We start from the raw sequence: 461,373 nt of genomic DNA on the forward strand, positions 1-461,373 counted from the left end.
CCCTGGTCGGAGTAGCGCTCCGACAGGTAGTCGATGCCGGTGCCGTTGAACGTGTAGGTGAAGGACCCGCCGTTGCTGGTCGTGTAGTGCACGTCGTCGTTGTAGTCGCCGAGGCCGCGGTTGCTGCTGACCGCCCAGCCGGTGCTGTAGGTCGCCACGCTGTCGTTGAGCCGCTGGACCGTGCCGGTGCTCGGATAGAGCTGCGACCGGGGCACGACCTGGGCGGGTGTGTTGGGGCTGCTCCAGATGAGCTTCATGTATGCCGAGCCGCCCTGGTCGGTCTGTTCCAGGCGGATGTCGTGACGGCCGGCGGTGAGGGTGACGCTGCCCTGGTCGACGGCTGGTGCGTGGGGCGTGGCGTTGTCGATGACGAGTTGCCCGTCGATCCAGAGCCGGACCGTGTCGTCCGACACGGCGGTGAAGGTGTACCGCTCGGAGTATCGCGCCTCGATCGAGCCGGTCCAGCGGCTGGCGAAGTTGTCGGTGCCGATCGAGGGGGCGGGGGAGCCGCTGAAACGCCATGCGTAGTTGACGGTCGGATCCGTACGGGTGACCGCTGGCGTACCGGTGAACGTGGTGTTGTTCCAGAACTCCGCCCTGAGTCCGGAGCCGGTGCCGACCGCGGCGGGCGTGGGGGTGCTGATGTCGGCCTCGATGACGGTGGCGATGGCGTTGGTGGCGCCGCCGCTCGGTAGGAAGTCGTAGCCGTCACCGGCGGCGCGCACACTCACCGGTGAGGCGCTGCCGAGCACCCGCGCACCCGTGACCGTGAACGGCGACCGTTGGCTGAGGTGCAGAGTCGTGGCCCAGTTGTTGACGATGAGATACAGCTTGTTGCCCTTGCGGGTGACCTTGCCCCAGGACGGCTGGGCGACCAGACCGGTGTAGCCGGCGCCGGTGATGGCCGCGCTGTTGGTCGTCATCCAGTTTCCGACGCCGTTCAGGGCACCGGACTGCCCCGCCGTGACCGTACCGGTGGGGGTCGGGCCGATGTTGAGCAGCAGGTTGGCGCCGTTGCTCGTCACGCTGGCCAGGTCGCGTACGAGTTGGGTCGGTGACTTGAAGTTGGTGTCCCAGGCCGCGTATCCCCAGGTGTTGTTGATGGTCATGCAGGTTTCCTGCAGTTGTGCCGATGGCGGGGAGCCGGCGAGAGCCTGCTCAGGGGTGCCGTAGTCGCCGTCGACGGGGCGGCGCTTGCCGATCCGGTTGTTGGTGATGATCTGGGGTGAGATGCCGCGTACGAACCGCTCCAGGTCCTCGCCGTTCTGCTCGGACCACGGGTTGGTGGGGTTGGTCTCGGTCCACTCGCCGTCGAACCACAGCAGCGCGGGGTCGTAGTTGGTCACGAGTTCCTGCAGTTGTGCCTTCATCTTGGTGACGTACGCCGGGAAGTTCGCGACAAAATCCGGCTCGTGCCAGTCCCAGATCGAGTAGTAGAAACCGAGTTTGATGCCGTTGGCGGTCGCCGCGTCCTTGAGTTCGCGCAGGAGGTCGCGGGAGAAGCCGGAGTGGTCGCGCAGGTTCCATCGGTTGACGCCGGTGGGCCACATGGCGAACCCGTCGTGGTGCTTGGAGGTGATCACGATGTACTTCTGGCCTGCCTGCTTGGCCATCTGCACGATCGCGTTCGCGTCGAAGGACGCAGGGTTGAAGGTGGCGGCCTTGGCCTCGTAGTCGCTCCACGGGATGTTGCACTGCCGCTTGATCCATTCGACCTCGCGACACGTTCCGTACTGGCCCTGGTAGACGGCGTACGGACCGAAGTGGATGAACATGCCGAAGCGTGCCTCGTCGAACCAGCGGGTACGTGATCCGCTCAAGGCGTCATCGACGACGTAGTTGTCGCCCGGAGCGGCGGCGGCCGGTGCCGATGGGACGACGACCGTCGCGGCAATCGCCATGAGCAACGACAGTCCTGCTCGGAATGCTGATCGCATGGTGTCCTCTCCTGCGCGCGCGCCATCCACGGTGCCGGGGGCGGCCGGCGGTGGATGTTCGAGAGATAGAAATGACTCGATAATGTTCCCGAAACATCGGACGTATGTCAATGACTCGGTCTCGTCGCTCGGGATGGACACCGCCAAACCGTGGGTACCCTGGTGGATTCATCGGACGAGTTTCGAGATTGGGGGCCACCTTGAGCAAATCCGCCATGCGTGAAGCAACCTGATCGGCTCACGCCCGGTCGTTGATCACCTGGCCGGTCGTCCACTGTGCACGATCAGGTCGACCGGCTAGCGTGCTTGCACGAGGGACCCCGAGGTCGAGCGGATTCCCTGACCGGACCCCTCTCCAACGACCGCAGGGGAGCAAGGATGAAGAGAGTCCTCCCGCGCCGGCTCGGGCTTGTGCTCACTCCGGTACTCATCGTCGCGTTGGCCGTCGGCACCCCGGCATACGCCGCGCAGGCCGGCGACCCGACCGGCGCGACCATCACGACGAAGCTCGTCCAACAGGGCACCGATCTTCCGGCGCGGAACATCTGTGTCTTCGCCACCCCGGTGCTGACCTTCAGCTGGCCGGATCTCTGTCCGGCCCGCAGCGACGCCGACGGCCGTGTTCGGGTTGAGGTGCCGGCGGCCGGTGCGTACAACCTGTTCGTGTTGCCGGACTCGGGCAGCCGGTACGGCGCCCAGTGGGTCGGCCCGGACGGTGGCACAGGATCGCAGAAGACCGCCCGGCGGATCACGCTGGACACCGGCGAGACGAAGCCGGTGCCGAAGATCGAGCTGGATGACCGGGCCACCATCGTCGGGCAACGGCGCCCCGGCCCGGGGCGGCAGATCGTGAACGGCACCGTCGGCATTGTCAGCCCGACCCCGGACAATCAACGGGACCTGCGCTATTCGCCGATCGCCGACGACGGCTCGTTCCGCATCGACTGGCTCGGCCCGTACGAGTGGCCACTGCTGTTCAAGTCCGACCAGCACCCGTACCAGTGGAGCGGGCAGGTGGGCAACCGGTTGCTTGCCGACCTGGCGCCGGCGACGATCGGCGCGACGGAGCCGTACCTCTTCAGTCTGTCCGGCGGAACATATGTCGGGGTGCGCATCCCGGACGAGCCACCGGGCCCGCTCCGCCTGGTGATGCGTAACGTGGCGACCGGAGAGGCGGTGGCCTTCGGGGAGGACGACGACGCCAACCACCACGTTCGCCCCATGGTCCTCGGCGGTCAGCAGGTCAAGTGGGAGTGTCTCTGCCCGAGCGGCGTCCGGTGGCACGGCGGCACCGACTTCGCCAGTGCGACCCCGGTGGTGATCCACACCATGACACTGCCGTACCTGACCTTCGAAGGACCGTAGGCCCCGAGACACCCACCTCACCCTGGACACACGCGGTCGCCGTCGAATCGGGATTGGCCAACGTGGCGCGGTGCCTGTCCCTGGCAGGATGTGGTTGGGTCCGGGAACGGTCGCGATACTTCGAGGCGTGGACGCGAAACGACAGCTCGGCGAATTCCTGCAGGCTCGACGCTCTCAGTTGCGGCCGGAGGACATTGGCGTGGCCACCTACGGTGACCGGCGCCGGGTCCGGGGGCTGCGCCGGGAGGAACTGGCTCTGCTGGCCGGGGTCAGCGCTTCGTACTATTCGCGCCTGGAGCAGGGCCAGGCAGTCAACGCCTCGCCCGAAGTGCTGGACGCCCTCGCCCGGGCACTACGGCTCGACGACGCAGAACGCCGCCACCTGCACGAGCTTGCGGTCGGGACCCGCCGCCGCCACCCGACACGTCGCCCGGCACCGGAGCGGGTCAGCCCGGCCGTACACCAACTGGTCGCGGCGCTGGGTGACGTACCCGTGGTGGTGCTCGGCCGGCGTAGCGACGTGCTGGCCTGGAACACCTCCGGGCATGTCCTGTTCGCCGGCCACCTGGACCCGGACCTCCCGCAACGGCCGGACCAACGTCCCAACATGGCGCGGCTGCTGTTCCTGGACGCGCACACCCGCGAGTTGTACGCGGACTGGTCTGCGAAGGCCCGGGCGGTGGTGGGGACGCTGCGGATGGCCGCCGGGCAGTATCCGGACGACTCGCTGATGTCCGCGCTGGTAGGGGAGCTGGCGGTGAAGAACCCGCAGTTCGCCGCGATGTGGGCCGACCATCGGGTCAAGGCCGGTGGGGACGCCGTCTACGAGATGCGCCACCCGCTGGTCGGTGTCATCTCGGTGACCCAGCAGACCCTGCGGACCGAGGACGGCCAGGCGATCGTCGTCGCCACCACCGAGCCCGGCTCGGCGTCGCACGCGGCGATGACCCTGCTCGTGCACAGCGCCGTCACCACCCGTACCGTCGCGCCACACCCCCTTTCCGCGCGCGAATAGCGCCTTTCTCGCCGGCCGAAACGAGGTGCTCCGAAAGGAGCGCCGGACCCTTCGCGCCCGCACCACCCGAATCGACAAGGCACTGAGAAAGGAAGAACCGCCCGCACCGTCCGTGTGCTCGGTGCCGTCCACACCACCGCCGTCGACCCAATATGGCGCTGGCCTTCCTTGCCGCGTCACCGACCCCGTTTTCCCTGGAGATTCCCATGCAAGAGATCAAGCTCGGCGACGTCACCGTTATCCGTGTCGAGGAGACGCACGGCCCGATCATGCCGACCGGTGCCTTCTTTCCCGCCATGCCGGACGAGGCCTGGCGGGCGCACCGTGACCTTCTGGTCCCGGACCATCTCGGCGCCGACGACGGAATGGTGCACGTTGCCATGCAGAGCTGGCTGCTGCGCAGTGAGGGCCGCAACATCCTGATCGACACCGGCATCGGCAACGACAAGAACCGGCCGGCGGTGCCGCCGTGGCACCAGCAGCAGGTGGCCTACCTGGGACGGCTCGCCGCGGCCGGGGTCAAGCCCGAGGACATCGACCTGGTGGTCAACACGCATCTGCACGTGGACCACGTCGGGTGGAACACCCGGCTCGTCGACGGCCAGTGGCTGCCGACGTTCCCGAACGCCACCTACCTGATGCCCGCCGCCGACTTCCACCACTGGAATCCCGCGAACAACCCCGGCATTCCGGGAAGCGTCAACGAGAACGCGTACGACGACAGCATCGCCCCGGTGCATGCTGCCGGACAGGTGCGACTGTGGGAGGACAGCTACCCGATCGATGGCAATCTGCGGCTGGAAGCCGCGCCGGGGCACACGCCCGGCCACGCCGTGATCAAGCTGAGGTCGGGTGGCGACCGGGCGCTGTTCGCCGGTGACATCGTCCACACCCCGTTGCAGCTGCACCACCACGCCCACAGCAGCTGCTTCTGTGAGGACCCTGCCCAGGCCGCGGTCACCCGACGCCGCCTGCTCGACTGGGCAGCCGAGACCCGGTCGTTGGTACTGCCGGCACACTTCAGCGGCCATTCCGCACTCGAAATCAACCGGCACGGCGAGTCGTACGCCGTCAAGCGGTGGGGTGCGTTCCCCAGATACTGACCCTTCGTTTCGAGCCCGTCGCCGTCACCCGACGGCGGCGGGCTCCCCTCGCCGTCGTGCGGTAGCACGGGTGACTCGACGGTCTTCGGGTCAGCGCCCTCGGCGAGAGAGGCGAACCGGCGGAACAGCCTCATCATGATCATCTACAGCAGTCCGGACGTCACGTGCAGAACGTGTGAAAGCCGACTAACGCCCAGCTCACACCGTGTGTGGCGGTCCCGGAGAGGCCCATGATCGCGAACTGAACGTTGGATCTTGCGCGATGGAGCGGGACGGGGCAGGATGCGGGAAAGCGCTTGCCCAACGGAGGGCGATGCGAGATGGAGAACAAAAGTGCGAAAAACACTGCGTAGACTCGTACCCTTGCCCCTGGTGCTGGCCGTGAGCCTGCCCATGTTCGGTATCACCCCTCCGGCGGCGAGCGCTGCCCCCGCGTCCGGTTCGCGGCAGATGGAGTATCTGACCCGTGGCCTGGTTGCCGCCCAGACTGCCGACGGCATCTTCCTGAGCTGGCGCTTCCTGGGCAACGAACCTGACGGCATCTCCTGGAACCTCTACCGCAAAGACGGCAATGCGGACTTCGTGAAGATCACCACGATCGCGCCCCGGGATGTTCAGCCGGAGAGCGACTACGACACGAACCCCGGCATCGTGAAGGAAGACGTCACCCCCTCGAACTACACCGACCCCGACGGCGTTCTCACCTCCATCTACGAGGTCGCCCCGGTCATCGGCGGCGTCGAGGGCGCGAGGCAGGGCATGAGCGTGCCCATGCTGTCAGCCCTGGCCGGCCAGGCAGGCCAGGCCAACCGGGGTGCGGCGAGTTACATCCCGCTCAAGCCCGCCCCGGCACCCGTACCGCTCGCCCACTTCACCTACCGCAACCAGCGGTTCGGCCCGGGCACCAACATGAACGCGGCCAACATGGTCATCCCGGGCACGGCAAACCAGAACTGGTACGTCGTCGACATGGATCTCCTGCGCGGGTTCCGGGTGGCGTACGACGACCAGGCGACCGTGACCCAGGAGCAGCTCGACGGTTGGGTCGCGAAGCTCAACGAGCACAACACGACCCCCAACGCGCTCGGGGTCGCCACCTACACCACCGCTCGGCCGCTGACGAACTCCCTCGTCAACGGCAAGATCACGGAAGCGCTGTACAAAGAGCTGGAAGCCGAGTTCGTCAAGTACGTGGAGAACCTCGACGCCGGCACCTCGCTTCCCTACGCGAAGACCAGCACCGGCGCGGTTTACACGTCGCAGAGCAGCACCTACTCCACGCACGACATGACCGTGGGTGACTTCGACGGCGACGGCGAGTACGAAATCGTCGTCAAGTGGCGCAGCACCCAGCAGGACCCCATGTACTCCGAGCCGATCTTCGGCGGCAGCAACACCACCACCGCCCCGGAGTACGTCGACGTCTACAAGCTGGACGGGACCCTGCTGTTCCGCGTCGACATGGGCTACAACGTGCGGGCGGGCAACGACCACGAGACCACCCTGTTCGCCGAGGACTTCGACGGTGACGGCAAGTCCGAACTGATGCTCAAGACCGCCCTGGGCACCCGGGTCGGCAACTGGGACGAGGCGTCGCAGTCCGTCGTGTATCCGGACTCCGGCGTCGTGGGCGGCCAGGACGGCCTGAACGCCACCACGGACAAGTTCAAGGAGTACTTCACCACCGGCAACACCGGTGCACTCGACACCTACTGGTCGCTGCTGAACAGCTTCGCCATCAGCTACCGCGTCCCGGTGGCCGGAGGCGGCAACGACGGACCCAACGATCCGGCTCTCAAGCGGTGGATCAAGACCTACCACGTTGGCCCGATCGGTCCGGCAAAGGATGACCAGGAGTTCTTCTCGGCATTCAAGTGGGACGCCGGCGCCGCCAAGGGCGTGCTCGTGGACAGCGCCGCGTACCCGTTCCGCTACGAGGGCAGCGTCGACGGTGACAACTGGGCCATGACGCCCGCCACCCAGCGCGGCAACTTCTCGTACCTCGCCTTCCCCGGCCCCGGCGCGGGCAGCGGCCCTGCCGACTACAAGTCGCAGATGATGGCCCCCTCGGAGGCCTACTGGCTGGAACACCCCTGGAAGGCAGCCGTGTGGGGTGACGCGCAGGGCAACCGCGCCAACCGCTACGTCGGTGTCGTGGCAGCTCTGGACGGCAAGCACAACTACGCGGTCTCCCAGCGTGGCTACTACGCCAGGACGACCATGGCCGCCTTCACCATCGTGGACGGCAAGGTCAGACTTCAGGCCAGCTTCGACTCGGCCGACCCGCAGTACTGGTCCCTGGGCGGCAGCGCCTACGACTACCAGAACCGTGGCAACCACCAGACCCAGTCCGGCGACCTCGACGGCGACGGTCGGGACGAGATCGTCATGAAGGCCATGGTTCTCGACCTGAACGCCGACGGCACCAAGATCCTGCCCGAGGTGATCAACGGCGACACCATGCCGACGATCGAGGGTCAGAACAGCGTTCCTCCGGTTGCCAACACCTTCGAGTTCGCCACCGACGCCGTACGGAACAACCCGCTGAACGTCTGGGCCCCGCTCCGCCACGGCGACCGCAGCGCGCTGCTTCCGGTCGACAAGGACAACGAGTTCCGCATGTGGTCCGGCAGCGAGGAAAACCTGCTGGACGACATCCGTACCGGCCACCAGCTCGGGTGGATGCCCGGCCCGGAGGCGCACGACCCGTTGAAGGGTCAGCGGCGCAACGACCAGGGCCAGATCGTCCACGAGAACTCGATGGTCTTCGGCGTGTACGCCGGAACCGACGCCGAGGGCGCCGTGGCCGGCAACTTCTCCAACCGCTGGCCGGGCGCGCAGGGATTCTCGCAGAACGGCGCCCGGAGCATGGTCACCGGCGAGCTCCTGAACGGCAGCAGCAACGTGAGCAGCGGCCAGTACGCCATCTGGTTCGGCGGCGGCCTGACCGCCATGGCCGCGAGCAACGCGACCATCAGCACGGTCAACGACCTGACCTTCGCGACCTCCTCGTATCTCGCGACCGGCCTGACGTCGACCGGCAACAAGAGCACCCCCACCCTCAAGGCCGACCTGATGGGCGACTGGCGCGAGGAGCTCGTGCTCCGCGCCTCGGACAACCGTCTGGCCATCGTCACGACCCTCTCGCCGACCGCGTACGGCATCCGTACGCTGATGCACGACCCGATGTACCGCATGGGGGTTGCGAACAAGAACACCGGTTACGACCAGTTCGGGTTCGCCAGCTTCTACCTGGGCGACGAGGCGAAGCTGCCGGCGATGCGGACCGACATCTCCGTCCCGGCCGGGCCCGACACGACCGCTCCGGCGATCGCGGTGAAGCCGGAGTCGAAGGGTAGGGACGGGGTCTACAGCAACGTCTCCTTCAAGCTGTCCGACGCCGGCAAGGTCGATAAGCTCACCCTGAACGGGGTCGAGAAGAACCTCGCCGACAACACCTACTCCGACCTCAACGGGGTCAAGCCGGGCACGTTCGGCGGCAAGGCGGGCAGCAACGAGCTGAAGGTGTACGACGTGGCAGGCAACGTCACGACGCTGACCTTCGTACTGGATGTCACCGGCCCGACGGTGACGGTGAAGGACGGCGCGACCGAGACGGTCGGCACGCCTGCGGCCGGGGAAGAGGTGGCGTCGTTCAAGTTGTCCGACGAGTACAAGGTTGACAAGCTCACCCTGAACGGGGTCGAGAAGGACCTTGCCGACAACACGTACTCCGATCTCAACGGGGTGAAGCCCGGTGTGTTCGGGGCGGTGCTCGGGGCGAACGAGCTGAAGGCGTACGACGTGGCGGGCAACGTCACGACCGTGACCTTCACGCTGGTCGCGCCGAAGCCGGCGGTTCCGGCCTGGGACGCGAAGAAGGCGTACAACAACGGCGACCAGGTGTCCTACAACGGGGCGATCTACATCGCCCAGTGGTGGACGCAGAACGAGAAGCCCGGTAGCACCGCGACTGGCTCGTGGAGCGAGCAGGGCGCCCTCGTCCCCTCGGCCGGCGCCGGCGTCCGGTCCTGGACCGCATCCTGGGTCTACACCGGCGGCGAGACGGTCGCGTACAACGGCCACACCTGGAAGGCCAAGTGGTGGTCCCGGAACCAGCAGCCGGGCGATCCCAACGGTCCGTGGCAGGACCTCGGTACCTACTGACAGGTGACGCCAGGGGAGGGTCGGTCCGCAAGGGCCGGCCCTCCCTGCACGTGATCCGAGATCAGACGATCCGACACCGGCAGGGCCGGAGATGTCATGCCGAGCAGCCGGCGAGCGACGCTCGATCCTTCACCCTGCGCCGCGTTCGGCGAGTTGCTTGAAGGTGAGTAGCTGCCGTCGAGCCATGACCAGGTCCCCGACGGACAACCCGAGCGCGACCACCCGGTTCGTCCGCATCACGACCTTGAGCAGCAGACGCGTGGTGTTGTGCTCGTCGGGCACCAGGACGTACGACATGCAGGCGTTCATGATCCTTCCCGTCAGCTGTGTTCCGGGCTCGACCGAGAGGATCCTGCCCCGCTCGCGCCCACCGACGCTGGAGAACGCTTCTCCCACCCGAGGCTCGGGGAGGCCGACCAGATGCCGAGGTGAGCGGCGGCCGAGATTGTCGATCCAGTCATAGGAGTACGGCGCCAGCCGTATCTGGGTGACCCAGGGCCACACCGCCGGGGCGGGTGCATTCACCCGTACCCCTCGCCATGCCTGCAGTACGGGTGAGACGACGAAGTCGTCGCACGGATAGGCGCGCAAAATCTCGCTCTCGGTGACGCCCCACCGGTCACCGAGCATGTGTCCGCCGTCCAGCCCGACCCAGCACCAGCGTGGTACGCAGGTCGAGTACGACGATGCCGCCGAAGTCGTCGACCAGCTTGCCGAGGGCGGTCAGTCCCCGCTGCTGCTGCTCCGGCGACCGGGACAGGTACGGCCCGAAAGTACGCAGCAGCCCGAGATAGCGTTCCTTGTCGAGTGGCAGATCGCGCCGGTAGACCTCCTTGCGGACGTTGACGAACCGCCCGTGGTCGACGACGTCCTGGTGGACCCAGTCCGCGGGCCGCTCCCGTACGGTGGGGTCGATCCGGTGCAGCGCGGATTGGATCGCCGCCCCTTGGTCGGGATCGGCGTAGTCGTAGCGATTCCCGAAGATTGCCAGTGTGCCGCCCGGTGCGAGTGCTCTGCGCGCGTGCGCGTTGCGGGTGGCCGGGGCCAGCCAGTGCCAAGCCATGGCGCAGGCCAGCAAGCCAACCCCACCGGCGGGTGGCATCCACCGTTCGAAGGTGCTGGCGTGGATGCGAACGTCGGGAAATCGCGCCGCCAGCAACGCCGCCATTCGGGGATCGGGCTCGATGCAGGTCATGGGAGCGCCGATACGAGCGAGCACTTCGGTTCCCTTGCCGGTTCCGGCGCCGATCTCGACCACGGACGCTGGCCTGCCGCCGTGGTAGGCGACGATCTCGTCGGCGATCTCGGGCGGATAGCCCGGCCGGACGGTCTGGTACAGATCGGCTACCGATCCGAAGACGTCCATTGCCCTACTCCTCTCGACACACGACGGGCAGCAGGAGCGGGTTCACGATGTCGCCTCCGCTGCCCGCAGGGAGTCGATCGCGGCCTGGCTGCCCGCGCTCAGATCCATGCCCAACGCCTGCAGCATGACCACCAACGCGCCGAGCGCGAGCGTGCCCCGCAACTCCTGCGGTCCCGCCTTGGACAAGTGCTCGGCCTCGTAGAGAACCCCGGCGATCACCGCCCGGCAGCGCGTGGCAACCGCCTCGTCGGAGCGGGCCGCCGCGCAGGCCTGCAACCAGAGGCCGGTGACGACGCCGTCGGCGATCAGCGCCCGGAAGTCGGCGCGCATCGCCGGCAGCGGGTTCTCCGGATTCTCGGCCGCCGCCTGCCGGAACACCTGCCGGACACGGGTCTCCAACTCATCGAGGCAGGCCAGGAACAGGTCGCGTTTGCTGCCGAACAGCCGGAAAACGTATGGCTGTGACACACCCATCCGGTCGGCCACCTTCTGCACCGACGCCGTCGTCAGTCCGTGGTCCGCGAACACCCGCATGCCGATGTCGACCGCGTCCGCGCGTCGCCGGGGTGCCGTACTGCGCTGCGTTTCCATGCTCGCAGCGTTACATTAGTAACCACTTACAAACAAGACCCGGCGCTGCGGCATCCCCTGTCGGCCAGAGCGACGACCGGTTCGCGATCCGGCGGGCAGCCCGACCGCGTCCGAATTTTCGCCAGTCAATGACCGGCCGGTAACATGCCCCGGGCAGAGACCTGAGCGAGAATGGCCCAGCCCGGACTCTGATCAACCCTGGAAGGACCATCCCTTGGCCGGTGGACTCGTAGCCCTGCTGGATGACGTGGCGGCGCTGGCTCGCGCCGCTGCCGCGTCGGTCGATGACATCGGGGTGGCTGCCGCCAAGGCCGGCGCCAAGGCCACAGGCGTCGTCGTGGACGACGCCGCCGTGACCCCGCAGTACGTGCGCAACCTGGCCGCCGAGCGCGAGTTGCCGATCATCAAGCGCATTGCCGTGGGGTCGCTGCGCAACAAGTTCCTCATCATCCTGCCGGCGGTGCTGCTGCTCAGCCAGTTCGTGCCCTGGCTGCTCACCCCGATCCTGATGCTCGGCGGCGCCTACCTTTGTTACGAAGGCGCGGAGAAGGTGTGGGCCAAGATCGCCCATCACGATGCCCACGGCGCGGGCGAGGAGACGGCGCAGGACGAGACGACGCTGGTGTCCGGGGCGGTACGCACCGACCTGATCCTCTCGGCCGAGATCATGGTCATCTCCCTCAACGAGGTGATCGAAGAGCCGTTCTGGTCCCGCCTGGCGATCCTCGCCGTCGTCGCCCTTCTCATCACCGTCCTGGTGTACGGCGTTGTGGCCCTGATCGTGAAGATGGACGATGTCGGGCTGCGCCTGTCGCAGCTTTCCGGCGTCGTCGCCAGCTTCGGCCGCGGTCTGGTGAAGGCGATGCCGCTGGTTCTCACCGTGCTGACGGTGGTCGGCACCGCCGCGATGCTCTGGGTGGGCGGACACATCCTGCTGGTCGGCGCGGACGAGCTGGGCCTGCACCTTCTGTACGACGCCGTACACCACGCGGAGGAAGCCGCCGGCGACGCCACGGGTGTTCTCGGCGGGCTCGTCGGCTGGCTCGTCAACACGGTGGCCAGTGCCATCCTCGGGCTGATCGTCGGCGCGCTGGTCGTGGTGGTCATGACCTTCACGTTCCACCGTCGCAAGGCCAAGGCTGTCGCGGCGGCGGACACGACTTCCACCGACGGCACCAGCCCCGCGACGCCGCCCGATGCAGCTCAGCGTCGCGACGCTTCCGCGGACGGGGCGCCTCGCACCTGACCTCAGGACATCGATTCGACCGGCAACGGCGTAGCCGGATCAGATTTTGATCCAGCCGGCCGGGCGTGGGACCTCCGGGGCGATGCGGGATGTTCCGTATCCCACCCGGAGGTCCTCACCCGGTCAGCACGCGTGAGCGGGTCCGGCGCGCTCGCGGCGTGCGGTCCACCCGTGGTGCCGTCCGAGCAGCGTGTCGCGCCGCCCGAAGACTCAGGCGATCGTGGCCGCCGCGGCCACGATCGCGTCGAGGGTCACCTTCGGATGAGAGATCATCGAGACGTGGGAGCCGGCGACCTCGGTGATCGTGGCCCCCGCGCGTTCGGCCATCCGGCGTTGCGTGTCCGGCGGGATGACCCGGTCCTCGGTGCCGACGACGACCCAGCTCGGCAGCGTCCGCCAGGCGGGCGCGCCGGACGAGGCCGCGTTCGCGGACAGCGTGATCGGCCGCTGGCCTTCGGCGATCAGCCAACGGTCGGCTTCCGGCAGGTCCTGTGCGAAGGAGTGGTGCACCGTTTCGGGCTTCAGGAAGGCCTCGGCGTCGCCCTGCGGCGCGCCCGGGTATCCGGCCACGTCGAACACGGTGGACGGGTCGGGAACGGCGAGAGCCGACCCGGATCCGCCGAGGATCTGGAAGACGCTCTCCCCCTCGTCGGGAATGAACGCGTCGACGTAGACCAGGGCCCGGACGTCGCCGCCGCCGGTCGCGGCGTTGGTGATGACGAATCCACCGTACGAGTGGCCGACGAGCACAACCGGCCCGCTCGTACGCTGAGCGAGGAACGACGAGATGTACGCGGCGTCATAGGGGAGCCCGCGTAGCGGGTTCGGCGGAGTGAGAACGGCGAAGTCCAGTCCCCGCAGGGCCGATGCGACGGCGTTCCAGCTCGAGGCGTCCGCCCAGGCACCGTGGACGAGGACAATGGTCGGTTGGGGCATGTCTTTTCCTATCTGTTGCTTCGGTTCGGTGATTTGTCGAGGTAGTCGTTGGTCAGCGTATGGCCGCTTGCTTGACGAGTACTGAACAAAGCGGCATTCGGCAGGTCGCTCAGGCGTGGACCGGCACGGGCGCCGTTCTCAACCGGGCGACGGTCGCGGCGTACAGGAGTAGACCGGCGGTGGTCAGGACGAAACCGGCCCAGACGGTGGACAGGGTTCCCCAGCCCGCGTCGAGAGTGATCGCGCCCCCGATCGCACCGAGAGAGTTCGCCAGGTTGAGAGCGGCCAGGTTGAGCGCACCCATCAGGGTCGGGGCGTCCGGCGCGAGACCCGTCAGCCGGACCTGGATGGTCGGGATGGCGAACATCATGGTCGCGCCGACGCCGAACAGGCAGGGCAGGAGGATCGCCAGGTTGCCGCCGGCCACGCCGATCAGCACCAGGAGCGCGAGAACACCGCCGTAACCCCAGATCAGGCCCCGGTGCTCGTACCGGTCGGCGACACGTCCACCGACGTAGTTGCCCGCTGCCATGCCGAGGCCGAAGACCGCGAGCGCGATCGGGATGAGAGCGGCGTCGCGGCGGGCGGCGTCGGTGACGAACGGGCCGATGAACGTGTAGACCGCGAAGATGCTCGAGATGCCCAGCGCCGCGACGGTGACCATCAGCCAGACGTTGAGCCGCTGCAGGGCACCCAGCTCGCTCGCGATCGAGGTGCCGCGCAGGTCGTCCGTGCGCGGGAGCCACGCCACCAGGGCGGCGCCGGCGAGCAGACCCACCACGACAACAGCCCAGTACATGGCGCGCCAGCCGGCGTTCTGGCCGATGAAGGTGCCCAGCGGTGACCCGAAGATGGTGGCGACGGTCAGGCCACCCATCACGGTGGCGAACGCCTTGCCGCCACGCCCCGGGCCGTACACGTAAGCGGCGACGACGGCCCCGGCACCGAAGAACGCACCCTGCACACTGCCGGCGATGAACCGGAAGACGACGAGGAGGGTGATGTTCGGCGCCACCGCGGACAGCCCGTTGCCGACCAGGAACAACACGACCAGGCCGAGCAGCAGGGCGCGCCGGTTGACCCGGGCCGCGAGGAGGGTGATCGCGGGCGAGCCGATCACCACTCCGAAGGCGTACGCGGTGACCGCGTGCGTCGCGACCGGAATCGACACGTCCAGATCGGCGGAGAAGAGCTGGATGATGCCGTTGCTGCCGAACTCGCCGGTGCCGATCGCGAAGGTGCCCAGCGCCAGCGCGAAAAGTGTCAGCCGCGGATTGCGGATCGGCGACATGGCGACGGTGTGCCGGCTGGATTCGGCGGCGCATTGACCTTCGTAGGCGTGGCGATGCATCGTTCCATCCTTGGCAGGAGACAGGTCGCAGGGGTGCCACCCCGGGGCGACGGCAGTGGTGGACGAGGGCGGGCGGGAGGGAGGGAGTGCACGGCGGTACCGCCGATCAATCCCGCAACCGTCGGTAGACCGCCCAGATGTGGAACGCCAGCCCGACACCCCAGGCGAGGATGGACCACAGCGGCCAGAAGAAATGTTCCGGATCGAAAATCCACCACACCACGACCTGGGCCGCGTTCGCCACGACGTAGGAGACAACGTGGGACCACAGTCCCCACATCAGAGCGGTGTCGCTCTTCGTCGAATTCATTTCCGCAGGCTAGGTCGACGTACTTGACGATCATTGAACTGCTCCTTCAGTGTTCGTCAAGTGCGCGTCCCTACGCTGCCGAAGACTGATACCGGTGTTGAAGGGACCATTTCGATGAAGACGACCCGCCGTACGCTGCTGGCCGGATCCGCTGCGGCCGCGACCGGCGCACTGCTCGCGGCGCCCGCGGCGCACGCACATACCCGGCCGGGAGGTACGCCCAAGCCGACCGTCGTACTCGTGCACGGTGCGTTCGCCGACGCCTCCGGCTGGAACGGCGTGGCCACCCGGCTCGTCCGCGACGGCTACCCGGTCATCGCCCCGGCGAATCCGCTGCGCGGCGTGAGCAGCGACTCCGCCTACCTGGCCAGCATCCTGGCCACCCTCGACGGCCCGCTGGTGGTCGTCGCGCACTCCTACGGCGGGCTGGTCACCACGAACGCCACGGCCGGCAACACGAACGTCAAGGCCCTGGTGTACGTGGCCGCGTTCGTACCCGATCAGGGTGAGTCGCTGCTGGGTCTGCAGACGGCGCACCCGGGCAGCAGGCTGGACGAGGCGGCGCTGGACTTCCGTCCCTACGGTGAGGGCCACGTCGACGCATACATCAAGAAGGCGGTCTTCCACGACGTGTTCGCCGGCGACGTGCCGAGGGCGACGACCGACCTGATGTGGGCGACGCAGCGGCCGGCCGACGTGAACGCACTGGGGGAGCCGTCCGGTGCCCCGGCCTGGAAGACGATCCCTTCCTGGTATCTCGTCGCCCGCAAGGACAACGTCATTCCCGCCGCGGCGCAGCGGTTCATGGCACAGCGGGCAGGCGCCCGCTCCGTCGAGGTCAACGCCTCGCACGTCGCGATGATCGCGCAGCCCGCCGCGACGGCGGATCTCATCAAGCGCGCCGCGCGCTGACGAAGGGGCCGGGGGGCAGCGATGTTCGAGCGTCTCGGGCGGACGATGGTCCGTCGACGGTGGTGGGTGATCGCCGTCGCGGTGGCCTTCATCGCGTTCGGCGGCATCTGGGGAACGCAGGTCTTCGGCTCCTTGATCACCGAGGGGTTCGACGACCCGGCCAGTGAGAGTTCCCGTGCGGTCGAGCGCGCGCAGGCGACGCTGGGCCGTGAGGGCAACGACGTGGTGGTGCTCTACCGCAACCCCGAGATGACCGTCGACGACCCGGCTTTCCAGCGGGCCGTCAACGAGACACTGGACGCACTCCCGGGCGAGGTGGTGACCAGGACGGTCACCTACTGGAGCACGAACAGCCCGGCTCTGGTCGGCGAGGACCGCCGTTCCACCTACGCGGTGCTGACCCTCGCCGGCGACGACGAGACGCAGCGCGGTGAAGCACTGGAGGAGATAGAGGAGGACCTGGCCGCCCCCGGCCTGCAGACCCAGGTCGGGGGCATCACCGCGGTCAGTCGCGACATCCGTGAGCGGGTCGCCGCGGACATCGCCCTCGCCGAGACGATCTCCATACCGGTGCTGCTCGTCCTCCTGGTGCTCGTGTTCGGCAGCGTGGCCGCGGCGAGCCTGCCGCTCGCGATCGGCGGTCTGGCCATCCTGGGGGCGTTCGCCGCGTTGCGTGCCATGAGCTACGTGATGGACGTCTCCGTCTTCTCGATCAACGTGGTGACGATCCTCGGGCTGGGCCTGGCGATCGACTACGGCCTGTTCATGGTCGGCCGGTTCCGGGAGGAGATCGCCCACGGGCGCAGCACCGAGGACGCGGTCGCCCGCACGATGGCCACTGCCGGCCGTACCGTCGCGTTCTCCGGGGTCACCGTCGCGGTCTCGCTGGCCGGATTGCTGATCTTCCCGATGACCTTCCTCCGCTCGATGGGTTTCGGTGGTCTGTCCGCGGTCGTGGTGGCGATGGTGGCGGCGCTGACCGTGCTGCCGGCGCTCCTCGGCGTCCTGGGCCCCCGGGTGGAGGCACTGTCCGTGCGCCGGCTGCTGCGCCGCCCGGCGGCGGCTCCCGTGGTGGGCAGGGTCGAGCACGGGTTCTGGTACCGGCTCGCGCACAGCATCATGCGGCGCCCGGTCATCTACGCGGCCGGGGTGTTCGCGGTCCTGCTCCTGGCCGGCGCGCCGTTCCTGCGCGTCGAGTTCGGCGGCATCGACCCCAGGGTGCTTCCGGCGGGTACGGAGAGCCGGGTGGTCTCCGAAACCGTCGACCGTGAGTTCGTCCAGAACAGCCAGTTACCGATCGAGGCGACCGTGACCTCGTCCGACCGGGCCGGTCTGGAGGGGTACGTCGCCGCCGTCCGGGACGTCGACGGGGTGACCGAAGCCGACGTCACCGGCCAGACCGGTGACGTCGCCCGGCTCACCGTCCACTACCTGGGCGACCCCATCTCGGCGGAGACACGCGACCTCGTGAGCCGGATCCGGGCCGTTCCGGCACCGCCCGGCGGCGAGGTGCTGGTGGGCGGCCTGACCGCGCGGTTGGCCGACCAGCTCGACGCCGTGGGTGATCGGCTGCCCTGGATGGCGCTGATCATCGTCGGCGCGACGTTCATCCTGCTGTTCCTCGCTTTCGGCTCGGTCGTGCTGCCGATCAAGGCGATCGTGATGAACGTCCTGTCGCTCGGTGCCTCGTTCGGCGCCCTGGTCCTGATTTTCCAGGACGGCCACCTGTCCGGCCTGCTGAACTTCACCTCCACCGGGACCCTGGAGGCGACCCAGCCGATCCTCGTGCTCGCGGTCGTGTTCGGGCTGTCGATGGACTACGAGGTCTTCCTGATGTCCCGGATCCGCGAGGAGTACGACCGGACCGGCGACAACACCATGGCGGTCGCCGTCGGGCTACAGCGCAGCGGCCGGATCATCACCAGCGCCGCCCTGCTCATCCTGGTCGTGATCGGGCTGTTCTCCATCTCCGGCATCACGTTCATCAAACTGATCGGGGTGGCGCTGATCATCGCGGTCCTGGTCGACGCGACGATCGTGCGGGCGCTGCTCGTCCCGGCCACCATGCGCCTGCTCGGGGACACGAACTGGTGGGCGCCGGCACCACTGCGGCGCTTCTACGACCGCCACGGCTTCCACGAAGGTGGCGACCCGCCGCCCACGCCTGATCCGCACCCCGCACCGGCCCGTACGCCGGCCGGCTGACTGTCCCGAGGACCCGATGATGAACGACGACCCGGCGCCGCGCGGACCTGTCCTCGACGACGGGCAGTTCCGCCGGCTGGCCGCGTACGGCGAGGAGGAGCACGCCGTGGCCGGCCGGGACCTCTACGCGTCCGGCGACGACTCCTACGACTTCTTCCTGCTCGTCGGAGCGACCGTCGACATCGTCCGGGACGCGACGGCGATCGAGCCGGAGCGTCTGATCTACCAGGGTGGGCCGGGAGACTTCCTCGGCGAGCTCAACCTGCTCACCGGTCAGCACGTCTACCTGACCGCCCGGGTGGTGTCCGCCGGGACGGTCGTCCGGATCGGCGCGGCGATGCTGCGCCGGGCCCTCGCCGAGCAGGTCGACATCGCCGACATCCTGGTCGAGGCGTTCCGGGAGCGGCGCGAGGTCATCGGCGCCGCCGCCGGCAACGCCCTGCAACTCGTCGGCCGCCCCGACGCCGCGGACACGCTGGACCTGCGCACCTACGTGACGCAGATGCTCCTCCCGCATTCCTGGCTCGATGCGGCGTCGGACCCCGGGCGCTCGCTGATGAGACTCGCCGGGCTCGGCGAGGACGAACTGCCGGCCGCGATGGTCAACCGTACGGTGCTCCGGCGGGCGACACCCAGATCCGTCGCCGAGGTGCTCGGTCTGACCTACCGGGCCGACGGACGTCCGGTCGATCTCGTCGTCGTGGGCGCCGGCCCGGCGGGTCTGGCCGCTGCCGTGTACGGGGCGTCCGAGGGTCTCGTCACCGTGCTGCTGGACCGCACCGGGCTCGGCGGCCAGGCAGCCAAGAGCGCCCGCATCGAGAACTACCTGGGCTTCCCGCACGGAATCAGCGGCGAGAACCTGACCCGACTGGCCATGGTCCAGGCGCTCAAGTTCGGGGTACGGATCCACTCGCCCTGTGCGGTCACCGGTCTGGACCTCTCCGACGACCGACGGCCGGCCGTCCTGCTCGAGGACGGTGCGCGCATCCAGTGCCGCGCGGTGATCGCCGCTACCGGTGCGCACTACCGTCGCCTCGACATTCCGCGATGGACCAACTTCGAGAGGACCGGCTGCATCCGGTACGCCGCCACCGAACTGGACGCCCGAGGCTACGAGAATCAGCCCGTGACCGTCGTCGGGGGCGCGAACTCGGCCGGACAGGCGGCCCTGTCCCTCGCCGCCCACGGTGCGACGGTGAACCTGATCATCCGCGGCGCCAGAATCGGGTCTCGGATGTCGTCCTACCTCACCGACCGGATCCAGGCGCATCCCCGGATCCGGGTCCACACCCGCAGCATGGTCCGCGAACTGGCCGGCGACGACACCCTCACGTCGATCGTCGCCGAGCGGTCCGGCGGGCGCCAGGACCGGCTGGACTGCCGCGCGCTGTTCTGCTTCATCGGCGCGGACCCGGTGTCGGGCTGGCTCACGGGCGTGGCCAAGGACACCGACGGGTTCGTCCTCACCGACAGCCGGCTGCCCGCCGGATCGCCCGGTAAACCCCTGCCGTTCGAGACAACCGCGCCTCGGATCTTCGCGGTCGGCGACCTCCGCTCGGGCTCGACGAAACGGGTGGCCACCGCCGTCGGGGATGGGGCAAGCGCGGTCTCCTCCGTCCACGCGGCCCTGGCCAGCGACTGAACCGGGCGTCCGCGGCGCGTGGTGGCGGCGTCCGGGTCGTCGATCAGCCCTCGGGCGGAAGCGAGCCCCGTCGCCGCCCGCCGCTGTCGAGATAGCGCAGTACGGCGACCACCCGCCGGTTGTCTGCTCGGGCTCATGCTGATCGGCAGCGCGATCCTGCAGGATCTGGCGGTGCGCGCCCACGAGATGGGCGAGGCGGGTCGACCGGTGGCCGAGATCCGGTCCGAGGTCGGGCTGCTGCTGGCGCCGCTGACGCCGCTGGGTCCGCTGACCGGGGTGGTCGCGACGCTGCTGTCGGTCTACAAGCCGGGTGGGTTGACCCGGTACGGCCGCCGCCGTGGTGCCATCACCCGGTCCGGGAACCGGGGGAGCGGTGCGCCGGACTCCAATCCTGCTGCCGGGAGCCGGCAACGGGACCACCCACTCCGGATCGCCCCCTGAGACGATCCGGAGTGGCAGCCGGGCGTGGGCGTCCCGGTGGTGGACCGTCCGGACGCCGCCCTTGCCGACGGATCAGTCCTTCATGTTGACGGTGACCGTGCCGGTGTCGGTGAGGCCGTCCTGGGTGAGGCGGTAGACGAAGGTGTCCGGCAGCTTGTGGGTCGCGGTGCGCTGGTAGACCACCTCGTACCGGGGGTCGTGGTTGGTCAGGAAGCCGTAACGGGGTGGTACGACGATGGTCAGGGCGGCGCCGGGGCTTGCGATGTCGTTGTCCCGCACCTTGACTACCTTTGCCGCGGCACGGTACGCGTGTGCCAGGTCGTCGTTGGCGATCGGCCCGGTGCCGAACGTGCGGTCGCCACGGTTGAGGAAGCTGGTCGCCGCGCCGCCGTCGTTGGTTCGTACGTCGGGGCGGCCGTCCCCGTTGGCGTCGACGACCTCGACGTCCCAGCCGTGGTCCTCGCCCTGTTGCAGCCACACTCTGGTGCCGTCGTCGAAGATGACCGCCACGCCCATGTGCGGTGCGGTTGTGGCCGTGTGGAAGGCGACCACGACGTCCATCGCGCCGTTCCCGTCGAAGTCCGCCACCTGGTGATCGTTGATTTCGCCCTGGTCCTGCTGGATCGGTCCCGGGACCAGTTGTGCGGCCGCCGTGTTCAGGTAGGTGCCGAATCCGGCGCCCTGGTTGGTCCACCAGAAGACGTCGGTCCGGCGGTCGCCGTTGAAGTCCGCCGTCCCGATCTCGTTCAGCTGGATGTTCGACGGCTCAAGTACCTCGGGGACGAAGTTGCGCAGGACGAAGATGGAACCCTGGGCGCCGCTCGGCCTGCCTTCGAACGACCCGACGATCAGTTCCACGCTTCCGTTGCCGCCCAGGTCGGCCGCCACGCCCATGTCGGGGCAGTGCGGGACCGGTACCTGTGCACCCGGCGGCAGGTACGGGTGCTCCTCGAACGTACCGGTGCCACCCCACTGGACGTTGATGGCGCACTGCGTACCGTCGCTGGAGGCGTCGGGGTGGACGCGGTCGAGCCGTCGGTCGCCATTCAGATCGGCCCAGATCGGGTCACCGGACTCTCCGGCCTGGGCGGCTGGTACGGCGACCATCAGTGAGCCGAGCAACGCGACGCTCATCAGCGCGGCGAGCCGTCTTCTCCACATAGGAACTCCCGTCGGTGGTGTGGTGGGTCGTGGTTCGGGGGAACCGATCTGGAATCTATGGTCACTTAGAGCGAACATGTCATTGCTGACAGTGTTCCGACAGGTGCTCTCGACCTTGGGGTGAACTCGAGTTGGCCTCCTGGCCGGCGTGCGGCGATGGTCGCGGCCCCTCGCCGGACGAACAGGCCCTCATCCTGGCTACCAGGGCAGCGCGACACCCGCGCACCGGCCGGGCCTATGAGTGGTCACGCCTCGGCCAGTGTCAGACGGGCGGTCGTGGAGGTGTGACGGGGCTACGCCTGTGCCCCGGGTCGGGCGGGAACCGAAACGGGGCGATCCGCCATCGGGGTCGACCACGTGCGGCTGTGCCGATGCGGTGACGGCAGGGGTGAGGGCGGCGAGGAACTCCGGGTAGAGATGACCGCGAGCAGCTCCTCGAAGTTGACCGCTTTGTAGTCGACCGCGCCTCCGGTTACAGCGACGGGACGCCCGCGCTACCGGCTCACGGGGTCGACATGGGTCAGCGGCCCGGGCAGGGGCTCTCGGGCATGGGAGGACCGCACCCGGGTCAGTGGATCGTGGTTGCACGAAGGACAGCCGTACCGGAAGATCGTGAGCCGATCCCGGAGGAGCCATGCGCCTGTCTCGTCGACCACATCCCGCCGATCGTCCGATCATGCCGTTGGCCATGGTCGCCTGCCTCATCGTCGGCGGCTGGTTGTGGGCGACGAGGCACGATGTTGGGGAACTCGGTGACCTCGCGGCCTTCGCGGCAGCCGTGGCGTTGGGATGCTTTCTTGTTCTCCTCGGCACCTGGGGGACCGCCTGGGTGCTTCGCGAACATGAAATCTGGGTCAATGAACAGCGGGAACCACAGGATCCGGACACCGGTCCGGAATGAGGGCTGGGTGGTGTTGGTGCACCTGCCCGAGCCGGTTCATGCCCTGCCGAGGGCGTGGATCGCTTCGGTGGTTGCCGGGTCGGCAGGGAAGAAGGCCTCGATGGCCAGCCCCGAGACGGTGACGTCCAACGGGGTGCCGAACAGAGTGGTGGTGCTGAGGAAGGACAGCACCCGGTCGTGGTGGCGGTACTGCAGCGGGATGACGACGCTCGAGACAGCGTCGCCGATCGGGGCCGCGTGGCCGTCGCCGCCGGGATAGCCGCGAAGCTCCTCGTGCAGCGCGTACAGGGCAGGGTCGTTGGTTGTCACGGCCTGGCGGTGTAGCCGGTCGAGCAGGTGGGCGCGCCACTCGGACAGGTTGAGGATTCGCGGGGCCATGCCGTCGGGATGCAGGCTGAGTCGCAGTACGTTGATCGGCGGGGCCAGGAGGCGGGGCTCGGCGCCGGCTGTGAACAGGGCGACGGCAGGGTTGGCTTCGACGAGGTGCCAGTGCCGGTCGACGAGCGCCGCGGGATACGGGCTGTGCCCGTCGAGGATCTGCCGTACGGCGGCGCGTACCGGAGCCAGTTCCGGGTCGCCCAGCTCGTGGCTGGGATAGGCGGGCGCGTGGCCGCCGGCGAGCAGCATCGTGTTGCGCTCCGCCAGCGGTACGTCCAACTGCTCCGCCAGCCGCAGGATCAGTTCCGGGCTCGGCCGGGACCGCCCGGTTTCCACGAAGCTCAGGTGCCTGGCCGAGACCCCCGCCTCGATCGACAGGTCGAGCTGACTCATCCGGCGACTGCGGCGCCAGTCGCGCAGCAGTTCCCCGACCGGTTGCCCCGGTCCGGTCATGGTCCTCACGCCACCGACCCTAGTGACCGTGCCGGCGCACCCACCATTACCTGCGAGGTAATCGACAGCCCGTCACGGTGCCGGGAAAGATCTCCTCCACAGGCCGCCAACCTGCACCCGTAACGGACGGAGAACCATGACCGCGTACGCCCTTGCCCACCTGCGCAGAGCGCCCCTCCACGCCGAGGTGCTGGAGTACCTGGAGCGCATCCAGTCCACGCTCGGCCCCTTCGGCGGGCGGTTCATCGTTCACGGCGGACCCGTCGACGTGCTGGAGGGCGATTGGCCGGGCGACGTGGTGATGATCGAGTTTCCCGACCTGACCAAGGCCCGTTCCTGGTACGGCTCCAGCAGCTACCAGGAGATCAAGCCCTTGCGGACCAGGCACCTCACCGGCGAGGTGATCCTTGTCCAGGGTGTCGAGCCCGGCCACAGCTCATCGCGGTTGGCTGCCGAACTCCGTGCGGCCAATGGTCTGTAGCGTCGGGAAGGGCCTCTGATGTCGCCGGCCGCCCCGCCGGGTGTTCCCGACGAGGCGGCCGGGGTCCCGAATTACCGGCGCAGCGCCTCGGTCACCACCTTCGCCGCCTCCGCGATCAGCGCGTCGTCGTACTCGGCGTCCTGCTTGTCCCGGCTGGACAGGATGGCCAGCACGAGAGGCTGACCGTCGGGCGGCCAGACCACGGCAATGTCGTTGCGGGTGCCGTACCCGCCGGAACCGGTCTTGTCGCCGACGGTCCAGTTCGCCGGTACGCCGGCCCGGATCGCCTTGTCGCCGGTGGTGTTGCCGCGCAGCCATCCGGTCAGCACCGTCCGGTCCTCGGCGTCGAGCGCCGAACCGAGGGCGTACGCGCGCAGGTCGGTGCCGAGGGCCCGTGGAGTGCTGGTGTCCCGCCGGTCGCCCGGTGTCGCCTCGTTCAGCGTGGTCTCGGTCCGCTCGGGGTCGGTGACCTGGTCGCCGAGGCCGCGTAGCGCCTGCTCGAGACCGTCGGGACCGCCGAGGTGCCGCAGCAGCAGGTTCCCGGCGGTGTTGTCGCTGTACCGCACCGCGGCGTCGGCAATCGCCCGCAGCGTCATGCCGGTACTGACGTGCTTCTCCGTCACCGGCGAGTAGGTCACCAGGTCCGCGCTGGTGTAGCGGACCACCTGGTCGAGTTCGGGCGTCGAGGTCGACGCCAGCACCGCGCCCGCCGCCAGTGCCTTGAAGGTCGAGGCGTACGCGAACCGCTCGTCCGCGCGGTGCTCGACCGTACGACCGGACCCGGTGTCGAGGGCGTATACGCCGAGCCGGGCGCCGAACCTCGACTCCAGCCGTTCGAACTCGGGGCCGAGCCCGGCAACCGGCGTCGGGATTATCGCTGCGGACGCGGCGGCGGTGTTGGTGGTGGTCGTTCCGGTCGGCGTTCCGCTCGCCGAGCAGGCGGAGAGCGGGAACAGCGCGAGCGCGGCCGAGACCACGATCGCGACCCGTCTGGTCGGGGGGACCAGGAGGCGGATCAGCATCGTCGACCCTTCCTTTCGTTCGGTGTGGGTTCGGGTGCCCGGCCAGGACGACATGAAGCCTCGCATTGCAGGATGGATGCTGTCCAAGACAGAAGTGTGCGGATCAATGCTGATCCGGCATAGACTGCCCCGCCATGGATCTCGTACGGGCCTGTGAGGCATTTGTGGCCGTCAGCGGGCACGGCAGTTTCACCGTCGGCGCCGCCGCGGCCCGGATCCCGCAGTCGGTCGCCAGTCGTCGCATCGCCGCCCTGGAACAGCACTTCGGGGCCCGGCTGTTCGAGCGGTCGTCGCGCAGCGTCCTGCTCACCCCGTTCGGCCGGGACATGCTGCCGTCGGCGAGGCGGCTGGTCGAACTCGCCGAGACGTTGGCGCACGACGCCGAGCGGGCGAAGCTCCGGCCGTTCCGGCTGGCCGTACCCGTGGTCTGCGCGGCCCGGCCGCTGGCCCTCCTGGTCGCCGAGGCCCGACGGCACGACCTGCATCTCGAACCGCATCCGGCCGGACCGGGGGAGCGCGCCGAGCTCGCCCGTGCGCTGGAGGTACGGTCGGCGCTCGTGGCGGTGCCACCGACCGGAAGCACCTGGCGGGTCCCGCTCGGCCTCGCCGGTCGGGACGATGCCGGGGCCACCGCCGTCTACCTCGAGACGCTGCGGGCGGGTCGGGCCGACCGGGGAGCGCGCCGACGACGCGCCTGGATCCAGCCGGAGGACGACGTGCCACACGTACGCGACCGGCTGACCCGGCTGGCCGACACGGTCGGCCTGCAACCCGCGCAGGTCACGGTCTCGACCGCACTCGTCGACGCGGCGGCCGAGGTGCTCGACTCGACCGACCTGCTGCTCTGCTCGCGGAGCCAGGCCGACGACCTCGGACTGCACTGGCGCCCGCTCGGCGAGCTGGACCTGGCACGCGGCTACGACGTCGCGGCGGCGTCGCGTGAGGACGCCCACCGGATCCGGACGCTGCTGCCGGCCGCGATCGGGCGGTGCCTCGGGGTTCCGGACAGTGCCGGGGTACGGGCGTGAGCGCCGTGCGGATCCTGGGCGAGGCCCGCAGGACACTGAGCGACGGCGGCCTGCGCGGCTCGTTCCTGGTACGCGACCTGGACTCCGGCGACGAACTCGGGCTCGACCCCGACCTAGAGTTCCCGGTGGCCTCGCTGGTGAAGGTGCCGCTCGCGGTGGCCACGTTGGAACGGGTCCACCGGGGTGAACTGGACGGGGCGACACCGGTTCCGGTGGCACCCGGTCGGATCACCACGGCGGGCCCGACCGGGCTGAGCAAGTTCCGGCACCCGGTCACGGTCGCCATCGACGACCTGCTCTATCTGAGCACCTCGGTGAGCGACAGTGTGGCCGCCGACGCACTCTTCGACCTCACCCCACCCGCCGAGGTCACGGCCGAGCTGCGGCGTCTCGGCTTCGACGGCATCACGGTACGTCAGTTCGCCAGCGAACTCACCCGGACCCCGGCCGAGCGACTCGGCCCGACGGAGGCACACCTCGTGCACTCCCTGGCCATCGCTGCGGCGACCCCCGGACACGGCCACCCGGTGCCGCAGCTCGACGTCACCCGCGCCAACGCCGGATCGGCCAGGGCCTTCGTGGAACTGCTCCAGGGCCTGTGGCGCCCCTCGTCCGTGCATCCCGCGACCGCCGCCCGGATCCGTGGGTTGATGGCCGACAACGTGCACCGGCAACGGCTCGCGCCCGACTTCGCCTCGGACGCGTCGCGCTGGTCGTCGAAGACCGGCACCCTGCTCAATCTCCGCCACGAGATCGGGGTGGTCGAGCACGCCGACGGATCGGCGTACGCGGTTGCCGCCCTCACCGAGTCCCGCGTACCGGCCGTTGTCCAACCCGAGGCGGAGGCGCTGATGGCGCAGGTCGCCCGGACCCTGCGTGACCACCTCCGGATCTCCTGACCGCTGGATCATGGTGACTACAGTCGGCCCTGCCGCAGGAGATCCGAGGTCGAGGCGGCCGGTGGCGGACGAAAGGGGAGGACCATGGACGAGCGGGGCTGGTACGTGATCGTCGAGGAGAACCTGAGCCACGGTGACAGCCGCAACTGGCGGGTGTCCGAGGTGAAACCCGCCGGTCATGACCTGGTGGCAGCGCGGGCGGTGGCCATGACCACAGCCCGACAGCACGTGCCCACGCATCCGATGTCACCCCGTCGCCGACAGATCTTCGCCGTCAGCGAGGAGAACCTCCTGGTGATCGTCACCGGTCGAACGACATCCTTCCAGTTCCGGGTCAGCCTCGCCCGGCTCGTGCACGACGAGCCCGAACGTACGATCGCCGCCTGGTAGCCCCCGGATCCGTCGCCGGGTCCCCCGGCGAGGCGGGCACGGTAGCGGCCGTAGTCACGACACCGGGTCGGACGAGCTGGCCCGACGACGCCTGAGGAGTCGTTGCAGTAGCCGGGCCACGATGATGGGCATCAGGTGCAGCACGACAATGAGTTCCACCGTCAGCGAGGCGATCTGGCTGATCGAGAGCCCTTGCAGCGCGAGCACCAGACACGCGGATGCGCTGGTGAGCAGCGCACTGATCGCCACGCGCAGCAGGGTTCCCCGGGCCGAGGTGTCCGTCTCGGCCGGGTTGCGTTTGGCGGTGCGCCGCCTCACCGTCGTGACCACCGCGGCTATCGCGATCAGCATGGCGAACTGCAGCGCCCAGAAGGCGGCCGTCCCGACGCCGGCCTCGTTGGTCAGCGGTGGCGCGACGATCGTCGTGACCGCGAACACGATGAAGGCCGGCAGCCAGGTGAGGACCAGGGCGCCCGTCGCCACCTGCGTGATCTTTGTCGGCAGACTGACCTGCGGCTGAACCCGTTGTCCGATCTGGGAGACGACCGCGTCGGAGGCCCACACCAGTTTGCGGGCCGGGCGTGCCTCGGGTGTTGGGAGCGGCATCCGGTGAGCGTAGTCGGGTCGTGCTGGTCCGCGAGCACGGGCATCGTGAATCGTGTATGCCTTCACGGTGGCGGCGCGCTGGCTGCCCGACCCATCGCCGAAGCGGACGATGGAGGACGAACCGATCTGGGTCGGGAGCCGGGACGGGGCAGGCTCGGAACCTGTGACAGGGGGTTAGCCTGGGAGTCGGTAATGACCTTGGGGGGACAGTGGTGGGGGATCTCGACGAGGCGCTGTCGATCTTCACGGGCCTGCGCCCACGCTTGTTCGGGATCGCGTACCGCATGCTCGGCAGCGTCAGCGAGGCCGAGGATCTGGTGCAGGAGGTCTGGCTGCGCTGGCAGACGACCGACCGCAGCGTGGTGAACAATCCGGGCGCGTTTCTGGCCACGACCATGACCCGGCTTGCCATCAACGAACTGCAGTCGGCCCGGATGCGCCGTGAGACGTACGTCGGGCCATGGCTGCCGGAGCCGGTCGACACCAGCGCGGACCCGTTCCTGGGCGCCGAACGCGGGGAGGCGCTGGAACTGGCGGTCCTGATGCTGATGGAGAAGCTCACGCCGCATGAGCGGGCGGCGTACGTGCTGCGGGAGGCGTTCGACTACCCGTACCCGCAGATCGCCGCGATCCTGCAGTCCACCGAGCAGGGCGTCCGCCAACTGGTCAGCCGGGCACGCAAGCACATCGTCGGCGAGCGGAAGATCCCGGTGCCGGAGGTCGCCCAGCGGCAGTTGTTGGCGACCTTCCTCGATGCCGCCCGCGTCGGTGACCTCGCAACGCTGGAGAAGCTGCTCGCGGCCGATGTGGCGAGCGTCTCCGACGGCAACGGCGCGCACCAGATCTCCCGTGTGGCGGTCGTGGGCGCGGCCCGGGTGGCGAAGTACCTCGCGGCGTTCTCCACCTGGTACTGGGAGGGCGTGGAGGTGCAGTGGGCCACGACGAACGGACAGGCGAGCGCGGTCATGCGTCGCGGCGATGCCCTGCTCGGCCTGGTCACGATCAACGTGTCCGAGGCGGGCATCGACCAGGTGCTGTGGATGATGAATCCCGACAAGCTCGCCGCCGTGGCCGCGGTCACAAAGTAGGCGCCTGCCCTGTCATAGCTGTCGACCGTGAGAGACAGGGACGAACGGGCGGTGCGGCAGCGGTGCTGGCCTGCCCGTGCCCGGACCGGCGCCGAGGGCCGGGTGGTGTGGAGGCGAGTGTGCTGGCCGGCGATGCCCGCGTGCACGACGACGTCGTACGCCGGCTTGTCGCTGCCTGCCGAACGGGCGAGGTCAACGCGATCCGGACCGTCCTCGACCCGGCCGTCGTCGCGGTGTGCGACGGCGGCGACCGGGTACCGGCTCCGACCGGTCCCGTGCGCGGCGCGGTCCGGGTCGCCCGGCTGCTCGGTGACCTGCTGCCGGGAACCGAACCGACGATCGGGAGCGTCAACGGGTGCGCCGGCCTGGTGATCCGCCGGGCCGGCACCGCCGTGGCCGTGATCGCCGTCGGCTGCGCCGGGGAACGGGCCACCACCCTCTGGGTCGTCCTGAATCCCGCGAAGCTGCGACCCTGGCACCGCCGTTGAGTCCGGTACTGGAGACCGCCGCCGAGCCGGTCCGGAAGATGATCGGCGGCCAGCACCTCGCCGAGGCACCGGCCGCCGATCTCGGCGGCTAGCGGGTGGCCCAGTCGCCGTAGGTGGTCTGCGCGAGGACTGCGTCCTGCGGGGCGACCAGGACATCGCCGGACACCGCACCGAACATGCCGGCGGCAGGGTCGACGACGACCGTACGCTTGTCGCCCTTGGCGGCCAGCGCGGCGCGGCCCCACTCGTCGAGGGTGAAGACCTCCGGGCCGGCCACGTTCCGGATGCCCTGAAGCGGCGCTCCCACGGCGACCTCGGCCACCGCCTTCGCGACGTCGGCCGACGCCATCGGTTGCACCGGCGTGCTGGGCAACCGCACCGTGTCGCCGTCGGTGGTCCAGGAGAGGATCGCGCCGGCGAACTCGAAGAACTGGGTGGCGCGGACGATCGAGTACGGCACCGGGCCGGCCTTCAGGATCTCCTCCTGCAGCACCTTGGCGCGGTAGTAGGCGAGTTCCGGCACCTGGTCGACGCCGACGATCGAGAGGATCACGGCGTGGCCGACGCCCTCGCGCTGCGCGGCCGCCAACAGGTTGTCCATCGTCGTCCGGAAGAAGTCGGTCGATGCCTCGTCGAAGGTCGGCGAGTTTGTCAGGTTCAGCACGACATCGGCGCCCTTGAGCCCGGCATCGAGGCCCTCACCTGTGAGCAGGTCCACCCCGTTCGACTGGGACAGCGGCACCGCCTCGTGCCCCTCCGCCTGAAGGATCCTGACGACCTGCGACCCGATGAGCCCGGTACCACCCAACACGGCGATCTTCATGTCTCTCACACCTCTGTTTTCGTTCGGAAGGCCGGGCGTTCACCCGGCTACGCCAGCTATGACCGGGCAGCACCGCCGGTTGTGACTCGCGCTCACGTCACACCGAGAGCGCATGCCGTTGCAGGGTGAGCGGGTCGGTCAGGCCGAAGCCCGGTCCGACGGCCGGCAGGGTCGGCTCCCAGTCCGGTTCCAGGCCCAGGTAGCTGGCCTGGTCGGCGCGGAGCAGCCCGATCAGCACCTCCGCCACGATCCGGCCGCCGACCGGGCCGAGCCGGTCGCCGCCGCCGCGGTGCTGGGCCTCCTTGAGGACGTAGAACCACAGCGGGGTGCCGTGCGGCCAGGTCTGCTCCAGTTCGTCGGGTGTCAGCGGCGCCGCCCCGACGAGCCGGGCGACCGCCTCGCCGCCGGGTAGCCCGGTGGTTTCCCCGCGCAGGAGGTCGCGTACCGCCAGGGAGCGGTAGGCGGCGGTGTCGACCGCACCGGTGACCCGCTCGGGCAGTCCGATGAGGCTGGCGGCGAGCCGGCCGTCGAGGCGTTTGGCGCGTTGCGCGGGTGGGTGGCCGGGCACGTCGAAGATCTGGGTGAGATCCAGACGCCGGTCGGCGGGCAGCGGGCCGAACCCGACCAGGTCGGGGAAGAGCGGCACCGCCGGTCCGCCGTCGACGAGCCGGTAGGTGTGCCGGATCTGCCCGTGGCCGTAGCGGAAGGCCGCGTCGGCGAACTCCAGCGGGATGTACGCCCGCAGCGGCGGCGGCGCGAACCACCGCCCGCCCTCGGAGAGCACCTCCTCGACCAGGCTCGCCCCGACGAGCCGGGGCAGGAAATCGTGGACCACGATCCACTGGTAGTGCCAGGTGAGGGTGATTCGGGCCTGGTCGAAGACGTCGGCCTCGGGCACCCCGTTGCCGCGCAGCAGATCGACGATGCGGTTGTGCGCGTGCAGCAGGGCGACGTGCAGGGTCAGCGCGAACAGATGTACGTCGTTGCGGGGGTCGCCGATCAGGGCGACGCCCTGGTGGTTGCGCGGCACGTCGGCGCCGTCCGGGCCGAGCAGGAACTTTGCCGGGTCGTCGAGGTCGAACAGGTATGGCGAGCCGATCGGGCCGTCCGAGTAGATCATTTCCAGGTTGAGCTTCGGGGCGCGGGAATTGCGCAGCGCCTCCGGGTCGACGCCGCCGGCGAGGGGTGAACGGTCGGCGGTGATGTCGTGGGCGATCAACTGACCGAAGAATGGCCATCCGGCGGCCTCGGTGGCGTCGTCGCCGCCGGCGCCGAGCCGGTCCAGGGCCGCGGCGGCGTCGCAGATCCCGCCGTCGCCGCCAGCGCGCATCAGCAGTTGGGGATCGGTGCCCAGCGGGTCCAGGCCCGGGAACATGCGTCCGTAGCGGGCCGCCCCGGTGGGCCGGTCGACGGCGCGTACCAGGCTGAGGCAATGGTCGCGGGCGGCCACGTGGGCGCCGCTTTCAGACATCTCGGTCTCCGTCCCGCCCGGCGGCCCGTGAGCCGTCTTCCAGGGCCTCGACCGCACCGAGAAGGCTACGGACGCCCGCCTTCTCGCGCTGGGCATCCGCCGGATCGAACATCCACTCGTCGCTCGGTACGGCGAGGGCGTCCTCGGGCCGGCTGGTCTCGATCGCGGTCAACTCTGCCCTGACGTTGCGCTCCAGCCCGTACAGAAAGGCGTCGTCGCTGGCCGGCAAGCTCATCTTTTCCTCCGTGGGGTACGCGGGTGCGCACCAACCAGGACAGGACAGCCCGGCGACCTGTGACACGCGGGCGAGCGTCACAGGGACACCTGCCGTACGTCTGTCACAGATCCCACGGCTGCCCGGTCTTTGCCGGTGACGTCGGAGAACCGCGACCACGGTCTCCGGTCGGCCACCAGCCGGCACGGCTACCACCAGCAGCGAGGACGGAACATGACAGCGTCGAACAAGGGGACCGCCGACGGGCGAGGGGTGCCGGAACGGTGAGGACCAGTCGACTCGAGGCGTTCAGCGACGGGGTGCTCGCCATCATCATCACGATCATGGTGCTGGAGCTGAAAGTGCCGGAGGATCACGACCTCGCCGGTCTGCTCCACACGAGCGGCGTCGGGCTGCTGACCTATCTCCTGAGCTTCGTCTACGTGAGCATCTACTGGAACAACCACCATCACATGTTCCATCTCGTACGTCAGGTCAGCGGCGAGGTGCTGTGGGCGAACCTGGCGCTGCTGTTCTGTCTGTCGCTGCTGCCGTTCACGACGGCCTGGATGGACGAGTCGACGTTCGAACCGACCCCGGTCGTCGTCTACGGCCTGAACCTGCTGGCCGCCGCCATCGCATACTTCGTGCTCCAAACGGTGATCATCCGGCAGCAGGGGCCGGAGTCGCCGCTGCGGCAGGCTGTCGGCGCTGACCTCAAGGGCAAGCTCTCTCCCGTGCTCAACCTCGCCGGGATCCTCAGCGCCCTGGTGATCGACCGCAGCGGTCGCATCGGCGTCTGGATCGCCCTGGCGTGTTTCGTCGGCACGGCGATCATGTGGCTCATCCCGGACCGCCGCATCGACCGGGTGGTCCGCCAGCACGAGACCGTGACCTGAGCGGGAGGTGGACGGCCGGCAGCCCGCCACCTGGCGGGTAATTTCCGCCACGTGGCGCTCGATCACGCGGGTGGTGCCGGCCATGCTGATGTCAGTGATCACCTCCCGTGATCCTCTGTTCAACCGCGGAGGCGCCGTATGACCACCACCCACGCTCTCCCCCCGCCGTTCGACCCGGAACTCGGCGCCGCACTCGCGGCCATGGCCGACTCGCTCCCACCGGCGATGACGCCGGACATGATTCCGGCCATGCGCGAGCGTGGCGCCGGACCACGGCCCACCGACGACGACCTGCGGCGCGACGGCCGGTTCGAGATCGAGGAGCGGGCCGTACCCGGCCTGGCCGGTGACCCGGACATCTCGCTCCTGATCTGCCGGCCCACCGCCCCCACCGGCACCCCGGGATGCCTGTACCACGTCCACGGCGGTGGCATGTTCCTCGGCGACAACCGCACCGGCGTGCCGGAGATGCTGCTCGACTGGGCGGAGGAGTTCAACCTGGTCGTGGTCTCGGTCGAATACCGGCTCGCCCCGGAGACCCGGCACCCCGGTCCGGTCCACGACTGTTACGCCGGCCTGCTCTGGACCGCCGAGCACGCCGACGAGCTCGGTTTCGATCCGGACCGGCTGCTCATCGCCGGGGCCAGCGCGGGTGGCGGACTGGCGGCGGCGGTGGCCCTGATGACCCGCGACCGGAACGGCCCGGCGCTGCTCGGGCAGATGCTGATCTACCCGATGCTGGACGACCGCAACAACACCCCGTCGGCCCTGCAGATGGCCGGTCTGGGGATCTGGGACCACACCGCCAACCAGACAGGCTGGGGAGCGCTGCTCGGCGACGCGGCGGGTGGCCCGGACGTCTCCCCGTACGCCGCACCGGCCCGTGCCGAGGACCTCTCCGGGCTGCCGCCCACCTTCATCGAGGTGGGCAGCGCCGAAACCTTCCGGGACGAGGACGTGACGTACGCGAGCCGGATCTGGCAGGCCGGCGGGCAGGCCGAACTGCACGTATGGCCGGGAGCCTTCCACGGTTTCGACATGACGATGCCGACCGCGCAGATCTCCCGGGACGCCAGGGGAGCCCGGGTCGCCTGGCTCAACCGGCTGTTCAACGCATAGCCTCACCCGATGAGAGACCTGGCCGTCCGGCTCGCCGCGCTGGACGCGGACGCGGGTGCCGCGCTCCAGGTCATCGCCTACTTCGACAGCCTGGTCGAGGGGCGCGCCGGGCTGCAGAGCATCGTCCGTGGGGCGGCCGTACTGGCCGGCTGCCCGGCAAGGCTGGACGACGACGCCCGCCGGGTGCACATCAGGATGCTGCCGGACGGGATCGCCGCCCCGCTGCCGGGCCCGGCAGACCCGAGCTGGCCCGGCCAGCCGGTCGGCACGGCAATGCTACGGCTGGAACGCTCGGGGACGCCCGGTCCGGTGGACGCGATGGTGCTGGAACGGGCGGCGGGTGCGGCCGGCGCCGTCCTGGAGCGCACCCGCGGCCGGGCCCCGGCCACCGACCCGGCGGCGGTCGAGCTGGTCGTCGACGCGTCCGCGCCCGCCGACGTACGCCTGCAGGCCGCCCGCCGACTGGGACTGCCCGTGGACGGCACCGCGTACGCGGTGGCTCTGGCCTCGGGGGAGTCCCGGCTGGCGGCGGCCGGGACACCCCCACCGCGCACACGGGCCGGGATCGGTCCGACGGTGCCGCTGCTCGACCTGCCGGAGTCCCACCGGGCGGCCCGGACGGCGTTGCGTTTCGCGGCCGAGGGCACCGACGAGGACCCCGGCGAGACGTTGGTGCACTTCGAGGAGCTGGGCGGGTTGGCTGTGCTCGCCGCCGTACCCGACCCGGCCGGGGTCCCCGACGTACGGGCGCTGGAGCACGCGGCGGGCGGGGCGTCCTGGGTCCTGACCACGCTGCACGCGGTGGCGTCGACCATCAGCCTGCGCGCGGCGGCGACCGTGTTACGCCTGCACCATTCGACGCTGCAGGACCGTGTCGGGCACGCGGAGCACCTGCTCGGCTGGAACGTGCGCGACCCGCAGGGCCGGTTGCGTCTGCAGTTGGCGCTGGCCCTTCGACGCCTGCACCGCCACCCGTCCTGACGAGGCCTCCCTGGTGCCGGTGCCTGCCCGCTCCGGGTTGTGCCGCCCGCTGCGGGTGGTGTTGGTCGGTGTCGGTCAGGTAGCCGACGAGGACCGAGCCGGATCCCAGCCCGATCTCCAGGCAGTCCAGGGCGTGTTCCCACGAGGCCCGCGGCTCACGAGCGCCACCCCACGGTCAAGGAATTGAAGATCAAATTAAGAAAATCAAGATTCGTACGTTGACACCTTCAAAAACTCAAGATACAAATGATGCAGACGCGTCATCGAGAGCAAGGAGTCGAGGGTGGACTGGCAGGAGCTGACGGACCTGACGCGCGGACAGCCGTTCGTGGTCGAGCGGGTCCGCCTCGCCGGCAGCGGGGTCGTGGTCGAGGGTCAGTTCGAGCCGCCGCCGTTGGCGCAGCTCGGCGTCGACGACCAGGTGTTCGTTGCCGCGTTCGTACGGTCGCACGGCTCGATCAAGGAGATGGAGCGGATCTTCGGGGTGAGCTACCCGACGATCAAGGCGCGGCTGAACCGGATCACCGAGCACTTCGACTTCGTCGACACCGACCCGGCGCCCACCGGGGCCGACGTCGTCGACCGCCTGCGGCGGGGGGAGATCAGCGTCCAGGAGGCGCTGGACGAGCTGGAGCGGTCCCGATGATCCCGCAGTTGGTGACGGTGCGCCATCGCCGTTCCGACGGCCGTTGGCTGCGGCTCTACGTCCCCGTCCTGCCGGTGCTGCTGGTGCTGTCACCGCTGCTGCTGCTCGCCGTGCTGGCCGGACTGGTCGCCTGCCTCGTCTTCCGGGTGAGCCCGTCGGGCGCGGTGCGCGGCGTCGGGCAACTGCTGTGGGCGCTGCCCGGCACCCGGTTCGAGATCGAGGACGGTCACCTGGCCGTGCTGGCAAGCATCAGATGAGATCAGAAAGTGAGGAGCAACAATGAACGAGCAGCGGCGCCAGGTCCTGCAGATGCTGGCCGAGTGAGATCAGAAAGTGAGGAGCAACAATGAACGAGCAGCGGCGCCAGGTCCTGCAGATGCTGGCCGAGGGCAAGATCTCCGCGGATGAGGCCGAGCGGCTGATCGACGCCCTCGGACGGGAACGACCCGAGTCCCCGCCGGGAACCGCGCCCGGCCCGAAAGCTCGACCCAAGTACCTGCGGGTGGTGGTGAACTCGGAGGACGACCTCGGCGGCGACGGGCCCAGCCGGGTCAACGTCCGGGTTCCGCTGCAACTGCTGCGCGCCGGGGTCCGGCTCACCAGCCTCATCCCTCCGCAGGCACTGGCCCAGGTGAACACGAAGCTGCACGAGTCGGGGGTGCCGATCGACCTCACCCAGCTCAAGCCGCAGCACATCGAGGACCTCATCGAGCAGCTCGACGACGTCACCATCGACGTCGACCAGCCGGACACCAAGGTGCAGGTGTTCTGCGAGTGACACCACCACCCCACCGGCTGTCCACTCCGACCACGGGGGTCGGCTGGTGGGGCGGTCGCGGCGAAGGCCGACTTCAAGCACACCCAGGATAGCTCCGGCGGTCCGTGACGGACCCAGTCATCCGGGCATGTCGATGTACGCGCATGAACTCATGCGCCGCCGGGTACGGCGCTCCGGTTACCAACCCGGACGGTACGAACCGGGTGAACATTGGTCGGGTCTGTCATTCGACGGTGACCGAGGCGCTGACGGGCTGTCTGAGGATGGTGCGGAGCCTCTCGGGTGCGACCTTGCGGGCGTCGCTGAGATAGATCTCGTGGTGTTTGCCGACCATCCGCAGCCCGTTGTCCGGGACGAACTCGTGGTGCATCCGGGCCAGCACGTCGGCCTCGTTGTCGTAGGGGCCGACGTGCAGTGTCTGCACGCACCGGCCCTCGGCGAGCCAGCCGAGGCGGACCTCGTCCAGGCGTCGTGGGCGGGCCTTGACCGAGATCTGTGCGGTCGCGTTCGTGAGCATGTCCTGGTCGATCCAGTCCGGGGTCATGATCATCAGTGTCCAGTCCCACCGGGACTTGTCCCGGGAGGCCGTGAACGTGTCCATGTCGTCGGCCCACCACAGGCCCTCCAGCGGCATGACGGTGTAATCACGTCCGAGGGTCTGCTTGCTGGCGAACTTCAACCGGTACGCCAGCGGGTAGAGCGCCTCGGTCGCCTGGGTGAAGGCCGGGCTGGTATTGGGATCGCCGTGCCCGTCGATCATGAGGTACTGCAGGTCGGGCACGTCCACGATGGAGAACTGACCGCTTTTCGCGCGGTAGGCGTCGATCTCCTTCTTGAAGTCAACCTTGCTCGTCATCGGGCACCTGGGCTCGCGCCGCGAGCCACGACCTTTCCGCCTCCGAGAGGCTCAGGGGTGGGAGAGACCTCGGGTGCTGGCAACGGTAGGGGGCTTGTGTCGACCCGCCCTCCTCGGGGTGGCGGTACGGCTACCTGTTCCTGTGCCAGATCATGCTGCTGACCGGCCGTTATGGGCAACGTCGCAGTTTGTGTCGGGCGGACCGGGGGTAGCGCTCTTCCTGACCGTCGTCCATCGGGACCGGCGGCGGGGAAGTGTCGGGGGCGGGATGCCGGCGTTGGACGGGCGGTACCGCCTCGATCAGCGGATCGGGGCAGGGGGCATGTCGGAGGTCTGGCATGCCCATGACGAGGTGCTCGATCGGCCGGTCGCGGTCAAGCTCATCACCCTGCCGTACGCCGATCCGGCGGCCGGCCTGGTGGTCGTGGACCAGGCGCGGACGGAGGCCCGCGCCGCAGCCCGGCTGGCTCATCCCAACATCGCGAGCGTGCATGACTTCGGTCTGGTACCCCTGCCGGACGGCCAGCAGGCGCCGTACATCGTGATGGAACTCGTGGAGGGTGAGACGCTGGCCGTGCACCTGCGGTCCGGGGCGCTGGACTGGCAGATCGCGGTCCGGGTCTGCGCGGAGGCGGCCGCCGCGTTGGCCGCGGCCCATCAGGGCGGCATCGTGCACCGGGACGTCAAACCGGCCAACATCGTGCTCACCCCGGCCGGGGTGAAGGTCCTCGACTTCGGCATCGCCGCACTGGTCGGCGAGCGTGATTCGGCGGCCGGGGGCGAGGTGGTGGGCACTCCGGCGTTCGTCGCCCCGGAACGGCTCGACGGGGTCGCCGCCAGCCCGGCCACCGACGTGTACGCCGTCGGCGTGCTGCTCTATCTCAGCCTGGCCGGACGGCTCCCGTGGCCGGTACACACGGAACCCGACCGGCCGTTGTCCCACGTGTCCCGGCCACCGGATCCGCTGCCGCCGGTCGCGGGTCTGCCCGCCGACGTGGCCGAGCTGTGTCTGCGTTGCCTGAGTGCCGATCCCGCCGACCGGCCGACGAGCGTCGCCATGGCACTGCTGCTGGCCGAGGCGGTGCAGACACAGGTGTACGTGCCGATCGGCATCCTGCCGTCACCCTCCCGTCCGCCCGCCCCGGCACCCCGACAGCACGTGCAGGGTGATGATCCGGCGCTGGACGAGGTGACGGACGTGGCGGCCGTCGAGTCGTTCCCGCAGCCGCGATACGACGGCGAGCGCGGTTCGACCGGCGACGGGCCGGGACCCGCGCGGCCCGTACCGGCTTCGGCGAGGTCCGACTCCCAACTCCTGCGTCCGGGTCGGCACCGCGCCTGATTCCGCACGCGCCTGGGCTGTGGCGCAGGTACCGGCGGATCACGGCACCGATCACGTCAGGCCCGAACCCGAGACCCAAGTATGCGGGGATGCATATCTCGTAGCGAATGGAGAGGGTCGGCGGACCCGCCCGTACGGCGGCGTTCTACCCGTTTTTCCGGCGCGCGACCTTCGGCGACACGTTCGCGGCGAGACTGGTCAGGGCTGCTCGTATCGCGTCGAAGGGAGCCGGGCTGTGCAGCGCACGAGCGGTGATCATTGCTCCTTCGACACCGGCGATCACCGCGTCGGCCAGTACGCGTGCGGCCGTCCGGTCGATGTCGAGGACGACGAAGTGGAACGCGAGCCGGTCGATCATCTGCGTGAACGTTCGGCGGCTCGTCTCACCCACGTCGGTCGACTCCCGGGCGGCTCCGTCGATCACCAGCGGCGCGATTCCGCAGCCCCGGGCGTAGTCGCTGGCTACCATGCCTTCGCGGGCCAGGTCTACGTACCCCTCGACGAGCTCGGCGGCAGAGTTGGCCCGTTCGGCGGCCTGGTCGATGATGAGGACCTGGTCGTGGGCATGCGCCTCGGCCGCCGCCATCGCCAACTGGGTCTTGCCGCCGGGGAAGTGGAAGTACACCGAGCCGCGTGGCGCTTCGCTGAGCTTGAGCACGTCGGAGAAGGCCGTCGCTTCGTAACCGCGCTGCCGGATCAGCTGCTTGGCCGCCTCCACCATCCTCTGCTTGGCATCCGATCGGCGCGCCACGGTCGCACCCGCCTTCCCTCATCCGACTCCATGCTCCCAGAACAGTATGTATGATGACCTGCATAGTTACAAGTGCTTGGCAAGAATTCCAGGAGCCCGGGCGCCGCCAGGGCCACCGGATCGGAGAGGACCGCGCATGCCCTTCGTCAACATTTCCCTGGCCCGAGGCAAGTCGGAGCAGTACCTCGCCACCGTCTCGCGGACGGTGCACGATGCGCTGGTCGCCGAACTGAAGATGAAACCCGATGACAGCTTCCAGCTCGTCCACCAGCGCGACCCCGGCGAGATGATCTTCAACCGCGACTTCCGCGGCGGCCCGCGCTCCGATGACTGGATCGTCTTCACGATCACCGATGGCCTGGATCGTGGTGAGCGGGCCAAGCGCAGGTTCTACGAGACGCTGGTCCGACTGCTCCAGGAACGCACTGGCATCAGCCCCGCCGACGTGTTCGTGATGATGACCGTCACGGCCCCGGAAAACTTCTCCTTCGCCGATGGGGTGATCGGGACCGACATCCTGGCTGCCGAGGCGCTCGACGCGGCGGCAACGGCCCCGAGCGCCCATGATGCGTACACAAGGGCCGAACTGGCGTACGCCGTCACCCGGCTGTTCCGGAACCGTGACCGCCACATTCTGCCGATGCTGCGCGACGACGTCGTCCTCACCGTGCCCACCACGCTGTCCTACGGTGGTAAGTTCACTGGTCGCGCGGCCTTCGACGACTTCTTCTCGAAGATCCCGGGCGGCGGAACCGTATGGGAGTCGTTTGCCAGCGTCGTCGACGAGGTCATCGCCTCCGACGACCACATCATCGCCCGGCTCACCAACACGGCCGTGCCCAAGGCGACCGGCAAGACGGTGGTTTTCCAGAACCTCTGGTTCTTCGAGGTCGCGGACGGCCGCATCGTCAGCGTCCAGCTCTACGCCGACACCGCCGCGACCAGCGGCGGGGCGAGTTGATCGGACCGGTGCCAGGCAGGTGCGGCGCAATCACGTCAAACGAGGCTCCCCATCGATCGAGGGCAGTGGTCTCCCATGTGCTGGACGAGGTAGTTCCGGTCCCGTGGCCGACCGCCCGGCCCACGCCGGGTCAGCCCAGCAGTTGACGCAACTGGTACTTGAGCACCTTGCCGGTGCCGCCCCGGGGCAGCACGTCCAGCCGGTGGATCCGTTTCGGCACCTGGTGCGGCTCGAGCCGCTCGGCCAGGAACGCCGTGAGTGCCGCCTTGTCCAGCGACTCGTCCGCGGCGACGACCGCGGTGACGATCTGCCCGAGTTCGGCGTCGGGTAGCCCGATGACACTCGCCTCGCGTACCGCGGGGTAGTCGTAGACCGCCGCCTCGACCTCCAGTGACGACACGAGCCTGCCCCCGGTGGTGATGACATCGGTCATCCGGTCGAACAGGAACAGCTCACCGTCGGCCGTGGCACGTCCGAGGTCACGGGTACGGGTCCAACCGCCGGCGTGTACCTGGGCGTTGAGCGTCTCGTCGAGGTACAGCCGTTTCGGCGCCTCGCAGCGCAGCCACACCTCACCGAGCTCGCCGGGCGGCACTGGCTCCCCCTGCTCGTCCACCACCCGCATCTCGGTGCCGCGACCGGGACGCCCCACCCACATCGGGCGGTCCGGGTCCACGTTGCCCAGCATGATCGCCGGCACCGCCTCGGACTGCGCGTACGCGTTGGCGATCGTCGCGTTGGGCATAGCAGCCAGCAGGTCGCGGGCGATGCGGGGCGGCATGATCGCCGAGGCGTTGCCGATGGTCTTGACCGTGCTGAGGTCGTACCGGTCCTGCGGGCGGATGGCGGCCAGCCGGATCGCGGTCCAGGGCGTCAGGATGAGCGTCGCGCAGCCGTACGCGGCGAGCAACCGCGCGATTTCCTCCGGATCGTCCGGCGAGCACACGATCAGTGGCGAGGGCGTCGTGGTGGCGAGCACGGCGACGGTCGTCGCGCTCGACGTGGTGCCCAGCGGCATGGGCGCGAGCAACGGCGCGGGGTCCACGAGCTGCCCGAGCGCGGCCGACCCCCGGCCGTAGGTCAGGTTGCCGTGCGGGTTGGTGAACGGCTTCGCCAGTCCGGTGGTGCCGGACGTGTAGAGGATGTCGGAGATGTCCTCGGGCGCCACGCCGGTGTCGATGGGGCCGGTGTCGCCGCCGTCCAGCTCCGCCACCGTCACCGACCAGCGCCCGGCGGCATCCGGCCACGGCGGCAGCCCGGAGCCGTGAATCACCCCGACCACCTCGCACTGGTCGAAGCGCCGGTGCAACTCAGCCGTGGACAGGGTGTTGTTGACGTGGACCGCGGTCGCACCGGCCTTGAGCACACCGAGGTACGCGGCGGCGTAGTCGATCCAGTCGTCGCCGCCGAAGAGCAACGCCACCCTGGCCCCACGGCCGCTGCCGCCGAGCCGCTCCAGGATCCCCCGGGCGACGGCGTTGGACCGGCGGTCCCACCGCTCATAGGTCACCGTCGTCTTGCCCCGGACGTTGATCGCCTCCTGCTCCGGCATGAGACCGGCGCGGTGCCGGAGCAGGTCGGGTACGACGACCGCGGACGTTGGCACACTCATGGGTTCTCCTCGGATGACGCGCTCAGCTCCACCGGTACACGCGGTGGAAGTCCTCGATCCTGTCGAGCAGCAGCAGTTCCCGGCCGGCCAGATGACTGTCCAGGACGGACTGGTACGGACCGGTGTCCAGGACCGCGTCGCGGACGCCGAACGCCCGGTCGGCCGTGTGCCGGTTGAGCTCGTCGTACTCCGCGACCGTCAGCTCACGCCGGGCGGCCACCGCCTTGGCGAGTGGCCGGGCCCCGAGCCGGGCGGCGGCCCGCTCCGTGACCACTCCGCTGAAGAACTCGGACCCGCAGCCGGAGCCGTAGGAGAACAGCCCGATGCGCCGTGCCACGGAGAAGTCGGCGTGGTCGATCAGCGAGCACAGCGCGAGGTACAGCGAGCCGGAGTACAGGTTGCCGATCTGGCTGGTGTACGCGAGCGACGGTGCCACCCGTGCCTCGAAGTCCGCGCCGATGCTGGCCGGGGACATGCCCTTGGTCTTGCGCAGCAGCGTCCGGTGGGCCCCCTTGACCATGCCGGCGAAGGGGATGTGGAACAGGAGATGGTCGAAGGTGGTGACGATGTCGGCTCCGGCGACGCGGTCCCGGTAGGCGGCGAAGCACTCCTCGAGGCAGCTGAGGTAGGCCAGGAGGGACAGGTCCGAGTTGACCACGTCGACGTCGGGCCGGGGGCGCAGCGTGTCCATGACCTCCTTGGTGTGGTACCCGCTGGCACCGAGGTCGAGGCGCAGGACGTCGGGGGAGCGGCTCACCAGCATCGCGACCGCACCCGCTCCCTCGGACGGCTCGTAGTAGCTGCCGGCGGCGGCGATGCCGGCGATGTCGGTGGCGACCACCAGCGCACGCGCGTCCGGGATGGGACTCGCGGCGATGATCGCAGCCGCGCTCTGCAGCGCCGCGGTGCCGCCGTAGCAGGCGTGCTTGACCTCGAACGACCGGCAGCGCGGCGACAGACCGAGGTGGTCGTGGACGTACGTGCTGATGGGCTTGCCGAAGTCCAACCCCGACTCGGTCGCGACCACGACCAGCTCGATCGCCGCCCGCTGCGCCGGGGTCAGCGCGTCGACCAGTGGCCGGGCCGCGTTGACCGCGTGGGTGACCTGGTCCTCGCAGGGCAGGCTCACCGACCGGCGGTCCATCATCAGGTTCGCCAGCCGTGACGGGTCCAGGCCGCGTGCCTCGAACAGCGCCCGTACGTCGACGGACGCGCTGCCTGCGTAGACATGAAGATCCTCGATGCCGATGGATGTGGTGACCATCGTTGTCATCTCCCTCGCCATCGCGGTCTCTGACGGTTCTACGGTCGTCCGGGCGGCCGGGTCTGCTCATAGTTGAGCGCCGGGGGTGCGTCGGGCCGGTTAGGATGCCGGGTCATGCAGAGGTATGTCGCATTTCTTCGGGCAGTGAATATCGGCGGCGAGAGCTCGATGGTGATGGCGGACCTGAAGCAGGTCTTCGTCTCCTGCGGGTTCGACGGCGTGGCGACGTACATCCAGAGCGGCAACGTCGTTTTCGGCTCCCCGGCGGACGACGAGGCGGCCATCCTTGCCGAGATCCATCGAGGCATCAAGGACCGGTGGGGCAAGGACGTGCCGGTTCTGCTGCGCAGCCTGCCCGAGCTCGACGCCATGATCGCCGCCAACCCGTACCTCGGCGAAAACTCGGACTACACGAAGCTGCTGGTCACATTGCTGACGCACGATCCCGGCGCGGACAAGCAGGACGCGCTCGCGTCGCCGGCCGGCGAGACGGGCACGGTGGCGCTGGTCGGCCGGGACGTGTTCGTGCACGTCCCGGACGGGTACGGGCGGAGCAAGCTGAGCAACGCCTTCGTGGAGCGCAGAACCGGCGTCGTCGGGACGACCCGCAACTGGCGCTCGGTGCTGAAGCTGCGCGACATGGCGGCGGGCTGACCTCATCCTCGCGGTCCCGGTCCGGCCCGGTCCGCACCGACGCCCGCGGTCGCCTTCTCGACCCGGCCCACCAGGGACAGCAGCGGACCGGTGAGCACCGTCGTGACCAGCGCCATGACGAGCAGCGCGAGGAACAGCGGCGGACTCAGGATGCCGGCCTGGAAGCCGACCTGCAGCACGATCAGCTCGGTGAGCCCACGCGTGTTGAGCAGGATGCCGATCCGTACGGCGAGAGCGGGGGAGCTGCCGCCGAGCCGGGCGCCGAGGTACCCACCGCCGATTTTGCCGGCGACGGCGAGCCCCAGCACCACGAGAACCAGAGACCACGGCGTGGTACCGATGGCGCCGGTCAGCACGGTGAGCCCGGTGTTGACGAAAAAGACCGGCAGCAGCCAGCCGCCGAGCCGTGACACGGTGGCGGTGGGTACGTCCCACGGTTCGCCGAGCGGGATCGCCAGGCCGACCAGGATCGCACCGAACACCGCCGTCAGTCCCAGGTGGTGCACGCCGAAGCCGACCGCGAGCGCGAGGACGCCCAGGGTCACCGTGCTCGCGGCGGGCCAGCGGGCGCACCACACCGCCGCCCTGCCACGACTCAGTGCCCACCTGATCCCGGCGGCGAGCAGCAGCGCGCCCGCGAGCACCGCCATCGCGTCGCGGAACGTGGCCGCGTCCCCGGCGCCGAGCGCGACGGCCAGTGACAGCAGCAGCCAGCCCACGATGTCGACCGCGACCGCGGCGGCCAGGGCCAGGCTCCCCGCGGTGGACTCCTCCAGGCCGCGTTCCTTCAGCAGCCTCGCCAGCACCGGCACCGCGGTGATCGACAGCGTCACCGCGACGCACAGGACGAAGGCCGGCAGCGGTGCGTCACCGCGTACGGTGGCGTCGCCGGACATGAGTACCCAGAGGGCGACGAGCGCGCCGCACGCCAGCGCCGGGACGAGCGCGCCGGCGGTTACCCACGCCAGCCGGCGGTCGTTGCGCGCCGGCCCGACCCGCAGTTCGCGGGCGAGGCTGACCAGGAACAGCACCAGGGCACCTTCGGCGACCAGGCGCAGGAGCGCCCGTACGTCGTCGGGCAGCACGGTCGCGAGGACCCCGCGCCCGGCCAGCGCGACGAGTACCGGGCCGACGAGCAGGCCGGCGACGATCTCGCCGATCACCGGCGGCTGGCGCAGCAGCCGTGCGGCGGCCCGTCCGGCGGCGGCAACGAGGAGCAGGGCGACGATAAGCACGGCGCCGTGCAGCAGTCCCAGGATCCCGCCCATCTCAGCGACCGCTTCGCTGCGGGCCGCCCGCATCCGGTGGCGCGGCGACGCTGGCGCTCATGCGGTCAGCCCGTGCTCGCCGTGGAGATAGCGGCCGGCGCCGGTGGCCGAGCGGGTCGTGCCGGTGCCCCAGAGGCCGAGTTCCCTCTGCCCGCGCTCCACGTACTCGGTGAGGGCCGCCTCGTTGATCAGGAGGTATCCGCCGGGGAGCTGGTCGACCAGCTTCGCCTTGCGGAAGTGCTTGAGGAACAAGCCGACCCGGGACCGGGTGGTGCCGACCATGCTCGCCAGCTCCTCCTGGGTGATCTTCGCATCGATCTGCATGCCGACGTTCAGCTGGCGCCCCACCTTGCGGGCGAGCCGCAGCAGGGTGGCGGCCAGCCGGTGCTCGCTGTCCATGGTGACCAGCTGCGTGATCGTCTGCTGCTGGTCGAGGAGCTTGGCCATCAGGAACCGGGTGAAGTACCAGTTGAGGTGATCGTCGTTGATGAGCATGTTGAAGAGCTTCGCGGAGTTGATCCGCCGGATGACGCTGTCCTTCATGGCCGTCGCCGTGTCGTGCCGCGGTGCACCGAGCAGTCCCAACTCGCCGAACATGTCGCCCCGGGTGTGGATTGACAGGAGGCACTGCTTGCCGTCCGCCGACGACGCGGTGGTCTTGAACTGGCCGACCTCCACGAGGTACATGCGCAGGTCCTGGTCGCCGGAGTTGTAGATGGCCCCGCCTCTGGGCACATGCGTGCGGACGGCGAACGTCGGGTCGTCGCGGATCATCTGGTGCAGCTGGTTGCGCAAGTCATTGGTAGCGCCGGCGGTTCGCAAGAAGTCCTCCTCGCGCCCGAATTCGGACAGGCGGGTGCGTTGTCCGATTTCTGCTCGTCCGATTTGTGGCGAAGGGTGGGCGGCTGTGGTGAATGCAGCCGGAACCCTTGCCTGTAGTCTGTGTGCCGGACTGATCGTCTTCTGTTCCATTGTGAGCAGACAATGGTTTTGTCCGCTATGAGTTTGACAATCCACCCGAGGACACGGCGTATCGATGGGGCATCAGTCTGCTCCGCACCTGTCCTGTGCAGCAATTTCGTGCAATGTTCATCCGCCCGGATGGGCGGCGACGTGCCGTCCTGCTAACCGGCAGGCGGAATCGCTCGGCGCTGCATGTGATTCTCATCGCCCGCTGTGCGGACGGGGCCAACTGGGTGCGTGTGCACCCGCCCGTGGCTCGGCTGCTTCGGTGTCCAGATAGTTGTTCCGGCAATAGTTGTGCGCGATTCATAGGGCGGCGCAGGCTGTGTCGCGACCAGGCAACTCCCTCGTTTCGGTGGCGTTTCGAGCAGTTGTCGGGAAAGCCTCCAGTGCCTCTGCATCGCCCGGATGAAGAGCACTGGATCGGGCATCCATGTCGAGTCCATGATGGGGGATTCGCCACTAATTCGTGGAGTATGGTTCACTTGAAGCGAACGCATTCGAACGACGCCCTTCGACGGAGTGGACAGCGGACGGGCCGGTCGGTGATTCGTGTGCGCATGCGTATGCGGATGTCGGGAGGTGGGCCGACATCGTTGTGGCGCTGCAGAATCGTACGGTCATCAATCTGAACCGGCGTCATGCGCGTAAAACATGTTAACCAATCCAGCGGCACGTGTCCATGTAGCCAATGTCGTGGAACGGACTTATTGGGCCAACCGTCGTGCAGGTTATTCCTGTCGATTGTCTGATAGCGGACGCATTGGACTAACTATTCAGCGGATTCCTGGTCGGGTAGGTATTGATCATGATCGGTCTGGATGATCTTCAGGCGGTGGTCCCGGTCCACCGTCCGTGGCGCGGTCGCCGAGCTCTTCGCGAACGACGCAAAATGAACAGATCAGGGTCATGTGACACCAGGTGAATGACCGACCATTGTGCCGCCGGGGCTCAGCGGGGCTGCGACATCAGTCGTTCGGCAACCGCGTCCGCGTGCCTGGTACGCCAGTCAGCGAGCGGCTCCGAGCCGACGAGCCGGTTGAACGCCCCGATGTCGGCGGACGCGGGCACCCGGTAGTTCAGCCGCTGGCCGGGCGTACCGCGCAACGCCGCCGCGGTGGCCTCCCGGCAGTACGCGGCGAACACCAGGGCCAGACCGTGCTTCGCATCGCGACCCACCGCACCGAGGCTCTCGCGTACCACCTCCAGCGGGCGCCCGAAGTGGGTGCGTTCCAGTGCCACCCGCTCCTGCGCGCTGAGATCCTCCAGCCGATCGTGCCGCAGATACAGCCGGTACAGCTCTTCGGCGCGCGCGGCGAACAGCGTGCCCTTGTGCGCCACCCGGGACCGGGCGCCCAGCTCGAACAGTTCGGGGTCGGGCGCGTCCCGGGTGTCGGTGACGTCGAGCGTGCCGAGCAGATCCTTCGCCGCGTCCGAGGTGGCGGCCTCGGGTGTGCACTGGTTGACGGTCGTCGTGACGACGAAGTCGGCACCGAGCGCGAAGGCGGCCGCGACGGCGGCCGGCGTCCCCACCCCCGCCACACCGATCCGCACCGTCGGGGCCTCGCGGTCGCGCTGGGCGACCAGGGCGGGTACGAGCGCGAGCGCGTCCCCCTCGGCGGCCAGGTCGGTGGCGACGGGAAGACGCGCCGCCGACGCGGCGGCACTGGCGTCGAGGAGCCCCTCGTCGACCAGGGCCCGCACCACCGCCGGATCGGGCGGGCGCAGGAACCGGGTCGCGGTGGCCGGGTCGGTGATCCGGACCAGGACCCGCCGGAGTCCGTCGGCGTACCGGAACCGGACGAGCTGCGGCGACACCGCACCGAGCGGCCCGGAGACCTCCACCTGGCGCACGTCGTGGACGAGATACAGGTCGCAGAGGGAACGCTCGTCCCGGCCGCCCGGCCACGCCATCCCGTACCGGGGGACGTCACGCAGCTCGACCAGGGCGGCCCGGATCGCGGCGGTGTCCAGCCCGCCCGCGCCGAAGAACCCGAGCAGCCCGGCGTCGGACAGCCGCCGCAGCAGGGCGGGTGAGGTGACACCGTACGGCAACGACCCGGCCAGGCACGCGTACCGGACGTCGTATTCCGCGCGCAGTGCCGCCGAACCCCCCACCCGAGTCCCCGTCGGGTTCGGCGCGACCGCCGGTCGCGAGGGTGTCGGGACGGGAGAGGTGTCGGCAGGTGCGGAACCGGTGGGAACGCGCGGGGGCGCCACGATCGGCACGGGCGGTGCCGTCGGCGGGACATCGGGAGCGGGGAGTCTCGTGGCGGCCCGGCGCCACATCTTGGTGAGGACGTCACCCGGCCCGACCTCGACCGGCTCCGTCACACCGGCCCGGGCCAGCCGGCACATGGTGTCCCACCACCGCACCGGCTCGACGAAGTGTCGCAGCAGCGTCGCGGGGAGGTCCGCCGGGAGGTGGGGGGCGGCGGTCACGTTGCTCAGCACCGGGATCACCGGCGGCGCGAACCGGACGTCGCGCAGGACCGACGCGAAGGCGTCCGCGGTGGCGGACATGAGACGCGAGTGCGCCGGAACGCTCACCGCCAACGGTACGCACCGGCCCGTACCGTGGCGGCGCACGGCGTCGATGACCGCCCGGACCCCGTCCGCGCTGCCCGCGACGACGAACTGGTCGGGCAGGTTGTGGTTGGCGAGGTCGACGTCGCCGATCTCGGCCAGCAGTGCGGTCACCCGGGACAGCGGCAGCCCGAGCACGGCCACCATGCCGCCACCGGTGACCTCGCCCATCAGCTCGCCCCGCCGGACCACGAGCCGCAACGCGGTCTCGAAGTCCAGGCAGCCCGCGACGTGCAGCGCCGCGTACTCGCCGAGGCTGTGTCCGGCCAGCACGTCGGGCGCCGGATGGCCGTCCGCCCGCGCTGCGCGGGCGGCCAGGACGCTGACGAGGAACACCGCCGGCTGCACGTACCGGGTCTGGCCGAGGTACTCCCCGCGCTCGTCGCGGCACAACTCGCGCGGGGACACCCCGATGATCCGACCGGCGGCGGCACACTCGTCGGGGAACCGGTCGAGCAACTCCTCGCCCATACCCGGGCGCTGGGAACCCTGTCCCGGGAAGACCCATGCCCGCATGGCGCTCACCGCTCCCACGGGTATCGGCCGAGGGTGACGAAGTCGGTGATCCGCCGACGTACCACCGGCGAGGACATCAACCGACCGAACTCGGCGACGGCGTGGTCCCGTACGCGCTCGTCAACGGCGGAAAGCCCGCGGAAGTACCGCTTGGCGTCGCCGACGACGACCCCGTCCAGCCGGTTGAGGCGGAACACCAACTGCCGCAGCACCGTCTCCGGCTGCTCGGTGACCTCGTCGACGAGATGGATGCGGTGCGCCTCCGACGCCGGGACCGCCTGGGTGCTCAGGGTTGCCGCGTACGCCTTCTGGAAACCGACCCGACGCACCAGGAACGGCAGCACGCAGCACGGCAGCAGACCCCACAGCGCCTCCGGCAGCGCGAACGTGCTGCGTGCGGTGGCGTGCGCGAAGTCGCTGGCGGCCACGAGCCCGACCCCGCCGCCGGCGACCTGGCCGTCGACCTGGGCGATCACCACCCGTCCGACGGTGGTGAAGCGTTCCAACAGGCCGAAGAACGCGGCGCCGCCGTCGGAGGCACCACCGCCGTCGTCGGCGGCACTCTCGAGGTTCATCCCGGTGCTGAACACCCCGTCGCGGCCCTCCAGCACCACCGCCCGGCACGTGTCGTCGCCCTCGGCCTCGTCGAGCGCCGCGTGCAACTCGCCGAGCACCACGTCGTCGATGGTGTTGCGCCGCTCGGGCCGGGCCAGGGTGACGCGGAGCAGGCCGGGTTCCCGCCGCAGCTCGATCGTCCGGTATGCCATCGGTTCAGCCCCGCACCGCGACGGGTTCATTCATTGCTGCTCGGCACCTGCGGTAGCAGCAGCGTGTCGCGGATGCTCGCCTCGATGAACAGCCGGTCCCAGGCCCCGCCGCCCTTCGACTCGTGCAGCCGGCGGCGCCCGAACACCTCCGTGGCCATCTCCTTGCTGCGTTCCAGTTCGGCGAGCGCCTGGTGGTCCTCGGGGGAGCGCAGGTGGATCAGTTGGAACAGGTGGTCCTGCTGACCCCACGTCTGCTCGTACAGTGTCGCGGTCACCTTGCCGGCGAGCCGCTCGTTGACGAAGTGCTGCCAGTGGGCCGCGTACATCCGGCCCTCCTCGCGGTACTCGTACTTGACGTCCGAGGTCCGCATCACGATCGCCCCCGCGGTCGCCGAGTTGAGCTGCAGTTCCGGTGGCTGGTTCAGCTGCGACGTCGCCGGCGGTACGAACGTCGCCGGCTCCTCGTGGTCGTCGCCCTCCTCGGCCATTCCGTGCTGCGGGACCAGCACGTCCTCGTGCAGGCTGCGGTGGATGAACATCCGGTCCCAGTTGCCGCCGCCCTTGTGCGGCAGCCGGTCCTCGTCGGAGATCCGGCGGAACTCCAGGTCGCGGTCGACCATGTTGAGCAGGATGCGGTAGTCCTGCGGCGACTTGAGATGGATGAACCAGTGCATCCGGTCACGGGCACCGAACGTCTCCTCGAAGGCGAACGAGGTGGCCACGCCCTCCTGCGAGGTGTTGATGTACTGAAGGAGGTCGACGCTGAACCGGCGCCCCTCCGCGGCGAACTCGTACGCCAGTTGCCCGACCCGGTGCAGGATGAAGCCTGAGTTGAGACTGTGCAGCACCCGCTCCAGCGGTAGCGACGACTGGTTCAGGGCGCGGTGCGGCACGAGCGTCGTGGTCATCGGTTCGCTCCTCCTCTGATCTCGGTCTGACGGCTCGGTTCTACGCAGCCCGCCACGCCGTGTCTGCTCACGGTTGAGCTACCGACCGAAGCCGTTGGCTTGCTCATTGTTGAGCAGGCGGGCGGGGCGCGGCTGCCTAGCGTTTGGCTCGGGCTCGGACCTCCGGGCCGGAAACCCTTCCCACCCGGGCAGGTGCCGTGACGCAACGAACCGTTCGATCCCATGCCGTTCTCCTCTCGGCGTCCGGCCACGCACAGCTGCGCCGATCCGCCGACCGGCTGCGCGAGCACCTCGCCGTCGCCGGCCGGCGGCCCGACCTCGCGGACGTGGCGTACACCTCGCAGGTCGGCCGGATGCCGTTGCCGCACCGGCTCGCCGTGCGGTGCGAGGACGTCGACGGGCTCGTCGACGGGCTCACCGCGTTCCTGCGGGAGGAGACCCGCGACGGTGTCCTGTACGGCGTCGCCGTACCGTCGAACGCGTCGTCCGTTCCCGAGCCGCCGACCGACGCGGACGCCGCCGTGGTGTGGGTCGCCGGTGGACGGGTCGACTGGCAGCGGTACTGGCCGCAGCCGCGCCCGCGGGTGCCGCTGCCGGGCTATCCGTTCGGATCCGAACCTTCCGTGCCGCAGCCGGTGGAGGTGGCCGGGTCCGCGTCGCTGGAGGGCTATCTCACCGAGCTGTACGCCACCGTCTCGGGACTGCCGGCCGACGCGGTGGACCTTCGGGTGCCGCTCGTCGACCAGGGCCTCTCGTCGTACCTCATCACGCTGCTGAATGCCCGGATCGCGGACGATCTCGGTGAGCGGTCCCGGACCCTGTTCTTCGAGCACCCGTCGCTCGCCGCCGTCGCCGCCGCGCTGGCCGCAGCGGGCCGTACCGCGCCGGGTGAGGCCGCAGGGCCGACCACCGCCCCGCCCCCGGCCACCCGCACCGCCGCCTCCGAGGCCGCCACCCACGACGCCCCCACCCACGACGCCCCCACCCGCGAGGCCGCCACCTCCGAGGCCGCTGCCCCGATCCGGTCGGCGCAGGGGAGTGTCGGCGAGCAGGAGATCGCCGTCATCGGCCTCGCCGGAAGATACCCCGGCTCCCCCGACCTGGAAGCGTTCTGGGACAACCTCGTCAACGGTCGCGACTGCGTCACCCCGCATCCCGCGCAGCGGGCCCGCCCGGGGTGGCCGACCCACCTGATGGAGGGCGGGTACCTCGACCAGGTCGACTGCTTCGATCCGCTGTTGTTCGGCATCACCCCCCGCGACGCCGCCCTGATGGACCCGCAGGAGCGGTTGTTCCTCGAGGTGACCTGGGCGGCGCTGGAGGACGCCGGGTACACCCGCGCCCGGCTGCGGGAGCGGCACCACTCGTCGGTCGCCGTGTACGCCGGTGCGATGTGGAACGAGTACCCGTTGTTCGGGGCCGAGCAGACGCTCCTGGGCTCCCCGCAGGACTCCGGCGCGACACTCGGCGGCATCGCCAACCGCGTGTCGTACTTCTTCGACCTGCACGGCCCCAGCCTGACCGTCGACACCATGTGCTCCTCGGCGCTCGTCGCGCTCGACCTGGCCGTACGGAGCCTGCGGTACGGCGAGGCCGAGCTGGCGATCACCGGCGGGGTGAGCCTGTCCCTGCACCCGAACAAGTTCATCCAGCAGCAGCGGATGAAACTCACCGCGAGCGACCGGCGCAGCCGCAGCTTCGGCGCGGGCGGCGACGGTTTCGTGCCGGCCGAGGGGGTTGGTGCGCTGGTGCTCAAGCCCCTGCACCGCGCGCTCGCCGACGGCGACCCGGTGCACGCGGTGATCCGGGGAACCGCGGTCGTACACGCCGGCCGGACCAACGGGTACATCGTGCCGAGCCCGGTCGCGCAGGCCGACGTGGTACGCCGGGCGCTACGCGACGCCCGGACCCGGCCCGACGAGATCGGCTACGTCGAGGCACACGGGGCGGGCACCGCTCTCGGCGACCCGGTCGAGATCGAGGGGTTGAGCCGCGCGTACCGGGAAGCGGCCGGCGCCGAACTGCCGCCCGGCGGCATCCCGATCGGGTCGGTGAAGTCGACCATCGGGCACACCGAGGCCGCGGCCGGGATGGCCGGCCTCACCAAGGTGATCCTCCAACTCCGTCACGGCACCCTGGCGCCGTCGCTGCACGCCGACGACCTCAACCCGAACATCGCCTGGGACACCGTGCCGTTCCGGGTCCAGCGGCAACGCGCCGAGTGGAGCGGATCCCGGGTCGCGGGCATCAGCTCGTTCGGCGCCGGTGGGACCATCGCGCACGCGGTCGTCGCCGCACCGCCGGCCCGCGCCCGGGACACGGCACCGGCGGGCCCACAGCTCGTCGTCCTGTCGGCCTACGACGAGAACCGCCTCGACGAGGTCGTCCGGCGGCTCGTCGCACACCTGCGCCGGGACCGGGAGCCGACCTCCGGACAGCTCATCGACGCACTGCGCCGGATCGCGGCGGGCACGCTCGCCGAGCCGGCCGCCGACCACGCCGCCGCCCTGCTCGCAGGCGGCGGACCGGCACTCGCCGACATCGCCCACACCCTGCAGGTCGGCCGGGAACCGTTGCGGCAGCGGCTCGCGGTGGTTGCCGAGGACGTCGACACGCTGTGCGAACGGCTCACCCGGTACCGTGCCGATCCCGCCGTGCTGCTCGGCCGGGCGCCCGCCGCCCCGGACCCGGCCGCGGTCCTGCCCGCCGGAGCCACGCTCACCGACCTCGGCCGCCACTGGGTCACGGGCGGGTCCGTCGACTGGACGGCGCTCCACGGGCCGGGCCGGGTCATCGTCGATCTGCCCGCGTACCCGTTCGCCCGCGTCCGCTGCTGGCTGCCGGAGACCGCGCCGGCCGTCGCGGGTCCGCCCGAGACGCCGCTGTACACCAGGATCTGGCAGCCCGACCCGGGGCCCGACCCGGCCGGGCACCCGGTGTCGGGCGCGATGCTGTGCGTCGGCGGGAGCCCGGACCTCGTCGCACGGCTCGGCGGTGTCGCCGTGCTCGACCCGGCGGACCTGGCCGCGGTGCTGGCGCGCAACCCCGACGTGGGCGGCCTTGTCGGACTCCCCGGCGGCATCGGCTGGGAAACCAGGGTACGGGTGCTGCAACGGCTGCTCGCCGAACGTCCCCGTACGCCGTTGCGCGTGCTGGAGGTGGCGGCCGGGGACGTGCGGACGGCCGGGTTCGTCAAGGCCCTCGGCGCCGAGTACACCCGAGTCACCGCCACCGTCCTGTACACCGACCGACTGTCCGCCGACCATGACGCGCTCGCGGCGCAGGTCCGGGCCGAATGGGGGCGCCCCGATCCGTACGGCGAGGTTCGCTACGTCGACGGCCGGCGGCACCGGCCGCGGCTGGAGCCCGTGGCGGCCCCCCATGTCCCGCTGCGGTGCGACCCGGCCGGCGCCTACCTGGTGACCGGCGGCACGCGTGGCATCGGTGCCCTCGTCGCCCGACACCTCACCGACCACGGCGCCCGCGCGATCGCGCTGGTCGGCGTCCGGGAGGCCGCCGGAACCGTCGACGACCTGCGTGCCCGGGGCGTACGGGTGCTGCTGCACACCGGCGGATTCGACAACATCGACGGGTTCCTCGAACGGGTCCGCGCCGAACTCGGCCCCCTGCGCGGAGTGGTCCACTGCGCGGGCGTGGAGAGTCAGGGCAGCCCGGCGTTCGTGCACAAGGACCTCGCGGACGTACGTGCGGTCATGGCGCCGAAGCTCGACGGGTTCGAGTCCCTGGCCCGGCTGCTCGCCGCCGACCGTCTCGACTTCTTCCTGACCTTCTCCTCGGTGTGCGCCACGGTCACCGCGCTGGCCGCCGGGGTCACCGACTACGCCGCCGCGAACATCGCCGTGGACGAGCTCGTCCGCGCCGAACTGGCCGCGGGTCGTACCGGGTTCCGCTCGGTGGACTGGCCGCAGTGGGCGCAGACCGGGTCGACCAGTGGCCGCCCGAACCCGTGTGCCCCGGCCGGCATCGCGCCGCTCGACGACGCCGCCGGCCTGCGCGTTCTTGACCGGGTGCTCGCCCTGCCGACCGGTGCGGTGGTCCTGCCCTGCCCACCGTTGGGCGCCGCCCCCGACCCGGACGCCCTCCTGCGCCTTCGCCCGGCCGAGCCCGCCCCCGAAGCGGCCACCGAACGTCTTCCCGAGGCGGACGCGCCCGCGCCCGTGCCACCGGCCCCCGTGCCACCGGCCCCCGTGCCACCGGCCCCCGTGCCACCGGCCCCCGTGCCACCGGCCCCCGTGCCGCCCGTTGCCGTGCCACCCACGCCCGTGACGGCTGTGCCGGGGTGGCTGGTGACGGTCTTCTCGAACGCGCTCGGCATCCCCGAGCGGGACCTCGACCCGACGATCGAGTTCGGCGACCTCGGCGTCGACTCGGTGCTCCTCGGTGAGCTGCTCGTACGCATCGAGGAGAGGCTGGGTAGCCACCTCGATCCCGCGACTTTGCTGCTGCACCCGACCCTCGAGCGGCTCACCGCCCATCTCGGGATCCAGGCCCAGCAGTCCGTGGTCCCGCAGTCCGTGGTCCCGCAGTCCGTGGTCCCGTCGCCTGTGGCGCCGCAGCCTGTGGTGCCGTCAGCCGTGGTGGCGTCGGCTGTGCCGCGGACCGCACCGGCCTCGGTGCGGACGGCCGAGTCGCCGCGGGCCGGTGTGGACGGGCGGATCGCGGTGATCGGGATGGCCTGCCGGTTCCCCGGCGCCACCGACGTCACAGGCCTGTGGGACAACCTGCTGCACGGGCGCTGCGCCGTCGCCGAGGTGCCGCGCGAGCGGTGGGACCATCGCCGCTGGTGGTCGCCGGAGCCGGCGCTCGGTCGCTCGATCAGCAAGTGGGGCGGGTTCGTCGAGGACATCGAGTGGTTCGACCCCGAGTTCTTCGGCATGGGCGACGACGAGGCCCGCTGCCTCGACCCGGCGATCCGGATGTTCCTGGAGGGCACCGCCGAGTGTTTCGCGGAGGCGGGCTACGAACCGGCCGAGCTGCGGGGCCGACGGGTCGCCGTGGTCGCCGGCGCCCGACTGTCCGACTACGGCCGGCGGGTACCGGTCCGTGCCGACGTACTGCGGTCCGACCAGAACTTCATCGCCGCCCGCGTCGCGCACCAGTTCGACCTGCGCGGCCCCAACCTGGTCATCGACAGCGCCTGCTCGTCGTCGCTCCTCGCGGTGCAGGCGGCCTGCCGCAGCCTGCTGGCGGGGGAGTCCGAACTCGCCGTCGCCGGCGGGGTCGAGGTGCTGCTCGACCAGGAAGCCTATCTCGACCTGAGTGCCGCGCGGGCGCTCTCCCCGACCGGCCGGTGCTGGACGTTCGACGAGCGTGCCGACGGGTTCGTGCCCGGTGAGGGCTGCGGCGTGGTCCTGCTCAAACCGCTCGCGGCCGCGCTCGCCGACGGCGATCGGATCCACGCCGTCATCGACGGTGTCGCGGTCAACAACGACGGCCACACGATGGGTGTCACCACCCCGAGCCCCGCCGCGCAGGCCGACGTCGTCCGCCAGGCGCTCGCCGCCGCCGGTCGGTCACCGGGCGACATCACGATGCTGGAGGCCCACGGCACCGGCACGCTCATCGGCGACCCGATCGAACTGCGCGCGCTCAACGAGGTCTTCGGTGACCAGCCGGCCGGACGGATCGAGATCGGCAGCGTGAAGTCGAACCTCGGCCACCTCCTCAGCGCCGCCGGGATGGCCGGGATGTTGAAGGCGGCGCTCGCCCTGGAGCACGGCATGATCCCGCCGACGCTGTTCTGCGAGACCCCCAACCCCCGGTTCGACTTCGGCAGCTCGCCGCTGCACCCGACAACCGAAGCGGTCGCCTGGCCCGCAGGGCGGGAACGCGTCGCCGGGGTCAGCTCCTTCGGGCTCGGTGGCACCAACGCCCACCTCGTCATGAGCGCAGCCCCGCCCGTTGCGGCCCGCCGCGCGCCGCTGCCCCGCCCGGTGTTCCGCCGCCGGCGGCTGTGGCTTGACGGTGAGGCCGGCGCCCCGCCGCCGGCGCCCACCAGCGAGCCGCTCACCTCCTCCCTGCTGCACCTGCAGCTCGCGACCCGTGACTGACACCGAGACCCGGAGGAGGGCTGCGATGGCTGGTCTACAGAGCCGGTTCCGGCTCACCCATGACGACTTCGTCATGCGGAACCACCGGTTGCACGGCGTGTCGGTGCTTCCCGGCGTCGTCTTCTTCGACCTCGTCTACCGGACCGCCATCGCGGCGGGCTGGGACCTGCGGCGACTGTGCGTACGCGACACCGTGCTCGCCGAGGCGATCGTCACCACGGAGGGCTTCGACCGCGAGGTCGTACTCACCATCGACGAGCACCACGACGGCGGCCACCCGTTCACGGTCCGGAGCCGGTGGCTGCGGGGCGACGAACCGGTCTCCGGGTGGCACGACAACGCGCACGGGCTGGTCTGCATCACCGACGAGCCGCTGCCGGCGCCGGTCGACCTCGACGGACTCCGCGCCACCGCCACCCGTCAGGACCAGGTCGAGGTGCTGTACCAGCGGGCGGTCCGCGAACACATCCGGCACGGCGCGGCGATGCGCTGCCGAGGCACTTTGCACACCGGCGGCGGTCAACTGCTGGCGGAACTCACGAGGGAGCACTCCGACGCCACGCTCGACGCCGGATTCCATCTGCACCCGGCCTCGCTCGACGCCTCGACCCTTGCCGGGTTCGGGCAGGTCGGCATGCCCACCGACGACCCGTTCGTGCCGATGTTCGTACGGGAACTGCGGGCCCCCGAGGGGCTGCCGCCGACGTGCTACGTACACGTCGCGAGCCCCGAACGGCTCGCCACCTCCGGCGACGTGATCACCACGGACTACACCATCCGCGACGAGTACGGCCGATTCCTGGCCGGCTTCACCGGCCTCACCTGCAAGCGGATCCGTGAACCCGGCGTCGTGCACCGCCTGCTCGCCGAGGTGGCAGGCTCCCCCGCGCCGCCGCCCGCCCCGGCGGTGACCCCCGCCGGGCAGATGCCGCCCGCCCCGGCGGTGACCCCCGCCGGGCAGATGCCGCCCGCCCCGGCGGTGACGCCTCCCGCGCAACGGCCGCTCGCGGTTCCAGCAGGCAACGGCTTCACCCCGACGCTGCGTGCCGCGGTGGCCGAGGTGCTCGGCCGGTCACCCGGCGAGATCGCGACCGGAACCGGCTTCTACGACCTCGGCCTCGACTCCGTCACCCTGCTACGGCTGACCGAGCGGGTGGAACGGATGGTCGGACAGAGGTTGTACCCCACCCTGCTGTTCGAGCACACCACCGTCGACGCGCTCGCCGCGTACCTGTCCGCCCACCACAGCCTGGCCGCGGCCGGGACCGAGGTGACCGGCTCGACCCTGTCCTTCGCGGACGAGTGGGTCCCGGCGGACCCGGAGCCGCCGAGGGTGGACCTCGCGGACGTGCTCGTCGTCGCCGCCGCGTCGCCGGCCGGGCTGGCCGCCGCGCACGTCGAGTCCGTGCAACGGCTCGGCGCGCTGCCGGACGTCCCGAACGTGATCGTCCTGGTGACCGCCGACCCTGCCGCCGACCTCTGGCGGGCCGCCACCGCGCTCGTCGACGCCGGGCCTCGTGACCTGTTCGTCGTGACAACCGGCGAACTGACGCCGAGGCAGGCCGCGACCGCCGCGCTGGCCCGTACCGTGACCGCCGAGGTCCCCGGGCTGCGCTGCCGATTCGTCCACGTCGCCGACCCGGACCGGCTGGCCGACGCGATACGCGCGGAACTCGGCGCCGCAGGCGTCGAGCCCGAGGTCCGCCACGTCGGCGGGCGGAGGCTCGTCCGACGCTGGCGCGAGGTCGTGCTGGCTGCCGAGGGCGACGGCCGGGAACCGTTCCGCGACGGCGGGGTGTATCTCATCACCGGCGGCTCCGGCGGGCTCGCCGAACTCCTCGCGACGGACCTCGCCCAGCGGCACCGGGCGCGGATCGCCCTGCTGTCCCGCACCGAGCCCGCGCCGGGACTCGTTCAGCGGTGCCGGGCCGCGGGTGCGCAGGTCCACGTGGTGACCGCCGACGTGACCGACCCCGCCGACGTACGTGCCGCGGTCGCGGACATCCGGCAGCACTTCGGCCGGATCGACGGCGTTTTCCACTGCGCCGGGATAACCCGCGACGGGGTGTTCTTCCGGGGCGACCCGGCCGACCTCGACACCGTCGCCGGGCCGAAGCTCGACGGGCTGCGCCACCTCGACGCTGCCACCGCCGACGACGATCTCGACTTCCTGGTCGCGTACTCCTCCGCGTCCGCCGACGTCGCCAACCCGGGCCAGGCCGCGTACGCCTTCGCCAACGCCTGCCTGCGTCACGTCGAGCGGCAGGGCCGTGGGCGTACGGTCGTCATCGACTGGCCGCTCTGGGCCGAGGGCGGGATGCGGGTCACCCCCGACGTCGTGCGGCGCTCGTACGAGCAGACGGGCCAGGTCCCCATGCCCACGCCCGCCGGGCTCGGCGTGCTGCGCGGGGCGCTGCTCAGCCCGTACGAATCCCTGCTCGTGCTGCACGGGACACCGGAACGCCTGCGCGACCTCGTACCCGTGGCGCCCGATGCCTCGTCGCCCGAGGTCACCGCGCCGGAATCCGTCGCGGAACCGGTCGGCGACGCGATCGCGGTCATCGGTCTGGCCGGTCGGTATCCCGGCGCGGAGGACCTCGACGCCTTCTGGCGCAACCTCTCCGGCGGCGTCGACGGGATCACCGAGGTCCCCGCCGGCCGCTGGAACCACGCGGCCCTGTTCGACCCGGACAAGCACACACCGGGACGCACGTACGGCCGCTGGGGCGGGTTCCTCGACGGGGTCGACCGGTTCGCGCCGGCGTTCTTCGGGGTTTCCCGCCGCGACGCCGAGCGGATGGATCCCCAGGAGCGGCTCTTCCTCACGGCCTGCTGGCAGACCCTGGAGAACGCGGGGTATCCGCCCGAGGGCCTGCGCGGCGAGGTGGTCGGCGTCTACGCGGGCGTCATGTGGAACCACTACCAACTCGTGGATGGTGCGTCCGACGGGGTGGCCCCGACCGCCATGCACTGCGCGATCGCGAACCGGGTGTCGCACACCTTCGACCTGACCGGACCGTCCCTCGCCGTCGACACCGCCTGCTCGTCGTCGCTGACCGCCGTGCACCTCGCGGTCGAGAGCATCCGGCGGGGGGAGTGCACCCTCGCGCTGGCCGGCGGGGTGAACGTCACCGTGCACCCGCAGAAGTACCTGCAGCTGGCGCAGGGGCAGTGGCTCTCCGTCGACGGGCGGTGCCGGGCCTTCGGCAGCGGCGGTACCGGATACGTGCCCGGCGAGGGCGTCGGCGCGGTCCTGCTCAAGCCGCTGTCGCGGGCACTCGCCGACGGCGACCACGTGTACGGCGTCATCCGCGCGACGGCCCTCAACCACACCGGGCGTACCGCGGGCGCCACCGTACCGAGTCCCGGTTCGCAGGCCGCCCTCGTCCGTGGCGCCCTGGACTCGGCCGGTTGGGACCCGGCCACCATCGGCTACGTCGAGGCGCACGGGACGGGCACCGCCCTCGGCGACCCGATCGAGGTCGAGGGGCTCCGGCAGGCGTTCGACGGCGCCGACCTGCGCGCCGGGGCGTGCGCGATCGGCTCGGTCAAGTCGAACATCGGGCACCTGGAGGGCGCCGCCGGCGTGGCCGGACTGACCAAGGTGCTGTTGCAACTGCGGCACCGCGCACTGGTGCCGTCGCTGCACGCCGAGGAACTCAACCCGCACATCGACTTCGCCGCGACGCCGTTGCGGGTGCAGCGGGCGCTGGAACCGTGGATCCCGCGACCGGGTGTGCCCCGCCGCGCGGGCGTGAGCGCGTTCGGCGCCGGTGGCACCAACGCCCACGTACTGGTGGAGGAGTTCGTCCCCGGTCCCGCCGCGGCGCCGGACGGCCCGGCCCTCGTGGTGCTCTCCGCGCCCACCGCCGAGACGCTGCGCGCGTACGCGGCGGCCATGGCGGCCGGGCTGCCCGCGTCGGCGGGTGTGACCGGAGCCGTGGCCCGGTTGCTCGGCGTGCCCGAGGAGGCGCTGGAGCCGTCGGCGACCCTCGGCGATCTGGGACTCGCGCCGCCGCGCCTGGTGGACCTGGTGGGCGCGGAAGCGGTCGGCGGACTCAGCGTGGCGACGCGGCTCGACGAGCTCACCACGGACGGCGGCGCGGGTGACATCGCCTTCACGACGCAGGTGGGGCGGGCGGCGTTGCCGGTCCGGCTGGCCGTGGTCGCGCGGGGAGTCGCCGGACTGCGCACCGCGCTGCAACGGTTCGCCCGGGGTGCGGACACCGCCGGGGACGTGGTGGTCTCCGGCGCCCCGGTCGACGGCGACGTGGTCGCGCTGTTCCGGGCCGGACGCCTGGATGAGGTGGCACGGCACTGGGTGGGCGGCGGCGAGGTGGACTGGGCGGCCTGCTACCCGGACGCGCGGCCCCGCCGCGTACCGCTGCCGGGTTGCCCGCTCCCCGAGGAGCGGTGCTGGCTCGGTGGTTGGGAGGCGTCACAGGGTGCTGTGGTGTCCCCGCGGGTCGATGCGCCCGCGGCGGCCCTGGAAACCGGAGCTGACCGGCCCGGCCGGCCGGACGCGACGAACCTGCCTGACGCGACGAGCCGGCCTATTGCGACGAGCGGGCCGGACGCGACGAGCGGGCCGGATGCGACGAGCGGGCCGGACGCGACGAGCGGGCCGGATGCGACGAGCGGGCCGGACGCGACGGAGGCGGGGGGCGTGACGGACGGGCCCGAGCTTGAGTTCCGCATCCTGGACCACGGCGTCGCGTTGCTCTCGATGCGATCGCCGATGTTCACCGCGGGTCTGCTGGACGCGTTGGGGGAGGCGTTCGCGGAGATCGAGCGGCGCGACGACGTCCGTGCGGTCGTCGTCACCGGTAACGGTTCCGTGTTCAGCATGGGCGGCACTCCGGAGGCATTGCAGACCCTGGCCGAGGGCGGCGGCACGTTCACCGACGCGGCGTTCGTGTACGAGGGAATGCTGCGCTGTACCCGGCCCGTCGTCACCGCAGCCGCCGGTCACGCCTCCGGTGGCGGACTCGCGTTCGCCTGCTACGGCGACGTGGTCGTCCTGAGCGAGGAGTCCGTGTACAGCGCGAACTTCACCCGGTACGGCTTCACCCCCGGCATGGGCGCGACCTACGTTCTCGAGCAGCGCTTCGGTGCGGCTCTGTCCGCCGAGATGCTGCTGACCGGGCGGTCGCTGACCGGCGCGGAACTGCGCCGTCGCGGCGCCAACGTGACCGTCCTGCCGCAGGACGAGGTGCTGGCGGCGGCGCTGGACCTGGCGCGGTCGATGGCCGACAAGCCGGCGCCGGTCGTGCGGTTGCTCAAGAGCGAGTTGGCGGGCCGGATGCTCAGCCGGCTGCCGGAGATCATCGCCAGCGAGGTACGCATGCACGAGAGCGTCCTCGGCGCGGAGTCGGCCGCACTCGTACGGGAACATTTCGCCAAGGTCGATGACTTCCGCGCCGGGGTCACGCCGGAGCCGGAGCCGGCTGCCGGGCCGGGGCTCGACGGCGACGGGGTCCGCGAAGCGGTGGTGGAGATAGTGGGCGCGTTGCTGTACCTGCGCCCGGACGAGGTCGTGCCGTCACGCAGCTTCGCCGACCTGGGCCTGGACTCCATCGGAGCAGTCGAGCTGGTGCGCGACCTGAACCGCCGGTTCGGCACCGACCTGGACTCGGTCGCCGTCTACGACCATCCCACCGTGCCCGACCTCGCCGAGGCCGTGCTCCGCAACTCCGCCGAGTCCACCGCGCTGCACATCCAGGCCACCGCGCCACCGCCTGCGCCGGTTCCCGCCACAGCGCCCGTTTCCCCAACGGCGCCGGTTCCCGCCACAGCGCCGGCCGCGACCACGGCGGCGCCGGCTTTTTCCACGACGTCCAGTGCGCCCATGGTGCTCGCTGAGCCCACGGTGGCGCCGGCTTCGTCCACCGGGGCCGGTGGGGTGAGCGCCGGGCCGCCGCCGTTGGTGCTCACACCGCCGTCCCCCGGACCCGCGCCGGTTGGGGAGTCGGTGTCAGGGCCACCCCCGTTGACGTTCGCCCCGCAGCCACCGCAGCCGGTGGTGCGACCGCGGCCGGGCGGGACACGCGCGACCGAACCGCCCGTGCCGATCGCCGTCATCGGCATGGCCGGACGGTTCCCGGGCGCGCCCGACCTGGAGGCGTTCTGGGACAACCTCGCCGCCGGCCGATCCTCGATCCGGGAGGTGTCCGCCGACCGCTGGGACCTGACCGGGATCTTCGACCCCGACCCCACCGCGCCCGGCACCACCCGTAGCCGGTGGGCGGCCCTGCTCGATGACGTCGACGCGTTCGACGCCGGTCTGTTCCGTGTCTCGCCGCTCGACGCCGAGGCCATGGACCCGCAACAGCGGCTCTTCCTGGAGCAGGCGTGGGCCGCGCTGGAGGACGCCGGGTACGCCGGCCAGGCGATGCGCTGCGGCGTCTTCGTCGGCTGTGGCGCCGGGGACTACCCACGCCTGCTGGAGCGGCACGGGCAGGGCGACACCAGTGAGGCGTTCCTCGGCACCGCCAGCTCGATCCTGCCCGCCCGGATCGCGTACCTGCTCAACCTGACCGGGCCCACGATGGCGATTGACACCGCCTGCTCGTCGTCCCTGACCGCCGTGCACCTGGCCTGCGAGAGCCTCCGCTCGGGCAGCTGCGACACCGCGCTCGCCGGCGGGGTGGCCGTGATGTGCACACCCCAGATGCAGGTCTGGACCAGCCAGACCGGGATGCTGTCGCCGACCGGGCGGTGCGCGCCGTTCGACACGACCGCCGACGGCATCGTCCTCGGTGAGGGCGTCGGTGCCGTCGTACTCAAGCGGCTGGACCGGGCGCTCGCCGACGGCGACCACGTGCACGGGGTCCTCCTCGCGAGCGGTGTGAACGGCGACGGCCGTACCAACGGGATCACCGCACCCAGTGCGGTCTCCCAGGCCGCGCTCCTGCGTGAGGTCCACGCCAGGGCCGGCGCCGAGGTCGGTTACGTCGAGGCGCACGGCACCGGCACCGCCCTCGGCGACCCGATCGAGGTCAAGGCGCTCGCCCAGGTCGCCGGTCCGGACCTGGTGATCGGCTCGGTCAAGGCGAACATCGGCCACACCACCATGGCCGCCGGCATCGCCGGCCTGCTCAAGGTCCTGCTCTGCCTGCGTCACCGACAGCTACCGCCGACCCCGCACGTCGACGCGCCGATCCCCGGGCTTCCGGTGGTCACCGAACGCGTCGAGTGGCGCGGCGAGCGGCTCGTCGCGGGGGTCAGCTCGTTCGGCTTCAGCGGCACCAACTGCCACGTCGTCGTGGCGGAGGCGCCCAGCCGGCCGGCGGGCACCGGGACCGGGCCGGTCGTGGTGCCCGTGTCCGCCCGGACCGCGACCGCGCTGCGCGAACTCCTCGACCGGCTGGCCCGGCACCTGTCGGACACCGCCGCCGACGTCCACGACGTCGCCACCACGCTCGCGCTGGGCCGGACCAAGCTCGCGGTACGTGCGGCGTACGTCGTCACGGACACCGCCGACCTGGTACGGCAACTGCGCGGCGGACCCGTGGCACCCGGCGTGCCGGCCGAGCTGGTAGCGCTCGCCGAGCGTTGGGTCGGCGGCGGCGAGGTCGACTGGGCGGCGCTGCACACCGGCCGGCGGGTGCCCCTGCCCACGTACCCGTTCGCCCGCGACCGGTTCTGGGTCGGCCGCGACCGTACCGTGTCGGCCCTCGCGCCGACCGACCGGCTGGTGGCCGAGCACACCATCGGCGGTGAACCGGTCCTGCCCGGCGCGGCGTTCCTGCGGTCGGCGACCAGCGACGGCACGCCTCTGGTCGCTGCCGTGACCTGGCTGCGGCCGGTTGTCGTCGGCGCGCCACTGACCACGGTCGTCACCCGGAACGACCGGATCACCCTGACCGTCGGCGGCGAACTGTACGCCACCGCCACCTGGCGCGACGCGGACGTCGAACCGGAGTCGCCGGGCCGTCTGGATCTCGCCGCGGTCGAGGCCCGCTGTCCCACCCCGCTCCGGGTTGACGAGCTGTACGCGGGATTCGCACGGGCGGGCCTGGCCTACGGACCGTCGTTCCGGGTACTGACCGCGCTGCGGGTGGGTGCCGGTGAGGCGGTCGGGACCCTCGTTGCCCGAGCCGGTGACGAGGTGCAACTCCTCGACGGGGCGATGCAGGCCATCGCGGGGCTGCTCGAACCGTCCGACCGACCGCTCGTGCCCTTCGGGGTCGAGTCGGCGTTCGTAACCGAGGGCCTGCCGACGGAGGCGCGGGTGCACGTCACCCGCCGCGACGGCCACCGGTTCGACGTCGTGCTCACCGACCCGGCCGGCCGGGTCCGGGCCCGGCTCGACGGCGTGGCGCTACGACCCCGGGACAGCGCAGGGACAACACCTGCCGAGGCGGGTTTGTTGTATCTGCCGACCTGGTCGGAGACCGCCCCGCTGACCGGTGAGCCGCACGTTGGCCGGACCGTTGCCGTGCACACCGCCGCCGACGCGTCCCTCGCCGACGCGCTGGGCGCCGACGTCACGCTCCGGCTCGGGGAACTGCCGCAGGACCGGTTCGACACGATGTACGTACTGGCGCGGACGGACGACCCGGCCGCGCCGCCCGAGGACGACACCTCCACGCTCGACGCCTTCCGCCTGCTGCGCGGCCTGCTCGACCTCGGCGCGGACCGGTACCCGCTGACCCTGACCTTCGTCGTGGCGGGCGTTGCCGGGCTGGCCGGCGAACCGGTCCACCCGCACGCAGCCGGCCTGGTCGGGCTCGCCAGCGCGATCACCGCCGAGTATCCGCAGTGGTCGGTCACCTGTGTCGATGCCGGATCCGGCGATGCCACCGCACTCGCCACGGCGATTCGCCGGGAACGCGGCGCCGACCGGCTCGTCGTGCTGCGGGGCAACCGTCGCCTCGTCCGTACCCTCGAACCGGTCGCCGAACCGCCGGCGGCGCCGGCACCCTTGCGCGACGGTGGCGTCTACCTCATCCTCGGCGGAACCGGCGGCATCGGGATGGAGGTCAGCCGGCATCTCGCCCGCACCAGGCGTGCCCGACTGGCGTGGCTCGGCCGTTCACCGGAGGACGACCGCATCCGTGGCCTGGCGACGGAGATCGAGGCGCTCGGTGGCCGGGCCGTGTACCTGCGCGCGGACGCCGGCGATCCCGAAGCGGTCCGGTGGGCGGTGGCCGAGGCGCGACACCGGCTCGGCCCCGTCAACGGTGCGATCCACGCCGCCATAGCACTGCGCGACCGCTCGCTGTCCATGATGGACGACGTCGAGTTCGCCGAGGCGCTGCGACCGAAGGTCACCGGCCTCGCCGCGCTGGCCGCCGCGCTCGACGGCGACCCCCTCGACTTCCTCGCCGTTTTCTCCTCGGCACTGTCCTTCGCACCCGCCCCCGGCCAGGCCAACTATGCCGCCGCGAGCACGTTCGAGGACGCGTACGGGCTGGCACTGCACCGGCGCGGCCGACCGGTCCGCGTAGTCAACTGGGGCTACTGGGGCACCGTCGGCATCGTCGCCGACGCCGGTCACGCGGCCCGGTTCGCGGCGCTGGGCATCGGCTCCATCGAACCCGCCGAGGGCATCGCCGCGCTGGAACGGATCCTGGCCGGTTCGTACCCGCAGGTCGCCGTCCTCAAGGGCACACCACAGGGCCTCTCCACCCTCGGCGTCCGCCCGGCCGCCGTGCAGCCCCAGGCGGTGCAGGGCGGCGAGCCCGACCCGATCACGGACCCGGCACTGACCCGCTCCAGCGACGGGTTCCGGGCACTCGACGGGCTGGCCCGCGACCTGCTTCGCGACCGGCCCCTCCCGGCCGTCGCCGGCCCCCTGCGTGCCGCTGTCGCAGCCGCGACGGCGGAGCCGAGGACCGGCCTGTCCGCCACCGACCTGCTGGCCCGGCACCCCGACCTGGCGCCGCACGTGGAGCTGCTCAACCGATGCGTCGACGCCCTGCCCGGGGTCCTGCGGGGAAGCACCCCGCCGACCGAGGTCCTGTTCCCGGGCGGCACCACGGACCTGGTCGCCGCCGTGTACCGGGGGCAGCGGGCGGCGGACTTCTACCACCGGCTGATGGCCGCCGAGGTGTCGGCCGCGCTGAGCCGGGTGCACGGCCGACCGGGTCGGGTACTGGAGATCGGAGCCGGCACCGGAGCGGGCTCGGCGTTCGCCCTCGAAGCCTGCGCCGGTGCACGGTACGACTACACCGACGTCACCGCCGCGTTCCTGCGCGAGGGCGAGGAGCGGTTCGGCGTACGGTTCCCGGGCCTCGCGTTCCGGGTTCTCGACATCGAACGGGACCCGGCCGCACAGGGTTTCGAGACCGGCACGTACGACGTCGTACTGGCCACGAACGTGCTGCACGCCACCGAGGACGTGGTCCGCACCCTGCATCACGCCCGATCACTGCTGCGACCCGGTGGCGTACTGCTCGTCAACGAGGTCACCCGCGCCTCCGACTTCCTCACCGCCACGTTCGGGCTGCTGCCGGGTTGGTGGCGGTTCACCGACGGGCACCGGCGGCTCCCGCACTCGCCGCTGCTGTCGCCCACGGGCTGGCGGGCGGCCCTCGCCGAGGCGGGCCTGGCGGTCCGGATCGCCGGTATGCCCGGAGTCGCCGACGACGCGCAGGAGCAGTGCGTCCTCGTCGCGACCGGAGGTGCTCCGTCCGCCGAGCCGGCCCTCGCGACGGTTCCGGCGGCTTCCGTCCGGGAGTACGTCCGGAACGTGTTCGCGGAGATGCTGAAGTACCGCCCGGCGGACCTCGACGACACCCTGACCTTCGACAACTTCGGCGTCGACTCGCTGGTGAGCCAGCGGATCGTACGCCGGTTCGAGGCCGACCTCGGCGACCTGCCGGCGACGCTGCTGTTCGAGTACCTGACGATCGGGCAGCTCGCCGACCACCTGGCCCGGGAGCGGCCGGAGCGACTCGCCGCGACACTCCGTACGGCACCGGTCGGGGCTGTCGTGCCGCAGCCGGTGCCGGCTCCCGCCCGTACCCCCGCCACCGCCACGGCGGGGCCGGAACCGATCGCGGCCGGGCGGGAACCGATCGCGGTCGTCGGGGTCGCGGGCCGCTACCCGGGCGCGCGGAACCTGGACGAGTTCTGGCAGAACCTGGTCTCCGGCAGGACCTCCATCACCGAGGTGCCGGCGGACCGGTGGGACTGGCGCGAGCACTTCGACCCGCGCCGAGGCCGGCCCGGCCACACGTACAGCCGATGGGCCGCCTTCATCGACGACGTCGACCGGTTCGATCCCGCGATGTTCGGGATCCTGCCCAGCGACGCGGCCGCGATGGACCCGCAGGAGCGGCTGTTCCTGGAGACCGCCTGGCTGCTGCTGGAGGACGCCGGCGGGCTGGGCGCGCAACTGCGGCACGACACCGGGGTGTTCGTCGGCACGATGTACGGGTCCTACGGCCGGATCGCCGCCGCGCAGGGCTGGCCGGAGGGCCGGTACACCGACGGGCATTCGGCGTACTGGTCGATCGCCAACCGGGTGTCGTACACCCTCGACCTGACCGGCCCCAGCTTCGCCGTCGACTCGGCGTGCTCGTCCTCGCTGACCGCCGTCCATCTGGCCTGCGAGAGTCTCCGTCGGGGCGAGTGCTCCACCGCGATTGCCGGCGGCGTCAACCTGGTCCTGCACCCGGCGCACCTGATCGCGCTCTCCTCGATGACGATGCTGTCCGCCGACGGTGCCTGCAAGGTGTTCGACGAGCGCGCCGACGGGTTCGTCCCCGGCGAGGGTGTCGGTGCGGTACTGCTCAAGCCGCTGTCCGCGGCGCAGCGCGACGGCGACCGGATCTGGGGTGTCATCGAGGGCGGTTTTGTCAACGCGGGCGGCCGGACCGCCGGCTACACGGTCCCGAATCCCAACGCACAGGCCGACCTGGTCGTCCGGGCCCTCGCCGAGGCCGGCGTCGGGCCCGCCGACGTCGGCTACCTGGAGGCGCACGGCACCGGTACGGCCCTCGGTGACCCGATCGAGATCGCCGGCCTGGCCAAGGCGCTCGGCACGGCCCGGCCGGGGGCCCGGCCCGTCGCCGTCGGATCGGTCAAGGCCAACATCGGCCACCTGGAGGGTGCCGCGGGCATCGCCGGGCTGACGAAGGTACTGCTGCAACTGGCGCACGGCACGATCGCCCCCTGCGCGAACCTCGCCACCGTCAACCCGCGCATCGACCTGTCCGGCACCTTCGTCCTGCCCACCGAGGCGCAGCCGTGGACGGGGCCCAGGCGGGCCGGAATCAGCTCGTTCGGCGCCGGCGGTGCGAACACCCACCTCGTGGTTGCCGGGTGGCCCGCGCCGGAACCGGCGCCCGTCCAGCCCGGCCCGCACGTCGCGGTGCTGTCGGCGCGGACGCCCGCGCAGCTCCGGGCGCTCGCGTCCGCCGTGGCCGACCACGTCGAGCGCGGGCTCCCACGACTCGACCAGCTCGCGTACACCATGCAGGTCGGGCGCGCGGAGCTCGCCCACCGGTTGGCGGTCGTCGTTTCGGACACCACCGAACTGGTACGGCGGCTGCGCTCCGGTGACGTCGTCACCGGTGTCGTCGGGGCCGACCCGCTGTTCAGTGGGGACGGCGGTGCCGAGATCACCGCGGGGCTGCTCCGGCAGGGCAGGCTCGACAACCTGGCGGAGCTGTGGGTACGCGGCGTACCCGTCGACTGGGCGAGCCGGTGGAGCGTCCGGCCGGGGCGGGTGACCCTGCCGCCGTACCCGTTCGAGCGGCAGCGGCTGTGGCTGCCGTCGCCGACCGGATCACCGTCTGCCGGGAACGGCGACCATCTGGTCGGCGGGCAGGGGGTCATGCCGGGCGCGGCCTCGCTGGAACTGGTCTGCTCCGGTCTCGGGGCGTCGTTCGCCCTGCACGACGTACGGTGGCGGGCGCCGCTGCCCGCCGGTGGGCACAGCCGGCCACGGGTGCGGTTGGACGACGGCAGGTTCACCGTTGCCGACGCCGGAACCACGTACCTCACCGGCGGCTACGACACTTCCGCCCGGCTCGCCGAGACCGTCGACCTGGCCGAGGTCCGGGCCCGCTGCGGCGACGCGGTCGAACCCGCCGACCTGTACGCGACGATGCGCGCGGCCGGCCTCGAGCACGGTGAGCGGATGCGGGTGCTGCGCGACATCCGGGTAGGCGACGGTGTCTGCCTCGCCCGGATCGAGGCCACCGAGCGCCCGCTGGTCCTGGACGGGGCGTTCCAGGCGCTCGCCGCGCTGCCCGGCCCCGACCGGTTGCAGGTGCCGGCCGGTTTCGCGGCGCTCGTCTGCGACGGTCCGCTGCCCACGCGGTCCTGGGTGGTGGCCGAGGACCTCGCCGGGGGGACCGCCGAGCGCCGGTTCCGACTGCGGATCACCGACGACGGCGGGCGGGTTCTGCTGCGCGTCGACGACCTGCGCGTGGTGTCGCCGCCCACGGATTTGTCCGTGGCGACCGACCCCTGCGTGTACCTCCGCCCGGAATGGACGGACGAGCCGGTGTCCGTCACCGGAGCACCGCCCGCCCGGATCCGGGTGATCGGGGATGGTCCGACGTTCGGCGGTCGGGCGGACCAGGCCGAACCGGACGTTGTCCTCGTACACCTGCCGGCCGTGACCGGCGGGCTCGCCGACGAGGTTCGCGCGAGCCTGCACGAGGTCCTGCGGGCGGCGACCGAGGTCCTCGGCCGCGACCCGGCCGCGCAGCTTCGGGTCGTCGTCGGCTGCCCGGACGAACGGCCGGCGTACACGGCCGTCTCCGCCGCCCTGCGCACCCTGTCGCTGGAGCACAGCGGGTTCTCCGGGGCCGTGGTCCGGGGCGGCGGACCCACCGACGGGGACCTTCGGCACGTGTCCGGCCCGCCGGAGGAGCGTGTCCACGACATCCGGTACGCCGCCGGGGTCCGCCAGGTGCGCCGGATGGTGCCCTTCCGACCCGGCACACCGGTACGGCAAACCGGCGGCGTGTACGTCGTGATCGGTGGTACGGGCGCGATCGGCCGCCATCTCGCCGCGCACCTCGTCGCGACCCGCGCGCCCGCCGCGGTGGTGCTGGTCGGCCGGACCGCGCCGTCGGATCACGACTTTGCCTTCGTACGTGCCGACGTGACCGTGCAGGCCGAGGTGCGCCGCGCCGTCACCGAGGTCCGGGACCGTTACGGGCGGATCGACGGGGTGATCCACGCCGCCGGAACCCACGACGACGCCCGGGCGCTGGCGAAGTCGACCTCGGGCATCGACGCGGTCCTCGCTCCGAAGGTCTTCGGCCTGCGGTACCTCGTGGACGCGCTCGGCGCCGAACCGCCGGAGTTCTTCGCGCTGTGCTCCTCGATCGCGGGTCGTACCGGGAATCTGGGGCAGGTGGACTACGCGTACGCCAACGCGTTCCTGGACGAGTTCGCGGCGGGTCGACCCGGCGTGGTGTCGATCTGCTGGCCGCTGTGGGCCGACGGCGGCATGGCGGTCGACGATGCCACCCGCCGCCTGTTCGCCCGGCGTTGGGGTAGCGAGCCCCTGGGTACCGCCGAGGCGCTGCACGCGTTCGATCGCGTGGCCTCGGGATCCGACCCGGTGGTCGCGGTGCACCGCCCGACGGCGGTCGCACCGCTCGAACCGCCCGCCGACCCTCGTCCTGACCTGGACCTGGACCTCGAGCTGCGCGGGTTGGCCGCGGGCTTCCTGCTGGTCGACCCCGAAGAGGTCGATCCGGACACCGGGCTGCTGGACCTCGGCTTCGATTCGATCTCCCTGACCGGGCTGGTCAACCAGGTCAACGACCGGTTCGGCCTGGACCTGCTCCCGACGGTCCTCTACGAGCGCCCGACGCTGACCGCCCTTGCCGCCCACCTCCGCACCGTCCTCCCGACCCCGGCCGCGTCGACTCCTGCGGTGATGGCCCCGGTCGCGTCGACTCCTGTCGCGTCGACCTCGGTCGTGGCGACCTTCGGCGAGTTGGCCGATGTCGAGGTGGAACCCGGTGCGGCGGATGTCGGCGGTGTGGCCCGCGACGCTGCCGTGGCACATGTCGGCGACGTGGCGGGTGCACCTGTGGTTGCGCATGCCGGCGGTGTACCGAGCCTGGACGAGGAGGCCGTGCCGGCCGATGCGGTGGCCGTGGTCGGGGTGGCCGGGGTGCTGCCCGGCTCGCCGGATCTGGACGCCTTCTGGCAGCACCTCGTCGATGGCGACGACCTCGTCCGCGCCGTACCGTCCGACCGTACGGACCTGCTGAACGACCCAGCCACTGCCGGGATCCGGGCCGGTTTCCTCGACGACGTGCGCTCCTTCGACGCCGCCAGGTTCGGGATCGCCCCCCGCGAGGCCGCGCTGATGGACCCGCAGCAGCGGCTGTTCCTGCAGACGGCGTGGCAGGCCGTCGCCGATGCCGGGTACCGGCACGCGGACCTCGCCGGCACCGACACCGGGCTGTTCGTCGGGGTGTCCGCGTGTGACTACGACGACCTGCTGCGTGCGCACGACGTGCCGGTCGAGGCACACACCGCCAGCGGCCTCGCGGACTGCATCCTCGCGAACCGGGTCTCCTACCTGCTGGATCTTCGCGGCCCCAGCGAGGCGATCGACACCGCCTGCTCCAGCTCCCTGGTCGCGGTGCACCGGGCGGTACGGGCACTGGTGTCCGGCGAGTGCTCGATGGCGCTCGCCGGTGGGGTGAACGTGTTGCTGAGCCCGGGACTGTTCGTGGCGTTCCAGTCCTCGGGCATGCTCAGCGCCGACGGCCGGTGCAAGACGTTCGACGCGTCCGCCGACGGGTACGGACGCGGCGAGGGATGCGGCGTCGTACTGCTGAAGCCGTTGCGGACGGCCCTCGCCGACGGGGACCAGGTGATCGCCGTCATCCGGGGCAGCGCGGTCAACCACGCCGGTCGCGGACCGTCGCTGACCGCGCCCAACCCGGAGGCGCAGGCCAGGGTGATCACGCGGGCGTACCGCGCGGCCGGTGTGGAGCCGGCCCGTGTCAGCTACATCGAGGCGCACGGCACCGGCACCCGTCTCGGTGACCCGATCGAGATCGAAGGTCTCAAGAAGGCGTTCGACGGGGTCGACGGCGCGATCGCGGTCGGTGCGGTGAAGACCAACATCGGCCACCTGGAGGCGGCCGCGGGTATCGCCGGGCTGCTGAAGGTCCTGCTGTCCATCCGGTACGGGCAACTGCCGCCGACCCTGCACCAGCACAGCCGCAACCCGTACCTCCGGTTGGACGGCACACCGTTCACCATCCTGGACCGGGGGATGCCCTGGACCGGCGCCCGGGTCGCGGGAGTCAGCTCGTTCGGGTTCGGCGGCACCAACGCCCACCTGGTCCTGGAGTCACCGCCGCCCGTCGAGCCCCGCCCGGCGCCCGGCCCGTGGCGGCTGGTCCTGTCGGCGGACAATCCCGGGGCGCTGGAGGTGTACCGGAGGCGGGTGGCGCGGTACCTCGTGAGCGGATCGGACCGTCCGGACCTGGCACGTGTCGCGTACACCCTGCAGACCGGACGCGAGGCGCTCCGGCACCGGTTCGCCGCTGTCGTCGCCGACGTCGCCGAGGCGACCGCGGTGCTGCTCGGCGGCGCCCCGCCCCGCCTGGACGACAACACCAGCGCCTGGCTCGCTGGCGCCGACGTCGACTGGGCCGCGCTGTGGGACGTGCACCCGGCCCGGATCTCCGTGCCCGCACCGCCGCTCGACCCGCAGCCGTTCTGGTTCGACGAGCGCACCCGCCGGACCGACGTGGACCGCCCGGCGGCTCCGGAGCCGCCCGCGCCGGCCGTCCGCACCGCCGCGGGCCGGATCGTGCTGCGGGACCCGTCGCGCCCACGGGCGAACGGCAACGTCACGCCGAGCGCCAACGTCAACGGCACCACGAGCGGCAACGGCCCGGCGAGCGGCAACGGCAACGGCACGGCCAACGACAACGGCATGGCGACCGGTACGGCGAGCGGCCACCCCAGCGGCGCGGCGAGCAGGAACGGCATCCCCAGCGGCACGGCGAACGGCGTCCGTGTGGCGCGCGATGCGGGGTCGGCGCTGACCGTCCCGCCGCCACCGCACACCGTCCGGGTCGCGCACGTCCCCACGGAACCGGTACACACCCCACCGGCACCGGCACCGGCAGCGGTGCTGACGGCGCTCGTTCCGACGGCGGCCGTTCCGACGGGGGTCGCTCCGGTGGGCACGCCGGCGGCGACCGCCCCGGTGGGCGTGGTCGCCGGGCCGCCCGGCGAGGTGGCCGAGGTGGTCCGCGACTGCGTGGCCAGGGTGCTCGGCACCGACGCCGCGCAGATCACCGCCGACCGGGCCTTCGCCGACCTCGGCCTCGACTCCATCTTCCGGATGGAGCTGGCGCGGCTCGTCATGGCGACGTTCGACGTCGAGCTCACCGCCGCCGACCTGTACGAGCACGACACCGTCGAGGCCGTCGCCGCGCTCGTCGCGCGTGGTGCGCAGGGGAAACGCCCCACGGTGGACGCCGATCCGGTCGAGGGGATCGTGACCGAGGCGCTCGGACATCCGGTGGAGCACGGGCGGTCGTTCGCGGACAACGGGCTCACCTCGTTCGACATGCTGCGGGTGGTCGGCGCACTGGAACGGCGGTACGGCGCGCTACCCAAGACGCTGCTGTTCGACCAGCCGACGATGGCCGACCTCACCGGGTTCCTCGCCGGACGCGCCGAGGCCACGACCAGGACGGCGACGGCGCCCGCCACCAGGACCGTCGAGAGCGACGCCGAGGTCGACGGCGAGCCGGTCGTGGTCCGCAAGCGAGCGCTCGCCGGACGACCCGTGCTCCGGGCACTCATGGCGGACCTCGACCGCCGGTACGCCAAGGAGGGCGGGCTCGCCGGCCGGGACATCGCGCCGTACGCGTTCGTCGACTCGGCGCGGGCCGGGTACGTGAACTTCTCCGTACGCGGCGACGATCTGTTCGCCTGGAGCTTCGTCGGCCATCCCGACCACTTCCACGACCTTGTCGCCGAGTGGATGGCGTGGGCACGCCGTGGCGCCCTGCGCCCGAACTTCCTGTCGCTCGCGCACCTGAGCGAGGTCGCCGGGGAGCCGGTCACCGCGACCCCGTTCGGGGCGGTGCAGCGGCTGACCGACCTGTCGACATTCACCACCGGCGGCGGCAGGATGCAGCGGCTGCGGAACCTGCTCCGCCGTTTCGAACGCGCCGGGGCGTGCCGCACCGAGGAGTACCGCACCGGGGCGTCCCCGGACGTCGACCGGCGCATCGTCGAGCTGATGGACTCCTGGGGTCGCCAGAAGCAGATGGTGAACCCGTACGTCGGTGTGGTCCGGGAGGAGATCCGTACGGGCGCACTCGATCCACGGCACCGCGTGTTCCTCACGTACGTCGACGACACCCTGGTTAACGCCGTCATCGTGACCCGGATCCCGTCGGAGAACGGCTACCTGCTGGATCTTGAGTTCTATCCCGACTCCATGCCGAACGGCGGCCTGGAATGGGCGATCACCCAGATCATCGAGCGCACCGCCGCCGAGGGGTGTACCTCGTTCAGCTTCGGGGCGAGCTTCGGTGTCGCGATCACCGAGTCGCCGAACGCGGACCCGGACGTGGCCGGTGCACTCGAGGAGCTGCACTCGATCGGTGTGTTCGGTACGGGCAACTTCCAGTTCAAGAACAAGTTCCGGCCGGAGAACACGCCGATCTACCTGTGCCAGCCGGCGACCGGCGACCGGACGTCGGTCACCGACATCATTCTGATGATCGGGAACCCGGACCTCGTCGACTCCTCCACCCCGAGCCGGGCATCGGGCGACGCCGAGGTGGTGCGGGCGCCGGCGGACGCCGTACCCGCGCCGGCGGCGGGGCAGGGGCGGGAGTGGGCCGAGGTGCTGGCCGCGCACGGGTACAACGCCCTCACCGTGCCGGCCGAACTGGTCCCGGTCGACCTGCTGACCGACTCGTGGGCGGAGCGGGCCGACGGGTTCATCGCCGTACGGACGCGGGAACTGGCCACCCGGTCCGACCCGCCCGAGCTGACCGAACTGGACTGGCTGCCGTTCGTCGAGGTGCTACCGACCAGATCCGGGCGCTCGGCCGAGGCGCTGCTGTGCCGCTGCCATCCCGGCCCCCGGGGCGTGGTGCTGCACACCGCCGTCTTCCCCACCTGGCTGCTGTCGCTCGTCGACCTCGGCTACGAGCCGGTCCAGGTCGGGAACGGTCGGCTCGACCCCGGCGCGCTGGCGGCGGAACTGGCTCGACGGGCGGCGGGGGCGGTGTCGTTCGTGGTGGTCGAGGCGTCCAACAACGCCGCGGGCGGGGCCCCGATCGAACTCGACGCCCTCCGTGAGGTACGCCGGGTCACCACCGGACACGGCGTACCGCTGGTCCTGGATGCCAGCCGGATCGTCGAGAACGCCGTCTTCCTGGCCGACGACGACGGCGATCCGTGGCCGGAGGTACGGGAGTTGCTCGCGCTCGTGGACACGGCGACCTTCAGCCTCTCCAAGGACTTCGGGGTCACCTCGGGTGGGCTGGTCGCCACCAACGACGCCGAACTGGCGGCACGGCTGCGGGAGGACGTGGCGCGTCGCGGCTGGGAGGTCGACCGGTCCACCCGTACGACGCTGCGGGCCGCCCTTGCCGACCGGGCCGGCGTCGCGGAACTCGTACGGCGGCGCGTCGCTGCCGTACGGACGCTCCGCGACGGCCTGGGCGCCGCCGGCGTGCCGGTCGCTGACGCGGCCGGTGGGCACTGCCTGCTGCTCGACGTCGCCCGGATGCCCGGGTTCGCCGACCAGGAGCACCCGGTGATGTCCTGCCTGGCGTGGCTCTACGCGGGCGCCGGGGTCCGGGGCGCGCCGCACCTGGCGAGCGGGCCGCTCGCCGGCACCGTGCGACTGGCGGTTCCGGTCGGGTTCGGGCCGGCCGACGCCGAGTTGATCGTGGCCCGCATCGCGGCGCTCGTCGCCCGGCCCGGCCCCGTGACCGAGCTGGTCACCGGGGGGGTCCGGACGGCGGGGGAGGCGGCGCGGGCGGTCTACCAGCCGGTCGAGCGGGTGCCCGAAGACGTCCGGGAGGCGTTGCGCGACGAGCGCAGGCCGTCCGACGACAACGCGGCCGTCCTGCGGGAGTACCAGCCGGCGGTACACCGGCAGATCGTGCCGGCGGCCGGCGCCCGGGTCGAGGTGTTCACCGCCGGCGACGGCCCACCGCTGCTGCTCACCCACCCGTTCAACATCGGCGCGGGCGTGTTCGCCCGGCAGTTCGCCGGGCTGGCCGAGCACTACCGGGTCATCAGCATCCACCACCCCGGCGTCGGGGCCACCACCGGCGCGACGGACATCACCCTCGACGGGCTCGCCGCCCTCGAACGGGAGGTGCTGCGCACGATCGGGGTAACCGGCCCGGTCCACGTCGCAGGCGCGTCGTTCGGCGGGCTCGTCGCGCTGACCTTCGCGCTCAACCACCCGGCCGACACGGCGTCGCTGTGCCTGCTCGGCAGCTCGTACAAGATCGGCAACCGGGTTGGCGAGATCAACCGGCTTGCCGTCGTGGCGGCACAGGACCTCGACCGGACGATCGAGGGCGCCGACGCCGACGCCGACCGGCTCCGGCGCGAGCGCGCCGCCGTCGAGGCCCTGCTGCTGCGCTGCGAAAGCATGGACCCGCAGACCGGCCTGCGTTACCTCGACGTGTTCGCGGCCCGGCCCGACCTGCGCCACCGGCTCGGAGAACTGGACCTGCCGGTGCTCGTGGTGCAGGGCCGACACGACACCGTCATCCCGCTGGAGACCGCGCGGCTGGTGCACCGGGGCATCCGCGGCGCGCGGTACGCCGAGATCGCCGATGCCGGGCACTTCCCGTACCTGACCAGCCCGGACGCCTGCAACCGGCTCCTGGCGGACTTCCTGGCGAGCGTACGGAAGGAGGCGTCATGACCGTGCTCACCCCCGAGCTTGAACTACTCGGCCCCGACGCGACGACCCGCACGACCGTCGTCCGGCCCGGAATGTGCGGTCCCGGTTCGCTGTTCGTCGGGCAGATCGGTGACTGGACCTGGGACACCGTCAGCGCGGTCAGCGGCACCAACGTCTACACCGCCCGCGACACCGGCGGGGCGCCGACCTACCTGGCCTTCCACTACTTCCACCTGCGCGGCGGCGCGGACCTGCACGTGCGCGGCATGACCTTCGGCGACGTGCTGCGCGTGGACTCGCGGGCCTTCGCATTCGGCAGCGAGTCCGTGCTGACGCTGCACGAGATCCGCCGGGGCGACGTACCGGCCCGAAAGATCGACCCGGACGAGTTCTACGCCCACCCCGACCCGGCCTGCCTGTACGCGCAGAACTTCAACCGCTGGGTCGTACGCGGCCCGTCCGGTGGCAACGGTGACCTGCGCAGCGCGTCGCCGCCCGGGTTCCGCCACGACCACCTCCCCGCCCTGCCGGCCCGCTACTCGCCCAGACGCGCCTACGGGGACCTGCGCGACCTGTACGCCGCGCCCGAGCCGGTGGACGGGGTCGACCGGCTGGTGCTCGACTACCCGGTCGATCCCAGCCGCGACCTCAACGGCGTCGGCCTGCTGTACTTCGCCGCCTACTTTTCCATCGTCGACTGGGCCGTGCTGCGGTTGTGGCGGCACCGGGGCGGTACCGACGCCGGGTTCCTCCGCCGGGTCGTGCTCGACCAGCGCCTGAGCTATCTGGGCAACGCCGACGCCGGCGCGGTGCTGCGGGCTCGGGTGAGCCGGCAGCCGGGCGGCGACGTGCCGGGCGCCGACGAGACCGTACGGGTGGTGCTCACCGATCGCGACACCGGACGGCCGATCGCGGTCGCCCTGCAGCAGGTACGGACGGAGGACCAGAGATGACCGACACGGACCTCCGGCGGGTGGTGTACGAGGTGATCATGGAGATTCTTCCGTCGGTTTCCGACGAGCAGATCTCCGGTGACAAACACCTGCGCGACCTCGGTGCCGACTCGATCGACCGGGTCGAGATCATCCTTGGCCTCCGCGAGCGGCTCGGCATCGACGAGCCCCTCGGCAGCTTCAGCGACCTGCCCGACATCGACCGTCTGGTCGGGTTCCTCCGGGAGGTGACCACGTGACCGCCGGCATCGAGGCCCTCAACGTCTACTGCGGGGTGGCCGCCGTCCCGGTGCCCGTCCTGTTCGAAGGGCGGGGACTGGACCCCGCCCGCCTCGACAACCTCATGATGACGGCGAAGTCGGTCGCGCTGCCGTTCGAGGATCCGGTCACGCACGCGGTCAACGCCGCCCGGCCGATCGTCGAGGCACTGGACCCGGCCGACCGCGACCGGATCGAACTGCTGGTCATCTCCACCGAGTCCGGCCTCGACTACAGCAAGTCGATCGCGTCGTACGTGCACCGCCACCTCGGGCTCAGCCGCCGGTGCCGGGTGTTCGAGGTCAAGCAGGCCTGCTACGCCGCGACCGGGGCCCTGCAACTGGCCTGCGGGTACCTCGCCTCCGGTGTGTCGCCGGGCGCCAAGGCACTGGTGATCGCGACCGACGTGTCCCTCGTGGACGAGGCCGCCTCCTACACCGAACCCGCGATGGGCACCGGTGCCGCGGCCGTGCTGCTCGGCGCCGACCCGCAGGTCCTCGACGTGGACCTGGGCGCGTTCGGCACGTACAGCTACGAGACCCTCGACTCGGCCCGACCCGGCCCCACCTTCGACATCGCCGACGCCGACCGGTCGCTGTTCGCCTATCTGGACTGCCTGACGAACGCCTACGGCCACTACGCGGAGAAGGTCGAGGGGGCCGACTTCGCCACCACGTTCGCCGGGCTGGCGATGCACACGCCGTTCGCCGGCATCGTCCGCGCGGCACACCGCAAACTGGCCCGCGACCATCGGCTCCCCGACGCCGAGACGGACTTCGCCCGCCGGGTCGCGCCCGGCCTGGAGTACCCCCGCCTGGTCGGCAACCTCTGTTCGGGCTCCGTGTACCTGGCCCTGGCCAGCCTCATCGATCACCTGCGCACGGAGGAACCGATCCGGGTCGGCCTGTACTCGTACGGCTCCGGCTGCGCCGCCGAGTTCTACAGCGGACTGGTGGACGCCCGGTCCACCGCGGCGGTCGGCCGGATGCGCATCGGCGAGCACCTCGCCGGCCGGTGCGAGCTGACCTTCGACGAGTACCGGCGGATCCTCGCGGACACCGCCGACTGCCTGGTGCCGGTGGCGGACAAGCGGATCGACCCGCAGCGCAGCGCGGCGGTCCTGGAGCGCGTCGGCATCTCCCGGGAGCTGCTCGCCTGCACCGGCGCGCAGGGCTATCACCGCACCTACGAGTGGATCGGAGTGGGCGCATGACCGCCGTGCTGGACCTCGCCCGCGCACTACTGGCCGTGGAGCCGTTGCTGAGCGCCCTGCCGCAGCCGGTACGCGTACGGTGCACCGACCCCGGTACCGCCGACCGCCTGACCCGGCTGACCGACCTGCTGAACCTGCCGACGCTGACACCCGTGTCCGACGCGGCCGGGCTCGGCCCGTTCGAGCGGGTGGTGAGCGAGTTCCTGAACCTCGCCGTGGGCCCACCGCTGCTCCACGGCGACGACGACATCGCCGTGGCCGAGGCACGCCGACGCGACTTCACCGGCCGGTTTCCGCGTACCGACGTACGCACCGGCGACGGGGTCGTGCTGCCCACCTACTCCGCCGGCAACCCGGACCGGCCGGCGGTACTGATCGCGTCCGCGTGCGGGATGCCCGCCCGCCTCGCGGAGGGCTGGCTCGACCGGCTGTCGCGCGACTTCTTCGTCCTCGTCCCCGAGACCCGGGGTCTGTTCGCGGCCGTCGACGGGTTCACCGGCAGCGCCGACGTCGGAGCCCAGGCCGAGGACCTGCTCGCGGTCCTGGACCACTTCGCGCTGGAACGCGCGCACCTGCTCGGGCTGTGCGGTGGTGCCGTGGTGGCCGTCGTCGCGGCAGCGCGCAAGCCGGACCGGGTGTCGTCGCTCAGCCTCTGGCACGGCGACTTCGACCTCGGCGACGAGAGCTCGAAGACCGACCACCAGCGCAACCTGCAGGCGTTGATGGCGCTGGCGGCCCGGGGCAGGCAGCAGGCGGCGGCCGTGCACGCGGTGCTCGCGAACACGATGCTCGGCGTCGCCCCGCCGCAGCTGGCGCATCTGGTGGTCTACCCGTACGCGACGCCGGACCTGCTGCGGCTCTACTGCCAACTCAACGGCGACATCATGGCCACCGACGTCCGCCCGTACCTCGCCGGTCTGACCCACCGCACCCTCGTCGTCACCAGCGAGGACGACCACACGGCGGACCCCGCCGGGTCGCGGGCCGTCGCCGCCCGGCTCACCGGGGCGGCGCTGCACGTCGCCCCGCACGGCGACCACCTGTCCCTCTTCCGCGCGGATCCCCACCTCGTGGATCTCGCCGCGCGGTTCATCGCCGGGGACGCCGTCCCCGGCCCACAGATCCCCGCCGGCCCCTGAACGGCGGGTGGCACCGAACCCCAACCAGGAACGGAGAGGAGGTGTTCCCCATGACGAAGGAGACCGAGACCCGGAAGAAGGCTCTTCCGGTACGCAAGCTCGAGTCCGTCAAGGCCAGCGCTGCTGTGCCGTGCGGCCCGTCCCCGGTCTGACCGACCAACGCGGGGGGTCCGGAAACGGGCCCCCCGCCCTCGATCCCGCAGTTTCCGCACAGTCTGAGGAGGTGTCCCCAAGGTGACCGAGTTCGCTCTCGACGCGCCGGTGCTGGTCCGGCCGTACACCGCCCGCAGGGACGGTGACTTCGCCGTGATCGGCGACGATGGTCGTCAGGTGTACCTGTCCATCCCCGCGGAGGGTCTCGACCTGCTCGAGTGGCTGCGCGAGGGCGTCACCCTCGGCGAGGCGGTCCACCGCTTCGAAACCAGGCACGACGAGTCCCCGGACGTGACGGCGTTCCTCGAGGCGCTGGCCGAAGAGGGCTTCGTCGCACCGGCCGGAGCGCCGGACGAGACGCCCGCGCCGGAGCAGCCGCCGCGCCGCCCGACGCGCACCTGGAATCTCGACTGGATGTCCCAGCGCACCGCGCAGCGCCTGATGAGCTGGCCGGTCCTCGCCGCGGGCGGCGTGGTGACCCTGGTCGCGGTGGTGCTCGCCGTCGACCGGCCGGGGCTGCTGCCCGGGCCGTCCAGCCTCATGTTCCACACGTACTTCTGGGCGTACCTGTGGATCGTCCTGGGAATCACCTGCGTCGGCGTGTTCCTGCACGAGCTGGGTCATGTCGTCGCCGCCCGCAGCGCCGGGGTCTCGGCGCGCATCGCGATCGGCAACCAGATGTACGCGATCGTCGCCCAGACCGAGATGTCGGGAATCTGGTTGGCATCCAAGCGCCAGCGGTATCTCGCGCTGATCGCCGGTGTCCTGATCGACGTGTTCGGCGCGGCGCTGCTGTTCATCACGCTGTGGCTGAACAACGTCGGGGTTCTCGGCCTGCCCGAGCCGGTGCGGCTCGTGGTCGCCGGAACGCTCTTCACGTCGTTCATCCGGTTGCTGTGGCAGACGTTCGTCTTCCTGCGTACCGACTTCTACTACATCATCGCGACCGCGTTGAACACCCGCAGCCTGATGGCAGACACCGGCGCGTACCTGCGCAACCTCGTGCGGCGGGTGCGGCGCCGCCCGCTGATCGACCAGTCCGGCGTCGCCCCGCGCGAGATGCGCAGTATCCGGATCTTCGCCGTGGTGTGGATCCTCGGTCGCATCCTCTCCCTGGCCACCCTGTTCACCGCGACGATTCCGCTGCTCTGGTTCTACGTGGGACGGGTGGTCGCGTTCTTCCGCGGCGAGCATCTGACCGGCAGCTTCACCTGGGCCGACGTGCTGGCGTTCGCACTCCTGACGTTCCTGGTGGACGGCGGTGGCCTCGTGATGTGGATATTCTCGCTGGCCCGCTCCAGCCGCCTGAGGCGCCGCGCCCCGGACCGTGTCCTGGTCGAATAGCCACCGGGCTACCCGGTCACACACCACCCCGCCACACGACAACTCCGCCCAGGCGTCAGATCGCCTGGGCGGAGTTGTCGTGTCGACGACCGTACGGGGAACCGAGGCTCAGCCGCCGGCGGCCTTGCGGAACTGGCTGATCGCCAGGGGAATCGACAGGGCCAGCAGGACGCCGATCCACAGGAGAGAGGCGGCGACCGGGTGCTGCATCGGCCAGACGTCCGGGGCGGTCGACGGGTCGACGTTGCCGAACTGGACCCGGAGGGCCTGGACGATGGCGGACACCGGGTTCCACTCCGCGATGGTCTGCAGCACGCCCGGCATGGACTGGATCGGCACGTACGCGTTGGAGAGGAAGCCCAGCGGAATCGCGATGGTGAAGCCGGTGCTGCTGACCACCTCCGGCGCCCGCGACGCCAGTCCGACGACGGCCATCAGCCAGGACAGCGCGTACGCGAACGCCAGCAGCAGCGCGAACCCCAGCACCGCATCGGGGAACGACGAGTGGACCCGCCACCCGACGACGAGGCCGAGCAGGGCGGTGACCGTGATGACCACCGCGCTGTTGACCACGTCGCTGGTCGTCCGGCCGACGAGGACCGCCGACCGCGAGATCGGCATCGACATCAGCCGGTCGACGATGCCGTTGCGCAGATCCCCGGCGATCGCGGTGCCGGTGTTGACGGCGCCGAACAGGACCGCCTGGACGAAGATCCCACCGAGCAGGTACTCGCGGTACGGGACACCCGCCACGTCGATCGCCCCGCCGATGATGAAACCGAACAGCAGCGTCATCATCGCCGGTGCGACGGCGGCGTTCAGCAGGAGCTCCGGGACCCGCAGGATCATCCGCAGATTGCGCTTGGCGACGACGGTGCCCTCGCCGAAGGCCAGTGCGAAGGCGTTCACGCGTGCTCCTCTACGGTTTCCTGGACCGGGTTCGCGGTGAGCGCGAGGAAGACGTCGTCCAGCGTCGCGGTCCGCAGCCCCGTGCCGAGGACGGGGATACCGGCCTCGCGTAGGAGCCGTACGCCGGCCAGCAGCGCGTCGACGCCGTCGTCCACCGGTACGGCGAGCCGGCCGCCGATCTCGTCGACGGTCACCGGGCCGGTGCCGACGGAGGCGAGTACGGCCTGCGCCGCCGGCAGGTCGGCGTCCGGCCCGACGGTGACCTCCAGACTCTCCCCGGAGACCCGGCTCTTGAGTTCGTGCGGTGTTCCGGTGGCGACGACCCGGCCGTGGTCGATCACCACGATCTGGTTGGCCAGCCGGTCGGCCTCCTCGAGGTACTGGGTCGTCAACAGCAGGGTCATGCCGCCGGAGACCAACTCGCCGATGGTGTCCCACAACGCCATCCGACTTCGGGTGTCCAGCCCGGTCGTGGGTTCGTCGAGGAACAGCACCTTCGGGGTGGAGATGAGCGCCGAGGCCAGGTCGAGCCGACGGCGCATCCCCCCGGAGTACTCCTTGGTGCGGCGCTTGGCGGCGTCGACGAGATCGAACCGGTGCAGGAGCTCTTCGGCCCGTTCCCGGCTCCGCCTGCGGCCCAGGTGCAGCAACTGGCCCAGCATCTCCAGGTTCTCGAACCCGGTGAGGTTCTCGTCGACGGCGGCGTGCTGGCCCGACAGGCTGATCACCTTGCGGACCTTGGCCGCCTCGCTCACCACGTCGAGTCCGGCGACTTGGGCCCGCCCGCCGGACGGCGCCAACAGGGTTGTCAGCAGCCGGACGGCGGTGCTCTTGCCGGCGCCGTTCGGGCCCAGCAGCCCGGTGATCGTGCCCTCCGGCACCACCAGGTCCAGCCCGTCCAGCGCGGTCACCTTGTCGAACTGTTTGCGCAGGCCCTCAGCGACGATCGCGTTGGCCACGTTGTTCCTCCCTCTGCGGTTCGGTCGGTGGGCTGTTGACCGGCCAGCCGAACCGCGTGGGAGCCGGTCGAACAGATCGGGTTCAGAACGCCACGGACAGGGCGCTCAGGCCGCGCAGGGTGAGCCCCGGCCGCCAGGGTGTGTCGTCGATGTTCTCCGCCGGGTGCAGGTCGGGCATCCTGGCCAGGAGGGTGTTGATGGCGACCTGGCCCTCGACCCGGGCGAGCGGGGCGCCGAGGCACATGTGAGCGCCACGGCCGAACGCGAGGTGCCGGTTCGGGGTGCGTTCGATGTCGAGCCGGTCCGGGTCGGCGTAGCGGTTCGGATCGCGGTCGGCGGCCGCGAGCACCGCGATGACCATCTCTCCCCGGCGGATCGGCACGCCGCCGATCTCGGTGTCCTCCGCGGCGAACCGCGGGAAACTGATCTCGATCGGGCCGTGGTATCGCAGCATCTCCTCGACGGCGCTCGGCGCGAGGTCGGGTTTGCTCCTGAGCAGGGCCAACTGGTCCGGGTTACGGAACAGGGCCAGCACCATGTTGCCGATGAGGTGCTGGGTGGTCCCGAGGCCACCGACCACGAGCAACGCCACCATCTTGAGCAGGTCCTCGTCGGTCATCCGCTCGCCGTCGGCCTCGGCGAGGGCCATCCCGGAGATGAGATCGTCGCCGGGCTCCGCGCGCTTGTGCTGGATGAGCGCGTCGAGATACCGCACGAACTCCTCGATCTCCGCCATGACCTCCATCGGGCTCATGCCCTGCGGCGCCGACTGCGCCGACGTGGGGTCCAGCGACAGCAGCAGTTCCGACCACAGCCGGAACCGGTCGCGGTCCGCGCGCGGGATGCCCAGCATGTCGGACATCACGGTCAGCGGGAGCGGTACGGCGAAGTCCTCGACGAGGTCGAAGGTCCGGTCCGGGCGGGCGAGCAGGCCGTCGATGAGCTGATCGGTGATCTGCTGGACTCCCGGGCGCAGGCGCTCGACGTACTGCGGGGTGAAAGCCATCTGCACCAGCCGGCGCTGCCGGGTGTGCTCCGGCGGGTCGACGCTGCCCATGCTGCCACCGAGCAGCCGGACGACCGCCTCGGGCAGAGCCGGCATCTCCATGCCCTCCGGCATCACCGTCGGGCTGGTCTTGAAGCGGTTGTAGTCGGCGAGGAAGCTCGCGGACTCGTCGTAGCCGGTGACCAACCAGACGTCCTGCCCGGTGGGCATCCGAACCCGGGCGACCGGGTTCTCGTACCGCAGCGCGGCGTAGGTGTCGTAAGCGATGGACCTCGCCGCGACCGAGGTCAGGTCGAGGTGCTCGGAGGTCGTCACGTCGGCGTCTCCTCTCCAGCATCCGGCCGACGCCGATCGGCGCCGACCGCGGGATGAGCATTTCGGGGTCGCGCCGACACCTCTGCTCAGAGTTGAGCACTGACCACGTTGCGCACTACTGCGCAGACGTCGCGGTCCCCGAACGGGTGATACTGCGTCATCTTTGACCCGGTTCCCACCCGATGACGGAGCGCCGACTCATGGACCTCGAAATCACGGAGACCGAACGCCTGCGAGCGCTGGACCAGCAGCGTGTGTGGCACCCCTACACCCCGACCGACGCCTACCTGAACGCGAAGCCGCTGGTGATCACGCACGGTGAGGGCGTGTACCTGGTGGACAGCGACGGCAACCGGTACCTCGACGCCGGCTCCTCCCTCGGCGTCAACATCCACGGCCACCAGCGGAGGGAACTCAACGAGGCGCTTCTCGCGCAGACTGCGAAGATCGCGCACACGACCCTCTACGGCATGACCCACCCCGGCGCGGCCGAACTCGCCGACCGGCTGGTGAAGCTGGCACCCGAGGGCATCGACAAGGTGCTGTTCCTGGAGTCCGGCTCCAGCGCCGTCGAGACGGCGATGAAGATGGCCTACTCCTACTGGGTCTTCAAGGGATCCCCGCAGCGCAACAAGTTCGTCTCGATGGGCGGTGCCTTCCACGGCGACACGCTCGGCGCGCTCTCCGTCGGCCAGATGACCATCCTGAAGAACTTCTACCAACCGCTGCTGCGCCCGACGAGTTCGTTCGCGCAGCCGTACGCGTACCGGTGCGGGCTGTGCAACAACAACTGCAGCCTCGCCTGCGCCGACACCCTGGAAGAGGTGCTGGAGCGCGAGGGCGACGAGGTCGCGGCGGTGCTCGTCGAGCCGAGGGTGCAGAACGTCAGCGGCATGGTGGTGGCCCGGGACGGCCACCTGGCCCGGGTCGCCGAGATCGCCCGCCGGTACGGGGTCCTGCTCATCGCCGACGAACTCGGCGTCGGCTTCGGCCGTACCGGCCCGATGTTCGCGTGCCAGGCGGACGACGTCTCGCCCGACATCCTGTGCGTCGGCAAGGGACTCACCGGCGGGTACCTGCCGCTCACCGCGACGATGGCCTCGGCCGAGGTGTTCAACGCGTTCCGCGGCGACGGCAAGATGCTGCTGTCCGGACACACGTTCTCGGGCAACCCGTTGGCCGTCGCCGTGGCGCTGGCGAGCCTCGACCTGTTCGAGAAGGACGACCTGATCCGCCACGGCCAGTCGCAGGCGGTCGTCCTGACCGAGGAACTGGACAAGATCCGTCTGGTCCCGCACGTCGGCGACGTCCGTCAGTGCGGCCTGCTGGCCGCCGTCGAGCTGGTGGCGGACGTGGAGACCCGGGAGCCGTTCCCGTGGGAACTCGGCGTCGCCACGCGCATCACCGAGCGGTGCCGGGAACTCGGCATGATCATCCACTCGGCGCCGAGCGACACCATCGTCATCGTGCCGCCGCTCGCGATGACCGAGGAGGAACTGCGTACGTCCATGCGCATCCTCCTGCAGGCGACCCAGGAGGTCGTGGCCGCGTTGCCGGCCTGACCCACCGGACATGACGGGACGGGCCCGGCCCGTCCCGTCAGTTGTCCGCGGTCAGGGTCTCAGGGGTACACGGCGAGGTCCGCCCGCAACGCCTCGGCGAGCTCCGGAGGCGGTCCGGCGAGGTAGAAGTGCCCCCCGCTGAACACCCGGAGGCTGAAGTCCCCGGTGGTGACCTCCGCCCAGGAGCGCATCTCGGTCACGTCGACCTCGGGGTCCGCGTCGCCGGTGAGGGCCGACACCGGACACCGCAGCGGCGGGCCCGGCAACTGCTGGTACGTCTCGTTCACCCTGAAATCGGCCCGTAGCCCCGGCAGGAACACGGCCATGAGTTCCTTCTGCCGCAGCACCTCCTCCGGTGTCCCGCCCATCGCCGCGACCGCCGGCAGGAACTCGTCCGGGCCCAACGCGTGCAGCTCCGGCCGGCGGGCGGGCAGGTGCGGTGCGCGCCGGCCGGAGACGAACAGCCGGCTCGGCCCCTGCGTGATCGTGGACAGGCGCCGGGCCACCTCGTAGGCGACCACGGCACCCATGCTGTGACCGAACAGCGCGTACGGGCGGTCGGCGTGTGACCGGATCGCCTCGGCCAGCGGTGGTACGACGTGCTCGACCGCGGTCAGCGGCGCCTCCCGCAGGCGCGACTCCCGACCGGGCAGCACGACCGGGCAGACGCCGATACGCGGCTCCAGCGCCGTACGCCACGACCGGAAGAAGGAGCCCCCACCGCCGGCGTGCGCGACGCAGTACAGCAGCAGTGACGCGTCATCCGTGCCGGGCTCCTTGATCCAGGGGCTCGTCATCAGTGGTCCTCCTCGGCTCGCAGCACCACGTGCCCCACCGAGCCGGTCGCGCCGACCGCGGTGACGAGGGCACGCAACGGAGTGCCGGTCCACGGCTGCGACCGGTCCACGAACCGTACCGGCAGCGCGTCGAGGTCGACCAGCGGATTCGGCGTGGTCGCGACGAGGGTGGGGACGAGCCTGCGGTGCCGTAGCTGCAGCAGCACCTTGGTCAGCTGGGCGAGCCCGGAGGCGGCCTCCGCGTGACCCAGGTTCGGCTTCAGCGTACCGATCGGCACCCGGCGGCCCTCCGCGGTCGGACCGAAGAACCGGCCGACGGCCTCGACCTCGGCGGCGTCGGCCAGGACCGCGCCGGAGGCCGCACACTCGACGTACCCGACGTCGGCCGGCGCGACCCCGGCCTGACGCACGGCCTCGGCCAGCGACCGGGCCAGCGTGGCCGCGTCCGGGGTGCCGAAACGGCTCGTCCCGCCGGTGTGCCCGACCCAGGCGCTCTCCACCACCCCGTCTACCCGGTCGCGGTCCCGGCGTGCGTCGCCGAGCCGGCGCAACAGCAGGGCACCGGCGCCTTCACCGGGCGACCAGCCGCCCGCGTCGGCGTCCAGCGCACGGGCCGCCGGCACCTCGGCGACCAGGCCCAGGCCCCGTAGCACCGACGCGTGGTACGGGTGCAGCAGCAGGTTGACCGCGCCGACCACGGCGGCGTCGCAGTCGCCGCGTTCGAGGCTCTCGACGGCCTGTCGCAGCGCGGTCAGCGCGGAAGAGCACGAGGTGTCGACCGCGACGCTCGGACCACGGAAGTCGAAGGCGTGGGAGATCCGGTTGGCGATCTCCGAGCCGGTGCCGGAGATGCGGGCCGCGCCGCCCTCGCGCCACCGGTCGGTCCCGACCAGGCGATGGTCGTGCCACATCACGCCGACGAACACCCCGACGCGCCCCAGCGAGCCGGCGGTGTGGCCGGCGTCCTCCAGGCACTCCCATACGACCTCCAGCAGGAGGCGCACCTGCGGGTCGAGGGTGGCGGCCTCGGCCGGTGCGATACCGAAGACCATGCTGTCGAAGGTCTCCACGTCGCGCAGGTAGCCGCCGGGAGGTCCGGCGCCGCGGCCGGGTGGCGGCGCCGCGATCGCGCAGTGGCCGGCGTCGAGGTTGCGCCACAGGGCCGCCACGTCGTCGGCGCCGGGGTAGCGGCCGGCCAGCCCGACCACCGCGATCCCGTCCGGCTCCTCCGGGTACGGCGTGCGCGCCCTGCCCGTGGGTGCCTCGTGTGTCGCCGGTCCGCACAGGAAGGCCTGCTGGAACACATGACCCTGGTCCAGCCGCAGGGCGGCGCGGACCGGCGCCGTGGCGACCCCGCCGACGGGGCACAGGCCCAGCCCACGGGCAGCCTGGGCACTCATCAGCAACTGGCCGAGGTAGCCGGCCTCCAGCGCCAGGTACCGCTCGGTGTCCTCGCCGTACAACGGGCGGATCGCCTTCTCCTGACCGACCAGGAACAGCTCGAAGGCGGCCCGGTCGTAGATCGGCCGGTTGTAGACGAAGTGCGCGGAGCGGTCCAGGCCGTCGCCGTCGCCGATGCGGCGCAGGGTGTGCTCGTCGGGGTGGTAGTAGTACACCCCGGCCGGCAGCCCGGCGACCCGGTCCGCCGGTACGTGGACGTAGACCTGCACACCGTAGGTGTCGCCGGCCGACGGGTACAGGCGCCGCGTCCGGTCCCCGTCGGGCAGCGGGCGCAGCAGGGCGAGCAGCGACGCCAGCGCGGCGAACGGCACCGTACCGTCGAGGAAGTCACGTCTCGTGCCCCGCCACCGGTACTGCCGTACGTCGGGGTGTTCGTCGGGCAGCGGTACCGCCTCGCCGTCGTCCCGCAGCTCCCGTCGGGCCGAGGCGAAGGCGGCGCGGGCGGTGGGGGAGAGCACGTCGACGGTCTCCGGGTCCGGGTCCGGTGTCGACGCGGCCGGGGCGGTCCCGACCGGCACCCCGGACACGTGGGCGGCGATGCCGTCGACGGTCGGGTTCTCGAGCAGCACGGCCACCGGCACCCGGGTGCCGAACCGCTCCTGCAGCCGCATCGACATCTGCACCATGGTGAACGACGTGGCACCCTGGTCCCACAGGTCCGCAGCGGGATCGACGGCCTCGCCGAGCAACTCGCCGACGAGGTCGGTGAGCGCCTGCCGGATGCTCTGCCCGCCCGGTGACGCGGCCGGTGCCGCCGTGGTCAGCGGCCAGGGCAGCCGGTCGCGGTCGAGCTTGCCGTTGGGCGTGGCGGGGAACTGGTCGAGCACCGCCAGATGGTTCGGCACCATGTAGTCGGGCAGCGTCTGCGCGGCGAAGGCGCGCAGCTCGCGTACCCCCGGTGTGGTACCGCCGGCGGCCAGGACGTAGGCGACCACCTTGCGCTCGCCGCCCTCGTCGCGCGCCACGACCACCGCGTCCTTCACCTCCGGATGGCTCCGGAGCCGGTGCTCGATCTCGCCGAGCTCCACCCGGAAACCGCGGATCTTCACCTGGTGGTCGGACCGGCCGAGGAAGGTGATGTTCCCGTCGGGGAGGAAGCTCGCGCGGTCCCCGGTGCGGTACATCCGGTCGCCGGGCGGCCCGAACGGGCACGGTACGAACCGGTCCTCGGTGAGATCCGGCCGGTTGCGGTAGCCCAGGCTGAGCACCTCGCCGGCGATGAAGAGATCGCCCTCCGCACCGATCCGGCAGGGCCGCAGATCGCCGTCGAGGACGTAGTACCGGGCGTTGTCGATCGGTCGGCCGTACGGGATGCTGCGCCACCCCGGGTCGACCGCACCGACCCGGAACCAGTTCGACCACACCGTGGCCTCGGTGGCGCCGCCGAGGTTGATGACGTCGGCGGCGGTGAAGCAGGCGCGCAGGTCGTCGGGGAGCGCCAGCGGCATGTAGTCACCGCTGAGGAACACCAGCCGCAGGTCGGTCGTACCGGGCCGTCCCCGGTGCGCCGCGGTCAGCGGCACGACGTGCGCCAGGGTGGTCGGCGCGGAGTTCCAGAACGAGACCGGCTCGTCCAGCAGTACGTCGAGCAGCAGCGCCGGATCCTTCTGCTGCTCCTCGTCCGCGACGTAGATCGACGCGCCGAAGCAGAGCAGCCCGAGAAGGTCGAACACGGACAGGTCGAAGCCGAGCGACGTCACGCACAGTCCGACGTCGTCCGGCCCGAAGTGGAACGTCCGGCGGGCCCAGTGCAGGAGGTTGTGCACCGCCCGGTGGGTGACCGCGACACCCTTCGGTCGCCCGGTGCTGCCCGAGGTGAAGATGATGTACGCCGTGGCCAGGTCGTCGGTGACGGGTGCCGGGTCCGGCACGGCGGCGGTGCCGATCCGGTCGGCGTGGACCACCGCGATCCCGGCCGGCATCAGGTCGGACGCGTGCAGTGCCAGGTCGGACGTGGTGACGAGGGCGGTCGCGCCCGCGTCGGCCAGCATCGCCGCGGCCCGTGCCGGCGGAATCGACGGCTCGACCGGCAGGTAGGCGCCGCCGGCCTTGAGCACGCCGTAGACGGCGGCGACCATCATCGGCCCGCGGGCGACGCTGATCCCGACGACGGACTCGGCGCCGACCCCCGCGGCGCGCAGCCGTACGGCGATGCGGTTCGCGGCCGTGTTGAGCTCGGCGTAGGTCATGGTGCCGCCGCGCCAGCGTACGGCGACCGCCTCGGGTCGGGCCCGCGCGTGCGCCTCGAACGCCAGCTGCACCGGCCCCTCGTGCGGGAACTCCACGGCGGTGTCGTTCCACCCGTAAACGACGTCGGACAGTTCGGCCAGGCCCGTCAGCGCGGCCCGGTACGCGTCGAAGATCCGGTTCAGGGCGGGGTCCGGGATCGCGCCCTCGGTGCAGTCCCAGAACAGCCGCAGCTCGTCGTCGCCCTCGTCGATGGCGATGCAGTCCAGCGCCACGTCCGGCGTACACGTCAGCCACGGCCCGGCGGTCACCCCGTCGGGCAGCGGCGCGCCGGCGAGTTCCAGCAGGCCGGTACAGACGACCGGGTAGCCGGATCCGCCGTCACGCATCCGGCGCAGCACCAGCCGGCGCAGTTCGGCGAGACCGGACGCGCCGTCCGCGGCCGCGTCGGCGGTGAGGTGCCGGTCGTAACGGTCGGCGAGGTCGAGCAGCGGCTCCCCCGGCTCACCACGCCGCAGCCAGCTCAGCGCGGTCAGCTCCCCCGGCCGGTACGGCTCGGACTGTGGCGTCCAGCGCACCAGCGGTACCGCGAAATCGTCCGGGAAGTGTGTGCCGAGCGCCTCGGTGAGCGCGGCCAGGAGGATCGCGTCGAGAGCGACCCCCCGTTCCCGGGCCAGCCGTCGGATCCGGGACCAGCCCGGCACCCGGGCGGTGAGCCGCCGTCGGGGCCCGTTGGTCGTCCCGATCGACGGGCCGGGTGGCAGGTCGGCCAGGTGTTCGCGCCAGTACCGCATGGCGTGCGGGTCCGGCGCCGCCTGCGGGAGACGCGACGGTACGGCGGTCGGCACCGTCGCGTCCGGGCCGGCGTAGCGGCGCATCAGCTCGCGCAGCATGAGGTGGATGCTGCGCCCGTCGGCAACCAGCAGGTCCACGGTGACGTGCACGGTCGCCGAGCCTGCGCCGTCCACACCGACCCGCAACTCGCCCTGCGGGAGCCGGCCGAGCGGGTACGCCCGGCTCACCATGTCCCGCTGCGGCTCGGCCTGCTCCGCAACGTCCGTCACGGGGATGTGCCACCGGTCCGGTACGGCGTCGTGCACGATCAGGGACCCGTCGTGGGTGACGACCGTCCGCAGCGGCTCGTACGCGGCGAGCAGGCCCAGCCAGGCCGCTTCCAGGCGGGGCAGGTCGATCCGGCCGACCTCGAAGCCGTGCACGACCTGGCAACCGGTCCACGGCCCGGTGCCGCCGGTGATCCGGGCCACGAAGTACGCCTGCTGCAGGTCGTTGAGCGGCCGGGCGCCGTCGGTCCCGACGGGCCGGAGCCAGCGCAGCGTGTTGACGAACCAGGCGAAGGCCCCCGCCACCACACCCGGCCGGAACGCGCCCTCCAGGACGTCCCACCGTACGTGCAGCTCGCCGTCGCGTTCGGCGATCTGGGCATCGAGCGTGACGCCGGTCGTCTGGCTGACCGCGTACCTCCCGTCGGCCCCGCCGCCGCCGATGTCCAGCAGGCTGGTGAAGATCACCGGCAGGTCGGCCGGTAGGGGCAGCCGTCGGGACCGCAGCTCGCGCAGTGCCGCCACGCCGGGCACGTCACCGTGCTCCAGGTCCTGGCGCAGCCGATCGTGCACGGACCGTGCGGCCTCGGCGAGTGGCAGGCCGGTGGTCGGCTCCGCGACGAACACCGAGGTGGACGTGAACGGCCCCACCACGCTCGCCGTGTCCGCGGGCAACCAGAGCCGGCTGTTCGTGGTGAGCACGAGCGAACACCGGGGATCCGCGGCACTTCGCTGGAGTGCCTCGGCGAAGACGGTGAGGACCAGCGCGGTCGGGGAGACGCCGAGGTCGCCGGCAAGGGAGGTGACCGTGTCCCACTCACGTCCGGTCAACGCCGCCGTGTACGGCACCCGAGTGGTGCCGGGCTCCCCGTCGGACGCGGGCAGGCCGGGGCCGGGGGGCAGGTCGCGCAGCCGGTCGGCCCAGTACTCCAGGCCGTCGCGGTATCCGGGGGCGTCGCGGTGCCGGGCCAGCGCCATGCCGAGGTCGCGCAGGCCGTGGGCCGGGTCCGGGAGGCGGTATTCCGGGTCGTCGTAGAGCCCCCACAACTGCTCGACGAGCAGCTCCAGGCCGGCTCCGTCGGTGATCATCGCGTCCACGCTCAGGTGCAGCACCCCGGAACCGTCCGCGTTCCGGGTCACCTCCATGGTCCACAGTGGATCAACCGTGGGGGTGTAACAGCGGTGGGAGAGCCGCTGCCGTACGACGGCCGCGTCCTGGTGGACCGGCATCGTCCACGCCGGCGCCCGCTCGGTGACGCGCTGGCGCCCGTCGGGCGTGAGGACCAGCCGCAGCGCCTCGTGGTGCTCGACGAGCCGGGCCCACGCTCCCCGCAACCGGTCCGGGTCGAGGTCGGCGACGTCGAACTCGCGGTACACGTGACATCCGGTCTGCCCGGTGCTCTTCGCCAGCAGGTACGCCTCCTGCAACGGGGTGAGCGGGAACGGCTCGTGCCGCAGGTCCGGCTCCGGGCGTACCACCGGGCGCAGCCCGCCGCCGGCCGGAGCGGCGCCGGTGGCGAGGGCGGCCAACTCGCGCGCGTTCGTGCACCGGCGCAGTGCGTCGGTCGGCAGTTCCGTACCGAGCGCGCCGCCGACCTCCAGCAGCAGCAGCGCGGCGGCGAGGGAGCTGAGTCCCAGCGACTGCAACGGCACGTCGGCGTCGACGGCGGTGCCGGGTGGCAGCACGTCGGACAGGACGCCCAGCACGGTTTCCACGGGATCCGGGCGGGCCGAAATGGCGCTCTGCTCGTCCATGCGCTCCTCGCTCCGAAGGCCGACGGCGTCGCCGCAACCTAAGCGCCACGGAGGCCCCTGTGCTGCTCAACTCTGGGCAGCCAGCGTGGTCCGAGGGGTTGGACAGTCCAAGTCGTGTCTGCCAGACCGAAATCCGCCTGGGTCTTCCCGGGGCAGGGGGCTCAGCGCAAGGGGATGGGCGGCGACCTGTTCGAACGCTTTCCCGACGAGTGCGCCGCCGCCGATCGGATCATCGGTGTCCCGGTGGCCCGACTGTGCCGCGAGGACGGTCGGCTCGGCGACACCCGGTACGCGCAGCCGGCCCTGTTCGTGGTCAACGCCCTGAGCTACCTGGCGGCACGCGACGACGAGCCGCCGGACTTCCTCGCCGGGCACAGCCTGGGGGAGTACACCGCGCTGTGGGCGGCCGGTTGCCTGGACTTCGAGGCGGCGCTGCGGCTGGTGTGCCGGCGCGGCGAGATCATGGCCCGGGCCGCGGGCGGTGGCATGGTCGCCGTGGTCGGCGAGCGCCTGGACCGACTGCCCGAGGTGCTCGCCGAGGCCGGCGTCGACGACGTGGACATGGCCAACGACAACGCCGACGGGCAGGTGGTGCTGTCCGGCCCCCGGGAGTCACTGGCCGCCGCGTCGCGTGCCGTGGCCGCCGCCGGCCTGGGCCGGTGCGTGCCCCTGAAGGTCGCCGCCGCGTTCCACTCGCGGTACATGCGCGCCGCCTCGGACGAGTTCGCGGACGTGCTCGCGGGTGTGCGGTTCGCGCCGCCCCGGGTGCCGGTGATCTCGAACGTGACCGCCCGGCCGCACGACCCGGCGCTGCTTGTCGAACTCCTCGCGGTGCAGTTGCGCCGCCCGGTGCGGTGGCGCGAGACCATGGCGTACCTCGTCGACCGAGGCGTGCGGACCGTGCGCGAGCTGGGCCCGGGGCGGGTGTTGACGGAGCTGTTCCGGCCCGTGCTCGCCGCGGCACCGGCCGTCGCGGGTGCCGGGGCGTCCGAGCCGGAGCTGCCGGGGTGCCCGCAGTTCCGGGCCGACTACGGAGTCACGTCGGCGTACCTCGCGGGTTCGATGTACAAGGGGATCAGCTCGGTCGACCTGGTGTCGCGTCTGGGCAGGTCGGGGCTGCTCGGCTTCTTCGGCGCCGGTGGCTTCGACCGGGACGGGGTCGAGGCGGCACTGCGGTCGCTGACGACCGACCCCGGCCCGGGACGCTTCGGAATGAACCTGCTCGCGATGCCCGACAATCCGGCGCTGGAGTCGGCGCTGGCCGAGCTGTACGTCCGGTACGACGTGCGGTACGTCGAGGCGGCCGGTTACCACGGCGTCACCGCGCCCCTGGTGCGGTTCCGCTTCGCCGGGGCGCACCTGGCCGCCGACGGCACCCCGGTCGCGGTGCGCCACATCGTGGCCAAGGTCTCCCGCCCCGAGGTCGCCGCGGCGTTCCTGCGCCCACCGCCGGATCCGATGCTGGCCGAGCTCGTGGCCGTGGGGGCGCTGTCGGCGGCGGAGGCGGCCGTCGCCGCACGGCTGCCGGTGAGCGGGGACCTGTGCGCGGAGGCCGACTCGGCCGGGCACACGGACGCCCGGTCGGCGCTCACCCTCGTGCCGGACCTCGCGCTCCTGCGGGACGCGGCCATGTCCGGGCACGGCTACCACAAGCGGATCCGGCTCGGCGTCGCCGGCGGACTGGGGACCCCGGAGGCGGTCGCCGCGGCGTTCGTGCTCGGCGCCGACTTCGTGCTCACCGGCTCGATCAACCAGGCCACCCCGGAGGCGGGCACCTCCGCGGCGGTCAAGGACCTGCTGGTGCAGGTCGGAATCCAGGACACCGCGTACGCCCCGGCCGGCGACACCTTCGAGCTCGGCTCCAGGGTGCAGGTGATGCGCCGTGGGACGATGTTCGCGGCCCGGGCCAACCAGCTCCTGCAGCTCTACCAGCGGTACGACAACTGGGCCGACGTGCCGCCCACCGTCCGCGAGACCGTCGAACGGACCACTTTCCGCCGACCGTTCGAGCGGGTGTGGCAGGAGACCGAGCGGCACTACCGCGCCACCGGCCGGGCCGTCGAGGTGGAACGGGCGGATCCACGGCGGCGCATGGCGCTGGCCTTCCGGTGGTACTTCGCGCACTCCACCAACGCCGCGTTACGCGGTGACACCGCCGAGCAGGCGAACTTCCAGGTCCACACGGGACCGGCGATGGGTGCCTTCAACCGGTACGTACACGGCACCGAGCTGGCCGATTGGCGGCTGCGCCACGTCGACGTTATCGCCGGGGTGCTGATGCGGGGAGCTGCGGAGATCCTTCGCCGCCGCTGCCCGACGGTGACCACTAGTGAGCAGTGCAACACGCCCGACGCTGATTAGCGTGGCCGGGCGTCTACCGAACCAGCGACAGCGAAGGAGTCTTCGATGACCACGACATCGAGCCCGCCGTTCGTGTTGCCGACGGCGCAGGATCAGACGTCGCTCGCCCCGGACGCGATCCTGCACTCGGGCAACGCCGGCGTGATCGTGGAACGGGTCGGGCAGTTGCGCGCCGAGTTCCGCTCCGAGGCCCGGCAGTTCGCCCGAGAGCTGTCGGAGTACCTCAACACGAACTACGCCGGCATCATCAGCGTGTTCGTCTACGAGGAGACGTTCGGGACGAAGGACCGGCTGCACTGGCTCATGCACCTCAAGTCCCTGCATGCCTACGAGACCCTGATCCGGATGGGCAGCCAGGACGCCGGCTGGCGGGACATCATCATGCGCCAGCGGATCGAGCCGGAGCGCGGCGGCGGCACCTGGGACCGCATGTTCCTCGACGGCGCCCTGCACGAGACGGTGCTCATCCCGTCGGCCTTCGGGATGTACGGCACCTCCGAGGCGACACCGGACTCGGTGAACACCGACGAGGGCGCCGCCACGTTCGTGGTCCCGACCGCCCAGTTGCAGACCGACGTACCGATCGGGGAACAGCTCAACTCCGCCACCTGCGGCATCCTCATGCACCGCACCGGCGAGCTGCGCTACGAGTTCCGCGCCGAGGGCCGGGCGTTCGCCCGCGCGCTCTGCGAGAGCTGGAACCGGGCGCTGGCCGGACACGCCACGATCTACCTGTACGAGGAGGCGTTCGGTCAGTCCGACCGCATCCACCACTTCATCCACCTCAAGTCGCTCAGCTCGTACTACACGCTGATGGGCGTCCGGGCGATGAGCGATCCCGCCACCCGCGAGGTGTTCACCAAGCAGTGGATCCCGCAGGAGAAGGGCGGCGGTGGGTGGGAGCGCATGTTCGTCCAGTCGAGCCTCGCTGATCTCTCGCTCACGCCGCAGCACTGGGGCATGTACGCCACCAAGACGGAGCGCTGAGCCATGCCCGTTACGGACTGCCTGCACACCGCGTTCTCCCGTCGCTCCGCCGAACTTCCGCACCGGATCGCGGTCGTCTGCGGTGATGACCGGGTGACGTACAGCGAGCTTGAACGGCTGTCGGACGAGCTCGCCGCGCGACTGCGCCGGTACGGAGTCACCCGCGGCGTGCACGTCGGTGTCTGCGTCGACCGTTCCGTCGACCTGGTCGTGTGCCTGCTGGCGGTGCTGAAGGCGGGCGGCGCCTACGTGCCCGTGGACGCCGACCATCCCGCGCCCCGGGTGGCCGCCGTGCTGTCCGACAGCAGGGTCCCCCTGACCGTCGCGGTGACCCGGACCGCGGACGCGCTCGCCGAGTGGTCCGGCCCGGTGCTCTGGGCGGACGACCTGGAGTCCGACGACGAGGACCCGCCCACCGCCTCCGCCGACGCGCCGGTCGACGCAGGCCCCGACGACCCCGCGTACGTCATCCACACCTCCGGCTCCACCGGCGCGCCCAAGGGTGTCGAGGTCGCGCACCGCAGTGTGGTGGCGCTGCTCGACCGTGGCGGCGAGCTGTTCGGCTTCGACCAGACGGACACGTGGACCCTGTTCCACTCGGTCGGGTTCGACTTCTCGGTGTGGGAGCTGTGGGGGGCGCTGCTGTTCGGCGGCAGGGTCGTCGTCGTACCGACGAGCACCGCCCGTACCCCGGCGCTGATGCTGGACCTGCTGCGCCGCGAGCGCGTCACGGTGCTGAACCAGACACCGTCGGCGTTCCGGCAGCTCGCCGCCGCGGACCTGGCTTCGGACGGGCGCAGCGATCTGCGTCTCGTGGTGTTCGGTGGCGAACGGCTCGACGTCGCGATCCTGGCGCCGTGGATCGCCCGGTACGGCGACGAGGCCCCACAGCTCGTCAACATGTACGGCATCACCGAGGTGACCGTGCACGCCACGTACCGCCGGATCACCGCCGCGGACCTCGACCGGCCGTCGGTGAGCCCGATCGGCCGGGCGCTTCCCGGCGTACGGATCGAACTGCGCGACGAGGCGGGCAACGCGCTGCCCGACGGCACCCCCGGCGAGCTGTACGTCGGGGGCACCGGGGTGGCGCTGGGCTACCTGCACCGTCCCGAGCTGACCGCCGAACGGTTCGTCGAGGCCGGCGGCGAGCGCTGGTACCGCTCCGGCGACCGTGCCGTACACGCCGACGGGGAACTGACCTATCTGGGTCGGGTCGACCGGCAGTTGAAGGTCCGCGGCTACCGGATCGAGCCGGGCGAGGTCGAAGCCGCCGTTCTCGCACATCCCGGCGTGGGGACCGCGCTGGTCACCTCGGACGACTTCGGCGAAGGTGACGTACGCCTGGTGGCCTACGTCGCGCCGCCGCCCGGTGCCGACCCGGTCGACCTCACCGAGGCGGAGCTGGCCGGGACGGTGGAGCACCTGCCCGGCTACCTGCGGCCGTCGCGTTTCCACGTGGTCGCCGACATCCCGCTCACCGCCCAGGGCAAGGCCGACCTGGCCGCGCTGGGTGGCGTACGGGCCGAGCCCGAGCCGGCACCGGCCGGGGACACCGACGGGGACACCGTGTCGGTGGTGAAGGCGATCGCCGACGAGGTGCTGCGGCGGGACGTACCCGTGGACGGGGACCTGTTCGACCTCGGTGCCACGTCGCTGGCGCTCACCCGGATCGTCGCGATGGTGAACGACCGCTTCGGCACCACACTCACCGGCGCCGAACTGGAGGACCCGACGATCGGATGCCTTGCCGAGGTGGTCGGGGCAACGCGCCGGGACGACGCACTGCAACAGATTGGAGGCTGACATGGCGGACGACTACGCACTCAGCGCGCAGGAGACGGCCGACTTCCACCGCAACGGCTACTTCGGCCCGTTCACGGTGTACGAGGTCGACGACATGAAGCGCCGGTGGCGACGCGAGCGGCTGCGCCTGATGGACCGCTCCGACGCGATCTACCAGGACGAGGCGGCCCTGTCGGGCAACACGAACATCTCCAACTACGACCGGCACATGGACAACGAGTTCCTGGCCGACCACATCTGCCACCCGCGCATCGTCGACCGGGTCGCCAGCGTGCTCGGCCCCGACGTGCAGTGCTGGCGCTCGGAGTTCTTCCCGAAGTACCCCGGCGACGAGGGCACCGACTGGCACCAGGCCGACACGTTCGCCAACGCGTCGGGCAAGCCGCAGATCGTGTGGCCGGGCGAGGCCAAGGACTTCGGCGGGACGATCACCGTCTGGACCGCCTTCACCGAGGCGAACGAGGAGACCGGCTGCCTGCAGTTCATCCCGGGCACCCACCAGACGATGTTCTACGACGAGACCAAGCGCATGCACTACGACGCCGCCTCCATCAACAGTCTGGAGAAGGAGGGCGTGCGCCGCGGCTTCTTCGGGTACGACTACCGGGAGCTGCAGATCGACCCGGACTGGAAGCCCGACGAGTCCAGTGCGGTGTCGATGGTGATGCGGCCGGGTCAGGCCATCATGTTCTGGTCCACCCTGATGCACGCGTCGCTGCCGCACCTCGGGAACACCGAGGAGATGCGTCTGGGATTCGCCGGCCGGTACGTGCCGACGTCGGTGAACGTCTATCCGGACACGGACATCATCGAGGAGTACGGCGGCGCCGTGTCGCTGGCGCGCTGGGGCTCGGTCCTGGTCTCCGGCACCAACGAGAATCCCCACAACCGGATGGCGACCGAGACGACGCGGGGCCACGGGTTCCCCCGGCGCGACCGTTCCGGCGCGGGGGCCTCGCCGGCATGACGGTCTTCGAGGTCGTCAAGGCCAGCCTCATCGAGGTCGTCCCGGAGGTCGACCCGGACAGCGTCACCGCCGGCCGCACCCTGACCGACCTCGGCTGCACCAGCATCGACCGGGCCGAGGTGGTGACGCTGGCGATGGAGCGGCTCGGGATCGTGGTGCCGATCGCGGAGTTCCAGGACGTCAACGACCTCGACCGGATCGTCGAACTGCTGCGGAAACACGTGTGAGCACCGTCGTCGCGGTGACCGGGACCGGGATCGTCTGCGCGATCGGCGCGGACGTCCCGGCGTTCACCGCGGCGCTGCGATCCGGCCGCAGCGGCGTCACCGCGACCCCGGACGGGCTCGCCGCGCCGATCACCGGCTGGTCGTTCCCCGACGCGGTGAGCGGCCTGCCGGAGCCGTTGCGCCGCAGGGCGATGCGGGCGGCGGCGCGGGCGCCCATGCCGATCCGGGCCGCCGTCGCCGCCGCCCTGCAGGCGTGGACGGCGGCCCGGCTGCCCGAGGCACCGGTCCCCGACCACCGGGTCGGGGTGGTCGTGGCAGGGCACAACCTGACCGCCCGCTACACGCACGACCTGTTCCGGAACTTTCTGGACAGTCCGGCGTACCTGCCGGCGCGCTTCGCCCTGCACGTTCAGGACACCGACCACGTCGGGACCCTCAGCGAGGTGCTGTCGGCCACCGGTGAGGGCTTCACCGTCGGCGGTGCCTCCGCCAGCGGCAACGTCGGCATCGTGCACGCCGCCCGGCTGGTCGCCTCCGGTGCCGTGGACTGCTGTGTGCTCGTCGGCGCGGTCACCGAGCTGACCCCGATGCACCGCCGAGGCTTCGCCGTGCTGGGCGCGTTGGCCGAGCCTGGCGGGGACCCGGCGGCCGCGTGTCGGCCGTTCGACCTCGACCGGCGCGGTTTCGTGCCCGGCGAGGCCGCCGCGGCGCTGGTGCTGGAGTCCGCGACGTCGGCGGCCCGCCGGGGGGCCGTTGCCGTGGCGACCGTCGCCGGGCATGCCCTCGGGCTGGACGGCAACCGGCTCGCCGACCCGAACGCCGGCGGCGAGGCCCGTGTGATCGGCGCCGCGCTGGCCGCCGCCGGCGTGGACCGGCACGAGGTCGACTACGTCAACGCCCACGGTACGGGCTCCCGGTTGGGCGACGAGACGGAACTCGCCGCGCTGCACGCCGTACTCGGCGACGCCGTCGGCCGACCCTGGGTCAACGCGACCAAGGCGCTGACCGGCCACTGTCTCGGTTCGGCCGGCGTGGTCGAGGCGGTCGCCACGGTCGCGCAACTGGCCGGCGGTTTTGTGCACCCCAACCCGAACCTGGACCGTCCGGTGGATGACCGCATCCGGTTCGCCGGCGCCGCACCGCAGCCCGCCCGGCTGCGGTACGCGCTGTCCAACGGATTCGGCTTCGGAGGCATCAACTCGGCCGTGGTCCTCGCCCGTACCGCCGATGGAGGTTGATCGAAGATGTACGACGTCATCGTCGTCGGGGCCCGTTGTGCGGGCGCGCCGACCGCCATGTTGTTCGCCCGCGGGGGGCACCGGGTCCTGCTGCTCGACCGCACCGGTTTCCCGGCCGACAAGCTCTCGACCCTGTACATCCAGCAGCCGGGCGTCGCGCGGCTGGCCCGGTGGGGCCTGCTCGACGCCGTACGGGCCACCGGCTGCCCGCCGCTGGACCACGTCGTGTACGAACTGGGCGACGTACGCGTCGAGGGCTGCAGCAGCGGGATCGACGGTGTCCGGGCGGCGTACGCACCGCGCCGGAGCGTCCTCGATCCGCTGCTGGCCGACGCCGCCGTGCAGGCGGGGGTCGAGTTCCGCGACGACTGCCGGGTGACCGACCTGCTGTGGGAGGACGGTCGGGTGGTCGGGGTGCGCACCGACCAGGGGGAGGAGCGTGCCGCTCTCGTCGTCGGCGCCGACGGGATGCGGTCGACCGTCGCGGAGTTGACCGGCGCGCCGAAGACGACCGAGCACCCGCCGCTCACCTGCGCCTACTACGCGTTCTGGGACGGGCCGAAGACGCACTTCGAGATGTACGAGGGTGACACCGGCTGGGTGTCGGCGGTGCCGACCAACGACGGGGCCGTCCTCGTCGCCGCCTACTACCCGCAGCAGCGTTTCGACGAGGTCCGGCGCGACGCGTCCACCGCCTACCTCGACAACGTGCGGACCAACGCCCCCCGGTTGTTCGAGCAGATCGAGCGCAGCCGGCAGGTCGGCAAGGTGCAGGGCACCGGCGACCAGCAGAACTTCTTCCGCCGCGCGCACGGCCCCGGCTGGGCTCTTGTCGGTGATGCCGGCCACCACAAGGATTCGCTGACCGCACGGGGCATCGCGGACGCGTTCATGCAGGCGGACCTGCTCGTCGAGACCGTCGGCGACACCCTGACGGACCGGCCGCGGCTCGACGCGGCCCTCGCCGCCTACGACCGCGAGCGCGAGCAGCGGCTCACCGAGAACTACCAGGCGACCCTCCTGGTGGCGCAGGCCGAGGCCCGCGACAAACGCCGCGCCCTGCTGCGCGCGGTCGGCAGCAGCCCGGAGATGACCACCCGCTACTTCGACGCCGTGGCCGGCATCATCCCGCTACGCGAGCTTTATACCCCGGAGTTGCTCGCGCTGATGGCCAGTCCGGCGACGGCCACCTGACACCGTGCCTTTTTGAGCAGACACCCATGTTGGTGATCAGCGACCGTCAGTTCCGCAATCCTTTTGCCGAATCTCATCGGTACGTCTTTGGGAGGAACCATGGCGTCTATGGCACACGGCCAGGAGTTCAACCGTCGTTCGTTGCTCCGGTTCGGGCTGTTCGCGGGCGTGACCGCGGTGGGCGCGCCGCTGTTGGCCGCCTGCGGCGACGACGAGCCGTCGCAGACCGGCGGCGGGAGCCCGTCGCTGGCCGTGCTGAAGGTGGGCGCGCCGAACGCCGTCACCGATGCCGAGGCCGGCAACCCGCTGGCCACCAGCATCGGCGCGACACTCATCGTCATGCGGCATGTGTACGACTCGCTGATGGTGCTCGACAACGGCGAGTACAAGTACCAGCTGGCCGAGTCGGTGGAGCCCAACGCCGACGCGACCGAGTGGACGATCACGCTGCGCTCCGGCGTGACCTTCCACGACGGCAAGCCGGTCACCGCCGACGACGTCGTGCACAGCCTGCGCACGCTCGGCGCGAAGCCCAGCAACCGGGTCTCCGTCTATGGCAACGTCGACCTCGCGAAGCTGTCCGCCGTGGACGCACGCACGGTCAAGGTGCCACTGCTGACCCCGCGTGGGGACTTCAAGGAGTCGGTGCTCGTCGTCTTCTCGCCCATCTTCCCGGCCGGTATGACCGAGTTCAGCAAGCCGATCGGTTCGGGCCCCTACAAGCTGGCCGAGCGCAACGGCACGACCACCAGGCTGGTCGCCAACGAGCAGTACTGGGGTGGCAAGCCGACGGTGGCGGAGCTGCAGGTGGTCGGCATCCTCGACGCCGGTGCCCGCCTGTCGGCGCTCAAGGCGGGCCAGATCGACTACGCGGTCAGCATCAGCTCCACCGGGGCCAAGACCGAGACGACCAACAGCGAACTCGTCGTCGTACGCGGCGGGCCGGCGAACTCCAATGCGCTGTCGTTCGCGATGAACCAGAAGCTGGCGCCGTTCAACGACGTGCGGGTCCGCAAGGCGGTCCGCCTGGCGGTCGACCGACAGGCGTTGGTCGAGAACGCGTTGCTGGGACTCGGCTCCCCGGCCGACGACGTGGTCGGCAAGACGCTGCCCGGCTACGCCGACCTGCCCGCGCGGACCCGGGACCTGGAGCAGGCGAAGAGGCTGTTCGCCGAGGCCGGCATCACCAAGCTGACGCTGCGTACCGGTGAACTCGTGCCCGGCATGCTCAACGCGAGTCGGCTGATGGCCCAGCAGCTCAAGGAGGCCGGCGTCGAGCTGACCCTGGACGAGATCTCGCCCGACGCCTACTACGCCGACCTCGCCGCGCTCGCCACGTTCCCCTTCCAGGCGTTCTACTACGTCAACCGACCGGCCGCCGTGCACCTGTCCGCGGTCACCCACGGCAAGGCGCCGTTCAACGTCACGGGTACGTCACCCGCGTACCAGGCGCGGCTCGCGGCGGCCCAGGCCACGGCCGACGACAAGGCCCGGGCCGACGCGTTCAAGGCGCTGCAGCAGGAGTTCTACGACGAGGGCGGCGACCTGTTGTGGGGCTTCCAGGAGCAGCTGGACGCCAGCCGTAAGGGCATCTCCGGCGTCCGGACGATGCAGTCGGTGCAGTTGTTCGACCAGGCTACCGGCCCGGCGTGACCGCGCTGAAGTTCCTGGCCCGCCGGCTGCTGGCGACCGTGGCGACGCTGTTCGCGGTCTCGGTGGTGCTCTTCGCGGCCTCGGAGGTGCTCCCGGGTGACGCCGCTTCGGCGTCACTCGGGCCCGACGCCACTCTCGAGGAGGTCGAGCAGCGCCGGGCGGAGCTCGGCGTCGACCGGCCGTGGGCGGTGCGGTTCGCCGAGTGGGCGGCCGGCGTGGTCCGCCTGGACCTCGGCACCAGCACGTCGATGCACCAACCCGTCGTCGACATCGTGGCCGAGCCGCTGGCCGCGACCGGACTGCTTGTGGGCCTCACCGCGGCGGTCACGGTGCCGCTCGCGATGGGTATCGGGCTCCTCACCGGGCTGCGCCCGGGTGGGCGGGTGGACCGGGTGGTGTCGGCGGTCGCCGTGGTGTCGGTGTCCATTCCGCAGTTCGTCACCGCGGGTCTGCTGGTGCTGGTGTTCGCCGACCTGATTCCGCTGCTGCCGGCGATCTCGTTACCGCCGCTGGGCGGTGGGCCGCTGGACCGGCCGGAGATCCTGGTGCTGCCGGTGGCCGCGCTGACCCTGTTCGGCGCGGCGTGGGCGAGCCGGATCGTACGGGCGGCCGTCATCGACGCCGACGCGATGCCACATGTCGAGGCCGCTCGGCTGGCCGGGTTGCCCGAGCGGGTGGTCGTCTTCCGGCACCTGCTGCCCGCCGCGGTGCCACCGTGCGCGCAGACGTTCGCGTGGCTGCTGTCCGGGTTGTTCGGCGGTACCACCGTGGTCGAGGTGGTATTCAACTATCCGGGCCTGTCGCAGACGCTGGTGGCGGCGGTGCGCAACCACGACACCGCCGTGCTGGAGGGCGTGGGCCTGCTCCTCGCCGCGATCATCGTCGTCTCGTTCGTCCTGGCCGACCTCGTGGTCATGGCGGTCGAGCCCCGACTGCGGGTGGCGGCCCGATGAGAGTGGTGCGGTGGGTCGTCACCGTGGTCGCCGCCGCGGTGGTCCTGGTCGTGCTCGGCGTCGCCCTGGTGGGTCCGCTCTTCGCGGGCGAGCCGGAACGGATCGTCGGACTGCCCTACAGCCTGCCGTCGGCGGGCAGTCCCCTCGGCACCGACAGTTCGGGGCGGGACGTGCTGGCCCGGGTGTTGGCCGGGGGGCAGCCGCTGGTGGCTGTGCCCGTGGTCGCGACGATCCTGGCGACGGTTCTCGGTCTTGTCCTGGGCCTGCTCGGTGGCTACTTCGCCGGCGTCACCGATGCCGTGGTGTCGCGGCTGGACTACCTCCTGCTGGGCCTGCCGCCGGTGTTGATCCTGCTGGTGCTGCTGCACGGCTGGGGATACAGTGCCGCGACGATGATCATCGTGGTCGTCCTGACCGGTACGCCGTTCGTCTCCCGGATCACCCGCGCCGAGACGCTGCGCGCCGTCGAGGACGGCTATGTCGTGGCCGCGTACGCCAGCGGCGATTCGCACCTGTCGGTGATCGTCCGGGAGATCCTGCCCAACATCATCCGGCCGGTGCTCGCCGACTTCGGCACCCGTCTCGCCATCGCGGTCACGCTGACCGCGGCTGCCGGGTTCCTCGGCTTCGGCTCCAGCGGACCCAACTGGGGCGCGATGATCAGCCAGAACGTCGAGGGCATCCAGCTCACACCGTGGGCCGTCGCGGTCCCGGCGGTCCTGCTCGGCGTACTCACCGTCGCCGCCAACCTCGGTATCGACCGGATCGTCGGACGGGTGCTGCGATGATCGAGATCAGCGGACTGCGCATCGAGGATGCCTCCGGGCGAGCCGTGCTGGAGGACCTGTCCCTGCGGGTGGCCGAAGGAGAGCGGGTTGGCGTCGTCGGCGAGTCCGGCGCAGGCAAGACGACGCTGGCACTGGCTCTGGTCGGTGCCGTACGGCCGGGGCTGCGCGCGGTCCGGGGCCGGGTTCTCGTCGACGGGCACGACATGCTGACGGCGTCCAGCGCCGACGTGCGGCGGGTGCGTCGGAGGGTGTTGGCGTACCTTCCGCAGGACCCGCCCTCGGCCCTGACCCCGACGCTCCGCGTGGGTCGGCAGATCAGGGAGGTTGCCTCGGACGGGTCCGACGAGGCGGTCTCCCGTGGACTCGTGGAGGTGGGGCTGCCCGGCGACCGTGCGTTCCGCCGACGGTACCCACACCAGCTCTCCGGTGGTCAGCAGCAACGGCTCGCCCTGGCCCGGCTGATGGCAGGCGACCCGCGTGGGCTGGTGTTGGACGAGCCGACAACGGGACTGGACGGGCTGATACGCAAGCAGGTGCTGGACCAGATGGAGCGGCTCGCCGCCCGGCGCGGGCTGGCGTTCGTGTTCATCACCCACGACCTGGCTGCGGCGGCGCGGATGACCGACCGCATCGTCGTGCTGCACGGTGGCGTGGTGGTGGAGGAGGGCCCGACCGCCGAGGTGCTCGCACTGCCGACGGCCGCCTACACCCGGGACCTGCTCGCCGCGGTGCCGGATCTGCCGACCGAGTTGGAGCGCCGGGGCGCCGCGCCCGATCCCGGCGCGGTGGCCCTGGAGGTGTCGGGGCTGACCGTGCGGCGCGGTAAGCGGGTGATCCTTGACGACGTGTCGCTGGGGCTGCGAGCCGGTGAGGCGCTGGCGCTGCTCGGGACGTCGGGCTGTGGCAAGACGACGCTGGCGCAGAGCGTCACCGGGGTGCTGCGTCCGGCGTCGGGCAGTGTGTCGCTGTTCGGTGAGGTCCTCGAACCGACGCTGTGGAAACGACCGGTGCGTCAGCGGCGGCGCGTGCAGCTCATCCCGCAGGACTCCGGCGGCTCGCTCAACCCGCGGCGATCGGTCGGCGCTGCGATCGGCCGGGTGGCCCAGCGCGCGCAGGGTATGACGGCCGAGCGGGCGGCGGCGGAGACCCGGCGGCTGATGGGGCTCGTCGGTCTGCCCGCGGAACTGGCACCGCGGCTGCCGCGTGAGCTGTCGGGCGGGCAGCGCCAACGCGTCGTGATCGCCCGTGCGCTCGCCGCCGGCGCCGCCGTGCTCATCTGCGACGAGATCACGTCGAACCTCGACGCCCGGGTGGCGGCCTCCGTCCTTGCGCTACTGGACTCGCTGAGGCGGGAGCTGGGGCTGGCGCTGCTGATGGTGACCCACGATCTCGGGGTCATCGCCCGCAACGCCGACCGGGTCGCGGTGCTCAGCGATGGGCGGATCGTCGATGAGGGGACCGTCGAGGAGGTCTTCGGCAGCCCCCGTCACGAGGTCACTCGGGCGTTGATCGGCGCGGCCGCGCCAATCCCTGCCGCGCCGAACATGCCGTGACACCAATACGGAGGGCCGCACCCGCTCGGGGTGCGGCCCTCCGTATTGCCGGGCAGTTTCTCAGACGAGTTCGTCGAGAAGGTCGTACTGCAACGTGAAGGTGTGGCTGCCGTCCTCGAGCTTGCGCATCGTGGCGGTGCCCTGGATGCCGGCGAGGCCGTCGGTGCCGGTGCCGGGCACGATGTGCCAGTCAGCGCCGCCCTCCTCGTCGCTCATCAAGCCGACGGCCTGGTGTTGGAGGATGAAACTGCCCTTGGCGCCGCCGACCGTCACCTCGATGCGTTCGTGGCCCACATACCCCGCACCACCCTTGCCGTAGGCGAAGAGGAACTGGGCGCGGCTGGTGCCTTCGAGCTCGCCGGTGTACGTCTTGGTGACCGATGCCCGGGAAAACTTCATGCCGTCAGGGGACTCCTGCCACTCATCTTCGTCCCAGGAGTCCAGGGTGAATGAGGCGGTCGCGGTCGTGCTCACCTTGTCTCTTCTCTTCCGTGGGTGTTTGTTTGTTCAGTCCCAGACCGAGGTGCAGAACGGGTGCCCGGCCGGGTCGAGATAGACCCGCCATTTTGCGTTGCCGGGCTGGTCCGTGGGCTTCGTGGCGCCCAGGTGGAGCAGTTCGGCCTCGGCTGCGTCGAGATCGGCGACGGCCAGGTCGAGATGCAGTTGCTGGGTCACTGCCTGTCCGGGCCACTCGGGTGGCCGGTAGTCCTCGACGCGTTGCATTGCGAGGGCGACCCCGTCACCGTTGCTGAGAAAGCCGCTGTTCTCCGACACGTGCGCCGGCTTGAGACCCGCGACGTCCCGGTAGAAATCCACCAGTGGGGCGATGTCGGCACAGTCCAGCGTCACTGCGGCCCAGCGACCGACAGCCATTCTTGTCTCCCGAAGAGTGAATTATCGGCAGGAAAGTACTGCACGAATCGTAGCAATGCGGCGTCGGCTTGTCGCGTACCAGAACGAGGAACTCCGGACGGGTTCGCCAAGGCGTCTGGTGTGTCGCGATTGGTGACGATTGCAGATGATCATCAATGTGGGATGGTGCCCGTCCGGTTCCTCGATGGTAACCGATCGGGCGGACGGTGGTGGGTTGGTCCTGCCTGCCCCACCGGTCCCGATGCTCCACGGGTGCCGACGCGCCGGCTACCCGCAGGCAACGTGCACGAGATCACCCCACGGAGGGAATTGTCCGGACATTTCTCTGCCGGGTACGAGGACGCCCGACCACCCGGACCATCCAGCGTGGACACCTGTCTGGCGACGACGGACCCGACCCGACAAAGCGCTATCGGTAGCCCCGTTCATTGCCCACTCTCGGCGTACCTGGGCCGGGCGTGGTTTGCCATTTCACGATTTCCGAGTCGCCCTCGCTTTCGTGCTCACAACAGGGCAGCGCCGTACCGCGTCCGTCCTTGACGATTCGCCGGTGCCCCGGCCGCGGGCGGAGAGAGGGGAACGTGGTGGAAGGTTTTGAGATCTTCACCTACGGCGACGCCGTAGCCGACATGTTCGACGGTACGGGGTGGGCCGGCGATCCCGGCGACACCGAGGAGACCATCCAGTGGCTGGCCGACAACGCGGGTGAGGGCCCGGTGCTCGAACTCGGGGTGGGCACCGGACGGGTGGCCGTACCCCTGGCGCAGAAGGGCATCGAGGTGCACGGGATCGACGCCTCCGAGGGCATGCTCGCGCAGTTGCGGGCCAAGCCCGGCGGCGAGCTGGTGCAGCTCCACGTGCAGGACTTCACCGACTTCACGTTGCCTTACAAGTTCAGCATGGCGTACGCGGTCTTCGACACGCTGCCGTTCGTCACCGACCAGGAGTCGCAGATCCGCTGCTTCCAAAAGGTCGCCGACGTGCTGATGCCGGGCGGCCTGTTCGTGATCCAGACATCGATCCCGGACCCGGCCCGTTACGACCGCGGCCAGCGCACCCAGACCGTACGCGTGGAGAAGGACCACATCGTGATGACCTTCACCCGTCGCGAGCGGATGAGCCAGTGCTCGTCGATCCAGTTCGCGATCCTGCGCCCCGAGGGCATCAAGTTCTTCCCCATGCGCATCCGCACCGTCATGCCGTCCGAAATGGACCTGATGGCCCGCCTCGGCGGGCTGACCATGGAATCCCGCTGGGGCCACTGGGACGGTCGCCCACTGCGGGACTCCGACGAGCGGCACATCACGATCTACCGCAAGTAGGCGGCGGTACGGGTGGAGAACTCCATGCTGGGGGCCGAGGGTGCCCGTCCACGGCTGCGGGTCGTCCTGGTGCAGCAGGGCGTCTGGGACATGCCGCTCGAGTCACTTCCGCTCGCCTCGGGATACCTCAAGGCGATGGTGCTCGGCGACGCCGAGCTGCGCGACCAGGTGTCGGTGGACATCTGCAACTTCCGCGGCAGGGTCACGCACGGTGAGATGGCCGCCCGGCTCTTCGCCGGCCAGATCCCCGACGTGATCGGCTTTTCCGTCTTCGGTTGGAACCAGCGTGCCTTCGGTGCGCTCACCGCCACCTTCAAGCAACTCAACCCCGACGGCTGGGTCCTCTTCGGCGGTACCCACGTCAGCGAGCAGGCCGAGCGGGTGTTCCGTCTCTACCCCGAGGTCGACGTGGTGGTCAACGGCGAAGGCGAGCTGACCTTCGTCGAACTGCTCCGCGCCCGGCTCGCCGGAGTCCGCCCGGACGACCTCGAACCGGTGCTGGGCGTCTCCTGGCAGCGGCCCGACCGCACCGTGGTCACCAACCCGGAGCGGCCGAGGATCGAGGATCTCGACATCATCCCGTCGCCCTTCCTCACCGGTGCCATCGAGCTGATGGACTCGGCCGGACGATTCCGCTATGACGTCGCGTTGTTCGAGACCAACCGCGGCTGCCCGTACAAATGTTCGTTCTGCTACTGGGGTGGTGCGATCGGGCAGCGGGTACGCGCATTCTCCCGGCAGCGGCTGCGCGCCGAACTGGAGTTGTTCGCCAAGTCCGGCGTACACACGGTGGTGGCGTGCGATGCCAACTTCGGCATGTTGCCGGGGGACCTGGAACTGGTCGACGATCTCATCGAAATCAAACAGCAGTACGGTTTCCCGTTGGCGTTCGAGAGCTCGTGGGCGAAGAACAAGTCGAAGGTGTTCTACGAGATCGTCCGGAAGATGAAGGACGCCGGCCTGCGCAGCTCCTTCACGTTGGCCCTGCAGTCGCTCAACTCCGAGGCCGTCACCCTGATGCGGCGACGCAACATGAAGGTCAACGAGTGGCGTGACCTGGTGCAGTGGCTCAACCGCGAGGGCCTGGACTGTTATGCGGAACTGATCTGGGGTGCCCCCGGCGACACGGTCGAGTCGTTCCTCGCGGGCTACGACGAGTTGGCCCAGCACGTGTCCCGGATCGCGGTCTATCCGATCATGCTGCTACCGAACACCGAATACGCCTCCAACAAGGACCTGTACGGCATTGTCGCCCTGCGCGGCGACAATGACGACTTCGAGTACGTCCTGGCCCATCGCACCATGTCGTTCGCGGACAACGCGCTGATGCAGCGATTCCTGTTCTGGGCCCGCGTGATCGCGGAGAACGCGGTGCTGCGGCACTGCTGGCTCCCGCTGCGCGGTCTCGCCGGGTGGGGGCAGTCGCGGGTCCTCAACAGCATGGCGGACTGGGCGGACACGACAGCGTCGCCGGAGGCGGTGCCGCTGAGGGAGGCGGCGCTGCGTGGGCACGGCGGCGGGGCGCCGGCGTATGCGAAGGCGATCGGCTACCTCTTCACCACCGCCGAGGGCCGGCGGGCGCTGGAACAGTGGTGGCAGGAGGTGGTCGAGCCCCAGTTGCCCGAGGACGTACGGCCCTTCCTCGCCGAGGTGTACCGCTACGACCTGCTGACCCAGCCGGTCTGCGAGCCGGGGCCGCTGGCGGTCGTGGAGGTGAACGGCGTCGAGTACTACCATCGCCCCGGCGTGACACTGGACTATGACGTGCCGGCCATCCTGGCCCGGCTGCGGGCCGAGGAGCCGGTCACTCTCACCCCCCGTACCACGCACCTGGACATCTACTACCGCACCGGTGCGCTCAGCGCCGTCATGTCGACCAATCACGAGGAGATCGTGCATTTCATGGGGGAGGTGCGCCCGGCCGGCGCCCCGTTCACCGCCCCCTGACCCGAACCGGCCCAGGGCTACCGCTGCGGTGGGGCGGGACGCCCGCCCGGGGAACCACGTGGCATGGCCGGTGCGCGTGCCTGTCGGACGGCCGGGGACTGACCGTCCGGCAGGTGCTCCGCTGTTTGCGGGTCCCGGGATGTGTCAGCCCCGGTCAGGGCGACGGCTCCGCCGCCATCGGGTTCTTCCTGGGCGGGGCGGCGGTGTAGGCCGGATGGGAGCGGTGCAACGCCCGGAACGGCAGGTAGCAGAGCATGATCAGGCGGGTGGTCAGGCAGGCCCGCCAGTAGCTGGCGCTACCGGCCCGCCCCGAGTGGCTGGCGAAGGAGGCGTCGATCATCCTCAGGTACGCCCAGAAGTCCGCCGGGCGGTCCCGGAAGCGGCGCGCGGAGGTGCCCGCGCGCAGCTTGGCGGCGAAGACCACCCGGTGGCCGTTTCGGTGCAGGTGGATGCCGAGATCGAGGTCCTCGTGGTACCGGCGATCGTCGCAGAGGTCGCCCCGGACGGCGTGCCAGGCCCGGGCCCGGACCGCCATGTTCGCCCCGAAGACCCAGTCGAGCCCCTGCCGGCTCGGCAGCGCCCAGGCCCGGCGCAGCACCAGGTCCACCGCGTTGAGGGCCGCCGGGAAGCGGATGTCGTAATAGGTCACCGGACCGGTCACCGCCGCGACGGTGCCGTCGGCGAAGAGCCGGCGGACCGCTTCGACCCAGTACGGCGGCAGCCGGGTGTCCGCGTCGATCCGGCCGATGACGTCACCGGTGGCCGCCGTCAGGCCGCGATCGCGGGCGTGCAGCACCCCCAGCCGAGGTTCGGTCAGCAGCACCACCCGGTCGGCGTACCCGGCGAGCCTGGCCCGGGTGGCGTCGGTGGAGGCGTTGTCCACCACGATGATCTCGTCGGCCGGCGACGTCTGGCGGAGGATCGCGTCGAGGCACGGCCCGATGGTCTCCTCCTCGTTGTGCACCGGCACGACGATCGAGACCCTGGGTGCCCGAACCGGACCCGCTTCGGCACCGTCGGATGGTCGAGCCGCACCGGTCATGGTCCGCTCCCGCCCTCGGGGTCGATCGATCGCCGTGCTGGAAGCGTGCCATGCCGAGTCACGCCGGTGCCACCGCAGCGGCTCACCTGCGCAGTTCCGCGTTGAGCCGTGCGGCCTGTCGCGTGAGGTGGTCGCGTTCGGGGAGGTTCGGCGCCGATCGGGCAGCTTCGGCATAGAGGCGTGCCGCGGTGACCCGGTCACCGTCCCGCTCGTGCAGGTACGCCGCGACGGCGGTGTGACGGGGCAGGGTGGGGGCGAGCCCCGCCATGGCGGCCAGGCCGGCGCGCGGGCCGTCGGCCTCGCCGACCGCGACCGCCCGGTTGAGGCGGGCCACCGGGCTGTCGGTGAGGCGCACCAGCTCGTCGTACCACTCGACGATCTGCACCCAGTCGGTCTCCTCGGCCGTACGGGCGTCGGCGTGCAGCGCGGCGACGGCGGCCTGGGCCTGGAACTCGCCCAGGCGGTCACGGGCGAGGGCGGCCTGCAGCACGTCGACGCCCTCGGCGATCAGGCGGGTGTCCCACCGGTCGCGGTCCTGCTCGGCCAGGGGCACGAGCCGGCCGTGGGGCCCGGTCCGGGCCGGGCGCCGGGCGTGGTGCAGGAGCATGAGCGCGAGCAGACCCGCGACCTCCTCGTGGTTGGTCCTGACCGCCAGTTGTCGGGTGAGCCGGATCGCCTCGGCGGCGAGGTCGACGTCGCCGGAGTAGCCCTCGTTGAAGACCAGGTAGAGCGTCCGCAGCACCGTGGCGACGTCACCGGGCTGGCTGAACCGGACCCCCGTGACGGTCCGTTTGGCCCGGCTGATCCGCTGGGCCATGGTCGCCTCCGGCACGAGGTACGCCTGCGCGATCTGCCGCGTGGTCAGGCCGCCGACCGCGCGCAGGGTGAGCGCGACGGCCGAAGCCGGTGTCAGGGACGGGTGCGCGCACAGGAAGTACAGCCGGAGCGTGTCGTCGACCACCTCGCCCGGCCCGGGCATGGGCTCGCGCTCGACGACCACCTCGCGGTGCCGTCGGGAGGTGTCGGCGCGGGCGGCGTCGACGAACTTCCGCCAGGCCACGGTGACCAGCCACCCCTTGGGGTCCCGTGGCGGGTCGTCGGGCCACCCGCGTACGGCCTCGACCAGGGCGTCCTGCACGGCGTCCTCGGCCGCCGCGAAGTCGGCTCCGCGACGGACGAGGACGCCGATCACGGCGGGGGTGAGGCTCCGCAGCAGACTCTCGTGCACCACGCGTCACTCGGTGATGGTCGGCAACGCGTGCAGGAACGGGCGCACCTCGAGCCACTCGTGGATCGGCTCGCCACCCGCGCCCGGAGCCGCCGACAACTCGCCGGCCAGCTCGACCGCCCGCTCGTAGGTCTCGACGTCGATCACCATCCAGCCTGCGATCAGGTCCTTGGTCTCCGCGAACGGACCGTCGGTGACCGGCGGGCGCCCCTCGCCGTCGGAGCGGACGAACGTCCCCTCCGGGGACAGGGCCTGACCGTCGACGAACTCACCGGTGCCCTCGAGTCGAGAGGCGAAGTCCCGCATGTACTGCACGTGGGCCGAGACCTCCTCCGGCGTCCACTGGTCCATCGGCACGTCGTTCACCGCCGCCGGCGCGCCCCGGTAGTGCTTGAGCAGCAGATACTTGGCCATCATGTTCTCCTTGGTGTGGTACGGCCCCCATGGTGGCCGTGTTCGTGCCGGGGACGGAGCCGTCCTTCAGTTCTCGACATCCCACCGCAATATTTCTTTCGGTGGTGACTACATCGACCGGAAGGGCGTGAAGAGTCGGACCACGCTCCCGGCCAGATTCGCCCTGAGCTCCGCGCTCGGCTCACCGAGGAGCTCTCCGGAGACGGAGCCGGTCGCCAGGATCGCCTCCATCAGGTCGCCAACGTGCGCCGCGTGCTGGATCAGCGCCTCGGAGTCCCGGTACCGCTCGAGGACGATGCACTCGGACTCGTCGTCGTTGAAGTAGATGTCGTACTGCAGCGTTCCGGTGTCCTTGGTCCGTACGATCTCCATGCATCGAGCGGACAGGCGCTTGAACTCCTCGAGCCTGCCCTCGTGAAACGTGAACCGGGCGATACCTGCAAGCTCACTTCGTTCGGTCATGGTGGGTCTCCTCCGTACGTCGCGCGGGCCGTTCTGGCCGCTGCTCCCCCTGGGACGGAGCCGGCACCGCATTCTCGACACCCGAACCGACGCGAGGGCTCCCACGGCCGGGGCGGGCACCCGGTCGTGACCGCAGTGGTGCCGTTCAGGGGCCGGTGAGTTGGTCGCGACGACGGATGAGGTACGCCGTCTCGGCGGTGTTGGTGGCCAACCCGATCGCCCGGTCGTACGCCGCCCGTGACTCAACGTTCCGGCCGAGCCGGCGCAGCAGGTCGGCGCGGGTGGCGTGGAAGGCGTGGTAGTCCTCCAACGGCAGCCTGTCAGCCTCCGTCAGCGCAACCTGCGGGCCGTCGAGTTCGGCGACCGCGATCGCCCGGTTGAGCCGCACGATCGGCGAGGGGTCGAGGCGGACCAGTTGGTCGTAGAGTGCGACTACCTGCGACCAGTCGGTGTCGCGGGCGTCGTGGGCGTCGGTGTGGACGGCGTTGATCGCGGCGAGGATCTGGTAGCGCCCCGGCGCCTGGCCGGAGGCGAGGCGTGCGCGGACCAGGGCGTGGCCCTCGGCGATCAACTCGAGGTCCCAGGTGCCGCGGTCCTGCTTGTCGAGGGTGACGAGCTCACCGCTCGCCGACACCCGTGCGGCCCGCCGGGCCTCCGTGAGGAGCATCAGCGCCAGGAGTCCGGCGACCTCACCGTCCGCCGGCATCAGGGCACGGACCAGCCGGGTCAGCCGGATCGCCTCGGCGGTGAGATCGCCGCGGACCGCCTCCTTCTCGGGGTCCGAGGCGAGGTAGCCCTCGTTGAAGATCAGGTAGAGGACGGCGAGCACACCGGCGACCCGGGCCGGGAGGTCCTCGCGCATCGGCACGCGATAGGGGATCCTCGCCGCCTTGATCTTCGTTTTCGCGCGGGTGATCCGCCGGCCCAGGGCGGCCTCCTGGACCAGGAACGCGCGGGCGATCTCGGACACGGTGAGCCCGCCGACCATCCGCAGGGTCAGCGCCACCCGCGCCTCCATGGCGAGCGCGGGGTGGCAGCAGGTGAAGACGAGGCGGAGCCGATCGTCGTCGATGGCGCCGAGCGGCTCGGGGGTGTCGGACAGCATCAGCGCCTCCCGGTGCTTTTCCTCGCGCCTGACCTCGCGCCGGAGCCGGTCGATGGCCTTGCGGTGGGCGGTGGTGGTGAGCCATCCGCCGGGACTCGGAGGGACGCCCTCGACCGGCCAGCGCTCGACGGCGGTCGCGAACGCCTCGGCGGCCATCTCCTCGGCGATGTCGAGGTCGCCGAAGCGCTTGGCCAGGGTCGCGACCACCCTGGCCCACTCGTCCCGGTGGACCCGGGCGATCACCTCATCGACGTCGGTCATGCGTCCAGGAAGGGTCGCAGCTCGACCCTCCGGTCACAGTGCTTCGATCCCAGGGAGGCGAGCCGGAGCGCCACGTCGAGGTCGGGGGCCTCGATGATCCAGAAGCCACCGACGTACTCCTTGGACTCCAGGTAGGGCCCGTCGGTGAACACCGCCTCACCGTCCCGGCCGTCGACGACGGTGGCCGTGCCGGGCGCGGCGAGTCCGCCGGCGAAGACCCAGTGGCCCTCGGCCCTGAGCTGCTCGTTGAAGGCGCCGATCGCGGCCATCTCCTCCGCGTTGGCGGAGTCGGTCGCGTCGTCGAGCACGGAAATCAGGTACTGCGCCATTGGAATCATCTCCCTGTCGTCGGTGGTCGCCGTCCTCGGGCGCCTCTCACCCCTTCTACGGACGCCGCCGCCTCGATCAGACACGCTCGGCCGGAGTTTCTTCCACGAATCCTGTAACGAGTCGGCCGGCACCAACCACCTCCGAGCAACCCCGCGCCACCCGACGCTGCGCGTTCACCGATGAGCGTGCATAGCTCATCACGTACTGTTCACGCCGCCGTTCACTGCTGATCGCCGGCCCCGACCTGCACGTTTCCCCACGCTCGGCAGAGTGGTGGAGATCCACTGTTGCTATCAGATCCGGAGCACCTCCTTGTCCCCATCCGGACGTCGTCGCCCTCTCGGCGCGGTGAGAGCCCGTGTGCTGGCGGCGTTCGCTGCGGCGGTGCTCGTCACCGCCGTACCCGCCCCGGCTGCGGCGCACCCGTTCGGTGATCCGCAGACCGTAGCCATCACGCTCGACGAGCACCGACCCGAGGTCGTGCACGTACGGTGGCGTGTCGGCGGCCCCGACGACCTGACCCTGCTCGGGGTCTCGCTCGGCCTGCTGCCGTCCGATCGTGTCCTGCTCGACGACGCGGTGGACTACCGGAGCACGGATCCGGCGCTGATCGGATCATCCACCCAGCTCGGGGCCTACCTGCTCAAGCAGATAACGGTGGCCGACGGCGGACGGCAGTGCGTCGGCGCCGTCGAGCCGCCGATGGCCCTGGCGAGAACCGGGGCGACCGTCGACTACACCTGCCCGGAGCCGGTCGGCACGGTCACCGTCGCGGTGCGCATGCTGACCGACCTCAGTCCCGCGTACCGCACGTTGGCCACCGGCCCCGGCGGCCAACGTGCGCTGTACGACTCCAGCACGGACTCCCACGACTGGGTCCTTGCCGGCGCGGTGCCCCGGCGCGACACCAGTCCCGGGCGCACTGCCGCCCTCCGGCCCGCTGCCGTCGCGGGTGGCACGCTGGTCGCCGTGCTGGCGGCGCTGCTGGTGTGGCGGCGGTTGCGCCGACCGCGGGCCGTCGTAGGACCGTGATCTCGGTCCGGCAGGCCCGCTTCCGGACCGGTCGTAGACCTCGTTCACACCCCCGGACGTACCGTCGCTGCCGGATACAGGACGTACAAGGGCGGAATTCCGGCCGGCCCACCAGCGCATGATCCGGGAGTCGACGATGCCGGGACGGGATCGGGAGGACACGGAAGGCGACGCGTCCGAGCCCTCGTCCGCGTGGGCGGCGACCGTCCCCTTTCCGGCGATCGGTTTTTTGCTTTCGCTCGATTGAACGGAAGTTCCGATTGATCGACGTATAGATATAGACAGTTGAATGAAAGACCCCTACCGTGTCCGTCACGTCCCTCTCCCGTCCCGGAGGAACCATGGGCATACGGTCCTTTTCCACCGTCCTCGCCGCCGCCGGTCTGCTGGCCGGCAGCCTCGCCATCACACCCGGTGCCGCGGTCGCGGCGCCGCCACCGCAGGAGCCCGGAGTAACGCTGCGCGTCTTCGACGTGCAGGTGCCACTCAGCGAGATCTGTGTGCTCAAGCCCGGCCAGACCCCGAACGTGGACAAGAAGATGTCCACGATCAACTGGACCGCCACCACCGACTTCGGATTCAGCGACAACTTCGTCAGCCAGGTCATCGGCAACATCAACATCGCCACGGCAGGGAGCTACACGTTCCGGCTGAGCAGCGACGACGGGTCCGAGCTGCGGATCGACGACCAGCTCGTGATCGACCACGACGGGCTGCACGGTGCGACGCCGCCCAAGGAGGGCACGGTAACGCTCACGGCCGGCTACCACTCGCTGCGGATCGACCACTTCGAGCGGGCCGGCGACCAGCAGATCACCCTTGACTGGCGTACGCCCGGATCCTCGTCTTTCGTCCTTGTCCCGAACAGCGTGCTCAGCACCGACGCCGGCGTGGTGCGGGTCACCGCGCCGGGTCGCAAGGAGTGCGAAGGCGTCACCGACGCACCCGGCGACGGGTTGCCGCTGACCGGCGTCCACCCCAACTACACGCTGACCAACCTGCGTCCGACGGGCTTCCAACCGCAGGTGTCGGCGATGGACTGGCTGCCCGACGGGCGGCTCGCGATCACCACCTGGGGCGGCACCGACAACGTGCTCGGCGAGGTCTACCTGCTGTCCAACGTGACCGGCACCACGGGCCCGTCGCAGGTCACGTACCAGAGGATCGCCCAGGGGCTGAAAGAGCCGATGGGGATCAAATACGTCGACGGCAAGCTCTACGTGTCGGAGAAGCACCGGCTGGTCGAGCTCAACGACACCAACGGGGACTGGGTCACCGACAACTACCGCCAGGTGGCGACGTGGCCGTTCGGCGGCAACTTCCACGAGTTCGCGTTCGGGCTGCTCTACCAGGCGCCCTACTTCTACCTCAACCTGTCGGTCTCCATCAACCAGGGCGGGGCGACCACCAACCCGCAGCCGGCGCCCAACCGGGGTACGACCGTCCGGATCGACAAGAACACCGGCGCCCTGCATTACGTGGCGGGCGGTCTGCGTACGCCCAACGGCATCGGTTGGGGTCCCGAGAACGGCATCTTCGTGCTCGACAACCAGGGTGACTGGCTGCCGTCGTCGAAGCTGGTGCACATCAAGCAGGACCGGTTCTTCAACCTCAACATGAACCCGCCCGGGCCCTTCCAGAGCAACCCGGTCACCCAGCCGGTGCTGTGGATGCCGCAGAACGAGATCGCCAACTCACCGAGTACGCCGGTGATGGTGTCGACCGGCCCGTTCGCCGGGCAGATGCTGATCGGCGACGTCACCTACGGCGGGCTCCAGCGGGCGTTCCTGGAGAAGGTCAACGGTGAGTACCAGGGCGCGCTGTTCCGGCACACCCAGGGCCTGGAGATGGGCGTGCTGCGTACGTCGATCGGGCCCGACGGCGCCCTCTACGTCGGCGGACTCGGCGCGGGCGGCAACTGGGGCCAGACCGGCAAACTCACCTACGGCCTGCAGAAGCTGACCCCCAACGGCGGCAACGCGTTCGACATCCACTCGATGCGCGCGGTGGCCGGCGGATTCGAGCTGACCTACACGCAGCCGCTGTCCGCGGCCACGCTCGCCGACCTCGTCGCCAAGTACAAGGTCAAGCAATGGCGGTACGTCCCGACGGCGACCTACGGCGGCCCGAAGGTCGACGAGCAGACCCTGACGGTCACCTCCGCGACTCCGTCGGCCGACGGCAGGAAGGTCACCCTGCAGATCAACGGTCTCCAGCCCGGCCGCGTCGTGCACGTCCGGTCGCCCCGCCCGTTCACGGCGACCAACGGGCAGGAACTGTGGAGCACCGAGGCCTGGTACACCCTCAACTCCCTCGTCGGGGGCCCGCCGCCGCAGACGGGAACCCTGGAGGCGGAGAACGCCTCGCTCGCGGGCGGCGCGGTTGCGATGACCGACCACGTCGGCTACACCGGTAGCGGGTTCGTGGCCGGCTACGGCACCCAGGGCGCGTCGACGACGTTCACCGTGAACGCGGCGGCGGCCGGCGCCCACAACGCCGTACTCCGGTTCTCCAACGGGCCCAACGGCGGCACCGGCGCCAAGACCGTCAGCCTCTACGTCAACGGCACGAAGATCCGCCAGACCAGCCTGCCCAACACCGGCGACTGGGACACGTGGGCGACCAAGTCCGAGCCGGTCACCCTCAACGCCGGCGCCAACACGATCGCCTACCGGTACGACGCCGGCGACATCGGCCACGTCAACCTCGACAACCTCACGGTGACCGCGGTCGGCGGCGGTGGCGGTGGTGGGCCCGGCACGATCAGCGGCATCGGCGGCAAGTGCGTCGACGTCGACAACGCCGGCACCGCCAACGGCACGAAGATCCAGCTCTGGACCTGCAACGGCAGCGCGGCGCAGCAGTGGAGCCGGGTGGGCTCGACCTACCAGACCCTCGGCAAGTGCCTCGACGTCGACAACGCCGGCACCGTCAACGGCACGAAGGTGCAGCTCTGGACCTGCAACGGCACCGGCTCCCAGGTCTGGCAACCGCAGTCCAACGGCTCACTGCTCAACCCGCAGTCCGGGAAGGTGCTCGACGCCCTCGGCGGCAGCTCCACCGACGGCACGCAGTTGCACGTCTGGGAGTACACCGGCGCGGCGAGCCAGAGCTGGACGGTCCGGGCGGTCACCAACCGGACCGTGCTGTTCGACGGCACCGCGGCGTCCCAGACCGCCAACTGGCAGCACACCAACGGTGCGAACCCCACGTGGACGATCACCGGTGGCGGCATGCAGGTCAACGGCGGTGACATTCGTACGCGGCAGAGCTACGGCGACTACAAGCTGCACGTCGAGTTCTGGCTCCCGCAGTACGGACCGGAGGTGACCGGCCAGGCCCGTGCCAACTCCGGCGTCTACCAGCAGGACCGCTACGAGTTGCAGGTGCTCGACTCGTACGGTGACACGTCGCTGGCCAACGACGAGGCGGCGGCGATCTACACCAAGAAGGCGGCGGACGTGAACGCCGCGACGGCGCCCGAGACGTGGCAGACCTACGACATCACGTTCCGGGCGGCACGCTGGAACGGCACGACGAAGACGGAGGACGCGCGCATCACGGTGGTCTGGAACGGCGTGACGGTCCAGAACAACGTCGCGATCAACGGCCCGACCGGCGGCGGCGCGGCCGAAGGCCCGTCGACGGGCCCGATCCGCCTGCAGGACCACGGCAACCCGATCCGCTACCGCAACATCTGGATCGAGCCGGCGTAGCTCTCGCCCGACGAGCGCCGATTCCGCACCCGGGGGTCGGCGCTCGTCGCCGTCGAGCACCCGGGCGGTCACGTCGGCGGATCCGACGAGCGGTGACCACGCACCCGAGCGCGCGGGCTAGACGAGGGTGACGTCGACCCGTTTGGTGGCGGTCAGGGTGCCGCGGGCGGTGCCGAAGTACGAGCCGGAGGTCGGGGCGACGTCGGTGTAGTCGCGGCCGGTGGCGACGGTGACGTAGTCGCGGCCGGCGCGGCGGCCGTTGCACGGGTCGAACGCGACCGCCCGTGCCCCCGCCTTGTCGGCGACCACGACCTCGACCCAGGCGTGGGTGCCGCCCTCGCCGAGCAGGTGGCCCGATACGTACCTGGCCGGTAGGCCGACGGCCCGGCAGAGCGCGATCATCACGTGGGCACTGTCCTGGCAGACGCCATGGCCGCCGGCGAGCGCCTCGGCGGCCGTGGTCGCGACCGAGGTCACGCCGAACCGGTAGGTGATCGCGTCGTGGACGTGGTCGCAGAACCGTTCCGCGACGGCCAGCCGGTCCTTCCCGTCCATCGTCGCGGCCAGGTCCCGGATCGCCGGGTCGGCGGCGGTCAGCCGGGTCGCGCCGAGCAGCCGAGGGTCGGTGAGCGCCGAGGCCGGCAACAACACGTCGGTGACCGGTCCGGTCCGTTCGACGATCGCCTCGACCTCGAACTCGATGTGGTCGTGCACGTGCGGCACCCGTGCCCGGATGACGGAGTTGCCGGCGGCGTCACGGCGGTGGGTGGTGCGGGCGTCGGCGGCGGACACGGTGACCGAGTGCCGCCGCCGGTGCTGGTCACCGTGCCGTCGCGGCGGTATCACCACCAGCCGGTGGTCGAGGTCGCGTACCGGGCCGTCGTAGGTGTAGCGGAAGCGCTGGGTCAGCACGTACGTCAGCCGCCGTGCCTGCTCGATCTCGGGGCGGGACGGTGGCGTCACGATGCCTCCTCGGCCCAGACGGTCATGCTCTCCAGTGTCGGGCCACCGTAGGTGGTCACCATGGCCACGTCCACCGCGTCGCGTCCTCGGCCGATCAGCACCCTGCCCTTGCGGGGCGTGTTGTTGCGGGGGTCGAAGGTCCACCACCGGCCGTCGAGGTAGACCTCCATCCAGGCGGCGAAGTCCATCGGCGCCGGGTCCGGCGGGACGTCCATGTCGGGGAGGTAACCGAAGGCGTACCGGGTCGGGATCGAGAGCGCGCGGCAGAAGCTGATCGCGACGTGGGCGAAGTCGCGGCAGACGCCACTGCCTGCGGCGTACGCCTCGGCGGCGGTTGTCGTCGGGCTGCTGCTGCCGTACGCGAACCGTAGGTGGTCGTTGACGTGGTCACAGATCGCCTGCACCCGCCGGTAGCCGGGCTTCTCCTTGCCGAACAGTCGCCAGGCGTCGTCACCGAGCACGTCGGGCAGGCAGTAGCGACTCGGCAGCGTGTACGCCAGCACCTCGTCGGGCAGGAGTGCGGTCGGCACCTCGGCGGCGTCGAGATCGACGTCTTCGGTCGCGTCCGGGACCGATACGAGTGCGTCGTACCGCACGGTGGAGGTGCCCGACGGCAGCGTGAGTCGTTGACAGACATTGTCGTAGAGGTCCACGTAGCCGTGCCGGGGCGTCTGTGGATCCATGTCCCAGCTCTGCCGCAGCACACTGGCCGGTGCCGCCCCCGACGGCTGGACCTGGAAGACCGCGGGTGTCTCGACCTCTGCCGCGTACCGGAACTCGCACCCGACCCGGAGCTGACGTGCCACGGTTGCCATCGCCGAATTCTGGGCCGTCAATGTTTCCCCACCGTAACGGCCAGGTACGGCGACACCGCGAGCGAGGCGCTAAGCTGCCGGCCATCTGCCAAACCTCTGCCTGAGGAGTCGAGCGTGTCGCAGAGCCGTGGTGTCCATGAGACCGGTCGGCCCGGGTCGGGGATCGACACGACGGTGGCGCACAACGCCCGGATCTGGGACTACTGGCTGGGTGGGAAGGACAACTACAAGGTCGACCGGGAGGTGGGGGACCGGATCCGGGAGATGGTCCCGCACATCGACGCCGTCGCCCGCGCGGACCGCGCCTTCCTGGCCCGAGCCGCCCGTTTCCTGACCGGGGAGGCGGGGATCCGCCAGTTCCTCGACATCGGTACCGGCCTGCCCACCGCCGACAACACCCACGAGGTCGCCCAGGCGGTCGCGCCGGAGTCCCGCATCGTCTACGTCGACAACGATCCGCTGGTGCTGGTGCACGCCCGCGCGTTGCTGACCAGCAACTCCGAGGGCGCGACCGACTACATCGAGGCCGACGTCCGGGAGCCGGACACCATCCTGACCCGAGCCGCCCGGACGCTGGACTTCGACCGGCCGATCGCGGTCATGCTGCTGGGCGTCCTCAACTTCGTGCAGGACGACGAGCAGGCGCAGGACATCGTGGACCGCCTGTTGGACGCGGTGCCGTCGGGCAGTTACCTGGCGCTCACCCACCCGACGATCGAACTCGGTGGCGAAGGGAACGTCGAGGCGATGGCGTTCTACAACCAGCACGCGACTCCGCAGATCCGTGCCCGCAGTGGTGCGGACATCACGCGGCTCGTCCGGGGACTGGACCTGGTGGAGCCGGGCCTGGTGTCGTGTGCGGTGTGGCGGGCCGAGCCCGACGCCAACGGGGCACTCCCCGCGCAGGTCCCGCAGTACGGTGTGGTCGGGCGCAAGCCCTGATCCGTCGGCTCTGATGTCGCGAGACTCGGGCGCAACAGCAAAGAACTTCCTCCGAAACAAAAGATCGACACATTACCATGTGCCGTCGTTTGTTGATCAACCTGGGGAATCCTGTGCTGTTCTCACGCCTTTGCCGACGTCGTCTGTTGGCGCTGCTCACCGCCTCCGTGGTGCTCGCCTCGTCTCCTGCCCCGGCCTCGGCCGCCGACCCTCCGTTGTCCCCGGTCGCGTCGGTCGTACCGCCTGCTTCCACGTCCACCGTCACGTTGATCACCGGGGAGAAGGTCACCGCTACCGGGACGACCGACGGGGGGTTGAGCCCCGAGGTACGGGACTCCACCGGCCGGCTGACCGGATACACCTCGCACCGGAAGGGGAAGGACACCTACGTCTACCCGGACGGGGCGCTGCCGTACGTGTCCGCCGGGCTGCTCGACGAGCAGTTGTTCAACATCACCGAACTGCTGGCGGATGGCTACGACGACGCGCACCGTGACCGGATTCCGTTGATCGTCACGTACACCGACGCCGCGGTGGCTTCGCGCAGGACGTCGGCTCCCGAGGGCGCCCGCACGGTACGCGCGCTGGACAGCATCCAGGGGGCGGCGCTGGACGTGGAGCGCTCGGACACGTTCTGGTCCTCGATTACGGCGGGCGAGGGGGTGGCCGCCCGTTCCGGGGGCGGGCGCCTCGCGCTCGCGGGCGGTATCGCCAAGGTGTGGCTGGACGGCAAGGTCGAGGCCGCCCTCGCCGACAGCACCGCGCAGATCGGCGCACCCGACGTCTGGAAGTCCGGGAACACCGGCAAGGGTGTCGACGTCGCCGTCCTGGACAGCGGTATCGACACCACCCACCCCGACTTCGCGGGCCAGATCGCCGCCGCCGAGTCCTTCGTACCGGGTGAGACGGTGAAGGACGTCTTCGGCCACGGCACCCACGTCGCCTCCACCATCGCCGGCACCGGAGCCGCTTCCGACGGGAAGGAGAAGGGCGTCGCCCCGGGAGCGCGGCTGCACGTCGGCAAGGTCCTGAACGACAACAACTCCGGCCAGGAGTCGTGGATCATCAGCGGGATGGAGTGGGCCGTCCGCGACCAGCGCGCCAGGGTCGTCAACATGAGCCTCGGCGCCGACCCCACCGACGGCACCGACCCGATGAGCGTGGCCCTCAACGAGCTCAGCGAGGAGACCGGCGCGCTGTTTGTCGTCGCGGCGGGGAACACCGGGCCCAGCCCGTACACGATCGGCACCCCGGGTGCCGCGGACGCCGCGCTGACCGTCGGCGCGGTCGACGGCGCCGACACTCTCGCCTACTTCTCCAGCCAGGGTCCACGGGTGGGCGACAAGGCCCTCAAGCCCGACCTCACCGCTCCCGGTGTGGGCATCCTCGCCGCCCGGTCCCAGTATTCCGACGGCGAGGGTCTGTACCGGTTCGGGGACGGAACCTCGATGGCCGCTCCGCACGTCGCGGGCGCCGCCGCGCTCCTGGCCGCCCAGCACCCGGACTTCACCGGCAAGCAGCTCAAGGAAGCCCTGGTGAGCACCACCAGGGCGACCCCGCAGGTCAGCCCGTTCCAGGGCGGCAACGGTCGGCTGGACATCGCCGCGACCACCGCCGCGACGGTCTTCGCGACCACCGGCGCCGACTTCGGGTACCCGGACTGGCCGACGGCTCCCGAGGGCCCGGTCGAGCGGGAGGTCCGCTACACGAACATCGCCGACAGCCCCGTCACCCTCGATCTCGCCACGGTCCTCGACGGCGGCCCGGCGGACCTCGTCACGCCTTCGGCCCGGCAGGTGACGGTTCCGGCGCACGGCACCGCCACGGTGACCCTGACCACGCGGTTCGACCGGGTGCCGGCCGACCGCCTCACGTCGGGCTTCCTGACGGCGACCGACGCCTCCGGCGCCGTCCGGACCCACACCTCCGTCGCCGTCGGCCGTGAAGGGGTACGTCACCAACTCACCCTGAAGGCCAGGGACCGCGGCGGCAGGCCGATCGGGGGAGAACTGGTCCTGCTGGGTAAGGACGGTGTCCTGCCGGTGCAACAGATCGACGACACCGGCACCCTGGACCTGCGGCTGACCGGGGGCACGTACGCGGCCTGGCTGAAGACCGACGTCGAGGGCGTCAACGGACCCCACTCGCGGGGATTCGCCCTGCTCCCGCTGCCCGAGATCACGCTCGACCGGGACCGGACCGTTGTCTTCGACGCCACCCGGGCCCGCCGGGTGACCATGGCCACCCCGCAGCCGTCCGTCGTGGACGGTACGCGGTTCGAACTGCTCCGCGACCTCGGCGGCAACCCCTGGATCTCCGCCTGGTACCCGGGCGCCGAGTACGACAGCGTCTGGGTTCTGCCGACCGGCCCGAAGGTCGCGACGGGCACCTTCTCCATCGGCGCCCGCTGGCGCATGGCGCAGCCCGCGCTGACCGTGGCCGCCGGCGGTCGGGGCTACGACGACCTGCGGGTGCAACGCGCCGGGATCCCGCTGCCGCCCGAGGTACGCCACCTCGACGCGGTCTTCGCCGGCACCGGCGCGGACATCCCGGTGAACGCTCGGGGCAGGGCCGTCGTGGTACGCCGCAACGACACTGTTCCCGTCGAGGAGCAGGCCGCCGCGGCGGCCGCTGCCGGTGCCCGCCTCCTGCTCGTGGTCAACGACGGCACCGGGCGCCTCAAACCGTGGGCCGGCTCGGTGTGGGATCCGCGCGACCCACCACCGGTGACCGTGGCCACCCTCACCCGCGACGAGGGCGAGCACCTGATCGGCCGGATCGGGCACGAGCGGCGGATCCGGCTCGACGTCACCTCCCACCCCGACACCGAATACGTCTACGACCTGGTCCACGACTACACCGGCGCCGTGCCGACCGACCTCACCCACCGGGTCACCCAGCGGGACCTGGCCCGGGTCGACATGTCCCTGCGCAACTGGCGCCCCGCACGGGCGCTCGAAACGCGCGGCGACCTCACCCCGTCGGGAGCGTCGAGCATCCTCGACTTCGTCGAGGTCCCGGCGCGTGGCGACCGCACCGACTGGGTCACCGCAGGCGAGCCGTGGACCACCCAGGTCACGATCCCCGGCGAACAGGGACAGCAGACGGCCCTCACCGCGTACCGGGCCGGCTCGGTCCACGAGGAGCGCTGGTTCGGCCCCGTACAGCGTCCCCGCCTGCTGAACAGCTACGGCGTCTTCCGCGAGGACGGGGGCATCTCCGCGTTCGTCCCCGGGTGGGGCGACTCGGGCACCGCCCACGAGGGCGACACCTACGACAACTACGCCGCCGACAACGTCCTGCGCCTCTACCAGGGCAACACGCTCCTCCAGGAGACCGACCGGTACCAGCGGATGCTGTCCGTCGGTCGGCTGAGCGCAGAACCACTGCCGTACCGCCTGGTGTCGGAGAACAAGCGGGACACCTGGGCCGGTCCGTACTCCACCGCCACCCGGACGGAGTGGGGCTTCACCTCCGGTGCGGTCGGCCAGGGCATGGTGTGGAACCCGTCGCTGATCCAGCTCGACTACGCCGTGGACACCGATGTCGACGGGAAGACGAAACGCGACGCCGACCTCACCGTCACCGCACTGCACCTGCCAACGGCGGCGCAGGCGGCCGACATCCGCACGGTGACCCTCGACGTGTCGTACGACGACGGGGTCACCTGGCACCACGCCAAGCTCCACCGCACCGGCCCCGGCTGGCGCACCCGCCTCGACGCCCCGCGTACCGCACGGTCCGTCACCCTCCGGGCGACCGCGCGCGACACGGGCGGCAACAGCATCGACCAGCGCATCACCCGGGCCTTCGGCCTGCGGTGATGGTCGGGGTGGGGCCCCGTGGAGGGGGCCCCACCCCGAGTTCGGCCGTCGTGGCACCCCACCCGTCCGGCCCCCGCCCGCCGGACAGGTCATCGGTGTCGCATCCTGCCGGCAGCCCGGTTTACCCGCCTGTGCCGCGGGTAAGGCGAAGTGCGTCGATGGGCTGGGCGCCGGCGCTCCGGGCACCGTCACCGCGGGAGTGGCCGACGTCACCGAAGCCGGTGGTGTCGACCGACCGGGTCTCCTGTGACCCCTGGGTTGGTGACCGGGGTGACAGTGCGGCGGCAGTGGTCCACGGGTCATGCTGGGAGAGACCAACGACGAATGAGGTGGGCGCGACATGGCTACGGAGAAGGCGATTCTGGCCGGAGGCTGTTTCTGGGGGATGCAGGACCTGATCCGGCGGCGCCCCGGTGTGGTCACGACACGGGTCGGTTACACCGGTGGCGAGGTGGCGAATGCCACCTACCGCAACCACGAGGGTCACGCGGAGGCTATCGAGATCACGTTCGATCCGTCGGTGACGTCGTACCGGGACCTGCTCGAGTTCTTCTTCCAGATCCACGATCCGACCACCCTGAACCGGCAGGGCGGTGACATCGGCACCAGCTACCGGTCGGCGATCTTCTACGAGAGCGACGAGCAGAAGCGGGTCGCCGAGGACACCATCGCCGACGTCGACGCGTCCGGGCTCTGGCCGGGCAAGGTGGTCACCGAGGTGACGGCCGCCGGTCCGTTCTGGGAGGCGGAGCCGGAGCACCAGGATTATCTGGAACGCATCCCCAACGGTTACACCTGCCACTTCCCGCGACCGAACTGGACACTGCCGCGCCGTTCCCAGTGACGGTCGCCGAAGCCCTGTCGCAGCCACCCGGCCGTCCGTACGCGGGATGAGATGCTGTCGGCGTGAAAAACGCGCGGCGGATGTGGACACTGTTCGAACCCGTGCACGCCGTCACGTACTTCACGGCGGAGGCACGGCAGGCGTACGAGGCGGCCGGGCTGCGCGGCTACTGGCGGGGGTACTTCGCCGGGCGGGCGGCTCCACTCGGGCCGGTCGGGGCGGCCCCGGCCGTGGCCGTCTTCTTCAACTTCGCGCCCGCCATGGTCGCCCGTGCCCTGCCCGACGTGTGGCAGCGGGCGACTGTGGCGGAGACGCTCGTGGCGCGCCTGGCCGGGGCGACGGACGCGTTGGCCCGGCTCACCGCGGGCATCCAGGTCGGCACGGTCGAGGCAGCCGCCGACCTCCTGGAAGAGGCGGTCCACCGCCTCGATCCGGCGGGTCGGGTGCTCGGGGCCGCCAACGCGGCGTTGCCGGTGCCGCAGGATCCGCTCGGTCGGCTGTGGCAGGCCGCCACGACCCTGCGCGAGCATCGTGGGGACGGGCACGTCGCCGCGCTGGTGACGGCCGGACTGGGTGGATGCGAGCCGCTGGTATGGCGGGCGGCGACGGACCTCGGCCGCGAGGTCCTGCAACCGAACCGGGGCTGGTCCGACGATGAGTGGAGCGACGCGACCCGGCGGCTCGTCGAGCGCGGATGGCTCGCCGAGGACGGCACTCCCACCGACACCGGCGTTGCCGCGTACGAGTGGATCGAGAGCGTGACCGACGACGTTGCCGCAGCCGCCTGGACCGGCGTCGATCCGGCGGATGTCGCCGCGCTGCTGACCCCGATCGCGCACGCCTGCCGGGCCGCGCTGCCCCCGGTCAGTCCGATCGGGCTGCCCGAGCCCGGCGGGCCCGACACCGGCGGCGGGCCGGACGGGGCCGGGGCGTAGGACACGCCGGTCGGCTGTCCCGGCGTCACTGCCAGACCGCGCGGATCCGGTCCGCGATCGATTCGGCCTGGTCGCGTCCGGCGCGGGCTGCCGCCGCGCGTCGTGCGGGGTCGAGCATGTTGGGGCCGATGGCGGCGCGGGCTGCGGCGTCCGGTGTCACGACGACGTTCGGCACTCCGAGTGCGGCGGCCTGGACATGGGGACGGTCGGTGCGGCGCAGGGCCGACGTGGTGGGTGCGATCACGACCACCCGGCCGTGGCCGGCGGCGAGGTCGACGTTGGCGACCGAGCGTACGCCGCCGTCCAGGTACCGCCGTCCGTCGATCGTGACGGGTGGCCAGACCAGCGGGACGGCGCAACTGGCCGCGACCGCGTCGATCAGGGTGACCCCGCTGTCGCGGTCGAAGACGACGTCCGTACCGGTTTCGGCGTCGACGGCGGTCACCAGCAGCCGGCGGTCGGGCCATCGCCGGTCGGGTACCCGTCGTTCGACGACCGCTCGCCGTTCGGCTTCGGACATGGTCTTCGCCCGTAGCGCCGCTCGCCCCAGCCACGCCCGTCCGTGCCGCCGGTCGCCCGGCCACGCCGATGCGACCAGGAGACGGACGACGGGTCCCACGCCGATCCGGGCGGGAATCCCGCCGGGGACGTTGTCGATCTGGGCGGCGTAGATGTCCGCCAGGGGAGTGGTCCCGGTCAGTTGCGCGGCGACCGCCGCCCCGGCCGAGGTGCCGATGACGGTGTCCGCGCCCGCGAGATCGACACCGCACTGCGCGAGGCCGTGCAGCAGGCCGATCTCCCACGCGACGCCGGTCACGCCACCGCCGCCGAGTACCAGCGCTCGTCCATCGGTCGGCATCAACACATCCTCTCACGGTGCCGACCGCAGACGATCCGCCCAGCGGTGTGAGTTGGCAGGCGAGGGGGTCGAGCTGGCGCGCCAACTCGCCGCGCTGCTGCCCCGTGAGCCGGAGGCCGCCGGCCTTGCCGCGTTGCTGGAACTGCATCACGCCCGCGCCGCCGCGCGGTTCGACTCGTGGGGCCGCATCGTGCTGCTGGAACAGCAGGACCGGCGGCTGTGGGACGGGGCGGCGATCGAACGGGCGGCGCTGCGGCTGCGGGCGGCGGTGCGCCAGGGCCGGCCGGGGCCGTACCAGGTGCAGGCCGGCATCGCCGCGCTACACGCTCTGGCCGCGTCGTACGACGCCACCAACTGGGCGGACGTCCGGGCACTGTACGACCGGCTGTACGCATTGGACCCGTCGCCGGTCGTACTGCTGAACCGGGCCGTGGCCACGCGGTACGCGGTGGGACCGGCGCCGGCGCTGGACGAGGTCGACGCGGTGGGGGACCGGCTTGCCGGTTACCACCTGTGGCACGCCGCCCGGGCCGACCTGCTGGCCACGCTCGACCGTCCGGGCGAGGCGCTGACGGCGGCGGAGCGGGCTCTGGAACTGGCGACGAACCCGGCCGAACGGGAACTGATGTCGCGTCGGGTGGGTGAGCTGCGGCGCCGGCTGTGAGACCGGCGCCCAGCGTCACCGCTATTCGCGGCTCATCACGGGACGGACCTCCAGCGCGGTCATCCCGGCGCCGAGTGGCCAGGTGGCCGCGATCCGCGCGGCCTCGTCGATGTCGTCGCACTCCAGGATGACGATCGCGCCGACGATCTCCTTGAGTTCCAGGTACGGCCCGTCCGTGATCACCGGCTGGCCGTTCGCGTCGGCGCGCACCGTTTTTGCGGTGTCCCGGGGTTGCAGCTCGGCACCGCCGTCGGCGATCTTGCCGGTCGGCTGCCACCGCTCGAACCACGCGTAGATCTGCTTCATCAGGTCCTGCTCGTCGCCCGGGGACAGGGCGGTCCACTCGCGGTCGTCCCCGCAGATCAGCATCGCGTACTTCATGTTCGCTCCTCATGGTGGGAAGGGCTGCGTCATCCGGGTAACGAATGACCGTCACCGGTCCTCGACAGGTTCCACCGAATTTCTGCCGAAGTTCCGGCGGCAACCGCTCACTCATCGAGTTGAGCTGTCAGTACAACGAAGAGCGGGAGACGTTATGGTGATCCGGTGGCGTGTCGCATCACCGAACTGGTCCTGGACGCACGTGATCCCGAACTGCTGGCACGGTTCTGGTGCGAGGTACTGGGCTATGTCGAGCTGGAACGCGACGGAGCAGACATCGAGATCGGGCCGGCCGACGTCGGCTTCGGTGGCGCCCAGCCCACGATCGTCCTGAGCCAGACCGACGAGCCCAAGGCCGGCAAGCTGCGTCTGCACATCGATGTGAATGCCACCGACCGGGAACAGGACGAGGAGTTGGAGCGGTTGCTCGCGGCCGGTGCCCGCCGAGTCGATGTCGGGCAGACCGGCGCCGAGTCATGGCACGTGCTCGCGGATCCGGAAGGCAACGAATTCTGCCTCCTGCGACGACGGGTACCAGGGGTGTAGCCGATCAATCGCCCGCCCCCGCCGGTTCGTGAGCGTCAGGAGAAGAGTTCCGTACCGCTGACCACGATGCACCCGAACATGTCACCGAGGACAGCCTGTTGATGCTTGCTCAGTGGGTTGACGAAAACCGCCACACCGACCCCGGCAGCTCGACAGACCTGGGCGATCTCGCGCGCCTTGCCGGAGCTGAGCAGCGTCCGCCGCGAGAACGGAAGGGTCATCTTGGCCGCACCGCCTCGCGAGACGCCCCGCCGCTGCACATGCCGGCCGACCACTCGGCCACCATGTGCCGCTACGGAAGCCGCCAGCAGGTCGAGCTTCGCTCCGGATTCCCTGTCCTTCGCCGAGAACAGACCTACGAGCACCACGTCGGCACCCGCCAACACGGCGGTCGGCCCGTTCTGATTACCCCGCACCGCGCCATGGTGCCAGACACGTGACTCCTACGACGGCGGGTTCGGGCCGGATCCGGATCTGTGGGAGCAGGGCCACTGCGCCCGGTGTGGCGTCGAAATCACCTCCACCGCGAAGCGCGCATTCTGCGCCATCTGCGGCGAACTCTGCACCCTCACCTGATCCGAGCCCCACCGGCGTTGTCGGATGCCCATCGGTCGATCGGGTCGGGCGTTCGGCGGCGGCCGGGTTGTCCCAGTGGAGCCGTCAGGCGGCCAGCATCGCGTACCGGCCGTTGGTGTCGATGAGCGTGTCGTGGGTGCCGCGCTCCACGATCCGTCCGTGGTCGAGCACCGCGATCTGGTCGGCGTCGCGCACGGTGGAGAGCCGGTGCGCGATGGTGATCGTCGTACGTCCCTCGGCGAGGACGTCGAACGCACGCTGCACGGCCCGTTCGGTCTCGGTGTCCAGGGCGCTGGTCGCCTCGTCGAGGATCAGGACACGCGGGTCGCGCAGCAGCGTGCGGGCAATGGCCAGGCGCTGCTTCTCACCGCCGGAGAACCGGTGTCCCCGCGAGCCGACCATCGTGTCGTACCCGTCGGGCAGTCCGGCGATCAGGTCGTGGATCTGCGCGGCGCGGGCGGCGGCCTCGATCTCGGCGTCGGTGGCCTCCGGCCGGGCATAGCGCAGGTTCTCCCGCACTGTCGTGTGCAGCAGGTACGTCTCCTGGCTGACCACACCGACGATCGCGGCCAGGTCGGCCAGGCGCAGGTCGCGCAGGTCGATGCCGTCGACGGTGACCCGGCCGCTGCTCGGGTCGTGCAACCGGCTGACCAGCGCGGCGAGGGTGCTCTTACCGGAACCGGTCTCGCCGACCAGGGCCAGGCTGGTGCCGGGGGGCACGTCCAGGGTGACCCCGGTGACCGCGGCGGTGTTGCTGCCCTGATAGCTGAAGCCGACCTCGTCCAGGCGCAGGTGGCCGCGGACCCGGCGCGGGTCGATGCCGACCGGTTCGGCCGGGTCGGCCACCTCGACCGGGAGGTCCAGGTATTCGAAGATCCGGGCGAAGAGGGCCAGTGACGCGGTCAGCGAGACGCCCACGTTCAGCAGGCCCATCAGCGGGCGGAACAGCCCGCCCTGCAACGTGGTGAAGGCGACCAGGGTGCCGATGCTCAGCGTGCCGGCGGTGCCGGGCAGGCCGGCGCTGAGGTAGATGATCGCGGGGATGGCGGCGAAGATGACGCTCATCGAGGCCATCCGCCACCGGCCGGCGAGTTCGCTGCGCAGTTCCAGGTCGACCAGGCGGGCGGAGGAGGCGTTGAACCGCTCGATCAGCGTCGGCCCGGTTCCGAGGGTCTTGGCGAGCTGTACGCCACTGATCGACAACCCCTCCTCGACGGTGACGTTGAGGTCGGCCAGTTCGCGCTGGCGTTTCGCGGTGATCTCGCGGCGCAGCCGGGCGACCCGGCGGGTCAGCCAGATCGCGGGGGGAAGTACGAGCAGCGAGACCAGGGAGAGGCGCCAGGAGAGGGCGACCATGGCGACCGCGGTGGCGACGACCGTGGTCAGGTTGGACGCGATGCCGGTGGCTGTGGAGGTGACCACCGACTGCATGCCACCGATGTCGTTGGTGATCCGGGACTGCACCTCGCCGGTGCGGGTACGGGTGAAGAACGCCAGCGACTGCCGCTGGAGGTGGCCGAACACGTCGGTGCGTAGCTGGTGCAGGACCTCCTGCCCGACCCGGGTGGAGATCCAGGTCTGCAGGACGCCGAGGACCGAGGTGACGGCGGCCACCCCGACCATGCCGAGGACCAGCCAGACGAGCAGCGTCAGGTCGCGCTCCGGGAGGGCTTGGTCGATCACGTGCCGGAGCAGGAAGGGCGAGGCCATCGCGATGATCGAGGCGGCCACGATGATCGCGGTGACCATGGCGAGCGCGGCCCGGTGCCGGGTGAACAGCCCGCCGATGCGGCGCAGTGACACCTGGCGGGCCTGCGTCTTCTCGGCGGCGCTGACGGTGTGGGGGCCGCGGTCGCGGCCGGAGGGGGTGGGTTCCAAGGGGATCTGCCCTTCGTCGGGGATATTACTGAGGTTGCCTCATCATGAGGTAACAACCGCACCCCCTGCTACCGTATTCCCGTGACCGAGGCGGACGGCATTCCCGTGACCGGGGTGGACGATATTCCTGCGCGAGAGGCGGGCGGTGACGACGAAACCCTGGTGGAGGCGTTCTGGGGGGTGGCGCGCCGGCTGCGGCGGAGCAGCCGGGAGGCGCTGGAACCGTGGGACATCAACCCGAGCCAGGCCCGTGCGCTCGGTGTCCTCGCCCGGCACGGCATGCTGCGGCTCAGCGCCCTCGCCGAACACCTGCGCATCGCGCCGCGCTCGGCCACCGAGGTGGTCGACGACCTGCAGGCCCGGGGCCTGGTGGAACGCCGCCCCGATCCGGGCGACCGACGCGCCACCCTGGTCGCGCTGACCGGGGAGGGCAGCCGCATCGGCGCTGCGATCAGGGCCGCCCGGCGGGCCGAGGCGGAACGGCTCTTCGCCGACCTCGACGAGGCCGACCGTGACCAACTCGCCCGGATCCTGCGTACCCTGGGTGGTTGATCCGATATATGCCGTGATGGCGGGGGAAGTCCCGGTTTAGTCGCTTCTGCCGGGGGTATGGCGCGCAGGTGCAGGGACCTTTCGCAAAGAGTTACCCGGGGGCAGTGGTCCTCGTGGTCTGTTCCCTGGTCCCGTACCTGGTCCTGACGGTGGCGGTGCTCTCGCTCGGAGAGATCATCTCCACCAGCCTCGCCATCTCCCGCCCCACGCTGCAGGTGACCGCCCGGCCGCCGGTGGACGTGATTCGGCGACAATCCTCTAGTGGTAAACGTCGATAGATGGTATGAATTGTCCAAGCTTCTCCGCAAGTAAGAGATTCTCCTACGGAGGCTCGGATGAACAGAATCATGGCAGGCCTGGCCGCCCTCCTGTTCACCATCGCCGGCTCATCGGTGGCCCCCGTGCCGGTACGGGCGGCCGTTGCGGAAAATTCGTCCACGTCGGAGGACCTCCGCACGGTGGGTTACCGGGGCTATCGCGTGACGGTCCCGCAGACCTGGCGGATCGTCGACCTGACCGACAACCAGGACGCCTGCGTCCGGTTCGACCTGCCCACGGTCTACCTGGGACACCCGGGCGACGGATCGTCGTGCCCCGCCCACCTCGTCGGTCGTACCGCTGGGCTGGTCGTCGAACCGCTCGAGGCCGTACCGGTGGATCGTCTCCCGCCGGACACCGCCACCACGGCGCCGGGCACGGCGGCCCCGAGCGCCCCGTGGTCCCGCGACGACTCCCTCCGGTTCGCGGTGCGTGACGCGGGCGTGCTCGTCACGGCGGCGCACACCCCGGTGACCGAACCCCTGGTCCGCAGGATCCTGGCCACCGCGACCCTCGGCCCGGACGCGAAGCCGGCGGCACCGACGGCACTGCCCGGCACCGGCTCGGCGCCGGGGGCGGGGACCCGGCGAACACCGCTGGTCGCGGCCGGTCCGCAGCCGGGCACCTACACCGGCAGGGGCTTCGACACGTGTACGGCGCCGTCCCAGTCGACCATGGACACCTGGCGAGCCAGTTCGCCCTACCGTGCGGTCGGCGTCTACATCAGCGGCGCCAACCGGTCCTGCGCCCAGCCGAACCTGACCGCGAACTGGGTGAGCAACCAGACCGCGAACGGCTGGCGCCTGATCCCGATCGAGCTCGGCCGCCAGGCCCCCTGCTCCACCCGTTACTCGCTGCTGATGTCGAGCGACCCGACCACCGCGCGAGCACAGGGCTCGACCGCGGCGACCAGCGCGGTAGGCGCCGCGCAGGCGTTGGGCATCCCCGCCGGCAGCGCGATCTACAACGACATCGAGGCCTACCCGTCGAACGCGTCCTGCCGGGCCGCGGTCCTCTCCTTCCTCTCCGGCTGGACGAACACCCTCCACGCGTACGGGTACCTCGCGGGCGTGTACTCCAGCGGGGCGTCCGGCATCACGGACGTCGCCGGTGCGTACGACGATCCTTCCTACACCCGGGTGGACCACATCTGGTTCGCCTGGTGGAACAACGTGGCGAACACCGACGCCGGACCGTACGTGCCGGCGGCGTACTGGGCCGACCACCAACGACTGCACCAGTACGCCGGGGACGTCTACGAGACCTGGGGCGGTGTGCAGATCCGAATCGACCGCAACTACCTCGACGTCTCGACCGGCGCGGATCCGCCGGCCTGGAGCAGCACCGTCGACAACACCACCTCGGGCCGGTTCACCGCGAGCGCGAACTGGGGCACGTCCAGCTACTCCGGCCAGCGGTTCGGTGCCGACTACCGGTTCGCGAACCCGACCCCGACCAGCGATGTCGCCTGGTACCGGGTCGCCATCCCGGAGACCGCCACGTACGAGGTCGCGGTCTGGTACCCGGCGAACCCGGAATACAACGACTCGACCCCGTACATCGTCGCCGCCACCGGGGGCAACCGGACGGTACGGGTCGACCAGCGCGTCAACGGTGGTCAGTGGGTGCCGCTCGGCGTGTTCACGCTGGCCGCCGGCGACGCCAACCGGGTGGGAGTGAGCCGGTGGACCGCCGGCACCGGTTATGTCATGGCCGACGCGGTCCGGATCACCCGCCGGGTCACCACGATCACCACGTCCGGCGCCGTGTCGCTGCGGTAGTCACGGCGCCGCCCGCCGGGGCACGGCGTACCGCCTCGGGGCGGCCGAGCCGGCCGGGACGCGGATCGATCTGTTGGTGTGGGCGTGGTGAGGACCGCGGGTCGAACGACAGCAGTGCACAGTGTGTGCATGACGTATGACGGTAAGCAGGTGCCCGACCACCTGCTGATCAACATCGAGCAGCGAGACGACCCGATATCGGCGGTTTCCGAGGACGACGCGCGCCGCCGCTCGGTTGCCTATCCCAAGCTGATGTGGGGGGCACCAATCTTCGGTCGGGCCGAGGAGGTCGATGGCCGGTGGCGGATCCTCAGCCTCATCGGCGACGAGCCGCAGGGCACCCGGGACGGTCTCGGTTCCCACTTCCGGCGGCTGCTCAGCGAGACGCCGGACACCGCCGAGAACGCGGCCGAGCGGAAGGAGTACGAGGCGGCGATCCGGTTGCTCGACTGGGAGGTGGTCAACGACCTCACGGTCAACGGCCGGCGCTACCGGATCATCCGTGCCCAGCCCTTCCTGCGGATGGGACCGGACGGGCCCGAGCCACCCCGCCCCAGCGACCCGGATCCCCGCCCGGCCGGCAGGACGGGCTCGTCGGGATCGCAGATGGAGGGATTTGTCATCGATCCGGTCGCGACCACCGGCCTTTCCGACGGAATTCTGCGGATGGAACTCGTTCCCGCCTTCTACAAGAAGGGGGGAATCGTCCCCGACGACGTACGGGAGGACTCCCGGCGGGCGTTGGCCACCCATCCGAACGTGGTCCTGCTACCGGTCGGCTTCACCATCGGCGAGTACGTCGACGGCAGGTGGCGACCCCGGTCGTTCTCCACGTACCCGACGCCGCAGGCGGCTCGGGAGTCGGCGTCCTTCAACTTCAGTGACATCGTCCCGCACGAGAACGCGTCGTTCGAGGAGATCAGGGCTGCGTACAACCGTGCTCTGGAGGAGTTCGAGGCGCCCCGCACCGACGAGTTCGAGCTGAAGGGTGTCCGCTGCCGGGTGACCCGGGTCGAGTGCTTCGTACGGGTCGGCCCGGACGGCCCCGAGACGCCCCGCCCCTCGGACTGGGACCCGGAGCCGCCACCCGAGCTGCACTTCCAGCAACTGCGTGCGGAGGGCAGGATGCCCGAACTGGAGTGACCCGTACCTGCCGCGGTGGACAGGTCAGCGGCCCGGTCCAGCCTGCGGCGCCGATCCGCGCCGGTATCGGTGCCGGTGCGGAATCGCGGAGGGCGCGGCCGGGCGGTCGCCGGACGGCCACGGGGGCCGTCGCAGCGGGCCGCCCGGCCCGGCCTCAACCGATCGCGGTACGGAGTGCCGGACGTCCCGGCGCGATCCCGGAGATCGACACTAGGAGACATTTCTGTCCCGCTCCGCCCCCTGAGCACCGAGCACGGCGCGCAGCCTGGCGTGGGCCCGTCGGTCGAGGCCGTCGAGCAGGGGCAGCGCCTCGGCCCAGCACCGGCGCGCGTCCCTGGTACGCCCCAGTGCCGCGTGGACGTCACCCAGGACCTGCTGGGCGAGCCCCATACCGCGTCGATGGTTGAACTCCCGGCAGATGACCAACGCCTGCCGGGCGTGGGTCAGTGCCTGCGTGGTGTCACCGGACACCTTCAGCGTCTCGGCCAAATTGATCAGCGTCAGCGCCTCGCGCAGCCGGTCCCCGCACTGCCGGGCGATGGCGAGCCCGGCCCGGTGGTGGGCCACGGCCCGGGTGAAGTCACGGCGTCGCTGGAACACCAGACCGAGGTTGTCCAGGACCGCTGCCTCCTCGCAGCGGTCACCCAGCTCGCGCCGGATGGCGAGGCTCGCCTGGAGGTGCAGCACGGCGGCGTCGAGGTCGCCCCGGTCCCGCAGCGCGTTGCCCAGATCGTTCAGGCACAACGCCTCGCCGGCCCGATCGCCGAGACCGCGTTGGGTTATCAGGACCCGGCGCAGCAGGTTGACGCCCTGGTCCAGTCGCCCCTCCCGCAGCATCGCCACGGCCAGTACGTTGAGGGCCAGCGCGTTCGCCGCCCGGTCACCCAGCCGCTGCGTCGCCTCGACCCCCAACTCGCCGAACTGCACCTGTTCGGTGACGTACCCCGCGTCGTCGAGGAACCTGGTGACGACCAGTACGAGATCACGTACCTCGGCGAGGTCGTGCCCGGTGGCCAGCCGCTGCCTGGCGATGACCAGCAGGTTCGTGTGTTCGCGTTCGAACCAGGCCCAGGCGTCCACGGGGCTGACCAACTGGTGGGGGTGGCCGGAGGATCGGGCCGGGGCGCGCTCCGGAAACCGCTCGTGCGGACAGAGCAGGTGGGCCGCGGACGCGGTCGTGCCGAACAGGTGACCGGTGAGCCGGGCCATTGCTGCCGCGCGTACCGGCGGCGGCTCGACCTCCTCGGCGCGTTCCCGGGCGAAGAGGCGGACGAGGTCGTGGAATCCGTACCGCACGTCGCCGGACGGCTCCAGCAGGTGCGCGTCCACCAGTTGTTCGAGCATCCGCTCGGCGAGCGGCACCGGCAGGTCCGCCAGGGCGGCAACGGCCGGCGCCGCCGCATCGGACCAGTCCGGCAGGCTGGCGAGCCGGAACAAATGGATCGCCTGCCTCCGCTCGTCCTGCTCGGACTCGTCGAACGCCCGGTAGCCCGGGTTCAGGCTGGCGCGTACGGAAAGATCCCCGGCCTCGAGCACGTCGAGACGCCGATGCTCGTCGTCGATCCGGTCCGCGAGTCCGGCCAGGGTCGCGTTCGGTCGGGCCGCCGCGCGGCCGCCCACGATCCGCAACGCCAGCGGCAGCCCGGCGCAGCGCTGAACGATTACCGAGGCGGCGGCCGGTTCCGCGTCGACCCGCGCGGCACCGCCGGTCCGACGCAGCAGGGCGAGCGCGGCGCCGTCGGGCAGCGGCTCCAGCGAGATCCGGGCGGTCACGTCCAGGTCCAGCAGCCTCCACCGGCTGGTCACCACGGTGGTGCATCCCGCGGCACTCAGCAGCAGCGGACGCACCTGCGCGGCCGAGGCGACGTTGTCCAGCACCATCAGTACGCCCTGCGCGGCGGTCATGGTCCGCAGCAGGGTGCTCGCCTCCTCCACTGTCGGCGGAACGGTGGACGCCCCCATCGCGCGCAGGAAACGGGCCAGTACCTCCGCCGGGTCGGCCGGCGCGATCCCGGCACTCACACCGTGCAGGTCGGCGTAGAGGCAGCCGCCGGGGTGCCGCGCGGCGACCTGGTGCGAGAGGTGCAGCGCGAGCGCCGACTTGCCGACGCCGCCGGCACCCTCCACGACACACACCGCACCGTCGACGGCCATCGCGTCGAGCATCCGCCGGGTCTCGGCGGTACGGCCGACGACCACGATCGGTGGCGGCGGTAACTGGAACGGCGCGGGCCGGTTCACCGGTGTTGGTCGACGGAGGAGCAGGGGTGCGGAGTTGCCGGTCGGGCCGGTCGTCGGCGGCAGTCTCCGGGCCCCCGGCACCGGCTCGGCGACGGCGCCCGCGGCAACCGCCCCGCCGACAACGCCGGCCAGGGTGCCATCGTCCTCGCCGGTACGGCCGGCGCTGGGAATCCGGGACTGCTCCGGGCCGTCGACCGGAGGAAGCAGCCGGAGCGGGTTCTGCCCCCTACCCCGCTCGGCCGCCAGGCGCTGCCACGACGTCACCCACGGCCCCATCCGCGCGGCCGGTACGTCACACGCCCGCAGCAGCGCGACCACCAACTCCCGGCGGGGCAGCGTCGCTCGCCCGAACATGGTGGCGAGGGTGCTGGCCGGCAGGATCTCGCCGTTGGCCTGTGCCCGTCGGGCGATCGCGCGGTAGGTGAGACCCGACTGGTCACGTACCCGGCGCAGGAGTGCGACGTACTGTGCGGCGCTCGACGCGAACGTCGGGTCGACATCCGGACCGGGTGCGGTCAGGGTGCTCTGTTCGGCATCACTTCGTTCACTGTCCACTGAGACGAATTGGACCAGACGGTGGCCGGGACAGTGCCACCTTTCGGTCGGGGACGAAGGCTCACATCCCTGGTCGAAGGGCTGGACACCACCCCCGCCGGTCACCTGTGCGGTGGTCGACCCGACGTCGGAGCGCCGCCCCGGGCGTACGGCCACGGGGTGACGCTCCGACGCGACCGGCCGCCGCGAGGCGGTCAGTTCCAGTCGACGCGGTAGCCGCGGTCAGGTCGAGCCGGCACCGCGTACGGCGATCAGGTCCAGCTGATGCCACGCTTGCAGACGCCGCGCATGACCCTCTCCTCTCCTTCGGGTGAGGCGGCCCCGGATCCGCCCCGTCATCCCAGCGTCGACCGGACGGACCCTCCGGCGGAAGGTTCAGCCGCGGTCGAGGTCGTTCGAGGTTGTTCGAGCGGCGCGTCGAACGCCGCCGAGCTGTCGCTCTGGCTGGTGGTGTCGCGGTGGCCCGACGGGTGGGCGGTGGGGCCGGACCGGCTGGATCGTCGCCGGGGCCACAGCGGGACCACGGCCAGCACCGCGACCGCTCCCAGCAGGCCGCTGACCCCGATCACGGTGGTGGCGGCCCAGTGGTCGGCGGCCAGTCCGGCGAGGAGCATCGCCATGCCCTGCAGCCCGGCCAGTCCGGTGATCGCGACCCCGAAGGCCCGGCCCCGGTACTCGGCCGGCACCGCCCGTCCGAACAGGGCGTTCAGCGGAATGGCGAAGGCACTCCCGGCACCGGCCAGGACGAGCAGGCCCAGCACCGCCCACAGCGGCGGGAAGGTCCAGACGACAACCAGGACCGCGCCGGACAGTGCCGCCAGCGGCAGGATGAGACGCGGCCGGACGTCCGGTGGGCAGAACCGGGTGAAGACCACCCCGCCGACGCCCATGCCCAGTGGCGCCGCCGCCAGCAGGAGTCCGACCGTGCCCGGTCCACCGCCGTACTGGACGGCCAGTGGCGCCATCAGTCCCTCGGCGGCGTAGACGAAGGCGCTGGCGAGCCAGAGGACGAGCACGTAGGCGCGCAGCCGGTGGTCGGTGAAGATGACCCGCAGCCCGATGGCCGGGCCCAGCCCGCTGGTGTGCCCGTGCCCGTCAGGTCGGGCGGGCACCGGGCGGGGGCGTACGCCGACGATGATCAGCAGCGCGGAGACCAGGAACGTCGCCGCGTCGACCAGCAGCGCACCGCGCAGCGAGAACACCGCCACCAGGCTGCCACCGGCGGCGAAGCCGACGACCTGGACGACCTGGGCGCTGATGTTGTCGACCCCGTTCGCCACCGGGTACCGGTCACCGTCCAGCACCTCGGGCATCAGCGCCGCCCGGGCGGCCACGAACGGCGGCCGCAGCAGGTTCACCACGAACAGCAGGCCCACCAGGGTCGGCGCGGAGAGGCCGGGCAGCGCCGCGAGCGGAATGAGCAGCGCGCGGGCCAGGTCGCACCCGATCATCAGCCGACGGCGGGGGAGCCGGTCGGCCAGGCCGGACAGCAACGGTCCGCCGGTGAGCCAGGCCAGGTAGGAACTGGCGAAGGCCGCCGCCGCCAGCGACGCCGACCCGGTACCGGTGTAGACGAGGTACGCGACCGTGATGGCCGTGAGCTGGTCGCCGAGCAGGGACAACAGGTACGCCCCGAACAGGTACCGGTACTCGCGTACGGCAAACACCTGCGCGTACGTCGCGGGGTGCTCGGTCACCACTGCTCTCCCCGATCCGCTCTCCGTGATGCGTCGAAGACAGACCGTATCCATCGGTGGCGGCACCGGGTCCGGTCCCGGCGTTCGGGTCCGTTCGGACCTGTTCGCGGTCGCCCGACCCGTCCCGTGGTTGTCCGGCCGCGTCCCGCCACCGCCCGAGCGGATGTCCCGGGGACTCGGGACATCCGCGCCTTGAGTCCGGGACGGCGCCGCCTGAAAAGTGACGTCGTCCAACACGGAGATGAGGGGGATGGAGCACATGAAACGAACGCGAACGGAAGTCGGCGCCGGCCGTGGGGGCGGGATGCGCAGAGGGTTGCTGCACGGGTTGGCGACGGTGCTCGTGGCGGCCGGTGTCCTGGCCGTCGCCGCCGGACCGGCCGCGGCCGAGCCGTACTGCGACCGACCGAACCCGCCGCCGGCCTGCGGCGACCCGGGGGATCCGCCGCCGGAGCCGACCACACCGCTGCTCTCCGTCGAGGCTGTGCGGCAGACCCCGTCCTTCGACGGCGTGCGGGTCTCGGGTTGGGCGGCCGACGAGGATGCGCCGACGACGCCGCTGACCGTGAACATCACCATGGACGGGGTGCTCCGCCGGTCGCTGACGGCCAACCTGCCCTGGAGCGGCATCCCCGCCGGGTACGGGCCGTCACACGGCTTCGACGTGGTGCTCCCGACGACGGCCGCGCAACCCAGGATCTGCGTGACCGCGGTCAACGTCGGCGCCGGGATCAACAAGACGATCTGCCGGACGGCCGACCACATCGTCGACTTCGAGGCGAACGACATCCGATACGACACCGGGAACGCGGTCATCACGGGTTCGTCGCTGGACCAGCTCGACTTCCTGTCGATCCGCAACGACTCGACGGTGCAGCAGTCGACCGAGATCAGCGGCAGCAAGACGAAGTCGGAGACCATCGGCTGGTCGAGCACCTACGGTGCCAAGGTCACGCTGAAGACGACGTTCAAGACCGGTGTCCCGATCCTGTTCGAGGGCAAGGTCGAGGTCACCGTCGAGGGCTCTTACAGCTACACGCACAACGGCTCGACGCAGCGGTCCCAGACCTTCGGTTGGCGACAGCCGGTGATCGTACCGCCGCGATCCATCATCGAGGCGTCGGTGGCGGTCACCACCGGCAGGATCAGGGTGCCGTACCAGCTGACCGGTGACCATGTCTACAACAGCGGCGCACGGGTCGCGGGCACGGTCGACGGGCTGTTCACCGGTGGCAACAGTGAGCGCCTGGAGGTCAAGCTGAAGCAGTTCAACCTGGACGGCACACCCGCGCTCGCACCCGCCCCGCAGCCGAGGGCCGCGATGCTCAGGGTCGCGTAGGAAAACCGCCGACCGTCACCACCGTGCCGCCGGGGAGGCCGACCGCCTCCCCGGCAGCGCCGTTCCCAGGCGGGCCAGCGGGGACAGCGCCATCAGTACGGGGGACAGCATCATGCCGGCGGCAGTGACCAGCAGCGCCGTACGTATTCCCCAGTGTTCCGCGAGAAGGCCGCCGAGCAGCGAGCCGAGTGGCGTCAGGCCCATGCCCGCGAACGTGATCGTGGCGGCGACCCGGCCCTGCATCGGGTCCGGGGTGACGGCCTGCCGGACGGCCATGATCGAGACGTTGACCAGTTGGCCGAAGACCCCGAACACCAGGTTGATCGTGACCAGTGCGGCGATGGTGCCCACGGAGGTGCCGTGCAGAGCGGGCACCCACAGCATCACACCGTCACCGATGACCGCCGCTCCGACGAGTACCGGACCGTAGCCGAGGCGGCTCGGGAGGCGGGCGGCGAGCAGGGAACCGACGAGCGCGCCCGGCCCCGTGGCGGCGAGGACCAGGCCGATGGCGGTGCCGGACAGGTGCAGTTCCCGTGGCAGGAAGAGCAGGTACGTGGTCATCACGGCCGCGAACGACAGCTGGAACGCGGCCGACGCGAGGCACACCGTACGCAGCAGGGTGTCGCGTACGACGAAGCGCAGTCCCTCGTGGATCCGCCGCCAGACACGCTGCGGACCGCCCGGGTGCGCCGGAATCGACTCCCGATGACGGATACGGGAAATGCCCAGGAACGACACCACGAAGAACAGGGCGCTGGACGCGGCGGCGATCGGCGCCGGAAGCAGGGACATCATCGTCCCGCCGAGGGCCGGACCGCCGATCTGGGCCGCGGACCGGCTTCCCTCGATCGCGCTGTTGCCCGCCAGGAGCTGATCGCGTTTCACCAGGCGTACGAGGCAGGCCTGGTAGGCGACGTCGAAGAACACCGACAGGGCCCCGACGGTGAAGACGACCGCCAGCAGCGCCGGCAGGCCGAGACCGCCCACGAGGGCGAGCACGGCGGCTCCACCCAGCGTCAGGGCTCGGCCGAGGTCCGCCAGCACCATGACGGTACGGGTCCGCCACCTGTCGACCCACACGCCGACGAACAGCGCGAGCAGCAGTTGCGGAGTCTGCCCGACCGCGCGCAGGACGCCCAGTTGGTCCGCGCCCACGTCGAGTGTCAGTACGGCGATCAGCGGCAGGATCACCAGGCTTGCGTGCTCACCCAGTTGCGAGGCTGTCTGGCCCAGCCAGAGCCGGCGGAAGTCGGCGTTGCGCCACAGACCGGGAGCAACGGATCGATCATGAACGGTGGAGCGGCCGTACGGCACGAGGACCCCTTGGATCGCCGCGGACAGGGCGCACCGACCGCCGTACGACAGAAGACGTACCGACGGTGCGGGCGGAGGGCTCGCTGTGCCGCGCGATCAGAGGCAGCACGCGATGACAGGCCGATTACGGCCCAGGACGTCAACGCGCGCTCGGACGACCGGGCATGTCTCAGCTCCTCCTGGGGTCACTCGCCGCCCCAGACTAGCCAGAGCCGGTCCAGCCGGAAAGGCAAATAGCGCCGCCCCCCGGAGACGTGTACGCCCAGTCCGTACGCTGCCTGGACATCGCCGAACACGCACTGCGCGAGGCCGGTGCGACGTTGGCGGACGTCATCAGGACCAGGGTGATGCTCGTTGACATCGCCCGTTGGCGAGAGGCGGCCCGCGCCCATGGGGAACGATTCTCCCGGTTACGACCGGCGTGCACCTTCGTGGAGGTGTCGCGCTTCATCGACCCGGAGTGGTTGGTGGAGTTCGAGGTCGACGCCGTCGTGGGAACCGACCGGTGAGGCGTCGGGCCCGGCCGATCACTGATGGATCGACCGGGCCCGACGGTTGGAGCGGATCAGACGAGGTCGAACCGGTCGAGTTCCATGACCTTGGTCCAGGCCGCGACGAAGTCGCCCACGAACTTGTCCCGGGCGTCCTGGCTCGCGTAGACCTCCGCGAGGGCACGCAGTTGCGAGTTGGAGCCGAAGATGAGGTCGACCGCGGTGGCGGTCCACTTCACCTCATCGGTGCCCAGGTCGCGGATCTCGTACACGTGCTCGGACTCCGACGCCTTCCACCGGGTGCCCGGGGAGAGCAGGTTGGCGAAGAAGTCGTTGGTGAGCACGCCGGGCCGGTCGGTGAGAACGCCGTGCTGGGCGCCGCCGACGTTGGCCCCCAGGGAGCGCAGGCCGCCGATGAGGACGGTCATCTCGGGCGCGGTCAGGTTGAGCATGTAGGCGCGGTCGACGAGCAGCACCTCCGGCTGGGTCTTCTCGCCGGGACGCAGGTAGTTGCGGAACGCGTCCGCGCGCGGCTCCAGGACCCGGAAGGACTCGACGTCGGTCTGCTCCTGGGTGGCGTCGGTGCGGCCGGCGCGGAACGGCACGGTCACCTCGACACCGGCGTCGCGCGCCGCCTTCTCGACGGCGGCCGAGCCGGCCAGCACGATCAGGTCGGCGAGCGAGATCTTCGCGCCGCCGGCCTCGTTGAACTCCCGCTGGATGCCCTCGAGGGTGTCCAGGACCGTCGCGAGCTGCTCCGGCTGGTTCACCTCCCAGCTGCGCTGGGGCTCGAGACGGAGCCGGGCGCCGTTCGCGCCGCCGCGCTTGTCGGTGGAGCGGTAGCTCGCGGCGGAGGCCCAGGCGGTCGAGACGAGCTGGGCGGTCGTGAGGCCGGACTCCAGGACCTTCGCCTTGAGGGCGGCAACGTCGGCGTCGCCCACCAGCGCGTCGGCGACGGCCGGTACCGGGTCCTGCCACAGCTGGGGCTCGGCGACCCACGGACCCAGGAAGCGGCTGACCGGGCCCATGTCACGGTGCAGCAGCTTGTACCAGGCCTTGGCGAAGGCCAACGCGAACTCGTCGGGGTTCTCCAGGAACCGGCGCGAGATCTTCTCGTACGTCGGGTCGAAGCGCAGCGACAGGTCGGTCGTGAGCATCGTCGGCAGGTGCTTCTTCGACGGGTCGTAGGCGTCCGGGATGATCGCCTCGGCGTCCTTGGCGACCCACTGCTTGGCGCCGCCGGGGCTCGTGGCGAGCTCCCACTCGTAGCCGAAGAGGATCTCGAAGAAGCGGTTGCTCCACTGCGTCGGCCGGTCGGTCCACGTCACCTCGAGGCCGCTGGTGATCGTGTCGGCACCCTTGCCACTGGCGTGGGTGCTGAGCCAGCCCAGGCCCTGAGCCTCCAGCGGGGCCCCCTCGGGCTCCGCGGCGACGTGGCCGTCGGCGACACCGGCACCGTGGGTCTTGCCGAAGGTGTGGCCGCCGGCGATGAGGGCGACGGTCTCCTCGTCGTTCATCGCCATCCGGCCGAAGGTCTCACGGATGAAGTGCGCCGCCGCCCGGAAGTCCCCGCTGCCGCGAGGCCCCTCGGGGTTGACGTAGATGAGTCCCATCTCCGTCGCGCCGACGCCCTCCGACATCTCCGCCTCGGAGACGTAGCGCTCGTCGCCGAGCCAGGCGTCCTCCGGGCCCCAGAAGATCTCCTCGGGCTCCCACACGTCGACGCGGCCGAAGCCGAAGCCGAAGGTCTTGAACCCCATCGACTCCAGGGCGACGTTGCCGGCGAGCACGAGCAGGTCGGCCCAGGAGATCTTCTGGCCGTACTTCTGCTTCACCGGCCACAGCAGCCGGCGGGCCTTGTCGAGGTTGGCGTTGTCCGGCCAGCTGTTGAGCGGGGCGAAACGCTGACCGCCGTCGCCGGCACCGCCGCGACCGTCCTGGATCCGGTACGTGCCGGCGGCGTGCCAGCTCATCCGGATCATGAGGCCGCCGTAGTGGCCGAAGTCGGCCGGCCACCAGTCCTGCGAGGTGGTGAGCACCTCGGTGATGTCCTGCTTGAGGGCCTCGACGTCGAGCTTCTCGAATTCCTTGGCGTAGCTGAAGTTCTGTCCCAGCGGGTTGCCCTTGGACGAGTGGGCGTGCAACACCGAGAGGTCCAGCTGGTTGGGCCACCAGTCCCGGTTGGTGCGCGGGCGACCGCCGGTCTTCGGGGTCGGCGAGTCGATCGCCGGGTTCTCGCTCTCGCTGCCGGTCGCGGTCACGGAGTCGTGCGCGACCGGGCAGCCGGCCGCTGACGTCTGGTCCACGCCCTGCGCGCTGGAGGGACCATTGTCCTGGGTGTCGCTCATGTGCTTCCTTCCGAGCTGGCGGATCACTGGGCCGTGCGTTTGGTCGCGCAGTCGGGACAGGTGCCCCAATAGACGACCTCCGCCTCGTCGACCACAAAACCGTGGTCGTCCGAGGCGGTGAGACAGGGGGAGTGGCCGACGGCGCACTCGACGTCGGCGATCGCTCCGCAGGAGCGGCACACGACGTGGTGGTGGTTGTCCGCGACCCGGGACTCGTAACGGGCGGTCGCACCGGCGGGCTGGATGCGGCGTACCAGTCCGGCGTCGGTGAGGGCGCGCAGGACGTCGTATATCGCCTGGTGGGAGACAGTGGGTTGGTCCGCCCGTACCAGCGCGATCATCGTGTCTGTGTCGACGTGCGGATGGTCGCGCAGCGCTGCGAGCACCGCCAACCGGGGCCGGGTCACGCGCAACGAGGCCGCCCGCAACTGCGCCTCGAAGTCGGACGTCACCCGATCAACATAGCCCACTGATCTGGAACGGATCAAGTTTGGCTCCGGCTCGAGTCCGTACGTTCCGGTGGCGCCGCGTGGGGAAGCGGCCTCTGTGATCGGGCTCACGTCCGGTCCGCCCCGCAAAGAAAGGTCGGCGTCACCCGACCGGGTTCCGATGCAACGTTCTCGGATCTCCGAAGAAGTCTCCGGTATTAGCGTGAGTCTGCGCGCCAACGGGAGGGCAAACGGTCCCTTGGTCGAGTGGTCGCGTAACCCGATCGAGAGGATACGGACCATGCATGACCTTTCTCGTCGCGAATTGCTCAAGGCGACTGCGGCCGTCGGTGCCGGGGCGGTTGTCCTTCCGGGCATCATCGTCGGAAGCACTCCGGCCATTGCGGACGACGGCCCGGGATGGTCAACCGGTCCGGAAACCCCGTCGGCGACGCTGACCGGTCGCATCGTTCGTCCCCAGGACCCCGGGTACGCGAATGCCAGCCTCGGATGGGACGAACTCTTCGTACGTTATCCGCTGGTCATCGTCTTCGCCCAGGAGACCCGGGACGTGGTCAACGCCCTCGCGTGGGCGCGGCAGAACGACGTCGCGCTGCGGGTGCGCAGCGGCCGTCACAGCCTCGAGGGCTGGTCGAACGTCGACAACGGCATCGTGATCGACGTCAGCGAGCTGAAGTGGGCCCGGATCGACGCCGCCGCCGGAACCGCGACGGTCGGCGCCGGGCTCAACCAGTTGGAGGCGGTCACCACGCTCGGGCAGCAGGACCTCGCGGTGACGACCGGTACGGAGGGAACCGTGGGCCTGTCCGGCGCCACCCTCGGCGGTGGCTTCGGCTTTCTCACCCGCTACCTCGGCATGGCCTGTGACAACCTGATCGGGGCGGAGATTGTCGTCGCGTCGGGTGCCGACGGCGCCAGGGCGATCGAGGTGGACCTGAAGAACCACCCGGACCTGCTCTGGGCCCTGCGCGGAGCGGGAAACGGCAACTTCGGAATCGTCACGTCGCTCACCTACAGGGTGACTCCGCTCAGGAGTGTCGCCTACCTGCAGGCGACCTGGGAGGGCCTCGACGACCTGCACGGGGTCTTCGACACCTGGCAGCGGACCGCGCCGTTCGCCGACAACCGGCTCGGCACCCAGCTCGAGATCCACAAATCCCAGATCCTGCTGTTCGGGGTGCTCGCGGAGGGGTCGGAGGCGGAGGCGAGGGAACTGCTGGAACCGCTTCTCTCGATCGGCAACCCGGAGGTCACGGTGCAGATCGGGGGCTGGGGCGACACGTACGCCGGATTCCAGATCCCGACCGAGGACGAGCCCGCGAACTGGAAGTTCTTCTCCCAGTTCACCAGCGAGCCGTTCCCGGAGGAGGCGATCGGCGTGATCCGTTCGTTCATGGAGAACGCCCCCTCCGAGGACAGCAACTTCTTCACCCAGGCCTTCGGTACGGGTGCCCAGACGAGCGAGCCGCCCGGCGGCACGGCGTTCCCGCACCGCGACGCGCTCTTCTATTCCGAGCCGGGCGCCGGTTGGGGCACTCGCGGCGAGCCGGACAGCGGCGACGCCGTCACCCCGATCGCCCAGGCGTGGATCGCCGAGTTCAGCCAGGCACTGCGGCCCTACGTGAACGGCGCCTACGTCAACGTGCCGAACATCGGGATGGCGGAATGGGAAACCGCGTACTGGAAATGCAATTTCGACCGGCTGCGGAAAATCAAGGCCAGGTACGACCCCCACAACGTCTTCCAGTACGAGCAGAGCATCCCACCCGCGTCATGCTGACCCACGGTTCGTCGGTTCCGTACCCGGCCAGGTCCACTCCGCCACCCGAGGGTCGTCCTCGCCGTACCGGCGGGTGTGGTCCCGGCACCGCTGCCGGGCGTCGACCATCGCCTGGCGCAGGTGGGCGGCCCTGGCGCCGAGGCCGGGAACCCGGTCGATCACGTCGATGACGAGGTGGAAGCGGTCGAGGTCGTTGAGCATGACCATGTCGAACGGGGTGGTGGTGGTCCCCTCCTCCTTGTAACCCCGTACGTGCAGGTTGGCGTGGTTCGTACGGCGGTAGGTGAGCCGGTGGATCAGCCAGGGGTAGCCGTGATAGGCGAAGATGACCGGCTTGTTCCGGGTGAAGATGGTGTCGAACTCGGAGTCCGGCAACCCGTGCGGGTGTTCGCTCTCGGGTTGCAGCCGCATCAGGTCGACCACGTTGACCACCCGTACCTTCAGCTCGGGCAGATGCCGGCGCAGGAGATCCGTCGCGGCCAGGGTCTCCAGGGTCGGTACGTCCCCGGCGCAGGCCAGCACCACGTCGGGTTCGGTCCCCTCGTCACTGCTGGCCCAGTCCCAGATCCCGATTCCCCGTTGGCAGTGCAACACCGCCTGTTCCATGGTGAGCCAGCTCGGTCCCGGCTGTTTGCCGGCGATCACCACGTTGATGTAGTGCCGGCTGCGCAGGCAGTGGTCCATGGTGGACAGCAGGGTGTTGGCGTCCGGTGGTAGGTAGACCCGGACGACCTCTGCCTTCTTGTTCACCACGTGGTCGATGAAGCCGGGGTCCTGGTGGGAGAAGCCGTTGTGGTCCTGGCGCCAGACGTGGCTGGACAGGAGGTAGTTGAGTGAGGCGATGGGGCGTCGCCAGGGGATGTCGCGGGTGACCTTCAGCCATTTCGCGTGCTGGTTGACCATGGAGTCGACCACGTGGATGAAGGCCTCGTAGCTGGTGAAGATGCCGTGCCGTCCGGTGAGTAGGTAACCCTCCAGCCAGCCCTGGCACAGGTGCTCGGAGAGCACCTCCATGACCCGGCCGTCCGGCGAGAGGTGGTCGTCCCCGGTGTGACGGGCGGCGGTGAACGCCCGGTCGGTCACCTCGAACGCGGCGCCGAGCCGGTTCGAGGCCACCTCGTCGGGTCCGAGCAGCCGGAACCGGTCCGGGTTCGCGGTGATCACGTCACGTACCCAGGTGCCGAGCACCCGCGCCGCCTCGCTGACCGGCTGTCCGGGCCGGGTCACCGGTACGGCGTACTCGCGGAAGTCGGGCAGCACCAGGTCCCGCAGCAGCTCGCCGCCGTTGGCGTGCGGGTTCGCGCTCATCCGTCGGGTCCCGGTCGGTGCCAGCGCCCGCAGTTCCGCCACCGGCGCACCCGCGGCGTCGAACAGCTCCTCCGGCCGGTAGCCGCGCAGCCACCGCTCCAGTTGGGCCAGGCGCTCCGGGTTCTCCCGGGTCCCCGACAGCGGCACCTGGTGGGCCCGGAAGGTCCCCTCGACCGCGACCCCGTCGACCTCCCGCGGACCGGTCCAGCCCTTCGGCGTACGCAGGACGATCATCGGCCAGCGCGGACGGTCGCCGTCGCCGGTGGTACGGGCGTGCGCCTGGATCGCCTGGATCTCGTCGAGCGCACGGTCCATCGCCGCCGCGAGCAGTTGGTGCACCCGTACCGGATCGTCGCCGGTCACGACGTGCGGCTCGTAGCCGAACCCGCGCATCATCGACACGAGATCGCTCTCGGGGATCCGGTCGAGCACCGTCGGGTTCGCGATCTTCCAGCCGTTGAGGTGCAGGATCGGCAGCACCGCCCCGTCCCGGGCCGGGTTGAGGAAGACGTTAGACAGCCAGCTCGCGGCGAGCGGACCGGTCTCGGCCTCACCGTCACCGACGACGCAGAAGACCACCAGGTCGGGGTTGTCGAAGGCGGCGCCGTACGCGTGCATCAGCGAGTAACCCAGCTCGCCGCCCTCGTGGATCGACCCGGGGACCTCCGGTGCGACGTGGCTGGGGATGCCGCCGGGGAACGAGAACTGGCGGAACAACCGGGCCATGCCGGCCTCGTCGCGGCTCACCGAGGGATACCGCTCGCTGTACGTTCCCTCCAGCCAGGTGTTCGCCACCAGCGCCGGTCCGCCGTGACCCGGTCCGGTGACGTAGATGGCGTCCAGGTCCCGGTTGACGATCTGCCGGTTGGCGTGCGCGTAGATCAGGCTCAGTCCGGGGCTGGTGCCCCAGTGACCGAGCAACCGTGGCTTGATGTGCTCGGCCCGCAGCGGCTCGCGCAGCAGCGGGTTGTCCATCAGGTAGATCTGCCCCACCGTCAGGTAGTTCGCCGCCCGCCAGTACGCGTCCAGCAGGCGCAGTTCGTCTTCGGTCAGCGGACCCCGTACCGCCGGTTCGGTCAAGGTGCTCATGCTGGCACGTCTCCCATCATGCGATGCCGCGGACCGATCGGCGACACGGTGTCGTCGTAGTCGTAACCCAGCTCGTTGGCCAGCTCGACCACCCCGCTGACCTGGGCGGCGAGCTGTCCGGCGATGTCCACGGAGGTACGGCGGTCCAACTGGCCCACCATCCGTACGACACCGTCGTCCACCGTCACGCGTACCACCCCCTCCCGTACGGCGAGGACCCGTTGCAGGACCTCCCGTACGACGTCGCGCCGGATGTCGGCGTCCGGGCGCAGGTGCACCCGCAACAGGTCGCCCCGGGTCACGATGCCGACCAACCGGCCCAGGTCGTCGACCACCGGGAGCCGCTTGACGTGCTCGCGGTCCATCAGCTTCGCCGCCGCGGCCACCGGTGTCCGGGCGTACGTGGTGATCGCGGGTGCCGTCATCAGCTCGGTGGCGACGGCACCGTCGGCCTTCACCCGGGCGTCACGGCGTCGGCGGCTCTCGAACAGCCGCCGCTCGTGCGGTTCGCCGACCAGCTCGACCTTGTGGAGCAGGTCGGCCTGCGAGACCACCCCGACCACCCGGTCGAAGTCGTCCACCACCGGCACGGCACTGACGTGCCGGCCGGTCACCACGTCGATGATCTCCCGGTACGGGGTCTGCGCCCCGACCGTCGCGACGTCCGTCGTCATCACGTCGCCCACCTGCCATGCCCTCATCGTGGATCTCCTTCCTGCGCTCACCGTACGAGCGCAGGGGCCCACGCCATCAGGGCCGAAGGACCGGTGCGGTAGGGACCTGAGGCACGACGCGTCCCGCGGTCGACCACTTCTCCTCGGCCCGGTTCACCGCTCATGCGGCGACTGCCGGGTGCCGGGCGCGATCACCTCCGGGTCAACACCACCTTGAGGGCGCCACTTTGTCCCGGCCGGGAGAACTCGTCGTACGCGTGCATGATCTCGTCCAGCGCGAACCGGTGGGTGACCAGGCCGCCGACGTCGAACTGCCCGCCGGCGAGCATCCCGAGCAGCACCGGGATGGTGTTGGTGTCGACCAGCCCGGTGGTGATGGTGACATCGCGCGCCCAGAGTTGTTCCAGGTGCAGGGTGGCCGGCGCGCCGTGCACGCCGATGTTGGCGACCCGGCCCACCGGCCGTACCAGGGTGGTGCAGAGTTCGAACGCCTCGGGCACCCCGACCGCCTCCATGACCACGTCGGCGCCGAGTCCGCCGGTCACGGACCGCACCACCTCATGCGGATCCTCGTCGGGGGCCACCGTGATGTCCGCACCGAACTGCCGGGCGGCCCGCAGTCGGCCTTCGGCCTTGTCGACGGCGATGATGTGCGCGGGGGAGTAGAGGCGGGCGGTCAGGATGGCGGCGAGCCCGATCGGGCCCATTCCCACGATCACCACGGTGTCGCCCGGCCGGACCTGCCCGTTGAGCACGCCGACCTCGTACGCGGTCGGCAGGATGTCCGCGAGCAGGACGGCAGCCTCGTCGGTGACGGTCTCCGGCAGCGGGTACGTGGACAGGTCGGCGAACGGGATTCGGGCGTACTCCGCCTGTACGCCGTCGACGAGGTGGCCCAGCAGCCAGCCGCCCCCGCCGGTGCACTGGCCGTAGCTGCCGGAGCGGCAGTAGCGGCAGCGGCCGCAGGCGGAGATGCACGAGGCGAGTACCCGGTCGCCGGGACGTACCGTGGTGACGGCGGCGCCGACCTCCATCACCGTGCCCACCGCCTCGTGACCGAGGATCCGCCCTGGCCCTACCTCCGGGACGTCGCCACCGAGGATGTGCAGGTCGGTCCCGCAGATGGTGACCGTGTCGACCCGGATGACCGCGTCGGTGGGTTCGGCGACCTGTGGGTCGGGGGCCGACGTCCACTCGTGCTTTCCCGGGCCGCCGTACCTGAGCGCCTTCATGTGTGCCTCCCTCGGCCCCGCTGCTGTTGGCGGTCAGGTGAGGGTGAAGTTGACCGTCGAGGTCTGCCCGACCGTCACCGTGGCCGGCTGCGGTGCCGACCGGCCCCTGACCGAGGTGCCCCCGGTCCGGATGTGGAACTCGTAACGGCCCGGCTCCAGGCTCCACTGGAAGACGCCCTTGGCGTCGGTGGTGACGACCAGTTCGGGGACTGGTTTAGCCGGATTGTCCGCCGATCTCACCTCGACTCCCACGCCGGGCACGGGTGCGCCGTCGGGGCGGATGACGGTGCCGGTGACCATGCCCCGGTCGGCCGCCCGGCTGGGATCGGCCGGTGGATGGGTCGCGGAGACCGGGGCGTCGCCGCCGGGTCCACCGGGCAGGCCGGGGGAGGTGGACGAGGGCTGGCCGCAGGCCGGCAGCACGCCGACGGCGACGGCGACGAGCATCGAGACGAGTACGCGACCACGGATTGTCCGCATTACTGGCTCCTTGTGACGATCTGGGCAATCTGGTGTTCACCCGGTTGCCCCCAACTTCGTCATCAATACCGACAGTAAGGCAATGGACACGGTCCGACGTGAGAACGGGCGGGCCGATCGCGCGGCGATCCGGCCTATCGAGCTTGCCGACGGGTTCTGGCGTGCGCTACTGCTTCAGATCCGTCGATGACGAGCGGTCAGGGGCACCCTTGCCCTCCTGCTCGGACGACAGCGCGAGGAGGACAACCAGGTGTTGCCGTTCAGGACGTTGGTGACGGCGCGTAGTGGTCGGCAAGGTTGGTGGCGAGGGCGCGGAGGTGAGCCCTGGCTTCGGCGGGGCCGTGCACCGTGATGGCGTTCCCGAACGGCAGCAATGCTCGCACGTCCTCCAGCTGCAGGAAGCGAATTGTCACCTTGTAGCCGGTGGCGGATTCTTCATCGTCGTCCCGGACGAGTCGTAGGCCGAAAATCCGTTGCGCTCGCTCGATCTGGGTCTGGTCGATGGTGGCGCTGACCTCTATCGCGTGGTTGTGTGCCCACTGATCAATGAGCGCTGCAGCGACGGTGACCAGGGTTTGGTTCTCGCGGAGCCGTCGTGGCTGGTCGACTTCTTTCCACGTGGTGATCCGTTCGAGTCGGTACATCCGTGGCACTCGGGCACAGTCGGCAACGAGGTACCAGATGCCGGCCTTGGCGAGCAGCCCGTAGGGATCCACGACCAGGTCGCGTGGGCACGACTCGCGTGGGCTGTCGTACCCAATCCGTAGCTGGCGACCTCGCCGCACCGCGCCGATCAGCGAAGCCGGAGTCGGGCCGGAAGCTCGTGTCCGGTGCCAGGGACGGCTGTCCACGTGCACGACGTCGGTGAGCGGCAGGAGCTCATCAACTCGACGTGACTGTGTCGCGGCGAGCTTGGCGAGCGCGCGTCGGCTTTCGGCCGACGCGTCGAGCTCCGCGCGTTGCCGCTCATCCAGCCCGATGAGCGAGAGATGATCACGCTCGCCGGGCGTGAGTCGCGTGAGGTCGAGCCCGGACCCGGGCAGCATGGTCACGCCGCCGAGGCGGCCCCGGTGTGCGGTCACCGGCAGACCGGCGTCGCGGAGCCAGTTCAGGTCCCGGGTGATGGTTCGGAGGGAAACCCCGAGCGCCGAGGCAAGTTCCTGGGTGGTCGCGCCATCCCTCGATTCGAGCAGCAGCATGAGGGCGAAGAAGCGGTCCGGGGTCACCGACCAAGTTTCTCAACAAATTGCGACATGATGCGGCGCATATTCCGGCCAGGCTGGTGGATGCGTACCTACGACCAGCGAGAAGGAACAACCATGACCACATCTGTCGTGTCCATCGTCTACGTGAACGACGCGCCCGCCGCAGCTCGTTTCTACGGCGACCTCCTCGGCATCAGCCCTTCGTTGGAGACTTCGGGATACATCACCTTCGACCTCGGGCCAGGCGCTGAGCTCGCTGTGTGGTCCGGCCAGTTCGAGGATCTGTCGCCGAACGTCCCGCGTACCAGTGAGGTTTGCCTGGCCATCGGCGGTGGACGACCCGACGAGATCAACGCGATCTTCAAGGAGTGGCAGTCCAAGGGCGTCACGATCCTGCACGAGCCTCACGATGCGGGGTTCGGGCCGACCTTCCTCGCCGCCGATCCTGACGGGAACCGCATCCGGGTCGCACCGAAGGACTGAGAGGCCACAATCCGGCAGGCGCGCACATCAGGTGTCGGTCCGTCAGAACCAGGCATGACTGAGGCAACCACGGGCTGGCCGCTGATCGACAGCCCCGACCAGCTCACCGGGATGCTGGCGGACCGGCACTACCTGGCGGGCGAAGGGCTGGCCGCGGCGGCCTTCCTGGCGCTGCGGATGGGGCGGCCCCTGTTCCTCGAGGGCGACCCCGGTGTCGGGAAGACGGACTTCGCCCGCAAGATCGCCGAGGCGCTCGACGCCCGGTGCATCCGCCTCCAGTGCCACGCCGGCCTCGACGTCTCACAGGCCCTCTACGACTGGAACTTCCCGCGGCAGATCCTCGCGCTGCGGGTGGCCGGCGAGGCGCAACCCGGAACCGGCGACCGCGCGGAGCAGTTGCGAGGGCTGTACACCGAGGAGTTCCTCCAGCGCAGGCCGATCCTGCAGGCGCTCGAGGGCGGGCGCACCGTACTGCTGATCGACGAGATCGACCGGGCCGACGACGAGTTCGAGGCGCTGCTGCTGCAGGTGCTGGAGGACTACACCGTCGGCATTCCCGAACTCGACGACGTACGGGCGCCGTTCCCGCCGCTGGTGATCCTCACCTCGAACCGGACCCGCGAGGTGCACGACGCGCTCAAACGTCGCTGCCTCTACCACTGGATCGCGCACCCGGAGCCGGAGCTGGAGGAGCGGATCCTGCGAGAGCGGGTCCCGAAGCTGGAGCAGGTACTCGCCCGGCAGATCGCGACCGGCATGCAGCGGGTACGGTCCGCCAAGAACGTCACCAAGCCACCCGGGGTGGCCGAATCCATCGACTTCGCCGCCGCGCTGACCACGTACGGCGCCGCCGCGCTCACCCCGGCGACAGTGGACGCCGCGGTGAGCACGGTGGTCAAACACCACGAGGATCTCGAGGTGGTACGCCAGTTGTTGCTGGTGCCGCACCAGCGGGAGGCGGCGTGAGGGACCTCCTCGCGTTCGTCGCCGAGTTGCGGGCGGCAGGGCTGGCGGTCGGCACGGACCGGATCGTCCTCGCCGCGCAGGCACTGGCGAGCCTGCCCGGTGACCCGTACCGGTCGCTGCGGGTCACCCTCTGCACCCACGCCGGAGACCTGTCGATCTTCGACGCGGTGTGGGCGTCACGGTCCGCCGCCGAGGTCGACCCGGACGGGGTGGCGGTCGGGTCGGTCGAACCCGGCGCAGACACCGCACCCGCCGGCGCCGAGACCGAGCCGGCCCCCGCCGGGCAGGTGCCCGACGCGGGCAATCTCGACGACCTGACCCGGCGCGACGTCCGCCGCCTGACCCCCGCCGAACGCGACGAGATCCAGCGGCTCATCGCGGTGCTGGCACCGGCCGCGCCCCACCGGCCCGCGATGCGCCGGGTGCCGGCCAGAACCGGTCGGATCGACGCGCCCGCCATGGTGCGGCTGATGCTGCGCAGCGGCGGCGAACCGAGCCGCATCCCGCGCGGTCGCCGGGCCCGGCGGCCACGACGGCTGCTCCTGCTCATCGACGTCAGCGGCTCCATGCGGGCGTACGGCGACGTGATGCTGCGCTTCGCCCACGCCGCCGTCGCGGTCCGACCGGCCACCACCGAGGTCTTCACGGTCGGCACCCGGTGGACCAGGCTCACGGCCGAGCTGCGGATCCGTGACGCGGACGCGGCGATGCGGGCGGTCGCCGAGGTGGAGACCGACTGGGGACGCGGCACCCGGCTCGGACCGGCGCTGCGGGATTTCCTGCGGGGATGGGGCGGCCGAACCGCGGTGCGTTCGGCGGTCGTCGTGGTCAGCTCCGACGGGGCGGAGTACGGCAACATGGCCGTCCTGCCCCAGCAGGTGGCCCGGCTGGCGCGACTCGGTCACGTCGTCGTATGGGTGAACCCGGCCCTCGGCGCAACCGGCTACCGGACGGTCAACCCCGCGCTCGTCAACAGCCTGCGGCACGTCACGGCGCACGTGCCCGGGCACAGCTTCGACGCCCTGAGCGACCTTGCGGAGGTGATCGCGCGATGACCGACGACCTGGCGGCCTCGGTGCGGCGTGCCCTGGCCCGCGACGACCTGCTGATGCTGGCCGCGGACGCGGACCAGGCGGTCGGCATCGTGCGCCAGCGGGAGGCGCTGTCGAAGCTCACCAGGGACGAGAAGAGTCTCTTCTCGATCGCCCTCGAGCACTACCTGACCATCGCGGGGAGCGACGAGGGCTGGGCGACGAAGGCCCGGGCCTGGAAGCACGCCGGGGTGATCGTCCGCTTCTGCAGGCTGGTCGGTATCCCCGTGCAGATGCCGGAAGGCACGTCGTACACGACCGGGGAGATGCACGCCGGGTCGTTGCGCGAGCTGGGTGACGTACGGGCGGACGGCTACCCGGACCAGCCGGTGCGCGACCTCACCCTGCACGCGTTCCACCGTCACGAGATGGCTCGCGACCTGCGTCTCACCGGCCGGTTCGACGAGGCCCTGGGCCTGGCGCAGGTGAGCCCGGACGCGTTGAACGCGGCAGGGGCGGATCCTCACATGGCGCACCTGATGTACGAGACCGGCGCGGTCTACATCCTGCGCGGGCAGGCTGCCCAGGTCGAGGACGTCATGGCGGAGATGGCGTCGTTCTGGTCGAGCCGGGAGGGTGTCCCGACGCGGTACCGGGCGGACCTCGTCGGCGCGGTGGCGTACTGGGCGACCGGCGACGCACGGGCGGAGGCCGGCCTCAGGTCCGCACTGAACCGGGTGCGAGCAATGCAGGACGCGGAGCAGGGTATCGGCGACCTGTCGGTCACGCTCGCCATGGCGGAGTACCTCGCGGAGCGCGACGGATCGGACGAGGACCGTGCCGAAGCGGTGGAGCTCGGGCGGCACGCGTTGCGGATCGCCGACGATGTCCGGGGCAGGTGGCGGGTGATCGCCCGGTCCCGGGCCCCGCTGGCCGTCGTCTTCCAGCGCGTCTACGGCGACATCGCCCTGCTCGCGGCACGGCTGGGTCCGGAGGCGGCCGAGCTGGGGCTGCGGGTCGCACTGTCGGCGAAGCAGACCGGGTTCGCCGCCCGGATCCGGACCGGACGCGCGCTGATGAGCCCCCGGGTCGAGGGCATCATCAACGACATCGTCGACGCGGAGGACGGACCGCGTCTCGGCATCGACGGTACGACCGGCAAGTCGCTCGACACACTGCGCTTCGAGCTGGAGCAGGCGGTGTCACCGATGCTCGCCGACACCGTCCTGCCGCCGCCGGCCGACCTCGGCACGCTGACCAGGGTGATCGGCGACCGGTACGCGCTGGACTACCTGGAGCTGACCGACAGTCTCGCCGAGGCGCCGAACCTGTTCCGGACCCTCATCCGGCCGGGCGGGCGGATCGCCTTCGAGCGGTTCGAGCCCGACCCGTTCCACGCCGCCTTCTTCCACCACGCCCGCCGGTACAGGAACCTGGCGATGCTGCTCAACCGCGTACTCGACCACGAGGCCGACCTCGACCGCGACCTGACGTCCACGGCGACGGCACAGGGCGCCGCACTCGACCTCGCCGAGTTCGACTGGGGAGTGCTCGCCCGCAGCGTCCTGCCCGGGTCGCTGCTGGCGGACCTCGCTGCGGACGGGCCGCCGATCAAGCTGCTGATCTCGGCGCACTCCTGGCTCAGCCTGGTCCCCTGGCCGGCGCTCGACGTGTGCCCCGACGACCGCCGGGTGCGGCTCGTCGAGCGGGCGGTCATCACCCAGACCCCGGCGTTCACGTGCCTGCAGCACCCGGCGCCGCCACTGGTCACCGGAGAGGCGCTGATCCGGCTCGTGGGCCGGGACGAGGAGGGCGTCGACGTCCGCGCCGAACGGCTCGCGTGGGGGCTGCCCGGCAGCACCGACGGGGTACGGCTCAGCGAGTGCACCATCGAGTCCGAACGGGAACCGGTGCGCCGGGACGGCCGTCTTGCCGACGCCCTGCGCGACCAGGGCCGGTGGGGGTTCGTACACATCGCCTCGCACGGCGCCGGTGAGGGGCTGGCGCAGTACCTCAACATCCCGGGCGAGTCGCTGTCCTTCGGGCGCGCGCTCGGCCTCAAGTGGCCCGGCTCGGTGCTCATGGCCTCGTGCCACGTCGGGCAGGTCATCAACGTCACCGAGGCGGAGCCGATCACCCTGGTCATGGCATTGCTCAACGGCGGGGCCCGCTGCGTCGTCGCCGGCATCGACTCGGTCCACGACGAGGGAACCGGCAGGGCGGCGAGCCACATCGTACGCGCGATCCGGGAGCGACCGGTGTCGCTCGACTTCGCGTTGCACGACGCCCAACTCGCCGCCGTCAAGAACGGTGCGCCGGAGCCGGAATGGGCCCTACTCGGTGCCTATACGCAGTGACGGCCCGACTTCGGCCACGCGCAGTGCGGCCTCGACCCGGGGCTGCCGGCCGCTCTGGTTGGCGTAGCGGCCGAGCCGGTACCACCGGCGCCGCCACGCGTAGTAGGCCGGGCCGTCGCCGGTCAGCGACCGGAGCGCGACCACGGACCGGTTGAACAGCGGAAACGTGGCGGCGGCGATGATGTTGCCGTGGTTGGGACCGCCGCCGCTCGCCTCGGTCGACAGCCAGGTCGACAGGCCGGTCACCGCCTCGTCGTCGAGCGGGTCCGGCTTGAGACAGGCATCGAACGGGTCCGGTGAGGGCAGCGAGTGGCCGGGGACGAGCAGCGCCAGGTTGAGCCGCAGTTGCACGAGCGCCCGCTTGTGGTCGTGCTTCATCGGCATCGGTTCGTCGTCGGCGTTGCGTACCGGCTCCTGGATCGCGTCGTACGCGCGGGTGAACTGCTCGATCAGCAGGGCGCGTTCCTGCTTCCAGGTGGCGGTCCCGGTCGGGGTGCGCCCCAGGTGCTCCATCGCCGGGGACAGCGCCAGGGCGAGCAGCGCCGCGCGGGCCGTCATGATGCCGGGGTTGCGGTACCCGGTCACCAACGCCAGGCGCTTGGCGGTGACGACGTGCACGAGGGTGTGGGTGTCCTTGATGCGCCGCGCGGTGTCCAGGGCGCGCCGGCCGATCTCGACCGCCTCGGACAGGTCGCGGTACATGCGCTGGACCCACCGTTCCTCGCTGTCGGTGTCCGCGCCGGGGAACTGCTCGCTCCAGAGACAGATGATCCGCTCCGCCGTACGGCACGCGGTGCCGGTCTCGGCCAGTGCCAGCTGCAACAGCACCTCGTCGAGGGCCAGGAGGAAGTCCTCGCGGTCGGCCCTGCCGAGGTGCGAGTCGTAGTAGCTGCGGTACCTGGCCCGCGCCTCCTGGTGCACGATGTACGCGGCGTCGTAGCCCGCCTCGGTGTCCCGTTTCGACTCCGCCAGGGCCTGCGCCCGGATGGCGCCGAGGGCCCGCGGGGCGAACTCGGGCCACACCAGGTTGCGGGCGGCGTCCGCCAGCCGCCTGATGTGGCCGTAGGACCGGGCGCTCTGCTCCCGTTCCTCCTCGTCCATCGCCTCGAACGCCGCCTGGACCTGCTGTACGGCGTTCCACGACGCCTCGTAGACCAGCCATCCCATCAGGGGCAGCAGTTCCCGCAGCGGAGCCGGTGGCTCCTCGGGCACCGGCTCGACCAGGAAGGTGGCCTTGTACTGGGCGATGTCCTGCTCGATCGAGGTCACGACGTCGTTGTCGACTTCGAGGTCACGGTGGCGGAAGTCCTCGCACAGCTCCAGCAGCCGCCGAGTGTCCATCATGGTGTGGATCCTTCCGTGTCGTCGGTCCGGAGGAAGCGGTGGTTCGTCCGTCAGAACCTGACGGACGAAGCACACGATCACGAGGGGGCCGCCATGATGACCGCCGACGAGCTCCGCACGCTCTGCACGGGGATCCGCGCCCGGAGTGCGGAGGGCGGGCCGCCGCCCGACAGCCCGGAGGTGGACGCCGGGCTGGTCGGCCTGATCGAGGCGGACGTCGAGGAGTACCGGGCCAGGTTTCTGGTCGACCCGGTGCCCGAGGAGCCACCGGAGCCACTGCGGAAGCTGCTTCCGCTGATGGGGTGGCTGATCTTCGAGGTCTCGCTCGACCGCCTCTGGGAGGTCAAGACCCGGTTCGAGACGCTCCGGGGCGCCGAGGGCGAGGCGTCACGGGTGGCCGCTTCCCTGATCAGGCGTCTGTCGGACGCCGGGCGAGCGCTGGTGTGGCCGCAGTTCGCCCCACGGCTGCTCGGCGCGATCCGGGCGCAGGCACTGGTGGAGTCCAAACGGGACACCGAGGCCGGCTACGACGCCGCCTACATCCTGCATCAGGAGGCCAGGGAAAGGCACCGCAGCTACGACGGCTCGCTCCGCGACGGTCCGCTCAGGGATCGCCTGGCACTGGACCTGGACGAGGTCCTGCTGACCCTCGCGCTGGCCGAGACCGGCACGGCGTGCCGGACCGCGGAGCGGGTCATCGGCCGCTGGGACCAGGACTTCCGTGCGGAGGATCCGGACCAGGACAGGGACGAGAGCGAGCGCTGGACCCAGCGCATGTTCGCGCAGCTCGTCGAGGGCATCGAGATCGGTACGCGCGCGCTCGCCGACGGGCGGCGGATCAAGGCCACGCTGGGTCTGGTCGACGGGGTGACCGAGACCCGGCTGACGCTCGTCACCGGACTGCGCAATCCCGCGATCATGACCTGTCGCGCGATCCTGCTCGCGTACTCCATGTGTCCGCAGATGGAGTTGCTCGGACGGATCCCACCGGCACCCGCCGAGACGTGGCCGGAATACCAGCGGCACCTGCTGGATCGGTTCGACGCCACGTTCCCGACGCTGCTCCTGCCGGTGTCGAAGCCGAACGGCGAACCTTGGCCGCTGAGCGCCGACCACTCCCGGAGCCTCGTCCAGTTGTGCCTGCACCTCGGGCTCGTCACCCCGCGGCACCCCCTGCACGACCCCGTACGCGTCGACGACGAGCTGACCCTGACGGTGTTGGACGACGACGCGGTGGAGCGGATGTGCGCGTGGCTGGCCACCGAGGTCGACGGGAAGCAGCGCGGTGACGCCAACACCATCGGCACCGCATCCAAGCCGGACTTCATCAGCTCGGTCGAGGCGTGCCGGCGGGACACCGGCGCCGCCTCGGACTACCGCAGGTGGCGCAGCCGCTGGTTCGAGCTGGACCGGTACGCCGGGGAGGACGGACGCCGCACCCGCATCGACGAGATCCTCGGCATCGACCGGGACGGGAAGGGGTAGGACCGCGCAGCCGCCCGGGCCACGAGTCCCGAGGCCGACTCCGTCGACTACCGTACGGAGTTGGCGCTGGTCACCGCGGGAACAGCGGCAGCTTCGGCGATCGAACAACAAAGGGAACCGAATGAGTTTCGAAGAGAGCGTGCGTGCCACCTTCCGTCGTGGCGACAGCGACGGCGTGTTGCGGATGGCGCGGGCGGAGGTCGAGCGGGCGCGTTCGGCCGGTGAGCCCGCGGGTGAGGTGGAAGGGCTCTACGCCATGGCACGCGTCGCCATCCGCGGTGACGACCTGCGGCGTGCCGAGGAACTGGCCACCGCCGCGCTGGAGGTCGCGGTACGCGCCGGTGACCGGCGACTGGAGGAACGTCCTCGGCACGTGCTCGCCGCCGTGGCCCGGGTGTCCGGTGACTACCCCAGGGCCCGTGACCTCTACCTCGCGAACATCGCGCTCAACGAGGCCCTGGGGCAGCCGGAGTTGGTCAACTCCGAGTACCACAACCTGGCTTTCACCGAGCTCCATCTCGGCAACATCGACCGCGCCCGTGAGCTGTTCGAGGCCGGTCGCGAGCGGGTGTTCCGGGAGGGGTACGACTCCTTCGTCCCGTACCTGTGCGTTGCCGCCGCCGCACTGGCCTCGGCCGAGGGGGATCGCGCGTTCGCCGCGCGGATGATCGGGCTGACCGACAGCGCCTATGCCGCCATCGGCCAGGTCCCCGACCCGGACGACGCCCTGGAGCTGTCGGCCGCACGCGCCGGTGCCGTCGACGCGCTCGGTGAGGAAGCCTTCGCGCGGGAGTACGCGTTCGGCGCGGCCCAGAAGCCCGCCGAGGCGTTCGGCATCGGCCCGGTCGCCGGGGAGTAGTTCGGACCCGGGGCCGACGCCCGGTGCGACTCACCTCTCCACGGCCCGGTAGGTCGCGGCGACGTACTCCCGGGCGCGGTCGGAGCCGAGGATGCCGCCGCCCATCCGGTTCATCACGTAGCTGATGGTCATGCGCCGGTCCAGGTCCACGATCGCCATCGAGCCGCCCCAGCCACCCCAGTAGCCGATCCGGCCCGCCGGTACCCACGGCAGCGTCCGCGGGTCGCTCAACGCGAAGCCCAGCCCCCACCGCAGGTACAGGCCGTTGACCAGATCGGCGCCGGCAGTCTGCTCGGCGAGGATCAGCTCGGCGGTCCGCTCCCTGAGCAGGCGTACGCCGTCGACCGTCCCACCGAGGGCCAGTACGGACAGGATGCGCGCGACCGATCGGGCGTTTCCGTGGCCGTTGGCGGCGCCGATTTCGGCTGCCCGCCAGCCCGCCGTATTGGCGTCCCCGGGTGCGACGACCGGGCCGGTGAACGTGCGGTACGCCGGGCCGTCCTCGTCCGGCGCCGACGGGTCGAACGGCGCGGGCGGCGGCGGGACGACGTCCGCGACGCGGTGCAGGTCCCGGTCGGCGACCCCGAGCTGGAAGTCGGCGCCGAGGGGGCCGGTGAGCTCCTCGGCCACGAACTGGCGCAGCGTCCGGCCGGTCACCCGGTGGATCAGCGCGCCGAGCAGGTGTCCCTGGCTGAACAGGTGGTAGCCGGACGCGGTGCCCGGCTCCCACCAGGGCGCCTGGGCGGCCATCCGGGCGGCGGCGGCTGGCGCGTCGTAGAGGTCCTCGACCCGGCTCGGGGCGTCCAGGCCCGAGACACCCGAGGCGTGCGCCAGCAGATGGCGTACCTTCACCCCGTCTTTGCCGTTCGCGCCGAACTCGGGCCAGTACACCGCCACCGGTGCGTCGAGGTCCAGTTGCCCGCGGTCGACGAGGATGAGCACGGCCACGGCGACGACCTGCTTGGTGATCGACCACACATTGGTGATGGTGTCGGCCCCCCAGGGCCGGGTACGGGCCTCGTCCCGGTACCCGCCCCACACGTCGACGACCGTCTCGCCGTCGATGTCGATCGTGATCGACGCCCCGAGTTCCGTGCCGGAGCTCAGGTTGCGTTCCAGCGCGTCGCGGACCTCGGCAAACTGTTCCGTGTTCATGGTGGTGCTCTCCTTCTTCCGACTGCGGGAAGAGAAGCGTCCACCCCTCACACCAGTGAGAAGGTCAAGTGTTGGCGATCACGTCGACGAACTCGAGGATCGCGGTACGTCGGGCCGTCAGGTCGTCGATCCGGGTCCCCAGCGAGTCGGCCTCGCGGCGCAGGGCGGCCACGAACTCCGGGTCGACGCCGTCGAGCGTGGTCGGGTCCGGCCCGCGCAGGCAGGGCAGCAGGTCCCGGATCATCCGGGTGGGCAGTCCGGCGGCGAGGAGGGTACGGATCTGGGTGACGCGTTCCACCCCGACGTCGCAGTAGACCCGGTAACCGTTGACGTCCCGCCCGGGTGTGATGAGGTGCTGCTCCTCGTAGTAGCGGAGCAGCCGCTGCGGGACCCCCGTCCGGGCGGTCATCTCGCCGATCTTCATCTTCCGATGATGCCTCGCCGCACTACCCGGATGCGTACACCGCTGACCACGACCCCGTCCCGGCCGGCCCTCTCCGGAGGGCCGGCCGGGCTGCTGTTGCTGTGGTGAGGAAGATCAGACGTGCACGGTCTCCCGCTGTGGCTCGGCGGTGAGCTGCTTGCGCAGGCCCTCGCCCTCGATGTCGACGTTCGGCAGAACCTTGTTCAGCCAGGCCGGCAGCCACCAGGCGGCGTGGCCGAGCAGTGAGATCACCGCGGGCACGATCGTCATCCGTACGACGAAGGCGTCGATGGCCACCCCGAGTGCCAGCGCGAAGCCCATGCTCTTGATGACCGGGTCCTCGACCAGGATGAAGCCCGCGAACACCGAGGTCATGATGAGGGCGGCGGCGGTCACCACGCGGGCACCGTGGCCCATGCCGTTGATGGTCGCCTGGCGCGGGGTGTCCCCGTGTACGAAGTCCTCGCGCATCCGGGAGACCAGGAAGACCTCGTAGTCCATGGCGAGGCCGAACAGGATGCCGATGAGCAGGATCGGCAGGAAGCTGACCAGCGGCCCCGGGGTGTCGACGCCGAGCAGACCGGCCAGGTGCCCCTCCTGGAACACGGCGACCGTGATCCCGAAGGTGGCGCCGACGGTGAGCAGGAAGCCCAGCGCCGCCTTGATCGGCACGAGGATCGAGCGGAACACCAGCATGAGCAGCAGCACCGAGAGGCCGACGACGAGCAGGAGGTACCAGGGCATGGCGTCGGACAGCTTCTCGGAGACGTCGATGCCGATGGCGGTCTGGCCGGTGAGTGCGATGTCGGCGCCGTCGACCGTACGGACCTTGTCCCGGACCTCGTGCACCAGCGTCTCGGTGGCCGCGTCGGTGGGGCCGGTGCTCGGGATGACCGCGAGCAGGGCGGTCCGCTGGTCCTGACTGAGGTTCGGCGGAGCGACCGCGAGCAGGTTCTTCGTGCCCTGCAGCGCGGTGGTGACCTGCTGCGCCGCGGTCGCGGTGGAGGCAGGGCTGTCGCTTGACACGACGAGGATCAGGCGCCCGTTGAACCCGGCGCCGAATCCCTCCTCGGTGAGGTCGGCGGCGTCGCGGGCCGGGGTGCCGACCGGCGCGGCGGTCGCGTCGGGCAGACCGAGGCGCATGTCGGCCGCGGGCAGCGCGAGGGCGCCGAGGCCGAGGATCGCCACGAGGATCACGGGTACGCGCAGCTTGATGACGAGCCGCGCCCAACGGAAACCGAAGCCCTCGGTGTACGCGGCGGCGTTGCCGGCGCGGCGCTGGGCGCGGGAGAGCACCTTGCGGCCGGCGAAGCCGAGCAGTGCGGGCAGCAGGGTGATCGCGACCAGCACGGCGACCGCGACGGTCCCGGCGGCGGCGAGGCCCATCGCGGTGAGGAACGGGATCCTGACCACCGCCAGGCCGGCGAGGGCGATGACCACGGTGACGCCGGCGAAGACCACGGCGGAGCCGGCGGTGCCGACGGCGCGGCCGGCAGCCTCGTCGGGCTCGTGGCCCTCGAGGAGGTTCTGGCGGTAGCGGGAGCCGATGAACAGCGCGTAGTCGATGCCGACGGCCAGGCCCAGCATCAGGGCGAGGACGGGGGCGGTGCTGGTCAGCGACACGACCCCGCTGAGCGCGTACAGGCCGGCCATGCCGGCGCCGACACCGATCAGCGCGGTCAGCATGGTCATGCCGGCGGCGACGAGCGAGCCGAAGGTGACGAGCAGGACAACGAGCGCGACGACAACGCCGAGACCCTCCGTGCTGCCGATCTCCGGCTGGGTGGACATCACCTCGCCGCCGTGCTCCACCCGCAGTCCGGCGGCCTTCGCGGCGGCACCGCTCTCCTCGTACGCGGTCCGCTGCGCCTCGGTGACACTGTCGGCCCGCTCGGTGAACTGCACCTGCACCAGCCCGTAACGCCCGTCGGCCGAGACGGATCTCGCGTCGAACGGGCTGACCGCGCCGACCACGCCGGACAGCTTCCCGGCCTCGGCGACCAGGTCGTCGACGGCGGCGCGGTAATCGGCCAACTGCCGCCCTTCCGGTGCGGCGAGCACGATCGCGCCGGTCGCGCCGGACGCGGCCGGGAACTCGCGGGCGAGGGCGTCGAGTGCGCGCTGCGACTCGGTGCCGGGAATGGAGATCTTGTCGGACGTCTCACCCATGAACGCGGCAGCCGAGCCGCCCAGCGCGGCAAGTACGACGAGCCAGAGCACGACGACGAGCCGGCGACGCCGGAACGATGCCCGGCCGAGCCGGTAGAGGATGGTTGCCATGTCAACTTTCTTGTCGGGGTCGGGCTTGGGATGGGAGTACCCGCTCGGCCACTGTGGTGAGTGCGTCGCGGAGGTCGATGACGCCGGAGTTGGCGTGTTCGATGACAACGGTGCAGATGCCGCTGAGGACGACCCGCGCGGCGATGTCGTCGACCGGATCGGCGGAGTGGCCGGCGAACGCGCGTACGAGGCGTTCGGCCAGGGCGTCGATGCCGGGGAACCGGGACATCTCGGTGAGCTGGAGGCTGTCGTAGACGAGGGTCACCTGCGGGCGGTACCGGAGCACCAGGTCGACGAAGCCGTCGATCGCCACCGCCCGGGCGTCCTCGCCGACGAGCGTGGCAAGCCGGTCGTCCAGCGCCCGTAGCTCCTGGACGGCGGGTTCGACCAGTGCGACGAGCAGCGCGTCCTTGCTGGCGAAGTGGTAGAGCAGGGTCGCCTTCGAGCAGCCCACCGCCACCGCGATGTCGTGCAACGAGGTGCCCTTGAAGCCCACTCGCGCGAAGAGCCGGGCGGCCTCGGAGAGGATGTCCTCCCGGGTGTGGTTGCGGGTCACCGCTCGATCACCTCCACGCGCAAGTATGCCTGACCGATCGGTCAGTCAATGGCGAGGGTAACCCGCTGCGACCTTTCGAGCATCTCGGCCGGACCACCCGGGCCCGGCCTGGACCCCGTCTGCTCCCTAGTGGACGGCGGACAACGCGGTGGTGATCTCGTCGCTGGTCAGGAGTTGTACGCCGATCCCGCCGATCTCCCGGAAGCCCTGTGTACTCGCCCGGGAGACGGCGTCGGTGGCCAGGACGATGCGGTAGTCGCGTTCGCTCGCCTCGATGATGCTGGCGCGGGGGCAGTTGGGCAGGTTGCAGCCGGCGAAGACGATCGTGTCGACCGCCAGGGCGTCCAGCAGGGACGCCAGCGGTGTCCGGTAGAACGCACCCCATCGTGGCTTGAAGATGACGTACTCGGTGGGGTTGAGCTCCTGCGGTTCGCCGCCGAGCAGGCGCGCGTGGTCGAGTGGCGGAGCACCCGTGGGTAGCAGGCCGGGGGCGAGTTGGCTGCCGGGTGATCCCGGCGCGACGATCCGCGCGCCGTCGGCGAGCAGTGTTCGCCGGGCCAGGTCGGCGTCCGTTCCGTCGGGCTGGTAGAGGCGCACGATGTGCACGATCGGCCGGTGGGCGGCCCGGAAGGCGTCGGTGACCCGGCGCAGGTTCGGCACGATCTCGGTGGTGCCGGCCAGGCCGTACGGGCTGTCGGACAGGAAGTCCACCTGCATGTCGATGGTGACCAGCGCCGCCGACTCCCAGTGCGGGATCAGGTGGGGGTCGGGGTTCTGCCCAGCGTCGGTCACGGACTTCCTCCTACCGTCGGCGCCGCTCCAGGATCGCCGAACCGGGCCCGACGCCGGGGTCGCAGGGAGGTCGGGTCCTGCCCTGTGGAACGGCGGTGATGGCGACTCCTCGGGGCTGGCGGGTCACGGGGCGCTCGCGGGGTAGACCCGGGTTTCGGTGGCCTTGACCGCGGCCCAGACGGCTTGACCGGGTACGAGATGGAGCTGGGCGGCGGCGAGCGGGGTGATGTCCGCGGCCACCCCGATCGGGCCGTCGAGTTGGATGCGCAGGTTGTCGCCGTGGCGCTGGATGCCGGCGATGGTGGCCGGCCAGGTGTTGCGCGGGCTGCCGTCGGGGCGGTTCGGGTGCAGGGCCACGGCCGACGGCGGGAAGGCGACAAAAACGTCCCCGTCGTGCCGGTCCCCGATCGCGAGCGGGAAGGCGTCGCCGACCAGCACCGTGTGCCCGTCGGCGTGGCCCCGGTAGAGGTTGAGCCCGACGAGGCGGGCGACGTAGTCCGTACGTGGCCGGGCGGTGATGGTGGCGGCGTCGCCGTCCTGCACCATCCGGCCGTCCTCGATGATGACCAGCCGGTCGGCGAGCACCAGGGCGTCGAGCGGGTCGTGGGTGACCAGCAGCGTGGCCCCGGCGTGCGCGGAGAGGTGCCGTTGCAGTTCGGCGCGGGTGTCCAGCCGGGTACGGGCGTCCAGCGCGGCGAGCGGTTCGTCGAGCAGCAGCAGCGCGGGGTCGACCGCGAGGGCGCGGGCGAGCGCGACCCGTTGGGCCTGTCCACCGGAGAGCTGCCGCGGTTTGCGTCGGGCGTGTTCGGTCAGGCCCATCCGGTCGAGCCAGCCGGCGGCCTGCTCCCGCGCCCGGCGGCGGTCGACCCCGTGCCGGCGGGGTCCGAACGCGACGTTGTCCAACGCGCTCAGGTGTGGGAAGAGCAGGTAGTCCTGGAAGACCACCCCGATCGGGCGGCGTTCGGTGGGCAGCCAGACCCGGTGGTCGGGCCGGTCGAGGTCCCGGCCGGCGAGCGTGACGTGCCCTGCGGTGAGCGGTGCCAGGCCGGCCAGCGTACGCAGGGCGGTGGTCTTGCCGGCGCCGTTCGGGCCGAGCAGGGCGACCACCTCGCCGGGCTTCACCCGCAGGTCCAGGTCGAGCCGGAAGGTGCCCCGGTCGACGACAAGATGGGCGTCGAGCATCGGGGCGGCGGTGGTGGCCGCGTGGTCGGGTGCGGCTGCCGGGGTGGCGGGCGTGGTCACGGGCTGGTGATCCAACGGTCGCGGAGGCTGGCGAGGATCGCCACCGAGACGGTGAGCAGGATCAGGCTGAGCACGATCGCCGACTCCAGATCGGTTTCCAGGGCGAGGTAGACGGCCAGCGGCATGGTCTGGGTGCGGCCGGGGAAGTTGCCGGCGAAGGTGATCGTGGCACCGAACTCGCCGAGCGCGCGGGCCCAGCACAGCACCGCCCCGGCGGCGATGCCGGGGGCGACGAGGGGGAGCGTGACGTGCGTGAAGGTGGTCCACCGGCCGGCGCCGAGGGTGGCGGCGGCCTCCTCGTAGCGGGTGTTCGCGCCGCGTAGCGCGCCCTCGACGGCGATGATCAGGAACGGCATGGCGACGAACGCCTCGGCGAGGACAACCCCGGTGGTGGTGAACGGCAGGGTGATGCCGAACGTCGAGTCGAGCCATCCGCCGAGCAGACCCCGGCGCCCGAAGACGAGCAGGAGCGCCACCCCGCCGACAACGGGTGGCAGTACGAGTGGCACGGTGACGAGTGCGCGTACGACGCGGCGGCCGGGGAACTCGATCCTCGCCAGCAGCCACGCCAGGGGAACACCGAGGGCGAGGCAGAGGAGCGTGGCGAGGGTGGCGGTCTGCAACGACAGCCACAGCGCGGTCAGTACGCCGGGTTCGGTCAGCCGCTGCGGCAGGGTGGTCCACGGCGTACGGACCAGGAGGCCGACCAGGGGCAGGACCAGGAACAGCAGGCCGAGCGCGGCGGGCACGAGCAGTCCGACCGGGATCCGTCCCGTACGTCTGCGCCGGTGTGGCGGCGCGGCCACCGCCGGCCGCGCCGCCACACCGGGCTCTTCGAGGAGGGGCACCGGTCTACGGTGCCTGGAAGCCGGCCTGGGTGAGCACGGACTTACCCGCGTCCGACAGCACGTACGCGACGAACGCCGCCGCACCGGCCTTGTTCGGCGCGCTCTTCAACACGCTGATCGGATAGTCGTTGATCGCGCCCGCTGACTCGGGGAACTCGACCCCGTCCACGTCGGCGGTGGAGGCCTTGGCGTCGGTCCGGTAGACCAGGGCGGCGTCGACCTCGCCGAGCTTCACCTTCGACAGCGCGCCCTTGACGTCCTGTTCCAGGGTGACCGGGGTCAGCTTCACCCCGGCGGCGTCGAGGGCCTTCTTCGCCGCCGCGCCGCACGGCACCTGCTCGGCGCAGAGGGCGACCTTCGCGTCCGGCTTGGTCAGGTCGGTCAGCCCGGTCACCCCGTTGGGGTTGCCCTTCGGTACGGCGATGACGAGCTGGTTCTTCACGAAGGTGGTGGGGCTGCCGTCGCCGTTGCCGGCGTCGGTGACGGTCTTCATGTTCGCCGGGGCGGCGGAGGCGAACACGTCCGCCGGTGCGCCCTGGTTGATCTGGGTGGCGAGGGCGGAACTGCCGGCGAAGCTGAAGGTGACCTTCGCGCCGGGGTTGGCCGCCTCGAAGTCCCTGCCGATGGTGGTGAACGACTCGGTCAGCGACGCTGCCGCGAAGACGGTGATCGTGCCGGTGACACCGGAACTGCTGCTGCTCGGTTGCGGGCTGGCGGTGTCGGCGTCGTCGCCACAGCCGGTGAGGCCCAGCGCGGCCAGGGCGGCGAGCGTGGCCAGGGCGGTACGGAACCGTCGTGCTCTCACGAGCTTGGTCCTCCCTCTACTACCGGCGGTCAGAGTGGGTTGGTCGACGGTCGCCCCACCGATCCGAGACACCGTCACGTTGGACACCTTAGTGCGCCGCAACTGCGAGGATTAATGGGCTGATCGGGCCGTATCCTCGACCTGCTGTTTCATTCCGGGAGCCGCATCTGCATCATGGGGTCATGGCTGGTGAACCGGCGTCGCTACCGGCGTGGCAGACCCTGACCGAGGAGCAGAGCCGGCGGTGGACCGAAGTCCTCGACCACGTCGCCGCCGCGCTCCCGTCGGGCGTCGTGTCCGTCGTGATCGACGGCGGGTCCGCGCACGCTGCCGTCGTCGCCGACCGGCTCGCCGACGCGCTGCACGCCGGCGGACGTCCCTGCGCCCGGCTGACCGGGCACACACCTCCGGCATCGACCGGGCAACCACCGCTCGACGCCCGTTACCGCCTCGAAGCCGGGGACAACCGGCGTACGGAAGGCACCCCGGACACCGTCACCGTCGCTGACGGCTCCGGTTGGCTCGCGCGCCCGCCGAGCGGTAGGTGGGACGTGGTCGTCTGGCTCCGTACCCCGCCGGTCGGGCCAGGGGCGAACGGCGGCCGTGGTGCAGGGTGCGACATCGTCGTCGACCTGCACGACCCGACCTGGCCGGTGATCCGCCATCTCAGCGACCGCCTCGCCCCGCAGGACCGCTGGTACCTCAGTGAGTCGCGAGCCTTCTTCGCCACCCGCGCCGCCACCTGGGACACGAAATTCGGCGACGACCTCCCCGCCTACGCCGCCGCCGTGAACGAGGCGGACCTTCCCGTCGGTGGCGTTGTCGTCGACATCGGCTGCGGAACCGGTAGGGCGCTACCGGCCCTGCGGGACGCGGTCGGCCCGTACGGCGTTGTCATCGGCCTCGACCTCACACCGCAGATGCTCACCGCCGCCCGGGCGCATGCCGGGCGGGCCGCCGCCGACCTGCTCCTGGGCGATGCCCGGAACCTCCCGCTCGCCGACGCGTCCGTCGACGCGGTGTTCGCCGCGGGTCTGCTCACCCACCTGCCCGACTCCGAAGCGGGCCTGCGTGAACTCGCCCGGATCACCCGACCCGGCGGACGACTCGTGCTGTTCCACCCCTCGGGTCGGGCCGCGCTCGCCGCCCGCCACGGCCGCCCGCTGCGACCGGACGAGCCCCTCGCCGAAGCACCGCTGCGTCGCTCGACCGGCCTCACCGGCTGGCACCTCAACCGGTACGACGACCCACCGCACCGGTTCTTCGCCACCGCCACCCGCCGGAACGCCTGACCCGACGGGCGCCCCCGCCGGGATGTCGTCGATACCGGTACGGTGCAGCGCATGTCGATCGAGCCCGCGCTCGCGGGGCGGGTTCGCACCCGGTCGGTGCTGTGGCGGTCGGGGCTGCTCCTCGGCGTACTGCTGCTCGCGGCCGGGGTGCTCGGTATCGGGTACGCCGGACGAGGGCTGCACTCGGTGTCGGTGCGGGTCGACGGCGTACCGGTGGAGATCGTCCGCCCGGTCGGCGGCGGCGCCGGACGGCCCGCCGTGGTGGTCGCCCACGGGTACGCGGGGTCGGGGCGCCTGATGCGGCCGTTCGCCGACACGCTCGTACGGCGGGGTTACGTGGTCGCCCTCCCGGACCTGGCCGGACACGCCGCCAACCCCCGCCCGCTGGCCGGGGAGGACGAACTCGACCGGGAACTCGCCGGGGTCGTCCGGTACGTGCGGGACCTGTCCGGGGTGGATCCGGCGCGGGTGGCGTTGCTCGGCCACTCGATGGGCGCCGCGGCGGTGGTCCGGGTCGGGTCCGCGGACCCGTCGATCGCCGCCACCGTGGCGATCTCGCTGGGGGACGGCGCGGCGGCGGCGTTGCAGCCCGGCCCCCGCCGTCTGCTGCTGATCGTCGGCGCGCTGGAACCGGCCGGTATCCGGTCCGTCGCGCAGGCGGCCCTCGACGGTGACGCCGGGCGCCGGATGGTTCGGGTGGGGTTCGCCGAGCACGTCGGGGTGCTCTACGCCGACCGTACCCACGCCGAGGCCGCGCGCTGGCTCGACGACGCCCTGCGAAACCGGCCGGAGCAACCGGTGATCGCCGCGAAGGGCCGGGTGACAGCGGGTGGCCTGTGCCTGGTCGGGATGTTGCTCCTGGTGATCGCGGGGCTGGTCCGGCCATCCGTACGTCGTGCGCCACCGATCCGGGACAGCCTCGCGCCACCGGCACGGGCACGGTTGGCGTGGCTTGCCGGTGCGGTGGCGGTCGCCCCGGTACCCGGGCTGGTCGGCGGCTGGCTGGCGGCCCGGACACTGCCGGCACCGGTCTGCGGCTACCTCGTCGGCTACTTCGCGTTCGCCGGGGCCACCCTCGCGGCCGTGGCCGTGGTGGCCCGCCGCATCCACGCCCGTGCGGCGGAGGGCGACGCGCACGGGGTGACCGGTACCCGGCAACGTCCCGACGCGCCGTGGCGGGCGGCGGCCGCCACGATCGGACTCGCTGTCGCCGGGATCGCGGCGGTGGTCGTACCCGTTCATCTCGGCCTGACCTCGGCGGTGCCGTACGGGTCGCGCTGGTGGCTGACGGTGTTGCTCGTCCTTGCCACCGCGGCCCTGCTCGGTGGGGCGCATGCCGTGGCCCGTCCACCCTGGAGCATCGGCGTCCTGGCGGCTGTCTGCCTGCCGGTACCCGTGGCTGCCATCGTCGGGCTGGCCCCCGGTTTCCTCACCCTCGTCACACCGTTGATCGCCGGCCTGCTCGCGCTGTACCTCCTGCTGGCCGGTGTGGCGTCGCTGACCGGAACGCCCTGGTTCCGCACCATCCCGGCCGGCGCTCTGCTGGTCGCCTGGCCGGTCGCGACCAGCCTGCCGATCACCTGAGAGGTTTCCGGTACGGCAGGTTGGTCCGAAACCGCGTGGGTCAGCGGCCGGCCCGGCGGCGCATGCCCTCGGCCAGCGGGGCCCGGTCCAGGTCACCGGCGGCGATGCGCCGGGCGATCGTGCGGCGCACGATCGCCCCCGCGACCGACGGCAGGTGCCGGGCCAGGAACAGCTCGACCCGGCCACGTCCGGTGGTGGCGACGTCGCGCGGGGCCCTGCGGGCGGTCGCCGCGCGCAGGATCGCGTCGACCACTCCCTCGACCGGCTCGTACCGGGAGACGCCCTCCAGGGACAGGCCGGCGGCGGTGGAGGCGTTGTGGATCGGCGACGCGACCATGCTCGGGTAGACGACGCTGACCCCGATGTGGGTGCCGACCTCCAGGCGCAGCGCGTCGGCGTACGCGACCAGGGCGCGCTTGCTCACGCCGTACGCGGCGGCCAGCGGGAGCGGCAGCAGGGCCATCCGGCTGGACACGAACACGATCCGGCCCCGGCTGCGTTCGATGGCGGGTACGGCGGCGGCGGTGGTGTGCCACGCCGCCATCAGGTTGACCTCCAACTGGCGGCGGGCCGCCTCACCGGGCGGCAACTCGGCCGGGGCGGGTCCGCCGACACCGGCATTGTTGACCAACAGGTCGAGCCCGCCGAGCTTCTCGATCGCCTGCTCGACCGCGCCCGGCACGGCCCCGCCGTCGGTGAGGTCGCAGCCGATCACCGGGGTCGTGCCGACGCTGCCGGGGTGCAGGTCGATGCCGACGATCCGGGCGCCGGCCAGTTCCAGCCGCGCGCACAGCAGTCGGCCGAAGGTGCCGTTGGCGCCGGTGACGATGACACGTCTGCCGTCGAGGGTGGTCATCGGGCGCTCTCCGGGGCATCCTCGGCGCGGTGCCAGCGCACGCCCCGGCCGCGGCGGGCCCGGGCGGCGCCGTCGGCGAGTTCCCTCGCCGCGAGCGCGAGGTAGGCGTCGAAGTCGATGCGCATGGCGGGGCGGCGGTCGCCCCAGCGGTCACGGGCGGCCCGCAGCTCGGCGGCGATGTCGGCGGCCTGCGCGGCCGGGGTGGGTAGCGCGTACCGGCCGGCCAGGTGTGCGGCGACGAGTCGGGCCTGTGCCTCGACCACGGGCAGTGCCGAGCCGGTGGACTGGGTCAGCCCGACGAACGTCAGACCGGGCGCCTGCTGGTGGAACACGTGCCGGAACAGGGGCAGCCGGTCGGCGCCGTCGCCGAGCAGTGCCGGGTCGAGGAACGGCAGGTGGATGTCGTACCCGGTGCACCAGACCACCAGGTCGATCCCGTCGGTGGTGCCGTCGGTGAACCGGACGCGGTCGCCGTCGAAGCGGTCGATGGCGGGCCGTACGCCGATCTCGCCGTGGCTGATCCGCGACAGCAGCGAGTCCGACAGGGTGGGGTGGTCCTGGAGGAACCCGTGCCGGGGCGCGGGGAGACCGTACTTCTCGGGAGGGCCGACCGACAGGCGCAGCACGGTCTGGCTGATGCGTTGGCGCAGCCGCCACGGCAGGCGCTTGGCCAGCGCGCCGTTGAGGGTGTCCGACGGCCTGCCGAGCAGGTGCTTGGGCACGATCCACACCCCACGGCGCAGCGACAGCAGGGTGCTCGCCGCGACGTGGGAGGCGTCGACGGCGATGTCCATGGCCGAGTTGCCGCCCCCGACGACCAGCACCCGCCGCCCGGCGAGCTGCTCGGGGTCGCGGTAGTCGTGGCTGTGCAACTGCGCGACGGTGGCCGGCTGGACCGGCCCGGCGGCGGGCGTGCCCGGATGGGCGGGGGAGGGCAGCCTGGGCCGGCTGTTGTGGCCGTTGGCGACCACAACAGCCTCGACGTCCACGGTGGTCGCGCCGTCCGGTCCCGTCGTGGTGACCCGCCAGCCCTCGCCGACGCGGGCGACGTCGGTGACGGTGTGGCGCAGCCGCACGGCGTCCAGCAGCCCGAACCGTCGCGCGTAGTCGTGCAGGTAGCCGGCGACGCGGACGTGGTCGGGGTAGTCGGGCCAGTCCGTGGGCATGGGCAGGTCGGCGAATTCGGTACGGGTCCGCGAGGTGTTCAGGTGCAGGGTGCGGTACGCCGAGGAGTGCGGGGCGCCGTACACCCACAGCCCGCCGACCTGTGTCCCGGCGTCGAAGGCCACCGCGGGTACACCCCGGTCGGCCAGCGCCTTGAGCGTGGCCAGCCCGGCCGGTCCGGCCCCGATCACGGCGACCCGTGGCTTCATACCCGCCCTCCACAAAATCCAACGTCTGGTGGATATTGCGCCGCGCCGGGCCGCACGTCAAGGGCCCGCTCAGTGCGCCCCGCTCGGACCCGGTGCGTACATGCGGTCGAGCCAGCGGTGGGCGAAGACGCGGAACTCGCGTCGGCGGCGGGCGCTGTCCGCGCCGGACAGCAGGCCGACGACGTGGGCGTGGACGGACCACACCAGACTCCGTACGGCCAGGTGGGGCTGGGGTTCGCTGAGCACCCCGGCGGCGTCGGCGTCGCTCAGCACCCGCTCGACGGCCCGGTAGAGCGGGGCCGAGTACCGCTCGTCGAGTTCGGCGTGACGATCGGGTTCCAGCCAGCGTCGCAACCACAGTCCGGTGGTCTCGGGATGATCCTCCAGGAAGTCGACGAACACGTCGACCAGCTCGTGCAGCGCGGTCATGGCGGTGTCCGGCCCGGCGGTCAGCCCTTCCCGGGCGGCGGCCACGGCCCCGGTCAGCACCCCGCTCTCGGCCGCGAACACCCGCGCGAAGCAGCCCTCGTACAGTGCCGCCTTCGTACCCACGTGGTGGTGCACGGTGGCGACGTCCACGCCGCAGGCGGTCGCGATCTCGCGCATGCCGACGGCGTCGAACCCGCGCCGGGCGAACAGGCCAGCCGCCGTCTCGATGATCATCTCGGGGGTGGTGTGCTGGTCGGTACGCCGAGGGCGGCCGGGTCCCCGTCGGGGTGTGGTCATGCGCCCCATCGTGCCCTACTATCCAGCGAACGTTGGATTGCACCGCGCGGCGCGGCGAGGAGACGGTATGGACCAGGCGGCGCGGCTTCCCCGTACCGGCCTGCTGGCCTTCGCCGGCGGATCGCTGGGCATGGGCACCTGGGTTACCGTGCCCGGCCTGCTGTTGCTCTACTTCCTCACCGACGTGCTGGCCGTGGCACCGCTCGCGGCAGGTCTCGTCCTGCTGCTGCCGAAGATCGCCGACGTGCTGCTGCACCCGTGGATCGGCCACCTGTCCGACGCCGACCTGGTCCGCCGTGGCCACCGCCGGATGCTCATGACGGCGGGTTGTGCCCTGCCGCTGGCCTTCGTCGCGCTGTTCCTGGTGCCGGGCGGGCTCACCGGCGGTCCGGCCGCGGTCTGGGTCGCCGTCGTGTTCGTCGCGGGCAACCTGCTGTTCGCGGCGTACCAGGTGCCCTACCTGTCCACCCCCGCCGACCTCGCCATCGGTTACCACGAGCGCACCCGGCTGATGGGCTTCCGGATGGTGGTGCTGACCGTGGGCATCCTGCTCAGCGGCGTGCTCGCGCCGGTGTTGACGGGTGGGGAGGAACCGACCCGAGGTGGTTACGCCCTCATGGGTCTCGTGCTCGGCGCGTCGATGCTGGTCGCCATGGTGATCGGCACAACCGGTACGCGGCGACTGACCGAGGCCGCACCGACCCCGGTCACCACGTCCGGACACGGTGCGGCCGGCCTGCGTACGCTGCTCGTCGCCCTGCGCGACCCGCAGTTCCGCTGGCTGGTCGGCTCGTACCTGGCCATGTCGACCACCACCCACCTGGTGCTGGCCGCGGTGCCCTACTTCGCCAAGTACGAACTCGGCCGTCCCGGCCTGACCACGGTCCTGGTCGCCGCGTTTGTCGCCCCTGCGCTGCTCGCCACCCCGGTCTGGGTCGTCGTGGCCCGCCGCATCGGCAAGCAGCCCGGACTCCTCGTCGCGCAGGGTGCCTTCGTGTTCGGTTCGCTCGTGCTGGCGCTCGGCGACGCCGCCGGCCTGCCCGTGCTGGTCGGCGCGGTCGCGGTGCTCGGCATCGCGTTCGCCGCCATGCAACTGCTGCCGTTCTCGATGGTCCCGGACGTCATCCGGTCCGGGGGCGCCGACGGCACCACCCGAGCCGGCACGTACACCGGCGTGTGGACCGCGGCCGAGGCCACCGGTGGCGCGCTCGGCCCGTACGTCTACTCCGCCTGCCTGGCCGTCGGCGGCTTCGTCGCCACCGGCGCGGGTACCGAGGTCGTGCAGCCGGAGTCCGCGCACACGATGATCCGGCTCGGGTTCGGCCTGGTCCCCGCGGCCCTGATGGTGGTGGCGATGCTGCTGCAACGCGGGTACACGCTGGACCGGACGCTGCGCTGAGCCGGGATCGTCGCCGGTCGCCCCCGGACTGTCGATCCTAATAGTAAAGATTGTGAACAGAAGATGTTAGAGTCACTCCCGTCGATGCATAGTCCGATCATCGGCCATGGCATCCAGGAAGGAGTGATCGCATGCTGAGACTGCGCGCCCTGGTCACACTCGCGGCATTGGTCGTCGCCGGTGGACTGGTGGCGATCATCCCGTCGGCCCCGGCGTCCGCGGCGGCCTGCGCCGCGTCGTGGCAGGCCTCGACCGTCTACTGGGGCGGCAACCAGGCTTCCCACAACGGACGCAACTACCAGGCGAAGTGGTGGACCCAGAACGAGGCGCCGCCGGGCACCACCGGCGTCTGGCAGGACCTCGGTGCCTGCGACGGCGGTACCACGCCGCCGCCGGGAGGCGGTTGCAACCACCCGAACTGGACCGCCGGCACCTGGTACCCCGCCGGGAGCATCGTCCGGTACACCAACGGCCTGTACTACATCGCCGAGCACGAGAACCCGGGGTACGACCCGATCGTCAGCACCTGGTACTGGGAGCCGTACACCTGCGGCGGCCAACCGCCCACCACCCCGCCCCCGACCAACCCCGGTGGCTTCGTGGTGACCGAGGCGCAGTTCAACCAGATGTTCCCGGGGCGCAACTCCTTCTACACGTACTCCGGGCTCGTCGCCGCGCTCAGCGCGTACTCGGCGTTCGCACGGACCGGCAGCGCCACCGTCCAGCGGCAGGAAGCCGCCGCCTTCCTGGCGAACGTGTACCACGAGACCGGCGGACTCGTGCACATCGTGGAGCAGAACCAGGCGAACTACCCGCACTACTGCGACGCCGGTCAGCCGTACGGCTGTCCCGCCGGTCAGGCCGCCTACTACGGGCGCGGGCCGATCCAGCTCAGTTGGAACTTCAACTACAACGCCGCCGGCAACGCCCTCGGCCTACCCCTGCTGACCAACCCCTGGCTGGTGCAGAACGACGCCGCGGTGGCCTGGAAGACCGGCATCTGGTACTGGATGACCCAGAACGGGCCGGGCACCATGACCCCGCACAACGCGATGGTCAACGGCGCCGGGTTCGGCGAGACCATCCGCAGCATCAACGGCTCGATCGAGTGCAACGGCGGGAACCCGCCCCAGGTGCAGAGCCGCGTCACCAGGTACCAGCAGTTCGTCGGCATCCTCGGCGTACCCGCCGGGAACAACCTGTACTGCTGATCCGGGTACGGGCCTCGTCGCCCCCACTCGACGAGGCCCGTACACCGCTCTTCCGTGTGCCGAAGACGACTACCCGATGGCGCCGTTGAACACCGGCGGCGCGTACGTGGCCGGCTTGTCGCCGATGCCCAGGCCGGGGCTGACGATCCAGGACTGGTACCTCGGGGTGAACATCGAGTAGAGCGACGGCACCTGTGGTGTGCTGGCCTCGTCGAGCCGGCGGCGGGCGTCCTCGGGGATCTCGAAGTCGAGCGCGGCGAGGTTGGTGTCCAGTTGCTCCGGGGTGCTCGCGCCGATGACCACCGACGACACGCCCGGCTGGGTGACCACCCAGTTGACCGCCACCTGTGCCATCGGGCGGCCCAGTTCCGCCGCCACGGTTTCGAGGCCCTCGATGACGCGCCAGTCGTGCTCGGAGATGGCCACGGGGGAGTCCGGGTTACCGAGCCGGCCTGCACCGGTCACGCCCGTGGTGGTCCGCCGGTACTTGCCGGTGAGCAGGCCACCGCCGATCGGGCTCCACGCGGTGAGCCCCATGCCCAGGGTCTGCGCCATCGGTACGAACTCCGGCTCGATCCCCCGCGCGTTCAGCGAGTACGGCAACTGCACCGTGATCATCGGGGCGAGCCCGTGCGCCTCGGCGTAGCTCTGCGCGCGGGCGGCGTACCAGGCCGGTACGTCCGACAGGCCGGCGTAGCGGATTTTCCCGGTCCGGACCAGGTCGTCGAGGGTGCGGACGACCTCCTCGACGGGGGTGATCCGGTCCCAGGTGTGCAGCAGGTAGAGGTCGAGGTAGTCGGTGCCGAGCCGGCGCAGCGAGGCCTCCACCGCCCGGACGATGTGTTTGCGGCCGTTGCCGCTGGCGTTCGGGTCGGTCGGGTCGACGGTGTTGGTGAACTTGCTGGTCAGCACCAGTCGATCCCGGTTGCCCGCCTTGGCGATCAGACTGCCGAGAATGCGCTCGCTCTCTCCGGCGGTGTAGAAGTCCGCGGTGTCGACGAAGTTGCCGCCCGTCTCCACGTACCGCCGGAAGATGGGTTCCGCTTCCGCCTCGGTCTTGCCGTAGGCGGCGTGGAAACCACCGGTGCCGAAGTTCATCGTGCCCAGCGCCAGCCGGCTCACCCGCAGCCCGGAGCGGCCGAGCAGGTAGTAGTGGTTCATCGCTTGATCCCCCATCTCGCCCATCCGGCGAACCCGTGACCGGCCCGGATCGGACCGCCCGGTCCTCACCATGGCTCGGAAAAAATGGACCTGCAAGTCCAAAATTTGCCGGTGTCTCCCCGACGGCCGCGCCCGCCGGTCAGCCGATGGGGGACAACTCGGTCGGTAGCCAGGACGCCTCGGTGAAGGCGGCCGACGCCGCGCGCTCGTAGACGGCGGCGGCGAGCCAGGCCTCGGCGAACGCGGACCCGTCGTCGGCCGTGATGCGCCCGAACACGTCCCGGTCGCGGAACCCGGCCGCGTCGCGCAGTTCGGCGAGCAGGACCGCCCCGGTGTCGAGCCGGGCCCCGCGCAGGCGCCGTCCGTCTTCAGCGGCCAGAGCCTGCACCGCGCGACCGCCGTCGACGACGCGTTCCACCTGCCGGCGGAGCAGGTGCAGCGCCGGGTCCCCGGTCACGCCGCCCGGCCCGGCGGCCACACCCGGGACGGTCGGGTCGACACGGACCTGGCTGCGGTGCAGCCGGTCGAAGCCGAGATCGGCCCGGCCGGACCAGCGGGCCGGCAGGACCAGACCGGCGTTCGGGACGGCCGGGGCGACCGCGAGCGCCTGCACGGTGGTGCGGTGGTGCGGATCGAGCCGGCCGATCACCCGCAGGTCCGCCCCGACGGCACCGGCGAGGACCCGCAGGTTGTCCCGGTACGGCAGCGCCTCGTGGTCCGACGCGATGCCGAGCGCGATCGGCAGCCCGTCCGGGGTGACGCCGAGGACAGCGTCACCGGCGACGCCGACCACCTCGACCCGCAGGAACAGCAGGTCCCCACCGGCGGGCCGGTCCCGTACCGGCACGGCCGAGGCAGCGAAGGCCCGGTGGACCTGGTCGGCGTAGGGCTCCCGCCACAGCCGGTCGACGGGCTCCTCGGCCCAGCCGGCACCATTCGCCCGGACCGCCCGGACGGCCTTGCCGGCACCGAGCTGGCCGTTCTCCGAGGAGGTGGCGCCGGAGACCACGATGCCGGCGCGGGCCAGCTCACGGTGGCTCAGCACCACCTCGCCGATCGTGACGATCCCGTCGCCGGCGGTCGAGGCGCGCCCGGCACCGCCGGGCATCAGGTCGGCGATCGTCCACATCCGACCGTCCCTGTCGACGAGGTACGTGACAACGCCGCCGTACCCCGAATCCGCCACCACGGGGACCGTGCACACCCCGTACAGTCGCAGGCCTCCCGCGGTCTCGTAGCTGCGGCGACCCGTCCCGAGCAGGTCGGCCGTCGGGTCGGGCAGCCGCAGCCGGCGGGCGAGGTCGAGCAGTTCCCGCAGGTCGTCGGTGAGATCCGCCAACCGGTACTGCGGCTGGCTCTCCGCGGCGGCCTGGAGGCGGTTGGCGCACTGCCGGGCGACGGCGGCGGCCCGGTGCAGCCCGTGGATCCGCGCCTGGTGGGCGGCTCGGACGAGGGCGGCCCGGACCACGACCCCGCTGCCGGAGCGTCCGGCGCAGAGCACCGCGACGGCGGACCGCCACAGGTCGTCGGCGGCGGCGACCTGCCGTTCGGAGAGCGCCACACCCCGGCCGGCGCCGACCGGGTCCAGGACGGCGGCCTGCCGGGACCCCACGGTTTCCCCGGGGCCTTCGCCGTGGCCCGCCCGCCCGTCGGTGTCGCCGTGGCCCGCCCGCCCGTCGGTGTCGCCGTGGCCCGCCCGCCCGTCGGTGTCGCCGTGGCCCGCCCGCCCGTCGGTGTCGCCGGGATCTGCTCGCCCGTCGGTGTCGCCCGGCCCGGACGGGTCTCCGGTGTCTACGGGAGCCGGGTCCTCCTGCACCGGACACCGGGCCAGCACGGCCGCCCGGTGCAGGCAGTTCGGCGCCAGCAGGCAGCCGCAGGTCACGTCGGCACCGGACCGCACCACGCCGCCGGTCACCGCCAGGACAACCTCGGTCTCCTCGTCGACGCGGACCCGCACCCGGTCCCCGTCGAGGGTGGCGGGCCAGCCGGCGGCGCGGACGACCATGTCGTCCACCTTCCTGCGCAGCCGCGCCGGCAACGCGTCGACCGCCTCGACGAGCAGCATCGGGGCGAGCTTCGGCAGCGGTGTGCTCATCGGACCTGTTCCCCCACCCATCGGGCCAGTTCGAGCGGGCTCAACGCCGCGACCGGCATGCCGGCGGCGACGAGCTGGCCGGCGACCGACACCGAATAGCGTGGCCGCCCGGCGTCGTCCAGGCTCGCGCAGCCGAGCACCCGGCAGCCGGACTCCACCAACGCGCGCGTCTCGCCGAGCAGACCACCGATCGGGTACCCCTCCTCGAAGTCGCTGATCAGGACGACCATGGTGCGCGAGGGCACCGTGACGAGCGACCGGGCGTACCGCAGGCCGGCCGCGATGTGCGTACCCCCGCCGACCCGTACCTCCAGGAGCAGGCCGAGCGGGTCGGACACCCGGTCGGTGAAGTCGACAACCTCGGTCGAGAACGCCACGAAGTGTGTGGTCAGGGCCGGCACACCGGCGAGGACCGAGGCGGTCAGCGCCGACCAGATGGTCGACGCCTCCATCGACCCGGAGACGTCGACGACCAGCACGATCCGCCAGTCGACACCGCGTCGGGCCCTGGTGTGGAAGACCGGGTTCTGCGGGATGAGCAGAACGCCGCCGTCGGGGCGCCGCCGGGAGTGGACCAGGTTCGCCCGTACCGTTCGGGACAGGTCGAGCGGGCCGCCGGGGCGGTAGCTGGGCCGTGGTGTGGCGAGTCCGGTCAGGGCCGGCCGCAGTCGGATGGCGAGTTCCCTGGTGAGCTGCTCGATGATCCGGGCGACCAGGGGGCGGAGCCGCGCCAGGGCGGCCTCGGACAGCCCGCCGGACAACGACAGGACCGTCTGGAGCAGTTCGACCGAGGGGGGAACGTTCGCCGGGTCGAGTTCGAGGGCGGCGTCCGCCCGGCCGGTCGCGGCCGCCTTCGCCAGGACCTCCTCCCGTACGCCCGGGCCGAAGAGCGCCGCCAGTTCGTCCGACCATTCGCGTACGCCGGGAAAAGGTGCCTCCCGGCCCGCCCGCGCGGAGGCGTCGGCGCGTGATCCCTCGCCCTTCCCGGCGCCGTAGAGCTCGTCGAGCGCGGTCGCGTACCGCTGGGTCCTGCCCCGGACCCCGGCGGTACGCCCGAGCACCAGCCGCCACCGGTCGGCGGCCGCCAGCTCGTGCGCGGAGTCGGCGTTGTCGACCGTGCCGGCGGTGGGGTCGGACCCGGTCCGGGTACCCGCGACCGGAACGGCCGGGCGGTCGTCGCCTTCCTCCCGGCGCTTTGCTTCCCGGTCCTTTCCGCCCGCTTTCTCCCGACCCGCGGTCGGGGTCAGCGCGTGGGCGGCCAGCGCCCGGCGGCCGGCCCGGTCCGCGAGCAGGCGCAGGGCGAGCAACCGCGGATCCTCGACGGTGCCGATCTCCTCGCCGTCGCCGTCGAGCCGTTCGTCGATCACCTCCAGGATCCGGTCCCGAGCAGCGGGGCTGAGCACGTCGAAGCCGCCGCGCAGAGCCGGCAGCCGCGCCAGGAACGCGTCGTCCGGTAGGGCCTCCACCCGGTCGAGCAGGCCGCCGAGCAGGCCGTCGGCGGCACGCAGCAGCGGTTCCGCGACGGCGAGCACGCCGGCGAGCCGGCCCTGGAGCGCGGCACGGGTGGCAGGTGCGGTGGCACCGTCGATCCAGGACGCCAGGCGGTCACCGAGTTCACCGGGCGGGCGGAGCGCGAGCAGGACCCGTACCGCGGTCGCTGCGGCGGCCATCATCGCCGTGCCGTCCGCGGCGAGCCGGGCGAGCGCGTCGCCGAGCCGCAGACCGCCGTCGGCTTCGGCACGCCGGGCGAGGGCGGCGAGCGCCCGCGCGTCGTCGACGTCCTCGGAACCGGCTAGTCCGTCGACCTGACGTACGGCCGCGTCGGATACCGAGCGCGCGATGGCGGCCAGGTCACCGAGGTCACCGTCGGGCGCGGCCAGGCCCGGTACGTGTCCGAGGCGCAGCCGGTCCAGCAGGTCCAGCGCAGCCAGCCCCTCGGTGAGGCTGGCGGTCGCCGGCACGATCTCGGCCAGCCGGGCGAGTCGCTCGCGGGCCAGCGGTGCGAGCCCGCACTCGGCGGCGGCGAGCAACCCGTGGATCGCCTGGGCGGCGGTGGTCCCGCCCTCGGTCTCCTCACGAAACGCGATGCCGCGCAGCACCCCCTCGGCCGCCTGCGCGAGGGTCACCCCTCGGATACCGACGACGTCGAGCATCGCGTCGGTCTCCGGTCCCCACTTCAGGCTCCACCGGCTGCCGAGCGCGTCGGAACCACCGAGCCCGTCGACCACTATCGGTTCCGCGTACGACACCCGACAGGTGACCAGTCGGCGCAGGGTGACCTCCCGGCGACGGTCCAGGTCGGAGCGGAGCGGGTCGAGGCGTACCTCCTTCGGCGGGTCGCCGGGACCGGGCAGCCGCAGCGCGGCGATCTCGTCCCGGACCGCGGGACCCAGGCCGGACCGGGGGGTTCCGGGGGCGAGCGCACCGCGCCGCGTCCCGACCAGGACGCGTTCCATGGCCGAGGCGACGATCCGGCCACGGCCGAGGACCTCACCGTGGGCGAAGACGCTCTGGATCGCCTCGACCAGTTCCCCGCGAGCGGGTGCGGGCAGTGCCCGCAACCGGGCGAGGTCCCCGGCGAACCGGGCCGCCTCCCGTGCCTCGGCGGGCCCGAGGGGATGGCCGGCGGACCGGACCTCCGCGCAGACCCGTACCAGCGCCTCGATCGCGGCGGTCTCCACCGCGGCCGGGTCACCGGCCGAGTCGAGGACGGCCTGCTGCCACTGCGGGTCCCGGATCCCCGCCGGGTAGCCGGACCGCTCGTCGAGCAACGCGAACGTGTACGGCACCAGTGAGGTCGCCACGTCCGCACCGCCGGTGACGTCGGCCGGCGTGCTCTCGCCGGGGCGTGGTGCCAGCGCCGAGGCGTGGAAGGAACCGACCAGCGCGGCGGCACGCCGTCCGTTCACCTCGGCCACACGGCCGCGCATCCACGCCTCCCGGCGCAGGTCGAGCGGATCGACCCGGCCGGCCTCCTCGGCGTCGCGGCGCAACGCCCAGCCGACCATGAGCGCCGCCCGCCGTACGGCCTCCGGGTCGGCCCCCGGCGAGCGGGCCTCGACGACACGGTCCCACATGTCCTCGCCGGGCCGTCCCGTCGACGAGGCGCGCAGGGCACCGGCGCGGGGCGAGGAGAAGGAACCACCGGAGTGGACCCGGTCCTGCCAGGCCGGGTCGGCCAGTGGCAGGTCGCACGGCACCACCGGGACACCGCGGCGATGGGCCCAGCGGATCGCGACCAGCTCCGGGGAGAAGTCGGCGAACGGGTAGAACGCCGGACCCGACCGTTCGCCGACCACCCCGGCGAGGGCGACCGGTGTGACGACGGCGGGGTCGGCGAGCCAGGGGAGCCACCCGCCGAGTTCCGGCGGCAGTTCCAGGAGCAGGACCTCGGGGCGGTGGGCGTCGAGCAGGGCCGGCAGGGCGACCGACAGCGCCGGGGAGTGGTGCCGCACCCCGATCAGGTACGGCTCCGTCCGGCCCGCCAGCTCCTCGACGACCAGGGTGGGGTCAGTCGGTGAGGGCATCGCGCAGTTCCCAGAGCTGCCGCCACAGGCGGGCGCCGTCCTCGGCCCGGCGGCGGACCGCGCCGTCCCAGTAGCCCAGGAGCTTGGCGCCGTCGGCCGGGTCGTCCTTGCGGACCACGCCCAGCAGGTGACCGGGGACCAGGGAGAGGACGTCCCGGTCGCCCGGGAAGTAGGTCGCGGCGAGGCCGAGGGAGACCGCGACGGCGACCGCCTCGGCGGTGCTCATCACCGTCGACGGGCGGTCGACGTCCCACCCTTCCACCGACCGGCCGGCCCGCAGGTCGCGGAAGGCGGTGACGAGCACCTCCAGGACGGCGTCGTCGACGGCGAAGGTGGACGACGACCGGGCCAGGGCGGACGTCGCCTGTCGCCGTACGAGCGCGATCTCCGCGGCGAGGTCGGGGATGGGTCCGACGGTCTCGAAGTTGAACCGGCGCTTGAGGGCGGCCGACATCTCCGACACCCCCCGGTCGCGCAGGTTCGCGGTGGCGATCAGGGCGAACCCCGGTACGGCGTGCACGGTCGCGTCCGTCGTACCGGACAGTTCCGGTACGGCGATGCTCCGGTCGGACAGGATCGACACCAGTGCGTCCTGAACCTCCGGCAGGCACCGGGTGATCTCCTCGACCCGGGCCACCGCGCCGTTCCGCATCGCGGCGAGGATCGGTGACGGGACGAGGGCCTCCGGACTGGGTCCGTGGGCCAGCAGCAGGGCGTAGTTCCACCCGTACCGGAGCTGGTCCTCGGTGGTGCCCGCGGTGCCCTGCACGACGAGCCGGCTGGTGCCGCAGACGGCCGCCGACAGCAGCTCGGACAGCATCGACTTGGCCGTGCCCGGTTCACCGACGAGCAGCAGGCCGCGTTCCCCGGCGAGGGTGACCACGCAGCGTTCGACCACGGCACGGTCACCGACGAACTTCTGCCCGATGACGAGCCGGGACGGCAGACCCTTGCGACGGGCCTTCGTGGGAAGTTCGACGGCGGTCCCGCCGCTGCCGGCGATGAACGTGACGACGGCCCGTGGGGTGAGCTGCCAGCCGGGTGGCCGGGGACCCTCGTCGTACGCGGCGAGGAATGCCAGCTCGTCGGCGTACGCGAACTCCGCGGGGTCGACCTGACGCCCGCGGGGCCGATCGGTGAGGGTGTCGGTCATCGACGCTTCTGCCTTCCCGTGACCAGTTCGTCGAACTTCGGTACGTCGCCCGCACACACCCGCGCCCACGCCTGCTCGAACAACCGGGGCACGGAGGTACGCGGGACGATGACGTCGATGGTGGGGTTGCCCTGCTCGTCCATGGTCAACAGCGGTGCCTTCCAGGTTTCCACCGGTAGGTGCGGTGCCTTGAGGGCGAGCCAGCCGCACGGCAGGAACAGACTCCGACCGGCCCGCGAACGCTTCGCCTCGACCACCAGGGTGCCGGCGGCGACCAGGTCCAGCCGGGCCTTCTTGAGCCGGGCCGGTTTCCACCCCGTCCACGCCGCGACGTTGCGGTCGGTCGGGTCCGGCAGGGCGAGCAACTGGAGGTAGAGCGCGGCGGCGTCGGGCCCGATGCCGAGCCGCTCGGCCGCCTCGGCCACCAGGTGCGGCACCGCCCGGGTCGGATCCTGCTGCGGGTGGTCGCCGCCGCCCGGTACGACGAGTCGGGCCAGACTGCCGTCGAGCACCACGCCCAGCGCGCTGGCCGCGTGCTCGTTGTAGTTGTCGCCCCGCGCTCGCAGCAGCGAGAGGACCGGATCGTCCGGCCCGGACAGCAGACCGGGGTGCAGGTCGACCGGCCGATGGTAGTGCTTCGCCCGGTACGTCAGCGGACCGTGCCGGATGACGTCCCCGTCGGTCTTCGGTGTCAGCCCGATCTCGGTGGTGAGCTCCTCGATCGCCTCCCGGTCGAGCTGCGCCAACGGCAGTGCGAAGGCGGGATCGGCGATCCGGGTCCGCAGCCGGTCGACGATCCCCGGCAGGTTCGCCCGGATCGGTTCGCCGGGTGACAGGTGGTAGACCAGCCACGGGAGCGTCCGCGCCAGGGCGACGAGCGCGTGCTGGTCGCCGACCCCGCCGTCGGGTCCGGCAAGCCATCGGCAGGTGTCCGGGGTGGCGAGCCCGTGCAGCAGTTCGGAGGTACCGATCCGGTGCTGGGCGGGGTACTGGTCGACCATGATGATGAGGTCGTCCGGCACCGGTCGACGCACGCCCCGCCGGTCGGCCCAGGCGATCACCTCGTCCAGCACCGGCCCGGTGTCCCACAGGGCGGTCGGGTCGGCCGGGACCAGCGATTCCACGAGGGAGCGGCTGAACGATTCCCCGCGCCAGTACCAGGTGCGTCCGGCGATCGCGATCGCCGGACCGCTGGCTCCCGGGTCGGGTGGGCTCCAGCCGGCACGTTCCCCGTCGAGGTGAAGGCCGGCGAGGAGCAGGGTCGCCTCGGCGTGGCTGATCCCGGCGGTTTGGGAGAGGGCCTCGGCCAGGTCGGGCCGCGGCGGCGGCGCGCCCCGCTCACGGGTCGTAGCCACGAAGGTGGTGAGGACCGAGGCGTCCCAGGTGCCGTCGACCAGGATCTTCTCGCTGACGTGCTGGCAGCCGGGAAGCGCACCGAAGGTGCCGTCCGCGGAGTAGTCCAGGCCCTCCACCCTGGTCCGCTTGCCCTGCGCGTCGTTGACCTCCTTGACGCTGAGCACCAGCACCCGGCATTCACCGATGGGGACAACCGTGTCCTTCTCCGGCGGTGGCTCCAGCTCGACGTTCATCGACAACTGGCGCAGCCGGGCACCGGCGCGGAACAGTCCGGAGTCGGCGAAGACCGTCAGCAGGGCCAGGAGCGCCTCCCGGCGGTCGGGGTCGACCGACGGCGACACCGCCCGGTACATGATCGCGCGTACCAGGGCGAGGACCGAGAACCAGTTGCGGTCACCCTCGGGTCGCAGGACCCTCCCCTCGGGAGGCTCGATCGCGGTGAGCGCGGCCCCGGCGGCGGCCACCATCCGGACCGCACCGCTGCCACTGCCGTACATGTAGCGGACCAGTCCGGTGAGCGCCGAGAGGAGGTCATGGTCCCGGACCAGGCCGGCGTCGGAGTCGACCGGCGCGGCGGCCGCCGCGGACAGCGTGCCGGTGAGGACCTCGGCCGTCCCCCGGAGCCTGGCGACCCGTTCGGCGGCGTACCGGACCACCCCGGCCACCCCCTTGACCATTGCCTCGTTGGTCAGCTCCGGAACGGCACGACGGACCAGCTCGACCACGTCGGCGAGTGGTACCTGTTTCTCGTCCGCCGGCGGACGCAGGGTTGCGGCCTCGGCCAGCAGCGCGGAGACCACGCCGTCCGGGAGCCCGCGCAGCACCGCCGACCCGGCGAGGTCGCGCGGGCGCAGGTGGTGCCAGAGGTCCCCGGGCGGGATCACGGCGGTGCCGGCCGCGAAGTCCGTCGAGTGGCGGGCCGTGTAATAGACGCCGATCGCCCGGCCGTCGGCGGTGCACAGGATGATCGGCTCGCCGCCCCAGCCCGAGGTGAGGCGCATGCCGTGTACGGCGTCGGAGCCGGGGAACCGGACCGCGTGGCTGCCGGTGCCTCCCAGCACCTGGCGCATGTCGGCGGTGTACCGGAGCGTCCGCCCGTCGATGCCCTCGCCGACGTGGTCGTGGTCAGGGGTGACGCGCGTCCGCCAGCCGACGAGGCCGTCGGCGGTGCCGTAGGGGCTGGCCTGTGCGCCCTCCGGTGCCACCCGAAGCATGCTGTGCGCCACCGAGATCGGCTCCCCGTCGACGGCCCCGGCCTGGAAGAACGCGGGCATCGAGACCCGGCCGGGCTCGCCGGTCCGCGGGTCGAACTCGCGCATGGTGCTGTCCTCGCGGGTGTGGACCCAGTACGCGGTGCCGTCGGTGACGACCGCGCCCCGGTTCTCCTCGCTCCGGTCACCCACCTGCAACGGGCGACCGCCGGTGGTGCGCCCACCAGCGGGCAGGGGCAGTGAGTGGCCCGGCTGGGTGAACGCGTCCTCGGGAAGCTCGTTGTGGACGTCGGTGGGGGTGCCGCTCCAGTACGCCGAGCGGCCCTTCCATGTTGTCCACGAGACGAGCAGCTGCCCGTCGACGAAGCGCAGGGTCGGGGGCCGGTAGCTTGGCTGGTTGGCCGGGATGAGCAGCCGGTGTTCCAGGAGCACACGGTCCGGTCCGACGACCCGGACGAGGTCGCCCCGGCGCAGAACCAGGACCGGCCACTGTTCGGTGAGGACGAGTTGCTCGTCCTTCATCGGAAGGTCGAGCAGTTCGATGGCGGCCTGTTCGAACGCCGGCCACTCGTACTCGTCAAAAAGGCCGGCGCGCAGCGTCGCGGCGAGCACCGGGGCGAGGTCGTGCGCGGTGAGGCGACGGACCGCGTCGGGGTTGGTCGCGAGGCCTTCCGGGGTGGCGACCTTGCGGACCCGGTCGAGCTGCCGGTCGAGGGTGGGGAGCCCCTGGGCGGCCACGGTGCCGGCGAGCTCGTCGAGCCAGGCGCCCACGGCCACCCGCAGCCCCGCAACGGCCACCACCTGCCGTACCCGGTCGGGGGTGGGAATGGCAGGCAGGTAGTTCTCGACGGCCCGGACCAGGGGTGTGAGGAAACGCGGATCGGCGGCGACTGCGGCCAGGTCGCGGTCCTCGAACGGCTCGTTGTGCGGGAACAGCCGGGAGACGTAGAAGCAGAAGCTGTCCGGTTGGTCGGCGACCGGTACGCCAGCGGCGAGGCAGAGGTCGAGCAGTTCGAGGTCGCCGTTCCAGCCCTCGATCAGGTGTACCGGCACGCCGTCGGCGATGAGCCGGGGCGCCATCCGCTCCGCGAGGAGAAGGAGGCCGGGGATCCGCCCGGGTGACGACCCCTGCAGGTAGCGGCGGGCGAATCGGGAGAGCCAACCGGCCGGACCGTCCGGCGACTCGGCCCCGCCGGGTGTCTCGCCGATCCGAGCGGTCAGTCCGGCGGTCGCGCCGGTCGTCTCCAGCAGATTCAGCCAGGGCACGCCCGGGACGTTGAACGGCATGAAGGAGAGCAGGTGGCCGCGGACCGCCGGGTCGTCCGCGGCGAGACCGGCGAGGGCGACGCCGTAGGCGGTCCAGAACGCCTCCGGCGCACGTTGCAGCGCCGGTGCGGTGAGGATGTCCGCCAGGACCTGCCGGTCGGCCGCGGCCGGGTCGAGCCCGGCAGCCTTCGCCAGGCGCCGCAGGTCGGTGGGCATGGCGGCGTACGGCGGCAGCCCGCCGAGGATCCGCTCGCTGCACAACCGGCGGAACCGGTCGAAGGCGGCGACGGGGTCGGCGCACCGGATCGCGAGGTCGCGGGAGTGCGCCGACAGCGCCTTCGCGCTCAACGCCCCGGCGAGCCCGAACTCCAGGAAGACCGCGTGGGTACGGTCCTCATCGACGGTCAACGAGAAGGTCTTCTCCGCCTCACGGGCCTTGCCGAACATCATCGCGGCGTAGAACGGGCTGTCGGCGGCCAGGAACGCGCGGCCGGCCTGCTCGTAGAACGTCGGCAGGAAATGCGGTACGGACCGGGCCAGTTGGTCGCCCAGCGCGTCGAAGCCGTCCTTCGCCGGAGGGAGGCGGGACTTGGCGATCCGCGACAACCGTTCGATCTCCTTGACCAGGGCCAGAGCGTGGTGTCCGTTGGCCGGGTCGTGGACCAGTGCCCAGGCCGGGAAGCCGAGGGCGCGCTGGCGCAGCAGGCCGACCCCGGTGACCCGGTCGGGCCGGTCGAAGCCGAGGAACTCCATCGTCAGGTCCTCGGCGTCGGACAGGGTCGAGGAGACCAGCCGGACCACCGGCCGGTCGGGTAACGCCGGATGGCGGTAGGACCGCGCCCGCAACTCGTCGACCGTGTCGGCCTTGGCCACCACACTGCCGAGCGGCACGATCCCGCCCGCCTCCAGCAACACCTCGGTCGTCACGCTCACCGCTGCTCCTCCGACTTCTCCACGACCCGGCCGGCGTAGAGCGCGGCTGCCATCCGCATGCCTTCCGACCAGGCCACCGGGCCGACCGCGACGAGTGGCCGGGAGGCGCCGGAGCGATCGGTGAAGACCAGGTCCCCGGTTTCGGTCTCGTAGTCGGGGTCGTCGGAGCCCACCCAGGAGCGGGCCTCGACATTCTCGCCGCCCTCGAAGATCCGGCAGACGGCGAACCCGCCCCGGACCGGGTATCCGAGCGAGCTGGCTCGGGCGGACAGGTGCCGCAGTTCGACGTACCTGCCGCCGGCGAAGTCGTTGACGGAGGTGGCCTTGGGGTCGAGGGACGCCGGCCGTTGCCAGGTCTCGCGGAAGAGTTGGCCGACGGACTGCGCCACCTCGAGGTCGGCGGCGAACTCGCGCAGGTCGTCGAGGTCGGCCAGGAGTACGGGGTGCGGGATGATCACCCGGTCGGCGGGGATCCGTACGGTCTCGCCGTCGAGGTTGACCACGCCGATGCCCTTGTCGCTGACGTCGCGCAGCAGGCCCACCTCGTCGGGGTCCCAGCCGTCGTGCTCGTCGAGGCCGGCGACCACGAGATCGGTGAGCGCCGCGCGCCACGCGTCGTCGGCCCAGACCTCGGCCAGGATCGTCGCGGGCACCGGCAGGGAGCGGACCATCCAGCGTTCCACGTCCGCCCGGCAGTCACGCTCGTGCCGCTCCAGCCACTCGGCGAGCTGTTTGAGCCCGGTCACCACCGGGTCCTCCCGGACGGCTTTGGGTGGTGACCTGAGTTCCTTGCCCGCCGCGTTCCGGCAGACGATGTCCCCGGAACGCAGCGTGACCTCATAGCCACCGGCAACAGCCATCCACGCCATCCGTCGCTCTCCCGTCCACGGCCGACCCCGTCGGATCGACGTCCTCCAGTCGAAGCGGCACACTAGCCGGGCGGCGCGACATTTTTGCCCGATCGGCACACTGTGGACGGTGCTCGGGCGCGGTTGCGGGTGTCGAGGGCTGGTCCGGGCCGGGACCCGACGACGGGTCAGCGCCGGTGGCGGAGCCAGGACGTGATGCGCCCGATCAGGGCGACGTGTCCGGGGGAGTCGTACGACCCGGGGTCGTGACCGAGAGCGTTGTAGACCACCCGGCTGCGCCCGACGGTACGTGCCCAGACGAGCGGGTGGACGACGCCGCCCTCCTCGTGGACGTAGAGCGGCTCGACGTCGGCGTTGTCGACCAAGTCGAGGTTCATGTAGCGCTCGTCGTGGACCTCGAAGTCACCGAGTCCACCGGTGATCGGGTGTTCTGCACCGCTACGTCGGATGAGGCTCCGGCCAATCGGCGGGTGCGAGGTCCGGCCGTGTTCCCAGGTGGCGCCGATCGTGGACCGCCAGCTCGCCAGGCCGGGGAACGCGATCGTCGCGCTGTGGGTGGCGAGCAGGTTGCCGCCCCGGGCGAGGAAGGCGTCGAGCGTACGTCCGAACTGGTCGTCCTCGCCGATCGGTGTGGTGCGGTTGGCGCTCGCGTTGACGATCAGCAGGTCGACCCCGTCGAGTGCGGCTCCGAGTCGGTCGATGGACGTCACGATCTCCACGGAGCCCGGGGGGCCGACCAGCTCGGCCAGCCTCGCGCTGGTTTCGGGCAACGGGTGCCACGGGTCGGCGTGCGGACCTGCGCCGCTGAGGACGACGGTGTCGATGCGCTGTGCCATGAGTTCCGATCCTGGTGTCTCGATTGATGCTGGTTTGTCCGGCTCACTCTGACTCGCTCCGAGTCATTTTGAGGATTGCCGAAATGTCGAAGTTAACGTTAACATGGCGTCATGAGAGCCCTGCACCATCCCGATCTCGCCTCGGTCGACCTGGCCACGCTGCTCGGCGCGCTGGCCGACCCGGTGCGCCTGAGCGTCGTACGGCAGTTGGCGCGGTCCGGTGGCGTCGTCTGCGGGAAGTTCGAGGCGCTGTCCGAGGTGAGCATGTCGACGCTGTCGCACCACCTGAAGGTGCTGCGCGAGGCCGGTGTCCTGCGGGTCACGCCGAACGGGAGTTTCCGCCGCCACGAGCTGCGTGCCGACGAGATCGACGACCGGTTCCCCGGACTGCTCCCCGCGGTGGCCGCTAATCTCGGCATCGTGGAGCGAGTGGGAGCGCCGGCGTGACGAACCCCGAGCCGACGCCCCAGGTTCGGCCGGGCACCCTCGGTCTCTCCGCCGACGAGGTCCTGACCACCACCCGTGCCGTACGCCGGCGCCTCGACCTGGGCCGGCCGGTGCGCCGGGACGTGATCGAGGACTGCCTGCGCATCGCCGTCCAGGCACCGAGCGGTCGGAACCGGCAGCGCTGGGACTTCGTCTTCGTCGAGGACCCGGACACCCGGGCGGCCGTGGCACAGCTGTGGCGACTGGGCCTGATGACCCCGCCGCCCGCGTCCGGCGAGGCGGGACCGGCGTTCAGCCGGATGAGCTTCGCCTCGGCGCAGTGGGATCGCATCGCCGGCAGCCTGCACCATCTCGCGGAACACCTGCACGAGGTTCCGTTGCTGCTCATCCCGTGCCTGCGGGTCGAGTCCCGCGCCGAACTGGCCAGCGTTCGCGGTCAGGCCGGCGCGTGGGGTTCGGTGATACCGGCGTTCTGGAGCTTCATGCTGGCCGCCCGGGAACGCGGGCTCGGCACCGCCTGGACCACGAGTCATCTCAGCTACGAGCGGGAGATGGCCGACCTGCTCGGCATTCCCTACGACACCGTCGTGCAGGTGGCTCTCACCCCCGTGGCCTACACCCTCGGCACGGACTTCAAGCCCGGCCCCCGCTCCGACGCCGAGGCGTTCGCCCACTGGGACCGTTGGTAACCCGACGCTGCCGCCCGCCCGGTGAGGCGCCCGTCACAGGGTCGCGCTGTCACCCGGCGCGAGGTTCACGAGCACGTCCGCCAGGCCCGCCTCCGCGAAGGCCCGCGTGACGTCGTCCGCGTTCTCGGTGTAGTGCCCCCACCCGTCCTGGTGCACCGGGACCACCGCGCGCACACCGAGCAGGGCGGCCGCTCGCGCCGCCAGTTCCGCCGTCAGCGTGAGGAATCCGTCGCCGCGTACGGCGATCCTGGCCGCGCCGAGGTTGAGGATCGCGATCTCCGTTGCCGGGAACCGTTCCGCGATGACGGCCACGACGTCCACTGAGGCGTTGTCGCCGCTGACGTAGACCGTCGGCCAGCCGTCCGACTCCAGCACGAATCCGATCACCGGACCGTTGACCACGCCGATCTCCGGCGTTCCGTGCAGCGCCGGCACCGCCGTGACGCGTACCTCTCCGACCTCGGTGTGTTCGAACGGCCGCAGGCCGACCGCCGCCGGGCCGAGGTTCTCCGCTCCCGCGCGGGTGGTGAGCACCCTCCGGGCCTGCTGCGCGTACCTCCGTCCGGAGGTGTCGAGGTTGTCGACGTGATGTTCGTGCGACACGAGGACCGCGTCGACCGGGCCGAGATCCCCGGACCGGCTGGTCGGGCCGGTCAGCTTGGTCGCGGTGACCGGCCCGCTCCGGTACGTCCCCGGCTCGTCGAAGGTCGGATCCAGCACGAACCGGGAACCCGCGTAGTCGAGGACCGCCGTCGGCCCGCCGATTGTGCGTACGGTCGGCTTGTTCATGTTCGCTCCCTGGCTCCTGGCTCGTCCACGGCTACTGGCGGGCGCCAGCGGGGCGGCGCAGTTGCTCACGCAGCGCCTGGTTCTCCGCACGAAGGCGGGTGAGCTCGTCGCCTACCGGGGCGAGCACGTCGGCCAGCTCGGCCTCGGTGTAGCGGGGCGTGATGTGCTGGGGGCAGTTCCAGTCGTAGCCCTGCACGTCGACCGTGATCAGTCGCTCGATCTTGCCGGACCGCCCGTACACGTCCAGCCGTTCCAGCAGGTCGGGGCGCACGTCGTCGCGTACGTCCACGACCCGGGCGGTGCCGATGATCTTGAGTCGGCGTTGGTGGGCGTAGTCCATCAGCAGCAGCGACACCTTCGGTGAGGCGCCGAGGTTGCCCACCGAGAGGTACTGCCGGTTGCCGCGCAGGTCCGCCCAGCCGAGTACGCCGTGCCCGTCGACGGGGTCGAGCACGTGCAGGAAGCCGGGTGGGCCGCCCCGGTACTGCAGGTAGGGCCAGCCGTTCTCGCCGACCGTGCCGAGGTAGAAGCCGTCCCGTTCGGCGACGAAGGCGGCCGTGCCGGCGTCGAGCAGGGCGTCGGTATGCCAGCCGGCGGTCATGCGTTGGATGGCGCCCCGGCTGCCGTAGCGCTCTCGTGCGGCGGTCACCGATGCGGTCGACAGTTCTTCCAGGTAGCGGTGTGGCACGGCGTACCCCTCAGAGCCTGTTCCGGGGGCGCGGCGCGCCCCCGGTCGTGGATGGCCGGGTCCGGTCGAGGAACCCGTTCTAACCGGTGAAGAGAAGTTTGATGGTTAGAAGATACGTCGCAAATCCTTACCTGTCAAACGGCGAACGGGGGTAAGATTCTTGGCATGGTGCAGCGACCGTTGGTGGGCGAACCCCTCGCCCTGGACCTGGTGAACACGGAATGGGTCGACCACGGCCACGATGTCGACCTCTTCGCCGAGCCGGACGGGTTGCGGGGGTGGCTCACCGAACACGGACTTCCGGGCGACCCGGCGGTCGAGGCGCCGCTGCGCCGGGCCCGGACGGCCCTGCGCGGCCTCCTCGAACACCCCGGCGAGCAGGCCGAGCGCGAGATCAACGCCATCCTGGCGCACGGCGCCCTGCGCCACACCCTGCACCGGGCGCAGGTGCGGGAACACCACGACGTCGACAGCGAGTGGCTGCCCGCCTGGCGGGCGGTCAGCGACTACCTCGACCTGCTGCGCCGCCAACCCACCCGGATCCGACGCTGCGGGCACCCCGCCTGCGTCCTGTACTTCTACGACACCTCACGCAACGGCACCCGGCGCTGGTGCTCCATGGACGGCTGCGGCAGTCGTACCAAAGCCGCCCGCCACTACCGGCGGCACCGCACGGCGACCGCGTAGTCGCCGACGGCGGAGCCGGACCGGGTCAGCACTCGGTGCCGGCACCCGCGGCGATCCGGGCCAGCAGCGAGGCGAGTGCGCCGGGCATCGACAGGAAAGGAGAGTGGCCGCTCGGAAGGTGGTGGACCGCGCCGGCCCGCCGGGCCATCCGCTCCTGGTCCGACGGCGACAGCGCCTGATCCTTGTCCGCCACGACGTAGGTGGACGGGATGCTCCGCCAGCCGACCCGGGTGACCGGTTCGAAACACGCCCGGACGCTCTGCGGGACCAACCGGGCGTTCGCCTCGGCCGCCTCGGCCACATCCAGATCCTGGTAGAAGAAGTCCCCACGGGCACGACCGGTGGCGGGGTCCGTCACCGGCAGGGTGCCGGCCAGGGAATCCGGAACCGGGACCCCGTGGAACGGAAGCATGGCCTCGCCGACGTCGAGCTGGTACGACGCCAGGTACACGAGGTGCACCACGTTGGTGGCACCGGCGGTGGCCTCGGTCACCGGGATTCCGCCGTAGGAGTGGGCCACCACCACGACCGGACCACTGATCTCCGCCAGTGCCGTACGGACAACATCCGCGTCGTCGTACATCCCCGGCAGCGGCTCGGCCGGCGCGTCCTGTACGACCGCGCTGGGCAACTGGACGGAGCGGGTGGCCCAGCCGTCGGCCGCGAGCTTTCCCTCGAGCTTCTGCCAGCTCCAGGAGCCGTGCCACGCTCCGTGTACCAGGAGCAGCGTCGGTCGGTCCGGTGTGATGGTCAAGGTAGGTCTCCGCACTGCCGTCGACGTCGGGGCTCCCCGGTGGTGACGGCTCGGATCCGGCCGGGTTCGTCACCCCGGACAGCCTGTCGTACACCATGTCCGACAGGCTGTCCGGCCAAGATTACCCACGCTCCGCACGGACGACCATTACCGCCGTCACACCCCTGGGGCGGGGCGGGCTTCACCCACGCAGCCCCTGCGCGAGTTCGCCGATCGCACCCATCGCGTACCGCTGCATCCCCGGACCGAAGGTGATGCGGGTCGCGCCCAGCCGTGCCAGTTCGGCCACGGAGTCCGGGTCCGGTCGGGCAGCCATGTTGATCGGTCCCTCGATGCCCGCCCGCAGCACCGGGAGCACCTCGGGCGGGGCCAGAAGCGGGTACACGCAGTCGGCGCCGGCGGCCACGTACAGCAGGGCGCGGGCCACCGCGTCGGCCGGGTCACCCGTCCCGACCAGGAAGGTGTCCACCCGTGCGTTGATGAAGAGCGCGTCGCCCGCCTCCACCCGTACCTCGGCCAGCCAGTCCGCGTGCCGCTGCGGGTCCCTGAGGGTGGTGTGCCCCACCGAGTCCTCCAGGTTGCAGCCGACCGCGCCCGTCTCCAGGAGCCGGCCGACCAGCTCACCGGGGGCGAGGCCGTAACCACCCTCGAGGTCGGCGGAGACGGGTACGTCGACCGCCCGGACGATCCGCGCCACCGCCGCGAACATCTCCTCCGGCGGCGTCGAGCCGTCCTCGTACCCGAGCGAGGCGGCGATCCCGGCGCTCGGGGTGGCCAGCGCGGGGAAGCCGGCGTCGGCGAGGATCCGGGCGCTGCCCGCGTCCCAGGGACCGGGCAGGACGAGCGGGTCGCCGGCGGCGCGCCCCTGGTGCAGGGCGCGGAAGGTGGATGCGGTCATCTTTTTCACGTGTCCCGAGGAGAGAGTGGAGGGGGCGGGGGCAAGGGCCGCTCGGCCCGCCCGCTAGGCACCGGGCGTGTAGTGGCCGGGGACCAAACGGGTCGACACCCCGAAGCGGTTCCAGGCGTTGATCGCCGTGATCGCCACGATGAGGCGGGCCAGCTCCGTCTCGTCGAACTCGTTCGCGGCCCTCGCGTACACGTCGTCCGGAACGAACCCGTCCGTGAGTACGGTGATCGCGTCGGTCAGCTCGATCGCCGCGACCTCCTTCGCCGTGTAGAAGTGCTTCGACTCCGTCCACGCGCTGAGCTGGATGATCCGCTCGGCCGACTCGCCGGCCGCCAGCGCGTCCTTGCTGTGCATGTCCAGGCAGAAGGCGCAGTGGTTGAGCTGCGACGCCCGGATCTTGACCAGGTTGAGCAGGGTGGGCTCGACGCCCTGCCCCGCGACCGTGTCCAGACGGATCATGGCCTTGTAGGCCTCGGGAGCGAGCTTTGCCAGGTCCAGGCGCGGTGCGTGTGCGGGGTGGCGCTCGCTGCTGTCAGTTGCTCCATGTGCTGTCACGCCGACAACGCTATGTCGCAGGTGGCACCGGAGTATGGTCCAATTTCATGACGGATTCATGGGCCAATCCGGCCCCCGATCCGCCCGCCACCAGCGGTGCCGACCTGCTGCTGGAGCTGACCGGACCCGGACTGCGGGCCGGGCTCACCGAGGCCCTGCGGAAGGCCGTGCGCACCGGGCGCCTGGCACCCGGCACCCGACTACCGTCGTCCCGCTCGCTCGCCGCCGACCTCGGAGTCGCCCGCAACACCGTTGCCAACTCCTACGCCGAACTGATCGCCGAGGGCTGGCTCACCGCCCGGCAGGGCTCGGGGACCCGGGTGGCCCGGCGGGCCGCGCCGCGCCGGGTCGCGCCCGCCGCTCCCGGTACCGGGTCGACCCCGAGCCGTCCCACGTACGGGCTGGTGCCGGGTTCGCCGAACCTCGCGGAGTTTCCCCGTACGCAGTGGCTCGCGGCGGCCCGCCGGGCGCTGACCGCCGCACCGCACGACGCCTTCGGCTACGGCGACGCCCCCGGCCGGGCGGAGTTGCGTGTTGCCCTCGCGGACTATCTGCCCCGGGCCCGCGGGGTCTACGCATCCCCGGACCGGGTGGTGATCTGCTCCGGTTTCCACCACGGTCTGACGCTGATTGCGCGGGTGCTCCGGGCGCGCCGGGTGCGGGCGGTGGCCGTCGAGTCGTACGGCTTCGGCGTCTACCGCGACGCGCTGACCGGCGCCGGTCTGCGTACCCCGCCGCTCTACGTGGACGAGCAGGGCGCGCGTACCGACGACCTGGCCCGGCTGCCCGGAGTCGGCGCGGTGCTGGTGACACCGGCGCACCAGTACCCGACCGGGGTCGCGCTGGGCCCGGACCGGCGATTGGCGGCCGTCGACTGGGCGCGTGCGACCGGCGGCCTGATCCTGGAGGACGACTACGACGGTGAGTTCCGGTACGACCGTCAGCCGGTGGGTGCGTTGCAGGGACTGGACCCGGAGCGGGTGGTGTACTTCGGCACCGCGAGCAAGTCGCTGGCGCCGGGGCTGCGGCTCGCCTGGATGGTGCTGCCCGAGGAACTGGTTCCGGAGGTCGTGGCGGCCAAGGGGCAGGTCGACTGGGCGAGCGGGCTGGAGCAGTTGACGCTCGCGGAGTTCATCTCGTCCGGTGCGTACGACCGGCACCTGCGCGCGATGCGGCTGCGCTACCGGCGCCGCCGTGACCAACTGGTCGCGGCGCTGGCGCAGCGGGCGCCGGGTGTCCGGGTGACCGGCCTGGCCGCCGGGTTGCAGGTGGTCGTCGAACTTCCGCGCGGGACCGAGCGGTCGGTTGTCGCGGCGGCGGCCCGGCAGGGACTGGAGGTCACCGGGATGGCGCAGTTCCGCTACGAGGTGGCCGACTCCGGCTGGCGGTTGCCCGAGCAGGATGCGCTGGTGGTCAACTACGCGGCTCCGCCGGAGAGCGCGTGGGCGGGTGCGCTGGACGCACTGTGCCGGGTGATGCCGTAGCCGGCGCACCGTCGAGCAGATCACCGACGCCATCGCCGGGACGGGCTGGCCACCGGCGGATGCGATACCGTGCTCGCGGACCGCCCCGCAGCGAAGCCGGTGTGACCCCGGCGCTGTCCCGCAACTGTGATTCCCCGTACCGGCAGGACGTCGAGCAGCACAACGGCCCGGCGGATGTCGAGCACACCGGCCCCGCCGGCGCTCGCCGGTACGGAGGACGAGCCAGGTCGCCTGCGGTGCGGTCGCGAACCGCGCTTCCGAGGAGAGGCGTCTCGCGGGCGGGACATCAGCGGTGTTCCTGTCGGCGATGCACTGGATCCTCGACCGACAGGAGGACCCATGATCAGACGTACCGCAGCCACCCTCGCCGTGGCGCTCACCGCAGCCACGGCTCTCGCCGGCTGTGCGGCCGAGACCGGCGAGGCGCCGAACGCCGGATCGAGCGCGAACACCGCGGTGTTCCCGATCACCGTGGGCGGCGTCACCCTCGCGCAGCGCCCCGAAAAGATCGTCTCACTCTCGCCGACCACCACCGAGATGCTGTTCGCGGTCGGAGCGGGTGACCAGGTCACGGCGGTGGACGAAAACTCCGACTACCCGCCGGAGGCGCCGAAGAGCGATCTGTCCGGCGTCAGCCCGAACGCCGAGTCCATCGCCGCCAAGGCACCGGACCTGGTGGTGCTCACCCTCGACACCAACAAGATCGTCGACCAGCTCGAGCGGCTCAAGGTCCCGGTCTACCTGGCGCCGGCGGCGGTCACCCTGGAGGACAGCTACCGGCAGATCATCGAGCTCGGCGCGCTGACCGGCCATCCGGACGAGGCATCCGACCTGACCCAGCGGATGCGCGACGACATCACCAAGCTGGTCGCGGACGTACCGCAGCGGTCGACGAAGCTGAGCTACTACTACGAACTCGACCCCACGTACTTCACCGTGACCGGCAAGACCTTCGTCGGTTCCCTGTTCACCCTGGTCGGGCTCGAGAACGTCGCCGACCCGGCCGACGCCGACGGTGCCAAGGGCGGCTATCCCCAACTGACGCCCGAGGTACTGGTCAAGTCCGACCCGGATCTGATCTTCCTGGCCGACACCAGGTGCTGCCAGCAGAGCGCCGAGACGGTCAAGGCACGCAGCGGGTGGGCCGCGATCACCGCGGTCAGGAACAACCAGATCGTGGCTCTCGACGACGACATCGCCTCGCGGTGGGGGCCACGCGTGGTCGACCTGGTACGGGCGATCGTCGACGCGGTCGCCAAGGTCCCCGCGTGACGCGTTCCACCCCCGCCGGCACGCTGGTCCGCCGGCCCGCACTGCGGGTCGGCGGGCTGGTGGCCGGCATCGTGGCCGTCCTGGTCGCGGCGGTCACCGGGCTGGCCCTGGGACCGGTCGGGCTGCCGCCGGTCGGTGTCGCCGCCGAACTGCTCAACCTCGTGCCGGGAGTACACCTGCACAGCGGGCTGAGCCAGACCGAGGTGGCCATCCTGGTCGAGCTCCGACTTCCACGGGTGGTGCTCGGCCTGCTCGTCGGCGGCACCCTCGCCCTCTCCGGCGGCGTCTACCAGGGGGTGTTCCGCAACCCGCTGGCCGATCCGTACCTGCTCGGCGCCGCCGCCGGGGCGGGACTCGCGGTGACCGCGATGATCGCACTCCGGCTCGGCGGGACCGGCGGCGGCGCGGACGGCGACGCCACCTCGGGACTCCCGCTGACCATCCCGCTGGCCGCCTTCGTCGGCACGCTCGGCGCGGTCGCCCTGACCTACCTGCTCGGAGCGGCCGGTGGTCGGGATCGGAGCCCGGCGACGCTGATCCTGGCCGGCGTCGCGGTCTCCGCGTTCCTCTCCGCCGGCCAGACCTACCTGCTGCAACGCCACGCGGACAGCATCCGCGAGGTGTACTCCTGGCTGCTCGGCCGGCTCGCCACCGCCGGCTGGCACGACGTCCTCCTGATGCTGCCGTACGTCGTGGTCACCGCCGTGGTGGTGCTCCTGCTGCGCCGGGAACTCGACGTGCTCTCCGTCGGCGACGAGGAGGCGGCGAGTCTGGGCCTGCACCCCGAGCGGTCCCGCTACCTGCTGGTCGCGGCCGCCTCGCTCGGCACCGCCGCCGCCGTCTCGGTCTCCGGGCTGATCGGCTTCGTCGGCATCATCGTGCCGCACACCGTACGGCTGCTCGCCGGGGCCAGCTACCGGACCATCCTGCCGCTGTCGATGCTCTTCGGGGGCGCGTTCCTGGTGCTCGCCGATCTGGCCGCCCGTACCGTCGCGGTGCCCGCGGAGATCCCCATCGGGGTGCTCACCGCGTTCTTCGGCGCGCCCTTCTTCATCCTCGTCCTGCGCTCCGCGCGGCGGGTGACCGGATGAGCGTCGACCAGCCGCAGCCGGCCGCGGTCGAGGTGGCGGACCTGCGGGTCACCCTCGACGGCGCGCGGATCCTGCACGGGGTGGACCTGACGGTGGCAGCCGGCGAGTGGGTCACCGTGATCGGTCCGAACGGCGCGGGCAAGTCGACCCTGTTGCGCGCCGTCGGCGGCCTCCTGCCGGCAACCGGGTCGATCACCCTCTTCGGTACGCCGAGCGCCCGGCTGCGCCGCCGCGACCGGGCCCGGATCGTGGCGACCGTGGCCCAGTCCCCGGTGGTGCCACCGGGGATCGCGGTCTCCGACTACGTGCTGCTCGGCCGTACCCCCTACATCCCGCCGCTCGGTCGCGAGTCGGCGGCCGACCTGGCCGCGGTGACCGACGTGCTGCACCGGCTGGACCTGGTGGGGTTCGCCGACCGGCCGCTGGTCACCCTCTCCGGTGGCGAGCGGCAGCGGGTCTTCCTGGCCCGGGCCCTGACCCAGGGCGCCCCGCTGCTGCTGCTGGACGAGCCGACGAGTGCGCTGGACATCGGCCACCAGCAGGACGTCCTGGAACTGGTCGACCGGCTGCGCGGCGAGGTCGGCCTGACCGTACTGGCCACCATGCACGACCTCTCGGTCGCCGGCGAGTACGCCGACCGCCTGGTGCTGCTCGACGCGGGGCGGGTGGCGGCGGCCGGCCCGCCGGGGGAGGTGCTGACCGAGGACCTGCTCGCCGCCCACTACCGGGCCCGGGTACGCGTCATTCCCGGCGAGCACGGACCGATCGTCGTACCGGTGCGGTCCCGGTAGCCGTGGGCGTTGTCGGCGGGCGCCCGGTTCAGGCGGGCACGATCATCGGCGTGCCGGCGATCGGGTCCGGGACGATGAGGCAGCGCAGACCGAAGACCTTCTCGACCAGTTCGGCGGTGACGACGTCGGCGGGGGCGCCCTCGGCGACGATGGTGCCCTCCGACATCGCGATCAGGTGATCGCTGAACCGGCAGGCGAGGTTGAGGTCGTGCAGGACGATGACGATCGTCTTGCCGGACTCGGCGTTGAGCTTGCGCAGCAGCCGCAGCAGTTCGACCTGGTGGTTGATGTCCAGGTAGGTGGTTGGTTCGTCCAGCAGCAGCAGGTCGGTGTCCTGGGCCAGGGCCATGGCGACCCAGACGCGTTGCCGCTGGCCGCCGGAGAGCTGCCGGATCGGGCGGTCGATCAGGTCCGCGGTGCCGGTGGCGTCGAGCGCCCGGGCGACCGCGTCGTGGTCGTGCTCGGTCCACCGCCGGAACCAGCCCTGGTGCGGGTACCGGCCACGGGACACCAGGTCGGCGACGGTGATCCCGTCGGGTGCGACGGGGGTCTGGGGGAGCAGCCCGAGCACCTTGGCGACGTCGACGGTGCGCATCTCCGCGAGGGCTTTGCCGTCGAGCAGTACGGAGCCGCCGCGCGGCGGCAGCAGTCGGGCCAGCCCGCGCAGCAGGGTGGACTTGCCGCAGGCGTTGGCGCCGACGATCGCGGTGATCCTGCCGTCGAGCACCGTGACGTCGAGCTTGTCGACAACGGTCCGGTCGTCGTACCCGAGGGTCAGGCCCTCGGCGCGCAGTCGGGTCATCCGCCCGCTCCTTGCCGGTTGGTGGTGGCCAGCAGCCACAGCAGGTAGGGAGCACCGACCGCCCCGGTCACCACGCCGGTGGGCAGCGGTGTGGGCAGCAGGTGCACGGCGACGAGGTCGGCGCTGAGCAGCAGCGCGGCGCCGACCAGGGCGGCGGCGGGGATGCCACCGGTGGCCGGACCGAGCAGCCGGTTGGCGATCGGTCCGGCGACGAGGGCGACGAAGGCGATCGGCCCGGCCACGGCCACCGCGAAGGCGACCAGGATGACCGCGGTGCCGAGCAGGGCGGCGCGGCTGAGTTCGGTCCGGGTGCCCAGCGTACGGGCGGCGTCGTCGCCGAGTTCGAGTGCCTGCAACGGTCGCTGGAGCATCAGCGCGAGGGGCAGCAGGACGACCAGGGCGCCGAAGAGCAGGCGCAGTTCCGTGGTGCTGGCCTGCCCGACGGAGCCGGTCAGCCAGTGCATCGCCTGGCGGGCCTCGAAGAGCTGGGCCCGGCTGAGCACGTAGCCGACGAGCCCGTCGAAGAAGACCGCCACACCGATGCCGATCAGGATGAAGCGGTATCCGGTGACACCGTCGCGCCAGGCCAGTACGTACATCAGCAGGGCCGCGACGATGGCCCCGCCGAGGGCGAGCCCGCTGACGAGCAGCCCGCTGACCTGGAAGATCACGATCCCGGTGACCGCGGTGAGCCCGGCTCCGGAGGTGATGCCGACGAAGTCCGGTGAGGCGAGGGGGTTGCGCAGCACCTGCTGGAAGATGGTCCCGGAGGCGCCCAGCGCCAGCCCGACGGCCAGGGCGGAGGAGGCGGTCGGCAGCCGCAGGCCGCGTACGACGAAGTCGACGCTGGGGTTGTCGGACAGGTGCAGCACCGAGGCGATGACCTCGCCGGCACCGATCCGGAAGCTCCCCACCATCATCGTGAGCACGAACAGGGCGGCCACGGTGACGGTCAGGGCGCCGGTCACCACGACGGACCGGCCGGCTCGACGCCGACGGTTGTGGCGCAGCGCGGCCGAGACGCCGGGTGCGGCGGTGGCCGCACCGGTCGGGTTTGTTGTCGCCGTCATCCGGTCACACCTCCGACAGCCGGGCGTAGCGCACGATCGCGACGAACGCGGGCGCGCCGACCACCCCGAGGACCACACCGACCTGTAGCTCGTCGGGGGCGGCCACCACCCGGCCGAGCACGTCGGCGAGGAGCAGCACGATCGGCGCCAGCAGCATCGAGTACGGCAGGATCCACCGGTAGTCGGGACCGCAGATGAATCGTGCGACGTGTGGCACGACCAGCCCGACGAAGACGATCGGCCCGCACGCGGCGGTGGCCGCCCCGGCGAGTACGGCGACCACGGCGAAGGCGGCGGCGCGGGTACGGGTGACGTTCTGGCCGAGGCCCCGGGCCACGTCCTCGCCGAGGGCGAGACCGTTCAGGATGCGTCCGAACCCCAGCGACGCGGCCAGGCCGAGGAGCAGGAACGGGGCGACCCCGGTCAGGATCGGGGTGTACCGGCCGGCGAGCGAGCCCACCTGCCAGAACCGCAGCTCGTTGAGCGCGTCCACGTTCGTCATCACGATTCCGGTGGTCACCGAGGCGAGGCCGGCGGTGACGGCCGCACCCGCGAGGGCCAACTTGACCGGGGTGGCGCCCTCCCGGCCCAGCGACGCGATCGCGTACACCAGGGCGAGGGCGGCGATCGCTCCGGCGAAGGCGAACCAGACGTAGACGTTGACGCCGCGTACGCCGAGCACGGTGATGGCGAAGACCACGAACGCGGCGGCGCCGGAGTTGATGCCGAGGATTCCCGCGTCCGCGAGGGGGTTGCGGGTGACACCCTGCAGGATCGCCCCGGCGACGCCGAGCGCGGCGCCGACCAGGATGCCGAGCAGGGTACGGGGGACCCGCATCTCCAGCGTGACCGTGCTGCTGATCGACCCGTCGCCGTCCAGGCTGCCCAGGGCGTGCAGCACCTCGGACAGGCCGATGGAACGCGAGCCCATCGTCACGCTCAGGAACCCGACGAGGGCGAGAACCGCGCAGAGTACGGCGAGCCCCGGCCCGAGGGCGGAGGCCCGCCGTACGCTTCGCGCCGGGGTGCTCCTCGTCGCGTACCGGCTAGTTGCCGACATTCGGATCCGCGGCCTTGACCGCCTCGGTCAGCTTGTCCAACTCGTTGGCGAAGTCGCCGTACGTGTGCAGCCAGAACGCCGGCCACGACACGGCGGCTCCCGCCTTCGCTGCCTTGATCTTGAACCAGGTCGGCTGCTTCTGACCCCACTCGGCGTTGACGGTGGGGGTGAAGGAGCGCCCGTCCCACAGGATCAGGTCCGGCTGGTACTTGTCCGCGTTCTCCCAGCTCAGGTTCTCCCAGTACGGGAAGCCGGGGTCCGGGCTGGCCGGGTTGATCACCTTCAGGCCCCAGCTCTGCAGGTCCAGCAGCTCGGGTGCGTACTCGGGGTTGGCCACGTACACCTTGTCGTCGGCGGGGGACATCGCCGCGACGGTCAGGTCGGGCTTGCCCGCGGTCGCCTCCTTGAACCTGGCGACCGCCTCCTCGAAGCGCTTCTTGTTCGCCGCGATCTGCGGGCTGTCCACATCGGCGCCGAGGCTCCCGGCGAGGTCCTCGTACCCCTCGGCCAGCGCGACGATCGACTTGCCCTGCGCGACACCGACGACGGGGGCCAGTTCGGCGAGCTTCTTGCTCTTCTCGTCGACCCCTTCCTCCATGCCGCTGTGTGCCTTCTCGGCCGGCCACCAGTCGCCGACGATGAGGTCGGGGCGCAGCGCGGCGGCCTTCTCCACGTCGATCTTGCCCCACTCCTCGCCGAGGATCTCGATCCCGGTTAGGTCGAGGTTCTTCAGGTTGGGGTCGGTCTTGACCGCCTCGTCGGAGTAGACGCCGACGGGCTTGATGCCGAAGGACATGAGCGCCGCGGCCTCACCGGCGTGCGCGATGATCCGGCTCGGGGTCTTGTCCGCCTTGACGACCTGGCCGGACCCGTCGGTGAACGACCAGGGGCCGGAGGCGGCGGTGGTACCGCCGGTGTCGGTGTCGGAGTCGTTGCCACAGCCGGCAAGCCCGGCGAGCACGGCGCTCAGCGCCGTCATGGCCAGGATCGGTCGCCATGCTCGCATGGTGAGGTTCCGTTCTCTCTGGATGGGACCGAGCCGTCGAGGGTTCGGCTCGAAAGTTAGGTTAGGCTAACTAGGCTTCCGGGTTTTGGCCAGCCCGGATGATCAGGCTCATCCGGCGCCCACCCCGCCGGCCGGGGGCAATCCAGGGTCGGGTAACAGCACGCCACCGGGACCGACCGGCTGCCGGACCCCACCTGTTCCGGTCGGTGCGCGGCGGGATGCGGAACGCTATCGCCGCAGGTGGCTGTGGGTGTCGGTGGCGGCGCTCGCATAGCGGCGGGCCAGGTGCGCGAAGGCGTCCCTGAGTTCGGCCGGGCCCACGACCTCGATGTCGGCGTCGAACCTGCCGATGGTGGCGGCCAGACCTGGCCACGACCACGACCCCAGGACGAGCCGGCAGCGGTTCGGGGTGAGTTCCTCGACGATCGCGTCACGGGTGTAGCGGGACACCTTGGCGGCGGGTAGGTCGAGGATCACCTCCCCACGGCAGGGCCATTCGATCGAGCCGTCGGAGCCCCGGAACCTGTTGACCACGAAGGCGGCCACGTCACCGCCGGGCAGGTCGCGCGGGGTGAAGCGGGGACCGGTCGGCGTGCGCGGTGCGATCCGGTCGGCGCGGAAGGTGCGCCAGCCCGCACGGTCGAGGTCCCAGGCGACGAGATACCAGCGCCCGCCCCAGGTGACGAGGTGGTGGGGCTGCACCCGGCGCGGCGGGGTCGCCCCGCCGCCGCTGTCCACCCCCGGCGGGGGTACGGGGGTGTAGTCGAAGCGCAGCACCTCGCGGGCGTGGACGGCGGCACTGAGCGCCATGAGTACGCCGCTGTCGACCTGCGTGCCCGGTCGGATCGTCGGCGCCTCGACGGCGGTGACCCGGAGGGTGTCGATCCGGTGGCGCAGCCGTGCGGGCATCACCTGCCGGACGGTGTTCAGTGCGCGTGCCGCGGCCTCGTCGATACCGGCGCCGGTGGTGACCGCGACCTGGAGGGCGATGGCCAGGGCGACGGCCTGCTCGTCGTCGAAGAGCAACGGGGGCAGCTTCGTGCCGGCGTCGAGCCGGTATCCACCGTCGGGCCCCTTGACGGCCACGATGGGATAGCCGAGTTCGCGCAGCCGGTCGACGTCGCGGCGTACGGTGCGCGGACTCACGTCCAGCCGCTCGGCCAGCGCCGCCCCCGGCCAGTCCCGGCGGGCCTGGAGCAGCGAGAGCAACGCCAGCAGGCGCGCTGAGGTCTTCGGCATGGTTCCCATCCTGCCCGGAGAAGCGGCCACTCCCTGTCCGCTTCACCTGCGAACGTTGTCGCGTGCCACCCAGCGACAACAACCCGAAGGGCTCGTACTCCATGACCACCGTGACCACGCCCCGCCCGACCCTCGACGACGAGCGCAGCGACCTGCTCGCCGCGCTCGCGACCGCGCGATCCGCCCTGACCCGCAACGTGCAGGGGCTCTCCGACGAGCAGGCCGGGGAGCGCCCCACGGTCAGCGCGCTCTGCCTGGGCGGGCTGGTCAAGCACGTCGCTTCCATGGAAGAAGGGTGGCTGCGCTTCGTGGTCGAGGGCTCGTCCGCGATGCGCCAAGACCTGCCCGAGGGTGTCACCTGGGCCGAATTCGCCGCCGGTACCGCACGTGAGATCCCGCAGTGGGCGATCGACTACCAGAACGGTTTCCGGATGCTGCCCGGCGAGACGCTGGCGGGGATCCTCACGCGTTACGAGCGGGTCGCCGCCCGCACCGAGGAGATCATCGCCGCCGTACCCGACCTGTCCGCGACGCAACCGCTGCCGGAGACGCCGTGGCACGAGCCGGGAGCGGTACGCAGCGTGCGTCGGGTGCTGATGCACGTCATCGCCGAAACCGCCCAGCACACCGGTCACGCCGACATCCTGCGCGAGACGCTCGACACCAGCCGATGACCGTTCTCGACAGCCGGGCCCTCAACCGCGCCACGCTCGCCCGACAGTTGCTCCTCGACCGCGCCGACCTGCCGGTTCTCGACGCCGTCGCGCACCTGTGCGGCCTACAGGCGCAGGAACCGCAGGAACCGTTCGTCGGGCTCTGGTCCCGGCTGCGCGCGTTCGACCCGGCGGTGCTCTCGGACCTGCTGACCCGGCGGGGCGTGGTGCGTACCCATCTCATGCGCCGGACCGTGCACCTCGTCACCGCCGACGACGTCCTCGCCTGGCGGGCCCGGCACGACCTCATGCTGCGCCAACGGGTGCTCGGGACGTACCGTCGCGAACTCGCCGGGGTGGACCTCGACGAGCTGGCGGCGGCGGGCCGGGCGCTGACGGCCGACAACGAGCCCCGCTCGATGACCGAACTCGCGCGGGCGCTGGCCGGGCGTTGGCCGGAGCCGGGGCCGCGGGCGCTGGGCGAGATGCTGATCGCCGCCCTGGTCCCGATGGTGCAGCTCCCGCCGCGTGGGCTGTGGCGTACGAGGGCGGGTGTACGCAACGTCCCGCTCTCCTCCTGGTTGGGCCGCGAGATCGACCCGCCGGCACCGGCGGGCTCCGACCCGGTCGGTGAGGCGCTGGTACGGCGCTACCTGGCCGCGTTCGGCCCCGCCGCCACGGCCGACCTGCGTGCCTGGTGCGGCCTTGCCGGACTGCCGGCCGCGGTGGCCGCGATACGCGGGGAGCTGGTCACCTTCCGCGACGAGCGGGGACGGGAACTGTTGGACCTCCCCGACGCGCCCCGCCCCGACCCGGACACCCCGGCCCCGGTGCGTTTCCTGCCGGCGTTCGACAACGCGCTCCTCGGTTACCACGACCGCGGCCGGATCGTCGACGACGCCGACCGGGGCCTGTCGGTCGCCGGCGCCCGGGTAGTCCTGGTCGACGGTCGGGTCGCCGCGACCTGGGACGTCAAGGCCGACACCGTGACCGTCACCCCGCTGCGCGACCTTTCCCGGAACGACCGGGACGCCGTGGCCGAGCAGGGGCGGGAGCTGGCGTTGTTCCTTTCCGAGGAGAGCAACCAACGGGTGGAGATAGGGGACTCCCTCCGCTGAGTCCCCGACCGGGCATCGCCCGCTGCTGCGCCGATCCCTGTTCGGGATTCAGGGCTTGCGGGCCATGCCTCCGGCCATGAGGCGTTCGGCGACGGACAGCTCGTGGTCGACGGGAGTCTCCGGTCGCCACTCCGGCAGGGACACCAGGCCGGGTTCGATCATCTCGAGGTCCCCGAAGAATCCCCGGAGTTCGTCCAACGTACGGAATCGGCCGGTGCCCAGGACGCTGAGGTAGGTCTGCTCCAGTGCGGCGGCCTCGGGAAAGGACGCGCAGAAACTGGTCATGAACAGGTGACTGCCGGAAGGGGCGGCATCCATGTACGCCTTGGCGACCCCGCTCGGGTCCTCACTGTCGTGCAGGTGGTGGAGGATACCGACGAGCAGAACGCCGACCGGTTCGGAGAAGTCGATGAGGCGGTGCACCTCGGGATGGGCGAGTACGGCCGCGGGGTCCCGCAGGTCGGCCGTGATCACGGTGGTGTTGTCGTTCTCGACGAGCAGGGACCGGCCGTGGGACAGGACGATCGGATCGTTGTCGACGTAGACGACCCGGGCATCGGGCGCCGACCGCTGCGCCACCTGGTGGGTGTTCTCCCTCGTCGGTAGCCCCGAGCCCAGGTCCATGAACTGCCGGATGCCGGCCTCCTCGACCAGGTAACGGACACCCCGGCTGAGGGCCTGCCGGTTGTAGGCCGCCACCTCGGGCAACTGCGGCACGATCTTGAGCATTTCGCCGACGATGTCGCGGTCGACGGCGAAATTGTCCCTACCGCCGAGAACAACGTCGTAGGCCCGCGCGATGCTCGGGGTGGAAGGCTCGATATCGACAGAAGCCGGCCGGTCCTGTTCCGCCATGAATCCTTCTTTCGGAATCTCTCGCCCCGGTGGGAGTGCCGATCCTAGAGGACGACCGACGCCGATGGGTGACGGTCGTCCACTGTGGATGAAAGGCGGACGGGAGCTTTCCCGCCGCTGGCGAAGGTCGGCTCGGGGCGCCCCGCGCCCTCCGGTGCCCGTGACCGGAGGGCGGTCGGTACGGTCAGAGGCGCGCGGCCAGGGCCTCGGCCGGCTCCGGATGGCGCGTGAGCAGCTCCCACAGCTCCGCCGCGCCCGGTGCGGCGGTAGCGGCGGGAAGCGCCTGCCACCCGGCGTCGCAGCCGAGCAACCCGGCCACGGCGTCGCAGGACTCCGGATGGCCGGCCAGCAAATCGGCCACGGGGCCGGTGTCGCCGGCCCCCGAGCGGGCGGCGGAACCCGTACCCGGGGTGCCGACCACGACCGGTGGCGCCCCGTCCGACGCCGCACCGGACCACGGTGGTGTCCAGGCGTCCAACGCCGCCAGACCGGCCGGGAAGGTCCGGCCGGCCTCGCGGACCAGCCGCGGCACCTGCTCGCCGGCCTCCTCGCGCAGCGTGGTGATGAGGGTCGGCAGCCACGGCAGCAGCACCCGGTCGGGTAGCCGTCCGAACGCCTTGGAGAGGACCTCGACCACGAACGGCGCCAGCGCCGGTACGGGTTCGAGCGCCTGGGCGAAGCCGATCAGGTACTGCGGGAACGCCGGTACGACCAGCGGATTCTCCAACAGTTCCGTGGACCGTTCGCGCAGATCGGCCGGGGAGAGCGAGCCGAGGTGGAAGCGGGCCGCCCAGAGCAGCGCGACCTTGGCCGGGGCCGACGGATGCGACTGGGCGACCGCGATCTCCAACTGGGCCCGGTCGCAGCCGAGGGCCAGGGCCAGGCTCTCGATGCTGAACAGGAAGCCGAGCATCGCCGCGACCTGACGTACCCCGGTCTCCTCCTCCACGAACGCGGTCGGCAGCAGGGTGCAGTAGTGCGCGTACCCGGTGGAGCCGAAGTTCTCGCACCACGCGGGCAACCCCTCCGGGGTGGAGCGGTAGTACGTCAGCAGCCGGCGGATCCGGGTCAGCACCTCGGGCGCGTCGTCGACCGTACGTTCCGCACCGAGCAACCCGACCGCGCGGGCGCCGAGTTCGTCGGTGAACCGCGGATTGCGCAGGTACAGCAGCGAGTCCTCGACCGCCCGCAGCGCCACCGCGGCCGTGGCCTGCGGCGCCCAGACCGTCCGGCGCAGCCGCTGCTCCAGCACCTGCTCGACGGTCACCCCCTCGTAGCCGAGCTCGATCAGCGCACGCTGGTCGCGGCCGATCGCCAGGTCCCAGCTCTCCTGGATCGACGTGCCGCCGAGCCGCCGCTCGCCCATCACCGGCCGGACGGTCTGCTGCGGCAGCAGCGCGCGCAGCACCCAGAGCAGGTCCGAGGCGGCCCGCAGCTCCGGCCGCGCGGCGATGTCGAGCAGGGCCCGCTGCACCGTACGGCGGTCCAGTTCGAGGCCGAGCGGAGCCAGCCGGTCGTACACGTTGCGGGCCAGCGGTGGCAGCGCGTCGTACCCGACCCGGCCGATCCGGTCCCCGCCCATCAGGATCTCGCAGAGCCGGCGTACGTCCCGCCGGCCCGGCACCACGTCCTTCTCGATGCAGGTCACGGCGGCGTCGGCGAAGTCGTACGGGGTGGGCCGGGCCCGGTTGCGCATCCCGGCGAGCAGGATCGAGGTCTCGAAGATCGCGATCGCGTCCGCGGTGCTCGCCAGGTAGCCGTTGCGCCGGGCCAGCCGCACGATGTCGACACACCAGCCCAGCAGTTCGTCCTCGTCGAGCCCGCCGACCACCGGCGGGCTCGACAGGAACTCCGACAGCCGGTCCGCGACCGCCGGCAGGGCCGGCACGGCAGCCGCCCGGGTGACCGCCTTCCGGGTACGCGTCGCCCGCTTCCCGCCGTCCCGCTGCCCGGCCAGCCGGAACGTCTTCACCCCACCGCCCGCCACCGCCCGGGAGAAGGTGGTGGCGGCGATGGACACGCTGCCGGAGGCGAGCCCGAACTGGGCCTCGATCGCGGAGTGGCTGGAGGGGACCAGGCCGTACAGCCAGGTGGTGCCGGTCCGGGGCGTGATCTCGAACGGCACGGTGGATCCGGAGCCGAACTGCTCGACCCGGCTGGCGGCGTGGAAGGCACCGCAGACGTACAGGCAGTCGGACGGGTCCACACCCGACGAGGCGAGGTGCTCGCGCATCCGGGTCCACATGTAACGCTCGCGGTCCTCGTCCCGGTCCAGCCGGGCTCCCTCGCCCGGACGCAGCCGCCGGAACAGGCTGCCGATCAACACCATGACCTGCCGGTACGTGTCGTAGTCGGCGTTCACCAGCGGCTGCTCGACGTACTGGTCCCACCACTCGGACCAGTGCCGTACCCGGCCGTGGTGCAGCAGGTGCTCCTCCAACTCACGGAAGCCGGGGCGCAGGTCGCCGATCTCGATGCCGACCGCGTCACCGTGCAGGTCGACCTCCTCGCCGTGCGTCGGTGGCCCCTCGCCGGGCGGTTCCGGCTCGTCGGCCCCGTCCGCGTCACCGGGCCGGTCCTCGTCGCGCGGCTGCCACTGGAACACGTGGTCGGTGGAGCGGTCGACCAGCACCAGCTCGACGTCGGGCGTCTCCAACGCGTACGCGATCGCCTGGTATTCGGCCGACGCCTCGGTGACCGGCGCGACCACGCTGAGCGGCCCCCACTTCTGCGGGTGCCCGTCCAACTCGCTCGCGAACGCCTGCAGAGCCACCGGCAGTTGGCAGTTGCGCAGCTCGGTGAGGAGTGGTTGGAGGTCCTCGCACAGCTCCAGGTAGATCACCTTCGGCTGCTTCTCGCGCAGTCTGCGCACTATCGCCAGCGCCGAGGACGGGGAGTGGTGGCAGACCGGGAAGATCTCCAGCTCCTCCCCGAGGGCCCGGTCGACGTCGTCGACCAGGCCGGCGAGGATCTCGGCGAGGGCGTCGGGACCGTCGGCGAACGCCACGGCCGCGTCCTGGAGCTGCTCCCGCAGCGACCCGAAGACGGTCGTCATGACAGCGTCACGATGGTCTGCCGGCCGCCCTCCAGGAAGGCGGGCCACTCGCCGCCGGCCTCCTTGCTGCGCGGCTCAACCACCCCGTGCAGGTACTTGTTCAGGATGGCGAGATCCTCCGGGCTGCGCCGGGCCAGCGACCCGACCAGGGAACTGGCGAGGGTCTCGGCCCGCAGCGTCCGGTCGCCGAAGAAGTTGCTGTGCAGGATCGCGTCCTCCAGCACACCGATCTGCTCCGCGGTGGACAGCGCCGACTCGAGCTTCTCGTCGTCGCTGGTCGCGGCCGCCGCCGCGGTACGCAGGTCGGCGAAGGACTGGAGCAGGATGTCGAGCAGCGTCGGCGGTACGTCCAGCTCGATCTGGTGCCGCCGGAGCAGTTCGGTGGTGCGGAACCGGACGATCTCGGCCTCGCTGCGCTTGTTCGTGACGACCGGGATACGGACGAAGTTGAACCGCCGCTTGAGCGCCGAGGAGAGGTCGTTGACACCCCGGTCCCGGCTGTTGGCGGTCGCGATGATCGAGAAGCCTGGTCGGGCGAAGACGATGTTGTCGTCGTCCAGCTCCGGGATGGAGACGTACTTCTCGGACAGGATCGAGATCAGCGCGTCCTGTACCTCGCTGGTGGAGCGGGTCAGCTCCTCGAACCGGCCGATCACGCCCTGCTCCATCGCGGTCATGATCGGGGAGGGGATCATCGAGGCGCGGGACTGCCCGTGGGCGATCACCATCGAGACGTTCCACGAGTACTTGATGTGGTCCTCGGTGGTGCCGGCGGTGCCCTGCACCACCAGGGTCGAGTTGCGGCAGATCGCGGCCGCGAGCAGCTCGGCGAGCCAGCTCTTGCCGGTGCCCGGATCGCCGATCAGCAGCAGGCCACGGTCGGAGGCGAGCGTGACGATGCTCCGCTCGACCAGGCTCCGGTCACCGAACCACTTCTGCGGGATCTCGCGGTCGAGGCCGTCGGCGCGTTCCGAGCCGAGGACGAACAGCCGCACCATGCGCGGGCTGAGCCGCCACGAGTACGGCTTGGGGCCGTCGTCGACCGACTCCAGCCAGGCGAGTTCCTCGGCGAACTTGACCTCTGCGGGGGCGCGCAGCATCTCAGGGGTGGTCATTCCTACGGTCTCCTAGGTGAGGAAGTTCTTGAGTTCGAAGACGAGCTTGCGGATGTGGCCGGAGATCACCGGCGTACCGAGGTCCTTGAAGCGCTGGCGGAACCAGGGGTTCACCTCGGCGTGCCCGCTGCTGTTGACCGAGCCGACCGGGATCAGCTTCACGCCGCTGCGGTGCACCGCCTCCAGCCCGTCGAAGAGCGGCTGGGACTGGCTGAACTCGTAGAAGTCCGAGATCCACACCAGTACGGTGTTGCGCGGGTCGACGATCTTGGGGCGGGCCATCGCCAGCGCCACCGGACCGTCGTTCCCGCCCCCGAGCTTGGTACGCAGCAGCACCTCGAACGGATCGTGCACCCACGGGGTCAGGTCGATCGCCCGGGTGTCGAAGGCGATCAGCTCCACCTCCACCCGGGGCAGCCCGGCGAAGATCGAGGCGAGGATCGTGCAGTTCACCATCGAGTCGACCATCGACCCCGACTGGTCCACCACCACGATCATCCGAGCCGGGGTGGTACGTCTCGCGGTGTGGCGGTAGAAGAGCCGGTCGACGTAGAGCCGCCCGTCCTCCGGGTTCCAGTTCGGCAGGTTCTTCCAGATCGTGCGGTCCAGGTCGAGGTTGCGGAACACCCGCTTCGGCGGCACCGAGCGGTCCACGGTGCCCACGCTCGTCTGCTCGACCTGCGTACGCAGCACCTCGGCGACCTCGTCGACGTACCGGCGGATCAGCGCCTTCGCGTTCGCCAGCGCCACGCCGGAGAGGTTGTGCTTGTCCCGCAGCAACTGCTCGATCAGCGACATGCTGGGCGTCAGCTTGCTGGCCAGCGCCGGATCCGCCAGCACCTCGCGCAGCCGCATCCGGCGGACCAGGTCGCCCTCCAGCCCGGCGAGCACACCCGAGAGTCCCGCGCCGCCGGGCCGGCCACGCAGTTCCCCCGGCTCCTGTCCGAGCCCCCGTTCCAGCCAGTCCGCGTCGGACTGCCACCGGCCGAGCTGCCCCGCGCTCACGCTGCCGGTGCCCGTACCGAAGACGTTGAGCAGCAGCTTCGAGGCGAGGGCGGCACGGCGTACCTCGTCCGGGCCGACCGGGTCGTCCGACCCGCCCGTCTCCGGGGGCGCCATCACCCCCGTCAGCTCGGCCGCCAGCTCCGGATGGCGCTGCACCACGTTGTCCACCGAAACGTTCGGGTCCAGCAGGGCGGTCGGCAGGCCGAGGTCGTGGACGACGGCGACGCTCGCCGCCTCCAGCGCCGGCTGCTCCTGCGGGTCGAACAGCCGGGCCAGCAGACGCCAGTAGAGCACCTGCCGGCGGTGTTCGGCCGCGTTGGTCTCGTCTTCGCTCATCGCCGCAACAACCGTCCCGCCCGCTCGCGCAGCACCGACACCGCGTCGCCGGCCTTCGCCGTCTTGGCCGCCCGTGGTCCGTCCGCACCCATCGCCCAGTCACCGGTCTGCACCACCGTGGACTTGCGTTTTGTCGTGACCCGGATCGCGAGCGGCTGTACCAGCCACCGGCCGGCGTCCCACCGCAGCAGCCCGATGCAGGCGGACGAGGCGGCCACCAGCTCGGGGGTGAGCGGGCCGCAGGTCGGCAGCCGGTCGACCGTCACACCGACGGCGGTGCCGTCGACGTGGAAGGTGACCGTGCCGTCGGGATCGCCGCTGGTGGTGTAGTCCTCCAGCAGCACCGGTTCGGCGATGGCGGCCGGGTGCCGGTCCAGCGGCGGCGAGGCGTCGGCGAGCACGCCGCCGAGCTTCACCCGGGCCACCGCGAACGGGTCGGCCGGCGTGTCCGGCCGGCTGCCGCTCTCCTGCCAGACGAGGTCGCCGCCGGGGCGCAGGACGAGGTCGGTGACCTCGATGCCGACGCCGGACGCGAGCGCTCCGAGCAGCACCGGGTGGTCGCGCAGCAGCTGCCACAGGGTCGGCCCGACGATCGTGTCGACCTTCGCCGCCGCGACGGCGGTACGTACCAGCCGGCTCGGCGCCCCGCCGCTCGGTTCGAGGATGGCGTGCACCTGTGCCTGCATCGCGGTGGGGTGCTCGTGCACGTCGACACCGAGGATCAGCAACCGCCCGGATACCCGCTCACCCGGGGCCGACGTACCGGTGGTGCCGTTGTCGGGGCGGGCCAGCAGCATCGCGCGACTCCACAGGTCACCCCATCGGCGTACCGGCACCCGGTCGGCCGTGGCGATCGGCGACACCGCACGCAGCTCGGCCACCAGGCCGTCGAGCAGCACCGCGAGACGCCGGCACGAGCCGATGGCGAGCAACCCCGGTACGAGCTGCCCACCCGCCGCGAGCGAGTCGCCGTCGACACCCCGCCAACCGGTGATGGCGGTCTCGGTCAGCCAGGAACGGGCGCCGGCGAGCGGGCCGTCGGCCGACCGCGCCGGTGCGGTGCCCTCCGTACCGGTCGCGGAGGTCTGCGGCGAGCCACCCGCCGGTGCCGACCACGACCGCCGTTCGCGTCCCTGTGCCTCGTCGAACCGGGACAGGAGCGCGTCGTGCACCGCGCCCGTCACGGCGGACCGGGCACCGGCCAGCAACGCCAGGGAGCCGTCGCCGATCGAACCGGCCGTGATCTTCTCGACCGCCTCGGCGACCCGGGGGCCGAGTGGTGTGGCCGCGACCGCGCCCGCCAGGTCAACCAGCGCCGAGGTACGCGTCGCGTCCAGCCGGCCCAGCCCCTGCAACAGGGCGTCGTCGAACCCGGTCACCACCGCGAACGCCGCGTCCACCTCGGCCGGGACGTCACCGGTCAGCCCGGCGAGCTGTACGCCCCGCATCAGCTACCCACCCCCGACGGGAACCAGTGCAGCTCGGGCAGCGGTTCGGCGGTGGCCGGCACCTCCAGATAGGACAGATGCGCCAGGAAGCGGCTGAACACCCGGGCCGCCACAGTCGGGCCTGCGCCCCCGCTCAGCCGGCGCAACAGGTCGCCGCCGGACGAGTCGTCCTCCTCGAGTTCGACCCGGAGGTAACGGGCCACCTGCGCGATTCCGTACTGCACCACGGCCTCGTCGACGAGTGCCCGGATGTGGTTGCACCGTACGCCCCCGCCGCCGCAGGGCCGGTTGTTGTTGGTACTGCAGGAGGCCTCGTGGCTGCCGGCGGCTATCGCCGACACGTACACCCGGGCGATGTCGGAACCGCTCGACACCACCCCCTGCAGCGCCCCGTCCGCCAGCTCGACGAAAGGCACCTTCGCGAGCTTGCGGGGCCGCGCGACGGGCAGTACCCGTACGACGCTGCGCCGCTCCCAGTCGGCCGCGCCCACCCCTGGGGCGACGGCATCGGCGTCCAAGACGTTCGACCTCCCACCGGTCGGTCCGCAGAGCTCCGCCCGGGACATCAGCGGTCATTCCTGCGGACAGGTGATCTGTGACGCGGGAAGTTCTACCGTGCCCGTCCGACAGGAACCCGAGCGGACCGGTGTCCTGTCGCGCGGCGGTCTGGTGCCTCGTTTGCGCCCCGGACGCCCGATAGCGAATTTCGACCGGTCTTGAGGTGTTACGCCCTCGCGCGGCCAGACCGACGAGGAGGGGTTCCCGCGTTCGTCGGCAAACCGCCGTCCGTACGCGGGCCCACGGTTAGTCTCCGGAGTATGGCCCGAGGGTTGCTGGTACTCAAGGTTGCCAGCGCCGTACTGGTGCCGCCGTTGCTGATGACCGCCGGTGCGCCCGCGGCGGCGGCAGCCCGGGGGGCTGCGGCGGAGGCACAGGTCGCGCCGGCGCCGCAGCCGACGGCGGCGGCGGGGGCGGGTGAGCCGCGGCGACCGTGCCCCGCGCCGAACCCTCCGGTCGCCCGACCGAGCCGGCCCGCGGCGCCGCCGCTCGATCCGGCACGCGCGGCGGTCGGCGGGCCCGAGTTGGCGACCGCCGGGCTGGTGACCCCGCCCGGCGTGGCCACTCCGCCGAAGGTGACCGCGACGTCGTGGCTGGTGGCGGACCTGACCAGCGGCGCGGTCCTCGGTGGCTGCGGGCCGCACGAGTACGGCATACCGGCGAGTGTGCAGAAGCTGCTGCTGGCCGCGGCGGTCATGCCACGCCTGGATCCGGCCCGGATGATCGAGGTGACCGAGTCGGACCTCGACTTCGAACCGGGCAGCTCGGCGGTCGGCCTGGTCGACGGCGGCCGGTACTCGGTGGAGACGCTGTGGCTGGGGCTGTTGCTCAATTCGGGTAACGACGCGGCGAACGTACTGGCCCGGCTCGGTGGGGGAGCCGGTGGAGTGCCCGGCGGAGTCGCGGCGATGAACGCCGAGGCTCGGCAGTTGGGCGCCTACCAGACGCATGCCGCCACACCGTCGGGCCTGGACGGTCCCGGTCAGTACACCAGCGCGTACGACCTGGCGCTGATCGCCAGGGCCTGCTTCGCCCGGAGCGACTTCCGGCGGTACGCGGCGACGCAACTGGCGCAGGTGCCCGCTCAGAAGGCGTACAACACCAAGGGTTACCCGATCTGGAACGACAACCAACTCCTGCACCGGTATCCCGGTGCGCTGGGCGGCAAGACCGGTTACACGGACCTGGCCCGGCACAGCTTCGTCGGTGCCGCCGAGCGCAACGGCCGTACGCTCCTGGTTACCCTGCTCGGCGCCGAGACCCCTCCGCTCGCCGGCTGGCAGCAGGGCGCCGCACTGCTCGACTGGGGATTCGGTCTGCCCGCGAGCGCGAAGGTGGGCCAGCTCGTCTCCCGGGGGCAGCTCGACTCCCGGGGGAGGAGTCCGGCCCCGGCCGCCGGAGCCGGGCAGGCCAAGCCCAACGACGACCGGCGCTCCCGTACCCGTTGGCCGCTGTTCGCGGGCATCCCGGTCGCCGTACTCAGCGGCTTGCTGATCTTGATCCTGGTACGGCGGCGGTTCGGCCGCCGCCCGACCGGGCGGTAGCCGGCCCCGGTAGCGCAAGGCTGTCCGGTCGACAACGGGCCGACTTCGTCGCCGAGAACAGCCGAACATCCGTTTCCATGCTGCTTGTCGCGCTTGTCGGGGAATCCGATGACAGAGACCTGCTATTCGACTCTGCGAATAGGGCACTCGGCAACAAGCGGCCGATGGAGAGCAAAAGGCTCCTCTCCGATTCGCGTCGCGGGTCCATGGCTGGTCCCGGTCGTTTGCGCACCCGAGGTCATGCCCCGGGTGCGGGCATTGGAGATCGAGCGGGGTGCACTACGGTTGGTCCGCGTCGTTGGTTGACTATCGGGAGTTTCGGATGGCTGATGCGGTCCCGGTGGACGTGCTGGACGCGGGCGACCACGCCTGCCTGACGTTCTCCGACCCGGACGAGCGGGTGGACATCGTCGCCGCGTTCGTCGCCGAGGGACTGGAGCGCGGCAGCAAGGTGGTCTGTTTCACCGACTCGATCCAGCCCACCCGGATGCTCGGCGAGCTCGCCCTGCGCGGAGTACCGGCGCTCGACCCGTTCGAGCGGGGTCAGCTGGTCATGGTCGGCAGTGATCAGTCCTGGTTGGTGGACCTACCGCTGACCGGGGCGAAAATGGTCGGCATCCTCGCCCGGGAGCTGGGGCGCGCCGGCCGCGAGGGTTACGCCGACCTGCGGGTGACCATGGACATGTGCTGGGCCACCCGGCCGGTCGCCGCAGTGGAGGAACTCCTCGCCTTCGAGTCGGCCGCGGCCGGACTGTTCGCCGACGGCCGATTGACCGCGATCTGTCAGTACGACCGGGAAACCTTCGATCCGATCACCCTCGCGTTTGCCGCCGACGCGCACTCCAAGGTTGTCGCCGCGGCGGCGTACCACGACGACGCGCTACTGCGGATCTGCCGGCAGCACCGCCCGCCCGGTATCCGGATCGCCGGCGAGCTGGACTACAGCCGCCTCGATCCGCTCCGGCAGGCCCTCGCCGAGGCGCTGCGCCTCGATGACGACATCCACGTCAACCTGACCAAGCTGCGGTTCATCGACGTGACCGCGGCGACCGCGATCGCCCAGGCGGCGCTCACGCTGCCCCGCGAGCGGCGCATGATCGTCACCTGCGAGGGGCAGGTGGCGACGATGTTCGGGTTGATCGGCGCGCGTGACGCGCTTCAGCTTCGGGTAGAGCAGGCTCATGACCCGGCGTGACAACTCGGAGAGAGCCGACTCCCGGGTCACCGATGCGCCGGTGCGGGTGCCGGAGACAGTCGCGCTCGACCAGACCTTTTCGGTCGACGACCTCTACGCGCTACGGGCCGCGGTGGCCGCTCACGCCAGTGACCTCGGCCTGCCGGCGGATCGGGTGGAGGGTCTGGTCATCGTCGCGACCGAGCTGGCCACCAACGCGGTTCGGCACGGTGGCAGCACCGGGCGGCTGCGGCTGTGGAACGAGGACGACGACCTGTACTGCGAAGTGACCGACCGGGGTCCGGGTATCGCGGATCCCGACGTCGCCGGAACCCGGCCGGTGCCGTTGACCTCCGACGGAGGTCGCGGCCTCTGGATCGTGCGTCAACTCTGCGACCGGCTGTACCTCACCTCGGCTGCCACCGGCACCACTGTCACCGCCGTCATCCGCATCGACGACACGGCGGCGTAACCCCAGGGCGCGGCTGATGGCGGATGCCGTCAGGCCGAGCCGGCGCCCGGCGCCGCTCGGCTGACATCCTTCGGCTACTGACCCTGCGCGACCCGACCTGCGCCGACGACCTCGCACCACTCGCCGACTGATGGCCGACGCGCCAGGCACGGGCGGATGCCCTGACAGCCAGGGCGGCGGACGCGTCGCTGGCGGGGGTCCGACCGTTAGGAGTAGCAGGCGGGCGCCGTCCGCTGTCGTGTGCCGTCCACCAGCCCCGGGACCGGTACCGGGCGACCACATCGGGGGCCGACGGTGGACGGGGGTCGAGATGATTCGTCCGGGTTACCTCACGCTGCTGATCGCATGCGGCGTGCTGCTCGCCGGTTGCGATGGGCAAACTCATCCGGGGCGCTCTCCGGGCACCGTCGCGGTCTCGCGCCCCCTGACGCCCGAGGGACTCATCGGTTCCTGGACCATCATCGACCTCGACGACCCCGGCGGGGGCAGGATTCTGCGCCTCGCCCACAACGAGTTGCACCTGGTCGGCAGTGCCTGCGACACCCTGGGCGGGTCCTGGCAGGCCGACACCGACGGGGTTTTCCTCGCGGACGTCTACGTCGCCCCCGCTGCCGCCGTCGAGGGTGTGCCGGGCTGCGAGAGGGCCAGTCAGGAGACTCCGGAATGGCTGCGGCGGGTGACCGCGTACAGGTTCGACTACCGGGGGCTGCCCGTACTCCTGGACGAGCTGGACCAGCCGGTTGCCCGGTTGGTCCCCGGCGCGACGCCGACCGCCGGGCCGGACATGCTGGCCTCCGTGTTGGATCCGCCGGTGGTCACCGACGAAGCCCGGCGGGCGTTCGCGCCGGCCGCCGCGCTACCCGCGACGCTGACACCAGCCGACCCGCGCCGGATGGCCGGTCGGTGGGCGCCCGCCGACGGGCACAAGAGGGCGTACGCGGAGTTCACGGCGGACGGCGAGTGGCGCGGGTCCGACGGCTGCAACGAGGAGAGCGGTCGGTGGATCGTCGCGGACGGAGGAACGCTGCTCACTACTGGCCGGATGGTCACGGCGATGTTCTGTCCCGATGGTGTGTCGATCGGCCAGTGGCTCTGGACGGCGAGGCGTGCCGGCCTCGACGGCGAGGTCCTGGTGCTGCTCGATGGCGAAGGCAAGGAGACGGGGCGGCTACGAACCGTCGGCTGAGAGTGTCTCCGCTCGAGCGCGGTTGTCCGGGGCACTTCCGTCAATTACGGCGAATCCGACAGTTGCCGTGATTCGGAGGACCCTGATCGTCACCCAGTGGCCATGATCGATTTGGCACTGAACCAGTCATCCGGTAACTTTTTCCAAGTCAGCGGGGCACCGGACAGGAACCGCCGGGAAACACCGGTGGGAGCAGGACGGCCCGCTAAATCCTCTCGAACGCGCAGGGTGTAGGTTGCTGTGTGCGCAGAGCGGGCCCGGTCGAGGTTGGCCGGGTGGCAACAAGTCAGATCGGAACGTCGATTTGATCCGGCGGAAACGACCGGGTAGCGTAGTAAAAGCGCCGGGCGGGAACGCCGGGTGTTGAAGTGGGAGTGAAAAGCCCCGGGTTGTGGGCCCCTTGATTGGGGTTGGCGGTTCGGTGTGTGTTTGTTCTTTGAGAACTCAACAGGGTGCTTGATAAGCCAGTGCCAATTATGATTTAACCCCGGCCGGCTTGCCTATTCCTTCGGGGGTGGGTTGGTTTGGTTGGATTCCTTTGGCAACTTTTTTGTTGCCGGGACATTTTTTCCACAGTTTTTTGTTGGAGAGTTTGATCCTGGCTCAGGACGAACGCTGGCGGCGTGCTTAACACATGCAAGTCGAGCGGAAAGGCCCTTCGGGGTACTCGAGCGGCGAACGGGTGAGTAACACGTGAGTAACCTGCCCTAGGCTTTGGGATAACCCTCGGAAACGGGGGCTAATACCGGATATGACTTCCTGCCGCATGGTGGGGGGTGGAAAGTTTTTCGGCCTGGGATGGACTCGCGGCCTATCAGCTTGTTGGTGGGGTAATGGCCTACCAAGGCGACGACGGGTAGCCGGCCTGAGAGGGCGACCGGCCACACTGGGACTGAGACACGGCCCAGACTCCTACGGGAGGCAGCAGTGGGGAATATTGCACAATGGGCGGAAGCCTGATGCAGCGACGCCGCGTGAGGGATGACGGCCTTCGGGTTGTAAACCTCTTTCAGCAGGGACGAAGCGAGAGTGACGGTACCTGCAGAAGAAGCACCGGCCAACTACGTGCCAGCAGCCGCGGTAAGACGTAGGGTGCGAGCGTTGTCCGGATTTATTGGGCGTAAAGAGCTCGTAGGCGGCTTGTCGCGTCGACTGTGAAAACCCGCGGCTCAACCGCGGGCTTGCAGCCGATACGGGCAGGCTAGAGTTCGGTAGGGGAGACTGGAATTCCTGGTGTAGCGGTGAAATGCGCAGATATCAGGAGGAACACCGGTGGCGAAGGCGGGTCTCTGGGCCGATACTGACGCTGAGGAGCGAAAGCGTGGGGAGCGAACAGGATTAGATACCCTGGTAGTCCACGCTGTAAACGTTGGGCGCTAGGTGTGGGGGGCCTCTCCGGTTCTCTGTGCCGCAGCTAACGCATTAAGCGCCCCGCCTGGGGAGTACGGCCGCAAGGCTAAAACTCAAAGGAATTGACGGGGGCCCGCACAAGCGGCGGAGCATGCGGATTAATTCGATGCAACGCGAAGAACCTTACCTGGGTTTGACATGGGCGGAAATCCGGCAGAGATGTCGGGTCCTTCGGGGCCGTTCACAGGTGGTGCATGGCTGTCGTCAGCTCGTGTCGTGAGATGTTGGGTTAAGTCCCGCAACGAGCGCAACCCTCGTTCGATGTTGCCAGCGCGTTATGGCGGGGACTCATCGAAGACTGCCGGGGTCAACTCGGAGGAAGGTGGGGATGACGTCAAGTCATCATGCCCCTTATGTCCAGGGCTTCACGCATGCTACAATGGCCGGTACAATGGGCTGCGATACCGTGAGGTGGAGCGAATCCCAAAAAGCCGGTCTCAGTTCGGATCGGGGTCTGCAACTCGACCCCGTGAAGTCGGAGTCGCTAGTAATCGCAGATCAGCAACGCTGCGGTGAATACGTTCCCGGGCCTTGTACACACCGCCCGTCACGTCACGAAAGTCGGCAACACCCGAAGCCGGTGGCCCAACCCTTGTGGAGGGAGCCGTCGAAGGTGGGGCTGGCGATTGGGACGAAGTCGTAACAAGGTAGCCGTACCGGAAGGTGCGGCTGGATCACCTCCTTTCTAAGGAGCACCTGCCCGCGAAAGTGGGTTAGGAGCCCGCGCCACCCGTACGTGGTGGTGGGGTGCTCAGATGGCGGAGACACTGGTGAGTTCACTGTCGGCAACGGCCGTCCGATCGCTAGTACAGCTGTGACCCTGAGAGGGGTTGTGGTGGGAATGTGGTTGGTGGTGCGGCTGGTGGTGAATGATAAGCATCCTGTTGGGTCCTGAAGGAACAAACACGGTGTGTTTGTTGTTTCGGGTTGCCAGGCATGGCCTGTCATCGCAAACGGATTCCCGGAGCCAGGTTTTCTGGTGGTGGGGTTTGGTGTGGTGGTTGTGGGTTGTGGGTTGGTCGTTTGTTGAGAATTGCACAGTGGACGCGAGCATCTTTGTGGTCAAGTTGTCAAGGGCGAACGGTGGATGCCTTGGCACCAGGAGCCGATGAAGGACGTGGGAGGCCGCGATAGGCCTGGGGGAGCTGTCAACCTAGCTGTGATCCCAGGGTGTCCGAATGGGGGAACCCGGCAGCAGTCATGTGCTGTCACCTGCACCTGAACACATAGGGTGTATGGAGGGAACGCGGGGAAGTGAAACATCTCAGTACCCGTAGGAAGAGAAAACAATAGTGATTCCGTGAGTAGTGGCGAGCGAAAGCGGATTTGGGCTAAACCGGCTGCGTGTGATACCTGTCAGGGGTTGCGTGGTTGGGGTTGTGGGACTCTGCTGATTCAACTGACATTGGGTCGAGAAGTGATAAAACCAGTTGCTAGCCGAATGGTGTGGGAAAGCCAACCGTAGACGGTGAGAGTCCGGTAGGTGAAAGTGGCTGGTCTTCTGTGGATGTTCCCGAGTAGCGGCGGACCCCTGTAATCTGCCGTGAATCTGCCAGGACCACCTGGTAAGCCTAAATACTTCCTGGTGACCGATAGCGGACTAGTACCGTGAGGGAATGGTGAAAAGTACCCCGGGAGGGGAGTGAAATAGTACCTGAAACCGTTCGCCTACAATCCGTCGGAGCCTTTAGGGGTGACGGCGTGCCTTTTGAAGAATGAGCCTGCGAGTTAGTGGCATGTGGCGAGGTTAACCCGTGTGGGGTAGCCGTAGCGAAAGCGAGTCTGAATAGGGCGTTCAGTCGCGTGTCCTAGACCCGAAGCGGAGTGATCTAGCCATGGGCAGGCTGAAGCGTGGGTAAGACCGCGTGGAGGGCCGAACCCACCAACGTTGAAAAGTTGGGGGATGACCTGTGGTTAGGGGTGAAAGGCCAATCAAACTCCGTGATAGCTGGTTCTCCCCGAAATGCATTTAGGTGCAGCGTCGCGTGTTTCTTGCCGGAGGTAGAGCACTGGATGGTCTAGGGGGCCCACAAGCTTACCGAAATCAGCCAAACTCCGAATGCCGGTAAGTGAGAGCGCGGCAGTGAGACTGCGGGGGATAAGCTTCGTAGTCGAGAGGGAAACAGCCCAGATCACCAGCTAAGGCCCCTAAGCGTGTGCTAAGTGGAAAAGGATGTGGGGTCGCATAGACAACCAGGAGGTTGGCTTAGAAGCAGCCACCCTTTAAAGAGTGCGTAATAGCTCACTGGTCAAGTGGTTCCGCGCCGACAATGTAGCGGGGCTCAAGTACACCGCCGAAGCTGTGGCATTCATATTTTACTTCGCGTGTTCTTTCGAGAGCGCGTGCAGGTGTGTGGATGGGTAGGGGAGCGTCGTGCCGCGGGTGAAGCAGCGGAGTGATCCAGTTGTGGACGCGGCACGAGTGAGAATGCAGGCATGAGTAGCGAAAGAAGGGTGAGAAACCCTTCCGCCGGATGACCAAGGGTTCCAGGGCCAGGCTAATCCGCCCTGGGTGAGTCGGGACCTAAGGCGAGGCCGAGAGGCGTAGTCGATGGACAACGGGTTGATATTCCCGTACCCGCGAAAGAGCGTCCGTGGTGAACCTCATTGTGCTAACTCCTTGATCTGAGGCCGGCTTTCGGGTTGGTTTTGGTGATTTGAGGAACCTGGTGGGTAGTAGTCAAGCGATGGGGTGACGCAGGAAGGTAGCTGAGCCCGGCCGGTGGTTGTGCCGGGGTAAGCGTGTAGGCCGTGTCGTAGGCAAATCCGCGACGCATTAAGGCTGAGACGTGATGCCGAGCCGATTCAGGTGAAGTCAGTGATCCTATGCTGCCGAGAAAAGCCTCTAGCGAGTTCTTAGCGGCCCGTACCCCAAACCGACACAGGTGGTCAGGTAGAGAATACCGAGGCGATCGGGCGAACTGTGGTTAAGGAACTCGGCAAATTGCCCCCGTAACTTAGGGAGAAGGGGGGCCGGAGACGTGAAGCCCCTTGCGGGTGGAGCGTTGTATGGCCGCAGAGAGCAGGGGGAAGCGACTGTTTACTAAAAACACAGGTCCATGCGAAGAAGTAATTCGATGTATATGGACTGACGCCTGCCCGGTGCTGGAACGTTAAGGGGACCGGTTAGTCTTTCGGGGCGAAGCTGAGAACTTAAGCGCCAGTAAACGGCGGTGGTAACTATAACCATCCTAAGGTAGCGAAATTCCTTGTCGGGTAAGTTCCGACCTGCACGAATGGCGTAACGACTTCCCCACTGTCTCAACCACAGGCCCGGCGAAATTGCATTACGAGTAAAGATGCTCGTTACGCGCGGCAGGACGGAAAGACCCCGGGACCTTTACTATAGCTTGACATTGGTATCCGAATTAGCTTGTGTAGGATAGGTGGGAGCCGGTGAAGTCCATACGCCAGTATGGGTGGAGGCAATCTTGAAATACCACTCTGGTTGATTTGGGTATCTAACTTCGGACCGTGATCCGGTTCAGGGACAGTGTCTGGTGGGTAGTTTAACTGGGGCGGTTGCCTCCTAAAATGTAACGGAGGCGCCCAAAGGTTCCCTCAGCCTGGTTGGCAATCAGGTGTTGAGTGCAAGTACACAAGGGAGCTTGACTGTGAGACTGACAGGTCGAGCAGGGACGAAAGTCGGGACTAGTGATCCGGCACTTGCGAGTGGAAGCGGTGTCGCTCAACGGATAAAAGGTACCCCGGGGATAACAGGCTGATCTTCCCCAAGAGTCCATATCGACGGGATGGTTTGGCACCTCGATGTCGGCTCGTCGCATCCTGGGGCTGTAGCAGGTCCCAAGGGTTGGGCTGTTCGCCCATTAAAGCGGTACGCGAGCTGGGTTTAGAACGTCGTGAGACAGTTCGGTCCCTATCCGCCGTGCGCGTAGGATACTTGAGAAGGGCTGTCCCTAGTACGAGAGGACCGGGACGGACGAACCTCTGGTGTGCCAGTTGTCCCGCCAGGGGCACGGCTGGTTGGCTACGTTCGGAAGGGATAACCGCTGAAAGCATCTAAGCGGGAAGCCTGCTTCGAGATGAGGTATCCCACCCACTTTGTGGGGTAAGGCCCCCAGCTAGACTACTGGGTTGATAGGCCGGAGATGTAAGCTCGGTAACGGGTTGAGTTGACCGGTACTAATAGGCCGAGGACTTGATTACTAAGGTGCTACGCGTCCACTGTGTGATTCCCGACAAACGAACAATCACCCCGTATGGGTTGAGGTTGTTTGTTAAGTCGATAGTGTTACGGCGGTTATAGCGGTGGGGAAACGCCCGGTTACATTCCGAACCCGGAAGCTAAGCCCTCCAGCGCCGATGGTACTGCACTCGGGAGGGTGTGGGAGAGTAGGACGCCGCCGGACTTCTTTCTAGTTAGGGCCACCCTTCGGGGTGGCCCTAACTTGCATTCCGGGCCTGATTGATGAGCGCCGGGCATGGGCGCCCTATGGGTTTCGGCAAAGGTGCGGTCATCGGCGGTAGTGCCCTGTCTGGCACTCTGGCTGGCATGGGAGTCGATCCGCCTATTCAGTCCCTGGAGGATGTGGGCACGCGTCCCTGCGACTTCTGCGGCCATTCGGTCGCTGCTGATCATCGGTGGTCTCCCCACCTCCCAACAGACGGATGACGTGATCGGCGCCGTGCGGGCCGATCACGTCATCCGTACCGGGTGCTCGTGCTCGTGGCGGGTCCGGCCCGCCGTACGCCGAGGTGGTGTCAGCGGTTGATGCCGGCCTCGATGGCCTCGATGATGCGTGGCCGCAGCTCGGCAGCACCGATGATGGCGTCCACCGAACCAACCTCGACCGCGCGCTGGATGCTGTGTACGCGGTCGAACTCCGCGGCGACCTCGCCGAGCTTCTCCGCCCGGACGGCGGACTGCACCTCGGCGAGCTGGGCGTTCAGCGCCGCCCGCTCGGCACCGGTGGCCGCCAGGACCTGCGCCTGCAGCTCGGTCACCCGTCGGTCGGTCGCGGTGCGGTTGTTCACCTCACCGGAGAACACCACCGCCGCCGCCGGGGCACCACCGAGCACCGAGGCGAACGAGCCCTCCAGCGCCAGTACGGTCATGTTCGGGTTGAGTGCCTTGGAGAACACCACAAACGCTCCGCCGTGGTAACGGGAGATCACGCAGAACACGATCGGGCCGTCGAAGTTGACGATCGCCCGGCCGATCTCGGCGCCGTACTCCAGTTGGAGCTTGCGCATCGACTCCGGTGAGCCGTCGAAACCGGACAGGTTCGCCAGGACGACCAGCGGCCGGTTGCCGGACGCCGAGTTGATCGCCCGCGCCGTCTTCTTCGACGACCCGGGGAACAGCGTGCCCGCGGTGTAGGTGTCCGGTCCGTCGGTGGGCGGGAAACCGCGCCGCGGCACCGGCCGCGACTCGATCCCGATCAGGCAGACCGGCCGACCGCCGATGTGCACGTCCTGCACCGCAGAGGTGTCGGCGTCGGCCATCCCGGCCCAGCGTTCCAGCACCGGGTGGTCCTGGTCGGAGAGCGCACGCATCACCGTACGGATGTCGAAGGGCTTCTTGCGGTCCGGGTTGTGTCCGGTGGAGAAGATCTGTCCGACGGTGGTGAAGTCGCTGCCAGCCACCGTGTGCGGGAACTCGGACACGTCACGGTCGACCGGGTCGGTCGTGTTCGCCTTCCGTGGCGTTGCCTCCCCGGGTACGACGTACGTGTGGTCGTAGTGGGCCATCAGTACGTCACGAGCGGCCGGCAGGTTCGGCGCCCAGTACTGCGCCTGCCCGTTCGGGCCCATGACGCGGTCGTAGCCGCCGATGCCGAAGTTGTCCTCGGCCGACACACCGCCGGAGAAGTCCAACGACTGCTTGCCGGTGAGCACCATCGCCGAGTCCGGCGTCATCACGAGGATGCCCTTGGTGTGCATGAGCATCGTCGCCTCGGCGTTCCAGTACGGCTGGGCGCCGACCGTGATCCCGGCGACCACGATGTTGATCTCGCCGCCGTCCTGGGTGAACGTGACGATCCGCTTGAGTGCGGCGGCGACCCAGTCCATGTTCTCGGTGCCGGAGGACATGGAGATCCGCGCCCCCGCCGACAGCGCGAACCACTCCACCGGGACCCGCATCCGCTCGGCGAGGTCGAGCGCGGCGATCACCCGCGAGCACTCCGGTTCCGACAGCGCGCCCAGGGCCTTGGTCGGGTCGCCGAGCAGGACAACCCGCGTGACGCCCTCGGGGTGCCGCTCGGTCGGGGTGGTGACGACACCGGCCACGATCGCCGCGGAGTTCTTCCCCTTCGGCCGGTCCACCGGCACGAGCGCGCCGTTCCCGTCGAGGTCGTGTTCGACGAAGGCACCGTCGGCTCCGGCGAGCAGGCCGGTCAGCTCGTACGGGTAGGTGTTCCCGCGTCGGGCCGCGCGCAGGACCTTCTGCCGGTAGTCGTCCAGGGGCTGCACCGGCTCCGTCGACGGCTCGCCGACGTGCAGCCGTGCGCCGTTGCCGGGGTCGAGGGTGATCCGTACGGCGACCTCGGTCAGCTCACCGCCGGCGGTGCGCTGCCGGGCTATGAACTGGACCTCCTCCAGACCGGCGCCCATCGAGGTCGGCAGGATGCGCTGGACCAGCGTGTTCAGCTCTTCGGCGGTCAGCTCGGTCGCCGGCCAGACGTACATCATCATCCGGTTGGTGTCGAACCGCTTGTTCTGCGGTCGCTGTGCCTGGATGTTGCGGATCGCGTCCAGACCCGCGGTGATCGCGTCCTCCACCGCGGGCAGCGCGACCAACCTGCCGTCGGCCTCGCGCAGCGGGGTCAGGTCGCGAACCTGGCCCATCACGACCAGCCGCTCGTCGGCCGGGTTGCTGCGCGCCACGGCCTTGAACAGGTAGATCTCCTCGTCCGCCGAGGGCAGCCGGGTGAGGTCGAACTCACGCAGCCGCTGCAGTTGCAGACGCTGCGCGATCTGCGGGTGCAGGCCACGGATCAGCCGGTCTTCGGCGAAGCCCGTACCGTCGGGCCGGAAGGTGAAGTGGTGGTGCATCACCGCGCCGCTGGTGCCGGCGACGGTGGTGGTGATCCGGTGCACGCCCGCGGGCTGCGGGTGCTCGGCGAGGAGCTGTTCGAGCCGCACCGCCATCGCGTCGGCGTCCGGCTGGTCCTCCCAGGTGACGTAGAGGTCCGCTTCCAGCCCCTGGGTGCCGGTGCCGGCCGCGAAGGTCCCCACGGCGCCGATGGCGTTGGGCAGGGCGGCGATGTCGACGGCGGTGGTGACCACGCGTACGACGCCGCCCGAGTCGGTGTGCTCGGCGGTGACGAACCGGCAGCCCGCGATCTCCCGTACGGCGATCCCGGACAGCCCACGGTTGCCGTAGTAACGGCGGGTCAGCACCTCCAGCAGCGGGGCGTGGTCCCGCCCGGGTCGGCCGATCCGCTGGCCGATCAGCCGGACCAGCGGTTCCGCGCTGGCCACCATCGCCTGGATCCGCTCGGGGCGGTCCGGTGCGTCCGGGTTGCGGTCCAGGTACCGCAGCTCGTCGCGTACGGCGGCGTAGACCTTGGCGCGGTTGCGACGCAACAGCGGCTGCGCGAACCAGCGGAACACGACCCCGCGGGCCAGGTCCGACACCGCGGGGAAACGTACCTGGGTGGCCGCGACCAGGTGCTCCAGGGTGAGCCCGGCGCGCTCGCTCAGCGACTCGATCGGCGGTGCGCCGGCCAGCCACTGCTTCAACAGCTCCGACACGACCGCGACGTGGGTCGACATCCGCTGTTGCGCCAGGAAGATCCGGAAGACCGCGGCCTCCAGTTCCGGCGTACGGTCCAGGTCGGCGACGCCGTAGTGCCCCAGCACCTGCTTCAGCTTGGTCTGGAAGTCCTCGGTGACACCGGCGCGCTCGACGTCCAGGCTCTGCAGGTAGCTGTGGAAGTACTCGCGCGGGCTGTGCACCGGGCTGCCCGGCTCGACCTCGAGCTCACCGCCCGGCTTGTTGCGGCTCAGCTCCGACAGGTCGGCGAACACCGTCAGCAGGTCCAACTCACCCGACAGTGGCCGGCCACCGAGCTCGGTCCGTGCGGCCAGGTACCCGGACAGCACCCGCTTGCGGTCCTGCGGGTCGACGTCGAAGCCCAGCAGCAGGCTGCGCAGGTCCTGCAGGCCGCGCTCGACCCGCTCGGTCGCCGAGACGTCCGCCGGCTCGGCGGGCAGGTCGATCTCGACGGTGTCACCCGCGCCCGAGGCTTCCTCTTCGGCACCCTCGTCGGCGAGGGGCTCGAGGCGCATCAGCGGTGTGCCGGTCTCGACCTGGCTGCCCACCGTGACCGGGCACTCGCGTACCCGGGCGCGGAACGGTGCGCGCAGCACCGTCTCCATCTTCATGCTCTCCAGCACCAGGATCGGCGCGCCCAGGTCGACCTCGTCACCGACCGACAACGGTGTGGCCACGACCAGCGCGGGCGCGGGCGAGCGGACCACACCGCCCTCGTCGCGGCTGATCCGGTGGGTGACACCGTCGACCTCGACCAGGTGGATCGGACCGTGGGTGGCCGTCACCAGCCGGAAGCGGTGTCCGTTGACCACGATCCGCCCGCTGTGCTCGTCGAACCGCTCGACCTCGACATCCGCGGGGTGCAGGTCGCCACCGCCGGAGATGCCGACGCGGAAGCGCTTCTGGCCGACGCGGGCGACGCTCACCCGGTAGCCGACGCCGCGGAGCTTGAGGTCCAGCGGACGCCCGATCTCGTGCTGCACCTGCGGACGCCCGCCGTGCGCGGTGGACAGCAGCCGCTGGCGGCTGACCTCCTCCTCGTCCTGGTACGCCTCGATGGCGGCCGCGGCCAGGGCGATCGCGGAGTTCCGGTGGCTGACCAGGCGGCCCTCGGCGCGTACCCGGTCGATCCAACCGGTGTCGGCGCTCGCGTCGATCACCTCGGGCTGGTCGAGCAGGTCGAGCACGAAGCTCTTGTTGGTCACACCACCGTCGATGATGACGGTGGTTTCGGCCATCGCCCGGCGGAGCCGGGCCAACGCCTGGTCGCGGTCGCGGCCGTACGCGATGATCTTCGCGATCATCGAGTCGAAGTCGGCCGGGATGTTGTCGCCCTCGCTGACCCCGGTGTCCACCCGGATACCGGGACCGGCCGGCAGCACCAGCCGTGCGATGCGGCCGGGTGACGGGGCGAAGTCGCGATCCGGGTCCTCGGCGTTGAGCCGGGCCTCGACGGCGTGGCCGGCCTCGCTCGGCCGGGAGCCCTCCAGCCTTCCGCCGTTGGCCACGTGCAACTGCAGCCGGACCAGGTCGGTGCCGGTGGTGATCTCGGTGATCGGGTGCTCGACCTGCAGCCGGGTGTTGACCTCGAGGAAGGCGAAGAGCCTCTCGCCGGGGTGGTAGAGGAACTCGACGGTGCAGGCACCCTGGTAGCCGACCGCGATGGCGAGCCGTTCGGCCGACGCCTTCAGTTCCGCGGTCTGCTCCGGAGCGAGGACCGGGGAGGCGGACTCCTCGATGATTTTCTGGTTGCGCCGTTGTACCGAGCAGTCGCGTACACCCAGGGCCCATGCGGTGCCCTGCCCGTCCGCGATCACCTGGACCTCGACGTGCCGGGCGCCGGTGACCAGGCGCTCCAGGAAGACCACGCCGGAGCCGAAGGCGCGCTGCGCCTCCTGCCGGGTGCGTTCGTAGGCGTCGGCGAGGTCCTCACCCGAGGCCACCATGCGGATCCCGCGCCCGCCGCCGCCCGCGGTCGCCTTGAGCATCAGCGGATAGCCGACCTCGTCACCGGCGCGCAACGCGTCCTTGAGGGTCGCGACCTCGCCGCGGCTCCACGGGGCGACCGGGACGCCGACCTCCTCGGCCATCAGCTTCGCGCCGATCTTGTCGCCGAGCTTGCGCATCGCATCCGCGCTCGGTCCGACGAAGGTGACACCGATCTTCTCGCACAGTTCGGCGAATGCCGGATCCTCGGCGACGAATCCCCAGCCGACCCAGGCGGCGTCGGCACCGGTCTCCACCAGCGCCCGCTCCAGGACTGCGTGGTCCAGGTACGGGCGGGCCGAGGCGGGGCCGAGCAGGTAGGCGATGTCCGCTTCCCGGACGAAGGTCGCGTTGCGGTCGGCGTCGGTGTAGAGGGCGACCGTCTCAATTCGCGTCCCGGTTTCCGCCGAAAGATCCCGGACGGCGTGGATGAGCCGCATAGCGGCCTCACCACGGTTGACGATGGCGATACGACTGAACACCGGCTGAGCCTCCCAAATACCCACGCGCAGAAGGCGACGTCCATGTTCCCGGAGCGTCGCCTGCACCTGCCTATACCCTGCTGGATTACTGCCGCGTACACAAATGCTCGGACGTGCTCAATCCTGAGTCGCCGGGTCGAGGGGCCGCGACGGTCGCTGTTCGGGCGGCGTCGGAGCCCGCGGTACCGGGCGGCGTTCGGCGTACCGGACGGACGCGCCCGCCGGGCCCGGCGAACGGGTGGACACCGTGGTACGCCTTGCCGTGCACCGGTCCGGCCCCTGCGCCGGACGGGCGGCAGGGCCACCGCCCGGCCGGGGACCGGGAACGACGGGGGACCGTTGTCAGGTCGTCTCGTGGTCCTCGGGCCTGGCGGAACGAAGTTGTGCACAGGCTTGTTTTGTAGCTCGTTCGAGACGTTCGGTGGCGTCGTCGGACAGCCCGCGTTCCGTCGCGGTCCAGGAGATCCAGGCCTCGGCGACGTCGGGGAGGATCCGTGCCACGTCCGGGTCGTCGACGTACCCGGGGGTGAGGGCCGGCAGGCTGCCGAGCACGGCCAGCACCCGGCGCGGGCCGAGGTGAAGTGGGTGACCGGCCGCCTGGTCGGTGAACTGCGTGACGAGCAGGTCCACGGCGCGGCTTGTCACGTCGGTCGCGGGCAGCCCGGTCGCGGCGCCGGAGGTCAGAAATGTCCGCTTCAGCAGCTCGATCTCCACGCTGCTGGGAAAGGGCTCCGGTGGCGCGACGACGTCACTCAACGCGCGGGCCCGGGCCAGGGTCAGCGCCCGCATCTTCCGGTACGCCGCCGGCACCGGCCGGGGCTTGTACTCCCGATCTTCGCTCAACTCGTCCGAGGTGACGATCGCGTCCTCGAGCAGCCGCCGGCCGTACGCCGGGTCGAGCGGCTCGCTGACAAGGCCCTCGTCGCCTTCGTCGGCGTACCGGAGGACCTCCAGCAATGAATCCAGGTGCTCGCTGAGCGTCAGTTCCCGGAACAATCCGTCGCCGACGACACGGTCGATCATGGCCAGGATGGCGTGTTCGTCTTCTCCGTCATAGGAGAACGCAAAGAGCACAATCGCGGTCTCGTCGAACTGGTCGTGTGCCCACCAGCAGCGATCCACCCGCACCCGGCCGATCGTGGACGTCCAGGGCGGCTCCGGTATTCCGGATTCGGCGAGGCGGTCGCCGTTCATCCGGGCAAGTTCGCGTTGGGTGTCGATCGTGCTCATCGCCTGGAAGCCCCGCAACGCGGCCAGCGCCGTCGGCGTCTTCCGCCGGCCCAACTCGTGGATGACCCTGGCATCTTCCTGGACCGAGACGGCCAGGGAGAGTGCGAATCCCTCCGCGCTCTCATGGGCGAGCAGTTGTGTCATTGACTGCTCTACCGACCAGGGCGAGCTGTCCACCTTGAGGGAGAAGCTGAATTCCAGGAAGTCCGCACTCGAAGAGGCGCGGGCGGAGGCTCGCTCGGCGTCGTCCATTTCCTGATTGTCGCAGCCGATCCCTCGTCGGGCGATTGCCCGGGAACGCGTGTCCGACGAATGTGTCGCGTCCCGGGCGCCGATGGACTACTCGTCGACCAGGCCGGAGCGCCAGGCCCAGGAGGCGACCTCGACCCGGTTGCGTACACCGAGCTTGGCCTGTGCGGCGGCGAGGTGCGTCTTGACCGTGGACACCGCGACGAACAGGTCCGCCGCGATCTCCTGGTTGGTCCGACCGCGCGCGACAGCCCGTACGACATCGGTCTCCCGATCGGTCAGCGCCTGTACCGGTACGGTCGTGCGGGCCTGCGGGGTCTGCCGGAAGTGACGCAGCAGGCGTACCGCGACCTGCGGGGCCACCAGCGCGTCGCCGCGTACGGCGGCACGGACGGCCTCGACCAGCAGCGCGGGACCGCAGTCCTTGAGCAGGAACCCGCTCGCCCCGTACTGGAGCGCGGTGTTGACGTACTCGTCGACGTCGAAGGTGGTGATGACAACAACCGCGATCGGATCGGGCACGTCGCAACCGGCGAGCAGACGGGTGACCTCCAGCCCGTCCAGCCCCGGCATCCGTACGTCCAGCAGGCACACGTCCGGACGCAACCGGCGGGCCACCTCCACCGCGGCGAGACCATCGGCGACATCGGCCACCACCGTGATGTCCGGCTGGGCCTCCAGGATCATCCGGAATCCGACCCGGATCAGCTCCTGGTCGTCGGCGATCAGTATCCGCATGCCCTACCGCTCCGGATCTCGTAGCGGCACGTCGGCGACCACCTGCCAGCCCCCGTCGGGTGCTTCACCGGCCGAGAAGCGTCCACCGAGCAACTGGACCCGCTCATGCATACCGACCAGCCCGTACCCGCCGCCGTACGTGTTCGGCTCCCCGGCGGGCCGGCCATCGTCGCGGATCAGCACCTGCGCGATCCCACCCCGGGTTCGTACCCCGACGGCGATCTCCCGCGCGCCGGAGGCGTGCCGCCGCGCGTTGGTCACCGACTCCTGCACCAACCGCAGGACCGAGGTCGCGACCTCCGCCGGTACGGGCTCGACAAGCTCCACCGCCAACCGCACCGGAGTGCCGCCGACCGGGGTCGTCGTGACGGCACGCAGGTCGGCGGTCAGATCCGCCGTCTGGGTCAGCGGTGCGCCGCCACCCCCACCACCGTTCGTATCACTGTCGCGCAGCGCGGCGACCATCCGGCGCATCGCGGACAACGCGTCGGTTCCGGCCCCCTCGATCGCCGGGAGCACCCGGGCCGCCGCACCGGGATCGGTCCCGGCCACCGCCCGGGCGGCCTGCGCCTGCACCACCATCCCACCGATGTGGTGCGCCACCACGTCGTGCAGTTCCCGGGCCAGACTCACCCGCTCGCGCTGCTGCGCCGCCACCACCGCCGCCCTCATGGCTCGGGACTGCTCGGTGTCGCGTCGGCGCAGGGACCACCCGGCCGCGACCACCAGGCCCAGCAGGACCGAGGCCTGCAGCAGCAGGGCCGACCCGGGGCCGCCCGGCGCGTCCGGGTCCCCGGGCCGCAGCACCTGCGCCCCGACGAACCCGGCCATCAGTGCCACCAGCAGTACGGCCAGCGGCCACTGCCGACCGATCCCATTGCGCCAACCGCGCTTCAGGTCCTCACCGGCACCGTCTCCACCACCCGCCGGACGCCCGCCACCGATCGATGGGAACTCCGGCCGGTCGATCGGCGAGCACGCGGTTGCCGCCACCGGGCACCGGATCCCACCGGGTGCCCGCGTACCGTGGCCCTCCGCCGCGATCAGGACGCCACCTCCGGGGTTGTGCCGGGCACGTCCCCGACCCGATCGGGTCTGCGTGACACAGACCCCCACGACGCCCGGAAGTCCGGCCAGGCATCGACGAGGTAGCGGCCGAACGGCAACCACCAGATCAGATCGTTGGTGACGATGATGACGACCGTGCTGACCGGCCAGACACCGGTGACGATGAGCCACGTCAGGCCCAGGGGCCCGAGAATCTTGCCGGTCAGCCCGACGGCGGCGGCCGGCCAACCGTTCTCGGGCCGCCGGGCCACCTCCAGGTAGAGCACGCCGTACAGGCCGAGGACCATGCCGAGGCAGGCGAAGATCTGCGGCGAGTTCGACAGCGGTAGACCCGTGACCCGGAAGAACCACTGCGGATCGAGGACCACGTAACAGCCCCAGGCGATGTTGTACGCCCCGGCCGCCACGAAGGTGGCGCGGTGCAGCCGCCGGCGCCTCACGCGACCCGCTCCACCCGGACACCGGACGACCGCCCGGACCCGCGAACGGCAGCGGGGTACCCGCAACCGGGTCGAGGACGGATTTTCCCTGCTTGCATCGAGTCTCCTTCCGGAGGTCAGTAGGCGATCCCGATGACACGACGGATCGTCTCGGGACGGTCGAGCACGTCGAGCATGTGGTGGGCGACATCGGCACGGGAGATGAACATGCCGCCGCGGACGTTCTGCCCGTACGCCGTGCGGTATCTCCCCGTCGGGCGTCCGTTCAGCAGCCGGGGTGGACGGGACACGGTCCAGTCCACCCCGCTGTCCCGGAGGACGTCCTCCATCAGCGCCAGGTCGGCGTAGTGCCGGCGGAACGCGGCCTTGGCCAGCGGGGCCGCCAGGTGCCGCATGAAAAAGCCGTCGCCGGGGTTGTGTCGGGGCGGGTCCGGCCGCCCCGGCGACGGTACGGTGCCGACCGACGCCGCGCTGACCACGACGATCCGGCGTACGCCCGTCGCCTGCATCGCCCGGACCAGCGCCCGGGTGCCCCGGGAGGCGACACCCGCCTCGGCGCCCGACCGTGCCCCGAGTCCGGAGAGCACCGCGTCGGCCCCGTCGACCGCCGAGCGCAGGTTCACCGGACCGGTGGCCGAGAAGTCGGCTCGGACGACCCGTACCGGTAGGTCGGGAAGCCGGTTCGGGCTCCGTACCACGGCGGTGACCTCGTGCCCGGCGGCGACGGCCTGCGCCAGGAGCTGGCCGCCGATCCCGCCGGTCGCCCCCACGATCGTGAGCCTCATGCTGTTCCTCCTGAACTGCCGGGACGGGACGGCGTAACCGTCAGGTGGTGGTCAGCACGTCGTACAGGTCCGGCCGGCAGTCGAGGGCGGCGTCCCGCATGGCGGCCACCCGGGCCACCTGTACGTCCGCGGGCAGCGTCGCGAGGGTGGCCAACGCCCGGTCGGCCAGCTCACGGACCGGTGTCCACAGATCCTCCGGTGCGGCGGTCGCACCCCGCAGCCAGAGTCCGGCGGCGGCACGGGCGGCGTCGATCCGGTTCCACGCGTCGGCGTCGGCGTCGGCCGCGCCGCACTTCCAGGTGCCGGCACCGTCGAGGATGTCCTCCTCGATCGAGCCCGCCCCGGTGCTGATCGTCCCGTCGCCGCTCACCGTCAGGCTCAGGTGGACGGTGTCGCGACGCTGTTCGACGTCGGAGCCGTACCGGCCGGTCTCCTGGACGACGGCGGTCGGTGGTTGGGGCAGCCGGCCGAGGGTGGCCAGCGCCCGGCGAGCCGGGTCGACGAGCTGCGGGAGGACCGGTTCGTACAGCCGGGTGACGCAGACCCGTGGTTCCCCGTCCGCGCAGACCAGTTCGACGGCGAGCGGGTCGCGCGGGGCCGCCCGGTCCGCCGCCGGCAGCACGGACAGGGCCACGGCCAGGCCGAGGGCGGCCGGCAGTACGGCGAGCAGCTTCGTCCGGCGCGTACCGGCGACCAGCAGTGCCCAGCCGGTGGCGGCGAGGGCGACGAACCACGCCGCCTGCCCGGCGACGCCGCGCAACGCCACGGTGGAGTAGTCGTCGGTGGACCCGTGATAGCCGGGGACCAGCAGCAGCGCCCGGGAACCGGCGTCCTCCCAGAGCACCTGCGGAACGATGATCGCGACCACCGCGCCGACCGCCAGCAGCGGCGCGGTCAGCCGCGAGGGCATCAGCCGGCCGAGTCCGAGCCCGAGCAGCGCTGCCGCCGTGACGCCGAGCGCACCGACCAGGATCGGCCAGTACCAGCCGGGCGGCTGGTACGACGCGGCCAGCATCGCGCGGACGAGCCAGTAGAGCAGGCCCAGCACGTACCCGCCGGCCAGGCAACCCGCGAGGACCGCCGCCAGGGGAGCGGTCCGACCGGCGCCGGGACGCGGAGTCGACGTCAGCAGTTCCGTCACCCCCGCCGCCCGGTCCCGCCGACCCTGCCAGGCACCGGCTGCCAGGACCAGCGGCCAGATCGACCACAGGATGTTGTGGTGCAGGAGCACCGTCGCCATCCAGAGCCCGTCCCAGCGCTCCCCGTCGGACGTCATCGCCCAGGCGAAGGCGGCGGCGAGCACGCCGATCCAGAGCGCGGCGGAGCGGCGCAGCTCGATGACGACGATTCGACGGGTCACGGTCGGCCTCCCTGTTCGCGGTGGCGCCGCATCAGCGCCGAATAGCCGCGTTCGATCTCACTGTCACCATTGGCTTGCGGGTCCGTGGCGGCCGCGGCCACCAGGTCTGCGGGCACGCCCTGGAAGACGAGCCGGCCGTCGTTGAGGAGCACCACGTCGGTGCACGCCGCGGCGACGTCCTCCACCAGGTGGGTGGCCACCACCACGCAGCTGTCGCGGCCGAGGTCGCGCAGCAGCGCCCGGACACTCATCCGCTGTTCCGGATCGAGACCCACGGTCGGCTCGTCCAGCAGCAGGACGGTCGGATCGCTCACGATCGCCTGGGCGATGCCGACCCGGCGCAGCATTCCGCCGGACAGGGTCCGCATCCTGCTGTTGGCCCGCGAGGTGAGGTCGACCCGGTCGATCGCCCGTTGCACCGCCTCCGGTACGTCGCGCGGCGACATCTCCTTCAGCCAGGCGACGTACTCGACGAACTCCCGAACGGTGAACCGCCGGTAGTAGCCGAAGTCCTGCGGCAGGTACCCGAGTGCGCGCCGTACCGACCGCAGGTCCCCGCCGCCGTGAACGGGCCGGCCGATGATCTCCAGGTGCCCGGACTCCGGCCGGAGCACGGTGGCGAGCGCCCGGATCAGTGTCGTCTTACCGGCTCCGTTGGGGCCGAGCAGCCCGTGTACGCCGGTGCCCAGCGCGAGATCGAGCCCGTCGATGGCGATGTGCCGCCCGGCCCGCAGCCGCAGCCCCTGCGCCCGCACCGGCCAGGCGTACGTCGTCGGCGCCGTCTCGTCGGCGGTCACCACGCGTACCATCTGATCTCCTTGTCGCGTTCTCTCACACCGGGCTAGACGACACGGGTCCCACTCCCGGTTCTCGTCCGGATGTGACGTGCGTCTCAATGGTCGGAAGGCTCGTCGCGCGCCGGACCAACGGCGGGAGAGCGTGACCGGGCAGGTGCCCATCGCGTAACGTCTCCTGAATGCTGGGAACCCGGACGCCGCCGGGGGCCGGGTCGATTCAGGAGCAGACCCGTCGCCGCAACCTCGGCATCCTGCTCCGGCACGTACACCTGGGCGGCTCGGTTTCCCGTACGGGGCTGGCCGAGCGGATGGGCGTGAACCGCAGCACGATCATGGCGTTGACGGCGGAGCTCACCGCGGCGGGGCTGGTCCGTGAGGAGCCGTCCGTGGACACCGGTCGGGCGGGTCGACCGTCGCTGGTGGTCCGTCCCGAGTCCGACCGGGTGTACGTACTCGCCTTCGACGTCGCCGTGGACCGGCTGGTCGCCGCGCGGGTCGGGTTGGGCGGCACCATGCCGGAGCGCCGGCAGACGGTCCGCCCCCGGGCCGGAGCCGACCTCGACCGGGTGGTCGACGCACTCGTCCGGATGGGGCGCCAACTGCACCGGGCGGCCCCGCCGGACTCGGTCTGCGTCGGCGTGAGCGCGTCGTACTGCGGGATGATCCGCCCCGGCGACGGGATGGTCCGCTTCGGACCGGACATGGGCTGGGTCGACCAGGCGTTCGGCACCGAACTCGGTCGACGGCTGGGGCTCGGGCTGCCGGTGGCGGTCGGCAACGAGGCCCATCTCGGTGCGCTGGCCGAGCAGCAACGCGGGGCGGGGCTCGGCTTCCGGAACGTGATCTACCTGCACGGGGACGTCGGGGTGGGCGGCGGGATCATCGTCGGCAGCAAGCTGTTGGACGGCGACGGCGGGTACGGCTGCGAACTGGGCCACATGGTGGTGAACCCGTACGACGGCCGGCCCTGCGGGTGCGGCTCGCGTGGCTGCCTGGAGGCGGAGGTCGGGGAGCGGGCACTGCTCGATGCCGCGCGCCGACCCGCCGCCCTGTTCGGCCGGGAGGCGGTACGGGCGGTCGTGGACGACGCCGACCGCGGTGACCCGGTGGCCCGGGACGCGGTGCACCGGATCGCCGACTGGCTCGGCATCGGGGTGGCGAATCTGATCAACCTGTTCAATCCCGGCGTGGTGATCTTCGGCGGGATGCTGCGCGACCTGTATCCCGGTGCGGCGGCCCAGGTACGCACCCGCATCGCGACCAACGTCCTGCCGGTCGCCCGCGAACGGGTACGGCTGCGCATCTCGGCCCTCGGCGACGATGCCACCCTGGTCGGCGCCGCCGAACTCGGCTTCTCCGCACTGCTGGCCGACCCGCTGAGCGTGGTCGCCCGCGCGCTGCCCCGGCCCCCGACGGACAATCCCCACCCATAGCCGCGTCGCCCACGCGTACGGCCGTGCCGTACCGGTGCGAGAAGCGGCGTCGCGAACCATCCACCCTGGACGATCACTGCCGTATGCTGTGCCGGTGCGAGGTGCCGTGCCGAGCACATGCCACCGAGGTGGGTGACCGATTGACCACGGACGACACGCTGCGGCCGTACCCCTTCGAGGTTTTTCGCGGTGAGCTGCCCCCCGAGCTGTTGCGGATGGTGACGGACCGACCGGTGAGCCGGGTCCGGCTGCCCGACGGTCGGGCCACCTGGCTGGTCCTCGGTTACGACGAGGTCTGCACGGTGCTGTCGGACGCCGACTTCACCCGGCACGCGGGGCAGGCCGAGGAACCGGTCGCGCCCGCCGCCGGTGGCTGTCCGGTCCCGCCGAAGGTGCGCGAGCTGGGGATGAACGGGCAGGCGCACACCTCGCTGCGCCGCCTCGCCGCCCGCGCGTTCACCGCCCGGCGGATCGAGTCCTACCGGCCACGGGTGCAGCAGATCGCCGACGACCTCCTCGACGCCATGGAGGCCGCCGGCCGACCGGGCGACCTGATCAGCGGGCTGGTGGCACCGCTGCCGGCGCTGGTCGTCTACGAGGTCCTCGGTGTGCCGAGCACCGACGTGGACCGCTTCAACGCCTGGGTCGCCGACATCAACTCGATCACCGCCTACGGCTCACCCGACGCGGCGCGATCGGTGGCGGATCTGCGCGCGTACCTGGCCGAGCAGTTGGAGCGGAAGCGGACCGAGCCCGGCGACGACCTGCTCTCGGCCTGGCTGGCCGCGCAGGACGGCGACGAACTCAGCGACGAGGAGATCATCGGCCTGGCCGTGGCGGTCCTCATCGGGGGGCGCGAGATCAACTCGATCAGCGCCGGGGTCCGGGCCCTGTTCCAGCACCCGGAGCAGTTGGAGCGGCTGCGCGCCGACCCGGCGCTGATCGGCCCGGCGGTCGAGGAGATCCTGCGCTACACCTCGGTGAGTCCGATGTTCCTGGTGCAGACCGCCGTGCAGGACGTGAGCCTCGCCGGGGTCGACATCTGTGCCCGGGACGCGGTGATGGCCGTGCCGTGGGCGGCGAACCGTGACACCGCCGCGTTCGAGCGGGCCGACGAGTTCGACATCACCCGCCCGGTCAACCCGCATCTCACCTTCGGCCACGGACCGCACTTCTGCCTCGGCGCCGCCCTCGGCCGGCTCGAGGTGGAGATCGCGATCGGCTCGCTGCTCCGCCGGTTCCCGAACCTGGCACCGGCGGTCCCGATCGACGAGATCCCGTGGCGCCCGGAACGGATCAACTGCGGCATCGCGGAGTTCCCCGTCACCTGGTGAACGAGCCGGTCAACACCGTCTCGACCGCCTCGGCGGCGCGGACCGCGCCGTCACCCGCCGGTGGTGGCGGTGCCGGCGGGCGCTCCAGGACCGCCCGGACCTCCTCCACCACCGCCGAGGGCGTCCACCGTCCGTGCGCCAGCGCCCGTCCGAGACCCGACGCCGCGAGCCGGGCGGCGTTGTCCGGTCGGTCCATCCCGTCGGCCAGCAACACCTGGGGGGTACGGGCGGCCAGCGCCCGCGCGACCGTACCGATCCCGCCATGGTGGACCACCGCGGCGACCCGCGACACCAGCGCCCGGAACGGCAGGTGGGGGAACCAGTGCGTACCGGGCGGGAGCACCTCGGGCACCAGGTCCCGGTGGCGCACCACGAGCAGCGCCGGGCGGCGCAACCGGGCCAGCGCCGCCGTCGCGCACCGGTAGAAGTCCGGCTGCAACAGCCGGCCGGTGCCGCCGGTCACCAGCAGCGGTGGGACATCGGCCCGCAGCAGCTCCTCCGCCTGCGGCGGCAGCCGTACCGGCTGGTCGTCGTCGCCGAGGACGAACCCGGTCAGGAGTGTCCCCGGCGGTGCGGGATCCCCCGCCCGGTCGAACCAGTCCGGCCACAGTCCGATGTAGGCGTCGGCCGACCACATCCAGGCCGTCCAGTCCCGCACCGGCACCAGGCCGTGTACGGCACGCGCCGCGTCGATCCGGTCGGCGAGCACCTGTTCGTACAGCCAGGCGACGCCGGGAACCTTCATCAGCTGGAACGGCGACTGGGCCAGGCAGACGACCGGAGCACCGGTCACCTCCCCGGCGACGAGCACCGAGTGCGCGGTCAGGGGCGCACCGACGAGCACCGTGTCGCCCGGCCGGTGCCGCCGGATCAGCTCCGCGCACTCGAACCGGAGCTGATCGGCCAGGCCGGTACGGTCGAAGTGCTCGCGGAAGTCGTTGATGTCCTGCGAGTGCTGCTGTACGGCGGCGTCGGCGAGGTGCGCCTCGTACTGCGCGAGGGTGTCCACGGCGACGAACAGCGCTCCGGCCGCCCGTACCGCGTTCCGGTAGTACGCGTGGGTCAGGATCGTCACGTCGTGACCGCGGGCGAGGAGTTGCCGCCCGACGGCGACGAAGGGCAGCACGTCACCGTCGGTGCCGTGCACCACCATCAGCACCAGTGCCACGACCGTCGCCGCCGCTCAGTATCTGCCGACGGAATTGGTGCCAGCAAACGACATTCCCGCCTCCGGTCCATGGCAACGGCACGACGGATTCTCCGCGTCGTGCCGTTCCGGGAGTATTGCAGAACCGTGCCGGTGCACCAAGAGCTCGAACGAGAACCGTCAATGGTGGCGATGATATTGACGGCAACCTCGCGACGCTGACAGCATCACCCACGTAGATCCACCGACACCGCCGGCTCTCCCGAGGAGGTCGCTGCCCGTGGCCATCACTGTGTGCCTGCAGTACGACGACGTCGAGCATGCCACCGGCTGGCTGCATCGGGTGTTCGGGGCGACCCAGCTGGGTTGGCACGAGACCGACGGGCGGGTGAGCGAGACCGAGCTCGAACTCGACGGCACCCCGCTGCTGCTGCGCCGCACCAGCGCCGGGGACGCCGTCGCACCGCCGGTGCAGGTGCCGCTGCTCGTCACGGTGGAGGCGCTCGACCCGGCGTACCGGCGGGTGCTTGCGGAGGGCTCGGCCGTGACCGGGGCACCGGAGACCGACCGCGACGGACGCCGCGCCTTCACCACCACCGACCCGCAGGGGTACCGGTGGACGGTGACCGAGGCGGTGGTGACGGATGTCGACGCGGACCGCCAGCTCGGCGCGCTGACCGACCTGTGTACGCCGTACGCGGTGCGGGTCCTCGCGACCCTGCGCGTGCCCGACCACCTCGACGCCGGCCTCACCGCCCTCGAACCGCTCGCCTCGGCGTGCGGCGCGGACCCCGACGCCCTGGGCCGGCTGCTGCGGTACCTGGCCCACCGGGGCGTGGTGTCCGAGCCGGAGCCGGACGTGTTCGCGCTGACCGACGTCGGGCGACTGCTCTGCGACCGGGGCGCCGCCGGCCAGCGGGACTGGCTCGACCTCGACGGTCTCGGCGCCCGGATGGACCTCGCCTACCGTGGGCTGCTGCACTCGGTGCGCACCGGGACCGCCGGCTACGAACAGGTCCACGGCCGCACCTTCTGGGCCGACCTGGACGCCGAGCCCGCCCTCCGGGCCTACTTCGACGCGCTCATGATGAGCCAGCAGCACGTGACCGCACCCCAGGTCGCGGAGCTCTACGACTGGTCCGGCGCGGCACACGTGGTGGACGTCGGTGGTGGCAGCGGCGCGCTCCTGGCCGAGCTGCTGCACCGGCACCCGCACCTGCGCGGCACGTTCGTCGACCGGCCGATCGCCGCCGAGGCCGCCGCCCGACGCTTCGCCGCCGAGGGCCTGGCCGACCGGGTGACCATCGTCGCCGGGGACTTCTTCAGCCCGCTGCCCGGCGGCGCCGACGTCTACGTCGTCTCCCGCGCCCTCACCGACTGGAACGACCGGGACGCCAGCACGATCCTGCGCCGGTGCGCCGACGCGGCCGGCGACGACGGCCGGGTGCTGGTGGTCGAGGTGCTGCCGACCGAGCCGTACGTCCCGTACCGGTCCCCGTTCGACCTGCAGATGCTCGCCGTCGTCGGTGGACGCGAACGCGGGCTTCCGGACTTCCGCGACATCGCCTCGGCCGTCGACCTCGACCTGACCACCGTGCTGCACGGCCGCGCGGGGCTGACCCTGATGGAGTACGTCGCCGCCCGCAGCACCGAGCCGGCCACCGTAGGGGACGGTACGCGAGTCTCCTGACCGTCCCCTCCCGCGCCGCTGCCGGTGCCGCCCCGCTCAGCGGTGTGCGGGAACCGGCAGTGCGCGGCGGTGGTCGGCGAGCAGCGGCCCGATCAGCGCCACCGCGTCGGGGCGCATCATGTGTTCGTGCCGGCAGTCCAACTGGAGTTCGGTGATCCGGCCCCGTACCCGGGGGCGCCACTCGTCGACCGTCTGCAGGTTGATCGGCCGGCTCTGCATCGCGGTGAAGAACAGCAGGTCACCGTCGAAGTCCTCGGGCCGGTACGCCCTGGCCGCCCGCATGTTGTGCAGCGCCACCCGGAGCAGCCCGGCGATGCGGTCGTGGCTCCAGTCGGCCAGTGCGCCGGGGTGCCGCCGGATCACGTCGACCACGTCGGGTTCGGCCAGGGACTGCCCGTCGAGGATCGCCGGGTCGTAGCCGAAGTCGGAGAGCACCACGTTGAGCAGCACCCGCCGGTGCTCGACGCTGTGCAGCACCGGATCGCTCGGGTAGGCGTCCAGCAGCGCCAGCAGCGGCACGGCGCGTCCCCGGCGGCGCAGTTCGACGGCGGTCGCCCAGGCGAGCAGCCCGCCCAGTGACCAGCCGAGCAGGTGGCACGGCCCGTCCGGGTGCACGGCGGCGATCTCGTCGGCGAAACCCGCGGCCATCTCCTGCAGGGTCGGCTGCCGGTCGGCGGCCACGGTGGCGTCGACCGCCAGGTCGGGCGACTGGAGCCCGTAGACCGGGTGGCCGGGGTCGATGTGCCGCAGGAGCACCGAGTAGCACCAGCTCAGGCCGGTGACCGGGGGCAGGCAGAACAGCGGCACACCGTCACCCCCGGTACGCAAAGGCAGCACGACGTCGAGCGCGGTCGGTCTGCCGCCCGCCCGGTCGGCCGCCGCCGGTGCGGTCGTCGTGGTGTCGAGGTACGCGGCCAGCCCGGCGACGGTGGGGTGCTCGAAGACCGTCCTCAGGTCGAGGTCCACCCCGACCACCGTACGCAGCCGCTTCGCGAGCCGGGCCGCGCTCAGGGAGTGTCCACCGAGGTCGAAGAAGTTGTCGTCGACCCCCACCAGCGGAAGGTCGAGCGCCTCGGCGAACAGCCCGCAGAGGACCACCTCCCGATCGGTGCGCGGGGTCCGCCCGGTCATCGTCGGGGTCGGGTCCGGTGCCGGCAGCGCGGCCCGGTCCAGCTTCCCGTTGGAGGTCAACGGCAGCTCGGCCAGGACCTGGATCGTGGCCGGGACCATCGGTCCGGGAAGCCGGGCGGCCAGGTGGGTCCGCAGCGCCTCGGGGTCCGGTGCCGTACCCGACGGGGTGGGGACCACGTACCCGGCCAGCCGGGGTTCCGCGCCCGAGGTGTACGCGACGACCGCGGCCTGCGACACCTGTGGGTGCGTCGCCAGGCACGCCTCGATCTCGCCGGGCTCGATCCGGTGACCGCGTACCTTCAACTGGGTGTCGGTCCGTCCGACGAAGGCGAGCGTGCCGTCGGCCAGGTGCCGTACCCGGTCGCCGGTGCGGTACATCCGGCTGGCCGGTGGGCCGAACGGGTCGGGCAGGAACCGCTCGGCGGTCAGCGCGGGCCGGTGCAGGTAACCGCGGGCCACCTGCACACCGGCCAGGTACAGCTCGCCCTGCACCCCGACCGGCACCGGGCGTCCGTCCGGGTCGAGCACGTAGCAGCGGGTGTTGCGCAGCGGGCGGCCGATCGGCACCCCGTACACCGGGTCGTACGGCTCGGCGCAGTTGTGGTCGGTGACGGCGACGGTCGCCTCGACCGGCCCGTACAGGTTGTGCAGCCCCGGCCCGAGTACGGCGTTGTACCGGTCGGCGAGGTCGGCGGGAAGGACCTCGCCGATGCACAGGGTCAGGCGCAGCGAGTCGCAGGCGCCGGTGCTCGGCTCGTCGAGGAACTCGCGCAGCATCGACGGTACGAACCCGGTGACGGTGATCCGCTCGGCCCGTACGACCTCGGCCAGGTACCGGGGGTCCCGGTGCCCGTCGGGGCGGGCGAGCACCGAGGTCGCCCCGGCCAGCAGTGGGGAGAAGTACTCCCACACCGACACGTCGAACGTCGCCGGTGTTTTCACCAGCACCCGGTCGGCGGGGCCGAATCCGAAGTGGTCCCGGGTCCAGAGCAGGTGGTTGACCAGCGCCCGGTGTTCCACCAGCACACCCTTGGGGCGGCCGGTGGAGCCCGAGGTGTACAGCACGTACACCGGGTCGTCGGTGCGCAACGGTCGGCGTCGGTCGGCGTCGGTCGGGTTGTCGGCGGGCCGGCGGTCCACGGCCCCGGCGGTGGCCGGGTCGTCCAGCACCAGCGGGCGGGGCCCCGCGTCCGGCAGGCCGGTCAGGGACTCCCGGTCGGCGAGCAGCGCGGCGGGCTCGGCGTCCCGCAGCACGAAGGCGACCCGGTCGGGCGGGTACGAGCCGTCCAGCGGCAGGTACGCCCCGCCCGCCTTGAGTACGGCCAGCAACGCCACCACCTGTGCCGTACCGCGCGGGAGCGCCACCACGACGAGGTCGCCGGGCCCGACGCCCCGGCCGATCAGCTCGTGGGCGAGCCGGTTCGCCCGGGTGTGCAGTTGCCGGTAGGTGAGCGTGTCGTCCCCGGCGGTCGTGGCTCCGACGAGTGCCACCGTGTCCGGGGTGGCGGCGGCCTGCCGTTCCAGCAGCGTGACGAGCGTGCTGTCGCCCACCTCCCGGACGGCGCCCTGCCACTGCCGCAGCACCGTACGCCGTTCCCGCTCGTCGAGCAGGTCGACGGCACCGACCGTGGTGCCGGGCCGCTCGGCCAGTTCAAGCAGGAGCCGGACGAAACGGTGGTGGTGGGCGGTGACGTCGTCCTCGGTGTACAGGGTGGGGTTGGCGGCCACGTCGATCCGGACCCGCCCCCGGCGTTCGTCACCGTGCGCGTCGCCGTAGACGTCGAAGGAGATGTCCTCGATCGGCCCGGACTCCAGCACGTGCGCCACCGTCACGTGCCCGGCGACCGGTGCCTGGTAACCGAACGGCATCACGTTGACCGACGGGCCGAACGGTCGGTGGCCCTCGCCGCGCAGGCCGAGGTCGGCCCGCAGGTCCTCGAGGCGGTAGCGCTGGTGGCGCAGCACCTGGCGTACCTCACGCGAGGCCGCCGCCAGGACGTCGGCGAAGGACATCGCCGGCCGTACCTCCAGGCGCAGCGGCAGGACCGTCATCATCATTCCGGGTGTCGCCTTGGCCAGCCGTCCCCACCGGCCGGTGACCGGGAAGCCGAGCACGACGTCGGTGGCGCCGGTCATCCGGTGTACGTACACGGCGGCGGTCGCCACGATCGTGTCGGCCCAGGCGCTTCTGGCGACGGCGGAGCGCAGCCGTTCGACATCGGCGGTGGGCAGGTCGATCCGACGGCGCAGCACGTGGTGCGCGGCGCGGGCCGGGCGGCTGGACCGGCTGGAGAGGCTGAGCACCTCCGGCCGGTCCGCGAAGCGCTCCAGCCAGAACGTGCGGTCGTCGGCGAACCGGGCCGAGTCGCGGTAGGCGTTGTCGTCCTGGCGGACCCTGGGCAGCGATCCGATCGTCGCCGGTGGCACCGACAGTCCGTCGGTCCACGCCTCGTACAGCTCCGCCAGGCGCCCGGCGATCAGCGCGAACGCGTAGGCGTCCAGCACGACGTGATGGAAGCGCAGGTAGAACAGGTGCAGTCGGGGTGAGACGGTCAGCAGGGCGCTACCCACCAGGTCGTCGGTGAACAGGCCCACCGGCCGGGCGAGGTCGGCCCGCATCCATCGCTGCGCCGCTTCGGCCGGATCCGGTTCGTCGCCGAGGTCCAGCACGGTGAGCGGCCGTGGCGGCTCGGCCGCGATGCGCTGCACCGGCTCGCCACCGTCCTCGTCGAACCGGAGCCTGGCCGCCTCGGTCTCGGCCAGGGCCCGGTGGGCCGCCTCGGCCAGGGCGGCGACGTCGACCGGCCCGTGGATCTCCAGGTAGCCGCCGATGTTGAAGGCCGGGTTGTCCGGGTCGAGTTGCTGGGCGAACCAGACGCCGGACTGTGCGGTCGACAGCGGTTGATAGGGATCGGTCACGGCACTCCAGCCTGTCGTCATGCACGGCGTACCGGCACCCGGTGACAATGACCCGACGGCAATCCCGGCATCGCCATTCAGACGATATTGACGGCACGGTCCGGTCGCGTCAACCCGTCATCGCAGCGACTCGGTTCCGAAATGAACGCGGAACGCGTCGCGGTCCGTAATGACCGGGACCAATTGGCGTCGGTGCCCGGAAGGTACGGAATTGTGTGATGTCCGCAGCGGTGCCGGACGGGGCCACGGGACACGCGGGCCCGTCGACATCGTGATCGAGGCGTCAGGTCTGGGCAAATTACGGAGCGTCCAGGCCAAACACCCACCGGATGACTCTCCGAAGTGGACCTTGTCAACCTTCGGGCGGTCCCATACTCTGACTCGCGGAAGTCGCCTATCAAATGCGCGCCAACAGCGTCCGCCGGTCCTGGGGGCACAATTTGCCGTACAATTCCTCCCCTGCTGATCGCGTCAAACGCCTGACGTCGACAACAATTAACGCTCCCCTTTTCTGCCCGTGACGATCGCTGATCAGGGCGTCGGTCGTACCCGGGACGGGATGCGGCACTTCCGGTTCCTGGTGGTGGGCAACGCCGTCTCCGCGTACGGCAGCTACCTGGACATGGTGGCGCTCAACCTGTTCGCGTACTCGCTGACCGGCAGCGCGTTGCAGACCGGGCTGCTCATGGCGCTGCGCCTCGCCACGAGCTTCCTCACCGGGTTCGGCGCGGGCAGCCTCGTCTCCCGGCTCGACCGCAAGCAGATCATGGTGACGTCCGACGTCACCCAGGCACTCGCGCTCGTCGTCCTGGTGCTCGCGCCGGCCGCCACCCAGGCCGGGCTGCTCTACCTCGTCGCCGTGGTCACCGGTGCCGGCGCCACCCTCACCAACGTCGCGCTGCGCAGCAGCATCCCCGAGATCGTCGGCCAGGACCAGCGGGTACGCGCGAACGCGCTGCTCGCCACCGGCCGTTCCATCGCGATGGTGGCGGGATTCGCCTCGGCCGGCGTACTCATCTCCACGCTCGGGTACTCGGGCGCGTTCCTCATCGACGCCGGGGCTTTCCTCTTCTCGGCCGCGAACCTGGCCCGACTGCCGATCACCACCCGGGGCACCGGGACCCGATCCGGGCCGGGTCCGGCGGAGAAACCACCGGGGGTGCTCGCCGCACAGCTCGCCGCCCTGCGCTACCTGCGGCTCACCCCGATCCTGCTCGCCCTGATCAGCCTGCGGGCCATCGACGCGTTCGGGTCGGCGTCGCACAACGTCGGCCTTCCCGTGCTCTCCACCGCACTCGACCCGGAACATCCGGCCGCGTTCGTGTCGCAGTTCTGGGCCACCTGGGCGATCGGCAACATCCTCGCCCAGCGACTCGTCGCCCGCTGGTCGAGCCGTACCGGGCGGACCATCAACGAGCGTGCCTTCGCGCTCGGCGCCGCGCTCATGTCGGCCGCGTTCATCCTCACCTTCACCGCACCGCCGATGCCGCTGCTGATCGCGGTCGCCGCCATCGCCGGGGTCGCGGACGGCTTCACCGAGATCGCGTACACCACCCGGTTGCAGTCCGCCCCCGACGAGCAGCGCGGCTACGTCTTCGGCTTCTCCGCGATGGCGGAGAACCTCGGCTTCGGCGTCGGCATGGTGGCCTGCGCGTTCCTGCTGGAGCGACTCACCCCGCTGGGCGTGGTCGGCACGTTCCACGGGCTCGCGGTGCTGCTGGCCCTGGTCATGGTGGCCGCACTCTCGATCCGGCGGAGGCCGACAACATGAGCGACGCCAGACACGGCAGCACCGACGACCGGCGGATAGCGATCATCGGCATGGCGTTCCGGTTGCCCGGCGCGGACACCCCCGAGGCCTACTGGCGCAACATCCGCGACGGCGTGACCAGCGTACGGAGGTTCGGCCCGGAGGAGCTGGCCGGCGCCGGAATTCCGGCGGAGGTACGCGAGTCACCCGACTTCGTCGCGGTCAGCGGGGTGCTCGACGACATCGACTCGTTCGACGCGGAGTTCTTCGGGATGAGCCCGCAGGAGGCGCGGACCGTCGACCCGCAGCATCGGCTGTTCCTGGAGACCTGCTACCACGCGCTGGAGAACGGCGGGTACGCGGCGACCCGACCGGACGTACGGGTCGGGATCTTCGCGGGCGTCGGCTACCACCTGTACCCGCTCAACACGTACCTGCGCAACAACCTGGGCGAGGCCCGTTGGGAGGGCGACTTCGCCTCCGCGTTCCAGGTGGCGGTGGGCAACTTCAACGACTTCGCCGCGACCCGGGTGGCGTACCGCCTCGGGCTCACCGGCCCGGCGATCACGGTGCAGACCGGGTGCTCGACCTCGCTGGTCGCGGTGCACCTGGCCGGGCAGGCGCTGCTCGCCGGTGACGCCGACCTGGCCCTGGCCGGGGCCTCGGCGGTGCACACCCCGCAGATCCTCGGCTACCGCCACGTCAAGGGCACGATCCTGTCCCGGTCCGGTCGGTGTCGCGCGTTCGACGCGTCGTCGGACGGCACCGTCGGCGGCAACGGGGTCGCGGCGGTGCTGCTCAAGCGGTACGACCGCGCGGTCGCCGACGGGGACACCATCCACGCGGTGATCCTGGGCAGTGGCGTCAACAACGACGGCGCCTCGAAGCTGAGCTACCTCGCGCCGAGCGCGACCGGACAGCGGGGTGCCATCCTGCGCGCGTTCGACGTGGCCGGGGTCTCGCCCGACACCATCGGCTACCTGGAGACCCACGGCACCGGCACCTACAAGGGCGACCCGATCGAGTTCGACGGCATGACCTCGGCGTACCGGCAACGCACCGACCGGACCGGGTACTGCGCGATCGGCTCGGCGAAACCCGCCATCGGGCACCTGGACGCCTGCGCCGGTTTGGCCGGTCTGCTCAAGACGGTGCTGGTACTCAAGCACGGGGAGGTCCCGCCGCTGGTCGGCTTCGAGCGGCCCAACCCGGCGCTGGACCTGGCCACCAGCCCGTTTTTCATCCCCACCGAGGCACAGCCGTGGCCCGACCTGCCCGGTCCCCGCCGGGCCGGGGTGACCTCGCTCGCGGTCGGGGGCACGAACGTCCACCTGATTCTCGAAGCACCGCCACCCACGGTTGCGGCATCGTCCGGGCGGACGCGACACGTGGTGCCGGCCCGGCCGGATGCGGTCGAGCCGGTCCCGGTCCCGGTACCGCTGCCGCTGTCCGCGGACCATCCGGGAAGCCTGCGTACGCTCGCCGGCCGGTTCCGGGACCACCTCCGGGCCGACCCCGGACTCGACCTGGACAACCTGGTCGCCACCGCCGCGATCGGCCGCCCGCACCTGCGGCACCGGCTCGTCGTGACCGGCCCGACCCCCACGGCGCTCGCCGACGCGCTGGACAGCTACCTCGCCGCCCCGGAGCAGCAGCGCGCGAACCGGGTCGCGACCGCGGGCCCGGTCCCGGCCGGGGGAGCCACACCCGTCTTCGTGTACGGCGGACAGGGCTCCCCGTACGCCGGTCCGGCCGGACCCCTCTACCATCGCTATCCGCAGTTCCGGGCGGTGCTCGACGAGTGCGAGGCGTACCAGCGCCGGACCGGTGGGCCGACCCTGCTCACACCGTTGCTGGGCAACGCGGGCGTGGGTTCGGCCGACGGTCCGGTCTGGGAGACCGACGTGGCCCAGCCGGCGCTGTTCGCGTTCCAGACCGCGCTGACCCGACTGTGGCGATCGTTCGGGGTGACACCGCACCTCGTCGCCGGCCACAGCGTCGGCGAGTACGCGGCCCTGGCGGCGGCCGGTGCACTGTCGATCGAGGACGGGCTGCGGCTCACCGGACTGCGCGGGCGGCTGATGCGGGAGTACACCGCACCGGGCGGGATGGTCGTGGTCTTCGCCGCCCGCCCGGCAGTCGACGAACTGCTCGCCGGCGACCGGCGGCTCGGCCTCGCCGCGATCAACGCGGCGGAGAACCATGTGGTCGCCGGGCCGGTCGAGGCGGTCGACGCGGCCTGCCGGCGGCTGGACGAGCGCGGGCTGCGCTGGCACCGGCTCGCCGTCAACCGCGCCTTCCACTCGGCCCTGCTCGACCCGATCCTCGCCCCGCTGGGCGAGGTGCTCACCACGATCCCGCTCGCACCCCTGGACACGCCGCTGGTCAGCGGCGTCGACGGGACCGTACTGCCGGTGGGGCACCGGGTGGGTCCGGCGTACCTGCTCCGGCAGACCCGGGACGCGGTCCGGTTCGACCTGGTCGCGGCGGCGCTCGCGGTGGCCGGTGACGGATCGGCCACCGGTCCGGTGCTGGAACTCAGCCCACATTCGAGCCTGGTCGGGCTGCTCCGGCCGGCGCTGCCGGGGTCACCGGTGCTCGCCGCCCACCGTCGGGACGCCGGGCTCGACCAGCTTGTCGAGGCGGTCGCCCGGCTGCACGTACACGGGGTCGTCCTGGACTGGGACGCCCTGCTCGGCCCCGGCGCGGGACGCCGGGTGCCGCTGCCCGCCTATCCGTTCCAACGACGGGTCCACTGGACCGGACCGCCGCTGGCCCGTACCGACCCTGGAGGCGCGATGGTTGACGTTGACACCGGCCGAGACACCGGTACCGGCGTGGTCGCCGGGTCCACCGTCGGGGACCTGGGTCCGGTGGTCGACCGGGTACGCGAGGTCACCGCCCGGCACCTCGGCTGCGCCCCGGAAGACATCGACGTCGACCGCCCGTTCTTCCAGATGGGCGCCGACTCCCTCGCGATGATCAACGCCCTGCGGGAGTTCGAGGGCGAGTTCGGCGTACGGCTGGCGATGCGGGAGCTGTTCGAGGAGGCGGACACCCCCGACAAGCTGTCCCGCCTGATCCTGTCCCGCCGCACGCCGGTGCTCCTTCCGGTCGCCGCCCCGGCGGCGGAATCCCCGCTCGTGCAGGCACCGGTCGTGGAGCCGCCGGTCGTGCGGGCGTCGGCCGCTGTGGTCGTACCCGAGGTGGCGCAACCGGCTCCGGCGCCACTGCCGCCGGCGGTGGCCGAGGTGCACGGGCCGAGGGTGACCGTGGCCCACGGCGCCGGCCAGGCCGGGGCGGTCTCCACCGACGGCCAGCGGGCCCACGTGGAGGACCTGCGGCGCCGGTTCGTGGCGAAGACCCGGCGCTCGAAGGAGATCGCCCAGCACTACCGGGGTGTGCTGGCCGACAGCCGGGCCGTGGTCGGGTTCCGCAGCGCCACCAAGGAGATGCTGTACCCGATCGCCGGCCAGCGCGCGAAGGGCGCGTGGCTGGAGGACGTGGACGGCAACCGCTACCTCGACATCACCATGGGCTTCGGTGCGCTGCTCTTCGGTCACGAGCCGGACTTCGTCGCGGACGCGGTACGCGAACACCTGTCCCGCGGCATCCAGCTCGGCCCGCGCAGCGTCGACACCGGCGAGGCGGCGGCCCTGCTCAGCGAGCTGACCGGGATGCAACGGGTGGCGTTCGCGAACTCGGGCACCGAGGCGAACTCCGCCGCGATCCGGCTCGCCCGGGCCGCCACCGGGCGGGACAGGATCGTCATGTTCCACGGGTCGTACCACGGCCACGCCGACAACGTGCTCGGCCGCTCGGTCGGCACCGGCGCGGACCGGACCACCGTCGCCGTCTCCACCGGGATCCCGGCCAGCGCCGTCGCGGACCTGGTCGTCCTCGACTACGGCACGCCGGATGCCCTGGAGACGATCGAGGCGCTCGGCGAACGGCTGGCCGCCGTCATCGTCGAGCCGGTGCAGAGCCGCCACCCCACGCTCCGACCGGCCGCGTTCCTGCACCGACTGCGCGAGATCACCCACCGGTACGGCATCGTGCTGATGTTCGACGAGATGCTGACCGGGTTCCGGCCGCACCCGCGCGGCGCCCAGGGACTGTTCGGCGTGACCCCGGACCTCGCCACGTACGGCAAACTGCTCGGCGGCGGCTTCCCGATCGGGGCGATCGCCGGCCGCGCGGACATCATGGACGGCATCGACGGCGGCTTCTGGCGGTACGGCGACAACAGTCGCCCCGAGCGCGAGACGACGTTCTTCGGCGGCACCTACATCCAGCATCCGGTGTCCATGGTGGCCGCCCGTGCCGTACTGACCCGGCTGAAGGAGCAGAGCCCGCACCTGCAGCACGAGCTCAACGGCCGGACCAACCGCCTGGTCGGCACGCTGAACGCGTTCTTCGAGGAGGAGGAGTACCCGGTCCGCCTCGGCCACTTCGGCTCGCAGTTCCGTTTCGAGCACCGGGCCGACCTCGAACTGCTCTACCACCACCTCCTGCTCAAGGGCGTGTACGTCTGGGAGTGGCGAAACTTCTTCCTCTCCACCGAACACACCGACAACGACGTCGACACCGTCATCGACGCGGTGCAGCGCTCGCTCCGGGAGATGCGCGCGGCCGGTTTCCTCACCCGTCCACCGGCCGTTGCCGTACCCGCGTCCGCGCCGGTGCCGGCCGTGTCCACCCGACGCGTGCCGGCACCCGAACCGTCGATGCCGGCGGTAGAGCCTGTCGTACGGGCGGCCGAACCCGTGGCACGGGCGGCGCCGGATTTCAGCGTGTACTTCTTCGGGGACTACCCGCAGGATGGGGGAGCGGAGGACGGGGACCGGGGCGACCCGTACGAGTCGATCATCGAGACCGCCCGGTTCGCGGACGAGCACGGGTTCCACGCCGTGTGGATACCCGAGCGGCACTTCCACTCCTTCGGCGGGGTGTTCCCCAACCCGGTAGTGCTCGCCGCCGCGCTGGCACGGGAGACGAGCCGGATCCGGCTGCACGCGGGATCGGTGGTCCTGCCGCTGCACGACCCGATCCGGGTCGCCGAGGAGTGGTCCATGGTGGACCGGCTGTCCGGTGGGCGGGTCGGGATCGGGTGCGCGCCGGGCTGGCACGCGGGCGACTTCGTCCTCGCCCCGGAGAACTTCGGACCGCACCGAGAGGTGATGTACAGCCACCTCGACCAGGTACGACGCCTCTGGCGGGGTGAGTCGGTGCGGCGCCGCTCGGGCACCGGCGAGACCATCGAGGTACGCACCCTGCCCCGCCCCGTACAGGCGGTGCCACCGATGTTCGTCGCGGTTGTCGGCAACCCGGAGTCGTACCGGCGCGCGGCCGAGCACGACCTCGGCATCGTCACGAACCTGATGAGCCAGTCGGTGGAGCAGTTGGCCGACAACATCGTGCGGTACCGCAAGACCCGCGCCGCACAGGGGCTCGACCCGCAGGGCGGCCGGGTGGTCGTGCTCGTGCACACCTACCTCGGCGAGGAGTCGCGGCGGGCCCGGTCCGAGGCGTACGCGCCGCTGCGGGCGTACATGCGCTCCTCCCTGTCGCTGTTCGGGCAGCTGACCAACAGCCTCGGCTTCCAGGTCGACCTCGACGGCGCCCGCGAGGAGGACCTCGACTACGTGTTCCGGCGCGCCTACGACCGGTACTGCGAGTCCCGGGCGCTGATCGGCTCGCCGGAGGAGGGCGCGGGTCTGATCGACGCGCTCGCCGCCGCGGGCGTCGACGAGGTGGCCGCGCTGGTCGACTTCGGGGTACGGCCCGAACAGTTGCGGGCCGGGCTGCCGCAACTCGACCGCCTGCGCGCCCGCTACCACGCAACCGATCGCGCCCGGCCCGCCCCCGCTCCCGTCACGGCGTCTGCGGCACCTGTCAATACGCCCGTGACAGCAGCCGTCAACGCGCCCGCGCCGGTCGGGGTAACGGGGTCGGCGTCGGTGAACGACCGGTTCACGCGGCCGGACCCGGAGGTCGGCCCGGACCGGTCGGGGCCGCTGTCGCGCGGTCAGTCGCGGATGTGGTTCCTCGAGCGGTTGAATCCGGGTCAGGGCGCCTACAACGAGCCGACGGCCGTACGCCTCGACGGGCGGCTGGACGTGCCGGCGCTGCACGCCGCACTCGTCCGGTTGGTGGCCCGGCACGGCGCACTGCGTACGGTGTTCCGCGAGCGGGACGGCGATCCCGTGCAGATCGTGCTCGGGCGGGGCACCGTGGATTTCGCGGTCGAGGAACACCCCGGCCGGGACGAGGACGAGGTCGTACGGTCGGCGCTGGCCGCCGAGAGCCGGCGCGCGTTCGACCTGGCCACCGGCCCGCTGTTCGTGAGCCGGCTGCTGCGCTGGTCGGACGAGCGACACGTGCTGGTCCTCTCGTTCCACCACATAGTGGTGGACGCGACCTCCGCGACCGTCCTGGCCCGGGACCTGTCCGCGCTGTACCGGTCGGAGCTGACCGGGCAGCCGGCCAACCTACCGGACGTGCCGGCGGACTGCCTGGACCTGGCCCGCCGGGAGGCAGCCGACGACGATCACACCCACGGCAACGGCTCGGACCTGGACCACTGGAGGGAGCGGCTGGCCGGGGACCTGCCGGTGCTGGACCTGCCGACGGACCGCCCGCGCCCGACCGTCCAGACCGGTAACGGAGGGTCGGTCCGGCGCAGGCTCGACCCGGAGCTGTCCGAGCGGCTGCGGCGGCTCGGCGCCGAACACCGGGCCACCCTGTTCATGACCATGCTGGCCGGGTACGCCGCCACGCTGCGCAGGTTCACCCGTACCGACGATCTGATCGTGGGTACGCCGGTGTCGGACCGGCCGGCCGGCGCCGAGCAGGTGGTCGGGTTCTTCCTCAACACGATCGCGCTGCGGCTGGACCTCTCCGGCGACCCGACCTTCGCCGACCTGCTCGGGCGCGTACGCGGGACCGCGCTGGACGGGTACGACCACGCGCACGTCCCGCTCGACGCGGTGGTACGCGCGGTGCGCCCGGTACGGGACACCGGCCGGAACCCGATCTTCCAAACGATGATCGAGTTCGAGAACGACGACGCGTTCGGGTTCGACCTGCCCGGTGTGAGCGCCCGCACGCTGGAGCACCGGGCCGAGCGCGCGTTGGCCGACCTGAGCCTCTACGTGACCAACCACGCCGACGGGATCAACTGCCGGCTGGAGTACAACACCGACCTGTTCGATCGCGGCAGCGTGGAACGGTGGCTCGCGTACCTGGTCGCGACCCTGGAGTCGGCCGCCCGCGATTCCCGTACGCCGATCTCGGCGTTGGTCGGCGTCCTCGACGCGGACCGCGACAAGCTCACCCGCTGGGGTACCGGCCGGCGCCGCGAACTGCCGCAGGGCTGCCTGCACGACGCGGTACGGCACTGGGCGCAGCGGACACCGCAGAGTGTCGCGGTGATCGGCGGCGGCAGCGTGCTGACGTACCGGCAGCTCGACGAGCGGGCCGCGGTGCTCGCGGACAGGTTGGCCCGCCTCGGTGTCGGAGCCGGCGAGATCGTGGCGCTGTGGCTGCCCCGGTCACCGGAGTTCATCGTGGCCACGCTCGCGGTGCTGCGTACGGGTGCGGCGTACCTGCCGATGGATCCGCTGCTCAACAACCGGCAGGTGCACTTCATGATCTCCGACAGCGGGGCCCGGGTGGTGCTGACCACCGAGGGCGACGAGCCACCGGACCTGCCCGACGGGGTCCGCCCGCTGTTCCTCGACGCCGGGGTCGACGGGTCCGCCGTGCCCGGCAGCCTGGCGCGGGTGGCGGACGACCCGGACGCGCCGTGTTACGTGATCTACACGTCGGGTTCGACCGGCAGGCCGAAGGGCGCGGTCATCACCCACCGCAGCGTGCTGAACCTGTGCCGGTGGTACCACGACAAGCTGGAGCTGACCGCCGCCGACCGGAGTGCCGCCGTCTGCGGGCAGAGTTTCGACGCCTCCATGCTGGAGATCTGGCCGACGTTCATGGCCGGCGCCAGCCTGGCGATCGCCGACGACGGGGTACGCCTGGACTCGATGGCGCTCGCCCGCTGGATGCGTACCGCCGGGGTGACCGTGGCGATGCTGCCGACACCGATCGGGGAGGGGCTGCTCTCGCTGCCCGTCGCGGCCCAGCCACGCCTGCGCCACCTGGCCGTCGGCGGCCAGCAACTCCGGGTACGCCCGCACCCCGACCTGCCGTACGTGCTGCACAACATCTACGGGCCGACCGAAACGACGGTTGTCGTGGTGGTGGACGTGGTGGCGGACGCGTCGAGGGCACCCGCCGGCCCGATCCCGATCGGCCGTCCCCTGGACAACATCCACGTCGAGGTACGCGACCAGTGGGACAACCTGGCACCGCTCGGTGCGGTGGGGGAGTTGCTCATCGGTGGCGCCGGGGTGGGGCGCGGGTACCTGAACCGGCCCGAGCTGACCGCGGAACGGTTCGTGGACGACCCGGGCGGCGGGCCCGGTGCCCGCTTCTACCGCACCGGCGACCTGGTCCGGTGGACCACCGACGGGGTGCTCGTTTTCCTCGGGCGGGCCGACGACCAGGTCAAGATCCGGGGTAACCGGGTCGAGCCGGGGGAGGCGTCGGCCGTACTGCGGGGGTTGGATCTGGTCGCCGACGGCATAGTGGTGGCCCGGCGGGACCACAACGGGGACGCGTACCTCGCCGGCTACGTGGTGCCCGCGCCGGGCGTACCGCACGACGGGATCGCCGACCGGCTGGTGGCGTCGATGGCCCGGGTGCTGCCCGATGTGCTGATCCCACGGGTGTGGGCACTGCTGCCGGTGCTGCCGCAGACCGGCAACAACAAGTTCGACCGGGCGAGCCTGCCGGAGCCGACGATCCGTACCGGCATGCCCGACCCCACCCTGCCGGCCGCCGCACCTCCGCCGCCCCCGCCGGCCGCCGCGCCGCAGGTCGGCGACACCGAGCAGACGGTACGGGCACTCTGGGCCGCCGAACTCGACCGGGAACCCGAGCAGATCGAGGAGGAGTCCTCCTTCTTCACCCTCGGCGGGCACTCGATCAACGCCCTGCGCCTGCTCAACCGGGTACGCGAGACGACCGGCGTCGAGTATCCGGCACTGGAGTTCTTCCGTGCCCCGACCGTGGCCGCCATGGTCGAACGGCTGCGCCGGCAGTCCACACCCGACGGCTCGGCCCACCCCGGGCGGGTACGGGGCACGCTGTGACCTTCGAGGAGGTGCTGGAGTACGTCTCCGTCGCCGACGTACGGCTCACCGGTGTCGACGGGACACTGCGCTACGACGCCCCGGCGGCGGTCCTGACCCCGGAACTGATGGCGGGGCTGCGGTCGTACAAGGGCGAGCTGTTGCGGTGGCTGGCCGGACCGGCCGACGAGCGTGAGGTGACGCGGGCGCCGCTCTCGGCCCAGCAGAACCGGATGATGGAGAACGTCGAACGGACCGGGAACTCCAGCGGCTGGAACGTCGGGCTGCGCCTGGAACTGGTCGGGGACCTGGACGTCGCCGCGCTCGACGCCGCCGTCGACGGGCTGCTCGCCCGGCACCACGCGTTGCGGGCCCGGTTGGGACGCGACGGCGACACCAGGATCCAACGGATCCTCGCCCACCGGCCGGTCCCCCTCCCGGTCGTCGACCTGACCGCGCTTCCGGACGACGAGACCCGGACGCGGGCCGAGGCGGCGTGCCGGGCGGTGGTGGAGCCGGCGTTCGACCTGGCCGACGAGGCGCCGGTCCGGTACGCCCTGATCCGCCTCGACCGGAACGAGTCCTGGCTGGTCCTGGTCGTGCACCACATCGCCTGCGACGGCTGGGCCATCTCGGTGCTGCTGCGCGACCTGGCCGCCGGCTACCGCAGCGCCCACACCGGGGGTACCGCCGACTTCGGGCCGCCCGCCGCCCAGTGCACCGGATACGCCCGCTGGCAGCGCGACCAGTGGGACGAGCCGACCCGGCGCCGACGACTCACCCACTGGGCGGAGCACCTCGGTGACGGACCGCTCACCCTGGACCTGCCGTTCGACGGCCCCGCCCCGGACCGCCCCACCGGTCGGGCCGCCACCCACCGGTTCGAGATCCCGGACCGGGTACGCCTCGCCGCGCAGGCGCTCGCCCGCGCCCGGGGCGCCACCGTGAACGCGGTCACGGCCGCCGCGATGGCGGTCCTGCTCGCCCGGCTCAGCGGGCAACCCGACGTGACACTCTCGGTGCCGCACGCCAACCGCTCACCCCGGGCGTACGAGGAGGCGGTCGCCGTGATGACCACGGCACTGCCGCTGCGGATCCGTACGGCCGCCGCCACGTTCGGCGAACTCGTCGACCAGACCGCCGCCGGCCTCTTCGCCGGCATCGACAACCTGCTGCCCACCGCCTGGATCTACGGGCAGTTCCTCGGGCCGGCGGGCGGCGGGATGCCGTCCGGGGTGATGGTGAGCTTCGCGTTCCAGAACACCCTGGACATGCGACTCGAACTGCCCGACCTGACCGTACGGGTGCGGGACGTGCCGACCGATGCCGAGCGGGGTGCGCTGATGTTCGGTCTGGTGCCCCATCCGGATCGGCTCGACGGCTATCTGGAGTACCCGTTGGACCGGCTCACCGACGAGACCGCCCGTCGATGGGTGGCCGAATACGTCGAACTGCTCGCCGACGCCTGCGCCGACCCGGACCGGCCCCTCCCCGCGCTTGATCGACATCCCGCCCTCTGACCTGGGCGAGGGCCTGTTTATGCTTCGCGCGGCCGTTCCGATCTTGGGGGGTCGCGAACGAAGGAAGGCTCAACCATGCGTGTAGCTCGCGTACTCGTGCCCATCGCCATCGCCAGTACGTTGCTCGCCGGCTGCGGCGGACAGGCCGACAGCGGCTCCCAGGCCGCGCCGGCTGCCGCTGCCACCACCGTGCCCGACGGCAACGGCGTCGCGGCGCTGACGGCGGACGAGATCAGGACGAAGGCGGTCGCCGCTGCGGAAAAGGCGGGATCGTTCCAGGTCAAGGGGGAGTCCGAGAGCGACGGTGACACGCTGGCCGTCGACCTGACCTTCAACGGCGAGGACCTCGTCGGCTCGATCGGCACCGGCGGCAGCACCATCCACCTGCTCCGGGTCGCCGGCCAGCCGTACTTCAAGGCAAACGCCCAGTTCTGGACCGAGAACGGTGGCCCGCAGGGTCCGGCCATCGCCCCGCTGCTGGGGGACAGGTGGGTCAAGATCAAGCCGGACGATCCGACCCTCGGCGAGGTTTTCAAGACCGCCAGGATCAGCGAGCTGATCAAGCCCGACGGAGCGGTCACCAAGGGCGAGATCAAGACCATCGACGCCGGACCGGCGATCGCGCTCATCGACGGCTCCGACCAGATCCTGTACGTGGCGACGACCGGCGAGCCGTACCCGCTGCTCCTGGGGAGCGCCGGGTCCACGAGTCAGGTCGTGTTCAGCGGATACGGATCGACCTTCGAGATCAAGGCCCCCGCCGCGAGCGAGGTCATCGACTTCGACAAGATCACGGCAGGCGGGTGACCCGTCGGAGGTAGGCGCCCCGGCAGTCGCGTCTCCGATCTTGTCCGACGCATCGGTTAGCCTGTGCGGGTGCAGGTGGCGGTGTTGCGGAGCGGGTCCGATGGCTGACGCCGACGATGTCCGTCGGCTGGCCCTGGCGCTGCCGCAGGTGGTCGAGATCGACAGCGCCGGTTTCGACTTCCGGGTCGCCAACCAGGGTTTCGTCTGGTCCTACCCCGAGCGCATACCCGGCAGGCCACGCGTGATCCGTACCGACGTCGCCGTGCTGTACGTCGGCGACGAAGCGGAGAAGCAGGCGTTGCTCCTCGGCGAGCCCGAGATCTTCTTCACCACACCCGGGTACGACGGTCTGCCCCTGGTGATGCTGCGGCTGGTGCGGGTGGACGTCGACCGCCTGACGGAACTCGTCACCGATGCCTGGCGCATGCGTGCCCCGGCGTCGATCACCGGCGACCTGGATGAGGGCGCCGCTGCTTCGACGCCGGGACGGCGACGCTGAGGCGACCCTGACGCCACCCTGACCACCCGGTGCGACTGTCGCTCCGGGCCGCAGAGCGCGGCTCGGGAGACAGGGAGCAAATGTCATGCAGATATCGGGAAAGCGCAGGCTGCTGGTGGTTCCGGCGTTGGCGGCGCTGGTGCTTACGGCGATGGTGGTGGGCCGAGCGGACGCGGCGGTCGGGCCGGTCGGGGCGGTAGCCGATCAGGCCCTCCTGGAGCCCGGGGACGTCTACCGGTGCGAGGGCAAGGCACAGCTACGTGCCGCGGTGCTCACCAAGATCGCGCCCACGACGATCGGCGAGACCGGCGGCGTCTTCGTACCGCTGACGGACGCGTCCATCTCGGTCGCCGGGCCGGCGGCGGCCGCCAGCACCGACCAGGTCATCGTGACCTTCACCGGCGAAGCGCTGCTGACCGGCCAGCCCAACGTCCTGGCCCCCGTCGTCGACGCGGTGCAGGTCCGCATCCTGGTGAACGGAGCACCGCTGCCGCCGGGCGCGGTCGTCTTCACCACCGACGCCGGACAGTCCGACGCCCTGCAGGCGTGCGCGATCGTGACCGGACCCGGCCCGCACGTGGTGACCGTACAGTGGCGGCTGTTCGACTTCGCGAGCAACAGTGCGCTGACCGGAACGCTGCGTACCTGGGAGCTGCACGTCGAGCAGAACGACTGACACGCGTCGCGGGATAGGACCTCCGCGTGGCGGATGACCCGGGACTCTGCCGGGGCATCCGCCACGAGCGTCCGCTGCACCACGGATCCTTCACCCGGCTCAGGACGGCACCACCGCGCTGCCATCGGTGACCGTCACGGCTGGCCGTCCACCGTGACCGAGACGTGGCCGGGCGCGGACTCGACGTCGATGCTCCGGCCACGGAAACGCAGCCCCCGCAGGGTGACCCGGCCCGGTGCCGGCTGCGGCGAGATGATCGGACTGCCGGCCGGCTGTGGACGCATCCCGGACCTAGCCGCCGGGTCCGGGACGTTCGACGCGGGTGGGGTTGCCGCGTACGAGCCCGTCGTGGATGCGCCAGCGGGCGGAGGTGACAGCGCGTTCCGCCAGCTCGTCGCCGTGCTCGATCCGCTCCCGCAACAACCGGATGGCGGTACGCCGGTTGAGGCTGAACTGCCGTTCGGTGTCGACCACCACGACGATGCCCGAGGGGCGGTGGGTCGCCCGTACCGCCGTACTGGCCTTGTTCCGGTGCTGCCCGCCGGGGCCGCCGGTACGGCAGGCGACGATGTCGACATCCGCCTCGGTGAACGTCGTGTGCGGGGTGTCGACCCGGCACGGTTGCGCGGTGACGTACCAGTTCTTGCGGCCGGTGCTGGTCCGGTAGGGGCTGGGAGCCTGCCAGCACAGGGTGCCGGTCCAGGCCGCGGCGAACGCCTCGGCACCGGCCCCGGCGATCCGGACCAGGACCGACTGGTAGGTGTCGGACCGGTCACCGGGTACGACCTCGATCCGACGGACCTCCAGGTTCTGCCGGGTGGCGTCGGCTTCCAGCCGGCGTAGTAACCGGCCCAGGGCCCAGGCGCACTCCTGCGGACCACGTCCGGCGGACAGCAGCAGGTGGACGCTCACGACCGGCCACCTCCGCGTCGGTGCTCCCGACGGTCGCGGCGGGTCGTGGACCCGAGGTCCGGCGTCTTGTACGTGACCAGGGGAACCGTGGTCGCCACCGGCGTGGCCAGGTCGTGGTCGACGAGGTCGGCGATCACCTGCTCGATCCGCTTGTACGCCGTCGGTGCCTCCTCGAAGAGCAGTTGGCGGTCCCCGCACACCACCAGCGATCCCACCGGTGTACGCCGCAGCTCCTCGACCGTGTGCTTGGCCCGGCCGCGACGCAGGGCGTCGGCGCGCGACATCTTGCGGCCGGCGCCGTGCGCCACCGAATGGTTCGCCTCCGGCCCGGCATGGGCGGCCACGAGGTACGAGGGGGTGCCCCGGGTACCGGCGATCAGCACGTCCCGACCGTCACCCGGTGCCGCACCCTTGCGGTGCAGGTAGACCCCGTCGCGGTGCTCGACCAGGTTGTGGCACTGGTCGACGATCGGCTCGGTCGGCTCGGCACCCAGGGCGTGGGCGACCCGGGCGGCCATCAGCCGCCGGTTGAGCGCGCCCCAGCGTACGGCGTCGTCGTGCATCGCCAGGTAGGTGGCGGGATCGGGGGCGGGACCGGCACCGTGGACCGAGGTGTGTGCGCGCAGGATCTGCTCGCCCAGTCCCCGGGATCCGCTGTGCACGATGAGGACCAGGTCGTCGGCGGTGAGGCCGAGACGGTCCGCGTGGTCCGGCTCGAACACGGTCCCGATCCGGGCCAGTTCGACGAAGTGGTTGCCCCGGCCGACCGTGCCGAGACCCTCGACGTGACCGGAGGGGATGTCGCCCCGGACAACGGTCCAGGCCGGATCGTCGGCGTCGGCCTCGGGGTCCAGCGCCCGGTCCAGGTCGGGGAACCGGGCGGCGAGCTTCGCCGGTACGGCACGCTTGAGCCTGATCGGGAACACGGCGATGCCGCACCCGATGTCGGATCCGACCAGGAACGGGTACAGCACGGTCGACGCCATGGCGGCGCCGATCGGGGCGCCCTTGCCGGGGTGCAGGTCCGGCATGGCGGCGACGTGGATCATTCCGTCGAAGGCTGCCACCTGGTGGCACTGTGCGACGGCATCGGACTCGATCCAACTCGTGGACGACGCGAACACGGTTACGGTGGCCGAACCCGTGGCCGGGGTCGACGGCGGCAGGGACCCCTGCCGGGAGGGTGACGCGGACACAGACGCTCTCTTCACTGAAAAAGGGTGTGGGCGGACGGCATCACGGCGCGGGCCGGCGCGGTGGGGCCTCGGATTCACTGGGTGCTGTCCGTCAGAACGTCATGCCCACCACGGTCCCCGAGCCGGCCGCGCGCGGCAACCGGTTTTCCCCGGCCGGGTCCACGCGTCACTGTCCGGTCAGTACCCGGTCCATCACTGCGGCCAGGCGGTCCGGCTGCTCGAACATGGCCCGGTGCCCGGCCGTCTCGAAGACGTCCAGGTGCTTTCGCGGCGCCCGCAGCCGCTCGTACCACTGGTCGAAGACCGTTGCCAGGCCGCGCATCTCGTGCCCGCCCTGCACGAAGTACACCGGTACGTCGAGTTGCGGTACGTCGCGGCGCAGGTCGACGTGCTGCATCCGGGGGTACAGGGCGCTCCAGGTGTCGAGGACCCCGTTCATCATGTGGATCTTCTGTAGCAGCGTGTACTCGGGGACGTCGAGGCCGAAACCGGTGGCGCCCCTCGCGTTGGGGCCGTGATCGTAGTCGTACGCCCGTGGTGCGTACGTCATGATCGGCTCGTAGAGGTACACGTCCTCGTACGGCGGTGGACCCTGGTCGGTGAGTTGCCGGGTGAGGGCGTCGTGGCCCGTCTCGCGCGCCCAGACGAGGATGTCGTCGTAGAACAACCGGTCGCTGGCCGCGAGGTCGACCGCCTGACCGGTGCCGATGTACGCGTGGTACTTGTCCGGCCGGCGCTGCACCGCGAGCACGCCGATGATCGAACCGCCGGAGTGTCCCAGCAGGTAGATCCTGTCCTGACCGAACCGGTCCCGCAGGTAGTCGGTGACGGCGAGGGTGTCGGTGACCGCCCCGTCCAGGGTGACCGTACCGGTGGGTTCCAGCGCCGGGTAGGAGGAGCCGCCGCCTCGCCGGTCCAGGGTGACCACCACGAAGCGCCGTTCCAGTGCGGCGAGATGCAGGCGCATCGAACCGATCTCGGTGCCGCCCGGCGCGCCGGGGACGAACAGCAGCACCGGCGCCCCGGCGTCGACCCCACGGATCATCATCCCGAGCCGGTACGGACCCACGTCGACGAGGGCCAGCTCGGCGACGCCGCCCGGACCCGGCATCGGCGCCGTCCGGGCCGGCACGGACACGACCACCGTGGCCGCGACCAGGGCAGCGGTCAGCACGGCGGTACCGGCCCGGCGGATCCGGGTGCCCCAGCGGGCGCGCGGGTGGGCTGCCCCGACCGGCACCTGCCGGCGACGGCGGGCGAGGCCCGCCCCGTAGGCGGCGCCGAGCACGAGCGGCAGGACCGACAGCACACCGTGCACCCCCCGACCGGCGAGCAGGGCGATGATGCCGAACGGGCTCGCGTGCGGTGCGTCCACGGACGGCCCCCGTACCCCGATCCGGGTCAGTTCCAGTGCCACCACGAAGGTCGCGGTGGCGGCGAGCATCGCCCACCGCGAACGGCTCCACCAGCCGGCGGCCAGCCCGACCGCGACGCTGATCCCGACCGACCACAGCGCCTGGGTGTTGGTCAGCGGCCCGCGCGGTGTCCACCGGGCCGCCGCGATGCCCCAGGCCGTCCCGGCGGCCACCACCGCGGCCATCCGCCACAGTTCTCTGCGTGTCATGGGCCGAGGGTGGCCCGGCGAAGTCCCGCCACGCATCGGCCGGGGGTCGGGTCGGGCACCCTGCGCCGGATCCGGTCCGACCACGACTTTGGTAGGTCCCGCCCGGTGATTCGACCTCGTAGGCTGCGCACATGTCGGCCCTGCTCTTCGCCCTGCTCGTGCCCGAGCCCGCGGGCGGCAGCCGGTCGGCGCGGCGCGACCGGCTCGCCGACGCCATCGCGATCGGGCTGGCCTGCGGCTACGGCGCGCTGATGGTGCCACTGGGCGACGCGACGGCACCCGGGGCGGCCCTGCCCTGGCCGGTCGACGTCGGGATCGGCACGCTGTGCGCGTTCGCCCTGGCGGTACGCCGACGCTGGCCGCTCGGGCTCGCGCTGGTGCTCCTGCCGTTCGGCGCGGTGTCCGTCATGGCCACCGGTGCGATCACCGTCGCGCTGTTCACCGTCGCGATCCGATGCCGGGCACGGGTGGTGTTCCTGCTCGGCGCCGTGAACGTCCTCACCGGTGTGGCGTACTTCCTGTTGCAGGACCATCCCACGTACCCGTTGTGGGTCGACGTCGTGATGCGGGTGGTGATCAGCGTCGCCGCCGCGGGGTGGGGGCTTTTCGTGCAGGCGTACCGGGGGCTGACCCGGTCGTTGCGCGAGCACGCGTCCCGCGTGGAGGCCGACCAGCACCTGCGCGTCGAGCAGGCGCGGCTGACCGAACGGGCCCGGATCGCCCGTGAGATGCACGACGTCCTCGCCCACCGGATGTCACTGGTCAGCCTGCACGCCGGGGCCCTGGAGGTACGTACGGACGCGAGGCCGGAGGAGGTGGCCCTCGCCGCGGGGGCGATCCGGGCCAGCGCGCACGAGGCGCTGCAGGAGTTGCGGACCGTCGTCGGGGTGCTCCGGGAGGGCGCGGCGGGACGGCCCGAGCCGCCGCAGCCCGGCCTCGCCGACCTGCCCGACCTGGTGGAGAGCGGGCGCGCGACGGGGATGACGATCCACTACTCCTGCCGGGTGCCCCCGGTCGGACCGTCCATGGTCCTCGGCCGTACGGCGTACCGGTTCGTGCAGGAGGGGCTGACCAACGCCCGGAAGCACGCGCCCGGAGCGGCGGTGGAGGTACAGGTGGCCGGGACCGCCGGTGAGGAGTTGCGGATCACGATCACGAACCCCTGCGCCGGTCCGTCCGGGCGGCCGGTCATACCGGGGGCGGGGATGGGGCTCGTCGGCCTGGGTGAGCGGGTCGCGCTGGCGGGCGGCCGGGTGGAGTACGGCGTCGACCGCGACACGTTCCGCCTCCGGGCATGGCTGCCGTGGTCGGCCTGAGGGGGGACCGGCCGATTCGGCTGGCGATCGTCGACGACGACCCACTGGTACGGGCCGGGCTCCGGATCCTGCTGGGCGGCTCGCCGGACATCGAGGTGGTCGCCGAGGCCGGCGACGGCGCCGGGGCGGTGTTGCTGGTCGACGCCCACTGGCCGGACGTGATCCTGATGGACATCCGGATGCCCAGGGTCGACGGCCTGACTGCCACCCAACGCATCCGGGGCCGGCCGTCGCCGCCGCAGGTGATCGTCCTGACCACCTTCAACGCCGACGAGTACGTCCTGGAGGCGCTGCGCGGCGGGGCCAGCGGCTTCCTGCTCAAGGACACCCCGCCGCACGACATCATCGCCGCGGTCCGCACCGTCGCGGCGGGTGCGGCCAGCCTGTCCCCGGCTGTCATCCGGCAACTCATCGACCACGTCGCCGACCCGTCGGCGGGGTCGCGGCGCGACCGGGCCCGTACCCTCCTGGCCGCGCTCACCGACCGCGAGCACGAGGTGGCCGTCGCGCTCGGGCGCGGGGTGTCGAACGCGGAGATCGGTGCCGCGCTGGGCATGAGCGTGCCCACGGTGAAGGGTCACGTCTCCCGGCTGCTGGCCAAGCTGGAGCTCAACAACCGCGTCCAGGTCGCGCTGCTCATCCACGACGCCGAACTGCTCCGGTAGGAGCACCGCCGGTACCCGGTCTCGTCCCGGGATCCGAGCCCGGACGGCTGGCACCAGGCTGGCCGTCCGGCCACCCTATGCCCCGCTATGGTCGATTACTGACATGTAGGGGCATTCCGGAGAATCTCCGCGCAAACGTACTTTACCCTCTAATCGACACATCAAAGTCTTCGCTTATCGGGTTCGGGGGCAAGAAGGTGAATGGCGGCAGCAGTCTGCGCGCGTTACGCCGTAGCTGGTGGTTGGTGCTGGTGGCGGTGATCTCCGGACTGGGGATCGCGGGCGTGGTCACCACCAGGGAGGTGCCCCAGTACGTGACCACCACGACGTTCTTCGTCACCACCCCGGGCAAGGGCACCACCGACGTGATGCAGGGCAGCACCTTCTCCCGGGAGCGGATCAAGTCGTACGTGGACCTGGTCCGGGGCGACCGGTTGGCTGGCATGGTCGCCGGCGAGCACCCGATGGGACTCTCCGTCCAGCAGATCCAGGAGCGGATCACCGCCCAGGCGGTACGCGACACCGTGCTGCTGACCGTGACCATCACCGACGTGGACCAGGCCCGGTCGGAACGGCTCGCTCATGCCGTACTCGGTGAGTTCACGGCCCTCGTCGAGACCCTCGAAGGGTCACCGGGCGCCGACTCCCCGGCGGTGAAGCTGGAGGTCATCGCCGGCCCGACCCCGGTCACGGTGACCTCGCGACCGTTGCGCAACCTCGGGCTCGGCCTGCTGGCGGGCCTGTTGGTGGGGCTGGCGGCGGCGATGCTCCGGGAGACGCTGGACAAGACGGTCAGGACGTCCGGGATGCTGCTCGAGACGACCGGCGCACCGGTTCTGGCGGTCGTCCCGCACCAGGGCTCGATGGCCAGGAAACCCGCGCTGCTGCGGGGCGGCTCCACGCCGGGCGCGGAATCGTTCCGGCAACTGCGTACGAACCTGCGCTGCGTCGATCCCTCGGTGCGGATCCTGGCCGTGACGAGTGCCATTCCCGGCGAGGGCAGATCGATCACGGCCGCGAACCTCGCCGTCATGGTCGCCGAGACCGGCTCCCGGGTGCTGCTCCTGGAGGCGGACCTGCGCCGCCCCCGGATCGCGAACTACCTCAGGTTGCCGGGCAGGACCGGCCTGTCCGACGTACTCGCCGGTCGGATCGACGTGTCCGACGCGCTACAGCAGTGGGGAAAGCACCCCCTGTGGGTGCTGCCCTGCGGTGCCACTCCGTCGAACCCGAGCGAACTGCTCGGCTCGGGCAAGATGGCCACGCTCCTGGAGAGCGAGCGGTGGAACTTCGACCTGATCGTGATCGACACGCCGGCACTGCTGCCGCTGACCGACGGCGCCGTCGTGGCCCAGGCGGCCGACGGCGTGATCCTGGTGGCGCGGGCGAACATGACGGGGCAGGAAGAGGTACGGGCCGCGTCCGCCGCACTGCGGACGGTCCACGCGCAGGTCGTGGGCTGCGTGCTCAACGACGTGGGGCGTCGCGACGTCGGTTTGGCGTACCGCTACGGGGTGGGCGTACGGATCGGTGTCAGGTCGCGCTCCGCGGGTGAGGTCTTGCCGTTGCCAACGGCCGCCCAGGCACCCGATCAGACACCCGACCGGGCCGGCACCTGGTGGCAGGGCACGGCTCCGTCGGACGGGCGCCGTCCGGTCGAGGCGGGTGTCAAGGGCGCGGGTGACCCGGGCGCCGAGGGTCCGCGTACCTCCGCGCGCTGAGCCCCACCACTCCCCGCTCGATCAGACCGACCGCTACCTGCCGCTGTCCCCGGCTGCCCTGTTTAGGAGGCGTCGATGAGAAAGCTCCCCGGCACCCTGCCCACCCGGACGACCGCGACCTCGGCCGTCGACGAGGTGCCCGGTCTCGACGAGTTGCCCGGTCTCGACGAGGTACCGGGCGTCGACCGGATGCTCGACGTCGAGCGGATTCCGGGTGTCCACAAGGCGCCCGGCCGGCGCTTCGTGGGTGCCCACCGGCGGCGCAGGCGTGCGTCCGGCTCCGCACCGACGACCGACGGCGCCGATTCCCGCGGCCGGGTCTCCGCGCCGGGCCGGAGACGGGTTCGTGTGGCCGTGTTGGAATCCGCCACCCACCCCACCGCGGACCGGCTCGACGAGGAGTTCGAGGTCGTGATGCGGCTGCCCGCACCGCCCAGAGTGGAGCAACTGGACGCCCTGCTTCTGCTCTGCCGGCCCAAGATGCTGCTGATGAAACAGCCGCTGGATGCGGTCGACCCGCGGCTGATGGCCGCCTGCCTGACCCGGCAGGTCGACCTGCTGGTTCTCGCGCGCCCGACCTACGGGCTGCTCCGACCGGCCCGGCTGCGGCGGATCGGTGGGCTGCTCTGGGTACACGTGCGGTGGCCGTCCGGCCGGCCCGCCTGCGGGCGGGTGAAGCGGACCCTGGACGTGGCGTTGGTACTGCTGAGCCTGCCCCTGCTGCTGCCGGTGATGCTGCTCATCCTGGTGGCGGTGGGCATGCGTGGGCCGGCCCTCTATTTTCAGCACCGGGTCGGCGAGGGCGGTCGGCTGTTCCGGATCGTGAAGTTCCGTACGATGCGGACCGACGCCGAGCATGGCCTCGGGCCGCAACTGGCCACACCGAACGACCGTCGGGTGACCTCGATAGGGCGGACCCTGCGCCGTTCCCGTCTGGACGAACTGCCCCAGTTGTGGAACGTCCTGCGCGGTGACATGAGCCTCGTCGGGCCCCGCCCGGAACGGCCCGAGTTCGTCGACGAGTTCAAGCGGCTGCCCCACTACGACCTCCGGCACCTCATCCGACCCGGCCTCACCGGCGTTGCCCAGCTCACCGGCGGGTACGCGGCCACGGCGGAGGAGAAGCTCCGGTTCGACCTGCTCTACCTCAGCTACCGTTCGCTGCGCTTGGACCTGACCCTGCTCGTGCTCACCCTGGCCGACATGCTGCGCGGGTTCCCCCGTGGCTAGCACGCCGATCACCGCCGGACGGCGGATCGCCCACAACACCGGCAGCCTGTTCGTCTCCCGGGCGGTGGTGGCGGTGGCCAGCCTGGCGACCCTGCCGGTGCTGTACGACGGCCTGGGGGTCCGCGGGTTCGGCGTCTGGGCACTGCTGGGTGTCCTGGCCGCCGTCGTCTCCCTGGCCGACCTCGGGCTAGGCACCGCACAGGTACGGGAGGTGGCCCGGGCGCACGACGACGAGGGGCGCCGGCGTGCCCGTGCCACCCTCGGCCTGGGTCTGCTGTGTTCGGTGGCCCTCGGCCTGCTCGCCGTCGTCGGGACGCTGGTGTGCTGGCCCCTGCTGGCCCGGCTGTTCGACGTCGGTGAGCTGGTCCACGAGGCCCGCAACAGCGCGCTGTGGCTCATGGTGGGCGTGCTGCTGGACCAGGTGTCGTTGCCCTGGCGGTCGATGCTGGCCGGCACCCAACGGTACGCCGCGATCGCCTGGACCTCGGCGGTGACCGCCCTGCTCGGAGCGGTCCTCGGGGTGCTCGTGATCCGGCTCGGCGGTGGCCTGGCCGCGCTGGGCGCGTCGACCGCCGCCACCGCCGCGGTCCGGGCCGTGGTGCTGATCGTGACCGCGCACCGGGGCATCGGATGGCTGACCCCCCGGGTCCGGGGCATCCGCCGGTCCGACGTACGCGCCGCCGCCGGGTACGGCCTGCCGGTTCAGGTGACCCGCGCCTCCGGAGTGGTGAACGCCGAGGCCGGCCGCCTGTTCGTGGGCGGATCCTACGGCCCCGCGCCGGTGGCCGGATTCGACCTGGGCAGCCGTCTGCTGAGCCTGCTGAGGCTGCCGCCTGAGCTGATCTTCACCGTCCTGTTCCCGTACGCCGTGACCGGTGTCGCCAAGCACGGGCGCGACTGGCTCGACAACTTCTACCTGACCACCACCAGGTACGTGGTGGCGTTCGCCGGTCCCTGCGCCGCGGCACTGATGGTCTGCGCCGATCCGGTGATCCGGGGCTGGATCGGCGAGCCGGTGCCGTGGGCGGCGGCGACCGTCGTGATCCTGGCCCCCAGTTACGCACTCGGCCTCGCCGCCGGGGCCGCCACCCTGGTCACCCGGGTGGAGGGGCGGCCGGACCGGGAGACCTGGTACCTGCTCACCGCGCTGGCGCTCAACCTGACGATGGTGCCGTTCCTGCTGCGCCTGTGCGGCCCGCTCGGCGCGGCGTTCTCGACCGCGATCTCGATCACCCTCAGCAGCGGGTATTTCTGTCTGCGGTTCCACCGGGCGACCGGACGGCCGATCGGCGGGCTGCTGCGTGCCGTACGTCCCGGACTCGTCGCGGCGGTGGTGGCCGGTGTCTGCGGCGCCCTCGTCGCGCCGTACCTCCCGGACCTGCCCGGACGGTCCGGCGCGACGCTGACCGTCCTGCTCCGGGGCGGCACCGTCCTGCTGGTCGCCGCGGTCGTGCTTGGCGCGACCGGGTTGGTCGGCGGCGCGGAGCGGGCCTGGCTGTCGCGCCGATGGTCGGCGTACGGCCCGATGTTGCTGACGAAGCGGCCGGTGGCTCCCGTTGGTGGGAGCCCCGCGGACGCCACGATTCGGAAGGATTTCCCATGACCAGTCTCGTCGCCACCGAGCAGTGCGCGCTGTGTGGTGAAACGCGCAGCGAACCCGCCCTCGGCGGCCTGCTGCGCCGCTGCCGGTCCTGCGCGTTCCAGTGGACCGCCGACGGGCTCGCACCGCCGGACGAGTTGTACGACGAGTCCTACTACGAGAGCGAGTCGTACCGGCGGTACTTCGCGTTGGCGCCGCAGTGGCGGTTCGAGGCCGCGCGGCGGCTGGAGTGGCTGCTCGCGATGGCCCGGCCCGGCACCCTGGTCGAGGCCGGACCGGCGGGCGGGTTCTTCCTGAAGGCCGCCCGCGACCGGGGCATCTCCGTGCAGGGCGTCGAGGTGTCGGAGGTGGCCGCACGGTACGCGCGCGAACAGCTCGGTGTTCCCGTACAGCGTGGGATGTTCGAGGACGCCGTGTTCGCGGAACCCGTGCAGGCGGTGTGTGCCTTCCACGTGCTGGAGCACGTCACGGATCCGCGGGAGTTCCTGCGCGCCGCCCACGACAAGCTCGCGCCGGGCGGATGGCTGGCCCTGGAGGTGCCCAACATCATCTCCGCCGCCGCCAGCCGGTACGGCGCCTCCTGGGTGGACCTGGCCCCGCGTTACCACCTCTGGCACTTCGATCCCGATTCGCTGCGCCGACTGGTCACCGAGTCCGGATTCGAGATCGTCCGGTCCGACACCATCTTCGCCTCCCACTACCTGCGGCGCAGCCGCCGGTTGAGCCGGTGGGGTCTGGCGAGCCAGTGGCGCGGCCTGCGGACCACCGGGTCACTGCGGGCAAGTCACCCGCAGCTCGGCGACTACGTGCGGGTCCTGGCCAAACGCCGCGAGACCGGGGGAGTGTCATGACCGGACCAGCGGGGATCCCACCCGCCCGTACCGGGGACCGGCCGGACCGGCCCGCGCCGCCGCGTACCCCGCCGCCGGACGTGTCGGTGCTGCTGGTGAGCTGGAACACCCGGGACAAGACGCGGAACTGCCTGGAGTCGCTGCCCGCCGCGATGACCGACGCGCTCCGCTACGAGGTGGTGGTGGTCGACAACGGCTCGGCCGACGGCTCGGTCGAGATGCTGGCCGCGTACCCGGGCGTGCGGCTGATCCGCAACAACCGCAACCTCGGGTACGCGGAGGCGGTCAACCAGGCGTACCGGAACTCACGGTCCGACCTGGTCCTGCTGCTGAACAGCGACGTACGGTGCCAACCGGAGACGGTGTCGACCCTGGTGGACTTCCTCCGCCAGCGGCCGGCCGCCGGTGGCGTGGGCCCGCAGTACCTCGACGAGTTCGGCGAAATCGAGCCGCACTACCTCGGCCTGCTCAGCTTCCGGGCGGCGCTCGGCCTGGCCGCCGGGCTGCGTTGGCTGCCGGGACTTCGCGAAGCCTGGCTCGCGTACCAGTTGGCGGACGGGGACTTCGACCATCCCCGGACGGTGCCCCAGCCGGCGGCGAGCTGTCTGCTGCTGCGCCGCGAGGCCCTCGAACCGAACCGGGTCTTCGACGAGGACTTTCCCCTGTACTTCAACGACGTACGGCTGGCACACCGGTTGGCCACTCTCGGCTGGCAACTGTGGATGACCCCGGACGCCGTGGTCAACCACGACCGTGGCTCGTCCACCCGGCTGCTGGACTCGGCCACCCGGTCCCGCCACCACCTCAGCGGACTCGTCCGTTACGTGGCGCAGACCCAACCGCGGCACCGGCTGCGCCTGTTGCAGGCGCTCACGCTCGTCGACCGCCAGTTGCGCTGGGTGTTCCGGATCCGTGGCCAGCTCGGCCTGCGTGACCTGTTCGCCGCGCTGCGCGGCGATGCCGGTCCGTTGCCCAGCGGCGACCTGCGGGACTGGGTGGTGATGCTCAGCGGGGTCGACTGGAGCACCGAGGCGCACCGCCAGCACGCGCTGGCCCGGGAACTGGTCGCCGACCGCCGGGTGCTGTTCGTGGAGCCGCCGGGTCAGCGTCCCCGGTGGCGGTTCACGGTGCGCCAGATCGCGCCGTCGCTGTGGCGGGCGGTCCCGCCGACGGTCCTGCCGGCCGGTCGGCAACTGCCGCCGGTGAACTGGATCAACCGGCGGATCGGCGCCCTGCTGGTACGCCGCTGGCTGGACCGCTTTCCCGGCCGACGACTGGTCTGGATCGACGAGGACCTGTCCGTGACCGCATCCCGTCACCTCGGCGGGGAAGCGGTCATCTACGACGGCGCCGACCTCGACTGGACGTTCACCCGCTGGTGGAACCGGTGGCACGTACGCCGTGGAATGCGCAGCGCGGTCGGCGCCGCCGACCTGGTCCTGGCCTCCTCACCGGCGCTGGTACAGCGGCTTCCCGCCGCGCGCCGCCCACCCGTGTCGCTGCCCAACGGCTGCGATCCCGAACAGTTCAGCCCGTCCGGACCGGTCGCGCAGTGGGCGCGGCAACTGCCCCACCCCCTGCTGGGGTACGTCGGCGCGGTCGACACCCGCGCGTTCGACGCCGAACTCGTGGCGGAGGTGGCCAGGCTTCGCCCCGACTGGACGTTCCTGATCGTCGGCCCGTCCACTCCCGCCGGCCGTGCGCCGCTGGCCGGACTGGCCAACGTCCTGCTCCGGGATCCGGTGGAGTTCGCCGAGGTGCCCGCCATCCTGCGGGCCTGCGACGCCTGCCTCATCCCGTACCGGCTCGGTGGGTTGATCGACTACGTGCACCCGAAGAAGGCCTACGAGTACCTCGCCCTGGGCAAACCGGTCGTCGCGACCCCGCTGCCGGCGCTCGAACGGCTCGACGGGCCGGTCCACCTCGGTGCCGGGCCGACCGCCTTCGTCGCGGCGATCGAGGAGGCGCTGGGGTCCAGCCAGTGCCCGGACGCCTCGGCGCTGCGTCGGGAAGCAGCCGTGCGCAATAGCTGGTCGGCGCGGGGCGTGCAACTGCGGGACCTGATCGCCGGGTTGGCGGCGGGTAGATGAAGGGGGCCACACTGCTGCCGCCGACGGTGGCCGGGGCGGGACTGCTCGCGGCCACCGCCGTCCTGCTCCCGCACGACGCCGTCGTGGCGGCCGTCATCCCCGGCACACCGGGGTCGGAGCCCCGCGACTTCGGGCTGCTCGCCCTGGCGGTGGTCGGGTGTTGCGTCGCGTTCACCGTGTGGCCCTGGATGGTGCTGCCGACGGCCATCGTCGGAGTGCTCGGCACGACCGCGGTGCTCGGCGACAGCTCCGTACGCTCGATCCTCGGGCTGCACGGTTTCCTCCTCGCCGCCGGCGCGGTCAGCCTGGTGATCCGCCGGCTGGTGCTGGTCAAGGAGGAGCGGCGGGTACGCACCGTCATCGACCTGCCGATGATCCTGGTGGTCGTGCTCCTGGGCGCCGCGGCCGCGTACGGACTCATCCTGGGCAGCCCGCCCGCCAAGGTGATGATCTCCGGCTACCACTTCGCCGTCATTCCGATCTACTACTTCACGGCGACGTACACCCTGACGACGCCGAGCCGGCTCAGGTCGGCGGGGTCCCTCTTCGTCGTCCTGTCCGCCGCCCTGACCATCGTGACCCTGGCGTCGCCGGGACGGCACGGAGGCGCCTGGTCCCTGATCGCGGCCCTGCCCCTGCTGGTCCTGAGCTGCCGTACCGAGGGTTGGCGACGGGTCGGGCTCGTCGCGTTGGCCGCGCTGTACCTGGTCGACGTCGTGCTGGCGTCGTACCGCACGACGTGGGTGCTCGCCGGAGCCGCCGTACTGGTTCTCCTGATCGGAGGCACCGGGGCGGTGCGTCGTGCGGCCGGCGCCATGACCGCTGCCGCCGCCCTGCTGCTGGTCGGGGCGATCATGCTCAGCGAGGGCGTACGGAACCGTTCGGCGGAGATCACCACCGCGCTGGGGCAGGGCGCCGGATACCGGTTACCGGAGGCGACCGTCGGGATCGACGCGTTCCTGTCGAACCCGCTCGTCGGTCTGGGGCTCGGACACTCCACCCCGGACGTCTACCTGCCCGACTTCAAGGTGACCGACGTCGGGCCGCTCTACCACGTGTTCTACGTGATGATCCTGGCCAACCTGGGGCTCGTCGGCCTGGTCCTGCTGCTCTGGCCGATCCTGCGCGCGGTCCGTGCGGGCCTGGTCGAGCGGGACGGCCTGCCGTTCGCGTTCACGGCCCTGATCTGCGGCTTCCTGGTGTCGGTGATCTTCTCCGGCCCGGCCACCGGGCACTGGGCGCTCGGTCTGCTGCCCGCGTTGGTGTTCCTGACCAGACAACCGGGCGGGATCGCGGTGCCGACTCCCCGAACCTGGGCGACGAACACGGCGCCGAGCACGGCGGGGAATACCGCGCCGAGCCCGGCGACACCGGTGGGGGCACGATGACCACGCCCGCCGCCACCGCCGTCATCGTCACGTACAACTCCGCCAACCACATCGACGACTGCCTCGCCGCCCTGACCCAGGCGGACCTGGTCGTCCGGGTGGTCGACAACGACTCGGCCGACCGTACGGTCGCGCTGGTCACCGAACGGTTCCCGAAGGTCGAGGTGATCGCGAACCCGGTCAACGTCGGCTTCGCGGCGGCGGTGAACCAGGGGCTGGCCGGCGTGGACACCGACGTGGTGCTGTTGGTCAACCCGGACTGCGTACTGCCGGCGGCGACGGCACGCGAACTGGTCAGGACCGTGCGCGCCGGACCGGACGTCGGCATCGCCGGCCCGCGCCTGCGTGACCCGGTCGGGCGGGTCGCGATCAGCGCCCATCCGTTCGAGTCGCTGAGCAGCGTGCTCGCGTCCCGGTTCGGCGGTGCCCTGCTGCCCGTGGCGCTGCGGCGGTTGCTGAGCGGCACCCGCCGACGGCGCGCGTACGACGCCTGCACCGGGCCTGCCGCGGCCGTGGCGGTCGACTGGCTCTCCGGCGCCTGCCTCGCGGTGCGTACCCGGTTGATGAGGGAGATCGGCGGACTCGACGAGGGCTACTTCATGTACTACGAGGACGAGGAGCTGTGCCTGCAGGCGTGGCGACGGGGCGCGGCGGTGGTCTACGTGCCCATGGTCGAGGCCATGCACGTGGGCGGCGCCAGCAGCGGCCCCGGGGCGACCTCGCCGCACCTGTACCGCAGCATGCTGCGCTTCTTCGCCCGCCACCGGCGGCGGAGCTTCCAACTGGTGCGTCTGGCCGTCGTGCTGCGCTCGCTGATCGGGATGGGACTCGCCGCCGCGCGTTGGGTCGGCAGCTCGACCGAACGGACCGGGTGGCGCGGCCGTGCCTGGTTCGAGGTCTGCCGGATCGCGCTTTCCACCACTCCGGACGCCGCCGCCCGGGAGCAACGCAAGGAACTCAGGAGACCGCAATGCACGTGATGATCAGCGTCGTGGGTAAACGTACCGAGCACTGGATCAGCCTGTTCGCGGCGCTGGCCGCCCGGCCCGACGTCAGCTTCACGATCCTGGCCGCGGATGTCTCGGACACCACCCGCCGTGACCTGGACCGGCTGAGTCAGCGCTGGTCCCGGCTGCGTTGCCATGTCGTACCGCACAGGTGGAGCGAGGATCGCACCGGACACATGGCCTCGGTCCTGTTCCCCCGCGACAGCCTGCGGGCGCTGGCCCGGGACCAGCCGCCGGACGTCATCCACGTCATCGGCGAGGCCGCCTACCTGAGCACCTGGCAGATCCTGCGCCTGCGCCGACGGTACTGGCCGGACGTACCGGTGACGCTGTACGCGGCGCAGAACGTCGTGATCCGGTTCCCGCTCCCGTTCCCGCTGATCGAACGGTACGCATACCGCGCGGTCGACCACATCTTCCCGATCACCCCGGCGGCGTTGAACGTGCTGCGGGTGAAGGGGTACCGGGGGCGGGCCAGCCTCGTCCCGCTGGGTGTGGACACGTTGGCGTTCCAGCCCGCCGCGACCACGGCACCGAGGCCGTTCACGGCCGGCTTCGTCGGTCGGCTGGAGCCGCACAAGGGGATCGGGGACCTGCTCTGCGCGGCGGAACTGCTCGACTGCGACCTGCTGGTGGTGGGCGACGGCAGCATGAGGGCGGACGTCGAGCTGGCGGCGGCGCGTCGACCGGGTCGGGTGACCCTGCGCGGCTGGGCCGACCACGGGGCGCTGCCGGGGCTGCTCGCCCGAATGGACGCGCTCGTGCTGCCGTCGATCGAGTTGGTCCAGCGCAACGTCGTACCGTGGATCGGCATCCCGCTGCGGGAGCAGTTCGGCCGGGTCCTGGTCGAGGCGATGGCGTGCGGGGTACCCGTGGTCGGCAGCGACGTCGGTGAGATTCCGTGGGTCATCGGCTCGGCCGGGTTGACCTTCCCGGCGCACAACGCCACGGCTCTCGCCGACCAACTGGGCCGGCTGCGCGACGATCCCGCCCTCGCCCGGGACCTGGCGGTGCGGGGACTCACCCGCGCTGCCACCGAGTTCGGCTGGGACCGCATCGGCGAACAGATGTGTCGGATCTGGGCCGGGGAGGCCGGCCTGGCCGGGCCCGCCGGCGACGTACGCCCGATCCGGGACCGGGTGGGTGCGGGAGAGCAGATCGGTACGGGCAGGCACGCCGCGGCCTCGCTCGCGCGCCAGGGCACCCTCCCGGCCGCGGCCGACCTCGCCCGCTGGCCGAGTCCGTGACGAAATGGGGGGCGACGGCATGCGGGTGATCTACATCAGCGGTATGGGGCGCAGCGGCAGTACGCTCCTCGACCGGATGCTCGGCGCGCTGCCGGGGGTCTGCACGCTAGGTGAGGTGACCGATCTGTGGCGGCTCGTCGAACCCGGAAGCCTCTGTGCCTGCGGCTCCCCGTATTCGGGATGCGCCTTCTGGACCGCGGTGGGGGAGCGGGCGTTCGGCGGCTGGGATCGGGCCGACCTGGACCGTTTCGTCTTCCTGCGCCGGGTCGTACCGCGCATCCGGCATGTCTCCTGGCTGGCCCGGCAGCAGTTGACCGGTGAACGGCTCGCCCTGGTCAACGAGTATGTCGACTATTTCGCCCGGGTCTATTCGGCCGCGGTCGAGGTGACCGGCGCGCGGGTCATCATCGACTCGTCGAAGTTTCCCACCGTCGGACTGTGCCTGCGCTTCGCGCGCGACGTCGACCTGCGCGTGGTCCACCTGGTACGCGACCCGCGCGGCGTCGCGTACTCGTGGACCAAACAGGTGGCCAATCCGGGGACCGGGGCGGGTGTGCTGCCCCGCTTCCCGCCGACGACCTCGGCATTGCAGTGGAACCTGCAGAACTCCATCGCGGGTCTGCTCGGCTCGGCCCGGGGGCGGGGCGACGGGGAAGCGGCGCACCGGGTCCCGATGCGACGCGTCTACTACGAGAAGCTGCTCGACGATCCCCGCGAGGGCGTCCGGGACCTTGCCGGTTTCGCCGGACTCGACCTGACCGAGGAGGATCTGTCCTTTCTCAGCGACGGGTACGCCGACCTCCCCGTACCGCACAACCTCGGTGGCAACCCGATGCGTTTCTCCGCCGGTCGGCTGCCGCTTCGTCAGGACGACACCTGGCGGGTGGCGCTTCCGCCGCGGCAGCGCCGCCTGGTCAGCGCGATCTGCGCGCCGCTGCTCATCTCGTACGGGTATTCGTTGAAGTAGGACGGCATCCACCTCCCGGGGCGGTCTGCGCCGGCCGGAGCGGAACGCTCCGGCCGGCGTCGGGCCCGGTGATGCAGCTGCCGCCCGGTCGTCGTTCGGGCGATGGGCAGGGTTACGGGAAACGCTTACCGAGTCGAGCCTTCATCCAGAGCTGGTGGAACGCCTCGGGCACGACGCCGGTCTCCTCGACCAGCTCGTCGACCGAGGTTGATGTACCCGTGCTCCAGGTCGCCGGTTCGAACCGCAAGGGCGTTCCGCCCAGGGTGCGCAACACCAGGTCGTCAACGCATTCGACCAGTACCGGATCCTCGCCGTCGACATCGGGCGTACGCCCGATCCGCAGCCGCGAGGTGTCGAAGTCGTCCGGCACTACCTGACAGACCAACAGCTCGAGAATCCAGACGATCAGGCGTACGCGCCTGCCCTGGGCATCGTGGCACCGGTAGGGAGGGTCGGTGTCGTCCACGAACTCGACCATCGTCTCGACCGCCGCCACGTCGGACAGGAGGTGGGATGATCCCTGCTCGTCGACGAACCGGAGTGGGAATTCCGGCGCCAGCGCGGACCCGCCGATTCGCACTACCAGCCACCTTCCCATGGACGGTGCTTACCGATACCGGGGCGCCGGTGGTAATGGGGCCGCCACTTTCCCTTGACCTTATGGTAGTGCAGCCCGAAGGTGCGCTTTCCCTTGTACCGCATGTCGCACCCGAAGCCTCCGACGTTCGGGAACCGGTGGCAGCGAATGCTGGTGTTGCGGATGACATTCCGCACCTTCCGGTAGGCCCGGATGCCGTACGCGATGCCCCGGATGCCGGTGATGATGGTGTAGTTCGAGACCCGACCGTACGCCCTGACCAGTCCTCCGATACCCCGGCCGGCCGCCCGGGCGGCCCGGGCGCACCAGTTCCCGATCCGGCAGAGCCGGCCGAACCGTTTCCCGTCGAGGTCCTCGTTGTTGACCGGGTCGGCGCAGGTGTACTCGTAGCCGTTGCAGCTTCCACCGAAGACCGGGTCGACGCTGAGGAACCTGCCGAGGTTGGGACTGTAGAGCCGCACACCCATGAGGATCGCGTCGCCGACCGCCTCACCGGACCGCTGTTTGCCACCCAACCAGCCGTACCGCTGGTCGGCCTGGCCCGGCATCGACACCCCCCATTCGTCATAGTCGAAGAATTCGGGCTCCGTCGCAGCGGGATCGATGGTGGCGGCGATGTCGCCGTGCAGGTTGGTCAATTGCAGCGTCACGCCCCCGGTGGCACCGGTGGTTGCGGTCACCCCACCGTCCGGGCCGGAGACGATGCGCGTCAGCTCACCCAGCGCGGTGTCCTCGACGATCCAGCGCGGCTCGTCGGAGTCGTCGCCGTAGTGGTTCAGTTTGGACGTGGACCCGGTCCACGCCCCGCCGACGAGCGTCTCGGTCGTGTAGCCGCGGAACCGCAGGGCCGGGTCGAGTGTCCAGGTGAGGCGCGTGTCCTCGAGTTGTTGGCTCTGGATGAGGTCGTTGGCGAAATAGGCGTTGACCGAACCGTCGGGCAACTGCGTGGTACGGCCGAACGCGTCGTAGCCGTACCCGGTGTCGGTCAGCCGATCGGCGCTGTCGTAGGTGTGCTGCTCACTGGCCTCCTCGGTCTGCTCGTCGCAGGTGCCGTCGACAGCGGGAGCGAACGTGGCGTTGGCCGTGCGGTTCGCACGCCCGTCGTAGCCGTAGATCCGGGTGACGCAGCCCGCCGTGATGGCACTGTCGTGCTGGGCCTTGGTCAGTCGGCCGATCTGGTCGTAGGTGTAGATCTTGCTGCCACCGGTGTAGGAGTGGTCGACCCACTGGCCGGCGGTGTTCTCCACGACGGACTCGGAGTAGATGACGGCTCCGTCGGAGTCGCGGGTGTAGGTGCGCCCGACCGGTTGCAGGTTGGTGTCGAGCCGGTCGGTCCGGGTCAACCCACCGGGGTACGTGAGTCGGGTGAGCTGGCCGTCCGGGGAGTAGCCGGCGGTGAAGGTGCCAGCGACGCTGTCGGTGAGGCTGGTCAGCAATCCCCGAGGTTCGACAGCACGGTCGTACCCGAAGGTGGTGTGGCCGGTGGGATCGGAGACCTTCGTCGGTGTGCCGTACCGGTTGAACTCGTTGACGGTGGTGGCACCGTCGGCGTCGGTGTAACTCGCAAGCCGCCCGAGCAGGTCGTAGCCGCGGGTGATGGTCGAGGAGCCCGTGGTCGTTCCGGTCGCCTTGCCGGAGGTCGCGCTGTAGGTGGTGGTGACCGTACCGACCGGGGCTCCGTCGTCCGAGATGACCGTGGTGCTCTCCGCCCGGCCCGCCGCGTCGTACGTGGTAGTCGTCGTGCGTGTTCTGCCGCCGGCTGTCTCGTTCACCACCGCCTCGTCGCGGTAGCGGTTGTAACTGGTGACGCGGCGCACCGGTAGCTCGGCGCCCATCCGCGACGGGTCGTGTCCGGTCACCGCTCCGGCCGCCCGGACCACGCACTGCTCACCCGCCCACTCCGGCCGGTTGCCGCATGCGGCGTCCTGACCGTTGGCGCCGGCCGTGTAGTAGATCGTCACCCGGTTCTTCGCGTCCGTCCCGGTCGAACCGACGCCCCAGTTGGCCGTGACCCGGCCGGCCGCGTTGTGAACCGCGTACGAGGTGAGGTTCTGACCGCCGGGGCGGGCGTCCTCGACCGTCTTCGTCGGCACCTTGAGCGTCCAGCCGGACACCCCGCCCTGCTCGGGGTCGTAGCCCTTCTTGCTGACCCGTACGTCGGCGTCCGGGTAGCCGACGATCTGCAGGCTCCTGGTCTCGGTCGTCACCAGGTGGTACGTGGCCCCGTCGGGCTTGCCCTCGTCGTATGCGTTGACCTCCCGGTGTCGACCGATCACGGTCGCGCCGGAAGGGATCGCCTCCCGTGGGCCGGCTCCGTCCGGATCGGCCAACCCGTTCTGCAACACCATGGTTCCGGTCGGCCCGACGGCTTCGAGTAGATCGACACCGTCGTTCGAGTACCTGTTGACGGTGGAGAGGGCGAGCGCACGGCTCGCGGTGTCGGAGCCGGCGAGGCCCAGTTCGGCCAACTGCGTCGCCGCGTCGGGCAACGTGCCCAACGCCAGTGCCCGGTCGGTGGCCTGCAGGGTGCGTACGACGTTACCGAACCGGTCGTACTCGCTGGTGTCGATGTAGCCGCCGGGGGTGGCGGTGTTGACCTCCTTACCCCCGGCGCCGAGGTAGTGGATGGTGGCGTAGGTGTAGCCGCCGGTGCCGGGTGAGGCGGGGATGGCGCTGTTGCGGCCGGGGTTGTCCTCGGGCCCGAACACCGCGGTGGCGTCGGTGGGCAGGTCGAGCTGCCCCCAGGTCGCGGCCGAGGCGGCGTTGAGGTTGTGCGGGCCGCCGTTGGCCTGGGTCAGGGGGACGTTGTAGACGATGTTCGTGGCGAGCTCACCGTCGGTGACGGTTGTGGAGCCCTGTTGCAGGGCGGCGCGGCGGACCTTGAGGAGCCGGCCGGGGTTTTCGTCGGTGGCCAGGTCGGCGACCTGGTCGGCGTTGAGGGCTTTGCCGTAGATCCGGACGTCGTCGATGTCGCCGTCCCAGACGTTCGCGGCGGCGCCGGCCCATTTGGCACGGCCGATGACGTAGTTGCCGGAGGCGTTCCAGCCGCCGGTCGCGGCGGTCGACGACTGCTGTACGCCGTTGACGTACAGCTTCATCTGCGCGGTGGCGGTGTCGTAGACGCCGGTGAGGTGGGTCCACTGTCCGGCCACGGTCGGGTGGTTGGAGCTCGCTCGGACCGGGGTGGCGCTGGTGTTGTCGGCGCTGACGCGGCTGAACGCCCAGCGGTCGGTTTCCATCACGTAGTTGAGGAAGAAGCCGCTGGTGCTTGCGCCGTCCTTGGAGACGGCGGTGCGGTTGCCGTTCTTGTTGTTCAGCCGTACCCAGGCCGAGACGGTGTAGGAGGCGGTGTTGGACAGGGCGGTGTTGGCGACGCTGACCTGCTGGCCCGTACCGGCGGTGAAGGTCGCGGCCCGGTCGGCGGGGTCGTCGGGGTCGTTGCCCTGGCCCCAGCCGACGCCGCTGGCGATGGTGCCGGTACGTCCGCTGCCGGAGGCGTCGGCCACGCTGGTGCCGCTGCCCTCGTCCAGGTTCCAGCGCAGGGCGGCGGTGTCAACGTCGGGGTTGCCGTAGTCGAACATCCACGGCAGCTCACCGGCCGGGTTGACCTTGGTCACCCGCCCGTTGCCGTACTCGTAGGTTGTCTTCAACGCCGGGGTGACCCGGGGGTCCCAGACCTCCCGCAACTGCCCCAGGTTGTCGTACGCGTAGCGGGTGATCACGCTGGAGGCCATCGCGGAACTGGTCGGGTCCCAGGCCCACAACTGTACGGACGAGACCCGGTCGGTGTAGTCACCGAACACCGTCTGGCTCAGTCCGGCCGTGGTGCTCGTCGCGTAGGTGTATTCGAGCACCTCGCAGCCGCGCGCGGGGACGGCCGACGTGCACTGGTTCGTGTCGTCGACGCCCGGCTCGACCGGGTTGATCACCTTGTGCAGGAGTAGCCGGCTGCCGGCCGTCTGGTACACGTACCGCGAGGTGCTGCCCGCCGCCGGGGTCCAGGACGAGGTCGCCGCCCAGGTCCCGCCCTGCTGGGTGAACTCCGTCGCCGTCCCCTCCAGGTCCACCAGCCGGTAGGCGGTCGTGCCGACCTTGGTCAGAACCAGGCCCTCCGAGCCCGGTTCCGGGGTGAAGCTGACTCCGTCGGGGTTCTTCGCGAACGTGATCCAGTCGCCGCCGATCATGTCCACCTGTGCCAGGGACGGCTCCGGGAAGGTGACGGTGGTGTAGTCGACGTCCGCTACGCCCCCGCTCGCGCCGCCGGTCCACGCGGGCCCGAACGGTGCCACGATTTCGGTGAAGGAGAGGTTGTCCCAGTAGACCTTGCGGCCGGAGCCGCCCTGCATGCCGTTGTAGAGGCGGAAGAACGCCTCCGTCGCGCCGACCGGCACGGTCATGTCGACGGACAGTTCCTGCCACCCGTCGAGGTAGGCGGCCATCTTCGACGACACCTCGGCGTACCCACCGTTGACCCGGTAGAAGCCGACGATCCGCAGGCCACGCTGGGTGTATCCCGGCACCAGGCCGGTCGCCGCCGGGACGTAGACCCAACCCGTCATCCGGTACGTCTTGCCGGCGGTCATGTTCAGCCGCAGCCCGCCCCCGTCGCCACCCACCCCGACGTAGGTGTCATTACTGGTGGTGGTGACCGGTGTGATCTCCAACGAGTCGGCCGGAGTGGTGTCGCCCTGCCCGCGTGCCGTCGAACGCAGGGCGGAGGAGGTGGTCGGGACGGTGAACCCGGTCAGGTCGGTCGAGACCTGCTGCTGGTTCGGGGTGAGGCGTTGGGCCATCGGCTGGTAACCGTCGCGATGGCTGCGGGACGAGGCCGAGCGGGTCGCGCTCAGTCCCATCTCCTCCGCGTCGCTGGAGGAGAGCGAGTAGTCGCCGGTGAGCAGGTTCACCGACCCGGGGCCAACCTCGTTGTCGGCGGCCCCGTCACCGTTGGAGTCGACGGTGACCCGGACCCACGGAACGGTGTACGCCGGGGTGGTGCCGGTGGCGGTGTAGAGCTGGGCGCGGACCTCGACCACGCCGCCGACCAGGCCGAGGGTGTCGGTGGCGTTCCACACCGCGTAACCGCCCAGTGCGGAGAGGCTTACCGGGCTGGCGGCGGTCGCGAGGATCTGCGCGCCGGTGGCCGAGGTCAGGTTCGCCGACGGTACCGGCAACGTCGCCGCGCCGGGCCCACGCCGGTACTCGAAGTAGCCCCGGGTGTAACCGGCGACCGGGGTGGTGATCTGGAGCTTCGTCCGCTTGACGATCGTCGCCCCGGGCAGTGGTTGCGCCAGCGCGGCGCTGCCGGCCTCGAAGACGTACAGGTTCGGGTTCGACAGGTTCCCGGCCGAGTCCTTTGCCTGCACCGTCAACGTCCGATGCCCGTCGCGTGGGCTCAACGACACCGACAACGGACCGGTCGCCGCGGTTGTCGTGGCCGCCGTGTCGTAGTCGAACCGGTACACGTACGCGGCAAGGTCGTTGGTGCCGGACGCGGGGGTGAAGGTGAACGTGTCCGGGGCGGACGCCCCACCGTGCGGCTGCCCGTCATTCAGATACACCGAGGCGGACACGAACGGCACCAACGGTTTGTCCGTGTCCACGGTCAGCGTCGTCCACGCCGTGTAACCACCGTAGTTCCACGGGTCCTTCCCCCGCACCTGCCACTCGTACTGGGTGCCGTTCACGAGGTCGACCGGGACCAGCCACGACGCGGTAGAGCCGTTGGTCCACGCCGGGCTACCCGAACGCAACCCGGACGACGAGACAACCGCCTGGGTGGCCTTGTTGCGGACCACGAACTCGGCTTGCAGCGTCTGACCCGCGTTCGCGTCCACGAGCTTCGCCGACAACGTCGGCCGCAGCGCGGCCGTACGCGCCCCCGCTCCACAGGCGGTGTAACACGGTGCCACCGCCAGCGCCGACGGAACGCCCGGGGCCGCGTTGTACGTGATCGACACCGACGGCGGGTGCGTACCCTCGGCCGAGTCGAACCGCTTCCACCCCGAGGTCGAAGACTCCGACGTCGCCCGCAACATCACGCTGGCGCTGGTCGCGGAGGTGTCCGCGCTGTACTGCAGCGCCCCACCGACCTCCACGTAAACCCAACCATCACCACACGACGAGCTGTAACCCCTGGTCTCCGACGACGTACCGACCTTCGCCCGCGCCGTCGGCTGATTCGTCCACCGCACCGACGAGTCGACATAATCGGTACGCCACGCCTCCCAACTCGCCGCGCTGCACGACCACGAGTGGTAGTTCCACAACTTCAACTTCGCGCTCATGATCCGACTACCGGCAAACCCCGAGGTGTTGAACCGCAGGTACGACCGCGCGGTGAACGATCCGCCGTCGTTGGAATAGCCCAGCTTCAGGTCGGCCGAACCCGACTGGTCACTCGAGTAGCTGTTCTGTACGAAGGCGTCGAACGAAGGCGACAACGACGTCGGCGGGTCGATCGTCACCGGGAAGGTCAGATCCGCGCGGGACAGGAACTTCGCGTCCGGCGTCAACTCCATCACCGTACGGCCAGCACCCTGCGCCACGGTCCGCAACCCCACCGCAGCCCGGTTGAGATGCTCCCCCGAGGCGGCAGCGACCTTCGCGTCCCACATCAGCGGCGTCTGCGCCCGACTGATCTGCCGACCCGCCCCGTCCTTGAACAACAGACCGCCCATGCCGTCACCGGCAGCGGTCAACTTCCCCGTACGTACCGGCAGGGTCAGCTTCCTCACCTGCGCCAGGCCGGCCCGGTCCTTCACCACGAAATGCTGCTCGTAACCCGTGGAATGCGCGTGGAAGAGCAGATCGACACTCGGCAACACATCCGGGTAGGTGATCGTCCGACCGTTCACGACCGGCGGCGGCAACACACCCGTCCACGCCAACCCGACCTTCTCGTCGCCCGTACCGAGCGAGACAACCTCATGTTCGCCAGCGACCGGAGCGGCACCCGAGAACACCAGACCCCGCGGATGCGCGATCGGCGCGATCGTGCCGTCACCCCGACCCTGCAAGGTCAGATCCACCGGCACCCACTGGTCGCCCCGGAGCACCCGCACCGGCGCCAGCGACTGCTCCTCGGTCAGCGTGCCGTCGACGTTCGCGAACACCTGCGTCGACTCCGTACGCCGACCCGCGACCTCCACCCGCGAACCACACAATTTCGCCGCCACCGCCGCCGACACCTCGTCGGGGCGATCTTGCGGACACGTCGGCTCCGGGGCGGTAGCGGCGGCCGGTGCGGCCTCGGCTGGCCGGAGCGGCCGCGCCGGCACGTCGGACAGTGTCGCGACCAGTACCAGGATCAGGCCCAGCGCCAGGCGGTGCGCCCACCTCAGCGGGCCCCCCTGGGTCAACCTGGTGAAAACGCTGGCAGCGCAGGGTTCAACCCGCAAGACATCCTCCCCCGTCAGGACGACGTTCCCGTCCGACGGAGAGTACGTGGGTCAATACAAGCCATTCAAGACCTTGACTGTCTCGGAGCTGGCTGGTAGTTCGCTGAGAGCGTGGTGGACCCCTCTCGGGCGGTGCGAGACCGCCTCCCGTGCGGGAGCTGCGTCCGGTCCTCGGCCAGTCAGGCGGGTGAGCTAGCACACGTCTGAGCCGGGATTTAACCGGGCGGCAAGTAGGGTCTGTGATCCTGCATACGGAGCCAGGCGACCGCACGACACCACGGCCCCCGGGCTCCGACAAGTTCATGCGGCCTGACATGCACTGGGTCGACCCCCCTACCGGCCAGCTGGACCTGGAGAGTCATGTGACGAATCAAGCCACAGCGGTGCCCGACAAACTCGACGCCGCAGTTCTCAAGATTGCCGGAGTGGTCGTGCTCGGCGCGATCATGTCGATCCTCGACATCACCGTCGTCAGCGTCGCGCTGCCCACCTTCCAGCGCGAGTTCGACGCCACGTACGCCGAGGTCGCCTGGACCATGACGGGCTACACCCTGGCCCTGGCCACGGTGATCCCGCTCAGCGGCTGGGCCGCCGACCGGTTCGGCACCAAACGGCTGTACATGCTCGCTCTGCTGCTGTTCACGCTCGGCTCCGTACTCTGCGCCACCGCCGACTCCATCGGCCAACTCATCGCCTACCGGGTGCTCCAGGGCCTCGGCGGCGGCATGCTCATGCCGATCGGTATGACGATCATGACCCGTGCGGCCGGCCCCGAACGTATCGGCCGGCTGATGGCGGTCCTCGGCATCCCGATGCTGCTCGGCCCGATCGGCGGACCGATTCTCGGCGGCTGGCTGATCGACGCGGCGAGCTGGCACTGGATCTTCCTGATCAACCTCCCGATCGGCGCGATCGCGCTCGTCTACGCCTTCTTCGCGCTGCCCAAGGACAACGCCGAACCGTCCGAGTCGTTCGACTTCGTCGGCATGCTGATGCTGTCGCCGGGCCTGGCGCTGTTCCTCTACGGCATATCGTCGCTGCCGGAGACCGGCACGATCGCCAGCACCAAGGTCTGGGCCACGATGCTGGCCGGCGCCATCCTGGTGATCGGCTTCGTGCTCTACTCGTTCAAGCCGCGCCATCCGCTGCTGGACCTGCGGCTGTTCCGTAACCGCAACCTGACGGTGGCGTCGGTGTCGCTGTTCGTGTTCATCATCGCGTTCATGGGTGCCGGACTGCTGTTCCCGAGCTACTTCCTCCAGGTACGCGGTGAGTCGACCCTGCACGCCGGTCTGCTGATGGCGCCACAGGGCATCGGCGCGATGCTGACCATGCCGATCGCCGGGGCCCTGTCCGACAAGATCCCGGTCGGCCGTACCGTGCCGTTCGCGTTGGTGCTCATCGCCGCCGGATTCTTCACCTTCACCCAGGTCGGTACGGACACCTCGTACCTGCTGCTGTGCGGTTCGCTGTTCGTGATGGGTCTGGGCATGGGCGGCACGATGATGCCGATCATGACCTCGGCCCTGCGTACGCTGACCAACCACGAGGTGGCGCGCGGGTCGACGCTGGTGAACATCCTCCAGCAGATCGGCAGCTCCATCGGTGCGGCGATCATGTCGGTGATCCTCACCAGCCAGCTCAACGGCTCGGACCCGATCCCCGGCCTGACCGACCCGCAAACCGGCAAGCCGATCACCGAGGCGGGCGCGGCGATCGCCAGCCAGCAGGGCGCGCAACTGCCGGTGGAGCCGTCGATCATCGAGCGTGGTCTGGCGTTCGTGGCCGACTCGTTCGCGACCACGTTCTGGGTCGGCTTCGCGCTGGTACTGGCGACGTTCATCCCGATCGCGTTCCTGCCCCGCAGGCGCGACACGAGCCGCCCGCAGAGCGACGCGAGCGACGGCGACCGCGCGGTGCCGGTGATGGTGCACTGAGGTCCGCCCCGGCAGCGGCCTGATCCGTTGCCGACGGAGACACCGGGTCGGAGCCCGTCCCCACACCGGGGGCGGGCTCCCGATTCTTGTGCGGGCCGCACGTTCGACCCGATCACGAATCGCCGGTTCATCCGACGTGGACTGACCTGCGCCGGTGCCGTACGGGTGGTTGCCCCCGACGACACTCGTTTCGCCTGCCCTGCGGGTCGCAATCGGACAGTGGGCGGGTCGCGTTTCTCGTACAGTGGTCGCCGTCGACGGGAGACGAGTCGTGGCAGAGACCGGCAACCACCCTGTACCACCGCCCCCGGTGCCGCCGGTGCGTACGCGATGGCACTCCGCGCCCTGGTGGGTAGGGGTGTCCGGTCTGTTCACCGTGGTGGGTGTCGTCGTGGCGGTGCTCGCTCTCGTCTACGTGCCGTCGGACAGTCCCACCGCGTCCCGGCCCGCGCCGACCGAGGCCGCGAGGCCGACCGGTCCCGGTCCGGCGACCCCCTCGACGTCCGGGCCGGCGAGCACCACCGCCCCCGCCGTCGCACCGTCCACCCCGTCGTATCTGGCCCCGGTGAACGAGGAGCTCAGGCTCGCCCCGCCGTCCGTGGGCTTGTCAACGTGGCTGGACGTGGACCAGCCGAGGGTGTTCGATGCGGCGAGCTACCAGGACGAGGTGGAGGCGAAGACGGCAGACCTGGAGTACACCTCCGATGGCGAGTTCTCCACCCTGTTCACCGGCGAGTTCGCGCGGGTGGGGTACGTGCCGGCCGGGGAGGTGACGGTCGACCAGTGCCTGGCCAAGGTGGAGTTGCAGCCACTGGGGCAGCACGAGACGGTGGAGGTCGGGCGCAACATCTGCGTCGTCTCCGCCCAGGGCACCGTGGCGTGGATTCGGGTCACTCGGTTCACCGAGCCGAGGCTGTACGACAATCCGACCCTGCTGGTGCGGGCGACCATCTGGAAACCCGCCGGCTCCTGACGTCCGCACCGGAGCGGGTCGCCTACCCGCTGAGCCCGGGGGTGTTCACCGGCTCTGTCATCTGGCGAATCCCGGTTGGGAGCTGCGACCGCATGTCGTCGAACTCGTAGTCCGGCACCGCCTCGCGCAGTGTGCTCAGCACCGCCGCCGCGCCGGGTGCGGCCTGCGTGTCGTCCAGGCCGGCGCGGTTGCCCACCCGTCGCAGGAACTCGGCGAGGTCGAACGGATCGGCGAACTCGCGGCTCGACGGTTTGCGCAGGGAGTCGGCCAGTCGGGTGGGGACCTTGTCGGCCAGGTCCTGCGACTCGCCCGCACTGATCCGGTCGGCCAGCGTCTGGAGTGTGGCGTAGGTGAGGGCGGTGGCCTGCTCGGTCGAATGACCCGTCCGTCGGGCGACGGTGGCGATGAAATCGTCGTACGTCACGTCGGAGCCTCCTCGTTCCACGGCGGGCACGGCCGGCCGGTCGTCCCGCTGACGCGGGCTTCCCCGACGATGGCCGACCAAACTGCGGTACGGGGGAGCCCGGTGGGGTGTACCCGCACCGGTTCCGGGTAGGCGTGGGTGACACGACGGTGGCGAGACCGCCGGTGGGGCCCGCTACTCGGTGGGCTGCTTGCGGTGTACGTCGACGAGGAACCGGCTGAGGTCGCCCCGGTGGAATCCGGCGAACCGTTCGAGTGGGACGCCGGAGTCGTCGAAGGCCAGGCTGCGCAGGATCAGCAGGGGAGCGCCGGGGAGAACCCGCAGCGCCTCCGCCATCGACTCGCTGGCAAGTCCCGCCTCGATCGACCGCCGTCCGGTCGCGAACTGGACGCCGTACTTGCGTTCCAGCAGGCCGTAGAGGGAGACGTTCGACAGGTCCTCGTCGAGCACGAACCGGCCGATGGACAGCGGAAGCTGGGTGATGGTCAGCGCCCACGGCTCCTCGTTGACCATCCGCAGTCGCTCGATCTCGACCACGGTGCTGCCGGGGGCGACTCCGAGTTCGGCGGCGACCGCGGCGCTGGCCGGTACGGTCTCCAGTCGCCGTACGGCTATCGACTGCTCGCCGCTGCGCCCCCGGACGTCCTCTTCGAACAGCCCGATCATCGCGTGGCCGAAGCCCTCGGACGTCTTGCGGTCGGCGACGAACGTCCCCCGGCCCTTGACGCGCGAGATGACCCCTTCGAACTCGAGTTCCTGGAGCGCCTGCCGGACGACCGTACGCGACACCCGGTACCGCTCGCACAGCTCGAAGTCGCCGGGCAGCCGGTCGCCCGGTTCCAGCCCACGCGCCGAGATGTCCTGGACTATCAGCAGCTTGAGCTGGTGATAGAACGGCAGCGCGGAGCCACGGTCGATGGCGGGAACAGGGTGCACGGTGACGACCATAGCTGCTCACCGTCGCGTTGACGTAGCCGCACGTCGCGACGTTCTGCGTCACACTCCCCGGCCGGTCGGACCGGGGCGGAGCCGGTCCGGGGTCCATGGAAGCGTCTGTAACCGGCAAATGGGGCTAACGGGATCATCGACGTGATCCGGGGATGGAAGGCGGCCCGAGACGGGAGCAAATCGCCCGTTAGAGCCCGTATTCTCGCCCGAATTCGTCGAGGCGGGGGCCACCATTTCTCGCTCGATTCGAAGGGTTGACATCCTGTACGTACAGGATGACACTGCTCGTCACGGCCGGCGCTTCGCCCCGCCTGCCGGGACTTTGCCTCTTGAGCAACGGAGCAGAGAGATGACCATTCGTCCACGCACAACGGCACTGCTCGCGGCGGTGGTCGTGGTGGTGCTCGCAGTTGTGGGTGTCATCGCGTACAACGCCACCCGGAGTTCCACCGACTCGTCCGACAACGTGACCTGGTGGGTTCCCGACTGGGACTGGGACGTCGCCACGACCCTGGTACAGAAGTTCGAGAGCGAGAACCCCTCGCTGCACGTCGAGATGGTGAAGACGACCGGTGCCACGGTCGCGAACAAGGTGTCCGTCGCGCTCGACGCCGGCAACGCACCGGATCTGATCACCGAGTCCATCGCCCGCACCAAGACCTACATCGACAAGGGGCAACTGGCCGATCTGACCAGCCTCTACGACGACAAGATGCCGGCGTCGGACTTCGCCCCCGGGCTGACCGAGACGCTCTCCGTCGACGGCAAGACGTACGCGGTGCCGTACCGGTGGGCGACGAACGCGCTCATCTACAACAAGGACCTGTTCGACAAGGCCGGCATCTCCGGTCCGCCCACCACCTGGGCGGAGTTCATCGAGGACGCCAAGAAGCTCACCACCTCGACCGTCGCCGGGACGGCGTGGCCGATGCAGGGCGACCCCAGCGACCTGACGCTGCGGTTCCTCGACTTCGCCCTGCAGAACGGCACGACGATCGAGAACGGTACGCCGAAGTTCACCCAGGACTCCGTCGAGCAGGCGTTGCAGCTCATGGGCAAGTCCGTCGTCGACGGGTACGCCACGAAGAGCTCGTTCGAGCTGGACAACACGGGCATCCGCGACCTGTTCCTCCAGGGTCGGGTCGGCATGTACCTGGGCGGTGTCTTCGACGCCGACACGGCGGCGACCCAGAAGTTCCCGGTCGCGACCGCCATCGCCCCCGGGCCGAGCGGACCCGGTGTCCAGGAGGGCGTCGGCTGGACCTACATCGTGCCGAGCAAGGCCAAGAACCTCGAGGGCGCGAAGACGCTCGCGTCCTTCCTCGGACGCCCGGAGAACATGGCGAGCCTCACCCTGACCTTCCCGGCGCGGGTGAGCGCGACCCAGGACGCCAAGTTCCAGACCGACGTCCGCAAGCCCTTCGGGGAGCAGCTCGCGAAGTACTCGATCCCCGCGCCGAACGACCCCCGGTGGACCGCGATGATCCCGTTCGTCCACGACACGATCCAGGAGATCGCGCTCGGATCGAAGAGCCCGCAGGAGGGGGCTGCCGCGATCATGGCCCAGGCCGAGAAGAACCTCGGCGGCGCCAAGTGAGCACGACCGACACGGTGCGTCGGACCAGCCGGCCGGGTTCACGCCCGGCCGGCCGGCCCGGCACGGGGGCGGCCCGCCGCGGCATCGCCCTCATGCTCCCGGCCGCCATCCTGATGGCAGTCCTGACGGTCGTCCCGGTCATCGCGGTCCTCCAGCGCGCCTTCTCCGACACCGAGGCGTTCAGCCGGCTGTTCGACGCGCCGAACTTCGGGCGCATCATGCTCAACACGCTCGTCTGGACGCTGGTGTCCGTCGTGGGCGCGGTCCTGATCGGGTACGCGGCCGCGCTGCTGCTGCGTTCGCCGTACCTGCGTCTCACCGGGGCGTGGCGCGGACTGTTCATGATTCCGTGGATCATTCCCGGTGTGGTCGGCGCGACCGTCTGGCGCTGGAGCCTGTCCAGCGACTACGGCCTGGTCAACCACTGGCTCATCCAGGCCAACGTGATCCAGCACCCGATCGCCTGGCTGTCCAATCCCGACGTGGTGCTCTACGCCGTGGCGATGATCCAGATCTGGACCACGGCACCGTTTGTCATGCTCATGGTCTCGGCCGCGCTGACCGGTATCCCGGCCGAACGGTACGAGGCGGCGCGGCTGGACGGGGCGTCCGGCTGGCAGATCTTCGCCTACATCGTCCTGCCGGCGATCCGTTCGACCACCTGGATCGCCGTCCTGACGCTGGTCACCTGGGCGCTCAACTCGTTCACGATCATCTGGGTCATGACGAGCGGCGGCCCGGCCGGTGCCTCGACCATCCTGCCGATCCAGCTGTACCAGGCGTTCCAGCGCGGCGACCAGTCGCTGGTCTCCGCGATCGCGGTGCTGCAGCTGGCGATCTGCGCCGTGTTCGTGGCGATCTACGCGCGAGCGATGCGGTCCGACCTGGAGGAGTTGTCATGACCCGGTCCTTCGCCCGGCGTCCGGTGCTCGCGGTGCTCACCTGGATCGCGCTCGCCGCCGTGCTGGTCTGGACGCTCTGGCCGATCGTCCTGATGATCTTCACGTCCTTCAAGCCCGGCAACGAGATCTTCGCGATCCCGCCGACGCTGACACCCAAACACTGGACGTTCGACAACTACACCAACGTCTTCACCCAGTCGTCGATGCCGCACGCCCTGGTGAACTCGATCATCGTGGGCCTGCTGGTCGCGGCGGCCACGCTGGTCTTCTGTTTCAGCGCCGGGTACGCGCTCGCGCGCTTCAAGTTCAAGGGCGCCCGCTCGGTCGCGCTGTTCATCCTCGTCGGGCAACTCGTACCGCTGAGTGTCCTGCTGCTCCCGCTGTACAAGATGGTCAACAAGCTGCAGTTGCTGGACACCACGATCGGGCTCGCGTTCGTCCACCTCACGATCACGGTGCCCCTGGTGACCTGGATGATCCGCAACCAGATCGCGGCGATCCCGATCTCCCTGGAGGAGGCCGCCGAGATCGACGGCGGCTCACGGTTCGACGCGGTGAGCTACGTGACGCTCCCGATCGCCGCCCCCGGGCTCGCCGCCGCCGGCATGTTCGCCTTCCTCCAGTCGTGGCACGAGTTCCTGTTCGCCTCGGTGTTCGCCACGTCGGAGTCCGCGCGGACCGCGCCGGTCGCCCTGACCGAGTTCGCGACCGAGTACCACGTCGACTGGGGGTCGACGATGGCGGCGTCGGTGGTGCTGACCGTACCCGTGGTCATCGTCTTCATCGCGTTGCAGCGGTACCTCATCGGCGGACTGACCAGCGGCGCGGTCAAGGGCTGAGCCCCCACCGCGCCTCGGAAGAGAGCACTGACTATGAAGATCCTTGACGTCCGCTGTGCCGTCATCGGGGCCAGTCCGATCGTCCGGGTGGTCACCGACGAGGGCATCGACGGTTTCGGCGAGATCGAGTACTCCAAGCCGGCGATCCACACCCTCGTCGGGCTCTACTCGGATGTCCTCGTCGGGCAGGACCCCACCGACGTCGAGCGGTGCATGCTCCGGATCCGCCGGTTCGGCGGCTTCAAGCCCTGGGGCGCCCTGGTCTCGGCGATCGAGATGGCGCTGTGGGACGTGGCCGGGAAGGCGGCCGGGCTCCCGGTCCACAAACTGCTCGGCGGCAAGGTCCGGGACCGGGTACGGGTCTACAACGGTGGCGTACGGCCGGTCCTGCGAGGTCACCAGCCGGAGGACTACGCGGAGTCGATGGCCGAGATGGCCGCCGCCCCGGAAGGCTTCACCCTGTTCAAGGAGGGTGTCGGGTTCCACGGCTTCATGGCGCCGAACGTGTCCGGGTTCTTCTACGGCGACCTGCGCGAGGGACCCAAGCACCCGAACCGCGGCATGCTGACCCGCAAGGGCATCGACCACGTCGTCGCCACGGTCCGGGCGATGACGGACGTACTCGGCGAGGGACGCGGCCTGGCCCTGGACATGGGGCCGGGCTTCACCGTCCCGGACGCCATCACGGTGCTGCGCGAGCTCGAACCGCTGCACATCGTCTGGGCGGAGGACCTGCTCAGCGGCGACGGCGTGCCCTGGGTCGACGCCGGCCAGTACCGCGAGGTGACCAGGGCGACGAGCGTCCGTACGCACACCGGTGAGCAGATCTACCTGCGCAACAACTACAAGGAACTGATCTCGACCCAGGCGGTACGGGTGATCGGCCCCGACCCCGGCGACGTCGGCGGTATCGCCGAGCTGAAGTGGGTCGCCGAGTACGCCGACCTGCACGGGATCCAGATCGCCCCGCACGGCGTCAGCAGCGGGCTGTTCGGGCTGGCGGCCCTGGTACAGGTGTGCGCGACGCTGCCGGACAACTTCATCGCGTTCGAGTACCCGGTGCCGACCGACGACTGGTGGTACTCGATCGTGAAGGGCCTGCCGGACCCGATAGTGGTCGACGGGTTCGTCACGGTCGGCTCCGCCCCCGGCCTGGGCATCGAGATCGACCGCGAGGCGGCACTGGCCCACATGGACCCCGCCGACCACCATTTCTTCGACTGGATCCCCCGGAGCTGAAACCATGCACAGTCCCGACCAGCACCTTCCGACCCGCCCGCTGGGCGCGACCGTTCTGGAGATCACCCCACTGACGATCGGTGGCGCGCCGCTCGGTTCGATGCCGGGCAACTTCGGCCGCGAGGTGCCGCCGGAGGCGGGGATCGACACGGCGTTGGCGGCGCTGATGGGGCCGGTACGCGCGCTCGACACGTCGGCCGCGTACAGCGCGGGGGAGTCGGAGCGCCGGATCGGCGCCGCGATCCGACGCGTCGGCGGGCTGCCCGACGGGTATCTCCTCTCCACGAAGATCGCCCGCGACCTCGCCTCCGGCACCTTCGACGCGGCACAGGCCCGGCGGTCGATCGCGGGGAGCCTGCAACGCCTCGGGCTCGACCGGGTCCCGCTGCTGTACCTGCACGACCCGGAGAAGAACGACTTCGACCAGCTCATGGAACCCGGCGGTCCCGTCGACGTGCTGCGGGAACTGCGCGATCGCGGTGTCGCCGGGTCGATCGGTGTCGCCGGCGGTGACCTCGCCACCATCGAGCGGTACGTCCGCACGGGCTACTTCGACGTCGTGCTCACGCACAACCGGTGGACGTTGGTGAACCGGTCCGCCGAGCCGCTCGTCGAACTCGCCGCCTCGATGGGGATGGGTGTGGTCAACGCCGCCGTGCTCGGCGGGGGGATCCTCGGCTCGGGTGCCGGCGGTTCGGGCCGGTACGCGTACCGGGAGGCACCGGCCGAATTGCTCGCCGCGATCGGCGAGATGGAAACGGCCTGCCGGGATCACGGTGTGCCGCTGGCCGCGGCGGCGATCCAGTTCTCCACCCGCGATCCGAGGATCGCCAGCACCATCATCGGCGCGTCGCGCCCCGAGCGGATCGACCAGGCGGTCGCGCTCGCGTCTGTCGCCGTACCGGATGGGCTCTGGGCCGACCTGGACCTCGTCGCGGCCCGCGTCGATCCGACCACCCTGCCCGCCTGACCGGCACCCGGACGTCCGGCATCATCACCGACCACGAGGAAACCGCCATGTCCCGCACCCCCGCGCAGCCGCTGCGTGTCCTGCTCTTCGGTTACGGCCTGGCCGGCCGGGTGTTCCACGGCCCGCTGCTCACCGCCGCCGGCGAGTACACCGTCGACGTCATCGTGACGTCCGATCCCGGCCGGGCCGACGCGGCGCGCGCCGACCATCCCGGTGCCCGGGTGGTGGCCGACGCCGACGAGGCGTTCGCGCTCGCCGGCGACTGCGACCTCGCCGTCGTCTGCACGCCCAACAACACCCACGTCGAGCTGGCCCGCCGCGCGCTCGACGCGGGCCTGCACGTGGTGGTCGACAAGCCGCTCGCGCTGACCGCCACCGAGGCGGAGGAACTCGTCGCGGCGGCCGACGCCGCCGGCCGCACCCTCACGGTGTTCCAGAACCGGCGCTGGGACGGCGACTTCCTCACCGTGCGCGAGGTCCTCGCCGCCGGTGAACTGGGCGACGTGTTCGCCTTCGAATCCGCCTTCGAGTGGTGGAAGCCCGAGGTGACCGAAGGCCGCAAGGATCGCACCGTGCTCGCCGACGGTGGAGGCATCCTCTACGACCTCGCGCCGCACCTCGTCGACCAGGCACTCCTGCTCTTCGGCCCGGTCCGGGCCGTGCACGCCGAGGTCGACGCCCGGCGGCCGGGCGCGGTGAACGACGACGACGTGCTCGTGTCGCTGGAGCACGAGAGCGGGGTCCGCAGCCGGCTGTGGATGAGCAGCGTGGCGGCCCGGGTCCGCCCCCGCTTCGTCCTGCGCGGGACCCGTGGCACCTACACGACCTTCGGTCTCGACCCGCAGGAGTCCCAGCTCGAGGAGGGTCTGCGACCCGGTGACGCCGACTTCGGGGTGGCGCCCCGCGAGCGGTGGGGTCGGATCGGGGCCGGCGCCGACCTGCGGGAGGTGCCGACCCGGCGCGGCTCCTACGAGTCGTACTACCCGGCGCTCGCCACCGCGCTGCGCACGGGTGCGCGGCCGCCGGTCGATCCGCGCGACAGCATCGCGGTGCTCCGGGTCATCGAGGCGGCACTGCGCTGACCGGCCGCGCCGGGACGGGTTCCACGCGCACTGACGGTACCAACGCCCCGAAGCCTGACTAATACGAACAGTCCCTGTTTCCGCCTGAAATCGTACGTACCCTGAGGTCGGGTACGGCGGACAAGGAGGCGGGCATGGTGTGGAGGCGTGGTGCCCGGCCGGCGGCCGGCCGGTACGGGCGCCGCCGGACCGGGCTGACCGGCCCGTCCAGCCTCCGTCTGATCATGATCCTCGGGCTGGTGGTCGGCTCGATGCTGGGCGGCGGGTACGTCCTCGCCCGGGTGCTCGGTACGCCCGGACCACCACGGGACCTGCTCGGCGCCTCCCCCGGGCCGACTCGCGACCTGCCCCGCACGACGCCCGGACGGACAGGCGACCCGTCCGGTATCCCGACCGCGCCGAGCCCGTCCGGTGCCGTCCCCGCCTCGCCGGTGCCCGACGGCCCTTCCGCCACACCCCGGACGTCGGTCATCCCCGGCCCGAACGCCTCGGCCGACCCCGGTCCGGACCCGCCGTTCGCCGATGACCGCCCACGACTGCCGATGGGAACCGACGGTCCGTACGGCAGCCGGCTCACCACCGGCTCGGGCTACGTGGCGCTCACCTTCGACGACGGGCCGAACCCGCAGTACACCCCACAGGTCCTCGCCGAGTTGGCGCGTCACCGGGTCAGGGCGACCTTCTGCCTGGTCGGTGAGTTGGTCGCGGCGTACCCGGAACTGGTCCGGTCGATCGCCGCCGCGGGCCACAGCCTGTGCAACCACTCCTGGTCCCACGACCCCGCACTGGGCAGACGGACGAAGGCGGCGATCCGGGCCGACCTGACCCGGACCAACGACGCGATCCGGGCCGCGGTGCCGGACGCGCGGATCGCCTACTACCGTCAGCCGTACGGATACTGGACGACCGCCGCGGTGTCGACCGCCTGGGAACTCGGCATGACCTCGGTGCACTGGGACGTGGATTCGAGGGACTACAACCGGCCGGGTGCCGGCAGTATCGCGTCGAACGTCACCGCCGGCGTCACCGCCGGTTCGATCGTGTTGATGCACGACGCGGGCGGTAACCGGCAACAGACGGTCGGCGGGCTGCGGACCATCCTGCCCAATCTGACGCGGCGTTTCGCGTTGGAGTCCCTGCCGACCGGGCCGCCCCGGGTCGACCCGGACCGCCCCGGCTGACCGGGATCGCGGGCGGCTCCTAGGTGGGTAGCGGCCGGTCGTCGACGACCTGCTTCATCACGAGCGTGGAGTTCAGCCGCTGGATGCCGGGGAGCACGGCGAGTGTGTCGTCCTCCAACTGCTGGTACGCGGCCAGGTCGGCGGTGACGATCCGGAGCAGGTAGTCGGGGTCGCCGAAGAGCCGCTGGGCCTGTACGACGTTGGGGATCCGGGCGACGGCCGCCTCGAAGCCCAGCAGGGTGTCACGGTCCTCCTGGCGCATGGTGACGAAGACGAGTGCCTGGAACGTGAGACCGACGGCGGTGGCGTCCACGATCGCCCGGTAGCCCCGGATCGCCCCGCTGCGCTCAAGCTCCCGCAACCGCCGGTGGCATGGCGAGATGCTCAACCCGATCCGGGTCGCCAGTTCCGTGATGGTCAGACGGCCATCCTCCTGGAGCAGCGCAAGGATTTTGCGGTCAAGGGCATCCATCGAGCAGATCCTTCCACAAACAGTCTCCGGAGGGGTCGAAGTTGGAAGCACCTTTGGGCAGTTCGTCGATATGGTTCTGGTAACCGCGAGTAGTCAACGGAGGGAGCGCCCATGGCCCCCGGTGCCGTGCTCGCCTTCTGGCTGGTCGCCCTCCTGCTGATCGTCGTACCGGGCGCGGACTGGGCCTTCACCATCGGTGCGGGCCTGCGTGGGCATTCGGTCCTGCTCGCGGTCGGTGGTCTGGTCGCCGGTTACGCCGTGGTCACCGTGGTTGTCGCCGCGGGAGTCGGCGCGTTGGTCGCCGGGTCACCGGCCGTCCTCACCGGACTGACCGTCGTCGGAGGCCTCTACCTGGTGTGGCACGGGGTGACGACGTTCGCCGGGCCCGCCGTCCCGAATGCCGCGCCCGGAGCCGTCCCGAATGTCGCGCTTGGAGCCGTGCCGGCGACGCCGGGCGGCACCGACTGGGGCACCTTCGCGCGGGGCGTCGGTGTGAGCGGGCTCAACCCGAAGGGACTGCTGATCTTCCTCGCCCTGCTGCCGCAGTTCACCGACCCGCACGGGCGCCTGCCGGTGGCCGGTCAGATCGGGGTGCTCGGGTTGGCCTTCATGGTGACCTGCGCCGTCTTCTACCTCGTCCTCGGCTCCCTCGCCCGGACGGTCCTGCACGCGCGCCCACTGGCCGCCCGTGCGGTCAGCCGTTTCTCGGGTGCCGCGATGGTCGTCGTCGGCGTCACCCTGTTCCTCGAGCACTTCCTCGACTAGCTGTACCGCGCTGTGAGGTTCGGGACGCGGCTGGTGCCGGGGATCAGCCGGTTTTCTGCCAGCCGAGTGCCGGGCCGAGCCGGGTGGCCATGTCGGTGAGGATCTGCACGTAGTCGTCGTGGTCGAAGGTGAACGGCAGGGCGAACGCGACCTCGTCGATCTCCCGGAACGCGGGGTGCCGGTAGAGCCGGTCGGCGATCTCGGCGGAGGTGCCGACGAGATCGGGTGCGAACATCATCCGCGCCGGCCCCTGCGGCGTGGCCGTACGCGGCATCCGCTTCTCCGCGTACGCCCGGTACTTGGTGCGTTGCTCCGGTGAGGCGCTGTCGGTGGGGATGACCACCAGTCCCTGGGAGACGCGGGCGCGCTCGCCGTCGGGGTGGTGGGCGCGGAACGTACGGATGTGGGAGAGCTGGATCTCGGCGAAGTCCTCGGACTCCTCCGCCTTCACCACGCTGCTGGTCAGGAAGTTCATCCCCTGCTCGCCGGCCCACTGGGCGGACCGCAGGCTCGCCCCGCCGTACCAGATCCGGTCGCCGAGTCCCGGGGCGTGGGGTTGGACCCGGTCGGAGAACACCTCGAAGCCCTCGACACCGTGGAAGTCGGTGGCCGGCTCGCCGCGTACGTGGCTCAGCAGTCGCCGTACGCGTTCGTAGCTGAAGTCCTCGGCGTCGGCGGTGTCCGGGTACAGCGCCGGCTTGACCTGGTCGTAGTGCATCGGGGGACCGACGCTGACGCCGGGATTGAGGCGACCCCCGGAGAGGATGTCGACCGTTGCCAGGTCTTCGGCCAGCCGGAGGGGGTTCTCCCAGCCCAGGGGTATGACGGCGGTGCCCAGTTCGATCCGGCTGGTGCGCTGCGACGCGGCGGCGAGCACGGCGACGGGGGAGGAGATGCCGTACTGGAGGTGGCGGTGGCGCAGCCACGCGCTGTCGAAGCCCAGTTCCTCACCCAGCTGGATGATCTCGAGGGTCGACTCGTGGCCCCGGCGGGGATCGGCCTCCTCGAACAGCCCGATGGTCAGGAAGCCCAGCTTTCGCAGGGGCTGCGAGGGCAGCGGCACAGGGTCCTCCATCGTCCGCGGCAGGTCCTGCCGAACGGCAGCACCGCCTGAGATTCTTGCAGGAGGCCGGCGTACGGATCTCCGTGATCCGGATCATGCGGCAGGCGAGGTTACGGCGATGTGTCCACCGCGTATCGAAGTCGTTCGTTGGATCCGGCTGTGACCCAACTCATAGCTCGTTCCGGATGCCGTTCCGTCGGCCCGTTTCGCCGCACGACGGAATCTCCCTCCTCACAGGAGGTGATGACCCGTCGAACCGCGCGAAAAACGCACGACTACAAACGGTTGCGGTGGGTCTTTGCGTCGCGGCCGGATGCTGCGCCGGGCTTGCGTCCTTGACCTGGCGCGTCGTGCACGGTTGCCGGGTAGGGCGGCGGATCTTGGGGACAGAAAGTAGCGAATCAGAAGATTGGTGATGAGAGGCAACATCTCGCTGTGACCGGCCCGCGCGGACGCGTGGTTGCCCACGGTCACCGCCGGGGTCCCGTGGTCGAGGTCGCGCCCCGTCCGCGTCGGCCGTCGATCAACGAAGGAGTCGCTCCGATCGATGGACCGGGCGGGGAGAGAGATCTACAGTGGCCCGGGTCAACTCGATCAACTGCCTCCCTGCGGCCCCGGCCGGTCACGAGCCGGTCCCCCCACAGCCGCCGCACCGCGGACGAGGCCGAACGGGAGCGACGTCTTGGAGGTATCCGGTGACTGAGACGGCGTCCGGGGTACGAGCCCGAAGTCTCTCCCTGCGCAAGCTGCCGAGCCTGGTCCGGCATCCGCTGGACGCGCTGGTCGAGGCCGGTAACACGGCGAACGGGGAGATCGTCCGGCTGGGCGTCGGCTCGACCGGCCCCTACCTGGTGACGTCCCCGGACCACCTGGAGACGGTGCTGCACAACCCCGAAAGGTACGTCCGGGAGGGGCTGCTCTGGAACGGGGTGCGGCGGGCCGTCGGCGAGGCGATCCTGGTCACCGAGGGCCCGATCTGGAAGTCGAGCCGGGACGTGCTGCGTCCACTGTTCACACCGGCGCGGGTGAACACGATGACCGACCGGATGGCCGAGGCGATCGGTGACGCGGTCGACGGCCTGGACGAGCCGGCCCGGCGGGGCCTGGTCGTCGACGGGCCGACCGAGCTGGCCCGGATCGTGTGCCAGGCGACGATGCGGGTCCTCTTCGGCGACCGGATCAGCGTTCCCGACGCGGTACGGATGGTCGACGCGTTCGGCGTGATCGCGACGGAGATGATCCCCCGGATCGTCGTACCGTGGGCGCCGAACTGGTTGCCACTGCCCGGTGACCGGGCCTTCGCCGCCGCCGTCGCGACGCTCGACGAGATCGTGCTGCCGATCATCAGGAGCGTCCGGCAGGCTCCCGACGGCGGCGACGACATCATCTCCGCGCTCTGCGCGCCCCGGGACATCGAGGGCGACGAGGTCACCGAGAAGCAGATCCGCGACGACGTGGTGGCGATGGTGTCGACCTCCACCGAGACCACGATCGCGGTGCTGTCCTGGCTCTGGCCGGTGCTGGCCGCGCACCCGGAGGTCGCCGACCGGCTCTATGCCGAGATCGACCGGGTGGTCGACGGTACGCAGGTACGTCGCGCCCGCGTGCCGGAGCTGCGGTACACCCGGATGGTGCTGGACGAGTTGCTGAGGCTCTGGCCGGCGGGCTGGTTCATCCCCCGGATGGCGGTGGGCGACGAGGTGCTCGGCGGTACCCGGATCGAGGCCGGGTCGACCATCCTCGTCAGCCCGTACGTGACGCACCGGATGCGCGCGTTCTGGTCGCGCCCGGACGACTTCGACCCGGAGCGATTCGACCCGGACGGGCCGAAGCCCGACCCGTACTACAGCTACTTCCCGTTCGGCGGCGGCCAGCACCGGTGCCTGGGCCAGTACCTGTTCGCGGTCGAGGCCCCGCTGATCATCGCCACCCTGCTGGGTCGTTTCCGGCCCGAGCTGGTCGGCCCGGCGGACTTCACCCCTCGGATGGGCGCCTCGCTCCGGCCCGCCACCGAGGCGAAGCTGGTGTTCCGGCCGGTTCGGGCAGTGGCGGCGTGACCGCCGTAGCGACGCGGGCGGACGCCACCCGGGACCTCTCGTCCGGCGCGGAACTCGCCGCGATCGGCGTCCTCACGATGGCGGGGCAGCGCGACCTGACGGAGCGGGTCCGGGCCTATCCGGACCTGTTCGCCGGGAAGCCGTTCGACGCCGCCCTGATCGGTGGGGTCGCGTACGCGACCGCCTGCAACATGACCTGGGCCACCTCCGCCGAGCTGAGGGTGGCGAACCGGGCGGCGCTGTGGGTCTTCGCCCTCGACTGGCAGGTCGACACCCTCGCGGTCGCCGCCGAGCAGGTCGACGAGATCGCCGCGAACTGCCTCGCGGTGGCCGACGGTGCCGTACCCGGTCCGGGTTCGCCACTGGCCGGCTTCCTCGCCGACATCCGCGACGAGCTGGTCACCGCACCGGCCTTCGCGGCGTACGCGCCGCTGTGGCGGGCCGACCTGCGCCGGACCCTGGCCGCGATGAGCCGGGAGTGGGGCTGGAAGTCCGCCCGCGCGGCCGGCGAGGAGTCGGGCCTGCCCGACGTCGACACCTACCTGGACGCGGCCGACAACACCGGCCTGTCCTGGGTGAACCTGTCGCACTGGCTGCGTACGGGCGAGCCGGACTGTCTCGACGTGCTCGACGAGCTGCGGTCGGCCGGCGAGCGGGTGCAGCGGGTGCTGCGGCTGGTGAACGACCTCGCCACCTACGACCGGGACGTGTCCTGGGGCGGGGGCGACCTGAACGTACTGATGCTCGGGGTCGACCGGGCCTGGGTGGCCGGGAGGGTCGCCGAGCTGGTCGACGGATGCCTGGAACTGATCGCCCCGCTGCGGACGAGCTGCCCGCGCGAGGCGTCGTACCTGGCCCGGCAACTGGGGTTCGTCACCCGCTTCTACGGCGGCGGCGCCGACTTCTGGGGCCGGCTGTGACCACCTCCGTCCGCCCCGGCCCGGCTTCCGACTCGAGCGATGTCGCCGGGGACGTCGAGACTCTGCTCGCCGGTCTGGTCGAGGAGCCGTGGGGCCGGGTCGCGCCGTCGGTGTACGAGACCGCCCGACTGGTCACGCTCGCCCCCTGGTTGGCCGGACACGCCGAGCGGGTGCGTTTCGTGCTGGCGGCGCAGCGTCCGGACGGTGGCTGGGGTGCGCCGGGCGGCTACGCCCTCGTACCGACCCTGAGTGCGGTCGAAGCGCTGCTGGCCGTGCTGTGCCGGGATGCGGCGGCCGGTCGGCGGACGATCGGCGAGTCCGACCTGGCGGGTGCGGTGCACCGGGGGATCGCCGCGCTGGTCGGCTGGCTCGCGGACGGGACGCTGCGGCTGCCCGACACCCCGGCGGTCGACCTGATCGTGCCGGCACTGGTCGAGGGGATCAACCGACACCTCGACGACCCGCCGGCGAGCCTGTCCGGGTGGCCGACCGGGACCCGTCTCGGGCTGCCGTCGGGGATGAGCCACACGCGGCTGATCGGAGTCCGCCGGCTGATCGCCTCCGGGGCGGAGGTGCCGGCCAAGCTGGCGCACTCGTTCGAGGTGGTCGGCCCGGCCGCCGGGCTGCCGTCCGGCGTCGGTCCCCTGCGGTACGGCGCGGTCGGCGCGTCACCGGCGGCCACCGCGGCGTGGCTCGCGGTCGCCGGCCCGGCCGACGGTACGGATGCCGCCCGGCGGTACCTCGAAACGCTGGCACTGCGTCAGGGCGGACCGGTGCCCTGTCCCACCCCGATCACCGTCTTCGAGCGCGCCTGGGTCCTGAGTGGACTCGCCCGAGCCGGCGTTTCTTTCGCGGCTCGGCCCGAGCTGGTGGAGAGTCTGGTCTCCGCGCTCGGTCCGACGGGCACGGCCACCGGACCCGGCCTGCCCTCCGACGCCGACACCACCTCGGTCACCCTCTACGCCCTCGGACGGCTCGGACGGCCGACCGAGCCCGCCAGCCTGTGGGAGTACGACACCGGCAGCCACTTCTCCACCTGGCCCGGTGAGGACGGGGCGTCCATCACGACCAACGCCCACGTGCTCGACGCGTTCGGTCAGCACCTGGCGAACCGGCCGGACGCCCAACCGCGGTACCTGGCCGCCGCGTACCGGTTGTCGGGGTGGCTCGGGGAACAGCAGCACCACGACGGGGCGTGGTACGACCGGTGGCACGCCTCGCCCTACTACGCCACGGCGTGTGCCGTAATGGCGCTGCGCGAGCACGGGCGCGGGCCCGGTGTCGCCGGGGCGATCGGCCGGGCCGTCGACTGGATCGCCGCCGGTCAGCGACCGGACGGTTCGTGGGGACGATGGTCGGGGACCGCTGAGGAGACCGCGTACGCGCTGCACGTTCTGCTGGGGATCGGTACACCACTGCCCGGCGCGCTGCGGCGGTCCGTCCTTAGTGGATACTCGTATCTGCGGCACACGGCGGGGCGGGATCCGTACCCGGCGTTGTGGCACGGCAAGGACCTGTATACGCCGACGACGATTGTGCGATCGGTCACACTGGCGGCGCTCCACTGTGTCACGAGCAGGTCGGATCTGACGTCGTCGCCGGCACCGCGCTAGATTTCCGCAATCTCATTGTGTGGACTTGAGATGACTTGTCCGATACTGCTAGCGTGTCCGCGCACTCCCAAATGACCCGGTCAACGTATTCGGTACGCCGTATCGCCGACATATGAAGACGACCCCAAACCCGGCCTGGGACGGTGTAATGGCTCCCCGCATTCCTCGCGGCAGCAGCGCGAATCTGCGTACCAAAGTGGTCGCTCTCCTGGTTTCGCTCACGGCCCTGTGGGTGTTCGCCGCGTGGGTGACGCTGCGCGAGGGAACGAACCTGCTCTTCGCCCAGGCGCTCAACGTCTACGTTTACGAGCCGAGCGAGCCACTGCTGCAGGGACTCCAGGACGAGCGACGCCTGTCGCTGGCGTACCTGGGCGCGCCCAAGGCCGCCGGCACGGAGCTGGACGCCGCGCGGACGAACACCCGGAACCTCGCGGCCGAGTTCCGGCAGTCCGCGCAGGGCCGCCAGGCCGACGTCGCCGGCTCCTCGGAACTCAAGCGTCGGGTCGGCGCGACCGTCGTCCAGCTCGACGAACTGGACACCATCCGGACCCAGGTCGACGCCCGCACCATCGACCGGGGCGCGGCGGCCGCCGCCTACACCGATGTGGTCGACGGGATCTTCCGCGTCTACGACGCGCTGGGCAGCCTGGACGACGAGACGATCGCGACCCAGGCCGCCGCCCTGATCGACCTGAACCGCCAGTACGAGCTGATCTCCCAAGAGGACGCCCTGGTCACCGGCATCCTGTCCGCCGGGAGGATCACCCCCGCGGAGTCCGCCGAGGTCGCGAAGCTGGTCGGGGCACAACGGTTCATGGGCATCAAGACCGTCAGCGACCTGGAGCGGCGCGACCGGGCCCGGTACGACGAGATGCTCGCCGGGGACGCGTTCGTCCGGCTGCACGGCTCCGAGGACCGGTTGATCCTCGGCACCCGGACCGGCACGGCACCACCGATCAAGCTCGCCGACTGGCAGGGCGTGGTCGAGCCGGCGTTGCAGCAGCTTCACGACGTCGTGGTCACCGGTGGTGACGGCATCGTCGAGCGCAGCACGCCGGGCGCCATCTGGGTGATCGTCCGCATCCTGCTCGCCGCCGTCCTCGGCGCGTTCGCCGTCATCGCCTCGGTCATCGTGTCGGTGACCACGGCCCGTGCCCTGGTGGCCCAGCTCGAACGACTGCGCGAGGCGGCCCGCACGCTGGCCAATGAGCGGCTGCCCGGCGTGGTCGAGCGGCTCGGCCGGGGGGAGGACGTGGACGTCTCCGCCGAGGCACCGCCGCTGGACTTCGGCAACGACGAGATCGGCCAGGTGGGGCAGGCGTTCAACGCGGTCCAGGAGACCGCGATCCGTACCGCGGTCGAGCAGGCCGAGCTGCGGCGCAGCGTACGGGACATCTTCCTCAGCCTCGCCCGGCGTACCCAGGCACTGGTCCACCGCCAGCTCATCCTGCTCGACGCGATGGAGCGCCGGGAGAACGACGCCGAGGAGTTGGAGGACCTGTTCCGGGTCGACCACCTGGCCACCCGGATGCGGCGTAACGCCGAGAACCTGATCGTGCTCTCCGGCTCGAAGCCGGGTCGCGCCTGGCGCCGCAACGTGCCGATGGTCGACGTGGTACGCGGCGCGGTGGCCGAGGTCGAGGACTACACCCGGGTCACCGTGCTCCCCATGGGTTCGGTGGCCCTGGCCGGGCGGGCGGTCGGTGACGTGATCCACCTGCTGGCCGAGCTGATCGAGAACGGGCTCTCCTTCTCGCCCCCGCACACCGGGGTCGAGGTCAAGGGACAGATGGTGGCGAACGGGTTCGTCGTCGAGATCGAGGACCGTGGGCTCGGCATGACCGAGGAGGATCTCGCCGCGGCCAACGACCAGATCGTCAGCCAGCAGGAGTTCAACCTCGCCAACGCCACCCGCCTGGGCCTGTACGTGGTCAGCCGGCTCACCGAGCGGCACGGCGTACGGGCACACCTCAAGGAGTCGCCCTACGGCGGTACGACCGCGGTGGTGCTCATCCCGCTCAGCCTGGTCACCGACACCGGCGCGGAGCAGGACCAGCCGGAATCGGAGCCGGCCCGCCCGGCGCCCACCGGGGTCGCGCCGAACGTGCGGGTCGGCGCGACGACCGTGGGCGGGGGAGCGGACCACCCGAGCGCCCCGGCACCGATGTCGTGGGGACCGGGCCCGGCGGTGGCGGACGAGACCGACCCGCCGCCCCCGCTGCCGGCGCGGTCCGCCCGCCCACCGCTGACCACCCAGCGGATGGAGGCCCTCATCCCGCACCAACGTTCCGGGTCGAGCCTGTCGCAGGCGTCGCCGGCCGTCGAGCGGCCCGGTGTCCCGGCGGTCGAGGACCAGCCGGCGGCGACCACACCGGAGAAGGCGGCCCAGACCCCGTCCGGGCTCCCGGTGCGGGTCCGGCAGGCCAACCTCGCCAAGCCGTTGCAGGACGAGGACCGGGGTACGCCGGTCGAGGCCGACGACGTCGAGGCGCCGCGCCCGCCGGAGCAGGTCCGCTCGATGATGAGCTCCTACCAGAGCGGCACCAGGCGTGGCCGCTCCGACGCGGCCCGGCTGACGCACGAGGAGGCGCAGGCGCAGCCCGCTGCGGCTGACGGGGCGGACGACGAACCCCGGGACCAGCCGCGTACGTGACCGAACCAGGAGATCGACTCGGCGACCCCTCGCCGACAGGAGACAGAGGACAACGAGTGGTGCACAAGACAGCGTCGAGCGCCGACCTGGCCTGGTTGCTGGATGATCTGGTCGGCCGGGTCAAGCAGGCTGAGCATGCCATCGTCCTGTCCGTGGATGGCCTGCTGGTCGCCCGCTCGAAGGGGCTGGGCCGCGACGACGGAGAGCACCTGGCGGCGGTCGCGGCCGGAATCCAGAGCCTCGCCCGGGGGGCCGGGAAGCGGTTCGGTGGCGGCCCGGTGCAACAGACCATCATCGAGATGCAGTCCCAGTTCATGTTCGTCACCGCGGCGGGCCGGGGCGCGTGCCTGGCCGTACTCGCCGACGAGGACGCCGACGTCGGGCTGATCGCGTACGAGATGGCGATGCTGGTGACCCGGGCCGGCAAGTTCCTCGCCTCACCCGCGCGGGAGCCCGGTGCGGGGTCGTCTCCGGGTGGAGAGAAGTAGTCCGCCATGACAGGCGCTGGGGGAGGATCCTTGGAGGACCAGTGGGTTGATGACCACGCGGGGCCGGTGGTCCGTCCGTACGCGATGACCCGTGGCCGGACCAGGCCCATCCGAGGCAGGTTCGACCTGATCTCGCTGGTGCTGGCCATCCGGGCCGACGCTCCGCTGGAGGTCGGCTTCGGACCCGAACACCTCGCCATCGTCGGCCTCTGCCAGCGGACCCAGTCGGTCGCCGAGGTCGCGGCGCACCTGAATTTGCCCCTGGGCACCATCCGCGTACTGCTCGGCGACCTGCTCGAGCGGCACTTCGTGGAGGTGCGGGAACCCCGGCCGGCGACCGCCCTACCGGACGACAGCGTATTCGAGGCAGTGATCAATGGACTACGAGCACTCTGACGCATCCGCCGGTGGCCGTGGGCTGCCGACCGCCTTCAAGATCCTGATCGCCGGCGGGTTCGGGGTGGGCAAGACCACCATGGTCGGCGCCGTCAGCGAAACCGGACCGCTCCGTACCGAAGAGGTCCTCTCCGAGCAGGGCATCGGGATCGACGACATCTCCGGTGTCGAGGCGAAGACCACCACCACCGTGGCGATGGACTTCGGCCGGATCACGATCAACGACGATCTGGTCCTCTATCTGTTCGGCACGCCGGGGCAGGACCGGTTCTGGTTCGTCTGGGACGAACTGGCCCTCGGTGCGCTGGGCGCGGTTGTCCTCGCCGACACCCGCAGGCTGGCCGACTGCTTCCCCTCGATCGACTACTTCGAGCGGCAGGGCACCCCGTTCATCGTCGCGGTGAACTGCTTCGAGGGTGCCCGCCGGTACGAACTCGAAGAGGTCCAGCTCGCGCTCGACCTCGACCCGGACGTACCGGTGATGCTCTGCGACGCCCGGCAGCGGCAGTCCGGCAAGGAGGTCCTGATCGCGCTGCTGCGCAAGGCCATGGAACGCCGGGACCGGGACCGCGCGGCGGCGGGCCGCTGACCGTCAGCCGGACACGGGGGTGGGCACCGAGCCGCCCGCACCTCGACCGAGCCGTGCCGGCGGGCCGGGCCACGACTTCCCGTCGCGACCCGGCCCGCACGGTCCCGGGTGGGGCCGGTGCTCAGCGCTTCCACTGCGCCGAGCCGGCGTCCCACTTGGTGTACGTGTAGGGGTTGTCCATCACCTTGGTCTGTGGGATGTCCGGGTTCATGCCCTTGCTCCAGGCGTCCTCGCCCATCTCGCCGATCAGGTGGTCGATGGTCCGCTCGACGTCGCGCCGGGCGGCGGCCAGGTCGACCCCGACGAGCTGGTGCTCGTACTTGACCACCCGGCCGTTGACCAGGACCGTGTGCACGTCGCCGCGCTGGGCCTGGAACGCAGCGTGCCCGTACGGGTTGAGCACCGGGAACATCACCGGCGAGCGATCGTTCTTGATCAGTACGACGTCCGCCTTCTTGCCCGGCTCCAGGCTGCCCACCGAGCCGTCCAGTCCGAGCGCCCGGCTGCCGCCCCGGGTGGCCCAGTCCACCACCTGCTCGGCCCGCAGGTGGCAGTGGGTGATCGTCTCCTGGTGGGCGTGCGCCTCCAGGTGTTCGCGGGAGCGGTCCGCGCCGAGGGTGGAGCGCATGGCGGAGAAGAGGTCTCCGCTCCACCAGACACTGGTGTCCATCGACAGCGACACCGGGATGTCGTGGTGGCGGAGCTGCCAGGTGGGCGGGTAGCCCTGGCCGGCGCTCTGCTCGCTCTCGGTGGAGACCGAGACCGAGCCCCCGGTGGCGGCGATCCGGTTGTACGAGTCGTGGGTCAGCGTCGCCGCGTGCACGTAGATGGTGCCGGGGGTCATGAAGCCGTTCTCGTGCATCAGCCGGATGCCGTCGTCGTTGGTGGCACCCCAGACACCGGCGTGGGTGGTGACGGTGGCGCCGAGGTCCCGGGCCACCTCGAAGGCCGCCCTCTCCGGGAAGGTCGGGTCGCCGGTGACGTCGAAGGCCATCTGGAAGCCGAGCATGTCGCCGCGGCCGTGCAGCCTGCGGTTGACGAAGTCGCGGAACTCGGGGGTGGCCGACCACTCCCAGGGCCCCTGCTGGATGTTGCCGTACGCGAGGACAAAACGACCGGGGACCGCCTCCAGGGCGTCGACGGCCGCGTCGGCGTGCTGCGGGGTCTGCAGCCCGTGCGACCAGTCGACGGTGGTGGTGACCCCGGCGTCGAGGGCTTCGAGCGCGCCGAGGACGTTGCCGGCGTACACGTCCTCGGGGCGGAAGAGTCGGCCGGATTCCAGGTAGTACCAGACGAAGTACTGGCTCAGGGTCCAGTCGGCGCCGTACCCCCGCATCGCGGTCTGCCACATGTGCCGGTGGGTGTCGATCATGCCCGGCATCAGGATCCCGCCGGTGGCGTCGATCTCCAGGGCACCCTCCGGCGCGGTCAGGCCGACCCCGACCGCGGCGACGCGTTCGTCGATCACGAGGACGTCGGCCCCCGGTAGTACCTGGTGTGTGTCGTCCATGGTGAGGACGAGGCCGTTGCGGAACAGCACCGGACGGCCGGGCTGCGGCGGCCGTTGCACGGCGCCGGAGTCGCTGGTACCCATCGGTCAGCTCCAATCGTCGCGGGAATGTAAATCGATGCGGACGACCGTCCGTATGGTGGAGGGAGGTGAGGGGCGAATTATTGCTCCGCTTTTGTGGGAGTGTCAACGGATGATTACGGCACCGGGATAATTGCCGCGAACGGCATCGCCGTCGAGGTGCCGCTGGCCTGCTCTCGTTGGCCCTCGCGGTGGCCTCGGAGGGTGGCATGATCGGTTGACACCCGGTCGGTGCCGGCACAGACTGTCTTCCACGGACAATCGTCCGTGATACGGACGGAGGCACGAGCATGGCGGATCGGAGCGGTGCCGGCGGCTCGCCGGGACCCCTGGCCGGACTGCTGGTGGCGGACTTCTCCCGGATTCTCGCCGGGCCGTACGCCACGATGCTGCTGGCGGACCTCGGCGCGGAGGTCATCAAGGTCGAGGGCCCCGCCGGAGACGACACCCGGACCTGGATGCCACCGGTCCGCGACGACGTCTCCACCTACTACCTGGGCATCAACCGCAACAAGCGGTCCATCGCCCTCGACCTGCGCTCGGCGGAGGATCTCGCCGCCGCCCGGGAACTCGCCCGGCGCGCCGACGTGATGATCGAGAACTTCAAGCCCGGCGGCCTGCGCCGGTTCGGGCTCGACTACGACTCGGTGGCGGCCGGCAACCCCGGGGTCATCTACGCCTCGATCAGCGGGTTCGGCACCGGCGGTGGCGCCGCACTGCCCGGATACGACCTGATGGTCCAGGCGATCTCGGGGCTGATGAGCCTCACCGGTGATGCGGACGGTTCGCCGTACCGGGCCGGCATCTCGGTGTTCGACGTGATGGCCGGGCTGCACGCCTCGATCGGCATCCTGGCCGCGCTGCACCACCGCGACCGTGGCGGAGAAGGACAGCACGTCGAGGTCAACCTGCTGTCCTCGGCACTGTCCGGGCTGGTCAACCACAGCAGCGGGTACGTCGCCGGTGGTGTGGTGCCGTACCGGATGGGCAACGCCCACCCGAGCCTGTTCCCGTACGAGCCGCTGCCGACCTCCGACGGCGAGCTGATCGTCATCGCCGGCAACGACGGGCAGTTCCGCAAGCTCTGCGAAGTGCTCGGCCTGCCGGAACTCGTCGACGACCCACGGTTCGGCCGCAACCAGGACCGCACCGCCCATCGGGAGGAGCTGCGACCGCTGCTGGTCGAGAGGCTGCGTACCCGCACCCGCGACGAGTGGTTCGCCGACCTGATCGCGGCCGGCGTGCCCTGCGCGCCGATCAACACCATCGACCGTGGCGTCGCCTTCGCCACCGAACTCGGCCTGGACCCGGTGGTCACCGTGGGCGAGGGGGAGGCGGCGGTGCCCATGGTCCGCAACCCGATCACGTTCTCGGCCACCCGAGCACGCTACGAACTGCCCCCGCCGGGGCTCGACGAACATGGCGAGGAGATCCGCAAGTGGCTGACCCAGAGCTGAGCTTCCCCACCTCGATCGGCACCTCCGACGCCAGCACCATCCGGCTGCTCGGGCAGGACCTGGCCGCCGACCTGATGGGCAAGGTCGGCTTCGGCGAGCTGGCCTTCTGGCTGGTCGCCCAGCGCCGCCCGTCCCCGTCGCAGGTCCGACTGTTCGAGGCGGTGCTGGTGGCGCTCGCCGACCACGGCTTCACCCCGACCGCGATCGCCGCCCGGATGACGTACCTGAGCGCGCCCGAGGCACTGCAGGGTGCGCTCGCGGCCGGTCTGCTCGGCGGTGGCTCCCGCTTCCTCGGTGTCACCGAGGACAGCGGCCGGTTCCTCGCCGACGCACTCGCCGACCTCACCGAACCGCCCGCCGACGATGCCGGGTTCGACGCCGTCGCGCTGGCCGCGGTGACCCGGGCCCGCGCCGAGCGCCGGCTCGTCCCGGGCCTGGGCCACCCCGTGCACAAGGAACAGGACCCGCGTACGCCGGTGCTGATCCGGATCGCCGACGAGGAGGGGCTGCACGGCCCCCACCTGCGGTTGTTCGAGGCGATCGGCCGGGTCCACCCGCAGGTGCTGGGACGTACCCTGCCGCTCAACGGCGCCGGTGTCTGCGGCGCCGCGCTGGCCGACCTGGGGCTGCCGGTGGACCTGCTGCGCGGCTTCGCCCTGCTCGCTCGCGCCGCCGGACTGCTGGGGCACCTGGCCGAGGAACGCCGCAACGGCCTCGGCATGGAGATCTACCGGACCGTCGACCGCAACGCCCGTTACGTACCACCCACCCCCGCCTGAAAGGAGCCGCGATGGCCACCATCGCCGCGGTGATCGCCTCCACCCACCATCCGTTCTACTACCGGGCCAGTACGGCGCAGGGCGAGGACCGGCCGCCCTTCGCCGACGAGTGGGTCCGGAAGATCACGGCCTTCCGGGAGACGCTCACCCGGGCCCGGCCGGACGTGCTGGTCATGGTCGGCTCCGACCACTTCCACCAGCTCTGGCTGGACAACATGCCGCAGTTCCTGATCGGCAAGGCGCCGTTCTACGACGCCAACTGGTACAACGAGGAACGCGAGTTCGGCCTGCCCCGGATGCTGTTGCGCGGCCAGGAGGACCTCTCCGGCCACCTGCTGCGGGAAGGGCTGGACGCGGGCTTCGACCTGGCGTTCAGCAACGAGCTGCGGATCGACCACAGCATCACCTGCCCGATCATCACCCTGCGGCCCGAGGCCGACCTGCCGATCGTGCCGATCTACACGAACATCTTCGCCCCGCCGCTGCCCCAGCCGAAGCGTTTCGTCCAGCTCGGACAGACCATCCGCGAACTGGTCGAATCCTGGCCCAGCGACCTTCGGGTGGCGATCATCGGTACGGGCCACCTCTCGCTGGAACTCGGCGGACCGCGCCAGTTCGGTCCGCACGGCCCGGACCCGGAGTTCGATCGCCGGGCGGTGGAGTGGATCGCCAACGGTGACCTGGACGGCTGCCTCTCCGAGATCACCCTGGACAGCCTGCACGCCCCCGGCAACGCCACCCATGGCTTCATGGACTTCATGCTGATGATGGGGGTGGCCGGCGCGGGCGTGAAGGCGGACCACGTCGACACCCTCGACCTGTTCCACACCATGGAGGCGTACTTCACCTGGTACCCGAACGGGGTCCCGGCATGAGCGAGCGCAGCGAGCGAATCGGTCAGCTCAGGTCCAATGGCGGTACGGAGCGCAGCGGAGGACCGGCATGAGCAAGTATTTGATCGACAAGTTCCTGTACCTGGTGGACCGCGATCCCGAGCTGGTGGAACGCTACCGGGACGACCCGCGCGGCACGGTCGACTGGTGGGAGGCGGAGCGGGCCAACGAGCTGCTCAACAGCCACACGGGTGAGGCCAGCACCTGGCTGCGCTTCACCGACGCCGAGCGGGACGCGCTGGCCGCCCACGACTACGTCCGGCTCTTCGAGCTGGGCGCCCACCCGTTCCTGACGCTGACGCTGTTCATCGCCATGTTCGAGCGCGACCACACGGAGCCGCTGGCCTTCCAGAAGGAGTACGCCGTCCGGCTGGCCCACTTCTCGTTGCCGTACCCGGACATCGCCACCTGACAACCGGCGTACGTCAGCCGCCCGGCCGCCCCGACACCACCGTCACCGGCCGGGCGGCCCTGCGTCGTGCGGCGCGGCTCGTCACGCCTGGCCGGCGGCTTCCCCGGCGGCCGGCGACTCGACCTGGGGCCGGGACTGCCAGCGTGCCCAGTCGGCGCTGATCGCGCTCGCTGCCTTGATCAGGTACGGCAGGTGCTGCTCGATCAGGGTCTTGACGCTCGTCTCGACCGAGTTGACGGTCACGTTCATCGCCGCCCGCACCACACCGTGACCGTCCCGGATGGGCACCGCCACCGAGCGGATGCCCGGGGCCAGCTCGTCGTCGGCGAGCGCCCAGCCGCGGGCGCGTACCTCGCGCAGGGTGGTGTCGATCGCGGTCCGGGTGTGCCGGACCCGTGGCTGCACCCCGGACCGGCTCGGCAGCGCGAGTACGGTGTTGAGGTTGTCCGGGTCGAGCGCGGCGAGCAGCACCTTGCCCTGCGAGGTCACCTGCGCGGGGAACCGGGTGCCGATCTGCACCCGCAGTGCGATGATCTTGGGGACCGCCACCCGGGCCATGTAGACGATGTCGGACCCGTCGAGCTGCGCCATCGACGTCGACTCCCCGGTCGCCGTGACCAGGTCCTGCATGTGCGGACGGGCGATGTCCCACAGCGACAGCGCGCCGATGTACGCCATGCCCAGCTCCAGCACCCGGGGGGTGAGCTCGTAGCTGCCCGCCTCGGCCCGTACGTAGCCCAGTTCCTCGAGGGTGAGCAGGAAACGCCGTGCGGTGGGTCGGGCCAGCCCGGCGGCGGCGGCCACCTCGGTCAGGCTCAGCCGGGGATTGTCGGCGTGGAACGCGGTGATCACGTCCAGTCCTCGGGCCAGGGCCTCGATGAAGTCCGGTCCTTCTCCGCGCTGCGCCATCGTCGCCTCAATCCGTCGTACCGTGTCGGTTCTGCTGCTGCCCGGGGGTGACCCGCGGTGGTTGCCGCCGTCCGGGGACGCCGCGCGGATACCAGTCCATCACGGGGCGCAAGGCGGCTCCTGATCGCCCGGCGACTCGACCCGCGCCACGCGCGGGGGCCGGGCGTGGCCACCCGACCGGTCGAGTCGGAGGCCCTCTGACCGTTCAGCGAACACCAGTCCGCGCCCTGGCGCAATTGTTTCCGGCTTGAGTCTTGACATTACCCAGGTCCGGGCGGAGATTGTGATTCGCGTGACGTCCGTGTAGCGGACGATCGTCCGCATCACTGGTTTTCCGAACGGCTCAGCTTCCGGAGGAGAGTCATGGCACTGTCGCCAGCGGTTGTCCCCATCCGCAGTACCGCGGACGCCGGCACCCCCGAACAAATCGCCCGCCGCTGCGTCTCCCCGGCCACACGCCAGCCTGTCGAGCCGATCCCCGGCGGTGTGGCATGAGCCTCGGACTCCTGCTCCTGCGCCTGCTCCTGGCGGCGCTCCTGTTCGGGCACGCCACCCAGAAGCTGTTCGGCTGGTTCCGCGGCCAGGGCCCGACCGGCACCGGCGCGATCTTCCACGGCTGGGGAATCCGGCCGGGCAGGCAGATGGCGGTGCTGGCCGGCACCGCGGAACTGGCCGGCGCGGCGTTGATCGCACTCGGACTGCTGACCCCGCTCGGCGCCGCCATCGTGATCGGCACGATGACCGTCGCAGCCGCCGTCAACGTCGGCAACGGCCTTTGGGCCCACCTGGGCGGCTACGAGGTCGCCTTCGTCTACGCCGCACTGGCGGCCGTGCTGGCGTACACCGGTCCCGGTGCCTGGTCGCTCGACAACCCGCTCGGCCTGGACGACCTCGCCGGCTACGGCTGGGGCACCGCCGCCGTAGTGGTCGGCCTGCTCGGCAGCGTCCCACCGCTGCTGCGCCGCCGGCAGGTTCTCGCCTCGCAACGATGACCAACCCGGGGCGTCCAGGTCGGGTCCGCCCTGCACCCCACGCCCCTACCGTCCCGCCCGTCCCCTGACCGTCCACGCCGGACCCCGTACCGCCGGCCCGCGCCCGAGTCCGTGAGCGCCCACCACGGGCCGGGCCGATCCAACAGACATCGCACTCGGGCGCCGCTGTCGCGACGCCGGCCAGAACGAACATCGCACTCGGGCGCCGCTGTCGCGACGCCGGCCAACCGGACTCCGCGCGGCCCAGCCCCACCCGTTCCACCCCCCTCCGACCACCGATTCCTCCCGGTGGTCCCGCGCAACCGACCCACCACCCGCGCCGACCCGGCCCTGTCCCGGCGGCTGCCGGCGCGCATCCCCCAGAGGTGACCGCAAAATGAGCAATGAGGAACAACGAGGACTTTCCCGGCGCAGCATCCTGCGCAACGGGGCGGTGGCCGGTGCGGCCGCCGCGGTGGGCGCCGCCACCGGCGCCGGCCCGGCCAGCGCCAGCGAGCACTACCGCGAGGGCGCGCTCCGGGCCGACCTGGTCCTCTACAACGGCCGGATCCACACCATGGACCGGCGCGACCGGGTGGCCAGCGTACTGGCGATCCAGGACGGCAAGATCGTGTACGTCGGCACCGACGAGCGGGCGGCCACCCGCGGCTTCGAGGGCAAGCCGCGCACCATCAACCTGCACGGCCGCACCGCCGTCCCCGGCCTGATCGACTGCCACAACCACATCGTGCTGATGGGCAACCGACCCGGTCACCACACCCCGCTGGAGAACGCCTACTCCATCGCGGACGTGCAGAACACCCTGCGGGACCGGGCCCGGCACGTACCGGCGGGTGAGTTCATCACCACCATCGGCGGCTTCCACTTCAACCAGTTCACCGAGGTACGGATGCCCACCCTCGCCGAACTGGACAAGGCCCTGCCGCACCACCCGGTCTACCTCTCCATCGGGTTCACCGGCCCGTCGGTCACCAACAGCCTCGGCAGGAGATTCCTCGAGCAGGCCGCCATCCCGGTCACGGTCGGCCCCGACGGCTCGATCGCCGGCGGCACCGAGACCGGGAAGGCCACCCTCGCCCTGCGCCAGACCCTCACCTTCGAGTCCCGCAAGCGGGGTGTGCTCGACGCGATGGGGTACGCCGCCGGCCTCGGCGTCACCACCCACCTCGACCAGGGGGCGTTCCAGGCCACCAACACCCCGGCCGACGGCGCCGCCCACGAGGACAACTACGCCATGCACCTGCCGTTCCTGTCCGTCTACGACGAGGCGAAGGGCATCATCCGGCTGCGGATCAACTACCTGCACCAGGACACCGACACCAACGTCGCCACGCTCAACCAGCGGCTGCTCAACGCGTTCCAGTTCTTCGGCAACGACATGGTCCGTACCGGTGCCATCGGTGAGTTCATCGCGGCCAGCTACTCCGGCGGCCCGGTCTTCCTGGAGGCCGCCCGGCGGACCGCGAAGGCCGGCTGGCGGATCGAGGTGCACTCGCTCAGCGGCTCCGACTTCCAGACCCAGATCCAGGCGTTCGAGGCGGTGCACGCCGAGACCAGCATCGCCGACCTGCGCTGGGTGGTGGCCCACGTACCGAAGATCACCGAGGAGTACGTCAACCGGCTCAAGGCGATCGGCGGCGGGGTGAACCTGACCGGTTGGCAGTACCTCGCCGGCACCGGCGCGGCGGCCGGCCCACCGTTCCGCATGATCGTCGACAACGGGATCCCGGCCGGGATGAGCTCGGACGGCATGCAGATCGCCCCGATGAACCCGTGGATCCACGCCTACTACGCGGTGACCGGGAAGAACGCCCGGGGCGAGGTGATCAACGCCGGCCAGCAGATCACCCGCAAGGAACTGCTCAGCCTCTACACCCGCGACAACCAGTGGTTCCTCGGCGGGGCGGACGAGGACCTGCTCGGCAGCCTCGAGGTCGGCCGGCTCGGCGACGTCGTCGTCCTCAACGACGACTACTTCACCGTTCCGGTCGAGCGGCTCAAGAAGATCTCGTCGGTCCTGACCGTGGTCGGCGGCGCGGTCGTCCACGACACCGGGGCCGTGCGCTGACCCGTCCGCGCTCATCCATCCAACGAAAGGTCACTCTGATGCGCAGGCGTTCCATGGCCGTCATCGGCACCGTCCTGATGCTCGGCGTCGCGGCCGCCGGATGCGGCAACGGCTCCGGCTCCGGCGGCAAGGACAGCGACAAGCCCATCGTCGTCGGCTCGACGCTCTCCCTGACCGGCGCGTTCGCCGCCACCGGTCAGATCCACAAGATCGCCGGTGAGGAGTTCGTCGACCGGCTCAACGCCGCCGGCGGGCTGCTCGGCCGGAAGGTCGAGTGGAAGGTCGTCGACGACCAGTCGGACCAGGCCAAGGTCAGCCAGCTCTACGAGCGTCTGATCAGCCAGGACAAGGTCGACCTGATCCTCGGCCCGTACGCCACGCCGAACATCCTGTCGGCGATGGCCGTCGCCCAGCGGCACGGGTACGTCATGCCCCAGCACAGCGCCGTGCTGGCCCCCCAGCTCACCTACGACTGCCAGTTCCCGGCCTGGTCGATCAGCCCCACGCCGAACAGCTTCATCCCCAACCAGCTCTTCGACGCACTGGCCTCGCTGCCCACCCCACCGAAGACGGTCGCGGTGCTGACCAGCCAGAGCGGCTCGGCCGCCTTCGTCTCCGACGGCTTCGGCAACGACAAGTCCGGCGCGCTGAGCATCGCCAAGGAACGCGGCCTCGACGTGGTGGCCGACGTCCACTACCCGCCGACCACCACCGACTGGGCACCGATCGCCGCCCAGGTCCGCGACGCCAACCCCGACCTGATCATCAACAACGGGCTCGGCGTGGACGCGGCGAACCTCCTGCAGGCGATGGCGCAGCTCAACTACCGGCCGAAGCAGATGTTCGGGCTCTTCCCGGCGCCCGGACCGCTGCTCGAACTCGGCGACGAGGCCGAGGGAATGCTGTCGGTCTCGATGTTCGAGCCGAACAAGCCCACCCTGGACAAGCTCGGCCCGGAGGCCACCGAGATCACCACCGAGTTCACCAAGCGGGCGACCGAGGCCAAGCTGCCGTACACGGTCTTCGAGACCCAGGCCGCGGCGTCCTGGAACGCGTGGCAGATCCTCACCGACGCGGTCACCGACACCGGCGGCACCGACCAGCGCGAGATGTGCGACTCGCTGCACTCCAAGGGCGCCGACACCACGTTCAGCGGGCACCTGACCTTCGACCCGAAGGTGCAGAACTTCTGGCCCACCACCCAGAGCATCAAGCAGATCCAGAAGGGCGACTGGGTCACCGTCTGGCCGGCGGACAAGGCCGCCGCCCAGTTGCAGGGCCCCCGCTCCTGACCGCCACCGGGTGCCCGGCCCTCGCCGGGCACCCGGTCCCGACCCGACCCGAGGCGACCCCGCATGAACGTTATCCAGGCCACGCTCACCGGAGCGCTGATCGGTGGCCTCTATGCCCTCATGGCCACCGGCCTATCGGTGACCTGGGGCGTACTGCGCATCATCAACCTGGCCCACTTCGGCCTGATCCTGATCGGCGCCTACCTGACCTTCCAACTGGCCACCTCCTGGCACCTCGATCCGATCCTGACGCTGGTGATCACCGTCCCGGCGCTGTTCGTCGCCGGTGCCGCCATCCAGTGGCTGTTCGACCGGCTGCGGCTCACCGAGTTCAACTCACTGCTGGTGAGCTTCGGGCTGCTGATCATCACCATCCAGGTGACCAGCAACATCTGGAGCGCCGACTTCCGGCGGATGTCGGCCGGGACCAACCCGTACGCGACCCGGTCGATCGAGCTCGGGCGGCTGGTCCTCCCGATCACCACGCTGGTCGCCTTCGGGCTGGCCGCACTGGTGGTGATCGCCGCCCACGTGGTGCTGCGACGTACCTTCGCCGGCCGGGCGCTGCGGGCCATCGCCCAGGACCGGGCGGTCGCCGGTGCGTTCGGCGTCGACCACCGGCGGCTCAGTGTGCTGCTCGGCGGGGTCGTCGGCGCCACCGCCGCCCTGGCCGGAATGGTCTTCGCACTGTCCAACGCGCTCACCCCGGAGACCGCGTACGAGTGGTTCGGCACCGTCTTCGCGGTGGTCATCCTCGGCGGGATCGGGGAGGTGGTCGGCACCTTCGCGGCCGGGATCCTGGTCGGCGTGCTTTCCGGGGTCGTCTCCGCGGTGTGGTCACCCGCGACCGCCCCGTTCGTGCTCTTCTCGGCAATCATCCTCGCCCTGCTGCTGCGCCCGCAGGGACTGTTCGCGGCGGGAGGTGTCCGATGATCCGCAGAGGTGGAATCGGACTGTTGGTGGCGTTCCTGGTGCTGATGGCCGTGGGCGCGTTCAGCGACCAGCTCGGCCTGCCGTCGTTCTATCTGATCCTGCTCGGCTCGATCTGCTTCTGGATCGCCCAGGCGACGAGCTGGAACGTGCTCTCCGGCTACAGCGGCTACTTCAGTTTCGGCCAGGCCGCGTACGTCGGGGTCGGCGCCTACACCACCGCGGTGCTGGCCGGCCGGCACGGCGTCAACTTCTTCCTCACCGTCCCGCTCGCCGGCGTCCTGTGCGGACTGCTCGCGCTCGGCGTCGGCGCCGTCGCGTTCCGGCTCGGCTCGCTGCGCGGCGAGATCTTCGCCCTGCTGACCCTCGCCGTGCCGTTCATCCTCGCCGCGTTCGCCCGGATCAACCGGTCGATCGACGGCGGACAGGGGACCACCGTCCCGATCCCCGAGCTGCCCGCCGCGCTCGGCTCGTTCCAGCAGTTCCAGTACCTGCTGGCGCTGCTGGTCGCGGGCATCGCGGTCGCGGCCGCGTACGTCATCCAGCACAGCCGGACCGGCTCGGCGCTGGCGGCGATCCGCGACGCCGAGGACGTCGCCGAGGTGATGGGCGTGGCCACCTTCCGGTACAAGATGCTGGCGATGCTGGTCAGCGGTGTGCTCGGCGGAGTCGCCGGCAGCGTGTACGCGCTCCAGATCGGCTTCGTCACCGTGGAGAGCGTCTTCGGCCTGACCATCCCGCTGTTCGTCATCGTGATGGGGGTGCTCGGCGGCCGTACCCACTGGCTCGGTCCGGTCATCGGCGCGGTCCTGATCGTCACCCTCCAGGACCGGCTCTCCTCGTACGGGCTGGACGCCTGGAACTCGATCATCCTCGGGGGCATCCTCGCGCTGCTGGTCGCGGTCTCGCCGGAGGGCCTCTACGCGCGGCTGCGGGCCCGTCCGCTCGTCGCGCTCGGCGCCCTGGTCGTCGTCGGCGGGGGACTGGCGATCCTCAACGTCTGGGGCGAACTGCTGGACTGGCTGGTGGTCGCGATGCTGGTGGCGAGCCTGCTGGCCATCGTCCTGGGGTCGCGGTGGGCAACCGCGAGGCTTCGCTTCGCCCGTCCGGGCCGCCCGGCGGCACCCTCCGCACCCGCCGGTTCGGTCACGGAGCAGCCCACGACCGGCCCGCCGACACCGTCCGCGCCCGCCGGTGTTGCGGTCCTCGCGTCGACCGGGGTCGTCGACGGCGGACCGCCGACCGCGACCACGACCGTCGGTGACGCGCGGCCCGGCGCGGTGCTCATCGAGTGTCGCAACGTGGCCCGCTACTTCGGCGGCGTACACGCCCTGGAGGACGTCACGCTGGACATCCGGGCCGGCGAGCTGGTGGGACTGGTCGGGCCGAACGGATCGGGCAAGACGACCCTGGTCAACCTGCTCTCCGGCGCGTTCCGGCCGACCCGTGGCGAGATCCGCATCGACGGGCAGGACATCACCCGGCTGGCCCCGCACCGGATCGCCCACGTCGGGATGGCCCGTACCTACCAGATCCCCCGACCGTTCGACTCGATGACGGTCCGGGACAACGTGGCCACGGCGATCATGTTCGGCCGGGAGTCGCTGCCGCTGCACCGGGCCCGCCCGATCGCCGAACAACACCTGGCCACGGTCGCGCTCGACCACCTCGCGGACGCGTACCCGGCCAGCCTCAACCTGCACCAGCGCCAACTGCTGGAGATGGCCCGCGCGGTCGCCTCCAACCCGAAGGTGCTGCTGCTCGACGAGGCGCTCGCCGGACTCAACCCGGCCGAGGTCGACAACGCCGTACGCGTGGTGCGCCGGATCCACGAGAGCGGCATCACCATCGTCATCGTCGAACACCTGCTCCGGGTGCTCAACCAACTGGCGACCCGGCTGGTCGTACTCGACCGGGGCACCTGCCTGGCCGACGGCGAGCCGCAGACCGTACTCAACGATCCCGCCGTCATCCGCGCCTACCTGGGAAGGCAAGCCCATGTCTGAGCCGTTGCTGCAGGTCCGAGAGCTCGAGGTGCGCTACGGCGACGCGCAGGCGCTGTGGGACGTCAGCATCGAGGTCCACGAGGGAGAGACGGTTTGCGTCGTCGGACCCAACGGTGCCGGAAAGTCGACCCTGGTCAACGCCGTCGCCGGGATCCACCCGGCGCACCGGGGCAGGATCAGCGTCGGTAGTGTCGACATCACCCGGCTGCGCGGCCACCGGGTCTGCGGGCACGGCGTGGCGATCGTGCCCGAGGGACGGCGGATCTTCCCCCGGATGACGGTGCTGGACAACCTGGTCCTCGGCGCCTACCGCAGGGGCGCCCGGCGGGAGCACCGGGCCACCCTGGCCGGCGTCTACGAGATCTTCCCCCGACTGGCCGAACGCGCCGGGCAGCTCGCCGGCAGCCTCAGCGGTGGCGAACAGCAGATGGTCGCGATCGGTCGGGCCCTGATGGCCCAGCCACGGCTGCTCCTGCTCGACGAGCCGTCGCTCGGTCTGGCGCCGGTCCGGGTGGACGAGGTCTACGACGCGATCGAGCGGATCAACGCGCAGGGGGTCAGCGTCGTCGTGGTCGAGCAGGACGTGCAGCGGGCGCTGGCCATCGCGAGCCGGGCGTACCTGCTGGGGGAGGGGCGGGTGGTCCTGGCCGGTCCGGCCGACGAACTGCGCGACAGCGCCGAGGTGCGGCGCAGCGTACTCGGGTTGTGACTCGGGCCCGGGTGGTGGATTCGATGAGCCCGGTCGGTGTCGCGCCGGACGGGCACCGGGAGGTGGTCCGGCCGCTGCTGCTCGGCGGCCGGCGGGCACTCGTGGACGGTCACCCGATCTGCGGGGCCTGCGGGGCGGCGGTGGTGCCCAGTGGGCCGGACCGGTGGCGGCACCTGCCCGCCGGGCAGCCGTACCCCCGCCGGTCCCGGTGGCTGGCCCCGGTCACCCTGGCCGAGCTTCGCAAACTGCCGACGTACGAGGACTTCGCCGCCCGCTACCCCGATGCGGTACGCCCGGCAGGTGGCCCGGCCACCGCGACCACCCGGCAGGACTGGCTCACCGGCCGGCACCGGTTGGAGGCGTACGAGTCGGCGCTCGGTGAGCTGACCCGGCGCCGCCTCGGCCCGGCCGACAACCCGTACCTGGATCTGGTCGCCATCCTCGCCGGCGGGCCACCCGGGATCGGTCCGCTGCGGGTGGCGCCCGGTCTGGCCCGGGTGCTCGACCTGCCCGGTCGGCGGCGGGAACTGGCCGGCCGGCTCGCCTGGGCGATGCCCAGCGAGGCCGCACTGGCCCTCGTCGCCGACCACTCACCGGTGCTCGACGGTGGTGCCGGCACCGGCTACTGGGCCGCCCTGCTGCACCACCGTGGCGCCGACGTACGCGCGGTCGACGCCTCGCCCCCGGCGGGCGGCGGCAACCGGTACCACCCGGCGAACGCCCGCCGGTGGGCGCCGGTCGAACGACTCGACACCGTGGCGGCGGTCCGGGGCGACCCGCACCGGACCCTGCTGTTGTGCTGGCCGCCGCCGGACGACGACACCGGCGGGTATCTCGCGGTACGCGCCTACCGGGGCGACACGCTGCTGTACGTCGGCGGCGACCGGGACGGGCCGACCGGCACCACCCGCCTGCACCGCGAACTCGCGTTGAACTGGACCCCGACCGAGGATCTCGGCCTGCCGTCGTGGCCGGGTGTGCCGGACCGGCTCACGGTCTGGCGGCGAAACGCCGTCCGTCACCCGTACGGCGCCCCGGACCGTTGCCCCGACTGTGGCCGGTTCCAACCCGTCGGTACGGTCGGACGCTGCGACCGGTGTTTCGCCGCGACGCCGCCGGCCCTGGCCGTCCTGGTCAACGGCCAGCGGGTCGAGTACCCCCGGCACGTGGTCGACCGGATGCCGCCCGCCCTGCGTGCCGCGCTGCACGCCAGCCCCAACCGGGTCCACCCGAGCCGCGACCCCGAGCCGGGCGGTACGGGTGCCCCGTTGCGATCCGGGTCTACCGTCGACGACGCACGGTAGGGCTCCACGTCGATCGTTGGGAGACGCCCGTGGCCGACCCGCAGGAGTCCGAGCTGGCCGGTCTCGTCGACCACTTCGCGGCCGAGGGCAACTGGGCCATGGCGATCAGCATGGCCAGATGGTGCTCCGCGGGTACGAGGCGGGTCTCGCCACCGACCCGCCGGGCTACGCGCCGCTGGTGGAGCGGGCCAGGGCCCGGATCGACCGGTTGACCGCGCAGGTGGAGGCGGCCGGCGCCCCGACGACGATCCAGCCGAGCGCCTACGCCCGGGCCCTGGTTCCGCGACGGGCGGTTCCCCGACAACCTGGGGGCGGTACGCCGCCGCCCTCCCGCAGTGCCCGGACCGGCGGATGTGTGCTCGTGCGTGCGTACCGGGGTCGATCGGTCGGTCGGGCGGGACGCGACGGTGGCGGCAGCGCGGTGCGCTGTAATTGTCGGGGAGCGGGGGCAGGATGGGGGGATGACTGTGACAGGACGCCTGGAGCTCGTCGCACTCGACGCGCCGGACATCGAGAAACTCGCCTCGTTCTACGCGGAACTCACCGGTTGGGAGATCGTCCGGAAGGACTCCGACTGGATCACGGTGCGGACGGCGGACGGCCAGGAGATCGCCTTCCAACTCGCCCCGAACCACGTCGCTCCCCAGTGGCCCGGACAGGAGCACCCGCAGCAGTTCCACCTCGACCTGCTGGTCGACGGGCACGAGGCGGCGGCGCAGCGGGCCGTCGAGCTCGGTGCCACCAAGCTGGCCGAGGGCGCGACCTGGATCACGCTGGCCGACCCCGCCGGGCACCCGTTCGACCTCTCCCAACGTGACGGCGTCGGCCCGACGATGGGGCTGTTCGCCCCGACGATCGACGCGCCCGACAGCTCGGCGCTGGCTCGCTTCTACGCCGAACTGCTCGGCATGGAGGTCACGTACGAGGGCCCCGAGGGTGCGCTCATCGCCGGTGACGGCAAGAGCGTGATGTTCCAGCAGGTGAGCGACTACAACCCGCCTCGGTGGCCGGACCCGACCAAACCCCAGCAGGCGCACCTCGACATCCTCGTCGACGACCTCGACGCAGGGGAGGCGCGGGCGCTGGAACTGGGAGCGTCGCGGCTGGACGGTGGCGGTGAGCGGTTCCGGGTCTTCGCCGACCCGGCGGGACACCCGTTCTGCCTGACCTCCTAGGAACCGTCGGCCGGCGGACGAACCGCGCCCATCAGGGCCGCCCCGGTCCGTCCGTCGGTGGGCGTCCCGCCCGGATGGACCTCGGCCACGCCGAGTCCGGTTCGCCCCGGCGGTGCCCGTGCCGTGACCACGGCACGGGCACCGTCCCGGGGCAGCTGCCGTGACGAGTGGGCGGACGGCGGGACCCGATCGGGAGGAAACGAGGGATGAGAAAGCTGATCGTGAGCACCTTCCTGACCCTCGACGGGGTCATGCAGGCCCCGGGCGGGCCGGGGGAGGACGACGACCACGGTTTCCCGTACGGCGGCTGGATGGTCAACTACTGGGACGAACAGGTCGCCGGGGCCATGGCCGAGGTGATGCGCCCGCCGTTCGACCTGGTTCTCGGGCGCAGGACCTACGACATCTTCACCTCGTACTGGCCGCACGCCTCGGCGGAGGACGGCGCCGGCCCGATGAACGACGCCACCAAGTACGTCGCGTCGCGCGGTCGTCCGACCCTGGAGTGGCGCAACTCGGTCCTGATCGAGGGGGACGCGGCCGAGGGTGTCCTGGCGCTCAAGCAGGAGGACGGTCCGGAGTTGCAGGTGCACGGCAGCGGAAACCTGGTCCAGACGTTGCTGCGCCACCACCTGGTCGACCGTTACCACCTGTTGGTCTTCCCCGTGGTCCTCGGCGCGGGCAAGCGGCTGTTCGCGGAGGGCGTCGTTCCCGGCGGGCTGAGGCTGGTCCACAGCGCGGTCTCCGGCACCGGCGTCATGATCGGTACGTACGAGCCAGCCGGCGAGATCATCCCCGGTTCGTTCACGTCCGCCTGACGCCTCCTCGTCGTACATCGGGTTCGTCCTCCCCGCACCTTTTGTCCCGAAGCATTCCTGGGCGTACTCATCGTCCAACGGCTCCCGACCTGTGGTCGACCCATCATTGACGCGTCAATCATGCGAGCTATGGTTGACGCGTCAAGGAGATGAGGTGCGGACCATGCGGGTTGGCGAGGAAGCCGTGGGCGCGGCGGCCCGGCGGCGGATGACGGCCGGGGAACTGGCGATCTGGCGGTCGTTGCTCGACACCACCGACGAACTCCGCAAGCTCCTGGGGGCGCAGCTGCTCCAGGAGTCGAACCTCTCGTCGGCCGACTACCAGGTGCTGTTGGCGTTGAACGAGGCGGACGGCCACCGGATGCGATCGTCGGAACTCGCCGAGAGCATCGACTGGGAGCGCAGCCGCCTGTCCCACCACCTCGGCCGGATGGAGCGGCGCGGACTGATCCGCCGCGACGACTGCGCCACCGACAACCGAGGATCCGAGGTCTCGCTCACCGACGACGGCGCGCGGATGTTCCGGGCCTCGACCGCGCCCCACCTCAGGGCCATCAAGAGACACTTCGGCGATGCCCTGACGCCCGAGCAGTTCGAGGCGCTCGCCGACATCCTGCGCACGCTGCGGGGCCACCTGCATCCGGCACCGGTCGCCGTTCCCGCCGAGGAGGGACGGTCATGACCGTTGGTCCGCCCGTACCGCCGCCGATGCCGCGGATCGCGGTGCTCGGAGCGGGGCACACCGGACCGGTGATCGCGAGGGTCGCGCTCGCCGCCGGCTATCCCGTGACCATCGCGGCCTCCGGCGACCCCGCGCGGATCGCCCTCATCACGCAGGTGCTGGTACCCGGCGCCGAGCCACGGTGGGCCGCCGACGCCGTCACGGACGCCGACATCGTGGTGCTGGCCATCCCGCTGCACCGGTTCGCGACCTTCGACCCCACCGTCGTCGCCGGCAGGGTCGTCGTCGACACGATGAACTACTGGCCACCGATCGACGGTGTCCAGGAGATGTTCGACGACCGCCGGTACGGCAGCAGCGAGATCGTCCAACGGCGGCTCGCCCGGTCCACCGTCGTCAAGTCGTTCAACCAGTTCGGCTACCACGAGCTGGAGGAGGAACGCCGCCCGCCGGGCTCACCCGAACGCCGTGCGCTCGGCGTCGCCGGGGACGACCCCGCCGCGGTGAAGGTCGTGGCGGAACTCGTCGAGCGTGTCGGCTACGACAGCGTACGACTCGACAGTCTCCGTGCCGGCCGCCTGCTGGAACCGGGTGGCCCCGTCTTCGGCGCCTCGCTGCGCCGGGCCGAGTTCGAGCTGGCCCTGGAGACCGGGTCCGGGTAGGCCGGGCCCCGTCCCGCCGGTCCCACCCCACCCGGGCTCGCCACCCCACCACCGCCCAGAACAGAGAGACTCGACGTGAGCACCGCACCCCAGGACGCCGTACCGACCGCAGCGACCGAGAGCGGGCGGTTCCCCCTCGTGCTCGGCCTCGACACCTTCGGCGACGTCAGCCACGACGAGGGCGACCGCCCCCTCACCCACGCCCAGACCATCCGCAACGTCGTCGAACAGGGCGTCCTCGCCGACCGGGTCGGGGTGGACTTCTTCGGCATCGGCGAGCACCACACCGACGACTTCCCGCTGTCGGCGGCCGACGTGGCGCTCGCCGCGATCGCCGCGCGTACGAGCCGGATCCGGGTCGGGTCGGCGGTCACCGTACTGAGCTCGGACGATCCGGTACGGGTGTTCCAGCGCTACTCCACCCTCGATGCCATCTCCGGCGGCCGGGCGGAGGTGATCCTCGGACGCGGTTCCAGCATCGACTCGTTCCCGCTGTTCGGTTACGACCTCGCCGACTACGAGAAGCTCTTCGAGGAGAAGGCGCACCTCTTCTCCGAGCTGCTCAAGGGCGGGCCGGTGACCTGGCAGGGCAGGACACGTGCCCCGCTGCGCGACCAGGACGTGGTGCCGTACACCGAGTCCGGGCCCTTCCCTGCCTGGATCGGCGTCGGCGGCAGCCCGCAGTCGGTCATCCGCGCCGCGCGTTACGGCTACTCCCTGATGCTGGCGATCATCGGTGGCTCCCCGGCCCGCTTCGCGCCCTTCTCCGAACTCTTCCACCAGGCGCTGGAGAAGCTCGGACAGCCCGCACGACCGGTCGGCGTCCACTCACCCGGACACGTCGCCGCCACCGACGAGCAGGCCCTCGACGAGTTCTGGCCGCGCTACCTGGAGGTCATCCGGCGGGTCGGCAAGACCCGGGGTTTCGCCGTACCGACGAAGGATTCCTTCCGGTTCGAGACCGGGCCGAACGGGGCGCTCTTCGTCGGCTCGCCGGAGACCGTCGCGCGGAAGATCGCGGCCAACCTCACCGCGCTCGGCGCGACCCGCTTCGACCTGAAGTACGGCATGGGCGGCCTGTCCCACGGCGCGCTGATGACCAACATCGAGCTGTACGGCACAAAGGTCATTCCCCGCGTACGCGAACTCCTGGCCTGAGCGCGGCCGGCGGTGCCCCGTCGTGGGGTCGGCGTACCTCTCCGACCCCACGACGAGGTCCACCGTCAGACGGTGTCGTCGTCGAGCACGGTGAGCCAGGCGAACCCGTCACCGATCATGGCACCGGTGGGTGCCGAGATGGTGATCTTGTAACGCAGGGATGCCGTGTTGACGGCCGTGTTGCCGACCAGCGGCACCTCGATCCGTGCCCCGGTGGCTCCCTTGGGGATGGTCACCGGGAACGACAGCAGCGGCACCTGTCCCGCCGACGCGGACCCGCTCGCCGCCGCCTGGACCTGGACCGTCGCGGCGCTCCCGAGCCGGTCGCTCAGGGTCAGCCGCATCGTCGCGGTGCCCGGTCCGGCTCCCTCGCTCACGGTGGCGTCGGCGATGCTGACCTGCGCCGCACCGGTGGCACCACCACCGCCCACGGACGGGGTGTCGAAGGTGATGTCGGACAGGTACGCCCCACCCGTTGGCGTGGCCGGGCGTACGGTGACGAAGCGGATGTCCCGCAGATCCACCCCGCGCATCGAGTCGATCGGCAGGCGGACGGTACGCAGCCACGTCTTGCCCAGCCGGCTGATCCCGTTCGGTGTGTTCGTCGAGGCCGGGAAGGGATCGAGGGCGGGGCTCACGGCTCCCACCCGTACGGTCGAGGTTCGGCCGGACCGGTCGACCACCGCGACGTCGAGATCGACGTCTCCCACCGCGGCCTCGTCCCGGGCCACCCGCAGGGTGAGCGCGTCGTACCTGCGCACGTCCCGGTCACCCGGCGGGAGGGCCACCCGCACCTGCGGGGACGTGGACGCAGGGCTCCACTGGACCCGCAGGACCGGGCTGGTCGGTACCGACGTGGCGAAGGTGGCCGGCGTCCAGTGCGGGATCTTCGACGTCGCCGTGGTCGCCGAACACGGTGTGTCTCCGGCGGGGACCCGCGAGGCGACGCTGTGGCAGTACGCGCCGAGGTCGAAGCCGGAGATCGAGACGTTCCCGGTCGGCCGTTCCAACGGGGCGAGGTCCAGGCGGCGCGAGCCGGGCTGCTGGGCCTGGGTGTACACCTCCGCCCGGCCGGTCGACGGCACCGTGCCGTCGGTGCCGTCGAACAGCGGCAGGAACGCGGTCTCCCCACCCTGTACGAGCCGGAAGAACCCGGCCATGTACGCCGTACCGACGGCGCGCTGCTCGGCACTGGTCAACCGGGTCGGGCTGGCGCTGCCGCACACCTCGTCGTTGGCCGGCGACCAGTCGTCGTTCGACGGTGAGACGGAGACGCCGGGGGTCCACTCGGTGTTGAAGAAGTTGTGGTTGGCTCCCATGACCATCAGGGAGGTACGCAGCACGTTGTCGTCCACCGAGTAGCGGGTGTCGTCGAAGAAGTGCTGCCCCTGCTGGTTGGAGACGTCACCGTCGCAGTAGGGGAGCAGCACCGCCATCGGGACGTCCGGCAGGGTGGGGCGACCGAAGTCGACGGGTGCGAGCGGCAGTACGGCGCGGATGCCGTACGGGTGCCGGCCCTCGGCGTTGAGCAGGGCGGCCTCCACCACGCCCTCACCGCCGCGCGAGTGCCCCATCAGCCCGACGTTGCGCAGGTCCAGCCGCCCGGACAGCGGGTGGCGCGACCACGGGAAGCCCTTGCTGTCGTTCCACTTCGCCAGCAGGTCCAGGTGTTTCATCACCAGTTGCCCACGTGCCAGTGCGCCGTTGTCGTCGGTGTTGGTGGCGTCCTTGGCGTTGATGCCGTTGGCGCTGATCGACACGACGACGTAACCGTGGCTGGCCAGGGACTCGGCGGTCTCGGAGTAGCCGAGGTAGCTGTCGATCGGGATGAACCCGGTCAGGCATGGCCAGTTGCTGTTGTTGGTCTGTCGGGTGGTGGGGTTGTAACACGCCGAGTGCCGGCCGTGCAGGAAGACCACCACGGGGCGCTCGCCCTTGGCGCGGGCCGGGGCGTACACCGCGGCACGCAGCTCCACCGGGAGGTTGTCGAGGCCGGTCAGGGTCGTGGCACTGTCGCCGAGGTTGTAGTCGAGCCGCTCGACGCCGTACCGGCCCGGGGTGGCCGGGTCGGTGTAGACCGGCTTCCGCTTGTGTGGGCCCTTGCGGGTGGGCGGCACCGCGGCGGACCGCTGCGGCGACGGCTGGAGGTCCGGCACCGTACCGTTCCAGCCGACGTCGACGCGCTCGGCGCCGGTGACGGCGGCGTCGGTGGTCTCGGTGCTGAGGGTCAGCCCGTCCGCGGACTCCCTGGCGGTGCCGATGATGCGGCCGTCGACGGCCAGTTCCGGTACGGCGTCACGGACCGGCAGCGGCTCGTCGAGTCGCAGCTCGACCCGCCATCCGCCGTCCGGCAGGCTCTCCACGCTGAAGTCGTTCGAAGCGCCGACGCCGACCGGATCCCCGGCGGGGCTGGCGGCGGCCGGAGCGGTGATCAGGACGGGTACGGCGATACAGCCGGCGAGTACGGCGGCCGACAGTGCGGCCACCGCTCGGGCTCGGCCGCGTGGTGGGGCGAAACGGGCCATCTCTGGTGTCTCCTCTCGCGCTGTGTGGGTCAGCGCGAGCGGACACTATGGAGCCCAGGTTCCAAATGATCTCTATCGAGGAAACGGCCGCGTTACCGAACTTCGCAAGATCGTCCAACCTCGACGCGCCGGGGAGCCACCGCACCCGTGGCGTGGTGGCTCCCCGGCGGAAGATCAGCGCTGGATCGACTTGGTCTCCAGGAACTCCTCGAGACCCTGCCGGCCGAACTCCCGGCCGTTGCCGGACTGCTTGTAACCCCCGAACGGCGCGAGCGGGTTCCACTGGGCGCCGTTGATGTCGACCTGGCCCGTACGCAGCCGCTTGGCGATCGCCAGGGCGTGTTCGCTCTCGCCGAACACGCCGGAGGTGAGGCCGTACACCGTGCTGTTGGCGATCTCGACGGCCCGGTCCTCGTCCGGGTACGGGATGATCGTGAGCACCGGGCCGAAGATCTCCTCCTGGGCGATGGCCGAGTCCGGGTCGACGTTCGCGAAGATCGTCGGTCGGACGTACGCGCCCTCGGTCAGGCCCTCGGGCCGGCCCGGACCGCCGAACACCAGGGTCGCGCCGTCGGCGATCCCACGCTCGATGTAGCCGTCGACCTTCCGCCGGTGCGCCTCGGAGGACATCGGGCCGATCCGGGTCGCCTCGTCCAGCGGGTCCCCGACCGTGTACTGCGCGGCGGCGGCGACCGCCAGTTCGACGATCTCGTCGTGCCGGGACGCCGGTACGAGCATCCGTGGCCACGCGCCGCAGACCTGGCCACCGTTGGAGAAGGCCATCATCAGGCCCTTGCCGACCGCCTGCTCCAGGTCGGCGTCGTCGAGGATGATGTTGGCGCCCTTTCCACCGAGTTCGAGCGCGACCCGCTTGACCGTCTCCGACGCGACCGCGGTGATCCGCCGGCCGGCCCGGGTGGAGCCGGTGAACGACACCATGTCGATGTCCGGGTGGGCCGAGATCGCCTCGCCGACCACGGGGCCGGTGCCGTAGACGACGTTGAAGACTCCCGCCGGCAGGCCCGCCTCGACGGTGACCTCGGCGAGGATCCGTGCCGTCAGCGGTGCGACCTCGGACGGCTTGAAGACCATGGTGTTGCCCGCCACCAGTGCGGGCGCCAGCTTCGAGGCGATCTGCTGGAGCGGGAAGTTCCAGGGCGTGATCGCCCCGACGACGCCGATCGGCTCGCGGACGATCAGGGAGTTCCCGACCTGTTCGGTCCAGTCGAAGTCCCCGGCGAGCGCGGTGACGGACTCCACGACCGCGACCGGGAAGCCGACCTGGGCGGTGCGGGACATGGTGATCGGTGAGCCCATCTCGGCGGTGATCGCGGCGGCGATCTCCTCGACGCGGGCCTTCAGACCGTCGGCAACTCGTCGCACCACGGCGGCCCGCTGGGCGGGGGCGGTCGCGGACCAGCTCGGGAAGGCGGCCCGCGCGGCGGCGACGGCCCGGTCGACGTCGGCGGCGGTGCCGGCCGGTACCTCGGCGACGATCCTGCCGGTGGCCGGGTTCACCACCGGGATGGTCCCGGCGGATCCGGTGACGGCCGCGCCGCCGATCCAGTGGGTGATTTCGGGGAAGGTGGCTGTGTCCATGAACCGACCGTGGCACCGCAGCCCGGTCGCGACCATGTGCTCCCTATCCGTGTATCGGCAGTACCTGGATCCGATCGGCGGGTGGTGTGAACCTGGGAACGGAACACCGGTTTGCTGTGAATTGTTGTGCAACACGACGCCCGGACGCGACGAGAGGACAGGACCGTGGATCGAGCCAGACTCGCCGACTTCCTCCGTACGCGCAGGGAGGCGCTCCAGCCCGAGGACGTGGGAATGCCGCGCGGGCAGCGCCGACGTACCGGCGGGCTGCGGCGCGAGGAGGTGGCCGTGCTCTCCGACATGTCGATCGACTACTACAGCCGGTTGGAGCAGCAGCGCGGTCCGCATCCGTCCGAGCAGATGCTCGCCTCCCTGGCCCGCGGACTGCGCCTCTCGCTGGAGGAACGCGACCACCTCTTCCAGCTTGCCGGCTACGCCACCCCGCAACGGACCGTACGCGCGGAGCACATCAACCCCGGCATGATGCGCATCTTCGACGGTCTCGAGGACGCCGCCGCCCAGGTGGTCAGTCACCTGGGGGAGACGCTGCGACAGACCCGTCTGTCCGTCGCCCTGCTCGGCGACGAGAGCACCTATACGGGTCTGGCACGCAGCAAGCACTACCGCTGGTTCACCGACCTCTCATCGCGGTCGATCCACCCCGAAGAGGATCATTCGGTACATAGCCGGCTCATGGTGGCGAACCTGCATGGTGCGTACACCCGTGACGGCAGGGGCTCACGGGCGGCCGAGATCGTCGACGCGCTCCTCCCGGTCAGCCCGGAGTTCGCCGAGCTGTGGCGGGAGCATCCGGTGGCGGGACCGTACTGCGCGCCCAAGCGCATCCAGCACCCGCAGCTCGGCTTCATCGAGCTGCACTGCCAGACGCTGGTCGACCCCGACCAGTCCCAGCTCCTGGTGGTCTACACCGCCGCTCCCGGCACCGAGAGCTACCGGAAACTGCAGTTGCTGTCGGTCATCGGCGACCAGCGCGCCTGACCTTCGGCGGCGGGAGGGCCCTCCGCTACTTCGCGAACACCTGGCTCTCGTCGCGGAACGCCTTGAACTCCAGCGCGTTGCCGGCCGGGTCGCGGACGAACATCGTCCACTGCTCGCCCGGCTCGCCCGCGAACCGCAGGTAGGGCTCGATCACAAAACCCACGCCGGCGTCCCGGATCCGGCCGGCCAGTTCGTGGAAGTCCTCGATGGACAGGATCAGACCGAAGTGCGGGACCGGGACCTCGTGCCCGTCGACCGGGTTGCGTCCGGCGTCGACCCGGTCGACCACCGGCACGACGTGGGTGACCAACTGGTGGCCGTAGAAGTTCCAGTCGACCCAGTGGTCCGTCGAGCGGCCCTCGTCCAGCGCGAGCACACCGCCGTAGAAGCCGCGTACGCGCTCCAGGTCGTCAACCGGAATCGCCAGGTGGAAACCGGGACGGGTGGTCGCGGTCATCGAAGACTCCTCTGTCGTCCGGGGCGCGCCGGGGGACCCGGCCGACCACACGATCCTCACGTACCCCGACGGCCCGTACAACACCGGGCGCTGCCGGACCGGGAATATCGGCATGCCATCCGGCGGGCGCGGACGTAGGGTCCTCACCTTGTGAACACAATGATCGAGACGGTCGCACCGGCGCGGTTGGGTACGGGCTACCGCTGGTTGCTCGCCTCGTCGTGGGCGACGAATCTCGGTGACGGCGTGGCGGTCGCCGCCGGACCGCTGCTGGTGGCGTCGCTGACCGACAACCCGTTCCTGGTGTCACTGGCGGCCCTGCTCCGGTGGGCGCCCCCGTTGGTGTTCGGCCTGTACGCCGGTGTGCTGTCCGATCGCCTCGACCGGCGGCGGATCGTGATCGCCGCGAACGCGGTCCGGGTCCTGGCGCTGGCTGTCCTGATTGTCGCGCTGGTCACGGACCGGGTGTCGGTGGTCGGGGTGCTGGTGGCCCTGGGGCTGCTCGCCACCGCCGAGGTCTTCGCCGACAACACGACGGCGACGCTGACGCCGATGCTGGTACACCGCGACGACCTCGCGATCGCCAACGCCCGGATGCAGACCGGGTTCATCACGCTCGACCAACTCGCCGGTCCGCCGATCGGCGCGGCCCTGTTCGCGGCCGGGGCTGCGTGGCCGTTCGTGACCGAGGCGGTCCTGGCGGCCGCCGGTGTGCTGCTGGTGTCGAGGGTCGTGCTGCCCGTTCGGGAGCGGGAAGCGGCGCAGGCGCGAACGGGTGTCTGGCGGGACATGGCCGAGGGTTTCCGGTGGACCGTACGTCACCCGGCGGTCCGTACGCTGTGTCTGACGATTTTGATCTTCAACGTCACCTTCGGTGCGGCCTGGTCGGTGCTGGTGCTCTACGCCGCGCAGCGCCTCGACCTGGGCGCCGTCGGGTTCGGCCTGCTCACCACGGTCTCGGCGGTCGGCGGCCTGCTCGGTACGGCCCTGTACGGGTGGATCACCCGGCGGGTGAGCCTGGGCAACGTGATGCGGGCCGGACTGATCATCGAGACCTTCACCCACCTCGCCCTGGCCCTCACCACCTCGGCGTGGCTGGCCTCGCTGATCTTCTTCATCTTCGGCGCCCACGCGTTCGTCTGGAGCACCACGTCGATGACCGTCCGGCAGCGAGCCGTCCCCACCCACCTGCAGGGACGCGTGAACAGCATCAACACCATCAGCGTCTTCGGTGGCCTGGTCGTCGGCTCGGCCGTCGGCGGCACCCTGGCCACCCACTACGGAGTGACCGCGCCGTTCTGGTTCGCCTTCGTCGGCTCGGCGGTCTTCGTGGTCCTGCTCTGGCGCGAACTCACCCGGATCGCCCACGCCGACGAGCGGTCGCACGCCGTCGCCGCCTGAGCCACAGCCGCCGCACGGCGATTGTCCTAGGACGCTCTAGGAGTGGTGACGCGAGCGATACCGCGACGGTAGGAAAGGGCTTCCCCCAGGGGGTTTGAGGTTGACCGGGTCGACTCTGCGGGCCTAGCATGGCGGCACTCTGCAGAGAGGGACATCGATGAAGAGGCGTGCCCTGGCGTCCCTGCCCGTACTGGCTCTGATGCAGTCGCAGTTGCCCGCGCCGGCATCGGCGGGTCCGGCCGCGCCGACGCTGGCACCGGCCGCCGTACCGATACCACCGGTCGAATCGGCCGGCATCGTCGAGGGCAACCTGCCGGTCTTCTTCGAGCAGCTCAAGGCCGAACTGTCGTACCCCCTTGCCTGGGGCACCTCGCGGATCCGCGACTTCCGAACGTGGCAACGGGTCGCGGCGGCAAAGGTCGAGGAACTGCTGCGGCAGCGGCCGGACGACACCCCGTTCCGGCCGGAGATCGTCGACGAGCAGCCCGCCGACGGGTACCGCCAGCGGACCCTGCTGTTCAACGTGACCCGCCACAGTCGGGTCCGCGCGACGATGCTGGTGCCGAACGGGCGGGGTCCGTTTCCCGGAGTCCTGCTTTTGCACGACCACGGGTCGAAGTTCGACATCGGCAAGGAGAAGCTGGTCCGCCCCTGGTACGACGACACCCGGCTCGCCTCGGCGCAGGCCTGGTCGGACAGGTACTTCGGTGGCCGGTTCCTCGGCAACGAGCTGGTCGAACGGGGCTACGCGGTCCTGGCCGTCGACGCCCTCGGCTGGGGCGACCGGTCCGGTCTCACGTACGAGGCACAGCAGGCGCTGGCCAGCAACTTCTTCAACCTCGGCTCGTCACTCGCCGGGCTGGTGGCCCGGGAGGACGTACGCGCGGTGGCACTGCTGCGCAGCCTGCCCGAGATCGACCGTACCCGGATCGCCACGGTGGGCTTCTCGATGGGCGGTTGGCGCGCCTGGCAGACGGCTGCGCTCTCGCCGTACGTGTCGGCGACGGTCTCGGTCTGCTGGATGACCACCCTCAAGGAGATGATGGTGGTCGGGAACAACACCCTCCGGGGCCAGTCCGCGTACTTCATGTCGCACCCCGGCCTGTACGAGCACCTCGACATCCCCGACGTGGCGAGCATCGCCGCCCCCCGACCGGCGTTCTTCCTCAACGGCGAACTCGATCCGCTGTTCACCCCGGCGGGCACCCTCGGCGCGTACACGAAGATGCGCGCGGTCTGGCGGTCGCAGCGGGCCGAGGACCGGCTGCGGACCACGATCTGGCCGGGGGTGGGCCACATCTGCACGCCGGAGATGCAGGACGCGGCGTTCGCCTGGCTGGACACCCGGATGCGACCCTGACCCCGACCGGGCAAGCGGGACACCGACGGGGCCCCCGGAGCAGGGACGGGATCAGAGCACCCGGACCGGCTGTCCGGCCAGGAACGCCTCGATGTCCTCCACCGCGTCGCCGAAGAAGACCCGGTAGGTCTCGCGCGTGACGTAACCGAGGTGCGGCGTCAGTACGGTGTTCGGCGCCGTCCGCAGCGGGTGGTCGACCGGCAGCGGTTCGACGTCGAACACGTCCAGGCCGGCGCCGGCGATCCAGCCCTCGTGCAACGCGGTGAGCAGGGCGGCCTCGTCGATGATCGGTCCCCGCGAGGTGTTCACCAGGTACGCGTCCCGGCGCATCGAACGCAGCTCGGCCTCGCCGAGCAGGCCACGGGTCCGGTCGCCGAGCTGGAGGTGCACGGTCACGATGTCCGACCCGGTCAGCAACTCCTCCTTGGACACCGCCTGTACGCCCAGCTCCGCCGCGTGCTCGGCGCGCAGGTTCTCGCTCCAGGCCACGACCCGCATCCCGAACGCCCGGCCGACGGCGGCCACCTGGGCACCCATCCGACCCAGCCCGACCACCCCGAGGGTGTGACCCGCCAGGTCTCCGCCGACCGTGCTCTGCCAGCCGCCGTCGCGTACCCGTTGGGACTCGGTGGGGATCCGGCGTACCAGGGCCAGGATGAGTCCCCAGGTGAGTTCGGCGGTGCCGGTGGCGACCCCGCGGGTGCCGGTGACGACGACCCCGCGCCGCGTCGCCGCCGACAGGTCGATGGCGACGTTGGACATCCCGGTCGTGACCAGCAGCCGCAGTCGGGGCAGCCGGTCGAGTACGGCTGCGGGGAACGCGGTCCGCTCCCGCATCGCCACCACGACCTCGGCGTCCGCGAGCCGCCGGACGAGAACCTCGACGTCGTCGACGTGGTCGGTGAAGACGGTCACCTCGACCCGGTGCCCGAGCCGGTCCCAGCCACCGAACTCCCGCGCCACATTCTGGTAGTCGTCGAGCACCGCGACCCGAACAGCCATCTTCGCCTCCCGTACCGTCGCGGCCCCTCTGCCGGGCCATGATCCTCCGTCGGGCCGGCGGGCGCTGGCGCGAAGGTTCCCCGCCGGGTAGCCGAGCGTGGCACCCCGTACCCGATCATGGCACGGACCGGACGCGAACACCCCGGCTACCGGCCCGGCGCCGTCGGTCCGGGTGCCGCCGGCCGTGACCGGACCATGACGCCACCGTGACCGGCCGGACCACGCTGGGGACAACCCCGTCCCACCGAGGACGGGGACCTCGGAGGGAGCAGCACATGCGCGCAGGTACAGGCCGGACGGTCGGCCACGGGAGCGTCGCCGTCGCGCTGGTCGCGGCGAGCCTCGTCGCCGGTACGGGGCCCGCACGCGCCGACGGACCACACGCACCGGTCCTCGTCGCGGCGGCCAGCCTGCACGACGAGTCCCCGGAGAAGGAGGTGACGGTGCGGTGTCCGGGCGCGACGCTCGTGTTCTCCGCCGGTGGCGGTGTCGGCGGGTCCGCCGGCGGTACCGGGCAGGTCGTGGTCACCGCCGTGGTACCGGACGTGGGACTGACGACGGTGACCGTCCGGGCGGTCGCGCGTACGGGGCAGCGGGGTCCGTGGTCGGTGGTCGGGCAGGCGATCTGCGAGGCGTCCGGATCTGCGCTGCGCCGGGCGGTGGGCACCGCGGTCGGGGAGTACACCGCGACGGCAACCTGCGGGCCGGGAACGAAGGTGTGGGGGACCGGGTTCCGGGTCACCGGCGACCCGGACCACGTTGCCGTCGCCGAGGTGGTGCCCGATCCCGGCCTGACCAAGGTGGCGGTCGGTGTCACCAGCGACGGGCCACCGACCGAGGTCACCGCGTACGCCATTTGCCGTGCCCAGACCGGGACCATGCGGCGCGTGGCGGCGGTGTCGCCGGACGGCGCGGGGTGGCCGAGGAGCGTCACCGTGGCGGACACCGCGGACGCCCGGATCTACGGCGTCGGTGGTCGCGCCGGCGGTGGGCCGCACGCCTACCTCGACGCGCTGGTCCTGCGGCCGTCGGGCGCCGGGGGAGGGGTCCGCGCCGCCCTCGCCGCACCGATCCGGGCCGCGGCGGCGACCGGCGTACGACCCGGTCCGCGTCCGGCCGACGGTACGGGCGTCGCGACAACCGACGGTACGGATGACGAAACCGTCGTGTACGGCATCCTCGCCGGCAGTTTCCACTGAACCGTCGGGCGGTTCAACGGGTCCGGGCACCAACCCCGGCCGGGGCGAGGATCGACTCGTCCGGTGGCCGTACGCCGATCGCGCGCATCGCCTCGGCGTACCGGTGCAGGGCCCGTCGGGCCTCCCCGTGCTGGCCGCCGGCGACCAGGGTCCGTACCAGTGCCCGGTGCGCCGGCTCGTCGTAGGGATCCTTCTCCAGCAGCCGGAGCAGGCAGGCGACCGCCGTCTCCGGATCGCCCGCCGCCCGGCTGGCCCGCGCCAGCATCCGCAGCATGTTCAGGTACGCCGCCCGTACCTCCTCGCGCAGCGGTGCCGACCAGTCGGCGTACGGCTCGTCCTCGAAGACGTCGGCCCGGTACTCCCGTTCCGCGCTGGCGAGTACGGTCCGGGCCTCGGCGGCGGCGCCACGGTCGAGCAGCCGGCGCCCGTGTACGACGTGGGCGAAGAACTCCTCCACGTCGACCCGCAGCCGGGTGACGTCCAACGCGACGCTGGCCTGGTCGGCGACGAGGAAGTGATCGGCCGGGTGGGCCCGGTCCGGGTCCAGCACACCGCGCACGATCGACAGCAGGACGGAGAGCCGGTGCCCGGTACGGTCGGCGTTGTCGTCGGGCCAGAGCAGTTCGCAGAGCACCCCGCGCGACACCGGTCGGCCGCGTCGGGTCGCGACGATCCGGAGCAGGTCACGGGCCTTGCGTGACTGCCACTGGGAGGCGGGGACGACCCGGTCGCCGAGTTGGACCTCGAACCGGCCGAGCAACCGGATCGACACCTCCGTGCCGGTGCCGGATCCGTTGTCGGCGGCACCCGGTACGGGTGCCCGGTGGTCCGGCACGGCGTCCGCGGCGGTGAGTTCCTCGACGGCGATCAGGGCGTCCAGCCGGTCGTCGGTGGTGGCGTCGGGCAGGCCGCCGAGGATCACCCGGATCCTGGCCGCCTCCAGCACCGCTCCGGTGTCGGTCCAGATCGCGTACGCCTCGCGCAGGGCAGAGCGGGCGCGGACCGGCACCGGCTCGCTCGCGGCGCGCAGTTCGAGGGCGTCGGCGAGACCGCCCCGGTCCCGTTGCGCGCGGGCGATCGTCGCCGCCTCCGTCGCCAGTGTTCCCGCACCGGTCCGGTCCGCCCGGCGTACGGCGATCCAGCCCCGGGCCAGCAGCGCCGGCACCGAGATCTCGGCGGCGGCTTCCCGGGCGGCCCGCTCGGCGTACCGGGCGGCCGTGTCGAGGTCCTCGTGCAGGATCACGAGGGCCAGGCCGGCGAGGGCGGGCACCAGGATGTTGGCATTCCCGGCGGCCTCACCGACCCGGACCGCCTCCTCGTACGCCGCGCGGGCCTGCTCCCGCCAGCCGCGTCGGCGGTACACCTCGCCGAGGCCGAGCAGGGCCGCCCCGGAGCGGCGCGAACCCATCCGCTCGTACCGGGCGAGGACCTGGCCGTACCGGCGGACCGCCTCGTCGTAGCGGCCGAGGATGGACAGCGCGTCGGCTTCGTTGCACGAGGCGATGTTGCGCAGGTTCGGGTACCCGGCCGCGGCGGCGAACCGGTCCGCCCGCCGGGCGAGGACCAGGGCCTCGGCGTACCGGGACGCGCAGATCAGGTGGTACGACTGGTTGATCAGGATGCGGGTGACCAGCACGACGTCGCCGGTACGTTCGGCGATCGGCAGCGCCCGCGCGTACTGCTCCTCGCTGCGGGCCCGGTCCCCGGCCGCGCCGAGGCAGAGGGCCACGCTCACGTGGGCGGTGGCCAGTGCCCCGTCGTGTCCGGCGTCGGCGGCGTGCCGTACGGCGCGTTGGGCGTACCCGGTCGCGGTGGCGCAGTCTCCGGCGAGCAGGTGCGCGTGGGCGGTCCAGGCGAGCAGGATCGCGGTGTCGGCGTCGGCGGGCACCTCGTTGCCCTGGGCGAAGACCTTCAGCGCGTCGAGGGGGTTGCCCCGTTGGTAGTGGACCCGGCCCATCCGCCAGGCGAGTCCGGCGTCGCCGGCGGGTTCTCCGGCCGCGACCGTGTCGTACGTTCTCGCCGCGGCGGGCAGGTCACCGGCGGTACGGAACGCGTCGCCGAGCAGGAGCCGCAACCGCCTGGTACGCCGCTCCTCCGGCAGTGCCTCGACGATCGCGGCGACCTCGGTCGGCCGCCCGGCGGCGAGTACGGAGTCGCCGTGTTCCTCCAGTACCCGTACGCACCGTTCGTGATCGGTGGCCCGCAGGTACGCGCGGGCGGCGGCCAACGGTGGACCGTGCTCGCCGTACCACGCGGCGGCGACGGTGGTGATCCGCCGGGTGGCGCCGCGCCGGCCGGTGCGTCGTGCGATCTCCGCGATCACCGGGACGAGCCGGTCGCCGGGTGTGGGCCCGTCCGGGTCGGGGACCAGCAGACCGGTGCCGGTGAGCAGGTGCAGGGCCGTGGCCGCCCGCCGGTGGCCGAGTGCCGCGCACAGCCCGGCGCTCACCGGGGCGAGCGTGGCGACGTCACGGACGAGCCGGTTGACCTCCGCCGGCAACGGCCCCAGGACCTCGGTCGTCACGTACGTCGCCAGGGGGCCGTCCGGTGCGGTGATCACCGGTAGCAGCGGGCCGGCCGGCGAACCGGTCGGGCCGAGCGTCTCGGCGGCGAGGTGGACCAGCGCCGGCCAGCCGCCGGTCAGTTCGTGGATCCGGTCGGCCAGGTCGGGGTCCGGCAGCCCGTACTCGGCGGTGAGCAGGTCGACGACCTGGTCGGTGGTGAGCGCGAGATCGGACGGGCCGACCTCGGCGAGCCGTCCCCGGCCACGCCACCGGGACGTGGCGGTGCCGAGCGGCCACCGGGACGTCAGGGCGACGGTGATCCCGTCCGGTAGCCCGCCGACGATCGCGAGCAACCGGTCGGCGGTTGCCGGTTCGAGGCGTGGCAGGTCGTCGACGACCACCCGCAGGTTGTCGCCCGCGTCGGTCACCTTCTCCAGGTCACCGGCGATCAGGGTGTCGATGTCGGTGCCGTGCAGCCAGACCGTCGACGCGGGCCGGAACCATCGGCGCAGCATGGTCGTCTTGCCGTATCCGGCGGCGGCGACGACGAGTTGGCAGGCACGGGGTCGTGGGTCTGCCATCGTCGGGCACACAGCTTCCAGCCGGTTGCGCGGTGGCCCGGAACGTCGTGGTGGCGGCCGTGCCGTGGACGGCTCCAGACTCCTGCCGTCCGGTCCGGCGGGCAAGGCAATTCCGGAAAGCCGACATGACGGCGACCGGGCCGTCGGCGGGGTCAGGGTCCGCCGTGCCGGAAGGTGCTGCGGTACGCCCGGGGGGCGACGCCGCTGACGCGTTTGAACTGGGCGCGGAAGTTCGTCGGTGAGGTGAACCCGACCTGGTGGGCGATGCGGTCGATACCGTGGTCGGTTGTTTCGAGGAGTTCCTGAGCCCGGCGGATCCGTACGTTGGTGAGCCACTGCATCGGGGTGCGGCCGGTTTCCTCGTGGAACCGGCGGTTGAGCGTGCGGATGCTCATGGTCGCGCGGTTGGCCAGGTCGTCGAGGTTGAGGTCGCGGTGGGCGTTCTCCTCGATCCATTCGAGGAGGTGCGCGAGTCCCGGTGCGGTCTGGCCGGGGGTGTTCCGCACGATGAACTGCGCCTGCCCACCGTCGCGGTGCAGCGGTGCGACGGTCAGCCGGGAGGCGTCGGCGGCGACCGCGGCCCCGTAGTCCCGGCCGATCAGGTGCAGGCACATGTCGATCCCGGCGGTCGCCCCGGCGGAGGTGACGATCTGGCCGGCGTCGACGTAGAGCACGTCGGGGTCGAGGTCGACGGCGGGGAAGGCGGCCCGGAACCGGTCGGTTGCCGCCCAGTGGGTGGTGGCGCGCCGGCCGTCGAGCAGTCCCGCCGCGGCGAGGGTGAAGGCGCCGACGCAGATGGACGCGATCCGGGTGCCGGCGGCAGCCGCGTCGCGCAGCGCGTCGGTGACGGCGGCGGGGGTCGGTGCGGTCGGGTCGTTGCGGCCGGGAATGACGATCGTGTCGGCGCGGGCCAGTGCGTCGAGGCCGTGGTCGGTGGCGAGTCGCAGCGGTCCGGCGGTGACGACGGGTTCGCTGCCGCAGACCAGCACCCGGTAGCCGGCTCGACTATCCGGCAGTCGTACCCGACCGAAGACCTCGATCGGGGTGGTCAGGTCGAACGCGATGGTGTCCGGCAGGGCGAGGACCACCACGGTGTGCACGGCAAAATCCTAGCGCCCACCGGTACGCGCGACACCGCCTCGGTCACGTCTTTCCCATGGTCCAACCGCTTGGCAAGATTCAGTCGAACGTTGGCATTCGTGCCAGTGGAGTTGTCGATCCTGGTTGCCGAACATGGAACGGGTACGAACCCGTACCGGACGAACCAGCCGAGGAGAACCCCCATGCACGTCCAGATTGTTCTGTTCGACGGCTTCGACCCGCTGGACGTGATCGCGCCGTTCGAGGTGCTCTGCGCCGGCAGCGACGCGGTGGAGGGTGAACTGCTCGTGGAACTCGTCTCGGCGCAGGGGCCGCGCCCGGTCCGCAGCGGTACGCGGGGCCTGGTGCTGCAGGCGACCTCCCGCCTCGACCCGGCCAGGCCCGGTTACGTCCTGGTGCCGGGTGCCAGCGGACCGACCGTCGGCGACCCCGACGAGGGGATCGAGACGATCCCGGTGCTGCTCGCCCGGTTCGGCGAGACCGAGGCCGTGACCCTGATGCGCGACGCGTTGCGCAACCCGGAGGTGACGGTGGCGACCGTCTGCGGTGGTTCCCTCGCCCTGGCCATGGCCGGCCTGATCACGGCACGTCACGCCGTGACCCACGTGCAGGGCATGGAGGTGCTGGCGGCGACCGGGGTACACGCCGTACCGGCCCGCGTCGTCGACGACGGCGATCTGGTCAGCGCCGGGGGAGTGACCTCGGGCTTGGACCTCGGACTGCACATCCTCGAACGCGAGTACGGGCCGAGGATCGCCCACGCCGTCGAGACCTACTTCGAGTACGACCGGCGCGGCACCGTCTGGCGGAACACCGGCCGGCAACCGGTCGCCGTCTGAGCCCCCGTCGATGATCATGCACCCGAACCAACCGGAAGGAAGCCCCGTGGACTCGATCGTCGGGATCTGGGACCTGAAACTGAGAACCCCGATCGGCTCGCTCGCCGTCGTCTACACCTTCACCGACACGGCGGGGGGACTGCGCGGCGTGGCCGAGGGCAGGGGCGAGACCGTGCCGCTGACCGACATCAACCAGGAGACGACGGCCGAGGGGCGGCGCGTCACCTGGCACCAGTCCATCACCAGACCCATCCACCTCAACCTCGACTTCGACGTCACCGTCTCCGGGGACACCCTCACGGGACACTCCCGCGCCGGCCGACTGCCGCGCAGCAACGTCACCGGCAACCGCCGCAACGCCTGACGAAGTCCTTCGTCCGACCCGCTGACTAGTCTGGCCTGCGAGAACCCACCGCAGACCGACCGAGGAGGGGCCGATGGGCATCGGCGCAGACGAGGACCCGCCGCTCCGGCCGGTCGTCCGGGAACTGGTCCTGCCGGGCGATCCGGCGTACGCGTTCGAGGTCTTCACGGCCGGCATCGGCGGGTGGTGGCCGGCCGACTTCACCGCCAGTGGCGCGGACCTCGCGGCCGTGGTGGTCGAACCGGGCGCCGGTGGGCGGGTCTACGAGCGCAACCGCACCGGCGGCGAGTACGACTGGGGCACGGTCGCGGTGTGGGAGCCGGGGTCGCGGATCGCGGTCCACTGGAACCTCGGGCAGCGTACGGGCGATGCCACGCTGCTCGAGGTTCGCTTCACCCCGGACCGGTCGGGCAGCGTGGTGCGGCTGGAGCACGGCGGTTGGCAGCCGGGGCAGGCGGCGGACCGGGCGCGGTTCGACGACGAGGCCGGTTGGACCGCCGTCCTGGAGTCGTTCCGGCGGCAGGTGATCGGGCCGGGGCCGGCAACCGGCCGGTGACGATCAGGAGGCGAGGTCCGGGTCCGACGGCCAGACCGCGCCGTCCGTCTGCCGGTTCGTGAACGCGAACTGCACCGTGTCCTGATCGTCGACGTGGACGTCGAGGGCCTTGTCGGCGAGCAGTTGCGCCGCCTGCGGATCCAGGAAGAGTCGCGCCCCCAGGTTGTCGACAACCTGATCGCCCTGGTCCGGCTGCTCGGTGATGGCGACCAGCAGGGAGTCGTCCGACGGATCGTGGCTGATCCGGAGCCCACCGGTCTGCGGTACGCCCTCCTGCGCGGTCAGGTCTCGGATCGCCATCACCGCGTTATCGGTCAGGACCAGCATCGACAACTCCTCCGGTTCGTCCGCTATCCCACCCAGGTACCGGTTGTTCCCACAAGCTGCTCCCTGCTCGTCTACCCGTTGCCGGGCCGAAGAAGCCAGCGGCCGGCAAGTCGTCCCCCCGGCCCGCGTCTCGACCCGCGCCGGGGTGAAGAGGATGCGCGTTTCGATCCCGTGCCGGGGGTAAAGAGGAAACAGGCGCCGGGCTTCGGTGATCTCCATCAACGATGGATGTCCGGCGGGATGGAGGCAGGGCATGGCGGATTCGGTGATCCCACCCGACGACCCCGCTCGTGCCCTGGTGCACGCCCGGCCCGACGATCCCGCCCTGCCGCACGTCGCGGTCGCGGGCGGCACCTACACGATCCTCGTCGCGGGCGAGCAGACCGCCGGACGGTACTGCCTGATCGACATGCGGGTGCCTCCCGGTGGCGGCCCACCTCCGCACCGGCACGACTTCGAGGAGATGTTCACCGTCCTCGACGGCGCGGTGGAGTTCACCTTCCGGGGTGAGCGGATCGTCGCGCGGGCCGGAGAGACCGTCAACATCCCGGCGAACGCCCCGCACTTCTTCCGCAACTCCTCGGACGAGCCCGTGCGCATGCTCTGCATGTGCACCCCGGCGGGGCAGGACGAGTTCTTCCTGCGGGTCGGCGACCGGGTGGACGGCCCGACGACACCGGCGCCGAAGCTCGACGAGGCGCAGCGGAACGAGCGCGGGGAACGCGCCGGCAGGCTGGCGGCCGAGTACCGGACGGAGATGTTGATCCCCTGACCGGACCGATCCCCGACCGGGGGCGAATCGACCCGCCCGCCCCCGGCCGAGGCGTGGGTCAGTGCGACTTCTTGCGGAAGTTACGCTCGCACTGCCTGAGGTCGACCTTCACCTTCTGCCCCAGGTTGACGTTCACCGCCGTACGTTGCAGCACGGTGCCGTCCGGACGCTCGCAGGTCAGGATCCACGGCTCGCGGTAGAACCCGGTCTGGTTGGGTTGCACCCCGTTCGCCTGGTACGGCGGCACCGGCCGGTAGGACGGATTGACCGCCCAACTGAATTTGCCGTTCGACCTGCTGACGTTCAGGTCGGAGGTCAGCGTCGTACCGAACGCGGTCGGTCGGGTCGTTCCGTCCGACTGGGGGTACGGCTGGGTGTACATGTTGAACGACTTCGCGATCCGCAGTACCGCTCCCTTGGGCGCCCTGCCCTCGATCACCGCGTGCTGGTCCGGGTCGGCCGTTGCCTCCAACGCCTCGAACATGGCGAGCCGGTGCTCGGCGTACGCGTCCACGACCTGGGTCTGGAAGGTACGTTCCACGCCGCTGTCCGGGCAGGTCTCGGCGGTGAACGCCAGCCCCCGGGTGGCGAAGTAGGCCCAGTCGATCGCCTCGCCGGTGGTCTCGTAGTCGTGCGCGGAGTCCCGGGGGATGTAGTTCGGGCCGTAGCGCCGGGCCATCCTGGTCGCCAGGTCCTCGAAGCGGGCCACGTCCTGGGTCGGGCCCACCTCGAGTTGCAGCGGCGGGTAGAGCACCACCTGGATGCAGGTGTGCTGGGTGACGAACGTGGTCGCCTGCCGGGTGGACAGCAGCCACTCGATGTTCCTGGTCTCCGGTTCGGACCACGGTGCCGCGCCCCCGGTGGAGATCGGCAGCCACCCGAAGCCGTAGTTGCGGTTCATGTCGACGTTCGTGTCGGTCTGCCGGCGGTTGCGGGTGAAGCCGTCCACGTTGACGATCGGGACCACCACGAGCCGGGCGCGGTTGAGCAGCGAGGAGACGTACCGGTCGCCGCGGGCGGCGCGCTGCACCAGGTCGGTCGCGTACTCCATGACGAGTTCGCCGCTGGGCCACTCGTTGCCGTGGTGCATCCCGACGGTGACGAAGACCGGCTTTCCGTCGTTGGCCCGGACGTCGCGGGAGATCTCGATGCCGCGGACGAGCCGGCCGGTGGAGGTCGGGTACGGCAGGGTCAGCGGCTTGACCAGCTTCGGGTGCTCGCGGACCAGCGTCTGCATGTCCCGCTCGTAGTCGTCCAGTGTGCGGTAGGTGGTGTTACCGCTCGGCAGTTGGGTGACCTGACCGGACGGCGGCGATCCGGCGGGTGCCGTACCGGACGATGCTGATGCCGGGGCGGCGAACCCGGTCACGGCGAGACAGGCGGCGGCCGAGGCCGACACCGCCCCCCGCCAGACACCACGACCGCTCTTGGTGAACCACATAACGTTGTCCCTTCCGGAGCACGGTACGGACTCGGGGCGCGGGACCGACCGTGGTCAACCTCCGTCCGGGGGCGGTCGGGGTGGTGCGGCATCCCGCGTTCCGCTGCGCCAGCGGCAAGATCCATTGACGGTATCGATCAACGTATGTGCCGGTCAAGGGTCGGACCCGGGTGGCCGTCGATCGGTGAGCCCCACGCGTATCCGGGCCGATTCGACACCGGGTGCGTGGTGAGTGCCCGTACGGGCGAGGGGCGTCAGCGGGTGACGGCGTGCGCCAGCGGCAGTGGGGTCGACTGACCGTCCCAGACACCGGTGAGGGTGGCGCCGATCGGCCGGTCTCCGCCGTCGAGGCGACGCACGACGGTCAACTGCACCCGGTCGGTTGTGATGACCGTGGCGTAGTCCTCGTCCGTCACCACCAGGGACGGCCCGTCCGCGACGGGGACCTCGGCGCCGGGTGTGCCGCTGCCGACGACGACCGCGCTGGGGTCGCGCCGTTCGAGCCGGCCGTCGACCTCGAAGAACTCGTCCGCCTGACCGCCGCCGGTGAAGATGGCGTGCGCCAGCGCCGCGACGTAGACCGGATCACCGCACGCGTCGTACACCCAGCGCCGGCCGAGGACCGAGTGCTCGGTGGTACCGACCAGCCACCGCTCGCCGCCGTCCAGTGGCGCGTCGCGGTACGTGAGCGGAACCTGGTGTACCGCCGAGTCGCCGGTGCTCACCAGCATCGTCTCGATCCCGACCGCACCCGCCGGATCGTCGAACCGGTACGCCGCCACCCGTACGACGTCGTCATCCGTCGACCCCTCGTACCACCGGCGGTCCGGCAGCCATGCGGCCAGGAGTTCGAGCTTCGTGGGGTGCAGTTCCGCCCGGTGCAGCAACGCCATGATCCGAATCGTAGGGCAGGTCCGGGCCGCGTGCACCAACCCACCGGAGGGTGGGCCGGGTGACCACCCTCACCGCGTTGCCGGCCGGTGCGGGGCGTCGCCCGGTGTGGATCGGGTCGGATACTGCAGGAGACACCGTGGCGGCGCTGTCGTGTGCGGCTGGCGGTGATCGACGCGTACGGACGGGTCGGAAGCGGGGGCACGATGAAGATCGTCATTCCGGGCGGCACCGGGCATCTGGGACTCCTGCTCGCCGGCGCCCTCGGCGCCGCGGGGCACCAGGTGGTCGTCCTCAGTCGGCGCGGGGACACGCGAGTGCCCGGAGCGCGCACGGTGTCCTGGGACGGACGGACCGCGGGGGCGTGGACCGCCGAGGTCGACGGGGCCGACGCGGTGATCAACCTCGCCGGGCGGAGCGTGAGCTGCCGGTACACCGAACCGAACCTGCGGGAGATGATGGCGTCGAGGGTCGACTCCGCCGCCATCGTCGGTACGGCGATCGCCCGGTCGGCCGAGCCGCCGAGAGTGTGGCTGCAGATGAGCACCGCCACCATCTACGCACACACCTACGACCGGGCCAACGACGAGGAAACGGGTGTCATCGGCGGTACGGAGAACGACGTACCGGCGTACTGGGCCTTCAGCGTCGACATCGCACGGCGGTGGGAAGGTGCACAGCTCGACGCGCCGACCCCGGACACCCGCAGGGTCGCGCTGCGTACGAGCATCGTGATGGCGCCCGGCCGGGGCGGAGCGTTCGACATGCTGTGGCGGATGACCCGCCTGGGCCTCGGCGGCCCGGTCGCCGGCGGCCGGCAGTACATGTCCTGGATCCACGACCGGGACTTCGTGCGGGCGGTCGAGTTCCTCCTGACCCACGACGAGGTCGCGGGGCCGGTCAACCTGGCCTCACCCAACCCGCTGCCGTACCGCGCGTTCATGGCCGGCCTCCGACACGCCACGGGCGTACGGGTGGGGCTGCCCGCCACCCGGTGGATGGCCGAACTCGGCGCGTACGTGCTGCGTACCGACACCGAGCTGCTGCTGAAGAGCCGACGTGCCGTCCCGACGCGGCTGCTCGACGCGGGCTTCACGTTCGAGCACCCCGAGTGGCCCGACGCCGCCCGCGACCTGGTCGGCCGCAGCCGAGCGGGCGGGGGCGGCTGAGGGGCCGCCCCGGCCGCCACCATCGGGGCGCCGGCGGCGGTCACCGGCCGACGTGGTGCAGTTTGGTACGGATCGTCTCGGCGTCGTGGTGGCCGAGCTGGTCGAGGATCGTCAGCGCCCGCTGCCAGGCGAGACGGGTTCCGGCGAGGTCACCGGCGGCGTGCCGGGCGTCGCCGAGATGGGTCAGCACGATCGTCTCGTCGTAGCGGATGCTGAGCTGCCGGACCAGGTCCAGGGCCCGGTGGTAGCAGTCGGTTGCCCGGTCGAAGTCGCCGAGTCTGGTGTAGACGTGGCCGAGACTGTCCCACGCCTGGGTGACGCCGCGCCGGTCACCGGTCTCCTCGTGCAGGGCGAGCGACCGTCGGCAGCAGTCGAGCGCCTGCCGGTGGTCGCCGAGATGGGTCAGGTACCACCCGATGGCGTTGAGCCCGTCGGCCTGCCCCGCCCGGTTGCCGGTGGCCCGATAGAGCGCACTCGCCTGCCGCGCGTGCGGAAGCGCCTCCGCGTAGCGGCCCTGCCGGTCCATCGCCCAGGCGAGGTTGAGGTGGGTGTGGGCCTGGCCGGTCAGGTCGCCGGTCCGCTCGAACAGCTCCAGGGCGTGCCGGAAGTGGGTGAGGGCCGGGCCGGACCGGCCCAGTTTCGCGTGGGCGCGGGCAAGGCCCCAGTGGGCGTGGGCCTGACCGGACTCGTCGGCGAGCCGCCGGGCGGCAGCCATCGCGATCCGCTGGACCCCGATCAGCTCGTGCCAGTAACCGTGGATGTCGAAGTAGTCGAACAGGATCCACGCCAGCCGCCAACTGTGCCCGTCGAAGCCGGTACGGGCCGCCTGCTCGACCATGGCGAGCAGGACCGGCTTCTCGGCGGCGTACCAGGCGAGCGCCGGTGCGTACTCGGTGAACGGTTCCGGGGTGGTGCCGGGGTGCGGTACGGAACGGATGATCGGATCCCGGTGCGGATCCAGCAGCCGGGCGGTGGTGTCGCCGGTGTGCAGGTAGTGGTCGAACATCCGGCGCTGGGTGTCGACGCGCTCGGGCGCACCGTCGCGGGTCCCCGCCAGTTCCCCCGCGTACGCGCGGAGCAGGTCGTGGCAGGCGTACCGGCCGGGTGCGTGTTCGGCCAGCAGGTGCGTACGGGTCAGCTCGGCCAGCAGCGGCCGGACGCGCGCCGGCGGGAGCCCGGTGAGGCTGGCCACGGCAGGCTCGGCGATGTCCGGTCCGGGATGCAGACCGAGCAGCCGGAACAGCCGGGCCGCCCCGACGCTGAGGGTCCGGTAGGACCAGGAGAAGACGGTTCTGATGTCGGTCGCCGGGTCGCCACCGTCGAACGGGTCCAGGTCGGGGTCCGGGCCGTCCGCGGCCCGGTGCAGCTCGGCGGCGAGCGCGGCGAGTGGGAAGGCGGGCCGGATGGCGGCCCGCGCGGCGACGATGGCCAGCGCGAGCGGGAGCCGGGCCGACCGGGTGATGATGTCGTCGACCGTGCCCGGCTCGGCGGCGACCCGGTCCGCGCCGACCCGCCGGACCAGCAGGTCCCGCGCTTCCTCGGCGGTCAGCAGGTCGAGGATCAGCGCCTCGGCGCCCTCGCTCGCGATCAGTGGGGTGAGCTCGTCACGGCTGGTCACCAGCACCAGACAGCCGGGTGCGGCGGGCAGCAGCGGACGGACCTGCTCGACGTCGCGTGCGTTGTCGAGCAGCACCAGGACCCGCCTGCCGGCCAGCACGCTGCGGTAGAGCGCGGCCTGGGCGGCCAGGTCGGCGGGGATCCGCCGCGCCGGCACCCCCAACGCGTCCAGGAAGCCGCGGATCGCGGTCGCCGGGGGCAGCGAGGCACCGTCGGCCTCGAATCCGCGCAGGTTGACGTACAACTGTCCGTCGGGAAACCGGTCGGCCACCCGGTGCGCCCAGTGCACGGCGAAGGCGGTCTTACCGACCCCCGGGGTACCGGAGACCACGGCGATGACCGTCGTGGCCGATCCGGTCGCTCCGGGGGAAGCCGGTGGTGACGCCGCCGTTGTGAGCAGCCCGTCGAGCCGTGCCAGCTCGTGGTGGCGCCCGGCGAAGCCCCGTACGGGCACCGGAAGCTGTGCCGGCACCGGAACGGCGACCGGGGCGGGACCCGGCACCACTGTCGTCACCGGCGGGTCGAGGTCGGCGTCCTGCCGCAGGATCGCGGCTTCCAGGTCCCGCAGCGCCCGGCTCGGGTCGACCCCCAGGTCCTCGGCGAGCGTGGCGCGCAACCGCTGGTAGGCCGCCAGTGCCTCGGCCTGGCGCCCGCTGCGGTAGAGGGCCAGCATCAACCGGTGGTGGAGCTGCTCGTGGTACGGATGCTGCCGCGTCAGCCGCTCCAACTCCGGTACGAGCAGCGCGTGCTCACCCAGCGCCAGGCGTACGTCGACCATGTCCCGGATCGCCACCAGTTCGATCCGCGCCAGGCGGTCGGCCTGCTCGTCCAACCAGGTCAGACCGGTGACGTCGGCCAGCGGGCGGCCCCGCCACAGGGCGAGTGCCGCGCGCAGCCGGGAGGCGTTACCGGCCGGGTCCCGGTTGTCACCGCTCTCGCGGATGAGGCGCTCGGCGGTCTGCACGTCGGTGACCTCTCCCGGCAGGTCCAGCAGGTAACCGTGGGGGCGCACCGCGATCGCCTGCCGTACGCCGAGTTCGTCGCGCAGGTAGGACACGTGCCGTTGCAGGGAGTTCGACGCGGTCGAGGGGGGTTTGCCGTCCCAGACGATGTCGATGAGCCGGTCGCTGCTCACCGGCTGACCGGCGTGCAGGGCGAGGGCGGCGAGCAGGGCCTTGCGCCGTAGGCCGGGCACGGGCCGGACAACGCCGCCCACGGTCACGTCGACCGGTCCGAGAAGCCGTACCTGAATCGTGGCCACCCCCAAGAACCGGGCCGGACCCACACGCTACCGACCCGCCGCCGGCCGCCGGGGAGTCCGTCGTGGACCGGACACCCCCTTCCGGTACGACGTCAGCCCGCCTCAGCGCGTGTCAGCCCCGCCTCAGAACGGCCTGCCAGGGTGCCATCACCGCAGGCGGTCATGGTGCTGCCGCGATGGGCCGAGCCCCGGCCCGCCCGACGTCCGGCGTGCCACGCCGGACGGTTTCTCGATCGAGGGGACAACCAAGGGTCATGATCAAGTCCAGGGTTCTTCGTACGATGTCGACTGTCGTGGTGACGGCTGCGGTGCTCGCCGTCGCCACCGTCACCGGTGGTGCGGCTCCCGCGTTCGCGGCCACCGCCACCTTGTCGATCTTCACCGGGTGTCAGACCGACGACGGCCGTTACTACGACTACGTGCTCAGGGTGCAGGGCACCACCCGTTACTACCCGGACGGGATGCGGGTCGATGTCCGCCTCTGGGGCGACGACGAGTGGTCCGACGACCTCCTCGGCGGGCCGTACTCCAGCTATTCCGAGTCGAGCGGGTCCTTCTCCACCGCGGTCTGCATGAACAGCAGCACCCTCAACGAGGACATCGGCCAGGACGAGATCTACGCCGGGGTCCGGGTGTACGACCATGCCGGTGTGCAGCGGGAGACCGCCGAGACGAACCGGATCCACAACTACTTCTGATCACCCGCGGGCGGTGCACCACGACGTCCGCGTTTCGGGCCGACGTCAGCGCCGCCTCAGGCCCGGCGGCCATTGTCGTCGCAGCGACCGGGCGCCGCCCGGTCCCGAGCAGAGGGAGGAAACAATGGTACGGAACCGAAGAGCGCGACTGCTCGCGTTGGGCGTAGCCGTGGCGGTGCTGCTGTCGGCGCCGGGATCGGCATTCGCCGAGGACAACCAGCCCGGGCCACCGAAGGCGACCGACTGTGCGGTCGAGAACACCGACGACAAGGGCAACGTCACCGTCACCTACGTCCCCGAGGGCACCACGTTCGGGCTGTTCCACTGCCGGGGCGGAGACTGGCACTTCGGGTGGTACCCGTTCGACTCCGAGGTGCAGGCCGTCGCCGAGGTGATCACCGTGGACCCCAAGGGCGTGGCCAGCGTCGACGAGGCGGTGATCGACGGACGCGCGGGGGACATCAGGGCAGGGGAGATCAAGTACATCCTCGACGCGGCCGGGGTTCCCGACCCGGTGTCGCCGGACCAGGCAGTGGTCTTCTCCGAAGACGGCAAGGAGCTCTACACCGCACGGGACCTGACCGAGAAGACGACCATCGGTGACCTCGCGGTGAAGGCCGGCACCGAGGCACCCACGGTGGAGTTCTCGAATCGGAAGAGGCCGAGGATCACGATCACCATCAAGTGCAAGCTGTTCCCGCCGTGGTGCTCGATCACCATCCGGTGGTGACGCTCGCCGAAGGGGTGGCGCGAGGCCGACCGGAATAGCGGGACGCGCACGGTCGGGGGGCTCGGTACGCGCGGGCGACCGGCCAGGGAAACGTCCCACCCGGTGACGATCCACCGGGGTCGGACGGCCTGGCCGGTCGCACCACGCCGCGACGACGAGGGGCCGGTCGGGATCCGCGGGTCACCCTGTAGGGTGCAGAAATCTGTTCCGACCCCGTGAGCTGGGATTTCGCGGGCCGCCGGCAGCGGTCGACCACAGGGAGAGTGCTGCGGGTGGGTGCGCGTTTCGAGGAACTCGACTGGCGCGAGACGGAGATCGGCGCGATCAGCCTGCGGCGCCGGTTCGACCCGTCACTCCAGGTCGAGGTGTACGAGGTCAAGCTCGACGACGAGTTCCTCATGTCCAGCCTGTTCACCGTGGCCGAGGTCGAACTCGCCCGGCTCGGCCTGGCCGAACTCTCCGGTGGCGACCTCGACGTGGTCGTCGGCGGACTCGGGCTCGGCTACACCGCGCGGGCGGTCCTCGAAGACCCACGGGTGCGTTCGCTGACGGTGGTGGAGGCGCTCGGCGAGGTCATCGGGTGGCACCGGGACCACCTCCTGCCGTACGCGGCCGAGCTGACCTCGGATCCGCGTACCCGGCTGGTGCACGGGGACTTCTTCGCCATGGCCGCGAGCGGGTCCGGCTTCGACACCGGGGCGCCCGGCCGGCGGTTCGACGCCGTACTGCTCGACGTCGACCATTCCCCGCGTCAGGTCCTGCACCCGCGCAACGCCGCCTTCTACACCGCCGCCGGCCTGCGCCGACTTGCCGACCGGCTGCGCCCGGGCGGGGTGTTCGGACTCTGGTCCAACGATCCACCCGACGACGACTTCACCGCCGTACTCGGCGAGGTGTTCGCCGCGACGCAGGCGCACGTGGTGAGCTTCCCCAACCCGTTGCAGGGACGCCCGGCGACCAACACCGTGTACGTGTCCCGGTTGGCCTGAATCCTCCGCGACACCACCGTCGACTCAGGAGCAGTGCTCGAAGGGGCTGTTGTAGCTCGCCCCGCCGGCCGACCCGCCCCACTTGACGCAGGTGCCGGCGGCCTGCGCGCGTACCGGCCCCGCGTAGTACGCGAAGGAGCCGCTGTCGGTGCTGCGGGGTCGGCCCTGCACCTCCAGGTACGCCGACACCGCCGACCCGGTGCCGACCGAGGTGGTCTTCATGGTCACCGTGCAGTTGTAACCGTTGCCGTTGTGGTAGAGCAGGTACACCTTGCCGTACTGGGTCCCGTCCGTGCCGGTCAGCGTCGCCGAGTCGACAACCTGGTATCCGCTGCCGCAGACCTCGACCGGGGTGTGCGGGTTGCCGGCGGCCGGGGCCTGGGTGGTCTTCGTGGACGGTTTCGGGCTCGCGGGCATGGTCGGCCCGGTGGTCGGGGGCGCTGTCGCCGGTGCGGTCGCTCTGCCGGGTGTCACCGCCGGCCGGCTCGCCCCGCCGGTCGCCGGTGCGGTGGCCTCGACCGGCGGGGCCGGGTCGGCACCGGCGGCCGATGCCTCGACCGGCACATTCGCCACCGGCTGGGTCGGTGCCGGATTCTCCTCGGGCGAAGAGGGGAGCAGGGCGACCAGGCTGACCAGCCCGATCACGACCGCCGCCGCGACACCGCCGAGCAGGAGGTTGCGTCGCCGGTTGCCACCGGCGGCGGGCATTGCGACCGGGGCCGAGGGCGGGGGCGGGTCCGCCGGAGGGGCCGACGGGACGGTGGTCGAGTTGTCGGCAGCGCCGATCGGCAGGGACAGCGGCGCGGTGCCCTGGGTGGCGCGGGCGGCGTCGGCGAAGGCGGCGGCGGTCGGGAACCGGTCGGCGGGCGCCTTCGCCAGTGCCCGGCTCACCAGCGCGGCCACCGCCGCCGGGATCTCCTCCGGCAGCGCGGGCGGCTCCTCCTGCAGGTGCCGGGTCACCACCTCGATCGGGTTGTCGCCGGTGAACGGCGGCCGGCCGGTGAGGCAGCAGTACGCGACCGCCCCGAGGGCGTAGATGTCGGTCGCCGCCGAGACCGGTCGACCCGCCGCCTGCTCGGGGGCCATGTAGTGCGCCGACCCGAGGACCATGTTGGTGGCGGTGATGCTGGTCAGGTTCGCCGACCGGGCCACGCCGAAGTCGACGAGGACAACACTTCCGTCCGGCTGGACCAGCAGGTTGCTCGGCTTGACGTCCCGGTGCACGATGCCGGCGGTGTGCGCGACGTGCAACGCCTGCGCGGCCTGCGTCACGATCGACATGGCCTGTGCGATGTCGAGTTCGGCGGTCTCCCGGATCCACGTCGACAGCGGTACGCCCTCGATGTACTCCATCACGAGGTAGTCCACCCGGCGGCCGTCGACGACCGCGTCCTCGCCGTAGTCGTAGATCTGCACGATGCCGGGGTGACGCAGCGCGGCCATCATCCGTGCCTCGGTACGGAACCGGGTGATGAACTCCGCGTCCGAGACGAGTGCGGGTAGCAGCACCTTGACCGCGACCTTGCGTCTGAGCAGGACATCCGTGCCCCACCAGACATCGCCCATGCCACCGGTGGCGACACGTTCGTTCAACTGGTAACGACCACTGAGCACGATCCCCCGAGACAGCACCGGGACACGGTACCCGTCGCCGAACTGTCGTTACCCACGCCCGTGTCGCGGTCCGGCGGTCAGCCGGCCACGACGGACGGCGTCCGGATCGCGGCCGGGGCGCGCAACTGCGCGGTCGCGAACCCGGCGACGCCGTCGGTGAACCCGATCCGGGCGCGGAACCCGATCAGTTCCGCCGCTCGGGCCGGGTCGGCGACCACGTGCCGTACGTCCGCCGGTCGACCGCCGCCGACCACCACCGGCGTCGGGCCGTCCATCGCGGCCGCCAACTCGTACGCCAACTCCCCGACCGTGTGCGGCTCACCGGAGCAGATGTTCAGCGGCACCGACCCGTCCGGCGGCGGGGCGGTGAGGGCCAGCAGGTTCGCCCGTGCCACGTCGCCGACGTGGACGAAGTCGCGCCGCTGCCGTCCGTCCTCGAGCACCCGGGGCGCCTGCCCGCCGGCCAGCGCCGACCGGAAGATCGACGCCACTCCGGCGTACGGGGTGTCCCGGGGCATTCTCGGCCCGTAGACGTTGTGGTAGCGCAGCGCCCAGACTCCGCCCCCGGTCTGCCGTGCCCACGCCGCCGCCAGGTGCTCCTGGGCGAGCTTGGTCGCGGCGTACGTGCTGCGCGGTTCCAGCGGCGCGTCTTCCGGCACCAGCCCGGGGGCCAGCGCCCGGCCGCAGGTTGGGCAGGTCGGGTCGTACCTGCTCGCGGCGAGGTCGGCCGGGCGCCGGTCCGTTGGTCGGACCACCGCGTGGACCGGGCAGTGGTAGCGGCCCTCGCCGTAGACCACCATCGAGCTGGCCAGGACCAGCCGGCGTACGCCCGCCGCGTGCATCGCGGCGAGCAGGTGGGCGGTGCCGAGGTTGTTGTGCCCGGCGTACTCGGGGGCGTCCGAGGGGTCGAGTCCGTGGCCGACCATCGCCGCCTGGTGACACACCGCCTCGACCCCTGACAGCAGCCGGACCAGCAGCCCGCCGTCGCGTACGTCGCCGACCACCAGGTTGTGCCGCCGCGACCAGGGCGGAATCTCCCCGCCGTGGGCCTGTGGCAGCAGCGCGTCCAGGACCACGACCTCATGCCCGTCCTCGACGAGCAGGTCGGCGACGTGGGATCCGATGAACCCGGCCGCACCGGTGACGAGTATCCGCATTCCGGTCACCGTATGGCTCGCTCGGCGCCCCTGTCCCGCGATCGGCCCAAGCCGCCTCCTCGGTCCGGGTCGGAACGGGTGCCCGGACCCCGGCTCGGTCCGGGCACCCGTTCCGCCTGGAAAGCTAACCGCTTACCTGATCATGGTGATCGAGGTGTCGAAGCCGACCCGGACCGGGTTGCTCGTCGGGAACGAGAAGACCTCGCCGGACCACGGCGGTGGCCCCGGCGGCGGGGGGATCGGGCGCCGCCACCACCAGAAGAACCACCACCAGATGTTGTTGCCGCACCAGGCCACGTACACGTAGTCGTCGACGACGGTGAGCGAGATCGGACCCCCGGGACGGGCGATTCCCGGCTGGCTGGCCACCGCCGGCTCGATCCATCCGCCGGCGAGGTTGGTCGCCACCCGGATCGCACCGTCGGCGCCCGCGAAGAAGACGCTGAGCTGGCCGGTGGTGAACTGCGCCGCGGCGAGGCGCGCCCCGACCGGTGCCGCGCCGACTCCCGAGATGGCCACCGGGTCCCACGGATCCGGTAGGCCGCCGGCCGCGAAGTTCACCCGCCAGAGCCGTCCGTCGAGGCCGGTGAGGAACGCGTACACCACGGCACCGGAGGTCGCGGCGACGCCGCCACCGGGCGGCGCCAGGCCGGGCGGGCTGGCCGGGACCGTGGCCCAGGTGTTGGTGCCGGTCCGCCAGACCGACTGGAGCCCGCCGTCCGCGCCGACGAACAGGGCGCCCGGCACGTTGCCCTGCCGGGTCGCGGCGACGACCGCGCCCGGCGGCGCGATCCCGGTCGCGGAGATCCGTTGTGGTCCGGCTCCCGGCTGTACGCGCTGGACGTACGACGCGCCGTACAGCGCCCCGTCGTTGCCGACAAAAAAGGCGTGTACGCCGTCCGCGGTGCTGACCGCGCTCACCTGTCCACCGGGCGGCGCCAGTCCACCCGCCCCGTCGGTGAAGATCCTGAATCCACTGCTGGCGGAGTTGGTGGTGCCCGCGACGAGCGCACCCTGGGTTCCGATGACGAAGGTGGCGAGGTTCCCGTCGGGTTGGCGTACCGCGCTGACGCCCGCCCCGGGTGGCGCGATCACCGCGTTGCTGACCGGGCCGGACGGCCCCGACGACGGCCCGGTCGTGGCCGGGTAGAGGCGGCCGTCCGCCCCGATGGTGAAACCGACGAGTTGGGACGGGGCGAGCTGCGCGGCTTGCCCCGGTGGTGCGCCGAGCGGTGCGACGGCGGTGGCCACCGCCACGCCGACCGCCACCGCGATGCGCCACCGTCTGGTGTGGGTCTGGCTCACGGAATTCCCTTCGTTCTGGGTGCGAACCTTCCGACCACAGGTTCTCCACCCGGTCGCCTCGGTGGCGGGAATTCGACGAAAGTGCCAGCCATTCGTGAATTGCTATGCGTACCCATTGACGAAAGGTACGCAAGGTGTCACGCGGGAGTGGGATCTGCCGAACAAAACCCCTGTTCGGAGCCTTTGTGGCCGTCCCGGATTCCCTATTCCGGGTTGCGCCCGGACACCTCGATCCCAATAGTCGGCGCGACCTGCGATGATTGTCCCGGCGTCGGTTCCGCTGTCCGGGAATCGGCCGGACAGCGGTCGCGTACGCCATGCTGATGGTGGATTTCCTGCCGGTTCCGGGAATTGTCGGGTCAGGACGGTGAATTGGCGTCGGGGCGCAGTTTCGTCCACACCTGCTCGGCGTCCGGGTGGCCGAGCCGGTCGAGGATGTCGGCGGCCTGCCGCCAGGCGGAGCCGGCCCGATCGACGTCGCCCACGCCGTGGTGGGTGTCGCCGAGGTGCGTCAACGTGGTGGCTTCGAAGTAGCGCTCCCCGGCCTCCTGCCACAGCGCGAGCGCGTGCTCGTAGCATTCGACGGCCTCCCGGTGGTGCCCGAGATGGTGGTGCGCGTAGCCGAGGCTGTCCCAGGTGTGCGCCTGCCAGTACCGGTTGCCGGTCCGCTGCTGCTCGGCGAGGGCCCGCTCGCAGTAACCGAGCGCCCGCCGGTGGTCGCCGAGCTGGATGTGGTACCAGCCGATGTTGTTCAACGCGTTGGCCGCGCCGTGCCCGTGACCGGCACCCTCGAACAGGTCGAAGGCCCGTTGCGCGTGGTCGAGCGCCTGCCGGTAGTCGCCCTGGCGCTCGGCCAGGATGCCGAGGTTGAGCTGCGTACGGGCACTTCCGACGTCGTCGCCGAGCTGGCCGTACAGGTCCAGGGACTGGCGCAGATGGGCACCGGCCTCGTCGTAGCTCCCCAGGCGCAGGCAGGCCACCGCGCGGTTGCGGTGGACGCGCGCCTGGCCGAGCCGGTCACCGGACCGGGTGGCGGCCTCCAGGGCGAGCCGCTGTACGCCGGACTGGTCCTGCCATGCCCCCAGCCGGTCCAGGTAGGTGTTCAGCGTGCAGGCGAGCTGCCAGGCGTGGGTCTCGAAACCGGTGCCGGCGGCCAGTGCGGTGGCGGCCAGCAGCGCCCGGTGTTCGGCACCGAGACAGGCCCACGCATGATCACGGTCGCGCAGCTCGATCGTCGCCACCCCGTCGTGCACGGCGGGTACGTCGATCGAGTCACGATGGTGGTAGAGCAGCAGGTCCGCGCCGTGCGCGGTGTGCAGGTAGTGATCGAACAGCCGGGTCAGGGCGTCGCGCCGATCCTGGTCGGGATCGTTCGCGTCGACCTGCTCGAGCGCGTACGCCCGCAGGAGGTCGTGCAGGGCGTACCGGCCGGGCAGGGGCTCGGCCAGCAGGTTCGCCCGGGTCAGGTTGGCCAGCGGTGCCCGTACGTCCGCGACCGGAAGGCCGGCGAGACTGGCGGCGGCCGGCACGGACAGGTCCGGGCCGGGGTGCAGCCCGAGCAGACGGAACAGCCTCGCGGTCGCCGGGTCCAGACCCCGGTAGGACCAGGAGAGGACCGCCCGTACGTCGGCACCGGCCTCACCACCGGTGAACCCGTCGAGGCTGCCCCGCGTGCCCTCCAACTCGTCGGCCAGCCTGGCCAGCCCGAAGTCCGGATGGGTGGCGGCCCGTGCGGCCACGATGGACAGCGCCAGCGGCAGCCCCGCCGACGACGCGACGATCCGGTCCACCGCCGCAGGCTCCCGGGCCACCCGCCGGTCGCCGAGACGGCGGGACAGCAGCTCCAGCGACTCCGCCGCCGGCAGCAGGTCCAGGAGCAGCGGATGCGCACCCTCCGCCGCGACCAGCCCCGGTAACTGGTTGCGACTCGTCACCACCACCAGGCAGCCGGACGAACCGGGCAGCAACGGACGTACCTGGTCGGCGTCACGGGCGTTGTCCAGCAGGACGAGCATCCTGCGCCCCACCAGCAGGCTCCGGTAGAGCGCCGCCTGCGCGGTCAGCCCCGCCGGGACGCGCTCGGCGGGCACACCGAGGGCCTCCAGGAAACCCCGCATCGCCTCGGCCGGGCTCATCATCGACCCGGTGGCGTCAAAACCGCGCAGGTTGACGTAGAGCTGCCCGTCCGGGAAACGGTCCGCCACCCCGTGCGCCCAGTGCAGCGCGAGGGCGGTCTTGCCGACCCCGGCCGTCCCGCCGATCGCCGAGATCAGCACCGTACCCGGTGCGCCGGCCGACTCCGCGAGCAGTTCGGTCAGGGCGGCGACCTGCGGCGCCCGTCCCGCGAAGTGCCGTACCGCCGCCGGCAACTGCCGGGGGACGATCGACCCGTCGCCGATCCGTGGGTGCTCAGGGGCCGACGGCTTCGGCTGCTCGGCTCGCGAGGCACGGCGACCCACCTCGGTGTGCGCCGCACCGCTGAGCCGCTCGCCTGCCCGGACACCGTCCGCGGCCCGCAGCAACCGCCAGTGCTCGGCGTCCCACCGGGCCAGGTCGGTCAGCTCGGCCGGCAGCGGTACGCCGACCTGCTCGGCGTGGGCGGAGCAGGCACTGACGTACGCCGCCACGAAGTGCCACTCGGGCAGTGACTTGGCATTGAGCTTGTCGCTCAGGGTGGAGCGGGCGAGCGGCTGCTGCAACCGGGCGGCGACCGCGACCAGTTCGTTCAGCGACGGCGCACCGGCGAGTTGCCGCAGCCGCCTGAGTTCGTCGACGAACTCCAGCAGTGCCTCCCGGCCGGCTTCCCCCATACCGCACCTACCTCCGGCACCGGTTCCGATCTTCGAACGCCCCACCCAGGGTAGCCGGATGAACTCATGCTGATCGATGTCGTCCGGGTCGCGGCCGACTTTGACAACAACCTGCTCCGGGAAACCTACCGAGGCTGGCGATCCTGACCTGCGCATTCAAGCTTCCCTGCAGGAGCGCCCAGGTTCGCTGCGTCACGCTGTCGGCACCGGAGCCTGCGGCAAGTAGTGGAGTCCGGTCAGGATCGCTCGTTTCACCTGAAGGGACTGCGCATGACGCGACACCGCTCTCGTAGTCGCTGGTTCCGGCGCTCCGCGCTGGCTCTGGCGGCACTTCTGCTTCCGACCGTGGGTGCGGTCGGGTTCATCCAGGCACCTGCCAACGCCGACCCGGTCGCTGGCGTCATCACCATCATGACGAATCCGTCCGCGTACAGGCTTTCCAGCTATACCGCCCCCGAGGACAGCGGCGGGCTGATGAACATCGGCCGGAGCATGACCGCCCGAACCATCGACTGGGTGATGAGCCAGGCAAATCGGAATCGCGAGCCGCTGTGCCATGCGAGCACGTACTCCGCATTGACGAGCCGGGCCGGCGCGAACCCGGTCGGCTTCTGCTGGGACAGCGACACCACCGATGACAGCAGTACCGCGTGGGTCCCGCAGGGCATAACCACCACCCGTGACGCGTTGTCGGCCAACACCTACGACGGCCACCAGCTCGTCGCGACGAGCTGGCACAACGCCGACTCGACGAGCAACCGGATCAGCCTGGTCGACTGGGACGCCACCTACGAGGACTTCTACCGCCACGTCCTGCTCGTCGAGCCGACGAACGGCTCGGAATACTACAAGACCGTCGCCGGTCATGCCGGCGGTCTCATGTGGTACGGGAACCTGCTCTACGTGGCCGACAGCGCCCGCAACCAGTTCCGGATCTTCGACTTCAACCAGCTCTTCTCCGCGAACGTCACGGACTACTGCGACTCGAGGGTCGGGCATTCCTATGATGCGGTCGCTCGCCTGGACAAGAACTGTGCCAGCGGATACGCCTACATCATGCCGCAGGTCGGCACGGAGCGGTCGATCGGCTCACCGCTGACCCTGTCGTCGATGTCGCTGGACCGGTCGACAAGTCCGGACAGCATGGTCATCGCCGAGTACGCCACCCAGGCTCAGATAGACGCCGGGGCCACTCCGAGGGTGGTGCGCTTCGCACTCGACTCGGGGAGTCGCCGACCGCTGACCGGCGTCGCGATCGAGGGCTACACCACGAAGCTGCCGCGAACGCAGGGGGTGGCGAGCAGGTACGGCACCTACTACTTCGCCAGCAGCGGTGGCAGCGCGACCGCGCGGGGCGCACTGAGGGTCTGGGCCACCGGACATTCCACCTTTGCCAACTACCCCTGGGTCATCGGTGCGGAAAGCCTCTCCTACTGGGGTGGTAGCTCGGACCTCATCTGGACGGTGACCGAACACGTGAACCAGCGGCTCGCTGTCGCGGTGAACGCCAGCGCCTACCCGCCGAGCTGACGGCGGTGCCGAGCAGCCGGTGAACCAGCCGGCCGGGCCGTCGGAAACCCACTCGGGACTTCCTGCGGCCCGGCCGGCTCCTCCGGCGCCGGCATCCGGTGGACTCCCGTGCCGGTAGCGGAGTCACAGGTGGCGGACGTGGGTGAGCAGCGCGTCGAGGAACCGGTCCGGTTGGGTGAAGGCGGCGAAGTGGCTGGCGTCCCCGATCAGCACCAGCGCCTTGGTCGGCGCCTGCACCTCGGCGTAGTACTCCTGGGCCAGGGTGGTCAGGGTCAGCACGTCGGTCTCGCCCTGGAAGATGAAGAACGGTACGTCGAACCGGGTCCCGTAACGCCGCGCGTCGTACGCCATGAACTGCTCGAACAGCACCCGCTGCGAGTACGCGAAGCCGGAGGCGAGGTGGACGACATCGCGCAGGGAGTGGGTCGGTGAGGTCAACGCGAGCGGGAACAGCAGCTTGGTGACCGCGTTCGGTTCGACCGGATCGGTCTTCATGGTCCAGTTCATCTTCCTGCCCCAGGTGCTCAGGTCCCACCGGGAGGGGTCGGGGTCGATCCGCTCCAGGATCGCGACCGCCCTGGTGTTGCCGGCGGCCCGCAACCGGTCGAGGGTCAACCGCAGCCCCTGCGCCTCGTTGCGGGCCATGTCCACGTAGTGGTCGGTGCCGACGTAGGCGCTGAACAGGTCGGGGCGGCGCTGGACGAGCGGGATCCCGACCAGGGTCCCCATCGACCCGGCCAGCAGGATCACCCGTTCTTTGCGCAGGTGCCGGCGCAGGAACTCGACCACCTCGATCCCGTCCTCGACCATCCGGTCGAAGGTCATCTCCCCGCTGCCCGACCTGCCGTTACGCCCCAGGGTCTTGCCCGCACCGCGACGGTCCCAGTGGACCACCGTGAAATGCCGCTCCCACGAGCGCAGCAACGGCGTGAAGACCGAGTACGGCGACCCCGGCCCGCCGTGCACCACCAGCAGCACCGGGTTGTCCCGGTCCTCGCCACGGATGCCGATCCACTGGTCGATCCCGCCGATCCGGACGAACCGCTCCTCGGCAATGCCGTTGGATGTGTTGATGGTCAGCTTCGCCCCGACCCGGCGCCGCAGGACCGTACGGTAGGCCAGGCCCCCGACGACCGGTACGGCGGCGGCGCAGGCCAGGATGGTTCCGATCATTGTGAGCTCCCGGAAATCGTGGTGTGTGCAGCCATCGTTCGTCCGGAAACGGGCCGGGCCCAGGGTGCGGTTGTCACCCCGGTTGGCGGTTCATAGGTCTGGCAGAACCAGGCTCGGGCCACCGGGACGAGTCGATACTGGACGGCATGGATCCCCGTGCGGAGTTGAGTGAGTTCCTGCGGTCCCGCCGCGCACGGCTGCGGCCCGAGGACACCGGCCTGCCGGTCTTCGGCGGCCGGCGCCGGGTGCCGGGGCTGCGCCGCGAGGAACTGGCCCAGTTGGCCGGGGTCAGTGTCGACTACTACGTACGCCTGGAACAGGGCAGGCTGGGCAACGTCTCCGAGTCGATTCTGAACGCCGTCGCGGTCGCCCTGCGCCTGGACGACGCCGAGCGCACGCACCTGTACAACCTCGCCCGGCCTGCCCAACGCCATCGGCCGCAGCAGCGACACAGTGGCAACCGGGAGCAGGTCCGCCCGGGCCAGCAGTGGCTGCTCGACGCCCTGTACGAGGTCCCGGCGTACATCCTCGGCCGGCGGCTGGACGTCGTCGCCTGGAACGACCAGGCCAGCGCTCTGCTCTCGGTCGACCTCGACGCGCTCGCCCCAGAGGAGCGCAACCTGGCCCGGCTGATCTTCCTCGACGACACCTCCCGCGACCTGTGGGGCAACTGGACCCAGAAGGCACGGGACACCCTGGGCGGCCTACGGATGCACGCCGGCCTGTTCCCGGACGATCCGCTGATGGCGCAGCTCGTCGGCGAGCTGTCGTTGAAGAGCACGGAGTTCCGGCAGTGGTGGGCGGATCACGACGTCTGGGTGAAGCCGCACGGCACCATGCACTTCCACCATCCGATCGTCGGCGAGTTCAGCCTCGCGTACGAGGCGCTCGCGGTGCCGGACGCCCCCGAACAGACTCTGGTCACGTACACCGCGCAGCCGGGCTCCGCCGCCCACACCGCCCTGCGCCTGCTCGCCACCTGGCACGCCGACTCCCGCGACCGCCACCAGGCCCCACCGATGTCCGAGCCCGCCTGACGCTGCGACGAACGACATGACCGAGAGCACCCGCCGGGTCCGCCGGGCGCGCTCGTGTTTGTCGTACGCCCTCAGCTCGTCCTGCTGGCCGCCCGGATGAAGCTGGTCCACGCCTCGGGGGAGAAGGTGAGGGAAGGCCCGCCCGGATCCTTGCTGTCACGTACGGCAACGATGTTGGGCAGATTGCCGGCAACCTCGACGCAGTTGCCGTTGTTGTCCCCGCTGCGGGTGCTCTTGCGCCATCGGGCACCGACCAGTCCATCAGCCATGGTGGACCCTTTCCTTGATGTTGATGATCAGCCTCCTCGATTGTTCCTCATCAAGTGCCAGCGTTTCGAGGCTGGTCCAGATCTTTTCGTAGACGGCGAACTCCTCCGGTCGATCCAGGTAGAGGGCGCCGGTCACCGACTCGCTGTAGATGATTGGTGGCTCTGGGACCGTCCGGTTGGTCAGCGGGAATTCGAGCATGACGAAGGCTCCCGCCAGGGCACCGTTGTGCGCACCAGCCGACAGAGGCAGGATGCGGATCGAGACATTGGGGAGTTCGGCACGGTCGAGCAGGTGAGCCAGTTGGCTCGCCATCACTGCTGATCCCCCGACGCGCCGGAGCAACACAGCCTCCGACAGGACCCATGCCAACTGTGGTGCTTTGGGCATCCGACGAGCCAGTACACCTTGCCTCTGGTGACGAACTTCCAGCACCTCCTCCAACTCTTCCTTGGGCATGTTGGGGCGGTTCTGGTACACCCCTCGGGTGTAGTCCGGAGTCTGGAGGAGGCCAGGCACCAGAGTGTCGTCGTGTTCGCGTAACCGGGATGCGGCCTGTTCCAGGCCGACGTACATTTCGAACCACTCGGGGACGGCGTCCCCGTACGAATGCCACCAGCCCTTGGCTTTGGTTTCGCTCGCCAGTCCCGTCAGCGCGGCGGTCAGTTTGGGCGTTGCCCGGTACAGCTCGCACATCGCCCGTGCGTCGATCATGCGGACCGCGCCGAGGCCGGTCTCGATCCGCCACATCTTCTGCCGGCTGCACTGCAACGCCTCCGCCACGCCGTCCAGAGTCATCCCCGCCTCGGTGCGCAGCCCCCGCAGCGCCCGCCCGAGTTGCCGCCGAGGCACTGTTGATCCCAGGTCGTCGGCCATCCGTCACCCGCCCCCTCACGTCACATTTTGTTACATCTGAAAGCCATCGTTGAAACGCGTAAACGTTGCCCGGAGTGAGCCAGGAAATGCGGCAACCATTTATCGCGATCGCGCTTCCGACCCTACAAGACGGTTATGACAAGCGCTATAAGCGTGCAACCGTTTTGCCGTTACCCACCTACCTGGACCTGTTGACCCGGACGCGGTAGCGTGCCGGCGATGGAAGACTCGCAGGAACAACAACTGTTCGGTAATCGCTGGGCCGACGCGGTGGGCCGGACGGGCAACGCAGTGCCTAAAGGACGTCTCGTAACTCGGTGAAGGCGTGGCCGGGTAAGGCTGCTGGTGTCACCCCGTCAGGATGATGTTGTGGATGTGGGCGATACCGGATGCGGTGTCGGCCAATGTGCGGGCGGCGCGGCGGTAGTCACGCAGGATCTTGAAACACTTCATGCGGGCCAGGGCGTGTTCGACCTGCGCCCGGACGGTGCGGTGCTGCTTGTTCAGGTTGGCCTTCCACTCGGGTAGCTCGCTGCCGTCGGTGGGCTTGCGGTACGGGATGATCACCTCGGGGTTGCCGCGGTAGGCGCCGTCGGCCATGACCGGGCGTCCGGCCAGCTTCTGGTCGATACCGGAGGTGCGGTAGACGATCGTGTCGTTGCGGTTGCCGGGTTGCGGGTCGCCGAGGGCGACGACGAGGCGGGTGTGGGCGTCGATGGCGACCTGCAGGTTCGTGCTGTAGCGGTAGTTCTTGCTCGGGGCGGCCAGGCGGTGGTCTCGGGTCGGGATGAGAGTGCCGTCGACGATCGCGATCTGGTCGATCCGACGCCGCCGCACCGGGGCCAGGGCGAGGAGGGGGCCGAGGGTGTCGATGACCCGGTGTGCGGCGGAGTGCGATACCCCGAACAGTGGGCCGATCTGGCGCATCGTCAGGTTCGTGCGCCAGTACGCGGCCACCAGCAGTACCCGGTCCGGCAGGTCGAGAGACCACTGCCGGCCCGGCCGGCCGTCAGCGATCGCGTCCCCGCCACGCTCGGCGACCAGCGTGACGAGTCTGCGGAACTGGACGGGCTGCAGCCCGGTGAACGGGAAGATCCACTCCGGGCGAGCTGCCGAGATCACCTGCACCCCGACATGATCCACCATGGACCACCTATCGAGTTACGAGACGTCCTTTAGGCCGCGCTGCAATTGCATCGACCAGCACGAGGTGCGGCCACCGAGCCGGGTGCGCTTCCACGCCGAGCGCCAGGACACCTCGCTGCCCGCGTGGCAACGACTGCTCGAAGTGGTGGACGAGGCGGCCACCGACGGGCGCGAGGTCTTCAAGCCACTCGTGGAGCTGAGCCCGCAGGAGCGGCGGGACATCATCACCCTGCCGCCGACCATCGCCAGGCTCACCGAGGTCAAGCACCTCAACCTGTACGGCTCCAGCTTGGTCCGGATTCCGCCGGAGATCGGCGCGATGAGCAGCCTGGAGGAGTTCAGCCCGTACACCTCCAGCCGCCTGCACTGGTTCCCCTACGAGCTGACCCGATGCCCGAAACTACGGAACAGTACGGTCAGCACCCGCGCCATCTACGGCAACTTCAAGTACCGTCCGTCCTTCCCTGAGTTGCAACCGGCACGGTCCTCGACTGCCGGCCTGGACTGTGCCCAACTCGACCCCGGGACCTGGGGTTACGACGCCATCGAGTCGTGTGGCGTGTGTCAGCGGCCGATCGGTACGGCCGGGTTGCGGCAGGTGTGGATTTCGCTCCGGATCGCGACCGACGTCCTGCCCCTGTTGGTGAACGCCTGCTCTCCGGCCTGCGTCGAGGCGCTACCAACGCCACCCGATGACCATGTCCAGCGGCCGCACACCGGTGGCCCCGACCTGGTCCAGCCACCCAGCTACCACTGAGCCCGGGGCCAGGCCGCTGGCCCGCAGATTCCCGAATGCGATCAGTTCGATACCGGCTGCGTGAAGGTCTGGTGACCGATCGTGCGGGGCGTCGATACGCTGGAGGTTTCCGCGCACTCACTCCAGCTTCGAGTTGAGGACGGGCAGATGACTCCTACTTCCGCGCCACCCACTTACCGGTCCCTGGCCACCAGTGTCGCGGTGGTCCTCACACTCGCCCTTGCCGCAGCAGCCGGCTGCCAGAGCCAGCAGGACCCCAAGCTGGAGTCGGTGCAGGAGAAGCTGAAGCAGACCCATATCTACCAGCAGGGCAAGCTGCGGGTCGGGGTGGCCGGCACCGAGCCGCTGATGGGTGAGGTCGAAAACGGCGTCTACAAGGGATTCGACATCGAGATCGCACGCTACATCGCCTCGTCGCTGGGGTACTCCGCGGAGGATATCGAGTTCAAGGCGGTCGAGACCGAAAACCGCATTCCCAGGCTGCAGGGTGGCGACGTCGACCTGGTGGTGTCCAGCTTCTCCATCACGGAGGAGCGGGAGAAGCTGGTCAGCTTCGCCGGCCCGTACTTCGTCACCACCCAGGAGGTGCTCATCCCGGTGGCAATGAAGGGGAAGATCCAGACCATCGAGGATCTGCGCAACCCCGCGTACCGGGTCTGCACCAGCGGCGGTTCGACCAGTGAGGAGGAACTGGAGCGGCACAAGGTTTCGCCCTTGGTGGTGATGACGACCAACGACTGCGTCACCGGAATCCGTGATGGCCGGTACGACGCGATGAGTTCCGACGAGACCATCCTCGCCGGGTTCATGTCCCGCTATCCGAAGGAGTTCGAGATCGTGGGCATGCCGTTCGGCACCAGCGAACGGCTGGGCATCGGCGTACCGATCACCGATCCGGCGCTGCGCGATCTGGTCGCCTACTTCCTGCAGAAGAGCTACCTGGCCGGCCGCAACGGCGGTAGCAGCCCGTGGCGGACGGCGTACAACAGGACGCTCGGGCCCTGGCTGGGCGCGGACCGGAACCAGCCGGCGCCGGAGAAGGTACCGGACCTGATCGACTTCGACGAGCGGTCGCCGCGATGACCCGCGCGGTCTCGGACCAACCGGTGGCCGCCGACCCGGGGGCGGACGGCGCGACGGCGACGGCCGGATCCTGGGCCGGGCCGCCGAGGGATGACCCCGAACGCCGCGCGCGGGCCAGCCAGTCCTTCTGGGCCGTGGCGGTCGGCGCACCTGCCATCTTCTCGGTACTCCGCCTCGGCGTCGAAGCCGGAGGCGAGTTGCAGACCACCTTGCTGCTGGTCGCCAACGTCGGGCCGGTCAACCTGGTCGCGGCGTTCGTCACCACCGCCACCCGACTGGTGTCCACCGCCCTGGTGGCCGTGTTCGCGATCGGCGCGGTGCTGGCGGTCAGCGCCGATCGCGAACCGAACGGGCGGCTCGGCCGGCGCCGGCCGATCTTTGCCCGGTGGGCCGACGTCGCACCGGTCTGGTTCGTGATCGCCTGCTTCGGCCTGGCGCTGGTCACCTGGCAGGTGCTCTACCTGCCGCTGCTCCTGCCGGCGCTCGCCGCCACGTTCCAACTCGACCCGGTACGCCTGTTCGAGCACCTCGTCATCCGGGCACTGGTCATCGGAGCGGGCCTGCTGGCGTACTCCTGGTTGGTGTTCCCGACCACCTGGAACGCCCTCGAACAGGGCGAGTACGTCGTGGCCCTGCTCTTCACCGTGCCCCCGCTGGTGGCGCTGTTCGTCGCCGGCCCGATCCTGCCCTCGATCGCCCGGCTGCTCGCGTCCGTCGGCCAGGCGGCGGCGCTGGTCATGCTGGTCTGGGCGGCGGTGCCGGTGATCACGACGCCGGTGCTGCCGCTCACCGTCACGACCGTCGAGGACACCGGAGGCACAGACGAGGACATCCGTGGTCACGTGATCAGCGTGGACGACGTGAACGTGGTGATCCTCCAGGAGCGCGGCGGGGTCCGGTACGTCCCGGTCGACCGGGTCGCGTCGCAGGTGCTCTGCCCCACGGAGGAGGAGCTACCCCGCTACCGACTGCGGGTACGCGACTTCCACATCGAGGACTCGCTGCTGGTCGGCCTCGGGCGGTTCGTACGCCCCCAGGCTCCGATCGATGCGGCCTGCCGAATCATCCCCTGAACTTGTCGGCTGGACGGGGTGGTTGGTGTGCTGTCAGGAATCGCTGGCCTGCGCAACCGCCCGTGACTACTGCACCTCGCGGCGCACTAAAGCCACGCCGCAGGACAGCAGGATTCCCAGTGCGACCAGCCCGATCCGGAGCCAGGGAACGTCCCTGGTGGGCTTCACCCCGATCGACACCGACACGCCCAGCGTACCGATGACGATCAGGCAGATGAGTACGCTCAGCACGCGATATACCACGCCATACTCTGACCACCAGGCCCAGGTGCCGAACAGGGCGGCGGTGAGCATGAGCAGATTCAGCAAGATCAGCGAGAATGCGAGCTGTCCCCGTGCCCAAGCAGTCACGGCTTTGCATCCTCTGCGGCTTCGGAGGGGACGGTATCGGTGTGGCCCGGATGAGCCGTTGCATCCGTGTCGGCATCCTGGAGCTCGCGCGCCTGCAGCTCGATCTCGGCGCGCTCGGTTGCCGTCAGGTCGCCCTGCCGGGTCAACGACTCGGTGAACGCGTCTCCGAGGGCCTGCCCATGCCACGAGTGGGCGGCTGCGGCACGGAGACCGGCCTCGCCCGTGAGCACGGTCCGTGCCAGCGACCCGAGTGGGTCATCCTTGCCTCGGTTCCGGGCGAGCGTAGACAGGACCGCGCGGGCCAGTGGTTGCTGGGTGATGTCCTCGGCCATGGTTTATCCCTGGTATCCGGCGGGGTGCTGATACGGCTTCAGATCCGAGAGTTGGGTGACTCCGAGACCGGCGTCGATCATCGCAATTGCACCCGCGATGCTCTTGAAGATGGTCTCGGCGTTGCCGTAGACCTTTGAGATGTCCTTGTACAGGTCGTAGGCCTGCCAGGCGTAGTAGGCGGCGACGCTGTAGCCGGCGACGGCGCCAATGCCGGTCTCGATCGTCGCCGTGCCGACCACGGCCGCAAGGTTCACGATTATGAGCAGGTCGAGCAGTTTCGCAATCAGTCCGCTGACCACGGCGAAGAGCTGCTTGGCCGCCTCGGCCGCCTGTATGTAGAGATCGGCGTACTGGTCGCAGGCCGAGTGCAGCGCCATCGTCGAGGCACCGAGAGCGAGCTGGAACTCCTGTTCGGCCTCTGCGGCGTTGCCGCGCCACACACCGGACACGTCCGCCGTCCCGCTGGTCAGGTTACGACCGGTGTCCTGCATCGCGTTGCCGACGATCCGCCAAGCGGCGGCGCAGTGCACGTACGATTTCCAGTCGCCGCTGAAGGTCTTGGCCCAGCCCTCGAACGGGTCGTGACCGAACAGCCAGACGCTGACCTGGCGTAGCCAGGACGCCGGACTGACCAGGTCCGTCAGGGGGTTGATCTGCCACATCTCGATGCTGGTCGCGTAGCTGGGCGAGACGAGGTGACGGGCGGGCGCGGCAACGTCGGAAAAGGGCGGGACCTCGGCAGCGGGCCAAAGATCGGGACGCCCCGTGGCCAGCGTGCCCCGTACCTCGGCGGGATCACGTGCACCCGGATAGCTTTGGTCCAGTCTTGCGGAGGCCGAGGTATCCGATGCCGCGTAGTCCCGCTGCGCCTGATTGATCTGGGTGGCGGCAGCTCTGGTCAGAGTCTCGAGCCGCTCCAAACTCGCCGTGACGCGCCCGTACGCGACCTGGTGTGGGCCGGCGAAGAGGAAGAGTATTCCTTGCTGGTCGAATTCCAGGTCGCAGTGCTTTCTTGCATAGGTCAGCGTGTCATTCGCGTCGCCGGATGCTCGGTGGAGCAGGTTGTACAGGCCGTTGAGACCGGCTGGGTCCACATAGAAGCCGCTCATGTTCCCCCGTCGAACGTCGGTCGGCACCTCGCGGCACAGTAATAGCCGGCGATCAGGAGAGTCAACGCCCCGTCGCCTTCGGTAACCGATCCGACAGGACGAGCGAGCCGTCGCCGACCGGCCATCCGGCGCGGGCGATTGTCCCGGCCGATCGGGACTGCTGTCACTGATGAACCGGGACGTTTCTCGGGTGTCCTTCTACTCGGCACAGATCGAGGGAAGGGGTCCAGTTGCGGTACAGACCAGGGGCCGTACGCGCCATCGCGTCCGTCCTCATGACGACGACCGGGCGCGGGGGGTGGACGCGGTGAGGGACGGCTTCCTGCTGTTTCCGTTCTCCCCGGCCGATCAGGGGCGGATCGATCCCACCTCGATCAGCGTCACGGACATCGGCTACGCGCCGGCGCCGGTGGCCGGGCAGCCCTACCCGCAGGCTATGCGATTGGCGTTCCGGCTGACCGCCGGCAGTCCCGTACCGCAGGTCCGGCCGTTGTTTCCCGGGCAGTTGCGGTTCGTGGCCGACCCGGCGGCCCCGGGGGTCATCCCGGCGCCCGACGACGTCGAGTTCACCGAAACCGCGTACGCCGGGTGGCGCACCATCGGCATGCTCCGGCTGACCGTCGATCCGGAGGCCGCCCGGGCGCTGGGTGAACTCGACCCGGATCTGGCGGTGCTGCCGAACGTCGTCTGGTACGGACCCGTACGCATATCCCAGGAGTTCCTGTTCAGCACGCTACGGACGGGGCTGCGCGCGGAGCGGTTGGGTGGCACTCCGTCCATCCCGCCCAGCGATCCGCGCTGGGCCAAGCATGCGGTGGCGGCGTTCCTCGACGGACGGTACGAGCCGACCATCAGGGCCGGGGCCACGGCGGCCACCGACGACCGGATCGCGCACCCGATGCCGACTGTGCACCCAACCGGTGCGCAGCATGACGTCACGCTGCTGGTCACCGCGGCGACCCGGCAATCGCCGAAGGACGGGCCCCGGGAGCGGTTCAACGTACTCAGTGCGGGGGTGGACGAGGACGATCCGGCGCACAGCGCCAACGGTGCCGTACCCGCCCGGCACGTGTACCGGGTGCTGCGCCAGCATCTGACGGACGCCGCCACCGGTACGGCCGTACCCGATGCGGTGCTGGCCACCGGCGGATCCGCGCCGGTCTACCACGCACTGCGCTGCACCCGTACCTGGCAGCCGGTGGCCGAGTGTTCGGTCCACTTTCCGGCGCAGCGGATCTCCGTCGCCGATCCGGCGGGCAATCCCCTGGCCGTCCAACGCCTCCCGGCTCACGGTGTCTTCTTCTGGTCGTACCCCGCCGACGCACCCGTACGGGATCTGCGGGTTTCCGTCGCCGGGGGGATGCGGTGGATCGACGGGGGGACAGCCGACGTGTGGCGGCAGCCGGCCGCAACGGTGGCGCTCGCGTATGACCTTGCGGCCACGCCGTCGCCGCACCTGCAACTGCGCCTACCGATGGGCGAGGCGATGCTGACCGAGCCCCGGGACGCTCCGGGCGGCGGCAGGTGCACCTACATGTCGATGCGGCGGTCGGTACGGGCGCTCACCGACAACCGGGTCTGCGGCGGCCGGCTGAACTTCGGACGGGGCGTCACCGGGCCGGGAACCCGCCAGCTCATGGACGACGCCTGGGCAGGCACCCCGGCACACGCGGGGATCCTGCGCAACAACCAGCCGCTGCCGAACCTCTCACCGGACGTCGGCGCGCCGCGACTGGTCCCGGTGCTGCGGGCGTTCTTCCCGGACGAGGTTCCGGCCCAGAACATCGGCGGCAGCACGCACCGCGCGACCGCCTACGACGGCGGTGAGATGGCGTACCGGCTCTGGCAGACGATCATCGGCTCGTTCCACGCGGAGGGGACGAAGCGTAACTTCCCGCCGACCGTCATCGGGCGCGGTGGGCCGGGGGTGCTCGTCGCGACCGGGCTCGCCGCCGGATTCCAGCTCGATCCGGTACGCCGGCCGGGCGAGACCGACAGCGTCTACTTCGACCGGGTGGTGGGCCTCGCCACCGCCGGGATCCGTCCCGGCGCCCTGCTCCAGTTCTGGAACCTCGACACCGACTTCGAGGGCATCAAGGCCACCCAGACCAGCGCGAACGCGCACCCGATGGACTCGTACGGGCACTCGCTGGTGTTCGTCGGGTACGACCGGGACGGCACGGGCGCGGTCACCGGCCTGATCACCATCGACCAGTTCGGCGAGGGAATCCGGACGATCGGGGGCGCCGCGGGCTCGCGGCTCATCGAGTGGGGCGGGGCCGACCAGCAGATCTGGGTCGCCGCCAACTGGGCGGAGTGAGCGGATGTACCAGCCACCAGCCACCAGCCACCAGCCGGCCACGCCCGGCGAGAGCGGAGACTGTCGTGACCATTGACGTCAACGGGCGGGCCCTGCACCCGCTCGGCGAGGCGATCGCCGCCGCGGACTTCCCCCTGGTCGACCTGCTGCCGGCCGGGGCGTTCGACGGGATCTACTACCTGAGCGCGGAAGCCACCGTCGAGGACAAGAGCCTGGTTGTCTCGTTCGAACTGGCCTTCGAGGGCGAACTGGCGCTGACCCCGCCGGACAGCGACGTCATCGCGCTGGTCCTCGGCTCCGCCGGGGCCGGGTGGACGGGGGTACGGGCCACCGTCGCGCTCGGCGCGGAGCCGTCCATCCTGCTCGAAGGGGTCGCCCTGTCGCTGCGGCTGCGTGGTGACGTACTGCGGGATGTGGCGACCGGCGGCCCGGCCAGCATCAGTGTCACCGCCGACCTGCGGGTCTCCCCGGACGGGCTCAGCCTGGAGGGCTTCGATGGGGCGTCGCTCGCCCCGGCGTACGTCGCCGACACCGAGGTGGTCGTCCAGGCCGATCGGGTGCGGCCGGTCTTCGGCAACATCAACCCGCCCGGTTGGTTGGAGGGCCGCGACGACTTCCGTGGACTGGCCATCGACCGGCTGTCCGTCACGCTGCCCGCCGAGTATCTCGACGCCGACCCCGGCGCCGATCTGCGGCTGGAGCTGGAGCACGCCGCGATCGACGCGGACGGCTTCACCGGCAGGTTCGCCGTGGCCGCCGATCCGCAGCATCCGATCACCGGGCGGCTGTTCGGCCTCCCGTTCCGGTTCCGCGCGTTCGCCCTGGAGATCGACCGCAACGCCGTACGCGTCGCCCGGCTCGCCGTCGACCTGCGGTTGGCGGCGCTGGAACAGTCCGATCAGGAGAAGTGGGTCAGCGTCGAGGTCGGATTCGCCGCCGGCCGCAAGCTCAGCGCCGCCCTCTCGGCCGCACAACCACCTGGTACGTCCACCGACCCGGCCGCGCTGGTCTCCGTCGAGGCGGCCGGGGTGGCCCGGATCGGCCTGCGGGCGATGCGGTTGGAGGCGACCGACGGGGTGGTGGTCCTGCTCTTCTCCGGTGCGGTGACCGTCCTGGTCGGCGCGGGGGCGATCGGCTGGCCCCGGCTGGAGTTCGACGAGTTCGGCATCGGCTCCGACGGGCGGCTGATCCTGCCGGCGGACGGGATCCGGTTGCGGGGCGTACTCGCCGCCGCGTTGGGGCCGGTCAAGTTGCTGGCCGAGGGGATCGGCATCGGCAGTAACGCCGCCGGCACCGCGCTCGCGCTCAAGCCGCCGACCAGCGTCGGGATGTCGCTCGCGGCGGGACCGGTTGCCGGCGGCGGTTACCTCTTCGTCGACGAGGCCGCCGGCCAGTACGCCGGTGCCCTGAGCCTGCAGTTCGAAGCGGTCGCGGTGACCGCGGTGGGGGTCCTGGCGACCAGGAATCCCGACGGTTCACCGGTCCGGATGCCGGACGGCAGCGACGGCTTCTCCCTGCTGGTTCTCGTGTCGGCCGAGTTCACCCCGATCCAGCTCGGCTTCGGCTTCACCCTCAACGGTGTCGGCGGGCTGTTCGGCGTACACCGGACGGTCAACGTCGAGGCGCTGCGTGCCGGTGCGCGTACCGGGTCGCTGAACGCGCTGATGTTCCCGAACGACCCGGTGGGTCGGGCCGCCGAGGTGGTGGCGACCGCAGGTTCGGTCTTCCCGGTCGCGGTCGGCCGTTACGTCCTCGGCCCGATGGCCCGCCTCGGGTGGGGTACGCCCACCCTGCTCACCTTCGACCTCGGGCTGGTGCTCGAACTGCCGGCGCCGATGCGCCTGGTGGTGCTGGGACGGCTGCGGATGGCCCTGCCGGACGACAAGCATCCTCTCGTCAAGATCAATATGGATGTGCTCGGTGTCATCGACTTCGACGCCGGGGAGGCGTCGATCGACGCCTCGCTCTACGACTCCCAGGTGGTCGGCTTCCCGATCAGCGGGGACATGGCGATGCGGATGTCGTGGGGCGACCGGCCGTCGTTCGCCCTGTCAGCGGGCGGCTTCAACCCGAGGTTCCAACCGCCGCCTAACTTCCCGGCGTTGCGCCGCCTCGCCATCGCGCTGTCCGAACGGAACAACCCGAGGCTGCGGCTGGAGGCGTACCTCGCGTTGACCTCCAACACCGTCCAGTTCGGCGCCCGGCTGGAGGTGTACGCCGAAGCCGCCGGCTTCAACGTCGCCGGGATGCTCTCCTTCGACGCCCTGCTGCAACTGGCGCCGCTCGGTTTCATCGCCGACATCGCCGCCGCCGTCGCACTGCGCCGGGGCAGCCGGGAGCTGATGGCGGTCTCGCTCCAGGTCACGCTCAGCGGGCCACGTCCGTGGCGAGCCCGGGGCAAGGCCAGGTTCAAGGTCCTGTTCGTCAGCGCGTCGGTCGCCTTCGACGTGTCGATCGGGTCGCGTACGCCACCGCCGTTGCCCACCCCGTTCGACGTCGGAGGCGAGCTGGCCCAGGCCCTCGGCGACCCCCGCAACTGGACCGCCCAGCTCCCGCCACGGGACGAGGCGCTGGTCACGCTGCGCCGGATCGACGTCGCCGACCGGCAACTGCTGGCCCACCCGCTCGGCGCCATCGCGGTCACCCAGCAGGTCGCACCGCTCGGCCTGGACATCAACCGGTACGGCACCTCACCCGTCACCCGCGCGGGAGCCTTCACCATCGAGTCGGTCCGGTTCGGTGACGCCGGTGGCAGTGCCGGCAAGGCGACGTACGAGCACTTCGCGCGGGCGCAGTTCCAGGACCTGACCGACGACGAGAAACTATCGACGCCGTCGTTCGAGCTGATGGAGGCGGGTCGCAGCTTCGGCGCACCCGAGGTGAAATTCGACGACGCCCCGCCACCGCCGCTGCCGCTGGGCTACCTGGAGCCGATCATCGTAGACCGGCCGGAATCCGTGGAGCGGGCGAAATCCGCCGCCCGGCCCGGAGTCGGCGACCGGGCCGAATTCGTCGGCCGGATCCGGCGGGTCGGGTCTGCGGTGGTCCGGCCGGTGGACGGGCCGACGCTGCTGCGGCTGTCGCGTACCAGCCCGGCCGCGCTGGCGCCGACCCGGACCACCGGGCGGGCCGCGTACCGCACCGGAGCGGGGCCGCTGGTGCGTTTCATCGAGCCGGTCACCGGTTCACCCACATCCGAGGAGGCACGCCGGTGACGGCGCAACTGCACTTTCTGGCCTACGTCCGGCAGGGGCTGGCCGCAGCCGGCGTGGCGCCGGACCCGATCGTGTCGGACATCCCGGCCCGGCCACCGATCCAGGTCGGCGTACGGCTGACCGGCCACGAGGAGGAGCACTTCGACGTACGGCTCTACGGCCCCGGCGACGTACGCGGGGTCGACACCCGGCAGGTGATCCGGATGGACCCGCCGCCCGGTTCGCACGACTTCGAACCGAACAACCTGGTCACGATCGAGTTCGACCGGCCGGACTTCCCGTGGCTGTTCACCCCGGCGAGCAAGGGAGACCGGCAACGGTTGCGCCCCTGGCTGTTCCTGGTGGTGGTCCCGGTCGCCGACTCCGAACTGCGTACGGACACCGGCGCGCCGCTGCCCGTACTGGAGTGTGACCGGGCCGACCTGCCCGACCTCGCCGAGTCGTGGGCCTGGGCCCACGCCCAGGTCGCCACCGCCGACGACACCGACACCGTCGCCTCGGTGCTGGCCGGTGACCCGGCACTTACCCTGTCCCGGCTGATCAGCCCGCGCCGGCTCGCCTCCGGTGTCACCTACCGGGCGTGCCTGGTGCCCGCCTTCGAACCCGGCCGGCTCGCCGGACTCGGCCTGGACGTCGACGACACCGCCGCCCTCGGCCCAGCCTGGCGCACCGGCGAGGGGGCCGCACCACCGCTGCCGGTCTACCACTCCTGGGAGTTCTCCACCAGCGACGACGGCGACTTCCAGTTGCTCGCCAGCCGGTTGGAGCCACGGGCCCTCGGCGCCGACGTCGGGCTGCGTCCGGTGTGGATCGGCCGGTCCGGGATGCCGGACCTGGATCCGGCCGTACCCACGGTCAGCCTCGGCGTCGAGGGCGCGCTGCGCGGCGCGACGACCATGCCGAGCCGGTGGGCGGCCGAGTCCCGGGAACCGGTCCAGGCGCTGCTGCGCGAGCTGACCACCGACACCGGCACCCGGCTCGGGCCACCGGTCTACGGCGGCCACTACGCCGAGCTGGACCGGATCCCCGGTGACGCGCAACCCCCGCACTGGCTGCGTGAACTGAACCTCGACCCCCGGCACCGAATCGCCGCCGCACTCGGCACCCGGGTCGTACGCGAACAGCAGGAAACCCTGATGGCCGCCGCCTGGGAGCAGGCCGCCGAGGTCCAGCGGGCCAACGAGGCGCTGCGCCAGGCACAGCTCGCCGCGGAGGCGAGCCGGTCGACGTACGAGCGGCGGATCGTGGCCGGGGCGGCGTCGGTGGGCGGCGCGGCCGTGCCGTCGACGGACGCCGGCCCGCTCCCGCCCGGCCGGCTGCTCCAGGTCAGCGGCGCCGTCCTGGACTCCGTGACCGTCACCCCGCGCAGCAAGAAGCGCATCGGCGACGAACTGGGGCACAACCCGACGGCGGCGGCGACCCTGTCCGCCACCTTCCGCCGGATCGCCCGACCGCACGGTCCGGTCGCCCGCCGGCTCGGCGCCGACGCCCTCGACGGGCTGGTCGAAGCGGCCGGCGACAACCAGGTACGGGCCACCCCGCCGCAACGCGAACCCGCCGGCACGGTGCTGTTCGACACCGTCGCCGGTCCCGACAACGTCTCCTTCGACCGGATCGACGCGCAGGTCGACGACAACGCCCGGTGGTGGCACTGGCCGCCGGCCGCCGCGACCCTCGCGGCGGACCAGGCACAGCCGCAGACCGAGCCCGCACCGGTCGCGCCACGGCTGCCGCCGGAGAACCCGGAGTGGCCCCCGGAGGACCCCGACTGGCCGCCGGAGGACCCCGACTGGCCGCCGGAGGACCCCGACTGGCCCCCGCCCCCACCACCACCGCCGGTCGAGCCGCTGCCGGTGTCGTACCCGGACAGCGGCCCGCTGCCGGCGGGTGTGCCCGGCCAACCGACCGGGCTGCCGGCGGCCGTGCTGAGCGGACCCGGCCCGGTGCTCGACGACCGCCGCACGTACGTCAGCAGCGGCGACGGTCGCCTCTTCGAGCTGTACCACGACGGTGGACGCTGGCTCTGGTCCGACCACGGCACCCCGCCGGGCACCCAGGCCGCCGGGGTCGAACCCGGCGCGGCCATGGACGGCGGACGGCGGTTCTTCGTCGCCTCGGTCCAGGGCGCCCTGTTCGAGCACTACTGGGAGAGCGACCGGTGGCTGTGGCGCAAACACCCGTCGCCGCCGAACACCTACGGGCTCGGCAGCGCCCCGTCCCTGGTGCTGAACAACCAGAGCCTGTTCGTCGCCGAAACCACGAACGGCAACACCAACAGCAAGGTCGCCCGGCTCTGGGAACGTCGCCGCGACGGCAACCAGTGGAGCTGGGTCGACCACGGCAACCCCGGCGGCACCGAACGGATCACCGCCAATCCGGGAGCGGCGCACGGCAACACCCGGTTCTTTGTCGTCACCGACGCCGGCAACCTGTGGGAACGGGGCTGGAACGGCACCCGCTGGCTCTGGATCGCGCACGGCCGCCCGGCCGACACCGTGGTCGCCGACCTCGGCCCGTCCGTCGGTACGACCAGCGTGTTCGTGAAGACCCGCGACGGCCGGCTGTTCGAACGGATCTGGTCCGGTACCGGCGCCTCCTGGCAGGACCACGGCAAGCCGTCCGGTGTCGACCTGGCCAACATGACGTACGCGGTGATGCAGGTCGGGGAGGAGACGTCGCTCTTCGTCGGCGGGGTCGACGGCGGACTGCACCAGCGACGCCGGGTCGGTGCCTCCGGGGCGTGGGAGTGGCGCAACCTCGGCACCCCGCCCGGCACCAGGGTCATGCAGCCGCCGGGCGCGGCGATGCCGTCCCGGTCGGTCCTCTTCGTCAGCGCCAGCGACGGGCGCGTCCACCCCGTACGCAAGGACGGTGACATCTGGCGGTGGGGCGACCCGCTGCCGCTGCTCGACTCGCGTGGCTCCGGACCCGTCAACGCGGAACCGGCGCCCCACATCCGGTGGGCGCTCCCGCTCGGCTTCCTGTCCAACCTCGTCGCCGCCCACGTCGACAACCCGGCCGGCGACAACACCGTCTACCACCGCGTTGGTCGGGACCTCGGTTTCGAGGCCGAGGTACGCGGCGGCTGGTCACCGCACCTCGCCAAGCCCGGCGGGATCGGCGCGGAAACCCAGGGGCTGGGCGTCGCGGTCGCCGACATCAAGGGCCGGGGGCAGCAGCTCGACCTGGTCCTGATGTGGGTGGAGAACCCGGCCGGCGCGAACACGATCTGCTACCAGGTGGGCTGGAACCTCGGCCCGACCGGTGAGGTCACCGGTGGTTGGGGACCGGTTCACCGGATTCCGGCCGAGGTTGCCGCCGAGGTGCAGGGCGCCGACCTCGCCCTGGCCGACCTCGACGGCGACGGCCGCCCCGAACTGGTGCTGGCGTACGCGACCGGTGGGGCGAACCCGACGCTCTACTACCGGATCGGCTGGCGACTCGGGGACCAGGGCGAGATCACCGGGGGCTGGTCGGACTCGGTGCAGGTGCCGTGGGCGACCTCCGGCCCGATCAGGGGCGTCGGTGTGGCCGTCGCCGACCTCGACGACGACCGGATCCCGGACATCGTCGTACTCACCCTCGAACCGCGCGGCGGGCAGACCCGGGCGGTCTACCGGGTCGGTCGGCGGATCAACCCCCGTGGCCAGGTGGTCGGCGGGTGGGCGCCGGAGAAGGAGGCCGGGGGCGACCCGCTGCCGGCCGAGCACCAGGGCGCCGGGATCGCGGTCATCGACGTCACCGGCACCCACCAACCGGATCTGGTGCTGTTCCACGTCGACAGCTCCGGCGCCGAGAACCGCGGCTACTACCGGGTCGGTTGGGACCTCAACCACTTCGGCGTGGCCCGGCGGTGGTCCGCCGACGCCCCGGTCTCCGGCTGGTTCGGCGGGCAGGGGCAGGGGGCGGCGATCACCATCGCCGACCTGAACCCGGCGCTGGTCACGGTTCGCCGGACCATGGGCGACGCGTTCGCCGCCGCCGCCGGCCGCCACCAGACCAAGGTCCTCGCCGCGCAGGACCTGGTGGACGAGCCGGACCCGGACCAGGTGGACGCCGCCGCGATGGCGGCCCGGGTCGCCACCGCCCTGCACCCGGTCGCCGGCATCACCGAGCGGATGACCGCCCGGCTGGCCCTGCCCGGTACGGACACCCTCGAATCCCTGGACCAGTTGGTCGTGGTGCCGAGCTTCCCCCGACCGATGTACGAGGCCGTACGCGAACTGTCACCGGAGATCCTCTTCCCCGGTGCGTCCCAGATCCCACCGGAGACCGTCACCCTGCTGCGGGTCAACGCCTCCTTCGTGGAGTCGTTCATGGTCGGGCTCAACTCGGAACTCGCCCGCGAGATGCTCTGGCGGCGTTTCCCGACCGACCCGAGGGCCACCTTCTTCCGCCAGTTCTGGGACGTCCGGTCCGCGTCACCGTCGGTCGGACCGCTCTCCGACCTGCCACCGATCGCCGGCTGGGCCGACGAGAACCAGCTCGGCGAGAACGCCACCGCCGTCGGCGCCGGGGACCTGCTCGTGGTCCTCGTCCGGGGCGAACTGCTGCGGCGCTACCCCGGCACCGAGATCTACGTACAGAAAGCGGAGTACGCACCGGACGGAACCCGGCGGCTGCTGCCGGAGACCCGGGCACCGCAGTTCACCGGCCGGCTCGACCCGGACATGCACTTCTTCGGCCTGCCGCTGAGCGTCTCGGACGCCATCGGCGACAGCGAGAAGGCCGGCTGGTTCGTGGTGTTCCGGCAACCGCCCGTCGACGCCCGGTTCGGGCTGAACGCGGCACCGAGCGAAGCACCGTACGGAGGCAACCCCGCCACCTGGTCCGACCTGCACTGGCGGCACCTGTCGGCCGACGAGGCGGCGGACCGGGCACTGCGGCACGTGCAACTCGCCGGTGGGCTCGCCGACCTGCGGCTGGACGAGGTCGGGTGGAACCACAACGGCGCCCACCAGGCACGGATCGTCTACCAGCCACCGGTCCTGGTGGCGGTGCACGCCACCGACATGGTGCCGCCGATCGACGACACCTGGCAGGTGGACGCGATCGTCCGGCGCGCCGACGGGCTGCCGCAGCACCGGATCGTGGCCCTCGCCGGGACCCGCTCCGACGGGACCCCGTGGCGGATGGACACCGACGACGTGATCGCCGCGATCGCCCGGCACGAACGGTTCATGGTCGAACGCCCGGTCGGAGACCGGGTACGCGTACGGGTCTCCCGGACCGGACAGGGGCGCCCGTACCTGACCACCGAGGCCGACGGCGACCTGCCGAACAACCTGCTATCCCTGCCCGAACTGGCCGAGGACGCGTGATGACCGCACCAAACCCCCTGTGGAACCTGCCGACCGAGTGGCCCGTAGCGCTGCTGCCCGTACGCCTGGAGACCCGGTTCGTCGACGTCGGTTCCGGCCGTACGGAGCTGTGGCTGCGGATCCTGCCCGACGTCCTGCACGTCGACACCCACCAGCCGGAACTGACCGACGACGAGGTGGCGTGGGGCAGGCAGTACTGGATCGACGTGTGGCGGGCCGGACGGAAGACGACCGACGAGGTCACCGCCTGGCACCGGTTGTGCCAGCTCGTCGACCCGGAACGGGCCGCCTGGATCGCCCGGGTGATGGAACCGGCGCAGACCGGACGGCCGGACCGGCCCGTACCCCCGGACCAGCCGCTGCCCCACGACCCGGAGTTCCCACCGGCGCCCGGTGGCGGCGACCCGTGGGACCGGGCGCCGGTCGCCCGCGCCCTGCCCAGCCAGTGGCAGGTCACCCTCTGGCGCGACGGCGTGCCCCCGGTGTACGCGCAGTCCGAGCCGGTCACCCGGCCCCTGGTCGTCGGCCCACCGGCCAACCTCGACCTCACCGACGTCGGAAACGACGAGCCGCCCGTGGACGACAACAGCCGCTGGCTGGTCGACTTCCCGGCGGCGGTCGACGCCGGCATGGCGTTGCGCATCCCGCTGCCCCCGGCGATGGCCGTGGGCGGCATCGACCGGCTCCTGGTCTTCGGAGTCGACGACGACCCGGCGGCCGAGGCCGACGGGATCCCCGCCCGAGGCGGCCGGATCCTCGGGGAACTGCTCGACGCCCACTTCCACACCCACGGCCTCAGCTTCGTCGCCCCGGGTACGCCGACGAACAGCACCGCCGGTGCCCGGTCCGGCTACCGGTCCGGGGACCCCGAGTACGCCGACCTGATCCGGGTCGGACACGGCCAGCAGGCACCGCCGCAGGTCGACGCCGACGCACCGGTCACCGCGCTCGCCCTCGGTGTCGCACCCGTCGCCGAGGCCGGGGACCCGCTCCACCTGGCCCGGGGTGCCGCCGCGACCACCTCGCCACGGGCACTGGTCCGGGCCGAGCACCGGCCCGACGGGCCACCCGCCGACCCTGCGCTCGCCGAGGTCTCCCAGTCCGCCGGCGCCCGGCACATGAACACCGTCACCTGGGCGGCCACCTGGGGATACTTCCTCAGCGACCTGCTCACCGGTGTGGTGGGCGAGGACCACATCCGGTACGGCCGGCAGCACTTCGTCGACCACGTACGCGCCGCCGGGCCGGTGCCGACGCTGCGGATCGCCGAACAGCCGTACGGGATCCTGCCGGTGACCGCCCTGAACCGGTGGACCGGCGACGACCCCCGCGACAACACGCTGGTCGAGTTCCTGAGAACGCTCCGGGACCAGGTGTGGAAACCGTCCGCGACCGAGACCGAGGAGAGCACCGGGCTGCCGGGCGTACCCCGCATCGGTGGCCCCGGCGACCCGCGCGAGGTGCTGCTGCGGATCCTCGCCCAGGCACCGCTGGGCCGCGAATGGCGGGTACGCAGCCTCCTCGGCATGGAGTACGTCACCTACCTGTGGCGGTTCCTCCGACTCGACCTCGACGAGGGCTGGCGGGAGCGGCAAGCGCTGGCACCGAACCAGCTCCTGACCGACCTGGACCTGCCCTGGCAGCCCCGCGTCGCCAGTGCGGTCTTCGCCGAGGGCGCGCACCGCATCGGCGGGCAGCTGGTGAACCCGCCGGCACCCTCGACCGTGGCCGGTTACCTGGACTGGCTCGGCGACCCGGCACGCACCTGGAACGAACTGCGTGACCGGGCGGAGACCGACGGCACCGCCACCCCGCTGCTCTACCGGATGCTCCGGCAGTCCGCACTGGCCGAGTACGCCACCGGCGCCCGCCGGTTGCAGGCCGCCAGGGCACCGCTGTCGGCTGACGCGTACCGGGATGCCGAACTTGTCGACATCCGCCCGGACCGGGTCAGTTGGCCGCTCTGGCGCCAGCTCGAACGGGTGATCCCGTTGCCGGGCGGCGGATCCGGTGCTGTCGGCGACTACCTGCGGGGCGCGCCGGACAGCGAGCTGAGCGCCTTCCGGGACAGCGCCCGGGCGCTGGCCGCGTACCCGGCCGCCGACCTGGAACGGCTGCTCGCCGAGGCGATCGACCTGAGCTCGTACCGGCTCGACGCGTGGCTGACCTCGTTCGCCACCAAACGGCTGGCCACCATGCGGGCCGCCCGGCCGCGCGGGGTGCACCTCGGCGGTTACGGCTGGGTCGAGAACCTGCGCCCCCGTACCGTCGCCCCGGCACCGGTGACGGACCCGCCGCCGGACGAGGCGGGACAACTGTGGGAGGGAGCGCCGGACGCCGGTTACGTACACGCCCCGTCGCTGCCCCAGGCGGTGACCGCCGCCGTGCTCCGGGCCGGCTACCGGGCACACACCGGGACCGGCGACAACCCCCTCGCCGTGGACCTGACCGCGGACCGGGTCCGGCTCGCCGGCTGGTTGCTCGACGGCGTACGCCAGGGCCAGCCGCTGACCGAGCTGCTCGGCTACCGGTTCGAGCGCCAGCTCCAGGACCACCCGAGGGTGCTGGAGCAGTACCTGCCCCGGCTGCGGGAGATCGCACCCGTGCACGTCACCCGGATCGAAACCGACACCCGACCACGGGAGACGGTGGCGGCGACAACCGTGGTGGACGGGCTCGACCTGCACCAACGGTGGCGCGACGGCTCGATCGACTGGGCCGGTGACCCGGCACTGCCGGATCCGGGCAGCCCCGACCACAACGCCGTCGCGACCGTGCTCGGCTCGCTCGGCGAGGCGATCGACGCGGTCGCCGACGCCCTGCTCGCCGAGGGGGTCCACCACGCCGCGCAGGGCAACCCGATGCGCAGCGGCGCCACCCTGGACGCCGCGTCGCGCGGCGACGTACCAGCGTCCGAGCTGGAGTTCGCCCGGACCCCGCGTACCGGGATGGCGTTGACCCACCGGATCGCGCTGGTGGCGAACAACTGGCCGGACCGGTCGGCGTCGTGGCCGGTCGTTGGGCGCAGCCCCCGCTCGGCGGCAGAACCCCACCTGGAAGCCCTGGTCGCCGGGCTCCTTCCGGCACCCGCGTCGGTGCGCTGCGAGGTCGAATGGGCGGCCGGACAGACGACGCTCACCACCGAGATCACCCTCGACAGGCTCGGCCGCTGCGCGCTGGACCTGCTCGCCCTCGCCGACGTCAGCGAGCCGACCGCCGACGGCGAACTCGCGGCCCGGATCCTGGACGCCGCCGCCACCGACGGCCCGCCGGCGGGCGCCGACGGGACCCGACCCCACCGGGTACGCCCCGGCCGTGCTCCCCAGTGGGCGGACAACGTGCTGGGGCTGGAGGAGTTCGCCGAGATCGCCCGCGCGGTCCGGGAACTCGTCGGCTCCGCCCGCCCCGTCACCCCGGCCGACCTGGCGCCGGGCGGCGACGAACCGGATGACGGGGTGGCCGACACCGATCTCGCCACCCGCGCCGACACCGCCTCGGCACTGCTCACCCAACTCCACCTCGACCTGACCACGCAGAACCCGGCCGGGGTGGCGGCCGCGCTCGACCTCGCCGCCGGGATCGGGGTGCTCGGTGCGTACGTCGGCCCCGACGCCACCCCGGCGGCACTGCTCGCCCGGGCCCGTACGGTCGCCGCCGAGGTCGGTGCCCGAACCGCCGAACTGACCGCGCTGACCATCAACCGGGGTACGGCCACCGCCGCCGAACTGCGCGACCACGACGTGGCCCGGCTCCGGGCCGTCTTCGGACCGGACTTCCGGGTCCTGCCCAGGTTCACCCTCACCGGCTCGACGGCACTTGCGACCTCGCTCGCGGCGAGCACCGAACTTCAGGGCGGTGACCCGTACGAGGCCACCGACTGGCTCACCGACGCCGCCCCGGTCCGCCCCGGTGCCGACCGCCTGGAAGCCGTACGCGGCTACACCCAGGCGGTACACCCGGACCGGCAGCAGCCGCTGCGGGTCGCCCAACTGCCGTACACGCCGGGGGACCGGTGGCTGGCACTGAAGTTCACCGGGGAACGGCCGGACGGGGTCGGGCTCTCCCTGGTGGTCGACGCACCCGCCGACCTCGACCCGACCGCGCCGCTGCGCGGACTGATGGTGGACGAATGGGTGGAGGTCCTGCCCAACGACGCCGAGACCACCGGAGTGTCGTTCCACGCCGAAACACCGGGACAGGTCGCGCCACAGGCGATCCTGCTCGCCGTCCCCGCCGACGACGCACCGGTCTGGACCCGCGACGCCCTCGAACAAACCCTGGTCGAAACGCTCGAACTCGCCCCGCTGCGGGCCGTCGACGTCGCCACCCTCGGCGAGGTCGGCCAGTTCCTGCCGGCCCTCTACTTCCCGCTCAATGTCGACGGCCAAACCGCCTCGACCGACTTCACCCGTACCGTTCCGGCGGGCTAAGGAGCAGCACAGATGCCCTCTGTCACCTCGTGGACCCGGATCGAACCGGGATCCCGCAACGACAACCTGGCCCCCGGCCTACAGGCCAGGGTGCACGACCCGCTCTGGCTGCTCGCCCGGCAGTGGCAACTCGGGGAGTTCACCGGCGAGGACGCCGGCTCCCCGGCCTCGGTACGGATCCAGGCACAGGTCACCCCGGTCACCACCTACCGGCCGTACGGCGGTTCCGAGCAGCCGTACGACCGGGGCCGGCCACTGGAGTCGGTGGTCGAGTCCGGCTCCGGCGGGCAGCTCACCGACCCGCGTACCGCCGCCCGGACCGGTCAACACTTCCTGCGGCTGCTCGCCGAACGACCCGCCCTGGCCGCCTACGGTCAGCTCTTCGCGCAGGCGTACCCGGTGGTTGTCGACGAGCAGGGGTCGGCGGCGCTCGACGAGCGCGGCCGGCGGTGGCTGGCCGTGATGGGTCGGCGGGCGGCGAGCGGCGCCGCACTGCTGCCCGTGCTCCGGGCCCTGGTCGACCACGGCACACCACCGCCCCGGCCGGCGCTGCCGACGTCGATCCTGCCCGACCTGACCGAATGCGCCCGGACCTGGCTGGACTGGCTCGACCGGCTCGACCTGGCCGGAAACGATCCGGCCACATCACCGCCCGCCTGGCAGGCCGAACGGATGGAGTACCGGTTCGATCTCGCCGCGCCCACCACCGACGGCCCCACCGTCCTGTCCGCCACCGAGTACGACGGCGGCCGGCTCGACTGGCACTCCTTCGGCCACGACACCTCGGCCACCGCCGAACTGCCGGCGGGCGAGGAGACGGAGATCGTGGTCCGGACCGTCCTGCCCGCCCCGGCCAGCTATCCGGGAATGCCGGCGCCACGGTGGTGGGAGTTCGAGGACGCCCGGGTCGACTTCGGCCGGGTCGAGGCCGAACCGACCGACCTGCACCGGCTGCTCCTGGTCGAGTACGCCACCGTCTACAGCAACGACTGGTACCTGCTCCCGCTGACCGTTCCGGTCGCCAGCGTCGTGCAGATCCGCTCCCTGGTCGTCACCGACACCTTCGGCTTCCGCACCCTCGTACGGATGGCCGGCGCCCTGCCCGACGACGGCCAGGACTGGAGCCTGTTCCGGCACACGGTGACCGGCCCCGGCGCGGCGGCGAACCACGGCCGGTCCGACTTCCTCCTGGTCGCCCCCGCCATCGCGGACAGCCTGGACAGCGCCCCGGTGGAGGAGGTCCGGATGTTCCGGGACGAGATCGCCAACGTGGCCTGGGCGGTGGAGACCACGGTCGAGGGGGCCACCGGGCGGCCGTTGCGCCGCCACGAGACCGCCGAGCCGGCCGAGCCGTCCCCACCCGCCGAGGACGACCCCGCCGGCGCCCACTACCGGCTGGCCACCTCGGTACCGGAGCACTGGTTCCCGCTGCTCCCGGTCGAGCCGACCCGAGGCGCGTACCGGTACCGCCGGGGCGGGGTTCCCCGGCGCCGGGACGGGGAGACGGTGGTGCCCCGGCCGCTCGGTCAACTGCTCGAACCCGACCGCGACCTGCTCATCCACGAGGAGGAGGTGCCGCGCGACGGGCTGCACGTCACCCGGTTCCGGCAGCGGGCCCGCTGGTCGGACGGTTCGACGCACAACTGGACCGGGCGGCGCAAGCGACCCGGCCGGGGCGAGGGCGCAAGCGGCCTGCTCTTCGACGTGATCACCGACCCCACCGACAACTGAGCACAGCAGAACCGTGCCCACCGACAATTGAAGGAGGAACCATGAGCAGCCTCGCCACCGCCGTCGACCCCGACCGGATGTACGAGGACGACGACCCGGAGAGCCGGATCGGGGAGCCGGTCGAGTACGACCTCTACGACCACGAGGAACAGGAACAGCCGACCGAGGAGCCGCCCGGCCTAACGGCGGGATACCACCTGGCGCCGACGTTGAAGGTGCTCCGCGACGAGGTCGACCGCCGGTGGCCGCACCGGGACCGGGCCTCGGACGGCTGGATCGGCGACGCGGCGCACCAGGCGACCAAATCGGACCATGTGCCGGATTCGGACAACCGGTCGGTGAACGCGCTGGACATCGACAAGGACGGCATCGACCCGATGCTGGTCGTCCGGATGTGCATCGCCCACCCGTCCACCCAGTACGTCATCTTCGACCGGACGATCTGGAGCCGGACCCGGAAGTTCGCCGCGGCCCGCTACACCGGCAGCAACCCGCACGACAAGCACCTGCACGTGAGCGTCAGCCACACCCGCTCGTTGGAGACCAGCACCCGAGGCTGGGGGATCGCCGACGCCGTGGTGCCGAAGCTCGGCGACCGGGTGCTGCGCAAGGGCAGTCAGGGCAGCGACGTACGCGAGTTGCAGACGCTCGCCAACCGGCTTGGCGCGAAGCTGACGGTGGACGGCGACTTCGGCCCCAAGACCGACACCTGGGTACGGAGCTTCCAGAAGTCACACCGGCTGACCGTGGACGGGGCGGTCGGCGCGCAGACGGTGGCCGCACTGCGGGAGGCGACCAAGCCGGCACCCGCCCCGCAGCCCACCGGCCGGGCACCCGGTTCGCGTACGCTGCGCCGTTCGATGACCGGGGACGACGTGGCGTTCGTGCAGCGGTTCATCGGCGAGCAGCGCTGTGGCCGGCCCACCGGGGTCTTCGACGCGAAAACCGAGGCGGGCGTGCGGTGGTACCAGGGCATGCGCGGGATCGCCGTCGACGGGGTGGTCGGCCCGCAGACCTGGCGACAGATGCAGGTACGGGTGACGTACTGAGAGCGCGCCGGTGCCGTGGCCGTACGAAGGGCTGCGGCGCCGGCCGCCCGTCCCGAACCGTTGGTGATCTAGGGTGGCCGGATGACGGGCCGGATGTCGTTCGTGTTGGTCGGTTTCGGTTACCGGGCGGAGGCGTTCTGGCGGCTGTCCACCGCACTGCCCGACGTGACCTGCGTCGGCGCGGTGGTCCGTACGCCCAGGACCCTGCCGGTGCCGGCCTTCGGCTCGCTCGCCGACTGCCTGGAGTCGGTCCGGCCGGACTTCGTGGTGACCGCCCTGCCACGGTCCGCGAACCCGGGGATCCTGGTCGACGCGGTCGCCCGTGGGGTGCCGGTGCTGACCGAGACGCCGCCCGCCCCGGACCTGCCGGGTCTGCGTGCCCTGTGGGCCGCCGTCGGCGGGTCCGGGCTGGTGCAGGTCGCCGAGCAGTACCTGCTGATGCCCGCGCACGCGGCGCGGCTGGCGGCGGTCCGTTCCGGGATCATCGGTACGCCCACCCAGGTGCAGGTGTCCTCGACCCAGCAGTACCACGCGGTCTCCCTGATCCGGGGTCTGCTCGACGCCGGTCACGCCCCGGCGACGGTGCGTGCCTCCCGGACCACGGCACCGCTGCTCGACCCGCAGAACCGGGCCGGTTGGACCGACGACCAGGTACCGAAGCCCGCCGCCACCACCATCGCCACCGTGGACTTCGGCGGTGGGCGTTCCGGTCTGTACGACTTCACCGACAACCAGACGCGCAACCAGTTGAGGTTCCGGCGCATCCTGGTTCGCGGGACCCATGGCGAGCTGCGTGACGACGAGGTTGTGCACCTGCCGGCGCCGCGTACGATCGTCCGCTCGCCCCTGGTGCGGCGGCAGACCGGGCACGATCTGGACCTCGACGGCTTCGACACCGGGACGATCACGCTCGGCTCCGAGGTGCTGTACCGCAACCCGTATCCCGGTCATCGGTGGAACGACGACGAGATCGCCACCGCCACGATGCTCCGGGCGATGGCCGCCTGGGTACGTGGCGAGGGACCGCCGCCGTACCCGCTGGCCGAGGGGGCGCAGGATCACCTGATCGCACTCGCGATCGAGCAGGCCGCCGACAGCGACCGTACGGTCACCACGACCGCGCAGGCGTGGACCTCGTCGATCGGTGGCATCATTTCCGGATGACCGCCCCGACCTTCGTTTTTGTCCACGGTGCCGCCAGCAACTCGTTCACCTGGGCACCCATGCAGCGGGAGCTGGCCCTGCGCGGGCATCGTTCGCTCGCGGTCGACCTGCCCGGACACGGGTTCGGTGCGACGTTCCCGGTGGCGTACCAGGCGCCGCAGGATCTCGCCGGCCTGGCGACCGCGCCGAGCGCGATGGCCGGCATCGGACACGCGGACAACGTGGCCCACGTCCTGGACGTGGTCAAGCGGGTACGCGAGCACGGACCGGTGATCCTGGTCGGTCACAGCCGGGGTGGGCTCACCCTGACCGGGGTCGGCAACGCCGCTCCGGAGCTGGTGGACCGGTTGGTCTACATCTCGGCGTGGTGCTGCGTCGACGACACCCCGGCCGGCTACCAGACCTCGGCGGAGAACGCGTCGAGTGCGTTGGCCGGCGTCGGACGTCTGATCGCCGCGAATCCGGCGGAACTCGGTGCGTTGCGTTTCAACTGGCGTACCGCCGATCCCGAACTGCTCGCGAAGCTCCGGGAGGCGACGCTGGCCGACGGCACCGACGACGAGTTTTACGGGTATCTGAACACCCTGGAGCCGGACGAGGGTCTGGACGCCGGTGAGGAGCGGGTCGACGCCGGGACCTGGGGCCGGATTCCGCGTACGTACGTGCGGCTCACCGCCGACCGGTCGGTGCCGATCGCGCTCCAGGACCGGTTCATCGCCGAGGCGGACGCGCTGACTCCCGACAACCGGTTCGACGTCCGGTCGCTCGATGTCAGCCACGCCGGTGTACTGGTCCGCCCCGGCGAGGCTGCGGCCCTGCTCTCATCCCTGGTGCGGGGGTGACCGCCCGCTAGGCATCCGGTGGGGGAGGGCGGTTGACGAGTCGGCGGGCGAAGGGTGGCGCGTTGTACAGGCCGGCGCTGGTGACGCCGTAGAACACGGGCAGCAGGACGAAGATCGCCAGGCTGGCGAGCGGCGCGACCAGGTAACCGATGAGGCCGGCGACGACGTACAGGACGAGCCCGATCAGCGCCCGGAGCCGTTCGCTGGGGTACAGCCGGTCGTGGACGCCGTCCTCGAGCAGTTCACGGTGCCGGGTCAGGTAGTGGAAGAACACCAGCCAACTCACGCAGAGCAACGCGCTGACCAGTGCGTAGAAGGCAATGCCCACGCGCTGGTCCTGTTGGTTGTGGTCCTGCAACGCGCGTGACACCACGGCGGTCGGGAACGGCAGCAGCGCCGTACTGAACAGGACGAACAGGTTCGCCCAGTGCAGGCCCCGATCGGCGATCCGGATGCGGTTGAACGTCGCCCGGTGGTTCAGCCAGACAACGGCGACATACAGGTACGACGCGACGTATGCCCCGTACGCGGGCCACTGCTTCAGAAGTCCGGATAGCAGGTGACCGTTCTCGACCTCGGGAACCCGAAGGTCGAGGACGAGCAGCGTGATGACGATCGCGAGGACCCCGTCGCTGAAACCCTCGGCGCGCGTGGTGTCCGACCGGACACCGGCGTCGTCGACTGGTCTGCTCACCGGGTGCTGGTACCCGCGGGAGCACCCCGCAACCTGTACGGCGCACGGCATCCCGTCGCCGGCTGATCCGCGCCGGATTGTCCCCCGCCGGCAGCTTCGACGGGGCGGTTTGCCCGTCCCGGCACCGGGAAAGCAGAAGGGGACACACCATGCGCCGTCGATCGGGCGGCGCCGCAAAGGAGGCCGCACCATGGCCAAGGGCCAGCAGCCGTTGAACGGCAAACGAGTCGCTTTCCTCGCCGCCGACGGGATGGAGGAGGTCGAGTACACCCAGCCCCGTGCCGCCGCCGAACAGGCGGGCGCGGAGGTCCACCTGATCTCCCTCGCCTCCGGTGAGGTCCAGTCGATGAACCAGGACATCGTCCCGGCGAACCGGTACCCAGTGGACCGTACGGTCGACCAGGTCGATCCGGCCGACTACGACGCTCTGGTGCTGCCCGGCGGAACGGTCAATCCGGACCGGCTGCGGATGAACCCCGCGGCGATGGACTTCGTCCGGGCGTTCTTCGAGCAGGACAAGCCGATCGCCGCGATCTGTCACGGCCCGTGGTCGCTGGTCGAGACCGGGATCGTCAACGGCCGGACGGTGACCTCGTACCCGAGCCTGCGTACCGATATCCACAACGCGGGCGGCAACTGGGTCGACCAACAGGTCCAGGTCGACAACGGGCTGATCACCAGCCGTAGTCCCAAGGACCTTCCGGCGTTCTGCGACAGGATGGTGGAGGAGTTCGCCGAGGGAAGACACACCCACCCGCTGGCGACCGCCTGACCCCGTAGTGTCCGGACCGGGCCCGCCGGCCCGGTCCGGTTCCGTTTGCAGGTTTACGCAGCCTGGTTCCGACGTCTCGCAGCCGTCGATACGCTGCCGGAATGACCAGCGTTTCCGGGTCCGCCACGTCCCGCACCGCGCCGACGGTCGACGGGACGGCATCCGGGTCGCCGCCGAACGTCGCCTGGCCCGCGCTGGCTGCCGTGGCCGGTACGGCCGGCGCGCTGATGCTCGCGTTCAGCGGGCGGTACGGCTACCACCGCGACGAGCTGTACTTCCTCGTCGCCGGGCGGCATCCCGCATGGGGGTACGACGACCAGCCGCCGCTGGTTCCACTGCTCGCCCGGCTGATGGACACCGTTTCCGGCGGTTCACTGGTCGTCCTGCGACTGCCGAGCACGATCGCCGTCGCGCTGGGCGTGCTGCTGGTCGGTCTGCTCGCCCGTGAGTTCGGCGGCGGACGGGCGGCGCAACTGCTGGCGGCCGTCGGCTGGGCTGCCGTACCGGTGGTGATGATCTCCGGTCACCTGCTCAACACCACACCGTTGGACCTGCTCGGCTGGACCACCGTCGGTTGGCTGGTGACCCGCTGGGTACGCACCCGCGACGACCGGCTGCTGCTGGCCCTGGGTCCGGTGGTCGGCCTCGGGCTGCAGGTCAAGAGCCTGCCACTGATCCTTGTCGCGGCCCTGCTGGGCGGGGTGCTGGTCAGCGGGCCGAGGGCCGTCCTGCGCCGCCCGGCACTGTGGATAGCGGCGGTGGTGGCACTGGCGCTCTGGGCGCCGAATCTCTGGTGGCAGGCGACCCACGGTTGGCCCCAGCTCACCATGACCGGGGTGATCCGCGAGGACGCGGACTTCGGTGGCCGGGCCGGGCTCGTACCCGCCCAGTTGCTGATGCTGGGTCCGCTGCTGACCCCGATCTGGGTCGCCGGACTGTGGCGGCTGCTGCGCTCCACCGACGCGCGACCGTACCGTTTCCTCGGTTGGACGTACCTGCTGGTCCTGTTGGTGGTGCTGGCGACGGGCGGGCGGGAGTACTACCCGATCGGGGCGTACCCCGCGCTGGTCGCGGCCGGTGCGGTGGCCACGGTCGGCTGGTTGCGTCGCGGGGTACGCCCACGGTTGCGTCGTACGGGGGTGGTGGTCCTGCTGGCCGTGCACGCGGTGACGACCGTCGGGCTGGCGTTGCCGGTCTACCCGATCCGGTGGCTGCCGGACACTCCACAGGCGGAGGTCAACTACGACGCGGGGGAGACGGTCGGCTGGCCGGAACTCGCCGCCACGGTGGCCGGGGTCCACCGGGACCTGCCACCGGAGGAGCGGGCCGACGCGGTCGTGCTGACCCGTAACTACGGCGAGGCGGGTGCGCTCGACCGGTACGGGCGCCCCCTCGGACTGCCCACCCCGTACAGCGGGCACGTGAACTACTGGCGCTGGGGTCCACCGCCGGACAGCGCCCGGGGTCCGGTGATCATCGTCGGCCGGTGGAACGCCGAGGAACTGGCCTCCTACTGCGGTACGGTCACCCTCGCCGCCCGCCACGACAACGGGTACGGCCTGGAGAACGAGGAGCAGGGCGTACCGGTATGGGTCTGTCGTGATCTGACGATGCCCTGGTCGCAGCTCTGGCCCCGACTCCGCCGCTTCTGACCCAGCCGGACAAGCTCAGGCGTCGATCAGCCGGCGCATGGCCTCGTTCTCCGCACCCTGCTCGTTGACGACGTGTTTGGCCAGGCTGCGCACGTACGCGTTCCGTCCCGCCGAGACCGCACCCTTCGCCATCGCGATCGCGCCGAGATGATGCTCGATCATCCGGGTCAGGTAGAGGCGGTCGGCGGCCGGTCCCTGCGCGGCGGCCAGTTCGGCGAGCTGCGCCTCGGTGAGCATGCCGTGCCCCTCACCGGCGTGCACCCTCGCCGTCGCCGGATCGGCCGGGTCGACCTGCGGCTGGTCCCAGCTCTCCAACCAGGCGTTCATCTCGTCGACCTCGCGCTGCTGGTCGCGGGCGATGAACTCGGCGATCGCGACCACCCTCGGCGACACCCCGGACTTGGTCAGGAGGTCCCGGCTCATCCGTACGGCCTGCGCGTGGTGCGGGATCATCATCCGGGCGAAGAGGAGATCCACCCCGTTGGGCGGGCTCGCCGACGCCCCGCTTCCCGCACCCGCCGAGGAACCGACGGCCAGCGCCGGGTCGGGCGGAGCCGGCGCGGGCCCGGACGGGGACACCGCCGGGTCGGGCAGCGCCACCGCCGCCGGGGCGGGCGCTACCTGATCCGGATCCGTGCCCCGACCACAACCACCGCCCACCATGACCAGACCGGCCAGGGCGAGGGCCAGCATCCCGGTTGCCTTGCGCATGCTTTCCTCCACGGTCCGCTCGGTTCGAAGCTTGTCCCGACGGGTTCCCGACCACCCGGCGGGGCGGCCGGTGGTCCCGCCCGCACGGTCGGTGCGAGCGGGACCACCGGGTCACTCGGTTCCGGGTACGGTCACGGCCGGCCGTTGACGTCCAGGCGGGACGCCGGGCCGATCGGGTTCGTCGCGGTGTAGTCACGGGGCAGCAGGTCGAAGCCCTGCCAGTGCACCGGCATCGGGCTCTGGTCCTCGTCGCGGGGCACGTGGTGGTAGCCGACCCGGACCCACATCACCGGGTCGGTCAGCGACTCGCCGTCGGAGTAGTCGAGGATGCCTCGACCCGGGCACTCCGGGTCGAGGTTGAACGTGGCGAACTTCTCGCACGGCTTGTACTGGGTGAACGTGACGTCCGGTTGGGTTTCCGGGTGCGCCTCGTACGCGTCGCTCGCACCCAGCTCCAGCTCGTACGACCGGTTGTGGCCGTCGGAGTTCTTGCTGGTCGGGCTGACCACCCGCCACCAGCGGCGCAACGCGGTGTTGAGCGGGGCCTCGGTGGCGACGGCGGTCTTCGTGGTGTGGTAGATCGCGGCGCGGGTGCCGGTTTCACCGGTCGGGGCGGTGTCGTACTGCTCGACCTTCTCCAGCCCCCGTCCGCCGATGTTGAAGTCGACCTTCCAGAAGGCGCTGTGGTAGTGGTTGGTGGCGAAGTCCGTCTGCCCCGCACCGAGCGGCCAACCGTCGTCGACCGTGGTGTAGTCGCGGGGTGCCAGGTCACCGGTCGCACCGAGCCGGACCGCGATCGCCCCGTCGTCCTGCAACCGGTACTCGGTGATGTACTCGTACCAGCCGACCTTCGCGATGGTCCGCAGAACCACGTCCTGGCCCTGCTTGGCGATCGGCTGCTCGGGCGTTTCGCCCTGCAACCGGTACGCCAGCCCGGTGTCCTCGACCTTCACGCACATCACCTTGGTCTCGGACTGGCCGTCCTCGGTCCAGACGCCTCGACGCGACCCGCCCTTGCAGTCCACCGCGGACATCTGCTGCAGGTAACGCCCGCCGAACCCGTACGAGGTGATGTCGTTCCACTCGTTCGCGCCGGAGTCATACGGGACGTTGAGCTGGGCGATGGTGACCTGGTTGAGCACCGTGATCGGGTTGGCGTCCCGCTTGCCCTGGTAGGCGACCCGTTCCAGGACCAGGCCGGTACGGTCGTCCATCCGCCAGCAGAGCTGCCACAGCGAACCGTTCGGCAGCTCCTGCTTGACCATCGCGTCGGCGTCGCAGTACGTCCAGCGTTCGTCGGCGGCAGTCGCCGGTGCCGCCGCGGCGAGTGCGCCGAGCAGGGTGACCGTGGTCGCGGCGCCGAGCAGCGCCGTCAGTTTCCTGTTTCGCATCTGGGGAGAGCCCTCCACTTACTTCAGGCGGGCGACGACGCGCCCGGAGAGGTCGACGACGATGTCGGAGATGTCGATGAACACGCCACCGGGCACCTGCGGTACGAGTTGCACGCAGCGGTGCTTCCCGCACTGCTCCGCACCCTGGTCCGCCGGTGCGGCGACGTAGCTGGGCGTACTGAGCAGGACCTGCTTCACGTCGGTGAGGTCGGTGCCGGTGGCCTTGCGGAACCGGGACTTGAAGTCGGCGCTCAGGTCGCTGGCCAGGAAGATGCGGAACGCCTCGGTGCTCTCACGAACGCTTGTCGGGGGTTGGATCCCCGGTGCGGCGAAGCTGTTCTCCAGCTTTCCCGTCTTCAGGTTGACCACCTGCTTGACCAGGGTGTTGTCGGAGTAGTTGTAGAAGTAGAAGGCGGCCCGTCGGGCACCGTCGGAGCGCTCGTCGACCAGTTCGGTGGAGAGGTACTCCGGACCGGCCGCACCGGTCACACCGGTGCCGGCGGCCAACGCACCGGCGGCCACCTCGCGGGCGGCGGCGCGTTCGTTCGGGGTGAGGGGATCGCGACCGGTGCCCTGCGCCGGTGCCGGTCCGGGGGTCGGGTCGTCGATGGTGACCGGACCGCTGTCCGTCTCGACCCGGGTCTGCCCGGCCACCGGCCCGGCGGTTGCCGGTGGGGGAGTCGGTGCGGTCGCGGCGGCGCTGAGGGAGACCGCGACGGTGGCGACCACCGCGGTCGTGACGGCGATGCCCAGGCCCCATCTGAGCCGTTGCGCTCGGTTCCGCCAGGGCGATCCGGGCGTCGCCGGATCCGTGGGTTCGACACGCTGCATAGACACTCCTGCGGGAAGCGTGGTTTCGATCTGCTGCGCCGGGGTCGGGCTCCGCGTCGAGCCCGGCCTCCGTGACCAGGCGATCGCCGACCCGGTACGTCGTTCACCCTGCGGGGATCAAGCCGGGTACGGGTTGCGGGTCCATCAATTCCCGGCAATATGCCGGGACGCGGTGAACGCGAACGGGGCCGGATCGTTTCTCATTCGGTTCGCTCAGGCCGGTACAGCCCGGTAACAACGGAGAAACGAGGCGTATCTATTTTCAAGATCTCTGTAGGGGCGGCCGAGCCCACCGGGACGTGAACGGGGATGCGGTGAGCGCTCTCGACGACGCCATTGCCGGCGCGCTGGCCCGCCCGGCCCGTCCGGTCGGCCCGCCGCCGTCGGGGACCGGGCTGGACCGGCGCCGCCTGTCGGCGCTGCCGGTGGCCGCCCAGGCCGTGGCGAACGTCGCCCCGTCACCGGGGATGATGGCGGCCAGCGGGATGGTCGCCTGGCTCGGTGTGGCGGTTGTGCCGGTGTATCTGCTGGCCACGCTCGCCATGGTGCTGGTCGGATCCTGTGTGGCCCAGTTCGCCCGGCGAATGGCGGCGGCCGGCTCGCTCTACACCTTCGTCGCCAAGGGACTGTCACCCCGTACGGCGTTCCTGACCGGTTGCGCGTTGCTGTTGGCGTACCTGTCGCTGGTTGGTATGTGCCTGCTGGGGTCCTCCCGGCGGCTGGCGACGCTGCTCGCCGACGCGGGCCTGATCCCCGTCGCCGAGCAGGAGCGGACGGTGCTGCTGGTGACCGTGCTGCTCGGCACGATCCTGGCCACCTGCGTGGTACGCGGCATCCAGATCTCCGCGATGGTCACGCTCACCCTGGAGGCGGCCTCGGTCTGCGTGGTGCTCACCGCGCTCGCGGTCACCGCCTACCGGGGGGTGGGCATCGCCGACACCCTGGCCGCACCGGACCTGACCGCCAGCGCGGTCACCGGTGCGCTGATGATCGCGATCACCGGGTTGGTCGGTTTCGAGAGCGGTTGTGCGTTGAGCGTCGAGGCCCGGCGGCCGTACGCGGTCGTTCCCCGGGTGGTGCTCTGGACCCCGGCCGTCTGCGGTGCGCTCATGGTGGCCGCCGCCGGGCTGCACATCTACGGTTTCAGCCGGCACCGGGGCGGGTCCGCCGTGGACGGTTCGGCGCTGGCCGGGCGGGCGGTCGCCGAGGTCACCCCGCTGTTGCCGGTCCTGCTCCAACTGGGGCTGGTCTCGTCGCTGTTCGCCTGCGCGATGGCGTCGGCGAACGCCGCCGTCCGGGTGCTCTTCTCGATGGGTCGCGAGCAGGTCACCCCGCCGGTGTTCGGGCGTACCCACCCGAGGTACCGGACGCCGTACGTCGCGGCCGTGACGGTGATCCCGGCTGCCGTACTCACGCCGGGCGTGCTCTGGCTGACCGGTCTGCCGATACGGTCGATCTCGAACGCCCTGTCCGTCCTCGCCACCCAGGGTTTCCTGGTCACGTACGTGCTGGTCTGCCTGGCCATGCCGGTGTTCCTGCGCCGGATCGGCGAGCACACCCGGTGGGCCAGCGTCGCCGGACTGCTCGGTGCGGTGCTGCTCGGAGCCGTCTTCACCGGGTTCTGGGTGGAGACCGTACGTGACGGCAGAGCCGTCCTGGTCGCCGTCTTCGCCGGTCTGCTCGCGCTCGGCCTGCTCTGGTTCGGCCGGGTACGCCGGCGGGTGCCGGACGTCGCCGTCGGTTTCTTCGACGAGGCCACCGTCGAGGACATCCTGCCCGGCGCTTCGCCGGTCGGCCGGCGCTAGGCCGGCCGGATGACCAAGCCGCCCCGCCACCCACCGGCCGAGTTGGCGGGTCGCCAGCCGGCCGCCGTGGTCTCCGCGCTGACCGTGCTGGAGGAGGTCGCGCGGGCGGGTCCCGGGGTGACCGCGAAGGAGATCTCGACCGCGCTGGGTTTACCGCCGGCCACCACGTACCGGCTGGTGAACCTGCTGGTCGCGGAGGAGTACCTGGTCCGGCTGGCCGACCTGCGCGGGTTCGCGCTCGGCCGGAAGGTGATCGAGCTGGCCGGGGCCGCCGCCCGGGAGGCGCTGCCGCCGGGTGTGCCGGAGGTGGTGACCGCCCTGCGCACCCGCGTACGCCTCGCCGTGCACCTGGTCCGCTACCGGGACGGCCGGCTGCGGCTGGTCGACCCGGACCCGGACCATCCGCCGTCGCCGGAGGCGCTGCTGGCCCGGCACCTGCACGCCTCGGCCGTGGGCAAGCTGCTGCTCGCCGAGCGGCGGGATCTGTTGCCGGTGTCGCTGGTCCGGCTCACCCCGGCCACCATCACCCGTCCGGACCTGCTCGACCTGGAACTGGCCGGGGTACGCAGCGAGCAGACGGCCCGCCAGCTCGGCGAGTTGCGCCGGGACCGGGGTTGTCTGGCGTTCCCGGTTCGTGGCCGGGCCGGTCACCTGCTTGCCGGTCTGGCCGTGAGCACCAGCCCGGACCGGGTCGGCCGGTTGGACCGGGCGGTCCTGCGGCTGGTCGGCCGGTGTGTCGACGAGTTGGCCGACCTGCTGGCGCCCGACCCGACCTGACCCGCCCGCTTTCCGGCCGCCGAACCTGCGCGTCGACGTGACCGCGCTGGACGCCACCCTGGCCCGGTTCCCCGAGGGCGTACGGGTGGCGGTCGAGCCGAGGCACGCGTCGTGGTGGACCGCCGAAACCCGGCGGGTTCTGGAGGTACGAGGTGCCGCCCTGTGCTGGGCCGACCGGCGCAGCCGACCGGTCACCCCGCTGTGGCGTACGGCGGACTTCGGTTATCTGCGGCTGCACGAGGGCAGGGCCAGGCCGTGGCCGCGCTACGGGCGGGTCGCCCTCGGTTCCTGGCTGGACCGGATCGAGGGCACCTACGGGGACCCGGACCCGGTGTACGTCTACTTCAACAACGATCCGGGCGGGGCGGCCATCGTCGACGCGAGCGCCCTGGCCATGATCGCCCGTCGGCGGAACCTGCCGGTCACCCGTACGCCGGGCGCCTGAATCGGTGCGGCGCCGGGGGATTGGCCTCGGGGCTGACGGGAAACCGGAGGTCACCGGCGACGCGGAGGTGGTGGTGACGATGGCCCGTACGGCGAAGACCAGCGGACCGACCGGACGGCTCAGCAGGGCACGGAACAGCACAAAACGTCGAAAGATAGCATTCGCCCAGCGCGCCGAGGAGCTTGCCGCCCAGGTGGGGGTCCTGCTGGGACGCAAGGCCACGAAGGCGGGCCGCAAACGCCCGTTGAAGACCGAGCGGGGCGGCACGAGCACGACCCGCAGCGTGGGGGCGGACACCCGGGGAATCAAGGGCGCCAAGATCAGACGGCGGCAGGGTCGGAAGATCGGACTCGGTCGCAAGCGGGTCCGCCCGAGCTAAGACGCGACCGCGCTTCACGGATGGGCGAGGCCGGCGACCAGGTTGATGGCGGCGCCGATGATCACCGCTCCGAACAGGTAGGCCAGTAGCGCGTGCCGCAGCGCGGTGCTGCGCATCTCGGTGGTCGTGAGGTCGGTGTCCGACACCTGGAAGGTCAGGCCGATGGTGAACGCCACGTACGCGAAGTCGGCGTACCGGGGCGGTGGCGTCTGGTGGAACTCGATCCCGCCGTCGGGTCCGGTGTAGTAGATCCGGGCGTACCGGGCGGTGAACACGGTGTGCACGACGCTCCAGGACAGCACGATGCTCACCACGGCCGCGCCGACCCGGATGGGCTTGGCGAGGTCGGGCGGGTTCCCCTCGGCCAGCACGAAGCCGATCGCGACCAGGCTCACCAGACACGCGCCCAGTAGGAGCAGGTCACGCACCGTCCGGTTGGGATCCTGCCGCACCGCCAGATGCGCGGTCTGCTCCGAGTCCATCGGCCAGATGATCATCCAGACCCAGATCAGGTAGGCGAGAGCAGCGGCATCCCACCCGGCCAGCGGGCCGAGGATCGGCGAGTAGAGGACGCTCACCGGCACCCCGACGCAGATGCCGATGATCCCGACCGCAGCCAGTTCCACCCCGGAGTGCACCCGCTGGGCCGACGCCGGAAGTCTGCTCAACTGAAGCGTCCGTACATCCACGCCACCTCTTCCGGCCGTCCACGTCCACGCTCGGCCAGCCCGCACGCTGCTCCTCAGGCCCTAACGAGGCAGGCCCGACTTTGTCAACGCCCGGCAGCCGTCGACGCGGGCCGCCGGCTTCGACCATCAACAGCAGCCGGCGTACGTCCCTGAGGTCGAGCTGTGGCGGATTTTTTCCCCCGTGGGGGCAGTGATTCGCCACAGCCGACGTACTGCGTCGGGGTTGTGGTTCAGTCGAGAATTTCCATCTTTCGATTTAGATATTGCAGTGCATTGTTCGATAACTTACGATCACAGCGTCGCCATCGATCCACTACCGCCGATGCGGCTATCCGGCCGAGCAGCCGTGGGTCGGTACGCGGGGCGCCGGGCCACTCGGGCAACCGCGCGGGCGATCCCATCCGCTCCCACCCGCGAAGGACCACCGTGAGAATCGTCAAGCTGTTCGCCGCGGCGGCCGTCACCGCCGCCGCCGTCCTCGTACCGGCCGCCGCCGCGCAGGCCGCGCCCTGTCAGGGGATCTACTCGATCGCGAACTACGCCGGCAAGGTCGAGGTCACCGGCGGCTTCGCCTGCGACAACGGCTGGCAGCCCGCGTACCTGGTGCTGCTGCGCAGCCAGAACGGCGGATCACCGCAGTACGTCGCGAGCGGCATGGGAGTGGCCACCTACGTCTGCCGTACGTCCGACATCTGGACCTACCAGCTCGGTGGTCAGGTGGTCGGCAGCGGGGGTTACACGCTGACCGACGTCCACTGCGGCTGAACCTGACCGGGCCGCGCCCGTACCGAAGTGGGTACGGGACGCGGCCCTCGTCTCCCGACCGTGGCCGATCGGCCGTTCAGTGCCGGGTGTGCTCCCCGTCGAGCGCCTGCTGCTCCGGCCGCGTGTTCTCGTCGCCGGCCGGCTCGACGTGCTCGGTGACGGTCCGGTTGGCGCCCGGCGGGACCGCCACCATCCGGTACTCACCGGTCTCGGCGCTGATCGCGGCGGCGGCCATCACCGCGGCGGCGGCCCGGTCGGCCACCCGCTTCGCCTCGCGCTGCACTCTGGCCCGTACCTCCATGGCGTGCCGCTCGGCGGAGTCGGCGGCCTGCCGGGCGTCGTCCAGACGGGTGAGTTCGGCGGTCATGTCCTGGCGGACCTCGCCGAGACGTTGCTGTAGCTGGATGACGTCGCGTTCCGTGCTGGCCCGCTCCTGACGCGACTGCGCGAGCCGCTGCTGCGCGGTTTCCTGCGCGGCCTGGAGCTGGGCCAGTGCCTGCTGCCGGGCCTCGATCTCCTTCTGGGCGACGGAGAGCTGCCGTTCGAGGGCGGCGGCCTGCTCGTCGGCCCGACGGTGCAGGTCGGCGGAGTACTGCTGCGCCTCCGCCTGGAGCGCCGCGTTCTTCTGCTCGGCCAGCGAACGCCACCGGGTCAGTTCGGCCTCGGCCGCCGCCTGCCGCTCGGTGACCTCCCGCTCCACGTGCGCCTTCCACTGGCCCAGCTCGTGCTGGGTCTGGGTGCGCGCCGCCTCGACCTCCTGCTGGAGCTGGGCGCGGGCCGCCTCGATCATCGACTCGGCCTCGGACCGGGCCTGCTCGACCTGCTGCCGGCTCTGTTCGTTGATCCGGTCCGCTTCCTGGATCGCCTGCTCCTGCGCGGCCTCGCCCTCGGCGATCAGCTTGTCCGCGTGCTCGCGGGCCTCGGTGAGGACCCGTTCCGCTTCGGCCTGATAGTCGGCCGCCTGCTGCGCGGCGGTGTTGACGATCGCCTCGGCCTGCATCTCGGACAGTGCCAGGATCTGCTCGACCATCGGTCCGAGCTGCCGGAACGACGCCCGGTCGGTCTGCGGTGGCCGCTGGTGCAGTTCGGCGATCTCCGCCTGGAGCTGCTGGATCTGCACGGTCAGACCGCGAACCTGGCCGTACGCGGACTCGCGTTCGGACGTCAGCTTCGAAATGTCGCCGGTCGTTTGCGACACGTACTGGTCCACCTGCCGCTTGTCGTAACCGCGCAGCGCGGACTCGAAGCCCGGCCGCGAGGTGCCCTCGCGTAGGTCGAACAGCTCCGCGCTCTGGGACATGCGCCATCCTCCATACGATCGGAGCCCGGCCCGGGCGTACGACACGCCGCCGGGACACGGCTCAACCGCCGGACTATACCGCCCGCCCGAGTCAACGCAAGGCCACCGTTGTGACGGCGGGGGTCACCGTCCATCCCGGTCGCCGGGGCGCTGTTCCTCCGGCTGCCGGTCGGGCCGGACCCGCTGCGGGGGCGTTGGTCAGACGGTCGCCGGGAGTGGTTCGCCGACCGCCGTCGAGCGGGCCGGCAGGGTTCCGTAGAGCAGGCGCAGAGTGGCGTCGGTCAGCGAATCCAACAGGTCGTCGTCGGTCTGCTCGTCGGGGTTGGTGAAGGCGTGCGCGAACATCGTCAGCCTCAGCTTCACCACCATCAGGGCCAGCAGGGTGGGGTCGCCCACGACGGTGACACCGGCCCGGATGTCCCGCTCGACGCGCCGGGTGATCGCCGTGCACCCGTTGGCGGTGACGCGTTCCCGGATCTCGACGATCTCCGGGCCCGGGAACGGGTTGACGAACGCCTCGCACAACCAGCGACCGTCGATCCGCCACCTTTTGAGGGAGCGCACCAGCCCGCGTCGCAGCGCCTCCCGGTCGAAGCCGTCCGACTCGACCCACTCGGCCAGCTCCTGCTCGCTCTCGCCGAGCACCGTCTCGCAGAGTGCGGCGAGCAGGGCCTGCTTGGACTCGAAGTAGAAGTAGAAGCCCGAGCGGGCGATCCCGGCCGCCGCCGCGAGCTCGTCGATCGTCACCTGCGCGAGCGGCTTGCGCCGCAGCACCGTACGCGCGGCGTCGATCAGGGCGCGCTCACGTTGATCACCCTTGGTCGGCCCGCGACGGCTCCCGGAAGCTGGCATGCGGCCACTATACCCGCCGTCGTCGGTGATCGACGTCACGGCGAGATTTATCGACACCGTGTTGAAAAATGAGCGCCCGCGGTTCTACGTTCGGTGCTTCAACCAGGCGAAGAGAGAGCCCGAACATGCTGACCACCTCCGACGGGCCGCGCGTTCCCCGTCTCGTGCTACCCGTCGTCGCGTACGGCGTGCTCCTGGTCGCCGCCCTGCAGTCCCTCGTCGTACCGGTCCTCGGGTCCATCGCCGGGTCGTTGCACTCCAGCGCCAACGCCACCAGTTGGGTGGTGACCGCCAACCTGCTGGCCGCCGCCGTCCTGACGCCGATCCTGGGGCGCCTCGGCGACCTACGCGGTCGCCGGCCGGTCATGCTCGGGGTGCTGATCGTGGTGCTCCTCGGCGGAGTGCTCGCCGCCACCACCGACAACCTGCCGCTGCTGCTGCTCGCCCGCGTCCTGCAGGGCTCGTCCTTCGCCCTCTTCCCGCTGGGCATCGGCGTGCTGCGCGACGAGTTGCCACGGGAACGGCTCACCGGCGCGATGGCGATGGTCAGCGGCACACTCGCCATCGGTGCCGGGATCGGGCTCGTCGCCACCGGACTGCTCACCCGCGACGGGGCCGACTACCACCGGGTCTTCTGGCTCGGCACCGCACTCAGCGCGCTCGGACTCGCCGCCGCCTGGTACGTCGTACCGCGACGGGAGCCCACCGCGGTCGGCCGTACCGACTGGGCGGGCGCGGGTCTGCTCGGCCTCGCCCTGGTCCTCCTGCTCATGCCCCTCGCACAGGCCAACAACTGGGGCTGGGGTTCGACCCGCGTGATCGGATCGTTCGTCGGGGCCGTCGTCGCCTTCACCGTCTTCGTGCTGGTCGAACGTCGTCTCACCCACCCGCTGGTGAGCATCCGGATGCTCACCCACCGGCCGCTGATCGTCGCGAACGTCGCCGGCCTGTTCCTCGGCGTGTCCCTGTTCGTCGTCTTCCTCACCGTGGCCTCGTTCGTCCAGGCACCGCCCGCCCTCGCCGGCTACGGATTCAGCTCGACCGTGCTCGCCGCGAGCGTCGTCTACCTGCTGCCCGGTGCCGCCGCGGGTGTGGTCACCGCCCCGCTGGGCGGGCGACTCGTCTCCCGGTACGGCGCCCGCTCCACCCTGGTCATAGCGCTGCTGCTCGCGGCGCTCGGATACCTCTCCCTCGCCGTGCTGCACACCGCGACCTGGCAGGTGATCGTCGGCTCCTTCGCCGTGAACACCGCCGTCACCTTCGGCTACGCCGCCCTGCCGGCCCTGCTGGTCGAGCACGTCGGGCCGGCCGAGACCGGGATCGCCAACAGCGTGAACTCGATCGCCCGCTCGATCGGCAGCTCACTTGCCAGCGCCCTGGTGGTGACCATGTTGACCCGCAACCTGATCGAGGGGTCGCCGGTACCGCTGCCGCACGAGTCGCAGTACGTCGTCATCTTCGCCATCGCGGCGGCCTGCGCCACCGCCGGTGCCGTCCTCGTCGCCCTCGGGCTGTCCCGCAGCCCGCGCGGTGTGCTCACCACCGCGCAGGCCGAAGCCGAGGAGGTGCTCGGCGCGGCGGGGCTGGACATTCCCACCGAGTTGCGTCCCGCGGGCTCGTCCGTGGCCGACTCCCGCCGCTGACGCCCGTACCGGCCGGGTTGGTGCGCCGTCACCGCCCGGCCGGGGTGCGGTCACAGCCAACCTCGGTCGCGGGCCAGGCTCAGCGCCTCACCCCGGTTGCGGGCGTTCGTCTTGCCGATCGCCGACGACAGGTAGTTGCGTACGGTGCTCGCCGACAGGTGCAACCCGGCTGCGATGTCGGCGATCGTCGCGCCGCCCGAGGACGCGTTGAGCACCTGCCGTTCCCGGTCCGACAGCGGGTTCGGGCTGGCGCCGAGCGCCTGCGCGGCCAGCCGCGGGTTGACCGCGATCTCACCGGCGAGGACCCGGCGGATGGCGGCGGCGAGTTCCTCGACCGGGTCGTCCTTCACCAGGAAGCCCTTCGCCCCGGACTCCAGTGCGCGTTTGAGGTAGCCGGGGCGGCCGAAGGTGGTGACGACGATGACAACGCAGCCGGGCAGCGCCCCGATCACCTCGCCGATCACGTCGAGGCCGCTGCGCCCCGGCAGTTCGATGTCGAGCAGCACCACGTCCGGACGCTCCCGGAGCACCGTGGCCACCACCTCGTCGCCGCGCGCGACGGTCGCCACCACGCTCATGTCCTCCTCGAGGTTGAGCAGGCTCGCGAGCGCCGAGCGCATCATGCCCTGATCCTCGGCGATCAGGATCCGCGTCGGGTCCGACATCAGCCCTGCCCGGACAGCACGGGTACGGGCACGGACGCCGCCAGCCGGAAACCGGTCGCGCCGGTGGTCACGGTCAGCTCGCCACCGAGGTCCTCCACCCGTTCCCGCAGGCCGCGCAGGCCGCTGCCGGCTCCCGCCGTACCGCCGTGTCCATCGTCGACGAGTTCCACGCTGGCGACCCTGCCATCCACTCGCACCTCGATCCGGCAACTGCCGGCCCCGGCGTGCCGCAGCACGTTTGTCGTCCCCTCCCGTACCACCCAGCCGAGCAGCGAGTCGACCCGCGGGTCCAGTTCGACCCCCGGCGACGTCACGTCGACCCGGACGTTCGCGGCGGCCAGCGCGGTCCGTGCGTTCGTCAACTCCTCGACCAGGCGTACGGTCCGGTACCCGCTCACCGCCTCGCGTACCTCGGTCAGGGCCTGCCGGCCGATCGTCTCGATGTCACGGGCGTGCTCGACGGCCGAGTCCGGGTCCCGGCCGAGCAGCCGCCTGACCGCCTCCGCCTTCACCACCACCAGCGACAGCGTGTGCCCGAGCAGGTCGTGCAGGTCGCGGGAGAACCGCAGTCGCTCCTCGGTGACGGCGGCCCGGGCGAGCTGTTCGCGGGTCCGGGTGAGTTCGCCGACCACACCGACGAGGTACTGCACCAGGAAGGTCGCCGCACCGGCGAAGAACGTCGCGAACCCGAGTGACAGGGCGAGCTCCACCGACCCGCTCTCCAGGCCGGGGACCAGCGCCCCGCTGATGGTGAGCGACGCGATCAGGCTCAACGCCCACCGCTGCCGTACGGCGACGGCGGCGGCGATCGCGAGCAACGGGAAGAGGAACTCCCGATCCGTACGCCAGCCCACGAGGTATCCGGTGCACAACACCGTGAGGAGTACGAGAGCCACCTCGGCGCCGCGTCGGGTACGCGTACCGGGTCGGAACGGGAGCCGGACCGTCACCGCGTACGCCGCGCCGAGCACCACCAGGTAGGTCGCCCGCAGCACCTGTCCGTCCACCAGCGCGTCGATCAGCGGCGCCACCAGGAGTACGGGCGCCCAGATCAGGGCGAACCAGGGGCCGGGATGGCGGGTGACCCACGCCAGGACCGGCTCGGTCTCGACACAGTCGGTCGTGCGGTCGTCAGTTCTCATCGCCACATCCACTCAACGAGCCGACGTCGGCGCGAGCCCGACGATCAGTGTCACACCGACCAGGACGTGCATGCCGAGCAGCACGGCGAGTACGCCGCCGGAGGCCCCGGAGGTGACCGGTCCGAGCAGTGACAACACCAGCACCGCCCAGGCGGTGACCAGCCAGGCCCGGCGACCGCCGCGAAAGCGGCCTTCGAGGAACGCCAGCAGTGCCCACCCGGCGCCACCCACCAGCAGCGGGACGGCCACCACCGACGCGGGAGTGACCGTCTGTTGCTCCGTACCCGACCCGAGGGTGAGGTCGAGCCCGGCCAGCGGAACGCCGACCACCCAGACGGCGAGGGCGACCGCCGCCGCCACCAGGAGCGTGACCGTACGGCGCAGGCGGGGCCGACGTACGGGCGGCGGTTCGAGGTTGATCGTCTCCGGCATCACAGCGTCTCCCTTTCGCGATTTCGACAACGCCGACGCTACGGAGACGGGGGCGTGCGTCGGCAGGCTGAGACGTCCCGTGATCCGTAGGACGAATGTCCTGCGTACCGGTGGCGGTTTTCCGCACGTCGCGAGATGCGTGCCGGGCGGCGGCGGTGTGAGGATCCGGGGATATCTCGCAGGCCGCATCGGAAGGCGGGTCGTCATGGGTTCCGGGTTGTCGCTCGTGCTCTTCCCCGTCGCGCTGGGCATCGTCATGCTCGGGCTTGGGCTCACCCTGACCGTCGAGGACTTCCGCCGGGTGGTGCGTTACCCCCGGGTGGTGGTGATCTCCCTGGTCTGCCAGATGCTGATCCTGCCGGCCATCGCCCTGGGCCTGGTGGTCGCCTTCGACCTGGCCCCCGAACTGGCCGTGGGCATGATGTTGCTGGCCGCCTCACCGGGCGGCAGCACGGCCAGCCTCTACAGCCACCTCTTCCGGGGCAACGTCGCGCTCAACGTGTCGCTGACCGCGATCAACTCGGTGCTGGCGCTGTTCACCCTGCCGCTGATCGTCAACCTGTCGGTGGCCGGTTTTGTCGGCTCGGACAGCTCGATCGGCCTCCAGTTCGACAAGGTCGTCCAGGTCTTCGCCATGGTCCTGATCCCGATCGCGATCGGGATGGCCGTCCGGGCCCGGTTCACCGACTTCGCCCTGCGGATGGAACGCACGGTCAAGATCCTGTCCGTCGTGGTCCTGGTCGTGATGATCACCGGTGCGCTCACCGGCATCAAGGACGACATCGCCGCGACCATCGGCGAGGTCATCGTCATCGTCCTGGTTTTCAACCTGGTCAGCCTGGCGATCGGGTACGCCGCACCGCGTACGCTGCGCGTCGCGCGCCGGGAGTCGGTCGCCTCCTCGTTCGAGATCGGGCTGCACAACGCCACCCTGGCCATCACCATCGGGATGAGTCCGGCGCTGCTCGACAACACGCGGATGGCGATGCCGTCGGTGATCTACGGAACCGTCATGTTCTTCACCGCCGCCGCCTTCGGTCTGGTCGCCGCCCGCCGGGTGCCGGCCGGAACCGAGCACACCGACCGGGCGGCCGACCCGACAACCGTGTGAACCCGGAGCGACCCGTCACCACCACTGCTTGACGGCCACCTGCGCACCACCACCGTTGTCGCCGAGGTTCGGATCGTTGTACGAGAAGACCAACTGCGGTATGCCCACGTCCCACCCCTGGAACTGCACACACCGGCTGTCGGCACCGACCGGGAACCATTCGTTCGCGCTGTAGAGGCGTCCGGTCCGGGTCGACCAGATCAGACCGGCGGTCACCTTCGCGACCAGTGCGTACCTGGGGGAGTCGGGGGCCGGCCAGCCACTGCCGAGGCCGGGGGCGGGCAGCTCGCCGACGATGTTCTTCGACGTGCCCCAGTGGTCGATCCGGACCGAGCCGGACGCGGTGATCCGGAAGATGTCGCCGTCCTGGATGCCGGCCGGTGCGGCCCACGGGGTGTGCTGGTTGCCGGGGGCGGACCAGAAAAAGCCGTCGCCGTGCTGCGGCCGCTCGTTGTTGTAGCAGTTCTCCAGCGGGAGGGCGGCCGCCGCCGGTGCGGCCGGGCCGATCGCCACCGCGCCGACTCCGACCAGGGCGCCGACGAGTACGAGCCGGATCGACCGCGTCGGGGCACCCGTGACGCGCATTTTCGCGAACCGCGCAGAACCGAACATCCGTTGTCCCTCCATCGGCCGTCTCAGCGGAGCCGACGTTAGCCAGCGTCGTCAACATCGCCCGCCGTCCCTTGTCACGGCGCCGGAAACAATCTCCGGAAACATTTGTCTGTCTACAATGCACCGGCCGACAGCGGGTGTGCGGAAACGCCTGAACCCGTGCCGACGACCGGAAAACGAGGGTGGGCAATGGACCTGAGCCGACGGCGCCGGTCAATGGCCGCTGTGCTCGCGATATGGATCTTCACCAGGACCGCATTCGTGCTGGTCTACACGAAGGTCGTCAAGGCTCCCGATTTCGGCGGCGTTTTCACCGACGTGGAGCTGTACCACCGCTGGAGCGACGCGCTGCTCGACTGGCAGATCCCCGTCGGCGACCCGATGTGGCAGTATCCGCCGGGCGCCGCCGTGGTCTTCGTAACCCTGCGCCACCTCGGGGGCGACTCCGTCGGCGGGTACGAGGCCACGTTCTTCGTCGCGGCACTCCTGGCCGACCTGCTGATCCTGCTCGCCCTGCTCCGGCTGGGCCGGGGGAACGGGCTGCTGCTCGGTGCCGCCGCCTGGGCCGTGGTCGTACCGTGTCTGAATCTCCTGACCTATGCCCGGTACGACATCTTCGTCACGGCCTCGGCCGTGGTCGCGCTCGCCGCCACCGTCCGTCGCCCGGTCGTCGCGGGCGGGGTCATGGCCATCGGGGGACTGGTCAAGGTCTGGCCCGTCCTGCTGCTGATCAGCGCCAGACCGTTGCGTGGACTACGTCCGGTGCTGACCGGCTTCGTCGCCACGCTCGCCGTGCTGGGTGGTGCCCTGACGCTCGCCTTCGCCGGTGGCTGGTCCGGGTTCACGAACAACCAGTCGGACCGGGGTTTGCAGATCGAGTCGATCGGTGCGTCCCCGCTGGTGCTGGCCCGGCTCTGGGACGAGACCATCACCGTCGGCTACGTCTACGGGGCGATGGAGTTCCAGCACCCGTACGTGCGCGCGGCAACGGTCGTGCTGCCCGTGCTGACCCTTGCCGGCCTGGGTCTGCTCGCCCTCTGGTGGCTGGTACGGGGTCGCCGGCTCGCCTGGACCGCCACGCTCGGGTTCGACGTGGCCCTGCTGGCGGTCCTCGTGTCGGTGCTGACCAGCCGCGTCTTCTCGCCCCAGTACATGCTCTGGCTGGTCGGGGTGGCGGCGGTCTGCCTGACCCGTCGGGACACGACACAACGGGTCACCGCCGTCCTGATCCTGGTCGCCACCGGGGTGACCAGCGTGCTCTTTCCGTGGTTCTACGAACACGTCTCGGCGGACCCGTACTGGCAGGGCACCGCCCTTCTGCTCGTCCGCAACGCGCTGGTGGTGGTCGCCCTCGGCGTCGGGATCGCCGCGTTGCTGCGGGCCGCCGGAAAGGCTGCCGCCGACAGCGGTACGAACACGAACACCGGCACCGGCGTGGATGACGCCGGTGCCGGTGTGCCGTCGGTGAGCGTGCTCCCGAGCTGATCTCACCCTCGGGAGCACGCCACCTCTGCCGGGGTAGCCGGAGGGCTAACCGCCGTTGATCACGAAGCTCGATCCCGGTTCCCGGACGATGTTGCCGTCGGCCGAGTTGGTGATGGTGACGTTCGTGAGTGTGGCGTCACCTCGGGCGCCGCCCATGGCCAGGATCCCGGCACCGTTGTTGGACTTGTCGATCCGTACGTTGCTGATCACGACGCCGGGCATGTTGCCGCCGCCGTTCTTGAACTGGATGCCGTCATAGGTCGAGTCGTGGATCTCGGTGTCACGGATGGTGACACCGGTGATGTCCAGAGTCGCCGGGAACAGCGTGATCGCACCGAACTCCTGATCCTCGTTCCAGAAGGCGCCACCGGTGCGGTAGAGCCCGTTGTTGGCGATCAGGGTGGTCCCGGAGAAGGGCAGGGGACTGTGGTCGGTCGCCAGCATGATGCCCGGGTAGTTCATCGTGTCGTAGATCAGGTTGTTCTCGATCGAGTTGTCGTAGCCGCCGTAGATCGCGATGCCGTTCGCCCGCCAGGGCAGCTGGATGGTGTTGTTGACGAAGTGGTTGTCGTGGGTGTTGTCGGCGACCCGGTCCCGCACGGCCGTGTTCGCCCAGACCGCCAGGGCGTCGTCACCGTTGGTACGGAACGAGGAGTTGAACACCCTCGAGTTGCTCGTTCCGTTGGTGAAGTTGATGCCGTCGGCGTACGTGTTGCGGACGCGCATGCCGCTGAATTCGAGGCCGTCGCCGGGTCCCCACAGGGCGGGGATGTTGTCGTAGTCACGACCGACCCAGGCACCCACGTTGGCGTGCTCGATCCACACGTTGGTGATCTTGGTGTTGTCGCCGAACCGCCCGTTCAGGCCCACGCCACCCTCGTCGTTGCCGTCCCCGCCACGGATCCGGCCGGAGCCGAAGATGGCGATGTCGGAGATCTGGGTGTTGTTGTCGATGTCGAAGCCGAAGTTGCCCTCGTGCGGGTGGTTGATGCCGCCCACCACGTCCTGCGGCTCGGTCAGCGTGTAGAACTGCGAGTGCCACATCCCCGCGCCACGGATCGTGACGTTGCTGATGCCCACCTGGTTCCACTGACCCCGGTTCAGCGGGTCGTCGGTGAGGATCTTCTGCTCCTGCCGCCACTGTCCGGCCGGGATCCACACGCAGCCGATGACACCGTTCTGGTCGTCGGTGACCGCCCGCTGGATAGCGGTCGTGTCGTCGAGCCCGTCGTTGGCCACCGCGCCGTACGCCGTGATCGAGGTGCAACCGGCAGGTTGGCTCAGCGGTGCCGCGACCTGCTCCAGGTCGATCAGGTCGATGATGTAGAACGAGGCGGTGTCGGTCGCGTCGCGCTGCAACTTGAACCTGGTCCCGGCCGGGTAGGACTGCGACAGCAGCGCGTGCGACTCGTCGAACAACCGCCGGGCGTCGCCCTGGGGGGTGTTCGTCAGTCCCTCGGGCTGGTCGGTGTTCCCGTAGAGCCAGCTGTGGCGTGACGAGAGCGTCAGCTTCTGGACGAAGGTGTCGTTGGCGTACAGGCTGATGCTGGCCTCGATGCCGCCGCCACCCGGTGCGTCCGGGATGGAGTTGCGGACCACTATCGAGTTGGACGCGTTGGTCGAGGTGAACTCGACGAACTGCCCGGTGCTGTTCAGGCGTACCGACTTGCGGCCCGAGGACTCGGTGGCGAAGTTGGTGTGCCCGAAGGTGCGCAGCGGGTCCGTCTCCAGCAGGGCACCCTGGTAACGGCCGGCCTCCGCCTCGTACGACACCCACGGGACCGCCGCGCCACGGCCGACCACGATCGACTGCGTGAACACGTTGTTGGACTCGTTGGTCTCGGCGACCACACCGGTCGCGTCGGCGGTCGCGGTGATGGTGGCGCCACCGCTGGTGGCGGTCCAGCTACCGGTGATGGCGACGTTGGCCGTCGTACCGGCCGCGATCGACGGGGTGCTGGTGTTGAGCGTGGTGCCACCGACGGCCAGCCGGGTGACCGTGGTCGCGCCGGTCGAGGTCGTACCGCGGTTGTTCACCGCGACGGTGAAGGTGACCGCCGCACCGACCGCCGGGTTCGGCGGGTTGGAGCTGATGCTCAGCACCTGCAGGTCCGGACCGGGGGCCTGGCTCACCACCAGTTGCGAGGGCGCGGTGAAGCTGTTGTTGCCGTTGTTCTGCTCGATGATGGTGTTGGTCGGGTCGACCACCGAGGTGACGCCGTAGCTGCCCAGCGGCCGGTTCCCGGCGTTGAACGAGACCGTGGTCGAGGCGCCCGCGTTGAGGGCACCCACCGGCGCGCTGCCGACGACCGCGCCACCCAGGCTGAAGTTGACCGTGGTCGCACCGGCCGCCGCCGAGCCGATGTTCTGGACGGTGGCGGTGAGGGTGACCGGGGTGGCCTCGGTCGGCGCCGCGGGTGTCCAGGTCGTGTTGCTGACGATCAGGTCGGCGTTGGGTGCCGGCGTACCGCACACCTCGAACTCGGCCACCTGGCCGGACGGGGCGCCGGTGTTGGAGTTGAACCGCAGTTGCACGTCCGCCGTGGTCGCGCCGACCGGGACGCTCACCACGTTGTTGCCCTGGACGAACTGGTAGTTCGCCGCCGACACCAGGTTGGTGTAGGTGGTCGCGGCCTGGTCGCGGCCGAGGATCTGGAAGTTCTGGGTACGGGTGCCCCAGGCCGGATCCGGGTTGAGCTTCACGTTCACCGAGGTGATGACGTGGTTCGCACCGAGGACCGCGGTCAGGCTCTGCGGGTATCCCGCCGCGCCCTCCCAGTAGCTGGTCAGCGATCCGTCGTTCGCCTTCTCCGGGGTGAAGCTGAAGGTGGAGCCGGTCGCGGTCATGGTCTTGCCCAGCGCGACGTTGGTGCAGCCGGGAGGCTGGGTGCCGGTCCGGGTGACGGTGTTGCTGTTGCCGGACAGGTTGCCGGCCCCGTCGCGTGCCCGGACGTAGTAGGACACCGTCGCGGTCGTCGGCTGGGTGTCCTGGTACGTCAGCACGGTGCCCAACGTCGCGATCAGGCTCCCGCCCCGGTAGACGTTGTACCCGGCCAGGCCGCTGCCGCCGGAGTCGGTGGAGGCGCCCCAGTTGAGGGTGATGACGGTGCCCGAGGTGCTGTGCGACAGAGTGCCGGGCACGCTCGGCGCGGTGGTGTCACCGCTGCCGGGGCGGGTCACGGTGTTGCTGTTGCCCGACAGGTTGCCGGCGACGTCCCGGGCCCGCACGTAGTACGACACGGTGGCCGAGGCCGGCTGGGTGTCGCTGAACGTGGTCACGTTGCCGACGGACTGCAGGTACGCGCCGTTGCGGTACACGTCGTACCCGGCCATCCCGCTGCCGCCGGTGTTGTCGGTCGACGCGCCCCAGTTGAGGGTGATCGTCGTACCGGACTGGGTGTGGGACAGGGTGCCCGGAACGCTCGGCGGGGTGGTGTCGGCGGCGGTGTCCGGCCCGTAGACCTCGAGTTCGGAGAGCTGCCCGGCCGGCCACCCGCTGTTGGCGGTGATGTTGATCCGCAGGTAGCGGGTGGTGGCCTGGCCGAAGTTGATGGTGACCGAGTTGCCGTTCACCGCCGGGTTGAAGGTGTACGTCTGCGACCCGACCAGGTCGCTGAAGGACGACCCGTTGGTGCTGCCCTGCACGCTCAACGCCTGCGTACGGGTGCCCCAACCGGAGGTCGGCAGCTTCAGTACGACCCGGTTGACGGCGACCGACGAGCCGAGGTCGACCTGTATCCACTCCGGGAAGGAGTTGTTGGCGCTCTCCCAGTAGCTGCCCTGGTTGCCGTCGACCGCGCGGGCCGAGTCGTAGACGTCGGCGTGGCCGCTCTCCTGGGTGGGGCGGCCCTGGGCAAGGTTGACGACGGCGTTCGGGGCGATGACCGCGTTCGCGGCGGTCTGGCCGAGGGAGGGGTCGGGCTGGGCGGCCGCGTTCGCGACGGCCGTCCACCCCACGGTGGCGATCATGGCGGCGGCGACCGTGGTCGCCACCAACCTGACCGGATTGGTTCGTCTCATCTGCTGTCCTTGTCGCGTGGAGGGACGTTTGCGCGTGTGGTGGATCCCCATGGGCGTGGGGTCGGGCGTGGATCGACAGGTGACCGGTCGAGCCCGTGGGTTACGGGCGGGCCGGTCGGTAGGGGTGGGGGGAAGCGAGAGCGACGGCACCACCGGGCCTCTCCGGGACGGGGGAGAAACACCGCAGGGAGCGGCCCCACTGGAAATTGCAGATGCAAGCGGCAAAACAAGCAGGTCTTTGTCGTAATCTTGCAGCGCTTTGGCCGAATGTTACCGACGTGCTACGGGCACGTCAACACTGGAATCGATGCCGTGCATCGATTCCCGGAAATGCGGGTGGGTGGCCCTCAGTGGAGCGTCGGACTGGCCGAAGCCGGTGCTGGCGCCGCGCTCAGCTCGACGTACTCGCGGGAGTTGCGGTCGTGGAAGACCCGGTGGGCGTTCGCGTACGCCCGATCCGCCGCGTCGAGGTCACCCCGTGCGCGGTACACCAGGGACAGGACGTACTCCGTACGCGCCCGCCAGAGCGGGGCCTGAACGGTGTCCCACAGCGACATCGCCGAGTCGAGCAGATCCTCCGCCAGGTCGAGCCGCCCCTCGGCGAGGTGAAGCTGTCCGAGCACCCGGAGCGCGACGCCCTGCCCCCAACGGTCCCGGGCGTCGCGGGCCACCGACAGCACCCACTCCAACCGGGGCAGCGCCTCGTCGACCAGACCCATCCGTAACTGCGTGGTGGCATGGGCGCGTACGGCGTACGAGTGCATCAGGTCGTTGCCGAGTTCGGCGAAGATCTCGGCGGCCTCGGCACACACCCGCAACGCCTCGTGGTAATCGCCCCGGGCGCGGTGGTAGAGCCCGAGGCTGCGCAGCGTGTACGCGACCCCCCGTTGGCTGCCGGTACGCCGGTACGCCGACATGGACAGTTCCAGGTCGGCGAGCGCCGCCGGAAAGTTGCCCTGCTCCAGCAGGACCGAACCGCGTACCCGGTGCACGTAGCCGAGGCCGACGGCGTCGTCCAGGGTACGCAGCAGCTCCGCCGACTGGTTGAGGAAGTGCAGCGCCTCGGCCAGGTGACCGGGCTCCCGGCAGGCCAGACCCAGCCCGGCCAGCGCCGAGGCCTGCCCCCGTACGTTCCCCAGGGCCCGGAACCTGCTCAGCGCCTCACCGAAGTGCTGCCGGGACTCGCTGTAGCGGTCCTCGGAGTAGCGCAGGTGGGCCAGCTCCGTCAGCATGTCCGCCTCGCCGTGCAGGTTGCCGGCCAGCACGCTCGCCTCCAACGCGGCGTTCACGATCCGGGACCGGAACTCGAAGCGGTTCGCGCCCTCCAACTCCAGTGCCATCCGCGCCGACACGAAGTCGCAGGCCAGCTCGTCCAGGCCGATCGCCGCCGCCCGTTCGAGCCCGATCGCCAGCACCGACTCCTCGCGCTGCAACCAGCCCGCCGCGTCGCCGAGCACCCGCTTCGCCAGCTCGTCCGGCACCGGGAAGCGCGGCCCGGACGGCTTGTGCCAGACCACCTCGGCCGGCGGGAAGGTGGTGGTGATGTGGTCGATGACGGCCCGCCAACCGGTGACCGCCCGGACCACCGCGTCCCGCAGCGCCTCGGCCGGTTCGTCGGCCTCCGCCCGCTCGCGCGCGTAGAGGCGGACCAGGTCGTGCAGTCGGTAACGCAGCGCGCCCGTCGGGTCGACCCCGGTGAACTCCACCAGGTGCGCGTCCACCAGCAGCTCCAGCAGCCGCTCTGCGGCCGGCTCGGACGTGTCCAGCAGCCGCCCGAGCATCCAGGCGTCGAATTCGGGGATGCCGAAGAAACCGAGCCGACGCAGTGCCACGGCGGCCTGCTCGTCCAGGGCCCGGTAGCTCAGGGTGATGCTGGACCGTACGGCGAGGTCACCGGCGGCGAGTTCGTCGAGGCGCTGACGCTCGTCCGCCAGACGCACGGCGAGTACGCCGAGCGGCAGGTGCCGGCGGGTGGCCAACCGGGCACCCGCGATCCGGATCGCCAGCGGCAGGTTCTCGCAGCCGGCCAGGATGCCCCGGGCCGAGGCGACGTCCCCGGCGGCCCGCTCCGCGCCGATGATCCGGCAGAGCAACGCCCACGCCTCGTCGTCGGTGAGCACCCCGATCTCGGTCAGCCTCGCCCCGGCCAGCCCGGCCAGCCGGTCCCGCGAGGTGATCAGCGCCGCGCACTGCGGTCCGGCCGGCAGCAGGGGCCGGACCTGACGCTCGTTCGCGGCGTCGTCGAACAGCACCAGGACCCGTCGCCCGGCGACCAGGCTGCGGTACAACTCGGTCCGCTCGCGGGAGGAATCGGGGATGTGCGCCAGGCCGACGCCGAGCGAGCGGAGGAACCCGGCGAGCACCTCGTCCTGGGTCGCCGGGGAGTCGGTCATCCCGCGCAGGTCGGCGTAGAGCAGACCGTCCGGGAACGACTCCCGCACCTGCTGGGCCACCCGGGCGGCCAGCGCGGACTTGCCACTGCCACCCTGGCCGGCCAGCACGTGCGTACCCGGTGTCTGGGCCCGTAACGCTGCGACCAGCGCAACGTGCTCCACCTCGCGTCCGGTGAAGTCCGACGGGGCGAGCGGAACCTGCACCGGCACCACCAGGGGCGGCCCCGGATCCGGCTCGGACCGGCCGCCGTGCAGCACCTCGCCGTCACCGCGCAGGATCGCGGTGTGCAGTTCCCGCAGGTGCGGGCCCGGCTCCACGCCCAACTCCTCGACCAGCGCCGAGCGGCCCTCCCGATAACAGGCCAGTGCGTCGGTCTGCCGCCCCAGCCGGTACAGGGTCACCATGAGCTGCCCGCGCAGCCGTTCGTTGGTCGGATGACGGTTCACCAGCCCGGTCAGCTCGGCGAGATGGTCGAGGCGACCCTGGTTCAGCTCGGCCGCGACCCGCTCGCCCTGCGCCACCAGGAGCAGTTCGTCGAGCCGTCGGGCCTCGGCGGCCAGTGGCGACTTCCCCAGACCCGACAGGGCCGGTCCGCGACTCAGCGCGATCGCCTCGCGCAGCAGGTCCGCCGCGCCGCCGTGGTCACCCAGTCCGGCCTGCTCCCTCGCCTCGTCGACGAGTCCGGCGAGGATGTCGGCGTCCACCGTCGCGTCGTCGAGTCGCGCCAGGTAGCCGGGCGGGTGGGTGCCGATGACGTCCGGGTGGCCGTGCCGGGCGAACGCCTTGCGCAGGGTGGAGACGTACGTCTGGATCAGCGCTCGGGCGCTCTCCGGCGGCCCGTCCGGCCAGATCACGTCGACCAGGCGGCTGGCCGGTACGACCCGTCCCCGCTCCAGGACCAGGGCCGCGAACAGTGCCCGTGGTTTGCTCCCACCCAGCGGGATCGGCCCGTCCGAGGACTGGGCCGTGACCGGACCGAGAAGTCGGACCTGTAGCAAATCGACCTCCAGCCGCCACCCGGGTTCCTGGTTGGATGCTAGTGGTGTTGCTTTGGCCGTTCTGTCGGGTCAGGAACTAATCGGGCCGTACGGGGCATGGCTGGATTCGCTCGCGTACGCCCAGTAACGGTCGCCGTACGACCAGTGCCACCATTCGCTCGGATAGTTCACCAGGCCGGCGCCCCGCATGGCATCGCAGAGCAGCTTCCGGTTGGCTCGTGCCTCGGCACCGATGTCGGCCGAGTCCGTGTGGCACGCGGTGGTGTCGGTGTCGTTCACCGCCGTACCCATCCAGAGTTCCTCGCCGTCGACACTGCACAGGGTCAGGTCCACCGCCGCCCCGGCCACGTGCGGCGCCACCGACGGCGGGGAGATGTACCGGCTGGCGTGGCGACGCAGCGCCGACTCCTCGGCCTCCGGCGTACGCTCGCGCAACCGCTGGACGTGTGCCTCGAAGTACTGCTCCTGCAGCGCCAACGGCCGGTACCCCTCGATGACCAGGAGCCGTATCCCGGACGGGAGCAGGGTCTGCGCGGTGACCAGACGGTCGACCACGCCCACCCGCAGCCGGGCATACGCGCCGTCGGAGTCGGCGAGCCGGTGGTCGAGCCGCAACGCCTCAACGTCGCGCAGGTCGACCAACGGCTCACCGCACTCGCGTACCAACGTCGCCGTCACGGCCGGGTCGGACAGCAGCACCATGCCCACGTTCAGCACCCATCTTCACCAACGATGCTCCGTCCCGCCCAGCTCAGGCGGCGACCCCCCGATGCGCCCAGGGTGCCCGACGCCGCTTCAATTTCTCTTCAAGCGCGGAGGGTCGGTCCGCCGAACCGGTCCGCGGCGCAGGTGGAAGCCGCCGCTCGTGACCGTCGGAACGCGGCCGGCCCGGTACCCACCGTCCACAGAAGCAGGTATGGTTCTCTATATTGTGCCGATCGACATAGAAATACCGACGCAGGGATGGAGAGCGGTGTGGCCGGACTTGGTGGCAAGGTCGCCCTGGTGACCGGGGGCAGTCGGGGTATCGGTGCGGCCGTCGTGGAGCGACTCGCCCGCGACGGTGCCGATGTGGCGTTCACCTACGTCAACGCGGAGGACAGGGCCAAGGCCCTGGTGGCCGACGTCGAGACACTGGGACGCAGCGCGGTGGCCATACCGGCCGACAGCGGGAGCGCCCGGGGAGTGGTCGACGCGGTCGCGCGTACGGTCGCCGAGTTGGGTCGGCTCGACATCCTCGTCAACAACGCCGGGGTGTTCCCGTACGGCCCGATCGAGGACGTCAGTCTCGCGGAGCTGGACCGGACCCTCGGCATCCACGTACGCGGTGTCTTCCTGGCCACCCAGGCGGCAGTCAGGCACATGGGTACGGGCGGTCGCGTGATCAGCATCGGCAGTTGCTTCGCCGAGCGGGTCCCGTACGCCGGTGTGACCCTCTACGCCATGAGCAAGAGCGCACTCGTCGGCCTGACCAAGGGCCTTGCCCGCGATCTCGGCGAGCGCGGGATCACGGTCAACGTGGTGCATCCGGGTTCCACCGACACCGACATGAACCCGGCGGACGGCGAGGGCGCCGACCACGAACGGACGTTCATCGCACTCGGACACTACGCGGAGCCGACCGACATCGCCGCCACCGTCAGCCACCTGGCCGGTGACGGCGGGCGCTACATCACCGGTGCATCCATCTCGGTCGACGGCGGCTTCGCCGCCTGACCGCCGTTCGAGACGAAGAAGGTTCTCGTCATGGCATGGCTCGTCCTTGTTGCCGCCGGCCTGCTGGAAATCGTCTGGGCGATCGCGCTCCGGCAGTCCGAGGGCTTCACCCGGTTGTGGCCGTCCACCCTGGCGGTCTCCACCGCACTGCTCAGCTTCGTCCTGCTGGCCTGGGCGTTGAGGTCCCTGCCGGTCGGCACCGCGTACGCGGTCTGGGTCGGGATCGGGGCGGTGGGGGTCGCGATCGCCGGCATCGTCGCGTTGAACGAGAGTGCCGCACCCGCGCGGCTTGCCTTCCTCGGGCTCATCGTGGTCGGCATCGCCGGGCTGAAGGCGGTGGAGGGGTGAGGCGACGAACGACGGTCGTTTGGCGGAATATCCTCCTGAGGGAATGGAGGAGCGGATGGCGGGACGGGGACGACCACGTACGTTCGATCGAACGGTCGCGCTCGGGCGCGCGATGGAGGTGTTCTGGCAACACGGCTACGAGGGTGCCTCGATGACCGAACTCACCGCCGCGATGGGCATCGCGTCGCCGAGCCTCTATGCCGCCTTCGGTAGCAAGGAAGCGTTGTTCCGCGAGGCTGTCGCGCACTACAACGAGACCGAGGGCGCGGCACCGCAGGCTGCACTCGAGGAAGGTGACACCGCGCGGGCGGGCATCGAGGCGATGCTGCGACACAACGCTCGGTCGCACGTTGATCCGTCGCGCCCGTTGGGCTGCATGGTCGTACTGGCTGCCACCACAGGTCCGGCCGGAAACGACGAAGTCCGCCGGTTTCTCGCCGAGTGCCGCAACAACGACATCACCGGGCTCCGCGTACGGATCGAACGGGGCGTGGCCGACGGCGACGTGCCACCGACGGTCGACACCCGAATGGTCGCCCGCTTTCTCGGTGCCGTACAGCAGGGGATGTCGATCCAGGCCCGCGATGGCGCAAGCCGCGAAGCGCTCGACGAGATCGTCACCTGTGCGATGACCGCATGGGACCAGCTGGTGCCCCGTCCCACCACTCGACAGTCCCCGGACAGACGCGGTAGCTCCGCCGGGTCACCGGGTCAGGGGTAGACCCTCGCGGTGGGACCGGCCGGATTCGAACCGGCGTCCTTCCGATGTGCAGTCGGACGCGACGACCTCTGCGCTACGGTCCACCGTCGACGAGTGTAGGAGCCGACCCGGTCGGATCACCACCCCCGGGGCGGCCGACGTCCAGCGACAGCATCTCCGTTCCGTGCCGTCGCAGGGCCAAGACCGGCGCCGGTCGGTCGCCGGGGCCTCCTCAACCGGCCGGTCTCACGAGTCGGAGTCCTCCCGGAGCAGAGCGCGCAGGATCCGTTCGTCGCGGTCGTCGAGTGCGCTGACGAACCGTCGCAGTACCGAGGTGCGATCGGGCTCGGCGGTCAGCAGTCGGCGCATTCGCTCGGCGACCAGGCCGGCGGCGTCGCGTACGGCACCGTAGCGGTAGGCGCGACCGTCGCGTTCCCGGCTGACAGCGCCCTTGTCGAACAGGCGGCTGAGCGTGGTCACCACCGTGCTGTAGGACAGCGGGCCACCCGGATCGAGCCGATCACGGACCTCACCGGGGGTCAACGGGCCGCCGGCCTCGACGAGGATGGTGACCACCTGGGCTTCGAGCTGGCCGGAGCGCCGACGTCCGTTCTCGGACGGTTCGGCCGCGGGAGAGGGCGGTGTCGTACTCATCGCGGTCGACTCTATCGGCTCGCTCCCACCGCCTCCGTCGGGTCCTCCCGGCCTCGTGGCACACTCGACCGGTCCGGACGGAGGGGCATGTTCGATCATCTCGTTTGGTCGGTGGTTGTGGTTCCGCCACTGATCGTGGTGGCGATCCGGCTGCTGGCCGATCGGCTGCCACCGTCGATCGCGGCGGTCATCGTGGCCTGGTCGACCGTTGCCGTCGGCGCGGCCAGCATGATCAACCTCGGCGTGTTCGCGCTGGTGGCGATCGCCGAGGTGCCGGCCGTCGGCCGGACGTTCGGCTGGTCGTCCCCGGTGGTCGCGGCCGACACCGCGTACGTGGCCTGGGCGCCGTGGCTGAGCGCCGCACTGTTGGTGATCGGCGTGGTATCGGTCGCCCGGCGCTGGCGCCGGCAGCGTCGAGCCCTCGACCTCGGTCAGGTCGGGCTGCCCGCCGGTGGCCCGCTCGTGGTCCTGTCCGACGAGTCGCCCCAGGCGTTCGCCGTCCCGGGCCACCCCGGTCACGTCGTGGTCACCACCGGCATGCGCCGGCTGCTCACCGACCGGCAGTTCGACGCGCTGCTCGCCCACGAGCACGCGCACCTGGCCGCGGGTCACCACCGGCTCCTCCGGCTGGCCGAACTCGCCGCCGCCACCCACCCGGCGCTGTGGTGGGTGCCCCGCCACGTCGACTACCTCGTGGAACGGGCCGCCGACGAGCAGGCCGCGGTCGAGGTTGGCAGTCGCCGTACGGTCGCCCACGCCATCGGCGTGGCCGCCCTGGCCGCCACCGGGAGGCAGGACCTCCCGCACAGCCTGCACGCCGCGGCGCCCGGCGGGGTTGTCCCGCGCCGCGTGGCGGAGTTGTTGCACCCCCATCCGCCCGTCCGCTCGCGCGCGTTGCGGGCACTGCCGGTGTCACTGGCGGTGGCCTCGCTGCTCTGGACCGGCGAGGCGGTCTGGGATTTCTTCGAGCTGCTCAGCGCGGCCCGACTCGGCCGATAGGTCGCCACGTCCGGGAGGGCGCCGCAACGGGGGGCCGCCGGTCGGGCGCAGCCGTCAGCTCTTCGGACGCAGGGCGTTGACGCGCTCCACCGACTGGTCGATCCGCGCCTCGGTGAGGCGCCCGGTGCGTACCAGGTTGACGACGTTGTCGAGCGTCTCGTCGACGATCTTCGTGTCGTACACCTGCTGGTTTCCGAAGACGAGCAGGTCGAGGCCGGCTTCGAGCGCCAGCGCGACGGACTCGTCCCGGCCGAACTTGCTCGTGATCGCGACGGCCTGCATGTCGTCGCTGACCACGGGACCCTGCCAGCCGAGCTGACCGCGGAGCAGGTCGGTGACGACCGCCGGGGACAGGGATGCGGGGCGGCTCGGGTCGAGTTGCTTGATGAGCAGGTGCGCGACCAGTACGGAGTCGACGGTCCCGCTGTCGATCAGCCGCTGGAAGGGTACGAGTTCGCTCCGGTTCCAGGTCTTGCTGACGTCGACGACGGCGAAGTCGGTGTTCCCGGTCGCGCTGCCGAAGCCCGGGAAGTGCTTGATGCTCGTCTTCACCCCGGCCGCCCGGTGGACCTGGATCTCCTCGGTGGCGTTCCTGACCACCACGTCCGGGTTGGCGGAGAAACTGCGGGCGAGCTTGCCGATCGCGGGATTGTTCGGGTTCAGGTCCAGGTCGACCACGGGCGCGTAGTTCAGGTTGACCCCGATCGAGGTGAGATCGTGCACCAGTCCCTGCGCCCAGGTCCGGGTGGTGGACGGGGAGTTGGCGGCGCCGATCTCGGCTTCCGACTTCGTGGCGGGGAAGCCGTTGCTCGGGTTGAGCCGGGCCACCTTGCCGCCCTCCTGGTCGATCGAGACGATCAGTCGCCCCGGAGAGGCTTGCCGCAGGCTCTTGACGAGGGCGGTGACCTGGGCCGGTGAGGTGATGTTGCGGGCGGTGTTGGTCTCCAGGTCGCGGTCGAACAGGATGACCCCACCGAGGCCGTTCCTGACCGCCTTCACGATCCAGTCGTTGGTGCCAACCGTCTCGCCGCGGAAGCCGACCACGAGCAGACTCGCGATCTTCCGGCGGAGCGCGGCCTCGTCGAACGTCGCCGACGTGGCCGGCCGACCGGTGGAGGCCCGGGGTGAGGCGGCCACCTGACGCGTCGGCGTCTTCGCCGTGGACGACCCGCAGCCGGCCAGACCCGCCGCCACCGCGGCCGAGCCGATGCCCGTGAGCAGCAGCCTGCGGGTCACGTGAGCATCGTTCACGTTGTCCACGCTACGGCGGGTGGCCGGCTCCCGAGGGCATATCGCACCTCTTCGACCCACGACCTGCGGCCGGGGGTGGTTGTGCGGGGTTGATTGTCCGCGAACCGCCCCCGAAGCCGGACAACGATCCGCCGACTAGACATCTGGTCAGCGGGGTGCCAACGGGCTCCCCACCAGCCAGATCACGAGGTGATCAGTGATGCGAACCATCATCTACCCGGGTACGGTCCGGCAGTCGTCCACCCGGACGCCGCAGGGCACACCCCGGTCGCGTACACCGCGTCGGGCGGCGGTCATGGCGGCCCTGCTCGGCCTGACCGCGGCACTGATCGGGATGACCGCGTCGCCGGCCAGCGCCTCGATCATCACCGTCCAGGACGGCTTCGAGGGGACCCAGGCGGCCAACTGGAGCTTCACCCACGTCGGCGACGGTACGGGCGGCGTCAGCCTCTCGCAGCCGCACAACGGGATCCGCTCCGGATTCGTCTCGATGCGCGGTGCGGGGTTCTCCTCGGTCAGCCGCCGGGTCTCGCTGCCGCCGACGACCAGTTGCACGGCCGGGATCCACGTCAATCCGGCCCTCGCCACCCAACAGGTCAACTTCGAGATCATCAACCCGGTCAACTTCACGTACGTGGCGCTCAGGACGGTGGTGCTCAGCGGCGACGCCCCGTACACGTTCGTATCGACCGAGTGGAAACACGGCCCGACCGACGTACTCGTCCGGGTCTCGCTGATCGGCAACGCCAGCGGTACGACGTTGGCCGCGTGGGTCGACGACCTCGGCATCCTCTGCCAGACCTAGGTCCGGCCCGGATCGGCGTGGCGGTGGTGGTCCCCGGTGGACGACCGCCGTCACGCCGTCGGCCGGGCCGGAACGGAGCACCTACCGGCGCTCGCCGCCCTCAGGGGGCGTTGGCGCCTTCCGGTGCTGGTTGGGTACGGCTCGCGGGGCGGATCGTGGCGCGGGGGCCGAGGGCCGTTCCGCCCGCCGGCACGTCGTCCAGTACGACCGCGTTGGCGCCCACCCGCGCGCCGGCGCCGAGACGCACCGGGCCGAGGATGCGGGCGCCCACACCCACCATGACGCCGTCTTCGAGGATCGGCTCGCCGGTGTTGTCGCGCTGGCCGATCGCGACATCGTGGAAGAGGGTGATGTCGGCGCCCAGGACCGCCCGCCGGTGGATGGCGACACCTCGCCCCGCGTGGTGCAGGCGCAACCCCGGCCCGCAGGTCGTCTGCGCGGGTAGGTCGCACCCGACCGCGAGCCGGAGCAGGAGCAGGTTGGCGACCTTGTGCGGCAGTGCGAGGAGGAGCCTGGTCGCGCCGCTGCGCCGGCTCGCCCACTGCCCGTAGCGGAAGACGAGCAGAACCGCGCGGGTGAGCCAGTCCCGGTTGCGCGCGAAGTCCCGCCTCAGGGCCTCACGCAGGGCGAACTCTGCCGACACAGGGTGCTCCAGAGGGGCGTCGGGGTAGGGGTGAAGAGTCCGTGCAAGGCCGATAATTATGCCGGCACGGTGAAGCGGCACACCAGCAAAGGTGACGAACTGGTGTGCGATCGGGCTTGCCGGCGGCTGTGCCTAGAGGAGCAGCAGCGCGACGACCGCGGTGTATGCCAGGAACGTCCCCGCGAGAACCAGGAGCATGAAAATCGCCTTCACAGCGGTCGACTGCGAACCGCGCGCGATGCCGAAGTTCGCCACCAGACCGGCCGCCGCGATCACTCCGCCGAGCAGTCCGCCCGCGATCACGAGGACAAACGGGAGCAGCGCCAGGATCCGTAGCGCGAGCGGGATTCCGGGCCCGGTGCGGTACCTGACACCCGCGATCTCGATCGTGGGGTACGGATCCAGCAGGCTGGCCCGCAGCCTGGCCGCCACGGTCTGCCCGTCGGCGGTCGGAAGGGTGTAGTGACCCCGGCGGGTACCCACCGTCGGTTGCCCGCCGACGGTCATCGAGTGCTTGCCGGTCAGCAGGTTCGTCGTGACTTCCACGGGCCCGGCGAGGCCTTCGATGATCACGGGAGCGGTGCGCATGCGCGTAGATGCTAGAGGTACGCCCAGGGCCCGCGCCGCCCCGGTTGGCACCGGGGCTCCGCCGATCTCGCCGGGTGACGGCAGACCCAGCGGACGGGGCATGATCCCGACCACAGCTACGCGCCAGTAGGTGAACCACGTAACTACCGTTTCCGGTACGGATCAGCTCGGCTCCGGTGACGGCAGGTGAACCCTTGGACCCCACCTCGAACAGCGCCTGGGACTACTCGGCGGCGCACCTCGGCGGCGACGCCCTGCCCTGGGTCGTGATCGTGCTCGGGGTCCTGGTTCTGCTGCTGCTCGTCCCGGTGCTCGTCGTGTACGCGTGGCCGCTGCGCAACGGGCGGCTGCGGCACGCGCTGGTCGAGTCGCTGGACCACGACGACGCCGTCGCCCGAGCCACGGAGATCGTCACCGCCGATCGGGACGACCCGGACGTGGCGCCGGAGGCCGGGAGCATGCTGCTGACCCACGGCACGCGCACCGCGAAGGCGGTGCTGATGCTGCACGGCTACACCGTCTCGCCGGCCCAGTACGCGAACCTGGCCCGGTTCTACTTCGACCACGGTTACAACGTCTACGTGCCCCGTGCCCCCGGACACGGCCTGGTCGACCGGCGGGCGGAGGGACACCTGCGCGCGATCGAGCTGGTCGGGTACGCGAACGAGTCGATCAACATCGCGGCCGGACTGGGGGAGGAGGTCGGCGTCGTCGGCATCTCCGGCGGCGCGGTGCTCGGCACCTGGTTGGCCCAGTACCGCTCCGACGTGGTGCGCCGGCTGCTCGTACTCGCCCCGTTCTACCGGGTGAACCCGGCGAAGGCGCCCGGTTACCTGATCAAGCCGCTGACCGTACTGTTCGGGTTCCGCATCCTGCCGGACCGCCAGGTCACCGCGACCGGGTTCTGGATCTCCGCCCTGTCCCAGTACCTGCGGATCACGATCAACCTGAAGGCCCTGCCGGGCCGCAGTGACCTGCGCACCGTGGCCGTGGCGTTCTCCGAGAACGACGAGTCGATCGACCAGCGGGCGGCCGTCGAGCTGCCGCGCAGGCTGGCCGACGCGAACGACCTGCCGCTGCGCGTACACCGGTTGGCCCGGGAGCTGGGGCTGGGGCACGACATCGTCCGGCCGGAGCGGGTCAACGAACTGGCCGACGAGTTGGACCAGCTCTATCTGGACCTCTACGAGGGCCGTGCCGGCCTGGCCGACGTCCCGGAGCAGGGACAGGGTGCCGACGATCCCGAGCGGACGCGGGTCACCCGTACCGGATAGACGACCTTGACAACGTCGGACGGCGGCGTGAGAGTCGTGGGTGATTCGAGGGATGCGGCGGCACGCTCCCGAGTCCACTACCGGAGGAGTCGCGCGCCATGCCCTACCCGATCAACCGCCGTACGCTGCTGCGGATCGGCGGCGCCACCGTTGTCGTCGCCGGTGTCCCGGCGCTGTCGACCGCCGCACTCGCCGCCGCCGTCGTCCCGGCCGACCTGGTGGTCTACGGCGCCACCTCCGCCGGCATCGTCGCCGCCGTGCAGGCGCGCCGGATGGGTCGTACCGCCGTGGTCCTCGAACCCGGCACCCACCTCGGCGGCCTGACCACCGGCGGCCTCGGCATGACCGACAGCGGCACCCAGTCCGCGATCAAGGGAATCGCCGGGGAGTTCTACCGCCGGGTGCACGCCAAGTACGCCGGCACCCCGGTCACCCCGACCTCGCCGGCCCGGTTCACCTTCGAGCCGCACGTCGCCCGTGCCGTCTTCGACGACCTGCTCGCCGAGTCGGGCGTGCCGATCTACTACGGCACCCGGCTGTCCACCGTCACCATGGCAGGCAACCGGATCACCGAGATCGTCGCCGACAACGGCCAGGTGTTCCGGGGACCGATGTTCGTCGACGCCAGCTACGAGGGCGACCTGATGCACCGGGCCGGGGTGACCTGGACGGTGGGCCGGGAGAGCAACAGCACGTACGGCGAGACCATCAACGGGGTGCAACTGCGCACCGGGCACCAGTTCAACTTCCCGGTCGACCCGTACGTCGTGCCGGGCAACCCGTCCAGCGGGCTGCTGCCCGGCATCTCGGCCACGCCGGTGGCGCCCAACGGCACCGGCGACGGCCTGATCCAGGCGTACAACTACCGGATGTGCCTGACCCAGGCGGCCAACCGGATCCCGTTCCCGCGCCCGGCCGGTTACGACGCCGCCGACTACGAACTGCTGCTGCGTTACGTCCAGGCAGGCTGGACCGGTCCGTTCTTCACCACCCACGGGGTGGGCAACGGCAAGACCGACTCGAACAACAACGGGGCGTTCTCGACCGACTTCATCGGTGCGAACTACGCGTACCCGACCGCGAGCTACGCCGTACGGGACAGCATCGCGGCCGAGCACCGGGCGTACCAGCAGGGGCTGATGTGGTTCCTGGCCAACGATCCCCGGCTGCCGGCGTCGATCAGGTCGGCGACCGCGTCGTGGGGACTGGCCGCCGACGAGTTCACCGGCACCGGCGGGTGGCCGCCGCAGCTCTACGTCCGGGAGGCCCGGCGGATGGTCTCGGCGTACGTGATGACCGAGCGGAACTGTCGGGGCCAGGAGACGGTCACCGACCCGGTGGGTCTGGCCAGCTACACGATGGACTCGCACAACTGCCAGCGGGTGGTGGTCGGCGGCCGGGTGCGCAACGAGGGGGACGTACAGATCGGGGTGTCGGCGCCGTACTCGATCAGCTACCGGTCGATCGTGCCGACCCGGGGTCAGTGCGCCAACCTCACCGTGCCGGCCTGCCTGGCCGCGAGCCACATCGCGTACGGGTCGATCCGGATGGAGCCGGTGTTCATGATCCTCGGCCAGTCGGCCGCCACCGCCGCGATGTTGGCGGTCGACAGCGGCGCGGCCGTGCAGGACGTGGACTACCCGACGCTGCGGACCCGGCTGCTCGCCGACGGTCAACTGCTGGTCTGGCCGCCGCCGGTCGCCGGTGAGGTGATCCTCGACAGCCGGGCCGCCACCGGCGTGACCCGGGCCGGCACCTGGCTGGGGAGCACCTCGATCGGCGGCTACCACGGCCCCGACTACGAGCACGACAACAACACGGGCAAGGGCGTCAACCGGATGCGGTTCACCCCGAACCTGCCGACCACCGGCACGTACACCGTCTATCTACGGTGGACCGCGCACGAGAACCGGGCCTCCAACGTACCGGTGGACATCGTCCACAGTGGTGGGATCACCACCCGCACCGTCGACCAGCGCACCTCCGGCGGCCAGTGGGTCTCCCTGGGCAGCTTCCCCTTCACCGCCGGCTCCGCCGGCAGCGTCCTGATCAGAACCGAGAACACCACCGGCTACGTCGTAGCCGACGCCACCCGCTTCCTCGCCCCCTGACCCCCACCCCCGTACGCGTTGATCTTGCAGTTGTGGCTCCTGGTATGCCGGGTTCGAGGTGCTTTGTGAGCGACCACAACTGCAAGATCGGCGCGGAGGGGGGAGGGGAGGGGAGGGGAGGGGGCGGGTGTGAGGTCGAGCGTCTTGACATTAAGTGGAGTTGAGGTTTTAGCGTCGTCGGCAACGGAGGGAGCTGACCCCGCGTGAGCGGATCGCGATCCTGTCCCGGGCGATCGGCCATGACATCGTTTTCGTCCCGATCACGCACCAACAGGCCGTCGACAGGCTGATGGCCACCGGCGTGTCGCGGGAGGACGCCGAATATGTCGTCGGTTGGTACGCCGCTTCCAGCGATGCCTCCACGACGGTCGTCGACACCGTCGAGCAGGTGACCGGTCGCCCGGCGCGCACGTTCGCACAGTGGGTGGCCGAGCACGCGGAACGCTTCCACGCCCCCCGGGTCATGCCTGGCTAGGCCCGATGCCTGTCTTCCTGGCATCGGGCTCAGGCGGGGTGGTGGTCGGCGTTCTGCATGATCTGGAGGGCTACTTCGAGGGTGGCTTGGCGGCGTTCCTCGTCGGTGCCGCGGTCGCGCAGGATCTGCCAGCCGGCGTGGATCGAGAAGATGGCCATCACCCGGCACAACTGCTGGGTGAGCGGTTCGTCCGGCTCGGCGAGCAGCTCGAAGACCCGGATCATCTGCTCGCGCAGCAGCGTACCGGCCCGCAGGGTGTTGACCAGGGTCTTGTTCTGCTCGAAGAAGAGCAGTACGTCCTCGTGCCGGTGCACGTCGTGCAGCCCGGCCGCGTACCGCCGGACGAACTCCGGTCGCATCAGCTCGGGATCGGGCTGCTGCCGGGCCCATGCGATCAGCTCCTCGACGGCGGCGATCCGCTTCTCGACCAGGCTGCTGACGATGTCTTCCTTGGTGGGGAAGTGGTAGTAGAGGGCCGCCTTGGTCACCCCGAGCTGTTCGGCGATCTCCCGTAGGGAGGTCTTGTCGTAGCCCTTCTCGATGAACAACCCGAGCGCGATCCGTTGGATGTGGGCGCGTACCTGCCCGGCGTCGCCGGGACTCGGTGAGTCCGCGCCGGTCCGGATCCGGTTGCGGCCGCCCGCCGTACGGGTGACGGTCTTGTTCTGGTCCATGTGCCCGCGCTCCAACGTCGCTGTCCGCCGCTCGGTCTCGAATGTGGTGGGCGGGCCGGTCAGCCGTCCCTGGCGTACGTCAGCGCCACCCGTACGACCTCCGCGAGCGGCCGGTCCGGACGGTCGATCCAGTGCTGGATGGCGGCCCGGACCGCGTTGAGGAACGCGGCGGCGAGCACTCGCGCCCGCAGAGCCGTGTCGGTCCCCTCGGGCAGCCGCCGGAGAATCTCCGTGGTCAGGTCGCGTTCGGCGGCACCGTAGACCGCGACGAGTTGGGCCGCGAGGCTCGGGTGGCCCCGGATCAGCCGACGCTGGGCCAACCACATCGGGTCCAGGTCGTCCCCCTCCGCGATCAGTTGCTCGGCTGCCCGCTCCAGCGCGGTCCAGGGGCGTTCGGCCGCCGGCCGGGCCCGGACCAGCTCGGTCAGGCGACGGCTGCGGACCAGGTCGGCGTGGAAGAGCGCCTCCTCCTTGCTGGAGAAGTAGTTCGAGAACGTACGCCGGGAGACGTCGGCGGCGTCCGCGATCGCCTCGACGGTGAGCCGGTCGAGTCCCTCTTCGGCGGCGAGCCGGATGGCGGCCTCGTGCAGGGCCCGGCGCGTCGCGGCCTTTTTCCGTTCCCGCCGTCCCGGCGTCGTGTCCACTCCGAAAGGCTACGCTGTCGTGACTCTTTTCTCAATGGGAAAACTTGCACACCCGGCAAATATCCATGAAGCTGGGACAAGGCAGCGCGTCGGCACCCGGACACGGATGTGACGAGATGGCGCGCCGGGGTGGCACCGGAGCCTCGGTCAAACCCCGGATCCGAGACACTTCCATGACTGCTGGAGGCCCGCGCGATGAGCGCACCCACTACCACCACGGCGACCGCCACCGGCACCGCCGGCGCGGAGCCGATGAACCATCGGCAGACCCTCGAAGCACTCAGCGGCCTGCTGCTGGTGCTCTTCGTCGCGATGCTCAGCGGTACGGTCGTGTCGACCGCGTTGCCGCAGATCATCGGCGCCCTCGACGGCTCGCAGAGCCAGTACACCTGGGTGGTGACGGCCACCCTGCTCACCGCGACCGCCACCACCCCGATCTGGGGCAAGCTCGCCGACCTGTTCAACAAGAAGTCGCTGGTCCAGGTCGCCATCGTCATCTTCGTCCTGGGTTCGATCGTGAGCGGTTTCGCGCAGAGCGCCGGTCAGCTCATCGCCGCCCGTGCTTTTCAGGGCATCGGCGTCGGTGGCCTGCAGGCCCTGGTCCAGGTCGTGATCGCGGCGATGATCCCGCCCCGCGAGCGGGGTCGCTACAACGGCTACCTCGGCGGCGTCATGGCCGTCGCCACCGTCGGCGGGCCACTGCTCGGCGGCCTCATCGTCGACACGTCCTGGCTGGGCTGGCGCTGGTGCTTCTTCGTCGGCGTACCGGTCGCGATCATCGCCCTGGTGGTCCTCCAGGCCACCCTGCGGCTGCAGACCGTACGGCGTGAGAACGTGAAGATCGACTACCTGGGCGCCGGGCTCATCGCGGCCGGGGTCAGCCTGCTGCTGATCTGGATCTCGTTCGTCGACGGGTCCTTCGCCTGGATCTCCTGGCAGACCGCGGCCATGGTCGGCGGATCGCTGGTCCTGTTCGCGCTCACCGTGTTCGTCGAGTCCCGTGCCGCCGAACCGGTCGTGCCGCTGGACATCGTGCGACGGCGTACGACCGCACTGTCCATCGTCGCCAGCCTGGCGGTCGGGATGGCCATGTTCGGTGGCGCGGTCTTCCTCGGCCAGTACTTCCAGATCGGCCGGGGCTACAGCCCGACCGAGGCCGGCCTGCTCACCATCCCGATGATGGCCGGAGTCCTCGGCTCCTCGATCGTGGCCGGCCGCCTCATCACCAAGACCGGCCGGATCAAGCCCTACATCGTCGGCGGTGCGATCGTCCTGGTGGCCGGCTTCGTCATGCTCGGCACGATCGACCACCAGACGTCGCTGTTCTTCGTGGCCGCGGCGATGCTGCTGGTCGGCATCGGTGTCGGCATGACCATGCAGAACCTGGTCCTGGCGGTGCAGAACACCGTCCCACTGCGCGACATCGGGGCGGCCAGCTCCACGGTGGCGTTCTTCCGGTCGCTCGGCGGCACCATCGGCGTCTCGGTCCTCGGCGCGGTCCTCGCCCGTCGGGTCACCGACCAGATCACCCACGACCTGGCCGCTGCGGGCGTACCGGCCTCGGCGTCCGGCAGTGCCGGTGGCAGCCTCAACCTCAACGGGTTGCCCGACGCCGTGGCGCACATCGTGCGCAACGCGTACGGCGACGCGACCGGGCACATCTTCCTCATCTCGGCCGCGATCGCGGTGGTCGGTGTCATCGCAGCCGCCCTGCTCAAGCCGATCACGCTGCGTACCAGCCTGGACCTGCCGGAGGCCGTCGCCACCGGTGCGTCCGTGGTGGACCCGGCGCCCGGATCGGCCGGCGTCACCGGGACGGGGGAGACCGACCGGCGTACGAGCTGAGCCGAGCACGTCGCGCCCGGTGCCGCGGTACGGCACCGGGCGTCGTCGTGTGCGGCCGGAGACGGAGGCCCCGGATCGGTACGCTCAGGCGAGCAGGGTCCCGCCGTCGACGGTCACGATCGTTCCGGTGGTGTAGGTCGCCCGGAGCAGGAACAGGAACGCCTCGGCGACCTCCTCGGGTTCACCCACCCGGCCCAGGGGCAGCGTCTCGCCGAGTTGGCGGTACATCTGCTCGCGGTCCGCGTCCGGCATCGAGTCCCACAGTGGCGAGCGGATCACGCCCGGGGCGACCGCGTTGACGCGTACCGGGGCCAGCTCGACGGCCAGGGCGCGGACCAGCGCGTCCACGGCGCCGCAGATGCTGGCCGCGACCGACCAACCCGGCCCGGGCCGGTCCTTCGCGGAGCCGGTGGTGAGGTTGACGGATCCACCGGGCCGCAGGTACGGCACCGCCGCGCTGACCGCCGACAGGGCGGAGAAGTACCGCAGCTCGAAGAACCGGCGGGCGGTGTCGAGGTGGAGCGCGTCGAGTGACATCAGGGAGAGCGGCTCGCCAGCGGTGTAGACCAGGTGGTCGAACGGCCCCGTACGGTCGAACAGTGAACCGACGTCGGCCGGGTCGGTGAGGTCGACGGTGTAGCCGGCGGCGCCGGCCGGCAGGCTCGCCAGGGCCCGGTCCACGCTGCCCTGGCTGCTGGAGGCGACCACGACCTGGGCGCCGTCGCGAGCCGCCAGGGCCGCGGTGGCCAGGCCGAGCCCGGAGGTTCCGCCGAGTACGACCACCCGCTGGTCGGTGAGAGCCATGATCTTGCTTCCTTTCGATCATCCGTGCCGTGGTGCTGACGGTGTCTACCCTGCGTCGGGCCGGTGAGTCCCGTCCAAGACCTGTTCCTGCGTCTGTGATGCTCGACGGGTATCAGTGGGATTCATACCCCACGGGTATCATGGATCACCAGAAAGGGGGACGGGATGGACATCGATCTTCGTAAGCTGCGCTACTTCGTCGCGGTCGCCGAGCTGCTCCACTTCGGCCGCGCCGCCCAGCGGCTGCACATCGCCCAACCCGTCCTCTCCCGGCAGATCCGGGCACTGGAGCAGGAACTACGCGTCCAGTTGTTCGTCCGGGACCGGCGGTCGACCGTACTGACCGAGGCCGGGCGGCAGTTGCTGGCGGACGCCGTACCGCTGCTCGCCTCGGCGGAGGCGCTGCACCGCCGGGTACGCCGGGCGGCCCACGACCGGCCGGCGTTCACCATCGGCTTCATGCCCGGCATCACCGTCACCGCCGAGGCCCGCGCCATCGCCGCCCGGCACCCCGACCTGACGGTGGACGTCGTACGCACCTCCTGGCACGACCAGGTCGAGGCGGTGCACGACGGGCGGGTCGACGTCAGTTACGTCCGGCTTCCCGTCAACCAACGCGGCCTTCGGCTGCGCCCACTGTTCGGTGAGCCCCGGGTCGCGGTCCTGCCGACCGACCACCGGCTGGCCGGCAAGGAGTCGGTCGTGCTCGCCGAACTCGCCACGGAACGGCTGGTCCAGGACCCGGACGCGGTGCCGGAGTGGCGGGACCTGCCGAACCGACCAACCGAGGAGGAGCCGAGGGCCCGGCCCGACCTCTCCTCGGTCGAGGAGAAGCTCGAACACGTGGCGACGTACGGCGGGGTGGTGATCCTGCCCTACTCGACCGCGACGTTCTACACCCGTGGCGACGTCACCCACACCCCCGTCGAGGATCTCCCGGACACCCAGGTCTGTCTGGCCTGGAGCGACGGCAACCGGTCACCGCTGGTGGCGGAGTTCGTCGAGCTGGCAACCGCGCACCACCGGAGCACCGACTCCGGGTCGGTCACGGAACCTCAGGCCGAGGCGAACGGTTCGTCGAGCCGGCCGGACCAGCCGCCGAGCACCGAGCCCGGGTCACCGCCCAGCACCCGTTCCAACAGCGTGGCGTAGACATCGCGGAAGTCGACGGTGAATTTGAGGTCGCCGTCGTCCAGGTCGGTCAGGCTCGGCTGCTCGCCGTAGAGACCGCCGCGTACCCCGGCACCGAGCAGGAAGATGTTCGAGGCGGTGCCGTGGTCGGTGCCGTCGGAGGCGTTGGCGCGTACCCGCCGGCCGAACTCGGAGTAGACCGCGACCGCCACCTTCCGGCCCGCCTCGGTGCGGCCCATCCGTTCGGCGAAACCGGTGAGGGCCCGGTCGACCTGCCCCAGCAGCACCGCCTGCAACTGCTTCTCGTCGGCGTGGCTGTCGAACCCGCCGAGCGAGACCGAGAAGACCCGGGTGGAGACGCCCGCCTCCACGCACCGGGCCACCAGGTCGAGCTGGGCTTCGAGCGACGTACGCGCGCCTCCGGTGGCGGTCGCCGCCGGCCGGTCGGCGTCGTCACCGGCGTCGGCCTCCTCGGTCGCGTCGCGTACCTTGGTGATCATCGCGTTGACCGAGCGCAGGTCCGCGAAACAGGCGGCCGCGCGGGCCTGCGCCGGGGACTCGCCGGGACTGCCGGCGCCGAGCGCGGCCAACGTCCGGTCCGGCAGGCCGCCGCGTCCACCACGCCCGGCCACCGGTACGGACGCACCCGCGCTCCGCTCGCCGGCCAGCAGTGGCGGCACCGCCGACTCGAACGACACCGCGAGCCGGGGGTCACCGCCGGCACCGTCGAGCCACCGCCCGATCCACCCGGTCACGCCGGGCCGGTCCGGGGTCGCGGTCTGCCAGATGTCCATCGAGCGGAAGTGGCTGCGGTCCGGTTTCGGGTAACCGATGCCGCGTACGACCGCCAGCCGCCCCTGCCCGAACAGCCCGTGCAGCCCGGCCAGGGCCGGGTTCAGCGCGAAGTGGTCGTCGAGCCGCTTGACCTCCTCCGCCGAGTAGGCGATTTCGGGGCGGGCGTCGTGGTACGCCGGATCCGCGTACGGAATGACGGTGTTGAGCCCGTCGTTGCCGCCGTAGAGCGTGACCAGGACGAGGGTGCGGCTGTCCGGATCCCGCTCCCCGGCGGTTTCGAACAGGTCGGAGAGCGCGTACGTGCTCGCGCCCGCGGCCAGCGCACCCGCGCCCACCACGCCGCTGGCGATCAGGAACCTGCGTCGGGTAAGGATGTCCACGTGTCGCCTCCGGTCAGCTGACGGTGTATTCGGGGCTCACCAGTGCGGCCGCGACGAGCCGTACCGGGTCGGTGGCCATCGGGGTCAGGGCGGCTCGGGTCCGGTCGGTCCAGGCGTCCACCACGAGCAGCCGGGCCAGCGCGTCGAGCCGACCGGCCTCCGGTGCCGCGGTGATCCGCTGGACCGCCACCGGGCCGGCCGCCCCGGCGAACAGGTCGGCGAGCCGCATCCGGGCCTGGAGGGACGAGGTGGTGAGCCAGGCGGCGCCGGCCGGCCAGCCGCCGACGCTGGGTGGGCGCAGCGGCACCTGGTCCATCCCGGACAGCCCGGACTGCACCTGTTTGCGCTGTTGCTCGGACAGGGCCGAGGGCCGGATGTGGAGCTGGCGCATCGCGCCCACCGCCCACTCCACCGGCTGTTTGACCAGGTGTCCACGGGTCTGGGCGAAGGCGGGGTCGGTGAACATCGCACGCAGCATCGCGGTGACGTCGGCGGGTACGGTGCCGCCGGTGGCGGGTGTGCCGCCGGTGAACCGGAACCAGAGCCGGCCGGAGACGAACTCGGCGGCCCGGGGTTGCCCGGCGAGCAACCGGGCGTACGAGTCGGCGTCGAAGGTGTCGGTCCGGCCGAGGATGGTCTTGGGTCCGGTGTCGTGTCGCTTCGGCTCGAACCGGGCGGTGTCCGACCCCCGGGCGACGGTCCACCCGGTCAGCGCCCTCGCGCCCGCCTTCACGTCGTCCTCGGTGTAGTGGCCGATGCCGAGGGTGAACAGCTCCATCAGTTCGCGGGCCAGGTTCTCGTTCGGCGCCTTGCGGGTGTTCTTCTCCCCGTCGAGCCAGAGGATCATCGCGGGGTCGCGCACCATCGCGGCCACCAGGGGACCGAACTCGCCCCGGCCGTACCGCCGGAAGGTGTCCAGTTGACCCAGCATGAGCTGCGCCGACTTCACCTTCTGCACGCTGGTGGCCCAGTGCCCGTGCCAGAAGAAGATCAGCTTCTCGGTGAGCTGGTGGTCGGCCCCGACCATCCGGTCCAGCCACCACCGCTGCACCTGCTGGACCTGCTCGGTGCGCTGCTTGTTGGCCTGCTGCCGCTGCTCCCGGCCCGCACCCTTGGCGAGCGCGGCGTACGGGTCGGGCCCGAGTCGTGGCGCCGGGGTGGCCGCCGCGCCCGTGTCGGTGCCGGACGGGGCGAGCAGCCGGTCGAGGGTGCTCTCGAACCCGGCGCGTACGGCCGCTTCGACCTCTTCGGCGGTGGGGCCGAACGTCGCGCGGCGCAGCAGGTGGGCTATCGCGTCCGGGGAGGCCATACCGGGACCCTAGGCCGACAACGTACGAATACGGTAAATATCCCGTACGAGGCAGGTCCGGCGGGTGGGTGTACCCGCCGGACCGTCCGGATCGGGCTCAGTGCCAGCGGAGCGAGGCGATCCGGCCCTGTACGCCGGAGGCCCAGCAGGCCCCGCCGGTCGTGCAGTCGACCGAGTCGAAGCTGCCGCTGTCGAACCGTTGCCACCGGGTTCCGCCGTCGAGGCTGAGGTCGCTGCCGGTCGGGCCGACCGCGAGCGCCAGCCACCCGGCACGGTGCACCCAGGCCGATCCCGACCGGTACTCGCCCGGCTGGTTCCGTGCCACCGTCCAGTCGCGGCCACCGTCGCGGCTGGTCGCTGCGCCGTCGGGGGCGCTCGCCGGGGTGTTGTAGTCGCCGCCGAGCGCGATGCCGTGCCGTGAGTCGCGGAACGCCAGTGAGTAGATGCCGGCGGACGGCCCACTCGGCACCGGGGTGGAGGTCACCCGCCAGGTCCGGCCCCGGTCGTCGGTGCGGAAGACCCGTGCGGTGGCCCCACCCCCGGTGGCGAACCACGCCTGGTCGTCACCCCGACCGGAGCTTCGGCCGGGGCTCTGGTGGGCGGCGGTGACCAGGCAGGTGCCGCTGGCGGCGAACGCGAACTCGCCCTCCAACGCCGGTGGCATACCGGTGGTGGGCAGCGGGCGCCAGGTCCGGCCACCGTCCGAGGTGGAGAGGATGCGGAACCGGCCGTCGACCGGGTCGGACAGGGCCAGCCCGTGGTGGCGGTCGAAGAACGCCAGACAGTCGTAGAAGGCCCGTTCGTCGGTGTTGCGGAAGGTCTCGGTCCAGGTCCGACCGCCGTTGTCGGTCCGGTAGACCCGCGACTGCTCGCCTGGACCGATCGACAGCGCCACCGCGTGGTCGGCGTCGAACGCCTCGATGTCGCGCAGTTCGAGACTCGTGTCGGCCGGTCCGACCTGCTGCCAGTGGCGACCTCCGTCGACGGTACGCAGGACGGTGCCGGCGGTGCCGCTGGCCCAGGCGACCCGTTCGCTGACCGCGGCGAGCCCGCGCAGTCGTACGGTGGCGCCGGTGTCGTGCAGCCGCCATTCCGGCTCCGGCCGCGTGGTGAAGCCGGCGGTGGTGGTCAGCACGACAGCGCCGGCGAGCAGAGTGGAGATCATTCGTAGCCGCATGGGTCAGCAACGTACCTGACATCGCCCGACATGGATATCCTGCCGCACTTGGGCGGTGGTCACTCGTGCGAAACGTGGCGTACAGCCGAGGTTTCTGTGGTGTGTGTCAGGGATTTGCATATATCGTACCGATCTTGTTTATCGTCCATGTGTCCGAATGGGCTGCATAACGTGCATGGAGGATTGATGCGCATCAGGGGAGCCGGATCCGTGGTCGCGGCGCTGCTCGCGGGTACGGTGGTGGCCGGCGGAATCGCCTTTGCCACCGGGGCGAGCGCGGCGGAGAGTTCGCAGTTCAGCGTGGTGAACGGAGCCATCCGTACGGCGACCGGCACCCCGGTGCCGGCATCGGGCACGCACGCGTCGCTGTGGGGCAACAACAGCTACGCCACCACCGCGATCACCGGGTCGGGTCGGGTGCTGGTCGGTGCGATCGGTGACAACTGCCAGGGTTGGCCGACCGTCCGGGTGACGGTGGACGGCACCGCTGTCGGCACCAGCACGATCGTCAGCGCCACCAGCTACGGCACCTATCCGATCGGCACGGCTGTCGGCGCCGGACAGCACAACGTGAAGATCGAGTTGATCAACGACTTCCAGTCGACGACCTGCGACCGCAACGTCCACCTCGCGTACGCGCGGATGGAGACGCCCGGCTCCACCGTCGACACCAGGTTCAGCTTCGCCGTCATGCCCGACACCCAGCAGGAGGTGCTGAACGCCTCCGACACCCGGTTCCGCCAGCGCACCGACTGGCTGGTCGGCAACCGGTCCGCGCTGGACCTGCGGTTCGTGACCCACTCCGGCGACGTGGTCAACTGGGACACCCCCGACCACTCGCAGTACACGATCGCCCGCAACGCCATGCGGTCGTTGGAGACCGCGGGCATTCCGTACTCGCTGGCGCTCGGCAACCACGACACCCAGGCGACCGGGGTCGGCGGCTCGGCCCGGGACCCCGCCCGCACCCGTGAGCTGGTCCGGGACACCACCGTGTTCAACCAGTACTTCACCGCCGCCCAGTACGGCGCAGTGCAGGGACAGTTCGAGGCCGGCAAGGTGGACAACTCGTACTCCACGTACGAGGCCGGTGGCCTGCAGTGGCTGGTGCTGACCCTGGAGCTGTGGCCGCGTACGGCGGCGGTCACCTGGGCGAAGAGCGTCGTCGCGGCGCACCCCCGGCACAACGTCATCGTGGTCACCCACGACTACATCGACGGCAACGGCAACATCGAGCAGAGCGCCGGGTACGGGGCCACCAGCCCGCAGTACCTGTTCGACAACCTGATCAAGCAGTACGCGAACGTCAGGTTCGTCTTCTCCGGCCACGTCGGGATCGCGGGCAACCGGGTGGACACCGGGGTCAACGGGAACAAGATCTACACGTTCCTGCAGACGTTCCACTCCAACACCACCAACCCGGTCCGGCTGGTAGAGATCGACACGGCGGCCAACTCGGTGCGTACCTGGGTCTACGGACCCTTCAACAACCAGTCCTTCACCGAGTACGACCGGTCGTTCACCGGGCTCGCCCTGGTCCGCTGAACCCCGTACCGATCACGGCGACTCGCGACCGTGGGGCTCGATCGGGGCCCCGCGGTCGCTGTCGTCGGCCACGTCCGCGTGTCCGGGCCACCAGGCCACGTGCCCGAGCAGCGCGGTGATGGCCGGGGTGAGGAACAGCGACATCACGAACGCGACGATCACGATGCCGGCGGAGATGGCGAAGCCCATCTGGGTGAGTGTGCTGTTGCCGGCCAGCATGAGCGAGGCGAACGTACCGGCGAGGATGAGGCCGGCGGCGGCGACCGTGGGTCCGGCGTGCCGGATCGCCATCGCGGCTGCGTCGCGCGGACTGCGCCCCTCGCGCGCCTCCTCCCGGAGCCGGGCGATCATGAGGATGTTGTAGTCGGTGCCGAGTGCCACCACGAACAGGTACATGATCACCGGCAGGATGAAGATCAGACCGGGCTCACCGAGACCGTGCTGGAAGATCAGCACAGTGGCGCCCAGGGTCGCGGCGAAACCGAGGCCCACCGAGAGCATCAGGTACCAGGGCGCCACCACGCTGCGCAGCAGCAACCCCAGGATGACCATGATGAGTACGGCCGCGACCGGGAACACCACCGCGTAGTCACGGTTGACGGCCGCCTGGATGTCGACGAAGACCGCGGTGATGCCACCGACGAACGCGGTCGTCCCGTCCGGTGCCGCCGAGTGCGCGGTGCTGCGCAGCGGCCCCTTGACGGTGTGCAGCGCGGCCGAGGACTGCGGGGTGTTCGCCAGGGTCACCTGGAAGTCCGCGACCCGGCCGTCCGGTGACAGGGTCGGCTGCCCGACCTGCCCGACACCGGGCACCTTGGCCAGCGCGTCCCGGTACGCACCGAGCCGGTCGGTCGGCAGCGGGCTGCCGGTGTCCGAGCGCAGGAACACGTTGGACGGCTCGGTGGCGCCCGCCGGCAGGCCCCTGAGCAGTTCCTTGCTCCAGACGTTCGACTCCGACTCGGTCGAGGTCGATCCGCTGCTCAGGTCGAAGTTCGGATGGAAGCCCAGGGCGAAGACGGCGAGCACGATCAGTCCGGCGCCCGAGACCGCCGCGTACACCGCCGGCCGGCGGGCCAGGGAACGGCCGATCGCGGCGAACCGGGCGCCACGCGGTTCGCGCCGCCACGCGTTCGAGGGCCAGAACACCTTCGTCCCGAGCAACGAGACGATCGCCGGGATGAGGGTGAGCCCGGCGACCAGGGTGGTGGCGACCGCGATGGCCAGGGCCGGCCCGAGGGACTTGAACAGGCCGAGCGTCGACAGGGTGAGGGCCAGGAAGGCGATGATGACCGCACCCGCCGCCGAGGCGATCGCCTCGCCGGCTCGGGCGACCGCGCTGACCATCGCCGTCTTCGGGTCCTCGCCCAGGCGCAGCCGCTCCCGGAAGCGGAACATCAGGAACAGGATGTAGTCGGTGCCGACGCCGAACAGCACCACGATCAGCATCGCGCTCACCGAGCTGTCGGTCTTCAGGTCGAACGCCTGGTTCGCCCAGGCGATCAGACCGGTCGCGATCTGCGACACCAGGCCGATCACGATCACCGGTAGCAGGGCGATGATCGGGCTCCGGAAGATGATCAACAGCAGGATGATGATCAGGCCGATGGTGGCGATCCCGATGATCGCGTTCGCCCGGTTCCCGGAATCCTGGGCATCCAGGTTCTGCGCGGCCGTACCGGTGATGCCGGACTTGAGGTCGGTGTTCGCGACCTGGTCCTGTAGCGCGGCCCGCAGCGCCTTCACCGCGTCGGGCTGGGCCTGGTCGGCCGGACCGCGCTGCGGCGTCATCTCGACCGCGATGATCTGGATCAACCGATTGGGCGAGGGTGGCGTCGGCGTGAGTGCGATGACGTCGGGGAAGTGGCGATCGGTCAGAGCCTGCCCGATCGCGACGACCTTCGTCGCGTCGGCGTCGGTCAGCGGTGCGCCGTCCCGCCGCTCGAACACGATGATCGCCGACGGCGTGGCCGCCCGGGGGAACGCCTGCTGCTGGACCTCGGCGGCCCGGATCGACTCGTAGTGTGACGGCAGGAACGACGCCTCGTCGGTGGTCGCGGTCAGCGTCGGTGCGAAGCCGATCACCCCTACCGCGGCGGCCACCCAGGCCACGATCACCCAGATGGGGTGGCGGACCACGAACCGCCCGACAGCAGCGAACACCCGCGGCACCTCTTCGTGATCGACGGCCTCCGTTCCGTGATCAACCTAAACGCTCACCCCCGCCGGGGTACGGGAAATGGCTTGGCTCCACCCCAACGGGCGCCGCACCGGATGTCAGCCTGCCCCGACGCACCGCCGACGTGTCGCTCAGCGGATGGCGGGCACGCGTTCGCCCGCCCAGCGGTCCGCCGGTGCGATCGAGGGAAGATCCGTGTACGCGGAGAGCGTCCGAGCCGAACTCACCGCCGTGGTCCGGTGGAAGCGAGCCAGCCGGGCCAGCGCCTCCTCGCGTTGGGCCGACCCGCACACCAGCAACGCCTTGCGGCGGGCGAACCACCTGACCACGCTCTGGTAGCGGTAACGCTGGTACGGCCCGGTCTCGACCAGGTGGACGTCGGCGAGCGACTCCATCACCCGCTCGGCCTCGTACGGCGGAAGGTCGAGCAGGCTCGCGACGGCGGCGAGGTCGAGGTCCGGCCCGTCCGGCAGTGCGGCGAGGCAGAACGCCGTCGCCTGCCGCGGGTCGAGCTGCCCGTACGCGCGCTCGAACGGCACCTCGACCGCTATGCAGTCCTCGTGCAGGGCCACCGGCTGGCGGATCTCGACCCGCAGTCGATCCTCGATCGCCGCCACGCTCCACTCGGGTCGGGCGGCCAGCCGGGCGGCGGCGAGCCGTACGGCCAGCGGAAGGTGCGAGCAGATCTCGGCGTAACGGCGGGCCGGCTCGGGTTCGGCGCGTACCCGGTCGGCACCGGCGACCCGTTCCATCAGGGCCAACGACTCGTCCGGCCGGAACGCGTCGACCGTCGACCACCGCGCGGCGGGCACCCCCGCCATCCGGCGGTCGGCGGTGACGATGACCGCGCTGCCCGGACTCGCCGGCAGCAGGTGCCGCAGTTGCTCGGCGTCCCGAGCGTGGTCGAGCACCATCAGCACCCGCCGGCCGTCGAGCACCGTACGCCACAGCGCCGCCCGTTCGGCCAACGAATCGGGATGGCTGTCGGGCCCGACCCCGTACGCCCGCAGGAACGAGCCCAGCGCCTGCCGCGCCTCGACCGGTTCCTCGTCGGGGCCGCGCAGGTCGAGGTAGAGCTGCCCGTCCGGGAACCGGTCCCGGACCGCGTGCGCGGCGTGGACGGCGAGCGTGCTGGTGCCCACCCCGGCCAGGCCGACGAGGCCGACGACCGGGGCGCGGTCGACAGCCGACAGCGCGGTGGTGACGGTGCGCATGATCTCGACGCGTCCGGTGAAGTCGGCGAGGTCGGCCGGTAGCTGCGCCGGGACCGGCGGGACCGGTGGCCGGGCGGGCACCGGCGCGGCCGTGGCCGGGGTGCGCCGGTCGGCCGGTATGAGCAGCGTCGGGTCGCCGGTCAGGATGCGCTGGTGCAGGTCCTGCAACGCCCGTCCGGGGTCCAGTCCGAGTTCGTCGCCGAGCAGCCGCCGGACCTCCCGGTAGCTGGCCAGGGCGTCGGCCTTGCGGCCGGACCGGTAGAGCGCGAGGATCAGCAGCTGTCGCAGGCGTTCGCAGAGCGGTTCGTCGGCCACCAGGGCGGACAGCTCGGTCACCGCCTCGGAGTGTCGGCCCAGGTCGAGATCGATCGCCAGCCGGTCCTCGATCGCGGCCCGCCGCAGGCTCTCCAGCCGCATGCCCTGACTCTGCGCGTAGGGGCCGGGCACACCGGCGAGGGCCGAACCCTGCCACAGCGCTTCCGCCGAGCGCAGCGATGCCGCCGCACCCGCCAGGTCGCCGTCGGCGCGGTCGGCCGCCGCCCCGGCGACCAACTCCCGGAACCGGCGGTAGTCGAGGTCCTCCGGGCCGACCCGCAGCGTGTAACCGCCACCGACGGACTCGATCACGTCCGCCGGGTCCGGGGCTCCGGTCGTCAGGACCCGGCGCAGCCGGTACAGGTAGGTGCGTACGGTGCCGCTGGCTGCCCGGGGCGGGTCGACGTCCCACAGCGCGTCGATGAGTTCGGTGATCGTGGCCTGGCTGCCCTCCCGCAGCAGGAGCGCGGCGAGCACCGCCCGCTGCTGTGGCGAGCCGAGGTCCAGCTCGACGTCGCCGCGCCAGGCCCGGACCGGGCCCAGCACCGAGAACCGTGGCTGGTGCGTCATCGCCATCCCATCACCGGTCGAGTAACTGCGCGGTCGAGCCTATCCGGTCCGGCGACGGCCGATGATCATCGTTGCTCGCCGGTCGCCCCGGTTCCGGTGCCGTCGACGAAACGTCGACCGGACGTCGACAACCGCTGAACTGCAATGGGTGGGCAGCCCGGCGTCGGTCGGGCCGGCAACGACCGTTCAGAAGGGCCGTACCTCCCGTGACTTCGACAACTTCCCCTGTCAACCATCCGACCCCGGCCGGCGCACCGCAGCCCGTGCCGCTGGACGCGAACGCGGTCGACCGGTTGCGCGCCCGCGTCGCCGGACCGGTGCTCCTGTCCGGCGACGACAACCTCGCCGACGAGCTGGCCACGTACAACCTGACCGTGGTGCACCGGCCGGCGGTGGTCGTCGGCGCGACCGGACCCGAGGACGTACGGGCGGCGGTCCGGTTCGCGACCGACCACGGCCTTCCGGTGGCGGTCCTCGCCGCCGGTCACGGTAGTTCCGTACCCTCCGACGGCTCGGTCCTGATCACCGTCCGGCGGATGCGGGCGCTCACCGTCGACGCCACCGCCCGTACCGCGCGGGTGGAGGCGGGCGTCCGCTGGGCCGAGGTGATCGAGCAGGCCGGCAGGTTCGGGCTGGCCCCGCTGAACGGCTCCTCACCGACGGTGTCGGTGATCGGCTACACCCTGGGCGGCGGCCTCGGCCCGATGGGTCGCGCCTACGGCTACGCCGCCGACCACGTACGCAGCCTCGACGTGGTCACCGCCGACGGTGAACTCCGGCACGTCACCGCCGAGACCGAACCCGACCTGTTCTGGGCGCTGCGCGGCGCGAAGGGCAACTTCGGTGTGGTGACCGCGATCGAGTTCGACCTGTTCCCGGTCGCCCGCCTCTACGGCGGTGGCCTGTTCTTCCCCGGCGAGCAGGCCGCCGAGGTGCTGCACCGGTACGCCGACTGGACCGCGGACCTGCCCGAGGAGATGACCTCCTCGATCGGCCTGCTGCACCTGCCGCCGCTGCCGTTCGTGCCCGAGCCGCTGCGGGACCGGCTCGTCGTCCACGTCCGGATCGCCTACCTCGGCACCGCCGCCGACGGGGAGCGGCTGGTCGCCCCGCTGCGCGACCTCGGTCCCCGGATCATCGACACCGTGGCCGAGATGCCGTACACCGAGATCGCTTCCGTACACGCGGACCCGGTGGACCCGCTGCCGCTGTACGAGAGCGGGACGCTGCTGCGGGAACTGACCCCGGAGACGATCGACACCATCCTCGCCTTCGCCGGCCCGGAGGCCGCCTCACCGCTGGTCCTGGCCGAGTTGCGGCACCTCGGGGGTGCGCTCGGCCGCCCGCCCGCGCAGCCGAACGCGGTCGGCAACCGGGACGCCGCGTACTCGTTCTTCGCCGTCGCGGCCGGCGGCCCGCCGCAGGCGCAGGCCCTGGTCGACTACCAGCGTGACTTCGTCGACCACCTGACGCCGTGGACCACCGGCCGGCGCTACCTGAACTTCATGTTCGCCCACGACACCACCCCGGACCAGGTACGGCACGCGTTCGACCCGGAGACCTACCGCCGGCTCGGCGAGCTGAAGAACCGGTACGACCCGGCCAACACCTTCCGGATCAACCACAACATCCCGCCGGTCGGCTGAGCCCCGACTCCGACGACAAGCCCGCGGCCCCGGTCCCGACCCGTTCGGGAGCGGGGCCGCCACGGTCCGGGACGGCTACCCGGCCCACGCCTCCTCGGCGGTGACCACCGGGCGGCCGGTGCGTACGGACTCCTCGATGGCGAGGCTGAGCAGGTGGTCCTGGCAGGCTTCGGCGAGCGGGTACGGCGCCGCCGCCTCCTCCCGCGCCCACGCACCGGTACGGGCCACGATGTCGGCCACCGCGAGATCGTCGTCGGAGAGTCCGCTGCCCACGAACGGGTTCCGGTAGACCACGCGCCCGTCGAAGCTGATGTGCTTCAGGTCGCGTCCCTCCAGGTTGAGGTCGACCCCGGTCTGGCGGCGTACCAGCGGAGACTCCACCGGAGTGGTCGGGTCGACCAACCGGACGACCTGGTCGTCGACGATCTCGCCGAGCGAGCCACGAATCGTCAGCCGCCGGGCCCGCAGCGGGTTCCACCACTGGTTGTCGGTGAAGTCGTACAGCCCCATCCGGCCACCGAAGTCGATGGTCGCCAGGGTGGTGGACAACTGCCGGGGAGCGTCGTCACCGCTCCAACCGTCCGGGGACAGGGGGTCGGCCAGCGGCGCGACGAAGGCCCGCGCGCTGACCTCGGCCGGGTCGTACCCGACGCCGAGCAGGCCGCGGATGAGCGAGACCGCGTGATAGAGGTGGGTCGACGAGATCTGTACGGAGGTCGGCTCGCCGATCACCCCGGCCCGAACCAGTTCGAGCCGGGCGGCGTGTCCCGGCATCAGCAGGTACTGCTCGGCGACCTGGACCAGCCCGCTCGCGCCCACGTCCGACCAGAGCGAGCGCAGCCCGTCCAGGTCCGGCGCCGGCGGGGTTTCGGCGAGTACGGGCACACCGGCAGTGACCAGCTCACGGGTCGCCTCCGGGGTCACCGCCCAGGGCACCGACACGATGACGAAGTCCGGCCGCTCGTGGGCGAGCAGGTCGGCGGTGGAGCGGAACGTCGGCACGCCCCACTCCGCCGTCACCTCGTCGCCCCGTTGCCCGGTACGGGTGACCACACCGGTGACCCGCAACCGGTCGGGCAGCAGCCGGGCCAGCCGCAGGAAGAACAGCGACCGCCAGCCGCTACCGACCAAACCGAACCGGGTCTGCGCCACCGCTGTCATCCGGACTCCCCACTCGGCGGGCTGATCTTGGCAGTCACACCCTAGCCTCCGGGCTGGACGACCGCCGCCGCCCCGCCGCCGCGCCGTACCGGTTCCGCCGACGCAACGAAGCCGTGTCGGCCGGTGAACTCGACCGCGGTGGCGGCGCCCAGTTCGGCCGTGCTCGTGAACGGCGGATGCCCGTACGCGGTGAGCGCCGCCCCGTACCCGGTGATGAAGGCCGGCTCCGCCTGCGGTGCCGCACTGTTGCGCTGGGACGCTCTCGGCGCGGCCATCGCCTCGGGCAGCGACATGCCCAGGTCGATCCGGTTGACCAGCATCTGCAGCACGGTGGTGATGATCGTGGCACCACCGGGGGTGCCGAGGGCGAGGAACGGGCGGCCGTCGTCGAGCACGATCGTCGGCGACATCGAGCTGCGCGGGCGCTTGCCCGGCGCGGGCAGGTTCGGGTCCGGGGCGGCGCCCGGCGTCTGGGCGAACGTGAAGTCGGTCAGCTCGTTGTTGAGCAGGAAACCGCGTCCGGGTACCACCATCGCGTTCCCGCCGGTCTGCTCGATCGTCAGGGTGTACTCGACCACGTTGCCCCAACGGTCGGCCACGGTCAGGTTCGTGGTGCTCTGGCCGGGGTGACCCTCGGCACCGGCGGTGGCGGTCGCGCAGCCGTCGTACCGACCGTCGGGGTCACCGGGCAGGACCGGCTTCTGGGCGGCCCGGGTGGGGTCGATCCGGCAGGCCCGCTCGGCCGCGTACCGATCGCTGAGCAGTTCCCGCAGGACCCGCTGCGACGTGTCGTCGCCGACGTACCGGTTGCGGTCGGCGTACGTGAGCGCGCTCGCCTCCAGGTAGTGGTGCAGCGCCTCGGGCACCGTCATCGTGGACAGGTCGAACCGTTCCAGGATGTTGAGCGCCTCACCGACGGCGACACCACCACTGGACGGGGTCGACATGCCGTACACGTCATACCCGCGGTAGTCGGACCGGGTCGGTGCGGGGAACCGGACGTCGTACCGGGCCAGGTCGGCCCGGGTCATACCGCCCGGTCGGATCGGGAACTGCCACGGCACGGTCGGGTTGCCGGCCACCGGCGGACGCTGCACGGTCGCCACGAGGTCCGCGCCGATCGGGCCCTCGTAGAACATGTCGACACCGCGCCGGGAGATCTGCCGGTAGGTGTCGGCCAGGTCGCGGTTGCGCTGCGTCGAACCGACCGCCGGTGGCTGCCCGCCCGGCAGGTAGAGCTTGCGGGTCGCGTCGAACTGGGCGAACGCCGCCGCGTTGTCGGCCACCTGCTGGCGGAACGTCGCGTCGACGGTGAACCCGCGCTCGGCAACCTCGGCGGCGGGGGCCAGCGCCGTGGACAGCGACCGGGTGCCCCACTTGCGCAGCGCCTCGTGCCAGGTCAGGAGCGTCCCCGGTACGCCGACCGAAAGCCCGCTCACCCGGGCCTCCTGGAAGTTGTAGGGCGTACCGGTGGCCGGGTCGACGAACGAGTTCTCCCGCATCGCCGCGGGAGCCGACTCCCGCCCGTCGATGGTGTGCACCCGCTTGGTACGCGCGTCGTAGTAGAGGAGGAACCCGCCACCGCCGATGCCGGCCGAGAACGGTTCGGTGACGCCGAGCGTGGCGGCGGCGGCCACGGCCGCGTCGACCGCGTTTCCGCCGCGTCGCAGGACGTCGATGCCAACCGCGGTCGCGGTCGGGTCGACGGTGGACACCGCGCCGCCGTACCCCTGCGCGGTCGGCGTCTTCGTCGGTTCCCCGGTGGTGCCCGGTGCGGCACCCGCCGGCACCGGGGCGGCCTGCCAGGCGACCACGGTGACGGCGGCGACCGCCACCCGGACCAGTGTCGTGACCGTGCGCGTCATTGACCCTCCACGAATCGGCCTGTGTCTCTTCGACAGGGTAGTGACGGTCGACCGGAAACCGCATCCTCTGCGGCGGCACGACCTGTTGTCGACGGTGGACCCGCGTCAGCCGCAGTTGTTGCTCGTACGCCTGACCGTGTACTCGGCGTCGTCACTGGTGATGCCGGACGGCGATCCGTCGAAGTGGGTCTCCACCTTCTCCCAGCCCCGGCGCTGCTCGTAGTGCAGGTGCGGGGCGCCGGAGTTGCCGGTGCTGCCGACCCGCCCGATCTGCTCGCCCTGCGCCACCCGCTGGCCGACCTCGACCGACGGCGGTTCGAGCAGGTGGAGGTACTGCGTCTCCCACTTGCCACCGTGGTCGATCTTCACCCAGTAACCGCCGCCCCGGCCGCGCGGACCGTCCGGGTCGTCGGGCGTACGCCCACCCAGCGATCCGTTGATCCCGGCCTCGGTGACCGTGCCCGAGTACGAGGCGAGCACCGGTTGTCCCCATGCCTCGCCCTCGGTCGGGAACAGGTCGACGTCGTAGTCGTCGTGTCCGGGATAGGTGCCGAGCTGCCAGGTCTCGCCGCAGGCGACGGGGAGTTGGAAGAGCGGGCGCGGCCCCGCCGGCCGCAGCATCGGCACGACGACCAGGGCGATGATGAGGATGGCCGCGACGGCGCCGAGGGCGAGAACCACGCGGGTGGCGCGGCCGGGGATGCGGCGTCTGGTCGGGTCGCCGGTCGTCACCGCTCCGAGCATGGCAGACGAGGACAAGGCACGGGCCCGGACACCACGGGCACCCGTCGGATCCGTTGGCGTTGATCAATGGCCGAAACGTGGGTCGACGGATGGCGGCGTCCAGTATTCGGACCGTGACCGAAGGTCGACCGTGTCGGGTGGATGACCAGCATGTTTCGGGGAGTTGCCCCGGGGG

The 461,373-nt window shown here is 71.0% G+C and carries 343 protein-coding genes, 1 tRNA gene and 3 rRNA genes (1 of these 347 running past the window's edge); 187 read left to right on the plus strand and 160 right to left on the minus strand.

The annotated features are described in order from the left end of the window. Nucleotides 1-1,901: the 5' portion of an alpha-L-fucosidase gene (locus OIE47_RS27335; RefSeq protein ID WP_326557374.1), read on the minus strand. It extends 184 nt beyond the left edge of the window; only the first 1,901 of its 2,085 coding nucleotides appear in the window; the start codon lies at nucleotides 1,899-1,901; the stop codon falls past the left edge of the window. 414 nt (nucleotides 1,902-2,315) lie between these two features. Between OIE47_RS27335 and OIE47_RS27340 the strand changes: the two genes are divergently transcribed. From OIE47_RS27340 to OIE47_RS27355, 4 genes are all read left to right on the plus strand, one after another. After that, nucleotides 2,316-3,302: a hypothetical protein gene (locus OIE47_RS27340; RefSeq protein ID WP_326557375.1), complete on the plus strand. Its 987-nt coding sequence runs from the start codon at nucleotides 2,316-2,318 to the stop codon at nucleotides 3,300-3,302. A gap of 88 nt (nucleotides 3,303-3,390) precedes the next feature. After that, nucleotides 3,391-4,317 carry a helix-turn-helix transcriptional regulator gene (locus OIE47_RS27345; protein WP_326563260.1) on the plus strand — a complete coding sequence of 309 codons (927 nt, stop codon included), beginning with the start codon at nucleotides 3,391-3,393 and terminating at the stop codon, nucleotides 4,315-4,317. A gap of 206 nt (nucleotides 4,318-4,523) precedes the next feature. Further along, on the plus strand, nucleotides 4,524-5,420 hold the full coding sequence (locus tag OIE47_RS27350; protein WP_326557376.1) for an MBL fold metallo-hydrolase: 897 nt from the start codon (nucleotides 4,524-4,526) through the stop codon (nucleotides 5,418-5,420). Nucleotides 5,421-5,792: 372 nt separating this feature from the next. Then, on the plus strand, nucleotides 5,793-9,587 hold the full coding sequence (locus OIE47_RS27355) for a rhamnogalacturonan lyase family protein (protein ID WP_326563261.1): 3,795 nt from the start codon (nucleotides 5,793-5,795) through the stop codon (nucleotides 9,585-9,587). A gap of 129 nt (nucleotides 9,588-9,716) precedes the next feature. Here the strand turns inward: OIE47_RS27355 and OIE47_RS27360 are convergent, their stop codons facing one another. The 3 genes from OIE47_RS27360 to OIE47_RS27370 are packed head-to-tail and all read right to left on the minus strand — an operon-like array spanning nucleotide 9,717 to nucleotide 11,544. Beyond that, nucleotides 9,717-10,217, minus strand: a complete 501-nt coding sequence (locus OIE47_RS27360; RefSeq protein ID WP_326557377.1) for a polyketide cyclase — start codon at nucleotides 10,215-10,217, stop codon at nucleotides 9,717-9,719. Then, nucleotides 10,207-10,953 carry a class I SAM-dependent methyltransferase gene (locus tag OIE47_RS27365; protein WP_326557378.1) on the minus strand — a complete coding sequence of 249 codons (747 nt, stop codon included), beginning with the start codon at nucleotides 10,951-10,953 and terminating at the stop codon, nucleotides 10,207-10,209. The genes OIE47_RS27360 and OIE47_RS27365 overlap by 11 nt, the downstream gene beginning before the upstream one ends. A 42-nt stretch (nucleotides 10,954-10,995) precedes the next feature. Continuing rightward, on the minus strand, nucleotides 10,996-11,544 hold the full coding sequence (locus OIE47_RS27370) for a TetR/AcrR family transcriptional regulator (RefSeq protein WP_326557379.1): 549 nt from the start codon (nucleotides 11,542-11,544) through the stop codon (nucleotides 10,996-10,998). A 214-nt stretch (nucleotides 11,545-11,758) separates the two neighbouring features. On the opposite strand from OIE47_RS27370, the gene OIE47_RS27375 reads away from it, so the two are divergent. Further along, nucleotides 11,759-12,790, plus strand: a complete 1,032-nt coding sequence (locus OIE47_RS27375; RefSeq protein ID WP_326557380.1) for a DUF808 domain-containing protein — start codon at nucleotides 11,759-11,761, stop codon at nucleotides 12,788-12,790. A 210-nt stretch (nucleotides 12,791-13,000) separates the two neighbouring features. Here the strand turns inward: OIE47_RS27375 and OIE47_RS27380 are convergent, their stop codons facing one another. The 3 genes from OIE47_RS27380 to OIE47_RS27390 form a co-directional block, all read right to left on the minus strand. Next, a complete protein-coding gene (locus tag OIE47_RS27380; protein WP_326557381.1) occupies nucleotides 13,001-13,726 on the minus strand; it encodes an alpha/beta fold hydrolase in 726 nt (241 codons plus the stop codon). Nucleotides 13,727-13,835: 109 nt separating this feature from the next. Continuing rightward, a complete protein-coding gene (locus OIE47_RS27385) occupies nucleotides 13,836-15,077 on the minus strand; it encodes an MFS transporter (RefSeq protein ID WP_326557382.1) in 1,242 nt (413 codons plus the stop codon). Between the two features lie 106 nt (nucleotides 15,078-15,183). Next, nucleotides 15,184-15,387, minus strand: coding sequence for a 2TM domain-containing protein (locus OIE47_RS27390; protein ID WP_326557383.1), 204 nt, complete (start codon nucleotides 15,385-15,387; stop codon nucleotides 15,184-15,186). A gap of 114 nt (nucleotides 15,388-15,501) precedes the next feature. Between OIE47_RS27390 and OIE47_RS27395 the strand changes: the two genes are divergently transcribed. The 4 genes from OIE47_RS27395 to OIE47_RS27410 all read left to right on the plus strand — a co-directional run bounded on the left by OIE47_RS27395 (nucleotide 15,502) and on the right by OIE47_RS27410 (nucleotide 20,587). Further along, entirely contained in the window at nucleotides 15,502-16,299 is a 798-nt protein-coding gene (locus OIE47_RS27395; protein WP_326557384.1) for an alpha/beta fold hydrolase, read from the plus strand. Between the two features lie 21 nt (nucleotides 16,300-16,320). Further along, nucleotides 16,321-18,504 (plus strand): MMPL family transporter, encoded by a 2,184-nt coding sequence (locus OIE47_RS27400; protein WP_326557385.1) that lies wholly within the window; start codon nucleotides 16,321-16,323, stop codon nucleotides 18,502-18,504. Nucleotides 18,505-18,523: 19 nt separating this feature from the next. Beyond that, nucleotides 18,524-20,146: an FAD-dependent oxidoreductase gene (locus OIE47_RS27405; RefSeq protein WP_326557386.1), complete on the plus strand. Its 1,623-nt coding sequence runs from the start codon at nucleotides 18,524-18,526 to the stop codon at nucleotides 20,144-20,146. Between the two features lie 135 nt (nucleotides 20,147-20,281). Continuing rightward, nucleotides 20,282-20,587 carry a hypothetical protein gene (locus OIE47_RS27410; protein WP_326557387.1) on the plus strand — a complete coding sequence of 102 codons (306 nt, stop codon included), beginning with the start codon at nucleotides 20,282-20,284 and terminating at the stop codon, nucleotides 20,585-20,587. 72 nt (nucleotides 20,588-20,659) lie between these two features. On the opposite strand, the gene OIE47_RS27415 is transcribed toward OIE47_RS27410, so the two are convergent. After that, a complete protein-coding gene (locus OIE47_RS27415) occupies nucleotides 20,660-21,748 on the minus strand; it encodes an FG-GAP repeat domain-containing protein (protein WP_326557388.1) in 1,089 nt (362 codons plus the stop codon). Nucleotides 21,749-22,424: 676 nt separating this feature from the next. On the opposite strand from OIE47_RS27415, the gene OIE47_RS27420 reads away from it, so the two are divergent. Continuing rightward, nucleotides 22,425-22,649, plus strand: coding sequence for a hypothetical protein (locus OIE47_RS27420; protein ID WP_326557389.1), 225 nt, complete (start codon nucleotides 22,425-22,427; stop codon nucleotides 22,647-22,649). 36 nt (nucleotides 22,650-22,685) lie between these two features. Here OIE47_RS27420 and OIE47_RS27425 read toward each other — a convergent pair whose 3' ends face one another. Further along, nucleotides 22,686-23,480: a helix-turn-helix domain-containing protein gene (locus tag OIE47_RS27425; RefSeq protein WP_326563262.1), complete on the minus strand. Its 795-nt coding sequence runs from the start codon at nucleotides 23,478-23,480 to the stop codon at nucleotides 22,686-22,688. 136 nt (nucleotides 23,481-23,616) lie between these two features. On the opposite strand from OIE47_RS27425, the gene OIE47_RS27430 reads away from it, so the two are divergent. Next, nucleotides 23,617-23,961 carry a DUF1330 domain-containing protein gene (locus OIE47_RS27430; protein WP_326557390.1) on the plus strand — a complete coding sequence of 115 codons (345 nt, stop codon included), beginning with the start codon at nucleotides 23,617-23,619 and terminating at the stop codon, nucleotides 23,959-23,961. Nucleotides 23,962-24,032: 71 nt separating this feature from the next. Here the strand turns inward: OIE47_RS27430 and bla are convergent, their stop codons facing one another. Then, nucleotides 24,033-24,983, minus strand: a complete 951-nt coding sequence (gene bla / locus OIE47_RS27435) for a class A beta-lactamase (RefSeq protein WP_442791996.1) — start codon at nucleotides 24,981-24,983, stop codon at nucleotides 24,033-24,035. Between the two features lie 134 nt (nucleotides 24,984-25,117). Here bla and OIE47_RS27440 point away from each other — a divergent pair, with 134 nt between their 5' ends. The 3 genes from OIE47_RS27440 (at nucleotide 25,118) to OIE47_RS27450 (ending at nucleotide 27,300) form a co-directional block, all read left to right on the plus strand. Beyond that, entirely contained in the window at nucleotides 25,118-26,011 is an 894-nt protein-coding gene (locus OIE47_RS27440; protein WP_326557391.1) for a LysR family transcriptional regulator, read from the plus strand. Further along, nucleotides 26,008-26,910 carry a serine hydrolase gene (locus OIE47_RS27445; protein ID WP_326557392.1) on the plus strand — a complete coding sequence of 301 codons (903 nt, stop codon included), beginning with the start codon at nucleotides 26,008-26,010 and terminating at the stop codon, nucleotides 26,908-26,910. Before OIE47_RS27440 ends, OIE47_RS27445 begins: the two co-directional genes overlap by 4 nt. 84 nt (nucleotides 26,911-26,994) lie before the next feature. Next, entirely contained in the window at nucleotides 26,995-27,300 is a 306-nt protein-coding gene (locus OIE47_RS27450; protein ID WP_326557393.1) for a hypothetical protein, read from the plus strand. Between the two features lie 54 nt (nucleotides 27,301-27,354). Here the strand turns inward: OIE47_RS27450 and OIE47_RS27455 are convergent, their stop codons facing one another. Then, nucleotides 27,355-27,906: a hypothetical protein gene (locus tag OIE47_RS27455; RefSeq protein ID WP_326557394.1), complete on the minus strand. Its 552-nt coding sequence runs from the start codon at nucleotides 27,904-27,906 to the stop codon at nucleotides 27,355-27,357. Nucleotides 27,907-28,118: 212 nt separating this feature from the next. Here OIE47_RS27455 and OIE47_RS27460 point away from each other — a divergent pair, with 212 nt between their 5' ends. Both OIE47_RS27460 and OIE47_RS27465 read left to right on the plus strand, forming a co-directional pair. Beyond that, nucleotides 28,119-28,994 (plus strand): RNA polymerase sigma-70 factor, encoded by an 876-nt coding sequence (locus OIE47_RS27460; RefSeq protein WP_326557395.1) that lies wholly within the window; start codon nucleotides 28,119-28,121, stop codon nucleotides 28,992-28,994. A 119-nt stretch (nucleotides 28,995-29,113) separates the two neighbouring features. Continuing rightward, entirely contained in the window at nucleotides 29,114-29,482 is a 369-nt protein-coding gene (locus OIE47_RS27465) for a siderophore-interacting protein (protein ID WP_326557396.1), read from the plus strand. An 88-nt stretch (nucleotides 29,483-29,570) separates the two neighbouring features. On the opposite strand, the gene OIE47_RS27470 is transcribed toward OIE47_RS27465, so the two are convergent. From OIE47_RS27470 to OIE47_RS27480, 3 genes are all read right to left on the minus strand, one after another. Beyond that, nucleotides 29,571-30,305 (minus strand): SDR family oxidoreductase, encoded by a 735-nt coding sequence (locus OIE47_RS27470; RefSeq protein ID WP_326557397.1) that lies wholly within the window; start codon nucleotides 30,303-30,305, stop codon nucleotides 29,571-29,573. A 97-nt stretch (nucleotides 30,306-30,402) separates the two neighbouring features. Further along, nucleotides 30,403-31,776, minus strand: a complete 1,374-nt coding sequence (locus OIE47_RS27475) for a peroxidase family protein (RefSeq protein WP_326557398.1) — start codon at nucleotides 31,774-31,776, stop codon at nucleotides 30,403-30,405. Continuing rightward, complete coding sequence (locus OIE47_RS27480; RefSeq protein ID WP_326557399.1) at nucleotides 31,769-32,011, minus strand: hypothetical protein; 243 nt, start codon at nucleotides 32,009-32,011, stop codon at nucleotides 31,769-31,771. Before OIE47_RS27480 ends, OIE47_RS27475 begins: the two co-directional genes overlap by 8 nt. Before the next feature lie 263 nt (nucleotides 32,012-32,274). Here OIE47_RS27480 and OIE47_RS27485 point away from each other — a divergent pair, with 263 nt between their 5' ends. The 6 genes from OIE47_RS27485 (at nucleotide 32,275) to OIE47_RS27510 (ending at nucleotide 36,413) form a co-directional block, all read left to right on the plus strand. Next, nucleotides 32,275-32,889 carry a TMEM175 family protein gene (locus OIE47_RS27485; protein WP_326557400.1) on the plus strand — a complete coding sequence of 205 codons (615 nt, stop codon included), beginning with the start codon at nucleotides 32,275-32,277 and terminating at the stop codon, nucleotides 32,887-32,889. Between the two features lie 138 nt (nucleotides 32,890-33,027). Then, complete coding sequence (locus tag OIE47_RS27490) at nucleotides 33,028-34,008, plus strand: alpha/beta hydrolase (protein WP_326557401.1); 981 nt, start codon at nucleotides 33,028-33,030, stop codon at nucleotides 34,006-34,008. 9 nt (nucleotides 34,009-34,017) lie between these two features. Continuing rightward, entirely contained in the window at nucleotides 34,018-34,989 is a 972-nt protein-coding gene (locus tag OIE47_RS27495) for a helix-turn-helix domain-containing protein (protein WP_326557402.1), read from the plus strand. Nucleotides 34,990-35,272: 283 nt separating this feature from the next. Next, on the plus strand, nucleotides 35,273-35,635 hold the full coding sequence (locus tag OIE47_RS27500) for a DUF2089 domain-containing protein (RefSeq protein WP_326557403.1): 363 nt from the start codon (nucleotides 35,273-35,275) through the stop codon (nucleotides 35,633-35,635). Further along, nucleotides 35,632-35,892, plus strand: a complete 261-nt coding sequence (locus OIE47_RS27505; protein WP_326557404.1) for a hypothetical protein — start codon at nucleotides 35,632-35,634, stop codon at nucleotides 35,890-35,892. The genes OIE47_RS27500 and OIE47_RS27505 overlap by 4 nt, the downstream gene beginning before the upstream one ends. 89 nt (nucleotides 35,893-35,981) lie before the next feature. Continuing rightward, nucleotides 35,982-36,413, plus strand: coding sequence for an SHOCT-like domain-containing protein (locus OIE47_RS27510; protein WP_326557405.1), 432 nt, complete (start codon nucleotides 35,982-35,984; stop codon nucleotides 36,411-36,413). 223 nt (nucleotides 36,414-36,636) lie between these two features. Here the strand turns inward: OIE47_RS27510 and OIE47_RS27515 are convergent, their stop codons facing one another. Beyond that, nucleotides 36,637-37,269, minus strand: a complete 633-nt coding sequence (locus OIE47_RS27515) for a GyrI-like domain-containing protein (protein ID WP_326557406.1) — start codon at nucleotides 37,267-37,269, stop codon at nucleotides 36,637-36,639. Between the two features lie 322 nt (nucleotides 37,270-37,591). On the opposite strand from OIE47_RS27515, the gene OIE47_RS27520 reads away from it, so the two are divergent. Then, a complete protein-coding gene (locus OIE47_RS27520; RefSeq protein WP_442791997.1) occupies nucleotides 37,592-38,611 on the plus strand; it encodes a serine/threonine-protein kinase in 1,020 nt (339 codons plus the stop codon). 145 nt (nucleotides 38,612-38,756) lie between these two features. Here the strand turns inward: OIE47_RS27520 and OIE47_RS27525 are convergent, their stop codons facing one another. Beyond that, complete coding sequence (locus OIE47_RS27525; protein WP_326557407.1) at nucleotides 38,757-39,332, minus strand: TetR/AcrR family transcriptional regulator; 576 nt, start codon at nucleotides 39,330-39,332, stop codon at nucleotides 38,757-38,759. 166 nt (nucleotides 39,333-39,498) lie between these two features. Here OIE47_RS27525 and OIE47_RS27530 point away from each other — a divergent pair, with 166 nt between their 5' ends. Further along, nucleotides 39,499-40,323 (plus strand): tautomerase family protein, encoded by an 825-nt coding sequence (locus tag OIE47_RS27530; protein ID WP_326557408.1) that lies wholly within the window; start codon nucleotides 39,499-39,501, stop codon nucleotides 40,321-40,323. A gap of 130 nt (nucleotides 40,324-40,453) precedes the next feature. On the opposite strand, the gene OIE47_RS27535 is transcribed toward OIE47_RS27530, so the two are convergent. Together OIE47_RS27535 and OIE47_RS27540 are read right to left on the minus strand one after the other, a co-directional pair. After that, nucleotides 40,454-41,935 (minus strand): class I adenylate-forming enzyme family protein, encoded by a 1,482-nt coding sequence (locus OIE47_RS27535; protein WP_326557409.1) that lies wholly within the window; start codon nucleotides 41,933-41,935, stop codon nucleotides 40,454-40,456. Between the two features lie 22 nt (nucleotides 41,936-41,957). Next, a complete protein-coding gene (locus OIE47_RS27540) occupies nucleotides 41,958-43,199 on the minus strand; it encodes a hydroxymethylglutaryl-CoA synthase family protein (RefSeq protein ID WP_326557410.1) in 1,242 nt (413 codons plus the stop codon). A 114-nt stretch (nucleotides 43,200-43,313) separates the two neighbouring features. Between OIE47_RS27540 and OIE47_RS27545 the strand changes: the two genes are divergently transcribed. Continuing rightward, the gene (locus OIE47_RS27545; protein ID WP_326557411.1) at nucleotides 43,314-43,853 is read left to right on the plus strand and encodes a DUF1697 domain-containing protein; all 540 of its coding nucleotides are present in this window, start codon (nucleotides 43,314-43,316) and stop codon (nucleotides 43,851-43,853) included. Nucleotides 43,854-43,855: 2 nt separating this feature from the next. On the opposite strand, the gene OIE47_RS27550 is transcribed toward OIE47_RS27545, so the two are convergent. The 5 genes from OIE47_RS27550 to OIE47_RS27570 all read right to left on the minus strand — a co-directional run bounded on the left by OIE47_RS27550 (nucleotide 43,856) and on the right by OIE47_RS27570 (nucleotide 50,861). Beyond that, nucleotides 43,856-45,121 (minus strand): cation:proton antiporter, encoded by a 1,266-nt coding sequence (locus tag OIE47_RS27550; RefSeq protein WP_326557412.1) that lies wholly within the window; start codon nucleotides 45,119-45,121, stop codon nucleotides 43,856-43,858. Nucleotides 45,122-45,178: 57 nt separating this feature from the next. Continuing rightward, nucleotides 45,179-46,093 (minus strand): Crp/Fnr family transcriptional regulator, encoded by a 915-nt coding sequence (locus tag OIE47_RS27555; protein ID WP_326557413.1) that lies wholly within the window; start codon nucleotides 46,091-46,093, stop codon nucleotides 45,179-45,181. A gap of 942 nt (nucleotides 46,094-47,035) precedes the next feature. Then, complete coding sequence (fabD, locus tag OIE47_RS27560) at nucleotides 47,036-49,186, minus strand: ACP S-malonyltransferase (protein WP_326557414.1); 2,151 nt, start codon at nucleotides 49,184-49,186, stop codon at nucleotides 47,036-47,038. A 5-nt stretch (nucleotides 49,187-49,191) separates the two neighbouring features. Then, a complete protein-coding gene (locus tag OIE47_RS27565; RefSeq protein WP_326557415.1) occupies nucleotides 49,192-49,953 on the minus strand; it encodes an enoyl-CoA hydratase-related protein in 762 nt (253 codons plus the stop codon). 26 nt (nucleotides 49,954-49,979) lie between these two features. Further along, nucleotides 49,980-50,861, minus strand: coding sequence for a DUF6039 family protein (locus tag OIE47_RS27570; RefSeq protein WP_326557416.1), 882 nt, complete (start codon nucleotides 50,859-50,861; stop codon nucleotides 49,980-49,982). A gap of 197 nt (nucleotides 50,862-51,058) precedes the next feature. On the opposite strand from OIE47_RS27570, the gene OIE47_RS27575 reads away from it, so the two are divergent. From OIE47_RS27575 to OIE47_RS27605, 7 genes are all read left to right on the plus strand, one after another. After that, nucleotides 51,059-56,932, plus strand: a complete 5,874-nt coding sequence (locus OIE47_RS27575; protein WP_326557417.1) for an SDR family NAD(P)-dependent oxidoreductase — start codon at nucleotides 51,059-51,061, stop codon at nucleotides 56,930-56,932. Between the two features lie 25 nt (nucleotides 56,933-56,957). Next, nucleotides 56,958-77,801: an SDR family NAD(P)-dependent oxidoreductase gene (locus tag OIE47_RS27580; RefSeq protein WP_326557418.1), complete on the plus strand. Its 20,844-nt coding sequence runs from the start codon at nucleotides 56,958-56,960 to the stop codon at nucleotides 77,799-77,801. Further along, on the plus strand, nucleotides 77,798-78,733 hold the full coding sequence (locus OIE47_RS27585; protein WP_326557419.1) for an LnmK family bifunctional acyltransferase/decarboxylase: 936 nt from the start codon (nucleotides 77,798-77,800) through the stop codon (nucleotides 78,731-78,733). The genes OIE47_RS27580 and OIE47_RS27585 overlap by 4 nt, the downstream gene beginning before the upstream one ends. Continuing rightward, a complete protein-coding gene (locus OIE47_RS27590; protein WP_326557420.1) occupies nucleotides 78,730-78,972 on the plus strand; it encodes an acyl carrier protein in 243 nt (80 codons plus the stop codon). Before OIE47_RS27585 ends, OIE47_RS27590 begins: the two co-directional genes overlap by 4 nt. Next, nucleotides 78,969-80,204, plus strand: coding sequence for a hydroxymethylglutaryl-CoA synthase family protein (locus OIE47_RS27595; protein WP_326557421.1), 1,236 nt, complete (start codon nucleotides 78,969-78,971; stop codon nucleotides 80,202-80,204). Before OIE47_RS27590 ends, OIE47_RS27595 begins: the two co-directional genes overlap by 4 nt. Continuing rightward, a complete protein-coding gene (locus OIE47_RS27600) occupies nucleotides 80,201-81,343 on the plus strand; it encodes an alpha/beta fold hydrolase (protein WP_326557422.1) in 1,143 nt (380 codons plus the stop codon). Before OIE47_RS27595 ends, OIE47_RS27600 begins: the two co-directional genes overlap by 4 nt. Before the next feature lie 234 nt (nucleotides 81,344-81,577). Beyond that, nucleotides 81,578-82,840, plus strand: a complete 1,263-nt coding sequence (locus OIE47_RS27605) for a hypothetical protein (protein ID WP_326557423.1) — start codon at nucleotides 81,578-81,580, stop codon at nucleotides 82,838-82,840. Nucleotides 82,841-82,948: 108 nt separating this feature from the next. Here OIE47_RS27605 and OIE47_RS27610 read toward each other — a convergent pair whose 3' ends face one another. The 3 genes from OIE47_RS27610 to OIE47_RS27620 form a co-directional block, all read right to left on the minus strand. After that, a complete protein-coding gene (locus OIE47_RS27610) occupies nucleotides 82,949-83,749 on the minus strand; it encodes an ABC transporter permease (RefSeq protein ID WP_326557424.1) in 801 nt (266 codons plus the stop codon). Beyond that, entirely contained in the window at nucleotides 83,746-84,708 is a 963-nt protein-coding gene (locus tag OIE47_RS27615) for an ATP-binding cassette domain-containing protein (RefSeq protein WP_326557425.1), read from the minus strand. The genes OIE47_RS27610 and OIE47_RS27615 overlap by 4 nt, the downstream gene beginning before the upstream one ends. An 82-nt stretch (nucleotides 84,709-84,790) precedes the next feature. After that, nucleotides 84,791-86,029 (minus strand): cytochrome P450 family protein, encoded by a 1,239-nt coding sequence (locus OIE47_RS27620; RefSeq protein WP_326557426.1) that lies wholly within the window; start codon nucleotides 86,027-86,029, stop codon nucleotides 84,791-84,793. A 200-nt stretch (nucleotides 86,030-86,229) separates the two neighbouring features. Here OIE47_RS27620 and bioA point away from each other — a divergent pair, with 200 nt between their 5' ends. Continuing rightward, the gene (gene bioA, locus OIE47_RS27625; protein WP_326557427.1) at nucleotides 86,230-87,591 is read left to right on the plus strand and encodes an adenosylmethionine--8-amino-7-oxononanoate transaminase; all 1,362 of its coding nucleotides are present in this window, start codon (nucleotides 86,230-86,232) and stop codon (nucleotides 87,589-87,591) included. A gap of 59 nt (nucleotides 87,592-87,650) precedes the next feature. Here bioA and OIE47_RS27630 read toward each other — a convergent pair whose 3' ends face one another. Next, nucleotides 87,651-88,388 carry a thioesterase II family protein gene (locus OIE47_RS27630; protein ID WP_326557428.1) on the minus strand — a complete coding sequence of 246 codons (738 nt, stop codon included), beginning with the start codon at nucleotides 88,386-88,388 and terminating at the stop codon, nucleotides 87,651-87,653. Next, the gene (locus tag OIE47_RS27635) at nucleotides 88,388-94,852 is read right to left on the minus strand and encodes a non-ribosomal peptide synthetase (RefSeq protein WP_326557429.1); all 6,465 of its coding nucleotides are present in this window, start codon (nucleotides 94,850-94,852) and stop codon (nucleotides 88,388-88,390) included. The genes OIE47_RS27630 and OIE47_RS27635 overlap by 1 nt, the downstream gene beginning before the upstream one ends. Before the next feature lie 114 nt (nucleotides 94,853-94,966). Here OIE47_RS27635 and fabD (OIE47_RS27640) point away from each other — a divergent pair, with 114 nt between their 5' ends. The 11 genes from fabD (OIE47_RS27640) (at nucleotide 94,967) to OIE47_RS27690 (ending at nucleotide 108,579) form a co-directional block, all read left to right on the plus strand. Next, nucleotides 94,967-97,213, plus strand: coding sequence for an ACP S-malonyltransferase (fabD, locus tag OIE47_RS27640; protein WP_326557430.1), 2,247 nt, complete (start codon nucleotides 94,967-94,969; stop codon nucleotides 97,211-97,213). Nucleotides 97,214-97,258: 45 nt separating this feature from the next. Next, a complete protein-coding gene (locus OIE47_RS27645; RefSeq protein WP_326557431.1) occupies nucleotides 97,259-98,200 on the plus strand; it encodes a DUF6039 family protein in 942 nt (313 codons plus the stop codon). A gap of 3 nt (nucleotides 98,201-98,203) precedes the next feature. Beyond that, a complete protein-coding gene (locus tag OIE47_RS27650; protein WP_326557432.1) occupies nucleotides 98,204-100,006 on the plus strand; it encodes an amino acid adenylation domain-containing protein in 1,803 nt (600 codons plus the stop codon). A gap of 1 nt (nucleotide 100,007) precedes the next feature. Continuing rightward, nucleotides 100,008-100,973, plus strand: coding sequence for a chlorinating enzyme (locus OIE47_RS27655; protein ID WP_326557433.1), 966 nt, complete (start codon nucleotides 100,008-100,010; stop codon nucleotides 100,971-100,973). Continuing rightward, on the plus strand, nucleotides 100,970-101,200 hold the full coding sequence (locus OIE47_RS27660; protein ID WP_326557434.1) for a phosphopantetheine-binding protein: 231 nt from the start codon (nucleotides 100,970-100,972) through the stop codon (nucleotides 101,198-101,200). The genes OIE47_RS27655 and OIE47_RS27660 overlap by 4 nt, the downstream gene beginning before the upstream one ends. After that, complete coding sequence (locus OIE47_RS27665) at nucleotides 101,197-102,438, plus strand: beta-ketoacyl synthase N-terminal-like domain-containing protein (protein WP_326557435.1); 1,242 nt, start codon at nucleotides 101,197-101,199, stop codon at nucleotides 102,436-102,438. Before OIE47_RS27660 ends, OIE47_RS27665 begins: the two co-directional genes overlap by 4 nt. 6 nt (nucleotides 102,439-102,444) lie before the next feature. Beyond that, nucleotides 102,445-103,632, plus strand: a complete 1,188-nt coding sequence (locus OIE47_RS27670; RefSeq protein WP_326557436.1) for an NAD(P)/FAD-dependent oxidoreductase — start codon at nucleotides 102,445-102,447, stop codon at nucleotides 103,630-103,632. A 99-nt stretch (nucleotides 103,633-103,731) separates the two neighbouring features. Next, a complete protein-coding gene (locus OIE47_RS27675; RefSeq protein ID WP_326557437.1) occupies nucleotides 103,732-105,285 on the plus strand; it encodes an ABC transporter substrate-binding protein in 1,554 nt (517 codons plus the stop codon). Then, complete coding sequence (locus OIE47_RS27680; protein ID WP_326557438.1) at nucleotides 105,282-106,238, plus strand: ABC transporter permease; 957 nt, start codon at nucleotides 105,282-105,284, stop codon at nucleotides 106,236-106,238. The genes OIE47_RS27675 and OIE47_RS27680 overlap by 4 nt, the downstream gene beginning before the upstream one ends. Beyond that, nucleotides 106,235-107,026, plus strand: a complete 792-nt coding sequence (locus OIE47_RS27685; RefSeq protein ID WP_326557439.1) for an ABC transporter permease — start codon at nucleotides 106,235-106,237, stop codon at nucleotides 107,024-107,026. The genes OIE47_RS27680 and OIE47_RS27685 overlap by 4 nt, the downstream gene beginning before the upstream one ends. Further along, on the plus strand, nucleotides 107,023-108,579 hold the full coding sequence (locus tag OIE47_RS27690; RefSeq protein ID WP_326557440.1) for an ABC transporter ATP-binding protein: 1,557 nt from the start codon (nucleotides 107,023-107,025) through the stop codon (nucleotides 108,577-108,579). Before OIE47_RS27685 ends, OIE47_RS27690 begins: the two co-directional genes overlap by 4 nt. A 60-nt stretch (nucleotides 108,580-108,639) precedes the next feature. On the opposite strand, the gene OIE47_RS27695 is transcribed toward OIE47_RS27690, so the two are convergent. Both OIE47_RS27695 and OIE47_RS27700 read right to left on the minus strand, forming a co-directional pair. Beyond that, on the minus strand, nucleotides 108,640-109,053 hold the full coding sequence (locus tag OIE47_RS27695; RefSeq protein ID WP_326557441.1) for a DUF3224 domain-containing protein: 414 nt from the start codon (nucleotides 109,051-109,053) through the stop codon (nucleotides 108,640-108,642). Between the two features lie 33 nt (nucleotides 109,054-109,086). Beyond that, a complete protein-coding gene (locus OIE47_RS27700) occupies nucleotides 109,087-109,452 on the minus strand; it encodes a VOC family protein (RefSeq protein ID WP_326557442.1) in 366 nt (121 codons plus the stop codon). A gap of 581 nt (nucleotides 109,453-110,033) precedes the next feature. Here OIE47_RS27700 and OIE47_RS27705 point away from each other — a divergent pair. Further along, nucleotides 110,034-110,774, plus strand: a complete 741-nt coding sequence (locus OIE47_RS27705; protein WP_326557443.1) for a class I SAM-dependent DNA methyltransferase — start codon at nucleotides 110,034-110,036, stop codon at nucleotides 110,772-110,774. 24 nt (nucleotides 110,775-110,798) lie between these two features. Then, nucleotides 110,799-112,721, plus strand: a complete 1,923-nt coding sequence (locus tag OIE47_RS27710) for a KedN5 family methylcobalamin-dependent radical SAM C-methyltransferase (RefSeq protein WP_326557444.1) — start codon at nucleotides 110,799-110,801, stop codon at nucleotides 112,719-112,721. 154 nt (nucleotides 112,722-112,875) lie between these two features. On the opposite strand, the gene OIE47_RS27715 is transcribed toward OIE47_RS27710, so the two are convergent. The 6 genes from OIE47_RS27715 to OIE47_RS27740 all read right to left on the minus strand — a co-directional run bounded on the left by OIE47_RS27715 (nucleotide 112,876) and on the right by OIE47_RS27740 (nucleotide 117,562). Next, nucleotides 112,876-113,763: a glycosyltransferase gene (locus tag OIE47_RS27715; RefSeq protein ID WP_326557445.1), complete on the minus strand. Its 888-nt coding sequence runs from the start codon at nucleotides 113,761-113,763 to the stop codon at nucleotides 112,876-112,878. Between the two features lie 82 nt (nucleotides 113,764-113,845). Next, nucleotides 113,846-114,991, minus strand: a complete 1,146-nt coding sequence (locus OIE47_RS27720; RefSeq protein ID WP_326563265.1) for an RNA polymerase sigma factor — start codon at nucleotides 114,989-114,991, stop codon at nucleotides 113,846-113,848. Between the two features lie 6 nt (nucleotides 114,992-114,997). Next, nucleotides 114,998-115,405, minus strand: coding sequence for a YciI family protein (locus OIE47_RS27725; RefSeq protein WP_326557446.1), 408 nt, complete (start codon nucleotides 115,403-115,405; stop codon nucleotides 114,998-115,000). 108 nt (nucleotides 115,406-115,513) lie between these two features. Next, nucleotides 115,514-115,867: a putative quinol monooxygenase gene (locus tag OIE47_RS27730; protein WP_326557447.1), complete on the minus strand. Its 354-nt coding sequence runs from the start codon at nucleotides 115,865-115,867 to the stop codon at nucleotides 115,514-115,516. A 145-nt stretch (nucleotides 115,868-116,012) separates the two neighbouring features. Beyond that, a complete protein-coding gene (locus OIE47_RS27735; protein WP_326557448.1) occupies nucleotides 116,013-117,233 on the minus strand; it encodes an RNA polymerase sigma factor in 1,221 nt (406 codons plus the stop codon). Further along, on the minus strand, nucleotides 117,230-117,562 hold the full coding sequence (locus OIE47_RS27740; protein WP_326557449.1) for a YciI family protein: 333 nt from the start codon (nucleotides 117,560-117,562) through the stop codon (nucleotides 117,230-117,232). Before OIE47_RS27740 ends, OIE47_RS27735 begins: the two co-directional genes overlap by 4 nt. Nucleotides 117,563-117,911: 349 nt before the next feature. Between OIE47_RS27740 and OIE47_RS27745 the strand changes: the two genes are divergently transcribed. Both OIE47_RS27745 and OIE47_RS27750 read left to right on the plus strand, forming a co-directional pair. Further along, nucleotides 117,912-118,595: a hypothetical protein gene (locus OIE47_RS27745; RefSeq protein WP_326557450.1), complete on the plus strand. Its 684-nt coding sequence runs from the start codon at nucleotides 117,912-117,914 to the stop codon at nucleotides 118,593-118,595. 341 nt (nucleotides 118,596-118,936) lie between these two features. Beyond that, nucleotides 118,937-122,311, plus strand: coding sequence for a family 16 glycoside hydrolase (locus OIE47_RS27750; RefSeq protein ID WP_326557451.1), 3,375 nt, complete (start codon nucleotides 118,937-118,939; stop codon nucleotides 122,309-122,311). Between the two features lie 117 nt (nucleotides 122,312-122,428). Here OIE47_RS27750 and OIE47_RS27755 read toward each other — a convergent pair whose 3' ends face one another. Both OIE47_RS27755 and OIE47_RS27760 read right to left on the minus strand, forming a co-directional pair. Further along, nucleotides 122,429-123,274, minus strand: coding sequence for a transglutaminase family protein (locus OIE47_RS27755; protein WP_326557452.1), 846 nt, complete (start codon nucleotides 123,272-123,274; stop codon nucleotides 122,429-122,431). Next, nucleotides 123,271-124,089, minus strand: a complete 819-nt coding sequence (locus OIE47_RS27760; protein WP_326557453.1) for a transglutaminase-like domain-containing protein — start codon at nucleotides 124,087-124,089, stop codon at nucleotides 123,271-123,273. The genes OIE47_RS27755 and OIE47_RS27760 overlap by 4 nt, the downstream gene beginning before the upstream one ends. A 114-nt stretch (nucleotides 124,090-124,203) precedes the next feature. On the opposite strand from OIE47_RS27760, the gene OIE47_RS27765 reads away from it, so the two are divergent. The 4 genes from OIE47_RS27765 to OIE47_RS27780 all read left to right on the plus strand — a co-directional run bounded on the left by OIE47_RS27765 (nucleotide 124,204) and on the right by OIE47_RS27780 (nucleotide 130,634). Further along, entirely contained in the window at nucleotides 124,204-125,031 is an 828-nt protein-coding gene (locus OIE47_RS27765; protein ID WP_326557454.1) for an SAM-dependent methyltransferase, read from the plus strand. 146 nt (nucleotides 125,032-125,177) lie between these two features. Continuing rightward, on the plus strand, nucleotides 125,178-128,855 hold the full coding sequence (locus tag OIE47_RS27770) for a S8 family serine peptidase (RefSeq protein WP_326557455.1): 3,678 nt from the start codon (nucleotides 125,178-125,180) through the stop codon (nucleotides 128,853-128,855). A 340-nt stretch (nucleotides 128,856-129,195) separates the two neighbouring features. After that, nucleotides 129,196-129,699 (plus strand): peptide-methionine (S)-S-oxide reductase MsrA, encoded by a 504-nt coding sequence (msrA, locus tag OIE47_RS27775; RefSeq protein WP_326557456.1) that lies wholly within the window; start codon nucleotides 129,196-129,198, stop codon nucleotides 129,697-129,699. An 80-nt stretch (nucleotides 129,700-129,779) separates the two neighbouring features. After that, the gene (locus tag OIE47_RS27780; protein ID WP_442792190.1) at nucleotides 129,780-130,634 is read left to right on the plus strand and encodes an SCO6745 family protein; all 855 of its coding nucleotides are present in this window, start codon (nucleotides 129,780-129,782) and stop codon (nucleotides 130,632-130,634) included. Nucleotides 130,635-130,659: 25 nt separating this feature from the next. Here the strand turns inward: OIE47_RS27780 and OIE47_RS27785 are convergent, their stop codons facing one another. Further along, nucleotides 130,660-131,493, minus strand: a complete 834-nt coding sequence (locus tag OIE47_RS27785) for a patatin-like phospholipase family protein (RefSeq protein WP_326557458.1) — start codon at nucleotides 131,491-131,493, stop codon at nucleotides 130,660-130,662. Between OIE47_RS27785 and OIE47_RS27790 the strand changes: the two genes are divergently transcribed. Next, nucleotides 131,375-132,157, plus strand: a complete 783-nt coding sequence (locus OIE47_RS27790) for a DUF6596 domain-containing protein (protein WP_326557459.1) — start codon at nucleotides 131,375-131,377, stop codon at nucleotides 132,155-132,157. The two genes, OIE47_RS27785 and OIE47_RS27790, sit on opposite strands and share 119 nt — an antisense overlap. A 21-nt stretch (nucleotides 132,158-132,178) precedes the next feature. Here the strand turns inward: OIE47_RS27790 and OIE47_RS27795 are convergent, their stop codons facing one another. Further along, entirely contained in the window at nucleotides 132,179-132,538 is a 360-nt protein-coding gene (locus tag OIE47_RS27795) for a YciI family protein (RefSeq protein WP_326557460.1), read from the minus strand. Between the two features lie 165 nt (nucleotides 132,539-132,703). On the opposite strand from OIE47_RS27795, the gene OIE47_RS27800 reads away from it, so the two are divergent. Beyond that, the gene (locus OIE47_RS27800; protein ID WP_326557461.1) at nucleotides 132,704-133,084 is read left to right on the plus strand and encodes a VOC family protein; all 381 of its coding nucleotides are present in this window, start codon (nucleotides 132,704-132,706) and stop codon (nucleotides 133,082-133,084) included. A gap of 35 nt (nucleotides 133,085-133,119) precedes the next feature. Here the strand turns inward: OIE47_RS27800 and OIE47_RS27805 are convergent, their stop codons facing one another. Next, a complete protein-coding gene (locus tag OIE47_RS27805) occupies nucleotides 133,120-133,500 on the minus strand; it encodes a hypothetical protein (RefSeq protein ID WP_326557462.1) in 381 nt (126 codons plus the stop codon). A 244-nt stretch (nucleotides 133,501-133,744) separates the two neighbouring features. Then, entirely contained in the window at nucleotides 133,745-135,538 is a 1,794-nt protein-coding gene (locus OIE47_RS27810; protein WP_326557463.1) for an ABC transporter ATP-binding protein, read from the minus strand. Between the two features lie 123 nt (nucleotides 135,539-135,661). Between OIE47_RS27810 and OIE47_RS27815 the strand changes: the two genes are divergently transcribed. From OIE47_RS27815 to OIE47_RS27825, 3 genes are all read left to right on the plus strand, one after another. After that, nucleotides 135,662-136,090, plus strand: coding sequence for a MarR family winged helix-turn-helix transcriptional regulator (locus tag OIE47_RS27815; protein WP_326563266.1), 429 nt, complete (start codon nucleotides 135,662-135,664; stop codon nucleotides 136,088-136,090). A gap of 335 nt (nucleotides 136,091-136,425) precedes the next feature. Next, nucleotides 136,426-138,189, plus strand: a complete 1,764-nt coding sequence (locus OIE47_RS27820) for a glycoside hydrolase domain-containing protein (RefSeq protein WP_326557464.1) — start codon at nucleotides 136,426-136,428, stop codon at nucleotides 138,187-138,189. A 129-nt stretch (nucleotides 138,190-138,318) separates the two neighbouring features. After that, nucleotides 138,319-139,332 (plus strand): DUF5954 family protein, encoded by a 1,014-nt coding sequence (locus tag OIE47_RS27825; protein ID WP_326557465.1) that lies wholly within the window; start codon nucleotides 138,319-138,321, stop codon nucleotides 139,330-139,332. 210 nt (nucleotides 139,333-139,542) lie between these two features. Here OIE47_RS27825 and OIE47_RS27830 read toward each other — a convergent pair whose 3' ends face one another. Next, on the minus strand, nucleotides 139,543-142,128 hold the full coding sequence (locus tag OIE47_RS27830) for a tetratricopeptide repeat protein (RefSeq protein WP_326557466.1): 2,586 nt from the start codon (nucleotides 142,126-142,128) through the stop codon (nucleotides 139,543-139,545). Between the two features lie 335 nt (nucleotides 142,129-142,463). Then, nucleotides 142,464-143,825 carry an MFS transporter gene (locus OIE47_RS27835; protein WP_326557467.1) on the minus strand — a complete coding sequence of 454 codons (1,362 nt, stop codon included), beginning with the start codon at nucleotides 143,823-143,825 and terminating at the stop codon, nucleotides 142,464-142,466. A gap of 304 nt (nucleotides 143,826-144,129) precedes the next feature. On the opposite strand from OIE47_RS27835, the gene OIE47_RS27840 reads away from it, so the two are divergent. Further along, nucleotides 144,130-145,164 (plus strand): ETX/MTX2 family pore-forming toxin, encoded by a 1,035-nt coding sequence (locus OIE47_RS27840; protein ID WP_326557468.1) that lies wholly within the window; start codon nucleotides 144,130-144,132, stop codon nucleotides 145,162-145,164. Between the two features lie 15 nt (nucleotides 145,165-145,179). Here the strand turns inward: OIE47_RS27840 and OIE47_RS27845 are convergent, their stop codons facing one another. Beyond that, a complete protein-coding gene (locus tag OIE47_RS27845) occupies nucleotides 145,180-146,481 on the minus strand; it encodes an MFS transporter (RefSeq protein ID WP_326557469.1) in 1,302 nt (433 codons plus the stop codon). Nucleotides 146,482-146,714: 233 nt separating this feature from the next. Between OIE47_RS27845 and OIE47_RS27850 the strand changes: the two genes are divergently transcribed. Then, on the plus strand, nucleotides 146,715-146,990 hold the full coding sequence (locus tag OIE47_RS27850) for a Rid family hydrolase (protein ID WP_326563267.1): 276 nt from the start codon (nucleotides 146,715-146,717) through the stop codon (nucleotides 146,988-146,990). 56 nt (nucleotides 146,991-147,046) lie between these two features. On the opposite strand, the gene katG is transcribed toward OIE47_RS27850, so the two are convergent. Next, complete coding sequence (gene katG, locus OIE47_RS27855; RefSeq protein ID WP_326557470.1) at nucleotides 147,047-149,320, minus strand: catalase/peroxidase HPI; 2,274 nt, start codon at nucleotides 149,318-149,320, stop codon at nucleotides 147,047-147,049. Between the two features lie 23 nt (nucleotides 149,321-149,343). Beyond that, nucleotides 149,344-149,772, minus strand: coding sequence for a Fur family transcriptional regulator (locus tag OIE47_RS27860; protein WP_326557471.1), 429 nt, complete (start codon nucleotides 149,770-149,772; stop codon nucleotides 149,344-149,346). A gap of 277 nt (nucleotides 149,773-150,049) precedes the next feature. Between OIE47_RS27860 and OIE47_RS27865 the strand changes: the two genes are divergently transcribed. Next, nucleotides 150,050-151,549 (plus strand): FAD-binding oxidoreductase, encoded by a 1,500-nt coding sequence (locus OIE47_RS27865; RefSeq protein ID WP_326557472.1) that lies wholly within the window; start codon nucleotides 150,050-150,052, stop codon nucleotides 151,547-151,549. On the opposite strand, the gene OIE47_RS27870 is transcribed toward OIE47_RS27865, so the two are convergent. The 5 genes from OIE47_RS27870 to OIE47_RS27890 form a co-directional block, all read right to left on the minus strand. Further along, nucleotides 151,541-153,946: a phosphoketolase family protein gene (locus tag OIE47_RS27870; protein WP_326557473.1), complete on the minus strand. Its 2,406-nt coding sequence runs from the start codon at nucleotides 153,944-153,946 to the stop codon at nucleotides 151,541-151,543. The two genes, OIE47_RS27865 and OIE47_RS27870, sit on opposite strands and share 9 nt — an antisense overlap. Then, nucleotides 153,943-154,647 carry a CBS domain-containing protein gene (locus tag OIE47_RS27875; RefSeq protein ID WP_326557474.1) on the minus strand — a complete coding sequence of 235 codons (705 nt, stop codon included), beginning with the start codon at nucleotides 154,645-154,647 and terminating at the stop codon, nucleotides 153,943-153,945. The genes OIE47_RS27870 and OIE47_RS27875 overlap by 4 nt, the downstream gene beginning before the upstream one ends. Nucleotides 154,648-154,811: 164 nt before the next feature. After that, nucleotides 154,812-155,852 carry an alcohol dehydrogenase catalytic domain-containing protein gene (locus OIE47_RS27880; protein ID WP_326557475.1) on the minus strand — a complete coding sequence of 347 codons (1,041 nt, stop codon included), beginning with the start codon at nucleotides 155,850-155,852 and terminating at the stop codon, nucleotides 154,812-154,814. A 33-nt stretch (nucleotides 155,853-155,885) separates the two neighbouring features. Then, nucleotides 155,886-156,332 carry a carboxypeptidase-like regulatory domain-containing protein gene (locus tag OIE47_RS27885; protein WP_326557476.1) on the minus strand — a complete coding sequence of 149 codons (447 nt, stop codon included), beginning with the start codon at nucleotides 156,330-156,332 and terminating at the stop codon, nucleotides 155,886-155,888. Between the two features lie 260 nt (nucleotides 156,333-156,592). Beyond that, a complete protein-coding gene (locus OIE47_RS27890; RefSeq protein WP_326557477.1) occupies nucleotides 156,593-157,558 on the minus strand; it encodes a helix-turn-helix transcriptional regulator in 966 nt (321 codons plus the stop codon). A 108-nt stretch (nucleotides 157,559-157,666) separates the two neighbouring features. Here OIE47_RS27890 and OIE47_RS27895 point away from each other — a divergent pair, with 108 nt between their 5' ends. From OIE47_RS27895 to OIE47_RS27910, 4 genes are read left to right on the plus strand one after another with little or no spacing between them, the layout of a single operon-like run. Further along, nucleotides 157,667-158,020 carry a VOC family protein gene (locus OIE47_RS27895; protein ID WP_326557478.1) on the plus strand — a complete coding sequence of 118 codons (354 nt, stop codon included), beginning with the start codon at nucleotides 157,667-157,669 and terminating at the stop codon, nucleotides 158,018-158,020. Between the two features lie 54 nt (nucleotides 158,021-158,074). Next, nucleotides 158,075-158,986, plus strand: coding sequence for an AAA family ATPase (locus OIE47_RS27900; protein WP_326557479.1), 912 nt, complete (start codon nucleotides 158,075-158,077; stop codon nucleotides 158,984-158,986). After that, nucleotides 158,983-160,041 (plus strand): VWA domain-containing protein, encoded by a 1,059-nt coding sequence (locus tag OIE47_RS27905; protein WP_326557480.1) that lies wholly within the window; start codon nucleotides 158,983-158,985, stop codon nucleotides 160,039-160,041. Before OIE47_RS27900 ends, OIE47_RS27905 begins: the two co-directional genes overlap by 4 nt. Beyond that, nucleotides 160,038-162,374: a CHAT domain-containing protein gene (locus OIE47_RS27910; protein WP_326557481.1), complete on the plus strand. Its 2,337-nt coding sequence runs from the start codon at nucleotides 160,038-160,040 to the stop codon at nucleotides 162,372-162,374. Before OIE47_RS27905 ends, OIE47_RS27910 begins: the two co-directional genes overlap by 4 nt. On the opposite strand, the gene OIE47_RS27915 is transcribed toward OIE47_RS27910, so the two are convergent. After that, complete coding sequence (locus OIE47_RS27915; RefSeq protein WP_326557482.1) at nucleotides 162,351-163,718, minus strand: hypothetical protein; 1,368 nt, start codon at nucleotides 163,716-163,718, stop codon at nucleotides 162,351-162,353. The two genes, OIE47_RS27910 and OIE47_RS27915, sit on opposite strands and share 24 nt — an antisense overlap. A 93-nt stretch (nucleotides 163,719-163,811) precedes the next feature. Here OIE47_RS27915 and OIE47_RS27920 point away from each other — a divergent pair, with 93 nt between their 5' ends. After that, a complete protein-coding gene (locus OIE47_RS27920; protein WP_326557483.1) occupies nucleotides 163,812-165,203 on the plus strand; it encodes a hypothetical protein in 1,392 nt (463 codons plus the stop codon). 121 nt (nucleotides 165,204-165,324) lie between these two features. Beyond that, nucleotides 165,325-166,062 (plus strand): tetratricopeptide repeat protein, encoded by a 738-nt coding sequence (locus OIE47_RS27925; RefSeq protein ID WP_326557484.1) that lies wholly within the window; start codon nucleotides 165,325-165,327, stop codon nucleotides 166,060-166,062. Nucleotides 166,063-166,092: 30 nt separating this feature from the next. Here OIE47_RS27925 and OIE47_RS27930 read toward each other — a convergent pair whose 3' ends face one another. The 8 genes from OIE47_RS27930 to modA form a co-directional block, all read right to left on the minus strand. Beyond that, a complete protein-coding gene (locus OIE47_RS27930) occupies nucleotides 166,093-167,217 on the minus strand; it encodes a serine hydrolase domain-containing protein (RefSeq protein WP_326557485.1) in 1,125 nt (374 codons plus the stop codon). Between the two features lie 64 nt (nucleotides 167,218-167,281). Beyond that, nucleotides 167,282-167,641, minus strand: a complete 360-nt coding sequence (locus OIE47_RS27935) for a MerR family transcriptional regulator (protein WP_326557486.1) — start codon at nucleotides 167,639-167,641, stop codon at nucleotides 167,282-167,284. Between the two features lie 114 nt (nucleotides 167,642-167,755). Continuing rightward, a complete protein-coding gene (locus OIE47_RS27940; RefSeq protein WP_326557487.1) occupies nucleotides 167,756-169,921 on the minus strand; it encodes an MMPL family transporter in 2,166 nt (721 codons plus the stop codon). Nucleotide 169,922: 1 nt separating this feature from the next. After that, nucleotides 169,923-170,477 carry a TetR/AcrR family transcriptional regulator gene (locus tag OIE47_RS27945; RefSeq protein WP_326557488.1) on the minus strand — a complete coding sequence of 185 codons (555 nt, stop codon included), beginning with the start codon at nucleotides 170,475-170,477 and terminating at the stop codon, nucleotides 169,923-169,925. Nucleotides 170,478-170,603: 126 nt separating this feature from the next. Then, nucleotides 170,604-171,269: a cysteine hydrolase family protein gene (locus OIE47_RS27950; RefSeq protein WP_326557489.1), complete on the minus strand. Its 666-nt coding sequence runs from the start codon at nucleotides 171,267-171,269 to the stop codon at nucleotides 170,604-170,606. Nucleotides 171,270-171,392: 123 nt separating this feature from the next. Continuing rightward, on the minus strand, nucleotides 171,393-172,451 hold the full coding sequence (locus OIE47_RS27955) for an ABC transporter ATP-binding protein (RefSeq protein ID WP_326563268.1): 1,059 nt from the start codon (nucleotides 172,449-172,451) through the stop codon (nucleotides 171,393-171,395). Between the two features lie 56 nt (nucleotides 172,452-172,507). Then, nucleotides 172,508-173,335: an ABC transporter permease gene (locus OIE47_RS27960; protein WP_326563269.1), complete on the minus strand. Its 828-nt coding sequence runs from the start codon at nucleotides 173,333-173,335 to the stop codon at nucleotides 172,508-172,510. 28 nt (nucleotides 173,336-173,363) lie between these two features. Beyond that, complete coding sequence (gene modA / locus OIE47_RS27965) at nucleotides 173,364-174,164, minus strand: molybdate ABC transporter substrate-binding protein (RefSeq protein WP_326557490.1); 801 nt, start codon at nucleotides 174,162-174,164, stop codon at nucleotides 173,364-173,366. 182 nt (nucleotides 174,165-174,346) lie between these two features. On the opposite strand from modA, the gene OIE47_RS27970 reads away from it, so the two are divergent. Both OIE47_RS27970 and OIE47_RS27975 read left to right on the plus strand, forming a co-directional pair. After that, entirely contained in the window at nucleotides 174,347-175,456 is a 1,110-nt protein-coding gene (locus tag OIE47_RS27970) for a class I SAM-dependent methyltransferase (protein WP_326557491.1), read from the plus strand. Nucleotides 175,457-175,507: 51 nt separating this feature from the next. Continuing rightward, nucleotides 175,508-177,040: a dienelactone hydrolase family protein gene (locus tag OIE47_RS27975; protein WP_326557492.1), complete on the plus strand. Its 1,533-nt coding sequence runs from the start codon at nucleotides 175,508-175,510 to the stop codon at nucleotides 177,038-177,040. A gap of 40 nt (nucleotides 177,041-177,080) precedes the next feature. Here OIE47_RS27975 and OIE47_RS27980 read toward each other — a convergent pair whose 3' ends face one another. From OIE47_RS27980 to OIE47_RS27990, 3 genes are all read right to left on the minus strand, one after another. Beyond that, nucleotides 177,081-177,896: an SDR family NAD(P)-dependent oxidoreductase gene (locus tag OIE47_RS27980; protein ID WP_326557493.1), complete on the minus strand. Its 816-nt coding sequence runs from the start codon at nucleotides 177,894-177,896 to the stop codon at nucleotides 177,081-177,083. Beyond that, a complete protein-coding gene (locus tag OIE47_RS27985) occupies nucleotides 177,893-179,269 on the minus strand; it encodes a flavin-containing monooxygenase (protein ID WP_326557494.1) in 1,377 nt (458 codons plus the stop codon). Before OIE47_RS27985 ends, OIE47_RS27980 begins: the two co-directional genes overlap by 4 nt. A 69-nt stretch (nucleotides 179,270-179,338) precedes the next feature. Then, nucleotides 179,339-179,995, minus strand: a complete 657-nt coding sequence (locus OIE47_RS27990) for a TetR/AcrR family transcriptional regulator (protein WP_326557495.1) — start codon at nucleotides 179,993-179,995, stop codon at nucleotides 179,339-179,341. A 67-nt stretch (nucleotides 179,996-180,062) separates the two neighbouring features. Here OIE47_RS27990 and OIE47_RS27995 point away from each other — a divergent pair, with 67 nt between their 5' ends. Together OIE47_RS27995 and OIE47_RS28000 are read left to right on the plus strand one after the other, a co-directional pair. Beyond that, nucleotides 180,063-181,394 (plus strand): MFS transporter, encoded by a 1,332-nt coding sequence (locus tag OIE47_RS27995; protein WP_326557496.1) that lies wholly within the window; start codon nucleotides 180,063-180,065, stop codon nucleotides 181,392-181,394. A gap of 131 nt (nucleotides 181,395-181,525) precedes the next feature. Next, nucleotides 181,526-182,605 (plus strand): glycoside hydrolase family 19 protein, encoded by a 1,080-nt coding sequence (locus OIE47_RS28000; RefSeq protein ID WP_326557497.1) that lies wholly within the window; start codon nucleotides 181,526-181,528, stop codon nucleotides 182,603-182,605. Nucleotides 182,606-182,674: 69 nt separating this feature from the next. Here OIE47_RS28000 and OIE47_RS28005 read toward each other — a convergent pair whose 3' ends face one another. The 7 genes from OIE47_RS28005 to OIE47_RS28035 all read right to left on the minus strand — a co-directional run bounded on the left by OIE47_RS28005 (nucleotide 182,675) and on the right by OIE47_RS28035 (nucleotide 197,012). Then, nucleotides 182,675-183,766, minus strand: coding sequence for an aldo/keto reductase (locus tag OIE47_RS28005; RefSeq protein WP_326557498.1), 1,092 nt, complete (start codon nucleotides 183,764-183,766; stop codon nucleotides 182,675-182,677). 139 nt (nucleotides 183,767-183,905) lie between these two features. Next, on the minus strand, nucleotides 183,906-185,861 hold the full coding sequence (locus tag OIE47_RS28010) for a hypothetical protein (RefSeq protein ID WP_326557499.1): 1,956 nt from the start codon (nucleotides 185,859-185,861) through the stop codon (nucleotides 183,906-183,908). Beyond that, nucleotides 185,858-189,388 carry a DUF5682 family protein gene (locus OIE47_RS28015; protein ID WP_326557500.1) on the minus strand — a complete coding sequence of 1,177 codons (3,531 nt, stop codon included), beginning with the start codon at nucleotides 189,386-189,388 and terminating at the stop codon, nucleotides 185,858-185,860. Before OIE47_RS28015 ends, OIE47_RS28010 begins: the two co-directional genes overlap by 4 nt. Continuing rightward, entirely contained in the window at nucleotides 189,372-190,541 is a 1,170-nt protein-coding gene (locus tag OIE47_RS28020) for an ATP-binding protein (RefSeq protein ID WP_326557501.1), read from the minus strand. The genes OIE47_RS28015 and OIE47_RS28020 overlap by 17 nt, the downstream gene beginning before the upstream one ends. After that, nucleotides 190,538-195,307 (minus strand): hypothetical protein, encoded by a 4,770-nt coding sequence (locus OIE47_RS28025; RefSeq protein ID WP_326557502.1) that lies wholly within the window; start codon nucleotides 195,305-195,307, stop codon nucleotides 190,538-190,540. Before OIE47_RS28025 ends, OIE47_RS28020 begins: the two co-directional genes overlap by 4 nt. Continuing rightward, complete coding sequence (locus OIE47_RS28030) at nucleotides 195,304-196,167, minus strand: DUF4132 domain-containing protein (protein WP_326557503.1); 864 nt, start codon at nucleotides 196,165-196,167, stop codon at nucleotides 195,304-195,306. Before OIE47_RS28030 ends, OIE47_RS28025 begins: the two co-directional genes overlap by 4 nt. 176 nt (nucleotides 196,168-196,343) lie before the next feature. Then, nucleotides 196,344-197,012: a ThuA domain-containing protein gene (locus OIE47_RS28035; RefSeq protein WP_326557504.1), complete on the minus strand. Its 669-nt coding sequence runs from the start codon at nucleotides 197,010-197,012 to the stop codon at nucleotides 196,344-196,346. A 111-nt stretch (nucleotides 197,013-197,123) separates the two neighbouring features. On the opposite strand from OIE47_RS28035, the gene OIE47_RS28040 reads away from it, so the two are divergent. After that, complete coding sequence (locus OIE47_RS28040) at nucleotides 197,124-197,459, plus strand: ArsR/SmtB family transcription factor (protein ID WP_326557505.1); 336 nt, start codon at nucleotides 197,124-197,126, stop codon at nucleotides 197,457-197,459. Further along, the gene (locus OIE47_RS28045) at nucleotides 197,456-198,148 is read left to right on the plus strand and encodes a nitroreductase family protein (RefSeq protein WP_326557506.1); all 693 of its coding nucleotides are present in this window, start codon (nucleotides 197,456-197,458) and stop codon (nucleotides 198,146-198,148) included. Before OIE47_RS28040 ends, OIE47_RS28045 begins: the two co-directional genes overlap by 4 nt. A gap of 33 nt (nucleotides 198,149-198,181) precedes the next feature. Here OIE47_RS28045 and OIE47_RS28050 read toward each other — a convergent pair whose 3' ends face one another. Further along, entirely contained in the window at nucleotides 198,182-198,937 is a 756-nt protein-coding gene (locus tag OIE47_RS28050; protein ID WP_326557507.1) for an MBL fold metallo-hydrolase, read from the minus strand. A gap of 31 nt (nucleotides 198,938-198,968) precedes the next feature. After that, on the minus strand, nucleotides 198,969-199,625 hold the full coding sequence (locus OIE47_RS28055; RefSeq protein WP_326557508.1) for a pyridoxamine 5'-phosphate oxidase family protein: 657 nt from the start codon (nucleotides 199,623-199,625) through the stop codon (nucleotides 198,969-198,971). A gap of 165 nt (nucleotides 199,626-199,790) precedes the next feature. Between OIE47_RS28055 and OIE47_RS28060 the strand changes: the two genes are divergently transcribed. Next, nucleotides 199,791-200,312, plus strand: coding sequence for a CGNR zinc finger domain-containing protein (locus OIE47_RS28060; RefSeq protein WP_326557509.1), 522 nt, complete (start codon nucleotides 199,791-199,793; stop codon nucleotides 200,310-200,312). A 25-nt stretch (nucleotides 200,313-200,337) separates the two neighbouring features. Here the strand turns inward: OIE47_RS28060 and OIE47_RS28065 are convergent, their stop codons facing one another. The 3 genes from OIE47_RS28065 to OIE47_RS28075 form a co-directional block, all read right to left on the minus strand. After that, nucleotides 200,338-201,066: an alpha/beta fold hydrolase gene (locus OIE47_RS28065; protein WP_326557510.1), complete on the minus strand. Its 729-nt coding sequence runs from the start codon at nucleotides 201,064-201,066 to the stop codon at nucleotides 200,338-200,340. 181 nt (nucleotides 201,067-201,247) lie between these two features. After that, nucleotides 201,248-201,964, minus strand: coding sequence for an isocitrate lyase/PEP mutase family protein (locus OIE47_RS28070; protein ID WP_326557511.1), 717 nt, complete (start codon nucleotides 201,962-201,964; stop codon nucleotides 201,248-201,250). A gap of 63 nt (nucleotides 201,965-202,027) precedes the next feature. Continuing rightward, nucleotides 202,028-202,528, minus strand: coding sequence for a carboxymuconolactone decarboxylase family protein (locus tag OIE47_RS28075; protein ID WP_326557512.1), 501 nt, complete (start codon nucleotides 202,526-202,528; stop codon nucleotides 202,028-202,030). A 47-nt stretch (nucleotides 202,529-202,575) separates the two neighbouring features. Here OIE47_RS28075 and pdxR point away from each other — a divergent pair, with 47 nt between their 5' ends. The 4 genes from pdxR to OIE47_RS28095 all read left to right on the plus strand — a co-directional run bounded on the left by pdxR (nucleotide 202,576) and on the right by OIE47_RS28095 (nucleotide 207,166). Next, nucleotides 202,576-204,012: a MocR-like pyridoxine biosynthesis transcription factor PdxR gene (gene pdxR / locus OIE47_RS28080; protein WP_326557513.1), complete on the plus strand. Its 1,437-nt coding sequence runs from the start codon at nucleotides 202,576-202,578 to the stop codon at nucleotides 204,010-204,012. A 339-nt stretch (nucleotides 204,013-204,351) separates the two neighbouring features. Continuing rightward, nucleotides 204,352-205,284 (plus strand): ABC transporter substrate-binding protein, encoded by a 933-nt coding sequence (locus OIE47_RS28085; RefSeq protein WP_326557514.1) that lies wholly within the window; start codon nucleotides 204,352-204,354, stop codon nucleotides 205,282-205,284. After that, a complete protein-coding gene (locus OIE47_RS28090) occupies nucleotides 205,281-206,375 on the plus strand; it encodes a FecCD family ABC transporter permease (protein ID WP_326557515.1) in 1,095 nt (364 codons plus the stop codon). Before OIE47_RS28085 ends, OIE47_RS28090 begins: the two co-directional genes overlap by 4 nt. Next, nucleotides 206,372-207,166, plus strand: coding sequence for an ABC transporter ATP-binding protein (locus OIE47_RS28095; protein WP_326557516.1), 795 nt, complete (start codon nucleotides 206,372-206,374; stop codon nucleotides 207,164-207,166). The genes OIE47_RS28090 and OIE47_RS28095 overlap by 4 nt, the downstream gene beginning before the upstream one ends. Before the next feature lie 28 nt (nucleotides 207,167-207,194). Here the strand turns inward: OIE47_RS28095 and OIE47_RS28100 are convergent, their stop codons facing one another. From OIE47_RS28100 to OIE47_RS28120, 5 genes are all read right to left on the minus strand, one after another. Continuing rightward, the gene (locus OIE47_RS28100) at nucleotides 207,195-207,968 is read right to left on the minus strand and encodes an ABC transporter ATP-binding protein (protein ID WP_326557517.1); all 774 of its coding nucleotides are present in this window, start codon (nucleotides 207,966-207,968) and stop codon (nucleotides 207,195-207,197) included. Next, on the minus strand, nucleotides 207,965-209,038 hold the full coding sequence (locus OIE47_RS28105; protein ID WP_326557518.1) for a FecCD family ABC transporter permease: 1,074 nt from the start codon (nucleotides 209,036-209,038) through the stop codon (nucleotides 207,965-207,967). The genes OIE47_RS28100 and OIE47_RS28105 overlap by 4 nt, the downstream gene beginning before the upstream one ends. Before the next feature lie 4 nt (nucleotides 209,039-209,042). Continuing rightward, on the minus strand, nucleotides 209,043-210,098 hold the full coding sequence (locus tag OIE47_RS28110) for a FecCD family ABC transporter permease (protein ID WP_326557519.1): 1,056 nt from the start codon (nucleotides 210,096-210,098) through the stop codon (nucleotides 209,043-209,045). After that, nucleotides 210,085-211,104, minus strand: coding sequence for an ABC transporter substrate-binding protein (locus tag OIE47_RS28115; protein WP_326557520.1), 1,020 nt, complete (start codon nucleotides 211,102-211,104; stop codon nucleotides 210,085-210,087). The genes OIE47_RS28110 and OIE47_RS28115 overlap by 14 nt, the downstream gene beginning before the upstream one ends. A 228-nt stretch (nucleotides 211,105-211,332) precedes the next feature. Further along, the gene (locus OIE47_RS28120) at nucleotides 211,333-212,343 is read right to left on the minus strand and encodes a helix-turn-helix transcriptional regulator (protein ID WP_326557521.1); all 1,011 of its coding nucleotides are present in this window, start codon (nucleotides 212,341-212,343) and stop codon (nucleotides 211,333-211,335) included. Between the two features lie 62 nt (nucleotides 212,344-212,405). Here OIE47_RS28120 and OIE47_RS28125 point away from each other — a divergent pair, with 62 nt between their 5' ends. Both OIE47_RS28125 and OIE47_RS28130 read left to right on the plus strand, forming a co-directional pair. Next, a complete protein-coding gene (locus OIE47_RS28125) occupies nucleotides 212,406-213,017 on the plus strand; it encodes a DinB family protein (protein WP_326557522.1) in 612 nt (203 codons plus the stop codon). Next, nucleotides 213,014-214,114, plus strand: coding sequence for a winged helix DNA-binding domain-containing protein (locus OIE47_RS28130; RefSeq protein ID WP_326557523.1), 1,101 nt, complete (start codon nucleotides 213,014-213,016; stop codon nucleotides 214,112-214,114). The genes OIE47_RS28125 and OIE47_RS28130 overlap by 4 nt, the downstream gene beginning before the upstream one ends. Nucleotides 214,115-214,162: 48 nt before the next feature. Here OIE47_RS28130 and OIE47_RS28135 read toward each other — a convergent pair whose 3' ends face one another. The 6 genes from OIE47_RS28135 to OIE47_RS28160 all read right to left on the minus strand — a co-directional run bounded on the left by OIE47_RS28135 (nucleotide 214,163) and on the right by OIE47_RS28160 (nucleotide 222,446). Beyond that, entirely contained in the window at nucleotides 214,163-214,969 is an 807-nt protein-coding gene (locus OIE47_RS28135; RefSeq protein ID WP_326557524.1) for an SAM-dependent methyltransferase, read from the minus strand. Nucleotides 214,970-215,153: 184 nt separating this feature from the next. Then, a complete protein-coding gene (locus OIE47_RS28140; RefSeq protein WP_326557525.1) occupies nucleotides 215,154-218,024 on the minus strand; it encodes a DUF5682 family protein in 2,871 nt (956 codons plus the stop codon). Then, nucleotides 218,021-219,139 carry an ATP-binding protein gene (locus tag OIE47_RS28145; RefSeq protein WP_326557526.1) on the minus strand — a complete coding sequence of 373 codons (1,119 nt, stop codon included), beginning with the start codon at nucleotides 219,137-219,139 and terminating at the stop codon, nucleotides 218,021-218,023. Before OIE47_RS28145 ends, OIE47_RS28140 begins: the two co-directional genes overlap by 4 nt. 12 nt (nucleotides 219,140-219,151) lie before the next feature. Further along, on the minus strand, nucleotides 219,152-220,480 hold the full coding sequence (locus OIE47_RS28150; protein WP_326557527.1) for a VWA domain-containing protein: 1,329 nt from the start codon (nucleotides 220,478-220,480) through the stop codon (nucleotides 219,152-219,154). Then, a complete protein-coding gene (locus OIE47_RS28155; RefSeq protein ID WP_326557528.1) occupies nucleotides 220,477-221,928 on the minus strand; it encodes a hypothetical protein in 1,452 nt (483 codons plus the stop codon). The genes OIE47_RS28150 and OIE47_RS28155 overlap by 4 nt, the downstream gene beginning before the upstream one ends. Next, on the minus strand, nucleotides 221,928-222,446 hold the full coding sequence (locus OIE47_RS28160; RefSeq protein WP_326557529.1) for a hypothetical protein: 519 nt from the start codon (nucleotides 222,444-222,446) through the stop codon (nucleotides 221,928-221,930). The genes OIE47_RS28155 and OIE47_RS28160 overlap by 1 nt, the downstream gene beginning before the upstream one ends. A gap of 300 nt (nucleotides 222,447-222,746) precedes the next feature. Between OIE47_RS28160 and OIE47_RS28165 the strand changes: the two genes are divergently transcribed. The 7 genes from OIE47_RS28165 to rrf all read left to right on the plus strand — a co-directional run bounded on the left by OIE47_RS28165 (nucleotide 222,747) and on the right by rrf (nucleotide 232,642). Further along, nucleotides 222,747-224,030, plus strand: coding sequence for a D-alanyl-D-alanine carboxypeptidase family protein (locus OIE47_RS28165; RefSeq protein ID WP_326557530.1), 1,284 nt, complete (start codon nucleotides 222,747-222,749; stop codon nucleotides 224,028-224,030). A gap of 322 nt (nucleotides 224,031-224,352) precedes the next feature. Next, entirely contained in the window at nucleotides 224,353-225,225 is an 873-nt protein-coding gene (locus tag OIE47_RS28170; RefSeq protein WP_326557531.1) for an MEDS domain-containing protein, read from the plus strand. Then, entirely contained in the window at nucleotides 225,212-225,676 is a 465-nt protein-coding gene (locus OIE47_RS28175) for an ATP-binding protein (protein WP_326557532.1), read from the plus strand. The genes OIE47_RS28170 and OIE47_RS28175 overlap by 14 nt, the downstream gene beginning before the upstream one ends. 310 nt (nucleotides 225,677-225,986) lie before the next feature. Next, entirely contained in the window at nucleotides 225,987-226,862 is an 876-nt protein-coding gene (locus OIE47_RS28180) for an META domain-containing protein (protein WP_326557533.1), read from the plus strand. A 580-nt stretch (nucleotides 226,863-227,442) separates the two neighbouring features. Then, a 16S ribosomal RNA gene (locus tag OIE47_RS28185) occupies nucleotides 227,443-228,957 on the plus strand. Between the two features lie 375 nt (nucleotides 228,958-229,332). After that, nucleotides 229,333-232,439: ribosomal RNA gene (locus OIE47_RS28190) — 23S ribosomal RNA — on the plus strand. 86 nt (nucleotides 232,440-232,525) lie between these two features. Beyond that, nucleotides 232,526-232,642: ribosomal RNA gene (gene rrf, locus OIE47_RS28195) — 5S ribosomal RNA — on the plus strand. Together the 16S, 23S and 5S rRNA genes form the textbook arrangement of a ribosomal RNA operon. 352 nt (nucleotides 232,643-232,994) lie before the next feature. On the opposite strand, the gene OIE47_RS28200 is transcribed toward rrf, so the two are convergent. From OIE47_RS28200 to OIE47_RS28235, 8 genes are all read right to left on the minus strand, one after another. Continuing rightward, nucleotides 232,995-238,481, minus strand: coding sequence for an ATP-binding protein (locus tag OIE47_RS28200; protein WP_326557534.1), 5,487 nt, complete (start codon nucleotides 238,479-238,481; stop codon nucleotides 232,995-232,997). 342 nt (nucleotides 238,482-238,823) lie between these two features. Further along, nucleotides 238,824-239,963 (minus strand): hypothetical protein, encoded by a 1,140-nt coding sequence (locus tag OIE47_RS28205; protein ID WP_326557535.1) that lies wholly within the window; start codon nucleotides 239,961-239,963, stop codon nucleotides 238,824-238,826. An 87-nt stretch (nucleotides 239,964-240,050) separates the two neighbouring features. Further along, nucleotides 240,051-240,698, minus strand: coding sequence for a response regulator transcription factor (locus OIE47_RS28210; RefSeq protein WP_326557536.1), 648 nt, complete (start codon nucleotides 240,696-240,698; stop codon nucleotides 240,051-240,053). A 3-nt stretch (nucleotides 240,699-240,701) separates the two neighbouring features. Continuing rightward, a complete protein-coding gene (locus tag OIE47_RS28215) occupies nucleotides 240,702-241,691 on the minus strand; it encodes a sensor histidine kinase (protein WP_326557537.1) in 990 nt (329 codons plus the stop codon). Between the two features lie 50 nt (nucleotides 241,692-241,741). Then, complete coding sequence (locus OIE47_RS28220) at nucleotides 241,742-242,206, minus strand: hypothetical protein (RefSeq protein WP_326557538.1); 465 nt, start codon at nucleotides 242,204-242,206, stop codon at nucleotides 241,742-241,744. Nucleotides 242,207-242,322: 116 nt separating this feature from the next. Further along, nucleotides 242,323-242,991: an NAD(P)-dependent oxidoreductase gene (locus OIE47_RS28225; protein WP_326557539.1), complete on the minus strand. Its 669-nt coding sequence runs from the start codon at nucleotides 242,989-242,991 to the stop codon at nucleotides 242,323-242,325. A gap of 40 nt (nucleotides 242,992-243,031) precedes the next feature. Then, nucleotides 243,032-244,351, minus strand: coding sequence for a hypothetical protein (locus tag OIE47_RS28230; RefSeq protein WP_326557540.1), 1,320 nt, complete (start codon nucleotides 244,349-244,351; stop codon nucleotides 243,032-243,034). Beyond that, a complete protein-coding gene (locus OIE47_RS28235) occupies nucleotides 244,348-245,160 on the minus strand; it encodes an ABC transporter ATP-binding protein (protein WP_326557541.1) in 813 nt (270 codons plus the stop codon). The genes OIE47_RS28230 and OIE47_RS28235 overlap by 4 nt, the downstream gene beginning before the upstream one ends. Before the next feature lie 167 nt (nucleotides 245,161-245,327). Between OIE47_RS28235 and OIE47_RS28240 the strand changes: the two genes are divergently transcribed. Then, nucleotides 245,328-246,581 (plus strand): ROK family transcriptional regulator, encoded by a 1,254-nt coding sequence (locus OIE47_RS28240; RefSeq protein WP_326557542.1) that lies wholly within the window; start codon nucleotides 245,328-245,330, stop codon nucleotides 246,579-246,581. Between the two features lie 140 nt (nucleotides 246,582-246,721). Next, complete coding sequence (locus OIE47_RS28245; RefSeq protein WP_326557543.1) at nucleotides 246,722-247,915, plus strand: cytochrome P450; 1,194 nt, start codon at nucleotides 246,722-246,724, stop codon at nucleotides 247,913-247,915. Here OIE47_RS28245 and OIE47_RS28250 read toward each other — a convergent pair. Next, a complete protein-coding gene (locus OIE47_RS28250; protein ID WP_326557544.1) occupies nucleotides 247,905-249,083 on the minus strand; it encodes a glycosyltransferase in 1,179 nt (392 codons plus the stop codon). The genes OIE47_RS28245 and OIE47_RS28250 overlap by 11 nt on opposite strands. Before the next feature lie 259 nt (nucleotides 249,084-249,342). Here OIE47_RS28250 and OIE47_RS28255 point away from each other — a divergent pair, with 259 nt between their 5' ends. Further along, entirely contained in the window at nucleotides 249,343-250,752 is a 1,410-nt protein-coding gene (locus tag OIE47_RS28255; RefSeq protein WP_326557545.1) for a methyltransferase, read from the plus strand. 36 nt (nucleotides 250,753-250,788) lie between these two features. On the opposite strand, the gene OIE47_RS28260 is transcribed toward OIE47_RS28255, so the two are convergent. Further along, a complete protein-coding gene (locus OIE47_RS28260) occupies nucleotides 250,789-254,802 on the minus strand; it encodes an amino acid adenylation domain-containing protein (protein ID WP_326557546.1) in 4,014 nt (1,337 codons plus the stop codon). Nucleotides 254,803-255,319: 517 nt separating this feature from the next. Between OIE47_RS28260 and OIE47_RS28265 the strand changes: the two genes are divergently transcribed. From OIE47_RS28265 to OIE47_RS28290, 6 genes are all read left to right on the plus strand, one after another. Beyond that, nucleotides 255,320-256,573: an MFS transporter gene (locus OIE47_RS28265; protein ID WP_326557547.1), complete on the plus strand. Its 1,254-nt coding sequence runs from the start codon at nucleotides 255,320-255,322 to the stop codon at nucleotides 256,571-256,573. Continuing rightward, nucleotides 256,570-265,764, plus strand: coding sequence for a non-ribosomal peptide synthetase/type I polyketide synthase (locus tag OIE47_RS28270; protein WP_326557548.1), 9,195 nt, complete (start codon nucleotides 256,570-256,572; stop codon nucleotides 265,762-265,764). Before OIE47_RS28265 ends, OIE47_RS28270 begins: the two co-directional genes overlap by 4 nt. Beyond that, complete coding sequence (locus OIE47_RS28275; RefSeq protein WP_326557549.1) at nucleotides 265,761-267,263, plus strand: condensation domain-containing protein; 1,503 nt, start codon at nucleotides 265,761-265,763, stop codon at nucleotides 267,261-267,263. The genes OIE47_RS28270 and OIE47_RS28275 overlap by 4 nt, the downstream gene beginning before the upstream one ends. Nucleotides 267,264-267,338: 75 nt before the next feature. After that, nucleotides 267,339-268,070: a hypothetical protein gene (locus OIE47_RS28280; RefSeq protein ID WP_326557550.1), complete on the plus strand. Its 732-nt coding sequence runs from the start codon at nucleotides 267,339-267,341 to the stop codon at nucleotides 268,068-268,070. Between the two features lie 100 nt (nucleotides 268,071-268,170). Continuing rightward, a complete protein-coding gene (locus tag OIE47_RS28285) occupies nucleotides 268,171-268,569 on the plus strand; it encodes an MmcQ/YjbR family DNA-binding protein (protein WP_326557551.1) in 399 nt (132 codons plus the stop codon). An 85-nt stretch (nucleotides 268,570-268,654) separates the two neighbouring features. Further along, nucleotides 268,655-269,245, plus strand: a complete 591-nt coding sequence (locus OIE47_RS28290) for a hypothetical protein (protein WP_326557552.1) — start codon at nucleotides 268,655-268,657, stop codon at nucleotides 269,243-269,245. A 134-nt stretch (nucleotides 269,246-269,379) separates the two neighbouring features. Here OIE47_RS28290 and OIE47_RS28295 read toward each other — a convergent pair whose 3' ends face one another. From OIE47_RS28295 to OIE47_RS28310, 4 genes are all read right to left on the minus strand, one after another. Further along, a complete protein-coding gene (locus OIE47_RS28295) occupies nucleotides 269,380-269,529 on the minus strand; it encodes a hypothetical protein (protein WP_326557553.1) in 150 nt (49 codons plus the stop codon). Between the two features lie 7 nt (nucleotides 269,530-269,536). Beyond that, nucleotides 269,537-270,157 (minus strand): peptide chain release factor H, encoded by a 621-nt coding sequence (prfH, locus tag OIE47_RS28300; protein WP_326557554.1) that lies wholly within the window; start codon nucleotides 270,155-270,157, stop codon nucleotides 269,537-269,539. Further along, nucleotides 270,154-271,353, minus strand: coding sequence for an RNA ligase RtcB family protein (locus tag OIE47_RS28305; RefSeq protein WP_442792191.1), 1,200 nt, complete (start codon nucleotides 271,351-271,353; stop codon nucleotides 270,154-270,156). The genes prfH and OIE47_RS28305 overlap by 4 nt, the downstream gene beginning before the upstream one ends. A gap of 166 nt (nucleotides 271,354-271,519) precedes the next feature. Continuing rightward, complete coding sequence (locus tag OIE47_RS28310) at nucleotides 271,520-272,977, minus strand: alpha/beta fold hydrolase (RefSeq protein WP_326557555.1); 1,458 nt, start codon at nucleotides 272,975-272,977, stop codon at nucleotides 271,520-271,522. 131 nt (nucleotides 272,978-273,108) lie between these two features. Between OIE47_RS28310 and OIE47_RS28315 the strand changes: the two genes are divergently transcribed. The 11 genes from OIE47_RS28315 to OIE47_RS28365 all read left to right on the plus strand — a co-directional run bounded on the left by OIE47_RS28315 (nucleotide 273,109) and on the right by OIE47_RS28365 (nucleotide 287,059). Beyond that, nucleotides 273,109-274,293, plus strand: a complete 1,185-nt coding sequence (locus OIE47_RS28315) for a sensor histidine kinase (protein ID WP_326557556.1) — start codon at nucleotides 273,109-273,111, stop codon at nucleotides 274,291-274,293. Continuing rightward, nucleotides 274,272-274,958, plus strand: coding sequence for a response regulator transcription factor (locus OIE47_RS28320; RefSeq protein ID WP_326557557.1), 687 nt, complete (start codon nucleotides 274,272-274,274; stop codon nucleotides 274,956-274,958). Before OIE47_RS28315 ends, OIE47_RS28320 begins: the two co-directional genes overlap by 22 nt. A gap of 197 nt (nucleotides 274,959-275,155) precedes the next feature. Beyond that, complete coding sequence (locus tag OIE47_RS28325; protein ID WP_326557558.1) at nucleotides 275,156-276,679, plus strand: polysaccharide biosynthesis tyrosine autokinase; 1,524 nt, start codon at nucleotides 275,156-275,158, stop codon at nucleotides 276,677-276,679. A gap of 75 nt (nucleotides 276,680-276,754) precedes the next feature. Next, nucleotides 276,755-277,909, plus strand: a complete 1,155-nt coding sequence (locus OIE47_RS28330) for a sugar transferase (protein ID WP_326557559.1) — start codon at nucleotides 276,755-276,757, stop codon at nucleotides 277,907-277,909. Continuing rightward, complete coding sequence (locus OIE47_RS28335) at nucleotides 277,902-279,512, plus strand: lipopolysaccharide biosynthesis protein (protein ID WP_326557560.1); 1,611 nt, start codon at nucleotides 277,902-277,904, stop codon at nucleotides 279,510-279,512. The genes OIE47_RS28330 and OIE47_RS28335 overlap by 8 nt, the downstream gene beginning before the upstream one ends. Beyond that, nucleotides 279,509-280,360 (plus strand): class I SAM-dependent methyltransferase, encoded by an 852-nt coding sequence (locus tag OIE47_RS28340; protein WP_326557561.1) that lies wholly within the window; start codon nucleotides 279,509-279,511, stop codon nucleotides 280,358-280,360. Before OIE47_RS28335 ends, OIE47_RS28340 begins: the two co-directional genes overlap by 4 nt. Beyond that, the gene (locus tag OIE47_RS28345) at nucleotides 280,357-282,450 is read left to right on the plus strand and encodes a glycosyltransferase (RefSeq protein WP_326557562.1); all 2,094 of its coding nucleotides are present in this window, start codon (nucleotides 280,357-280,359) and stop codon (nucleotides 282,448-282,450) included. The genes OIE47_RS28340 and OIE47_RS28345 overlap by 4 nt, the downstream gene beginning before the upstream one ends. Further along, nucleotides 282,447-283,838, plus strand: coding sequence for an O-antigen ligase family protein (locus OIE47_RS28350; protein WP_326557563.1), 1,392 nt, complete (start codon nucleotides 282,447-282,449; stop codon nucleotides 283,836-283,838). The genes OIE47_RS28345 and OIE47_RS28350 overlap by 4 nt, the downstream gene beginning before the upstream one ends. Next, nucleotides 283,835-284,818, plus strand: coding sequence for a glycosyltransferase family 2 protein (locus OIE47_RS28355; protein ID WP_326557564.1), 984 nt, complete (start codon nucleotides 283,835-283,837; stop codon nucleotides 284,816-284,818). The genes OIE47_RS28350 and OIE47_RS28355 overlap by 4 nt, the downstream gene beginning before the upstream one ends. A gap of 11 nt (nucleotides 284,819-284,829) precedes the next feature. Then, complete coding sequence (locus OIE47_RS28360) at nucleotides 284,830-286,092, plus strand: glycosyltransferase family 4 protein (protein WP_326557565.1); 1,263 nt, start codon at nucleotides 284,830-284,832, stop codon at nucleotides 286,090-286,092. A 19-nt stretch (nucleotides 286,093-286,111) separates the two neighbouring features. After that, complete coding sequence (locus tag OIE47_RS28365) at nucleotides 286,112-287,059, plus strand: sulfotransferase (RefSeq protein WP_326557566.1); 948 nt, start codon at nucleotides 286,112-286,114, stop codon at nucleotides 287,057-287,059. Nucleotides 287,060-287,171: 112 nt separating this feature from the next. Here the strand turns inward: OIE47_RS28365 and OIE47_RS28370 are convergent, their stop codons facing one another. Then, the gene (locus OIE47_RS28370; RefSeq protein WP_326557567.1) at nucleotides 287,172-287,639 is read right to left on the minus strand and encodes a hypothetical protein; all 468 of its coding nucleotides are present in this window, start codon (nucleotides 287,637-287,639) and stop codon (nucleotides 287,172-287,174) included. After that, nucleotides 287,639-295,015 carry a LamG-like jellyroll fold domain-containing protein gene (locus OIE47_RS28375; RefSeq protein ID WP_326557568.1) on the minus strand — a complete coding sequence of 2,459 codons (7,377 nt, stop codon included), beginning with the start codon at nucleotides 295,013-295,015 and terminating at the stop codon, nucleotides 287,639-287,641. The genes OIE47_RS28370 and OIE47_RS28375 overlap by 1 nt, the downstream gene beginning before the upstream one ends. Before the next feature lie 383 nt (nucleotides 295,016-295,398). On the opposite strand from OIE47_RS28375, the gene OIE47_RS28380 reads away from it, so the two are divergent. Further along, the gene (locus tag OIE47_RS28380) at nucleotides 295,399-296,991 is read left to right on the plus strand and encodes a DHA2 family efflux MFS transporter permease subunit (RefSeq protein WP_442792192.1); all 1,593 of its coding nucleotides are present in this window, start codon (nucleotides 295,399-295,401) and stop codon (nucleotides 296,989-296,991) included. A gap of 319 nt (nucleotides 296,992-297,310) precedes the next feature. After that, entirely contained in the window at nucleotides 297,311-297,964 is a 654-nt protein-coding gene (locus tag OIE47_RS28385; protein WP_326557570.1) for a hypothetical protein, read from the plus strand. A gap of 22 nt (nucleotides 297,965-297,986) precedes the next feature. On the opposite strand, the gene OIE47_RS28390 is transcribed toward OIE47_RS28385, so the two are convergent. Beyond that, nucleotides 297,987-298,388 (minus strand): DUF2267 domain-containing protein, encoded by a 402-nt coding sequence (locus OIE47_RS28390; RefSeq protein WP_326557571.1) that lies wholly within the window; start codon nucleotides 298,386-298,388, stop codon nucleotides 297,987-297,989. 174 nt (nucleotides 298,389-298,562) lie between these two features. Continuing rightward, nucleotides 298,563-299,324, minus strand: coding sequence for a GntR family transcriptional regulator (locus OIE47_RS28395; protein ID WP_326557572.1), 762 nt, complete (start codon nucleotides 299,322-299,324; stop codon nucleotides 298,563-298,565). Nucleotides 299,325-299,685: 361 nt separating this feature from the next. On the opposite strand from OIE47_RS28395, the gene OIE47_RS28400 reads away from it, so the two are divergent. The 7 genes from OIE47_RS28400 (at nucleotide 299,686) to OIE47_RS28430 (ending at nucleotide 307,146) form a co-directional block, all read left to right on the plus strand. Next, complete coding sequence (locus OIE47_RS28400; protein ID WP_326557573.1) at nucleotides 299,686-300,933, plus strand: ABC transporter substrate-binding protein; 1,248 nt, start codon at nucleotides 299,686-299,688, stop codon at nucleotides 300,931-300,933. Next, complete coding sequence (locus OIE47_RS28405) at nucleotides 300,930-301,835, plus strand: carbohydrate ABC transporter permease (RefSeq protein WP_326557574.1); 906 nt, start codon at nucleotides 300,930-300,932, stop codon at nucleotides 301,833-301,835. The genes OIE47_RS28400 and OIE47_RS28405 overlap by 4 nt, the downstream gene beginning before the upstream one ends. Then, nucleotides 301,832-302,674: a carbohydrate ABC transporter permease gene (locus tag OIE47_RS28410; protein WP_326557575.1), complete on the plus strand. Its 843-nt coding sequence runs from the start codon at nucleotides 301,832-301,834 to the stop codon at nucleotides 302,672-302,674. Before OIE47_RS28405 ends, OIE47_RS28410 begins: the two co-directional genes overlap by 4 nt. A gap of 33 nt (nucleotides 302,675-302,707) precedes the next feature. Next, nucleotides 302,708-303,913, plus strand: coding sequence for a mandelate racemase/muconate lactonizing enzyme family protein (locus OIE47_RS28415; RefSeq protein WP_326557576.1), 1,206 nt, complete (start codon nucleotides 302,708-302,710; stop codon nucleotides 303,911-303,913). Between the two features lie 4 nt (nucleotides 303,914-303,917). Then, nucleotides 303,918-304,883 (plus strand): aldo/keto reductase, encoded by a 966-nt coding sequence (locus OIE47_RS28420; RefSeq protein ID WP_326557577.1) that lies wholly within the window; start codon nucleotides 303,918-303,920, stop codon nucleotides 304,881-304,883. Nucleotides 304,884-304,930: 47 nt separating this feature from the next. Continuing rightward, complete coding sequence (locus OIE47_RS28425) at nucleotides 304,931-305,965, plus strand: Gfo/Idh/MocA family protein (protein ID WP_326557578.1); 1,035 nt, start codon at nucleotides 304,931-304,933, stop codon at nucleotides 305,963-305,965. A gap of 134 nt (nucleotides 305,966-306,099) precedes the next feature. Further along, nucleotides 306,100-307,146 carry a polysaccharide deacetylase family protein gene (locus OIE47_RS28430; protein ID WP_326557579.1) on the plus strand — a complete coding sequence of 349 codons (1,047 nt, stop codon included), beginning with the start codon at nucleotides 306,100-306,102 and terminating at the stop codon, nucleotides 307,144-307,146. A gap of 19 nt (nucleotides 307,147-307,165) precedes the next feature. Here OIE47_RS28430 and OIE47_RS28435 read toward each other — a convergent pair whose 3' ends face one another. Further along, nucleotides 307,166-307,618, minus strand: coding sequence for an Lrp/AsnC family transcriptional regulator (locus OIE47_RS28435; RefSeq protein ID WP_326557580.1), 453 nt, complete (start codon nucleotides 307,616-307,618; stop codon nucleotides 307,166-307,168). Nucleotides 307,619-307,729: 111 nt separating this feature from the next. Between OIE47_RS28435 and OIE47_RS28440 the strand changes: the two genes are divergently transcribed. Further along, nucleotides 307,730-308,383 carry a LysE family translocator gene (locus OIE47_RS28440; protein ID WP_326557581.1) on the plus strand — a complete coding sequence of 218 codons (654 nt, stop codon included), beginning with the start codon at nucleotides 307,730-307,732 and terminating at the stop codon, nucleotides 308,381-308,383. 43 nt (nucleotides 308,384-308,426) lie between these two features. Here OIE47_RS28440 and OIE47_RS28445 read toward each other — a convergent pair whose 3' ends face one another. Next, a complete protein-coding gene (locus OIE47_RS28445) occupies nucleotides 308,427-309,446 on the minus strand; it encodes an LLM class flavin-dependent oxidoreductase (RefSeq protein ID WP_326557582.1) in 1,020 nt (339 codons plus the stop codon). 695 nt (nucleotides 309,447-310,141) lie between these two features. Between OIE47_RS28445 and OIE47_RS28450 the strand changes: the two genes are divergently transcribed. The 7 genes from OIE47_RS28450 (at nucleotide 310,142) to OIE47_RS28480 (ending at nucleotide 318,162) form a co-directional block, all read left to right on the plus strand. Beyond that, the gene (locus OIE47_RS28450; protein WP_326557583.1) at nucleotides 310,142-311,503 is read left to right on the plus strand and encodes a cytochrome P450; all 1,362 of its coding nucleotides are present in this window, start codon (nucleotides 310,142-310,144) and stop codon (nucleotides 311,501-311,503) included. After that, nucleotides 311,500-312,423 carry a terpene synthase family protein gene (locus OIE47_RS28455; RefSeq protein ID WP_326557584.1) on the plus strand — a complete coding sequence of 308 codons (924 nt, stop codon included), beginning with the start codon at nucleotides 311,500-311,502 and terminating at the stop codon, nucleotides 312,421-312,423. Before OIE47_RS28450 ends, OIE47_RS28455 begins: the two co-directional genes overlap by 4 nt. Then, nucleotides 312,420-314,036, plus strand: coding sequence for a prenyltransferase (locus OIE47_RS28460; protein WP_326557585.1), 1,617 nt, complete (start codon nucleotides 312,420-312,422; stop codon nucleotides 314,034-314,036). Before OIE47_RS28455 ends, OIE47_RS28460 begins: the two co-directional genes overlap by 4 nt. A gap of 112 nt (nucleotides 314,037-314,148) precedes the next feature. Then, nucleotides 314,149-316,689: a nitrate- and nitrite sensing domain-containing protein gene (locus OIE47_RS28465; RefSeq protein WP_442791998.1), complete on the plus strand. Its 2,541-nt coding sequence runs from the start codon at nucleotides 314,149-314,151 to the stop codon at nucleotides 316,687-316,689. 56 nt (nucleotides 316,690-316,745) lie between these two features. Beyond that, a complete protein-coding gene (locus OIE47_RS28470) occupies nucleotides 316,746-317,177 on the plus strand; it encodes a roadblock/LC7 domain-containing protein (RefSeq protein WP_442791999.1) in 432 nt (143 codons plus the stop codon). A 6-nt stretch (nucleotides 317,178-317,183) separates the two neighbouring features. Then, nucleotides 317,184-317,573, plus strand: coding sequence for a DUF742 domain-containing protein (locus OIE47_RS28475; protein ID WP_326557586.1), 390 nt, complete (start codon nucleotides 317,184-317,186; stop codon nucleotides 317,571-317,573). Beyond that, entirely contained in the window at nucleotides 317,554-318,162 is a 609-nt protein-coding gene (locus OIE47_RS28480) for a GTP-binding protein (RefSeq protein ID WP_326557587.1), read from the plus strand. The genes OIE47_RS28475 and OIE47_RS28480 overlap by 20 nt, the downstream gene beginning before the upstream one ends. A 121-nt stretch (nucleotides 318,163-318,283) precedes the next feature. Here OIE47_RS28480 and OIE47_RS28485 read toward each other — a convergent pair whose 3' ends face one another. Further along, nucleotides 318,284-319,756 carry an amidohydrolase family protein gene (locus OIE47_RS28485; RefSeq protein ID WP_326557588.1) on the minus strand — a complete coding sequence of 491 codons (1,473 nt, stop codon included), beginning with the start codon at nucleotides 319,754-319,756 and terminating at the stop codon, nucleotides 318,284-318,286. A gap of 287 nt (nucleotides 319,757-320,043) precedes the next feature. On the opposite strand from OIE47_RS28485, the gene OIE47_RS28490 reads away from it, so the two are divergent. The 4 genes from OIE47_RS28490 to OIE47_RS28505 all read left to right on the plus strand — a co-directional run bounded on the left by OIE47_RS28490 (nucleotide 320,044) and on the right by OIE47_RS28505 (nucleotide 323,294). After that, nucleotides 320,044-321,210 (plus strand): CaiB/BaiF CoA transferase family protein, encoded by a 1,167-nt coding sequence (locus OIE47_RS28490; protein WP_326557589.1) that lies wholly within the window; start codon nucleotides 320,044-320,046, stop codon nucleotides 321,208-321,210. Next, nucleotides 321,192-321,989: a citryl-CoA lyase gene (locus tag OIE47_RS28495; protein WP_326557590.1), complete on the plus strand. Its 798-nt coding sequence runs from the start codon at nucleotides 321,192-321,194 to the stop codon at nucleotides 321,987-321,989. Before OIE47_RS28490 ends, OIE47_RS28495 begins: the two co-directional genes overlap by 19 nt. Nucleotides 321,990-322,000: 11 nt before the next feature. After that, the gene (locus OIE47_RS28500) at nucleotides 322,001-322,864 is read left to right on the plus strand and encodes an extradiol ring-cleavage dioxygenase (protein ID WP_326557591.1); all 864 of its coding nucleotides are present in this window, start codon (nucleotides 322,001-322,003) and stop codon (nucleotides 322,862-322,864) included. A 67-nt stretch (nucleotides 322,865-322,931) separates the two neighbouring features. Further along, on the plus strand, nucleotides 322,932-323,294 hold the full coding sequence (locus OIE47_RS28505) for a hypothetical protein (RefSeq protein WP_326557592.1): 363 nt from the start codon (nucleotides 322,932-322,934) through the stop codon (nucleotides 323,292-323,294). An 81-nt stretch (nucleotides 323,295-323,375) separates the two neighbouring features. Here the strand turns inward: OIE47_RS28505 and OIE47_RS28510 are convergent, their stop codons facing one another. Beyond that, the gene (locus OIE47_RS28510) at nucleotides 323,376-324,203 is read right to left on the minus strand and encodes an IclR family transcriptional regulator domain-containing protein (protein ID WP_326557593.1); all 828 of its coding nucleotides are present in this window, start codon (nucleotides 324,201-324,203) and stop codon (nucleotides 323,376-323,378) included. Between the two features lie 491 nt (nucleotides 324,204-324,694). Here OIE47_RS28510 and OIE47_RS28515 point away from each other — a divergent pair, with 491 nt between their 5' ends. The 13 genes from OIE47_RS28515 (at nucleotide 324,695) to OIE47_RS28575 (ending at nucleotide 337,999) form a co-directional block, all read left to right on the plus strand. After that, nucleotides 324,695-325,195, plus strand: a complete 501-nt coding sequence (locus OIE47_RS28515; RefSeq protein WP_326557594.1) for a DoxX family protein — start codon at nucleotides 324,695-324,697, stop codon at nucleotides 325,193-325,195. Between the two features lie 376 nt (nucleotides 325,196-325,571). Further along, complete coding sequence (locus tag OIE47_RS28520) at nucleotides 325,572-327,263, plus strand: amidohydrolase (protein WP_326557595.1); 1,692 nt, start codon at nucleotides 325,572-325,574, stop codon at nucleotides 327,261-327,263. Nucleotides 327,264-327,301: 38 nt separating this feature from the next. Further along, nucleotides 327,302-328,555, plus strand: a complete 1,254-nt coding sequence (locus OIE47_RS28525) for an amino acid ABC transporter substrate-binding protein (RefSeq protein ID WP_326557596.1) — start codon at nucleotides 327,302-327,304, stop codon at nucleotides 328,553-328,555. A gap of 63 nt (nucleotides 328,556-328,618) precedes the next feature. Next, nucleotides 328,619-329,488 (plus strand): branched-chain amino acid ABC transporter permease, encoded by an 870-nt coding sequence (locus OIE47_RS28530; RefSeq protein ID WP_326557597.1) that lies wholly within the window; start codon nucleotides 328,619-328,621, stop codon nucleotides 329,486-329,488. Next, nucleotides 329,485-331,491: a branched-chain amino acid ABC transporter ATP-binding protein/permease gene (locus OIE47_RS28535; protein WP_326557598.1), complete on the plus strand. Its 2,007-nt coding sequence runs from the start codon at nucleotides 329,485-329,487 to the stop codon at nucleotides 331,489-331,491. The genes OIE47_RS28530 and OIE47_RS28535 overlap by 4 nt, the downstream gene beginning before the upstream one ends. After that, nucleotides 331,484-332,200: an ABC transporter ATP-binding protein gene (locus OIE47_RS28540; protein ID WP_326557599.1), complete on the plus strand. Its 717-nt coding sequence runs from the start codon at nucleotides 331,484-331,486 to the stop codon at nucleotides 332,198-332,200. The genes OIE47_RS28535 and OIE47_RS28540 overlap by 8 nt, the downstream gene beginning before the upstream one ends. 23 nt (nucleotides 332,201-332,223) lie before the next feature. Beyond that, nucleotides 332,224-333,504: a class I SAM-dependent methyltransferase gene (locus OIE47_RS28545; RefSeq protein ID WP_326557600.1), complete on the plus strand. Its 1,281-nt coding sequence runs from the start codon at nucleotides 332,224-332,226 to the stop codon at nucleotides 333,502-333,504. A gap of 29 nt (nucleotides 333,505-333,533) precedes the next feature. Beyond that, nucleotides 333,534-333,716 carry a hypothetical protein gene (locus OIE47_RS28550; RefSeq protein WP_326557601.1) on the plus strand — a complete coding sequence of 61 codons (183 nt, stop codon included), beginning with the start codon at nucleotides 333,534-333,536 and terminating at the stop codon, nucleotides 333,714-333,716. 249 nt (nucleotides 333,717-333,965) lie between these two features. Then, nucleotides 333,966-334,679, plus strand: coding sequence for a VOC family protein (locus OIE47_RS28555; RefSeq protein WP_326557602.1), 714 nt, complete (start codon nucleotides 333,966-333,968; stop codon nucleotides 334,677-334,679). A 206-nt stretch (nucleotides 334,680-334,885) separates the two neighbouring features. Continuing rightward, entirely contained in the window at nucleotides 334,886-335,497 is a 612-nt protein-coding gene (locus OIE47_RS28560) for a dihydrofolate reductase family protein (RefSeq protein WP_326557603.1), read from the plus strand. A 163-nt stretch (nucleotides 335,498-335,660) separates the two neighbouring features. Beyond that, a complete protein-coding gene (locus OIE47_RS28565) occupies nucleotides 335,661-336,179 on the plus strand; it encodes a MarR family winged helix-turn-helix transcriptional regulator (protein ID WP_326557604.1) in 519 nt (172 codons plus the stop codon). Then, the gene (locus OIE47_RS28570) at nucleotides 336,176-336,841 is read left to right on the plus strand and encodes an NADPH-dependent F420 reductase (RefSeq protein ID WP_326557605.1); all 666 of its coding nucleotides are present in this window, start codon (nucleotides 336,176-336,178) and stop codon (nucleotides 336,839-336,841) included. Before OIE47_RS28565 ends, OIE47_RS28570 begins: the two co-directional genes overlap by 4 nt. A gap of 75 nt (nucleotides 336,842-336,916) precedes the next feature. Further along, the gene (locus tag OIE47_RS28575) at nucleotides 336,917-337,999 is read left to right on the plus strand and encodes an Atu2307/SP_0267 family LLM class monooxygenase (protein WP_326557606.1); all 1,083 of its coding nucleotides are present in this window, start codon (nucleotides 336,917-336,919) and stop codon (nucleotides 337,997-337,999) included. Nucleotides 338,000-338,064: 65 nt separating this feature from the next. Here the strand turns inward: OIE47_RS28575 and OIE47_RS28580 are convergent, their stop codons facing one another. Both OIE47_RS28580 and OIE47_RS28585 read right to left on the minus strand, forming a co-directional pair. Continuing rightward, on the minus strand, nucleotides 338,065-340,524 hold the full coding sequence (locus tag OIE47_RS28580; protein WP_326557607.1) for an alpha/beta hydrolase family protein: 2,460 nt from the start codon (nucleotides 340,522-340,524) through the stop codon (nucleotides 338,065-338,067). Nucleotides 340,525-340,698: 174 nt separating this feature from the next. Then, complete coding sequence (locus tag OIE47_RS28585; RefSeq protein WP_326557608.1) at nucleotides 340,699-342,123, minus strand: aldehyde dehydrogenase family protein; 1,425 nt, start codon at nucleotides 342,121-342,123, stop codon at nucleotides 340,699-340,701. Nucleotides 342,124-342,288: 165 nt separating this feature from the next. Here OIE47_RS28585 and OIE47_RS28590 point away from each other — a divergent pair, with 165 nt between their 5' ends. After that, on the plus strand, nucleotides 342,289-343,122 hold the full coding sequence (locus OIE47_RS28590; RefSeq protein ID WP_326557609.1) for a helix-turn-helix transcriptional regulator: 834 nt from the start codon (nucleotides 342,289-342,291) through the stop codon (nucleotides 343,120-343,122). A 25-nt stretch (nucleotides 343,123-343,147) separates the two neighbouring features. Here the strand turns inward: OIE47_RS28590 and OIE47_RS28595 are convergent, their stop codons facing one another. Further along, nucleotides 343,148-343,579, minus strand: coding sequence for a VOC family protein (locus OIE47_RS28595; protein WP_326557610.1), 432 nt, complete (start codon nucleotides 343,577-343,579; stop codon nucleotides 343,148-343,150). Nucleotides 343,580-343,738: 159 nt separating this feature from the next. Between OIE47_RS28595 and OIE47_RS28600 the strand changes: the two genes are divergently transcribed. Both OIE47_RS28600 and OIE47_RS28605 read left to right on the plus strand, forming a co-directional pair. Next, the gene (locus OIE47_RS28600; protein WP_442792000.1) at nucleotides 343,739-344,980 is read left to right on the plus strand and encodes an MFS transporter; all 1,242 of its coding nucleotides are present in this window, start codon (nucleotides 343,739-343,741) and stop codon (nucleotides 344,978-344,980) included. A 157-nt stretch (nucleotides 344,981-345,137) separates the two neighbouring features. Continuing rightward, complete coding sequence (locus OIE47_RS28605; protein ID WP_326557612.1) at nucleotides 345,138-346,340, plus strand: dienelactone hydrolase family protein; 1,203 nt, start codon at nucleotides 345,138-345,140, stop codon at nucleotides 346,338-346,340. A 51-nt stretch (nucleotides 346,341-346,391) separates the two neighbouring features. On the opposite strand, the gene OIE47_RS28610 is transcribed toward OIE47_RS28605, so the two are convergent. Beyond that, on the minus strand, nucleotides 346,392-347,342 hold the full coding sequence (locus OIE47_RS28610) for a D-2-hydroxyacid dehydrogenase family protein (RefSeq protein WP_326557613.1): 951 nt from the start codon (nucleotides 347,340-347,342) through the stop codon (nucleotides 346,392-346,394). A 275-nt stretch (nucleotides 347,343-347,617) separates the two neighbouring features. On the opposite strand from OIE47_RS28610, the gene OIE47_RS28615 reads away from it, so the two are divergent. Then, complete coding sequence (locus OIE47_RS28615) at nucleotides 347,618-348,541, plus strand: hypothetical protein (protein ID WP_326557614.1); 924 nt, start codon at nucleotides 347,618-347,620, stop codon at nucleotides 348,539-348,541. Between the two features lie 13 nt (nucleotides 348,542-348,554). Here the strand turns inward: OIE47_RS28615 and OIE47_RS28620 are convergent, their stop codons facing one another. Together OIE47_RS28620 and OIE47_RS28625 are read right to left on the minus strand one after the other, a co-directional pair. Beyond that, nucleotides 348,555-351,626 (minus strand): BTAD domain-containing putative transcriptional regulator, encoded by a 3,072-nt coding sequence (locus OIE47_RS28620; RefSeq protein WP_326557615.1) that lies wholly within the window; start codon nucleotides 351,624-351,626, stop codon nucleotides 348,555-348,557. A gap of 152 nt (nucleotides 351,627-351,778) precedes the next feature. Further along, nucleotides 351,779-352,726, minus strand: coding sequence for a GlxA family transcriptional regulator (locus OIE47_RS28625; protein ID WP_326557616.1), 948 nt, complete (start codon nucleotides 352,724-352,726; stop codon nucleotides 351,779-351,781). A gap of 183 nt (nucleotides 352,727-352,909) precedes the next feature. Here OIE47_RS28625 and OIE47_RS28630 point away from each other — a divergent pair, with 183 nt between their 5' ends. From OIE47_RS28630 to OIE47_RS28640, 3 genes are all read left to right on the plus strand, one after another. Further along, complete coding sequence (locus OIE47_RS28630) at nucleotides 352,910-353,566, plus strand: DJ-1/PfpI family protein (protein ID WP_326557617.1); 657 nt, start codon at nucleotides 352,910-352,912, stop codon at nucleotides 353,564-353,566. 46 nt (nucleotides 353,567-353,612) lie between these two features. Continuing rightward, nucleotides 353,613-353,930 carry a hypothetical protein gene (locus OIE47_RS28635; RefSeq protein ID WP_326557618.1) on the plus strand — a complete coding sequence of 106 codons (318 nt, stop codon included), beginning with the start codon at nucleotides 353,613-353,615 and terminating at the stop codon, nucleotides 353,928-353,930. A gap of 73 nt (nucleotides 353,931-354,003) precedes the next feature. Then, nucleotides 354,004-354,486, plus strand: coding sequence for an SRPBCC domain-containing protein (locus OIE47_RS28640; RefSeq protein ID WP_326557619.1), 483 nt, complete (start codon nucleotides 354,004-354,006; stop codon nucleotides 354,484-354,486). 3 nt (nucleotides 354,487-354,489) lie between these two features. Here the strand turns inward: OIE47_RS28640 and OIE47_RS28645 are convergent, their stop codons facing one another. Further along, on the minus strand, nucleotides 354,490-354,813 hold the full coding sequence (locus OIE47_RS28645) for an adhesin (protein ID WP_326557620.1): 324 nt from the start codon (nucleotides 354,811-354,813) through the stop codon (nucleotides 354,490-354,492). 253 nt (nucleotides 354,814-355,066) lie between these two features. Here OIE47_RS28645 and OIE47_RS28650 point away from each other — a divergent pair, with 253 nt between their 5' ends. Further along, a complete protein-coding gene (locus OIE47_RS28650) occupies nucleotides 355,067-355,585 on the plus strand; it encodes a cupin domain-containing protein (protein WP_326557621.1) in 519 nt (172 codons plus the stop codon). A gap of 58 nt (nucleotides 355,586-355,643) precedes the next feature. On the opposite strand, the gene OIE47_RS28655 is transcribed toward OIE47_RS28650, so the two are convergent. Both OIE47_RS28655 and OIE47_RS28660 read right to left on the minus strand, forming a co-directional pair. Continuing rightward, the gene (locus OIE47_RS28655) at nucleotides 355,644-357,026 is read right to left on the minus strand and encodes a M14 family zinc carboxypeptidase (protein WP_326557622.1); all 1,383 of its coding nucleotides are present in this window, start codon (nucleotides 357,024-357,026) and stop codon (nucleotides 355,644-355,646) included. Nucleotides 357,027-357,280: 254 nt separating this feature from the next. Then, a complete protein-coding gene (locus OIE47_RS28660) occupies nucleotides 357,281-357,919 on the minus strand; it encodes a CG0192-related protein (RefSeq protein ID WP_326557623.1) in 639 nt (212 codons plus the stop codon). A 204-nt stretch (nucleotides 357,920-358,123) separates the two neighbouring features. Here OIE47_RS28660 and OIE47_RS28665 point away from each other — a divergent pair, with 204 nt between their 5' ends. After that, entirely contained in the window at nucleotides 358,124-359,086 is a 963-nt protein-coding gene (locus tag OIE47_RS28665) for an epimerase (protein ID WP_326557624.1), read from the plus strand. Between the two features lie 40 nt (nucleotides 359,087-359,126). Here OIE47_RS28665 and OIE47_RS28670 read toward each other — a convergent pair whose 3' ends face one another. Further along, nucleotides 359,127-361,964: an AfsR/SARP family transcriptional regulator gene (locus OIE47_RS28670; protein ID WP_326557625.1), complete on the minus strand. Its 2,838-nt coding sequence runs from the start codon at nucleotides 361,962-361,964 to the stop codon at nucleotides 359,127-359,129. 281 nt (nucleotides 361,965-362,245) lie between these two features. Here OIE47_RS28670 and OIE47_RS28675 point away from each other — a divergent pair, with 281 nt between their 5' ends. The 3 genes from OIE47_RS28675 to OIE47_RS28685 all read left to right on the plus strand — a co-directional run bounded on the left by OIE47_RS28675 (nucleotide 362,246) and on the right by OIE47_RS28685 (nucleotide 364,381). Continuing rightward, complete coding sequence (locus OIE47_RS28675; protein WP_326557626.1) at nucleotides 362,246-362,662, plus strand: hypothetical protein; 417 nt, start codon at nucleotides 362,246-362,248, stop codon at nucleotides 362,660-362,662. Nucleotides 362,663-362,786: 124 nt separating this feature from the next. After that, complete coding sequence (locus OIE47_RS28680) at nucleotides 362,787-363,392, plus strand: hypothetical protein (RefSeq protein WP_326557627.1); 606 nt, start codon at nucleotides 362,787-362,789, stop codon at nucleotides 363,390-363,392. A gap of 272 nt (nucleotides 363,393-363,664) precedes the next feature. Further along, nucleotides 363,665-364,381 (plus strand): spermidine synthase, encoded by a 717-nt coding sequence (locus OIE47_RS28685; protein ID WP_326557628.1) that lies wholly within the window; start codon nucleotides 363,665-363,667, stop codon nucleotides 364,379-364,381. Between the two features lie 24 nt (nucleotides 364,382-364,405). Here OIE47_RS28685 and OIE47_RS28690 read toward each other — a convergent pair whose 3' ends face one another. From OIE47_RS28690 to OIE47_RS28705, 4 genes are all read right to left on the minus strand, one after another. Continuing rightward, complete coding sequence (locus OIE47_RS28690; protein ID WP_326557629.1) at nucleotides 364,406-366,013, minus strand: serine/threonine-protein kinase; 1,608 nt, start codon at nucleotides 366,011-366,013, stop codon at nucleotides 364,406-364,408. A gap of 59 nt (nucleotides 366,014-366,072) precedes the next feature. Then, a complete protein-coding gene (locus OIE47_RS28695) occupies nucleotides 366,073-367,152 on the minus strand; it encodes an NAD-dependent epimerase/dehydratase family protein (protein WP_326557630.1) in 1,080 nt (359 codons plus the stop codon). Between the two features lie 132 nt (nucleotides 367,153-367,284). Beyond that, the gene (locus OIE47_RS28700; protein ID WP_326557631.1) at nucleotides 367,285-368,457 is read right to left on the minus strand and encodes a hypothetical protein; all 1,173 of its coding nucleotides are present in this window, start codon (nucleotides 368,455-368,457) and stop codon (nucleotides 367,285-367,287) included. Between the two features lie 359 nt (nucleotides 368,458-368,816). Then, nucleotides 368,817-371,267, minus strand: coding sequence for an ATP-binding protein (locus OIE47_RS28705; RefSeq protein WP_326557632.1), 2,451 nt, complete (start codon nucleotides 371,265-371,267; stop codon nucleotides 368,817-368,819). A 270-nt stretch (nucleotides 371,268-371,537) separates the two neighbouring features. Here OIE47_RS28705 and OIE47_RS28710 point away from each other — a divergent pair, with 270 nt between their 5' ends. Continuing rightward, nucleotides 371,538-372,797 (plus strand): hypothetical protein, encoded by a 1,260-nt coding sequence (locus OIE47_RS28710; RefSeq protein WP_326557633.1) that lies wholly within the window; start codon nucleotides 371,538-371,540, stop codon nucleotides 372,795-372,797. A 123-nt stretch (nucleotides 372,798-372,920) separates the two neighbouring features. On the opposite strand, the gene OIE47_RS28715 is transcribed toward OIE47_RS28710, so the two are convergent. Next, complete coding sequence (locus OIE47_RS28715) at nucleotides 372,921-373,970, minus strand: alpha/beta fold hydrolase (RefSeq protein WP_326557634.1); 1,050 nt, start codon at nucleotides 373,968-373,970, stop codon at nucleotides 372,921-372,923. A 146-nt stretch (nucleotides 373,971-374,116) separates the two neighbouring features. Here OIE47_RS28715 and OIE47_RS28720 point away from each other — a divergent pair, with 146 nt between their 5' ends. Continuing rightward, nucleotides 374,117-375,007 (plus strand): helix-turn-helix transcriptional regulator, encoded by an 891-nt coding sequence (locus OIE47_RS28720; protein WP_326557635.1) that lies wholly within the window; start codon nucleotides 374,117-374,119, stop codon nucleotides 375,005-375,007. Between the two features lie 71 nt (nucleotides 375,008-375,078). Here the strand turns inward: OIE47_RS28720 and OIE47_RS28725 are convergent, their stop codons facing one another. The 3 genes from OIE47_RS28725 to OIE47_RS28735 all read right to left on the minus strand — a co-directional run bounded on the left by OIE47_RS28725 (nucleotide 375,079) and on the right by OIE47_RS28735 (nucleotide 377,278). Next, entirely contained in the window at nucleotides 375,079-375,276 is a 198-nt protein-coding gene (locus OIE47_RS28725) for a DUF397 domain-containing protein (protein ID WP_326557636.1), read from the minus strand. Then, nucleotides 375,269-376,150 carry a helix-turn-helix domain-containing protein gene (locus tag OIE47_RS28730; RefSeq protein ID WP_326557637.1) on the minus strand — a complete coding sequence of 294 codons (882 nt, stop codon included), beginning with the start codon at nucleotides 376,148-376,150 and terminating at the stop codon, nucleotides 375,269-375,271. The genes OIE47_RS28725 and OIE47_RS28730 overlap by 8 nt, the downstream gene beginning before the upstream one ends. 348 nt (nucleotides 376,151-376,498) lie before the next feature. Continuing rightward, nucleotides 376,499-377,278 carry a transposase family protein gene (locus tag OIE47_RS28735; protein ID WP_326563273.1) on the minus strand — a complete coding sequence of 260 codons (780 nt, stop codon included), beginning with the start codon at nucleotides 377,276-377,278 and terminating at the stop codon, nucleotides 376,499-376,501. Between the two features lie 82 nt (nucleotides 377,279-377,360). Between OIE47_RS28735 and OIE47_RS28740 the strand changes: the two genes are divergently transcribed. The 3 genes from OIE47_RS28740 (at nucleotide 377,361) to OIE47_RS28750 (ending at nucleotide 380,209) form a co-directional block, all read left to right on the plus strand. After that, nucleotides 377,361-378,053 carry a leucine-rich repeat domain-containing protein gene (locus OIE47_RS28740; protein WP_326557638.1) on the plus strand — a complete coding sequence of 231 codons (693 nt, stop codon included), beginning with the start codon at nucleotides 377,361-377,363 and terminating at the stop codon, nucleotides 378,051-378,053. Between the two features lie 147 nt (nucleotides 378,054-378,200). Further along, nucleotides 378,201-379,136 (plus strand): transporter substrate-binding domain-containing protein, encoded by a 936-nt coding sequence (locus tag OIE47_RS28745; RefSeq protein ID WP_326557639.1) that lies wholly within the window; start codon nucleotides 378,201-378,203, stop codon nucleotides 379,134-379,136. Beyond that, the gene (locus tag OIE47_RS28750) at nucleotides 379,133-380,209 is read left to right on the plus strand and encodes a hypothetical protein (protein WP_326557640.1); all 1,077 of its coding nucleotides are present in this window, start codon (nucleotides 379,133-379,135) and stop codon (nucleotides 380,207-380,209) included. Before OIE47_RS28745 ends, OIE47_RS28750 begins: the two co-directional genes overlap by 4 nt. A gap of 66 nt (nucleotides 380,210-380,275) precedes the next feature. On the opposite strand, the gene OIE47_RS28755 is transcribed toward OIE47_RS28750, so the two are convergent. The 3 genes from OIE47_RS28755 to OIE47_RS28765 are packed head-to-tail and all read right to left on the minus strand — an operon-like array spanning nucleotide 380,276 to nucleotide 382,029. After that, nucleotides 380,276-380,518: a hypothetical protein gene (locus OIE47_RS28755; protein WP_326557641.1), complete on the minus strand. Its 243-nt coding sequence runs from the start codon at nucleotides 380,516-380,518 to the stop codon at nucleotides 380,276-380,278. A gap of 38 nt (nucleotides 380,519-380,556) precedes the next feature. Further along, nucleotides 380,557-380,892 (minus strand): hypothetical protein, encoded by a 336-nt coding sequence (locus OIE47_RS28760; protein ID WP_326557642.1) that lies wholly within the window; start codon nucleotides 380,890-380,892, stop codon nucleotides 380,557-380,559. A 3-nt stretch (nucleotides 380,893-380,895) separates the two neighbouring features. Then, nucleotides 380,896-382,029 (minus strand): hypothetical protein, encoded by a 1,134-nt coding sequence (locus OIE47_RS28765; protein WP_326557643.1) that lies wholly within the window; start codon nucleotides 382,027-382,029, stop codon nucleotides 380,896-380,898. Nucleotides 382,030-382,309: 280 nt separating this feature from the next. On the opposite strand from OIE47_RS28765, the gene OIE47_RS28770 reads away from it, so the two are divergent. From OIE47_RS28770 to OIE47_RS28805, 8 genes are all read left to right on the plus strand, one after another. Next, nucleotides 382,310-384,322 carry a hypothetical protein gene (locus tag OIE47_RS28770; RefSeq protein ID WP_326557644.1) on the plus strand — a complete coding sequence of 671 codons (2,013 nt, stop codon included), beginning with the start codon at nucleotides 382,310-382,312 and terminating at the stop codon, nucleotides 384,320-384,322. A gap of 65 nt (nucleotides 384,323-384,387) precedes the next feature. Continuing rightward, on the plus strand, nucleotides 384,388-387,537 hold the full coding sequence (locus tag OIE47_RS28775; protein ID WP_326557645.1) for a DUF6603 domain-containing protein: 3,150 nt from the start codon (nucleotides 384,388-384,390) through the stop codon (nucleotides 387,535-387,537). Further along, nucleotides 387,534-392,858, plus strand: coding sequence for a DUF3892 domain-containing protein (locus OIE47_RS28780; RefSeq protein ID WP_326557646.1), 5,325 nt, complete (start codon nucleotides 387,534-387,536; stop codon nucleotides 392,856-392,858). Before OIE47_RS28775 ends, OIE47_RS28780 begins: the two co-directional genes overlap by 4 nt. Continuing rightward, nucleotides 392,858-397,288 carry a hypothetical protein gene (locus tag OIE47_RS28785; RefSeq protein WP_326557647.1) on the plus strand — a complete coding sequence of 1,477 codons (4,431 nt, stop codon included), beginning with the start codon at nucleotides 392,858-392,860 and terminating at the stop codon, nucleotides 397,286-397,288. Before OIE47_RS28780 ends, OIE47_RS28785 begins: the two co-directional genes overlap by 1 nt. Nucleotides 397,289-397,300: 12 nt before the next feature. Next, on the plus strand, nucleotides 397,301-399,019 hold the full coding sequence (locus tag OIE47_RS28790) for a hypothetical protein (RefSeq protein ID WP_326557648.1): 1,719 nt from the start codon (nucleotides 397,301-397,303) through the stop codon (nucleotides 399,017-399,019). 41 nt (nucleotides 399,020-399,060) lie between these two features. Next, the gene (locus tag OIE47_RS28795) at nucleotides 399,061-400,068 is read left to right on the plus strand and encodes a peptidoglycan-binding domain-containing protein (RefSeq protein WP_326557649.1); all 1,008 of its coding nucleotides are present in this window, start codon (nucleotides 399,061-399,063) and stop codon (nucleotides 400,066-400,068) included. A gap of 81 nt (nucleotides 400,069-400,149) precedes the next feature. Then, nucleotides 400,150-401,232, plus strand: coding sequence for a Gfo/Idh/MocA family protein (locus tag OIE47_RS28800; RefSeq protein WP_326557650.1), 1,083 nt, complete (start codon nucleotides 400,150-400,152; stop codon nucleotides 401,230-401,232). Next, on the plus strand, nucleotides 401,229-402,074 hold the full coding sequence (locus OIE47_RS28805) for an alpha/beta fold hydrolase (RefSeq protein ID WP_326557651.1): 846 nt from the start codon (nucleotides 401,229-401,231) through the stop codon (nucleotides 402,072-402,074). Before OIE47_RS28800 ends, OIE47_RS28805 begins: the two co-directional genes overlap by 4 nt. A 7-nt stretch (nucleotides 402,075-402,081) precedes the next feature. On the opposite strand, the gene OIE47_RS28810 is transcribed toward OIE47_RS28805, so the two are convergent. Next, nucleotides 402,082-402,768 carry a TMEM175 family protein gene (locus OIE47_RS28810; protein WP_326557652.1) on the minus strand — a complete coding sequence of 229 codons (687 nt, stop codon included), beginning with the start codon at nucleotides 402,766-402,768 and terminating at the stop codon, nucleotides 402,082-402,084. 190 nt (nucleotides 402,769-402,958) lie between these two features. Here OIE47_RS28810 and OIE47_RS28815 point away from each other — a divergent pair, with 190 nt between their 5' ends. Both OIE47_RS28815 and OIE47_RS28820 read left to right on the plus strand, forming a co-directional pair. Beyond that, nucleotides 402,959-403,540: a type 1 glutamine amidotransferase domain-containing protein gene (locus tag OIE47_RS28815; protein WP_326557653.1), complete on the plus strand. Its 582-nt coding sequence runs from the start codon at nucleotides 402,959-402,961 to the stop codon at nucleotides 403,538-403,540. A gap of 101 nt (nucleotides 403,541-403,641) precedes the next feature. Further along, a complete protein-coding gene (locus OIE47_RS28820) occupies nucleotides 403,642-405,192 on the plus strand; it encodes a glycosyltransferase family 39 protein (RefSeq protein ID WP_326557654.1) in 1,551 nt (516 codons plus the stop codon). A gap of 15 nt (nucleotides 405,193-405,207) precedes the next feature. Here OIE47_RS28820 and OIE47_RS28825 read toward each other — a convergent pair whose 3' ends face one another. From OIE47_RS28825 to OIE47_RS28835, 3 genes are all read right to left on the minus strand, one after another. Next, on the minus strand, nucleotides 405,208-405,903 hold the full coding sequence (locus tag OIE47_RS28825) for a DUF305 domain-containing protein (RefSeq protein WP_326557655.1): 696 nt from the start codon (nucleotides 405,901-405,903) through the stop codon (nucleotides 405,208-405,210). Between the two features lie 131 nt (nucleotides 405,904-406,034). Beyond that, entirely contained in the window at nucleotides 406,035-407,294 is a 1,260-nt protein-coding gene (locus OIE47_RS28830) for a copper amine oxidase (protein ID WP_326557656.1), read from the minus strand. Nucleotides 407,295-407,312: 18 nt separating this feature from the next. Continuing rightward, nucleotides 407,313-408,125 (minus strand): hypothetical protein, encoded by an 813-nt coding sequence (locus OIE47_RS28835; RefSeq protein WP_326557657.1) that lies wholly within the window; start codon nucleotides 408,123-408,125, stop codon nucleotides 407,313-407,315. Between the two features lie 314 nt (nucleotides 408,126-408,439). Here OIE47_RS28835 and OIE47_RS28840 point away from each other — a divergent pair, with 314 nt between their 5' ends. The 4 genes from OIE47_RS28840 (at nucleotide 408,440) to OIE47_RS28855 (ending at nucleotide 411,531) form a co-directional block, all read left to right on the plus strand. Then, the gene (locus OIE47_RS28840) at nucleotides 408,440-409,930 is read left to right on the plus strand and encodes an APC family permease (protein WP_326557658.1); all 1,491 of its coding nucleotides are present in this window, start codon (nucleotides 408,440-408,442) and stop codon (nucleotides 409,928-409,930) included. 9 nt (nucleotides 409,931-409,939) lie between these two features. Continuing rightward, nucleotides 409,940-410,707 carry an IclR family transcriptional regulator gene (locus OIE47_RS28845; protein ID WP_326557659.1) on the plus strand — a complete coding sequence of 256 codons (768 nt, stop codon included), beginning with the start codon at nucleotides 409,940-409,942 and terminating at the stop codon, nucleotides 410,705-410,707. After that, nucleotides 410,664-411,152, plus strand: coding sequence for a DUF72 domain-containing protein (locus OIE47_RS28850; RefSeq protein ID WP_326557660.1), 489 nt, complete (start codon nucleotides 410,664-410,666; stop codon nucleotides 411,150-411,152). The genes OIE47_RS28845 and OIE47_RS28850 overlap by 44 nt, the downstream gene beginning before the upstream one ends. A 79-nt stretch (nucleotides 411,153-411,231) precedes the next feature. Next, the gene (locus tag OIE47_RS28855) at nucleotides 411,232-411,531 is read left to right on the plus strand and encodes a hypothetical protein (protein WP_326557661.1); all 300 of its coding nucleotides are present in this window, start codon (nucleotides 411,232-411,234) and stop codon (nucleotides 411,529-411,531) included. A 14-nt stretch (nucleotides 411,532-411,545) separates the two neighbouring features. Here the strand turns inward: OIE47_RS28855 and OIE47_RS28860 are convergent, their stop codons facing one another. Further along, nucleotides 411,546-412,199: a DUF1345 domain-containing protein gene (locus OIE47_RS28860; RefSeq protein WP_326557662.1), complete on the minus strand. Its 654-nt coding sequence runs from the start codon at nucleotides 412,197-412,199 to the stop codon at nucleotides 411,546-411,548. Between the two features lie 447 nt (nucleotides 412,200-412,646). On the opposite strand from OIE47_RS28860, the gene OIE47_RS28865 reads away from it, so the two are divergent. Beyond that, nucleotides 412,647-412,985 (plus strand): hypothetical protein, encoded by a 339-nt coding sequence (locus OIE47_RS28865; protein WP_326557663.1) that lies wholly within the window; start codon nucleotides 412,647-412,649, stop codon nucleotides 412,983-412,985. A 76-nt stretch (nucleotides 412,986-413,061) separates the two neighbouring features. On the opposite strand, the gene OIE47_RS28870 is transcribed toward OIE47_RS28865, so the two are convergent. Together OIE47_RS28870 and OIE47_RS28875 are read right to left on the minus strand one after the other, a co-directional pair. Further along, on the minus strand, nucleotides 413,062-414,285 hold the full coding sequence (locus tag OIE47_RS28870; RefSeq protein WP_326557664.1) for a hypothetical protein: 1,224 nt from the start codon (nucleotides 414,283-414,285) through the stop codon (nucleotides 413,062-413,064). A gap of 198 nt (nucleotides 414,286-414,483) precedes the next feature. Then, entirely contained in the window at nucleotides 414,484-415,137 is a 654-nt protein-coding gene (locus OIE47_RS28875; protein ID WP_326557665.1) for a TetR/AcrR family transcriptional regulator, read from the minus strand. 125 nt (nucleotides 415,138-415,262) lie between these two features. Here OIE47_RS28875 and OIE47_RS28880 point away from each other — a divergent pair, with 125 nt between their 5' ends. Further along, nucleotides 415,263-416,780 (plus strand): MFS transporter, encoded by a 1,518-nt coding sequence (locus OIE47_RS28880; protein WP_326557666.1) that lies wholly within the window; start codon nucleotides 415,263-415,265, stop codon nucleotides 416,778-416,780. Nucleotides 416,781-416,830: 50 nt separating this feature from the next. Here OIE47_RS28880 and OIE47_RS28885 read toward each other — a convergent pair whose 3' ends face one another. From OIE47_RS28885 to OIE47_RS28895, 3 genes are read right to left on the minus strand one after another with little or no spacing between them, the layout of a single operon-like run. Further along, on the minus strand, nucleotides 416,831-417,445 hold the full coding sequence (locus OIE47_RS28885; RefSeq protein ID WP_326557667.1) for a response regulator transcription factor: 615 nt from the start codon (nucleotides 417,443-417,445) through the stop codon (nucleotides 416,831-416,833). After that, on the minus strand, nucleotides 417,445-418,587 hold the full coding sequence (locus OIE47_RS28890; protein ID WP_326557668.1) for a sensor histidine kinase: 1,143 nt from the start codon (nucleotides 418,585-418,587) through the stop codon (nucleotides 417,445-417,447). The genes OIE47_RS28885 and OIE47_RS28890 overlap by 1 nt, the downstream gene beginning before the upstream one ends. Before the next feature lie 12 nt (nucleotides 418,588-418,599). Then, nucleotides 418,600-419,019 (minus strand): DUF6069 family protein, encoded by a 420-nt coding sequence (locus OIE47_RS28895; RefSeq protein ID WP_326557669.1) that lies wholly within the window; start codon nucleotides 419,017-419,019, stop codon nucleotides 418,600-418,602. A 205-nt stretch (nucleotides 419,020-419,224) separates the two neighbouring features. On the opposite strand from OIE47_RS28895, the gene OIE47_RS28900 reads away from it, so the two are divergent. After that, nucleotides 419,225-420,130, plus strand: a complete 906-nt coding sequence (locus tag OIE47_RS28900; protein ID WP_326557670.1) for a bile acid:sodium symporter family protein — start codon at nucleotides 419,225-419,227, stop codon at nucleotides 420,128-420,130. A gap of 15 nt (nucleotides 420,131-420,145) precedes the next feature. Here OIE47_RS28900 and OIE47_RS28905 read toward each other — a convergent pair whose 3' ends face one another. Then, a complete protein-coding gene (locus OIE47_RS28905) occupies nucleotides 420,146-420,742 on the minus strand; it encodes a hypothetical protein (RefSeq protein WP_326557671.1) in 597 nt (198 codons plus the stop codon). Between the two features lie 216 nt (nucleotides 420,743-420,958). On the opposite strand from OIE47_RS28905, the gene OIE47_RS28910 reads away from it, so the two are divergent. After that, the gene (locus OIE47_RS28910) at nucleotides 420,959-422,227 is read left to right on the plus strand and encodes a glycosyltransferase 87 family protein (protein ID WP_326557672.1); all 1,269 of its coding nucleotides are present in this window, start codon (nucleotides 420,959-420,961) and stop codon (nucleotides 422,225-422,227) included. A gap of 45 nt (nucleotides 422,228-422,272) precedes the next feature. On the opposite strand, the gene OIE47_RS28915 is transcribed toward OIE47_RS28910, so the two are convergent. The 3 genes from OIE47_RS28915 to OIE47_RS28925 form a co-directional block, all read right to left on the minus strand. Next, complete coding sequence (locus OIE47_RS28915) at nucleotides 422,273-426,247, minus strand: CARDB domain-containing protein (protein ID WP_326557673.1); 3,975 nt, start codon at nucleotides 426,245-426,247, stop codon at nucleotides 422,273-422,275. Between the two features lie 347 nt (nucleotides 426,248-426,594). Then, nucleotides 426,595-429,639, minus strand: a complete 3,045-nt coding sequence (locus OIE47_RS28920; protein ID WP_326557674.1) for an AfsR/SARP family transcriptional regulator — start codon at nucleotides 429,637-429,639, stop codon at nucleotides 426,595-426,597. Nucleotides 429,640-429,708: 69 nt separating this feature from the next. Next, complete coding sequence (locus OIE47_RS28925; protein ID WP_326557675.1) at nucleotides 429,709-430,356, minus strand: M15 family metallopeptidase; 648 nt, start codon at nucleotides 430,354-430,356, stop codon at nucleotides 429,709-429,711. A 246-nt stretch (nucleotides 430,357-430,602) separates the two neighbouring features. On the opposite strand from OIE47_RS28925, the gene OIE47_RS28930 reads away from it, so the two are divergent. From OIE47_RS28930 to OIE47_RS28940, 3 genes are read left to right on the plus strand one after another with little or no spacing between them, the layout of a single operon-like run. Next, nucleotides 430,603-431,355 (plus strand): 3-oxoacyl-ACP reductase family protein, encoded by a 753-nt coding sequence (locus OIE47_RS28930; protein ID WP_326557676.1) that lies wholly within the window; start codon nucleotides 430,603-430,605, stop codon nucleotides 431,353-431,355. Between the two features lie 30 nt (nucleotides 431,356-431,385). Further along, nucleotides 431,386-431,703 (plus strand): quaternary ammonium compound efflux SMR transporter SugE, encoded by a 318-nt coding sequence (gene sugE / locus OIE47_RS28935; protein WP_326557677.1) that lies wholly within the window; start codon nucleotides 431,386-431,388, stop codon nucleotides 431,701-431,703. A gap of 55 nt (nucleotides 431,704-431,758) precedes the next feature. Beyond that, nucleotides 431,759-432,424, plus strand: coding sequence for a TetR/AcrR family transcriptional regulator (locus tag OIE47_RS28940; RefSeq protein ID WP_326557678.1), 666 nt, complete (start codon nucleotides 431,759-431,761; stop codon nucleotides 432,422-432,424). 10 nt (nucleotides 432,425-432,434) lie between these two features. On the opposite strand, the gene OIE47_RS28945 is transcribed toward OIE47_RS28940, so the two are convergent. Then, a tRNA-Cys gene (locus OIE47_RS28945) sits at nucleotides 432,435-432,506 on the minus strand. 143 nt (nucleotides 432,507-432,649) lie between these two features. After that, nucleotides 432,650-433,057: a BlaI/MecI/CopY family transcriptional regulator gene (locus OIE47_RS28950; protein ID WP_326557679.1), complete on the minus strand. Its 408-nt coding sequence runs from the start codon at nucleotides 433,055-433,057 to the stop codon at nucleotides 432,650-432,652. A 111-nt stretch (nucleotides 433,058-433,168) separates the two neighbouring features. On the opposite strand from OIE47_RS28950, the gene OIE47_RS28955 reads away from it, so the two are divergent. After that, nucleotides 433,169-434,056 carry a M56 family metallopeptidase gene (locus tag OIE47_RS28955; protein ID WP_326557680.1) on the plus strand — a complete coding sequence of 296 codons (888 nt, stop codon included), beginning with the start codon at nucleotides 433,169-433,171 and terminating at the stop codon, nucleotides 434,054-434,056. Between the two features lie 54 nt (nucleotides 434,057-434,110). On the opposite strand, the gene OIE47_RS28960 is transcribed toward OIE47_RS28955, so the two are convergent. Then, nucleotides 434,111-435,307, minus strand: a complete 1,197-nt coding sequence (locus OIE47_RS28960; RefSeq protein ID WP_326557681.1) for a glycoside hydrolase family 3 N-terminal domain-containing protein — start codon at nucleotides 435,305-435,307, stop codon at nucleotides 434,111-434,113. A gap of 199 nt (nucleotides 435,308-435,506) precedes the next feature. Between OIE47_RS28960 and OIE47_RS28965 the strand changes: the two genes are divergently transcribed. Continuing rightward, nucleotides 435,507-436,112 carry a hypothetical protein gene (locus tag OIE47_RS28965; RefSeq protein WP_326557682.1) on the plus strand — a complete coding sequence of 202 codons (606 nt, stop codon included), beginning with the start codon at nucleotides 435,507-435,509 and terminating at the stop codon, nucleotides 436,110-436,112. Between the two features lie 100 nt (nucleotides 436,113-436,212). On the opposite strand, the gene OIE47_RS28970 is transcribed toward OIE47_RS28965, so the two are convergent. Beyond that, nucleotides 436,213-436,755, minus strand: a complete 543-nt coding sequence (locus OIE47_RS28970) for a serine acetyltransferase (RefSeq protein ID WP_326557683.1) — start codon at nucleotides 436,753-436,755, stop codon at nucleotides 436,213-436,215. Between the two features lie 132 nt (nucleotides 436,756-436,887). After that, complete coding sequence (locus OIE47_RS28975) at nucleotides 436,888-437,343, minus strand: hypothetical protein (RefSeq protein WP_326557684.1); 456 nt, start codon at nucleotides 437,341-437,343, stop codon at nucleotides 436,888-436,890. Between the two features lie 194 nt (nucleotides 437,344-437,537). Here OIE47_RS28975 and OIE47_RS28980 point away from each other — a divergent pair, with 194 nt between their 5' ends. The 3 genes from OIE47_RS28980 to OIE47_RS28990 all read left to right on the plus strand — a co-directional run bounded on the left by OIE47_RS28980 (nucleotide 437,538) and on the right by OIE47_RS28990 (nucleotide 441,203). After that, nucleotides 437,538-438,617: an alpha/beta hydrolase gene (locus OIE47_RS28980; protein ID WP_326557685.1), complete on the plus strand. Its 1,080-nt coding sequence runs from the start codon at nucleotides 437,538-437,540 to the stop codon at nucleotides 438,615-438,617. Nucleotides 438,618-438,715: 98 nt separating this feature from the next. After that, on the plus strand, nucleotides 438,716-440,728 hold the full coding sequence (locus tag OIE47_RS28985) for an FAD-dependent oxidoreductase (protein WP_326557686.1): 2,013 nt from the start codon (nucleotides 438,716-438,718) through the stop codon (nucleotides 440,726-440,728). Between the two features lie 289 nt (nucleotides 440,729-441,017). Further along, complete coding sequence (locus tag OIE47_RS28990; RefSeq protein WP_326557687.1) at nucleotides 441,018-441,203, plus strand: hypothetical protein; 186 nt, start codon at nucleotides 441,018-441,020, stop codon at nucleotides 441,201-441,203. Between the two features lie 29 nt (nucleotides 441,204-441,232). On the opposite strand, the gene OIE47_RS28995 is transcribed toward OIE47_RS28990, so the two are convergent. Together OIE47_RS28995 and OIE47_RS29000 are read right to left on the minus strand one after the other, a co-directional pair. Continuing rightward, nucleotides 441,233-441,877 (minus strand): TetR/AcrR family transcriptional regulator, encoded by a 645-nt coding sequence (locus tag OIE47_RS28995; protein ID WP_326557688.1) that lies wholly within the window; start codon nucleotides 441,875-441,877, stop codon nucleotides 441,233-441,235. Nucleotides 441,878-441,936: 59 nt separating this feature from the next. Continuing rightward, entirely contained in the window at nucleotides 441,937-442,521 is a 585-nt protein-coding gene (locus OIE47_RS29000; protein ID WP_326557689.1) for a TetR/AcrR family transcriptional regulator, read from the minus strand. A gap of 195 nt (nucleotides 442,522-442,716) precedes the next feature. Between OIE47_RS29000 and OIE47_RS29005 the strand changes: the two genes are divergently transcribed. Then, nucleotides 442,717-444,366, plus strand: a complete 1,650-nt coding sequence (locus OIE47_RS29005) for an MDR family MFS transporter (RefSeq protein WP_326557690.1) — start codon at nucleotides 442,717-442,719, stop codon at nucleotides 444,364-444,366. 84 nt (nucleotides 444,367-444,450) lie between these two features. Here the strand turns inward: OIE47_RS29005 and OIE47_RS29010 are convergent, their stop codons facing one another. After that, nucleotides 444,451-445,170, minus strand: coding sequence for an SDR family oxidoreductase (locus OIE47_RS29010; RefSeq protein WP_326557691.1), 720 nt, complete (start codon nucleotides 445,168-445,170; stop codon nucleotides 444,451-444,453). Between the two features lie 165 nt (nucleotides 445,171-445,335). On the opposite strand from OIE47_RS29010, the gene OIE47_RS29015 reads away from it, so the two are divergent. Beyond that, nucleotides 445,336-446,322 carry a LysR family transcriptional regulator gene (locus OIE47_RS29015; protein WP_326557692.1) on the plus strand — a complete coding sequence of 329 codons (987 nt, stop codon included), beginning with the start codon at nucleotides 445,336-445,338 and terminating at the stop codon, nucleotides 446,320-446,322. Here the strand turns inward: OIE47_RS29015 and OIE47_RS29020 are convergent. The 3 genes from OIE47_RS29020 to OIE47_RS29030 form a co-directional block, all read right to left on the minus strand. Beyond that, on the minus strand, nucleotides 446,226-447,476 hold the full coding sequence (locus OIE47_RS29020; RefSeq protein ID WP_326557693.1) for a DUF1501 domain-containing protein: 1,251 nt from the start codon (nucleotides 447,474-447,476) through the stop codon (nucleotides 446,226-446,228). The genes OIE47_RS29015 and OIE47_RS29020 overlap by 97 nt on opposite strands. Before the next feature lie 13 nt (nucleotides 447,477-447,489). Continuing rightward, complete coding sequence (locus OIE47_RS29025; protein WP_326557694.1) at nucleotides 447,490-448,785, minus strand: DUF1800 domain-containing protein; 1,296 nt, start codon at nucleotides 448,783-448,785, stop codon at nucleotides 447,490-447,492. Nucleotides 448,786-448,882: 97 nt separating this feature from the next. After that, the gene (locus OIE47_RS29030) at nucleotides 448,883-449,962 is read right to left on the minus strand and encodes a WD40/YVTN/BNR-like repeat-containing protein (RefSeq protein ID WP_326557695.1); all 1,080 of its coding nucleotides are present in this window, start codon (nucleotides 449,960-449,962) and stop codon (nucleotides 448,883-448,885) included. Between the two features lie 186 nt (nucleotides 449,963-450,148). On the opposite strand from OIE47_RS29030, the gene OIE47_RS29035 reads away from it, so the two are divergent. After that, on the plus strand, nucleotides 450,149-451,507 hold the full coding sequence (locus tag OIE47_RS29035; RefSeq protein WP_326557696.1) for a carbohydrate-binding domain-containing protein: 1,359 nt from the start codon (nucleotides 450,149-450,151) through the stop codon (nucleotides 451,505-451,507). A 12-nt stretch (nucleotides 451,508-451,519) separates the two neighbouring features. Here OIE47_RS29035 and OIE47_RS29040 read toward each other — a convergent pair whose 3' ends face one another. Next, nucleotides 451,520-453,667, minus strand: coding sequence for an MMPL family transporter (locus OIE47_RS29040; protein WP_326557697.1), 2,148 nt, complete (start codon nucleotides 453,665-453,667; stop codon nucleotides 451,520-451,522). A 147-nt stretch (nucleotides 453,668-453,814) separates the two neighbouring features. Next, on the minus strand, nucleotides 453,815-455,788 hold the full coding sequence (locus tag OIE47_RS29045; RefSeq protein ID WP_326557698.1) for an AfsR/SARP family transcriptional regulator: 1,974 nt from the start codon (nucleotides 455,786-455,788) through the stop codon (nucleotides 453,815-453,817). Between the two features lie 200 nt (nucleotides 455,789-455,988). On the opposite strand from OIE47_RS29045, the gene OIE47_RS29050 reads away from it, so the two are divergent. After that, the gene (locus OIE47_RS29050) at nucleotides 455,989-457,428 is read left to right on the plus strand and encodes an FAD-binding oxidoreductase (protein ID WP_326557699.1); all 1,440 of its coding nucleotides are present in this window, start codon (nucleotides 455,989-455,991) and stop codon (nucleotides 457,426-457,428) included. Nucleotides 457,429-457,503: 75 nt separating this feature from the next. On the opposite strand, the gene OIE47_RS29055 is transcribed toward OIE47_RS29050, so the two are convergent. From OIE47_RS29055 to OIE47_RS29065, 3 genes are all read right to left on the minus strand, one after another. Further along, nucleotides 457,504-458,589, minus strand: a complete 1,086-nt coding sequence (locus tag OIE47_RS29055; RefSeq protein ID WP_326557700.1) for a Gfo/Idh/MocA family protein — start codon at nucleotides 458,587-458,589, stop codon at nucleotides 457,504-457,506. Between the two features lie 41 nt (nucleotides 458,590-458,630). Next, on the minus strand, nucleotides 458,631-460,454 hold the full coding sequence (gene ggt, locus OIE47_RS29060; RefSeq protein WP_326557701.1) for a gamma-glutamyltransferase: 1,824 nt from the start codon (nucleotides 460,452-460,454) through the stop codon (nucleotides 458,631-458,633). A 105-nt stretch (nucleotides 460,455-460,559) separates the two neighbouring features. Next, nucleotides 460,560-461,198 (minus strand): M23 family metallopeptidase, encoded by a 639-nt coding sequence (locus tag OIE47_RS29065; protein ID WP_326557702.1) that lies wholly within the window; start codon nucleotides 461,196-461,198, stop codon nucleotides 460,560-460,562. Nucleotides 461,199-461,373 lie beyond the last annotated feature (175 nt).

Origin of the sequence: Micromonospora sp. NBC_01796 (assembly GCF_035917455.1) — a bacterium.
GTDB lineage: Bacteria > Actinomycetota > Actinomycetes > Mycobacteriales > Micromonosporaceae > Micromonospora_G.

Coding starts and splice junctions, on each gene's coding strand:
- OIE47_RS27825 (WP_326557465.1), top strand. CDS start 138,319: ATGACGTATGACGGTAAGCAGGTGCCCGACCACCTGCTGATCAACATC.
- OIE47_RS27725 (WP_326557446.1), bottom strand. CDS start 115,405: ATGGCCAAGTATCTGCTGCTCAAGCACTACCGGGGCGCGCCGGCGGCG.
- OIE47_RS27785 (WP_326557458.1), bottom strand. CDS start 131,493: ATGCCGACCGATGGACGAGCGCTGGTACTCGGCGGCGGTGGCGTGACC.
- OIE47_RS27880 (WP_326557475.1), bottom strand. CDS start 155,852: ATGAAGGCGCTCAGGTACGGCGGCCCGGGAAAGCACGAGTGGACGTCG.
- OIE47_RS27870 (WP_326557473.1), bottom strand. CDS start 153,946: ATGAGCACCTTGACCGAACCGGCGGTACGGGGTCCGCTGACCGAAGAC.
- OIE47_RS29030 (WP_326557695.1), bottom strand. CDS start 449,962: ATGCGGCTACGAATGATCTCCACTCTGCTCGCCGGCGCTGTCGTGCTG.
- OIE47_RS27940 (WP_326557487.1), bottom strand. CDS start 169,921: ATGGCAACCATCCTCTACCGGCTCGGCCGGGCATCGTTCCGGCGTCGC.
- OIE47_RS28990 (WP_326557687.1), top strand. CDS start 441,018: ATGGCCACCGGCGTGTCGCGGGAGGACGCCGAATATGTCGTCGGTTGG.
- OIE47_RS27925 (WP_326557484.1), top strand. CDS start 165,325: ATGAGTTTCGAAGAGAGCGTGCGTGCCACCTTCCGTCGTGGCGACAGC.
- OIE47_RS29065 (WP_326557702.1), bottom strand. CDS start 461,198: ATGCTCGGAGCGGTGACGACCGGCGACCCGACCAGACGCCGCATCCCC.
- OIE47_RS28985 (WP_326557686.1), top strand. CDS start 438,716: ATGCCCTACCCGATCAACCGCCGTACGCTGCTGCGGATCGGCGGCGCC.
- OIE47_RS28425 (WP_326557578.1), top strand. CDS start 304,931: ATGTCCCGCACCCCCGCGCAGCCGCTGCGTGTCCTGCTCTTCGGTTAC.
- OIE47_RS28240 (WP_326557542.1), top strand. CDS start 245,328: ATGCTGGGAACCCGGACGCCGCCGGGGGCCGGGTCGATTCAGGAGCAG.
- OIE47_RS29005 (WP_326557690.1), top strand. CDS start 442,717: ATGAGCGCACCCACTACCACCACGGCGACCGCCACCGGCACCGCCGGC.
- OIE47_RS27555 (WP_326557413.1), bottom strand. CDS start 46,093: ATGGAACAGAAGACGATCAGTCCGGCACACAGACTACAGGCAAGGGTT.
- OIE47_RS27420 (WP_326557389.1), top strand. CDS start 22,425: ATGCCGTTGGCCATGGTCGCCTGCCTCATCGTCGGCGGCTGGTTGTGG.
- OIE47_RS28415 (WP_326557576.1), top strand. CDS start 302,708: ATGAAGATCCTTGACGTCCGCTGTGCCGTCATCGGGGCCAGTCCGATC.
- OIE47_RS28560 (WP_326557603.1), top strand. CDS start 334,886: ATGAGAAAGCTGATCGTGAGCACCTTCCTGACCCTCGACGGGGTCATG.
- OIE47_RS27780 (WP_442792190.1), top strand. CDS start 129,780: ATGTGGACACTGTTCGAACCCGTGCACGCCGTCACGTACTTCACGGCG.
- OIE47_RS27410 (WP_326557387.1), top strand. CDS start 20,282: ATGCTGATCGGCAGCGCGATCCTGCAGGATCTGGCGGTGCGCGCCCAC.
- pdxR (WP_326557513.1), top strand. CDS start 202,576: ATGACGGATTCATGGGCCAATCCGGCCCCCGATCCGCCCGCCACCAGC.
- msrA (WP_326557456.1), top strand. CDS start 129,196: ATGGCTACGGAGAAGGCGATTCTGGCCGGAGGCTGTTTCTGGGGGATG.
- OIE47_RS28595 (WP_326557610.1), bottom strand. CDS start 343,579: ATGACCGCGACCACCCGTCCCGGTTTCCACCTGGCGATTCCGGTTGAC.
- OIE47_RS28410 (WP_326557575.1), top strand. CDS start 301,832: ATGACCCGGTCCTTCGCCCGGCGTCCGGTGCTCGCGGTGCTCACCTGG.
- OIE47_RS28285 (WP_326557551.1), top strand. CDS start 268,171: ATGGCTGACGCCGACGATGTCCGTCGGCTGGCCCTGGCGCTGCCGCAG.
- OIE47_RS29055 (WP_326557700.1), bottom strand. CDS start 458,589: ATGACAGCGGTGGCGCAGACCCGGTTCGGTTTGGTCGGTAGCGGCTGG.
- OIE47_RS27690 (WP_326557440.1), top strand. CDS start 107,023: ATGATCGAGATCAGCGGACTGCGCATCGAGGATGCCTCCGGGCGAGCC.
- OIE47_RS27750 (WP_326557451.1), top strand. CDS start 118,937: ATGGGCATACGGTCCTTTTCCACCGTCCTCGCCGCCGCCGGTCTGCTG.
- OIE47_RS27545 (WP_326557411.1), top strand. CDS start 43,314: ATGCAGAGGTATGTCGCATTTCTTCGGGCAGTGAATATCGGCGGCGAG.
- OIE47_RS27345 (WP_326563260.1), top strand. CDS start 3,391: ATGTGGTTGGGTCCGGGAACGGTCGCGATACTTCGAGGCGTGGACGCG.
- OIE47_RS28640 (WP_326557619.1), top strand. CDS start 354,004: ATGGGCATCGGCGCAGACGAGGACCCGCCGCTCCGGCCGGTCGTCCGG.
- OIE47_RS28020 (WP_326557501.1), bottom strand. CDS start 190,541: ATGACCGACACCCTCACCGATCGGCCCCGCGGGCGTCAGGTCGACCCC.
- OIE47_RS28975 (WP_326557684.1), bottom strand. CDS start 437,343: ATGCGCACCGCTCCCGTGATCATCGAAGGCCTCGCCGGGCCCGTGGAA.
- OIE47_RS27985 (WP_326557494.1), bottom strand. CDS start 179,269: ATGAAGCCACGGGTCGCCGTGATCGGGGCCGGACCGGCCGGGCTGGCC.
- OIE47_RS27515 (WP_326557406.1), bottom strand. CDS start 37,269: ATGACGAGCAAGGTTGACTTCAAGAAGGAGATCGACGCCTACCGCGCG.
- OIE47_RS27390 (WP_326557383.1), bottom strand. CDS start 15,387: ATGAATTCGACGAAGAGCGACACCGCTCTGATGTGGGGACTGTGGTCC.
- OIE47_RS28400 (WP_326557573.1), top strand. CDS start 299,686: ATGACCATTCGTCCACGCACAACGGCACTGCTCGCGGCGGTGGTCGTG.
- OIE47_RS28870 (WP_326557664.1), bottom strand. CDS start 414,285: ATGTCCCAGAGCGCGGAGCTGTTCGACCTACGCGAGGGCACCTCGCGG.
- OIE47_RS27935 (WP_326557486.1), bottom strand. CDS start 167,641: ATGAAGATCGGCGAGATGACCGCCCGGACGGGGGTCCCGCAGCGGCTG.
- OIE47_RS28155 (WP_326557528.1), bottom strand. CDS start 221,928: ATGCGGGGCGTACAGCTCGCCGGGCTGACCGGTGACGTCCCGGCCGAG.
- OIE47_RS28885 (WP_326557667.1), bottom strand. CDS start 417,445: ATGTCGGACCCGACGCGGATCCTGATCGCCGAGGATCAGGGCATGATG.
- OIE47_RS27820 (WP_326557464.1), top strand. CDS start 136,426: ATGAACAGAATCATGGCAGGCCTGGCCGCCCTCCTGTTCACCATCGCC.
- OIE47_RS28695 (WP_326557630.1), bottom strand. CDS start 367,152: ATGCGGATACTCGTCACCGGTGCGGCCGGGTTCATCGGATCCCACGTC.
- OIE47_RS28620 (WP_326557615.1), bottom strand. CDS start 351,626: ATGGCAGACCCACGACCCCGTGCCTGCCAACTCGTCGTCGCCGCCGCC.
- ggt (WP_326557701.1), bottom strand. CDS start 460,454: ATGACGCGCACGGTCACGACACTGGTCCGGGTGGCGGTCGCCGCCGTC.
- OIE47_RS28140 (WP_326557525.1), bottom strand. CDS start 218,024: ATGACGACCGTCTTCGGGTCGCTGCGGGAGCAGCTCCAGGACGCGGCC.
- OIE47_RS27585 (WP_326557419.1), top strand. CDS start 77,798: ATGACCGTGCTCACCCCCGAGCTTGAACTACTCGGCCCCGACGCGACG.
- OIE47_RS27395 (WP_326557384.1), top strand. CDS start 15,502: ATGAAGACGACCCGCCGTACGCTGCTGGCCGGATCCGCTGCGGCCGCG.
- OIE47_RS28965 (WP_326557682.1), top strand. CDS start 435,507: ATGCGAACCATCATCTACCCGGGTACGGTCCGGCAGTCGTCCACCCGG.
- OIE47_RS28295 (WP_326557553.1), bottom strand. CDS start 269,529: ATGCGTCCACAGCCGGCCGGCAGTCCGATCATCTCGCCGCAGCCGGCA.
- OIE47_RS28565 (WP_326557604.1), top strand. CDS start 335,661: ATGCGGGTTGGCGAGGAAGCCGTGGGCGCGGCGGCCCGGCGGCGGATG.
- OIE47_RS28785 (WP_326557647.1), top strand. CDS start 392,858: ATGACCGCACCAAACCCCCTGTGGAACCTGCCGACCGAGTGGCCCGTA.
- OIE47_RS28745 (WP_326557639.1), top strand. CDS start 378,201: ATGACTCCTACTTCCGCGCCACCCACTTACCGGTCCCTGGCCACCAGT.
- OIE47_RS27990 (WP_326557495.1), bottom strand. CDS start 179,995: ATGACCACACCCCGACGGGGACCCGGCCGCCCTCGGCGTACCGACCAG.
- OIE47_RS28665 (WP_326557624.1), top strand. CDS start 358,124: ATGAAGATCGTCATTCCGGGCGGCACCGGGCATCTGGGACTCCTGCTC.
- OIE47_RS28845 (WP_326557659.1), top strand. CDS start 409,940: ATGACCAAGCCGCCCCGCCACCCACCGGCCGAGTTGGCGGGTCGCCAG.
- OIE47_RS27370 (WP_326557379.1), bottom strand. CDS start 11,544: ATGGAAACGCAGCGCAGTACGGCACCCCGGCGACGCGCGGACGCGGTC.
- OIE47_RS28430 (WP_326557579.1), top strand. CDS start 306,100: ATGGTGTGGAGGCGTGGTGCCCGGCCGGCGGCCGGCCGGTACGGGCGC.
- OIE47_RS27675 (WP_326557437.1), top strand. CDS start 103,732: ATGGCGTCTATGGCACACGGCCAGGAGTTCAACCGTCGTTCGTTGCTC.
- OIE47_RS27795 (WP_326557460.1), bottom strand. CDS start 132,538: ATGAAGTACGCGATGCTGATCTGCGGGGACGACCGCGAGTGGACCGCC.
- OIE47_RS27365 (WP_326557378.1), bottom strand. CDS start 10,953: ATGGACGTCTTCGGATCGGTAGCCGATCTGTACCAGACCGTCCGGCCG.
- OIE47_RS27480 (WP_326557399.1), bottom strand. CDS start 32,011: ATGAGCTTGCCGGCCAGCGACGACGCCTTTCTGTACGGGCTGGAGCGC.
- OIE47_RS28900 (WP_326557670.1), top strand. CDS start 419,225: ATGGGTTCCGGGTTGTCGCTCGTGCTCTTCCCCGTCGCGCTGGGCATC.
- OIE47_RS28930 (WP_326557676.1), top strand. CDS start 430,603: ATGGAGAGCGGTGTGGCCGGACTTGGTGGCAAGGTCGCCCTGGTGACC.
- OIE47_RS27670 (WP_326557436.1), top strand. CDS start 102,445: ATGTACGACGTCATCGTCGTCGGGGCCCGTTGTGCGGGCGCGCCGACC.
- OIE47_RS27970 (WP_326557491.1), top strand. CDS start 174,347: ATGGCTGGTGAACCGGCGTCGCTACCGGCGTGGCAGACCCTGACCGAG.
- OIE47_RS27760 (WP_326557453.1), bottom strand. CDS start 124,089: ATGGCAACCGTGGCACGTCAGCTCCGGGTCGGGTGCGAGTTCCGGTAC.
- OIE47_RS28475 (WP_326557586.1), top strand. CDS start 317,184: ATGACAGGCGCTGGGGGAGGATCCTTGGAGGACCAGTGGGTTGATGAC.
- OIE47_RS27540 (WP_326557410.1), bottom strand. CDS start 43,199: ATGGTCACCACATCCATCGGCATCGAGGATCTTCATGTCTACGCAGGC.
- OIE47_RS28040 (WP_326557505.1), top strand. CDS start 197,124: ATGAGAGCCCTGCACCATCCCGATCTCGCCTCGGTCGACCTGGCCACG.
- OIE47_RS27995 (WP_326557496.1), top strand. CDS start 180,063: ATGGACCAGGCGGCGCGGCTTCCCCGTACCGGCCTGCTGGCCTTCGCC.
- OIE47_RS27495 (WP_326557402.1), top strand. CDS start 34,018: ATGAGAGACCTGGCCGTCCGGCTCGCCGCGCTGGACGCGGACGCGGGT.
- OIE47_RS28170 (WP_326557531.1), top strand. CDS start 224,353: ATGGCTGATGCGGTCCCGGTGGACGTGCTGGACGCGGGCGACCACGCC.
- OIE47_RS28330 (WP_326557559.1), top strand. CDS start 276,755: ATGAGAAAGCTCCCCGGCACCCTGCCCACCCGGACGACCGCGACCTCG.
- OIE47_RS27955 (WP_326563268.1), bottom strand. CDS start 172,451: ATGCTCGACGCCCATCTTGTCGTCGACCGGGGCACCTTCCGGCTCGAC.
- OIE47_RS28585 (WP_326557608.1), bottom strand. CDS start 342,123: ATGGACACAGCCACCTTCCCCGAAATCACCCACTGGATCGGCGGCGCG.
- bla (WP_442791996.1), bottom strand. CDS start 24,983: ATGCTGATCCGCCTCCTGGTCCCCCCGACCAGACGGGTCGCGATCGTG.
- OIE47_RS28800 (WP_326557650.1), top strand. CDS start 400,150: ATGACGGGCCGGATGTCGTTCGTGTTGGTCGGTTTCGGTTACCGGGCG.
- OIE47_RS27920 (WP_326557483.1), top strand. CDS start 163,812: ATGATGACCGCCGACGAGCTCCGCACGCTCTGCACGGGGATCCGCGCC.
- OIE47_RS28145 (WP_326557526.1), bottom strand. CDS start 219,139: ATGACCACCCCTGAGATGCTGCGCGCCCCCGCAGAGGTCAAGTTCGCC.
- OIE47_RS28730 (WP_326557637.1), bottom strand. CDS start 376,150: ATGGCCGACGACCTGGGATCAACAGTGCCTCGGCGGCAACTCGGGCGG.
- OIE47_RS29045 (WP_326557698.1), bottom strand. CDS start 455,788: ATGGCGATGACGCACCAGCCACGGTTCTCGGTGCTGGGCCCGGTCCGG.
- OIE47_RS28135 (WP_326557524.1), bottom strand. CDS start 214,969: ATGGCGGAACAGGACCGGCCGGCTTCTGTCGATATCGAGCCTTCCACC.
- OIE47_RS28310 (WP_326557555.1), bottom strand. CDS start 272,977: ATGACACGCAGAGAACTGTGGCGGATGGCCGCGGTGGTGGCCGCCGGG.
- OIE47_RS28345 (WP_326557562.1), top strand. CDS start 280,357: ATGACCGGACCAGCGGGGATCCCACCCGCCCGTACCGGGGACCGGCCG.
- OIE47_RS28915 (WP_326557673.1), bottom strand. CDS start 426,247: ATGAGACGAACCAATCCGGTCAGGTTGGTGGCGACCACGGTCGCCGCC.
- OIE47_RS27415 (WP_326557388.1), bottom strand. CDS start 21,748: ATGTGGAGAAGACGGCTCGCCGCGCTGATGAGCGTCGCGTTGCTCGGC.
- OIE47_RS28570 (WP_326557605.1), top strand. CDS start 336,176: ATGACCGTTGGTCCGCCCGTACCGCCGCCGATGCCGCGGATCGCGGTG.
- OIE47_RS28995 (WP_326557688.1), bottom strand. CDS start 441,877: ATGGACCAGAACAAGACCGTCACCCGTACGGCGGGCGGCCGCAACCGG.
- OIE47_RS28340 (WP_326557561.1), top strand. CDS start 279,509: ATGACCAGTCTCGTCGCCACCGAGCAGTGCGCGCTGTGTGGTGAAACG.
- OIE47_RS28050 (WP_326557507.1), bottom strand. CDS start 198,937: ATGAACAAGCCGACCGTACGCACAATCGGCGGGCCGACGGCGGTCCTC.
- OIE47_RS27740 (WP_326557449.1), bottom strand. CDS start 117,562: ATGGCGCAGTACCTGATTTCCGTGCTCGACGACGCGACCGACTCCGCC.
- OIE47_RS27535 (WP_326557409.1), bottom strand. CDS start 41,935: ATGAGTGTGCCAACGTCCGCGGTCGTCGTACCCGACCTGCTCCGGCAC.
- OIE47_RS28120 (WP_326557521.1), bottom strand. CDS start 212,343: ATGCCGAAGACCTCAGCGCGCCTGCTGGCGTTGCTCTCGCTGCTCCAG.
- OIE47_RS29035 (WP_326557696.1), top strand. CDS start 450,149: ATGCGCATCAGGGGAGCCGGATCCGTGGTCGCGGCGCTGCTCGCGGGT.
- OIE47_RS28680 (WP_326557627.1), top strand. CDS start 362,787: ATGGTACGGAACCGAAGAGCGCGACTGCTCGCGTTGGGCGTAGCCGTG.
- OIE47_RS27360 (WP_326557377.1), bottom strand. CDS start 10,217: ATGCTCGGTGACCGGTGGGGCGTCACCGAGAGCGAGATTTTGCGCGCC.
- OIE47_RS27525 (WP_326557407.1), bottom strand. CDS start 39,332: ATGGTGGAGGCGGCCAAGCAGCTGATCCGGCAGCGCGGTTACGAAGCG.
- OIE47_RS28480 (WP_326557587.1), top strand. CDS start 317,554: ATGGACTACGAGCACTCTGACGCATCCGCCGGTGGCCGTGGGCTGCCG.
- OIE47_RS27400 (WP_326557385.1), top strand. CDS start 16,321: ATGTTCGAGCGTCTCGGGCGGACGATGGTCCGTCGACGGTGGTGGGTG.
- OIE47_RS28205 (WP_326557535.1), bottom strand. CDS start 239,963: ATGGACGACGCCGAGCGAGCCTCCGCCCGCGCCTCTTCGAGTGCGGAC.
- OIE47_RS28420 (WP_326557577.1), top strand. CDS start 303,918: ATGCACAGTCCCGACCAGCACCTTCCGACCCGCCCGCTGGGCGCGACC.
- OIE47_RS27530 (WP_326557408.1), top strand. CDS start 39,499: ATGCCCTTCGTCAACATTTCCCTGGCCCGAGGCAAGTCGGAGCAGTAC.
- OIE47_RS28060 (WP_326557509.1), top strand. CDS start 199,791: ATGGTGCAGCGACCGTTGGTGGGCGAACCCCTCGCCCTGGACCTGGTG.
- OIE47_RS27660 (WP_326557434.1), top strand. CDS start 100,970: ATGACGGTCTTCGAGGTCGTCAAGGCCAGCCTCATCGAGGTCGTCCCG.
- OIE47_RS28830 (WP_326557656.1), bottom strand. CDS start 407,294: ATGCGAAACAGGAAACTGACGGCGCTGCTCGGCGCCGCGACCACGGTC.
- sugE (WP_326557677.1), top strand. CDS start 431,386: ATGGCATGGCTCGTCCTTGTTGCCGCCGGCCTGCTGGAAATCGTCTGG.
- OIE47_RS27430 (WP_326557390.1), top strand. CDS start 23,617: ATGACCGCGTACGCCCTTGCCCACCTGCGCAGAGCGCCCCTCCACGCC.
- OIE47_RS28905 (WP_326557671.1), bottom strand. CDS start 420,742: ATGTTCGGTTCTGCGCGGTTCGCGAAAATGCGCGTCACGGGTGCCCCG.
- OIE47_RS28210 (WP_326557536.1), bottom strand. CDS start 240,698: ATGCGGATACTGATCGCCGACGACCAGGAGCTGATCCGGGTCGGATTC.
- OIE47_RS28950 (WP_326557679.1), bottom strand. CDS start 433,057: ATGAGTACGACACCGCCCTCTCCCGCGGCCGAACCGTCCGAGAACGGA.
- OIE47_RS28545 (WP_326557600.1), top strand. CDS start 332,224: ATGAGCCCGGTCGGTGTCGCGCCGGACGGGCACCGGGAGGTGGTCCGG.
- OIE47_RS28750 (WP_326557640.1), top strand. CDS start 379,133: ATGACCCGCGCGGTCTCGGACCAACCGGTGGCCGCCGACCCGGGGGCG.
- OIE47_RS28650 (WP_326557621.1), top strand. CDS start 355,067: ATGGCGGATTCGGTGATCCCACCCGACGACCCCGCTCGTGCCCTGGTG.
- OIE47_RS28720 (WP_326557635.1), top strand. CDS start 374,117: ATGGATCCCCGTGCGGAGTTGAGTGAGTTCCTGCGGTCCCGCCGCGCA.
- OIE47_RS27340 (WP_326557375.1), top strand. CDS start 2,316: ATGAAGAGAGTCCTCCCGCGCCGGCTCGGGCTTGTGCTCACTCCGGTA.
- OIE47_RS27565 (WP_326557415.1), bottom strand. CDS start 49,953: ATGGCATACCGGACGATCGAGCTGCGGCGGGAACCCGGCCTGCTCCGC.
- OIE47_RS27475 (WP_326557398.1), bottom strand. CDS start 31,776: ATGTCTGAAAGCGGCGCCCACGTGGCCGCCCGCGACCATTGCCTCAGC.
- OIE47_RS27570 (WP_326557416.1), bottom strand. CDS start 50,861: ATGACCACGACGCTCGTGCCGCACCGCGCCCTGAACCAGTCGTCGCTA.
- OIE47_RS27350 (WP_326557376.1), top strand. CDS start 4,524: ATGCAAGAGATCAAGCTCGGCGACGTCACCGTTATCCGTGTCGAGGAG.
- OIE47_RS28465 (WP_442791998.1), top strand. CDS start 314,149: ATGAAGACGACCCCAAACCCGGCCTGGGACGGTGTAATGGCTCCCCGC.
- OIE47_RS27710 (WP_326557444.1), top strand. CDS start 110,799: ATGCTGGGGGCCGAGGGTGCCCGTCCACGGCTGCGGGTCGTCCTGGTG.
- OIE47_RS28875 (WP_326557665.1), bottom strand. CDS start 415,137: ATGCCAGCTTCCGGGAGCCGTCGCGGGCCGACCAAGGGTGATCAACGT.
- OIE47_RS28710 (WP_326557633.1), top strand. CDS start 371,538: ATGACGCGACACCGCTCTCGTAGTCGCTGGTTCCGGCGCTCCGCGCTG.
- OIE47_RS28355 (WP_326557564.1), top strand. CDS start 283,835: ATGACCACGCCCGCCGCCACCGCCGTCATCGTCACGTACAACTCCGCC.
- OIE47_RS28605 (WP_326557612.1), top strand. CDS start 345,138: ATGAAGAGGCGTGCCCTGGCGTCCCTGCCCGTACTGGCTCTGATGCAG.
- OIE47_RS28535 (WP_326557598.1), top strand. CDS start 329,485: ATGATCCGCAGAGGTGGAATCGGACTGTTGGTGGCGTTCCTGGTGCTG.
- OIE47_RS28855 (WP_326557661.1), top strand. CDS start 411,232: ATGGCCCGTACGGCGAAGACCAGCGGACCGACCGGACGGCTCAGCAGG.
- OIE47_RS28085 (WP_326557514.1), top strand. CDS start 204,352: ATGATCAGACGTACCGCAGCCACCCTCGCCGTGGCGCTCACCGCAGCC.
- OIE47_RS28510 (WP_326557593.1), bottom strand. CDS start 324,203: ATGGCGCAGCGCGGAGAAGGACCGGACTTCATCGAGGCCCTGGCCCGA.
- OIE47_RS27580 (WP_326557418.1), top strand. CDS start 56,958: ATGGCTGGTCTACAGAGCCGGTTCCGGCTCACCCATGACGACTTCGTC.
- OIE47_RS28835 (WP_326557657.1), bottom strand. CDS start 408,125: ATGCAGCGTGTCGAACCCACGGATCCGGCGACGCCCGGATCGCCCTGG.
- OIE47_RS28790 (WP_326557648.1), top strand. CDS start 397,301: ATGCCCTCTGTCACCTCGTGGACCCGGATCGAACCGGGATCCCGCAAC.
- OIE47_RS27655 (WP_326557433.1), top strand. CDS start 100,008: ATGGCGGACGACTACGCACTCAGCGCGCAGGAGACGGCCGACTTCCAC.
- OIE47_RS28315 (WP_326557556.1), top strand. CDS start 273,109: ATGTCGGCCCTGCTCTTCGCCCTGCTCGTGCCCGAGCCCGCGGGCGGC.
- OIE47_RS28645 (WP_326557620.1), bottom strand. CDS start 354,813: ATGCTGGTCCTGACCGATAACGCGGTGATGGCGATCCGAGACCTGACC.
- OIE47_RS28030 (WP_326557503.1), bottom strand. CDS start 196,167: ATGGCTGTTGCCGGTGGCTATGAGGTCACGCTGCGTTCCGGGGACATC.
- OIE47_RS27735 (WP_326557448.1), bottom strand. CDS start 117,233: ATGACCGACGTCGATGAGGTGATCGCCCGGGTCCACCGGGACGAGTGG.
- OIE47_RS28540 (WP_326557599.1), top strand. CDS start 331,484: ATGTCTGAGCCGTTGCTGCAGGTCCGAGAGCTCGAGGTGCGCTACGGC.
- OIE47_RS28675 (WP_326557626.1), top strand. CDS start 362,246: ATGTCGACTGTCGTGGTGACGGCTGCGGTGCTCGCCGTCGCCACCGTC.
- OIE47_RS28515 (WP_326557594.1), top strand. CDS start 324,695: ATGAGCCTCGGACTCCTGCTCCTGCGCCTGCTCCTGGCGGCGCTCCTG.
- OIE47_RS27490 (WP_326557401.1), top strand. CDS start 33,028: ATGACCACCACCCACGCTCTCCCCCCGCCGTTCGACCCGGAACTCGGC.
- OIE47_RS28910 (WP_326557672.1), top strand. CDS start 420,959: ATGGCCGCTGTGCTCGCGATATGGATCTTCACCAGGACCGCATTCGTG.
- OIE47_RS27865 (WP_326557472.1), top strand. CDS start 150,050: ATGCATGACCTTTCTCGTCGCGAATTGCTCAAGGCGACTGCGGCCGTC.
- katG (WP_326557470.1), bottom strand. CDS start 149,320: ATGAGCGACACCCAGGACAATGGTCCCTCCAGCGCGCAGGGCGTGGAC.
- OIE47_RS27630 (WP_326557428.1), bottom strand. CDS start 88,388: ATGACGAGCCCCTGGATCAAGGAGCCCGGCACGGATGACGCGTCACTG.
- OIE47_RS27425 (WP_326563262.1), bottom strand. CDS start 23,480: ATGACCGGACCGGGGCAACCGGTCGGGGAACTGCTGCGCGACTGGCGC.
- OIE47_RS28525 (WP_326557596.1), top strand. CDS start 327,302: ATGCGCAGGCGTTCCATGGCCGTCATCGGCACCGTCCTGATGCTCGGC.
- OIE47_RS28600 (WP_442792000.1), top strand. CDS start 343,739: ATGATCGAGACGGTCGCACCGGCGCGGTTGGGTACGGGCTACCGCTGG.
- OIE47_RS28100 (WP_326557517.1), bottom strand. CDS start 207,968: ATGACCCGACTGCGCGCCGAGGGCCTGACCCTCGGGTACGACGACCGG.
- OIE47_RS28895 (WP_326557669.1), bottom strand. CDS start 419,019: ATGCCGGAGACGATCAACCTCGAACCGCCGCCCGTACGTCGGCCCCGC.
- OIE47_RS28180 (WP_326557533.1), top strand. CDS start 225,987: ATGATTCGTCCGGGTTACCTCACGCTGCTGATCGCATGCGGCGTGCTG.
- OIE47_RS28630 (WP_326557617.1), top strand. CDS start 352,910: ATGCACGTCCAGATTGTTCTGTTCGACGGCTTCGACCCGCTGGACGTG.
- OIE47_RS27700 (WP_326557442.1), bottom strand. CDS start 109,452: ATGGCTGTCGGTCGCTGGGCCGCAGTGACGCTGGACTGTGCCGACATC.
- OIE47_RS28110 (WP_326557519.1), bottom strand. CDS start 210,098: ATGTCGGCAACTAGCCGGTACGCGACGAGGAGCACCCCGGCGCGAAGC.
- OIE47_RS28490 (WP_326557589.1), top strand. CDS start 320,044: ATGGCGGATCGGAGCGGTGCCGGCGGCTCGCCGGGACCCCTGGCCGGA.
- OIE47_RS27405 (WP_326557386.1), top strand. CDS start 18,524: ATGAACGACGACCCGGCGCCGCGCGGACCTGTCCTCGACGACGGGCAG.
- OIE47_RS28290 (WP_326557552.1), top strand. CDS start 268,655: ATGCAGATATCGGGAAAGCGCAGGCTGCTGGTGGTTCCGGCGTTGGCG.
- OIE47_RS27910 (WP_326557481.1), top strand. CDS start 160,038: ATGACCGACGACCTGGCGGCCTCGGTGCGGCGTGCCCTGGCCCGCGAC.
- OIE47_RS27510 (WP_326557405.1), top strand. CDS start 35,982: ATGAACGAGCAGCGGCGCCAGGTCCTGCAGATGCTGGCCGAGGGCAAG.
- OIE47_RS28150 (WP_326557527.1), bottom strand. CDS start 220,480: ATGAGCGAAGACGAGACCAACGCGGCCGAACACCGCCGGCAGGTGCTC.
- OIE47_RS28880 (WP_326557666.1), top strand. CDS start 415,263: ATGCTGACCACCTCCGACGGGCCGCGCGTTCCCCGTCTCGTGCTACCC.
- OIE47_RS28270 (WP_326557548.1), top strand. CDS start 256,570: ATGAGCGACGCCAGACACGGCAGCACCGACGACCGGCGGATAGCGATC.
- OIE47_RS28815 (WP_326557653.1), top strand. CDS start 402,959: ATGGCCAAGGGCCAGCAGCCGTTGAACGGCAAACGAGTCGCTTTCCTC.
- OIE47_RS27930 (WP_326557485.1), bottom strand. CDS start 167,217: ATGAACACGGAACAGTTTGCCGAGGTCCGCGACGCGCTGGAACGCAAC.
- OIE47_RS28235 (WP_326557541.1), bottom strand. CDS start 245,160: ATGGTACGCGTGGTGACCGCCGACGAGACGGCGCCGACGACGTACGCC.
- OIE47_RS27590 (WP_326557420.1), top strand. CDS start 78,730: ATGACCGACACGGACCTCCGGCGGGTGGTGTACGAGGTGATCATGGAG.
- OIE47_RS27885 (WP_326557476.1), bottom strand. CDS start 156,332: ATGCGGACAATCCGTGGTCGCGTACTCGTCTCGATGCTCGTCGCCGTC.
- OIE47_RS28660 (WP_326557623.1), bottom strand. CDS start 357,919: ATGGCGTTGCTGCACCGGGCGGAACTGCACCCCACGAAGCTCGAACTC.
- OIE47_RS27505 (WP_326557404.1), top strand. CDS start 35,632: ATGATCCCGCAGTTGGTGACGGTGCGCCATCGCCGTTCCGACGGCCGT.
- OIE47_RS27980 (WP_326557493.1), bottom strand. CDS start 177,896: ATGACCACCCTCGACGGCAGACGTGTCATCGTCACCGGCGCCAACGGC.
- OIE47_RS28940 (WP_326557678.1), top strand. CDS start 431,759: ATGGCGGGACGGGGACGACCACGTACGTTCGATCGAACGGTCGCGCTC.
- OIE47_RS28890 (WP_326557668.1), bottom strand. CDS start 418,587: ATGAGAACTGACGACCGCACGACCGACTGTGTCGAGACCGAGCCGGTC.
- OIE47_RS28005 (WP_326557498.1), bottom strand. CDS start 183,766: ATGAACCACTACTACCTGCTCGGCCGCTCCGGGCTGCGGGTGAGCCGG.
- OIE47_RS28225 (WP_326557539.1), bottom strand. CDS start 242,991: ATGAGGCTCACGATCGTGGGGGCGACCGGCGGGATCGGCGGCCAGCTC.
- OIE47_RS28035 (WP_326557504.1), bottom strand. CDS start 197,012: ATGGCACAGCGCATCGACACCGTCGTCCTCAGCGGCGCAGGTCCGCAC.
- OIE47_RS28820 (WP_326557654.1), top strand. CDS start 403,642: ATGACCAGCGTTTCCGGGTCCGCCACGTCCCGCACCGCGCCGACGGTC.
- OIE47_RS28715 (WP_326557634.1), bottom strand. CDS start 373,970: ATGATCGGAACCATCCTGGCCTGCGCCGCCGCCGTACCGGTCGTCGGG.
- OIE47_RS27650 (WP_326557432.1), top strand. CDS start 98,204: ATGCCCGTTACGGACTGCCTGCACACCGCGTTCTCCCGTCGCTCCGCC.
- OIE47_RS28095 (WP_326557516.1), top strand. CDS start 206,372: ATGAGCGTCGACCAGCCGCAGCCGGCCGCGGTCGAGGTGGCGGACCTG.
- OIE47_RS28070 (WP_326557511.1), bottom strand. CDS start 201,964: ATGACCGCATCCACCTTCCGCGCCCTGCACCAGGGGCGCGCCGCCGGC.
- OIE47_RS27715 (WP_326557445.1), bottom strand. CDS start 113,763: ATGACCGGTGCGGCTCGACCATCCGACGGTGCCGAAGCGGGTCCGGTT.
- OIE47_RS28825 (WP_326557655.1), bottom strand. CDS start 405,903: ATGCGCAAGGCAACCGGGATGCTGGCCCTCGCCCTGGCCGGTCTGGTC.
- OIE47_RS27730 (WP_326557447.1), bottom strand. CDS start 115,867: ATGACCGAACGAAGTGAGCTTGCAGGTATCGCCCGGTTCACGTTTCAC.
- OIE47_RS28165 (WP_326557530.1), top strand. CDS start 222,747: ATGGCCCGAGGGTTGCTGGTACTCAAGGTTGCCAGCGCCGTACTGGTG.
- OIE47_RS28795 (WP_326557649.1), top strand. CDS start 399,061: ATGAGCAGCCTCGCCACCGCCGTCGACCCCGACCGGATGTACGAGGAC.
- OIE47_RS27380 (WP_326557381.1), bottom strand. CDS start 13,726: ATGCCCCAACCGACCATTGTCCTCGTCCACGGTGCCTGGGCGGACGCC.
- OIE47_RS28760 (WP_326557642.1), bottom strand. CDS start 380,892: ATGGCCGAGGACATCACCCAGCAACCACTGGCCCGCGCGGTCCTGTCT.
- fabD (WP_326557414.1), bottom strand. CDS start 49,186: ATGCGGGCATGGGTCTTCCCGGGACAGGGTTCCCAGCGCCCGGGTATG.
- OIE47_RS28000 (WP_326557497.1), top strand. CDS start 181,526: ATGCTGAGACTGCGCGCCCTGGTCACACTCGCGGCATTGGTCGTCGCC.
- OIE47_RS28175 (WP_326557532.1), top strand. CDS start 225,212: ATGACCCGGCGTGACAACTCGGAGAGAGCCGACTCCCGGGTCACCGAT.
- OIE47_RS27385 (WP_326557382.1), bottom strand. CDS start 15,077: ATGCATCGCCACGCCTACGAAGGTCAATGCGCCGCCGAATCCAGCCGG.
- OIE47_RS28580 (WP_326557607.1), bottom strand. CDS start 340,524: ATGGCCCGTTTCGCCCCACCACGCGGCCGAGCCCGAGCGGTGGCCGCA.
- OIE47_RS28610 (WP_326557613.1), bottom strand. CDS start 347,342: ATGGCTGTTCGGGTCGCGGTGCTCGACGACTACCAGAATGTGGCGCGG.
- OIE47_RS27875 (WP_326557474.1), bottom strand. CDS start 154,647: ATGAGGGCATGGCAGGTGGGCGACGTGATGACGACGGACGTCGCGACG.
- OIE47_RS27635 (WP_326557429.1), bottom strand. CDS start 94,852: ATGGACGAGCAGAGCGCCATTTCGGCCCGCCCGGATCCCGTGGAAACC.
- OIE47_RS29025 (WP_326557694.1), bottom strand. CDS start 448,785: ATGGCCTCCCCGGACGCGATAGCCCACCTGCTGCGCCGCGCGACGTTC.
- OIE47_RS27840 (WP_326557468.1), top strand. CDS start 144,130: ATGCGCAGAGGGTTGCTGCACGGGTTGGCGACGGTGCTCGTGGCGGCC.
- OIE47_RS28505 (WP_326557592.1), top strand. CDS start 322,932: ATGAGCAAGTATTTGATCGACAAGTTCCTGTACCTGGTGGACCGCGAT.
- OIE47_RS28530 (WP_326557597.1), top strand. CDS start 328,619: ATGAACGTTATCCAGGCCACGCTCACCGGAGCGCTGATCGGTGGCCTC.
- OIE47_RS28015 (WP_326557500.1), bottom strand. CDS start 189,388: ATGCCCTCACCGACTGACCCCACCCTGGTCGTCGAGGAGCTGGCGGGC.
- OIE47_RS28485 (WP_326557588.1), bottom strand. CDS start 319,756: ATGGGTACCAGCGACTCCGGCGCCGTGCAACGGCCGCCGCAGCCCGGC.
- OIE47_RS28655 (WP_326557622.1), bottom strand. CDS start 357,026: ATGTGGTTCACCAAGAGCGGTCGTGGTGTCTGGCGGGGGGCGGTGTCG.
- OIE47_RS28350 (WP_326557563.1), top strand. CDS start 282,447: ATGAAGGGGGCCACACTGCTGCCGCCGACGGTGGCCGGGGCGGGACTG.
- OIE47_RS28725 (WP_326557636.1), bottom strand. CDS start 375,276: ATGGCTGATGGACTGGTCGGTGCCCGATGGCGCAAGAGCACCCGCAGC.
- OIE47_RS27450 (WP_326557393.1), top strand. CDS start 26,995: ATGGACGAGCGGGGCTGGTACGTGATCGTCGAGGAGAACCTGAGCCAC.
- OIE47_RS27470 (WP_326557397.1), bottom strand. CDS start 30,305: ATGAAGATCGCCGTGTTGGGTGGTACCGGGCTCATCGGGTCGCAGGTC.
- OIE47_RS28500 (WP_326557591.1), top strand. CDS start 322,001: ATGGCCACCATCGCCGCGGTGATCGCCTCCACCCACCATCCGTTCTAC.
- OIE47_RS29010 (WP_326557691.1), bottom strand. CDS start 445,170: ATGGCTCTCACCGACCAGCGGGTGGTCGTACTCGGCGGAACCTCCGGG.
- OIE47_RS27645 (WP_326557431.1), top strand. CDS start 97,259: ATGACCACGACATCGAGCCCGCCGTTCGTGTTGCCGACGGCGCAGGAT.
- OIE47_RS28115 (WP_326557520.1), bottom strand. CDS start 211,104: ATGCGAGCATGGCGACCGATCCTGGCCATGACGGCGCTGAGCGCCGTG.
- OIE47_RS28520 (WP_326557595.1), top strand. CDS start 325,572: ATGAGCAATGAGGAACAACGAGGACTTTCCCGGCGCAGCATCCTGCGC.
- OIE47_RS28010 (WP_326557499.1), bottom strand. CDS start 185,861: ATGAGCACACCGCTGCCGAAGCTCGCCCCGATGCTGCTCGTCGAGGCG.
- OIE47_RS27900 (WP_326557479.1), top strand. CDS start 158,075: ATGACTGAGGCAACCACGGGCTGGCCGCTGATCGACAGCCCCGACCAG.
- OIE47_RS28440 (WP_326557581.1), top strand. CDS start 307,730: ATGGCCCCCGGTGCCGTGCTCGCCTTCTGGCTGGTCGCCCTCCTGCTG.
- OIE47_RS28615 (WP_326557614.1), top strand. CDS start 347,618: ATGCGCGCAGGTACAGGCCGGACGGTCGGCCACGGGAGCGTCGCCGTC.
- OIE47_RS27600 (WP_326557422.1), top strand. CDS start 80,201: ATGACCGCCGTGCTGGACCTCGCCCGCGCACTACTGGCCGTGGAGCCG.
- OIE47_RS27550 (WP_326557412.1), bottom strand. CDS start 45,121: ATGGGCGGGATCCTGGGACTGCTGCACGGCGCCGTGCTTATCGTCGCC.
- OIE47_RS27455 (WP_326557394.1), bottom strand. CDS start 27,906: ATGCCGCTCCCAACACCCGAGGCACGCCCGGCCCGCAAACTGGTGTGG.
- OIE47_RS28805 (WP_326557651.1), top strand. CDS start 401,229: ATGACCGCCCCGACCTTCGTTTTTGTCCACGGTGCCGCCAGCAACTCG.
- OIE47_RS28105 (WP_326557518.1), bottom strand. CDS start 209,038: ATGACGGCGACAACAAACCCGACCGGTGCGGCCACCGCCGCACCCGGC.
- OIE47_RS29015 (WP_326557692.1), top strand. CDS start 445,336: ATGGACATCGATCTTCGTAAGCTGCGCTACTTCGTCGCGGTCGCCGAG.
- OIE47_RS27915 (WP_326557482.1), bottom strand. CDS start 163,718: ATGATGGACACTCGGCGGCTGCTGGAGCTGTGCGAGGACTTCCGCCAC.
- OIE47_RS27440 (WP_326557391.1), top strand. CDS start 25,118: ATGGATCTCGTACGGGCCTGTGAGGCATTTGTGGCCGTCAGCGGGCAC.
- OIE47_RS27685 (WP_326557439.1), top strand. CDS start 106,235: ATGAGAGTGGTGCGGTGGGTCGTCACCGTGGTCGCCGCCGCGGTGGTC.
- OIE47_RS28280 (WP_326557550.1), top strand. CDS start 267,339: ATGCGTGTAGCTCGCGTACTCGTGCCCATCGCCATCGCCAGTACGTTG.
- OIE47_RS28320 (WP_326557557.1), top strand. CDS start 274,272: ATGGCTGCCGTGGTCGGCCTGAGGGGGGACCGGCCGATTCGGCTGGCG.
- OIE47_RS27520 (WP_442791997.1), top strand. CDS start 37,592: ATGTCGGAGGTCTGGCATGCCCATGACGAGGTGCTCGATCGGCCGGTC.
- OIE47_RS28130 (WP_326557523.1), top strand. CDS start 213,014: ATGACCGTTCTCGACAGCCGGGCCCTCAACCGCGCCACGCTCGCCCGA.
- bioA (WP_326557427.1), top strand. CDS start 86,230: ATGGACCTCGAAATCACGGAGACCGAACGCCTGCGAGCGCTGGACCAG.
- OIE47_RS27975 (WP_326557492.1), top strand. CDS start 175,508: ATGTCGATCGAGCCCGCGCTCGCGGGGCGGGTTCGCACCCGGTCGGTG.
- OIE47_RS28435 (WP_326557580.1), bottom strand. CDS start 307,618: ATGGATGCCCTTGACCGCAAAATCCTTGCGCTGCTCCAGGAGGATGGC.
- OIE47_RS28365 (WP_326557566.1), top strand. CDS start 286,112: ATGCGGGTGATCTACATCAGCGGTATGGGGCGCAGCGGCAGTACGCTC.
- OIE47_RS28555 (WP_326557602.1), top strand. CDS start 333,966: ATGACTGTGACAGGACGCCTGGAGCTCGTCGCACTCGACGCGCCGGAC.
- OIE47_RS28705 (WP_326557632.1), bottom strand. CDS start 371,267: ATGGGGGAAGCCGGCCGGGAGGCACTGCTGGAGTTCGTCGACGAACTC.